A 461,373-nucleotide genomic window follows, 5' to 3' on the forward strand; every position below is an offset into this window, starting at 1 on the left:
CAGAAACCGACCCTTTTCATCCACAGAATGAAGATCTCAGGCTATGGCAGATAAAGAGAGTGAAAACAAGGCGTTACTTGAACCTTTTCTGTCGGTGACAAAAAACAGCGGTGAAGTTATTCAGCTACACCCTAATAAAAATAACACCGTACAACCGGTCGCCTTGATGCGCCTGGGACTGTTTGTTCCGACACTGAAATCCACCGCGCGTGGTAAATCAGGCGCGATGGCTTCAACCGATGCCACTAAAGAGCTGAAAAACCTTTCACTGGTGAAAGCTGAAGGCTATGAAAAGATTACCATTACCGGCGCAAGGCTGGATATGGATAATGATTTCAAAACCTGGGCCGGGATCATTCAGTCATTCTCCCGTTATCCATCGAAAGGCGATACGGTGACGCTGCCGTTTATCGATTTCGTAAAAATGTGCGGGATCCCCTCGGCAAACTCTTCTGCAGCCTTACGTAAGCGTTTAGATGCGTCATTACGTCGTATTGCGACCAATACCCTCTCCTTTGAAGGTAATGGCAAAGCCTACCATACCCACCTGGTACAATCGGCCTATTACGATCGGGAAAAGGATGTGGTGCGGATTCAGGCGGATCCTAAGCTGTTCGAGTTGTATAACTTTGATCACAAGGTTTTACTGCAACTCCGCGCTATCTCACGGCTTAAGCGTAAGGAATCTGCTCAGGCGCTTTACACCTATCTGGAGAGCCTGCCAACAAACCCTGCTCCTATCTCATTGGCCCGTTTGCGTATGCGCCTCAACCTGGGTTCGAAAACCACCACCCAGAACCATGTGGTACGTCGTGCCATGGAGCAATTGAAAGAGATTGGTTATCTCGACTATTCAGAAGTGAAACGTGGACGTTCTGTGTTTTTTATTATCCACAGCCGGACACCAAAACTGGATGGGATCAGCAATCTCGAGAGCATTGATGCACTCGACGATCTGGATTTTGATGACTAAGTCATCATGTTCACTGTAATCAGTACATCACGCGTTGCAGTGTCACTTTTAGCCGAAAAGTGACACTTCCCTCCTTTCTGACATTCACTGTAATCAGCTAGCGCCCATAAGATTCACTGCAATCAGTAACGTTCACTGTAATCAGCATTCCTCCCTGTGATCACAAAACCATAATCAATATTATTGGTGTCAGAAGCAGTAATCATCGCTATACATTGATAGTGAGTACTTACATTTATTGTCTCCATGGTTAAAAGATGAGTATCAGAGGGGGTTTTGCTGATTACAGTGAACGCTATCAACTCGTACGCCCCCACTGATTACAGTGAATGCTTAGGTTGTGATGAACTTACTGATTACAGTGGATGTTTTATTTTATATGTATGATTTTAAATGTTTTATTGTCTGGTGAGCCATTGTGTTCACTGTAATCAGCATCTCACGTATTTTCAGGAACAAAAAAGTGACAGGGTTGGTCACGTTTGCCGATTACAGTGAATATTTGCCCCGGTTACTGACTACAGTGAACGCATGATGGGGGTCTGATAGCATGAATTAAACCATTCGCGGCTAACGTCACGGTGTCACTGATTACAGTGAACGTTCTGTTTCTGCAGCTGAGACACGGATGTCAGCGGCTGCCGGTGTTCTTTTCTACTGATTACAGTGAACATCGTCAGCGGGTTTGTGTGTGATCCATTACTGATTACAGTGAATGTTCGGCTCAGTAGTTAACACTACCCCTTACTGATTTCAGTGAACATCACCCCTGCTGTTCATCATTCTCTGCTGATTACAGTGAATGTTTAACTTCTTCATCATAGATACTACTTACTGATTACAGTGAACGCCTGATACGCATGTAGAGCTCATGCCAGTTCCTGATCCCGGCAAATTCCTGACGCAATCCGTCTGCATACCCTCCACTGATTACAGTGAATGTTACTGATTTGGCCTGAGGTACGTAACGCATGAAGAATCCCCTTAAAAGCACTCTCAATCTTGCTGACTACAGTGAATGTTTTCATGTTCCCCTGCCCTATATCGCGGTAAAGCATCAGTCAGGGACAGATGATGGTTGCTCAGAGTACGAAAGCAGCGACTGATTACAGTGAATGTTTGCCGATCTGATGACACGTTGTACTGACTATAGTGAATGGTTGCGGGTTATATAGTCAGGTCTGCTCACTACAGTGAACGTTTGGGGATGCCGGGAAATTTGGCTTACTGACTACAGTGAACCTTAGCGGGGTACGGATAAATATCTTACTGACTACAGTGAACGATTATGGGTTTCACAAATTGCGACTACTGATTACAGTGAACGTTTGATGGAATCTCGGATAGAGTTCTCTTTTACTGATTACAGTGAATGATAGTGGTCCCTTCAATCGGTGTTAAAGAGGCTCTCGTTAGCTTATCCGTGTGGGAGACGGTTACTGATTACAGTGAATGTTTTGTGCGTGCTGCTGATTACAGTGAATCTTTTGCTGATTACAGTGAGTTTATGCCTGCGTTGTTTGTAAAGCTTGCTGACTACAGTGAATCTGTCTCACCTGCACCCTGCACCCTGCACCCTGCACCCTGCACCCTGCACCCTGCTCCGTACTTTTACCCACGACATTACTGATTACAGTGAATCTTTGCAGATAAGCTCAAAAAATGATCATCATTTTTTATTCATTTCATTTGGCTGCTCAGGATTGCAGTACTGATTACAGTGAATGTTTGTAATAACATCCTCTTGGACAAGGTGTTTCGTTCACATCAGTTGTTTCTGAGTAAATGAGATAGATTTGCCTGATGTGCAGGATTTCGGTATAAAGTCATAAATCCTACATGTGTGGAGCAACTATGGCTAACGATGAAAAGCAGGTTCTGAAGGTCGCTCAACGTTCTGAGAAAATGCTCATGAGCCTGACGGAGCAGATTCAGGCACAAAAAGAAGAGTTGCAGGAAAATACTTTTTACCAGGTTTACGCTAAAGCCGCACTGGCAAAGTTACCCAAGCTGACACGCGCCAGTGTCGATTATGCTGTGAATGAGATGGAAGAAAACGGGTATCCGTTTGATAAGCGTGCCGCCGGTAGCTCAACCAAATATGCAATGTCGATTCAGAACATTATCGACATCTATCATCATCGTGGTGTGCCCAAGTACCGCGATCGTCACGGTGATGCATTCACATTATTTGTGGGTAACCTGAAAGGTGGTGTGTCGAAAACGGTATCTACTGTTTCGCTGGCCCACGCGCTGCGCGCACACCCACACCTGTTATTTGAAGATTTACGCATTCTGGTTATCGATCTTGACCCGCAATCTTCCGCTACCATGTTCCTCAATCATGAGCGTTCAGTGGGATTAGTTGAAGCTACCGCGGCACAGGCGATGTTACAGAATGTCAGCCGCGAAGAATTGCTCAACGAATTTATCGTGCCTTCCATTATTCCTGGTGTGGATGTGCTGCCCGCGTCCATCGATGATGCGTTTATCGCTTCACGCTGGGATGAGCTTTGTGCCGAGCATCTGCCCCAGCACAATGTCCATTCTGTATTGCACGATAATGTTATCGCCAAGCTGAAGAAAGACTATGACTTCATCTTTATCGACAGTGGCCCTCACCTCGATGCATTCCTGAAAAACGCCATTGCTGCGTCTGACTTACTGATGACGCCAGTGCCCCCGGCACAGGTCGATTTTCACTCCACCCTGAAGTATCTGACGCGTCTGCCAGAGCTGATTGGCATCATTGAAGAATCCGGCGCAAGTTGTCGTTTACAGGGCAATATTGGATTTATGTCGAAGCTCTCCAATAAAGCGGACCACAAACTCTGCCACAGCCTTGCTAAAGAGATTTTTGGCGGTGACATGCTGGATGCCGCCTTACCGAGGCTTGATGGCTTTGAGCGCTGCGGAGAGTCGTTCGACACCGTCATTTCGGCCAACCCTTCTACCTACGTAGGTAGCAGTGAAGCCCTGAAGAATGCGCGTTCGGCTGCGGAGGATTTTGCCAAAGCCGTGTTTGATCGCATTGAATTTATTCGCCTGAACTGAGGTTACTATGAGCGCAAAACGCATAACGATTGGCAGAACTTTTAGCCAGACACCGCTGCAAACAGAAGAAACATCAGAAGGCCATACCCAGACTTTTATCCTGTCCACAGGTAAACGCGCCCAGTTCACGCTGGAGCACATTGCTGCAAAAGATATCGAAGATAAAACCTTTGTCGTGATGGAAACCAACGGCCGTGACCAATCGGGTCTGACACCCGAATCACTGCGCGACATTATCCGTACCATCAAACTCCAGCAGTTCTTTCCTGCCATTGGCGTCAAGCGTAATGACCGTATCGAGATTCTCGATGGTTCACGCCGCCGTGCTGCTGCGCTGCATTGTAAAACGGGTCTTGATGTTCTGGTTACCGATGCTTCAATTACGGCAGAAGAAGCCCGTCGTCTGGCACAGGATATTCAGACTGCCCGTGAACACAACTTGCGTGAGGTAGGCATGCGCCTGCTGGCGCTGAAAGATGGGGGATTGTCGCAAAAAGAAATTGCCCAGAGCGAAGGTCTTTCTCAGGCCAAAGTGACACGCGCATTGCAGGCGGCCAGTGTGCCTGCCGATCTCATCACGTTATTCCCTAACCACTCAGAGCTGACCTATCCCGATTATAAATCTCTGTTGCAGGCTTATGAAAAGTTACAGGAGACGGGGCAGACGGTTGATGCGTTGATTGATGCCATTGGTATGGATGTTGATACCGTTTGTGCCAGAGACGGATTAGCGGAAGATGAAGTGAAGAACGGTATTTTGCGTCTGGTGCGTAATGGCAGTCAGACACTGGTGCAGTCCCCCGCTAAAGATAAAGTTGTCGCCACCGCACTCTGGACCTTTGCTGACAAAGACCGCTTTGCACGTAAAAAGACGCGTGGACGCATGTTCAGCTATGAATTTAATCGACAGTCAAAAGAACTTCAGGACGAGTTGGATCGGGTGATTAACGAGACCCTGAACAAATACCTCAATCAATAAGCAATGCCGCCTTCGGGCGGTTTTTTTTGCCTCCTTTTCCTTCGCCAGCGTAATTTCACCGCTAACTGCATGAAATATCAGTAATGAGGTCTAAAATTTCAGGCTGAAATCGCCATGATTTCACTCATTACGGACAATCCCTCCGATCATTGAACACAACCGGTGACGGCAAATTAACCATCCCGGTGTGAAGGTAATAATCCATTAAATTAAGATTGCCTGGATCCGCACTGGTCGGGAAATTATAAAGCTCGCCACGCCGATTTCACGCCTATCTCTATGAATATAATGATTTTTAGAAAAGGATTTCAGGGTGAAATCGCCACGTTGATGCACCGTCCCGAGACACCATAATAAATACTGGCCAAAATTAGCCAGATGATATGCAACGATTTATCCACAGAAAAAGTGGATAACTTTCTTCACACAGCAATTTGCTATGAGCCTCAACTCAAGCCCGCAAACGTGATGTAGAAGAGAATTGCCAGACAGCATCTCTGACCCGAACCGGTTTATTAATTAAACCCAGCGCATAGAAACGATCGGCAATCGTCTGCTGTTCTCTGATAACTTCAAAAGCCATAGCCCGGGTCTGGTGACTGCGACGTGATAAAGCACGCTCAACCGAGTGAGTTTCGAGACCCAATTCCTGGGCCAGCAGCATGGCGGATTGCTGTCTGTGACTATCGATAAACTGCCCGGTCTGCTGCAAGGCCTCCACCAGCTGGTGCACAATGTCATCGTGCTGCTGCACGTAATCACGGCGAGCCAGATAGAATTGATGGTTCCGAACGCGCCCTTCTCCATTGGCGATAATACGTAATGTTGGGTTATTTTCTGCCGCGCTAAGTAATGGGTCCCACATCATCCAGGCATCTACAGCAAGATAATCGCTTACGGTTAACGGATATTTTGGTGGAGCGTAAACCACTTTTATCTCATCAAGACCAATCCCTGCTTCATCCAGCAACTGCAACAATAACCAATGAACATTGGATCCTTTATTGACAGAAATGCGTTTGCCGCGCAAATCGGCCAGAGTGGTGATGTCGCTTTCGCTGGGGACAACGATGCCAACGCTGCTCGGCGCAGGGGGTTCCCAGGCGATGTAAGTCACCGCATTACCGCTGGATTGCGCAAAGATCGGGGGAACCTCCCCGGTTGTGCCGAAATCAATTTCATTGTTCTGCAAGGCGTAAAGCAACTGGGGGCCCGCGGGGAACTCACTCCAAAGTACATTTACCCCCTGCTTTGCAAAGCACTGTTCAAGGCTCTGGCGGGCTTTTAACACGCCAAGATTGCCAAATTTTTGGTAACCAATACGAAGTTCGCGCTCACCAGTCGGAGACATCAGGGAAGTTGTCTGGGGAGCAGAAGAGGATTTGCGACGGCCTTTAATCACGCCCTGATTGGCCAAATGAGTGCGTAAGGTATGGCGACTAATACCTAATAACGTGGCGGCCTGGGTCTGATTGTTATCAGTCAATTCAAGTGCGCTATTGATCAGGCTATTGACCACCCGGTCAAACAACTGATGTGGCTCATTGGCTAAATGCTGACGTAAAAAGTTATCAAGTGACGAATCTGGTACATCAGCAAAGCGGTGTTCACTGTAACCGGCAAGTCGCAGCTGTGCGGGAGTAAGGATTTCCTCCCGGCTAAGCAAAACCGCGTTGTGCAACGTATTCTCGAGCTCACGGATATTGCCTGGCCAGCTGTATTCGAGTAACGCTTCGAGTGCCTCGGATGACAACCGCCTAGCCGGGCGACCGAGGCGTCGTGAATACAGGTTAAGGAAATGCTGAGCTAACCGGGATGTCTTCGCGCCGCTGACGCAAGGGGGGCAACGGGACTACAGCAATATTGAGACGATAAAATAAATCCTCACGGAAACGACGTTCACGAATTGCCTGGGCGAGGTCAACGTGTGTGGCTGCAATGACCCTGACATCCACTTTGATGGGTTTACGCGAACCGACACGCGTAAACTCACGTTCCTGCAATACGCGGAGAAGTTTAACCTGCAATGGTAAACTGAGTTCGCCAATCTCATCCAGCAGCAGTGTGCCACCCTGAGCTGATTCAAACCAGCCCGGGTGTGCCTGGGTCGCGCCGGTAAACGCGCCTTTCTCATGTCCGAATAACTCCGCCTCGGCAAGGCTCTCAGCTAATGCGCCGCAGTTGACGGCGAGAAAAGGGCCATGACGGCGTGCACTGTTATGATGCAGATAGCGCGCAACCACTTCTTTTCCGGTACCGGTCTCGCCGACAATCAGCACCGTAGCATCAGTCGGCGCAAACTTATCAAGCAACGACTGGAAAGCGCGTGATGCGGGATCAACCAGACGAGGTGAATCATTGAAATCAGCATAGGTTGTCAGCATGGTGTGTATCCTTAGAGAAACATAACCAAACGCTAACCAGGCACGTTCACTGTGAACAGCAGGAAAAAAGCATAACGAGTTGCAAATGCAGCAAATGCTGTTGTGGCATGGTTGCGATTGCAACAGGCCAGATAGCAGCACCAGGCAATAACCTACTGATAAACGGTAATTTATCGAAATTGCGAAGCTGGCATGGTTTTCGCTATGGTCTATATAACTAAATAAATGCACCCAAATGTTCATTTTTGAATAAAGTTATATAGGAAATGCATACAGGCAATGGGGAAAAGGCGATGCAGACACCGCATGTGATTATCGTTGGAGGCGGGTTCAGTGGTACGGCGCTGGCGATTCATCTTGCCCGAACTGCGACGACGCCCCTGCGCGTGACAGTGGTTGAACCAAGAGACAGCCTCGGCGCTGGCGTGGCTTATTCGACCCGGGAGCCTGCGCATCGCATCAATGTACCCGCTGCGCGTATGCAACTGAGCGGTGAAGAGCAGGGCGCTTTTGACCGCTGGTATCGTCAGCAACCCGAATGTTCACTGGATTCAGTAGCGCATTGCGCTGATGGCGCGGTTTACCCACAACGTGGGATGTTTGGTCGCTATCTGGCGGAGCAATTTGCGCAGGCAGCCTTACAACATCCACAGGTGGCATTGCAGCACATTCAGGCCAGCGCCATCGCCTGGGAAGGGGAGCAACTGCTGCTTAGCAACGGGGACGCGCTACAAGGCGATGTGCTGGCATTGGCAATCAGCCATCCGCCACCGGCACTGCCACGCGCCTTACTCCCTTTTGCGGCACATCCTGCATTGATTGCCAATCCCTGGCTACCGGGAGTGCTGGATAACATTGCTGTGAATGCCTCGGTCGCGATTATCGGTACCGGCCTGAGTATGGCGGATGTGGTGGCATCGCTGGCAACGCGTCAGCATCACGGGCCGTTGCTGGCGTTCTCACGTCGTGGGCAACTGTCGCGTGCCAATCTGAGCGGAGACTGGCCGGAATGGACGCTTGCTCCGCAGCAGCAACCGAGCGTACGGCAGTGGCTACACCATATCCGTACGGAAGTAGCACGCGCCGCCGACCAACAATTGCCGTGGCAGCGTGTGCTGGATGAGGTGCGCGTGCAGGGACAGGATATCTGGCAGTCCTTACCGCTACGGGAACAGCAACGTTTTGTGCGTCATCTGCGTTCATGGTGGGATGTCCATCGTTACCGCATCGCGCCACAGGTGGCGACGGTCATAACCGAACGCCAGCAGGTGGGCAGCCTGCGCGTGTTAGCCGCACGCCTGATCAGGATCGATGCCAGCGAGAAGCAACTGACAATTCAGCTGCATACGCGCCATGGTGTGACGGAAAATCATCAACTCGATCACCTGATTGTCACGACCGGCCCCGGCCATGAGGCATTAACCGCCAGCCAGCCGTTGCTAAAGTCGCTCAGTCAACAGGGCATCATTCGTGCCGATGCGCTGGGATTTGGCATTGATGTCGATCGCCACTCCCATACGCTGACGCAATCCGGCCAGCCGAACGCCAGGTTGTTCGTTGTCGGCCCGGCAGCCCGCGCGCGCTTTGGTGAGCTGATGGGCTTGCCGCAGGTGGCTAATCATGCCGCTGACGTCGCACGCCAGATTCTGGCATCGCTGCCACTCACTCACGCGGAGCGATGTCCCCCTTCCGCCCCTTAATTCCCCAACCTTTCCCAAAAAATTAACTGACGAACGCCGGGTCGCACAGCGATCACGGCCTCGCTATGGAGATTGCTATGCCATCGCAACGTGAAATTCGCCTGAATGCTTTTGATATGAACTGTGTTGGACACCAGTCGCCGGGCCTGTGGGCGCACCCGCGTGATCGTTCCTGGCAATATAAAGACCTGGAATATTGGGTCGATTTAGCCCGCCTGCTGGAGCGCGGAAAATTCGATGGGCTGTTTATCGCCGATGTGCTGGGTGTTTACGATGTCCTTAACGGTAATGGCGATGCGGCCATACGCCAGGCGACACAGGTTCCAGTGAACGATCCGCTGGCGTTAATTACGCCGATGGCGCTGGTGACCGAACATCTGGGGTTTGGACTGACGGCATCGTTGTCGTTTGAACACCCTTATCCATTTGCCCGCCGTCTCTCGACACTCGATCATCTGACCAAAGGGCGTATCGGCTGGAATATTGTCACGTCGTACCTGGAGAGTGGCGCGCGCAATATCGGTCATAAAGCGCAAACCGATCACGACAGCCGTTACGACTATGCCGACGAGTATTTGCAGGTTGTTTATAAACTGCTGGAAGGCAGCTGGGAAGCGGATGCGGTGCTGCGAGACCGCGAGCGACGTATCTTTAGCGACCCACGCAAAATCCATCCTATTAACCATCAGGGAACCTTCTTCAACGTGCCGGGCATTCACCTTTGCGAACCCTCTCCACAACGCACGCCGGTATTGTATCAGGCAGGGGCTTCCAGCCGGGGCAAGCAATTTGCGGCGGAACACGCTGAATGCGTATTCGTGGCTGCACCCTCCAAAGTGCTACTGAAGAAAACTGTGGCGGACATTCGTCGTCGCGCGGCAGAAGCGGGGCGCGATCCACGCAGCATTCTGATCTTTAACCTGCAAACGGTAATTGTCGGTGAAACCGATAAAGCGGCGCAGGCGAAATGGCAGGAATACAAAAATTGGGTGAGCTACGAAGGTGCGCTGGCGCTGGTATCAGGCTGGACCGGTATCGACTTCGGTCAGTACCAACCGGATCAGGTGCTGAAGTATCTGCACACCAACGCCATCCAGTCGGCGGTTGAAACTTTCTCAACGGCTGACCCCAATCGCCAGTGGACGGTTGCCGCGCTGGCGGAGTGGGTTGGCATTGGTGGCTTTGGCCCACTGCTGGTCGGCAGTGCGGTAACGGTAGCCGATGAACTGCAAAGCTGGGTGGAAGAAACTGACGTCGATGGCTTTAACCTCGCGTATGCGCTGACTCACGAAACCTTCGAGGACGTGGTGGAGCTGCTAATCCCTGAGTTGCAAAAACGTGGCGTATATAAGCAGGACTATGCCAGCGGCACGCTGCGTGAAAAATTGTTCGCCGCGGGGCCACAGTTGCAGACACCGCATCCCGGGGCAGGTTATCGCGTGCAGTCTGTACCGCAGGAGGTCATATGATCGAGATCGACGCGCTGAGTAAGCACTATCGCGCCCCCGATGGCCGGGTGACCGAGGTACTGAAGTCGATCAGCCTTGAAGTCAAGCCCGGCAACATCACGGCGGTGGTCGGGCCAAGTGGCGCAGGGAAATCGACGCTGGCGAAATGCATCAGCCTGCTGGAACAGCCGAGTGCGGGTAGCATCCGCGTTAATGGTCACGATCTTTCACGTCTGAGTGGTGAGGCGCTGCGGCGTGAACGACGTGCCATCGGGACAGTGTTTCAGTCTTCCGCATTATTGCAGCGTAAATCAGCGTGGGAAAACGTCGCGCTGCCACTGCGTTATCTCGGGGTGGTTGAACGCGATATCGCCGCACGGGTAGGGGAATTGCTTGAAAACGTCGGACTGAGTCATAAAGCCCGCGCTTTTCCCGGGCAGCTTTCCGGTGGACAGCGTCAACGCATTGGTATCGCCCGTGCGCTGGCGCTGCGTCCCTCGGTATTACTGGCCGATGAAGCGACATCCGGCCTTGACCCGGAAGCCACCGTCACCATTCTCGACCTGCTGCGCAAGCTACGTGATGAATATCGTCTGGCAATCGTATTAATCACCCATGAGATGGACGCGGTGCGCCGTGCGGCAGACGCCGTCGCGGAGATTCGTGACGGGCAGATTGTGCATTACGGCGTGGTGAAACAATTGCTGGCGCAGCCTGATTCGCACCTGGCACAGCAGTTGTTGCCGCTGGCTCCACAGTCCGCGTCGTCAGAACTGGTACTGCAGCTCAGCTATCGCACCGATGTGCCGGTCGCCAGTGACTGGATATCGCGGCTGAGTCAGCAATTCGCGCTGCGTATCGATCTGTTGGGGGCGCACGTTGAGCAGGTTAATGGTCTGCAGCTGGGACGATTGCAGGTTGGTGTACATTTCCAGCGTGAGCGTGTGTCGCTGTCGCATCTAATCAACCAGCTGGAGCTGCTGGGGTTGAGTGCCAGCGTGGTCGCGGGTGTAACGATGCTAAAGGAGGCGGTATGAGCGTCTCGGTGATGAGTCAGGATACCCCATGGAACGAGATCCCGGCGCTAATGCTGCCTGCCATCGGTGAAACCGCGTTAATGGTCGGTATCGTGATGTTGTTTGTCGTGACCTGCGGCGGGGTTGTGGGGGTGGTGCTGTTTAACACCTCCGCGCGGGGGCTGTTTCCCCATCGCGGTGTAAATCGGGTACTGAGCTGGATCGTCAATATGGGGCGTTCATTGCCTTTTCTGGTACTGATGGCAGCGATTATCCCGTTCACCTTCTGGCTCACTGGCACCACCATCGGCATTCCGGCGGCAGTGGTGCCGATGATCGCGGCGGGTATCCCATTTTTTGGCCGCCTGGTGGATAACGCGCTGCGTGAATTGCCGGGAGAAGTGACGGCCGTGGGCATGGTATGCGGTGGTTCGCGCTGGCAGATCATTCGCCAGGCGCAGCTGAGTGAAGCCCTGCCAGCCATCGTCGCCGCCATCACCCTCAACCTGATTTCCATGATCGAGTATTCCGCGATTGCCGGCACCATCGGCGCAGGCGGGATCGGCTATCTGGCAGTGGTGTACGGCTACCAGCGTTTTGATAACCACATCATGATCGCCACCATCGTGGTGCTGATCTCCTTTATTCAAACGATTCAATTTCTGGGTGACCGCCTGGTTACCGCATTACGCCATCCTCAGGGGACATCGCTATGACAACACAGGAATTTGAGTTACGTAAAACCCGCCGCTGGCCGTGGCTGCTACTGATTATAGTGGTCATTGCTGGCGCGGCGGCGGCATGGTTCTGGCGTAGCCAGCAACCACAAGCAGTCGTGTTTGGCACCTCGTTAAAAATTCACTATGAACCGGCGATGGCAGGCGAGCAGAAGCTGATTGAGTTTGTGAACGATCATATCGCGCCAGATTATGGTTTGAAGCTGGAGGCGGTAGGGGTTCAGGACCCGGTACAGGCCGATCGGGCAGTGGCTGAGGGGCAATACGCCGCCACGGTTTACCAGCACCAATGGTGGCTGAAGCAGGTGGTGGATGCGAATAATTTTGCCCTGACGCCTGCGCTGCCGTTGTTCCAGTGGGCATTTGGTATCTATTCGTATCGTTATCGCTCGGTAGAAGACTTGCCACCGGGTGCCACCATTGTGGTGCCGGATGACGGGGCGAACCAGGGACAGGCGCTGTGGCTGCTGGCACGCCAGGGGTTGATCACCCTCGACCCGAATGTCGAGCCCCGTACGGCAAAACTAAAAAACATCACCGGCAATCCGCATGGTTTTGTGTTCAAAGAGCTGGATTTGCTGACGATGCCGCGTGCGCTGAACTCCGTTGACGCCGCAATTGGTTATGTATCGCAGTTTGATGCCGGTAAAGTGCCACGCGACAAAGGGATTTTGTTCCCGCCCGCACCAAGGACTTTTGCCTCACAGCTGGTGATCGGCACGCCGTATCTGTCGCAGGAGAATATCGAAAAGCTGAAAAAAGCGTTTTCTGACCCCCGCTTACAGCAATGGTTAAAAACTACCGATGATCCACTGGTAAAAGGTGTTTTGGTGCCGGTATCCGCTAACTAAACTCACATTTTAGCCGACTTACCCGGTCACGCGAGGTGTGACCGGGTTTTTGTGTTTTTCCTTTTTTATGTTATTGATATTAAACAAATTAATATCTATATTTGTTGTTTTGCATCGCTGGATTTAACGCCTATAACAACCTCACCTGCATAACTAAAAACATCGTGAGGCGTTATGAGTACCATCCCTTTAGAAAACACCTTGCCGGTTTCAGAGCCGGTTCGTTCGGTCAGCGATGTCGCGCGGCTGATCAACACCCGCAGTGAGAAAAACAACTATGCCCGCATGATAGTGTTTCTTGCGCTGGGTGGCGTCTTCCTCGACGCCTATGACCTCACTACGCTGTCATACGGTATTGATGACGTGGTGCGCGAATTCCAGATCTCTCCTTTTATTACCGGGCTGGTGACCTCATCGATCATGGTCGGGACCATCGTCGGTAACCTGATTGGCGGCTGGCTGACCGATAAATATGGCCGCTACTCGGTATTTATGGCCGACATGCTGTTCTTCGTGGTGTCGGCCATTGCTGCCGGGCTGGCACCCAATGTCTGGGTGCTGATTGGTGCGCGCTTCCTGATGGGCATTGGCGTGGGGATTGATTTGCCCGTGGCGATGTCGTACCTGGCGGAATTTTCCAAATTCGCCGGGAAAGGCAACAAAGCGGCCCGGCTCGCCGCCTGGTGTCCGATGTGGTATGCCGCATCGACACTTTGCTTCCTGCTGATTTTCGGCCTCTATTTCCTGTTACCAAAGGAACACCTCGACTGGCTGTGGCGCGCTTCGCTGTTGTTTGGCGCAGTACCTGCCTTGCTGATCATTGCGGTGCGCAGCAAATTTATGAACGAATCCCCTCTGTGGGCGGCCAATCAGGGTGACCTGAAATCGGCGGTACGTATCCTGCGTGATTCTTATGGCATCCATGCCCATGAAGCGGAACCGGAAGCGCCTCCGGCATCAGCCGCGCCAAAGGTGAGTTTCCGCGTATTGTTTCAAAAACCGTGGCGTGAACGCACCATCGTGGCTGGGGTGATGAACATCTGCATCTCGTTTGAATACACCGCGATTGCTTTCTTCCTGCCGTCGATTCTGGCGCAATTTCTCGGCGCAGGCGTATTTGAAACCATTTCGGCCTCGCTCGGCCTGAATGCGTTGTTCGCCTTCACCGGCGGCCTGCTGGGCATGCGTCTGGCATGGAAGTATCCATCGCGTCATGTGGCGATCGCTGGATTTGCCCTGCAATTCCTCGCCCTGATTGCGCTGGCGTTGATTGGTCATCCCGAGGCGGTAGCGGGCATCGTGTTTGCCGTGCTGATGCTGGGTCTGTGGCTGTTTGCCGAAGGTTTTGGTCCGGGGGCGCAATTGATGGTCTATCCGGCGTTGTCTTATCCCACGTCGATTCGTGCCACCGGCGTTGGCTTCAGTCGCGCGTTGTCTGGCATTGGTAGCGCTCTCGCGCTGTTTATTCTGCCGATGCTGCAATCGGCGCTCGGTACCAACATGTTCTGGGTAGTGTCACTCAGCGCGCTTATCCCGATCTTCTTTCTGCTGGCGGTGCGCCATGAGCCCACCCGTCACGATATCGATGACCTTTCCCCTCAGGAGTAAACCATGACTTTACTTGCCACAGGCACTGATTACACCCAGCTTGCCGCCCATTTTCGTCCGGTGTTTGCCCGCATCGCGACGGGTGCGGCCGACCGCGAACGTCACCGCACGCTACCGGATGAACCCCTGCAATGGCTGAAAGAGGCGGGTTTTGGCACGGTACGTATCCCACGTGAAAAAGGTGGCTGGGGAGCATCACTCCCGCAGCTGTTCCAGTTGCTGACCGAACTGGCCGAAGCGGATTCCAATCTGCCACAGGCGCTGCGCGCCCATTTTGCCTTTGTTGAAGATCGACTGAATCAGCCGGATAGTCAGGAACGTGATGGCTGGTTCCGCCGTTTTATCGATGGCGAGCTGGTGGGCAGCGGGTGGACGGAAATTGGCACGGTTAAACTGGGTGATGTTGTTACCCGCGTCACGCCGAATGAAAAAGGCTGGACGCTCAACGGCGAGAAGTTTTACAGCACTGGTACCCTGTTTGCCGACTGGATTGATGTCTATGCACGGCGCAATGACAACCAGGGCGATGTGATTGCCCTGGTCAGCACCCATCAACCCGGCGTAAGTCGTGACGATGACTGGGATGGTTTCGGGCAGCGCTTAACCGGCAGCGGCACCACGCGTTTTGAGAACGCCTATGTTGAGCAGCAGCATGTGTTCGATTTTGCCGAGCGCTTCCGCTATCAAACCGCGTTCTATCAACATGTATTGCTGGCGACGCTGGCCGGTATTGCCCGCGCGGTCGCGCGGGATGCGGCACAGGGGGTGGCGGCTCGCCAGCGGATATACAGCCACAGCAACGGCAGCGCGTCACGTCAGGATGTGCAGGTGTTGCAGGTGGTTGGTGAAGTGACCAGCCTGGCTTTTGCCGTGGAGGCGACGGTGATCCGCGCGGCACATTCACTGCAATCAGCATATGAAGCGCATATCAGCGCTGACGAGGATTACATCAACGCCGTCAATGCCGAGGCGGAAGCCGAAGCCGGACAGGCGCAGGTGATTGCCAGTGAACTGGTGCCCCGTGCCGCGACAGAATTGTTCAATGCGCTGGGGGCGTCCGATACCCGTCTGAGCAAAGCGCTGGACCGCCACTGGCGTAACGCCCGTACTGTGGCTTCCCACAATCCGGTGATCTACAAAGCACGCGATATTGGCAACTGGAAGGTGAATGGCACACCACCGACAGCCATCTGGCAAATCGGCGGGGTGTAGCGGCGTGATTTATCACGCAATTCCGCGCGCGGTGTTGGAAAATACCGCGCGATAAATTGCGCAGCTAAGGTATGTGCAAATTATTGGGTTGCTTTTTTATCCAGCGACCAGGTTGCGCTGCGCACGTCCACCTTCACCGGCAGCAGGCCGACACGGGTAAAACTATCCGCCAGAGCCTGCTGTTCAGTAAATACCTGCGGTGTCATGCGTTGCGCGCCATAGGGCAGGCGTGCCAGCGTGGTTTGCCAGATAGCTTTATCCAGCCCGGTAGATTTTGACAGAATCGCAGCGGCATCATCCTGGTGCTGGTTAGCCCAGTCGCTAAGCTTACTCAGCTCCTCTACCACCTGTTGCGCCGCTTCTGGATAGGTTTCCGCAAAATGACGGCTGGCGAGATAGAAGGTGTAATGTGGCACCAGGCCTTCGGCATTACGCACCTGACGTGCGCCGGTATGCGCTTCCACTTCGGCGAGGAACGGATCCCAGATCACCCAGGCATCAATCGCACCTTTCTGAAACGCAGCACGGGCATCGGCGGGGGGCAGATAAACCGGTTTGATATCTTTGTAGCTTAGCCCGGCTTCTTCCAGCGCTTTCACCAGCAGATAATTGACGTCCGAACCTTTATTCAGACCAACGCGTTTGCCTTTGAGATCGGCCACGCTTTTGATCGGTGAATCGCTGGGTACCACGATTGCTTCCGTTTTCGGATTAGCCGGTGAATGCGCGAGGTAGACCAAATCCGCTTTAGCCGCCTGAGCGAAGGCCGGTGGCGCATCCCCGGTAGCGGCGAGATCGATACTGCCGACGTTCAGCCCTTCCAGCATTTGTGGTCCGGCAGGAAATTCGACCCAGCGAACGTTAATCCCCTCTTTTTTAAAGGTGTCATCCAGCGAGCCACGGTACTTCAGCAACGCGAAGATGTTGGCTTTCTGATAACCGATAGTGACGGTTTGCGGATTCGCCGCGAAGCTGTGTGCGGAGAGCAGCCCAAGGCTTAACGCCAGCGTGCTTAATACATGCGTTTTACGTTTCATCGTTGTTCTCTCGTGGTTTTTTTCACCACCATAACAAAGCATGCATATAACCAATAAATAACGATTTTCGATCGCTTATAACTTTATTCGCTGATTTGTTCACATTCACTGTAATCAGTAAAGCGGGAAAAATGTCGCGCGGAATTTCCATAGATGCCCATATAATTAGCACGGTAATAATTTGTATAACAAATCAAAATGCCAACCACAGAGGCTTCTGCCAGGATAGAGTTCCTCCCTGCCTGCTCAAGGTCTTTTAAGCTTTATGAAGTGGTTTTCTCAAAGCGCAGTGCTGTTTTCTGCCAAAACCTGTCTTGCTGCCTTTCTGGCTTTTTACATTGCTCTGGAACTCAATCTCGATAAACCGGCCTGGTCGCTGACTACAGTGTACGTTGCTTCCCAGCTCTACTCCGCTTCAACGGTGTCGAAATCGATCTTCCGTTTCTTTGGTACGCTGTTGGGTGGCCTGTTCACGCTGCTGATCTACCCGGCTACGGTGCAGGATCCGATGCTATTCAGCCTCGCAATCTCGCTGTGGGTGGCGGTCTGCCTCTATCTGTCGTTGCACGACCGCACGCCGAAAAGTTATGTATTTATGCTGGCGGGATATAGCGCAGCCATCATGGGGTTCCCCGATGTGACGTCACCGGCGTCGATTACTTACACCGTCATCTCACGTATTGAAGAAATCACGGTGGCGATTGTGTGCAGCAGCCTGGTGCATCGCCTGATTATGCCGGTGTCGATGCGTCATCTGCTGGAGCAGAGCGTCAGCCAGTGGTATCAGAACGCACGCAATCTGTGCCGTGAGCTGGTAACCGCGATGCCAGCCGATAAGACGGTTGAACGGGAAGGCATCCTGATTCAGATGGCGAACTACCCGCTGAATGTGGAAACGCTGATTACCCATTGTGTCTATGAAGGAGACTCCGCGCGTCGTCTGGTGCGTCTGGTCAGCGTGCAATATCAGCATCTCTCTTATCTGATTCCGACGCTGACAGCCATTGAGTCGCGGCTTAACCTGCTGGCGCAACAGAATATTCTTTTCCCCGAGTATGTTGCCCGGGCGTTTCAGCAATTCCTGCTGTGGCTGAATGGCGATGACGATCAACCGGTGCATGCCAATCTGGTGGCGGCGCAGGATCAACTGAAGCAGGCATGGGAAGAGGGCAGGTTGAACAGCGAGGAGAGCATTTTATTGCTCGGATTGCTGGAACGGTTGCTGAACTTTGTGCGCATCGCCCATGCTTACCACAGCGTCAGCGAGCGTGTGAGTGAGTGGACACCCACGGTGAAACCCGGAAAAACCGTGGCACGTACCCATCGGCATATCGACAAAGGTTTGTTGCTGCTCTCATCCTTTACCGCGTTTATCGCCACTTTTGCCACCTGCCTGTTCTGGATCGGCAGTGGCTGGGTGGATGGTTCGACCGCGCCGATGATGGCGGCGGTGCTGTGTTCATTCTTTGCCGGTATGGATAGCCCGATTGCTCCGATGAAGTTGTTCCTGAAAGGGGTGATTATCGCGGTTGCCATCAGCCTGATGTATATCGTGTTTCTGATACCCCAGGCCATCACCTTTGAAGCGCTGATCATTTGTCTGGCTCCGGGCTTGCTGGCGCTGGGTTTGGTGATCGCCAATCCTTCCACTAACCTGATTGGCCTGATAGTCGCGACACAGATACCTGGCTTTATCGGGATGAGCCATCACTTCAAACCGGATTTGCTGCTTATAGTGAACGCTGTGCTCTCCACCATGCTGGGTATCGTCTTTGGGGTGGTGATTACCGCCTTGATCCGTAATAAACGGCCATCGTGGACGGCAAAACGCGCGATGCGCAAAGGTATCCGCGAGCTGCTGCAATTTCTTACGGCGATGCGGCTTAATGGCGTGACCATGTCGATGCGTCAGCAATTTGTGGCCCGCACGCTGGATAAGGTGAATGTGATCCTGCCACGTAAACGCGTTGATCCGGTGCCGGACTTGGTGGCGGGGGGAAACCTGATTGCTGAAGCCTGGCTGGGAGCTAATTGCTATGACTTCTATACACGTCATCAGACCTTACTGGCAACGCATAACATTGATAGTGGAGCGATGTTTCACGAGCTGAGTCTGTTCCTGAAACAGCGTCTGAAGTCGCTGCAAACCCAGCCGCAAGCGGCATTGCTGCTGGAGCTGAACCGTTTGTTGCTGGGGCTGGAGGCGGGGGCGTTACAGGATCGCGCTCTGTTTGTCCCACTGTTCCATTTATTTAATATTCGGTTATCGTTATTTCCGACGGCACGATGGCCGGACAAAACAAAGGACGCACAATGAAACTGATCGGTCTGATTGGTGGGATGAGCTGGGAATCAACCGCGCTGTATTACCACATTATCAATGAGCAGGTGAAGCAGCAACTGGGTGGATTACACTCAGCGCGTAGCCTGATGTACAGCGTCGATTTTCAGGAAATCGAACAGTTGCAGGTGGCGGGGGAATGGGAAAAAGCCGGGGAAATTCTGGCGGCTGCCGCCATCAGTCTGGAACAGGGTGGAGCGGATTTCATCGTGCTTTGTACCAATACCATGCATAAAGTCGCTCACCAGCTGACCGCAGCAGTGCAGATTCCGCTATTGCATATTGCGGACGCCACGGCGCAACGTATCCGTCAGTCGGGGGTTAAACGCGTGGGGTTGCTGGCGACGGCCTTTACCATGGAGCAGGACTTCTACAAAGGCCGCCTGCAACAGGAATACGGCATTGACGTGCTGGTGCCTGCGGCAGCACAGCGCAAAGTGGTACACGACATCATCTATCAGGAGTTGTGCCTCGGTGTGATCCGTGAGGAGTCACGGGCGCAGTATCGCGAGATTATCGCGCAGCTGGTGGCTGATGGCGCTGAAGCTATCATCCTCGGTTGTACCGAAATCACCCTGCTGGTTAAACCGGAAGATGCGACAGTACCGTTGTTCGATACCACGCTGATTCATGCGCAGGATGCGGTGCAGCTGGCGCTTTCAGCGTAAGCGTTTTTCCCTGTGCTGCTTTTCTGCTGCCTCATTTCTCTGGCGTAAGGTCTGTAAAAAAACCTGAAACGCCGGAGAAAGCAGGCGACGGCTGGGATAATAAATATGGTAACCGGCAAAGGGCTCACACCAGGCTTCCAGCACCCGGACCAGCGTGCCTGCCGCAAGCTGGGCTTGCACCATATCTTCCATCACCATGGCTAACCCCAGCCCGGCTTCGGCAGCTTTCAGCGTCGCAACGATGTTGTTAACAACAAATTGCCCCTCCACGCGCACGTTAAGTTCGCGTTCCCCCTGATTAAATTCCCACACATAGATGCCACCTGAACTGGGCAAGCGGATATTGATACAGGAATGATGGGTTAAATCATGTGGCGACGCAGGAACGCCATGCCTGGCAAAATAGTCGGGTGTTGCCACCACCGCCAGGCGTAACTCGGGGCCAATACGCGAGGCGATCATATCCTGTTCCACCCGCTCGCCGAGGCGAATACCGGCATCAAAACGTTCGCTGACGATGTCTGTCAGGGCGGAGTCCAGCGATAGTTCAATTTTAATGTCAGGGTAGGTATGCAGTACTTCGTTGATGGCGGGCCAGATCAGGGTGTCTGCTGCGTGCTGGCCCGACGTGATACGAACCGTTCCGGCGGGTTTATCGCGAAACTGACTTAGCGCCTGTAATCGATTGTCGATATCGCTAAACGCCGGCCGCAGAGTATTTACCAGCTGTTCACCGGCTACCGTTACGGCAACATTGCGTGTGGTTCGAATTAACAGACGCACACCGAGGCGTTCCTCCAGGCGTCGTACGGTTTGGCTCAGTGATGGTTGCGAGGTGCCCAGCCTTGCCGCTGCGCGCGTAAAGCTTTTTTCTTCGGCCACCACTAAAAATGCGGCCAGATCGCCCAGCTCATCTCGAAGCATTTATAAATCTCAGATATAAGTTCATTAACTATTAAGCATCTTATCACCTGAATCACCCGCGTATAAACTTTCGCTCATTGATTGAACCGCAGGGCGGGCAATCACCTATGACGAACTATTGAGAGGTCAACATGATGAAAGATATCGTGGTAATTATCGGTGCGGGTGGCATTGGTCAGGCGATTGCTCGCCGTCAGGGATTTGGCAAAACGCTGCTGCTGGCTGATTTCAATGCTCAGACGCTGCAACAGGCTGCTGAGCAGCTCCTGGCGGCGGGATACCGCGTCGAGACGCAGGATGTTGACGTGACATCGCGCGACTCGGTACAACGGCTGGCTGCTTACGCGGCTTCTCTGGGTAATGTGTTGCAGGTGGTCAACACTGCCGGTCTGTCACCGAATATGGCCCCGGTAGACAAAGTGCTTGAGGTTGATCTCTACGGTGCTGCGCTGGTGTTTGATGAGTTTGAAAAAGTCATCGCTCCGGGTGGTGCGGGCCTGATTATCTCCAGCATGGCGGGCCATATGCTGCCTGCGCTGTCAGCGGAACAGGATCAGGCGTTAGCCTTTACGCCCACAGATGAGTTATTGGGCCTGCCTTTCCTGCAACAGGATGCCGTCCCGAATACTTTGGTGGCTTATATGATGGCGAAGCGTGCCAATCATCTGCGCGTGCAGGCATCGGCTATCAGCTGGGGCGAGAAGGGTGCACGGGTTAACTCGATAAGTCCAGGGGTGGTTGTAACTCCGCTGGCACAGCATGAACTCAACTCTGACATTGGCGACATCTATCGCGCAATGGTCGATGCCTCTCCGGTGAAACGTATGGCTCCCCCTGAGGAAATTGCTGTTGCGGCGTCTTTCCTGCTGGGTCCGGATGCCGGATTTGTTACCGGCAGCGATTTACTGATTGATGGTGGTGTGATTGCGGCGATGCGCGCAGGAAAATTGCAAACACCGGGTTAATAAGGCGAACCTCTGGCCACCCGGTGTGGCCAGAGTAGCGAGACTTAAATATCCAGCTTATGTTTGGTGATCGCCTCAACGCGAGCGGGGTCGCGGTGCGAGAAGAAGGCACTGGTTCCGCTATCCATCGCGGTGATTAACAGCATCTCTTCCGCATTCAGCGTGAAATCTTCGATGGAAAAGTTTTCCTGCATCCGTTGTTTGCGCACGGATTTAGCCAGAGAGACCACGCCGCGTTGCCATAACCAGCGCAGAATCACTTGTCCGACCGATTTGCCATAGCGCTTACCGATATCGGTGAGCAGGGGATTTTCGAACAGATTATTACGTCCTTCGGCGAAAGGTGCCCATGCCTGCGGTTGAATCTGGCGGCTTTGCATCCACGCAACAGGATGCAGCTGCTGGTGGAAGGGATTGACCTCGATCTGGTTCACTGCCGGAACGATACGGTTATAGGCGATGAGGTCTGCCAGGCGGTCCGGGTGGAAATTGCTCACGCCGATGGCGCGGATTTTTCCCTGCGCGGTTAATTCTTCCATCGCGCGCCAGGCACCATGCACATCGCCATACGGCTGGTGGATTAAATACAAATCTACGTAATCAAGCTGGAGGCGGTTAAGAGAACGTTCGAACTGGGCTTTAGCCCCTTCGTAGCTGGTGTCCTGCAACCACAGCTTAGTGGTGATAAACAGTTCTTCACGTTTGATCCCACTTCGGCGGATAGCGTTTCCGACCTGGGTTTCATTCAGATAGGCAGCTGCGGTGTCGATGAGACGATAGCCGACCTCAATCGCATCCAGCACTGATTTTTCACACTCTGCCGGGTCGGTAATCTGGTAAACGCCGAATCCCAGCATCGGCATACTGACGCCGTTATTTAACAGGACGCTTTGCATTTTTATCTTTCCTGTGACGATGGAGAACTAAAAAGCATAGCGCCTGGTGGGCGGTGGAATGGACTTTTTTCGGTCGTTAGCCCCTATAAATGGCGTTCATTAATCAAGAGCCGACATTGATGCCAGCCTGTGATCCGTAGCGGCGTGATTTATCACGCAGGTTTCATGAATGCCGTTCATATCCTCATTATGCCAGGGCATCTTAATTCCCCCGATGCCAGCCAGTATGATGACTTTTTTAATTTCTGTAGTTTGCGAGGAAGCCATGATCAAATCCATTAAAGCGATTGGCACTGATTCATCAATCAATCCTTTAAATGTCTTCAGCATTCAGCGTCGCGGATTGTTACCGGATGACGTTGAAATGGAGATCCTGTACTGCGGCATTTGTCATTCAGATCTGCATCAGGTGAAGAATGATTTTGGCGCCAGCCATTATCCGATGGTGCCAGGGCATGAAATTGTCGGCCGGATAACCGCTGTGGGTTCAGACGTTAAAAACTTCACTATCGGCGATTATGCTGCCGTGGGCTGTATTGTCGATTCATGCGGTACCTGCCCGGCATGTGAACGGGACCTGCAGCAATTTTGTGAAACTGGTGCTACCTATTCATATAATTCGCCAGATAAACATCTGGGCGGCGTGACCTTGGGTGGTTTCTCACAAACCTATGTGTGCAAAGAACGCTATACCCTGAAAATGCCGCACTTTGATGATATGGCAGCGGCTGCACCGTTACTCTGCGCAGGTATTACCGTCTATTCGCCGCTGAAGCACTGGCAGGCGGGGCCTGGCAAGGTGGTTGGCGTGCTGGGCATTGGTGGCCTGGGACATGTCGCGATTAAGATTGCGCGCGCGATGGGGGCTCACGTTGTGGTCTTCACCACATCACAAGCCAAAGTTGAAGATGCCCAGCGTTTAGGTGCCCACGAGGCTGTGCTGACATCCGATGCTGAGCAAATGAAAAAATTTGCCAGCAAAGTCGATCTGATTATCGATACGGTATCAGCGAAACATGACATCAATGCCTGTCTGCAACTGCTGGCGATTGATGGCACCGTGGTACTGGTGGGTCTGCCGCCGGAACCTATCGAAGTGGGTGCGTTTAATGTGGTTAAAGGACGCCGCAGCTTTGCCGGTTCCAATATCGGTGGCATCGATGAAACCCAGGAAATGCTGGAGTTTTGTGCCGAACACAACATCACTGCCGATATTGAGCTGATTACCGCAGATCAGGTTAATGAGGCGTTTGTGCGTCTTGAGAAAGGCGACGTTAAATACCGATTTGTGATCGACATGTCGACCCTGAACTAAGAAGAATGCGGCCGGGACTCCCGGCCGCCATTGGCGACATATGACTCAGAATGCTGTTTCCAGTGAATCTGTGACGCAATAATCATCATCCACCAGTGGCAGATAGCGCCATTTATCAAAAGCGGTGCAGGGATGCGAAATACCACAACCAACCCAGTCACCCACATTTAATGCGTCTTCTTCCGGCAGCAGCAAATACGCATGTTGATCGTTCACTTCGCTGATACGCATCGTGCCAGCCGCACGAGGTGTACTACCATCGGCATCACGTACCCACATCGGGTTCGGCAAATCCTGATCGAACGGCACATCGCGGCGGCCGAAATCCACAAATGCCAGTCCCGGCTCCGGGCGTGATAACACACGACCCCAGATCTCCAGCGCGGCATTAAAGTGATGCGTGGCACCCGGTTGCGAGAAGGGATTGATACGCGCATATAACCCGTTATCGTGCGCCATATAAGCACCGGAGCGAATCAGCGGGGTAACGGGGAATGGCAGCTGCGCTTCGGTAAAACAGGCGGTGACCACATCAAACCAGGCTCCGCCACCGGCGCTGAGAATAATGTGGTCGCTCGCGAACAGCTGTTTTTCCGCCAGCCGTGCGGCAGTGGCGATCAGCATCTGACAATAGTCATGTACCCGGGCGATACCGGCGCTATCGCGACCCGCCCCCAATGCGCCCTCATAGCCTGCGACACCCACCAGTTGCAGGGCAGGGCTGGCAGCGATTGCTGTCGCAATCTCCAGCGCAGTGGCCTGGGTACGGCAACCGGTGCGCCCGCCACTGACCGACATCTCCAGCAGTACCGCAATCTGACTGTCACCGAGGTGCTGTTCCAGCAAGCGTACTCCCTGTAGTGAATCTACGTAGCAGAGAAAACCGTGGTCGGGATGCTGTTTTTGCCATTCACCAATCCAGCGGATACCGGCAGGATCGACCAGCTGATTGGCGAGAAAGACGTTGCGAATACCAAACTGACGCAGCGCGCGTACCTGTGCCGGGGTGGCGGCACTGAGTCCCCAGGCTCCCCCCTCGGTAATGGCGCGGCGCAGAATGGCGGGCGACATTGACGTTTTGCCATGTGCCGCCAGCATCACGCCCTGTTCACGGCAGAAATCAGCCAACTGGCGCAGGTTGTTTTCCAGCGCCGATTGCTTCATCAGCAGCAACGGTGAAAACACCTGTTCACTGCTGAGCACGGCGGTGCCAATCGGCAGCGGCGCGTCACCCGCACCGGCGACCGATTTGAATCGCGGTGCGGGTTGTTGTGCATCCAGTTTGCCATCCGCTACCAGCGGAAATTGAATCGACATAACGCCCCCGATTAATGTTCAAGTACGCGTGATAAAAACTGCTGCGTGCGCGGGTTTTGTGGATGGACGAAAATCTGCTCTGGCGATCCTTGTTCGGCAATCACGCCCTGGTCCATAAACACCACGCGGTCAGCCGTTTTGCGTGCAAAACCCATCTCGTGGGTCACCACCACCATGGTCATGCCTTCACGTGCCAGGCTACGCATCACTTCCATCACCTCGCCCACTAACTCCGGGTCGAGAGCTGACGTGGCTTCATCAAAAAACATAATTTTAGGTTCAACCGCCAGCGCACGGGCAATTGCCACGCGTTGTTGCTGTCCACCGGACAGCTGCGCTGGATAGTGATGTGCGCGCTCAGCCAGACCGACGCGCGTCAGTGCCGCCATGCCGCGTGCATTGGCTTCCGCGGCGGAGAGTTTCTGCGCTTTGATCAGCGCCAGCGTCACGTTACCCAGCGCCGTTTTATGCGGAAACAGATTGAACTGCTGGAACACCATGCCAACGTGGCCACAGATTTCCCGGCTGCGTTTGCGATCGTGCAATGGCACCTGATTGACCCAGATCTCGCCACCGTCGGCAGTTTCCAGCCCGCTCATAATGCGCAGCACGGTACTTTTCCCCGATCCTGATGCACCAATCAACACCAGCACTTCGCCGGGTGAGACATCAAGGCTGATCTCTTTCAGTACCTGGGTGGCACCAAAGGATTTAGTAATACGGCTCAGCGTAATGGCGGATTTGCTCATGATAACTGGCTCCTGGTTTGATGATGTTGAACCCAACGGGAAAGTGGAAAGCACACAACGAAGTACAGCACGGCCACCAGGCCATACACCACTACCGGCTGGCCGATGCGGTCAACAATCGCCTGACCTTGATGCATCAGTTCCGACATGCCGATCATGCTGACAATTGAGGTGTCTTTAATCAGGGAAAGGTACTGGCCTACCAGTGGTGGTAGCACGATGCCGCGTGTCTGCGGCAGGACCACGCTAAGAAAGGTCTGGCGTTTCGACAGGCCGAGGATCCATGACACTTCCCATTGTCCTTTCGGCACAGCTTCGATCCCGGCACGAAAAACTTCGGCAATATACGCGCCCTGATAAATGCTCAGGCCGAGAATTCCGGCGGCAAACAGATTAATTTCATAGCCGAAATACGCCACGCCAAAGTAAATAAACATCAGGGTGATCAGCACCGGTGTGCCACGGAACAACTCGGTATACAGCACAGCAACCTGGCGCGCGACCGGTAATCGGCTGGTTCGCAGCACGGCCGCGAGCAGACCGAGTAAGGTGCTGCCAGCAATCGCTGCCACCGACAGGAGCAGGGTGATACCCAGCCCTTTTAACAGCAGCGGTAAAGAACTGATGATCAGGTCGCTCATAGCGCGTTCTCCCGTTTCAGTGGGTTAGTCAGCCATTTTCTTGCCCACCACCAGGCGGACTTTTTTACCTGGGTCACCAGCGGCGGATGAAACATCCGTCGTCCTGCCAGATTACCGAGCCAGGAAAACAGGTTGCTGAGCAGCAAATACACCACCGTCACTACGCTGAAAGTCTGGATATAGAGCAGGGTACGGGCGTTGATCACCGTTGCTGTGCCAGTCAGTTCTGGCAGGGCAATTGCCGATAGCAACGACGTGCCGAGTAGCAACTGAATCAGGTTATTGATAATCGCTGGCCATACCGCGCGCGCGGCCTGGGGCAGCACTACGCTGAGAAACACCTGACGACGCGGAATGCCCAGAATCCACGCCGCCTCCAGCTGTCCTTTCGGCACGGACTGAATCCCGGCGCGAAAAGTCTCCGACAGATACGCACCAACGTTGATACCCAGCGCCAGCACACCGGCGGTAAAGGCGCTCATGGTGATGCCGAGAGAAGGCAGCCCGAAAAAGATAATAAAGATTTGCAGCAGGACGGGCGTATTACGGATAAATTCAACATAACAGTGACTTACCCAGCGCACCGGTGCCAGCGGAGAGGCTTTCGCCAGTGCTGCCAGCAATCCCAGTGCCACGGCCAGCGCAAAAGCCAGCAGGGTGACCTGGAGAGTCAGCCAGGCGGCGGCCAGAAAGGTTTCGCCATAATTCCACAGGGTTAACCATTGATAACTCATGGGCTTACTCCTTCTGACGGCGCAGCATGCAGCGCTGCGCCGCAGACAATCAGAATTGCGGGTTCAGCGGGTAACGCGGTTTGCTGCCAAACCATTTCTGGTACAGCGTGGCATTCTCACCGGAGGCATTGATTTCAAACAGGAATTCGTTCAGATAGTTGAGCCATACCTGATCGCCTTGTTTCACCCCAAAGGCGTTGTATTCCAGCGGCACCAGCGCTTCGTTGGTGACGGTCAGCGTCGGGTCGAGTTTGGCCTGATACGCAAGGAAGTTGTTATCCTCGATCATCGCATCCGCCTGGCCCTGTTTCACGGCGAGAATCGCTGCCTGTGAAGAGTCGTATTCCTGGATTTTCACGTCGATACCCATGCTGCGGACTTCGTCACCGTTGGTTGAACCTTTGACGGTCGCGATGGTTTTACCGGCCATGTCGTGGGCGGATTTGATGCCACTCTCTTTGCGTACCAGCATCGCTTCACTCGCTACCACATACGGGTTGGTGAACCCGATCTCTTTGGCGCGTTCCAGATTGCGGGTGAAGTTGCAGAACACCACGTCCACTTTATTGGTTTGCAGGTTGGGGATGCGGTTGGCGCTGGTGGTATTGACCATTTCCAGCTTGACGCCCATCTCTTTCGCCAGCGCTTTGGCTAAATCGACGTCATAGCCATCAGGATTGCCGTCCTTATCGTAAAAGCCGAAAGGTGCGAAGCTCAGACAGTCACCGACGCGCAGGGTGCCGCGTTGTAATACGGTTTGCAGCGCGGATTGTGGTGCCGCACCCGCCTCTTTTTTCTCCTCGGTGGGGGTACAGCCAGCCACGGCCAGCATAACCAGCGCACCTGCGACCATTCTGGCGCTCATCTTCAACGAAATTGCATTCATTTTTTATGCTCTCTTATTTAATGGAGACAACATGAAAAAACATGACTTATTAACGACACACCCTGGTGTGGGCAAAAATAAAAAATTCGGACTGTTGTTGGTGAAGTGATGTTATTTCCGATCGGTACGGAAACATTTCATATCGACTTCAACTTTGCAGTCGACAACTAAATCCTGCACGCTACAAATACGCGCGGGAGGGTTTCCGCTAAATATCTCACTGAATACTTTATTAAATGAACTGAAGTAGCGGGCGTCAGTTAATACCGCAGTGACGTGCACCACATCTTCCACCCGGTAACCGGCTTCTCGCATGATAGACAGGCAGTTTTCGAACGCCAGCCGTGTCTGTTCGATGATGCCGCCTTCCACCACCTCACCCTCGCGCATCGGTGTCTGGCCGGAGATATACAGCCAGCCATCAGCTTCTACCGCCCGTGCGAAAGGCAGTTTCTGGCCGCCGGTGCCGGTGCCACCCTCAATGCCATAACGTTTGATCGTCATGCAACTCTGCTCCTTTTTAATCAGGACAACTCTTTACTGGGTTGTCCGGTATATCAGACGTGTATCTGCAATATCGGATAGGGCAAGATTTGCACAGGATTTTTGCTTTTGCAATATGTGTGGGTGGATTTAATTTTTTGTGATGTTGTCGCGATCGCAAAATAAAAAAATGAAGCTGAAGTTTTCTTAATCGGAATGTGACCTTTATCGTGGTTTTAAAAAATACAGCAAACGGCATGCGCTAAAATGAGGCCCCAAAATAGAACAGGAAAATATAAGGACAGAAAATAAAATATTAATTAACAGGGATGGGTTAACGTCAGCGCTGGGTGTATGATGCTTTTCTTTTTGGCGCAGTTCAGCCACCGCAATATTGCCTGAGGAGAATTTGCTTATGCCGGATGAAAAGCCATCACGGGCGCGCGGCGTGGACCGGGTTATCGACATTTTTCGCCAGTTGCATATCGCCCGGCAGCCGATGGCGATGCGTGATTTGATCGATGCCACCGGCGCACCCCGTTCCAGCGTTTACGAGTTAGTCAGCCTGCTGAGTGAAGCGGGTCTGGTGGAACTGGATGCCGATGGCGCGGTTTTCTTTGGTCGGGAAATGCACTACTACGGTGCAGACTACATGGCGCATAACGATCTCATCCGCCGTGCTCATCAGTTAATGGTAGAAATCGTCGCGCGTCATGGCGAAACCGTGCAGCTCTGTATGCTTGAAGGGGATAAGTACACCGTGGTGCTGTCGGAAAGTAATGCGCATCCGTTCAAAATCACCTCGGACATCGGTGTGCGCGTGCCCATCACCTGGACAGCCACGGGACGTTTGCTGCTGAGTAACTGGTCCGATCGCGCGATTCTCGATCTGATCCCGGAAGAAGACTATCAGTTGGCGAATGGACAAATCCTCGATAAACAGGCGTTTTTGACGGACATCCACCGCGCCGGGCAGCTGGGGTATTGTCTGACAGAGGGCCTGTCGGAGAGTTTCACCTGTTGTATGGCCGCCCCGATTCGCTCGCGTAGCGGACAAGCGGTTGCGGCGATCTGCTTTATGGTGAGCCGTGATACCCCTGAGGAGCGTCGCCAGATGCTGTTGCAGGAACTGATCGTTTCCGGGCAAAGACTGTCTGATTTCACCTGAACCCCTTCGCGTTTTCTACACACTCCGACACAACTGATTGAAGTACAGTTTATTTTTTGTCTTTTAAAGTTGTGTTAAGGTTATTGATAATAATAACTATTCTTTTTATCACGGAGTTTGCGATGAAAACGCGCTTGTTACTGACTATGGGGTTACTGGTTTCAACGGCGGCTTCTGCCACCACCTATCCAGTGAGCATTACTGATATGGATGGTCATACCCAGACCATCAACAAAGAACCACAACACATTATTTTGCAGGATGGTCGTGATGTACTGACGCTGGCGTTACTGGACCGTGATGACCCATTCAAACGCGTGGTTGCCTGGAATAACCTGCCGAAAAAGCAAGACACTCAGACATGGGACATGCTGAAAGGACGCTGGCCGGAAGCGACGAAAATCGTCGATATGGGGTTCAACGATCAAGGGCAGGTCAATCTGGAAAGTGTACTGGCGCAAAAGCCAGATTTGATGATTGCGCAGCTGCGCGCCAAACCGGCGCTGAAGCAATCGGGTGTGCTGGATACGCTTAACAACCTGCATATTCCGGTGGTGTTCGTCGATTATGAACTGCACCCCGCTCAGAACACCGCGCCGTCTGTTACTCTGCTGGGTAAAGTGCTGAACCGCGAAGCGCAGGCCAAAGCCTATACTGATTTCTATCATCAGCATATGGAAAAGCTCACGCAGACGATTGATAAAATTAACAAGAAACCCACGGTATTTATCGAGCCGATTGCGGGTAACAGCGACAATTGCTGCTTTACTCACGGTCATAATGGCTGGGGTGGTCTGGTTGAAGCCGTGGGTGGCAAGAATATCGGTTCCGCGTTGCTGCCAGGCAGCTCTGGTTTTGTCGCACTGGAAAAAATTATCGCCATGAAGCCGGATGTCTACATCATGACCGGTTCAAAGCGTCCGAATACCAATGTGCTGCCGTTTGGTTACGGTGTGGATCCCAAAGATGTGGGTGTCACCTTCCAGAAACTGCTGAGCCGTACCGGTCTGTCGCAGATCGAACCGGTGAAACAGGGCCGTGTGTACGGGGTTTATCACCACTTCTATAACCATCCGTACAACATCATCGGTATGGAAATTCTGGCGAAAGATCTCTACCCACAGCAATTTAACGATCTCAATCCAGTCGCTGATTTCCATACCATTATTAAAGATTTCACTAAACTGCCGGACGATGCGATTACGCTGAGTTACCCGGAAAATAAATAACCGGCACGGATTGGTAACGGCGCGATAAATCGCGCCGTTACAGACGTGTCTCAACCCGCAAAGCGCTTAGCACCAAACACGCACACAAGGGTGGCGGACGCCACCATCAGCATGGCCCAGCTGACCGATTCGTGCAGCAGTAAGGCCGCCAGCGCAAATCCCATAAACGGTTGTATCAACTGCAATTGTCCTACCGCTGCAATGCCACCCTTTGCCAACCCGTGATACCAGAAGATAAAGCCGATCAGCATGCTGAAGACTGAGACATAGGCAAACCCCAGCCAGGCGGACGTCGCAATACTGATAAAGGTTGCCGGACGCGTAAGCACGGCGATCGGTAACATAACCGGAACGGAAAGAATCAGCGCCCAGCTGATGACCTGCCAGCCACCGAGACGCCGCGAGAGTTTTGCCCCTTCAGCATATCCCAGCCCGCATAAGATGATGGCCCCGATCATCAGGCTATCACCCGTCATCATGGAACTCGCCGTGCCGCTCAGCGCATAACCGGAGATAATGATTCCGCCTGTCAGTGAAAATAACCAGAACAGCGGGCGAGGCCGTTCACCACCGCGCAGCACCGCAAAAATTGCTGTGGACATCGGCAGCAAGCCAAGGAACACAATCGAACGCGCTGATGAAATATGCTGCACAGCCAGGCCGGTGAGCAGTGGAAAGCCCACAACGACGCCCAGTGCGGTAATCGCCAATGCTGGAATATCGCCACGGGCAGGGCATCTCTGGCGCAGCGCCAGTAATAATAAGCTCCCCAGCAGGGCGGCAATGGTGGCACGCGCGCAGGTGAGAAACAGCGGGTTAAAACCGGTGATGGCGGCACGGGTGGCGGGCAGCGAACCGGCAAAAATCATCACACCAATAAAACCACTGATCCAGCCATTTAATACAATTTTCATCATCGTCTCCTTACTGAATGTTGCGCAGTAAACCACTGACAACGACGGTCAGGCCAGATACAATCCAGTACGATTTCAAAGAACTGTACTGGTCATCAGGGCAGTACAGCAGGGGACGATATGGCAACACGCATCGAACAATTGATGGATGATATTCGTCAGCAGATCGCGTCCAGGGCGCTGACGCCGGGCAGTCGCTTGCCTTCGGTGCGTGCAAGAGCGCAGTCGGCAGGCGTGTCCGTTTCCACTGTGGTGGAGGCATATGATCGGCTGGAAGCGGAAAATATCATTGTCTCGCGTCCGGGGGCGGGCTTCTTTGTTTCCGGGCCGATTGCGCCGCTGGATCTTGCGCAGCTCGGGCCGCAGGTGGAGCGCGACATCGATCCGTTGTGGATTACCCGTCAGGCACTTGAAGCAACGTCGGACATGCTGAAACCCGGCTGTGGCTGGCTGCCACCTGACTGGCTGTACGAAGAGGGAATTCGCCGCGCGTTACGCAAAGCGGCGCGTAGCGAAAGCGCCTTGCTGGCCGATTACGCCACACCCGCAGGCAACCCGGAATTGCGACAGCTGCTGACCCGACGCCTGGCGGGCTATGGCATGTCGGTGAAGCCTGAGCAACTGTTGCTGACGGATTCCGGCACCCATGCCATCGATCTGATCTGCCGCTTTTTACTCGAACCGGGCGATAGCGTGCTGGTGGATGATCCCTGTTATTTCAACTTCCATGCGCTGCTCAGAGCGCAGCGGGTTAACGTGATTGGCGTGCCCTGGACGGCACAGGGGCCGGACCTCGATGCGTTCCAGCAGGCACTGACACTGCACGCTCCGCGTCTGTATATCACCAACTCCGGCATCCACAACCCGACCGGTGCCACGCTCTCGCCGACGAGGGCACATCGGCTACTGAAAATTGCCGAAGATTCGGATCTGGTGATTGTCGAGGACGATATTTTCGCTGATCTGGAAAGTAGCGCGGCACCGCGTCTGGCCGCGCTCGATGGCTTGTCGCGGGTCATGCTGATCGGCAGTTTCTCTAAGACGGTCTCCGCATCGGTACGTTGTGGTTTTATTGCCGCTAAACCCGCGTGGGTGGATAAACTCACCGATCTTAAAATCGCCACTGGCTTTAGTAGCGGTCAGCTGGCGGCCGATGTGCTGTTGAATATTTTGAAGGACAGCGGCTATCGACGGCATATCGAGGCAATTAAGCAGCGTCTGGCGGATAATCGGGCGGAGGTCATCTCACGGCTCGGGCAGTTGGGCATCCGACCATGGCTGGTGCCGCAAAGCGGGTTATTTCTTTGGTGTGAACTGCCGGAAGGGATGAATGCCGCGGACGTCTCGCGTGCCTGTTTGTCTCGGGGGGTGGTACTGGCCCCCGGCAACACTTTTAGCCAGTCCGGCACTTGCGATCGGTTTTTGCGCTTTAATGTGTCGCAGTCAAATGACGAACGCATTTATACCGTTCTGAAAAAAGCCATGAGTAGCGGCGCGATAAATTGCGCCGCTACTCATGGGAGCAGGAACGTTAACGGGCCTTAATACTTCCCTTCACCCCGTGCGGTTCAGAGCGCAGATACTGTGGTGGCACATGGACACTGGCGCCCAGTTCGGCTGCGGCATGCCAGGGCCAGCGTGGGTCGTAGAGGATTCCTCGTGCCAGCGCCACCAAATCGGCATCGCCTTCCTGCAACAGGTCTTCGGCCATGCGTGCTTCGGTAATCAGCCCCACCGCGATGACCGGCATGCGGGTGATTTTGCGCAGCTCACGGGCGAAGGGCACCTGATAACCGGCTGATACGGTGATTTTCTGCTGGGCAGAAAGGCCGCCGCTGGAGACATGAACATAGGCCGAGCCCAGCGCTTCGATTTTCTGACAGAACTCAGCAGACTGCGCCACATCCCAGCCGCCTTCAACCCAGTCAGTCGCGGAAATTCGCACGCCCACTGCGACATGCTCCGGCACGGCAGCGCGTACCGCTGCTAACACGTCAAGCGGGAAGCGCATACGGTTTTCCAGGCTGCCGCCATACTCATCATCACGCTGGTTGGCAAGCGGTGACAGGAACTGATGCAGCAGATAGCCATGGGCGGCATGCAGCTCGATCAATTCAAAACCAATACGCACCGCGCGTTGTGCGCTGGCAACAAAAGCGAGTTTGATGCGTTCGAGGTCTGCATGGGTCAGCGCGGTGGGTGGGCGCTCACCTTCATGCATCGGGATAGCGGAAGGCGCAACGGTCTGCCAGCCTTGCTGCTCCAGCGGAATCTGTGTGCCGCCTTGCCATGGGGCGAAGGTAGACGCTTTGCGTCCGGCATGGCCCAGCTGAATGCCAAGACGAATATCAGCATACTGGCGAATATCGTTAACCACGGTTTGCAGGGCGTGCTCCGTGGTGTCATCCCACAGGCCGAGATCCTGGGGCGAAATACGGCCTTCCGGTTCTACCGCCGTAGCTTCGATGATCAACAACCCTGCGCCGGAGAATGCCAGCTGGCCTAAATGGATACGGTGCCATGCCGTGGCGCATCCCTGTTGTGCCGAATATTGGCACATCGGGGCAATCACGATGCGGTTATCTAACTGAAGCGCACCCAGTTTGATTGGGCTAAACAATTTGCTCATGGGTTTATCCTGGTTTCATGCCAAAGGAAGACATCATGCGCTTATCAGCGTAACCGGCAACGATCAATTTGTGCGTTATAACGTTACTCAGGCTGGGCGACCAGCTCTAACCGCACCCCGGTTTCCGTCAGTTGCTCGCGTGCGGTGGCGGGAATGCCGTCATCGGTAATCACGGCATCAAACGGGTGTTCCGGTGCGCTGGGGTAGGGATGGATCACGCCAAATTTGGAGGAGTCGGTCACGGCGATGGTGTAAGTCTGTTTAGCCATTACCGCATTGATCACATCGCATCGCATCATATCCCGGCCGGTAAAACCGGTATCCGGGTGCCAGCCATCGACGCCGAGAAAGGCTTTATGGAAATTGATGTGCTGCAGGCAGAAGCGGGTCAGCGATCCCACCATTGATTCACTGCTTTTCTGGTACTGACCCCCGAGGATAATCACTTCACACTGCGAATCCCGCAGCAGTTGGGCGATGTAGTGACTCACGGTGATGATGGTCAAATCTTTGCGGCTGGCAAGGCAACGCGCCAGCAACGCATTGGTGCTGCCGCCCTCAATGAAAATGGCTTCGCCTTCATTAACCAGCGACGCAGCGTGTTCGGCAATCGCCTGTTTAATTTTATAGCGGGTACGCATGCGCGAACCGACATCATCGCTGTCGGGGGCCACGGCTGAGCCATGCACGCGGCGCAGGAAGTTTTCGCGCTCCAGTGCGTTGAGGTCCTGGCGGATGGTCACTTCGGAAACGCCGGTCAACTGCGAAAGCTCGCTCACGCTCACGCTGCCGCGCTCGTTCACCAGCTGGATGATCTGTTCGTGTCGGGTATTCATAGAGTTTTTAGGTGGCACGGTTAGGGTAAACCTCGCCAGTCTAGCAGAAAGCGGTGCGCCCGGTGGCGAACGATGGACCACCGGGCAGATTTCATCAGGCAAGCCCCAGGCTGCGTTTGCCAATGGCATTCAGATCCGCCGTGGTGAAGCGATCCTGCCACTCACGCTCATAATCTTCACGCGGGAAGTCGGGGGGAGAGATGCCGAAATCCAGCGCATTGGCGACTTTTTCCGCGTAACGCAGATTTTTGTCACATAACGGGGCAGCGGGAATATACATCACATTGCCCCAGCCCTGTTGTGATTCAACGGGGGCGACGGAATGGATCACATCGCAATGCCACCACACCGAGTCACCTGCCTGCAACGGCGGAATGGAAGATAAACCCGCGATCAGGTCCGGGTGCCATTGCTGCGAAATCGGCAGTACTTTGCCGGGTGCCACACCACAGAGTTCATCTTCCGGCACATCACTGAGCAACGGGCGCAACAGCACATACGCCATGGCTTCAGGCACCGGCACCACATGCAGCAAGCCCTGGCCCGCTTGCATATCTGAAAGCGCGGTCCAGCCCTGGAATGTGCGGAAAGCCGAACATTTAGTGGTATTGGCGACATCATATTCATCCACTTCGGTACGGTGCGCGGCATCCCAGGGGTCGTAGTCAGCAAACTGGTTATTGAAGATGTTGCGGAATACCTGCTGATAAGCGGGTAACAACCAGCGTTCCAGTGCACCGGAATCAGTATGCGCGCCCAGCCCTTTCGAGGTGGTACCCGGCAGGCGGCGACGGATACGGTCGGGATAGATAATGCTGACGTCAGGATCGAACCAGGTCACACCACCGCTATTAAATTTCCATAACCGATTCAGGAAGGACTGCGTCAGGGAAATCCCTTCGCTCTGGCGAGCTTCCATCTGCGATTTGGACCAGTAGATGGGATAAATTTCTGGTCGCGAGGCTTCCAGACTGCCGAAGAAGGTATCACCGGGACCACGATAGATGTTGTCAAAATCATTCAGTTCGAGGTACTCCAGCATCGCCTTATCCCAGGCCAGGGCTTCGTCACGGGCGAAGTTTTGCTTCACCACCACGCAGCCGCGACGCTTAATAAAGTCGATTTGCTCCTGAGAGATGTTTTTTTCCGCGATATCACGCCAGTTCACCACCGGCCAGGCTGTTCCCCGCTGTGCTTCATCTTCCTTTGCTTCGGCAATGGCCTGGGTGATTTTGGCTTTCACCTGAAGGAATAAGCCTTCAACGTCGCCAATTTGCGCTCTCAGCTGCTGTTTCATCAGCCGGATTTTTGCTTTGTGATCGTCAGGTAGGGTCACTGAGGTAAAAGAGGTGTTCATAGCAACTCCTGGTCGGTTCGGTGTGTTTCGAATGAATCTTAATTAACTTTCATTCGTAATATGAAGCGGAAATAACAAAAGCGCAACATCAAAATGTTGCGCTCGCTCACAGATACCCAGGGGAAATTTTTCAGATGGTGTAGCGGCGCGATTTATCGCGCGCCTTTAGGAACGGTGCATGTATTGCCAGAACAGGCGTGATAAATCACGCCGCTACAGAGATGTTGTTATTTCAATGGCTTAGAAAGGCCCCCACTTAATCGACACGCCGATCAACAGCATCACCACGCAGATACTGAACCACACGGCGATCAGCGGCGCGATAAAACGCAGCCATTTACCGAAAGGAATACCGGCGGTTGCCAGCACTGCCATCAGTACGCCGGAGGTGGGGCTGATGCAGTTCACAATGCCTTCACCCAGCAACACGGTTTGCACCGTGACCTGACGTGTCAGGCCCAGGTTATCGCCCAGCGGAGAAAAGATTGGGATCAGCACCGCCGATTCGCCAGAGCCGGATGAGATGCCAAAGTGAATCAACGCTGCGCTGATAAACATGCCAATTGCCGCGAGCTTTTGCGGCACCGGTGCCAGCAGGTCGGTGAGGAAGCCAACAATAGGATCGAGCACATGACCCTGTTGCAGCACCAGCGACACTGCGCCCGCCAGGCCGACAATAAAGCCACCTTTCACCAGGCCAGAACAGCCAGAAAGGAAAGTATTGGCGATATCCGTTCCGGACATGCGGCCAATCAGCCCCACCACAATGGCCAGCAGGATAAACATGGCGGACATTTCATTGGTGCCCCAGTGCAGCCGCACGGCGCCACTGATGAAAATAATCAGCGCCAGGGCGCAGATGATCAGAATCAGCTTATGGCGACCGGTGACGACAAGCGTTGCATCCTGTTCTTCAGCCTGTTGCGGGCGCAGATGACCTTCACGACGCGCTTTACGTACCGACCAGATCAGGTAAGCCATGGCGCTCAGCGCAAACAACAGAAAGGTTATGCCGCGCAGCAGCATGCCGGAAAAAATCGGCAGCTGAGCCAGATGTTGCGTCAGGCCAGTGGTGGCCGGGCCTAATACCGAGACGTTAAACCCGGCAGCACAGGAGAGGTAAACCAGCGATGCTCCAAGGATCGGCGACAGCCCCAGTGAACGCGCTACCAGCAAGCCAATCGGCACGAAGGCCACGACTGCATTGATTACCGCGCCAGTGGTGCCGAGAATGGCGAAAATCACACCAAAGATCAGGATGATACGGGTATCACTCAGGCTGGTACTGCGGGCCAGCGAGTTCAGCGCCGTTTTAATCGCCCCGGTGGATTCCACCACCGCCAGCACACCGCCGGTAAACAGAATCAAAAAGATAATCGGCGCGGCTTTGACCATGCCTTCAGCGATGGCGGTAAAAATCTCCAGCGGATAGACACCGGACTGCGGCACCGCATGCAGGCTGCCTTTCACCGCAAACTTAATCCCCTCACGGGTGACATAATCGAATGCGCCTGCCGGGATCAGCCAGGTGGCAACAGCGGCCACCACCAGCATAATAAACAGCAGCAGATAGGGACTTTGCCCTACGGGGCGGGCGACAGGTGCTACTGCTGGTTGCGCGAGATTTACCTGGCTCATACCGCATCCCCTGCTGCACGGTTGCCCAGCACCATGCCTGCCACCAGTGCGGCACGCGGGACAATATTGGCAACGATGATGTGTTCATGGCGTGCGTGAATGCCCGCGCCGGTGGCACCGAGACCATCAAGGGTGGGCAGACCCAGCGCCGCCGTGAAGTTGCCGTCGCTGCCGCCGCCGACGGATTTACCCTCAACGGCAAATCCGAGCTGTTGTGCGATCTGCTGCGCGTGTTGCAGCATCTGCTGTGATGCCGGAGTCTGGCGCATCGGCGGGCGGCCCTGTTCGCCCGTAACGGACAACACAATGCCCGGCAGCACCGGTTGCAGTTGGGTGATAGCGTCATGGATGCGCTGGGCTTCAGCTTCGCTGGTGACACGGGTATCAATGCCCAGTTCAGCATGGTCGGCTACCACATTGATCCGGCTACCGCCATTGGCGATGCCCACGTTGACCGTGGTCCCGCGTTCCGGTGCATTCAATGCATGGAGGAAGTGGATTTGATGCGCCATCTCCTGTACCGCACTGATGCCTTCTTCAGGATTGTTGCCGGCATGAGCCGCCTGGCCGGTAATCACCACGTCATAACGTCCGGTGCCTTTACGCGCAACTTTCAGGTCGTTGCTGCCTGCTACCGCGGGTTCCACCACCAGCACCTGCTGTGATCCTGCGGCGTTGCGGCCAATCCAGTCACTGGAGCTGGGGCTACCCACCTCTTCATCACTGTTGCACAGGAACACAATACGCTGGCCGCTTAACAAACCCAGCTGTTGCAGGGCGCGCACCGCCCAGATGGCCTGTACCAGGCCCGCTTTCATATCCAGCACGCCAGGGCCGTAAAGTTTGCCATCCTCTTCGCGTAAGGATAAATCGCCGTGATCCCAGACCGTGTCGAAATGACCAATCAGGGTGGTCTGCGGCCCTTCGGTTCCGAGTGAAAAACGCAGATGATTGCCATATTCCGTCTGCTGATCCACCTGCGCATCAATGCCCAGGCGCTGCTGGAAAATGTTTTGCAGCACTTCGCCACAACGGTCCACCGCAGCCTTATCTAATGACGGTGATTCCGCCTGTACCAGCCGTTTGATATCACCCAGAATGTCATCAGCATGCTGTTGTAAGTAATTTTTTATGTTGTTCATTTATCGTTTCCTGCCTGAGTCCAGACGGCAGTATGCGCAGAAAACTCTGCGTATAAAAATGAGGTGGGAATGCTAGAATTGTTGACCTGAGAGCAACAGATAGGAACAACTTATGACAATGGCCACTTATCCGGAGAAAGCGATAAGTTATTTGTATGAAGTCGGAATGCATGGCGGGATACGGCGTGCCGCCGATGCGCTGGGCATCAACCCTTCGGTCGTCAGTCGTCAGTTATCGTTGCTGGAACGTAGCCTGCAATTACCCTTGCTGGAACGGCGTGGCCGCAATGTGGTGTTAACGGAAGCCGGTAAGTTACTGGCGGATGATTACGCGCAGACCAGCCAACGGCGCAAACTACTGGAACGGCAGTTGCGCGATATGCGGCATATGCGCGGTGGATCGGTGACATTGCGAGTGGGGCAGGGCATCGTGGAAGAGGTGGTCAACAACGTATTGAAGGAGTTTTCCGAAGCCTGGCCGGGTGTGTTTGTCGATATCAGCTCGGGTGATATGCAAAGCACCGTGGATCTGATCATGCGCGGCGAAGTGGATATGGCGGTCGGTTTTGGCACTGCCGGGCCACCAGGACTGAAGTCCCACAGTTTTCGTCGTGGACCCATTTGCGCCATTGTGCGCCCGGACCATCCGATTGCCGGATATAGCAAAATCAGCATTGCTGAACTGACCCAGCACCGATTGATCACCATGAGTGAAAACTTTGGCCTGCAACGTTATCTCAGCGCCATCTTCAAAAGCGAAGGGCAGGTGCTGGCCCCTGCCTATTGTTGCAACCTGTTTTCCAGTGCGTTGTCGCTGTGTCAGGCCGGGTTGGGCATTGCGTTTATGACCGAGCAGGCCATCCCGCAAGTGTTACGCCAGCAGGAACTCAGGGCGATTCCTCTGGATCATCGTATTGCCCGCGAAAGCCAGAGCCATTTGTTGCGCAGTGCCGATCATCGCTTCACCCCGGCTGCCAGCTATCTCTGGCAGCTGCTGTGTAATTTCTTTTACGAATCAGAAGTTAAGGAATCAGCCTCGCCTGGCGAAATGCGCTGAACAGATCAAAAAACATCTGGTCAGTGGCGCAGTACTGACTGAAACCGGCACGGCGTAATTTGCTGCCGTCGCCAAACATGTCGTAATCCCAGCCAAAAACGAAATCAGCGAAACGGCCGTCGTTGAGTTGCAGGATATCCGCCTGCTGCAACGCATGCTGTTGCGCCAGCGCCTGCCAGTTATCCCGGGAGTCGCGGAACAGCTGCTGGAACGACAACGCGACCGCCGGGGCACAGTCAAGTTGAAACCAGCGGGCAATGGCTGGCCAGAGTTCACTCCAGCGCCAGAGATCGCCGTTATTAACATTAAACGCCTGGTTGTTTGCCGCCGGGGTTTCGGCCGCCCAGACGCTGGCCGAAGCCAGTAAGCGGGCATCGGTATGATCCACCATACTTTGCCAGCTCAGTTCACCCCCCGGAAACCGTAACGGCAACCCTGCTGCCTGACATAATGACGCGTAAACCGCGATGCTGAGTGCCAGATTCATCATATTACCCGGTACCGCGCTACCCACCACGCCTGGGCGCAGGGCACTCCAGTGCCAGTTTTTCCCCTGCTGGAATGCTGACAACCATGACAGCTGTGCTGCATTGAATTCCGCGCCTGGTACACCGGGATCGCTTTCACGCGCCGGGGTTTTAAAACGGCCAAGATGTGCACCATAAACCTTATAGCCCTGCATCAGGCTAACGTGTTGCAGTGGGGCATGCGCCTCAACGCCTTGTACCAGGTTGCGTAGCATCCGCACATTCGGCTCGACCATCGCTGACCAGTCCGCAGCATCGAGCCAGGCGCTATAAAAAATGTGGGTGACGTTAGTCAGCGGTGCCAGTGCCGCCGCACTCCCGGTGCTATCCAGCAGATCAACGCTGACATAGGGAATCGGTTGATTTTGCCGCGCCGGCTGACGCGTCAGTCCAGTCACCTGCCACTGCTGCTCCAGCAGGGTGTTAACCAGCTGGCTGCCGACAATCCCGCTTGCCCCCGCCACCAGGGCCACCTTGTTGTGTGATGAATGATGCATTTGACCGTCTCCGCATGAGGTTGTGGCTGCATTCTCATCTATTATTTTTTGTGTTTATATCCCATCTATTCGATAGCACTTATCATGAAATTTAATAAATGAATAACAAACTCAATGCCATCACCACCTTTATCCGCGTTGCGGAAGCCGGTTCGTTCTCGGCAGCGGCGCGGCAGGCAGGTCTTAAACAATCGGCGATAAGTCAGCAGATAGCTGCATTAGAAGCGGAACTGGGCGTGGTGTTGCTTCGACGCACCACCCGATCGATGGCGCTGACCGAGGCGGGGAAGCAATATCTGCAGCAGATATTGCCGTTAATGGAGGCCATGGATGAGATTGAAACCCAGCTGCGCCCGGCACAGCAACAGTTGCAGGGAAATCTGCACATGCAGTTGCCCAGTGGGATCGGTCAGCTTTTCCTGCCTTATTTACTCAATTTCCAGCGGGAGCATCCGGGGATCAGGCTGGATATCGCGCTCGACGATCGCTTATCGGATGTGGTCGTTGAAGGGGTTGATGTCGCGCTGCGTCTGGCGGAACAGCCGCCGACAACCATGGCAGCGCGTTCACTGGCGCGGGTAGAAACGGTACTGGTTGCGGCTCCGGCATTTATCAGGGCCACGCCGGTTAATGATGTTACGCAGCTGACGGCGTTGCCACATGTGCGTTTCCGGGGGATCGCCAGAGATGCGCCGTTAACGCTAATCGGCAGCGAGGGGATATGTTCCCTGGCGGTGAATACCGTATTCAGGGCCAACACCAGCCAGGTGCTGATGCAGGCCATAGAAGCGGGTATTGGCATCGGGGGCCTGCAACTGCCGCTCAGCGCGGCGGCATTGGATTCGGGCAGGCTGGTGCACATCTTGCCAGACTATCGCCTGCCGGATCGCTATCTGTATTCCGTTTTTCCTGATGCGAGGTTTATCCCACAGCGGGTCAGGGCGCTGGTGGAGTTCATTAACATTGCGCTGCAGACGATGCCGGGTTTTGCCAGGTAATAGCGCATCTGACGAACGGTTTTGGTGCGCTGCTAGCAATTGTGCTATCAAAAAAAAGCCCATAAGAATTCGATCTTGTATCCAAGCCCGTATCCTGACTGACTTTTCTGCTTTATCCGCATTTACCTGCGCGATCTGGCATGTGATCTGCAATGACTCCAGGTATCAATGATTAACCTGGAGAAAGCCATGTTTGATGAGTTACTGGATGGCGATGCCACCATGCTGGCGGCGCTGATTCGTAACGGTGAGGTGTCCGCGCATGAACTGACGCAAGCGGCTCTTGATCGCCTCACCCAGCGGGAACCGCAGATTCAGGCTTTTTGCACCCCGGTGCCGGAGCGGGCGCTGGCCCAGGCTAGCGCGATTGATGCCAGACGTGCGAAGGGGGAAACGCTCGGTGCGCTGGCCGGGGTGCCCCTGGCAGTGAAAGATTTGATTTGTACTGCCGGGGTAAAAACCACGTCAGGATCGGTTGCCTATGCGGATTTTATCCCGGAAGAGGATGACATCACCGTTGAACGCCTGCTGGCGGCGGATGCGGTGCTGCTGGGAAAAACCACGGCACCGGAATTTGGTTATAGCGGCGTGGGTCATAATCCGCTGTTCCCTTCACCCCGTAATCCGTGGGATCTGAGTAAAACACCGGGTGGGTCCAGCGCCGGTTCAGGTGCGGCGCTGGCAGCGCGGCTTTGTCCGATTGCACTCGGCAGTGATGGCGGGGGTTCGGTACGTATTCCAGCCGCACACTGCGGCGTCTATGGATTCAAGGCCTCAATGGGACGGGTTCCGCTTTGGCCTGGCTGTCGTGACGATCGTTACCCTGGGGTATCCAGTTGGGAGTCACTGGAACATATTGGTCCGATGACGCGTACCGTGCGGGATACGGCATTGATGATGTCGGTAATGGCGGGACCCGATATGCGCGATCGCCATTCCATCCCCTGCAATGATGTGGACTGGCTAACCGCGCCGGAAAAACCACTCAACGGCTTACGTATCGCTTTCAGTGCTGATTTTGGTTATGTGGCGGTTGATAGCGAAGTGCGCCGTATTGTCACCGCAGCGGCGCGCCGCTTTGCCCGCGAACTGGGTGCGGATCTGGAAGAGGTCAATCCCGATATCGCCGATCAGGCAGCGGCTTTCCGGGCGCTGGTCGCACTGGAGAGTGACCTGAGTGGCATGCGTGAGATGTCCGCTCAGCTGGGTGATCGTATGTCCCCCCACCTCGCAGGTATGCTGCAACAACCATGGCGTGCAGAGACATTCACCGATGCGATTGTGGCGCGGAAAAAACTCAGTAATCAGATGTGGCGCTTTATGCAGCGTTACGATCTGCTGCTGACCCCAACCCTGGCCGTGCCGCCATTCCCGCTGGGGATGCAGGGCCCGGAGGTCATTGATGGTCGTATGGTCAGTAGCGATCACTGGCTCTCCTTCTGTTTCCCCTTCAATTTTACCGGTCAGCCAGCGGCATCGGTTCCCGCCGGGTTAACCCGTAGCGGATTACCTATTGGTATGCAGATTGTCGGTCGTCACCTGGACGATGGCCTGGTGCTGGCGGCGAGCGCCGCCTTTGAGCGCATTCAACCCTGGAATCATCTCTATCCTGCTTTCACTGGAGTCGTCCATGAATCATAAATCTTCCCCTGCTCTGGAGCAGGAGTTTGAACACGAGCCTGTTCCCCTGAGTCATCGTCATTCCACCCGCTCAGTTTCTGCGGTGTGGTTTGGTTTTCCGATGATCTTAACCAATGCATTGTTTGGCGGCATCATTACCTGGCATCTCGGCTTCTGGCCTGCGCTCATCGCTATTCTGCTGGGTAATCTGGTGTTGTTTGCTTATGTCGGTGCGCTGAGCTGGTTTGCCGGGGAAACCGGTATGAACTTCGCGTTACAGGCGAAGCGGACCTTTGGCACCAAAGGCTACATTCTGGTGTCCGGTTTCCTGTCTACGGTGGTGATTGGCTGGTACGCGTTTCAGACTGGCCTGACGGGAACGGTGATCAACCAGACGTTCGGCTGGAATGCACTGGCGGTGACGGCTTTGGCGATGGTGCTCTATACCGGCGTGACCTTCCTTGGCGTCAGGGCGCTTTCGGTGCTGGGAATGATCGCTGCCCCTTTATTTGTCGTGCTTGGCCTGGTCGCGTTGTGGTTGATCGGTGAAAATCACGATTTCAGCACCATTACGCAGTGGCACGGCAGCGGCAGTGCCGCAGGCGCGATGAGCATGGGGACAGCGGTGACAATGGTGGTGGCGGGTTTTGCTGATTCCGGCACCATGACGGCTGATTTCACTCGCTGGTCTAAAAATGGACGCTCAGCGGTGATCGCAGCGTTTTCCGCGTTTCCGTTGGCTAACGTGATTTCCTATCTGTTTGGCGTGGTGATTGTTGCGGTTGGTGCTGCGGTCGATCCGGCCAGCAACGGGGGGAATTTCCTGCCGATGCTGATGGGGCACGGCGCTTTGCTGTCAACCATCGCCTTCCTGTTTGTGTTTATCAACCTGGGTTCTGTCTGCACCCATTGCCTGTACAACGGTGCGGTGGGTTTCAGTCACCTGTTCAGCAGCAAAATGCGGTTGTGGACCCTGATTCTGGGTGCCATTGGCGGCGTCCTGGCGCTGGCGGGCGTCTGGTCGTATTTCCTCGAATGGCTCAGCCTGCTCGGCATCGTGGTGCCGCCGTTTGGGGCGGTGATGATTGTTGATCTGATCTTCATGGCTAAAGTGAGTGAAAAACGCCCCACACGTCGTTTGCGTGGTAGCGCTTTTGCGGCCTGGGCGATCGGCAGTTTATGTGCGGTATTGGCGCATCTGGCATTCCCGCAGTTTGGTGAAGCGGTGATTGGCCTGGTGACAGCGGCCATCAGTTACACCCTGATCGTGAAAATGCAGGGAAAAGTGACGGTTCAGAGTATGGAGAAAGAAAATGCCTAAGTATGCGATTGATTCCACTCCCTATTCATGGCCATTCGATGGACGTTTCTCTCCTGCCGATACCGCGTTATTAATTATCGACATGCAAACCGACTTTTGCGGCAAGGGCGGTTATGTCGATAGCATGGGTTACGATATCGCTCTGACGCGTGCGCCAATTGCGCCATTACAGCGCATGCTGGCGCAGATGCGCGCACTGGGTTTTCCCATTATTCATACTCGTGAGGGACATCGTCCGGATCTCAGCGATCTGCCTGCCAATAAGCGCTGGCGTTCCAGGCGTATGCAGGCGGAGATTGGTACACTTGGCCCATGTGGCCGCATTCTGGTACGTGGTGAACCGGGCTGGGAAATTATCCCGGAATTGGCCCCTTTGGCTGGCGAGGTGATCATCGACAAACCGGGGAAAGGCTCTTTTTATGCCACTGACCTTGAGCTGATCCTGCGTAGTCGCGCGATACGGAATTTAATCATCACCGGCATTACCACCGATGTTTGTGTCCATACCACGTTGCGCGAGGCTAATGACCGTGGGTTTGAGTGTCTTGTCGTGTCGGACTGCTGTGCGGCGACTGAGTTGAAACATCACGAAGCGGCATTAAGTATGATTCATATGCAGGGGGGGATCTTTGGTGCGGTTACGACTTCAGAGCAACTACTCGCTGGATTGAATGAGGAAGAGGCAATAGTTTAAGGCCGGGATGGGGCATGTTAACGATGTCCCACCGGTTTCATCACATCGATCACGCCATATTCAAAACCGTGAACAGGAAAAAGGTGCAAAAATGCACGAAAAGAGGGCTGGAAAGCTCTGAAAGCGCGAATTCGCATTCTCAAGAACCCACACCACGAGTAAGCTTTATAAAACCTTTTCGCCGGACGGATTCGACGGCACTCTGATACGGGAGAGTAATATGGCAGTGAAAATGATTGCGGTGGATATGGATGGCACTTTTCTGGATGACAACAAGCAGTACAACAAGCAGCGTTTTCTGCGCCAGTACGCGTTGTTAAAAGAAAAAGGCATCCGCTTCGTGGTCGCCAGTGGCAATCAGTATTACCAGCTGCTGCGCTATTTTCCCGAAATCAAAAATGAAATCGCCTTTGTGGCGGAAAACGGTGCCTGGGTATCAGACAGCAACGAAGAGATTTTCTGTGGCGAACTGGCTCCCGAGGCGGTGCGTCAGGTGCTCGACATTCTGGCGAAAGAACCGGAAATCAGTACTGTGGTGTGTGGCCGTAACGGTGCCTATGTCCATACCTCAATGCCGGATGAGGTGATGGCGATGCTGGCTAACCATTATCATCGGCTGGAAAAGCGCGACAATCTCTACGACATCGATGACACCATCTTTAAATTCTCCCTCAATCTGGCACACGAAGGGGTGGAGGCATTGCTGGAACGCCTGCACTCAGAACTGAATGCGATTGAAAATATTATGCACCCGGTTTCCAGCGGTTTCGGTTTTGTTGATCTGATTATCCCCGGATGCCATAAGGCGCACGGCATCGCCTTGTTGCAGGAGAAATGGGGTATCGATGATTGTGAAGTGCTGGCGATTGGTGACAGCGCCAATGACCTCGAAATGCTGCGTCAGGCGTGTTACAGCTTCGCGATGGCGAACGCCGCCCCGCAGGTCAGTGCTGTGGCAAGCTATAAAACGGAAAGCAACAACGACGAGGGCGTGTTGAATGTGATTGCCCGCCTGCTGGCGCGTGAATTTCCGTTTGCCTGATTTCCACCTGATGGCGCGATAAATCGCGCCATTTCGGTTAACGAAAATAATCCGTCTCGCGCATATCCTGCAATAATCCCGGCCCGTTCGGCTGCCAGTTAAACGTTGTACGCGTCCATTCGCTGGAAGCCAGATTATCGATGGCGGCAAACCGTGCCATCCAGCCCAGCCAGTTTTGCGCTTCATCCATCCTCAGGCTTTTCACCGGCAGCGATAAGCCGCTGGCAATGGTTTCGGCAATCTGCCGGAAGGCAATGCCTTCCTCTTGCACCGCATGCAAAATCGTACCGGCTTCGGCCTTTTCAGCCGCCAGGCAAAACAGTTCGGCCGCATCAAAGCGATTCACCGCAGGCCAGCGGTTCTCGCCTGATTCAACATAAACCGCAGCCCCTTTTTCTTTCGCCAGGTTGATTAGAATGGGCACAAAACCGTGATCCCCTGCGCCATGCACCGTGGGGGGCAGGCGCACTAACGCCACGCGCACACCTTTATCTGCCAGCGCCAGCGCGGCGACGTTGGAGTCAGAACGGGGATGCGCGCCCGCTGCCGGTGGGTCCTGCTCAGTTGCCATACGCCCTGGTGCCACCAGCGCGGTGCCGGAGGTGACAATCAGCGGGCGATTTGAGCCTGCCAGTTCTTCTCCCATCGCCAGAATGGCGCGTTGATCGACCGCCGCAGCATGATCCATACGGCTGAAATCATGGATATAACCGGCATGGATCACGCCGTCACTCTGCTGTACTGCCGCGCGCAGGCTGGCGATATTTTCCAGGTCGCCGCGTATCACCGTCACGCCTTGTCGCTGTAGTTTCTCTGCTGATGCGTCGCTGCGCGCCAGACCCAGCACCTGATATCCACGCGCGTGGAGTTTTTTCACAATGGCTGAGCCGACAAAGCCGCTCGCCCCGGTCACAAAAATTCGCATAATCGTGCTCCTCACTGGCTGGTAACAGGCACTATGATAAAAGCCTGCGGCGCGACGAAAAGTCGTGAGCTTATACGGGTATCGGGACTAACAGGATAAAACCATGACGATGCAAGACGACAATCTGCTGGGCAATTATCTTCGTGAACGCCGCCAGCGGCTGGATGCGGCCCGGCTGGGCTACCCGATGCAGCGTCGCCGCACGCCCGGTTTACGGCGGGAAGAAGTCGCGATCCGCGCCTGCGTCAGTACCACCTGGTACACCTGGCTGGAGCAGGGCAGAGGGGGGGCGCCATCAGAAGTGGTGCTGGAGCGGCTGGCACATGCGCTGGAACTGAGTGCGGCGGAGCGTGACCATCTGTTTCTGCTGGCGCAGAACCGCCTGCCCGGTGTCACCTGGCAGGCGGGCGTCACGGTGTCACCTTCGCTGCAACGGGTGCTCGACAGTATGCCCGTGACACCGGCGCTGGTGAAAACCGCCGAGTGGCAGGTGGTGGCCTGGAACCGGGCTGCGACCAAGGTCTTTGTTGATTACGCCCAGTTGCCGCCTGCACAACGCAATATCCTGTTGATGATATTCCGCGATGAGCAGATGAAACAACGCTTACCCGAATGGGAGAGCGTTGCACGGGGGCTGGTGGCGAATTTCCGCGCTGATGTGGCGCGCACCGGTGCCAGCGTTCATGTGCGAGCGCTAGTGGAGGAGCTGTGCACCATGAGCGAAACCTTCCGCCGTTTGTGGCAATCGCAGGAAGTCAGCCAGCATGGCGAAGGTATCAAGCAGCTGTGGCTACCGGACGAAGGGGTGCTGGAACTGGAGTACAGCACCTTCGCGGTAGAGGGCAAACCTGGACTCAGCCTGGTAGTGTTTAATCCGCATCGGGAACAGGATCATGCCTGTCTGGCGCGGCTGATGGCTCGTCCATAGCGGCCTGATAATTCGTGTCCATCTCATCAAGCGCTGCCTGATTCTCCAGGCCCCATTGATACATCTGCTCAATCGGCGCGGCAAAGGTCATGCCGAGGGGCGTCAGGCGATAATCCACCTTTGGCGGGATCACTTCATAGACATGGCGGGCGATCAAACCACGCTGCTCCAGTTCTTTTAAGGTCTGAAACAGCATCTTCTTCGAAATCCCCTGCAAACTGCGCTGTAATTCGCCGGTACGGGCGCGATGTCCTGGCCAGTGATACAACGCATGCAGCACCATGCTGCTCCATTTAAGTGAAAAAAGATCCATCAGACGACGCGGCGGAGAATCCGCATAGAACATCAGTTTGCCATCAACCCAGGCAGGCATAGTCAGTTTCTCGCTTTCTGGTCACCAAATGGTGACTACTATCAATATTGAACCATCTTCACTATAGTCTGCCGCCTTCACTCAGCCATTGCCAGTAAGCTTTCGGAGGCGCAATGAAAATCAACGCGTTAGTCGCACCCCATGCCACACAACCTTTGTCATCCGGCCAGATCGCGCTGCGTAGCGTGCAGCCACGGGATGTCCAAATCGAGATTCTGTACTGCGGCGTGTGCCACTCAGATCTGCATATGGCCCGTAACGAATGGGGCGTCAGTCACTATCCACTGGTGCCAGGGCATGAGATTGTCGGCCGCGTGATGGCAACCGGTGCCGATGTCACCCGCTTTAAAGTGGGCGATGTCGTCGGTGTAGGCGTGATGGTGGACTCCTGCCGCGAGTGCCATTTTTGCCAGCAGCAGGAAGAACAATATTGCGAAGCCGGCTTTACCGCGACTTATAACGGCATCGATAAATATACTGGCGACCGCACCTGGGGCGGTTATGCGCAGCATATGGTGGTCGATCAGCATTTTGTGGTGGCAGTGCCGCCGCAGCTGTCGCTGGCGGGGGTTGCTCCGCTGTTATGTGCAGGTGTGACGGTCTGGTCGCCGCTGCGTCATTTCAACGTCAAAGCGGGAGACCGCGTCGGTGTGGTCGGTTTGGGTGGCTTAGGCCATATGGCAGTGAAACTGGCGACGGCCCTGGGGGCGGAAGTGACACTGTTCACCACGTCGCCGGAGAAAGGTGCTGATGCACGCCGCTTAGGGGCGAAGCAGGTGGTGGTATCGCGTGATGCGGCGCAGATGGCGGCCTGCCAGACCTCGCTGGATATGATTGTTGATTGTGTGGCCGCCCCGCACGACCTCGATCCTTATCTCTCCACGCTGAAAACCAATGGCAAATTGGTGCTGGTGGGCATTCCCGATCAGCCGCACCCGTCACCCAATGTGACGCCGATGGTGTTCCGTCGCCTGAGTATCAGCGGCTCGTCGATTGGCAGCATCAAAGAAACCCAGGAGATGCTGGATTTCTGCGGTGAGCACAACATCACGGCGGATATCGAACTGATTGCTGGTGAACAGATTGAAGCGGCGTTTACACGTATGTTGCAGGGTGACGTGAAGTATCGCTTCGTCATTGATATGCAGGCAACACGCTGGTAATACGGCAAAATCCCTGCCGCCAGGGCAGGGATTTCAGGCTGAAATCGCCAAACAAAGCGGGGGATTAGTCCAGATCCCGCCCGTTGCTGGCGATGACTTTTTTATACCACCAGAACGATTTCTTGCGCGTGCGATTCAGGGTGCCTTGCCCATGGTCATCGCGGTCAACATAGACAAAGCCATAGCGTTTACTCATTTCACCCGTCGAGGCGGCCACCAGGTCAATGCATCCCCAGGTGGTATAACCGATGACCGGGATACCATCATCAATCGCCTGCGCCATGGCATAAATATGTTCTTTGAGATAGCTGATACGGTAATCATCATTGATTACGCCGTCAGCGGTTAACTCATCACGCGCGCCCAACCCGTTTTCCACCAGAAACAGGGGCTTCTGGTAGCGGTCGTACATCGTATTCATGGTGATTCGCAGCCCAAGTGGGTCGATACCCCATCCCCAGTCGCTGCGTTTAATGTGCGGATTGGTCAGCGATTTCACCACGTTTGCCGCACTGCTGTTTTGTTCATTCATCTCCGCTGAGGCACAGCGCGAAGCGTAGTAACTGAAGGAAACAAAATCCACGGTGTTTTTCAGGATCTCGCTATCGCCTTCCTCCATCTCGATCTTCACACCTTTCTCGCGGAACACCCGTGCGGAATAGGAGGGGTAGGCACCACGCGCCTGAACATCGATAAAGAACAGGTTTTCACGATCTTTTTCCAGCGCCGCCCAGACATCTTCCGGCTTGCTCGACCACGGATAGAAATTGCCACCCGCCAGCATGCAACCGACCTGGTTTTGCGGGTTGACCTCATGGGCAATGCGCGTCACCAGGGCACTGGCGACCAGTTCATGGTGTGCCGCCTGGTATTTAACCTGCTCGGGGTTTTCCCCGCTTTCAAACACCAGCCCGGCACCGGAAAAGGGGCTGTGCAGCAGGATATTGATCTCATTAAATGTCAGCCAGTACTTCACCAGGCCATCAAAGGCTTCAAAGCAGGTGCGTGCGTACCGGGCAAAGAACTCAATCATTTTACGATTGCGCCATGAGCCGTACTCGGTTACCAGATGCATCGGGACATCAAAATGGCACAGGGTGACCAGCGGTTCGATACCGTGTTTTTTACATTCGCTGAAAACATCACGGTAAAAGGCGATGCCTTCAGGATTGGGCTGCAATTCATCGCCATTCGGATAGAGGCGGCTCCAGGCGATAGAAGTACGAAACACGGTAAAACCCATCTCGGCCATCAGCGCGATATCTTCTTTGTAGCGGTGATAGAAATCGATGGCATTGTGGCTGGGATAATATTCGTCATCACGTAAGGTAAAACGCTTTTCAAGGCCCAGTTTCACCGGCATACGGTGCTGACCATGTGGGATCATATCAACAGTGGTTAATCCCTTACCGCCTTCCAGGTAGCCCCCTTCAGACTGATTGGCGGCCAACGCGCCGCCCCATAAAAATCCTGCTGGAAATGTCAGTTCAGACATGAATAGCCTCAATTAATTGGCGTTTATGGGTTTTACGATTTCAGGTGCCGTTGCCGGGGTTGCAGCGGCGGTTTTTTCCACCGGAATGTCTTCAAAGCCCAGCATCAGGGTCAAAATAAACGATAGCACCACTGATAGCACCATCACGGCACCGACCCAGACAATGCTCATTGGATTATTGGGATCAAAAAACTGCACGCTGGTGAACAAGCCGGGGGAAGCCATGGAATGGCTGGCAAGGCCACCAATCCCGGCCACCGCCCCGCAGATAAAACCACTGATCAGGCTGGCGATCAGCGGACGTTTGAGGCGTACCGCCACACCATATAGGGCCGGTTCAGAGATACCGGCGACAATCGCTGACGCGGCGGCGGCCAGTGCCGTCTGGCGCAGTTCCGGGTTTTTGGTTTTGAAGGCGACTGCCAGTGAGGAGCCACCGAGGGAAAGGTTGGCTCCAATTTCCGAAGGCATCACCATCCCCTCTTTACCGGTTTCGGCGATGGTCTGGATGATGGTCGGGGTAAATACCCGGTGCATGCCCGTCATCACCAGCAGCGGCCACAGCGCACCCATAATGGCCACCGACAGCCAGCCGAGATAACCGTGGATGGTATAAACCAGCGCGGAGATGCCACTGCCGATCCAGATACCCAGCGGGCCAATCAGCACAATGGCGATCGGTGCAGCAATCAACACAATCAGCATCGGTTTAAGGAAATTTTTCGTCACCGCCGGGGTGATATGATCGACGATGCGTTCGATATGCGACAGGATCCACGTCATCACCAGCGCCGGAATAACGGTGTAGGTGTATTTGACGGCAGTCACCGGAATATAGGCAAATTCAACGTGTTGCCCCTGTGCCGCTTTGGCCATCAGGTCAATAAAATTGGGATGGATCAGCACCCCGGCGATGGCAATCGCCAGCGACATATTGGTTTTGAACTTCAGCGCGGCTGAGGCGGCCACCATCACCGGCAGGAAGAAGAACGCGCCATCGCCAATTACGTTGAGAATCACTAACGTTGATGACCCTTCGGTAAACACACCGAACATATTCAGGACCATGGCGAGCAGCTTCACCATCGATCCGCCAATGATGGCAGGAATCAGGGGTGACATGGTGCCCACCAGCGCGTCAAGGATGCCTGCGCCGATACTTTTCAGCGTAATTTTTCGTTTCACCGATGTCGCGGCGGTGGTTGTTCCTGGCGTACCGAGCTTTAACACTTCCTGATATGCCAGACCGACGTTATTGCCGATGATCACCTGGCATTGCGCATCGTTATGCACCACCCCCATCACGCCGGGGATGGCCTTCAATACCGGGTTGTTGATTTGATTACCGTCTTTGACCACAAAGCGCAGACGGGTCATGCAATGCGTCACGGCTTCGATATTTTCCAGCCCACCTAACGCCTGGACTATGGAGCGGGAGACTTCGGCATAATTCTTCGACATGGATTTTTCGTCTCTTATCAAAAGGTCACTTGCTGGCCGGTCGCACATCCGTTGTAGGGACAGAGGCGGAACGATTGCTCAGTTTCTCGCCATGAGAAACCGGTTTCACAAAATAATGAAATTGTATTTTTAACCTGGCAAGATATTTAAAATTTGATTTATGACATTGTGAACTGAATCACTTAATGGCGGTTGCGTGTCAAAGCCGGACATGCGAAAAATTTCCCAATCAATGAGCATGTTAGGTAGACTGCGAAACGTCTTGAATAAGATGAGAAAACCATGACAACCATTCTTGAAGTGGCTGAAAAAGCCGGTGTGTCGAAGGCCACGGTGTCGCGCGTGTTGTCGGGAAATGGCTATGTCAGCCAGGAAAAACGTGAACGGGTGCTGCGGGCGATTGCTGAGACTGACTTTCGACCCAACCTGCTGGCGCGCAATCTGGCGGTTAAATCGACCCAGACCATCGGCCTGGTGATCACCAATACCTTGTATAGCGGCAGCTACTTTAGCGAGCTGATGTCCCATTCTGCACGCCTGCTGGAACAGCAGGGGCGTCAGTTAATTCTCGCCGACGGTAAACACAGCGCGGCGGAGGAGCGGGCGGCGATTCAGTTTCTGCTGGATTTGCGTTGTGATGGCATCATCATTTACCCGCGTTTTCTCTCCATCGATGAGATGGATGAGATCATTTCTCAGCATAAACAACCGATTCTGGTGATCAATCGTCGCCTGCGGCAGCACCATAGTTTCTGTATTTATTCCGATCAGAAAGCCAACTGTATGCAGGCGGTAAACCAGCTGGTGGTGCTCGGGCATCGTGATATCGCCTTTATCACAGGATCACTCGATTCTCCCACCGGGCTGGAGCGCCTGTCAGGTTATAAAGCGGCGCTGGCTGAACATCAGATTCCGGTGCAGGACGCGCTGATTATCCCCGGTAAGTGGAATGCGCACAGCGGGATGGCAGCGGTGGAAGCCTTGCTGGCGGGCGGTTGCCGCTTCACGGCGATTATCGCCAGCAACGATGAAATGGCCGTGGGGGCCATGAAACAACTTGCTGCGGCCCGCATCGCTATTCCTGAACAGGTTTCCGTGGTGGGTTTTGATGATATCCCCCTGGCGCCTTATACCATCCCGTCCTTATCCAGCATGAAAATCCCGGTGACGGAGATGGTGCAGCAAACCATTGCACAGCTGGTTTCGATGCTGGACGGTGGCGAGATCGGCCAGCGCAAAAATTTCAATGCCAGCCTGATCATGCGCGAATCAGTCGGACCCGCTCCGAAACCTTAATTTCCGCTTCAATCCCGTAGCGGCGCAATTTATTGCGCGTCTTTTGACCTGGAAAACGCTGAACACGGCGCAATAAATTGCGCCGCTGCGTTTTGTGCCGTCGTTATCCACTTTGAGCTGTCGATACTGTAGTGACTTGCATTTTGAAAGTCACTATGGAAATCTGTGCGCATTAAGACCTTATCTGAGTCAGCACCATGAAAAACGAACCGCTTTGCCAGACCCCATGTCCGATTGCGCGCAGCCTCGGGAGGATTGGTGACAGCTGGAGCATGATCATCCTGCGCGATGCCCTGGCTGGATTTACCCGTTTTGATGAGTTCCAGAAAAGCGCTGACATTGCGCCCAACATCCTTTCCCGTCGCCTGAAAGAGCTGGTGGATGATGGTCTGCTGGAAAAGGTGTGCTACAGCAGCACGCCGCCGCGCTACGAATACCATCTCACCGAGCGGGGACGGGATTTCCGGCCGGTGATGCTGGCGCTGGCCGAATGGGGTAGCCGCCATTTTTCACCGGAAGGGCGTCAGATGCAGCTGGTGGAAACCGCCACCCAACGCCCGGTGCAGGCGATCATGGTGGATAGTGCAACCGGCCAGCCAGTCACGTCAGATAAATACAGCATGATCCCCGCCCCCGCAGCGGCACCCATCCTCCACTATCGCTACGAGTATTTGCAGAAAAAACGCGCGGGTGAGGCTGCGCTGAAGTTTATGCCGCAGACGCAAAAAGGCGTACAGCCATGAACAGACGCGTGGTGATCCCGGTGGTGGCCGTGGCAGCGGTGGTGCTGGCATCCGGTTACGGACTGTGGTGGTGGCAATCAGGTCGCTTTATCGAGTCAACCGATGATGCCTATGTTGGCGGCGATATTAGCGCCATCTCCGCCAAAGTGGCAGGCTACGTGCAGGATATTGCGGTACAGGACAATATGCGGGTGAAAAAAGGCGAGCTGCTGGTGCGGCTTGACGCTCGTGATTATCAGGCTGCGCTGATGCAGGCCAGCGGTGAGGTGGATGCGCAACAGGCCGCACTGGCCGATATCGCCGCCACACGTGAATTGCAGCTGGCGACCATTGTCGGGTCGTCTGCGGCGGTGAATGCCGCTCAGGCGGTGACGGAGAAAACCGCCGGGGACAGCCGACGTTATGGTGCGCTGGCGCTGAATTCTATCGTTTCGGCACAGACCCGCGAATATGCGCAGGCTGATTATCACCAGGCGGTGGCCCAGGAAGGGAAGGCGCGTGCCGACAAAAATGTGGCAGAACGTCAGTTGATGGTGCTGGATGCGCGTGAAAAGCAGACTCAGGCGGCGCTGGTCCAGGCGCAGGCGGGGCTGGAGATGGCAAAACTCAACCTGAGCTACACCGAGATACGAGCGCCTTTTGACGGCGTGATCGGCAACCGGCGCGCCTGGTCGGGAGCTTATGTCACCAGCGGTACGCAATTGTTGTCGCTGGTACCCGCGCAGGGATTATGGGTTGATGCCAATTTTAAAGAAAATCAGCTGGCACATTTACAGGCGGGGCAAAAGGCGCAGATCGTTGCCGATGTATTACCGGGGCGCACTTTTACCGGCCATGTTGTCAGCCTGTCTCCGGCTACCGGTTCACGTTTCAGTATCCTGCCAGCGGAAAATGCCACCGGCAATTTCACCAAAATTGTTCAGCGCGTACCGGTGCGTATCGCGCTGGAGGGCGATGCAGCGAATCTCGGTCTGCTGCGCCCTGGGCTGTCAGTCACGGTAACGGTTGATGAGAAGCCAAAGCCATGAGCAACCAGACTGCTCTGCCTGCCATTCCGACATTACAGATGCCGGTCAGCCAGAAGGTGATTGCCTTTGCCACCATGTGTCTGGGGATGTTTATCGCCTTGCTGGATATTCAGATCGTCTCCGCTTCGTTACGGGATATCGGCGGGGGGTTGTCGGCAGGAGATGACGAAACCGTCTGGGTGCAGACCAGCTACCTGATTGCAGAGATCATCATCATCCCGCTTTCCGGCTGGCTGGCACGGGTGATGTCTACGCGCTGGCTATTCGCCGCCTCAGCAGCAGGTTTTACCCTGATGAGCGTGTTATGCGGCTGGGCGTGGAATATTCAAAGCATGATTGCCTTCCGCGCGTTGCAGGGGCTGGCAGGTGGTTCGATGATTCCGCTGGTGTTCACCACGGCGTTTGCGTTCTTTCAGGGAAAACAGCGGGTGATCGCCGCCGCCACCATCGGCGGTCTGGCATCGCTGGCACCAACCCTTGGCCCTACCGTCGGCGGCTGGATCACCGAGAATTTTAACTGGCACTGGCTGTTCTTCATTAACATCCTGCCAGGCATCTACATCACGTTCGCCGTACCCTTGCTGGTGAACATTGACTCACCGGATACCTCGCTGTTGCGCGGTGCCGACTATCTCAGCATTGTTCTGCTGGCGGTGTCGCTGGGATGCCTGGAATATACGCTGGAAGAAGGCCCGCGCTGGGGCTGGTTTGACGACAGTACCCTGACCATCACCGGCTGGCTGGCGCTGATTTGCGGGGTGCTGTTTATTGTGCGCACGCTGCGTCATAAGCAACCGGTGATGGATTTATACGCGTTAAAAGACCGCACCTTTACCCTCGGCTGTTATTTTTCCTTTATGGCCGGGGTCGGCATTTTTGCCACCATCTATCTGACGCCACTGTTTCTCGGCTCGGTGCGCGGCTATAGCGCATTGGAAATTGGGCTGGCTATCTTCTCTACCGGCCTGTTTCAGGTGCTTTCTATCCCGCTTTATTCCTGGTTAGCCAACCGGGTTGATTTGCGCTGGCTGCTGGCAGCGGGGCTGATTGCTTTTGGTGTGTCGATGTACAGTTTTGTGCCCATCACCCACGACTGGGGCGCGCAACAACTGTTGTTGCCGCAGGCCTTTCGCGGCATGGCCCAGCAGTTCGCGGTGGCACCGACGGTGACGCTCACCCTCGGCAGCCTGCCGCCGCCACGTCTCAAACTGGCATCCGGGTTGTTCAATCTGATGCGTAACCTGGGCGGCGCCATCGGCATCGCGCTGTGCGGCACTATACTTAATGATCGAACAAACCTGCATTACAGTCGCCTCGCGGACCATCTCAATAGCGCCAGCCTGTCGTTGGGCGAATTTATGCAATCTTCCACCGCAGCACTGATAAAACAGGGCTTCAGCCCCGATGCTGCACAGACCGCCGCGCTGAAAAATCTTGCGGCACTTACGCTCCGCGAAGCCAAAACCCAGGCTTTCGCGGATGCTTTCTGGCTGATCATGATCGGGTTTTTTATCGCCGCCTTGCTGGTGCCGTTTATGAAAGTGCCAAAAACTTAAGTCTCACTATCCGGAGATCATATGGATATCTCATTAAAGCGCATCGTCGTGACTGGCATGGGTATTGTCAGCCCGCTGGGATGTGGTGTGGAACATGTCTGGCGTAACCTGGTGAAAGGGCAGTCCGGCATCAGCCCGCTACCTGAAGCTATTGCGCAGGATATTCCCTGCAAAGTGGCGGGCCAGGTGCCTTCGGTTGAACAGGATCCGCAACATGGTTTCGACCCACTGGCGGTTATCCCGGCCAAAGAGCGCAAAAAAATGGATCGCTTTATCGAGTTCGCGCTGGTTGCGGCTCAGGAAGCTCTGACGCAGGCCAACTGGTTCCCGCAGCTGGAGGCGCTGCGTGAGCGTACCGCGACCATCATTGCAACCGGTATCGGCGGCTTTAACGAAATCGCGGCGGCAGTAGAAACCACCAACAATCGCGGCCCACGCCGTTTATCACCGTTTACCGTGCCATCATTCCTTGCCAATCTGGCGGCCGGTCATGTTTCGATTGCGCATGGCTTTCGCGGTCCGATTGGCGCGCCCGTCACCGCCTGTGCTGCCGGTGCGCAGGCGATTGGTGATGCCGCGCGGATGATTCGCAGTGGCGAGGCGGATATTGCCTTGTGTGGTGGAAGCGAGGCGGCAATCCATCGCGTCAGCCTTGGCGGTTTTGCGGCGGCGAAAGCGCTCTCCAGTGGCTTTAACGATCAACCCACCAGCGCCTCACGTCCTTTTGATCAGCAACGCGACGGTTTTGTGATGGGTGAAGGGGCGGGCTTGCTGGTGATTGAATCGCTCGATCATGCGCTGGAGCGTGGTGCTACACCGCTGGCGGAGGTGGTGGGTTATGGCACCAGTGCTGATGCCTATCATCTGACGGCCGGACCGGAAGATGGCAGTGGTGCTCGCCGGGCGATGGAGACGGCGATCCGTCAGGCAGGGATCCCCCCTGACGCTATCCAGCATATCAACGCCCACGCCACTTCAACGCAGGTGGGTGATAAAGGCGAACTGGCCGCCATTCGTTCCGTTTTTGCCGACAATCCAGTGGCGATCACTTCAACCAAATCCGCGACCGGGCATCTGCTGGGTGCGGCAGGTGGCGTTGAAGCGATTTTCAGCATCCTGGCGCTGCGCGACCAGCTGGCACCGCCAACGCTGAATCTGCATCAGCCCGACGAGGCGGCTACCGGCCTCGATTTAGTGGCGTTGACGGCTCGCCCGATGCCAATGGAGTACGTACTCTCCAATGGATTTGGCTTTGGCGGGGTTAACGCCAGCCTGATTTTCCGCCGCTGGCACGGGTGACGGAAAACATTGCACGATAAATCGTGTCGCTACGGTTTGATGCGATCGGTAGCGGCGCGATTTATCGCGCTTTTTTATGCCGCAGACAATAAACAATTCCGCAATTCCTCCGATAACTCCAGCAGCTAACTTAACAAAAACGAAAAACGCAGGAGTGGGAAACATGGGATTGGTATCGCGATTGCGGAACGTGCGCATCACCAGAAAATTGTCGGCGGGATTCGGCATCGTGCTGTTGCTGGTGGCGCTTGCCTCCGGGCTGAGTGTGCAGCGCTTTAATGAAATCCATAATATCTATCAGAAAACCAACCTGATTTATGACATCAACATTGAGGTCTTCCAGGCGAAAATTAACCGCCTTAAATATCTCTATGGCGATGATGCGTCAGGCGCGGTAATGGCGAAGTATGTGACTCACGCGCAGCAACTCACCGATGAAGCCAAAAAACTTAACTGGTCAGATGGTGGCACGGAAATCATCAGCAATATCAGTACCTGGCTGGCCGATTTTCAGCAGCGTATTGGGGCGATGACCCAGGCGACACAGCAGCTCAATAGCCTGCGTGCGCAGCTTGATAGCATCAGCCAGCAGGATACCACCTCACGCTACACGCAACTGATCCGTACCCCGGTTGCCACCCCGGAACTCACTAACCAAATCTATGACCAGTTGTTCGCCATCAGCAACGTGCGCGAAGAAGCGCTGGCGCTGCGGTTTAACGTCAGCGAACCGTTGCGCAAAACGCTGGAAACCCATTTCAGCCAGGCGGAACAAGGGATGAAAGCGCTGCTGGCGCAATTACCGCCGGAACAGCAGGGTGGATTTAACGCGCTGTGGCAGGACACCGAGCGTTTTAAAGATCTCAGCCTGCAGTCAGCACAGGCCTATACGCAACTGCGTAGCGCGGAAGATGGCGTGAAAGTCGCGGGTGATAAAAGCAGTGCGGCGATCAAACAAATCATCACCATCGTGAAAGCACGCAATGATGAACTGGCTAACGGCTCCTCTGCGTTGTTATTGCTGATTGGCGGGCTGGCGATTCTGTTTGGTGTGCTGGTGGCCTGGTACATTATCCGCCAGATTACTCAGCCGGTCTTTCATAACCTTGAACTGGCGGAGCGCATTGCCAGTGGCGATCTCAGCTCGCAGTTTGCCACCGATCGGCATGATGAACTCGGCAAGCTGACGTCGGCGATGGGGAGAATGAACGAACGGTTGCGCAGCATGATTGGCGATGTATTAAGCAGCGTTAACAGCGTGTCGCACGCGGCCAGCGCCATCAATCAGGGCAACCTTGATCTGTCTTCGCGTACTGAACAGCAGGCGGCAGCGGTGGTCGAAACGGCCGCCAGCATGGAGCAGCTCACCGCGACGGTGAAAAACAATGCTGAAAACGCCCGTCAGGCCAGCCAGATTGCCGCAGAGGCCACCCGCAATGCCAATCAGGGCGGCGTCGCGGTGCGGGATGTGGTGAGTACCATGGGCGAGATTTCGGAAAGTTCGAAGAAAATCGCCGATATTACCGCCGTCATCAACAGCATCGCTTTCCAGACCAATATTCTGGCACTGAACGCGGCGGTTGAAGCGGCGCGCGCCGGTGAACAGGGTCGTGGCTTTGCGGTGGTAGCAAGTGAGGTGCGTAACTTATCGCAGCGTAGCTCGCAGGCCGCAAAAGACATCGAACAGTTGATCAGTGAATCGGTCAGCCGCATCAGCAATGGTCATCAGCAGGTGGCACGCGCCGGTGAAACCATGGATCACATTCTCAGCAGCATTGCGCGCGTCAATGAAATCATGGAAGAGATTTCGGCAGCCTCGGATGAGCAGAGTCGCGGTATTGAACAGATTGCCCGCGCGGTGGGTGAACTGGATACCACCACCCAGCAAAACGCTTCTCTGGTGAGCGCGTCCTCGGTTTCAGCTAACTCGCTGGAAGAACAGGCGGTTATGCTGGAACGTCTGGTGGCACAGTTCCGTTTACAGGGAACTGCCCGCTAAATAAAAAAGGCATCGCAGGCCGTCTGTATGGCCTGCGATGCTGGTTTTACTCGCAGATCGTCAGAAATTTATTCTGTTACTTATGAGCAAGGGAAAAAATCTGAAAAAGTCCGCTCGGATTCGCGCTTTTCCGATAAACTGGATTTCTTGACGATCTGATATTTCCCGTGAATGAATTACTACTCACCTGATGATAACCACCTGAAGCGACGATCTGTTCGCTTCGTCCGTCGCATGTTCCTGATGCGCCAGCTTGGCACGATCCTGTGTTTCTTCCCGATCCTCTCTGTTCTGATGGAAATGAATCGCGGCCTGGCATTCTGTGGTTTGCTGTTTACCAACGCGTTCATCTGGCCCTGGATAGCTTATCGCCTCGCGTTACGGGCAGAAGATTCTACCGCGACAGAGAGACGAAATCTGACTTTGGATGCTGCGTTCGGTGGCATCTGGGTGGCGCTGATGGGGATGAGCCCGATGCCGTCGTTTGTCATCATGGCGGTGCTGGCATCGGACCGCTATGCCGCAGGCGGAGGTGCACAACTGCTGGCGGCCCTTCAGGCATTCTTTTGCACCTTTATGGTGGTGTGGCTGTTCGATGGCACGGGTTTCCATTGGGCGTTCAGTACCCAGACAGTCTGGCTGACGCTGCCTCTGGCAACGGTGTATATGCTGGCGCTGAGCGTAGCTTCCTACAATCTGACCTGGCAATTGCGTAAACGTAACCGCGAACTGGAGCGCATCGCGCTGATGGATCCGGGTCTGGAAATCCCCAATCGGCGCTTGTTCGAACGGCGACTGGAGAGTGAATTCCTCAGCACGCGTCGGGGTGACAGTTCCGCCTATCTGCTGCTGATCGATGTCGATAATTTTAAGGCGGTCAACGATACCTGGGGCCATGAAGCAGGTGACTTTTTGCTGGCGGAAATCTCGGCGTTGTTACGCAATTATGTTGGGATACAGGATATTCCGGCCCGTTTTGGCGGCGATGAGTTAGGGGTGATTGTGCACCATGCCTGCGACGAATCGGTGGTGGCACTGGCGGAGCGTTTGAAAGAAAAAATAGCGCAGCTGCGGTTGCCAGCATCAGCCGATTTCAGTTGCTCGGTGAGCATTGGCATTGCGGGTGCCGCCAGCGCGGAATCGCTCGGCTACTGGTTGCGTCACGCCGATGAAGCGTTATATCAGGTGAAACGCGCCGGACGGAACGGGGTACGCTTGTGGCAACCCGCGCTGGCCGGCGCGGCCTGAAACTTAATCGAAGCGGGGTTCGCAGTTCACTGGAAAGTTAAAGGAGTTGGCAACATAACAGGCCTCATGAGCCTGATGATGCAGCTCCCGCGCGCGGTCAGCATCTGCCGGATTGCGCAAGGTGATGCGCGGTTTTAAGGTGATTTGCGTAAACCGACCGCGCGTACCTTCCACCATTGTCCCTTCCGCTGCATCCTCATAACCCTCAACGATGATCCCTGCGTCCGCACACAGATGCAGATACCACAATTTATGGCAGGCTGAGGCTGCCGCCAGCAGCAATTCTTCCGGGTTCCAGCGTGTGGCATCACCACGAAAGGCGGGGTCGGCACTCAGCGGCATGGTGGGCTTGCCGTTTGCCAGCAGCTCGCCATTGCGGTCATAAGCGGTGTAACTGGCGGTGCCGTCACCGCGATTGCCGGTCCAGCGAACCGTCACCTGATAATGATGTTCCCGTACTGCCATCGTTGTCGCTCCTTTTTGCTGTTTAAGCCTGATAAATCGTGCCGCTACGACTCTATGCAGAGTTTTACCGATTGTGCGGGAGGTTTTCGGCGGTGACAATCCTTAGTTCTACGCTGCCATCCTGATATAAATCAGGCTGGTAGCCTTGCTCCAGATGACGCAGCAGCAGCTGTGTGGCCAGTTCCGCATGCTGGCGTGCGTTCTGGTCGAGGGTATAGGCCAGCACGTCTTCCTGTAATAAACGGTGCGTCACATCATACAGCTCATGGGTGATATAGCAGCAGTGACCAGCCAGACCATGCAGGCGCAGCAGTTCGCTGATATCGCTATTGCTGTCGCCGGAATTATATAAGCCGACCACCTTGTTTGATTGCTGTAATGTCTGGTGTAACAGGGCGCGTATTTTATGGCGTTCATCTTCACCGGCCAGCACTTCACGCAGCCGCAGCCACGGGGCGCGTTGACTGATGGCATCACGGAAACCGGAAATACGTTGAATATGGGCGCGAAAATCAAAACGGCCACTGACCATAATGACGTCGCCTTCCGTCGGCATACTGCGGCTCATTAATAAACCGGCAGTGCGCCCGGCCTGATATTGATTTATTCCTACATGACATAAACGATGAGATTCGGGTAAGTCACTGGCCAGTGAAATCACCGGAACCGATTTTTGCTGGCACTCTGACAATGCCTGGTGAATAATCGAATAATCGTGACCAAAGACGATAATACCGTCGCGCAACTCACTACTTTTATTTATCTTTTCTGCCAGTTTTTCCGGTTGTGATTCCGCCACCAGCGTACGGAATAATTTTATTTTTCGATAGCCAAGCCGATCGGCGATATGGGCGAATTCTTCCGCCAGCTGACGGAAAAACCAGGTGTTGTTGCTGCTTAAAAAGACCTCAATTTGCCAGGGTTGCTGTGATTCCTCCGGCAGCAAACGCTGCAAACCCGCCTGACGCGCGGCACGCAACACTTTGCGAGCTGTCTCTGGCCGGACGCCGCCACGTTCATTTAACACCCTGTCGACGGTCGCAATCCCAACCCCGGCCAGTTCGGCCACTTTAATCAGGGTGAGTTTTTTCATTTTTTCCTCAGCGCACCAGTATAAAAATTGTGCTGCATCATCCGGCAGCAAAGTTTGCGTTTTACATCACAGCAGGGCTTATTTTTGCGCCGTATTATGCTCAGGCGATCATCGCTTGCAAGCGACTAAATGTTGCGAAACAAAAACGCACTGTACAACTTATCGTTGCCGCAATTAAAAAAATCAATGATGGGAAACCATCAAGAAAACCCTTTCAAAATGCAGGGTGAGAAACTAACCTTTGCAACGTTGTTAAATTTTATTTAATTCCTTGATTTGAATGTAAAGGTTATTACCTCGTTGTTATTCTGATTATTAAACGCCCAATGGGCACGTCTGTATTTAATTCATACAGCTTTTCTTTATGGCAAGTTTATCGCCAGGCTAAAACACGTCTGTTATTTAGCCCGGTTAGCAATGTGACAAATTCATTGGCAGGGAAAATATGAAACGCAGAGAATTTCTCACCTCCATCACCGCATTGGGAGTGGTGTCCTCGATGCCCACGCTGGCACAGGCCGATGTTGTTAATGGCGGGCAGCCGTGGGAACCGGGAAAAGTGCAAACGCCATCAGCACCCCCGAAAAAAGGGGGGCTGCAATACCTCACGCAACACGAATTCGACACCGTAGGTGCTATCGCCGAACGTTTTATTCCGGCTGATGATATGAGCATCAGCGGCAAAGACGCGGGCTGCGCCATTTTTATCGATCGTCAGCTGGCCGGTGATTACGGCAACGGTGTGGCGGTTTATCGTCTTGGCCGCTTTGTTAAAGGCACTCCGGAACAAGGCCCACAGTCACCGCTGACTCCCGCACAACGTTATCGTCTGGGCCTTACGGCGCTCGATAACGCGACGCAAAAACAGTACGGCAAAACCTTTGTGGCGCTAACAGGTGAGCAGCAGGATGTGGTTTTACAGGCCATGGAGAACAACAAGCTGGATCTCGGCCAGCAAGTGGAGACGAAGGTGTTCTTCGAACTGCTGCTGCAAAACGTCCGCGAAGGCTTCCTTTCTGATCCGATCTACGGTGGCAATAAAGAGATGACCAGCTGGAAGATGATTGGCTTTCCTGGCGCACGCTACGACTTCCGTGACCTGCTGGCGAAGAAAGGGCAGAAGCTCAACATCATTCCCACCAGCCTGATCGATAACACCCTTTAATTTTTTGCCTGCTGCGCAATAACGAGTTCTGAACATGAATAATGTCCGTCCAAAAGCTGATGTCGTCATCGTCGGTCTGGGTTGGTGTGGTTCTTTGATCGCCGAAGAATTGACCCGTGCTGGTTTGAATGTCGTTGCCATTGAACGTGGTCCGTGGTTTGAAACCGCGACTGACTTCCCCCCTTCGATTGATACCGATGAACTGCGCTGGGATACCCGTCGCAGTATGCTGCTGCCGCCCGCAGTGGAAACCACCACGTTCCGTAACAACCGCAGCCAGACCGCGCTGCCGTCGCGGGAGTGGAACCTGAACGAACTGGGTTACAACGTCGGTGGTTCCGGTACGCACTGGGCCGGGATGGCCTGGCGTTTTACCCCGTTCGATTTTGAACCTTACACGCAAACTGTTACCCGCTATGGCAAAAAACAGATCGCCGAAGGGCTGATTTTGCAGGACTGGGGCGTGACTTATGACGAACTGGAACCTTTCTATGACCGTTTCGAGAAGATTGCCGGGGTGTCGGGCAAAGCAGGCAAGCTGAATGGCGAAATCATCCCCGATGGCAACCCGTTCGAAGGCAATCGCAGCAGCGAATATCCGTTACCCGCACTGGAAAGTATGCGTCTGACCGATCTGTTCCGGGATGGTGCGAAGAAGCTGGGTCTTAATCCATTTATGGTACCTGCCGGGCAGGCCTCGCGCGCCTATGTCAATCCGCTGGGCGTGCGTATGGGGCCCTGCACCTATTGTGGCTACTGCCTGTACTACGGCTGCGGCAACTTCTCCAAATCCAGCCCCAACGCCTGTGTGATTCCGGCGCTGATGCAGCGTGAAAACTTCACCGTGCTGACGGATTCTGCCGTCGTACGCGTCAATAAAGCCGCCGACGGTAAAACGGCCACCGGCGTGACCTATATCGACAAGAACAAGAAAGAGTGGGAACAACCAGCGGATATCGTGATTTTATCCGCGTTCCAGATGCAAAACGTGCGCCTGCTGCTGCTGTCGCAAATTGGTAAGCCTTACGATCCGGTGAGCAAAACCGGCGTAGTGGGCCGTGCCTACAGCTTCCAGACCGTGTCAGGTGCCAATTTGTTTTTTGCGGATGAGAACCTCAATCAGTACATCGGTGCCGGTGCGTTATCGCAGCAGGTTGATGACTATAACGGTGATAACTTCGACCATACTGGCCTCGGTTTTATCGGTGGTGCAGGCATTCTGGTGGTCGCGCGTGGTGCGCGGCCGATTGGTAATGCCGATGTGCTGCCACCGGGTACGCCGCGCTGGGGTAAAGAGTGGAAGCAGGCGTATACCCACGCGTTCCAGAACGCCACCTTTATATTCGGTCAGGGCACCAGTTACTCGCACGAAGATTACTACCTCGATCTCGACCCGGAATACAAAGACGACAACGGCAATCCACTGCTGCGCGTCACCTATGACTACAACGAGAACGACCGTCGCTCAGCGAAGTTCATCGAAGAAAAAAGCGTAGAAATTGGTAAAGCAATGGGCGCACAACAGGTGATTGGCACCAACTCGGCATCGGGTAACTATTCCCCTTATAACTTCGCCAGCGATCACACTATTGGGGGGGCGGTGATGGGCACCGACCCGAAAACCAGCGTTTTGAACCGTTATCAGCAGAGCTGGGATGTACATAACCTGTTTGTTCTCGGGGCATCGTCCTTTCCGAACAATGCGGGCTACAACCCCACCGGCACCATTGGTGCACTCAGTCTGTGGACGGCGAAAGCCATTATCGAGCAGTACCGGAAAAACCCTGGCCCGCTGGTGAAGGTGTGACATGAAAAAAACAACGATTGCAGGTGGCGTGGTCATTGTGGCCGCCACCGTGGCTGCGGCATTGCTGTGGCAAAACGGGAACACATCGGCGGATGATGTCGCAAGTCAGGATGTGCTGACCAGCCAGCCGCCAGGTGCTGATGATGTTGCGGCGGTCGCTCGTGGTCGCTATGTCGCGATTGCCAGTGACTGCACGGCGTGCCACACCATGCCGGAGAGCAAATTGCATCTGGCCGGAGGTTATGCGATCAGCACGCCATTTGGTGGCATCTACGCCAGCAACATCACGCCTGATGCGGAAACCGGTATTGGCAGCTGGACCGAGCGGGATTTTTTCCGCGCGGTACGGCATGGCAAAGGCAAACAGGGTGAGAACCTTTATCCGGCGATGCCTTATAACGCTTACGTTAAGCTGACCGATCAGGATATGCACGATTTGTGGATGTATATGCGTTCCGTGCAGCCGGTGCACTACAAGGTGCCGGAAACACACCTCGGCTTCCCGTATAACATCCGTCTGGCGATGATGGGCTGGAATCTTTTGTTCTTCAAAAATGCCGGTTTCCAGCCGGATCCGAATCATTCCGCTGAGTGGAATCGCGGGGCGTATCTGGTGGAAGGACCGGAACACTGCGCCGCATGCCATACCGCGAAAAACCTGATTGGCGGTGACACCAGCGATTATTTGCAGGGCAGCAACCTTGCTGAGTGGCACGCACCGGATATCACGCCGAATGATTACACCGGCATCGGTGGCTGGAGCAATGAGCAAATCGTGCAGTACTTGAAGCTGGGCAGCAACCATGTGGCGGTGGCATCGGGTCCGATGGCTGAGGCGGTGACCAACTCGACTCAGCATCTGACCGATCAGGATTTGCAGGCGATTGCGGTGTATCTGAAATCGGTGCCGGCTTCAGCAACGCAACGTCCGCAGCCCCTGCCTGCGGATACGATACAAATGAAGATGGGTGAAAATGTCTATTCGGCCAACTGCAGCGCCTGCCATAACAGTGATGGTAAAGGCATACCCAACCTGGCGGCCAGCCTGGCAGGGAATTCGGGACTGATGGCGGAGGACACGTCATCTGTCATCACCACCGTGTTGCAGGGTGGGCGCGGGGCTGTCACCACCGGCAATCCTACCAGCGGTGCGATGCCATCCTTTGCCTGGAAACTCTCGGATGCCCAGGTGGCGGCGGTAGCGACTTACCTGCGTAACAGCTGGGGCAATGCTGCGCCCGCAGTGACCACTGACGACGTGGCGAAACAGCGCACATCACTGCGGCTGCCTGCGCAAATGGCAGAACATTAATCGTTAAACCTGTGCGAAAACGCGCTGCGGCATTGTAGCGGCGCGATTTCTCGCGCTTTATGTTGTGATTCTGTACAAATCATCAAAGTATCACTTTGCATAATTCGCCATACCGAAACACATATGCTTCAGGAAAGTAGCATCAGAAATGCAAGAAATCACGACTTTTTATAAGGTTAGTGAGTGTCAGATCCATTTATTAATTGAGATATATTCAGTTCTGGATTTGTTTTAATTTGTACAAGGAAGGTATCCTTGTACAAATTAAATGGGCTTCTTGTATAAGATGGTGGGGAATATCCTGGTGTTTGTGGGAAAATAACTCTCCGATAGCACTTAACATGTTCGTCAGGAAAGAATTTCCCACAAAAGGAAGAAATGAATATGGAATGTTTGGATATTTTCGTTACTTGCGGCGGCTGATTTTTCCACCTTTTCGGCCTGCTTCGATGGCGCGTTCCGGGTCATTGCGGAAGTTCCCGCCACTCATCTGACCACCTTTGCGGCCCGCTTCAGCCGCGCGCTGCTTATCTTCTGCAAAGTTACCTGAACCACCACGACGTTGTGTCATTGTTTATTCCTCATCGATATATTTGGCGATTAACGGTACATGCTTCTTTTACCTCATGAAGCAAGAGTAACTGTAGCGGTGATTTTAATTATCGTAGTCTAGGAATAATCCTAAGTTTGCGATTTTGTCGGCTTTAAATTCTGTTGATGAAATTATTTTCTCTGATTTCGATAGCCATAAAATAATTTCCAGCCTTATGTTCTAATCGCCGATGTTTAACCGTTGTGCTGCCTCCGGCAGTTCGTGAGGGACATGTTCTTTCAGCCAGCAACGCAACGCTTCCGTCTGAGAGGTTTTCGCGCAGGCGCGGGGCCAGACAAAGTAATATCCGTCACCGGTTGCCACCGCCTGTGTAAAAGGCAGCGTCAGCAACCCATCGCGCACTGCAGTGAGACTCAACATCAGGTCACCCACCGAAATACCGTGGCCGCTAATTGCCGCCATATTGCCTTGTTCCAGCGTGTCGAACACCTTGCCCTGCCAGATATTGGGGGCGGGGGTGTGCCCGGTGCCGTGCAACCAGCGTCGCCAGTCGCGCCGATCGGCTGTGGGATGGATTAATTCACAGTTGGCAAGATCCTGCTGCGCCTGGTGTTTAAGGGCCGGGGCACACAGCGGAATCAGCCACTCTTTAAATAACAACCTACTTTCGCTATCAGGGCCAAAATCACCGTTGCCGAGCAGGATGGCGCAATCATAAGGTTCGCTGCTGAAATCGACACTGTCAGTTTCCATCCAGACGCTGGTGATTGCCACGGGTTGTGTTGAGTTTTGCTCACGATAGGCCTGCAATACATCGAGCAACCAGCGCATGGTCAGCGTTGACGGCGCTTTCAGACGCAATGCTTTACCCTGCTGGCTGAAGGCGGCACAGGCACGTTCAAGGTTGTCGAATCCCTCCTGCAATTGCAGCGCCAGTATTTTTCCCGCCGGGCTGACTTCCACCTTTGGCCCACGCCTGATGAAGAGTTCACAGCCAAACACGGTTTCCAGCGTACGGATATGACGGCTGATGGCTCCGGGGGTGACATGCAACACAGCAGCAGCCTGGCTGAAGGACCCAAGCCGGGCCGCACAGGCGAAAGCGCGCAGAGCATAGAGAGGTGGAAGCGACATCATCGTCTTCTATTGTGAGTAAAACTCATATTCAACGTCAGTTTTATCCGTTTTTCAACCGGATCAGCGCGGGGGATACTGGCGCTTCCTTTTTCTCCGCAGATGTCGCTTATGAACCTGGTGTTGCTCAGTACCTATATGTTGACCGTTCTCACCCTATTAGCGACGCCAGGCCCGGTGGTGGCGCTGGTAACCGGCACCGCTGCACGCCACGGTACACGGCGGGCCTTTGCTACGGTGATGGGCACACACGGTGCGTCGCTGGTGCTGATTGCGCTGGCAACTCTGATGCTGATTGGATTGGTTTCGATCAATACAATCAGTTTGCGCATCGCGGCGCTGGTGGGGTGCGGTTATATCGGTTTTGGCGCATGGCGGGGATTAACCGCGCCCGCATCACCCGCGGGACAGCAACATGTTATGCCGGGCGGGGTGTGTCAGGGTTTTTGGGTCGGGGTGGCGAATCCGAAAGATATTCTGTTTTTCGCCGCGCTGTTTCCTCAATTCATCAGCGTCACGCCTCACGTCAGCACCAGCCTGATGCTGCTGACAGTGGTGTGGATGGTGTTCGATTTCAGCGTGATGACGTGCTACATCCTGGTGGTACGTCACTGGGTGACGGGCAAACAACAACGGCGGCTGGAGGTGTTATCCCAATGCTTTCTGCTGCTGATTGCCCTTGCTGGCGTGGGCTACAACCTGTGGGAAATGTTCTAAAGATCAATCACCAGGTTGCGCGACAAACTGCGCGAACAGCACAGGGCGATATATTGCTCAGCCGCGCTTTTCTCGGTGTCTGATTGTACCGTATCGCGATGATCGGCTTCCCCTGCGGTCACGCGCGTCAGACAGGCACCACACATGCCCATCTCGCAGGAGAGCGGAACATCGACGCCGTTTTCCAGTAACACCATGGCGATGGTTTTTTCTGGCGGCACCGGCCATTGCTGACCACTGGAGGCGAGGGTGACGGTAAAACTCTCTTCGTTGCCACTCGTCAGGGCAGTCGTCAAGGGCTTAAAGGCCTCAATATGGATATTCTCCTCTTGCCAGCCGTGCTGCGTTGCCGTGGTACGCATATGGGCCATAAACCCTTCCGGGCCACACAAATAAAGATGGGTATCGTCTGCCGGTTCCAGCAACTCTGCCGGGGCATGATTACGCGGACTGCGTCCTTCGCTGCTGTGCCAGATTTCGCAGAACCCGTGTTGAAAGGGTTGGGATAATTCCGGCAAAAAAGCTTCGTCACCCCGTTCCCTGACATAGTAATGGAGCACAAAGGGGACACCGGCGGTTTCCAGCGCCTGTGCCATGGCGTACAGCGGCGTAATACCGATACCCGCCGCCATCAGAATTACTTTTCCTGCGGTGGTGAGCGGGAAAAGGTTACGTGGAGGAGAAATGTCGATCACCTGGCCGGGGCGGAGTACCTCGTGCACGTAGCGCGATCCGCCACGCGATTGTTTATCACGTGCAATACAAATCTGGTAATGGCCGGTATTTTCGCTCTGCCCGGTCAGCGAATATTGCCGTACCAGCCCCTCACGGAGATAGACATCGATATGCGCCCCTGGTTGCCAGCACGGCAAAGGCTGACCATTTTCGGACACCAGATTAATCCCCAGATTGTGACGACCCTGGCGATAAATCCCATCAACTACGACCCGTAACATGTTGCTCATCATCGCCTCCATTACACCAGGAAAAACTCACCAAAGCCCATACGTTTCAGGCCGCGACGATAGGCGATCGAGCTGCGATCTGCCGGGATATGTGCCTCCAGCGTCAGGTCAAGCGGCAGACGTTCGGGCATTTGGGTTTCCACCATCAGCCGGTCCTCCTCGAACACACGCTGGTTAAAGGCGTGGACATCTTCCACCGGAATGTGCAAATCAAAATTGCGGGCAATCGGGGCGAACATACGGGTTTTACGTGCTGAAACCGGTGACGCCGCATTCATGATCACCAGTCGCGCCTCGCCGGGAAAATGGATTGTCAGTGTGGCGGTGAACGGCAGGTGCATCTCAAAATGACGTAGCCACTCAAAGCCTTCCGGTGCCTGCTGGCCGCTGTCGGCGGCGTAGTTACTGACGGAACTCCAGTAATCCACCGCGAAACCATAGGCGGTTTCGATGGGGTTATAAGGCGGTACGGTCTGGTTCCCCGGATCGGCAAAGGTTTCGGTGTGCACCCAGGCGAAATGCGCCACGTCGAGAAAGCCTTCCACCTGACGACCGGCAAAGCCGTTAACATCAAAACCCGGGCAGTTAATCTGCTGGAATCCGGCATCGTCCCAGTGCGGCATCAGCGGCAGCGGAGCGGGGTTGTCAGCGTCCGGGGCCATGCACACCCAGATCAGTCCATAGCGTTCTTCCACCTGATAATTGATCAGGTTGAGTTTGGCGGGGATCGGTTGTCCAGGGCTGGAAGGGATACGGTTACAACGCCCGCCTTCACCGAAGCGCAGGCCATGATAAGGGCACACCACCCCTTCTTCATCATGAAAACCGAGCGTCAGTGGCACACCGCGGTGCGGACACACATCGCGTGCCACCACCACCTGACCTTTGATGCGATACACCACCAGCTGCTCATCCAGCAGCACCGCTTTGGTGGGGGCACCGGCGATGTCACAGGAACGTGCCACCGGATGCCATTGGCTTGCCAGACGCAACCAGTCATCAGGTTCAAAAGTGCAGTGGGCGGGTGGAGTGATGGTGTTCATAGCGATGTCCTGTCGGTTGCTCACATTAAAAGACTTCATTTTTGTCTGGTCATTGTTGATAATTATCCCTGTACAAATCCATCAGCATTAATTCAATTATGTGTTGCAAAAATTAGTACAGGTGAAGCATGAGTCCATTTTCCCGATTCGCGGTTTATTTTGCCGAGGTGGCGCGTAGCGGCAGTCTGCGCAAAGCGGCGGAGAAGTTGCATGTATCGGCGTCTGCCATCAACCGGCAGATTTTGCAGGCAGAGGAAGGTTTCGGTACGCCGCTGTTTGAGCGTCTGCCTGATGGCCTGCGTATGACGACCGCCGGTGAATTGTTGTATGACGATGTGATGCGCTGGCAGCGCGAGTTCCGTGTCACCCGCCAGCGTTTTGATGATATTCAGGGGCTGAAACGCGGCAATGTCAGTGCCGGACTGGTGCAGGCGTTGACCAGAGGCAGGGTGGCCGATGCGCTGGCGGAAATTGCCCGGCAACATCAGTGGCTGCGGCTGGAGCTGACGGTAGACAACAGCCATGCCATCAGCCAGTTAATCCGCCAGGCGGAAATTGATTTTGGCCTGATTCTCGATCCCGCCGGACAAAGCGGGCTGGAAGTGCTGGCGTTTGCCGAACTGGATATGGGGGTGGTACTGCCACCAGAACATGCGCTGAGTGGCCGGGCATCGTTATCGCTCAGTGAGCTGAGTGGTGAACGCCATATCATTCCCGGTGAGTCGCTGGTGGTGCATGAACGCGTCGCTGCGTTGTATCGCAAGCAGGGGCTGGAACCGGATAATATCATCGCCTGCAACGATATTCGGCTGATCCGCAGCCTGATTGCCCAGGGCACCGGTATCTGCGTGTTAAGCCGGCTGGATGTGATGAGTGAAGTGGAAGAAAAACAGTTGAACTTTGTGCCGCTGAAAAACAGCGTATTGCGCCCCCTGACGCTGGCACTGTGTACGGCACCTTCCCGTCAGCTGTCGCGTGCCGCACAACGGGTGATTCAGCGCATTACCGAAGTGATTGATGAGATGACGCCACCCGGAGGCTGAGCGTCTCACCTTCGCTGATACTTTTATCCGACAGCACTGCCGCCATCTGCACCGGCGAGAGGGCGATTCTTATTCCATTGTCAATAATCACACGGAGCCGGAAAACCCCGCGTGATAAATCACGCCGCTACAACCCGGTGCGATAAGTCAGATCGGGTTTTCTTTTGCCTGTTTCGGGAACTTATTGCGCAGTTTTTGCAATTTGGCGGGGATATTCATCATGCAGAAGGCATTTTCCTGGCCCTCTTTTTCCCAGAAGTTCTGATGGTAATCTTCGGCTGGATACCATTCGTTCAGGGGTTCGAGGGTGATCACCAAAGGTTTACCGATTTCAGCCGCATGGCGCGCGATACCCTGTTCGGCAGCGATGTGTTGTGCTTCTGAAGTAGGGAAAAGCGCTGAACGGTAGCGGGAACGTTCAACGCCCTCTTTGATATTCGGCTGGCTCGCATCATGGGTAGCAAAGTGGATATCCAGCAGATCGTCGTAGCTGACGATGTCAGCATCAAACACGATTCTGACCGCTTCAGCATGGCCGGTGGTATCGCTATACACCTGGTCATAAGTTGGAGAGACCACATGGCCGCCGATATAACCACTTTCTACTGAGATAACACCATCGATGGACTGAAAAATCGCTTCGGTGCACCAGAAGCAGCCACCGGCAAAAATCGCGCTTTCACTTTTCACGCTAATATCCTGACCCTGAAATAAATGATGGCGCTACCCTACATCACTGGCAGGGAAAGCGCCATCGTCAGACATGTCAGATGGCCGGGTATTCACCGGTGCCGTCTGGCCACGGCGTCAGCAGGTCAAATCCGCTTTCCGTCACCGCCACGGTATGCTCCCATTGGGCTGACAACGAACGATCTTTTGTCACCACCGTCCAGCCATCGGACAATACGCTGGTGCCCGCCTTACCGGCGTTGATCATCGGTTCGATAGTGAAAATCATGCCGGCTTCCAGCGGCATCCCCGTTCCCGCTGTACCGTAATGCAGAATTTGTGGGTCACCATGATAAATTTCGCCGACGCCATGACCGCAATACTCACGCACTACAGAGAAACCGGCTTTCTCCGCGACCTGCTGAATGGCTGCGCCAATATCACCCAGCGTTGCACCGGGTTTCACTACGCGGATGCCAGCCACCATCGATTCATAGGTGATCTCCACCAGACGTTTGGCGCGCACTGACGGCGTGCCAACAAAATACATCCGGCTGGTGTCGCCGTACCAGCCATCTTTGATGATCGCCACGTCGATATTAACGATATCGCCGTCTTTCAGCTTCTTCTCCCCCGGAATACCGTGGCACACCACATGATTGACGGAAGTGCAGGTGGTACGGGTATAACCGTGGTAGCCGATATTGGCCGGAATCACCTTCAGCTCGTTAACGATAAAATCATGACAGATGCGGTCCAGTTCGTCGGTCGTGACGCCGGGTTTGACATAAGGGGTGATCATTGCCAGCACTTTGGCGGCATCATGACCGGCAGCGCGTGCCAGTTCAATTTCCTGGAGTGAATGCAATTTGATGTCGTTCATTGCGCGGTTCCCTGCGGTGTCAGTAAAGAGGTGTTAAGCAGCTTAGCCAGATCGGAGCCGCCATCGATTTCTACCCGCATCAGCAGACGTGTCAGTTCCTGATGGCTTAATTGCGGATAGAGTTCGGCCAGCATGCCGATTTTCATCCAATGCTCCGCCTGAGCGTTGATCGAGCGGCTTAACGCCGTGCTCGCTACGCGCAGATTCTCGTGCATCAGATCGGAGATTTTTACGATACCCATCACATGGCCTATATGAAACGTATATGGTTTATATATAGGTTACGCCGGGCGCACTGATTTTGAAAGATAAAGTTTTCGCTGGCACGAAAATGAATCTGTGAACTTCAGGTTACGTCTTTGTCGGTAAACGTGCAGCGATAGCGCAATAAACGTCAGCTAAACTGAGTGAATCGTAGCCAATGGCGGCTACCCGAAATCACTAAGGAGTGCCCATGTCTTATTTCCAAGGTAAGTCTGTGCTGGTGCTCGGCGGCAGCCGGGGAATTGGTGCGGCGATTGTCCGGCGTTTTTGTGCTGAAGGCGCTAACGTCATCTTCACCTATGCCGGATCGCCCGACGCCGCCAGACAACTTGCTGAATCAACGGGTAGCCAGCCTTTCCAGACAGATAGCGCCGACCGCGATGCCGTGATAGCCCGTGTAAGGGACAGTGGCCCGCTGGATGTGCTGGTGGTCAATGCGGGCGTCATTGCCTTCGGCGATGCGTTAGAACAGGATCCTGACGAGGTTGAACGGCTGTTTCGAATCAATATCAATGCACCTTATTTTGCCTCTGTCGAAGCAGCCCGTCAGATGCCAGAAGGTGGACGCATTATCATCATGGGTTCCGTAAATGGCGATCGCATGCCGATACCCGGCATGGCGTCTTACGCCCTGAGTAAGTCTGCCTTGCAGGGCATGGCGCGAGGACTGGCGCGTGATTTCGGCCCGCGGGGTATCACGATCAATGTGGTGCAGCCTGGCCCCGTCGATACGGATGCAAACCCGGCGGAAGGGCCATTAAAAGATCTGATGCACGGGTTTATGGCGATTAGGCGTCATGGGCGGCCTGAAGAAGTGGCAGGGATGGTCGCATGGCTGGCTGGCCCGGAAGCGGGTTTTGTCACCGGGGCGATGCATACCATTGATGGCGCATTTGGTGCCTGAGTTAACCCTCGCTTCTTACCATCTCAAGAAATGCTTGCAGGGCCGGGGAAGTATTGGATTTGAGAAACGCCAAGCTAACACCGATTGAAAGCGTGCTGGGTTCAGGTCTCAGTTCCCGAAACACCACGCCCTGCCGTTTAATATTCTTCAATGAAGAGGGGATCAGCGCGAACCCTTTTCCCTCGGCAATCAATCCCAGCAGGATGTGATGATCCTGGGGTTCGGGCAGCATCGCTGGCCGGAAAGCGATTTTATCGAAGAATGCCTGACAATAATCATAAAAGCCGGGATTCAACGGGCGCTCAAACCAAAACATGACCTCATTGCTGAGATCGCTGAAGCTAACTTTGCGCTTTCGTGCGAGGCGGTGATCGGCGGGCAGGGCCACCACCATTGATTCGGTGTGGACGACTTCTGAAGCCAGATCCGCAACATCGGTGTGCAAACCAATGAATGCAACATCCATCATACCGTTCCTGATATCACGCACCAGGTTGATGGAGTGATTGCTTTTGGTGATGAGCTGCCATTGGGGAAAGCGTTGCTGAAAGCGGGAAAACACATCGGGAAATACGCTTCTGTCAAAAACCGTGGTGTAGCCAATCACGATTTTTCCCTGAGTCGCGTCTTGTGCTGCTCTGGCCGCTGCAATCGCTTTTTCTGCCTGCGCCAGCGTGCGTTTCACCTCCGGGAGAAATTTTTCTCCGGCGGCTGTCAGGACGACACCACTCCCTGTGCGTACAAATAATTCAACGCCCAGCTGCTCTTCTAACTGCCGGATTTGTCGGCTGAGTGGGGGCTGAGAAATGTGTAAACGCCGGGCTGCCCGTCCGAAGTTGCGTTCCTCACTGACGGCAAGGAAGTAACGAAACTGGCGAAGATCGATAGAAGTATTCATACCGAAAAGGTATCACAAAAAGGGTATTCGCCACATCCTTTCGCGGGTTGTAGAGTTCGTCAACTCAATCATTTCAGGAGAAAACGATGTCAACATCAACGCGCTATGATTCAGGTCTGGCAACGCTAAAGCAGGTTGGCGGAGCCGACTATGATGGCCCACTGAATCAATTAAAAGATGTCGCACCGGATCTGGCCCGTTTTACGGTTGAATTCTGCTATGGCGACATCATGTCACGCAGTGAGCTTGACTTGCAGACCCGCCAGTTGAGTACCGTCGCGGCTCTTGCGGCAATGGGGAATGCGCAGCCACAGCTCAGGTATCATATTGCTGGAGCGCTTAATGCAGGCTGTAAGCCTGATGCAGTTATTGAAGTGATCATGCTCTGTGCGGTCTTTGCGGGTTTTCCTGCCGCAGGGAACGCCATGCTGGTGGCTAAAGACGTTTTAGCCGATCGTGGCTGCTCTTTTCAGCCAGTCATGCAAGCGGCCTCTGACAACCGCTACGCAACTGGCATGGTGGCACTGGAAGCGATCAGTGCCGGAGCGGGTAAAAACGTTACGCAAAGCCTGATGGGGATAGCGCCTGACCTGGCCCGATTTGTGGTTGAGTTTTCATACGGGGATATCTTGTCCCGGAAGGTGATCAATCATCGCACTAAAGAACTGGCTATTGTTGCCATGCTGACTGCGCTTGGCACGGCTCAGCCGCAGTTAAAAGTGCATATCAATGCAGCGCTTAATGTTGGGGTAACCCAGGTTGAAATTACTGAAGTCATACAACAGATGGCTATTTATGCCGGATTCCCGGCGGCGCTTAACGGTATCTTTGCAGCGAAGGAAATCTTTAACAACAGGAATGCCGCTCGCTGACTTTTCAGTGTAGCAACTGAAAGTTCAATGTTTTTCAAGACCAGCATTCACCTTAACGGAAAGAAAAAACCCGCGAATCGCGGGTTAAAATGCATCAGATTCGAAACCAGGAAAACTCTCGTTCGCAGCACGTTGCTGTGTGTGCTTTGCGTCGCTATATTAGCAACGACCAGAAAGATGTAAAGATAATGTTAAATGAAGAAAATCGACCGTGATGATTAGTTTTTTAATCAGAGGGTATGACGATAGCTGCAAGGTGACTTCAGGTTTAAGCCGCAATTCTCACCGGCTTGCCGACCAGTCACCAGTGATGAGCGGGTTCTCATGCTCTTTCATATCCAGAGTGAATAATCTTAATGGAAATTTGAAGTGATGTTTTAAAATGTGGTTTATGACTTTGTTAATACAAGCAGCAAAGGGAAGTTTGTTTTGTTCATGGAATTAACTGAAGGAATAAATCTCCCTTTTTTGTGAATATTTAGACATTTTAAAAGCCAGTAGAGAATGTAAAATTCCAACGGAGCATCCCTGCTCCAGCGCCTGTCATCCCTGAATCAGTTAGCGCAGATCAGGAGCCGCGATTGTTATGCTGGCCGCCTTTCTTACCTGCGTCTGACGCTTTGTCACGGTCATTTTTAAAGCTGCCGCCGCTGTTCTGGCCGCCTTTCTTTCCTGTTTCGGATGCTTTGTGTTTGTCTTCATCGAAATTTCCTGAACCGCCTCTATGTTCAGCCATAATATTTCCTCTTCATGAGTAAAAAATAACATGACGGTCAACTCACATCACATATGTGTTACGCAATTAATCCTAATGCAATATTCCTTTAGTGCAAGCGGTGGAAAAAATGAAATGGCTTTTTTTACGGATTTAGCTGAAGGGATTGGCATAATGTTCTGTGCTGTAAGGGATTATTTTTTTTGTAAAATATATCCGTTTCGTTAATGTGATGGCGCTATTGTTGTTAATTGATATTGTAAAATAAGATAGGCTTCTGTTGTTTGCCATTTTAAATTTCTGACCTGCTTCTGAGAATTGTCTTAATAAAAGGGGCCAGAAACGGTGGCCTATTTTCGCTGCTGGCACATGAACCCGAATGTATCAGTGCTGGCGTTTCATCTTAAATAATCATGCAGTTAAGAGGAAGAAAGAAGAGGGCAATGATGTGTCCCTCGCTGTGCTGCGCCAGATTCGGCACAGCACAGCCCAACGTTACACCAAAGGCAAAATGTTGGCGGAGTAATTTACCGGATTGCCATTATCATCGATCACGTCATATTTAACTTTCTCCCCTGGTTTGAACACCTCGCTGAGTGGCACGACTAACTGGGATTGGGGCTCAATAAGGAGATTTTTCAAATTATCGTGACTGCCAATGGTGGCATTGATACTCATGTACCAGGGAGTCGGATTCTTTACAATCAACTGCCTGTCTTTTGCCATAAACTGGATTTTTGCCGGGTCGGTAATCTGCGGTGCATTAAGACCTGCAGGTCGTACAAACACCTTAAGCCGAATCCGTAAGGGCAACACCACCTTCTTCTCAACGTTACTCATATCGCTTTTCAACGAGGGTATCTGATAGATATTCAGCCAATAGAGGCTTTCTCTGTCAGCAGGAATAGACCCCCTTGATGTTAACATCAGACGCAGTGAACGGAGTTCACCAGGAAACATCTTCATAACAGGCGGTAACGCAATCACTGGTGTTCTGCTTTGATCTGGCGAGGCATTAATGTCGCCATCATCCGTCCAAACCTGAACAATGGTTGGGCTTTCACTGCTGTTAACTAAATTAATCGACTGCATATTCGCCGTGGCGTTAAAAATAACCCTCGTTTTGTCAACATTGACTACAGCAGAGGCAGTGAAAGTAGCCATCGTCATTATTAAAATCATTGTCTTACTGAAAGCTGATGACAACTTGCAATTGTGCATTGACTGTTCCTGCTGTAATAGTTTGCCCATCGATGGCTTCGAGAGATGCGGTGAAATCCCCGCTATAAATGCTGGTGGAGTCTGATGAAACCAACGTGGTGAGATCTTTATAGGCATACCACCCACGGGTATTTCCTGTTCCGGTGCTGGTGAGGTCTGGCAGCAGATTTATTGCTGTGCCGTTACTGTTATAGATTTTGATTCCTACGCCAGATGCCACGCCGCTGCTGCCATAATGGGAATCAAGCAACCAGGTTAGCCCGCCGCCAGAAGTGACCAGGCCCAGATTCGTTGCCTGGGTGACAGCGTTTGATTGGTTAACTAAAAAACCCATCGCGACATTTGCAGAGCTTGAGGAGGATGTACTGGTGCTGGAAATAGCACCTGACTCACACTCAATACTGACTGAGAAGGGGGCCTGACTGCTGCCACCGGCCGAAAGTGTACTGATACTGACCGTAGGCAAAAGGACCACGGAAGGATAATCCTTGACCTCGCACAGTGCGCCACGCACATAGGTCACGTCACTGTAGCTGCTCCAGGTACCTGGCCAGTTGCCATACCAGCCATAAAAATAGCTGGCGCTATCCATACCGACCGTAAGACTATTGGTATCCAGTCCCGGACCTTTGAATGCAATATATCCCCTCGGCTGGCTTCTGGAATCAAGCCAATAGTTGCTGGAATTATAATAATAAGTTGTTGAATCGATCTTAAACATTTCATACAGCACATTACTGAAGGCGCTGGCGGGTATGTAAATATAAGTACCATCGGAGTACCAATTATCGGATGTTAATTGCCGTTGCTTCCAGTAACGGCTGTAATATTCTCCGGTGCTGAGATTGGTCATGCGCACAGCAACATTTTTGGCCTGATCGTAATATGCCCCATCTACTTCAGAAGTGGTATATTTTCCGGTGTAGCTGTCATCACCATTGGTTGCATACATTTCATATAAACTATCGGCGTCGGCGACATCACAGCGATATAAAATCTGATTGGCTGTGTACGCTGTATTACTGGCCGAGGTCAGGAAGTTACCGACAGCGCTTGCCAGCAATGTACCAGAAGCCTGGAATGTGCTGCCACTGTTGATGCTTATCACCGCAGGTAACCCTATGTTGCCATTGCAGGTATCACAGGCTCCTGTCCAGGATGTTGCCGTATATCCTGCCGCAATCGCGGCAGAAGATAAGGAAGAGGAACTGGTGATTTTGGTACAGTTCGCCTGTATTGAGAAGCTAATAAAGTAAAAAATAAATAATATGGGGAAATAAATTTTTAAACGCACAGAGTTATTCCTTGCTGCATGAGCTATTGAGGTGAATAATTCCTTCGTCATCACGTCCTGTAATCTGATAATTGACGTAACAGGTGTTGGTGGCTGATTCGCCCCAGTTCACTTTTAATGTGCCGGAATCATGGGGTACGCGGGCATATAATTGTCCGCCCTGGCCAACAACACCAATTAATGTATTATCAGCATCACGAACTTCAGCGCCCATTGGCGGAACTTCACCATTACGCATCGTCAGATTAATGAGCACGGCTTTACCTCGGATAGTGGCGAAGTTAATTTTCGCCACTGCACCGGCATAGGGTACAACTCGTTGGCTACCACCACTCAGTTCTGCATCCGAACTCATATTCAGCGTATCGAGACTTACCGTATTGGCACGATAAGGTGTCAGAGAGGGCAGAATGGCGTAGCCAAAGCTATCGACTACCGCGCCCTGACCATTGCGCACTGCTGCACCTTGAGCACCATCAGCATGTATTAAGGCAAATGTATCGCTGGTGTAAGGGCCGAGGGTGACCCCGCCGCTATGAATCAGGATGGTTCCTGATGCCCCCAGGCCTGCCTGCCGATAGTGACTTCCCTGACCATAATTGGCACGGAAGTTACCCACGCGCGTATTCTGCTGAACGCTGCCACCAAAGGTGGTGGAATTGCTGTTGCCGTCCGTACGATCCTGATCGGTACCTGCGTAGACTGAATAGCTGAAGTCGCGGTTTTGTCCGGCAGAACCGGTTAATGAAACGGTTGAGGAGCGGGTTTCCTTCGATTGGTTATAGTTGTATGCCACTGACGACAGGTTGTTGCCCCAGTTCAGTGGAATAGAAATATTCAGAGAGACGGTATTTTCCGTGTATTTCTGTTTGCTGGAGTCATCATCGGAATCATTGACGCTAACATTGTAGCGATCGTAGTTATAGGATGTGCGTTGCCGTGCGACATTGAAGCTATAGCTAATCTTTTTCCAGGTATTGCTGTATCCCATCTGCAACTGCGTAATACGTGATTGATTATTATAGTAATCTGCTGTGCTGGCATTCAGGCTAACCATCCCCAGACCATCAAAAGACTGGCTGAGGGTGGCCGATAAGCGATTGCGCTGATGCAAAGTATCTGAGTAGTAGCTGACGCCTGATTGGTTCTGGCGCCTCACGCCCAGCACATCTTCCAGGTCTCTGAACCCGCTGGTGGAGTAACGGTAAGCGGCCAGCACCAGGTTAGTGCCTGTCTGGAATGTTTTGCTGTAGCTGACTTCGGCACGCCAGCCAGTGACATTTTTATTTTGCTCGGCTTTGGCATCGGAGAACGTGGCGTTAACACCCAGCGCACCCGCTTCGGTTGCCAGCACACCACCCAACAACCATGCCTGATAGTCTTTGGCCAGCCGTGAACCCGCGGTTGCGGTCAAACGGTTGCTGATACCTTTTTGCAGTATCCCTTCAAAGAACGCATTATCCACCGAGTAATATTGCCGTACCCGGCCCAGAGCGAGCGAATAGTGCCAGTTTCCGGGACGGACTGAATCCGGAACCGAGGAGTAAGGCACAGTAAAAGTAGAGGTTTTACCGTTCGCTTCAATCACTTCAACTGCCAGATCACCCTGGCTGCGTGTGTTATACAGATCGTTGATGACAAATGGACCAGGAGGAACCGTTGTCTCGTAGATCACTTTGTTTAACTGTTTAATCACCACGCGTGCATTAGAGGAGGCGACGCCCCGGACTTCAGGCGCATAACCACGCCGACCCTGTGGCCACATGCGTTCATCAGTCGCCAGTTTGATACCATTAAAGGACAAGCTGCCGAAAAGTGAGCTTTCGGTATAGTTGTCTCCAATTGACATCAGGCTATTGATGCTTTCCAGTGGACGCTGGACCCAGGTTTTCACCGCATTGTAGCGATAACTGCTGCCGCTGCTACTGGTCTGGAGGTAGCGTAAGTTTCCCTGGTGACGAAATTGCCAGTTGGCAATATTGGTGCCTGCAGTAATACCACTCCATAGATATTGGTAGCTGTAACCGGTACCTGGATTTTCCGTCCAGGTATAGTTGGTGTTATGGCGAATAAATAAGGCCGTCATCCCATCATCCCACTCAGCAGCTGGAATATATCCTCTGGGTGTCCTCTGGAGATCGGCCATTGGAATCATCAATTGCAAGCGCAGGGAGGACTGGTCAAATTCCCACTTTCCAGTTTTCACCCACCATGACAGGGGATGGCATTGATCGTCATTTTTGCCATCTGGCATGGCTTTGATTTGCATTAACTTAGCGATGGAATCAGGAATACAAGGCTCAGATTTGTTCCCGGCATTAGCTGCCGTGAAGTTAATCTTTACGCCGGATTTGATCAGTTGGTTGTTAAGGTAAATATCGACCAAATAGTTTCCCGCAGGCGTGCTACTCGCATTAAATTTTTCGAGATTCTGGCCAAAAGCCGAGCCTTTGAAGAGTGATGAGTCAAAATAATATTCATCACAAAAACCTTTGGCTGGCAAATAGGTGGAAATACTTAAAGCGAAAAAAGTGAATTTAACGTTACTGCACTTCAACCGTATAATTTTCACTTATCCTTGCTCCCTGATCATTAATAGCAGCTAGCGATGCCACACCCGCACCCTGCAAGTGTTTACCCGAAGCCGGAAACCAAAATAGTTGTTTAGAAAATGGTGCGACCATGTCCGGTCGGGCTTGAAATGTCTGGCCTGCAATTTTCAGCGATACGGTAACAAGTGAGGCATGCCACGGCTGTGGATTATCAATCTCAAGACCATTGCCTTTTTTGCTGTCCCTGATGTGCCGAATTCTGAGCCCGTCTAGAATATTGCCCGGCTTACCGACAGCCGCAGGGCGGTAGAAGATCTTGATACGATTGCGTAACATCACCATCATTGCATTTTGTTGTGTCGCGCCTGCCCGATTTACCGGTGGGATTTGCAGGACGTTAAACCAGAAAACCGATTCTCTATCCTGAGGCAGAGATTGATTGCCACTGAATATCACCCGAACAATTTGGCCTGATTTGGGTTGAATACGAAATACCGGTGGAGTGACAATAAATGGCGTCTGAGTTGTCTGTTCCGGTCGGGAATCAATATCACCGTCATCAAACCATGTCTGCATGACATAAGGCAGGTTGTCATTATTTTTTAACTGCACATCAACTGACTTAGCATTCGCCGGATAAATAATACGACTTCCCTGAATGGTGACGCTGGCTTCAGCCGTTACTGAAATAAAGCATGACAACAATAAAAGGGTCAGAACTGTTTCGAATAGCGAGAGATTACGGCTTACAAACATACCTGGGTTCTCAAATAGAAAAAGTGCGTATCCTGTACCGATACGCACCAAAAAATATTACTGATAGCTCACTGCATACTGGAGTGAAGCAACAACCGTACCTGCTGTAGGCACGCCTGTAGCGTAATATTGAACGTTATAGTTGGCGCTGGATTCGGTTTCACCCGTCGCCAGGGTGAGGTCGCCGCTGGCGGTGTATCCGTCAGTCAGGTCAATCACTGCGTCTTGCGGGTCCAGAATCTGAACTTCAACATTTTTCGCGGTTCCGGTGTTGGTCAGGTTGCCGGTTGAACTGACGTTATTACCGACAAAAACGGTTGATACACTGGTTGATGCCGTTGAGTCTCCAGTACAACCGGTCAGGCCCATGGTGAAGGTGGTTTCACCGGCAGTATCACCGCTGGCCGCTAAATCAGTGGTACTTACTGTTGGCATCAATACAACCGGTGACGTGGTGTTGCCATTGACTGTGACGGAGCAAGTCTCAGCGGTGACTTCGCCCTGGAAACTGATGGTGTTATCAGAGGCTGAATACGCAAAACCCGAAACCAGACTTGCGCTCATGATCAGTGACAAACATGTTTTCGTTACTTTGTTAGCCATCGAATAGTTCCTTTATCTCTATTATCTTGAAAGAAGCTTATTAAGACTGATACCGGTTTTTCTGCGGATAGAGTCTTTCATGTTATAAATTTTCTTGACCTCGACCATCAATTCTCTGGAAATCGAAATGAGTGATCGGTCATTAACAACCAGATCGAGAAATCTGACTTCATCTTTAGTTAACGGATTGCCTTTATACTTTCCCCCTCCCTTTATGCCGTAATAGGAGTAATTAATTGACTTTTTAATTTCTTCAAGACTTTCCTGACCAGTGATTATGGTGCTGATTGCCTGATCTTCTCTTTTCCAATAAAGGGCGAGTGCCTCCATAGGGGCGTCACAGATCAGAATAATATTCAGTTTTGTCAACCTGAGATAATCTATCCAATTTCTATTGGTGAAATAACGCAGGTTCCTGGCTGAAAAGTCAACAAATACACACCCTCTGCAAAATACGCTTTCGTATTGGCCGCTAACAATAGAAAGTACCCCCTTAGTCATGAAGTAATTTCTACCTGGCCATACGGCGATCTTCTGTAGGGGACACCGGTTAAGCAGGTCTGTTGCTTCGACTGTAAGCTGACAACCAAACTTACAACTGACGCAGCAAATGTCCTCTCTGGTTATGTTCTTCATAAGCTGATCTCGACCGCTTCGTAAGAGAGTTGAGACAATCCTAAGGTTTTAATCCTTCCAATTCAATGGGTTAAAATTATTCGTATTTTTGTGGCATGGGAAAATTCTTAAAAGTAGCCGTAAGCATTTAATGAGAGATGTTATTGAGTTTTCGTAATTTAGGCTTTATCTAAAAGAGTACATAACTCTAATTTGGTAGGATAATTCTGGGGTGTATAGGATATTTCCAGGGAAATTGAAGTTTTGATCAATAAAAAAATCGCATTATTTGCTAAAGTTTTTTTCGAGATTTCGTTCTCCCGCATGAAGCATTTTGGCGGATTACTTAATTGTTGAGTAGCGTATCTCAATGATAAATAGGAGAATTAACTTCTCCGCATGACGTGTGCAGATCTTTTTCACGGGAATTGGACTTTTGGTTCGTGAAGTTTATCGTAATTATTTTTTTGAAATCGTTGATTAAAAACAAAAAGTAGCCATGTCTGTACGCTAATGTAGAGTGATTGTGTAGTTTTGGCTTAGTCTTTTATCTAAAAGTGTGATGATGGTGGAAGTGGATATTTATTAGTTTGTTCTTTTTGTAAAAAATCGTCATTGCAGCCTGTTTTATTTCCGAGCAGTGATTAAGCGTAATCACAAGTAACTAATTATACAGGCAGCTTGTGTAGGGTCGTAAAGAGAGTGGATTCCCCTCAAAGCGTAGTGCTATTTCCGGCATGATCCTTTTCGAAAATTTTATTTTTAAGTAAACGATCAATTAACCAACTCATGGCGCGTCCGGCGCGTTTTTTTCGCGACCACAACAGATCTACTCCGACAATCCAGTCTGTATGTGGATACTCCTTTTGCCGTAACTCAGTTAATACTCCTGTCTCCAGTTCGCGCTGTACAAAAATGCGTGGAACCGAAGCCCAGCCGAGTCCGGCAAGGGCCGCATCGATCATTGCATTGTAACTCTCGACACGCCAGACCAGCGGGCTGCCGAGATATTCGGTGCTGGGGATGGTTTTCTGTTGTTCGCCAAAGGTGATATGTCGCCAACGGTGCAAATCGGCAAATGACACCGGCAGACGTTTCGCGAGCGGATGTTCTGAACTGACCACGTGCACCATGATCAGCTTGCCTAACTGGGCGAACTCAATGGCATCACTGTCCACCGGACGCGACATGGAGATACCGACATCCACTTCATTTTTCCGCACCATCGCTTCCACATCACCCTGAAAGGGTTCACGGACATGAATATCTACTTGCGGGAAATGCATAGCAAATTCGTATAGCACGGTGGCGACCGTTTTATAGGGAACTTCGATTGCCAGGCTGACATGTGCTTCGGTTTCAATGTTGAAGGCACTGACACGCTGCTCCAGAGCATTGCATTGTTCCAGAACGGTTTTGACATATTCACGCAAGGTGTTGCCTTCCGGGGTCAGGCTTATCTGGCGCGGCGTGCGAACAAAAAGGCTGAGGTTGAACTCGTCCTCAAGATTGCTCATCGCCATATTGACCGAAGATTGTGAGCGCTTCATTACGCGGGCTGCTGCTGAAAATGAACCTGACTTCGCAACTTGTTCGAAGGTCATAAGTTGATCCAATGAATACTTCACGTAATGCCTCACCTTTCAGTTTTATTGAAAACAGCTGACTATCTGTTGCCACTTTTAATTACATATAGTCGAACGGTCATTCAGTCAACGTTTTCATTTTTCAGGGGGCACTATGGAAAGCGTGTTAAAGAGCGGACGGGCAGATAACCCGTTGAGTGTAAAACGTATTCTGTCGCTGGGATTCCAGCATGTATTGGTGATGTACGCGGGTACTGTGACGGTACCGTTGATTCTGGCATCGGCTTTGAAACTCTCAGGCAGCGAAACCATTGTGTTGATTAACGCCTGCTTGCTGACATCGGGATTAGCCACCATTTTGCAATCACTGGGAATAGGGCGTTTTGGTGCACGCCTGCCTTTGATTCAGGGATGTTCTTTCGTGGTGCTGGGGCCGATGCTGATGGTCGGTCAACAATATGGCCTCACCACGGTATTTGGTGCCGCAATCGCTTGTGGATTATTTACTTTACTGGTTGCGCCAATTTTCAGTCAGCTGGTACGGTTTTTCCCTCCCGTGGTGATTGGTTGCGTGATCACGCTAATCGGTATATCGCTAATGCCCGCCGCTGCGATTTGGCTGGGAGGCGGCAATCCTGACGCCCCGGATTTTGCCAGCGTCGATAAGCTGCTGCTCGGTGCCGGAACCTTGATCATTACCCTGATTTTCTACTGCATGACGCGTGGGGTGATGCGGAATTTCAGTATTCTTTTTGGCCTGTTTTGCGGTTCCGCGCTGGCCTGGATGATGGGCATGACCCATTTTTCTGCGGTCTCCAGTGCGGGGTGGGTGGGGTTGAGCATGCCATTCGCCTTTGGCCTGCCTGAGTTTCATTTTGCGCCGATACTGGTGATGTGCCTCTCGATGCTGATTGTGATGACGGAAACCACCGGCAATGTTCTGTTAATCGACAAACTGATTGGCCAACCGACGACCTCACACCGTCTGGCGGATGCGATTCGCGCTGATGGGTTGTCCACTATGCTCGGTGGCTGCCTGAACAGCTTTCCCTACAATGCATTTTCGCAAAATGCCGGGCTGATCATGCTGACAAAAGTGACCAGTCGGCTGGTGTTGATTGCGGCGGGAGCCATTCTGGTGGGGCTTGGCGTGTTTCCTAAGCTGGGTGCCATCATTGCCGCCATTCCCAGCCCGGTATTGGGCGGGGTAGGGATTCTGATGTTTGGTATGACGATCAGCGCCGGGATTCAGGAGCTAAAGAACACAGATTTTAATAATGAAAAGAACATATTAATCATCGCTGTCTCGATAGCGGTGGGGATCGTGCCGATGGCTTTTCCGGCGATCTTCCATGCGTTACCTCCGTCCTTAAAACTGATTTTCGACAGCGGTATCTTCCTGGGTGGATTCACCGCTGTGTTATTGAACGCGGTATTGAATCGCCATGCCTCGCAAACGGAGCGCACCCATGCTTAATGATTATGACGTTGAATTTATCCGCTTATCCAATGAGGTAGGCAGACGTGCGATTGCGCTGGGAAAACATCCGTTTGGTGCGGTGCTGGTGGCACCAGACAATAAAACCGTGCTGCTGACCCAATGCAATATCGATAGCGTGAACCATGCGGAATCGACGCTGGCACGGAACGCGGCAACGAATTTTTCTCCCGAGTATTTATGGCAATGCACACTTTATACCGCAGTCGAACCCTGCTGCATGTGTGCCGGAACTATCTACTGGGCCAATATTGGACGGGTGGTGTATGGCATGAGCGAAGCGCGCTTGCTGGCGTGCACCGGCAGCCACGAAGAGAACCCGACCATGAGTCTGGCGGCGAAAGAGGTTTTTGCCCATGGGCAAAAAGCGATTCGCCTGATCGGTCCGATCGATGAGCTGGATGAGGAAATATTTGCGCTGCAAAAATCGTTCTGGCAGCAAAGATAACCCCGTGCAAAATCACGCTGCTGCCGTCAGGAACAGGATGTAGCAGCGTGGGTATCGCGCCATTTCTCATCACGTCGTTGATCCCTATCAAACTTTTTAACATCCAATCATTACTCTTAGGCTAACAATCTGCCCCAGGGCTTGATTGATGAAAATCCCTCTGAAGACCAGACTCAATCCAGTTGCAGCAATCATTGAGATTCGCTAATTCAGGAGGTTAGTCATGTCATCAGGACAGAATACGCCGCGTGTCTGGAACACGCGGCGCATCGAAAAACAGCGGAGACTGGCATCCGTACCGGTAGCGGGTAAAGTGCTTCCGGGCGATCAACTGGTAGAAATGCTTGAACGGTTGATTTCACCCGGTGACCGGGTGGTGCTGGAGGGGAATAACCAGAAACAGGCCGATTTCCTCTCACGCATGCTGGCGCAGGTCAATCCTGCTAAGGTCAACAATCTGCATATGATCATGCCGAGCGTTGGGCGCAGTGAGCACCTGGATATTTTTGAGAAAGGGATCGCCCGTAAGCTCGATTTCTCTTTTGCCGGTACGCAGAGTCTGCGCATCTCCCAGTTGCTGGAAGATAACATTCTCGAAATCGGTGCCATCCATACCTATATAGAGTTGTACTCGCGTCTGTATGTCGATTTAGCGCCCAACGTCGCGCTGATTGCCGGTTACAAAGCCGACCGTAAAGGTAACCTGTACACCGGTCCCAGCACCGAAGATACCCCGGCGCTGGTCGAAGCCGCCGCCTTCCACGATGGGATTGTCATTGCTCAGGTGAATGAACTGGTGGATGACGAATGCGATCTGCCACGCGTTGATATACCCGGCTCGTGGATTGACTACGTGGTGGTGGCAGATAAACCCTTCTTTATCGAACCGTTATTTACCCGTGACCCACGTCTGATCAAACAGGAACATATCCTGATGGCGATGATGGCCATCAAGGGCATCTACGCCGAACATCAGGTGCAGTCGCTGAATCACGGTATCGGGTTCAACACGGCGGCGATTGAGCTGCTGCTGCCAACCTACGGTGAACAACTCGGCCTGAAAGGCAAAATCTGTAAACACTGGACCCTCAACCCGCACCCCACGCTGATTCCCGCTATCGAAAGCGGCTGGGTGGAAAGTGTGCACTGCTTCGGCGGTGAACTGGGGATGGAAGAGTACATCCGCGCTCGTCCCGATATTTTCTTCACCGGTGCTGACGGTTCCATGCGTTCCAACCGCGCCATGTGCCAGCTTGCCGGGCAGTACGCAGTCGATATGTTTATCGGTTCCACCTTGCAGGTTGATGGCTCAGGGAACTCCTCCACCGTTACCCGTGGCCGTCTCGCGGGCTTTGGTGGCGCACCTAACATGGGCCACGATCCACATGGCCGTCGTCATGCCACACCCGCATGGCTGGCAATGATCAACGAGCCTGACCCGCTCCAGCGTGGCCGTAAGCTGGTGGTGCAGATGGTGGAAACCTTCCAGGCCGGGGTGAAACCGACCTTTGTGGAAAAACTGGATGCAGTTGATGTGGCGAAAAGCGCCGGTATGCCGCTGGCTCCGGTGATGATCTATGGCGATGACGTCACCCACGTACTGACGGAAGAGGGTATCGCTTACCTGTATCGCGCCACCAGCCTTGAAGAGCGTCGGGCGATGGTGGCGGCGGTGGCGGGTATCACCGATATCGGTCTGGGCGTAGATGCGAAACGCGTCGCCGAACTGCGCCGCAGCGGCAAAGTGGTATTCCCGGAAGATATCGGTATTCGTCGTTCAGATGCCACCCGTTCTCTGCTGGCGGCCGGTAGCGTCGCTGACCTGGTTGAATGGTCAGACGGCCTGTACAACCCGCCCGCGAAATTCCGGAGCTGGTAATGAAACGACTCTCACCCACACCGGTTGAACATCGCCTGCAATGGCTGGCGCAGGTGGCGACCGATTGCCTGATTGAAGAAGTGAACCTCACGCCCAAGCCTGGGCTGGTTGATCGTCGCGGTAGCGGTGCACATCACGATCTCACGCTGGCATTGATGGAGCAATCCGCCCGCAGCCTGACACCGACTTTCTACGCGCTGGCGCAGCAAAGCTGGCAACGTCCGGCGGATATCGCTCTGCGGGAAACCATCGGGCAACTGGGGCGTGAAGGTGAGAGACACATGATGATGGTGACCGCCGGGGTGAATACCCATCGCGGTGCCATCTGGGCACTGGGATTGCTGGTCAGTGCCTGCGCCATGCAGGCAGGGGCGGGTAACAGCCAGCACATCTGTGAGCGGGCTGCTCAGCTGGCAACCTTGCCGGATCGCGCCGCGCCGAAAACCTTCAGCAAAGGGTTACGGGTGGTGCATCGCTTCCGGGTTCCCGGTGCACGCGAAGAAGCACAGCAAGGCTTTCCCCATATCACCCGACTGGCGCTGCCGCAGTTGCAGGCCAGCCGACGTAACGGGGCCGATGAAACGGCGGCGCGCATTGATGCGCTGATGGCCATTCTGACTTCTCTGACCGATACCTGCGTATTGCACCGGGCCGGGTTGCCAGCGCTGCGCGCCCTGCAGAACGGCGCGCGTCAGGTCCTGGCCGCCGGGGGCTATGCACAACCGGCAGGGCGCAGGGCGCTGGAAAAACTGGATAACGCGATGCTGGGGTTCAACGCCTCACCGGGCGGGGCCGCCGATTTACTGGCCGCCACATTGTTTCTTGACCGGATGACGGGCGCTCACGCATTGCCACTCAATGAATAAGAGGTAGCTATGGAACACATAACGTTGTCATACCCGTCCAGCCGCACGCTCAGCGGTAAGGCGCTGGCGGGGGTTGTGGGATCGGGTGATATGGAGGTGCTGTTTACGGCTGACGATAAAAACGTCCTGAATATCGCGATTACCACGTCGGTGAACAACAGTCAGGCGCGCTGGGAAGCGCTGTTTAACCGCCTGTCCCAGCTCACTGATTTGCCTGCGGGCCAGCTGGTGATTCATGACTTTGGCGCTACACCGGGTGTCGCACGTATTCGTATTGAACAGGTGTTTGAGGAGGTCGCTCATGCGTAACGACAGCAGTTTTATTGAGTTACGGGCGCGGCAACGGGCGCTGGCGTTGCTCGACGCAGGCAGCACCCGCGAGTTGCTCGATCCTTTCGAAGGCGTGATGTCGCCGTGGCTGGAAAAGCAGGGCATCGTACCGCAGGCCGATGATGGCATGGTGGTAATGAAAGGTACCCGCAACGGTAAACCTACCGTGGTGGTCGCTATCGAAGGCACTTTCCAGGGCGGCAGCATGGGCGAAGTGTCCGGGGCCAAAATGGCCGCTGCACTGGAACTGGCTGCCGAAGACAACCGTAAAGGCATTCCGACTCAGGCAATTCTGTGCCTCGAAACTGGTGGTGTGCGCTTGCAGGAAGCCAACCTCGGCCTGGCAGCGATTGCCGATATCCATGCGGCCATCGTTGACCTGCGGCGTTACACCCCGGTGATCGGCATCGTCGCCGGTACGGTGGGTTGTTTTGGTGGTATGTCGATTGCCGCAGCGCTGTGCAGCTATCTGATCGTCACCCGCGAAGCACGTCTGGGCCTGAACGGTCCACAGGTTATCGAACAGGAAGCCGGCATTGAAGAGTACGACTCGCGCGACCGTCCGTTTATCTGGAGCATGACTGGGGGTGAAATTCGTTATCAAAGCGGGCTGGTGGAAGCGCTGGTGGGTGATGGCGTCAATGCGGTGCAGGCAGCGGTGGACACGGCGATTGCGCAGGGCGTACCGGCGCAGCATCGCAGCGATAACTATGCCTTCTATCTGGATCGTTTATCCCGCTTTGATACGCAGCAACAGGCCAGCACGGCCGTGATTCAACAGGTCTTTGCACCGGAGGTGAACAAATGAGCGCAATGAACAGCCGTGGTGAACTGTGGTTTAACCAGCTGACCGCCGGAGCAGAAAGAATGTCGGGCCTGTGCCCCTCGGTGCTGGCAGCTGATGCCGACGGTGTCCGCTATATCGCGGTGATCCCGGATGCACACAATCGCTACCCGCGTGCCGCCAAAGGGGAAGTGGGGTTACTGGAAGGCTGGACGCTGGCGAAAGTGGTGCACCAGACCATCGCCGCCGATGCTGGCAAACCGACCAAACGCCCGATTGTCGCGGTGATTGATGTCCCCAGCCAGGCGTATGGCCGCCGTGAAGAAGCCTTTGGTATTCACCAGGCACTGGCGGGCGCAGCCGGTGCCTATGCCCAGGCCCGGCTGGCCGGACACCCGGTCATCGGGTTGATCGTCGGTAAGGCAATGTCCGGGGCGTTTCTGGCGCACGGGTATCAGGCCAATCGTCTGATTGCCTTTAATGATGCCGGTGTGCTGGTGCACGCAATGGGTAAAGAATCTGCGGCCCGTATCACGCTGCGTACCGTGGAAGCGCTGGAAAAACTGGCGGCGACCGTACCACCAATGGCCTACGACATCAGTAATTACGCCACCCTGGGCCTGCTTTCTTCGCTGCTGAATATCGCCGACCCCGATGCGCCGGCCGCGAGCGATCTCCAGCGGGTGCGTGACACGCTGGCTGCCGCGATTGACGATGCGCGCCGCGATCCACGCCGTGGTTCCGGTGAGGTAGCTGCCAACCGCCAGGCTTCTGCGCAGGTACGCGAACGTATGCGTGCCGCCTGGTAATAAAAAATAAAAAAAGACTTACCTGCCGGATAGCGACAGGACCGGGTGTGTAATCCACGCCCGGTGACCTGAAGCATCTGTTAAATGAACACCATCGCGTCAGTATTCACTCTTCTAATAACAGGTGATTTATGACTTACGTGATTCTTCATGCCCTTGCACCCATTTTTGTCATCATGCTGTTGGGTTTCTGGGCTGGCAAGGCCGGGATGGTCGATAACAAGAACGTCTCGTTACTCAATATTTTTGTGATGGATTTTGCCTTACCGGCGGCGCTGTTCAGTGCCACGGTGCAAACTCCCTGGAGCGGTATCGTTGCCCAGATGCCACTGATTTTGGTGCTGACCCTGGCGATGTGGATTGCCTATGCAGCACTGTATTTCATTGCTGTTGGCGTGTTTAAAAAGTCTCCGCAGGATGCTGCCGTACTGACGCTGACCGTCGCGCTGCCCAACTATGCCGCGCTCGGTCTGCCGATTCTCGGCAGCGTGGTGGGTGAAGGTTCTGCCACCTCGCTATCGGTGGCGGTTTCCATCGCCTGCGGCTCCGTGCTGATGACGCCGTTCTGCCTGCTGATCCTCGAACGTGAGAAAGCGCGAGCTGCCGGTGAAACACAACGTTCAACGCTGGCCATGCTGCCGGTACTGATGTGGCGTTCAGTGAAAAAACCGATTGTCTGGGGACCGTTGCTGGGTGTGGTGCTGTCAGCATTTGGTGTGAAAATGCCGGACTTGCTGCTGGCGTCGATTAAGCCGCTGGGCCTGTCAGCCACCGCCGCTGCCTTGTTCCTGACCGGGGTTATCCTCTCGGCGCGCAAACTGAAAATCAACACCATGGTGATCAGCTCTACCGTCACGAAGTTGCTGATTCAACCGGCGATAGCCTGGGGTATTGTACTGGTCTTTGGTTTACACGGTACCGTCGCGGTCACTGCCATTCTGATGATTGCGCTGTCTGCTGGTTTCTTTGGCGTGGTATTCGGCAACCGTTTTGGCGTGCAGTCACCGGATGCGGAAGCTGTGCTGTTGCTTAGCTCGCTGCTGTCGATTCTGTCGCTGCCGCTGTTTATCTCTTTAACCGCAGGAATCTGAAAATGAACTTCGCCGCACGTCCACATGACCTCCTCTGGCTGCGCCATGATGCAGCGCTACTTGGGGTGACAGAACCCTGGGTGGCGGAACTGTGGAACCACCAGCAACCGGTGGTGGTGCGGCGTGATGTGATGAAGGATGGGCTGATTCCGGTTGGCGTGCGTGGTCAGGCACGCCATCAGCGGGCTGCGGCCTGGGTCGCCCCGCATGATGTGATGCACATCATCTCACCCGAAATGCTGGTGGTCCCGGCGAAGTTAAATGACCATCCGACGGTGCAGGCGCTGGTGATGTTGCGTCAGCAGCCCTGGTCGTGGGAATGGGGTGTAACCGGCAGTACCGGTTTCGCGCTGGCAACCGCGTTGCCGGTGTTACATCGGGACAGCGATTTGGATCTGCTGATTCGTACACCACAACCCCGGCAGCCCGTGGATTTTGCCCGCTGGCAACAGGCGCTGTCGTTGTTACCCTGTCGCGCTGATACCCAGATTGAAACGCCGCAGGGTGGTTTTGCCCTGAATGAATGGCTGCGTAGCGGACGGGTATTGCTGAAAACCGCGCGTGGGCCGCGCCTGACGGATAACCCCTGGGCGGAGGAGACGCCATGAAAACCTTATTTACTTTCCCCGGCCAGGGTGCGCAAAGGCCGGGCATGTTAGCGGAGTTACCGCGCGATGAAACCTGGCAGCTGGCGCAGGAGATGCTGGGTGATGAACTGGCGACGCTGGATAGCCACGAAGCGTTGCAGCACACCCGGGCAGTGCAGCTGGCGTTATTGATTGCCGGGGTGTCAGCCGCACGACGGTTGGTAGCCCAGGGCATCGAGCCGGATATGGTATGTGGTCTGTCGATTGGCGCTTATCCGGCGGCGGTGATTGCTGGGGCGCTGGATTTTGCTGATGCCCTGCGGCTGGTTGCCCTGCGTGGTGACTTAATGGAAAGCGCGTATCCGCACGGCTATGGGCTAACGGCGATCAACGGTTTGCCACTGGAGCAGGTTGAACCGCTGGTGGATAACCAGCACAGTTTTATCGCCAACATCAACTCGGAAACACAAATTGTGATCGCCGGTAGCGAGCAGGCGATGCAATCCGTCGGTGATGCGGCGCGCGCGCGCGGGGCGCGTTGTGTCCGACGTCTGGCGGTAAGCGTACCCTCCCACTGCGCATTACTGGCTGAACCGGCGAGTAAGCTGGTGGCGTCGATGCAACGGGTGGCCCTGCAACGTCCGCGTTGTGCTTACCTGAGTGGCAACAGCGCGCGTGTGCTGTGGCAGCCGGAACGTATTGCGGATGATCTGGCGCTGAATATGGCGCGCCAGGTACGCTGGCATGAGGCGATGGTCGCGGCTGAGGAGCGCGAAGTACGGCTGGTGCTTGAAATGCCGCCTGGCGGCGTGCTGACCGGGCTCACCCGCAGCGCGCAGCCGCAGGGTGAGTGTCTGGCGCTGGAACGCAGCAGCATGGAACTGGTGCATCATCTCTATGCCCGCCTGCATCAGGACGAGGGGCGCTGAGCCTTATGTTGCAGGCTTAAGGCATACATTCGACCTTCTGCCACCAGCGCCAGCAGGTTGGGATCGTGTTCGCGGTTGCGGGCAAAGACGATAGCGATTTGCTGGCGCATCTGATACGGCTCGGCCAGTTTAAGAAACTGCAAATCGTGTTCGTATTGTTTGCGCATGCGGCCCGGCACCAGCGAATAGCCCATCCCGGCCTGCACCAGACTCAGCATGGAAAAGATGTCATTCACCCGCGTGACAATATTGGGTTCGAAACCGGCGACATGACAGGCTTCCTGGAAGCCGGTAAAGGTGGCGAATCCTTCATCCAGCGAGACAAACGGCTTATCACTGTAGTCGCGCAGATCAATATCTGCTGTTGAATCGCACTGCTCGGCAGTGGGCACTGCCAGATAGATATCATCCTGAAACAAACCCACCTGCTCAAACACCTTCTGGTCGATTTCGGTTGCCGTCACCGAGATGATCATGGCGTCCAGCTGATTGTTTTGCAGCATGCCCGTCAGCACCTGATTCGACCCCATCGTCAGGTTCAGCTCCAGCTCGGGGCGGCGCAGCTTCATATTCATAATCAGGCGCGGCACGGTATCCAGCGACAATGAATAGAGGGTGCCGATACGCAGATGACCCAGCCCAATACCCGCCGTGCGTCGCGTCTCTTCCAGCCCCTGGCTCAGAGTTTGCAGCGCTTCATTGCTGTATTCCAGCAACGTCCAGGCGGCAGGTAACGCCACCAGATTGCGCCCCTTATGGGCAAACAACGGACAACGCAGACTCTCCTCCAGCGTATGTAACGCACGATGCACGCTGACGGTGCTAATGCCGAGAGTTTCTGCCGTGCGGGCCAGATTCTCGCTTTCCATATAGGTGCAAAAGATAAAAAGCTTACGCACCGTCAGGTCGTTATCGAAATTGAGTTTCATGGATAAAGGCTTAAAAATGAATTCGCTGGCTATGATACACCTTTCATTTTAATCATGCGGCTGCGATGTACCCGGGATTCGGCAAACGCGGAAACCAGCATAATGACGGTGGTGAGCCAGCCTGCCTGTTCCAGCGTCAGTTGTTGCACAATCCCCACCGCCAGACACAGCACCAGCGCCCCGACAATATGCGTCAGCGGGATGGTGCCGTACACCACCCGTTTATAAATGGCGCTGCCAATCAGGAAGATGATCGAACCGGCGCAGATCACCGCGCCGTGCAGGAACGAGACGCTTTGTGTCGGGTCTTCCTGGATCAGATCATTGCCCACCGCCATGACGATAATGCCGCCCACCAGGATCACATGGACGTAATGAAACATCGCGCCCATCCTGCCCGGATCGGTGGAATGGGTGATGGCCTGAGTCGCCTGTTCGCCGGAGGTGCCAAAGTAGAGCCACCACACTGCCATGGCCGACAGAAAGGTCGCCGCCATTGCCGACAACACCGGAAACGTCCATTCATCACTGGCGGCAAGGCTGCCGCCGGTTGCCAGCAGCGTTTCTCCCAATGCCACGATGACAAACAGCTGACAACGTTCGGTGAGATGTCCTCCTTCAATGGTCCAGTCGCGTGTGGAGGATCGCCCCATGCCGGGAAAGGCAAATCCGCTCATGGGTGAAAGGTACTCACATAACACGGCTAACGCCCACAATGCGGTACGCAGACCGTCATTGCTACGCGCCCCGGCACACCATAACGCCGCCGAGATAAGCAACCAGACCAGCATGCGACGATAGTTGGCGGTCAGCGCATGGTGCTGACCAAGCAGGCAGACAATCCAGGCCGTGCGTCCCACCTGGATAATCACGTAGGCAGCAACGAAATAACCTGCCTTATCACCGAAGGCTTGGCGGCGGCCATGATCAGCGCCGCCGCCATCACCACAAATAACAGCGCGCGGATCTGCGGGGTTTCCGGGCTGAACCAGTTGGTGACCCAACAGGTGTATTGCCAGCCGAGCCAGACGGCAAACCACAGAATCAGCGTATGCAGCATGCCGCTGGCGCTAAGGTCATGCAGCAGGGAATGGCTGAGCTGCGTTACCGCAAAGACGTAAACCAGATCGAAAAACAGTTCTTCCCAGGTGACATGGGCATGGTGCCCGTCACGCTGGCGCAGTAGCGAATGCAGACGGCTATCTTCATCGGTCATGGCACTTCCCTCAGCAGAGGATCAACGGTGGAGTCAACTTACATATTAAGAGGTTATCGATAGTTGCGTGACGTTATCATTCAACATAAGATATTTGCGCTAAATTTGTGCCGCCTTCTCCTTGTCGGGGGCTTCCCGGCTTTAAAGAGGGCACAATGATGTGCGATTTAGTATTAAAACTGCTGGAACTGGCTGGCTTTGCAGGGGACGCGGAAGCGCTGATCCAGCACTGCTGGACAGGGGCGGCAACACAGGCGGGGAAATATACCGTTATTGTGGTTGTTGTTTTGACCGGACTTCTGGTTCGGCGGTTGTGGAAAAAACTAAGGGGGCAAACGCTGCAACGTCGGCCCCCCAGGATAAACCACAAACGTAAAAAGTAGTTTTTCCGGCGGCACGGTCAAACCCACTGTGCCGCCGTTTTTTATTATCAATAAGGTCTATATTTTCGTCAACCGTAATTTTTGCGAACCTGCAAAATGTTACTCACCCCGTGGCTGTAACTGATACACCCACGCCGACACCTGCTGGCCTTGTGACGTCGTGACATCAACCTCCACCCGGTCATAGCCATCTTCAAACTCATCCAGCATAGGCCAGTGGACATCCAGCTGATCTGACAAAAACAAATAACCCGCCACGCGCGGGCCGTTTTTATCCAGCACGATACCCGGGAAATCTGCCGCTGCGCCCCAGCCACGTTCGAAGAAGGTGCCAGTCACATAGCCCGCCAGCCAGTCGCCGCCGATGTTTTCCAGAATATGCGCATTGGAACGGCCCGGGCACAGCGTGCCGTAGACAAATAAAGGTTTCATTTTCCCTCGTAAAATCAAACAAAAGAACCACTTTAGCGCCCGTGGTGTGGGATGTCACCTGCACCACAGGAAAGCTGATAAGCAAAGTCTATCGCATTGAAAACCAATAACGTCTGGCTGGTAGCGTGCAGGGTGCGAATAATCAGGTTATGACTATCTATCGCGTAAGAGTGGGGTTTCATAACCCCTCAGCCCTGACTTTCAGGCAGCTTGATGAAATTCTCGAACCACAACGTTTCTGGCGTACTGAGCCTGACAGTGGCCGCTTCCGTTATTTCACCGAATATCAATACCAGTCTGAGGTGCGGGACCTGTGTTCGGTATGTTCACTGGCTTATTCCCAGGCGTGCCGGGTGAAGCGTTGTCCCTTAATCCTGGTGGAGGTGATAGCGGAAGCGTGCTGAATCTACCAGGGGCGATTCATACTTAGGGCTGTTCTTTATCATCGTCAGCAGGGACAAGAGGTTCATCAATCTCGCTCTGCTTACCGGATTTCAACAGCTGAATATCCAGGATCACATAGGTCATGGTGGTAATAAACAGCGAGATAACGCTGCCGATCACGCCACTGGTGGTAAAGGTGAAGAAGTTATACATGACCACCCAGGTCAGGCTGATAAAAAGCGCCAGGGAAGTCATGATCGCTGAGAAGGAATAATGTGTGGTGCGCGCACCCATCGCATTAATCTGCTGGCTCAGATTGGTGCCGGTATATTTTTCCAGCAACAAAATGCTGCGTTCCCAGTTCCGTGCACGACGTGCGCTGCTGCGGGTAAAGAACAGAAACAGCAGCGAGAGGAAAAAGCCAGAAAAAGCGATGAGGACCGGCACCGCTTCCAGTGCGTACGCGATGCTTTTATGGCTGGTGTCTTTGGTGCTGAGGTCCAGCGTGAGTGATGCACCCAGCGCCGCGTAGAGAAATATAAACAGCACGATAAATATCGCACCGCGTTTCCAGTTCAGCTCTGCTTCCTGGTTTACCTGCTGACGCGCCACCTGTAGCGCCTGCCGCAGCGGGTTTGCCTGCGCAGAATCCGCATCAATGCTGTCAATTTTCTCGCCAAAAAAGCTATGGATAAAAGGCTGATCGGCCTGTTCGATGGTAATACGCATAAAATTCCGTGTGACTTAACGAAGGTGGGTGAAAGTTTAACGCATTGAGGAGGTTAAAGGGACGGGTGAGTATCAAAGTTAAATGCCCGAGTGAACGGGCAGGCGTCAGTTTGTTAGTTAGTTTTCTGTAACGAACCGGGGTTATAACTGGTGTTAAGTGCAGACAGATCAACAGTTTTTTGCGCTCTCTCCAGGTCATAAATAGCCTGAATTCTTAACCACATCTCGGGAGTACTACCCAGTACAGCTGCTAGCTTGATTGCCATTTCAGGTGTGATAGCTGTAGTACCAGAAACCATACGTGAAGCAGTTGATGGTGCGATAGCCAATGCCCGAGCCAGCTCCCTGATCCCAATATCCAGATCTTCCATTATGCCCGCTATAATTTCACCGGCATGTGGGGGGTTGTGCATACTCATTAGTGATAATCCTCATAATTCAAAATAAAGGCATTGCCGTCTCTGAATTCGAAAGTGATACGCCAGTTACCTGTGACGGTGATAGACCAGATGCCGCGGCGGTCACCTTTTAAAGCATGCAGCCTATAGCCGCCAAGGTTCATATCTTCCACTTTTTCGGCGAGGTCGATTACGCGAAGCCTCTCACGCAATCTCTTTTCATGCGCTGCATTGATCTTCCTGGTTGAGCCGGTTTCAAAAAACTCCTGAAGTCCACTGTGTTTCCAACTCTTTATCATCCGTGCATCCCAGTGTTGCCTGATGTGGAACATCATACGGCGGTGTTCCTCAGTGAGCAACACTGGTTGGTGATTTTGCGGCCCATCACGCAAACCCAGTTTAGTTAGCTCACGTAGACTACCTCTCGCGATCATCACCGATCGCGAGGTTGACGACGGAGGATTACCTATGTCCTATGTTGACGGATTTGTTGTGGCGGTTCCGGTAGATAATAAGGAGGCTTATCTGGCGATGGCGGCCAAAGCCGCGCCTTTGTTTAAGGAGTTTGGCGCGACGCGCATCGTTGAATGCTGGGCAGATGATGTACCGGACGGTAAAACCACCGACTTCCGCATGGCGGTAAAAGCGGAAGAGGACGAAACGGTGGTGTTTAGCTGGATTGAATACCCTTCGAAAGAAGTGCGTGATGAGGCTAATAAAAAACTGATGGCCGACCCACGGATGAAAGAGATGGGCGAAAATATGCCGTTTGATGGCAAGCGCATGATTTATGGCGGTTTCGCTCCGCTGCTCGATGAATGACAAGGCACTCCTGGCTGTGCGGCGTGCCGCCAGCCATCCCCGTTACAAACTAATCAGCTTTTTGACGCCCGGAATTTGCAGCATTGCCAGCGAAATCAGCATCGCCAGTGCTACCGTCAGCGCAATGACCAATAGCTTATCCACCACCGATCGGATGCTGATGGCCCACGCCAGAATATTGAAAACCAGATAATGCAGGATATAGACGCCGGTCATGGTTTTACCCAGAGTGGCGAAGACCGCCGGTAGCTTTTTCCAGTGCGCAGGCAGCGTGATGCCGTTAACGCTGATGGCTATCAAGATCACCAGAAAATAGACCTGCGACCCTGTCAGGACGAAATCATTGCCGGTAGAGATAAAGCGGGCGATGAAGTAGTAACGTTCATACAGCCAGGTAAAAAGATACACCGCGGGCAGCAACAGCAGGCTAAGCCGCACCACCCGCACCGATTGCAGCGTTTGTATCACTATCGGCAACGCCATCAGACGGCCGGAGAGGTAATACAGCACCCAGGTCCAGATGCGGTATTGCGGTAGCAGTGAGAACGCCCGGTTGTCCGGCCACAATATCGCGAGAATGTCATATAAAAATGCGGCCAGTAACAGGATAAAAATAATCGCTGCCGTTCTGCCGGGAAACAACATTAACCGGTCAATCAGGGGGTGTGACACGTAAATTAAAATCAGTGAAATCATAAACCACGGCTGAATCAGATAGCCTTTGTTCTGCACCCCGGCGAACCAGAAAAAGGTAAACCAGAAGAGAAAAATCAACAAAATGCGGCGAATCTTATCCAGTTGCCAGCTGGGGCTGTGTTTCTGCCCGCTGTCGATATAGCCGCTCAGTAAAAAGTAGAGCGGCGTGGCAATAGTGGAAATAAAACTCAGGATGTTGAGGGCCAGACTGTAATTGTAGTTATAGCGATCATAGCTCTGATACAGGGTGAAAAAAGACACTGCCGTCATGCAGGCCAGCGTCTTCAACAGATTAAGCCCGGTGTTATTCATCAACAGCTTCCTTTGCATGGAAACAGCGATACAGCACCGGCAGCACCAGCAAAGTCAGCACCGTGGCGAAACCTAAGCCGAAAATGATCACCACGGCCATGCTCTGGAAAAAGACATCGCGCAACAATGGCAACAGACCCAATACGGTGGTAAATGCCGTCAGCAGGATCGGTCGCAAACGCGAGGTCGCCGCATCCAGAATCGCGTCCTGTAGCGATTTCTGCTGTCGGAACTGGCGGGTTTCTTCAAGCAAGACAATGCCATTGCGGATCAGCATTCCCGAGAGACTCAGTAACCCAATCAGCGCCATAAAGCCAAACGGAATACCGGTCAGCAGGAAGCCACAGGTGACGCCGATTAAGGCCAGCGGTACGGTGATCCAGATTGCCACCGCATCGCGCAGCGAGTTGAACATCAGGATGGTGATAACAAACATCACCAGGAAGCCAATCGGCAGCGAACTCAGCAACCCACTTTGCGCTTCACGTGAACTTTCCAGCTCACCTCCCCATTCGAGACGATAACCGGGCGGCAACTTCAGCTGTTCGATTTGTGGCTGCACCCGCGCCACTACCTGCGCCGCAGTGAACCCCAGGGCGGGGTCCGGGTCAGTTTGCACCGTTAATACGCGCATACGATCCCGGCGCATAATCAACGGGTCTTCCCACTCAAGACGGAAATCCGACACCACGTTGCTGAGCGGAACAAAGTGTTGTAATGAGTTGCTCCATAACTGAATGTTGGCAATGTGATCAATATTCTGGCGTTCATCATCCGCCGGAAACAACATCACCGGGATCAGCCGCGAACCATCGCGGAAGATACCCACCGCATCCCCGCTGAAATTCATACGTAACGCCTGATCAATATCGCGTTTATCGATACCCAGTTCCTGCCCGCGCAATGCCGAGTATTGTGGGCGGATAACTTTGCTACGCTCCTGCCAGTCATTACGCACCGGGAACGTGGTGCCATCAGCCTGGAAAATACCATCGATCTGGCTGGCAATGTGGCGCAGCGTATCAGGATCCGGACCGATAACACGCAGGGCGATCGCGCTGTCACTGGCGCTGCCGAACTGAATACGTTTAATGCGTTCATTCACCTGCGGATATTGCTGCTGAATATAATGCTCAGTCGCTAAGGCGATACGTTCCAGCTGGCGGCCATCCTTCACCCGCACCATGATTTGCGCGTAATTGGTGTACTGACGGGTGGAATCATAAGTCAGGGTAAAACGCATCGCGCCCTGACCAATGGTGGTGACGGTAGCCGCTACCCCCTCTTCCTGATTAATAAAACGCTCGATTTGCGCGGCGGTCGCGGCGGTATGGTTGATATCGGTGCCATAGGGCAGCCAGAGATCGGTGAAAAATATCGGCGTGTTGGAGGAGGGGAAGAAGTTCTGTTTAACAAAGGTGAAACCATACAAGGAGGCAGCCAGACAGGCGACCATCACTGTAATTGTCAGCCAGCGTACGCGAATCAATGCGGTCAGTGTGCGGCGGTAGACGCGAAACACAATGCCCTGGTAAGGGGGTTGATCGTCCTGTTGCGGCATTTTTAATTCTTTACGCCGCGCTTCGCTCCATTTGATAAACACTGGCGTCAGCGTCAGGGCAGTAATCCAGCTGAGTAGCAGGGAGATCAGCAGCACCTGGAACAGGGATTTACAGTATTCACCGGTTGAGTCCTGGGACAGTCCAATCGGGGCGAAAGCGATGATGGCAATCACCGTTGCGCCCAGTAGCGGCAACGCCGTGCGTTGAATCATTTGCGTGGTGGCTTGCTGCAACGGTTTCCCGCGCTGCTGGTCGATCTTAATGCCTTCCACCACCACAATGGCGTTGTCCACCAGCATACTGAGCGAGATGATCAGTGCGCCCAGCGAGATGCGTTGCAACTCCAGCCCGAACAAATACATCACCAGCAACGTACCCAGCACGTTGAACGCCAGCGATGCGGCGATGACGATACCGCTGCGTACCCCCATAAAGATCAGCAGCGTTCCGACGACAATCGCCAGTGCCATCAGGAAGTTAAGGATAAATCCATCGACCGACTGCTTCACTTCCTGCGCCTGGTTATAAAACACCTTCAGTGAAATGCCTGCCGGTTTGTCCTGCTGATAAGCGTCGAGCTTTTGCGTCAGCGCATCACCGACGTTAATCACGTTAACGCCCGGCGCAAAGGAGACACCAATCGCCAGCGCCTCATGCCCATCGGCATGGTAGAGATTATCCGGGGTGTCGGTCACGCCGTGTGACAGGGTGGCGATATCGTGCAGATGCAGGGTTTGCGTGGTGCCGGGAGGCGAGATGGGCAGGTTAGCGAGATCCTCCAGAGATTTAAATTCACCAGTCGGGTTAAAACGGATGGATTCACCATCAATGCGAATACTACCGGCGTTAGAAACAACGTTACTGCGACTGAGCAGGTCTGCCACCCGTGCCGTAGTAATGCCATAGCTGCTCATTTTGGTGCTGGAGAGGGCGATGCGAATCTGTTCCTGCTGCACACCCGCCACTGCCACTTTGGCCACGCCGGGTACCAGTACCAGGTCACGTCGCAGTTGGTCGGCGTAGTTACGCAGTTCGTCGTTAGTGAAATCTTTGCCATATATCACAAAGAAATAGCCATAGACGTCACCAAAATCGTCATTCACAAACGGGGTATGCGCCCCCGGCGGAAACTGAAGCGCGGCATCACCTACGCGCCGCCGGAGTTCGTCCCAGATTTGTGGCAGCTGATTTGCCAGGTAGCTGGTATGAATCGAAACGGTGATCTGCGACAGGCCGTTACTGGAGATGGACGTGACGTTATCGAGTGAAGGGAGCCGCTGTAACGCGTTCTCCAGCGGTAACGTCACTTCCTCTTCCACCTGCTGTGCCGATGCGCCGGGATACTGCGTGACAATCACCGCGGCTTTAATGGTGAACAGGGGATCTTCGAGTCGGCCAATGTTGAGCAGCGCATAAATACCGCCAACGCCAAGCAGCAGAATGACCATCCAGATGCGGATGGGTTTATTAATAAAGTTGTCTAAAATCCGCATTATAACCCCCGCTCACGGGTCCAGATGCGGATCGCTTCGCCATTGCGTAGCTCGCCGGTTCCTGCTGACACAATACGATCGCCAGGTTTGAGTCCGGAAATAATCTCAACGCCTGCGGCACTGACATCGCCAACTTCTACCTGCTGATCTTTAACGTGTAAATCATTGCCCTCACCGACAATCAACCAAACATGGGGCTGATTGGTGGGACTGCGATCGGGATTGAACACCGCAGCACCGGGTACCACCACGCGTGATTGTGCTGGCGCATTTGGCAGGTTATGCAACTGGACCCGTACCGACCCGCTTAGCCCTGCCACATTGGGTAAATCGGCCGGACGCGGCATGGTCAGCACCACTTGCCAGGTCATGGTGGCGGCATCGGTTTGCGTGGTGTGTTCTTTGTAGTTGGCGGTGAAGGTTCTGCCGGGCAAGGCGTTAAATTGCACCTCCGGCTGGTAGCTGACGTTCTGGATATCGAGACTGGTAAACAAACTTTCCGGCACGGTGAAGATCACATCCAGCACATCGGCGCGGGTTAGCAAGGCAATGGGTTGTCCTGCGGCCACCACCTGATGATTACGAACCTGAACTCTGGCAATCACCCCATCAAAGGGGGCGCGCAGGGTGAGAAACTGCAACTCTTCCTGAGCAATTCTTAGCGCAGTGGCGGCAGCATCACGATTGGATTTCTGCACATCCATATCAGCCTGCGACACGGCGCTGCGGTTGGAAAGTGAACGGAAGCGCTGATATTGCCGCTCTGCCAGTTGGAACGTATTTTGCCGATCCTTCACGCGCAGACGTGCATCAGTATCATTCAGTGACGCGAGGGTTTGATTGGCTTTAACCGTCATCCCATCACGTAAATCCAGCTGCGTGATTTGCCCCGCGCGTTTAAAAGCGAGGTCGGTGTTATCACCTGCCTGAATACGTGCCGGGAATATGCGGATATTGGAAGCATTGCCTGCGGCGATGGTAAACGCCTTAATTACACGAGGTTGCGGTGGAGGGGATTCTTTTTTTTCATCACAACCGGTAATCAGAACACAGCAAAGCAGAAAAAGCATTGCCTTGTATTTTATCATTATTTTTCCCTCATCCCGAAAATACCGCGCCATGGATTCATCAGATAACAAGGAACAATTTTAAGCATTACTACATTTGTGTTGCAGTTCAAAAAAGCTATCAGGAAATATGTGATACCACGAACCAGGTTAGCAGCCCCACCAGAGTGGTGGCGACAACTGCCATGATGACGAAGCCAAAAACCAACTTAACCATCTGTATTTCCATTATTATTTCCCTTTCTCTCTGTCGTTGATGGTGACAAGAGACGTGTAAAGACAGAATCGGTACGTACAGGCAAGCTAACATTGCCATTCTGATAATATAGATTAGATTTAATTTATCTCATTCAAATCATTAGCTGGATTATTTCTTTTCAGGCGAAAGTGTCGGTCAGTGTCTTAAAAATCTAATTACCTCAGTTTGTGTGTGTTTTGTTGAAAAACTCATTTTAACAATAGCTTAATAGCTAGGGGTCCATATGGAAAATGTTCAAGGTCAGGATAAAGGTGCTGTTTTAGCTGGGCAGCCCTGGTATCAGTGCACTACAGAGGAAACTTTCCAAAACTTAGCAAGTTCACCGTCTGGCTTATCTTCTTCCGCAGCCAATGAGCGCCTGGAAAAGTACGGCCCCAATGCGCTGCCACAAAAACCTGAGAAGTCAGCACTACTGAAATTTATCGCGCATTTCAAAGATGTATTGATTTATATCCTATTTGCCGCAGCGCTCATCACGGCGGTGATGGGTCATTGGGTGGATACATTTGTTATTATCGGTGTGGCAGTGATCAATGCGTTAATTGGCTTTATTCAGGAAAGTAATGCCGAAAAATCACTGAAAAGTATCCAGAATATGTTAGCCAGCGAAGCCATCCTGGTGCGCGACGGCAAACAAATCACCGTACCTACCCAGGATATTGTGCCCGGCGATGTGGTGATGCTGCGTCCTGGCGATAAAATCCCGGCAGATTTGCGTTTGTTTGACGTGCATAACCTGCGGGTGGAGGAGGCGATTCTCACCGGCGAATCTACCGTGGTGTCTAAAAATGTTGATGCGTTGTCCGGTGAAAAATCACTGGGCGACCGCCTTAACCTCGCGTTCTCAGGCACCACTGTCAGTTCCGGCACCGCTGCGGGCGTGGTGGTGGCCAGCGGTGGCGACACCGAGCTGGGGCATATCAACGAGATGATAAGCTCTGTGAAAGAGGTGAAAACCCCGCTGTTGGTCCAGATTGATAAACTCGGCAAAGCGATATTTTTCATCATCCTGCTGATGATGGTTGCGCTGTTTATCTTCGGTTACATCCTGCGTGATATTCCCTTCCCTGAACTGGCGCTCTCGGTTATCAGCCTGGCGGTGGCAGCAGTGCCGGAAGGCTTACCGGCCATTATCTCGATCATCCTTTCACTCGGCGTGCAGTCAATGGCGCGCGTACAGGCGATTATCCGTAAATTACCTACCGTTGAGACGCTGGGTGCGATGTCGGTGATTTGCTCCGACAAAACCGGCACCCTGACCATGAATGAAATGACGGTCAAAGCGGTGGTGCTGGCAAAAAGCAAATGGCGCGTCAGCGGCAACAGCTATGAACCGAAAGGCGAAATTGTGGCAGAGGAAGGGGCCAGCGGACTTAATGCCGCCACTGATCCGCTGTTCCAGCAATTCCTGCATGCGGTTGATATCTGTAACGAAAGTCAGCTGCGGCAGGATGCCAGCGGGCACTGGGTGATCGTCGGTGGTCCCACCGAAGGTGCGATGAAAGTGCTGGCGGCAAAAGGTATTGCGCAGAAAAAATCCGTTGAGGTGATCAGCAAACTTCCTTTTGATTCGCTGTATAAATACATGTCAGTGAGTTGTGTTGCGGACGGACAAGCTTACATTGTGTTGACTGGCGCACCTGATGTGCTGCTGAAGCTTTGCCAGCAGCAACAGACACCCAATGGCGTGGAGCCGCTGGACCTCGCTTACTGGGAAGCGGCGATCACCACCTACGCCAGTGAGGGGTTACGTACCGTCGCTGCTGCGTGGAAACCGATGTTAGAGCCGGTCACTTCGCTGGATCATGATGAGCTGAACAACGGCATGGTATTGCTGGGGCTGGGTTGCATGATGGACCCCCCGCGTCCGGAGGCCATCTCGGCCATTCACGACTGCCAGCAGGCGGGGATTCGCGTCAAAATGATCACCGGCGACCATCAGGAAACCGCGATGGCTATCGGCCAGATGCTGGGTATTGGCAACAGCAAATCAGCGGTCACCGGCTATGAACTTGAGCATATGAACGATGCGGAACTGGCGCAGGCGGCGAAAACCTATGACATCTTTGCCCGTACCAGCCCGGAGCATAAATTACGCCTGGTAAAAGCGCTGGAATCGAGCGGCGAAATCGTCGGTATGACCGGCGACGGTGTGAACGATGCACCAGCGCTGAAGCAGGCCAACGTCGGTATCGCCATGGGGATCAAAGGTACCGAGGTGACGAAAGAGTCGGCGGATATGATCCTCGCGGATGACAACTTCGCCACTATTGCCGCCGCGGTCAAAGAAGGGCGGCGGGTGTATGACAACCTGAAGAAAACCATCCTGTTTATCATGCCGACCAACCTGGCGCAGGGCTTACTGATTATTATCGCCATCCTGATGGGGAATCTGCTGCCGCTCACCCCGGTGCAGATTCTGTGGATGAACATGGCGACCTCCGCCACGCTGTCTTTTGGCCTGGCATTTGAACCGGCAGAAGCCAATGCCATGCGCCGTCCCCCACGTAATGTGAAGGCGCATGTGATGGATGGATATGCCATCTGGCGTGTCATTTTTGTCGGCTTGTTAATTTCCATCAGCGCCTTTGTGCTGGAAGCCTGGCTACAACCGCGTGGCTACAGCCCGGAATTTATTCGTACCGTGCTGCTGCAAATGCTGGTGACGGCGCAGTGGGCCTATATGATCAACTGTCGTAATTCGGAAGGCTTCTCCCTCGACAGCGGATTGATGAAGAACAAGGGTATCTGGCTGGTGACGGTGGTGCTGATCGTGCTTCAGGCGATCATCATTTATATCCCGCTGATGAATACGTTGTTCGGCACCCGTCCGTTACCGATTAATTATTGGTTTATCTCGCTGATTGTCAGTATCGCCATCTTTATTGTGGTTGAGATTGAAAAACGTCTGACACGGTCGTGGCGTGGGGTGAAAACCCAGTCACTGACCTGAGTTCGCTGATATTGAGTCCTGCTGTTGCCGGAAACTGGCCAGCAGGACTTTTTTGATCAGGTAGGTCAGGGGAATTGCCAGAATGGCACCGGTAATACCCAACACGGCCTGCCAGAACAAAAAGGCCAGCAGCTGGCTGGTTAATGACATATCCAGCCGTTTACCCACCATCAGCGGCTCCAGCACGGAACTCAGCGTCAGGTTTAACACCACAAAAAATCCTGCGATGACGAAGGCAATTTCCAGGTCAAACGCGAGATAGCTTTGTACCACGGGCGGAATGGCGGCCATAAAGGAACCCAGCACCGGCACGTAATTGAAAACAAACATCAATACGCCCCAGAAAAAGGCGAATTTTAATCCCAGTAACTGTGCGCCACCCCAGACGATCAGACCACCGAAGATTCCCGTCAGTGTCTTAACCCTGGCATAGACAATGACACTCTGAATCCCTTCCTGTAGCGCCAGATAAATCGCCGGTGAGTCGCCCTGCGCACGTTTGTGCAGCGCATTTTTCAGCAACGGCAGTTCGTAAAGCATAAACAGCAGCATCAGGAAAACCATCACCCACCATGAGAGCACGCCGGGGATTTGAGTCAGGAAAGCGGTGACCCAGCGAACGATAGCCCCGGCATCGACAAACGCCAGCATTTCGTCCGGTGCCAGGGCAATGCCGATGTGATCCAGGGCCTGAGTCACCTCCTGCAATCTTGCCGTCAGCAACAGCGGCGTCTGGCGACTCAGCAGGATCAAATCCGGGGTTAACACGGTCAGTTTGATAATGGTCACCACGATGATCAGCAGCAATACCGAGATAATCAGCAGCGAGGAGAGAATACGCGGGATGCGTTTATGCTCGAACCAGCTCACCAGGGGATCCAGCATGATGGAAAGCAGCATTGCCAGCAGCACCTGATTAATCAGATGCGCGGACAGATGCAAGCCGAACAAAATCAATGTCAGACAGGCAAGTGAAATCAGTACACGCGATAACTGCGGCCACGGCGTAAACCAGCTCATGTTCGTCAATTCCCTGAAGTTAATGCTGTTGATCTTGCAATAACTATATCTGCAATATTTTGACCCGGCATAGTGAATCACCTCAGATGAGCAGATAATACCCACGGCGGTGGCCTGATTATTCTTGCACCACTATCTCACGCGCATCATTTTGCTGTAACCAGTCACGGCTGATCACCCGCAGCATCTCGATAAAGCTCTGCCCTGCGGTGGAAAGGCGGCCAATATTCGGGCACAGAATGCCGATATCGGTAGCAGGCAGCACCTCCTTCAGTGCCAGGGGCCGTAAGGTCTGCTGATAACCGGGAAACCGCAGCCGCACCGATGACCACATGCTAACCATCTCCGCTTCTTCCATCAGGCGTGCCATGATGGAGGGCGAAGAACAATGGATCACCCGCTCTGGCAGCGGCAGGTTATAGCGGTGGAAGACCTGAGCCAGAATCGAATGGTCGCCAGGTTCATCCCAGTCCAGCCAGGTGTAAGCCAGCAGTTTGCGTAAAGAAGTGGTATGGGTGATGGGATGCTGCTGACCGGCGATGATCGAGTTGTTCAGGGAGTAAAGCATCTCATAATACATAGGCGCAATGCGCATGCCATCGGTGGCGGAGATCACCGCCAGGTCAATACGGCTGTTTTCCAGGGCATCGTAGAGCTGATGTGGACGGCCCTCCATCGCAATCAGTTTCACCCCCGGAAAACGCTGCTGATAGTTGAGCAAAGTGGTGGTGAAGGGACCGTAAGACGCTGCAGAAGTAAAGCCAACACGCAGTTGGCTCATCGCTTTGCCCAGCAGATGATCGATCTCCTCCCGCGCCTGGCTCAACGATCGGTCGATATCGCGAGCATGACGTAACAACACCTGACCATAATCATTCAGCACCACGCCGCGTGAGGAACGTTCGACAATCGGCATACCGATCTCCGCCTCCATCTCCTGAATGGTTTTGCTGATGGCGGGTTGGGTGAGATGTAAGGTGCGCGCGGCTTTGCCAATGCTTCCCTGGGCCGCGACTTCTAATAACACATCAAGCTGGTTGAGTTTTATTTTCATCTATTCCCGTCTCTGGTGCAGAAAATGCACTATCAGATATCAATGAATATAACCAAAGGCATAACTATTTCTCATGATTGAAATGTAATTTATTTATGTCAATAGTGCACCTTCCACCGTTTCTGGAACGTTACTGGAAGGATATGTCGATGAAAAAAGTCAAATGTGCACCCGCTGAGGCGGAATTAGCCGTCTCGCTTCCTTTCAGCGCCGCTGCGCCGGCCAGTCACCGCTCACCGGCCAAATCGTTGTTTGCCGTGACGCTGGGGAATGGATTAGAAATCTATGATTTTGCGGTTTACAGCTTTTTTTCCGTCATCATTGGTCACCTTTTCTTCCCTACGGATAGTGATTCCGCGTCGTTATTGCTGGCGGTCGCCACCTTTGGGGTGGGCTTTTTTATGCGTCCGCTCGGCAGCCTGGTGCTGGGTCATTACGCTGACAAACACGGTCGTAAGGCGGCATTGACGTTGATTATGGCGTTGATGGCACTCGGCGTGGCGCTGGTGGCATTCGCACCCACTTACGCGCAGGTGGGAATGCTGGCTCCCGCCATGCTGGTGACCGGACGCTTGTTGCAGGGTTTCTCAGCAGGTGGGGAAGTCGGGGCCGCGACCAGTTGGCTGATGGAGGCGGGAGACCAGGCGCGGCGCGGCTCACGAGTCAGCTGGCAAATGGCCAGCCAGGGTGGGGCGGCCCTGCTCGGGGCGGCGATGGGGGCATTATTGACCCACAGCTTAAGCCAGGATGCCTTGTACAGCTGGGGCTGGCGTATCCCGTTTATTGTCGGGCTCGCCATTATGCCAGTGGGAATTTATATTCGCCGTCATCTGCATGAAACCCATGTGCCCGCCATTGCAGCACCGGCGTCTCACCCCGCCAGCCGCCTGTGGCGCGACTATCGCCGCCAAATGCTGCTCGGCATTCTGCTCGGTATGAAAAGCACCACCTCTTTCTACATCATCGTTTATTACATGCCTGCGTATATGGTGCATACCCTGCACATGCCCGCATCGACCTCTTACTGGATTAGCCTGCTCGCTGGCGGGTTAACCCTGGTGGTGCCTTTCTTTGCCGGCAAACTGGCGGATCGCCTGCCGCGCCGAAAACCCTTATTGCTGGCCTGCGGTGTCGGTTCACTGCTGTTGATCTGGCCGATTTTTGCCACGTTGCACAGTGGGGCTCCCTTTGCCCTCACTATGGCGCTGATCGCCATCGACCAGGTGCTGGTGAATATTACGGCGGTCGCCTTTTTCCTGCTAATCCTTGAGGCGTTTCCCCGTTCGGTGCGCGCTTCAGGCATGGCGCTAATCTATGCCATTAGCGCCACCCTGTTTGGTGGTTTTGCACAGTTCAACGTCACCTGGTTGCTGAATGTCACGGGTAACGCCATGGCCCCTGCCTGGTACCTGTTGCTGAGTGCGCTGGTCTCGCTGACAGCGCTGCTGGCATGGCGAGAAAAACCCGTTTTATCCGATGAGTGAATATTGAGGTCTGACATGTTGATTAAAGAAATTCTCGATTATGAAGAAGAGATGATTGCTATCCGCCGCGACTTCCATCAGCACCCGGAGCTGGGGTTCGAGGAGTTTCGCACCAGCGCGCGCATTGCCGAGTTACTCAGCGCGTGGGGCTATGACGTGCATCGCGGGCTGGCGGGCACCGGGGTGGTGGGCACCCTGAAAGTGGGCGACGGCACAAAACGACTGGGGTTGCGCGCCGATATGGATGCTCTGCCAATGCAGGAGTTAGCAGATGTGCCATGGCGCAGCCAGGTACCCGGGAAAATGCATGCCTGCGGCCATGATGGTCACTGCGCCATGCTGTTATCCGCCGCGCGTTATCTGGCGGAACAGCGCCCTTTTAGCGGAACGCTGCATGTCATTTTCCAGCCGTCGGAGGAATCATATGGCGGTGCGCGCCGCATGATGGATGACGGGTTATTTGATTTATTCCCCTGCGATGCGGTGTTTGGCCTACATAACTTCCCGTTGTTACCGGCAGGCCACTTCTTCTCCAAACCCGGCCCCTTAATGGCATCTTCCGACAGCATGACCATCACCCTACATGGCAAAGGGGGCCATGGAGCCACGCCGGAAAATACGCTGGATCCCACGGTTGCCGGAGCAGCGATTGTTATGGCGTTGCAGACCATCGTGTCACGTAATGTCGATCCGCAGGATGCGGTGGTGGTCACCGTGGGGAGCCTGCAAAGTGGCAGCACCCATAACGTCATCCCGGACAGTGCCGAGCTGAAGCTGAATCTGCGCACCTTCAGCGCTGAGGTACGTGAGAAAGTCAAAGCGCGCATCGAGCATCTGGTACAGGCACAGGCCGCCAGTTTTGGGCTGACGGCCACACTGCAAGCTGATTTCGGTTATCCGGTGACCATCAACCACGAAGCGGAAACCACATTTGCTACTCAGGTGGCGCGGGATACCTTCGGGGCGCAACACGTCGCGGATTACGATCAGGTTAAGCCGCTGATGGGCAGCGAAGATTTCGCTTATATGCTGGAAGAAGTGCCGGGAAACTATATGTGGCTGGGCACCAGCCGCGGTGATCAGGACTACGCGGTGCACCATCCGTTGTATCAATTCAACGATGCATGCCTGTCAATTGGCGCAACTTACTGGGCGCGTTTAACCGAAGCCTTTCTGCGTTAAGGAAAAATGGTGCAGTGCACGGTCAATTATTGACCGTGCACTTGTCCGGGTGCGCCAGACGTGGCCCGCCGAATGTTATCCACAGGGTTTTGCCGCGGATATGCACCCGGAATGTGGACAACGCGGGGCGGCTCTATCGCGCAAAGCAATTACTTAGCGGTGTGATCTTCTTTTCCCGCCACCGAATAGGTCACCTGCTGATTACGGGTTTTCATAAATTCCTCCAGTGAGATACCCCGCATCGCCGCGTAAATATCCAGATTGGAAGCCCCAATCACCGCGCCCATTTTTTCCAGCAGGAAAAAGCTGGCACCGTATTGAATCAGGCTGCGCCAGTCACGCTGCCGAATCATTTCACATTCGCGCGCGCTCAATTGCGCGGCATCGAACATGGCTTCAGCATCGTGACGAAAACGCTCGCGCGGGCCCGGCTGAATTAGCTGATGCAGGAAGCGGTTGAGACGCAGGCTCTCCAGACTGCGTTGCTGGGTGAAGGGATAGCTGCCTGGCAATTTTTCGATGCCCGCCAGTTCCCGCGCCATTTTTTCGCGATGTTGTTGCACCGTGTCCAGCGGGGCGTCACCGGCCTGGTTTTCCAGCACCAGGGTGGCGATACCGGTCATGGAAGGCAGGTAATAACCCTGATGTTTTTTCACCACATTAGCCGAGAGCGCACCGCGCATCACCAGCCACATAATCTCTTCCGTCCCTTCCACCCCACTCAGTTCAGCGTATTGCGCGATGGTCAGCTCGGTCAGCCGCTCAGGGTCGTCAACCAGCAAATCCATAAATTGCTGATCCCACTCCACATTATTAAAACCGCAGCGCTCCCCATGCACCTGGTGGGAAAGCCCACCGGTGGCGACAATCGCCACATTGATATCTTCGGGATAGCTTTCAATCGCACGACGCAGTGCCTGGCCGAGCTTATAACAGCGGCGCGCCGACGGGATGGGGAACTGCAATACGCCTACCTGTAACGGGATCACCCTGGTCGGCCAGCCGTCTTTAAACGGCAGCAACGCGGAGAGCGGGGAGAACAGGCCATGATCCAGCGGTTTGTCCATAAAGAATGACATATCAAATTCGTCGCTCATCAGGCTGGTGCCGATATGACGTGACAGCGCGGCATCGCCTTTTACCGGCGGTAAATCGCGTGGGCCGCCACCTTCATCAGCCACCCGATACTGGTTATCAATGCCCAGCGAAAAGGCAGAGTAGTGGTCAAAGAAGAATGAAGTGACGTGGTCATTAAAGATATAGACCAGCGCATCGGGTTTCTTTTCTTCCAGCCACTGCTGCATCGGTGCGAAGCTGGCAAAAATCGGCTCCCAGGCACCTTCATGCTGTTTATCATGGTCAACAGCAAAACCTATGGTCGGGGTATGAGAAACGGCCAGGCCGCCAATGATGTTCGCCATGGGATGTCTCCACTTATCGGTTATTTAAGGTTTGTGATAGCGCGGGGATGTCGGCAAGTCCGGCGCCTTTTATTTTCAAGGTCAGAGGTACTGTGCGATGCAAAATGATGCTCAGCGCTGCCAGTAAGGCCGGCAGGGCGAGGATGAAGAAAATGGATGACTGGTCAGGAAACGCCCCCATCAACAGCCCGCCCACCGAGGAGCTGAGAATCGCCCCGGTGCGACCAATACCATGCATCCAGCTCACCCCAGTGGCGCGAATTTCCGTGGGGTAGTAAGCCGGTGAGTAAACCTGTAAGCCGTTCTGCGCACCGTTGATGCACATGCCGATAATAAAGATGAAGGCTCCGAGCGCCACGCCGCTGAAACCAAAGACGCCCTGCGCCGCCAGGCAAAGACAGCCCAGCAGATACACCACGCCAATGACATATTTGGCGTTCAGTTTGTCCATCAGTGCGCCAACGATGATGCCGCCTAACGGGCCACCGAGCTGGAACAACCCGGCGAGGATCGCGGCCTGCTCCAGTGAAATACCACCAGAACGCATAATGGTCGGCAGCCAACCGTTCAGCAGATAAATCACGAACAGACCCATAAAATAGGTCAGCCACAGGATGATGGTGCCGCGGGCAAAACCGTGGCGGAAAAGCTGGGCAATCGGGCTATGGCCATTGACGCGTGGCGAGTGCAGTACAAAGCTGTTTTCGTGGCTAAAATGGCCGCCCATGCGGTTCAGCAGCGCGGCAATCTGCTGACGCGGTGCTTTGCGCACCAGCAGATTCAGTGCTGACTCCGGCAGCAGCCAGGCGAAGAAGGGCAGCATCAACAGGGGAACGACTCCGCCAAAAATCAGCACTGCCTGCCAGTGATACAGGCTGAGCAGACCCGCGGCGATAAAACCACCCAGACCCGAACCGATATTAAAACCACTGAACATCAGGGTGATCATCACCCCTTTGCGGCGTTCCGGCATATATTCCGACAGCAACGTCACGCAGTTAGGCATCACCGCACCCAGCCCGAGGCCGGTGATAAACCGCAGCAACGCCATTTGCAGTGGTGTGGTGGCAAACGCGCACACCAGACTGAAGGCGGAGAACATCAGAAACGATAACAAAATAATGCGTTTGCGACCGAAACGATCCGAGAGCGGGCCAGCAATTAACGCGCCGATGGCAACGCCAAACATTGCAGCACCGAGAATCGGCCCCATCGCCGCGCGGGAAATGCCCCAGTGTTCAATCAGCGCGGGAGCGATAAACCCCATTGCGGCGGCATCGTAACCGTCGAACATGATAATGACCAGACAGAGGAATAATACGCGCCACTGGAAAGGCGAAATCGGCCGGGCGTCGATCCATGCTTTGATATCGACCAGGTTGTTTGTGTTCATGGGTACGCTCTCTGTTATGCCGTGTCAGACGGCTATTGTCATGATGAGAGAAATTTAACAATCCGATCACACCTTAAGCATGGCGACGGGCAGTGTCTGTCAAAAAAGGCTTTTAAGGGTATGAGTTAGATTTATATTGTGAGCTGGCTGACAAACTCAGTGCGTACAGAAGCTGCCCACAGATGGTGTTGTCCGCAGGGTAAGTAAAGGTTAAGTATGAATTTCGTTTAGCAGGCTGTCGGGAGAGGGAAGGCAGAGGGGTATTGCACCCCTCTGGATTTCATCAGATTACTCAGGAATAGTATTCCGGTGCTTTTTTAAAATTAGCCCAGGCATCAGGATCATGGCCGGTCACCACAATGGCATCAGCACGCTCGGCCACCGCTCTGAGTTTCTGCACGGAACGTACCGAATCGACGGCTGAGGCGAGGAAACCCGGCAGCGCTTTTTGCTCCCAGTGATCCACGGTATAAGCCGCATCGATAGTCAACAGCAGGGGTTTGCTGTTTGGCAGGCGTACCAGGAACGACTGATGACCGGGGGCATGGCCGGGAGAAAAAATGGTGGTTAAGGTGCCGTCGCCGTAGATGTCATAAAAATCATCGTCGGTGCCGTTGAGGAATTGCCAGTTCAGCCCCGGACGGTCAAAGTCATTACGGATATAGCCACCCGCTGCAAACCAGTCTGGCGTAAAGGCATACTCATACTCTGCACGTTGCACGATATGGCGGGCGTTCGGGAAGCGGCCAATAGCCCCGGTATGGTCGAGATGCAGGTGTGACTGCACCACATATTTCACATCTGCTGGGTCGATACCCAGCGCCTTCACCTGATCGACACATCCCTGATCCTCGCCAAGTACCGGCCAGTAAACATCGCAGATTCCGCCCCAGTAACCTTTGGGATCGGTTGCCACCTCGATGGCATTGCCACCATCAATAATGGTGTGGCCGTCAGGGTGGGTGATGAGAAAGAAGGGCACGGGGATTTCATAATCTGCCCCGGCTCCCTGGTTCATCTTGATATTGTGCACCTTACATTTCAGGGTGCCGGACTGGAGCATGTAGAGTCGTATATCTTTCATACTGGGCATTCCTCTGGTTCGTCGTGGGTACTTTATTGTTGTGGGGTAAGGCTTTTAGAATGCTTCGCGATACAGATTCAGGGCGTCCTGCTCCAGAACCTCTACCGGGTTATTGGTGAGCAGGCGCGTTTGTAACATGGCATCGGCAGCCAGTCTGGGCAGGCTTTCCTCGGTGACGCCAACATCGCGCAGCCGTCGCGGCGCGCCACTTTGTTCCATCAGTTGCAGCATGTGTTCAACGAAAGCGTTAGATCGCGTATCCGCATCGCCACTGCCCGCGACGCCAAGCACATCCGCCAGCTCGGCATACAACGGAGCCGCCGCGCTGGCGTTGTAGCGCAGTACCGGTCCGAGCATCAGCGCATTGGAAAGGCCGTGCGCGACATGGTAGTGGCCGCCCAGCGGGTAAGCGAGGGCATGCACGGCGGCAACCGGCGAATTGGCAAACGCCTGGCCTGCTAACGTGGCACCCAGCAACATCCCTTCACGCGCCGCGCGGTTGCTGCCGTCCTGACAGGCGTTGATCAGATTGGCCCCCAGCAGTCTCAGGGCTTCACGCGCCAGCGCATCAGACAGCGGGTTTTTTTTGTGCTTACTGGTATAGGCTTCGATAGCGTGCACCATGGCATCGATGCCGGTAGCAGCGGTATGAATTTTTGGCAGGCCCACCGTCAATTCGGCATCCAGCAACACAAAGTCAGCATACAGTTGAGGCGCAACCACCCCCATTTTGGTCGTTTCGCCGGTGGTGATGATGGCGATATTGGTGACCTCGGAGCCAGTTCCGGCGGTGGTGGGAATCAGCACGAGTGGCAGGCGTGACCCTGTCACCTTACCGATGCCATACATCTCTGCCAGCGGCTGATCCCCTTCGGCCATCACGGCGGCAATTTTGGCGATATCCAGCGAGGAACCGCCGCCGAGGCCGATAATAATGTCGGCCCCGGCCTGTTTAATGACTTCCGTACAGGCATGCACGATAGCTTCCGGCGGATCCGCCACCACGTCATCAAACACCGTGACGTTAAAACCCGTCGTGGTGAGATTTTCGACGATGGGGGCGATCAGTCCGGCTTTCACCAGCCCGGCATCGGTAATTAGCCCGACATTCCGCTGGGTAAAACGTGCTGCCACGCTGGTGCCCAGTTGCTGAGCGCCTCCCCACTTCATTTCAATCGCGGGTACGGTACGAAACTCGAATGGATTGATAGTCATCTCATCTCCTCTTTCCAGGTTGCGATATTCAGGCGATCTCCGAACACAGGTATTTAATTTCCAGGTATTCATCGATGCCGTGATGGGAACCTTCACGGCCAAGGCCGGATTGCTTGACGCCGCCGAACGGGGCGACTTCGTTAGAAATTAACCCGGTGTTATGGCCGACCATGCCGTATTCGAGGGCTTCGGCAACACGCCAGGTGCGGCGAACATTTTCGGTATAGAAGTAAGCGGCGAGGCCAAACTCGGTGTCGTTAGCCATGGCAATCACTTCTTCTTCGGTAGTAAAGCGGAATAGCGGGGCCACCGGTCCGAAGGTCTCTTCGCGCGCGATTTTCATCTGCTGCGTAACCTCGGTCAGCACGGTTGGCTCAAAAAAGGTGTTGCCTAGGGCATGGGGTTTGCCACCTGTCACCAGTTTCGCGCCTTTTGCCAGCGCGTCAGCAATGTGGTCCTCGACCTTTTTAACGGCATTGGCATCGATAAGCGGCCCGATCAAGACATCTGGCTGAAGACCTTCGCCAACCTTAAGAGCCGCCACCCGCATCGCGAGTTTTTCGGCAAACTGGTCGTAAATGCCGGATTGCACATAGATGCGGTTTGAACACACACAGGTCTGCCCGGCGTTGCGATATTTGGAAGCGATCGCGCCCTCAACAGCAGCATCGAGATCGGCGTCATCAAAGACGATAAACGGCGCGTTGCCACCCAGTTCCAGCGAGAGCTTTTTGATGGTAGGCGCGCATTGTGCCATCAACAGGCGACCAACCTGCGTGGATCCAGTGAAGGAGAGTTTTCGCACGATATCGCTGGCGGTGAGTACACCGCCAATTTCGCGGGCATCACCGGTAATCACCTGGAAAACGCCTGCCGGAATCCCAGCCTGCTGGGCCAGTTCACCCAGCGCCAGCGCAGTCAAAGGCGTCTTTTCCGCAGGTCTTACGATCATGGTGCAACCAGCCGCCAGCGCGGGTGCGGCTTTGCGGGTGATCATCGCCGCCGGAAAGTTCCAGGGGGTGATGGCTGCACAGACGCCAATGGGTTGCTTGATCACCACAATACGTTTGTTGTTGGTTGGGGCCGGAATGGTTTCGCCATAGACGCGCTTGGCTTCCTCGGCGAACCACTCAACAAAGGACGCGGCATACAGTGCTTCGCCTTTGGCTTCCGCCAGCGGTTTACCCTGTTCTGCCGTCATCAGAGCGGCGAGGTCATCGGCATTTTCGACCATCAAATTAAACCAGCGACGTAGCAACGTGGTGCGGTCTTTAGCCGCCATTTTGCTCCAGCTGATAAATGCCGTTTGCGCGGCATCGATAGCCTGGTTGACGTCATCAGCCGACAATGCAGGTACGGTGGCGATGATGTTACCAGTGGCGGGATTGTCTACCTCAATCACGCTCCCCTTGCTGCCACTCACCCACTCTCCATTAAGCAAACAACGATCACGCAACAGTGACGGATTTTTAAGTTTGATCATTTACTCCCCCTTGAGATAAGTTCAATATATTGAACTGAGATCTGCATAGTGAACTATGGATGAGGAGGCAGTATGTCAGGGGATTCCGTAACAAAAAGCGATCAAACGCGCAAAAATATCGACACCGTTCCCGCCCTGCGTCGTGCTGTGACGATAATGGATTTAGTTGCGGCGTCGGGTGATGGGCTGACTGCCGCAGAGATCACGCGTCAGCTGGCATTGCCGAAAAGCACCGCACATGGGCAACTGAATGTCCTGACGGAGCTGGGACTACTGGTCAGAAGCGCAGACGGGACATTTCGCCTCGGGGCACACCTGATGCGCTGGGCAGACGGTTTTTTGTCACAGATGGATATCGTCTCGCTTTTTCGTGAATATTTTGCCAGCGACTCGGCACTGGAAGGCTATACCATCACGCTGACTGTGCTTGACCGTGATGAAGTGGTCTACATCAGCTGCCGAAATTCAGATAAACCCCTGGGGCATACCTTCCGCATTGGTATGCGTCTGCCTGCTCCTTTTACTGCCACGGGCAAGATGCTGCTTTCCCGGCTAAACGATGATCAACTGGCCGCGCTTTTTGCCACGCACTTTCCTGCGCCGATGACCCCGACCAGTGTGCCGGATCTCGCTGAACTTAAGCAGGAGCTGGCGATCATTCGTGAGCGGCATTTTTCCATTGATAACGGGCAAATTCATGCGGCAATGACCTGCGTCGGGGCGGCGATTTACGACCATTCCGGCCGGGCCATCGCCGGGATTGCGACCAGTTTTCTCAGCAGCGAGGCGGAGACGGGGCTGATTGAGACGCTGGGGGAAAAGATGCGTTGTGCGGCGTTGGCGCTTTCCAGACAGTGCGGTTATCAGGGTTGATAACCGCACGGACGCCCCCTTACTGCAGGCTTTCTTTCACCTTCTTCACCGCTTCAGCATCCACCGGTGCCGCGGCGTTACCCCAGCTGTTGCGGATATAGGTCACTACCGCAGCGATCTGATCGTCACCCAGGGTCCCGGCAAACGACGGCATTGCCGGTGCGGTGGGGCGCGTATCGGTATCTACGCCGCGACTACCGGCCGCCACCACGCGAATCAATGAAGTGGCATCTGGCTGGTTGAGCAGCGGGTTATCTTTCAGCTGCGGGAAGATATTCTGCTCACCCCGCCCGCCTGGACTGTGGCAGGCCGAACATTTTGACTCATAGATCTGCGCGCCCAGTTTCATGCGGTCATCGCTGGCAGGCAGCGGTTGCGGCACTTTCTCACTGGTTTTGTCTCCTTCTTTCAGGAAAGTGGCGACGGCCTGCAAATCCTCATCACGCCAGTGCTGCGTGGAGTGGCGCACCGCATCCGCCATCGGCCCGGAGGCGATGTCGAAGCGATTTACGCCGGTGCGCAGATAGCTGACGATATCTTCCTTCGTCCATTTGCCCAGCCCGGTATGGTCACTGGCACTCAGATTGGGGGCATACCAGCCTTCCACCACTTCGCCTCCCAGGAACTGACCGTTTTTATCGCCCCCGATCAGGTTTTTCGGCGTATGGCAGGTCCCACAGTGGCCGAGGCCCTCAACCAGATAAGCACCGCGATTCCATTGCGCCGATTTTTGCGGATTGGGCTGGAATTCGCCTTTGTCGAAGTTGATCCAGTTCCACACCATCAGGCTGGTACGGATATTGAACGGGAAGGGCAGCTGATTGGTTTCCACTTCGTTATGCACCGGCTGCAATGTCTGCATCCAGGCCCACAGATCCTGCAAATCCTTGTCAGACATTTTGGTATAGGCGGTAAACGGCATCGCGCCGTACAGGCGTTTTCCGCCGTGACCAATCCCTTCTGTCATGGCGCGTTTGAAGTCGTCATAGCTCCAGTTGCCGATACCGGTTTCGCGGTCCGGCGTGATGTTGGCTCCCACCAACGTACCAAAAGGTGTCTGCAATTTTACGCCACCGGCAAAAGGTTGTTTTGGGTCGGAGGTGTGACATGCCGAACAGTCTCCGAGGGTAGCGATATAGCTGCCCCGGCTGTATTGGTCATATTCTGGCTGTGCCTGCACGCTAAAACTGGCCGCGACCAGCAACGCTGCAGCTGAGAGAGAAATGAAAGTCTTCATGCTGTGATCATCTCCCCAGGGCGTTTCAGATAATAAGTACGGATGGCATGTGCTGCCTTGAAGGCCAGCGCACCGACGGTGCCGGTTGGGTTGTAGCCTGGATTCTGTGGAAAGGCCGAAGCGCCCACCACAAACAGATTCGGCACGTTCCAGACCTGCAAATGCTTATTGACGGAGCTGGTGCTGGGATCGGCACCCATCACAAAACCGCCCACCACATGGGATGATTGGTAAGGGACGCTGTTCCAGTGGCCGGTCATCGGTTTGGAAACAATCTCGCGTGGATTCATCGATTTCGCGATTTCTGCCACCTTGCCGGTGCAATATTGCGCCATCTTCAGGTCATTCTCAGCGAAGTCAAAGGTGATGCGCAGCAGCGGGCGGCCATGCGGATCCTTGTAATTAGGATCGAGCGACAGATAGTTGGTGCGCGTAGTGTAACTGCTGGCTTCACAGCCAATAGACATGGTGCTCAGGTAATTATCTTTGACGGCGCGTTTCCATTTGGAGCCCCATTTGGGCGTGTTGGGCGGCACCGGCCGGTAACCAATCGGAGCGGAACCGATTGGCGTCACACGGATGCTGCCGCCGCCGAAGAAGCCAAGACCGCTATGGTCGAAGTTGTCGTTATTAAACTCATCAATACCCATGCCGACAGCACCCGCGCCGATAAAGGGATTGAAGTTTTTGCCATCGAAAAATAACGTCACGCCGTTTGCGGTTTGATAGGCATAGTTGCGTCCGGTGGTGCCGCGATTGGTTACCGGGTCGTAGGCTTCACCAATATTGGAAAGCAGCATCAGGCGCACATTCTCAAAGGTGAAGGCGGCGACGATCACCAGGTCAGCGGGCTGCTCCCAGGTGTCGCCCGAAGAGTCGATATAGGTGACGCCCGTGGCTTTTTTCCCGGTGGAATCGGTCAACACTTCCAGCACTTCGCAGTTGGTATAGGCGGTGAAATTCTCTTTGCGCATTAACGCTGGCAGTACCGTGGTAATGGCGCTGGCTTTGGAATAGTTGGCGCAACCGTAGTTAGTACAATAGCCGCAGAAGGTGCAGGGGCCCATAGTGACGCCATACGGGTTGGTATAGGCTTCGGAAACCAGAGATGAAGGAACCGGGAAGGCTTTATACCCCATATTCTTCGCCGCTTCGGCAAACAGGGTTGGTCCGTAAGGCTGGCGCAAGGGCGCTGTCGGGTAATCGCCAGAACGCATACCTTCGAATGGGTTGCCGCCCTCACGTTTTTCACCGTTGACGTTTGCGGCATAACCCGAAGTGCCGGCCACACGCTCGAACTGCATATAGTGCGGTTCCATCTCCTCCCAGGTGGTGCCCCAGTCCTGCAGTACCAGCTCGTCAGGGATGGCACCGTAGCGTTCGGTGAGATGGCTTTTGAGGCGGAACTCTTCTGGCTGGAAACGGAAGGTGATGCCAGCCCAGTGGTTACCTGCGCCGCCGGTGCCGTTACCGGGATGAAAAGAACCCCAGGTGCGCATTGGCAGCGCGGTTTGTGAGGGGTTATTACGCATGGTGCAGGTGTTCTGGCGGGTACGCAGCATCAGTTCTTCGCGCATCACGTAACGCAATTCATCGGTCACCGTGGCGACATTGAAGTCACGCGCAGTATCGCGCCAGGGACCACGTTCAATCCCGATGACTTCCAGCCCCTCTTCGGCCAGTTCTTTGGCAATAATCGACCCTGCCCAGCCGAGGCCAATGACCACGACATCGGTTTTTGGTAATTTTTTCATGCGTTATCCCCTGGCTTTCCATTGCGCAATGCTGATGGGCTCGAGTCCCAGATTCTCGTTATGGCGTTCGATATAGTCGCGATAGTCATAACGTGCGCCGGGGAATCCCAGCATCTTCCAGGAGACCATCTCTTTATTGCCGCCATAAATCGGATCGGCAAAGAAGCCTTCCATGGTGTTATTCAGAACGTCGAGGAAAAACGATTTCGCGTCGTAGCCGTCGAACTGCACCTTGCCTGCTTCCATCGCCTCCAGCAGCTGGTCCTGCTGTTCAGTGGTCAGTTCGGCAAAGTTCTTTTTTGTGGTTTGCTGCACATACCGATTCAGTGCCGCAATGCCGTGGCGATAGCGCTGCTGTGGCACCAGTGGCGACTGGTCGCCTTGTTCAGGCGTTCCCTGCTGGAAAGGGCCTTCCATATACAGCCGTTCAAAGGTGCCGTAAAAGCCATGTAACTGGCGATCAATAAACACCGCACAACCCGCCTCTTTGCCGCCGATGCTGAGCTCATCGGCCGGGATCAGGCGGTCCACAATGGCTTCAACGGTCTGGGCTTCTTCCGGGGTAAAGAACAGCCAGCCTTGCTGGTCAAACGATTCGGGGGGATTGTCGGAGAAGGGCGTCCAGCCCGGTGAACCTTTGAGAGAGACGGCATCAGCCGCTTGCGTAACGGTGGCGGCGACGCCCAGCGTCGTCCACGTCAACACCTGCCGTCGCGTGACGCCCGGCAGCGTTTTGGCTCTTTTTTTCATTTTGCTTCCTAATTGTAAGTTGAACAAATTTGCAACAAAGGTGTTTCCAGCTTCGAAAATATCGCCACAGACTCTGCGTGTTGTGTTTATGTATGATTAACATTGTATAAATGTTAAATGTAGGGGTTTTCGGCAATACAGCCAGTTACCGGGCAGGAAAATGCATTTTTTGTTCAAAAAGAAACAAATGAGAGAGGTTACGGCGGGTGTTTAGTGAAGTTGGTATTACAAATTCTGCGCAGTAGCGACATCGGTGATGCAGCGGATCAGCGCCTCGGCCGCTGGCGCGTGCAAAGCCCCCTGGCGCAGCGTTAGACCAATCTCGCGACGGGTATTGGGCAGGGAAAATTTTAGCGGGCGCAGGATCCCGGCAGTGAGTTCGTATTCAAGCTGATGGGACGACACCGCCGCCACCATATCGGAATTTAGCAACAGACCACGCACGATGGCGAGATCGCCACTTTCAACCATCGGGGTGGGGACGTTGATGCCCAATGCCTGAAAAGCGCTATCCAGCAGATGGCGCGCGGGTGAGTTTACGCGCGGTAAGATCCACTGCACAGGGGGTAAATCCGTTGCGCTGAGTTGACGTCCGGCCAGCGGATGTTGCGGTCGCACCACTAATACCAGCGATTCGGCAAACAACACCTGGTTTTGAATATCCAGCACGTTCTCATCCTGACGCAATGCGCCGAGGATGAAATCAATATCCCCGGCGCGCAGTTCGGTAACTAACGCGTCGAAGGCACTTTCATTGGTGACGATCTTGATACCCGGATGGATGGCCACCAGCCGGGTAATCGCCAGTGGCAGCAAGGTGCTGCGGCACAGCGGCAAGGCACCCACATGCACCGTGCCACGTAAAATACCGGCCGCTGCTGCCAGGTCTTCCGGGATATGGCGAATCTCATTCAATGCACGGCTGATAAAGGGGGCCATTTCCCGCGCGGCGGTGGACGGCATCATCCCTTTAGGGGTGCGCTGGAACAGGGATATTCCGGCACCTTTCTCCAGCACCTTCAGTGCAGCACTGACCGCAGGCTGGCTGATGCCGAGTGAATTCGCCACGCTTTGCGTATGGTGCAGGCGATATAAACGCAGAAAGACCTGCAGGCGACGCACATTGAACAACCAAATCGGTTCGGCATCGTCACGGTGATGATCGCGCTGTTTGAGCCGACTCAGGGTCGCCGGGATACGCTGCAACTCGCTGATGGCGCGCTGCGCCCGTGGCAGCACGCATTTACCCATTTCCGTCAACAACATGCCACTGGCATGACGCTCAAACAACGGTGTGGCTAAAGTGTGCTCAAGATCACGGATAGATCGGGTGATCGCCGATTGCGTGCGAAATAATTTCTCCGCCGCTTCCGATACCGTCCCGCGTTCCGCGATCATGCAAAAAGCGCGTAGTTGCATGATTTTAATATCATTATCTTCGGCTTTCATTGCTGGCGCTTCCCCGGTTGCTGTGACGATCGAAATCACAACATAAATAAAAATCATAGCTCGCGCAATGAAAGGCATTATCCGGCCAGCGAGTGGCATGTCAGGATGAAAAAAACAGCCACCGCAGGATAGAAAGATGGAAAACACCGTTAAAAAAAGTGCCCTCGTTGTCAGTGCTCACTCTGCCGATTTTGTCTGGCGCGCGGGTGGCGCTATCGCCTTACATGCCGAGCGTGGCTATGACGTCCATGTGGTTTGCCTGTCATTTGGTGAGCGGGGCGAATCCGCTAAACTGTGGCGCAAAGGCAATATGACGGAAGACATTGTCAAAGCGAATCGCCGCAGCGAAGCGCAGTCAGCGGCGGAAATCCTCGGCGCATCGATTGAATTTTTTGACCTGGGTGATTACCCGCTGCGTGCCGATAAAGAGACCCTTTTCCGGCTGGCAGATGTGTTCCGCAAAGTGCAGCCACATTTTGTGCTCACCCATTCGGTTGCCGATCCCTACAACTACGATCATCCACTGGCTGCCAATCTGACTCAGGAAGCGCGCATTATCGCCCAGGCCGAAGGCTACCGTCCGGGTGAGCCGATTATCGGTGCACCGCCGGTTTACTGCTTCGAACCGCATCAGCCGGAACAATGCAACTGGAAACCGGATGTGCTGCTGGATATCACATCGGTGTGGGAGAAGAAATACGCGGCGATTCAGTGCATGGCGGGTCAGGAGCATCTGTGGGAATACTACACGCGTGTGGCTCTGCAACGTGGAGTGCAGGCGAAACGCAATGTGGGGATCGCCTCGTCACGCGTCATCAGTCACGGTGAGGGCTACCAAAGCCTGTTCCCGCGTGTGACGGAGGATTTGTCATGAGTCATGTCAATCAGAAAGGCGTGGTGGTACGGCAAATCGAGCGGGCAGACGCGGATCTGGTGGCGCAGTTCGCCACCTTCGGTGTGGCGACGGTACATGAAGCGCAGCAGCGTCAGGGATTACTCGATGCGCGCATTCGCCCGGTACAGCAGGGCACCACCATCGCAGGCAGCGCGGTGACGGTGCTGGTTACCCCCGGCGATAACTGGATGTTCCATGTCGCAGTTGAGCAATGCCAGCCGGGTGATGTGCTGCTGGTGGCCCCCACTTCAGATTGCCATGACGGCTTCTTTGGCGATTTGCTGGCAACCTCGCTACAGGCGCGCGGTGTGGTGGCGCTGGTGGGCGATATTGGCATTCGTGATAGCCAGACGCTGCGCGAGATGCATTTTCCGGTGTGGTCGCGGGCGGTGTATGCGCAGGGCACGGTGAAAGAGACGCTGGGATCGGTGAATGTGCCGGTGATTTGCGCCGGTCAGTTAGTCAATCCAGGTGATCTGGTGGTGGCGGATGATGACGGCGTGGTGATTGTGCCCCGTGCCGATGCCAAAACGGTGGCGCAGGCGGCAGCGCAGCGGGTTGAGATCGAAGAAAGTAAGCGGCAGCGTCTGGCGGCGGGGGAACTGGGGCTGGATATTTACCAGATGCGACAAAAACTGGCCGCGAAAGGATTGCGTTATGTCGATTCGCTGGCAGAACTGAAGAGTCTCTGACGATGAAACAGACGCTGATCCCCTGTGTACTTATGCGTGGGGGCACCTCCAAAGCCGCCTGTTTTCTGGCGCAGGATCTGCCTGCCAATCCGGCGCTGCGCGATCGGGTGCTGCTGGCGGTGATGGGGTCGCCCGATGCGCGGCAAATCGATGGCATCGGGGGGGCTGATCCGCTGACCAGCAAAGTGGCGATCATCTCTCCCTCGACGCGTCCCGATGCTGACGTTGAGTATCTGTTCGCTCAGGTCAATGTGGATAAAGCCGTGGTCGATTACGGTCAGAACTGCGGCAATATTCTGGCGGCGGTGGCCCCTTTTGCTATCGAAAAAGGGCTGGTGGCGATACAAGGCGCAGAGACGCGGGTGCGTATCTTTATGGTCAACACCGGGCAAATCGCCGAGGCGCAGCTGCCAACACCCGATGGCGCGGTGGAGTATGAAGGAGATGTGCGTATCGATGGCGTACCTGGCTACGCGGCTCAACAGATCCTGAACTTTACGGATATTGCCGGTTCCAGTTGTGGCGCATTGCTGCCCACCGGGCAGGCAAGGGATCAGTTTGATGGGGTGGCGGTGACCTGCATCGATAATGGCATGCCGGTGGTTTTACTACGCGCCGCTGACCTGGGCCGTAGCGGGCTGGAGAGCCGCGAACAGCTGGATAATGACGACGAGTTAAAAGCACGGCTGGAATCGATTCGTTTACAGGCCGGGCCGCGGATGAATCTGGGCGATGTGGCACTACGCACCGTGCCAAAAATGACCCTGATAGCAGAACCGACTCAGGGCGGAGTGCTCTCCACCCGCACTTTTATTCCACATCGCTGCCATGCTTCGATCGGCGTGCTGGGCGCGGTCAGCGTGGCAACGGCCTGCCTGATTCCCGGTTCAGTGACGGAAGGGATCGCGCAACTCAATCCAGGCGCAGAGCAGCGTCTGGCTGTTGAACATCCGAGCGGGGAGTTCAGTGTGGTGTTACAACGCGATAGCGCTGGGAATGTTACCCGCAGTGGCCTGATTCGCACTGCACGGCTGCTGTTTATCGGAACGGTAGCGGTACCGGGTTCAGTGTCGCAGGGAGAAAAACATGACTAAAATCGCCATTATTGGTTTTGGTGAAGCCGGACGGATCTACGCCGAGGATCTGGCGGCGCAGGGTGCGCAGGTAACGGTGTGGGATAAAAAATTCCTCAGCGCCGAGGCAGATCAACTTAAAGCTATGGCGGGACAATGGCGGGTGTGTGCTGCGCACAGCCTGGCGCTGGCGCTGGAAGGGGCCACGCTGGTTCTCTCGCTGGTGACAGCCGCTAACGCCTTGCAGGTGGCACAACAGGCCGCAGCGCTGCTGCGACAGGGACAAACTTTACTGGATTTTAATTCTGTCGCGCCTGACACCAAACGCGCAGCGGCGCAGGCGGTGACCGAGGGCGAAGGAAGATATCTGGATGTGGCCGTCATGGCCCCGGTGCCACCCAGGCGGCTGGGCACACCGCTATTAATCGGTGGCACACAGGCCGCCACGGTTGCTGCGCTGCTATCCGGGCTGGGTTGCCAGGCCCGCGCCGCCAGTGAGGAGATTGGTACGGTTTCCGCGATCAAGATGTGTCGCAGCGTGATGATCAAAGGTCTGGAGGCGTTAACTACCGAGTGTCTGGCTGCCGCACAACGTTACGGTGTTGAAGAGGCGGTACTGAATTCGCTGCATACCAGCTTTCCCTCGCTGGGCTGGAATGACGCGCTGCCTGACTATCTTATCAGTCGGGTTGCGGAGCACGGTGTCAGGCGGGCGGAAGAGATGCAGGAAGTGGTGAAGACCTTACAGGATGTCGGGCTGGAAGCGCCACTTAGCCAGGCTATTCGCCAGGTCCAGGCGGAATTCCCGGCTCAGCTTAAATCGCATCAGCTGCAATATCAGGATCTGTTGCCGTTTAGCTGGCGTACGGTGCTGGCTAAGTTGTCATAATCGCACGGATCTGTAGTGGCGAGATTTATCGCGCTATGTTTTCAGCATCATCGCGGCGCAAATGCGCCGTTACACGCCAACCAGCCAGATCGGTTGCCCATTCGATTCCGTCGTCAGACCGGCATAGGTGTTTTTGAAGAGAAACCATGCCAGCGAAAAATCCTCTGTTGCGCGATCCGGATGCTGGGTTTTCCAGTAATCGCACAGCAAACCAAAAACCATTTCGACATCAGGCAAAATCAACCTGGTCACCAGCAGGTCACTGGCGAACAATGCGCGGAAGAAGTCGTGGTAACGTCTTTTGCGTGCCATGTCGAAATCAGTAAGTTGCAAAAAACGCGTGGTGGCTGGTGAAGCATAAAACTCACGTTCTTCCGTGCTCCATTGCTGCGATTCAGTGGCAATTACCGCATCGATTCTGTTTTGCAGCCGAAATAAAAATGCCGGGCCAGAAAGTTCATTCATAAACACCGGGCCAGCAAAGCGACTTTTGCTCCAGGTTGAAAAATCCTCCGCAGTCATTGGGTCGCTATTAATCCCTGCCAGACGCAGCTCCGAAGACTCCCCCGGTTGCACCAGCAAGATATCGTTAAACTGCTCAGGGGAGAGTGGGACAGGAGGGGCTGGCTCCTCTGCGGTTAAATGGCCCATACCCGCCGCGACAATCAGACTGATTGGATGATGGTCGCGGGTAGACATTAACGCTTGCGGTCTGATTAATAACAAGTGCTGCGCCTGATGAGGCTGCTGCCAGTAACTTAACGTACTGTTAAGCGAGTGTTGAAATTGATTTGCATAGGTCTGCATCTGTGCCACCTGCGATAAATTATCCGGTAGCGACAAAAATTGTTTAAATATATAGCTGTTATCGGGTAGTACAGTGGCGATCAAACGTAATTGATCTAATGCCCGCTGCCATAAGGGGTATGGCAGGATCGAACTATTCCGTTCAACGCGAAATTCCCATGGCTCGGCGAATAATTCCGGCGTGACAAAAGGTTGTTCATTGTAATGGCTGAAAAACATATTTTTCGCGATAGCATCCAGATGCAGGCCTGATGCCAGGTTATCGCCAGGCATGGGGAGGTTAGCCGGGGATCTGAACCACTCGATAGCAGTAATAATCCGGGCAAGATAAGTCAAACTGGTATCAATCCATGAAATCAGGCCAGCCGTGCGCAGTAATGTCAGGAAAGGATCATGCGTCACAAGATCATTCAAAGCGGTAAACAACACCTGTTTTTTCTTCAGATCCTTGAGGGTGTTATTGCAAATCAAATCGTCATAAAGATCATCCTCTCGCCATGCAAAGACATTCCAGTTTCGGTCATTAAATTCTATTGTTTCATGGATACGGTTTTGCAGCTCGTCATTCAGCGTGCGACCATGCCGCTTTAAATTGACATCGATATCAATCAGCCCTTCAGCATTGACCACCCGACGAAAGGGGATATGCGCCGTGATATTGCTAATTAAACGGTAATGCTCTCGCAGCGCGACCTGCTGACCTGACAACGCAGATTTTTGCTGTTGCCGCTGAGTGTCATTCAACACGGGTTGGAACTGTGGCAGTGTTGCTCGCGCCTCCTGAGCCAGAAAATATTCAATGGTGGCATTGAACAGCCATTTTGATGAAATGTGATCGGAAGTGCGAATGAGATGTGGCCAGTCGGCGAATCTGGCAGGCAGTGCCTGAAGCTCACCCTGCAAATTCAACATATAATAACTGGCCATTTGGTTTTCACTTTCGCTGAAAATAAACACCATTTTTCCGCTGTGATGTTGCAGCGCGTAAGGCGTTAATTGTGAGCGGGTGTTATTGCGTTCGTCAGCACGCTGTAGATACCGGTAGGGAGTCAAAATACCCTGACGGAGAAGTTGACTGGCTTGCTTATTACCTATCAGATGCCAGTGTTCCGTTGCATTCCCATTATGTTGCTGCCAGGCCACCGGAACAGATTGTTCGAAGAACTTCTGTGGCGAGAGATGCCCGCGACGCAGCGCGGCATAATCATCCTGCAATGCATGACGCAGGCTCAGCGCAGCCCAGATTCTGCTATGTACTGACTCATCTGTCAGAGAATATAAAATCTCACGATTTTCACCAAGAGTGGCATACAGTTGGCGTTCATTTCCATTAATAAAGCCCAGATAACACACGGCATTCATCGGGTCCCACCAGATGCCTCTAAAACCGGTCATCGGCAGTTCGCCGGCAAAAATGGTGCTGACACTGGCTCTTCGGGTTCTTAATTGAGACGCATCAGCAGGCCAGTCAGTATATTTTCCCATCACGTCGGTGATGGTGTCTGCAAGATAATGCACCGTTGAGATATTCTTCGGTTTTGTCAGGGTGCGCATTTTCCATTTATTAACGGCGGGATGTGATGCCAGTTTTATAATGCGCTCTGACTTGAGCTGCTCAGCAAGCATGTCATCCGAGCCAAAAAAGGGTAAATGGCGCATCAGCCAATTCATCATTGCATTCTTCGTGCGAACAAAGTCTGCCTCGTTGTGTATTGAGGTGAACTGTCGCAATTGATGACCAGCCTCAAGCGTCATCCAATCAGATAACGTGGTTATTATGCTGACATTATGGTGACTCTGGGTTACTGCTGGTGGTGTCACCGTGGTGAAATTAAATGTAACGCTATCCCTGATGCCAGGATCAAAACAAATCGCGGTCAGCGCTTTATCTGTCAGTGGCGTCGGCTGCTGGCGAAATGTGCCCGAGATGGGAAGAGGAAGGGAATAAGGAAACAAGATACCTTTTTCCTGATTGGCAATATTGAAGCCGATCGCTGCCACAGCCAGATCATCGTTATCATTCCTGCTCTTTGTCAGATACCAGGTTAAGCGCAAAGTGCCACGATCGCGTGCCACTCTGAATGGCTGCTCTAAGCTTGCTGGCATGGCGCTGGTCAGCAATCGCTGCTGGCTTTGTATCGCCGCCTGAACCAGAGCCTGCAAGTGCTGCTGTTGCTCTGCTGCTGAGGTAGCAAACTGGAGTTCAGTTAGATACGCCGCCAATTGCTGGCTGGCATTAACGCATGCCACCAAGTGCGCCTGTCTTCTGGCGGTATTTTCCAGGCAGGAAGCCAGACAATGGAGTGTATCTTCTCCGCTATGACGGCCTGGCAGTGTCAGCAACGCAATCTGTTGATGCGCGCTAAGTGGAATAATACCGGCATCCTGCATTGCGATGCTGAACAGTTTTCGTAATGCAACGTGGCTGGCACTCTCGAGCTGTAAGCGTTGCGCGATAATTGCCCCAAGACAGAGTTGCTGCACAGAAGACTCTTTTAAGCTCATATCCGCCATTTCTGTATCGATTACGGTTAAATAGCGAGCAAAAGCGAGATGATAATGAATAGCGGCGGTCATATAGCGGTTGATCGCCTGGGGTGTCACACCGTTGCTGACTTTTAATTGTTGCTGGTAACGCTTAGTTAAACTTCTCGCCTGGGTGGTAATAAAATTGCTATCCGTTAAATGTGTTAACGTCACCCCTGGTGAGTTGCATAGACTTTGCAGTTGGCGAAAGACAAATTCATATAAATCAATTGCAGATGGGTGGACCAACATGAAGATGTCGCTTAACAGTTTCAACAGCCGGTCTGTATCAATGACTACTCCTGAAGGCAGGTAACGTTGCAGGACTTTTCTCTGGCTGGCAACGAAATTTCCGCTGCTATCAATGAGAGTATTAATGATTGTTGCAGCGTCATTTTCAGCAATGTCTTCTGGTGCCAGCGTGGTAAATGTAAAACCATATAAACGCTCATGGAAAGGTCTGAATAAAAAATAGATAAATTTCTGCGCTATGACGTTTAATTGTTGCTGGTATTGGTAGGTATTATTCCTTATCTTCTCATGCTGCCAGCGTTCCGATGGCAAGATGATAACCTCAGTTAATTTCTCTTCTTCTGGTAACGGAAGCGGATAAAATGGATGCTCGCGAAATAGCTGGCGTTTAGAACGCTGCGGTGCTTCAGTAATGAAGTCATTTTTCAGGAAGGTAAACCGACTGCCATTATCAATTTGATAAAATTGACAAAATAAGAGTTTCGGATAGCTTACACAATATTGCAGCATAGCGGACTGCACCAGAGAGATAAAAATAGGGTTGACGTTTCCGCTAATAATAATTTTTAGCGCATCTTTCATATCACTCTGGCGTTGCTCATATTGCCAGTCGGCCAGTATTTTTTGTGTCACATCTTTAAGATAAGGCTGGAGATTCTGACTGTGAAGTTGAGGTGGTAAATATTCATGAATGCTCTTTAGCCAGTCAGTCTGTGCATCAGCACTGAGCCATTTATCTTCTGTATAGTTCGCCAGCACTTTCGCACTGTACTCTATCCGTGCGAAAGGTTGATAGATTCTTTCGAATTCATTCTCCATCCAGATTTGATGACGGATAAATTCAGCAAGTGACGGGAGCGCTTCATTGGGATGAATCTGACGATATTTTGCGCAGCGATAATTGAACGTTTCGATATTTGCACTAAATAATGTTATAGCTGTGGGACGTTCCCGAATTGTCTGAGTCATAGCCTGAGTAAAGTGGTTGATGACTGCGCTATGAAATTTTTCCTGTATGGCGGAATGCGTTGAGTATAAGGTGGTTTTCCCGAGTTTATAATGTATGTTTTGCAGAAGTGTTTTATGGTTGCGATTGATTTCCTTATCAGTCATATCTGAGTGTTGTAATAACGTTTCTATGTTCTCACTTAATAAAATTTGTTTCAATGTAAACAAGTAGTTAAACTGAAATGCCTGAAGATCACTTTCCAGAGTGCTGTTGATGGCTTTAAAGGATTGCCTGATGAGAAGGTTTTGATCGGCAGTTAATATCAGGTTGGAGATGGGAGCCATGCTGCTAAGATTATCATTCAGATAGTCAAAAAACAGACCGGCATTTAATGAATTTTTATTGGCGTTAAGGTTGTAATGTTGTTCAAGATCGATGATTTCACCAATATAATGCCAGACGGGGACGATAAAACTCCTGAAACAAAACATGGCCATTTCGTCATAGTTATCAGCGATCTTCCAGCCACCACTGTCGGCAGTATCAATAATCGTTTGAATGTCAGGGTTTTTTAGCATGGCGAAGAATATTTTTTGATAGAGTATTGGTTGTTTTTCATGAATGTGAAATATATTCGTCGTAATGTTTAGCGGTTGGGAATCATCAGCGTAGCAGGTGATGTTTTTTCTTGCTGGACTTGATAATATGTGATGTTCTTTTTCCAGTAATTCTTTCGCAGATGGTTTTATCCAGGGGTAAAATGTATAGGATTTAAGGCCGGACTTGAATTCTTTTATCTCTTTCTTCCCAATTCCAGCAGCCAATGGAAAAATAAATGTTTTCCCACTGCCGAAGCTAAATAATGGATAGATGACTTCTGTGGGTTTGGCCGCCAGACCTACACCTGTCAGAAAAACATCATCATAAGTAGATTTTAATTCTCTATTCAGAAGATCTATTTCCGATTTTAAATTATTTATGGATTTTTCTAATGACGGGTGCAATTTCAGGGCTGACTGAGAAACTGCTAGCTTATTGTTCAATGTATCTAGCTGTATTTTCTTCCTCGTTTTTTGTAAAAATAATTTTTTTAACGCTTGTTCCAGACCTGTTAACTTTTTCGCCAGAGAACTTATTAAGTAGGCATCAGATGCACATAGCACCCCCTGGAATACATTCTCCAGTAATGATGTCAGAACGATATCTTCATGCGGGACCAGCAAATCATCAACCATCTCAATGCAGCTATAAAGAGGGAGCTTTTCTTTAAACAGTTGCCATTTTCCTTTCCTCAGATCGCGCTCTCTGTCTGTCTCTCGTGAAGTATCTATTTCTTCTTTTTCGTAGGCTAGATATTCGTCACGAATATCTAGCATTTCTTTTTGTAGTCGCTGGATAGCGGCTGTCGAGTTTCCCAGTCTTTTTTCTGTGAACAGCGGGACAATCTCTTTTTCTGAGCGGGTGGCTTTGCATACAATGGCTTTAACAAACTGCAATCGTTCGGTGATATAATTCCACGCTTCTTCCGGCGGGCTGAGTAAGGATGTTTTGAACGCTTGTTGTTCATCGCAGGGATCCCAGAAAGGCTTGCCATCGTGAAACTTGTAATGTCCATCGAGAAATTCATTCGATAAACTGGCAATATCATCTGTTTTATTAATATTGAGTGAGATGATAGGAAGTTGTCGATGTATTCGGCTGGCTTCTATATTGGCGGCGAAAAATCGCTTCTCTTTTGTCAGCGTATGTTCAGCAACGAAAATCACGCCGCGTTGATAATGTTTTCGCGGATTATAGGCCGCTTGTAACATGGTTTGGGCATGAAATCTAAAAGATTTTGGCATGAACATGGTACGGATTTTTTGTATACGCCTGCTATCCAGTTCTACAATGCTAATGTTAACCATGGGATTAGTGAAAAAATTATAATTTGGGTCCATCTCAAACGCCATGCGGACCACATCTTTATACAACGATTTATGTTGCTGGCAGACCTCCTGATAAATTTTTTCATGGCTTTCTTTCAACTCATCACGCTTTGGATGTGGTCGAAGAACAAACAACGAGGTGTCATCTGATGTATACCTCCGCAATGAATAGGGCACCAGGTTCGGCAGGCGACGCCGTAATACATCTATGCCATCTGGAAAACTGCGAATGACCTGGCTTATATCCGTGCATTTGCGCAGGTATTCGACTTCATCATCTTTATCTATATATGGTTGAAAATTAACTCGCAGGCTTTCCCTGTCAAAATTTATTGGTGTAAAGACATTGACACCTTTTTCACGGTAAGCATCTTCAATAATATAATCGAAGGTTGGGAAAATAAGTTTTTCAAGTTTTACATCTTTCTCATGATAGTTAATAAATTCCTGATTAATACTGCTGGTGAAGTTCTCAAATAATTCTCTTACAGGGGATAACTTTTCAATGCCATCATAGAACTTACGTCTGCGCAAATAAAAACCATATTTTCTGCCTTCTTCTATGGCGAAGTCAAAGTCCTGGTGGTAAACATAATTGTTATCTGAATATTCTTTTCCCAAATAGTTCCAGTAATAATAACCTTCCTTCGATACAACATCCAGATTGCCTTTGTTATGATTATGGAACTGGATGAGATCGGGTGCGCATAATAAAACGATATAATTAATCAGTTTATCGACTTTAGTTAAATCAATTGCGCCAAATTCTTTCACCAGACGTGCTGATACAAATAAGCGTGTCTCTTTTAACGCGTCATTAATGGTTTCCTGTTTTTTCTTGCTTAGATTTCTCAGCCAGATTTGGTTAACTTCCTCTCCTGTTAGAAAAATGAGGCTGTTTAGGTCGAAGACCTCTTTTTTACCTTCGGGGGTGAGCAATACAGATAAAACATGTGTGAGTAATACCGACATCTCGGTGCGATCGTGTGGGCCGAAATTATCGATCTCCCATTTTTTCAATAACCTGCGGGCATGTGGAATGTTCAAATCGCTGTATTGATCGAAAATAAAATGACACAACTCATCAACCAATCTCAGGCCATTCTTATTCGAGGAGAGAAGTTCCTGTATCGCTCGTTCAATATCATAGCATGTCTTTTGTTGTCCATTCGGGTTTAGCTGGCTCAGGCTGGCGGGCCTGGCTGCATAAAATACGCTGTGGGTAAGATTATTGCTCTCACTATTTAACGCAAGGTCATTATCCTGCGCCAGGCTAGTAAACTCTGGTGGAGAAGAGAAATAACGATAAAGAGTGTAAGCCCCGGCTAATCCTATTGAGCTAATACCCACAATCGTTTTTACCACGCCTCGTGGGTGTGGTGCCAGTGCCAGTGTTGCACTTCCGAACAGCAGGGGGGTATTGACAGTTGTTACACTGGCTGATGCTGAATAATCGTGCGATTGTGTGTTTTGCTTACCTGCGGGCAAGAAAGAAAACACGCTTTTCAGTGACGTAATATTATTCTTCTCATCCCGAACCAAACGCGAAATATTATTTGTGCGATGAGGAAAAAGTGTCGTCAGCGGGTTGAACTCATCAATCATCTTAATGACACCGCCAGCAACCGGTGATATCAAGGTGATGGCTGACATCAGCCCCCTCTTAACACCTTCATTCACCAGTGCCGGGGTGAATAATCGGGACGAGATAAAAGACGAGAAAAAATTAAGTAATACTATTTCACGAGGAATGCGGCTGTCAGCATGACGGGTCGGGAGCGGTGCTTCTTTTAGTGCGCCACCCTGCTGTAGCACTGAAACCAGTTGCGAAAAAATATCCTGATTTACTCCGCAGGGTACGCCCCAGTTGATACCCGACAGCGAGAGGAAATGGTTAATGTAGTGATCATCTTCCGTATGCAATTGTGCCAGTAGCGGTTTTATGTCGCTCCGCTGCATAATCTGTACCGCGATGGCGATATAGAGATGATTCTGATAAGGGTAACTCTCATTGCGAAAGTAGTCTTCGTTTTTATTGGTCTGAGGTGTAACAGATGCAATCAGGAGGGATAAGTAATGATGGACCTGATTGGATAAGGGGATACAGGGTGCGTTGGTTATTGTCCTTAGTGTTCTCAGAGCGAAATTATAGCAAGTGACTGTCTGCTTTAAACAGGATTCACCTTTTGAAACAGCAGCAGAATGGAGATTGCAGTTCATCGGCAAATGTCCTTATTTGCAGTTAATATTCGTCAGGGCATCATTGTTCTCTCATCGATAACTATAGTCGGTTGATTTTTATTCGGCGGATGTTTTTAAAGACAGCGCGATTGCTCGCGCTGTTCCTGTCGATTTATTTATTCGTGATGCAGTACATCTGCGTGACCTCCTTCACGCAGAAATACCGGAATGGCACTGAGCGGAGCCGCAACCTTAATCCTTTGTCCTCCCTGATAGCGTTCGCCATTGCGGGCAATCCACTGGTCCCCGGCGGGCAACCAGATGTCGCGTTCACGCTGACCAGCATGCAGCACTGGCGCAACCAACAGGTCACGTCCCAGTAGATATTGATCTTCCACCTGCCAGCTTTCCGGCTGCTGCGGATAGTGATAAAACAGCGGGCGCATCACCGGATCGCCTAATTCGTGAGCCTCGCGCATCAACTGGTCGATATAGGGACGCAGCCGCTCGCGTTGCAGCAGACAACTTTTCATCAGGGTGAAATTCTCTTCCCCATAGCTCCACACTTCATTCGGTGAACCGCTATTGCACTGAGCGATGCCATCGCGCCATGCTTCATTCGGTTCAATCTGTGGCTCGCGGTAGCCGTGCAAACGCATCACCGGGCAGAACACGGCCCACTGGAACCAGCGAATCAACAGCTCATGGAAGGCGGGATCGTGAATATTGCCGCCCTGGAAACCGCCAATATCGGTGGTCCACCAGGGAATACCGGCCATCGCCATATTCAACCCGGCAGTGAACTGGTTACGCAGGGCATGAAATGAGGAATGCACATCCCCCGACCAGGCCAGCACGCCATAACGCTGGCTTCCTGCCCAGGAGCAACGCACCAGATTAACGATTTCTGTTTCGCCCTGTTGTTGCAACCCTTCATAAAAACCGCGGGCAAACAGCTGCGGGTAGATGTTTCCCACTTCCTGCACCGGGCCAAGATGGTAGCGATAGTTGTCAAAATCGTAGGCGCGGTATTCCGGTTCGGCCTCATCCAGCCAGAAGGTGCGAATACCCAGGTCATAGTAATTACGTTTCACTTCCTGCCAGACAAACTCACGTGCGGCGGGGTGGGTGGCATCGAAGAAGGTGGTATTACCCATAAAATCAAGGTTTACCGATACGCCACGTTCGCTGTTAACCAGCAGCCCTTTTGATTTCATCAGGCGATAGTTCTCGCTGCGGCTGTCCACCGTCGGCCACACCGAAACCATGGTTTCGATGCCCATTTCCTTCAGTTCCTGCACCATCGCGCCTGGATCCGGCCAGTCGCGGGCATCGAAGCACCAGGTTCCCTGGTTCGGCCAGTGAAAAAAGTCGATAACAATCACCGACAGTGGCAGCTGCAAACGGCGATACTCGTGCGCCACCGCCAACACTTCCTGCTGGGTGCGATAGCGTAGTTTGCATTGCCAGAAACCGGTGGCAAAGCGAGGCATCATCGGAGCCGTGCCGGTAGCCTGGCCATATTGACGGACAATGCCTGCCGGGGTATCGCCTGCCGTGATCCAGTAATCCATCTGGTCAGTGACCTCGGCTTGCCAGCGCGTGCCGTTCTTACCAAAAGTCACTTCACCAATCGCCGGGTTATGCCACAGCAGGCCATAACCGAGGCTGGAAACCATAAACGGGACGCTTGCCTGGGAGTTACGTTGCGCCAGTTCCAGCGTACAACCTTTCAGATCGAGGCAATCCTGCTGGTATTGCCCCATGCCGTAGATTTTCTCTTCGTCACGCGCTTCGAAGCGTACGCTCAACTGATATTTACCGCCAGGAATCGGACGAAAGCTACGCCCATCCAGTTTCAGGGCGCTGATGTATTTATCCTGGCTTTTCTCTGAGGCACCGATGCCGACGGTGCTGCGCTGACGCCAGAACTCTTCCAGCAGCAATTCCCCATGCTGGTTATAAAAAGCCAGCTGGCCACGCATGTTCAGGGTGGCGGTGATGTTGCCATTGCGCAGGCTGAGCGATTCATTTTCGCGCTGGATTTCAATCTCACAAGGCTGTGCTGGCAACAGCGCCCAGTCGTTGTCGATCAATTCCGGCTGGCAGGTGGCACGTACCCGCAGGCTGTTCGCTCCCCAGGGTTCGATAACCAGTGTCTGACGATCAAAGGTCCAGACAATACGCTGGGGTTCGGCACGTAATTCGCTCATGACAACTCCTGTGGTTGTAAAACGGCAGGTCCAGTGGCGGCAGGTTGGGCCGACACTTTGTTTTGGTTAATGGTACGCATCAGGGCGTCATTCAGTTTGTAACCCCGCATCGCCAGCGCACTGAGCAGCGCCAGCAGGCCGGGGATAACGGAAAATAACGCGACAATGGCGATCATGGCGGAGGATTGCTGATGTGCCGCCTGCGCGACATAGCCGCTTAACCCCAGGGTCCAGCCGACAATGGCCCCGCTGATGGCCATGCCCATTTTCAGCACCGCCAGCAGGGTGGAGAACACGGTGCCATCCAGGCGTTTCCCCTGACGATATTCACCATAATCCACCACGTCTGACATCATCACCCACATCAGGGTGGTGGTGACCTGGTAGAAACTGGAGACGATAAAGGTCATACCGACCAGTAATATCAGGCTGGCAGGGAGAAATACGATGCTGATACTGAGCACGCCGCACACCATGGCGCTGAGGGTAAAGGCGGTGATTTTGTTCAGGCGTCGCGTAAGCAACTTTGCCAGCACGCTGCCGACGCTTTTGCCGACGATATGCGCGGCCAGCAGCCACATAAACAGGCTGGCATCACCCAGAAAATAGGTGACGTAGTACATCATGGCACCCAGTCGCACCACGCCGAAAGAAATGTTGCAGAACACCAGCAAGGCGACCACGCGCCACTGGTCATTACGCAACAGGTCACGCAGGTCCGTCAGAAAATGGCTATGGCTGGCTGGTGCACTGACGCGCTCACGGGTATTGAGGAAACAGACAAAAAACATCAGCGTAGCCAGTGTCGCCATAATCGACATCGCGGCAAAATATCCCTCCAGCTTATTGCCGCCACCCAGCCAGGTCGCCAGCGGAATCATCAGAAAGGTTGACATGGCACCGCCCAGGGTAGCGAGAAAGAAGCGCCACGACTGCAATGAAATACGCTGATTATCATCGGAGGTGATAATCGCCCCCATCGAGCAATAGGGGATATTGATGGCGGTATACATCAACATCATCAGGCTGTAGGTGACGGCGGCGTACACCATTTTGCCACTGAGCGACAGGCTCTCTGGCACTGCATAGATAAGCATACAACTCACACCGAATGGCACGGCGAGCATGAGTAGCCAGGGCCGGAATTTGCCCCAGCGAGAACGGGTACGGTCTGCCACCATGCCCATGGCCGGGTCGATCACCGCATCGGCCACGCGTGCCAGCAGGAACAGGGTGCCGACAAATACCGCAGGCAGGCCTACTACATCGGTATAATAAAACGTGAGGAAAATAATAACGTTATCAATAGCGATATGGCTGGCCATATCGCCGAGTCCATAACTGATTTTCTCTTTAATCGTTAAGCTTGCTTGCATAAAGATTCCCGCCTGTCTTTGAATCGCTTAGGGTCAATGACACCCTCCCTGGCTCCGACGCTTAGTTATAGAAAGTGCGGTGCAGCGAGACAATTGCGGGATTTCTTTCAGGTTTTATGTTTTTTATTTTATGTGATACGGGTAACAACAATGGCAACAAAAAATTAACATGGCAAAGATCGTGCAATGCGTATTAATTATCATGGAGTTATGTTGACGCTGTCACACGCCAATTAAATACGGGGGCTGTCGTTCTTCGCCGCTGGCCGCACTATCAAATGTTTCTTTGAACATAAACCACGCCATGGAAACATCTTCGTCAGCCTGTTCGGGATGCAGCTCACAGGCATAGTCACACATGAGTCCAAAGACCATTTCAGGGTCAGGCATGATCAGGCGCATAACCAGTATTTCGCTGGCAAAAATGAGCTGAAATAAATCGAACGAGCGGAGGCGATTTGCCTCACTAAAATCCATCATATCCAGGAATTGCGTGGTTTCATCCGCCACATAAAATTTTTGTTCAGTGACATTCCAGCCCTGGGCTTCTGTCGCCATCACCTGATGAATTCTATTTTGTAAACGGAATAAAAAACCAGGTCCGGCAAGTTCACACATAAATATCGGTCCGGCCAATCGATGCCTGGCCCATGCTGCGAATTCACGGACAAGTTGCGGTTCGCCATGGACACCCGCCAGCCGAACAGTTGCATTCGTGGCAATGCCAGCAACTGAGTTTGCCAGTAATATATCTGCGTGGTGGTCAGGGGTGAGGGGCAATGGCTGTGCAGTTCCTGTGGTGGGTATCTCGCCCACTCTGGCAGCAACGATTAGACGAACCGGCAACTGATGTTTGGTTGACGACAAGCTGATATCCAGAGGAGAGGTCTCTGGCCTGATTAACATCAAATGCTCAGGTTTATGCATTTGTAGCCAGTAGTTTCGTGTTCCCAGGATGGATTGCTGTAACTGGGCGGCATATTTTTGCAGCGGTTGCCCTTGCCAGGTTGATTCATTTAATGGCAGGAAGTGATCACTGGCACGAAGCTCATCCGGCATGGCTGTTGCCAGTAAGCGGAGTTGCGCGAAGGTCCGTATCCATGCCTGATAGTCGCGAGGCAGCCAGGATTGATCGAGACGATATTGCCACTCGTCCATGAATATTTCCGGCGTCACAAAAGGTTGTTCATCGTAATAACTAAAGAAGTTATTGAGCGCCAGGTAATTCTGCTGCAGCCTTGTCTCTTCTTCATTCGTATCGACCCGTCGTGCACTGCGGGATTTAAACCATTCGATAGCGCTAATAGCGCGGGAAAGTATTTTATTTCCTTGTTCCACCCAACCATAGCTGCTGATTTCCGGATGTCTTTGCAGCACGGCGTGATTTTGCAGGATAAATACCACTCTGGTAAGGGTTTCATTTTGTTTGTGCAGTGCTTCAAGGGTCTGGTTGCATTGTGCGACATCATAAAGATCCGCGCTGCGCCAGGAGAATATATTGCAGGTTTCATGGTCCAGCTCGGCATAGGGACGCTTATTCAATCCATATTTTTGAATTTCTGCATTCAGGCTGGTCCCGCTGCGCTTCAGGGCTTGATCAAGTTCAATCAATCCATCCAGACTGAATGCAAAACTAAACGGGATATCTGCTGTGACATTACTGAGTGAGCGAATATACGTGCGCTGTGCAACCTGCCCATTTGATAACGTGGATTGTATGTATTGTTGTTCCTGATAATTCAGCAATGGCAGGAAATCGGGTAACTCTTTTCTCTGCTCCTGCGTAAGGAAACTTTCCATTGTGGCGGCGAAGAAGGCTTCGGAGGCTGTTCCATCCGCAGCCTGTATCTGGCGTGGCCAGTCCAGCTGTCCGAGAGGAAATATTTGCAGCTGTCCCTGTGCGTCAAGAAAACGGTAACTGACGTTGCGGTAACTGTAATCACTGAAAATAAAAACCAAATCCCCGGTATGAAATTGCAGGGTATAAGGTGTGAGTTTCAATGAGGTGGCGCTTTGCCGGGTTTCCGGTTGCAAATAAGAGACGGGAAATAACGCACCATGCCGGATAAGCTCTGTGGCGCTTTGTGCTGGCATTAGCTGCCAGTTTTCTCGGGTGGTATGCCGTTGCTGCCATACCTGACGTACATGATGTTCAAAAAAGATTTGTGCTGTGAGATGGCCGCTACGGAATGCCTGATATTCATTCTGCAGTTCTGTGCGCAAACTGAGCGACTGCCAGATTCGGCGATGCACGTCATTATCGGTCAGTAAGTATAATCCCCTGCGGTTACCGGCCAGGCTGGCATACAGCGAACGCTCGTTTGCAGTGCCAAAGCCCAGATAACAGACATAACTTATTGGGTCCCACCAGATGCCCATAAACCCCGTGGCTGGCAGGGCGTCAGGAGAATATGTGTCATCTGTTGTCCAGCGGGTTCTTAATGCCTTCGCTATCATTGGCCAGTCGGTAAATTTTCCCATCACCCCGGAAATAGCCTGCTCGACAAAGTCCACCGATGATTGGTTATCCGCTTTTTGCAGGGTTCGATTTTTCCATTTAACGATGTCGGGATGAGCAGCCAGTTGAATAATACGCTCGGACTGTACTTCTTCAGCAATGCTGTGTTTGGCTGCGTAAAAGGGGAAATGTCGTGTCAGCCATTCGCCGGTCTGATGATGTTGCATGGCAAAGTCTGTGGCATTTTTCGCCTGTTCAAGTTGCAGGAATTGCTGACGCAATGAGGATTCCACCAGGTTGGCGAATGTGGTTACCACCGTTTCGTTTGTGGGGTATGTCCGGGATTCTGCTGTCAGTTCGTAAAAGGTGAAGGGGATGTTTTCCTGGTGATCATCACCGAAGCACAGGCGGGTTAACCCTGTCGCATTACGTGAAACAGGCATCTGCCGTACCGGCCCGATGGCAGGTAACGGCAAACCAAAGGGCACTAACAATCCCTCATTTTGGTTGAGGGTGGCAAAACCGATCCCAGCCACGGTGGCATTCTGCCCGGCAGTCAAATACCAGCTAAAGCGCAATTCTCCCCGGTCGCGCGCCTGGCGTAATGGCTGCTCGAGCTTCGGGGGCAGGCTGTGGGTCAGTAATTGGTGCAGGTCTCTGAGGGTGGTGATTGCAACAGCAAGTAAACGCTGATGTGCTTCAGCAGTGGCAGAAGCAAAACTGAATTCAGCCAGTTCAGTTGCTAACTTTTGGCTACCCGTGGCACAGGCAAGGACCTGCGTTTGCCCTTGTGACGCATGGGAGAGCCGTTGGCTCAGGGAATGGAGTGCATCAGCGGCGTAATGATTGCCATACATGCTTAGCAGCGCCAGCTGAGGGACGCGGATCACTGGAATGAAGCCCGCATCATACATGGCAGCGCTGTAGAGTTTCAGTAAATGTCCGTGAGACAGGGTATTTGCCCGAAGCTGATGAGCGATGATGGCACCGATACAGAGTTGTTGTGCCGGCGCATCAGTGACCACCAGTTGTTTCAGGCTGGGATCGATATTGCCTAATGCGCGGGTAAATGCCAGATGATGGCGTACGGTCGCTTTGAAAAAACGCGAGATTGCCAGCAGTATCCGTCCCTGCGTATTTGGCTGAGTCTGCTGAAAATCCTGAACAAAATTCATCGATTGTTGCTTGAGGAATCGTTCATCAGCAATTTGCTCCAGAGTGACCCAGGGTAAATTCATCACCCTTTGTAGCTGATGCAAAACATGGATATAGAGATTTGGGATGTTGGGGGCGATCAGCAGAAAAATATCACTTAACAGTCTGAGCAGGCGGTCGTTGTCGATTAATGTTGCTGCGGGGAGATAGCGCTGCAACACCATAATTTCGGCAGATTGTAGTTCACCCTCTTCATCAATCAGTTTATCCATCATGGAGGCAACGTCATCTGATGTGATCTTTTCAGGTGTCGGGAGCGTCAGCAGATGACCATATAATCTGTCATGGAAGGGCAGCAGCGAAAAAAAGATGAAATTTTGCACGACGTTATTCAGCGTCGCCTGATATAACGCCGTATTGTTCTGGTTAAACCGGGCTAACAAGGAGCCGGTCTGAGCATTAAATGCGTCAATCAGTTCATTGTCATGCGTAATGGGCAGCGGCTCAAAAGGATGCTCACTGTACACCTGGCGTCGGGAGCGCAAATGGGTTTCCGAGATAAAGTCATTCGTCAGGAAGGTAAACCAGCAGCCCTCATTAACCAGATAGTATTGACAAAATAACAAAGGGTGATGAATCAGACAGCATTCTTTGAAAGCATTTTTGACCAGAGCAATAAATACCGAATTCACCTCGTCTGCATCAATAATTTTCCTTTCCCGTGCCATGGTTGTATTGCGCAGAATTTTTTTCCAGTCAGCGATCAGCCTTTTAGTGACGTCAGCAAGAAAAGGTTTCATATCCTGAAATCGCATATCTGGCGATAAATATTCCTGCATGGCTGCCAGCCAGTCAGCCTGAGCATAAGCGCCTGACCATTCTTCGATAGGGTAATCAGCCAGCACTTTGGCACTGTATTCAACACGGGCATATATTTCATAAATAACCTCTATTCTTTTCATAATCCGAAATCGCGCTTGAATAAACTCGGCCAGTGAAGGAGGTTCAGTCCCTGGATGAGCAAGACGATATTCGTCGCAACGTCGTTTAAAGATTTCAATGCTGGCACTGAATAAATTGATGGCTGCAGGGTTTTTTTTAGTAATATCTCTGATGAAATCAATCAGAAAATTTATCACCGCCAGATGAAATTTTTCCTGAGCGGAAGAACGAGTCAGATATAAGGTGAATCGGCCCATTTCGTAGTGTATGTCTTGCTGCGTCCGGGTTTTTTCTGCCTGCGCACTTTCTCCTTCACCCACCAATTTTAATAACGAGTCAGTATCTTTTCTCATCAGGCCATCATCAAGTAAAAACAAATAATTGGCTTCGAATGCCTGAATATTGCTTTTGAATGTCTTATTAATGATATTCATGGATAGGTCGATAAGAAGATTTTGCTCTGCGGTCAGTACAACATTTTCAAGTGGCGTGGTGGTGTTATTGTTCGCATTCTTCTGCAAATGGTTATAAAAAAGGTCTGCATTGATATCTGTTCGGTTCTGATTCAGATTGTAATAACTGTTCAACTCTAAGATTTTGTTAACAAACAATCGTACGGGGAAAGTGAAAGACCGAAAGCAGAACATTGCCATGCGATCATAATCATTTGAAATTCGCCACCCCCCATCCATTGCGGTTTCAATGATATCCTGTGTATCCGGGTTTTTTAATGCAGAAAAAAACATTTCCATATATAACGGCGGGTTTTTGCGATGAATATCGAAAACATTCAGGGTGATGTTTTTAGACTGAGAGTCATCGGTAAAGCAGGTTATATTAACTTTAGCAGGCATGGGCACGGCAAAATTTTCAATGTGATATTTATTTTCCCATTCGGGTGCATTCCAGCGTTGAAAAGGCAGTTCACCCATGTCTGAGTATAATGCCCGTGCATGTTTTTTTAACCGACCGAAAATACCCGGAAGTATGGCCAGCGGTGCCGATCTATCCGGGGATATATTAGACTCAGGAAACATAATTTTACTTGGGGTAGAAGCCAGCTGGAGTAATGTATGGGCAACCTTTTCCTGTGTTTGTCGGAGTAACAGGGTTAAGTCATTTATTTCATTCTCAAGCGCTTTTCTGGCCGGTGCGGAAATAGCCAAAGGGTCTTGCTGGCTGGAATGAGGCAGGGTCAGAGCAAGAGTTATTTTTTCATTCAGGACACGTAACTGATGTTTTTTTTGCATCCTCTGTATATAGAGTGCCCTGACGCTACTGCCTAATGTTTTAAGCGATTTGGTCACCCCTGGGGGAAAGGGCGTATCAAGCGCGCATATGCCAACGCGTAACCAATCGATTGACGCAGAAGTATAGACGGTGTCTTCTCTGTTATAAAAAACATCCTTACCAAGTTCATAGCATTCTTTCAGTGGCAAATACTCAGCAATGATGCCCCATATGCCTTTCCGCTCATCTTTTTCGCTTTCGGTTTCTGTTGCACTGTTTATTTTTTCTTTTTGCAGTTCAAGCAGTTTTTTTCGGCTTTCAACGACCTGATCGATTATCAATGGTATGGCAACATCAGCCTTACCAAGTGTTGTTGTGGTGAAAAATGCAACAATATAATGATCGGGTCTGCTATAGGCGCACCATTTTGCCCGATAGTATTGGTAATATTGCGAAATGAAGTCCCATGCTTTTTCGGGTGGGTCCAGCCATGAGGTCGTTGGCTCAATGATGTCATCACAAGGGTCCCAGAATGGTAGTTCATCCATAAAAACATATTGTTGGTTGAGAAAGTCATCGCCTAAATCGGTGATGTCATAGATACTGTTAACGGCTAAGCGGGTTATCGGCAGTTGCAGGTGAATACGGCTGGCTTCGATATTTAACTGGAAAATTCGGGTTTCTTCGGTCAGACGATGCTTCGCAAAAAAAAGGGCACCTGTCTGACAATGCGGACGCACATTATAGGACATCCGCTGGGCTATTTCCGGGATGAGTTTAAACGCTTTATGCGTCAGCATAAAGCGGATTCGTTGTAAACGGTGGTTATCCAGGTTGATTACTGAAAGTCTGACGTTAGGGTCGTTTATAAAATTCTCATCGTTTTCCGTTATCAGCGAAAATGCTCGTGTAACGACTTGTCGATAAAGCTCAATATGCTCATTCTCTATCTCGGTGGAAAGGTCCTGGTATTCTCTCTGTAACTCCAGACGCTTTGGGTAAGGTTTTAATGTAAAAAGCGTGGTGCCATCATACTTATGATTGCGTAGTGGTCCAGGAATAGAATTGGGCATGCTTTCATAAACCACCTTTATACCATCCGGAAAACTACGTATTGCACAAAGTAAATTTTTGCAGTTTTGCAGATAAGGGTATTCCAGATGCCTGGCAGGGTGGCGATGTATTTTGAAACTGGCCCGATCAAAGTCCATTGGTTGGGTAACATCAACACCCAGATGGCTAAATCGGTAAATGATAATATCATTTAATGCCAGAAATAATTGTCGTTCAAGCGTGACATCTAGCTCATGATATTCCATAGCCTCTTTATTGACGGTTCTGGTATAATTTTCAAATCTGGCACCGTCAGGGGTTTGTGAAAAAACATCCTTATAAAACCTCCCCCTGATCAGAAAGTGAACTAAACGCTCTCCTTTACGCAACGCTCGGGGGAAATCTTCGAATCGCAAAGCTTTGTTGCTTGGATATTCTTCCCCCATACAGACCCAGTAGTTATTGAGTTTTTTAGAGATGATTTTCTCTCCACCGAGACCATTATTTTCAAATTGTAAAAAGTCAGGTGCAGATAGAGTAATAATGTAGTTGGCAAATCGTCGGGTTTTACTTTCATCAATAAGACCTAGAATATTAACAAGAATACGTGAAATATGCAGGCGAAGTTTATCAAGTGCATAAGTAATAGTGTTGTCTTGATTGCCGGAAGCATTTTCTCGCCAGATTCTAATTACCATTCTGCCCACCGAAAAGACCAGTGCGTTCAGATTAAGAATATTATTTCTGCCTACGGGAGTGAGCAATACAGAGAAAATGTCTATTAATATGGAATTGATCTCATCCCGGTCATGCGGGGTGAAGTCGGTGACCCCCATTTTCTTTAACAAATATTCCGCATGTTTGATATTGAGATCACAATGCTCATCAAAAATATATTGGCTGAACTCATCGACCAATCTCAATCCTGTCTGCGCCGAATTTAACAATTCTCGAACGATACTGATAGTATTGAGGCAAGGGATAATTTCAGGTGTAGTCGTATTGGTCAGGCTCAGACTCTGTGGCTGTGAAGCATGAAACACGTCATGTTGTTCGTCGATTATTTCATTCTCAGCTGGGGGAACTTCTTCGCTAAACATTTCATTATCAGCGATCAAATAAGGGAAAATCCGGTACGCCAGATATGAACCGGTCACCAGCGTAGCGGCGGTGGCCGTGATAGCTGCGGCACTGCCCGAGCCACGAGCTGTCAGCACCGCAGCGGCAGATGCACCGAGCAACGGTGCGTCGGGTGTTACAGCACTGGCTGGTGAACGCTGATGAGAGGCAGAATAGTTATTTTTATGCTGCCTGCCTTGCTGCCGTCGATGATACGCCATTATTGCTTCGCGCCGTAAACGTTGTGTGTATTCATGAGGGTTGACATCCGGGAAGAAGAACTTAATTGGGTTAAATGTATCAACATATTTGATCGCCCCAGCCAGGCCTGGTGAGAACAGGGATATGCCGGATATCACTAATGCTTTAATTCCTTCATTAATAACCGGAAGTGTAATGAATTGCGGAGCAATAAATGAGGAGAAAAAATTCAACAGTACGGTATCGCGTGATGTGGCAGGGGGTAATATATTTTCGGGTGGTTTACGCAGTGCGCCACCATCCTCCAGAATCTGAACCAGTTTTTTAAAAATACGATGGTTTATTTCCGGAATATCGCGGCTGATGCCTGTCAGATCGATAAAATCCTTAACGGCCTGTTTATTCGTGGAGGCTTTATTCTTGTCTGGTCGATATAATCTGACAAGCAGTTGCTTCATTTTATCTGACTTCATGATTTTTATCGCGATAAAGAGATCGATATAAAATTTATAAGGGTAAGAATTATTCTCAAAGTATTCACGTGTTTTTTCTAACAGAGGTTCTGTGGCAGGTAAACATTGATAAATCATGCGGGAAATGGGCAGGGTGGGGGTGTTGGTAATGGTTCTTATCGTACCTATTGTCCGGTTATAACCGGCAAGCATCGCAGTGAATACTGCACCCCTGCATCCAGGGGAAATGTTGATTACAGGTTGCATAGGCAAATTTCCTTATTTGCTTGAAGGGATATCGCAACCTAAACTTTAGTACAGATTTTTTAAGGGTGACAATTTAAAAGAGTAATAAAATGGGGCGTTACCCGCCCCGGATAGATGACTTATTCACTTGCCAGTGCGGCAACCGGGTCCATGCGTGCGGCTTTCCGTGCGGGCAGGTAACCAAAGATCATCCCGATCACGGTTGAACAGATAAATGCTGCGGCGGCGGACTCCCAGGAGTAGATGGCCGTCAGTAAACCGCCAGCCAACAGGCTCACCAGCGGGCCAATCGCCAGTGAAAGTCCTACCCCTAAAACTCCACCTACCAGACATACCAGCACAGCCTCAATCATAAATTGCTGCATGATGTCGCTACGGCGGGCGCCGACTGCCATCCGCACGCCAATTTCATGGGTACGCTCGGTCACCGACACCAGCATGATATTCATCACGCCAATGCTGCCAATGGTCAGCGCGATAGCCGCAACCATCAGAATCAGCAGTGTCAGCGTGGCAGCGGCATTTTCGATAGCCTGACGATACTTATCGCGATTAAACACCAGGAAATCTTTCCCCCGGTGGCGGTCAGTCAGTATCTCACTCAACGCAGCGACCGCCGGACCACTGGCGATATCATCTTTCAGTTTGATACTAAAGCTGGTCAGTGATGTCTGGCCGGTGATGCGATACATCATGGTGCTCCATGGCAGCCACACATTAAGGCGATTAGGATTGGCACCGTCATTCAACCTGGCGACACCAACCACCCGCACCGGAACGGAACCGAGAATGATCATTTTGCCGGTCACGCTGCCCGGCTGATCACCAAACAGTTTGTTCCGGGTATTTTCATCAATGATGATTTCCTGAGTAGCGTGGAGTTCATCTGAAAAATTCGTCCCTTCCGTGAGTTTAATACCCTGAATGCGGAAATAATCCTTACCTACGCCGTAAACCGTGGTTTTGGCGGCATTCGACAGGTAACGAATAGGCTGGGTGGACATCATTTCCGGGCTGACGGCTGCAACAAATTGTTGTCGGGCAATGGCCTGAACATCTGACATCACCAGCGTTAACGTGGGATGGGTTTCATCCTCAACGAAATCCCCCCCGGCATAAATGGTCACCACATTGGTGCCCAGCCCCTGAATACTCTCCAGCGTGCTTTGCCGCGCGCCTTGCCCCAGCGCGACAACCGTCACTACGGCTGCGATACCAAAAATGATGCCTGTCATGGTCAGCGTGGTGCGCAGACGATGGGCATTCATCGCATGCAGTGCCATACGTAATGATTCGCGTAATCGATCGCCGATCCCGCGCCATTTGCTCTGGCTTTTCGCCGCAGTGGGCTGATAACGGGAATGTACAGTTTCTGCGGAGCGGCCACTGTCAGCGACAATCGAGCCGTCCTGGATTTCGATGATGCGATCCGCGTGCTGAGCAACGTTCATATCGTGCGTCACGATGATCACCGTATGCCCATCGCGATTCAGATCGCTCAGGATGCGCAACACTTCCTCGCCGGAATGAGAATCCAGCGCGCCGGTGGGTTCATCTGCCAGGATAATTTCCGCACCATTAATTAATGCACGGGCGATGCTGACGCGTTGTTGCTGTCCGCCGGACAGTTCCCCCGGCTTATGGTGCGCACGGCCATGTAACCCGAGGCGTTCCAGCAATTGAGCGGCGTGTGCACGACGGGAATTCCCGGCAACATTAGCGTAAATGGCCGGAATCTCTACGTTACTCAGGGCATTCAGATCCGGCATCAGATGATAACGCTGGAAAATAAATCCGATATGTTCGCGCCGGACTTTTGCCAGCGCATCGGCAGACAGACTGGCGATGTTCTGCCCGCTAAGGTGATACTCTCCGCTATCGGCGGCATCCAGACAGCCGAGGATATTCAGCAGCGTTGATTTGCCCGAGCCGGACGGGCCGATAATCGCTACCATTTCCCCTTCGGTAATGCTCAGGTTGATATCTTTCAGTACATTCAGAGATTGCGAGCCAAAGGCGTAAGTGCGGGTAATATTTTTCAGCTCGATGATATTCACATCACCACCTTCTCTGCGCCAGCAGCCTGGGTGGCAAGAATGACTTTTTCACCGACCTGAAGCCCGCTCAGTACCTGAATATCCACGTTGTCAGAAATGCCGGTAGTGATATAACGCTTAACTGGCTGCTGATTTTCATCTGCGACTTCAACATAACTTTTGCCGTCAGCGTCTTTTTTCCGCGCCTGAACCGGAATCAGTAGCGCGTTATTGGCGGAGTCGCGCAGCAGATTGACCTGAGCGGTCATGGCAATACGCAGGGAATTATCGGGGTTAGGTACATCAAGCAGCGCATTGTAATACACTGCGGCATTGGCGTTGCTGCTGGCATTACTGTCGCTGTTATTAAGCAGCGCATCATCTTTCATCACCGTATCGGGTGCTAGCTCAATGCTGCGTAATGTGGCGTTATAACGCTTATCCGGGTCGGAGAACGTGGTGAACCAGGCCTGCTGGCCGGGTTTAATGTTGTTGATATCCGCCTCAGATATTTGCACTTTGATGGTCATGGTGGCCAGCTGTGCCAGTTTGGCGATGGTTGGGGCGCTTTGCGCTGCGTTCACCGTCTGCCCTTGTTTGGTAATGATCGCGATAACGGTGCCATCCATCGGGGCCATGATGCGGGTGTAACTCAGGTCGAGCTGTTTTTTATCCACCTCAATCTGCGCCTGAATCACGCGTGCCTGCTGGGCAGTTTGCTCAGCGCGCGCGATACGCCAGGCTTCAGCGCCGGTATCAAAATCCTGACGGGACACTAAATTCATCTTCAGCATCTGTTGCAGGCGTTTGAACTGCGCTTCCTGACGTACCAGGGTGGCTTGTTTGGTTTCTAGATCCGCTTTGGCGACACTGAGCGCTGCTTCGGCATTGCGCAGACCACTGCGTTGCGGCTGGTCATCGATTTCGGCGATCAATTCACCTTTATGCACGTTATCACCGGTGCGGATATACAATTTCTTCAGCTGACCGGAAACCTGAGCACCCACGTTAACGCGTTCGATGGCATCCATTTTACCGGTCGCAGCGATGACGTTTTCGATGTTGCCCTGACGAACGGTGGTGGTGATGATGTTGTCAGGTTTGTTGCGGGAGGCATTGAATTTATAAACACCGAGAATGATAAGCAGAATAGCAAACGCCGGAAAAAACCATTTTTTCGTTGAAGTTGGCATGAGAGTCCCTTTTTTTGCCAGAGGATAATAATCACCTGCCGTTACGGCAAGTGAAAACTGGTTTTCAGCGCTCAGATTAGGCCGTATAACCGGCAAGCAAAATGAATGAGTTGTGAGAAATCGCAGGATTTGTTCTGACAACTGTGAAAAGCAATGTGTTTAAGCATATTTTAATTTTCGCCCGCTATCATGAGATGCGTCTTACCCTCCGCTACCACCGATACAAAGGAAACCAATGAAAGCTGTCATTTTTGCCTACCACGATATGGGGTGTGCTGGCCTGGAAGCGCTGGAAAACGCTGGTTTTGAAATCTGCGCCGTGTTCACGCATGCTGATGCACCGGGCGAAAATCACTTCCATGGCTCGGTAGCCCGGATGGCGCAGGCTCGTAATATTCCGCTGTATATGCCGGATGATGTCAATCAGCCGCAATGGCTGACGCTGTTGCAGACGCTGGCCCCCGACATGTTGTTCAGTCTGTCATTTCGGCAGATACTCAGCCGCGAAATTCTGGCGATCCCCCGTCGCGGGGCATTTGGCGTGCAGGCTTCTCTGCTGCCTGCTCATCGTGGCAGGGCGCATCTGAATTGGGTCTTAATCAAGGGCGATGCGGAGACCGGCGTCACGCTGTTTCGTATGATCGCTCGTCCTGATTGTGGCCCGATTCTGGCACAGGAAAAGGTCAGAATATTGCCTGAGGACGATGCCCATAGTCTGCATAACAAACTGGTCAGTACCAGCGGGAAGATGCTGGCCCTCTGGTTACCTGCGCTCTGCGCCGGTCAGTTTGCAGAGCGGGAGCAGGATGAGTCTCAGGCCAGTCGTTTCGGACGCCGTACGCCGGAGGATGGCGAGATTAGCTGGCATGCCGCCGCGCCGGATATACACAATCTGGTACGCGGACTCGCCAGCCCATGGCCAGGCGCTTCTGGTGTGGCAAATGGGCAGCGTTTTGTTGTCTGGCAAAGTCATGTCAGTGCGGATAAATCACCTGACCAACCCGGTACCGTATTAAGCCTTGATCCGCTGGTGATTGCCTGCGGTGAAGGGCAGCTTGAAGTGGTGGCTGGACAAGTCCAGGAGGGCGTGCGGATGAATGGCGCTGAACTGGCGCGCAAGTTAGGATTGCGTGTGGGTGACACGGTAAGTGATAAGAATACACCGCAAAATACGTAAATAAAAATTATCATATAGCAACTTAAGGATCACCTAATGTAACGGTGAGAAACTGGTCTCTTCATCATTAGAGGAGGCCAGTCAAGAATGCCCTTTTCTTTATTTCAGCGGATCGTAAGGAATCCGTTATTATTTGTTCTGTCCCCGTTAATATTAATTCAATTTTCGATTTTTCCTACCCGAATTTTCTCTCAGTGGGTAATGAGAATATTATTCACACCCTGGATTAAAGCTATTTTAATTAAAGCCAGAGAAGCGAGGGGTTGACCATGTTCTGGCCTTTGTTACGCCCCCGCAAAAACAGCACCCTGCGCTGGCGGTTATTGTTGGTGATTGGCTTAATTCTGATTGTTTGTCAGACCATCAGTGTGTGGGGGGTATGGCATGAGAGCAAAGAACAGATCGCGCTGCTGGTGAATGCCGCACTGGATAATCACAATCCACACCAGCATATGGAAAAAGAAATCCATGAAGCCATCATCAGCCTGGCGCTTCCCAGCATTGTCATGATTCTGGTGGCGTTATTTCTCTGTTTTCAGGCGATAACCAGCCTGACCCGCCCTTTATCAGAACTGCAAAAATGCCTTGAGGATCGCGGCGAGGAGCAGCTGACCTCGGTGGACTATCACAGCTCTTTGCAGGAGATTGATGCGGTGACTCATGCCATCAATCGCCTGGTATCCCGTCTGAGCGCCAGCCTTGAAAGGGAGCGCATGTTTACCGCGGACGTTGCCCATGAACTCCGCACGCCGCTGGCTGGTCTCAGACTCCATCTGGAACTACTGGAAAGAACACATCAATGCGATGTTAAGCCTCTGATGCAGCGCCTCGACCAAATGACCAGCAGCGTGACCCAACTGCTACAGCTGGCGCGCGCTGGGCAATCTTTTTCATCGGGTAGCTACCAGAATGTCAGGCTGGTGCGGGATGTCGTCGAGCCAATGAAACATGAATTTGAAACCATGTTAGCGCTGCATCAGCAGGTCTTAATTCTCAATATGCCGCATGAGGTCGTGGTTCGCGGTGATGTGACTTTACTGAAGGTGATGCTGCGGAATCTGGTGGAGAATGCCCATCGCTACAGTCCACACGATACCTGCATCACTATTCGGATCAGCAAGCAGCCATCTCCGGTGCTAATGGTAGAAGATGAGGGGGTGGGGATTGATGAAAGTAAAATTGGCGAACTGAGTCGGGCGTTTGTCCGGATGGACCGTCGTTTTGGTGGCATTGGCTTAGGGCTGAGTATCGTCACCCGTATTGTTCAGCTGCATAAAGGGCAATTTTTACTGGAGAATCGGGGCAGTGTGCCAGGCTGCCGGGCCAGAGTGACCTTTACCGGCCAGTAATCCCCGCAGGATTACAGTGAAAACCAGATGATCAAAAAACTAATAACGCTAACAGCGCTGAGGATAACAGCAGCATATTCGCTGGCTGGACGGGAGAACATGGATTGCATAGGGAACCTCATTATCAGACCCGACAATTTTTACCACCAAAGATTAAGTTAACCTTAAGCCAGGCTTGCGCTCACAGAACGGACATGAAAATTCGCCGTTTAATGTTCAGTTAAGAATCAGGCGTTATGCTCACAATCTCTATAAATTAATGGCTGCAAAACTTTCTTCGTCCCGAAGTTAATTAAACGGGGAAATAAATTCTTAAATTTCTCTGTGCCGGGGTTTCATATATAGCACTTTATGCTAAATTGTTATTGCTGGATACTTTAATGAAATTACTGCATAGCAGGCCTGGCAACATGTGCTGGCCGGAAAATTCGGTGTGGTGTGAAAAACTCACAGGGAATCGCGTATGACCGCAACAACAAAAACGCTGCTACTGCTGGCGTTACTGATCCTCTATTATTTGGTGCCACTTGAATTTCGCCATCTCTGGCAGCCGGATGAAACGCGCTATGCGGAGATTAGCCGGGAAATGCTGCAAAACGGCAACTGGATCACGCCACACTTCTTTGACTTACGTTATTTCGAAAAACCGATCGCCGGCTACTGGTTCAACAACATTGGCCAGTGGTTATTTGGGCATAACAATTTCGCCGTGCGCATTGGTGCTGTCTTTTCCACGCTGGTTAGCGCGGTGCTGGTTTTCTGGCTCGCCCGCCGTCTTTATGCTGACCGGGCGATCGCTCTTACTGCCAGCGTTATCTTTCTCACCTCATTGCTAGTCTATGGCGTGGGCACCTATGCCGTGCTCGACCCGATCCTGTCGTTATGGCTAGTCGCCGCGATGTGCAGCTACTGGTATGCCGTCGGCGCGGATACTCTGCGCCAGCGGCTGGTGGGCTATATCCTGTTTGGTCTGGCCTGTGGTATGGGATTTATGACCAAAGGGTTTTTGGCGCTGGCTGTACCGGTACTGGTGATTGTTCCCTGGGCCATCTGCAACCAGCGCTTCCGCGAGTTACTGACCTTTGGTCCGCTTACGGTACTGTGCGCCGCACTGCTTAGTGCACCCTGGGCGCTGGCAATTAATCAGCAACAACCGGATTTCTGGCACTACTTTTTCTGGATAGAGCATATTCAGCGCTTTGCCGACTCCGATGCCCAGCACAAAGCGCCATTCTGGTATTACATACCGATCTTAATCGCCGGTTCCCTGCCGTGGCTGGCGTTGCTGCCTGGCGCATTGCGTCAGGGCTGGACGGAGCGCAAAAGCGCCCCCGGTGGGTTTTATTTACTGTGCTGGATCCTCATCCCTCTGGTGTTCTTCAGTATTGCCAAAGGTAAATTGCTGACTTACATCCTGCCATGCTTTGCGCCGCTGGCAATTTTGATGGCCTGCTATGGGCATCGGCTGGCGGGCAAGGCGAGTCGCATTCTTCGGGTGAATGCCTGGATTAATATCCTGTTTGGCGCACTGAGCCTGTTCGCCTTACTGGTGGTGTTTGCGCCCTGGGGCATCAGCCATCGCCCGCTGTATCAGCAGCATGAAGTGGGCGCATTAATCATGGCGGCTGTGACTTTTGCCGGATGGGGACTGGCTGGCTTTGTTAGCCTCAGGGCGAAAGGTCAAAGGTGGCAGCTTGCGGCGCTTTGCCCGCTGGCACTGGCACTCTGTGTCGGTAATGCGATCCCGGAAAGCGTACAGAACACCAAACAACCCCAGGTCTTTGTGGCAAGCGTTGCGGATAAACTGGCGGAAAGTCGCTTTATCCTGAGTGACGACCCTGGCATCGCATCGACCATTGCCTGGACACTGCAACGTAGCGATATGTATTTCTATGATAAACAGGGTGAAGTCCGCTATGGCCTGAGCTATCCCGATTCTCAGTCGCGTTTCGTCAGCAAAGCTGACTTTCCTCAATGGCTGGCGACGCACCGTAAGCAAGGAACGGTTTCAGTGGTGCTGATGCTGGGTCGTGGCGAGACAACACCAACCGACATTCCCCCTCCCGATCTGGTGTATCGCCAGGATCGCATGCTTTTACTGCAATACGGCCCTGAACCCTAAGATCAGAGGCTTCACAATTCTGCTAACATGCGCAGGGCCGCAATGCGGCCCGTTAACGCAATCGCTCATTTTTGTGGATAAATAATTATGGCCGCCGATTTTCCTTTGCTGGATGTGCAAGGGGTGACGTTCTCACTGGAGGACCGCGAGTTATTGGCTCCGGTCTCATTAACACTTAACCCTGGTGATTTTGTTTTGCTCTCCGGTCCGTCAGGCAGTGGCAAAAGCACGTTGCTAAAGATTATGGCCTCACTGTTGGATCCCAGCGCGGGACGCATCTTTTTTCGCCACCAGGACATAGCAACACTCAAGCCGGAAGAGTATCGGCAGCGGGTTTCCTACTGCTTTCAAACCCCGGTGCTGTTTGGCAACACGGTATTCGATAACCTGGCTCTGCCGTGGCAAATCCGGCAGCAGAAACCCACGCGCAGCAAGCTGGAGGCCGATTTAACCAAAGTGAATTTGCCTGCTGACATGCTGGATAAAAAAATTGACCAGCTTTCCGGTGGTGAAAAACAGCGCGTCGGCTTATTACGCAATTTGCAGTTTCTGCCGGACATCTTGCTGCTGGATGAAGTGACCAGCGCACTGGATGAAGATAACAAGGGCCTGATTAATAACCTGATCAAAGGGATCGTCAGCGACAAGGGTATGGCTGTGGTGTGGATCAGCCATGACCCGGCGGAAATTCGTCAGGCGCAGCGGGTATTGCACCTGGAAACCCCGGAGAGGAAAAACCATGAGCCAGCATAATATCACTAATACCTCGCTGGTCCTGGCACTGGTGCTGGTGATGATCGCGCTGCTGATTAGCCAGAAAGAAAAACTGGGGCTGGGTAAAGACATCATCTGGAGCGTGTGTCGGGCCATTGTGCAGTTGGTCATTGTCGGCTATGTGCTGAAGTCGATTTTCGACATCAATAATGACTGGCTTACGGTGTTGATGGTGTTGTTTATCTGTGTCAATGCCGCGCTGAACGCCCGTAAACGTAGCCGCAATATTGATCATGCTTTCCTGATTTCGTTTATCGCCATTACCAGCGGCACTACGTTGACGTTGGTGATTCTGGTGCTGAGTGGCGCGATCGAATTTATGCCGATGCAGGTGATCCCGATTTCCGGGATGATTGCCGGAAATGCCATGGTGGCGGTAGGGTTGTGTTACAGCAATCTCAACCAGCGCTTCGCGGATAACCGCCAGAAAATTCAGGAAATGCTCAGTCTGGGGGCGTCCATCAAGCTGGCATCAGGCACGCTGATTCGGGACAGTATTCGCGCCGCGATGATCCCAACCATAGATGCGGCGAAAACCGTAGGGCTGGTGAGCCTGCCGGGCATGATGTCGGGGCTAATCTTTGCCGGAATTGACCCGGTTAAAGCCATCAAATATCAAATCATGGTGACCTTTATGTTGATTGGCACGGCCAGCCTGTCCACTATTATTGCGGTCTACCTGGCGTATCGACGTTTTTATAATGAGCGATCACAGCTGAGATTTTGATCATCTGATCTTCTCTTCCAGCGTTGACGAAACTTAATAGCGGACGCCGCTGTCTGTTACTCATCATTGTTTTGGAAGATAAAAGTCATGACCTCTGTATTGCTGATTGAGGATGATGTCCGTCTGGCGCAGATGATTGTGCCTTATCTGGCACAACACGAATTTGAGGTGATGCATAGCGCCAGTGCTACTGATGCACAGGCGCGCATGAAACTGCGCAGCTTTGATGTGGTACTGCTGGACCTGATGCTGGGGGATGCCGATGGGCTGGCCCTGTGTCGGCAGATACGTGCTGAAAGCCACGACGATCCCGCCATCATTATGGTCACCGGACGTGGCGACCCGGCAGACCGAATTATTGGGCTGGAAGTCGGCGCTGATGATTACCTGCCAAAACCGTTTGAACCGCGTGAGCTGCTGGCACGGATGCGCGCTGTGCTACGCCGTATGCGCCCTGGCTTGCGCGCCACCGATGCCAGCCTGATTCGCTCAGGGGAACTGGAGATTGATATTGCTGCGCGCACGGTCACCTTACACCAGCAGCCCTGTGCCCTGACATCATTGCAATTCGATTTGCTGGTTTCGCTGGCACGACAGGCCGGACGCGTTCTGAATCGTGAGCAAATCTGGCAGACGGTGCGCGGTGAAAGTTATGATAGTTTTGACCGGGCGATAGATGTGCATATCGGGCGTATCCGTCAGGTGATTGAAGACGATCCACGCACACCGAAACGTATCATCACGGTACGCGGTGTCGGTTATGTTTTCTCGGCCTTAGCGGATCGCTAAGCGTATGAAACGTATCACCGACCTGCCAATGCATTTACAGATTTTCCTCGCTGTCATCAGCGCCATTTCGCTGGTGGTGCTCTGCACCATTGCGTTGTGGTTATGGACCGATGATGAAAATCGCCACCTCAATGCCTTTGCCACGTTCAGCGGCATGGTGGAACAGACGTTACCCGCTGCATCCGCTCCGCTTGAGGCACAGTCGGCGGCGATAGATAGCTGGATGCAGCGTACCAATGCCCGCTTCGCGTTATTTGCAGCCAACGGCGCGCTGCTGAGCCGCACGCTCTCGCCAGCGATCCCTTTCCCACATCAGGTGAAAGCCGGGGGTTACTTTGATGACTGGTACAGCTCGCGCTTTGTCTGGCAGTTGCAGGATAAACGTTTGCTGGTGATCCAGTTCAGTGTTGATCGTATTGAACGTCCGTGGACCTTCATCCTGATGCTGCTGGCCCTGGCTGCGGCGGTGGTGGTGATCTCTTTTCCTGTGATTCGTCGCCTTACCGCGCGGCTGGAATCACTGCAACATAGTGTGGAATCGTTGGGCAAAGGCAACCTGGCGGCGCGGGTGCGGGTGACGGGCAGCGATGAGGTTGGACAGCTGGCCGCCAGTTTTAATCGTTCTGCGACGCAGATCGAAACGCTGGTTCAGTCGCAGAAAACCATGCTGGCCAATGCTTCGCACGAGCTGCGATCACCGCTGATGCGTATTCAGATGGCCTCGGCATTGTTAAGTGCTGAACATTCTCAGGCGAGCAATGAATTACAACGCAGCGTAAAGGAACTGGACGCGCTGGTGGAGGAAATCCTCACCCTGAGCCGACTGGAAATGGCGGATAACGTCATTGTCGGTGAGTTACTGCCTACCGACATCACCGCACTGGCCGCCGAGGAGTGCGCCAGCGTTGAAGTGGAACTGAATGCAGATCACATTGTGGCGCAGGTTGATGCCCGTCTGATGCGCCGTTTAATGAGAAACCTGATTGAAAACGCGCTGCGCTACGCGGGCCGCGACGTGACGGTCAATCTCAGACGCACGCCAGATCAGGGCTTTTCACTGACGGTGAATGACCGTGGGCCGGGTATTCCCGAGACGGAAATGGCGCGTATTTTCGAGCCTTTTTATCGCCTGGCGCGCAGCGGTAACGGTTCCGGGCTTGGCCTGGCGCTGGTACGTTCCATCAGCCAATATCATGGCGGCGAGGTTAGCGTGCATAACCGTTCTGGTGGTGGTGCCAGCTTTACCGTGCATATCCCGCTGTTACATAACTTTACCTGAGGTAAAAAGAGGCGTTACAGGAGGCTGGTGTAATGGCTGGCGGTCAACCGTCACCATAAGGATGAAGTCACATGCGTTTCACACCAGCGAAATCCCTTCCGCTGATATTGCTATTTTCCACCGCCGCGTTGCCTGCTTTTGCTGATGAATCTGCTCAAAACTTCAATGGTTTTCTCGGCGCTGGCGTCAGTGTTCAACCCAAATACACCGGTTCGAAGCACAACGAAACCCGATTTCTGCCAGTGGCCAGGCTGAACTATGGGCCATTTTTTTTCGGTGGTGTCGATACCCTGACCGCGCTGGGCTGGCAGTTCGCCCGAACCGAGCACTGGACCTTTTCCGTTGGCGCAGGGTTGGATCTGTTCCCCCGTGAGGAGTCAGATGATGACTACCTGCGTGGCATGGGCGATATCAAACGCTCACCGCACGCGTTTACCTCGGCGATTTACCGCAATGACCTGTTTAATGCCGGGGTGATCCTGACTCAGGATATAGGTGGAAATCAGCAGGGGTTTCGGCTGACGTCATACGCCAATCTGTCATGGCGACCCTATGAAGACCTGCGTCTATTCACTGGCCCGAGCCTGAGCTGGGCGAATAGCGATTATATGCAGACCCAGTATGGCGTTTCGGCGCAGCAATCCTCCCGCAGCGGTTTTTCCCGCTACGATGCCGGGTCCGGCCTGGAAAAAATTGGCTGGGAAGTGGGGATGGATTATGACATGACCGCGGCATGGCAGGTGGGAGCGCGTATGATGGCCCAGCGTCTGGAAAGTGATGCTGCTGACAGCCCCCTGACCCAGCAGAAGGATCAGGTAAGCTATGCGCTGTTCCTTGCCTGGCGTTTTTAACTGATGTGAGGGTTCTCTGCAATGACGACTGCCATCGCAAAACCATCCCAGCCTTTTTCGCCGGTGGTTTGAATGGCAGTGGCATCGAGGCGTGGATTCTCTGCCACCATACGCAGAAATTCGCGCACTCCCGCGACGTTAGGATCGGCAGAATTGACATCGGCTACTGCTCCACCGCGCACGATATTGTCGGCGATGATCACCGTTCCGGTGTGCGAGAAGCGCAAGGCCCATTGCAGATAGTGGGGATTATTTTTTTTGTCGGCATCAATAAAGATGAGGTCGAATGGGGCCTGGAGGGTGGGTAACACATCCAGTGCTGCGCCGACATGTACCTCAACACGGTCAGACACGCCTGCGTTGGCGATATTCTTCACCGCCACTTCAGCATGTCGGGGGTCGGCCTCAATGGTGATGAGCTGGCCTCCCACTGGCAGTGCTCTGGCCATCCAGATGGTGCTGTAACCACCCAACGTACCGATCTCCAGTACCCTTTTGGCCTGCAGCATCCTGATAAACAAAGCCAGCATTTTGCCCTGGGTGGCGGACACGTCATGCGCAGGCAAACCGGCACACGCATTTGCCTGCAGAGCGGCCTCCAGCATCGCATCTGCCGGGGCCAGTAAATGGGAGAAATATTCGTCAACGGCAGACCATTTCTCAGCGTCTGCGGATGGGTAATCGGGAATACGCATCTTTTTGCTCCTGCATGATGACAAAGACGGTAGCTACATGTTTATGCCGAACCGATTATAGTGCGGTTTGGTGAATGTATTGCTGCAACCCTTCGGCCAGCGCATCAAATACCGTGCGGCATAGCGGGCGGGTGCGCAGATCTTCATGCATGGTAATCCAGGTGGAGAGATGCAAAGAAAACGCCTCGGGCAGGATGCGCACCAACTGGGGTTCGCGCTGTGCCAGCCCCGCCTGGCAAAAGCCAATACCCGCTCCGGCGCGAATCAGCGCCAGTTGCGCCGGGTCGCTGTCGGTGCGAAAAGCAAAGTGTTCCCGTGCTAGTAACGGATGCGCCTTCACCACGCTGCGCACAAAGGCGTCCGGCTGGTCAAACCCAATCAGGCTGTGCTGGCGCAGCGCCTGAATCGAATCTGGTGTGCCATGTTTTTCCAGATAGAGAGGGCTGGCATACATACCCAGTGCAATCTCACCCACCGCGCGAATCACCAGCTGATTCTGATGCGGTCGCACCATACGTACCGCAATATCCGCTTCGTGTTGCAGCAAATCCTGCATCTGGTTAGACACCACCAGCTCAAGGTTCAGACCCGGATGGCGTTGCCGTAATTGTGCGAGGATCGGCGGCAGGACCTCAAGCGCGATAATCTCACTGGCGGCCACCCGCACCACACCACGCGTGACATCGTTTTGACCGCTTACGGCGCGTTGCAATGCGGCAACAGTGCTGGCAAGGCTGGCAGCATAAGGTTGCAGGGCCAGCGCGGCTTCGGTGGGGATCAGGCCATGGGGGGCGTGAATAAACAGCGTCACGTTCAGTGCCTGCTCCAGAGCAGCGATATGCCTGCCCAGCGTCGGCTGTGTCGAACCCGACGCGCGTGCCGCAGCGGAGAGTGAACCGGCGTTAAGTACGCCAAGGAAGGAACGATACAGTTCCCAGCTGATATCTTTATCCATGCATTTATGTATACCTGCTCCATCATTCCAGTCAATGTTATTTAGCCCCGGCCGTACTTACACTCAGGGAAAATCAAACGGGGGTTAAAACATGAACACACCATCACGGGCGTTAATACTCGGGGCCAGCGGCGGCATAGGGGGCGAGGTGGCACGTCAGCTGCGTGCCGCTGGCTGGCAAATCAATGCGTTAACCCGCCGGACTCCGTCAGGAGAGGATTATCACTGGATTACGGCCGATGCCTTGTCCCGCGCCGAGATTGTTCACGCGGCACGCGATTGCGAGGTGATTGTGCATGCGGTGAATCCGGCAGGATATCGTCACTGGGATACCCAGGTGATGCCGATGCTGGAGAATACCCTCACGGCTGCCCGGCAGTACGGGGCCACCGTGGTATTGCCGGGAACGGTTTACAATTTTGGCCCAGCTACCTTCCCGGTTATCGCCGAAGACGCTCCGCAGCAGCCGCAAACGCGTAAAGGTGGTATTCGCGCGGCGATGGAACAACGTTTGCAGGAATTCGTCACCGAAGGCGGGCGGGCGCTGATTGTGCGCGCCGGTGACTTTTTTGGCCCTGCGGCGGGCAATAACTGGTTTGCCCAGGGGCTGATTAAACCGGGAAAAACCATCACTACGGTGAGTAATCCGGGGCGCGCAGGCGTAGGACATCAGTGGGCATACTTGCCGGATGTCGCCGCGACGATGGTAGCGCTGCTCGGCAAACGGACGCAGTTACGACCGCTGGAAAAGGTGCATCTGGCGGGACACTGGGACGAGGATGGGAGTGCCATGGCGGCGGCGATTTGTCGGGTGGTGGCCCGGTACAGCGGCCAGTCACCGCGCATCGCCACCTTTCCCTGGTGGCTGGTGCATTTACTGGCCCCGTTTCAGACCACCTTTCGCGAGCTCAAGGAGATGCAATATCTCTGGCAACAGCCGGTGCGTTTGTCGAACGCCAGGCTGCTGTCATTGCTGGGCCACGAACCGCATACGCCACTGGATCGCGCGGTAGAGGCAACGCTACGGGCCCTCGGTTGTCTGCCTGCTTAAATCTGCGCCATACCACCATCAACAAACAACTCGGTGGCGTTGATAAAGCTGGAATCATCAGAGGCAAGGAACGCCACCACTGTACCAATCTCTTCAGGTTCACCCAGACGACCCAAGGGGACCTGGGATGCCAGCGCGTCAAACAATCCCTGACGTTGCTCTTCACTGACCAGGCCACCTAAACCAGGGGTACGAATCGGACCAGGGCTGACAACGTTGATACGAATGCCGCGATCTTTCACATCCAGCGCCCAGGAGCGGGCGAAGTTACGTACGGCCGCTTTACTGGCGCTGTAGACGCTAAAGCCAGCAGTACCCTGCACTGAAGTGGTAGAGGCGGTGAGGATCACCGAAGCCTTGTCACTCAGCAGCGGCAGCGCTTTTTGCACGGTGAACAACACGCCACGTACGTTGGTGCCAAAAATACGGTCAAAATGTTCTTCGGTGATGCTGCCCAGCGGCTGCATATCGCCGCCACCGGCGTTGGCAAACAGGACATCAAGGCGACCCGCCTGACGGGCAATCTGCGCGTAAACCGCGTCGAGGTCGCTGAGAATCGCCGCATCGGCGCGAATCCCGGTTGCTGCTGCGCCAATGCTGGCGACGGCTGCGTCCAGTTCTGCCTGACGGCGTCCGGTGATAAACACCTGTGCGCCGCGTGCTGCCAGTGTTTGTGCTGCAGCCAGACCAATACCGGTGGTGCCGCCAGTAACCAGAGCAATTTTACCTTTCAGTGTTGCGTTCATATTTGTCTCTCCAGATAAGTGATTAAGTGATTTTCAACGACTTCGTAGTGCATGGAGGCAATGTACCGTGGCGACGTTTATCGATAAATCATGTAAAATGAAAATGACTATTCATGTGTGTGGATAATAGGTGAGAGACGATGGACCAACTGATGGCAATCAAGGCATTTGCACGCGTGGTGGAGGCCGGAAATTTCACTCGCGCGGCGGATTCACTCGATATGCCCAATGCTACGCTCAGCAAGACGGTGCAGGAGCTGGAGGCCCATCTGGGGATTCGTTTATTGCAACGCACCACCCGGCGTGTGACGGTGACGGCAGAAGGGCGGGATTACTACGAGAAAGCCTTGCGTATCGTGCGCGATCTGGAGGATATCGACGCCTCGTTTAACGTGGTCAGTGGCCGGTTACGTGGCTATCTGCGCGTGGATGTCGGTGGCTCAACGGCGCGGGATGTGCTGATACCGGCGCTGCCGGATTTTATGGCACGCTACCCGGATATTCATCTCGATCTTGGGGTGTCGGACCGCCCGGTAGACCTGATCAGCGACAACGTTGATTGCGTGATTCGTGGCGGGCCGCTCAGCGATTCCTCCCTGATCGCGCGCCATATTGGCGATGCCACCCTGATAACCTGCGCAACGCCGGGTTACCTGAAAGCTTTTGGTGTCCCTGCTTATCCTGATGAGTTAAAAAACGGCCATCGGCTGGTGAGTTATCTGTCGCCACAAACCGGGCGTCCGTTCCCGTTCCGCTTTGCACGTAACGGTGAAAAGAGCGAGATCAAAATCGAACATCGTATCGGGGTGAATGAAAGCAACGCGCATCTGGCGGCGGCGCTGGCCGGGCTGGGGATTATTCAGACTTTCACCTATGCCACCTTTGAAGCCCAGCAGCGTGGGGCGTTGGTGGAGATTCTCGGCGGGTGGCGTCCCGCACCTTATCCGTTTCATGTGGTATACCCGCAGAACCGTCACGTCACGCAACGGCTGCGGGTATTTATTAGCTGGCTGATGGAGGTATTCCCGCAACGGCTCAGGGCCGTCTGAACAAGGCGATGCTACGGCCCTCCAGCGTGAAATCTTTTTCTTTGGTGATCACCAGCCCCTTTTTGCTGCAATCGCTGGTGGTGAGTTCCAGTACCCAGCCACCTTCGCCAAATTGCGGGATGCGAAAGGGCACCTCACCTTCAAACGGATTAAACAGCATCAACACGTCATGCCAGATACCCTCGGCGTCCTGCAAATCCGGGCGGCCAATGTACATGCCCAGAGTGGTGCCTTCATCCCAATGCTCCGGCTGTTGCAGACCGCCACCCGCATTGAACCATTCAATCTCCATACCATCGCGCCAGTTTTCCCGATGCAGCAACGGCTGGCTGGCGCGCAGATGGATAATCTGACGGGTAAATTCGCGCAACGCTTCGGCACTGGCGGGCAGGTCATCCCAGTGGAACCACGAGATCTCGCTGTCCTGACAATAGCCGTTATTGTTGCCCATCTGGCTGCGACCAAACTCGTCACCGGCTAGCAGCATCGGCGTGCCGTGGGAAAACAGCAGGGTGGCAAGAAAATTACGTTTCTGCCGTTCACGGACTTCAATGATTTGCGGGTCATCGGTCGGGCCTTCCGCGCCGTAATTACAGGAGCGATTGTCGTTGTGCCCGTCATTATTGTCTTCGCCGTTGGCTTCGTTATGTTTCTCGTTGTACGACACCAGATCGTTAAGGGTGAAGCCGTCATGGGCGGTAATAAAGTTGATACTGGCCCAGGGGCGGCGTCCGCGCTGGTCGTAGAGATCGCCGGAACCGAGCAGGCGTGCAGCAAAATCACTGGAGACATTGTCGCCTTTCCAGTATTCACGTACCGTATCGCGATATTTGTCGTTCCATTCGGCCCAGCCCGGCGGGAACGCGCCAACCTGATAACCGCCCGGACCGATATCCCAGGGTTCACCGATCAACTTCAGTTTCCCCAGCACCGGGTCCTGGGTCATAGCGTCAAAGAAGCCGCCGCGCGGGTCGAAGCCGCCAGGTTCACGGCCAAGAATCGTCCCAAGGTCGAAACGAAAACCATCGATATGCATCGATTCGGCCCAGTAGCGCAGCGAATCCATAATCATCTGCAACACGCGGGGATGTGAGGTATTGACGGTGTTACCGGTGCCAGTGTCGTTAACGTAGTATCGATGCTGGTCTGCCAGGGTGCGATAGTAGGAATAGTTGTCGATGCCTTTAAACGACAGCGTCGGTCCCAGTTCATTGCCTTCTGCGGTGTGGTTGTAAACCACATCGAGAATCACTTCGATCCCCGCATCATGCAGCGCGCGCACCATGTCACGAAAGCCCTGAATACCTCGCGGGCCGAAATAGCGCGCGGCAGGGGCGAAAAAGTTGAGCGTGTTGTAGCCCCAGAAGTTTTTCAGCCCTTTATCCAGCAGATGCTGATCGTCGGGGAACCAGTGCACCGGCAATAACTCGACTGAGGTTATCCCTAAACTTTTCAGGTAATCGACGGTGGCTTTATGCGCCATGCCTTCATAGGTGCCGCGCAGGGGCTGAGGAATCGCGCTATTAAGCTGGGTAAAGCCTTTGACATGGGTTTCATAGATGATGGCGCTGGACCACGGGATAACCGGGCGATTCTGGTCGTGCCAGTCAAATTCGTTGGCATCGATGACCCGACATTTGGGGGTGAAATCGGCGCTGTCGTGGGTATCAAAGGTGAGATCTTTGTCTTCGCCGTCGTGTTGTAAATCGTAAGCGAAATGCGCTTCGTTCCAGGCGATGTCCCCGGAGAGGTCACGCGCATAGGGGTCGAGCAACAGTTTGTGCGGATTAAAGCGATGACCATTTTCCGGATCAAAGGGGCCATGCACCCGGTAGCCGTAAAGCGCACCGGGTTGCAGGCCGGGAATATAGCCATGCCAGACTTCGTGGGTAAATTCGGGCAAATCAAATCTGGCGATTTCATGGCGGCCACTGTCATCGTACAGGCACAGTTCAACGCGTTCGGCATGAGCGGAAAACAGGGCGAAGTTGACTCCATCACCGTCGAAATTGGCACCCAGTGGGTAGCTGTAACCGGCGGTAATCACAAAAGGCTTAGCATGCGACATTTTTTCCCCACTCCTGTAAATAAACACCTTTTAAAAATCCGCGCGATAAATCGCGCATTTTTCGTTAGCTGCTGAGCAATACCAGGTATGGCTGGGCACCAATCAGGACATCGGCCAGTGCTTCCTCTTTATGACTTATCACGTTGTAATAACGGCGATGGGCAAGTGATTCAGGCAGGGCAATTTGCCATGTCGGTAACGGCTGCGGCAGGTTGCCGGCAAAGGCGGTTAATGGCAGGCGTGGGACCACCACGATTAACGTCGCTTGCGGGTGCACTCGCGCAAAGGCAATCAGATGGTCACTGCTGGCTGTCAGCGGCAGATAATCACCGTCGCGAAACAACGCCGGATGCTGCTGACGCAGCGGCAGCAGGGTTGCGATGGTCTGCTGCTTCAACTGACCACTCAGCCAGCTATCGGGTTGCGAAGAGGGGCTGTGCAGCCACTGCTCCAGCAACGCGAAATCCACTGGTTGCCGGTTGTCAGGATCGACCAGGCTGAAGTTCAGCGCCTCGCTGCCCTGATAAATATCCGGCACGCCAGGTGCCAGCAGTTTGATGATGGTCTGACTCAGGCTGTTTGCCAGCCCGGCGTGGATAAAGGGTTGTAGCGTGGCGGTAAAATCCTGCAAAAAAACCAGGCTGGTGGGGGAAAGTAGCTGGCGGGCATAGGCCAGCACTGCGTCTTCATAGGATTCATTGCTTTCAGCCCAATCGGTGCGCTGTTTTGCCTCACGCAGCGCTTTTTCCACAAAGGCCACAAATCGGGTTTCCAGCTCCTGCAATCCGGCAGCATCATCCCGCTTCAGCGACACCGGCCAGGCGCCAGCCAGTGCCTGATACATCATCCATTCCACCGCAGGTCCGGGTGCCGGGCCGGCCGGCAGGGGTTTGATATGTGCCTGATGCATCTGCCGCCAGCGGGTAACGGCGGCAGACCAGCGTTCTGGCGCTTCGCTCAGGGTATAAAGCCGCGCCCGGGTGTCCTCGCCCCGCTTGGTATCATGCGTGGACGTGCTGGAAAGTCCTTGTGGTTGCTGCTGTTGTCGTGTCTGCATCGCGGCATGGAAACGCGCCAGAGAGAAGCCTTGCGGCAGCGGTTCGCCGCCGACTTCATTTAACGCCAGCGCCGTGCACTGGCGGAAGAACAGGGTATCTTCCACCGATTTTGCCATCAAAGGACCGCTTAATTGCTGAAAGCGGGTGCGAAATAGCGCGATCTGATTATCAGCGGCTTCGCCGTGAAACAGGCCGGTGATAAAAGAAAGGGCCTCGGGGGATGTCTCTGCGCCAATGTTTACCGCCACAGTTTGCAGCAGCGCCTCATCGGCAGCGGGTAAACCTTCCGCAGTGGCGTAAGTGCGGTAAACCGGAAAAGCCAGCAGCAGTTCACGCAGGGCGTTGCGGAGTGTGTTTTCAGCGAACGCGTCCTGAGCAATATCCTTTGCCAGCGCCAGCAGACGGTTGAATTCTCCGGCAAAATTTCGATCAACCATTAACGCTTTTGCCGCACGTAATTCCGCGGCCATATCGTTTCTGGCAGGATAGGCCTGGCGCAGGGCCTTGATGCCATCACTGACAACCAGCGCATCAGCCAGCGCGGTGATAAATTCGTAGCCAGTGGTGCCAGCAACGGGCCAGTCGGCTGCCAGCGCTTCCTCTGCCCCGAGGATTTTTTCCACCGTGATATAGCAATCTGGCCCTACCTGCTGACGCAGACGTTCCAGATATCCTTGTGGATCGGCAAGCCCATCAACGTGGTCGATGCGCAGGCCAGTAACGGCTCCGCTGTGCACCAGTGCCAGAATCAATTGATGTGTGGCCGCAAAGACCTCGGGATCTTCCACCCGAACCCCCACCAGACCGGTGATTTCGAAGAAACGACGATACGAAAGGTCCGTTGCGGCATCACGCCAGCATATCAGCCGATAAGCCTGGCGTTCGTGCAAGGCGGCAATGTCCACCTTGTCCTCGAGATTCAGTCCCTGCCAGCTGTCGAGCGCCAGTGGGTAAAAATTGTCGAAATACGCGAGCGTCGGTAAGCCGCTATGGGGATCAGCGCGGACGCTGATCTCACCTTTTTCCAGTGCTTCAGCAAAGGTGTCGCCCAGAAACGGCAGCGTCAGCGGGCGTGACCAGTCAATATCAAAATAGTGGGCGTAGCGGCTGTGTTCACCGTGGCCTATCACATCGCGCCACCACGGATTTTCCAGCGAGGCTGCCATATGATTGGGGACGATATCGAGTATCAGGCCAAGACCGGCGCTTTTCAGTGCCTGCACCATGCGCTCAAAACCTGCGCGGCCACCCAGCGAGGGATCGATTTGTGTGGCATGCGTGACGTCATAGCCGTGGGTCGAATCGCGGGTCGCGGTAAAGACTGGCGAGGCATACAAATGGCTGATGCCGAGTTTTTTTAAATAGGGCACCAGGGCGGCAGCGCGATCAAATGTCATGCCGTTGCGGAACTGAATACGGTAAGTTGCCGTTGGCAAAATCATGGCTTATCTCCGGCAGACAAACGTACGGTCATCCCATTGGGCGGCAGTGGGTCTGCCGCCAGCGGCCAGGCAAACAGGGTTTCACCTGGCAGCTCCGTCAGGGGGTGCGCGATATGGCTTAAATTCAGCGCCAGCGCCAGGGTGCCTGCCGGGAAGCGCCAACTGACCGCGATAAAGCCATCCTCTGCGGCGATAACGCGACCGTTATGGGAGTCGGCGTCACGGATCAGTGGCACGATATGTTGCTGACGCACCGCCAGCAACTGTCTGGTCAACGCCAGCCATTGCCTGCCCTCGGGGCTGCCGGGTTTTGACCAGTCGAGCTTTGACTTCTCAAAGGTGAGCTGTGCGTTGGGGTCCGGCACGCCGGTCCCCTCATGTCCGGTATGGCCGTTAAATTCGCGGGCACGCCCCTCGCGCACCGCCCTGGCGAGATCGCCGTGAAAATCCGTGAAGAACAAAAATGGCTGCGTCTCGCCAAACTCCTCGCCCATAAATAGCAGCGGGATATGGGGGGAAAGCAGCAGGGTGGCGAACAATGCCTGGATTCGTGCGGTCCCGGCAAGGGTGAGCAGCCTTTCGCCGTGGGCACGGTTGCCGACCTGATCATGGTTCTGAATAAAATCGACAAAGGCGACAGGTGGCTGGCCGGTGCTTGTGACGCCTCGCTTTTTGCCGCTGTGGGGAGAGACTTCCCCCTGGTAAGCGAAGCCTTCAGTCAGAATCCGTGCCAGATGTTTTTCTGGATGATCGGCAAAATCCTGATAGTACGCGTGGGTTTCCCCTGTCGCGCAGACATGGATGGCGTTGTGGAAATCATCATTCCACTCAGCGGTGAACAGCGGCACGGAACCGTCTGAGGTGCGCGGATGGAGAAAAATGACGTTGCGGCTGTCCTCAGTGGTGAGGTGGATATGCCGGTCAGGGATTTCGCGCCGAATGCGTTCGGCAATTTCAATCAGAACGTGCGGTTCGGTTTGATCCTTTATCTGGTCAATGGCATCGAAACGCAGGCCATCAAGATTAAATTCCGTCAGCCAGTACAGCGGAACTTCAGTGATATAGCGGCGGGCGGCATCAACATCGTAAGCAATGCCTGCGCCCCATGGGGTCATTCTTTGCTGATCAAAGAAGTCCGGCGACAGCAGCGGCAGATAATTACCTTCCGGGCCAAAATGGTTCAGCACGATATCCAGTACCACCGTCAGGCCACAGCCGTGCGCGGCATCCACGAAGGCACGGAAATCATCCGGGGTGCCATAGGCGGAGTGCGGGGCGTACAGCAGCACGCCGTCATAGCCCCAGCCACGGTTGCCGCCAAACTGTGCGACTGGCAGCACCTCAATCATGGTGATCCCCAGAGCAGCAAGCTGCGGCAACTTTTCTATTGCCGCCTGGAAGGTGCCTTGTGGCGTGAAGGTGCCGATATGCAGCTCATACACCACGGTTTCTTCCCACGGACGACCGGCCCAGTCAGGGTGCTGCCAGGCATAGGTGGTGGGGTCGATAACCAGCGAGGGGCCATTCACCCCGGCCTGCTGAGCGCGTGAGGCGGGGTCAGGCACCAGAGTGCCGTCGGCAAGCAGATATTGATAGGGCGTACCGGGTGCGACCTGCGCTTCCCGCCATGCGAACCAGCCATCGCCGCAGGGTTGCATCGGTATGTCAACGCCTGCCAGCTGTAAAGTCACCTGGCGCTGGCCGGAAGCCCAGAGACGGAATTGCACACTGCCATCTGGCGCGTACTCAGCACCCCAGCTTTTATGAAATAAACAGGACTCCATTTTATCGCCTCGCCGGTCAGGAAATAACCTGTGACAGTCAAGCATAGACCACGGCGGGGATGTAACCAGGTCACCATTTATGGTGACCTGGTCAGGCAGGGCTACGGGCGCATGGGGAGAAACCAGGTGCCGCTGTAGGGAATGGGCAAATAATCGTGGAAGATTTGCTTTAGCGTTTCTTCAGGCTGCACATCGCTAAATAGCTGCGGATAGAGCGTTTTCGCCATAAATTCGGTCGCGGCGATGTGCCACGGGCTGAGATAGAAATTCATCCAGATCACCGCCGCATGGCCGTTATGCAATGCCTGCAACTCGCGCAAACCATTCTGTTTTGCCGTCATGGCGCTGAAGCTGCTTTGTACCGCATCAGGTGCCACTGCCGGACCCATCCTGAGCACGCCCTGCGCATTGTTATCACCCGCGCCGGTGGCGAAGTAATATTCTGGCTGTGCGGCAATCACGCTTTCCTCGCTCAGACGACCAAACACCCCCGGCACGGTTTTGCTGGCAATGTTGTCGCCACCGGCGGCAGTGAGTAACTCGCCGAGGCTGCCTTTGACGGCCGTAACGCAACATTCGTTGCGTCGCCCAAGGTGCAGTTGCAGCAGTATCGTCGGTTTTGGTCCGTGATAACTCGCCAGCCGCTGCTGAATCACCTGCAAATGCGCCTGATAGAAACGGTTGAACGATTCGGCCCGCGCCGTCTGGTTCAATACTTCACCGAGGATCTGCACGCTGCGCGTGGTGTTCTTCAGCAAATGCACACGCAAATCGATCTTCACCACCGGGATGTGTGCTGCTTTCAGCATCGCCACCAGACGTAAATCCCCATCGTCGTAACGTGCCAGGCTGGGCAGGATCACCACATCCGGTTTGAGCGCCAGCACCTGTTCCGGGTTGATGTCATTAGTGCCGCCCGCCCCAAGGACCGGAATTTTCAGCATCTGCGGGAACTTGCGGGCGAAAATGTCCCACATCTGGCTGTCGTATCTTTTCAAATCCTGTGGCCAGCCGATAATACGCTGGAAAGGATCGCCAGGCTCGAGCATCGCCAGCGTATACAGCATGCGGCTTTCCCCCAGCACGATGCGCTGGGGATTGTCGGGAATCGTCACCGGGTTGCCGTCGATATCGGTGATGGTTTTTGCCAGCGCGGCGCTGCTCAGCAGCATCAGCAGCAGCGCCACCATCCTGAGAATGATCGCCTTAGAATTCAACGCTGGCCTCTAGCATAAAGTTTCGGGTGGCACCTTCACGCACACGCAGATTGCCGCCGCTTGAGGTGTAGTAATGTTTATTAAACAGGTTATTCAGATTCAGTTTCAGCTGGGTTTTGTTGCCCAGCAGACGATTGTTCCAGGCAATAAAGCTGTCAGCCACGATGTAATCCGGCATGGTGAAGCTGTTTTCTGGATCGCCCGCACGAGCGCCCACATAACGTGCACCGCCACCGACGCGGAAATCACCCGGAATTGCGTTAAACGTCAGGTTATGGCTCAGGTATAGTGCACCAGAATGGCGCGGCGCATTTTGCAGGCGGTTGCCGTTATTGGCTGAATCCTCGCCATCGTTAACGATTTCCGCCTTGTCATAGCTGTAGTTGGCGCTGAGATCCCAACCCGGCAGGATTTCACCGTTCAACTCAAACTCGGCACCACTGGAACGTGCTTTATCAATGGCACGGGTTTCACCATTGATGCTGAGCGACATATCGCGCTCATCGATACGATACAGTGCCACGCTGGCGAACAGACGCGGCGAGATTTGCCACTTGCTGCCCACTTCCCAGGTGGTGCCCTGTTCGGGTTTACCGACGTTACCATCATCATCCACATCGGTTGAAGGGGTGAACGATTTGCTGACGCTGCCGTACAGCGACACATCTGGCGTCAGTTTGTAGATCAACCCGGCCTGCGGCAGGAACTTGTTACCTTCATCGTTCAGGGTTTCGACCACCGGATCCCAGCCTTGTGAAGCGCGTTGCTCATAATGCTGGTAGCGCCCGCCGACGACGGCGATCCAGTTGGAGGTCAGCGAGATGCTGTCTTTGGCATACACCGAGCGGCTGTGAATACGGTTCAGCAGATTGGCGTTGGCGGTTTTCTCGGTGCTGCTATCGGTCACCGGCGACAGCAAATCGTACTGTGGATCATACAGATTAAAATCGCTGTTGGATTTGCCCTGATACTGATGCGCGCGGTAGGTCTGGTTCATCTCATAATCGGTACCGACCACCAGATTGTGTGTCATGCCGAAGATTTCCGGCGTGCCCATCACATCCCAGGAGACATATTTAGTTTTGTGGTTAAAACCACGGTTGGCATCAGCACGGCGCGTCACGGCTCCGGTGGTGGTATTGATGGCCGTGACCCTGACTTCGTTGTTGTCATACTGGCGCTGATTCATACCGAAAGTCAGACGGGTGCTCCAGTCGTCGTTGAACTGCCAGTCATAATGGGCATTCAGGGTCTTATTGTGGCCCCAGGCGTGATTGGCTTTGTCATCCAGACGATCCTTATAACCGATATTTACCGGCTTACCGTTGATAAATGCCGTGCCGCGATCGTAAGGGATATCGTACTGATAATCTTCATAACTGATCAGGAAGCTGGCTTTTTCGCCATACCATTGCAGTGAGGGCGCGATCAGCGTGTGTTTATCAACGCCAAAGTTGCGCCAGTAATCCTGGTTTTGTTTTTCCGCGATCAAGCGGAAGGCAAAACCATTGCCGAGCGGGCCAGTGACATCCACCGTACCTGCACCGCCGCCTTCGCTGGCGTAGCGTCCGCTGACTTTGGTGTGCCATTCATATTGCGGCTTTTTGCTGATCACGTTGATCACACCACCCGGATTCTGAATGCCGTACAGTAGCGAGGCTGATCCCTTTAACACTTCCACACGTTCGGTGGTAGCATCGAAGTTCAGCCCCTGGCTGCTGCGGACGCCATCACGGTAGATGGAGCCATCCGAGTTACTGCCAAAGCCGCGGCGCACAAAACCATCCTCGGTTCCCGCGAGGGTATTACCCTCGGTTACGCCACTGACAAAACGCATGGCTTCTGACAGATTACTGACCTGGTAATCTTCCAGCTGTTGCTGCGTCACCACGCTGACGGATTGCGCTTCATTGACACGGGGTGTCGGGGTTTTACTGGCGACCGAACTGCTGGTGGCGTTATAACCCTGATCGTTGTTTTCCTGTGCTGTTACCGTGAGAGTATTATTTTCCTCAGCGGCAAAACTGATTCCTGGTGTAAAAATCGCCACCCCATAAATAGCCGCAATAATGGCCGGATGAGGTTTCTTTTTAAAAGCGAACGGCTGATTGTTATTCATTTAATGTAAACCTGGTATTCATTGTCTGGTTATATTCATCCATGAAGAAATCGCCGGCCTTTTTAATAATCAGGCCAGATGTGTTGCTCTGATAAACATTGCTAATTATCTGGGTATTATTATTTTATTTAACGCAGGAAGCCGTTGTGAGGCGACCTCAATGTAATTGAGAATCATTCAAACATGAACGAATGTAGTAGTAAATGCAAAAAATCATCAAATTACTACATCAGTGTGCCAGGAAGGGTTAGCAGACTATGCTGTGATATAACATGTTGAATAAAAGATAATTTAAAGGAATTTTCCGTGATTTTTTTAATGATTTTTTGCTTTATTTTATGTAATTTTTACAGTGATAATGGATAGTTGTTACTACAGTCTAATGAAGAGACTGCGGTGAATTTATCAACAATCTTAGGTAAAACAATCAGTTCGGATAAGAAAATGGCATCAGGCAATAAAATAAAAAACCGGGTCGATGTGTTGGGTGAGCGTTATCGTGCACGAGCTGCGGGACTTTCTCCTCAGCTGCAAACGGTGGTGCGCTATATCCATGAAAATCGTGAGGCGGTGGTAGAAGCGACAGCGATGGAAATTGCTGCCGCGACGCAGAGTTCAGATGCCACCGTGGTTCGTGCCGTTCAGGCATTGGGTTTTGCCGGATTACGTGATTTAAAAAAAACGCTGGTCGCCTGGTTTGGACCGGCGATGAATTCCGAAGAAAAAATGATTACCACGGTCGGAGAACTGTCCTGTGATATTAATTCCGGCATTGATTTTGTCTTAGGCGGACATAAACGCGCCTGTGATGCGCTATCTGAACCGCATAATCGTCAGGCAATCTCTGCGGCAGTGGCGTTATTAATTGAAGCGCGTCAGGTGGGGTTGTTTGGTATTAATGCGTCAGGCGTGCTGGCGGATTACAGCCGCCGCTTATTTGTGCGTATCGGGATCCCGGCGGTGGCACTTAACCGCTCCGGTGTGGCGCTGGCTGAGCAACTGATTGCGCTACAGCGCGGTGATGTGTTGATCATGATGGCGCAAAAGTCGGCGCATCGGGAGGGTATCACCACGGTTAAGGAGGCAAAACGCCTCGGTATCCCGATTATTCTGCTGACCAACGCCACCGATTCGTTTTTTGCTAAGGAGGCTGACGTGGTGATTAATGTGCCACGCGGTGGTGAGGATGGCCGTATGCCGCTGCATGGCACGGTGCTGGTGTGCCTTGAGATGCTGATTTTGTCGGTAGCATCGGCCACTGCGTCGCGTACCGTGAAAACCATGAAGCGTATTCAGGATCTGAATCGCAGCATGAAGCCCGGTAAAAAATAACTGCGCTCCCTCCTCGTTTTCCCGTTAAGCCCGCAGGCTGGCGACTTCAACGCGCGTACCGCTGGCGCGTCGTTTCAACCGCAGCGATGAGTTTGCCCTGCACGACAACATCACACCGTTTAACCTGTTTATCCGTGAGAATTGCCCCGCCGAAGCCAGCCAGAGTTAGACCGGATGCGGCAGGAGAGCTGGCGTCGCGTGCTGGTGCTGGCTGACTAAAGGTACAAAATTTTTTTGTTACCCCTATTTATGAGACACCAGATTTATATCATTAGCTTGCTGTTGGGCGTTAGACAGTCAATTTGTTAGCCAGTGCACAGCATAAGTCTTATAAATATGGCAAATTGCCTGACTCGCGTTTGTCATGACCTCCATAACATATTGATTTGTTATGGGGGCTAACATAATACGTTCCGCACCCCACAATGGAGATGTTTATATGGAAAATTCTTTGGGCGTAAGCAAAACATTTGTAGTCGCGAAGGCAAAGTTTGGCAAGACCATTCCGCATTCTTTTATCAGGCATGTAAAACGTCCTCATACTTTCACTATTACCAACTTTTGTGTGCACGATAAGGTGAGAAAGCGGCTTGATAAAATATACACTAATCTTGTCAGTCAACAGGAATTATCTTTAGGCTATCCGGTAAGTCAAAAATTCGACTATTCCGCTATTTCTCCCTTTATAAATATCCACCTGAATAATGCTGGTGATCCTTTTGAGAATACCTCAGTGCTGCTACATACGCGTGAGTTGGAGCAGGAGGTGCTCGAGTATTTCCGCCAGCTCTGGCATGCAGAATTACGAGAGCCGTTAACTCAAGAGTCATTCTGGGGTTATGTGTTGGCTATGGGATCCACGGAAGGGAATATGTATGCACTGTGGAGTGCACGCGAGTATTTCCAGGTGAATCAGGCCTCAGGTAAAACAAAACGAAAAGAGTTATCTGTTCCTGTACTTTATTATTCTCAGGAATCGCATTATTCATTAGAGAAATGTGCCAGCATTTTGGGTATCACCACCTTTCAGGAAATGGGTGATAAATACTTTCCCGGTCAGTGCCCGATCACTGCGGATGGTAAATGGCCACATGGAGTGCCAGTCGATCAACACGGTGCGGTGAATCCTGAATCGTTAACGGCGTTGGTTGATTTTTTCGCCGCACATGGACATCCGCCGATGATAGTGCTGAATGTGGGCACCACATTTCAGGGAGGATTTGATGATGCGCAGGTTATCTGGCAACAGCTATCTCCTGTCCTTGAACGACATGATTTCTGTATCGAGACTGAGGGTGACAGCAGACCTGATTTCTGGATCCATATTGATGGTGCGCTTGGTGCGGCATATTTGCCCTATCTCGAAATGGCTTATCAGAGCAAGATCAGCAAAGTGAAGGGACCTCAGTTCGATTTTCGTCTGCCCTTTGTGAGTTCTATCGTAATGAGTTCCCATAAGTGGTATGGCGCTCCCTTTGCATCCGGAATCTATATGACGAAAGAAAAATACCGGATGCAGCCCGCCACGCTGCCTGAATATATTCATTCTCCCGATACAACATTGTGTGGTTCGCGTAATGGTATGTCCGCATTATTTCTCTGGTATATGGTGAATACCGTATCTCAGCCGATGCAGAGTCGGATTGCTGCGCAGTGCGAGCAATTGGCCGCTTATGCGTATGAACAGTTAACCACCATCAAAGTTATTCATCCATCGTTCCGCGTGGAACGGGGTCCACAGTCGCTGGTGGTGGTTTTTACCCGCCCCGGAAAAGAGATATTCCAAAAATTCCACCTGAGTAGCAGAGGGGACCTGGCACATATTGTGGTGATGCCACACGTTACGCGCTCAGCAATTGATAGTCTTGTTGAGGCGTTGCAGCGAAATGATGCCTTTTTTGAACAGGGTCTCTCCAGCGACGATACCAGTGATAAATATTCAGGGGTATAAACATGGAATGTAGACATGCTAAGGATTCAGATCTGGACATAGTCTGTGATCTTCTGGCTTCTGAGTTCTATAACGACCCAGTACTCAAAGTTGTATTTACCGGCACTTATCGGGAGCAACGTATGAAGGCGTTGTTGGGGTTTTTTCGCGTTTACGTTGATCTTGCCCAAAAGTTTGGTGGTATTCTTGTTACCGAAAATAATTCGGGTGCTTTGGTATATTTTGGTCCTGAATTGATGAAAATGACCGCAGATGATAATGCTCAAATTTATAGTCAACTGCGTCAGGAATGCGGAAAGGATTATATGGCAGTGTCGGCACTTATGAATGGGCTGGACGACTATCATCCACGTACACCATCACATTATTATGTATTCGCTGTTGCGGTTTCACGCTTGTGCAGAGGGGGCGAAATAGTGGCTAAGTTATTTAGTCACCTAAATATTATTCTTGATAAGGAAAAATTACCTTGCTATGCCGAATGTACAACTTATAGTACCCGTACCTTGGTCAGACGATTTGGTTATCGTGATGCAGGAGCGCCGCTTATTATAGAGGGATTTCCTGAATTGTATCCAATCTGGCGAGAACCACAATGAGCAGGGCTAAAGCTATGAAAATTGGATATTGAAAACTGATTGTTTTCAGTTAATTAGTGATGGCATGAATGATAATGTATGATTTACAGCCTATGCTAAGCTGATTCTCATACAAAAAGAGACGTTTCTTCTTGCTGGGTCATGAGAAATATCTGCTATACTATAGCACTATAGGTTACTTTACTTTATCGAAAGTGAATATTTAATTTTGGACAGTCAGCTCCGAGGAATAAGTAAATGAATAGAGGTTTTTTTTCGGATTCCAAAAAAAATGAAATTATAAAGAATCATCTAGAAAAAAACTTGGCAAAATATGGTCAGATGAATTACGCGTATGGGGTTATGAATAAAAGGAACGCAGACGATATGATTATCGTCACTGACTTTCCGGAGTATTGGACCGATGTTTACTTTAAGAATAAACATCAATACATAGATCCTATTATTATTAATGCATTAAATCGTGTTTCTCCACTTATTTGGGATGAAAGTCTGCAGATTAACTCTCAATGGACCATAGACAAGATATTCAGTGCGGTAAAGCCTTATTATGATATTATTAGTGGTCAAACGTTTGTTCTTCATGATCAGAATAATAATCTGGCAGTATTGTCATTGTATATTAATAAGTTTTTAATGGCTGATATTAATGAAGAGGTTAAAAGGCATAAAAATGATCTTCAGGGACTTTTAATTGACACCCATGAGATGTTGCTTCATCTTTATCGTGAAGAAAATAAGCCTCAACAGACTGCAGAAAGTACCTTATCCTCTCGTGAGAACTCGATCCTTTACTGGAGCAGTACCGGTAAAACTTACCCTGAAATTGCCCGCATACTTAATATCACCGTCAGTACTGTAAAATTTCATATGGGAAATATTGTCAGAAAGCTGGGTGTTAAGAATGCAAAGCATGCTATCAGTCTGGCAATCGAGCTTAACATCATCTCCCATCCTTCAGATAAATAAATCTGATTGGGAAAATATCCTGCCAGCGCAGTGCTGGCAGGGTGGTGAATCACGTCAGAACGACAGGGTTAATCCGGCATAATAAGCACGGCCTGGTTCGTTATAGGTCGATGCGCCATCATTTTCACGATATATACGTTTATCAAACAGGTTGTTGATCCCTGCATTGGCGCGCAGGTTTTTGGTGATATCGTAATTCATGTTTAAACCGAAGATGGAGTAGGGACTAATTTCCCGATTAGAAATTGCACCGACTTCATTACGTATTTCAGCATATTGACGGGGTTTCTGCCTGCCATACTGGGTCCAGTTAATATTGGCATCCAGCTTCTCGGTAACCTGCCAGTCAAGCTGCGAGTTAATGGTAAATTCCGGGATAACAGACAACGGATTACCTGTTTTCTTGCTTTCTGAACGGAACATATATGTTGCGTTGGTGCGCCATTCCAGCGTATCGCGCACCAGCGGAATCGTCAGATTTCCTTCCAGGCCTTCAACAATCGCTTTACCACCATTTTCCCAACGTAACACGTTATAGCCGTTAGAGGCATAACCCACCAGGTCATCACCCGCGACAATTTTGTTTTTGTAATCATTACGGAACCAGGTAATCCCGGCGATATAACCATCATGATTAAATTCGATACCGATTTCTTTATTGACACTGATTTCCGGATCGAGGTTTTCATTACCTAATAAATAACAGCTACCCGTGGTGAGACCTACCGGACAACCATTGCCACGCGTGGAAAGCAGATACCCCTCGGTGGACTGATAAAGATTCGGTGCTTTAAATGCGCGCGCAATACCCGCCTTTAAGGTGAAGTAATCGCCAAGACCTTGCGAAATATTAAGACTCGGACTCCAGTTAGCACCGAACTTATTGTGATAATCAAAGCGTAAGCCCGGAATAACTTCGGTGCTGTCGGTGGCGGCAATATTATCTTCAAAAAACAGCGAGCTGATGGTGGCGCTATTTTTACTGCTGCGTGCAGATGGGTCGCCTGATACGCCGTCAATAATTACACCGGATTGATCGGTTGCGCTCATTGAGGCAGGGTCGTTTAATTCGTCACGATTCCATTCTGCACCTAATGTGACCGTTTGATCGACCAGCAACTGTACCGGGAAGTTGATTTCTCCCCCAGCGCGATAGCTTTCAAGACGACTGGTAGCGTAGCTATCGCTGTTGATCATCCCTTCAACGCGACCTGTCGAACCCTCTTGCAGGCGTGTGTTGTTGGTTTTCTCATAATTGAAATTGAGTTTTGACGTACCCCAATCCCAGATGCCATTCCAGGCCAGACCATAGCTCTGGCGGTACATGCGATTGGTTTCATCACCGTAGAGCGATTCCACCAGGCCATTAGGACTGATATTGCCGTTGCTGTATTGAGTGTCCCCGGCATAAATATTACCCTGGCGGCTGTAGCCGTAGCTGAAATCGACAACTTGCAATGGGGTAATTTTCCAGGAGAACACCGTGTTGATGTCTTTATTGCGTACGCCTTCACGGCCTGCTGCATAGGATCCGTTTTCATTGGTATTGATGTTATAAGCGTCGGCATCGGTTTTATTGATGTTTCCGAACAGGCGCATGGTCAATACATCACCGGCCAGCGGGCCACTGAGGTTGAAGTTGGCGCGTTTAGTGGCACCTTCTTTATCATCTTCTGGCTGATTGGTGAACAGAGACAGTGAACCATGCCAGTCATTCGTTGGGCGTTTAGTGATGATGTTCACCACCCCCCCTGCGGCACCGGAACCATAACGGGAAGCGGCCGGTCCACGAATCACTTCAATACGTTCCACCATTTCGGCTGGCACCCAATTGGTATCGCCACGGGTATCACGCTCGCCGCGCCAGCTGTAGCGAACGGCGTTGCGAGAGGTGACAGGGACACCATCTATCATGATCAATGTATTTTCCGGTCCCATCCCACGAATATCGATTTGACGATTATTACCACGGCTGCCACTGGCGCTGTTGCCGGTGAGATTGACACCTGGCATTTTGCGAATGATGTCGGATAAATCGTTAACAGGGGGGCTTTTTTGAATGTCTTCCGCAGTAATGGTTGAAACACCAGGCTGTTGTTTCAGTTCTTCTTCCGCTGTGACAATCATCGATTCATCGTCAGCCAGTTTTTCGGTGGGCTCCTCATTGGCGGCGTAAGCTGACGTGCTCAACAGCCCGGCCAAAAGCAACGCGATGGGATGCCTTTGGTTACATTTGGTTGCATTCACTTAATCATTCTCCCTGTTTTGTTAACACTTGTAAGTAAATACGCATGATAATGAGAATGATTATCATTGTATATCAGTGATGGGGAATCTCCTTTTTTTCTCCTTTTTTGGTTAATAAGTAGCCTATCCTTGCGGTGACTTGATGCTTACAGGTTTCTGAGAAGGGGAAATGACTAGTATAATTACAACATACTTAACTATGGCGACATCACAACCCAGGCTCCTCTGCTCGCATTAGATTAAGCAGATGGCGAGAGCAGCTATTATTGAGCTGGTCGGCATGACGCCGACCGAATGACTGCGGGGCGCGAATCGGCGTGCGCACCGGGATTGACGTTAAAGACATCAGAGAGAAATAAGAAGAACATTATCCCTGTAATATTTTAACTATTGCTTTACCCACACTGGCAGCTGACTGTGGATTCTGCCCGGTGACTAAACGCCCATCTACCGAAACCTGATCCTGCCATGCAGCAGCACCAGCAATAATCGCTCCCTGCTGCTGCAATTTGCTGGTCAGTAAAAACGGTACGACGTTTTCCAGCTGCACAATATGTTCTTCTTCATCGGTAAAGGCACTGACTTGCTTGCCCGCGACCAGCAGCTCGCCGTCATCAAGCGTGACATTGACCAGCGCGGAAGGGCCATGGCACACCGCTGCTACCACGCCATGGTGCTGCCATATCTCGCGAGTCACGCGTTGAACCGCTGCACTCTCAGGAAAATCCCACATCGTGCCATGTCCACCCACGTATAACACCCCAGCGTATAGCGCTGCATCCACGTGCTCCAGTGCCGCGGTATGCGCCAGCTTGTACTGGAAGGTCTCATCTCGCCAGTAATGCGCATTGACGGGATCATCCAGCTCAACGCCATACACCGGCGGCTTGCCACCTTTAATTGAAGCAAAATCTACGCTGAAACCGGCTTTTTCCAGCTGTTCAAGAGGATGAGTTAATTCGGGAAGATAGAAGCCCGTTACGCCATCGGTCGAACCCAGTTTGTTGTGGCTGGTGAGCACGAACAGTATTTTTTTAGCAGACATCATGGTTCCTTAGCGACTGAAGTATCTGATTCGCTAGTATGGGGTATTGGCTCCCATCAGCATTATCGGCATTTATGATTTCAGTCATCATCACAGGTAATAACAGCTGTGCTTGCCGAATACCACAGTCCGTGCTGAAATAAATTTCACCATTAGTTTTTGCGATAGCCATCATGTCAATTGATATCAGAACCATGGACCTCAACCTGCTCAAAGCACTTGATGCATTGCTTGATGAACGTAACGTGACGCGTGCGGCCAACAGGCTGGCGCTGACACAACCTGCGGTCAGTGGCATGCTAACCCGACTGCGTGAGTGTTTTGACGACCCGTTATTTACCCGTACGCAACGCGGCATTGTGCCAACGCTGCGGGCGCTGGAACTGGCTGCGCCGATTAAACAGATCCTTGCTGAAGTTAACGGGCTGCTACAACCTAAAGCGTTTGACCCGGCCAGTGCAGAGATGACCTTTACCATCGCCGCGACCGACTACGCACTGCGTGCCGTTGTGGTTCCCTATATGGAAGCATTACGTAAACTCGCACCTGGTATTCGAGTTGCCGTCGTGCCCGTAAATAATGATCAACTGGCTTTTCAATTCGAGCGTGGTGATATCGACATCGCGTTGATTACACCGGACACCACACCACCAGATTTACATGCCCGCGCGCTATATGATGAAGAGTATGTCTGCCTGTTGCGCCACGACCATCCGGCAGCGCAGGGTAACGGCATCACTCTCGACGATTTCTGTTCCCTTGATCATGCTCTGGTGTCTTATCACGGCCGACAGTTTCATGGTGTCACCGATGACGCGCTGGCAGCGCAGGGGAAAAAGCGTCGTGTCTCATTATCGGTCAGCAGTTTTCTGGTGTTGCCGGAGATTCTGCGGGTTAGTGATTTGATTGCTGTGGTGCCGCGCAGGTTAGCGGTGAATACCGAAGGGTTGCGGGTGATTGCTCCGCCACTGGCGATTCCGGGTTTTACCAAAAATGTTGCCTGGCATGAACGAACTCACCGTGATGCAGGTTACCGCTGGTTGCGCGGTCTGCTGTTTGAAACCGTCGCCGGGTAAAAACATCGCCCCGACAACCAGTGGACGTATTGAGTCAGTAACCCATTAAAATAAGGCAGTGACTGATGCTGATGCTGCTGAAGGTGTCTAACAGCTATCCGCTTGATGGTAACGCCAGCAAAAAGGAACGGGTAATACTAATAAAGGAGAGTGCCATGGACACTCTCCTTTACTGTTAAATCAGAAAATCATCCAGCGAACCGCCAGCATCAATGACGCTTTTGATTGGCGATGGCGTACGACCCTGACCCGTCCAGAACTTTTCTTCACCATTTTCATCAGTGAATTTATATTTGGCCGGACGTGGTGCGCGTTTCGCTTTAGGTTTGCTTTCGCCCTGGGTTAATTGCGCCAGTTCAGAAATATCAATACCGTCGTTAAGCAGCATCTCTTTATACAGTGCCAGCTTCTCTTCTTTCTCACGCAGCGCGGCATTTTCCGCAGCCGCTTCATCACGACGTTCGGCGATTATCGCGCTGAGCTTTTCCAGCATTTCGTTTAAAACTTCAACCTCAACATCTCGTGCCTGTGCACGCAGTGTGCGAAGATTGTTCAATGCCTTCAGTGCATCGCTCATAAAAAACCCTTGATTATTGTCTTACACATGAAAAAAAGGGCATTCTACGGGAAAATGACACAAAAGAAAATATTGTCGTGTATGCAGAATTGTCTTGAAAATAACGAGACAGCAGGCAATGAAATTATAACCTGATATCTCGTTGGCTACATGGGGACTATTTAAGCATCACGATAAAAAGGGAAACATCCGGTAATCAGTGCAACCAGCAGTAATACCAGACAGGTAATAAATGACCAGCGCAGAGTGAAACGTTGCGCCTGGGCATAATCCAGCTTCAGCATACCAATCAGTAAATAAGTTGAGGCCACCAGCGGGCTGAGAATATGTACTGGCTGGCCCACTAGCGCGGCGCGCGCCATTTCAATTGGTTCGATACCATAATGTCCAGCTGCCTGAACCAGCACCGGCAGCATGCCGAAATAAAACACATCGTTGGAGACCATCCAGGTCACCGGAATACTGATCACCGCAGTAATTACGGCCAGATAAGGACCGAGCGCCGGGGGAATTACATTCACAATCGCGCTTGCCAGGCTATCTGCCATGCCGGTTTCGGAGAAGATCCCGGTAAACACCGCAGCGGCGAAGATTAAACCGGCCACGGCGAGAATGGCTGGCGCATGGCGTGCCATCTGCTCCTGTTGCTGGCTGAGCTGTGGGTAATTAACGACAAACATGATCGCCGTTGCCAGCATAAACAGGTACGCCATTGGCACCACATCCATCACCAGCAGCGTCATCAGCGCAATGGTCAGCGCCCAGTTAAACCAGAAGCGCCAGGCTACACAGGGTTTTTCTTCAAACTGCAGGCCGCTAATCGTCGCCGATGACCCGCCAGCAAAACCTATGCGCTTGCGCTCACTGCGGCCCAGCAGCCACGCCATCACGAAGGTCCACACCACGCAAGCCAGCAGCGGTAATAACATGGGAACAAATAAGGTGGCGACATCGGCATGGACTGCCGTAGCAGCACGGGCGGTAGGGCCACCCCAGGGAAACATATTACCCAGCCCGGTACATTGCAATAGCAGGCAGGCAACGCTCAATTTAGATAAACCAACGCGTTCATATATCGGCATAAATGCTGACAGGACAATCATATATACCGTTGCGCCATCGCCATCCAGCGCCACAATAAACCCCAGCAGAGCCGTGCCGATAAATATTTTCACCGGGTCACCATCGACAGCGGAGACAATGCGTTTAATTATCGGATCAAACATCCCGGCATCGGTTACGCTCATAAAATAAAGCATGGCGAAAATCAGCATCACCCCGGTAGGTGCGACGGTTCGCAATCCTTTAATCACCATACTGCCCATTTCCGCACCATGCCCGGAAAATAGCGCGAAAAGTGTTGGGATAATAATCAATGCCGTCAGGGCAGAGAGTTTTTTGCTCATTAATAAGGCGATGAAACAGCCGATCATAAGCACACTGAGAATTAGCAGCATGGCGAGGTATCCTGTTCAGAGGAAAATATTCGGGTATAAATAAAAAACAGCAAAATGATTATTTAATGTGCAGAAGTGCCTTCTTTGCCCTCGACAGTCATACGCTATTATCTGAAGAGTGTTCCAGACATAACAAGATGTATTGCGGGTAAAAATGTGTGCAACTTCTTATTTTTAATAAAAATAAATTGTCTTAAGGTGATGATTTATCCTGGTGTTATTTCCGCTCCTTAATGATTCCTGTGATAAATAAATCCGCCCGACGCGTGAAGCCGGGCGATTCTTTTTATCCGTGGTCGCGCGGTGAAGGCGCAATCGGTAAAGGCAGACGATAAAGTTTTACCGGGTATTCCACGGTAGAAGGTTTACCGCCGGTAGTGGCAGGCGTACGGTTGATTTGTGCTGATGGCATCCACAACGCACCTTGGGAGATCCACATCGCATCAATCCATACCAGGCGCGGATCCTGAATCACGGTCGTGACCGTGCCATCAGGCGCAATACGTTTTATGCTGCGGGTATTGATGTCCGAAGCATAAATATTACCTTCAGCATCAATCGCCGTGCCGCCTGTGCTCCAGGTGTCTCGGACTTTATGAGCATGTTTCGCTACCTCGGCTGCTGAAAGTTTCTCATCGTTCAGATAACGCGTCTCAATGCGAGCCAGTGGGCCGGGAATGGCCTGGTAGTACAACCATTTACCGTCCGGTGAGACTTCCAGCTGATCGAGGCCAACACGTTTTTCACGACCGTCGCGCAGGTACAATTTCTTGCCGTCGGCATAAATTGGCTGATGATCGATGGAGAGCGGATGGTCGTCCAGAACACGCCAGCTTTTGCCGCTTTTCATATTTAACACCACCAGACCTACCGCACCGGGGTCGGTCAGATAGGCGAAATCCCCGTTGAAACGCACATCGTCCAGGTAGCTGGTAGCCTTCAGGGTGGGGGCTTTAAACACATAGCTGCCCACCACTTTGCCGCTTTGCAGGTTGATGCGCACCAGCTTGGCGGCACCCGGTACCGCCTTATCGCCCGTGCCAATGCCCTTATTACCAGCATCCATTACCCAGAGGTCGCCATCCGGGCCAATCCGCAGTGCATTCACATGGTAAAAATGGTGTTCCGGGTCCTGGCTTTGCCACTGATTCCAGCTTTCGTCGGGATAAGCCTTAAGCTGACCGTTCACCACTTCAGCCAGTTGCAAACCACTGCCTTCTGATTGGGTCAGTGAGGCGAAAATGCGGCCATCATGGCTCACGGTGATGCCATTCCACACGCGAGGCGAGGTAGTAACCTGTTGCAGACGGCTGTCCTGCTGCGTCGGCAATTTTACTGGCAACGTATCCTGTGCCAGCACCTGTCCAGCGGCGGTTAATGTCAGCGCGGCTACCAGCGCCTTGAGTGAATGTTTCATCCTTCTCTCCCTTGTACTTAACATTGCAGGTTATTTGTTGCTCTGTTGTTAATGTCTGTTCATCCTGGCAGGCCGCAGTGATAAATTATATTCTCTGATTTTTATCAATTAATTCCTGGTGGGAATGAATGGAGCTAAAAGACCTGCATTATTTGCTGGCGGTGAAGGAAACCGGACACCTTGGCAAAGCGGCACAATCCCTTGGTATCACCCAGCCAGCGCTGACCAAATGTCTCCAGCGGCTGGAAAAGTTCTATGCCACACGGCTTATTTTAAAGGTCGGGCGGGGTATGCAACTGACAGAAGCGGGACTGCTACTTTGTGAACGTGCTCAAAAAGTGGTGCACATGATGCAGGTGACGCGCCAGGATTTGCAGGCGCTGGGGGCCGGTACCGCTGGGGTCATTCGGCTCGGGGTGGCCGCTACGGCGGCGGAATTTATGCTGCCTATGCTGAGCCGCGATCTGCTACACAAAGCACCGACAGCCCGGCTTGAAGTGACGGTAGGGATGAACGATCTGCTGCAGAAACTGCTGCGGGAAAACAAAATCGATTTGATACTCGGATTTCTGCCGGACGGCAACAGTGAGTTCGTCACCCGCCCGCTCATTGATGATCCGGTGGTGATCGCTGCCAGCCGTCGTCATCCGCTGGCGAATATTCACCCCACGCCGGAGCAGCTGGATCAATATAGTTGGTTGCTGCCATCATCGAACGTCGCCACACGCCAGTGGCTGGAACAGCGCCTGCGGAGCGGTGGCTATGCGCCACCACGGGTCCAGATGGAAAGTAATACCCTGTCGCCACTGCGTCAGGTGATTGCTAGCACGCAGCTCCTGAGTTTTCTCTCGCGCCGCTTGCTAAAAGGCGAGGGCGATGACGCCATGCTGGTGGAGATCCCGTTACCCCTGGTCATCATGCCCCGTACTTTTGGCTGGCAGTTCCGATCATTAAGTGAGTTGTCCCCGGCATCGCGTTTATTGGTTGAGTTAGCGGAAAAACGCTGGCACTGGTAACAGCACGGATCCGTGCTGTTATTGGCCTGGTCGGTATGAATGCGCACCGTTTTACTGTTGTGATAATTACCTTTCTCAACTCTTTCGTATTATTACTCATTGAAGAATAAGCGAATTTCCCGCAGGAAACTTTTGGCCGCCGAGTAACAATTTCTTGCAATAGAAATCTTAATGCGTATATTTCTCATTTGCTTTCTTAACGACATATTTACTGTCGCGCTGTGAGTGCCCGGACGGCACAGTCAGGCGCTTCCTCTTACCTGACATTTATTCTTCAACTCCTTTTGCGGCGGGATGCCAGCAGACGTACAGCGGGTATGCCGTCATCTAAATAAAAATAAGTTGATTGAGGAATATTATGTCTTTCGAAGTTAAGCGGGTCAGGGGATCGCAACCAGCGCTGCGCCTTTCTGTGCTGGCGTTATTGATTGCATCAGGAATTGCTCATGCGGCTGAAGCCGATAGCAAGGAACAAACACTGACGGTAAACGCCAGCACCGACGATCAGCAGCAGGCCGCCAGCGATTACAATGTTCCGGTCACGCGTGCGGCGACCAAAATGGCCCTGACCGCGCGTGACACGCCTCAGTCGATCAGCGTCATCAGCAAACAGCGTATGCAAGATCAACAGCTTGAAACGCTGAATGATGTTTTAAAAAATACCACCGGTATCAGCGAATTTAATTCCGGCGCTAACCGCAGCAATTTCTACTCACGCGGTTTTATGATCGATAACTATCAGGTCGATGGCGTCCCGGTGCTGATTGATTCCCAGTGGAATATTGGCGACACCCTGTCTGATACGGCCATTTATGATCGGGTCGAAGTGGTGCGTGGTGCCACCGGCTTAATGACCGGTGCAGGGAGTCCGGCGGCGTCGGTGAATATGGTCCGTAAACGTGCCGACAGCAAAGAATTTAAAGCCGATGTCTCAGCCAGCTATGGTAGCTGGGATAATCAGCGTTATGTTGCCGATCTCTCCGCACCGCTGACTGAGTCAGGCAATGTGCGTGGTCGTGTAGTGGCCGGTTATCAGGATGGCGACAGCTGGCTGGATCGTTACCATACCCAGAAGAAATTCCTGTATGGCGTGGTTGATGCCGATCTGACCGATTCCACTACGCTGTCCGTGGGATACGATTATCAGGAAACCAACATCTCGGGCGCTACCTGGGGTGGCCTGCCCACATTCTATCTTGATGGCAGTAAAACCAATTATTCCTGCAGCACCAACCTGGCACCTGACTGGGCGTACAACAATAGCGACTCGAAATCCGTCTTTGCCAGCCTGAAGCAGGAATTTAACAACGGCTGGCAGTTCACCCTGAGTGGCACGCATACCGAAGCCACTATGGACAGTAAGCTGCTGTATATCGATGGTTACTTTGATAAAACTACCGGCATCGGTATTGGGCCTTATGCGGGTTATGACCTGCTCGGCGGCACCGGTTATAACACCGCGAAGCGCAAGGAAAATTCTGTTGATGCTTACGTCAGCGGGCCGTATGAACTGTTTGGTCGTCAGCATGAAATGATGGCTGGCGTGACTTACATTCGCCAGAATGATCGTTATTTCAGTTCATCTACCAGCTTCACCTCAGCCGATGTGGGTGATTTTAATCAGTGGGGGAATTACCCAGAGCCAGACTGGGATCCTCAGTCGCTGTCGCAGGACAATACCATCCACCAGAAATCAGCCTATCTGGCGACGCGCATTTCGCTGGCCGATCCGCTGCATCTGATCCTCGGCGCGCGCTACACCAAATACACCGCCGATACGCTGACGCAGAATATGGAAAAGAACAACATCACGCCTTACGCGGGCCTGGTGTATGACATCAACGATACGTATTCCGCCTACGCCAGCTACACCTCAATTTTCAAACCGCAGACCTACCGTGATGTGAATGGTGCTTACCTTTCGCCGGTCACGGGTAAAAGTTATGAAACCGGGATCAAAGGTGACTGGCTGAATAGCCGACTGACCGCCTCAGTGGCCGTTTTCCGTATCGAGCAGGATCACCTGGGCGCAACGGATTACGCGCTGGTTAATGGTGGTACGGATTATGCCTACTATGAGCAGAACGGCACGGTCAGTAAGGGTATTGAATTTGAAATCAATGGAGCGGTGACGGATAACCTGCAAATGACCTTCGGCGCGACCCGTTATGTGGCGAAGGACGGTGAGGGTGAAGCGCTGAATCCAACCCAGCCGCGTACTTCACTGAAGTTCTTCACCAGCTATCGCTTGCCGATGCTGCAGGATCTGACGGTAGGTGGCGGTGTTAACTGGCAGACCCATACCTGGGATCATGTAGCCGGTCCGGATGGTGCCAGCACGCTGTATGCCGATCAGGGCAGCTATGCGTTGGTTGACCTGTTTACGCGCTATCGCGTGAATAAACAGCTGTCAATCCAGGCGAACCTGAACAACCTGTTCGACAAAACCTACAACATTGATGTGGGCAGAAACACGGTGTACGGTGCGCCGCGTAACGTCTCCATTTCGGCAAACTATCGTTTCTGATAGCTCAACTAAAAGGCCGCTGTTGATGACCAACAGCGACCTTTTACCTGCAAATTACGCTTTTTTCGCTCTGGCTGCTGCCACCAGACCATCCAGCCACTCCTGATGACCATTAATCATCGGGTTCGGCTGCGCTTTTGCCAGCTCTTTCGCCGGGTTACCGTTCTGCGTTTCCTGAGTCAGAATGCGCACGCGGTTGTCCGATAGATCTTCCACCAGCCAGGCATGCAGCACGTCAAGGCGATCATCGGCACCTTCCTCGCCTGCCCAGCCATGCCAGGCAACACGACCTGCCTCACCAGCAGAGGGTGCAACGTACTCTGTTACACGCGATTCAACCGGGAAACCAAAAGTCTCAAAGTAGAAACGGTCATCCTGCGCCAGCACCGGGCCTTTGTTGTCGTAGAAGCGCGCATTGGCCGAGTTTTTGTAATAAGTTGGCCACAGCGACGGCGTTACCAGCAATGGCCAGATTTCTGCCGCAGTCAGACCCGCGACAATCACTTCATTCGAACAGTAATTATCGGTAAAACCTGGTACAAAGCCTTCCGGCCATACAATTGCATTCATTTTCATGTTCATCACCTCGCATTGATTTGATGTGACAAGCATGGGCGAATTTCTCATATAAGTTAAATGGGTATTCATGATATGAGATATCAGAAATATTTATTTCAGGAAGGGGCTACTGCTGAAAACGTAACGCCACACCCAATGCCTGCTCTGCCGCTACAATCACTGCGTGTTCCGTCTCGCTAAACGGCACATCTCCCAGCAGTAAGCTGGCTTTTACTTTGCTGAGGTCGTGAGTTTGCAGGCTCAATGCTGCCATGCGCGCGCTGCCGTCATAATCTGCTGGCAGGCTATTAAAGCGTTGCAGCACATAGTCGGCTGCTGCAAAACGTACCGTTGCCGCCCCGGCTTTTAACACGAAAGCACCTTCCTGACAGGCCTGTAACCTTCCGGCACCGAATAAGCGGCTGTACACCAGCGCGGCGGCTGCCGGATCCTGCGCCACCACCACAAACTCCACGATATTGCTGACGCCATTGGGATGTTGTTGCCAGGCGGCTTGCCACACCGCCTGTGGCGTCTCATGCTGGCAGAAGAAACTACGACCATTGGGCACCAGCGCCGGGCGTAAACGCACGGTGCGAAAGCGCGCCTGCTGTGGTGAACCGTCGGGCAGGGTAACCGGACGATAAAAACTGGCAGGTGGTTCGCCATCGATATCCTGGCTTTCCAGGTACCGCCACACCGCGTCAGCATCGTCACTTTTCCACACCAGCCCGCTTAACCCCAGTGGGGACTGCCACAAATCCTGGCGCAGGTTTCCGCGTTGCGGTTCATAACCCAGCAGCTCCAGATAATTTTCGCCAAAAACCGCCAGGTGATTGCTGGAGCCAAGCGAGTGATGGCCGCGTTCGGTGAGTTGAAAACCCAGCCTCTGATACAGCGTACGCGCTTCATCCAGTCGATCGGCCACATTGATCACCACATGGTCCAGTTGCGGCAGTGGAGCGATAATTGCCATTGGTTTTCTCCTTGTTCGTACGGTCACGAGGCCAGTTCCTGAGTTTGCTGCACCTCAGCCAGCGCCTGTTGTGCGAGAGCGGTAAAGTACGCCACTGCGGGTGCAAGCATCGCTTCATCCGGGTCGAATGCCGGATGATGCAGACCCTGTGTGCTGGCACTGCCGATACTGACAAAAGTGCCGGGCACATGGTGCAGATAAAACGCAAAGTCCTCACCGCCCATCTGTGGAATTGCCACTTCCGTCTGATATCCCTGCTGTTGCGCCAGACGCAGCGCGAAGTCGGCCCAGGCGGGCGTATTCACCAGCGAAGGAGGGCCTGGCTGCCACAGCAGCTCAGCTTCGCCGTTAAACCCGGCCGCGATACCCGCGATCAGGTCGCGTATTTTATGCGCTACCTGTTCACGAATCTGCGCGTTATGGGTACGTACCGTGCCTTCCAGCTCCACCTGATGTGGCAGGACATTCCAGCTGTTACCGGCTGTGAATCGCGTCACGCTGACCACCACCGATTCCAGCGCGCTAAACACGCGAGCAGGCAGGTTTTGCAGTGCGGTGACGATATGGCTGGCGATAACAATCGCATCAACACCTTCGTGAGGTCGCGCCGCATGCGCACCTTTACCGTGAATGTGTATCTGAAAACGATCAACGTTGGCATAGAAGGCACCGCCGCGGGTGCGCAGCGTACCCACCGGCAAATCCGGTGCATTGTGCAAACCAAAAATGGCCTGCACATTTTGCAATGCCCCGGCATCAATCAGCTGCTGTGCGCCATTAAAGGTTTCCTCGGCGGGTTGAAACAGAATCCGCACCCGGCCGGGCAACTGCGCTTCAATCCGTTTGAGCTGATGCGCCACGCCGAGCATCACGCTGCTGTGCAGATCATGACCGCAGGCATGCATCACCCCTTTTTGCTGTGACTGCCACGGACGATCGGTGAGTTCTTCAATCGGCAAGGCATCGATGTCGGCGCGCAGGGCAATCACTGTATCGCCCTGACCAATCTCCGCCACCACTCCGGTTTCCAGTGCCAGCGGTAACAAACGGATATGAGCCTGTTGCAACCAGCGGGTGATGCGGGCGGTGGTGGCGTGTTCCTGATTCGACAATTCAGGGTGCTGATGCAGTTCACGTCTCCAGTGGATAAGTTGTTCGGTAGAGAGGGTTGTCATAATTATCCTTTGGCATCGTCAGGCAGGAAGGGTTCGCCCAGCGTCAGCATCAGGCGGTTGGCCCAGGCAAAGAAGGCGGTGGATTGCACCAGATCCAGCAGCTGCAAGGTATCCAGCCCGTGAGCGCGTAGTGCCTGCAACTGTGCCTGGCTGGCACTGGCCGGGGTGACGGATAACGCGGCGCTGAAATCGATAAGCGCCTGCCAGCGCGGTGACTGTCCGTGCGACAGTTCCGCACCGGGCACCACATTGAGCAACTTTTGCACCGCAGCCTCCTGTTTCGCCAGCTGACTGGCTTTACGAGCATGGACTGAGGCGCAATAGATGCAGCCATTCACCTTACTGACCACCGTGGCCGCCAGTTCACGCTCGGCGCGTGGTAAGCCACCTGCGGTATAAAAGATGCCTTTATCGGTCAGGGTACGCTGTTCCAGCAGCGGCAGGTTGCGTCCCAGCAGGCGGAAATAGTCAGAATCACTATGACCAAAACGCGCCAGCGTGGCTTTTTCCTCATTGTCGAATTCCTCAAGCGGTTTGGCGGTCAGCCAGGGTTCCCATCCCAGTTCCTGCTGGGTAAAGGCGGTGAGGGCAGTCTTGCCGCTAAAGGTCAGTGGCGCGCTATGCCATTTTCCGGCTACGGCGTGCTGCTGTGTGTTTAAGTCATCGCCCTTGATCAGGCGGAAACCGGCCAGCAGACGGCTCTGGAAGCTGACAAACGCAATCAGCTGCGCCAGTGTGACAATGCCGCGCGCTGTCCAGCCCACGCTTTGCAGATTGGCAATGTGCTGCGGTGTTGCTTCTACCGGATGGAAACTCAGCCGCTCAGCGAAAGCGCGTCCCGCCTCTTCGCGTGCGCTGTGCTGCACATCCTGTACCTGCTGTTGGTAGTGCGCCTGTAAAGCCACTTCGCCATGCCACGCGGCGACCTGAGCAGCCAGCGCGAAGCGTTCCGGTAACGGAAAATCGTCATCATGCTGACTAAACAAGACTTCATAGCTGCCCTGGGTGTGACGGGTGGCGGCATCGCGTTGGGTGCGTGCCTGCGCCAGTTCTGAGGTGGGATCAATATCGGCCAGTGCAGCCAGCAAATCATCGGGTTGAGACATGAATTTCTCCTGTTATGCGTTGCGCAGCGGTGGCGCGATGTGGTCGGCAATCAGTTCAATCGAACGCAAAATATCGGCATGGGGAGGATCAATCGAATGCACCTGGAAGGTGATATCGGTGGCGCGTGCCAGCACGCTATCCTGTGCCAGAGAGGCCAGCACCGCGTCAGGATCGCCGAGATGGGCGTCAAACTGGCGGATATGATCATCCAGTGACGCGCCCAGGATGCTATGTCCGCTAGCCTGGAACTGGTCAGCCTGACGTTGCAGACCCGGTTCGGCCAGGCGACGCGCATGGTGGGTGGAGTCTGCGACGAAGGCGGTGCGTGAGGCGAGAATTCGCGGCGCAATCCCTTCTGGCAGCGCAGCCAGATAGGCGTCGATCATCGGGTTCTGTAACGCATCCAGTGGTATGTCTGCTTGTCCGGCAGGCCGTGGCTGGGTGCGGGATAACATCAGGCCGTGGCCCGCCTGACCGGCGCGTGCAGCGCCTTCGACGGAAAACGTGGCGATCCAGACGCGTTGCGATAACGTCGGTGCGGCGGGGTAAAGATGGTTATCCGGATGCGCCAGAGTATCGCCACGCCAGGCGCTCAGTACGCTATGCAGTTGTTCCGCAAAGAAGGGCGCGCGTTGCTCGATCGTCAGGCCAAACGGCAGGAAGGAGGTGGCGGTGCCGCCGGAACCAAAACCGACCTCAAGGCGTCCGTTGCTGAGCAAATCCAGCACTGCGGCGTCTTCAGCGACACGCAGTGCATTTTCCAGTGCCAGGGTGATAATGCCGGTGCCAAGGCGAATGGTGCGGGTATGCGCCGCGATATGCGCGAGAAACACCAGCGGTGATGGCAGGCCACCTTCATGCTCGTGAAAATGGTGCTGCGCAATCCACGCACTATCAAAGCCAAGTCGTTCCGCGTGCTGGATCTGCTCGGTTGCCAGCCGGTAGCGCAGCTGTGCGCTACCTTCATCGAGCAGGCGGGTAAAAAAACCAATGCGTTTACGCGTCATGCAGACTCCTTAATCAGCGGACGGAAAGCGGGAATCGCCTCAATTAATGACCGGGTGTAGGGATGGCGAGGGGCAGCAAATAGCGTGACAACGTCACTCTGTTCCACCACTTCCCCAGCGCGTAACACCGTGACGCTATGCGCCAGACGCCGTACGGTGGCGAGATCGTGAGTAATAAACAGGTAGGTCAGGCCGAGGTCTTGCTGCAACTGTTGCAGCAGTTGCAGAATTTGCGCCTGCACGGTGACATCCAGTGCCGAGGTGGCCTCATCCAGCACCAGAATCGCCGGTTCAACAATTAATGCCCTGGCAATCGCCACGCGCTGCCGCTGACCGCCGGACAACTCGCGCGCTTTACGCGTCAGTAGATCAAGCGGTAACGCCACCCGCTGTGCGACGGCAGTAACGCGCTGACGACGTTGTTCCGCTGTCAGGCGGGCAAAATTGCGCAGCGGTTCTTCGATGATGGCAAACAGCGTCTGGCGTGGATCAAGCGAAGCATAGGGGTTCTGATACACGAACTGAATTTTGCGCCGCAGCTGACGCTGCGCTTCGTTACTCAGACCGTGGGCATCAATACCGTCAATCACCACACGGCCACTGTCGGCCTGCTCAAATCCCAGCAGAATGCGCGCCAGCGTGGTTTTGCCCGATCCTGATTCACCGACCAGCGCATGGGTGGTGCCGCGCGGTACGCGGATGCTGACGGCGTTTAAAGCCTGAAACTGCTGCTGACGCCCAAGCTGGAAACGTTTATTGATGGCGGAAAGCTGAATTGCCGGGGTGGCGAGCGCTGTTGCGGGGGGCGGCGGCAGAGCCAGTGAATCCAGCGCCGCATCCTGCAACAGCTGCCGGGTGTAGGGATGCTGTGCGGCATTGATCACCCGCGCAGTATCGCCCTGTTCCTGGATCTCACCGTGACGAAAAACCAGCAGCCGGTCAGCGCGTTCAGCCGCCAGCGCCAGATCGTGGGTGACAAATAACACCGCCGTGCCGGATTCGCGCCGCAGGATATCGAGCAAATCGAGAATGCGTTTCTGCACCGTGACATCCAGCGCGCTGGTTGGCTCATCAGCAATGATGATTTGCGGACGCAGGGCGAGGGCGATGGCGATCAGGACGCGTTGTTTCATTCCGCCGGAGAGTTGATGCGGGTACTGATCCACGCGTTGCTCAGGGTGGCTCAAACCCACGCGGCTCAGTAGCTCAATCACCCGCTGCTGACGTTCTTTACGGCTGATGCGCAGGTGCAGTTGCAGCATTTCACCCACCTGTTCACCGATAGTTTTTACCGGATTGAGTGAATTGCCTGGGTCCTGCGGCACCAGGCTGATGCGCACGCCGCGCAGGCTGTCCAGCCGTTTGGCGGACCAGCCGCTGATATCAGTACCGTTCAGCACAATGCGACCACTGTCGCGGCGGCCATTTTCCGCCAGCAGGCCGATGATCGCCTGCGCAGTGGTGGTTTTACCAGAACCCGATTCACCCACCAGCGCCACCATTTCACCCGCCTGCAGACTAAAACTGACGTTATGCACCACCGGACGCCATTCGCCTTGCTGGCGATAGCTCAGGGTGAGGTTTTCAATTGCCAGGATCGTGTTCATTTCATCCCTCCGGCCAGTTGCTGGCTAATACGATTGGCTGCCAGTACCACCGCCACCACCACGATGCCGGGGAAGATTGTCAGCCACCAGGCGGTCGCCAGGTAGTTACGGCCTTCCGCAATCAGGAGTCCCCATTCCGGGGTCGGTGGCGGTGTGCCATAACCGAGGAAGCTCAGGGTTGAAAGCGCCAGAATCGCCTGACCAAATTGCAATGCCGCGTAGGCGACCACTGCCGTCAGCGAGTTCGGCAGGATATGCCGCCACAGCACGGTCCAGAAACTGCCGCCACTGCCATAAGCGGCCTCGACAAACTCGCTACGCCGCACGCGTACCACTTCACCGCGTGCCAGCCTTGCGAAGCTGGCAATGGAGGCAATTCCCACTGCCAGTGCAGCGTGTACCGTGCCAAAACCCAGCAAAATCAGGATGCTCAGCGAGAGCAGCAGGGAAGGGATGGAGAGCAGTACATCCACCAGCCGCATCAGCAAGGTTTCCGTGCGCTGCCCGACCGCTCCGGCAATCACGCCCAGTGCAGTGCCGACAATCAGGCCCATCGCCACCGCTGCAAATGCCGCCGCCAGCGACTGTGACGCGCCATAAACGATGCGGGTGAACAGATCGCGGCCCAGCTGGTCGGTACCGAGCCAGTAAGTTGCCTGTGGAGGCAGGCGCTGCGCACCAGCAATGCCTTCCGTGGGGTTGAAGTGGGTAAACAATCCGGGGGCGAAAGCCGCCAGCAGCGCCAGTATCATCACCGCCCATGCCAGCCACAGACCGGGTTGCAGTTGTAAGCTGTGCCAGCGATGTTTTCTGCGCGAACTCAGACGGTCCGCCGCGTAATCCACCAGACTCATCAGTGACCTCCCGCGATCGGTTGTAGCCGGGGATCAAGTAACGGCATCAACAAATCGACCAGTAAATTAATCAGCACAAACCCCAGTGCGGAGATCATCACCACCGCCTGAAGTACCGCGACATCCTGATTGTTGACCGCCTGTTGCGTCAGCTGTCCCAGCCCGCTCAGGCCAAACACCGTTTCAGTAATCAGCGCACCGGCAATCAATTCACCGAGCAGTAAACCGGCCACGTTCAGCACCGGCAGCAGTGCATTGCGCAATACGTGACGCCATAACACCCGGTTTTCACTCGCGCCTTTGGCACGCGCTACCGCCACGAAGGGTTGGGTCGAGACTTCATCAATGCTACGCAGCAGGATCTGCGCCAGTGGCGCGGAGATGGGCACTGCTACCGTGATCACGGGCAGAATCAGCCCCTGCAACGCCGAAGGATTGATGACCGGAATCCAGCGCAGCTGGAACGAAAATACCTGGATGAGCGCGATGCCAAGCCAGAAGGTCGGCAGGGAGACAAACAACGCAGGAATGGACTGGAAAAATGTGCGCAGCAGGCGTAATCCCGGCAGCCGCGATAACGCCGCCAGGGCAAACGCCAGCAACGCCGCCAGTAAAAATCCCGGCAGCGCCAGGCTGAGCGTGGCGGGTAGATTGCTGGCGATCAGTTCGCTGACCGGAGCGCCCGCCTGCACCGAGTAACCGAAATCGCCACGCAGCATGGCAAACAGGGTATGCCCATACTGCTGCCAGATTGGGTTGTCAGCACCGTAGGCCAGCCGCATCTCGGCAATTTGCGCCGGGCTAAGGCCGAGATCCGGGTTCTGAAACTTAATCAGAATCGCGTCCCCCGGCAGCACCTGCAGCAGCAAAAATGACAGGGTGAAGGCCGCCCACAATACCAGCAGGCTTTGCCCCAATCTGTGCAGCAGAGAATGTCGCATCATCAGCCTGCCTTAGTGTTTTTCCAGCCACGCGCCGTAGAACGATGGGCGGCCCACCGCTTCAAAACTGACGCCTTTTAACCAGGGCGCACCGGCAAACACCTGCGGTTCCTCGAAGATCGGGATCACATAGGCGTTGTCGAGCAGATAACGCTGCGCATCACCGGTCAGTTGCAGGCGCTTTTGCGCATCAACTTCGGCCGAGATATTGACCAGCAGCGTATTCAGTTTGTCGTCGCGGAAGCTTTTCACTTTGTCGCTGGATCCGCCTTTTTGCAGCAACGCATCGCGATTAGTGGGATAGAACATGCTTTTCACCACGTCAGGATCGGCACGTCCCACTTCGGAGACGGTCAGCGGGGTTTTCAGCGGGTCCAGGTTATCCAGCGTTTTGCTGCCGGCATCACCGGCTTTCACCGTCAGGGCGACCCCCACCTGACGCCACTGCTGTGCCACCAGTTGCAGCACTTCTTTGTTTTGTGGCTGTGGCGGGGATTCATACACCGTCAGCGCCAGTTTCTCGCCACCTTTCTCGCGGATCCCATCGCTACCGGGTTTCCAGCCCGCTTCATCCAGCAGTTGTTTCGCCAGCGTCGGGTCATAGTTGAGTTTGTCGCTCAGATTGACGTAGCCCGCCGCGCTTGCGGCAATCACCGAAGTCGCTTGCGGATAGTTGGGGGAGAACAGGGTTTGTACCACCTGCTGTGCATTGGTGGCATGCAGCAGCGCCTGACGTACTTTCAGGTCGCTGACCAGCGGGTTATCCGGGCGGAAGCTGATACTGTCATTGACGCCACGCGTCGGAGCGGCATAAATCGGGAAGTTCTGTTGTTTGGCCTGTTTTTCGTCATACGCCTGCACCTGGCGAATAAAATCAGCCTGACCTGCCAGCAATGCGCCAATCCGGACGCTGTCTTCCGGGGTGACGATAAATTTGATGCCGTCGAGATTGGCCGGGCCTTGCTGGGCAATATTCTTCGGTCCCCAGTGGTAATCCTTGCGTGCCACCAGATCGACTTCGCGGCCCAGCTGTTCATTGCTGACCACAAACGGGCCTGAGCCAATAATATGGCGCGCATCGCCCAACTGATCGAAGCTGCGTTTTAAAGTGCTGAGGGACACCAGTCCCGAGCCGATGGTGGCAGTGCCTTGTAAAAAGCCCGGTGAGGGTTTGGTGAAATAAAATTTCACCGTCAGTGGATCAATCACTTCGCTATGATCGTAATTATTAATCACCTCAGACACCGGCAAACGCTGCGCTTTATTGCCCAGACCATAGGTATCAAAGTTTTTCGCCACCGCGTTAGCATCCAGCGGTGTGCCGTCGGAGAACGTCACACCTGGACGGATTTTAAAGGTGTATTCGGTTTTGTCGGCGTTGCTGCTCCAGCTCTCGGCAATCCAGGGTTCAACCTGTAAGGTTTTGGGGTTTTGCCAGGTGAGCTTATCGGTGATCTGGTTCAGGATGCCACCGTTGGGGTAAAAACCACCCGCCGGAGGATAAAGGTTGGTATGGGGTTGTTGTTCCAGATAAATGAGCGTGCCGCCTTTAACTGGCGTGTCCGCTGCGTGAGCACTGAATATCCCTGTCAGCAGAGCAAAACTTAATGCCTGCAAGTGAAAACGTTGCTTCATGATGGTGAATTCCTTTGTTATCAATTACCCGACGGGCGGTTTTTATCATCGAACGCCGCGTCGGGGAGTTGAACCAAGGAAATGCACTAAGCTTTGCTGAAAAAGGTAAAAGCTCAATAGCCCGGAGCTTAATGTGGTCCTTTAATCAGATAGGTCACAGGGTGAGTACACTTCAATCTCCATTTCATTAATTAATTCCTCATTGAGGCTTCCGATATCTGCGTAGAATCAGCAGGGCAATGACGGTTGAAAAAGCGGTCTTGATTAACAAAATGATAAAAAAGAAATTATTCATTCCCTCCTCGCCGTCACCTTGAGCTAAATCCAGACTGTCCACAACATGGCCGACAACTGTGTCAGGTATAAACACGATTCCAGCAATGACAATTACGATAAAGATGATTATTTTCATTTCACACTGCATTTAGAGAAGTCAGGGATGCCTGGTTATCGCCAGTGGCGGGTAATAAACTCTGCAGCGGCATCCAGCGCATGGCGCGCAGCTTCCAGTTCGATTTCGCTCTGAAATACATGATGCATACCTTCATAAATATCCAGACGCACCTCACCGCCTCGTACTGCCGCAGCGGCGGCATAACGTGTGGCATCATCCAGCAACAATTCGTCTGTTCCCACCTGAATTGCCAGCGGGGGTAAGCGTTCGGGTACGTCGTACAACGGCGATGCTAAGCCGTTGGTGGCGGGGGTGCCGTTGAGATAAATTCCTGCCAGTTGGGTCAGTATTTCAGGATGGAAAATGGGGTCGTGAGTCACCGGGTTATTAAAAGACTCGCCAGTAAACGCCAGGTCGAGATAGGGCGAAAAAACCACGACAGAAGCCACATCAGCCGCCACCTGCGGGTTTTGTAACAATCCCAGCGCCAGAGCGCCGCCCGCAGAATCTCCGGCTAACGCCAGCTGAGTCATTCCCTGGGTCGCCAGCCAGCCAGGAAGTCGCGCAAGCGCCTCCGGTGCTGCCGGGAAGGGATGTTCTGGGGTTAAAGGATAGTCCGGGACGAATGTGGCAATACCGGCGCGCGTCGCTAACTGGCTGGCAAAACCCCGATAGGCACGGGCACTGCCCAGCGTATAACCACCGCCATGAATAAACACCAGTGCTCGCGAATCTGTTTGCTGTTCCGGTTTCACCCACCAACCCTGTATCCCGTCCTGTTCGATGCGTTCGGTGACCATACCTGGAGCCATGGGTGTCCCGGCCAGCATCTGGTCATACATTTCCCGCATCGTGCCGGTAAAGTTCGCTCGCAACTGGTCCATAGCCGCGATGATTTGTGGCTCACGCGTGCGATCATGGGCAGATAACGGATGGCGTGTTTCGAAAGGTTTATCAGCATGCTGTGACATAGACAGAATCTCCGGTTAGCAAAAGCGAATAGTTTCAGCTGTTCCCGATGATGATTTATTCCAATGGCGCTGTACAGATGATATTTTTGGTCGTCATAAAATAATTGATATGTTATTTATTTCAGAGATAAATCAGTTTTAAAAATGACATGATATTTATGATGTTACCTTCAGTAAATTATCACAACTAATAACATTTTGTTTTTATCAACATCACTTACTGTTAAGCATATAAATCCATGGCAGCGGCGCTGGAAATAAAAATCATCTAAACCAGGGAGTGTAAATATGTCCGATCGCATCGGTTTTCCTTCTGTTCATATGGCAACCTCTTCGGCCACGCGGGGCAACAACCATCTGGCACCACGCCTGCCGGTTGCGCGATTATCTCAGCTAACGCTATTACCTGCATCGAATAATCCACAGATGCCTGTCGCGCCGCCATCCTATGACGGCTATTCAGGGCCGAGTGATTTCCAACCGCCGCAGGCCTATACCAACCCTCTGAGTTACGAAGAGTCACAACATGTGGAGGAAATAAGGCAATTGGGCGCAAGGCTCCTGGCTTTATTTGAGCACCGCCCACCGATTTTTTCCCAGATTGAAATCATTCATCCGGATAAAGGACGAGAACTTCTGGAAAAGCATAAAACATTTTATTTTGAAAAAATAAAGCTTCAGGATGAGTTGCAGGTTTATTTGCGTATGGCGGGCGTCAGACATGGGACTAAAATAGTAGGTAAAGAAATTCCTGTATTCAATGTCATTAAAGATGTACCGACCTATACGCTAAGAAATATGGGTGGCGTGAAAAAATTACATGATCTTGCGAAAGAATATGGTGAAGTGAGTTCGACTATCGAACGGCCAGGTATTATGTCGAAAACTCCAAAAGGGGTTTTGATCTCTGACCGTTCATATGCACAGGGCGATTCCAGTGAGGTTGTCAGGGAAATCATTGATATTTGGGGGAGGTTAGAATTGAGGATAGATGAAGACAGTCTGAATCATTCTTCCTCAGTCTATAAACCAGAACTGCAAAGAATCCTTGAGATAATTAAAAACAGAAGTGCTCAGCCAATGGATACCCGGTTATAAATCATCAAAAGTTGTCGCTACCATTTTGAGCGTCAATAACCGCACGGATCCGTAGCGGCGCGATTTATCGCGCAATTTTGAGCAGCGTGGCGGTAAACCCCGCGTAATAAATCACGCCGCTACGGTTATTAGCCTGATCGACATAAACGCCACCCCTATTTCCATTTTCCTAATTCACTTTGTCGAATTTGTTGTTTTGCGAAATAAAAGCCCCGTTCCACACTAGCCGTTATATTCATTGCAGAAAGGATAAGGCGTATGTCATACCGACTCAGTTTGCTGGATAAATCGCCGATTGCCGAAGGAGAGAGTGCAACTCATGCGTTGCATCGTACCCTGCATCTGGCACAACAGGCGGAAGCATGGGGGTATCACCGCTTCTGGCTGGCTGAACACCATAACTCGGCACAGCTGGCCGGCCCGGCACCGGAATTACTGATTGCCTGGATTATCGGTCAGACACGCCATATCCGCATTGGCTCGGGAGGCGTGATGTTGCAGCATTACAGCCCATACAAAGTGGCGGAAAACTTTAATCTGCTGGCGTCGCTGGCTCCGGGTCGTATCGATCTTGGTGTCGGTAAGGCTCCCGGTGGGTTGCCGCTGTCCACCCGGGCGCTCCAGCTGGGCGTTCATCAGGATGAAAAAGGGAGTTTTGCTGAGCAACTGGCGTTGCTGGATGGCTGGTTACAACCCGCCGCGTTACACAGTGATGAGGAAACCCTTAACGCAACCCCGCAGCCCGCCCGTCCGGCTAATCGTTTTCTGCTGGGAGCCAGTGAAGAAAGTGCGCAGCTGGCGGCAGAACTCGGCTGGCAACTGGTGTTCGCCGCCCATCTCAATGGTGATCGCCCTTTGCTGGAGAGGGTGCTGGGACGTTACCACCAGCTCAGTCACGGCCAGCGTGCGCTGGTGGCAGTGCAGGTGGTGGTGGCGGATTCTCCGGCAGAAGCTGATCTGCTGGTCAGCAATTTACGTTTTTATCGCGTCACAGTGAAAGACGGGCAAAGCGTCAATGTTGGCAGCATTGAACAGGCAGAACGCTATGTACGCCAGGGCGGTTATCACGATTATGTGATTGAACCACGTACACCTTCTTTGCTGAAAGGCACCGCAGCCCAGGTGCATGCTCAGCTTGAGGCACTGCATCAAAACTTCGGCATCGACGAGTTCGTGATTGATTCACCGGTGGTGGATGAGCATGCCCGTCTGAAATCCCTCGAACTGCTGGCAACCCATCGTCTGGTTGCGGTCTGAATGGCGCACCCCGGAGGCACCCATGACGCAATTTTCGCAACAACAGCTGATTGACTGGCGGCGCGAGCTGCATAGCTGGCCGGAACTCTCCAGCCACGAAGTTGAGACCACCGCGCGCCTGCGAGGATGGTTACAGGCGGCAGGGATACGTCTGCTGGATTATGGGCTCGAAACGGGTGTGGTGGCAGAAATCGGCCAGGGCGACACCGTGATTGCGTTACGCGCAGATATTGATGCTTTACCGATCCACGAAGCGACCGGGTTGCCCTATCGCTCGCGTCATACCGGTGTGATGCACGCCTGCGGCCACGATGTGCACAGCGCGGTAATGCTGGGTGCCGCACTGCAACTTAAAGCGCAGGAAGCACAGTTGCCAGGGCGCATTCGCATTCTGTTTCAGCCCGGCGAAGAGAATGCCACCGGTGCACGGCAATTTATCCGTGCGGGTGTGTTGCAGGATGTGCAGGCGATTTTTGGTATGCATAACGAACCAGGCTTGCCGACAGGGACCTTCGCCACACGCGGCGGCGCTTTTTATGCCAATGCCGATCGCTTTGTGATTCGCGTCAACGGTAAAGGGGCCCATGCGGCGCATCCGGAACAGGGGGTGGATAGCATTGTGGTCGCCAGCCAGATCATTCAGGCGCTGCAATCCCTGACCAGTCGCAGTTTTAATACCCTCGACAGCCTGGTGCTCAGTATTACCCGCATCGACGGCGGCAAAACCTGGAATGTGCTGCCGGGAGAAGTTGAGTTTGGCGGCACCGCACGTACGCACGATTTGCTGGTCCGGCAACAACTGGAACAACGCGTGCGACGTCTGGTGGAAAGCGTCGCCGCCGCGCAGGGTGCCACTGCCACTCTGAGCTGGCACGCCGGTCCGCCGGTGCTGGAGAACGACCCACAATGGGCAGCTTTTGCCAGCCATATCGCGCAACAGGCCGGATATCGGGTGCAAACCGCCGATCTGCACCTTGGCGGTGAGGACTTCGCCTTTTACCTGCAACTGATCCCCGGTGCATTTGTCAGCATCGGCAGCGCCAGTGATTTTGGTCTGCATCATGGCGGATTTAACCCGGATGAAGCCTTAATCGCGCCCGCTGCCAGTTACTTTGCACAACTGGCTCAGCAGGCGTTGCAACATCTCAACGCACGATGTCGTGACGTCATCCTGAGCTAACAAATTACCCCCTCTTTTAATCGACATGTGCTATGGACGGAGAGAAACGATTATGACTACCAGACAACTGCGACTGGGCACTATTCTGCACGGCGCATCCGGTAATATGTCTGCCTGGCGCCATCCGGTGGCACAGGCGGACGCCAGCATCAATTTTGACTACGCCAGACATATCGCGCGTAAAGCAGAACAGGGCAAACTGGATTTCCTGTTTGTTGCCGATGGCCTGTTTATTAATGAAAAGTCGATTCCTCATTTCCTCAACCGTTTTGAACCCCTGACGCTGCTGTCGGCATTGGCTGGCGTGACGCAGCATCTCGGATTAGTGGGCACCGTTTCCACCTCCTACAGCGAACCTTTTACCGTGGCGCGTCAGTTCGCCAGTCTCGACCATCTGAGTGGCGGGCGTGCGGGCTGGAACGTGGTGACGTCACCGCTGGAAGGATCAGCGAAGAACTTTTCGCGTCAGCAACACCCGGAACACGCATTGCGCTATCGTATCGCCGATGAGTATTTGCAGGTGGTGAAAGGGTTGTGGGATTCCTGGGAAGGCGATGCCTTTGTACGCAACAAGGAGAGCGGCCAGTTCTTCGATCCCGCTAAATTGCACACGCTGGATCATCATGGTGATTTTTTCCAGGTGCAGGGGCCACTCAACATCGCCCGTACGCCGCAGGGGCGTCCGATTATCTTCCAGGCTGGCGCATCCGAAGATGGTAAAAAGCTGGCCGCACGCCATGCGGATGCCATTTTCACTCACCAGCCCACACGAGAAGAGGCCCAGGCATTCTATCGGGATGTGAAAACGCAGCTGGTGGCGCAGGGGCGTCAGCCAGAGGATTTGCATATTTTCCAGGGCGTCAGCGTGATTGTGGGGGATGATGCCGACGATGTGGAACGCCAGTATCAAACCACCGCAGCGCTGGTCTCAATCACCGATGCGCTGAATTATCTCGGACGCTTCTTCGATCACCACGATTTCTCGCAGTATCCGCTGGATGAACCCTTTCCCGATATTGGTGATATTGGGCAGAACAGCTTCCGCAGCACCACCGATGAGATCAAACGCAAAGCACGCGAGCAGGGCCATACGCTGCGTCAGGCCGCGCTTGAAGCGGCCACGCCCCGTCCGCTGTTCCACGGCACGCCGGAGCAGATTGCCGACGGCCTGCAACTGTGGTTCGAAAGCGCAGCCACTGACGGCTTCATCATTCAGGGCGGCACGCCGGATACCTTCGAACGTTTTGTCGATCGCGTGGTACCGATTTTACAGGCGCGGGGTTTATCGCGTCGTGAATATCCGGGCAGCACGTTACGCGCCAGTTTTGCCCTGCCGGATCCGCAAAACCAGTTCACACAACAATAAAAGCGAGTAGCCGCTATGCAGAAGAAGATCGCCCTCATCGCTCTGTTATTAGTGACCAGCAGCATGTCCGCCCTCGCCGAAGAGGTGGCGCTGAATGGTCAGCAGGTCAGTCTCGAAGCCAACAAGACCCCGATCAACACCGGTAAAAATAGCGCTGCGGTGGCGCAGATCCCCGCCGGACACCATTTTGCCGTGCCGGGTAGCTTTACCGTGGCAGTGGCCGCGCAGAACTCCCCGCCGCTGACGGTGTTCAGTGATGACAACAAAACGTTACTCGGCAGCGAAGTGGATATCGCCCGGCTGGTGGCCGATAGCCTCGGGTTGAAACTTAACATCGTCCCGACCTCCTGGGAGGATTGGCCGCTGGGAGTCGCCTCTGGCAAATACGACGCGGCCATCAGCAACATCACCGTGACCAAAGAACGCAAAGAACGCTTTGATTTTGCCACCTACCGCAAGGATTCCCTCGGTTTCTATGTCAAAACCAGCAGCCCGATTAAGTCCCTGACCAAAGCCGCAGATATCGCCGGGCTGCGCATCATCGTCGGATCCGGTACCAATCAGGAAGCGATTTTGCTGGCGTGGGATAAAGAGAATCAGGCCAAAGGGCTGAAGCCGTTCACACCGATTTATACCAAAGACGACGCGGCACAAACCCTCGCGCTGCAATCCGGTCGCGCTGACGCTTACTTCGGCCCGAATGTGATTGGTGCATGGAAAGCCGCGCTGACCGGGCAGACACGTCTGGTCGGCAGCGTGGATGGCGGCTGGCCAAAGGCGGCACACATCGCGGTAACGGTGAAAAAGGGTAGTGGCCTGGCAGAGCCGATCAGCACCGCGCTTAACGGCGTGATGCAAAACGGTGATTACCTCCGGGTGCTGAATCGCTGGGGTGAGGGTGTAGAACACATCGATCATTCTGAAGTGAATCCGGCCGGTCTGGGCGATTAAGGAGGCGAGATGAGCCAGCAATTTTTCCGCGAGGTTTCGCCGGAAGCGCCGGAACTCCAACCGATCCTGAACGGATTGTTTGGTGAATATGAGGCCCGCTACGGTGATTTTTTCCGCAACAGCAAAGAAGTGGAACTGACCGAATGGTACTTACCGCCGCGCGGCCTGTTTATCGTGCTGGAGCGGAAGGGCGAAATCATTGCGATGGGAGCCTACAAACCTTATGACGAGCACACCGCCGAGCTGAAACGTATCTGGACACGCGGAGATCTGCGTCGCCAGGGGCTGGCGTTGCTGATTTTGCAGGAGCTGGAGCGGCGTGCGCAGCGCGCCGGTTATCAGCGTATTTACCTCACCACCGGCTTTCGCCAGCCTGAAGCGGTGCGGTTGTATATCGGCCATGGTTATCAGCCGCAGTTTGAACTGCGTGATGATATGGAGATCTATGGCCAGCCACCCCATGACGGGCGTTTGCGTTTTCTCAAAGTGATTGATGTGCATAGCGTGGCCGAAGCCAGCTAAGGAACCCGCATGAAAACTGAACAGCGTTTAACCGTGGTCCCTGCACGCTATCCGGCTCGGACTCTCGGGGCCATTGTCGCGCTATTTATCCTGGCCGGGGTGATTGATTCGGTAGCGTTTAATCCACGCTGGGAGTGGGGCGTGTTTGCCCGTTGGTTTTTCGACCCGGTGATCCTCAGTGGCTTAGGGCAAACTCTGTTGCTGACACTTTTTGGCACGTTCTTCAGCCTGATATTTGGCGGTCTGCTGGCGTTGGCACGCCTGTCATCATCCTGGTTGCTGAGTTCGCTGGCGTTCGGTTATATCTGGTTGTTCCGATCGCTGCCGCTGATTGTGGTACTGATCATTCTGTATAACTTCTCCTATTTGTACGACACGCTCTCCTTCGGCGTCCCGTTTACGGCGTTATCATGGGGGCACTTCCAGACCATTAACGTGCTGGGGCAGTTTCCGGCGGCGGTGATTGGCCTGACCCTGGTGCAAAGTGCTTACAGTGCGGAGATTATTCGCGGCGGTTTTCTCGGCGTCGATCATGGTCAGTTCGAGGCCGCTTCCGCGCTGGGTTTATCCTCATCGCGTCGTACGTTTCGCATCATTTTGCCGCAGGCACTGCGGGCCATTATTCCCACCGCGTTTAATGAAGTGATCAGCCTCGCGAAAGGTACGGCGATGGTGTACGTGTTGGCGATGCCGGAGCTGTTTTACACCATTCAGATGATCTACAACCGCACTCAGCAGGTCATCCCGCTGCTGATGGTCGGTGCCGCCTGGTATCTGATCATCACGACCGTATTGTCGCTGTTACAACACAGTGTCGAACGCTGGCTGGCGCGTAGCGTCAGCCGGGAACCGCAACCATCGCGCTGGCGTCAACGGCGCAATCGCGTGGCAATGGATGCCGCCAACGAGGAGTTCTCCCATGTCCGAAGCCATTGATTACCGCAATCTGCACGCTACCGGTGCCATCAGTATCACTGGCGTCAGCAAGTTTTTTGGTAGCCATCAGGCGCTGGATGATGTGTCACTGGAGCTGGCACCGGGTTCAGTCACGGTGATCCTCGGCCCTTCTGGCTCAGGAAAATCGACGCTGCTGCGTACCATCAACCATCTGGAACGGGTGGATGAAGGGTTTATCCAGATCGATGGTGAGTACATCGGTTATCAGCGGCGGGGCGATAAACTTTACGAACTGAAAGAGAACGCCATTCTGCGTCAGCGTATCAACGTGGGCTACGTGTTTCAGAACTTCAATCTGTTTCCGCATCTGACGGTGCTGGAGAACCTGATTGAAGCACCGGTGGCACATCGTCAGCTTTCCCGCAGGGAGGCGGTCATCCGGGCGGGTGAACTGCTGGATATTGTTGGCTTACGCCATAAGGCCGATGCCTGGCCTCGCCATCTTTCCGGTGGACAGCAGCAGCGTATCGCTATCGCCAGGGCACTGATGCTTAATCCGCGTGTGATGTTGTTCGATGAACCAACCTCAGCGCTCGATCCTGAACTGGTGGGGGAAGTGCTGGATGTGATCAAAAAGCTGGCGCGATCCGGCACCACGCTGGTGATCGTCACCCACGAGATTGGCTTTGCGCGCGAGGTGGCGGATAACGTGGTGTTTATGGTCGATGGCCGTATCGTAGAGCAGGGCAGCAGCCATCAGGTGTTGAACCAGCCACGTCACGAGCGAACAAAACGTTTTCTGGCGCGGGTGTTGTGATCAGCCTCATTGTCATCGCCGGGGCAGACAGCCCCGGCCAAAGCCCCCGACAGGCCAGAGATAATTAACGCCGCTCATCCTTTTTCTCCTTTGTGCGTCAATCGGTTGCATTCAGAATAAACTGCACTATCCTCACAAACACGGTGGGACTAAAGTCGCGTCGTCACAATAAACTGTCATCGAAAGCAGCTATCCTGCGGCATAAACTTATAATCTGCTGCTATTCACCCATTTGAAATCAACTGGTTGCAATGAAAATACGTTTTCTATCCGCCAACGAGCATAAACTGGCCGAGGTGCGTACCATCCTCGAACCGGTGGGCGTGGAGGTGATCCCCATCGCGCGCCGTATTGAAGAGATTCAGACGGAAAATGAGGTCGAGCTGGTGCGCGATAAGCTCACCAAGGCGTTCTCGATTATTGGCCGCCCGCTGTTTGTTGAACATACCGGTTTGTACCTCGACGGGTTAAACGGCCTGCCTGCCGGGTTGACACGTATCTTCTGGAACCGCCTGGAGGCGGAGCGCTTCACCAAGCTGGTACAGGGGCTGGAGAGTCAGAGCGTGACGGCCAAAACCGTGCTCGGCTACTGTGATGGTCGTAAGATGTATCTGTTTGAAGGTGAAGTCCGTGGCACCATTGCTGCCGAGGCGGCCGGACCGCGTGAGTTCCAGTGGGATTGCGTATTTATCCCTGAAGGACATACACAAACTTTTGCTGAAATGGGCGAGTTAAAAAATGAGGTTTCCATGCGGCGACTGGCGCTGGATCGTTTTGCCACTTTTCTGAAAACGTCACGGGGATTGGCATGAAACCGGAGCTGAAACGTGCTTATGATGCCGGTAAGCTCATCCTGTTTGCCGGAGCGGGCATCTCTCGTAACCTGGGGTTGCCAGAGTGGCATGAGTTGATCGCGCATCTCGCCAATGAACTCGGTTATGACCCGAAGATCTTCAATACCTACGGCACCCATCTTTCGCTGGCGGAGTATTACAAACAACGTAAAGGGTCACTGGGTCCGCTGCGTAGCTGGATGGATCGCGAGTGGCATCGCCCGGATATTGATGTGCGCAGTTCAGAAATTCATACCATGATCACTCAGGGTAATTTCTCGCGGATTTACACCACCAATTACGATCGCTGGCTGGAGATGGCGCACGAAGCGCATAATGTACCTTACAGCAAAGTGGCTAACGCGGCTGACCTGGTGTCATTGACGGAAGATAAGCGCCATATCATCAAATTACACGGTGATTTCGATGATGATACTTCGATTGTTTTGGATGAAAGCAGCTACTTTGAACGACTCTATTTTGATTCCCCGCTGGATATTAAGCTGACGCATGATGTGATGGGGAATTCGGTGTTGTTTGTTGGTTACAGCATCAGTGATTTTAATATCCGTCTGTTATTTTATCGGCTGACGAAAATGTGGGGACGAACCGGTCTGGCGTCAGCACGGCCCAAATCCTACCTGTTTACCAACCGTAATAATCCGGTGGCAAAAGAGGTATTGGGGCAGTGGGGGATTGAGATGATCGTCTCTGAAGAGGATGATCCGCGTAAAGCACTCGCGGATTTTTTGCAGGAATTGATCGCCTGACGGGCAAAAAGCCATTGCCCTGCAACGATAATTCGGAATATACTGTATATAAATACAGTTAACGAGGTGCATCATGGCAGTCGAAACCAAATATGTTGTGGTCAGAAAGGGTGAAGAGAAAATGACGTTTGCCAATAAAAAAGACGCAGATGCCTGGGACAAGATGCTCGATATGGCAGATGCCTTTACTGACTGGCTGTTGCAAAATAATCCAGAGATGGATGAAAGCCAGGCGGAGGCTCTGGGCCTGCAACTGGCTGAGCAGAAAGACGCGGTGCAACACATTCTGCGCACCAGCAAGTTGCCAGAACCGGTGAACGCCGAAGAATCTGCGTCAGCTGAAACAGCCGAAGCGGATGATGCCGGGGAAGTGGCAGCCGATGCACCGGAAAAGAAAGTTCGCGCCGTAAAGGTCGCCTGATATGAAACAACGCCGTCGTTTATGACGGCGTTGTTGTTTCTGCATTAATGTTTGATGTGATAGCGAGTGCTGCGGCCACCACCCGGAAGTTTCTCCAGGTAGCCCTTCTCCAGTAACTCGTTCAAATGGCGTGTTGCCGTGGATTTACTCACTTTTGCCACTTTTTGATACTGACCTGCGCTAATGCCATCCACGAAGCCCTGCTCATCGCCATCCAGCAAGCGATTAAGCACCTTCGTTTGCTCCATGCTGAGCGCGGCTCCCTGATGATTCAGCCAGAAGCGGGCTTTTTGCTGGGTACGGGTTACCACGACCAGGGCTTGTTCAAGGCTGTCGTTGAGCACCTCCAGGAACCATGCCAGCCAGGCTGTCACATCCATCTCCCCGCGTTGTGTCTCCTGCAAAATGCGGTAGTAATCAGACCGGCGAGCCAGAATAGATGCCGACATGGCATACAATCGAATACTTTGACTGTCAGACTGCGCCAGAGCCAGGTCGGTCAATGCGCGCGTGATGCGCCCATTACCATCGTCGAAGGGATGTAACGTCACGAACCATAAATGACACAATCCGGCGCGTAATAAAGGATCGAGCAAAACGTCTTCCCGACTGTGATTAAACCAGTCGATAAACTGCTGTAGCTGTGAATCCAGCCCGGCACGAGGTGGCGCTTCAAAATGAACCGTGGGACGATCGATCCGTCCGGACACCACTTGCATGGGCTCCTCCCCCCGTAAACCTCCGACATTGAAACGTTGAATTGACCATTCACTCACAGGGAATAACCAGCGATGCCATTCACATAAACGTGCCAGCGTTAAAGGCTGATCGCGCAGGGTAATGGCATCCATCATCATTGCGGCTAATCCTTCCGAACGTTCAGACACCGGATAGGGCTGGTCCAGTGATACGCCTAAGCGGCGGGCAAGTGAGGATCGTACCGACTGGGCATTGACCCGCACATCCTCAATGGCTGAAGAAGAGAGAATATTTGTCAGCAATGTATCCAGCGTCTGGTGATCGTTATTGTCTGCAATACTGGCTCGTCCCAGCAAAACGCCACGCTGTTGCTGCAAATGCCGGAGCCGGGGCAGCAATATCTCATCCTGCCAGTGGAATGCTGGCCAGTTGGGTTGTTGCCATATCCACATGATTCACCTAAAATTTTACGGTGTTTGAGCTGAATGGAACGTTTATTCGGCCCGGAATTCGAGCCGATAAGGATGGTTATTCGGCTCGCATAGTGAGTCGAATAGTAGATCATATTCGGTTCATTGACCAGCCGGGTCGGGGATAATGACTACTCGCATAGGCATTCATGCGTTGATTTTGCCCTTGTTGTATAGCCTGCTCGTAGGTGGGAGGGGCTTCACCAGGGGTTATTCCACTGTGATGACCCATTAAATAATGATCGTCAGCAGCAGGGGCAGAGGGCAGCACACGATTCACAACCTGATTATTTTGCGGAAGACGAGGGGCATGAAGCTGATAATGCCCATGGATCGAGAAATAATTAAAAACTTTTCTGTCATCAATAAATTCGTATAAATAAGCTAATGCAGTAATAAGTTTACCATCAGGAGCAGTAACAGAGGATGGGTCGGGATGACGTAATCCCAGGGTCAATAAATCCGCCATTTTAATTAGACACTGTAGTTTATTAATATCATCAGATATTTGTGACTGTGTTTTAGTAAAGAAAGTCAGGTTCTCACCCTGAGACTTTGCTTTTTCTATATTGGCAATAACTTCCTCTTCTGCCACGGGAATCTTTTTTGACAGCTTTTTAATATGCGAGAAATCACCACGAATACGACTTTTTGATGAATTTGATAATAATTTATTATAACTTACGCCAGTGTTCATAACCTTTGTTAGATTTTTACAGAAGTCCTTAATTGTTTGATTTGTTTTATATCTCAATGATGTCTCATCGAAAAATACGCTATCCAGATGTGCTGTCAGATGGGAATAGGGAGTTTGTATTCGCATGATAACGAACCTCTCGGTAGATGAATGTTTGATTGGTCACTGACTGAGGTGTTGAACGAGCGGTAACTCTTCAACTTCAAGCAGTGTAAACACACTCATCTGTGCTTCAGTAATGAGTTTTCCCTGATTTTCGCAGTATGTTAATCCGGGTGTTTCAGATGCTTAATTACCGGGAAAGGCATTGTAATTATTGCGATTTGATATGCTTGTTGCTGCCGTGCCAGGTGAATCGGGCCACTCATTACTGGCGATTTCAGCCTGAAATTTTCACGTTTAATTGAATTTAAAATGAGAGATGATGCGATTCTTTATCTGAACACCATGCGATAAATTGGGTAATGGCAGGCGTTTTTTTGGTGACGCTTTGTCGCGACGCAATTTATCGTGCGGGGGGTGAGCCGCGCACGATAAATTACGCCACTAAACCAATCAATGGGTAAACAACGAGAAAGTACCTGCATAGTAATTCACCATCCAGCCGACATACACCAGCCAGACCAATAACACGCCTGCCAAAGTCACTTTAGTGCTCATCTTCGTATCCTCTTGTTATGTGGGTGTGAAGACCCTGTGAGGAATAAGCTGACAGGAGATGCGCTGAATGTTTTTGCGCTGGATCAAAAAAGGGAATGCAAGCATCCCCTTGATGTTTTAATTGCGATCAAATCAGACAATTTGCGCAATTTTTGCCAAACCTGACATCAGGAGGCAATCTCCTCCAGACGACGATTCAGGGTACGCGGACCAAAAATACCGATGGTGAATACCACAATCGCCATTGCGGTGGAGATCACCATAAACACGGAACCCACCCCCATCTCGTGCAGCACCCAGGCGATGGTAAAGCCCGATAGCATGCCGCTGATGCGGCTTACTGAGTAGACCATGCCAATCGCTTTGGCACGGAAACGAGTCGGGAACAATTCCGCCTGATAGGCGCGATACGAGAAAGTCATACAGGTGCTGGCCAGCGACAGCAACAGACCGAGGGTGACGAGCATCACTGGCTGCGATTGCCAGGAAAACACCGTGCCCACCAGCGCTATCGCCAGTGCGGATCCACTCACCAGCCATTTACGTTCGATACGGTCAGCAAAGGTCATGGCCAGTAGCGGTCCCAGCGGACTGGCAAACGCGATCAGGAACGAATACAGCAGACTATGGGTGAAGGTGACACCTTTCGCTGCCAGCAGGGTCGGGATCCAACTGGCAAAGCCGTAGTAGCCAATGGACTGAAAGAAGTTGAACACCAGCAGCATGATGGTGCGGCGACGGTAGGGAGGACGCCACATCTCATTTTTCACTGCGGGGACATTCTCCACCGGTTTCAGTGCTTCGATGTTAACAGGAGGTAATACCGCGCCGGTCGATTTGGCGACCTTTGCTTCGAGGCGGCGTACGATATCTTCAGCTTCTTTGTAGCGGCCTTGCTCTACCAGCCAGCGCGGGCTTTCCGGCAGTCCCATACGGATCAACCAGACAATCACCGCCCCGATGCAACCAAATAACACCACCCAGCGCCAGCCGGTCAGCCCAAATGGAGCCAGCGGCACCAGTTGCCATGACAAAAAGGCGATAGTCGGAATCGAGGTATATTGAATCGCCTGCACAAACGCGTATGAACGGCCACGCAGACGTGCCGGAATGAATTCTGATACGTAAGCATCAATGGTAACCAGCTCAGCCCCGACACCAATTCCCGAGACAATTCGCCAGAACACAATGGCATACGGATGATGCTGGAAGGCCATAATGCCGCTGGCGATGGCATACACCAGCAAGGCGATGATAAAGACTTTGCGGCGTCCCATCTGGTCCGCAAGATTGGCAATCAATAACGTACCGAGAAAAACGCCGAGAAACATGGCTGCCACAAATGCCCCAAGGCTGCTGGGATCAAAGAAGCTATGGCTGCCGTGGGTGAATATTCCCTCACGTACCATGCCTGGTCCGATATAGGCGGTAAGAAACACATCATAAACTTCGAACCAGCCGCCAAGGGCCAGCGCAAAGATAATGAGCCATAATGGGCGGGCGGCCGGTAATCGTTCCAGTCGCGCGGAAAGCTGCGCACCAAAGGCTTTACCTTCTTCTGGTGTGAAATTGTCACGCCAGGTGATCGGTGGCGGTAACGACTCGCTCAGTGAAATTTTCTTAAGCACGGTAGGGTACTCCACTGTTTTTATAATGATGAACGCGCAGGTGTTCTGGACAGCCTGTAGCGGCGCGATTTATCGCGGTTTTTAAAAAGACGCGCGATAAATCGCGCCGCTACGGTTCTGATACGTTATAACGGACAACCTTTGGCACGCAGAATCGCGTTAAAACGCTCCGGATCGTTGGTTCCGGCAAGATTGCTGGCACGGATTTTCTCTTCACGCTGCGCATGTTGTTGTACGCGCGGCAGCAGTACGCTCAGCTCGTCATGCGGAATGGCGATCACGCCATCAGCGTCGGCGACGATCAGGTCACCAGGGGAAATCACCAGACCGGCACAGTGCACCGTGGTGTTCACTTCTCCCGGGCCGTCTTTGGAGGGGCCGCGCAGTGTGTTACCCCGCGCCCAGACCGCCACGCCACCTTCGGCCCATTCGTTAAGATCGCGTACTGCGCCGTCAATGACGAACCCCGCAATCTTCTTCGCCACTGCTGAGGTGCGCATCAGGCCACCAATCAGCGCCTGGGTCAGATCGCCAGAACCATCCACCACGATCACATCACCGGGTTGCGCCATTTCAATGGCTTTGTGAATCATCAGGTTGTCGCCGGGACGCACCTTCACGGTGAGCGCCGGGCCACACAGTACCAGCTGCGGATCGTTGTGATAAGCCGTCAGCCCTAATGCGCCGACGCTACGGCCCATTGAGTCACCAATATTGGGCACTGGCAGCTGGCGGAAGGCTGCAAGCAGAGCATTATCAATTTGTGGGCCACGTTCGCCAATAAAATAGCCAATCGGCCAGTCGCTTCGCATCGTCATAAGTTAACTCCGGTTAAGCACCTGCGGATTAACGCAGGCAGAAAGGTGAATCTGTTGGTTATCAAGCCAGGCCAGGCATTGACGTGCCGCGCTTTGCGCCACAGCATCCAGTGCCTGGGGAGTCGAGCCGCCAATATGCGGGGTGATTATCAGATTCGGCAGGGCGCGGAAAGGATGATCGGCCGCCAGCGGCTCCTGGGCCACGGTGTCCAGCGCCGCCGCGCGCAGCTGCCCATTTTGCAGCGCCGTTGCCAGGGCTTCCTCATCCACCAGCTCGCCGCGTGCGGTGTTAATCAGGATGGAACCTTGCGGCAGAAGTGCGAGCGAGTTCACATTGATCATCTGGCGGGTTTTCGGCGTCACCGGGCAATGCAGGCTCAGCACATCAGCCAGCGGCAGTAAATCGTCCAGTGATGCACAGCGCTGTGCGCCTGCAAAATCGGCATCGGCAGCAATGGCCGGATCGAAAAATACCACCTGCATGCCGATGGCGTGTGCAACACGCGCTACGCGGCGGCCGATTTCACCAAAGCCTACCAAGCCGAGTGTTTTCCCCTGCAACTCTTCGCCGTCACCGCTGCGCGTCCAGCGACCGGCAGCCACTTCATGCTGGAAGAATGGCAGACGGCGCGCGCAGTTCAGCATCAGCGCCAGCGTCAGTTCCGCGACCGATTGCGCGTTAGTCGCCGGGGTAGTCAGCACCGGGATCCCCTGCCGGGTCGCGGCTTCAACATCGATATTGGTTACGCCAACACCGTGTTTGCAGATGATTTTTAACGTCGGACAGGCTGCTATCGCTTTGGCACTTAACTCAACCGTACGTGAAATTACCGCGTCATAAGGCACGCTGCTCATCCGACGTTCCACTTCCGCCGCATCGTTGGCGTTGTCCAGATAATCCACGACGCAATGGGCGTCAGCAAGTAAGTTGCGGCCTCCCTGGCCGAGGCTCGTGGTCGTCACGAGAAAGCGATAAGTCATGATGGTTCTCCGATAGGGTTTAGCGTCATCCTGGCATCGGAGACTGATAAAAAATATTCTGTGTTAGTTATGAATTCATTCCTGTCGGGAATTTATCGGTATTTTTAGCGGGAGAAATTTGGGCAAAATCACGGCAAACAGCGCGCCATACTGCGTTAACAATTTGTTCACTTTCTGATGACATCAATACCGGCATATTGGCTAACGCTTTTTGTTAAATAATCAGGCCGTGAGACTGCAGAAATCAGCATTGCGTGACAGCACATCATCAGGTTCTGACGCGAGCCTATAGTGTGATCGACTTCAAATTCTGCTCTCAACCGCCTGTTACAAAAGAAACAATTTCTTACTTCCTCCGGTACAAAATTGTGCCATTCGCGCGCCCGCGCAAAAAAACAGTCCGTTTGTGTCAGCACGAAATGGTAAAAGTTAGTAAAGATTTAAAATGTACTGTCTGGTTCATTAACAACTACATATCAGAATGGTTACATCATGATTCAGTCCAAAGATCTGCTTTCCGTCCTCGGTCGGTTGATGGCCGTCGGCCTGTTTTTTACCTCCGGCATCGACAAAATTGCGCACTACAGCGACAACCTGCAACTGATGGCCAGTAACAACGTACCGGGCTTTTTCCTGCCACTGGTGATCCTGCTGGAAGTCGGCGGTGGACTGGCGATTGCCCTTGGTTTCCTCACCCGTTTCACAGCGATTTTTATGGCGGTTTTCTCCGTGGTTGCGGGTTTCCTGTTCTACCAGGGCTACAGCCATGCACACCTGATGGTGTGGCTGAAAAACATCTCCTGTGCCGCCGGTTTCCTGCTGCTGTGCCTGCATGGTGGCGGCAAATGGAGCCTCGACCATCTGTTACAACGCCGCTTCGTCCGTAGCTGACCGGGCAAAATACTTAACATCCCTTAACCCATTATTTCAGGACCCATCATGAAATTGATTCCGACAGCGCTGCTGTGCAGCGGACTGATCTGCGCCACTGCGCAGGCCGCCCAACCGGTTAACCAGGTTTCCATACTCACCCATCAGCAGGCACAGTCGCTGGTGGCAAAAGCTGAGCAAATCATCCGTAGCCATCAGATTGGTGGCGTGGTGGCGGTGGTTGATCCCTTTGGTCAGTTGATTAGCTTTGACCGTCTTGACGGTGCGACGCTGGCGAACAGCGAGCTGGCACCGAAAAAAGCTCATTCCGCAGCGGCGTTCGGCGTACCGACTGCCAGCTTCCAGCAGAAGATCGCGGCAGGGAATATCGGGATGCTGGGTAATCCGGCGGTGGTGCCGTTGCCTGGCGGCGAACCGGTGAAACTCAATGGTGTGGTAGTGGGGGCGATTGGCGTCAGTACGCCGGATGGCAATGTTGATGCCGAAGCTGCGAAAGGGGCGCTGTCGGCCCTGAATGCTGGCTAGCGTGAGAAGCTGAAATGGAAAGAAGACGCTTTTTACAACTGATGATGGCGACACCGGTCATTGTCGCTATTCCGATGCAGCCTTTGCTGGCGGCTCCCGCGGACAGTGGCGCTGCCTTGCTGCTGCGTGCCAGTGAGTTGCTCACCGGGCGACGCGGGTTAGATATCGGCATCACCGAACGCCTCTGGACTTTACTGTGCCAGCAGGACAGCACATTCCCCGCCCAGCTCGCCAGCCTGATGATGAGGCTGAATGCGCTGCACAGCGAAGATCGTGAACAGATTGTCGCTCAGCTGAGCGATGACGAGGTTAAAACCGCGCTGACCATTATTTCACCGTGGTATCTCGGCTACACCGGTCATCCCTCTACTACCAAAGCGGTGGATGACGCGCATTTTGTCACCTTTCTGTCCGCACTGATGTACGAACCCACGCGCGATCACACCATCCGCCCTACCTACGCGCGTGCCGGTGGTGATTACTGGGCCGAAGTGCCGCCGGGTGTTAATGCGCCCGCGATGCCGGCAGAAATCCGCGCCTGGGGCGCTCGCTCGCCCGTTGCTGCCAGCACCATCAAAGAACCGGATGCCCCGTGGCTGTTAATGATTCAGGGAAAAGCCAAAACCCTCGTGGAAGCCGAGGCATTGCTGGCGCAGCACAACAACACATAACAAGAAACGTGAGCAGGAAAACAAAATGAGCGAATTTGATGCTGATGTGGTGATCATCGGCTCCGGTGCACTCGGCGCCAATGCGGCTTACCAGCTGGCTAAAGCGGGTAAGTCGGTGATTATGCTGGAAGCCGGCCCCTATATCCCACGCTGGAAAGTGGTGGAAAACTACCGCAACGGTGCCAGTAAACGTAACTGGTGCGCACCGTACCCGAATCTGCCCTGGGCACCCAACTCCTACACCGAAGGCTATATCGATGCCAAAGGGGATGAGGATTTTGAGTATGTCACCAGCTACCTGCGCGTGGCCGGGGGCAGTACCCGCCACTGGGCATCTGCCTGCTGGCGTCTGTTACCCAATGATTTCAAACTGAAAAGTGTCTATGGCGTGGGTCGAGACTGGCCGTTTGAATATGGCGAGCTGGAACCCTGGTATGTCAAAGCCGAACGTGAAATTGGCGTAGTGGGTACCGGTGAAGAGGATCAGAGTGGCCAGGGGCGTGGTCATTATCCCCCGCGATCTGCTGAGTATCCGCTGCCGCCAGAAGCGAAACCTTATATGGTGCAGCGCATGCAGGCCAAACTCGGCCCGATGGGCTATCAGGTGGTGCATGAACCTCATGCGCGCGTCTCTCGCCCTTACGATGGCCGTCCGGCCTGCGCCGGAAATAACAACTGCGAGCCGATCTGCCCGATTGGCGCGATGTACTCCGGTGATATGCATGTTGATAAGGCAGTCGCACTGGGTGTGAAGCTGCTAACCGAATGTGTTGCCTGGAAACTGGAGAAGGGCGCAGGCAATAAAATTGTCGCACTGACCTATCGCAAGCCCGATGGTAAAGATACCCGTCTCACCGCGAAGGTGTTTGTGGTGGCGGCACACGGGCTGGAAACGCCTAAGTTACTGCTGATGAATGACATCGCCAACAGTTCCGATCAGGTGGGTCGTAATCTGATGGATCATACCGGTCTGAGCCTGACTTTCCTGGCTGATGAACCGCTGTGGACCGGCCGTGGTTCGGTCCAGCATGGCACTATCGCCAATCGTCGCGATGAGGCCAGTCGTGCACAGCATTCCGCCATTCGTTATTCGCTGCGTAACCTGGTACCCAACGTTGATGTGACGGTGCCGTTGCTCAAGCAAGGCATGATGGGCCAGGCGCTGGATGATGCCATCCGTGACCGCGCGTCACGCATTATGAACATCAGTACCATGAGCGAAACCCTGCCCAGCCCGACTAACCGCGTAGTGCCGAATTACGACCGTAAAGATTCCATTGGTCTGCCCATGCTGAAGGTGAACTATCACCTGGACAATTACGTGCGTGGTATGCGCCCACAGGCGTACAAAGACTTTGCCAACTTTTTGCAGGCGTTTAACGGCGAAGTGATTGAGGCTCCCACTGGCTGGCGTAACCAGTACCACATCATGGGCACCACCATTATGGGTGATAACCGCCAGGATTCGGTGGTCGATGCCCATTGTCGCAGCTGGGATCACCCGAATCTGTTCCTCGCCACCACGGGTGTCATGCCAACGTCGGCAACCGTTAACCCGACGCTGACCGGTATCGCTCTGGCGATCCGTATGGCCGATACCATTGCCAGGGAGATCTGACCGATGCGCTTAAATAGGTTATTTCGCATCGCCAGCGCCAGCCTGTTGCTGCTGAGCGGCGTAAGTCTGGCGCAGGACGCTTCGCCAGATCTGGTAAAACGCGGTGAATATCTGGCAATCGCCGGTGACTGCTCCGCTTGCCATCGCAATCCACAAAATGGCAAGCCTTATTCCGGTGGTTATGCCATCCAGTCGCCGATGGGGATGATTTACGGTTCAAATATCACACCATCGAAAAGCGCCGGTATTGGTAATTACAGCCTTGCCGATTTCACTGCGGTGATGCGTGAGGGTAAAGCGCCGGGTAATCATTATCTTTACCCGGCTATGCCTTACACCGCGTTTGCCGGGATGTCCGACGAGGATATCCACGCGCTGTATTCCTGGCTGATGCTGGGTGTCCCTGCTGATGATCATCCGGCACCGGAAACCCATCTGCCATTCCCGTTCTCTTTCCGTCCGGTGATGGCGATGTGGAACCTGATGTTCCTCGATAAAAGCACTGTGCCGGGCAGCGATGCCGCTGCGGGGAGTGCCGAACGTGGTGAGTATCTGGTTCGCACCCTGGCGCACTGCTCCACCTGCCATACGCCGCGCAACGGCATGATGGCGGAGCAGGGGGATCGCTTCCTGTCTGGCGGGAAAGTCGGTAGCTGGAGCGCACCCAACATCACGCCGGATGCCAACGCTGGAATTGGTGACTGGAGCGAAGCCGAAATCGAAACTTACCTGCGCACCGGCGCGCTGCATGGTAAAGCGATTGCGGCCGGAGAGATGGGCACGGCGGTCCAGAACTCGTTCTCAAAAATGGATGACAGTGATCTGCAAGCGATTGCGCGCTATCTGAAGCAGGTGCCCGCCATTGGCGGTGCCGATCGCAAAGCGCCAGCCGTTGCCCCTGCCAGTACGCCGCTGTCGGCAATTGAAACCGGCATGAAAGATGACATCAATGATTATGTCTCAGCGGATGCCATGAGCGGTGCGCAGCTTTATAACGGAGCCTGTGCCACCTGCCACGCCAGCGATGGTCGGGGTACACACGATGCGCAGCGCTTTTACCCGTCGCTGGTGGGATCTTCGGCGGTGCTGGCTGCTGACCCGGCCAATCTGATCATGACTATCGCCGAAGGGGTTGATCGCAATACGGCCGCCGGGCACGCCTTTATGCCGGAATTCCGTACTCAGTTTAGTCAGGAACAGCTGGCGAAAGTGGCGAATTATGTCTCCACCAGCTTTGGCAATCCACAGCACGCGATCACCAGCGCCGATGTCAGCCAGACATTGCAGGGTGAGAGCGGCAGTTGGCTGATTCGTTACGCCCAACCTCTAACTATCGCTGGCGCTGTTGTCGCGGTGATGGTACTGCTGTGGTTAATTTATCTTCTGCGCCGCCGGCGCGGGTAATCCACGGGAGCCGCGATCTGGCTCCCTTATTATGGAGTGATTGAAAATGAAAAAGATCCTGTCTCTGGCGCTGCTGAGTGCCGCTCTGTTCGGTGCGGCGGGCGCGCAGGCCGTTACCACGCAAACCATTCTGACAGAGAACGATGCGCAGAAGCTGATTGCCGCAGCGCAGGAAAAAGCCCATGCGCTGAATGCCAATGTCTGTATCGCAGTACTGGATCAGTCAGGTGAGTTACTGGCGTTCCAGCGTATGGACAATGCCCCGGTCGGCTGTATTGATTCATCGATTCTGAAGGGGCGTGCTGCGGCGTTGTACCGCACGCCAACCGACAAATATATGGATCGCGCCAATGGCAAAGAACCCGCTATCGCCACGTTGCCGGGCGTGATTCCGCTGGGCGGTGGTTCGCCGGTGTTATGGAAGGGCAATACATTGGGCGCGGTGGGCGTCAGTGGCTCGGCCAACCCGAATGAAATCGCCATCGCCAAAGCGGCGAGTGATAGTTTTAAATAATCAGGTTTATCAGTTGGCGCGGTGTTGTTTGCCGCGCCAATACCCGCCTTGCGCAATTCCTCCCCCCACTGATCAGACCTGCTTACCCATCAAGTTCCCCCAGACCCCGCCGATAGATTATTTGAAGGAATGTGTGTGCACAGGGAGTGGTTCTTTTTACCGGAAAGTGTCAACTCCAGGAGCGCCAGCATGGCCAAACGACTGTCTGATAAGAAAAAAATGAGCACCCGCACGCAAATGCTGCTGACGGGAGCCTTAACCATTACCCTCGGCTTTACTGTTACGATCGGTGTGCTTAACTGGCAATCCAGCCACGAACAAAAATCGCTGGCAGAAAATTATCTGCAACAAATTGCGCAAAGTCAGGCGCTGCAAATCCAGCAGGACCTCAGCTATGCGCGTGATGTGGCGCATAACCTGGGGCACAGTATTATCGCGCTGCCCGGCGCAGGTGTGCAGGATCGTAAAGTCATCGATAAGATGATGGAATCGACGCTGCGCGACAATCCCAGCTACCTTTCCGTCTCCGTGATCATGGAAGAAAACGCCTTTGACGGACGCGATGCCGAGTTTGCCGATAAACCGGGTCAGGCACCGACAGGGCGTTACGCGTGGTTCGTGGATCGAGATCAGTCTGGCAACTTCAATATGCATCCACTGGCCTCCTTTCTGACTCCAGGGCAGGGTGATTATTATCTGCAACCGCAGAAAAGTCAGAAGGACACGCTGATCGAACCCTATAGCTATGCCTACAACGGCGTGCCTACGCTGCTGACCTCCGTCGCGGCACCGATTGTCAGCCAGGGGAAATTGTGGGGCGTCGTGACCTCCGATATCTCGCTGGCCTCGTTGCAGGAGCGGGTCAATAAAATCAAGCCCTGGGAAGGTACTGGCTACGCAATGCTGCTTTCCAGCGCCGGAAATGTGGTGTCTTATCCGGACAAAAACCTCACCAGTAAGCCCTGGAAAGGTAACACCAATAATTTCAGCAATGACGTCATTGAGCGTCACGACGATATCATCGGAGCCGATGCGCTGGTGACCTGGCAACCCATTGTCATCGGCAATAGTGACCAGAAATGGTATCTCGGTGTTGTCGCCCCGGTCAGTGAAGTGATGGCCGCCGCCAATCGCCAGCTGATCAACGCCATCGTGCTGATGGTGCTGAGTATTCTGTTGGTGAGCGCGCTGCTCGGCCTGCTGTTCAGCCGTAAAGTGCTGAAGCCAATTGGTGGTGAACCGCTGGAAGCCGCCACCATCGCGCTGGCGGTTGCCGATGGTAAGCTGGATAACCCTATCGCAGTGAAATCACGCGATACCAGCAGCCTGTTCTATGCCCTCGACACCATGCAAAACCAGCTGCGTGACATTGTGGGACAGATTCAGGATGCCAGCGCGTCGGTACGTCAGGGGGCGGGGGAAATCGCCAGCGGTAACCTTAACCTCGCGTCCCGCACCGAACAACAGGCCGCCGCACTGGAGCAGACTGCCGCCAGCATGGAGCAGATCACCGCTACGGTGAAACACAACGCGGCTAATGCGCACCAGGCCACCACGCTCACCGACAATGCCACGCACATCGCCAGTCGTGGTGAAGCGCTGGTGGGTGAAGTGGTGCAAACCATGGCGCAAATTGACGACAGCGCGAAAAAGATTGGCGACATCACCGCCATCATCAATAGCATTGCCTTCCAGACCAACATCCTGGCGCTTAACGCTGCCGTGGAAGCGGCGCGTGCCGGTGAACAGGGCCGTGGTTTTGCCGTGGTGGCTTCAGAAGTGCGTAACCTGGCACAGCGCAGTGCCAATGCGGTGAAAGAAATTGCCGCGTTGATAGAAGAGTCCAGCCAGCGGGTGGGCAGCGGTGTTCAGCTGGTGCAGGATGCCGGTAAAACCATGCAGGAGATGACCCAGGCAGTGCACTCGGTGCGTACCATTATCGGCGAAATCGTCACTGCTTCAGATGAGCAGGCGCGGGGGATCAGCCAGGTGACCATTGCGGTCAACGAAATGGATGGCACCACACAACAGAACGCTGCACTGGTGCAGCAGATGTCAGCAGCGGCCAGTTCGCTGGAAGATCAGGCTGCTCAGCTGGCGCAAACGGTAGGGCGCTTTCATCTGGCCTGATAAGTCAGAAGTGGGTAAAGTCGTGGCCATCGCGCCACGATTTTTTTTGCCCACAGGAGTGAAGCATGAATCGCCAGCAATTGTTTGACTGGGTTAACCAGCAATACCAGGTCGAACCTGATTATCCCTGGAAAACCAATCCGCAATACGCGGTGCTGCGTCATCCGCGTCATCGCAAGTGGTTTGCCGTGGTTTTCCCACTGGAGAGCCACAAACTGGGATTGCCGGATGGCACTGTGGTGCAGGTGATGAACATCAAAACCCGCCCGGAACTGAGCGGGTCGCTGCGCCAGCAGGTGGGCATCTATCCGGCGTATCATATGAATAAAGAACACTGGCTCAGCCTGACGCTGGCTAATGGTCTGCCTGATGAAGAGATCTTCGCGCTGCTGGATGACAGTTTTAGTCTGACGTTTTAGGCTTACGCGCCAGATGGACATTCAGCGGCGACATCGGGAAGGGTTGCAGCCGCTTAATCGCTTCGATGGTAAATCCCACCTGCTGTAATTGCTGCGTTAACTCACCTTCATTCGTGACACTGTAACCACGCATCATCAAGGGTGTGAAAAACGGCAATATCTGACGCGCTTCGGCCGGGTCGGAAGACACTTCCGCATGGGCACTCATCAATAATCCTCCCGGCTTCAGACGGCGGAACAACTGTTGCAGCATCGCCTGCCTGTCCTCCATAAAGTACAGCAATGATGAACACCAGATGATGTCAACCTGCTGCGTTTCCGGCAGCTGTGAAAGCGCGCGGAAGCGTGCGCTTAAACCTGCGCGTTCGATATTATGTTGCGCCACGGTCGCGGTTTTGGGCAGGTCAAGCACCACACCGGAGAGTTGCGGAAAACGCTCTGCTAATGCCAGCGTAATCAATCCTGGGCCCCCGCCCATATCCAGCAGCTGGGCCGGGCGCTGGAAATCAGCCAGATCGCTGGCGATGGCACAGGCCGTGTCGCCACTCAGGGCGCGTTGTTCCTGCGCAATCTGGCTCAGGGCAGCATCGGCCCAGGCGGTGTCGATCTCCAGCGGGTCCTGCCTGCGTGGCGTGCTGCGGTTTAGCAGATCGGGCAGTCGGCGGGCAAACTGCTGCAACAACTGCTGACGATAACGCCAGGCATCGCCGATATAACGCGTACCGCTGCGGCACAGATATGCCTGGGCGTCGGGGTGGGTACGGTAACCCTCCGCCTGTTGCTGCAACAATTCACCACTCCACAGCAAACGCAGCCAGTGTCCTACCGGCTCTGGCTGCCAGCCAAAATGTTGTGCGACGGCAGTGGCATCGGCACTCCGCGTCAGAAAATCAAACAGCTGGTGTTCAAAGGCCAGAGCTACTGCGCCACTCAGGGCGTGTTGCGCCAGCAGATTATCAAGAAAGGGTAACGGGGATGGCATGATTGTCTCCAAAGCAACGGTGATGGCTACAGACTAGCGTTTCATGCCAATGCAATTTATTCTCATTGGTCTGCGAAACGGCGATTTGACTCTGCGTGAAGGCGAAAACGATGCAACGGAACTCAGGTGGCGATGAGCCATGGATTGAACACCAGCCCGGTGCGGGGGTTTTTCGTTCGCGGCAGTTCAGCCTGGTCAGCGGGATACGGCTGGTACAGTCTGATTATCAGCCGTTAAAAGCGCTGGCAGAAAGCTCCCAGCCAGACGGAAACACGCCGCAGCTGGTACTGACCTTCGGTTTGCTGGGCAGCTCACGTTTCCGTGCCGATTCCGGTTATGAAGTGTTGTTCCAGGCGGGCCATCTTACCGTCACCAGTTTTCAGCACAGTAGTGGCGAACGGTTATATCGTGCGGGGGAGCGGGTGCAACAGCTGCGGCTGGTGCTGAATGCTGAAAGCGTGCAGCGTTATCTCGGGGAGGATGCCGCAGAGAATTTGCTGCATCAGCCGCAATTGAAACGCCATCTGTTCAGCCTGTTTGGTCATGCCACCACCGCACAACTTAACGAGGTGCAGCCCGATCCACTGCTGCGCGAGATTCAGGCGCTAAACCTGCTGGCGTTACATCGCCATCAACTGCAACCGGCGGCGGCGCAAGCGAAGAAACTCCATCCTCAGGATATCGACCGGCTGGAACAGGCGCATAACTGGATGCGGGCGCATCTGGCGGAACCCTTTACCCTGGCGACGCTGGCGCTGGCCGCGGGCCTGAGTGAATACCAGCTGAAAAAAGGCTTTCAGCAGCACTTTGGTTGCACACCCGGCGAGAAGTTACTGGCACTGCGGATGCAGAAGGCACATCGACTGCTGGAGGAAGGGTATCAGGTAGCGCAGGCGGCCTGGCAGGTCGGTTATCAGCATCCCCGCAATTTTAGCGTGGCGTTCCAGCGTTACTTTGGCCGCCCGGCCAGCCAGCTAAGGTCAGCGTGAGCGTCGGGACGGCATCATGCGCAGCAGGGTGTTGTCCTTCATAAGATAGTGGTGGGTCAGCGCTGCCACCGCATGGATTCCCACCAGCCAGTAACCGTAAGGCGCCAGCGTTTTATGCAATCCTGTCAGGATATCGGCAAAATCCGGGTCGGGCGCAGCGCTGACCGGCATCGGAATACCAAATAACCACCAGGTTCGCCCCAGATAAAAGCGTGAAAGAATACCGAGAATCGGCAGTGCGATAAAAAACAGGTACAACCCCAGATGCATCAAATGCGCCAGACCGGTTTGCCAGCCCTCAGGCTTTGGCACGATGGCCGGGCTTTGATGACGAAAACGCAGCAACACGCGCGATAACATCAGCACCAGAACACAGCTGCCTGCACTGAAATGACCGATGATCATCGTAAAACCCTGCCAGGACCCACGCGTTGCCAGCCCGCGAAACTCCATGGTGCAATAGGCAATCACCACCAGGAAAAATGTCAGCCAGTGGAGAAGAATCTGTGAAGGAGCAAATTTATTCTGCATATCCTGTCCGTAAAAAAGCGCGAATGAATTCATATTTTGACACATAACTGAGCCGTTTCGTTACCTCTCATGCTCGCTGGCGACCAGCAGCTGGCTGAGCAGGGCTGACAACTGTTGCCGTTGCGCGGGTTCCAGTGCGGCCAGCAGCGTATTTTGCGTTTGTGTATGTACCAGCAATGCCTGCTCGATTTTCTCCCGCCCGGCCACTGTTAGTGCGACCAGGGTACTGCGTTTGTCCTGCGGGTCAGCGACCCGGGCAATCAGTCCCGCCTCTTCAAGGTGATTCAGACGATTCGTCATCGCGCCGGAGGTGACCAGCAACGATTTATACAACTGCGTCGGTGATAAACAGAAGGGTGAGCCCGCCCGGCGTAGTGTGGCCAGCACGTCAAACTCCCCATCACGAAAACCAAAGGGGGACAGTGCCTCGGCACGGGTTTTCGCCAGATGTTTCATGATGCGCAGCATACGACCAAAGATCGCCATGGATGATGCATCCAGCTCAGGCATTGCGCTGGCCCATTGTTGTGTCACAAAATCGACGTGATCCGCCACTTTTCCCCTCACTTGTTGTGGTTACTGTGTTGCTTTGTGCGGTCGGGCTATTTCTTCTTCGCTATTTATCTTAACGTTAAGATAAATCATCAACGGAGAAGCAATGTGAAACGTACCTTACCCGCAATCGGGTTGTTTGCTTTAGTGGTTTTTATTATCGGCCTGAATCTCAGACCGGTGATGGCGGCGCTGGGGCCGCTTTATTCTTACCTGCAACAGGATGCCCATCTTAATGCTACACAGATTAGCCTGCTGACGACTTTACCGGTGATTATGATGGGGGTTGCTGCACTGGCTGGGCCGCGTCTGTTGCGTACCGTTGGGGAGAGCAAAGGTATCGCTCTCGGCTTGACTCTGCTGGTGCTGGCCTGCCTGGTGCGCGGTCTGGCCCTGAAATCTGTAGTGTTGATTGCCAGCGCGCTGCTGGCCGGTGCAGGGATTGGTATGATCCAGGCGCTGATGCCTGCGTTGATTAAACGTTGCTTCAGCGCCAAAGCCAGTACGCTGATGGCGCTGTTTAGCACCGGGATTATGGCGGGTGCAGCGCTGGCTGCCGTCAGTGCCGTTCCGCTGGCATCCTGGCAGGGCTTAGCACTGGTGCTGGCGCTACCGGCACTGCCCGCATTGGTCGCTTTATTGTTGTGGGGAAGAGTGTTGCCATTATCGGTTCCGGTCGTGGCGGCAAAATACCCACAGGCGATCAATGCCGCGTGCGCCTGGCTGTTGATGGTGTTTTTTGGCATCGGCACCGCGGCCTACACGCTGGTACTGGCCTGGCTGCCGCCGTTTTATCAGCAGCATGGCTGGAGCGCTGAGCAAAGTGGCTATGTCCTGGGAGCGTTAACGTTGACTGAGGTGGCTGCAGGCTTTGTGCTTTCGACGTTAATCCATCGTTTTCCCGATCGACGCCGCCCATTGTTGCTGGTTCTGGCCTTGATCCTGGGTGGATTAATTTGCCTGATCACGTTCGGTGGTACGCTGGCCTGGCTGCCCACATTGCTGCTTGGACTCGGTATCGGCGCGCTGTTCCCGCTTTCCCTGATTGTCACCCTTGACCATGCGCAAACCGCAGAACAGGCTGGGGCATTGCTCTCTTTTGTGCAGGGCGGTGGATATCTGATCGCAGCGCTAATGCCGCTGATTGCTGGAGTGGTGCGTGACCACGCAGCGTCGCTGGACAGTGCCTGGATCCTTATGAGCGCGGGGATTGTGTTGCTGATGGGGATGGCGCTGCGTTTTCGACCTGGGCTATAGCCGGGCATGGTATCGGCACGAAACAGTTGTATCGATATATACCATGCTTTATAACGCAGCTTTTCCCTTTACATTCAGCACAAGGAAATGACTACGTGAATCTGTTTATGTTTTATGTCGGTGGCAATGCCGGAAAATCCAACATTGAAGTGCATGACATCCAGTTTGTCGCTGCAGAACAACCTGAGGAGGCCTGGCCCGCACTGCGTGAAGCCTGGTTTGGCGATGCAGATAAGATCCATATCGATGGTTATGCCCGCATCACCTGGGCGGATGGTTACCGTATCTCCCTGTCGCCGGAACCCACCCCCGGTAGCCAGCGACTGTTCTTTGTTAATGCCGGGGCTTACCATCCTTCCAGTCTCGCGGAGCTGCACGCGTTCGACCTGTTCGTCGCTAAAGATGCCGCAGAGGCCAAAGCAAAAGGACTGGAAAAGCTGCTGAAGGGAGCAGATCATCAGCACAAAGACAATCTTAAGGATGTGGATGATTGTCTGCTGCTGGATAAAGTAGGTAACTTGTTTGTGCATCTGACCCCGGACGCCAACGGCACGCCGTTCCGTCCTGAATGGCAGGGCTATCAACCGATTGGGGTGGAATAATACCTGCGTTTAAAGAGGAAATAATAATGTCGCCAAAAATTGGTGTCGGTGTGCTGATTTTCCGTAACGGGAAACTGTTGCTGGGACGTCGGAAAGGCAGCCACGGTGCGGGTGACTGGTCCGCACCGGGCGGGCATCTGGAATTTGGTGAAACCCCGGAAGAATGTGCACGCCGTGAAACTGAGGAAGAGACCGGATTGCAGTTGCATGACTTGCAGAATGGCGCATTCGTCAGTGATGTTTTCCCCGAAGTGCAAAAACACTACATCACGCTGTTTATGGTGGCACACAGCCTCCACGGCGAGCCGCAGTGCCTTGAACCGGAAAAATGCGAAGGCTGGCATTGGTTCGCGCCGGAGCAACTGCCGCAACCGCTGTTTGCGCCGCTGCGTACGCTGATCGAACGTGACGGATTGGCGGCGTTACAAGCGTAACGCCGCTATCGTTTTAGCGATAAAGTTTCAGGTTTCCCGTCAGACGGGTAATTTTTTTCTTTGGCCCGATTAATCCCATCGCCACCAGCTCAATCTGCTCGCTATGCGCGGTGGCGATGCGTTCACCATATTCATCATAAGTTTTACAGGATTGCGCCAACGCACTAAAGGGCATACTAAAGATCTCCGGGTCTGTGCCACTGATTTGCTGTAGTTCGCGCAGATAATTACCCTCTGCCAGCAACACTGGCAGCGGGGCATAAATCACCCCAGGGTAAATGAAACCATCCTGGCTGCACATATCCGGCCCCACCAGATTACCGATTAATTTGCCAAAACTGATGCCAATCACGCTGGCAGCATTCATCGCCAGCCAGGCGGGTAACTGTTGATCAATGACCAGGGTGCAACGATGCACATTTGCGTCGAATTCCATTTTTTACTCCTGCGTTTGCTGAAGGCGATATTGTGCGTGAGCTGGCCGGAAAAGTGCTTGCTGAATAACCCTGGATTTTTCTAAATTAAGGCAGAATCTGCCCGTATATGATTACAGAAAGAAAGGATAATTCTCTTATGGCTCTCAGCAAGACAGATGTCAGGATTCTCGAACAGTTACAGCGCGACGCGCGAATGACCAATCAAACTCTCGCCGACACCCTTGGTCTGTCCCCGTCACCGTGCTGGCGCAAAGTGCGCAAGCTGGAAGAGGATGAAGTCATTCAGGGATATCGCGCGGTACTTAACCGCAAGAAAATTGGTCTTAGCATGATGGTGTTTGTCCGCGTCACTATCGACAGCCACAGCGAGGCAGAGGCGCGCAAGTTTGAGGCAGAAGTGACCGCACTGGATAACGTCGTTGCCTGTTACAGCATCGGTGGCGATGCTGACTTTTTATTGCAGGTGGTCGCTGCCGATATGGATCGCTATGCTGATTTTGCCATGTCGGTGATTCGGCGCTTGCCGGGTATTAAAGAGATGCAAAGTATGTTTGTGCTGAAGGAAATCAAGGCTCAGTCCGCCTGGCCGATTCAGGCCACAGATTAGCGTTAGCATCTGTGTTACATCTTTTGCGTAAAGCACTCACAGAAAGCCAAAGGTTGTTGTATAGTCCGCTTCTTTTTTCGGAGGAACCATGCTGACCAACTCATCCACCCGCCTTAATAAATACATCAGCGAAAGCGGCATTTGCTCGCGTCGCGATGCCGATCGTTACATCGAGCAGGGTAACGTTTTTATCAACGGTAAACGTGCCACTGTGGGTGCTCAGGTGTTTGCCGGTGATGAAGTTAAAGTGAATGGTCAGCTGATTGAACCTCGTGACGCCGACGATCTGGTGCTGATTGCGCTGAATAAACCGGTGGGCATCATCACCACTATGGAAGAAGGCGAGCGCGATAACATCAGTGATTTCGTCAACCATAGCAAACGCGTATTTCCGATTGGCCGACTGGATAAAGATTCGCAGGGACTGATTTTCCTCACCAACCATGGTGATTTGGTCAACAAAATCCTGCGTGCTGGCAACAACCACGAAAAGGAATATGTGGTGACGGTTGATAAACCGATCACAGACGAATTTATTGCCGGTATGGGCGCGGGTGTCCCCATGCTCGGTACCGTGACCAAAAAATGCAAAGTGAAGAAGGAATCGACCTTTGTGTTTCGTATCACGCTGGTGCAGGGGCTTAATCGTCAGATCCGCCGCATGTGTAAACATTTCGGCTTTGAAGTCACTAAACTGGAGCGCACCCGCATCATGAACGTCAATCTGAAAGGATTGCCGCTCGGTGAGTGGCGCGATTTGACCGATGATGAATTGATCGACCTGTTTAAGCTGATTGAAAACTCGTCTTCAGAAGATAAGGCAACGAAAAAAGCCCCGGCAAAGACCAGCAACGCGAACAAACCCGTGAGCAATGGCCCGAAGAAAGGCGACAAAGCAGAAGCTCATCCGGCATCACGCAAGCGTTTTACCCAGCCAGGACGGAAAAAGAAAGGGCGCTAAGCCGGTCGGAATGTCAGCCCATGCTGACATTCCACATTATCTGCTGGCACTGTTTGATCGTTGGAAACATAATTTACACTTGGTTCTATCATCCTGTTAATACCTCCCAAACAAATTACTACTACTTTTCCTAATTTTCCCGTAATTCCTTTACTCATGATGAAATTATTTTATAACTGTCTTACTGGCGATTTTTTAATTCTTATAAACTCGTCAAGTGTTAAGGAGGATTGATGAAAATTGTAGTGAGTAGTGATGGTTACCCGGAAAAAAGAAACATAATGGTGGATTCTGAAAGCAATTATGTGAATTTGAAAAAGAAAAACATATATCTTTACATCAATGCCCTGCGTCAGAAATTTTTGAAGAAAAATAAGATATTTGTCTTTCAACCTGTTCCCGGTCTGGCAGCGAATGATGCGGATATCATTCATCTTTTTAATGAAGTTGCCCGAACGTCGGACCGCTGGGTCTCGACCTTCGAAACCGAAATTCCACGTGTCCTGCCAGTTGCAGGTGTAGCCAAAACAGACAATCCCGAACTTCATAATCTGATGCAGCTTGCGGCCCGTAAAGAGTGCATCCAGTTGATTGCCATTTCCGAAGCCACCAGCAATATCCAGCTGAAGTTGCTGGAAGCCTTCCCGGCGGTAAAAGATGTTATCGCGGCGAAGCTATGCGTGATGCACCCACCGCAGCCTTTACTGACGGATAAAGGACGTGAAGTCACCGGAGAGAAAGTCACTTTTACCTTTATCGGCAATGAGTTTTACCGCAAAGGTGGGGCCGAAGTGGTGATGGCGTTTTCTGAACTGGCAAATGAGGGGATCATCAATGTTGATCGTATCAAGGTGAATATCATTGGTGATCTGTCACGCAAACATAATATAGCCCACCGTCAATATCAGGATCGCGAGGAATTCTACAGTCAAATCGAAGGGTTAATCAAAAAATGGTCTTTCTTCCAGCATTCCGGGTCATTACCCAATTCGTCTGTCATTGCATTATTAAAAGAGACGGATGTTGGCCTGCTTCCCACCTGGCAGGACACTTACGGATTTTCCGTGCTGGAAATGCAGGCGTGTGGCTGTCCGGTAATAACTACCAATGTGCGTGCATTACCAGAAATTAATCCACCGACCACCGGCTGGCTTATTGATTACAAACTGAATGATATGTATGAATTTACCGTCGATTCAGAGCAAGCTAAACAGACAATCAGGAATACCGTGGTCAGCCAGCTAAAAGGATATATTGCTGATGTCCTGCATGACCCGGAAAGTATCAACCAGCGCTCAGCGCAGGCAATATTGAGGATCCGCCAGCAGCATGATCCTCAAACCTTCAAAAAGCGGCTGAAAGAGATTTATTTATCTTAGAGCCAGACAAAAACCGAGGGATCAGGCTGCGGCCAGTCCCTCCAGTCTTGCCACGATGTCGTCCGACAGTTGCAGCCCGGCGCTTGCCAGATTCTGTTTTAGATGTTCTGGCGAAGAGGTGCCCGGAATCAGCAAGATGTTCGGCGATCGTTGCAGCAACCATGCCAGAGCGACCTGCAAAGGTGTTGCACTCAGCTCGTTTGCCACCGCCGTCAACTGTTCTGATTGCAACGGCGAAAAGCCGCCAAGCGGGAAGAAGGGCACATAAGCAATGCCCTGTGCTGCCAGGTGATCCACCAGCGCATCATCCTCGCGGTTAGCCAGATTGTAGAGGTTCTGTACACAGGCAATGGGAGTCATGGCCTGGGCATCCGCCACCTGTTTCGCCGTAACATTGCTTAAACCGATATGTCGAATCAGCCCGCGTTCTTTGAGTTTGATAAGTGTAGTGAGTTGTTCCTCCAAAGAACCTTCAGCCGGACCGTGCACATCAAACATGGCGCGCAGATTCACCACATCCATCACCTCAAGACCCAGATTGCGCAGGTTATCTTCCACTGCCTGTGTCAGCTCCGCTGGGGTAAAAGCCGGTAACCAGCCGCCTTGCTGATCACGCCGCGCGCCGACTTTAGTCACAATCACCAGATCCCCGGCATAGGGATGGAGCGCTTTTTTGATGAGCTGATTGGTGACATGGGGGCCATAGAAATCGCTGGTATCGATATGATTAACACCGGCATCAATCGCCTCTCGCAGCACCTGTAAGGCGCGCCCTTCATCTTGTGGCGGACCAAACACGCCCGGCCCGGCCAACTGCATGGCACCATAGCCGAGACGATTCACGTTGCGGTCGCCGAGTGGGTAAGTCATTACGGGATGAGACATAAGAACCTCCGTCATAGGGTGTCTGAAGATTGTAACGGTGGGTGGGCTGTGCAACTATCCGGTGAAATCAGGACACAATGTACGGAGTGGCGCACAATGTCATTAGATATTGCCTTATTACACGCCGTGGTGGCGGTAGCCAAAGCCGGAGGTTTTCGCGAAGCTGCTCGCATGACCGGCAGCAACCCTTCGCGTTTGAGTGATGCCGTGCGACGTGCTGAGCAGCAACTGGGCGTGCGTTTATTTAATCGCACAACCCGCACCGTCGCGCTGACCGAAGCGGGCAGGGCCTTGATGGCTCGCCTGCTACCGGCCATGAATGAGGTGGATGCGGCGCTCGATGCATTGAACCGTTTTCGTAACACGCCGGGTGGCACATTGCGCCTGAATGTGCCAGTGAGTGCCGCACGCCTGGTGCTTCCAGGGATTGTGCCAGGTTTTCTGCAACGCTATCCGGATATTCAGCTGGAAATCGTCGCCGAAAGTAACGTGCAGGATATTTTTCGCGACGGCTGCGATGCCGGCATCCGTTATGACGACCATCTGGAGCAGGATATGGTGGCGCTGCCAATTGGACCACGCACCCAGCGCTTTGCCGCGGCGGCGGCGGCTGGTTATCTGGCGCAATATGGCATCCCGCAACATCCCCGCGATCTGATGCAACATCGTTGCCTGCGCGGTCGTTACGCCACAGGCGTGATGGCGGAATGGGAGTTTGCCCGCGACGGTGAAAACCTGCGCCTGCAACCCAATGGTCCCTTAACCTGTAGCATTGGGGCGGCGATGGATTTAACTGTGCAGGCGGCCATCGCCGGTGTGGGCATCGTTTATTTGTTTGAAGATTGGTTACAACCGGCGTTCGCCGGTGGGCAGCTACAGCCGATACTGGCTGACTGGTGGCTCAGTTTTTCCGGGTTATGGCTTTACTATAACGATCGTCGCCTGATCCCCGCCCCCTTACAGGCGTTTATCGATTATGTGCGTGAAATGAATGACAACTCAGCCAGACAAAATTGCTATTCCTGAACTTTTGCGCTGCGTGGTATACCAGGTGGGTGCTATGTATTGAAATAACAGTTAAACAGGGATAATCGTTGGAGGTTTTTTCATGCAGTCGTCTTTTCCCCTCGTCTCGCGCAACACTATCAGCCAGATTTCACCCTCGCTCATCCGCGAAATTGCCAATGAAGGGATGGATCGTCCCGATATGCTCGCCTTCTGGTTTGGCGAATCCGACAAACCCACGCCACAGTTTATTACCGATGCGGCTATTACCTCGCTACAGCAGGGGGAGACCCGGTATATCCAGAATCTCGGGCGACCCTATTTGCGCCAGGCGTTGTCCGATTATCTGAGCCAGCTGCATGGTCATACTATCAGCAGCGATCAGCTGGCGATTACCAGTGCCGGAATTAACGGCCTGATGCTGGTGGCGCAAACGGTGCTGTCACCGGGGGATAAGGTGGTGGCAATCACGCCAGTGTGGCCGAACGTGGTAGAGATCCCGCAGATCCTCGGTGCTTCTGTCGAACGTGTGGCGTTGACAGTGCAAGATGGCGCGTGGGCGCTGGATATGGACCTGTTACTGAGTGCGCTGACGCCTGATGTGCGTATGCTGATTATCAACTCACCAGGTAACCCTACCGGCTGGACCATCACCGATGAGGAAGTTCAGACGATACTCGCACATTGCCGTAAACACGGTATCTGGATCCTCAGTGATGATGCCTATCAACGCTTGATCTATGCCAGCGACCGCCATTACGCGCCCTCATTTCTGGATTATGCGACGCCGGAAGATCGATTGATTTCAGTAAATACCTTTTCCAAAGCCTGGCTGATGACCGGTTTTCGCGTCGGCTGGGTAGTGGCTCCGCCATCCATCATTGATGCTCTGGGTAAACTGATTGAGTTCAATACCAGCTGTTTGTTCGAACCTTGCCAGCGTGCAGCCCAGGCGGCGCTACTTGGCGGTGAAAGTGGAATCATCAGCCTGCGCGCCGAGCTGACGCACAGCTATCAGTTTTTGGTAAATGGCCTGCGGCAATTACCGGGCGTAAGCGTGCCGGAAAGCGGTGGTGGTATGTATGCGTTCTTCCGCATCGAAGGATTTGACGATACCACCACGCTGGCGAAACGGCTGGTGCGGGAAAGCGCTCTGGGTCTGGCACCGGGGGCCGCATTTGGTCCTGAAGGAAATGGCTGGCTACGCTGGTGCCATGCGGTTTCGTCAACGGACAAGTTGCAGCAGGGACTGGCACGGTTGAGTGAGTTTCTGGCACGGAATCGTTAAAGCGCAGGAAAAAGTCGATCGTGATTCCCGCAGGTGTTCCAATCAGGTTTGGAAAAGCGCGTCCATGAAATAGTCATATCATTGTTTTGGTCAATAAAAAACCGGGAGCGGTTACCCGTTCCCGGCTTTTTGTATCACGCAAAAATTATGCGTCCAGCAACTGATCCGCAGTCTTTTCCACCAGCGCCAGCAGGACTTTGACATCCTCAAGCGTAACGGTTGGGTTAAGCAGCGTCAGCTTCAGGCAGGTGATACCATCCGCTTCGGTTACACCCACGTTGGCGCGGCCCGATTCCAGCAGGGCATCGCCGATACGCTGGTTGAACAGCGCAACTGCCGCATCACCACTGGCAGCCAGCTGCTCAGGACGGAAGCGGAACAGCACGCTTGCCAGCTGTGGCTGCATGACCAGCTCGAAACGTGGCAGGTCAGCAACATATTTTGCCACTTCCTGCGCCAGCGTGACGCCGTGATCGATAATCGCCGCGTACTGTTTCTGCCCCAGCGCTTCCAGGCCCATCCACAGTTTCAGCGCATCAAAGCGACGCGTGGTTTGCAGTGATTTGGATACCAGGTTCGGCACACCTTGCTCTTCGTCGAATTCAGAGTTCAGGTAAGCGGCCTGATAGCGCATCAGCTCGTAGTGACGTTCGTCTTTCAGCAGGAACGCACCGCAGCTGATGGTCTGGAAGAACTGTTTGTGGAAGTCCAGAGTGACGGAATCCACCAGATCCAGGCCATCGAGGTAATCACGATACTTCTCTGACAGTAACAGGGCGCCGCCCCAGGCTGCATCAACGTGCACCCAGATATTGCGCTCAGCCGCAATACCTGCAATTTCACGCAGTGGGTCAATCGCACCGGCATCGGTGGTGCCTGCGGTGGCTACAATCGCCAGAATCTGTTCACCGTTGGCGTCCGCCTGCGCCAGCTTGGCTCGCAGGTCGTTAACATCCATACGGGCGAAACGATCGGATTTCACCTGAACCACCGACTGGTAGCCGTGACCCAGCAGAGCCATGTTCTTCTGCACCGAGAAGTGGGCATTTTCGGAGCACAGCACTTTGATCTTACGCAGATCACCAGTGATGCCATCCTGCTGCACGGAGTGACCCTGGCGCGCATAAAACGCATCACGCGCCAGCATCAGGCCCATCAGGTTGCTCTGAGTACCACCGCTGGTGAAGACACCCGCGTCACCAGCCGGATAGCCTACCTGCGCACGCAGCCACTCGATCAGTTTGATCTCGATGACGGTGGCTGACGGGCTTTGGTCCCAGGAATCCATACTCTGGTTAGTCGCGTTAATCAGCACTTCTGCCGCCTGGCTAACGACCAGGCTTGGGCAGTGCAGATGCGCCACGCACTGCGGGTGATGCACCGACAGGCTGTCTTTCAGAAAATATTCAATGGCGCGTTCAATCGCGGCCTGGTTGCCCAGGCCATTCGGATTGAAGTCGAGCTTGATACGCTCACGCAGTTCGGCAACCGTTTTGCCCTGATACATCTCGGGCTGCTTCAGCCACTGCACAACCGCGGCGCTGCTCTGGGCAATCGCCTGCTGGTACGCTTCAATACTTTGGGCAGAAGCGGCCAGGATCGGGTTTACTTCAGTCATCTAACTCTTCCGGATCAAACAGGTTTGATGCCTGCGCCCAGAAGCGCCTGCTCAAATTTATCAAGGAAAATAGCCAACTCATCGTTGGTGATCAGCAGCGAAGGCAGCAGACGCAGAACCGCGCCATGACGTCCACCACGCTCCAGAATCAGACCCGCTTCGAAGCATTTTTTCTGCAACAGGGCAGACAGCTCACCATCAGCCGGGTAAGCACCCATGTGGTCAGCGGCTTCATTCGGTTTAACGATCTCAATACCGATCATCATGCCCAGACCACGAATATGGCCGATTACCGGGTAACGCTTCTGCATTTCAGCCAGCTGCGCTTTCAGCCATTCACCCTGTGCAGCAACTTTGCCTGCGATATCCTGTTCTTTCAGGATTTTCAGGGTGGTCAGCCCGGTAGCCATTGCCAGCTGGTTGCCACGGAAGGTGCCAGTGTGGTGACCCGGTGACCAGGCGTCGAACTGTTTCTTAATGCCCAGCACGGCCAGCGGCAGACCGCCACCCACAGCTTTTGACATCACGATAATATCCGGCTCAATGCCAGCGTGTTCGAAGGCGAAGAATTTACCGGTACGGGCAAAACCAGCCTGGACTTCATCAAGGATCAGCAGAATGCCGTGTTCCTGAGTCACTTTGCGGATACGCTGCAGCCACTCTACCGGTGCCGGGTTCACACCACCTTCACCCTGAACGGCTTCCAGGATCACAGCAGCAGGTTTGCGCACGCCGCTTTCAACGTCGTTGATCAGGTTTTCGAAGTAGTAGGTCAGCGCTTTCACGCCAGCTTCACCACCGAGGCCCAGCGGGCAACGGTACTGATGCGGATAAGGCATGAACTGGACTTCCGGCATCATGCCGTTAACCGCTTCTTTCGGTGACAGGTTACCGGTTACCGACAGCGCACCGTGGGTCATACCATGGTAACCACCAGAGAAGCTGATCACGCTGCTACGGCCAGTCACTTTTTTCGCCAGTTTCAGCGCAGCTTCAACCGCGTCGGCACCAGAAGGGCCTGTGAATTGCAGGCAATATTCTTTACCCTGACCTGGCAGCAGTGACAGCAGGGATTCAGAGAACTGATCTTTTAAGGGAGTCGTCAGATCGAGTGTATGTAACGGCAAGCCGCTGGTAATGACATTTTGAATGCTTTGCAGAACTTCCGGGTGGTTATGACCCAGAGCCAAAGTTCCTGCGCCAGCCAGGCAGTCAAGATATTGTTTATTCTCAACATCGGTAATCCATACGCCATTCGCTTTGGCAATCGCTAAAGGTAATTTGCGCGGGTAACTCCTGACATTCGATTCGAACTCAGCCTGACGGGCTAAGAACTCGTCGTTGTTTCCGTTGAATGAGTTGGCACCAAAATTATCAATACGGACTTTATCCGTCATCATATCTCTCCTACAACCGACGGCGGGAAAAGCGCACCGGTTGGTTAATTGAACAAAAAACTATCAGCTGTGAAAAAAACGCGGCCAATATAGAGCCTTTTACCCTGGGGGGCAATGATTAATTTTGTTTAGAATTGTTTATTACTTCTATATACGAATCAGGGATTTGCTGAAGAAATGGCCGATTATTTTATCATGGACGTATGACGTGCTTATTAAATAATCGAGTTAATAAAAAGACTTATGCCAGCGAGAGATAGCCACGGACCGAAAGCAATGGGGCGAGAAAAACTTCGCTGCCACAAAATTCTGGAAATTAAGCCAAATAAAAGGCCGCCACAACAGGCGATAATAAGCACAATCGGTAAAGGCTCCCAGCCCAGCCATGCGCCTAGTGCGGCCAGTAATTTTGCATCTCCCATCCCCAGCGCATCGGTATGGCGCAGCCTTCGATAACCCAATGACAGTAACGCCAGGCTGGTATAGCCCGCTACTGCGCCGGACACGGCGGCGTCCAACGTACCAGGGAGGAAGGCGAAGCAATGCAGGAGTAAACCGCCCCATAATAAAGGCAGGCTAAGTGCATCGGGCAATAAGTAGTCGCGGATATCAATGATCGACAACGTCAGTAGCGTCCAGCTTAGCAACAACGCTGCCAAAAGCAGCGGAGTAAACGGCAGTAAGCTGCACATCACCAGGCTTAATAAAGCAGTAACCAGTTCAATCACCGGATAACGGATGCTGATTGACTGGTGACAATGACGACATTTACCGCGTAACAATAGCCAGCTTAACAAGGGGATATTGTCGTACCAGTACAAAATGTTTTTACAACCGGGGCAATGCGAACGGGAAGGGAAAGGGTCAGAACCTGAGTCCGGATTGAGTAGACGTTGTGGTAATCGGTAAGCAATAACATTAATAACGCTGCCAGCGCACAGTCCAGCGATCAACCCATAGCACCATTCCATGTGCAACTCCTCACCTTGTTTTTTCAACCCTATTCCAGCTGGGCAGCGAAGGCGAGGACAACATCACGCATACAGCAAGTTACATAGAGTTTTCAGACCCGGGTCTGACAATCTTCAGCAAGCAGTGGCCGGGGTCACTGCTGTTGCTTAAACATTTGGATCGCTTCCTGCACATTGCTGGTTTCCAGCTGCATGACGCGCGCATTGTCCAGAAATACATCATAGTGTCCGGCGTTGTAGCGAAACACATAAAGCGCACCGCGGAAGCGCAATCCTTTTGTTTTTACGCCAATATGATGACGACGCAGCGCGGCTTGTGAGAGACGGTCGGTATCGGTTTTCACGGCAACTACCTCCGTGCCTGTGGTTAAGTAAAAGCTAAGTAAATCAGCATAATAGAATTTCCTTAGTTTTCCCTTAAGAACAGTATAGTTAATCTCCTAAACAGTTGTTTTCAGAAACATCACAGCTTCATCAATACCGGTTTAATCGTTAAGCCGCAGCGATGAATCGTCGTGTAACCCCGATGGCACCTCATTTTTTCCCAGCAGAAAACAGCGTGATCTGACTCCGGTTTTTCTACAAAGCTTCAACGTTAGTCTGAAAAGTGACTGCATCTGCACTCTATTTAATGTTCCGTTAAGTTTTCCATCGTATTTTGGTCTATAGAGAAACAACCTAATGTCTCTAATGCTTTCAAAATGTGAGAATTATTTGCGAAGTCCAACATGCTGTACTAATTGTTTATCTGGTGAACTCATAGAGATATAGCCCGTTAAACATAACATTTTCATATCATCATTCTGGCTATGTTTTTTACCCTTACGAAGTGAAAGGCATTACACATTAAGGAAGCTAATCCATGTCTTTTCTCCCATTCTCTCGCCCTTCGCTGGGTGAAGAAGAATTAGCAGCGGTTAAAGCGGTGTTTGAATCCGGCTGGATTACCACCGGTCCACAATGTGCCGCCCTGGAGCAAGCCTTTTGCCAATTGACCGGCAACCAGCATGCGATCGCCGTCTGTTCTGCCACAGCAGGTATGCACGTAACCCTGATGGGGCTGGGCATTAAGCCAGGCGACGAAGTTATTACCCCCTCACAGACCTGGGTTTCAACCCTTAACATCATCACCCTGATGGGTGCGACGCCAGTGATGATCGATATTGATCGTGACACGCTGATGGTTACGCCTGAGCAGGTTGAAGCGGCTATTACACCCCGCACACGTGCCATTATTCCCGTCCACTACGCGGGTGCGCCGGCCGATATCGATGCGATTCGTGCAATCGGCGAGCGTCACGGCATTACGGTAATCGAAGATGCTGCCCATTCCGCTGGCACCCTTTACAAAGGTCGTCACGTCGGGCATGTCGGTACAGCCATCTTTTCACTTCACGCCATTAAAAATATTACCTGCGCCGAAGGTGGCGTGGTGGTGACGGATGATGCCGACCTGGCAGACCGCATTCGCAGCCTGAAATTTCATGGTTTGGGTGTTGATGCTTACGATCGCCATACCCACGGGCGCAGGCCGCAGGCTGAAGTGATCATGCCCGGCTTTAAATACAATTTGCCCGATATCAGTGCCGCCATTGCGTTGGTACAACTGAAAAAACTGGCTGACATCAATGCCCGTCGCAAAGCCATTGCAGAGCGCTACCTGACTGAACTGGCTGATACGCCGTTCCTGCCGCTGGCATTACCCACATGGTCACATCAGCACGCCTGGCATCTGTTTATTATTCGTGTTGATGAGGCGCGTTGTGGTATCAGCCGTGACGGTTTGATGGAAGCGCTGAAAGCCGTAGATATTGGTACTGGCCTGCATTTCCGTGCCGCCCATACCCACAAATATTATCGCGAGCAGTATCCGCAACTGTCCTTGCCTAATACTGAATGGAACAGTGAGCGCATCTGCTCCATTCCGCTGTTCCCTGATATGACTGATGATGATGTTGAGCGGGTCATCAAAGCGCTGCGCACGCTAGCCGGAGTCTGAAATGCTGGAAGAAAAACCGATTCGTAAAGTGTCCGTGGTGATCCCGGTCTACAACGAACAAGAGAGCCTGCCGGAGCTGATACGCCGCACCCACGCTGCTTGCGACACCATTAATCTGGAGTATGAAATCCTGCTGGTCGATGACGGCAGCAGTGACCGTTCCGGGGAAATGATCGCCGATGCTGCCGATATGCCTGGCAGTCACGTGGTTGGCGTGTTGCTCAACCGCAACTATGGTCAACACTCCGCGATTATGGCGGGTTTCAGCCATGTCACCGGCGATCTGATTATCACCCTGGACGCGGATTTACAGAATCCACCGGAAGAGATCCCGAATCTGGTCGCCGCTGCCCTGCAAGGGTACGACGTGGTAGGCACCGTCCGCCAGAACCGGCAGGACAGCTGGTTTCGCCGCCGGGCATCCCGCACCATTAACCATTTAATTCAACGTGTGACGGGCAAAGCCATGGGTGATTACGGTTGTATGCTGCGAGCGTATCGCCGTCATATCATTGATGCCATGCTGAATTGCCACGAGCGCAGTACCTTTATTCCTATCCTGGCAAACACCTTTGCCCGCCGCACCATTGAGTTACCGGTTAAACACGCTGAGCGCGAATTTGGTGATTCCAAATATAGCTTTATGCGTTTGATTAACCTGATGTACGACCTGGTGACCTGTCTGACCACCACGCCGCTGCGTCTGTTGAGTGTGGTGGGCAGCATAATTGCGCTGGCCGGTTTTGCCTTTTCTTTAATTTTGATTGTGTTGCGCTTATTCCTCGGCGCAGCCTGGGCAGGCGATGGCGTTTTTATGCTGTTTGCCGTGCTGTTTATGTTTGTTGGCGCGCAGTTCGTCGGCATGGGACTTCTCGGCGAATATATTGGCCGGATTTACAACGATGTCCGCGCTCGTCCGCGCTACTTTATTCAACGTGTTATCCATCCGCAAAAAGATGCATCTGTACAGGAAATTGAGCAATGAAAACCATCGTCTTCGCCTATCACGACATGGGCTGTGCAGGTATTAATGCCCTGCTGCAATCTGGCTTCGAGATTAGTGCTATCTTCACTCATCCGGACGCGGCTAATGAAAACCACTTCTTTGGTTCGGTTGCTCGTATCGCCGCAGAACAGGGCATCCCGGTCTATGCCCCGGATGATGTCAATCATCCGTTATGGGTTGATCGCATCAAAGCGATGGAGCCGGAAATCATTTTCTCGTTTTACTACCGTAACCTGCTAAACGACGAAATTCTCAACAGCGCCCGTCTCGGTGCTTATAACCTGCACGGGTCTTTGCTGCCGAAATACCGTGGACGTGCGCCGCTGAACTGGGTACTGGCCAATGGCGAGAGCGAAACCGGCGTAACCCTGCATCGTATGGTAAAACGCGCCGATGCCGGGGATATCGTGTCTCAGGTTCGTGTTCAGATCGACGAGCAGGACAATGTGCTGACGCTGCATCGCAAGCTGGTGCTGAGCGCCACCCAGCTGCTGGAAAGCGTATTGCCAGCGATGAAACGCGGCGAGATCAACGCCCAACCGCAGGATGAGAGCGAAGCCACGGTGGTTGGTCGCCGCACTCCGGAAGATGGACGTATCGACTGGTCACGTCCTGCGCAGGAAATCAATAACCTGATTCGTGCTGTCACCGATCCCTGGCCTGGCGCTTTTGGTTATGCCGGCACCGTGAAATTTATCGTGTGGAAAGGGCGCGTTCATCCTGCTGCACACGGTGCCAAACCAGGCACCGTATTATCGGTTGAACCTTTCCTGATCGCCTGCGGTGAGGGTGCGCTGGAAGTGATCACCGGACAGAGCGAGAACGGCGTCTATATGAACGGCAGCCAGCTGGCGCAAAGCCTCGGCATGGTGCCGAGTGCGTTGCTCTACTCTAAGCCGGTTGCTGCGGTGAAACGTCGTACACGCGTGCTGATCCTCGGTGTGAATGGTTTTATCGGTAACCACCTGACTGAACGTTTGCTGGAAGATGACAACTTCGAAGTTTACGGCCTGGACATCAGCTCTGATGCGATCAGCCGATTCCTGGGTCACCCGAGCTTCCATTTTGTTGAGGGTGATATCAGCATTCACTCAGAGTGGATTGAGTATCACATCAAGAAATGTGACGTGGTGCTGCCGCTGGTGGCGATCGCCACGCCAATTGAGTACACCCGCAATCCGCTGCGCGTATTCGAACTGGATTTTGAAGAAAACCTGAAAATCATCCGTGATTGCGTGAAATACAAAAAACGCATCATTTTCCCGTCCACCTCAGAAGTATACGGCATGTGTACCGATGGTCATTTTGATGAGGATAACTCCAATCTGGTGGTGGGACCGATCAACAAACAGCGCTGGATCTACTCCGTATCCAAACAGCTGCTGGACCGCGTGATCTGGGCCTATGGTGAGAAAGAGGGACTGCGTTTTACCCTGTTCCGTCCGTTTAACTGGATGGGTCCGCGTCTGGATAACCTCAATGCCGCACGTATCGGCAGCTCGCGCGCTATCACCCAGTTAATCCTTAATCTGGTGGAAGGTTCGCCGATCAAGCTGATTGACGGCGGCGCGCAGAAACGTTGCTTTACCGATATCCGTGATGGCGTGGAAGCGTTGTTCCGTATTATCGAGAACAAGCAAAATAATTGTGATGGACAGATTATCAATATCGGTAACCCGGATAACGAAGCCAGCATCAAAGAACTGGCCGAGCAGTTGCTGGCGAGCTTTGAACGCCATCCGCTGCGCAGCCAGTTCCCGCCGTTTGCCGGTTTCCGCGAAGTGGAAAGCAGCAGCTACTACGGTAAAGGTTATCAGGACGTTGAACATCGCAAACCGTCGATCAAAAACGCCCGTCGTCTGCTGGGATGGAAGCCAGAAGTGCAGATGGATATCACCATCGACAACACCCTCGACTTCTTCCTGCGCACTGTTGAGTTGCAGGCTGAGAAGTCATGAAAAAAGTAGGCTTGCGCGTTGATGTCGATACCTGGCGCGGTACACAACAGGGTGTACCTGCGCTACTGGAACTGTTTAGTCTGCATCAGGTGCAGGCCAGTTTCTTTTTCAGCGTCGGGCCGGACAACATGGGACGCCACTTGTGGCGTCTTATGAAGCCGCGCTTTTTATGGAAAATGCTGCGTTCACGCGCAGCATCGCTGTATGGCTGGGACATTTTGCTGGCCGGTACCGCCTGGCCGGGGAAGCAAATTGGCCGAGGTCTGGAGGAAATCATCAGCGCGACGGCGGATCATCATGAGGTCGGCCTGCACGCCTGGGACCATTTTGCCTGGCAAACCTGGGCAGGGGTGTGGCCGGAGCAGCGATTAGTCGAAGAGATTGCCCGTGGAAAGCAAGCACTGGAAGCGATAATAGGTGACAGTGTCACTTGTTCGGCGGTGGCTGGCTGGCGTGCCGATAGCCGGGTTGTTGAAGCAAAACAACAATTTGGCTTTCGTTACAACAGCGATTGTCGTGGTACCCGACCGTTCCTGCCGCGTCTGAGTGACGGTACGCTGGGTACGGTGCAGATTCCGGTGACGTTACCCACCTGGGATGAAGTGGTTGGTCCAAAAGTCAGCGCGATTGATTTTAATGACTACCTGCTTGATCATCTGCGCGATGCAGGAGATTCCGCGGTTTACACTATCCACGCCGAGGTGGAAGGGATTGTCGGGCATCAGGCGTTTGCAGAATTACTGACCCGGGCGGAAAAGCTGGGCATTCAATTCTGTCCGCTCAGTGAACTGCTACCTGACGATTTAAGCACGTTGCCAATTGGCAACATCGTGCGCGGACAAATTCCCGGACGCGAAGGCTGGCTCGGCTGCCAGCAAGAACAATACAGGTAACCACGGATGCGTACTGGCACCAAAACGGCTCTGCTTCTGTTTGTATTTGCGCTTTATTACCTTATCCCCATCGAATTCCGCGCCTTATGGCAACCAGATGAAACCCGTTATGCGGAGATCAGCCGGGAAATGCTGGTCAGCGGTAACTGGGTGACGCCGCACTTTTTTGACCTGCGCTATTTCGAAAAACCGATAGCGGGCTACTGGGTGAATAACCTTGGGCAACTGCTATTTGGGCATACGAATTTTGGCGTCCGTGCTGGCTCCATTATCAGCACCACGCTCTCGGCACTGCTGGTGTTCTGGCTTGGCATCCGGTTATTCGCCAACCGGGCGGTGGCATTGAGCGCCAGCATCATTTTCCTCACCTCGCTGCTGGTTTACGGTGTCGGTACCTATGCGGTGCTCGATCCGATCCTGACGTTGTGGCTGGTAGCAGCCATGGCGAGTTACTGGCTGGTCGCTCAGGCCAGTGACACGCGGCAGCGGCTCGTCGGCTACGTTTTGCTGGGTGTCGCCTGTGCCATGGGTTTTATGACCAAAGGATTTCTGGCGCTGGCGGTGCCGGTGCTGGCGATTCTGCCCTGGGCCATCGCGCAACGTCGATTTGGCGAGCTGTTGCGCTTTGGCCCGCTGACTGTGCTGGTCGCGGCGCTGGTCAGTGCCCCCTGGTCACTGGCGATTTATCGCCAACAAGGTGATTTCTGGCATTACTTTTTCTGGGTTGAACACATCCAGCGCTTTGCTGAATCTGATGCGCAGCATAAAGCACCATTCTGGTATTACCTGCCGGTGCTGCTGGCGGGTTCACTGCCGTGGCTGGGGCTGCTGCCAGGCGCACTGATTCAGGGGTGGCGTCAACGTCGTCAGCAGGCGGGGTTAAGTTACCTGCTGAGCTGGGTGCTGATGCCGCTGCTGTTCTTCAGCATTGCCAAAGGTAAACTGCCAACCTACATTCTTTCGTGCTTTGCGCCACTGGCGCTAATGATGGCGCACTACGCACATAGCATGACGCCGCAGGTGATCAAAGCGCTGAAAGCGAATGCCTGGATCAACATCGTGTTTGGCGGCATCGCGGCCCTGGCACTGGTTGTGGTGCTGGCACCGTGGGGCGTTGCACACCGTCCTCCTTTCAGTGTGACTGAGCATTATAAGCTGCTGCTGGGTGTGCTGGCCTTTGGTGGCTGGGGCCTGGCGGGTGCGTTGAGTCGTCGCAACTGGCAGCTGGCCGCGTTTTGCCCACTGGTACTGGCGCTGGTGATTGGGTTTGCCATCCCGGACAAGGTGCGTGATTCCAAACAACCCCAGAGCTTTATGAATGTGGTCGCCGGGCAGCTGGCCGACAGCCGTTACATTCTGGCTAATGGACCTGGCATTGCTTCTGCAGTGGCATGGCAAGTGCAGCGTAGCGATATTTTTCTCTACGATCAGCAGGGGGAAGTGGAATACGGCTTGCATTATCCGGATGCACAGCAACGTTATGTATCAGCGGATGCCTTCGCTAACTGGCTGGCCGAGCATCGTCAGCACGGTAAAGTTTCACTGGTGCTGATGATGTCGTCTGTCAATGCTGACCCGGATCCCGGTTTGCCGAAACCGGATTATGTTTATCGCCAGGGGCGACTGGTTTATTACGGGTATAATTCGCTGCCATGAGCCTTTTATTGATCCTGGTGGTTAGCCTGTTGAGCTGCATCGCGCAGCTTTGCCAGAAACAGGCGGCATATATTGGCAGACGCTACGGCAAGGCACGTTTACTGATGTGGATTGCGCTCAGCATGTTGTTGCTGGGCGTGGCCATGCTGATCTGGCTGGCGGTACTGCGCCTGGTTCCCGTTGGTGTGGCCTATCCGATGCTTAGCCTCAACTTTGTGCTGGTCGCCTGCGCCGCCCGTCTGATCTGGCGGGAAACGTTCACCGCGCGTCAGATTTTTGGCACCTTGCTGATTGTGGCAGGCGTGGCGCTGATGGGAAGTCATCTATGAAAGGCTATGGACTGGCGTTATGTAGCGTGGTGCTGGTGTCACTGGCGCAATTGCTGATGCGTAGCGCGATGCTGCAATTTCCGGCGTGGCCGGATGTTCTCACCCCGATACTCTGGCAGCATCCGCAACCGCTGGTATTCCTGTTTATTGGTTTGAGCGCATATGCACTGTCGATGCTGTGCTGGATGCTTTCTTTGCGTCATCTGGCACTGAGCCGGGTCTATCCATTGCTCAGTATCAGTTATGTGCTGGTATGGTTGGCGGCGATCTCATTGCCGGTGTTTGGCGAAACCTTCCGCTGGAGCAGTCTTGCTGGCGTCGGATTGATTGTTGCCGGTCTGCTTTGCGTCTCCCTGCCAGGCAAAAAATAATCTCAAGGCGGGCATCGTGGATGCCCGAATGGGATAGATTTTTTGTCTAATTTTATATATTTTGTCATTTCAGGGCCAGGCGCTTGACCTGGTTGCTTCAGCGTACTCATTCCGCAGGAGATGTCCGTGAAATTGACCCCCGACTGGCTTCATCAACTTGAAACGCCTTTTTTACTGATCGACGAAGCGCGTTATCAGCGCAATATTGATCGGTTATATCAGCGTGTCACCAACCTTGGCAGCGTAGTCCGCCCGCATCTGAAAACGCTGCGCTCGGTGGCTGCCGCATCTTATCTCCTGAAAGATCATGAACATCCGGCAACGGTATCCACCCTGGCAGAAGCTGAGGGTTTTGCGGCGGCGGGGTATCGCAATCTGCTGTATGCGGTTGGTATCGCGCCGCATAAACTGCCGCGCGTGGCGCGCCTGATGCAGCAGGGCGTGGATCTGCATATCCTGCTGGATACGCCCGAACAGGCGCAGGCGGTGACGGAGTTCGCCCACCAGCATGACGTTATTTTTTCAGTTTTTATCGAAATCGACTGCGATGGGCACCGTGGTGGCATTCCTCCAGAGAGCGAGGAGTTGTTGCAGATAGCACAGCAGCTGGAAGGCAAGGGCGCGGTGGTGCGTGGACTGCTGGCCCATGCCGGTGAATCTTACAACTGTCGCAGTGAAGAGGCGATTCGTGCGGCTGCGCGTAATGAGTGCGACGCCATTCGCCTCGCCGCGCGTCGGGTTCGCGAGACGGGCATTGCCTGTCCGATTCTCAGCGTCGGCGCAACGCCCACTGCGCATTACGCTGAAGAACTTGAGGGCATCAGCGAAGTGCGCGCCGGTGTGTTTACCACTTTTGATTTGGTTATGCATAACGTCGGTGTCTGCCAAAAGCAGGACATTGCCCTGTCGGTGGTGAGCACGGTGATTGGTCACAACGCTGAGAAAAACTGGGTCTTTGTCGATGCCGGTTGGATGGCGATGTCGCGCGATCGTGGCACCGCAGCGGGCCCGGTGGATTATGGTTACGGGCTGGTGTGTGATATGCAGGGAAACCCGTTAGATGTCTGTCTCAGCACCACCAATCAGGAACACGGTATCATCGCTTTACCCGCAGAGGGAAGCCTGAGCGTGCAGGACTTCCCGGTGGGTTCTCGCGTGCGTATTTTGCCGAATCACGCCTGTGCCACTGCCGCTATGCATCAGCAATATCAGGTGTTACAGGCGGAAAATGACCAGCCGTTAAGCTGGTCGCGTATTATCGGTTGGTGATTATGTGACGTTGTCACGATGGCGGTGCCTGCAGTGCCGCCCTGACAACATCAATGTTGCTGCCACTCCTGATATTCTGCGTTGCGCCGACCTGGTGCGGTTTCCGGCAGTCGCAGCAGGCCAATCACGGAAATCACGCCCAGTACCGCCACATAAATCGCCAGACCATACCAGTGTCCACCGGTTGCCTGCAGAATCTTCACCGCCACCAGTCCCAGCACGCCGCTGCCGATCAAAGAACCGACCTGCCAGATCACCGCGATGCCGCTACAGCGAATATGGGTGGGAAACAGTTCCGGGAACCAGGAGGCCTGCGGGGCGTAACACATGCTATGGCCCAGCGTCAGCGCCACAATCATGGCGATTTGCGTCAGCCAGTAGCTGTTTTGTGACAGAGCGAGGAAGAACGGCACGATAGATAACACGATGAGCAACGCACCAATCATATACACCGGTTTGCGGCCGATTTTATCGGACAACGCGCCCATCAGCGGGATCGAGAACACTTCCAGAATCACCGCAACGATCATGCTATTCATCAGGATACCGGCATCGATCTGGTTGGCTTTACCCCATGCGAGGATGATCACCGTGAACAGGGCAAAAGCGCAGGCTTCGATCAATTTGGCCGCCACGCCGTTGATCACCAGGCGCGGATTTCCCTGAATCACTTCTTTCAGTGGGCGTGACTCGGCTGCTTTAGTGGCACGAATGGCGGCAAAGACCGGCGATTCATCAATACGCAGGCGAATAAACAAGCCAACAATCACCAGCAGCGCGCTTAACAGGAAAGGTACGCGCCAGCCCCAGGCCATCATCTGATCGGCAGATAACGCAGCGTTAAGGATGGCAAACAACGCCAGCGGCAGCAGAAAGCCGACTGGTGCGCCAATCTGCACCCAGCTGGCAAAGAAACCCCGGCGCGAAGATTGTGAATATTCCGCCGTCATCAATACGGCCCCGGCCTGTTCACCACCCACGCCAAATCCCTGCAACAGACGAATCAGAATCAGCAACGCTGGTGCCCACAGACCAATTTTTTCGTAGGTTGGCAGCAGCCCGATACAGAACGTCCCCAGGCCGACGATCAGAATAGTCGCCACCAGCGCTTTTTTACGACCAACTTTATCGCCGATATGACCAAACACGATGCCGCCAATCGGACGCGCCAGAAAACCTACCGCATAAGTGGCGAAAGCGGCGAGGGTACTGACGAGGGGATCGTGGCTGGGGAAAAACAGATGGCCGAAAAACAGTACCGCAGCAGTACCGTAAGCGAAGAAATCGTAATATTCCGCCGCAGTGCCTATGGCTGATGCCCCGGCAACCCGTTTAATTAATGAGGTATCTGTTGTCTGAGAAGCCTGGGTCGAAGTTACAGCAGAGGAAGACATAATTATTACCTGCAGGTGAGTTTTGTCCTACTACCATACAAGAATAGTTATGCGGTCTGATGAGAAAACGATCACATCTTAAGTAAAAAACAGCCCAATATCGCACCAGGTTGTAGTGGCACAATTTATTGCGCTATTGGACCAACAAAAATGGATATTTTCAACGACGCTCCATAAATGACGGAAGAGCAGGGACCGGCAGCACCGAGAGAACTTTCAGGCGTTGCAGGGTACGAACCTGCGCACGTTCGAGATGGTCGCGCAGACAAGCCGCGGCCAGCTCCCAGTTGCCTTTCAGCAACATTTCGTACACCAGGCTGTGCTCCTCCAGCATCGCGGTTTCCACCGGGATGGCGAGCAAGTCATAAAAGATACGGGTGACAATAAAGGGGGATTGATTCTGTCGCAGAATCTGCATCATCAGTTTATTGCCTGCCGGTTCGAGGCAACGCACGTGCAGATCTTCCTCCAGCAATTCCAGCTCGGCGGCTGTCAATTGTTTGCCTTTGAATTTCTGCGCTTTTTCCAGTGATGCCGTCAGCCAATCCACCGCCAGATGACGGCCTGCTTTGCGTAACGCCGTAGGTTCAAGGCTGGCGCGAATTTCAAAATGGTCGGCAATTTCACGCGCGGTCAGCGGACCGGTCAGCCACTGGGAATAGGGCTCTTTTTCCACCAGGCCCTTATCACGCAGACGCATCAGGCTTTCGCGGATCACCGCGCGGCTGATGTTGTAATGCTGCGCCGCTTGCTGCTCATCCACCTGATAACAACCAAACACCATAGCGGTGGAAAGCACTACCTGGAGGTTCTCCAGCACTTTCTCCCCGGTACTGCGGGTATCCACCAGCGCTTCCTGCTCATCCAGCCCAAGTAATTCGCGCGTCAGGGCGATGCGCAGCGGTTCCACTTCCTGCGCTTCCTTCGCCACAATAAAGCCACGGCCTTCGAAACGGGCAATCAGCCCCTCATCATGTAACAAACTCAGTGCACGGCGAACCGGCACGCGGCTGGTGCCAAACAGCTGCGCCAGCGGGCCTTCCAGTAATACCAGACCTTGCGGCACGCGTTTCTGCTTCAGCACGGTATATAAAAGCTGGCGAATAACTTCATAGCGCGCAGAGGCGGTTTCTTCTGTCGCTGCCGGGGAGCTTTTTGTCCGCATTGTCATTTCATCGGTCCTGTTTTCATCGCGCTACATTATCACATCCTGACGGGCTGCAAAGCCGCGAGCGCGGAGGCACAGTTCTGGTGCAACTCGCACAATAATGGATCATAACTACAAATGTACATCTTTAAAATGTCATCTCAAAAACGTCACTACCACAGCATTTATCATTATACAGATTATTCAAACCATTGATTAAATTATATTAATTTTCAATCATCATACTGCCTCCCCTCCGTCCTAAAGATCCTGGCATCCCTATTGCAAATACTAAATGGATATTTATTTAAATGTACATTTATGGAGTTGCAGATATGGCCAAAGAAATCCTTTGCGCATTTGGTGTGGATGTTGATGCCGTTGCAGGCTGGCTCGGTTCGTACGGCGGGGAAGATTCGCCGGATGATATTTCACGCGGGCTGTTTGCCGGTGAAGTGGGCGCACCACGTTTGCTGAAGATGTTTGCCGAGCAAAACCTGCGTACCACCTGGTTTATTCCAGGGCATTCCATTGAAACCTTCCCGGAACAGATGAAAGCTGTGGTGGATGCCGGACACGAAATCGGTATTCACGGTTACAGCCATGAAAACCCCATCGCCATGACACCGGCGCAGGAAGAAGCGGTGCTGGATCGCAGCATCGAACTGGTCACTCAACTGGCGGGTAAACGTCCTACCGGTTATGTTGCGCCCTGGTGGGAATTCAGCAATGTCACCAATGAGTTACTGCTGAAGAAAGGGATCAAGTATGACCACAGCCTGATGCATAACGATTTTCATCCTTACTACGTTCGCGTCGGGGATCGCTGGACCAAAATTGACTACAGCCAGCATCCCGATGCCTGGATGAAGCCGCTGGAGCGTGGCACAGAAACTGATCTGGTGGAGATCCCTGCCAACTGGTATCTCGACGATCTGCCGCCAATGATGTTTATCAAAAAATCCCCCAACAGCCACGGCTTCGTCAATCCACGCCATCTGGAAGAGATGTGGCGTGACCAGTTTGACTGGGTCTACCGCGAAAACGACTACGCCGTCTTTACCATGACTATCCATCCCGATGTATCCGGTCGTCCGCAGGTGTTGTTGATGCTGGAGCGTCTGATTCAGTACATCCGCAGCCATGAAGGCGTGCGTTTCGTGACTTTTGACGAAATCGCCGATGACTTCAAACAGCGCCGACCGCGCTAAGCAGTAGCACAGACCCGTAGCGGCGCGATTTATCGCGCAGATTTTCCCGCTGCTGCGCGATAAATCGCGCCGCTACGAACTTCTCCCCCTGACAGAGTGATAGCGTTATGAGCATCTTTAAAAAAATCTCCGTAAATGGCTGGCAGCCGCAGCAGTTGACCATCAGGGATGTAAAATTTGCCACCTGGATTGCTTTTTTTGCCTGGGTTTTTGCTGTTTATGATTTCATCCTGTTCGGCACGTTGCTGCCGGAAATCGGTGGCCATTTTGGCTGGAGCGAGGTCGAGCAGGCGGAAATCGCCACCTGGGTGGCCGTTGGCGGCGCGGTGATCGCGCTGGCGATTGGTCCGCTGGTGGATCGCCTCGGTCGTCGCATGGGGATTGTGGTGACCGTTGGCGGTGCGGCGCTCTGCTCGCTGCTGACGGCGGTGGGTGGTGCCTGGGGTAAAGGCGCACTGACTGCGATTCGCTCTGTCGCCGGGTTGGGCTATGCCGAGCAAACCGTCAACGCGACCTATCTCTCCGAGTTGTATACCGCGCTGGACGATCCAAAACTCAACAAACGCAAAGGGTTCGTTTATAGCCTGGTGCAGGGTGGCTGGCCGGTGGGGGCGCTTGTCGCTTCAGCCCTGACCGCGATTCTGATGCCCGTCATCGGTTGGCAAGGTAGTTTTATCTTCGCCGCGTTGCCGTCACTGGTGATTGCCGTACTGGCGCTGAAGCTGAAAGAAACCCCGCAATTCCAGGTACAGAAAAAAATCCAGCAGTTGCGTGCCGCAGGCCACGATAGCGATGCGCGTCAGGTGGCGGCGGATTATCAGGTTTCTTATGAAGAACAGCACAGTGCGGGTATGGCTGCGGCGTTTCGTGGCCCTTCACTGCGTGCCACCCTGGTGCTGGGCGGTGCGGTGCTGATCAACTGGTTTGCCATTCAGATTTTCAGCGTACTGGGTACCACCGTTATTACCAAAACCCACGAAGTCTCGTTTAACAATTCCCTGCTGATTCTGATCCTGTCCAACCTCGTCGGTTACTGTGGCTATCTGGTACATGGCTGGCTTGGTGATCGCTTCGGCCGTCGCAACACCATCGCAGTAGGCTGGATGCTGGGCGGTGTCTCCTTTGCTGCCATGCTTTACTGCCCGGACAACTTCGCCACTATCGTCGCTCTCTACAGCATTGGCCTGTTTTTCCTGATCGGTCCTTACGCGGCGGCGCTGTTCTTTATCAGTGAAAGCTTCCCGACCGCCATCCGCGCCACCGCCGGAGCGTTGATTGGTGCGATGGGGCCGGTCGGCGCGATTATCGCTGGCGTCGGCACCACCAGCGTACTGAGCAGCGGCGGCCACTGGCAGGATGCTGCGCTGTGGTTCGGTGCTGTTCCGTGCTTCATCTCCGGCATCATCATGTTCTTCGCGCGGACTACCGCGCATCAGCGTGCAGGCTCACGCGCCGCTGTGACCTCAGTTTAAGGAATAACCATGCAGGATTCTGTTTCAACTCAACCGGTCGCCGCGATCAGCGGCGCCGCCAGCGGGATTGGCCTGGCGCTGGCAACGCTGTATGCACAACGCGGGATTCGGGTGATCGCCGGTTACTATCCCGCCGATCCACACGATCCGGCCGTCGCTGCGGCGCAGGTGGAAGCTGCCGGAGGCGATGCTATCTGGCTACCGCTGGATGTCGCCGCGACCGCGTCGGTAGATGCCTTCATCGCGCAGGGGGTTGAGCATTTTGGCCGCCTCGATTATATGGTGGCGAATGCAGGTATTTTGCGCCGTGCGCCCATTGAAGAGATGAGTGATGCACGCTGGGACGACATGCTCAATGTCGATCTGACCGGTGTGATGCGCTGCTTCCGCGCCGCCACTCCCCATCTGCGCGCCGGAGCCAGCCTGGTAGCCGTTTCCTCCATTGCGGGGGGCGTCTACGGCTGGCAGGACCATGCCCACTACGCTGCCGCGAAAGCTGCGGTGCCAGGCATTTGCCGATCGCTGGCGGTGGAGCTGGCTCCACGCGGCGTACGTTGCAATGCCATCATTCCGGGATTGATTGAAACGCCCCAGTCGCTGGATAAGCAGAATTCACTGGGTCCGGAAGGGCTGGCAAAAGCTGCCGGTGCTATCCCGCTGGGGCGTGTGGGCCGCCCGGCAGAAATCGCCAAAGTGATCGCGTTTCTGACCAGTGAAGAGAGCAGCTATCTCACCGGGCAAAGCCTGATTGTGGATGGTGGGCTGACTGTGCGTTGGCCGGACTAAGGAGCCGTGATGCAACTGCAAAATAAACGCTGTGTGATTACCGGTGCCGCCAGCGGCATTGGTGCAGCCATTGCTGAGCTGTTTGCGCGCGAAGGTGCGCGGCTGGTACTGACCGATCGCGACAGCGACAAACTCGCGCTGAGGGTGGCGCACTGCCAGCAACTCGGTGCCGATTGCCATGGCGTGGTGGCGGATGTCGGTGAGATCGCCGGAGCCACCGCGGGCGTGGACGATTGTATTGCGCGCTTTGACGGTATTGACGTGCTGGTGAATAACGCCGGTATGCTGACCCAGGCACGTTGTACGGCGATCACGCTGGCAATGTGGGAAGAGATGATGGCTGTCGATTTGCGCAGCGTATTTTTAGCTACGCAGCGCGCGCTACCAGCGATGCTGGCCCAGCGCTGGGGGCGGGTGATCAATATCGCTTCGCAGCTGGGCATTAAAGGCGGCGCTGAATTGTGTCATTACGCCGCAGCTAAAGCGGGGGTGATCGGTTTTACTAAATCTCTGGCGCTGGAGGTTTCCGCCGATAACGTGCTGGTCAACGCCATCGCGCCTGGCCCGATTGAAACCCCGTTAATTGATGGCATCAATCAGGCGTGGAAACAGGCGAAGGCGGCAGAGCTGCCGCTGGGGCGTTTTGGCCGGGCGGAAGAGGTGGCACCGGTGGCCTTGCTGTTGGCAAGTGAGCCGGGCGGCAATTTGTTTGTCGGCCAGACGCTGGGACCGAATTCCGGCGATGTGATGCCGTAACGGAGGCAATAATGTGTGGAGTCTGCGGTCTGCTTGATAACGGGCCGCAGTGGAGCGATCCACTGCGGCAGGATCTGCCCGCCCGCCAGCTACGCCTGCAACAATTGGCGCTGCTCAATCGTGCGCTTAAACCCTGGCGGTTATCTCTGACGGAGTTTCACAACAGCTGGCTGCTGGCCAGCCCGACCGGTCAGCAAACGCTGGTGAACTCGCTGGATGTGTTGTGGAAAGAAGCGGAAAAGATGATGCGGCGGCCCATTGATCCACTCGATGAAAACTGGCTGGCGGCGCTGGAGGGCTGATGCAATACGAAGAGAAGTTACCCCTGCATGTACTGAGCGGTTTTCTCGGCAGTGGCAAAACCACGCTGCTGAAAGGCTGGCTGGCGCAGCAGAATCTGAATGATATTGCGCTGCTGGTGAATGAGTTTGGTGAGGTGGGCATTGATCATCATTTGCTGAATGAAGTTGCGCCCGATACGGTGCTGCTGCCCAGTGGCTGTGTCTGCTGCCAGATTCGCGGTGAACTCAAAACCGCGCTGCTCGATCTCTATGAACGTCGCGCGCGCGGGCAGCTCCCGCCGTTCAAACAGGTGATTCTGGAAACCACCGGGCTGGCCGATCCGTCACCGATTTTGTCAACGCTGCTGCATGATCGCCAGCTGCAACATCATTTCACCCAGGGGACACTGGTCACGCTGGTGGATGCGGAACACGCGACCCTGCAGGCTGATACCCAGCCCGAGTGGCTGGCTCAGGTCAGCGCGGCAGATAAGTTGTTGCTGAGTAAAGGTGACAGGGTAACGAAAGAGGCACGTACAGACATGCTGGCCTGGCTACGTCAGCTCAACCCACTGGCACAACTGAACGATACCGAAGAGGCACTGCGCGATCCGTTCAGCCTGTTTAGCCAGGCAGTCACCAGCGGGTCACGGCAGCAACGCTTCCGCTGGCTGGGTGCTTGTGCCAGTGACAACGTCACGTTAACCCCGGTTGCGCACAGCACTTCACATCCGGTTACGCAAACCTGCGTGATCACCCTGCACCAGACGATAAACTGGCCAGCGTTTGCTATCTGGCTGTCAATGCTATTACATTGCCATGGCCGTACGGTGTTGCGCATGAAAGGCATTTTACGCGTGAGCGACAGCAGCGCGCCCATTGTGATTCATGGCGTGCAGCATACGCTGCATCCGCCGGTGCATCTGGCTGATTGGCCCGGTGAACTGGAGAGTTCAAAACTGGTATTTATTTTGCGTGGTCTGGAGGCCGATCGTCTGCAACAGGCGTTCAGTCGCACCCTGCGGGCCTTTGAGGAGCCATAACGGTATGAATTCTGCGGCAGTGGTCAATGACCAGCTGACCTTACGCGTGCTCGGAACCTCCGTCACGTTGCTGGAGATGCTGCGCGTGCGCGCGGAACAGGATCTCGGCATTAAAATCGAATATATGTTGCGTAGCGTGGAAGATGCGCAGCGAATCGCCGTCATGCATCCCGAAAGTTACGATCTCTACGATCAATGGTTCCACAATATCGATTTCGTCTGGCCAGCACATGCCATCCAGCCGCTGGAGATTAAACGGCTGACGTACTGGGACGAAGTCAATGCGCTGGCCAAGACCGGCACCCTGCAAAATGATGGCGTACTGGCAGATGGCAGCGTGCCATCACAGCGTTTGTATGTGCAGCGTGAGTTGCATCTCGGCAGCCAGCCGAGCGACCGTATCAGTATGCTGCCGCTGACGCATAACGCCGATAGCTTTGCTTATCACGTCGATCGTCTGCCCACCGCATTGCGCGAAGAGGAAGAGAGCTGGAGCTGGTTATTGCATCCGGCACTTACCGGCCAGGTGGCGTTGCAGGAAGATGCCGCCATGGGTGGGCTGGATGCCGCGCTGGCGATGCAGGGGGCTGGACTGGCGCGTTTCGCCAACACCGGCAATCTGACACTGGAAGAAATTGATACCCTCGCCCAGGAACTGACGCGTCTGAATCGCCAGGGCCATTTTGCAGCGTTCTGGGCCAGCCAGGAGCAGGCGTGCGATTTAATTGAGAACCGCCAGGTGGAAGTACAAAGCCTGTGGGCACCGATCTACTTTCGTCATCATTTCCATCAGCGTGGCTATAAAATGGCGCATCCGCGCGAAGGCTATCGCGCCTGGTATGGCGGCATGTCTTTGTCTCGTTGCGCCACCGGCAGAATTAAAGATGCCGCTTACGCGTATCTTAACTGGTGGCAATCCGGCTGGCCGGGGGCGGTGATGGCGCGTCAGGGGTATTACATCTCCAATCCACAGCGCAGCAAGGCGCATCTCTCTGCGGCCGAGTGGGATTTCTGGTATGGCGGTAAGCCCGCCGCAGAAATGTTGTATGACGCCTGGGGTGCTCCGCTGATTCCGCAGGGAGAAAGCCGCGATGGCGGCAGTTATGAACAGCGGATGAGCCATATCGCCGTGTGGAACTCGGTGATGGATGAGCATAATTATCTGACGCGTCGCTGGCAGGATTTTTTGCGTTCGTAATTTCTGGCGACTGGCACATTTCCAGATAATGCAGCATTTCGATGCTGCATTGATTTTTTCAGTCCCTTTTTGTATTTATATAACCACAAAGTGATGTAAAATCCTGGTTTGTCATTATATAGATACAAACGGAGTGCCTATGCTGCCGGGTATGAAAGCGATTGGATCGCAATGTCGGGAACGACGTAAAGCTAAAGGGTGGACACAACAGGATGTGGCCGCGCGGGCGGGTATCCAGCGTACCGTGGTGTCCAAAATCGAGAATGGAGCCTATACCGGTTCGCTAAAAGCCCTGACTCTCTACCTGACCGCCATCGATTTGACGCTGACGGTGCAGGCAGCAGGCTTACCCCAGCTGGAAGATCTGGGAGCGTTATTTGATGACGACTAATTTGCAACAGCTGTCCCGACCGATTCGCCAGATTGAAGTGTATAACGGTGGTGAATACAGTGGTCGGTTACTGTTTGAACACGGTAGCTACAACTTCACGTATTCCTCTGCCTCCAGTCGGTGCGTCTCGCTGACCATGCAGCCCGATCACCGCATCAGCTATAACGCCAGCCGCCTGTTTACTATCTTTGAGATGAATATCCCTGAAGGGTATGTGCGTTATCACATCGCCGAGCGGTTGCGTCGTTATGTCGGTAACATCTCCGATATGTTATTTCTTGCGTTACAGCAGGATACGGGAATCGGCGCGCTTTCTTATGTCAGCGATATCGATTTGCCACGACCCGCACCAGAGAAGCTGGAAGATTTGCTGCATTGGGATCACAAGGAAAGTGCCTTTCAATATCTGCTGAATAAGTATTTGCTGCAAACCACCATTTCCGGCGTGCAACCCAAGGTGATGATCAGTACCGAAAACCGCGGAACCTTGCTCTATCCCAATCTGATCGCCAAAACCGGTGATGAGGAATTTCCTCGGCTGGCAGAAAACGAGTTTATCTGTATGTCGCTGGCAAAAGCCTGCGGCTTACCGGTTGCCAATTTTTGGCTTTCCGACAATAAAGAGCTTTTTATCATGGAACGCTTTGATATTGCCGGTGATAAGCGGCTGGCTATGGAGGATTTTTGCGTCCTGTCAGGCAGGAACTCAGACCATAAATACACTGGCTCGTATGAGACCGGGGCAAAGATTGTCAGCCTGTTCACCCGCGATCAGTCACAGGTCGAACTTTACTGGCGCTATGTATTGTTTAGCTGCATGGTCGGGAATGGAGATGCTCACCTGAAAAACTTCGCGCTGGTTTATCGCGGCGAGGGTAACGCTTCGCCACATCTCTCGCCGTTATATGATGTCGTTAACACGCAGATTTATCCCACCAATGATAATGAGTTAGCGTTAAAGCTGAACAAGAGTAAACAATTCCCCGATCGTGACAGCCTGATTAAATTTGGTCGCGAACTTAAAATCATCAACCCGGCCAGCGTCCTGGAGGAATTTGCCGATGTGATCAGTGATCAGCTGAAAAATCAGCAGCTGTTTGCAGACTTTCCAGCATTGCGCAGCGCCATCGGCCAGTCACTGACCCGTAGCGGGGCAACCAGCAATCTCTTTATGACCACTGATGTGAAAAGACCGAAAAAACGTAAAACCGATTCATTGTTGAAGTGACGATCAACAGCCAGTGCCAATGTAATCATATAATCACAATGTATTTTAAATCGTCAAAATGTGACTATATAGACACATGAAATCATAAACGAAAAGGGGCGGCCCGTAGGCCGCCGAAAACCCTCAATGGCAGTGAACATTGAGGAAGCAGTGGCAACGCAATGATGAAGATTTATCCTTTGACGCCTCCCGCCGTGAGACCGCTGACCAGCCAGCGCTGAGCCAGCAGGAACACCAGCGTAATCGGGATGGCAGAAAGCACCGCTGCTGCGGCAAAGTCACCCCACAGGTAGTTCTGTGGGTTGAGGTATTGCTGCATGCCGACCGCCAGCGTGTAGCTGTTAACATCGCGCAGCAGCAGCGAGGCAACCGGCACCTCGGTAACCGCCGCGATAAAGGCGAGGATAAAAACCACCGCCAGAATCGGCACGGACAGCGGTAATAACACCAGCCGGAAAGCCTGCCACGGCGTTGCACCGTCCAGTGCTGCCGCTTCCTCCAGCGAGCCGTCGATGGTCTCGAAATAGCCTTTAATGGTCCAGACATGCAGCGCAATGCCACCGAGGTAAGCAAAGATCACGCCGCCGTGGGTATTCAGACCAATAAACGGCAGATACTGACCCAACCGATCAAACAACGCGTACAGCGCGACCAGCGACAGCACTGCCGGGAACATCTGGAAAATCAGCATCGCTTTCAGCAGGCTGGCGCGTCCGGCAAAGCGCATGCGCGCAAACGCATAAGCGCAGGTGGTGGAGAGCGTCACGATGCCGAGCGCGCTGATTGCCGCAATTTTTATCGAGTTCCACAACCACAACAGCACCGGAAAGGGCGGTGGCGTCACGCTGCCATCCGCATGGGTAATGCTAAAACCGAGCGCCAGCCGCCAGTGTTCCCACGATACCTGATCCGGAATCAGGCTGCCGGTGGCGAAGTTACCGGCACGCAGTGAGATTGCCAGCACCATCATCAACGGGAAAAGTATCGCCGCGATAAAGATCAGCAGCAGCAGATGCGTCAGCAACAGGCGCAGCTTCTGCGATTTGGGTTGCACCATAGCCATAACGTCTCCTTAGTCGAATTTCATCCGCACAGCTTTCAGGTTGATCACCGCCAGCGCACCCACCAGCAGGAAGATCAGGGTGGCAATCGCCGCTGCCAGACCAAAGTCCTGACCGCCGCCGCCTTCAAAAGCGATGCGCCAGGTGTAATTCACCAGCAGGTCGGTGTAGCCCGCCGGGGTGGTGGTGCCAATCCGATCCGGGCCGCCATTGGTCAGCAGCTGTACCAGCACAAAGTTATTAAAATTAAAGGCAAAGCTGGCGATCATCAGTGGCATCAATGGCTTCAGCAGCAGCGGCAGGGTGATGAGAAAGAAGTTCTGCAATGGTCCGGCACCGTCCATCGCGGAGGCCTCATAAAGATCATCCGGGATCGCTTTCAGTAACCCCATGCACAAAATCATCATGTAGGGGTAGCCCAGCCAGGTGTTAACGATCACCAGCATCGATCGTGCCAGCAAAGGATCGCTGAACCATGCCGGTTGCAGGCCGAACAGCGCCTTGAGCATCACATTGATCTCGCCAAAGCTCTGGTTAAACAATCCTTTGAAGATCAGGATCGAGATAAACGCGGGCACCGCGTAGGGCAGAATCAACAGCACGCGATAGATGGCTTTGCCTTTCAGTGCCTCCCACTGCACCAGGCAAGCCAGCACCATGCCCACTGCCACCGTCAGGACTACCGTCAGTAGCGAAAAGATCAGCGTCCAGCCGAAGATCGCCAGAAACGGCTTCTGAATCCCGGCGTCAGTAAAGACACGGATAAAGTTTTTCCAGCCGGTATTCACCGTAAAGCCTGGACTGAGTTTTTCACTACCCCAGCTGCCATCGGCATTGCGGGTCTGATAAAAGCCACTGGTACCGTTTGCCCGGTAAAGCTCGCCACTTTGCTGATTTTTCAGTGACCCATCGTTATTCAACTGATAAAGCGGGCGGGTGCCGGAAAACTGGCGTAAAGAACTCATCACCAGCTGACGACCATCAGGCAGTTCGGCATGAATCTGGCTCAACGCCTGGCGGTTGGTGGTGATGATCCTGAGCGTCGCGCGTTCACCGCCAGGCGCAGGGGCGCTGGTCAGTTTAAGCGACTGCTCACCACCAAAGGAGAAGGGCGCTGAGACAAAAGTCTGCCCGCTCTCCCCATCGGTTAACACCAGTTGCCAGCGTGCACCCGCCGAAAACAGCGAGAAATTTAACCCCGCGCCATCCTGGTACTCTCGGCTGAGCAACACCTGCTGCGCCCGTTCCAGCGTCAGCTGATTGGTGCTGCTGTAGTTGGTGAAGGCAATGGCGACGGTACAGGCCAGCGGGAACAACACAAACAGCGCCATCCCGGCAATACCGGGGTACACATAGCGCCATGCATAGGCGCGGCGATTGGCATAAATCCAGATGCCGACCGCGCTGATAATCAACGTGACCAGCGCAAACAGGTACTCACCCTGGGCATACATCAGCACCAGAAGATAGCCGACCAGCAGACAGCAGATCCCGACGAGAAGGCTCTTCAGCACTGCGCTTTGCCATCCCGATTGCGGTTTTCCTGACATGATTCGGTTTTCCTTAACAGCCGTGACGAGCCGGATCATTCCGGCTCTGGTAGTGGGAATTACTTGGTCAGACGTGCTTTGGCGTCTTTTAACGCGGCGTCTACGGTCTGGCGACCGCTCAGGGCGTTGAGGGTCGCAGTACGCATGGCATACCAGAAGGCCGCCATTTGCGGGATGTTAGGCATAATGTCGCCGTTCTGGGCGTTGCTCATGGTGGCGGCGATACGCGGGTCTTTCTCCAGCTGTTGCTGGAAGGATTTGAGGGCGACGGCACCCAATGGCTTATCTTTATTCACCGCACCCAGACCGGCGTCGGTCAGCAGGTAGTTTTCCAGAAACTCCTTCGCCAGTTCTTTGTTCGGGCTGGCGGCGTTAATACCGGCGCTCAGTACGCCGACAAAAGCTTTCGACGGTTTGCCCTTCAGCGTTGGCAGCAGCGTGATGCCGTAATTGATGCCGCTTTTATCGATATTGCTCCACGCCCAGGGACCGTTAATGGTCATGGCGGTCTGGCCTTTATTAAATGCGGCTTCGGCAATGGAATAATCGGTATCGGCATTCAGGGTCTTGGCTTTCACCTGATCCACCAGGAACTGCATCCCGGCTTTGGCACCGGCATTATCCACCCCCACGTCCTTCACGTTGTAGTGACCATCAGCGTATTTAAAGGCATAGGCACCCCCTGCGGCCAGCAGCGGCCAGGTGAAGTAGGGTTCCTGCAAGTTGAACATGATGGCGCTTTTACCCTGCTTGCGCATTTTCTGGTCGAGTGCGGCGATCTCTTCCCAGGTTTTCGGCGGTTCTGGCAACAGGTCTTTGTTATAAATCAGCGACAGGGCCTCAACCGAGATCGGATAACCAATCAGCTTGCCGTTAAAGCGCACCGCGTCCCAGGTAAACGGAAAAATCTTCTCCTGGAAATTCTTGTCCGGGCTAATCTCCGCCAGCAGTCCTGATTCGGCATAACCACCAAAGCGATCGTGCGCCCAGAAGATGATGTCCGGACCATCGCCGGTTGCTGCCACCTGCGGATATTTCTCTTCCATCTTGTCGGGATGTTCGACGGTCACCTTAATGCCGGTTTCCTGTTCAAACTTTTTGCCGACTTCAGCCAGGCCGTTATAGCCTTTATCGCCGTTGATCCAGATGACCAGTTTTCCTTCTTCGATCTTCGCCATCGCCGAGGCCGAAAAGAGCACGGCGGTAAGGGCGGATAAGGCCAGAATTCGTGCACCGGTATTCATCGTCATAACTCCATCCTGTTAGCAGAAACGGTAATCTTGTCGTTTCATTCTGTTTGTCTCCGTTAACTTTTCATCCTCCTGTGCTCTACGCCTGCCTGCCGCTTGCTGTGATCTGCGTTGCAAAACAGGGCGGTTATCATGGTCTGGCGCACAAAACTGTCAGTTCCGGTTTGTCTTGCCGGTCACAAAAATCGTCTGCCTTCCGCTTCTGGACGGTTTGTCCACCTGACCTCCTCCTCCCAACTCCTCCCCCATAAATCAGCCCGTTGCGGAGGATGTTGCCTGCTACGCCGATGCCCATAGTGGTCGCCGGGGTCTGTCCGCCGTTTCGTGGACAAGGATTAGCACGTTGAGAGGAATAAGCATCATGGCGAGCGTCACGTTACGCAATGTCACCAAAGCCTGGGGTGATACCGAGGTATCGAAAGATATCAACCTGGAGATCGGCGAAGGGGAGTTTGTGGTGTTTGTCGGCCCATCAGGCTGTGGGAAATCCACGTTGCTGCGCATGATTGCCGGGCTGGAAACCATCACCCGTGGCGAATTGTGCATTGGCGATCAACGGATGAATGAAGTACCTCCCGCCGAACGCGGCGTTGGGATGGTGTTCCAGTCCTATGCGCTCTATCCCCATCTTTCCGTGGCGGAGAACATGTCTTTCGGCCTGAAACTGGCCGGAGTGAAAAAAGCGGAAATCGCGCAGCGAGTGAACCAGGTCGCGGAGGTGTTGCAATTGGCGCACCTGCTGGATCGCCGTCCGAAAGCGCTTTCCGGTGGGCAGCGGCAGCGCGTGGCGATTGGCCGTACGCTGGTGGCGGAACCGCGGGTGTTTTTGCTGGATGAACCGCTCTCCAACCTGGACGCGGCGTTACGTGTGCAGATGCGTATTGAGATTTCCCGTCTGCATAAGCGCCTGAAACGTACCATGATTTACGTCACGCACGACCAAATCGAAGCGATGACGCTGGCCGATAAGATCGTGGTGCTGGATGCCGGGCGCGTGGCGCAGGTAGGCAAGCCACTCGAACTTTATCACTATCCTGCTAACCGCTTTGTTGCCGGTTTTATCGGCTCCCCGAAGATGAATTTCCTGCCCGTCAAAGTGACCGCCACCGCCATTGAGCAGGTGCAAGTGCGTCTGCCTAACGATCAACTGGTGTGGCTGCCGGTGGACAGCGCAGGCGTGCAGGTGGGCAGCAACATGTCATTAGGCATCCGTCCCGAACATCTGATTTCCAGTGAGATCGCCGATGTCACCCTCGAAGGAGAGGTGCAGGTGGTCGAGCAACTGGGTTTTGAAACGCAAATTCACATCCAAATTCCCGCCATTCGTCAGAACCTGGTCTACCGCCAGGAGGACGTAGTGCTGGTAGAAGAGGGCGCCCTGATGGGCATTGGTCTGCCGCCTGAGCGTTGTCACCTGTTCCGTGAGGACGGGAGCGCTTGTCGCAGGTTGCATCAGGAGCCTGGTGTTTAGCCCCGTAAAAACAAGAAAAGCAATGACCTCAGGAGATAAAACATGTTAACTCTGCGCAAACTTCCCCTCGCGGTTGCCATCGCGGCGGGTACGCTTTCAGCCCCGTCTATGGCAGTCGATTTTACCGGCTATGCCCGTTCCGGCATCGGCTGGACCGGCAGTGGCGGCGAACAGCAATGTTTTCAGGCAACCGGTGCGCAAAGCAAATACCGTCTGGGAAACGAATGCGAAACCTATGCTGAACTGAAACTGGGCCAGGAAGTGTGGAAGGAGGGCGATAAAAGCTTCTACTTCGATACGAACGTGGCTTACTCGGTTTCTCAGCAGAACGACTGGGAAGCGACTTCCCCGGCTTTTCGTGAAGCCAACGTCAAAGGTAAAAACCTGATTGATGCCCTGCCAGGCGCCACCATGTGGGCAGGTAAACGCTTCTATCAGCGCCATGACGTGCATATGATCGACTTCTACTACTGGGATATCTCGGGACCTGGTGCCGGTTTGGAAGATGTGGACCTCGGTTTCGGTAAACTTTCTTTCGCGGCGACCCGTTCATCTGAATCAGGCGGTTCTTACGCCTTCTCCAGCGATCAGACTCGTGATTACGCCACTGCCACCGCCAACGATGTATTCGATGTGCGTCTTGCTGGCCTGCAAACCAACCCGAACGGGGTGCTGGAACTGGGTGTCGATTACGGTCGTGCCAACGAACGTGATGGTTACCATCTGGAAAACGGTGCATCCAGAGATGGCTGGATGTTCACCGCCGAACACACGCAGAGTATGCTGAAAGGCTACAACAAGTTTGTACTGCAATATGCCACTGATGCCATGACTTCACAGGGCAAAGGCGTTCCGCAAGGCACCAGCATCAATAACAACGGCAACATGTACCGCATCCTTGACCACGGAGCGATCTCGCTGGCAGATGACTGGGACCTGATGTACGTCGCCATGTATCAGAATATCGACCTCGACAATGATCGTGGTACCGAGTGGTACACCGTTGGTGTGCGCCCGATGTACAAATGGACGCCGATTATGAGCACCCTGCTGGAAGTCGGCTACGACAACGTCAAATCTCAGCAGGCGAAAGAGCGCAACGGCCAGTACAAAATCACCCTTGCTCAGCAATGGCAGGCTGGCGACAGCATCTGGTCACGCCCGGCGCTGCGTCTGTTCGCCACTTACGCCAAATGGGATGAGAAATGGGGCTACACCAAAGATTCCTCCGGTGACCTGACCTCCTTTGCCTCTGCTGATAGCACCGGTAACGGCATCTTAACCAACAGTCGTGGTAACAACGACGAGTGGACGTTTGGTGCACAGATGGAGATCTGGTGGTAAGCCGATCCTGCATCACCTCTGAATAATGTCTCTTCGGCAGCGGCGGCCATTGCCTGGTTTACGCCGCTGCCTGACACCCCGTTAAGGTCAATACCATGAAAATGACAAAAACATTTACCGCACTTTGCCTAGGTGCTGCGCTGCTGGTGGGTAGCACCGTGCCAGCACAGGCTGAAATCACCCTGGTGCCGCAGGATATCTCGGCGGCTCCCACTTTCCCGGCAGGCAGTCTGCAACAATTGAGCTGGACGCCGCTGGATGCCTCCCGCAACCAGATCACCCGCCTGACTGACACCCATCCACAGTTAACGGCTCCCGGCGTAACCGGAGCGATTGCAGCCTACAGTCTGCCTGCCAGTATTGGTGAACTGACGGTGACGTTAAGCAGCGAAGTGAAGAATAACCAGGTGTTTGCGCCAAACGTTTTGGTGCTGGATGAAAACCTGCGTCCCGCGGCCTGGTTTCCGAGCCAGTTTTTTACTTATCAGGAGCCGGGCGTAATGACCCCCGATCGACTGGAAGGGGTGATGAAACTGACGCCGGTGCCAGGACAGCAGAAGATCTATTTGCTGGTGTTCACCACCGAAAAAGATCTGACGCAAACCACCACGCTACTGGATCCGGCCAAGGCTTATGCCAAAGGCACCAGCAACGCTATTCCGGATATCCCGGATCCTGTTGCCCAACATAGCCGTGAGGGCGAGCTGAAAGTGAAGGTGAAAACCAATGCAGGATCGTCGATTCTTGTCGGGCCGCTGTTTGGATCCTCTGGCTCTGCTCCGGTGACGATTGGCAGCACCCAACCCGCCGCACCGGCTCCGGTCGTCGCCGCGCCACAGCCAACGGTAAAACATGAACCGATCATGGATGATACCGAGAGTTACTTTAACCAGCGCATCCAGCAGGCAGTGAAACAGGGCAATATCGATAAGGCACTTAAGCTGCTTGATGAGGCCGAACGTCTGGGATCAACCACCGCACGGCCCACTTTTATCAGCAGTGTTAAAGGCAAGGGGTGATGCAACCCCGGCAATGCTGAGTTGCCCCACCTGGTGCGCTACGGCGCACCTTTTTTATGTCTGGGATTTTCCAGCACCGTTCACGGCATTGCGCAATAAATTGCGCCGCTACTGAACCTCGCACCGGGTCGTAGCGGCGCGATTTATCGCGCGAGGTCATGCAGTTAACGTCGTTGGTCAATATCTGCCAGCAGGGCGTTGATATGCGGATCGCTGAATAACGCTTCCAGTGTGACGCGCAGCTTGCGCCGCCAGTTGGGGTATTGATCGGTGGTGCCCGGAACATTCACCGGGGAAGCCATATCCAGCCAGTCTTCCGGCTGTAACCCCAGCAGCGCGCTATTGCTATCAGCGAGAAAACGATGCATCGCCTGGTTTAACGTTTTACTCATCGTGACAGGATGTTTGCCTGCTGGCAGATAGCCAGCCTGTTGCAGGGTACGCAGCAAGGCCTGTTTCGCTGCCAGGCGGTCCTGATGCAAACCAGCCAGAATCACTTTGTCGGGATACAGCCCCAGTTGGCTGCCAGACGTCAGATCGTCACTTTGCCACCAGCCGCGCAACGTAGGCATATCATGCGTGGTGGCGACTGCCATCGCCTGACGCATCCATTGCTGCGGCGGGCGGAACGCATTCTTTGACGTTTGCTCGAAAAACAGCACCTTGTAAGAATAAACCCCGGCGTCGCGCAATTTCCCGACAATGGCGGCGGGCACCGTTCCCAGATCCTCTCCGATCACCATGCAACGATGGCGCTGGCTTTCCAGTGCGAGGATCGCCAGCAGATCATCGATAGGGTACTGGACATAGGCACCCTGCGCCGCGCTACCATCCTGTGGGATCCACCACAGACGCAACAGCGCCATCACATGGTCAATACGCAATGCCCCGCAGTGATGCATATTAGCCCGCAGCAGGGCGATCCACGGCTCATAGGCACGTTCCTGCATGACCTGCGGGTCCATCGGCGGCAATCCCCAGTTCTGACCCAGCGGACCGAGTATGTCCGGAGGCGCGCCGACGCTGGCCTGCAAACAATACAGCTCACGGTCGCTCCAGGTTTCTGCGCCGCCCTGAGCCACTCCCACCGCCAGATCCCGATACAGCCCTATTGGCATCTGTTGCTGCTGGCAAAGTTGCCAGCATGCGGCAAACTGGCTCTCAGCCAGCCATTGCAGCCAGAGGTAAAAGTGTACCTCGTTGCTGTGTTCGATGGTGAAGGCACGTACTGCTGCATTGTCGGGATGCTGATATGCCTCAGGCCATTGTTGCCAGCCATAGTGAGTGCCATCCTGCGCCATTTGCTCAGCATGCAACGCATCATAGACACCCTGATGCCACAGGCTTTCTCCTCCGGCTGTGACAAATGCCTCGAAGGCTTTCACGTCAGGATCGGTTACCGTACGTTGCCGGAACTGTCGCCATGCCAGACGCAAAGCCGTCAGTTTCAATGTGGTGACGGCACGATAGTCAACCCATGCTGCCGCGCGTGCCAATTGTAATGCCTGCTGTGTCTGGTCTGAATGCCACCAGACTTGTGCTTCCCGGCTTTGAATAAAATCCGGCACCGAGGGGACATCGATATAGATAATGTTGAGCCAGCGACGTGAAGAAGGGCTGTAAGGACTGGCACTTTCTGGTATGGCCGGAAACAGGGCATGCAGCGGATTCAGCCCAATAAAAGACCCGCCGCGCTCGCCGACCTCGCGCAACATCTTCTTGAGGTCGCCAAAATCGCCAATGCCCCAGTTACTTTTAGACTTCAGGGTATAAAGCTGTACACAGCAGCCCCACAGCGATTCACCATTGAGCAACGCCTCAGGTTCATAGCAACGTGACGGTGTCACGATAATCGGGCAACACCAGCTGGCTTCTCCCACGTTTAAACGCAACTGGTGATAGCCTTCTGGCAAAGATGGCAGCAGCAAGGGCTGATTGGTGGCACATTGCCCGGTCCATAGCTGCCCATTCTCACTTTGTAATTGCCACTGTGCTGGGGTGTCGCAGCCGGGAGATAACAGTAGCGGCTCGCCGTGACGAAATATCTTCACTGGCGGCAGGGGCGACAATGTGAGGGAAAGCGGTTTGAGTACCGCCAGCAAACGCTGGCGGGTCAGGCTGGAGATGGTTTGTGACTGGCCGTGGGCATCGATGTAATCCAGGGCGATAAGGTTTTGCGGTTTCATAGCGTTCCTCAGCGTGCCGCCTGCCAGATACGTTGCTGGTAGTCGCGGATGGAACGATCGGAACTGAACATGCCACAGCGCGCCGTATTGAGGATCGCAGCGCGGGTCCAGGCTTCCTCGTCGGCCCACAGCGCCTCCACCTGTTCCTGCGCTTTCAGGTAGTGGCGAAAGTCTGCCAGTACCAGATAAGGGTCGCCGCCCTGCGGGCCGAGGCTGTGCAGCAGATCGTCAAACGCGTGTGTATCGCCATCGCTAAAGGTGCCGTCTTCCAGCGCAGTCAACACTTTGTCGAGCTGCGGATCTTTTTTGCGCCAGACCGCAGGCGCGTAGCCTTCGGTTTTCAACGCGTTGACCTGCTCAACCGTGTGACCAAAGATAAAGATATTTTCGCTGCCAACCTGTTGCGCAATTTCCACGTTCGCGCCGTCGAGCGTGCCAATGGTCAGCGCACCGTTCAGTGCCAGTTTCATATTGCCGGTGCCGGACGCTTCTTTCCCGGCGGTAGATATTTGCTCCGACAGATCCGCTGCCGGAATCAGCCGTTCAGCCACCGAAATGTTGTAGTCAGGAATGAAGACCACCTTGAGACGGTCTCCCACCCGTGGGTCGTTATTGACGGTATGCGCTACTTTGTTGATGGCATAGATGATGTTCTTCGCCAGCACATAACCGGGTGCAGCTTTGGCGGCAAACAGCACCACGCGCGGAGTGAGATTGGCCTGCGGATCGCTCACCAGGGTTTGCCACAGGGCAATGATGTGCAGCAAGGTCAGATGCTGCCGTTTATATTCGTGCAGGCGTTTGATCTGCACATCAAACATCGCCTCCGGGTTGATGACGATGCCGGTGCGTTCGCCGATCCAGCGCGTCAATTGGGTTTTATTACGTTGTTTGATGGCGCGGTAGCGGGCGCGGAATTCTGCATTATCGGCAAACGGGGCTAAATCCTGCAACGCATCAAGATGGTTGATCCACGGCTGGCGCAGGGTAGCGCTGATAAGCGTCGCCAGCGCCGGGTTGCATTGGTTAATCCAGCGGCGCGGCGTTACGCCGTTGGTGACGTTATGGAACTTCTCTGGCCACAGCATGTGATATTCAGGGAAGAGATCGTCCACCACCAGCTGTGAATGCATGGCGGCGACACCATTCACCGCAAAGCCTCCGACCACGCACAAATTCGCCATGCGTAACTGGTTGCTGTGCACCAGTGCCAGTTTTGCCCACACCGCTTCATCATCCGGCCAGCGGGCGGTAACCTGTTTTTTCAACTGTGCATTCAGGGTGTTGATGATCATCATATGACGGGGCAGCAGGGCGCGGACCATACGCACATCCCAACGCTCCAGCGCCTCCGGCATCAGCGTATGATTGGTGTAGGCAAAGGTGCGGTGGGTGATGTCCCATGCCTGGTCCCAGCTCAACTGATGTTCGTCCAGCAGCAGACGCATCAGCTCGGGAATTGCCAGCGTTGGGTGGGTATCATTGAGCTGAATCACTTCGTAATCAGGCAGCGTGGCGATAGCGCGTCCGGCCTGATGATGACGGCGCAGAATATCCGCGACCGAGCAGGCGCACTGGAAATATTGCTGCATCAGACGCAGCTTTTTACCCGCTTGATGGTTGTCATTGGGGTAGAGCACCTTCGTCAGCTTCTCCGCTGTGATGCCCTGCTGTTCGGCGCGTAAAAAATCACCGTCGTTAAAGCGTTGAAGATCAAAGGGTTCAGCATGTTTTGCCTGCCACAATCGCAGCGGCTGGGTCACCCCGTTTTGGTAGCCGACCACGGGCAGGTCCCAGGCTTCACCCTGCAAACAAAAAGCCGGTTCCCAGCGCGGCACACCGTTTTCGCTGATGACTTTTCCTCCGATCGCTACCGACACCGTCAGCGCCGCGTTATGGTTAAACCACGGATAGCTGTCACGCTGCCAGTCATCCGGTTGTTCATGTTGTCTGCCATCGACAAAGCGCTGGCGGAACAAGCCGTACTGATAATTCAGGCCATAACCGGTGGCGGGCTGCCCGACGGTTGCCATTGAATCGAGGAAGCATGCCGCCAGACGTCCCAGCCCGCCATTGCCCAGCGCCGGATCGGTTTCACACTCCAGCACCGTGCTGAGCGAGATATCCCATTGTTTCAACGCGTCATTAACCGCGTCATACCAGCCCAGATTGAGCAAATTGTTACCGGTCAGCCGACCAATCAAAAACTCCATGGAGATGTAGTTAACGTGACGCTGTTGTGTGCTGACGGGCTGGGCTGGCAGGTTCGCCAGCATATCAGCCAGCGCACCACTCAGGGCTTGCCACCATTGTTGCTGCGTCATGTCGCGTGCATCGCGCAGGCCAAAACGTTGCCATTGCCGTGTCAGGGCGTGAGTAAAACGAGCGTGATCAAATTGCTGTGTCATACCGGGTTTGTCCTGTAAGTCGCCAGAGAAAATATGCGAGCCAGTTTGCCTGTGCGACCTGGTGTGCTCCTCCTCCTGTGGCAAATTCACCAGGGAGGAGCGGCGGGGTGGAGAGGATGAGGGAATCCGCAAGGGGGACCAGGAATGTGATAACTGCCGCTTTTGTAAAGATTAGTTAATGAGTTTGCTTGCAATCAGAACACGAATAATCGAACGTGTATGAATAATAATTTCGAAGCGTAAAAAAATAATTCGCAACATGTAAAGGGAGGAGCATGCGACTATGTTAATACCCTCGAAACTCAGTCGTCCCGTTCGTCTTGACAGCACCGTCACGCGCGATCGCCTGCTGCAAAAATTGACTGCTGCTGGCAATTACCGACTGGTGCTGGTCACCAGCCCGGCAGGTTATGGCAAAACCACGCTGGTCTCACAGTGGGCTGCGGAGAAAACCAATCTGGGGTGGTATTCATTAGACGAAGGAGACAATCACCCGGAGCCGTTTGCCGATTACCTGATTGCAGCACTCCAGCAGGCCACGCAAGGCGGCTGCTCGCGCAGCGAGGCATTGGCGCAGAAGCGCCAGTATGTAAACCTCAATGCGTTATTTGCCCAGTTATTTATTGAAGTGACGGAATGGCAAAAGCCGCTCTGGTTGATCATTGATGATTACCATCACATCACCAACCCCGCCATTCATGAAGCGATGCGGTTCTTTTTACGTCACCAGCCGGATAACCTGACAGTGATCCTGCTGTCGCGCAACTTACCTCAGTTGGGTATCGCTAACCTTCGTGTGCGCGAACAACTTATCGAACTGAGCAGCCAACAACTGGCGTTTACTCATCAGGAGGCGCGACAGTTCTTTGATGGTCGGCTCGCCGCTCCGCTGGCATCCGAAGAGAGTGATCAGCTATGTGATGACGTCGCTGGCTGGGCTACCGCGTTACAACTCATCGCCCTTTCTGCCCGTCAGGGGGCCAGCGCGGCTCAGGATTCTGCGCGGCGTCTTTCCGGTATTAATGCCAGCCACCTGTCAGATTACCTGGTTGAGGAAGTGCTGGATAATGTTGAGGTAACCACACGTCATTTTCTGCTGAAAAGTTCGCTGCTGCGTTCAATGAACGACGCGCTGATTACCTGTGTCACAGGGGAAGAGAACGGCCAGATGCGGCTGGAAGAAGTGGAGCGGCAGGGGCTTTTTCTACAGCGTATGGACGATTCCGGGCAGTGGTTTAGTTATCACCCATTATTTGGCAGCTTTCTTCGGCTGCGCTGCAAGCGGGAATTGGCCGCAGAGCTGCCGGCTATCCATCGCGCAGCAGCAGAAAGCTGGATGGCGCAGGGGTATCCGCGTGAAGCCATCCATCACGCGTTGGCTTCCGGTGATACCAGTATGTTGAGGGATGTGCTGCTGGAGCATGCCTGGACGCTGTTCAATCAAAGTGAACTGACGCTGCTGGAAGCCTCGCTGAAAACCCTGCCGTGGGAAACGTTGCTGGAAAATCCCCGGCTGGTGCTGCTTCAGGCCTGGCTGATGCAGAGTCAGCATCGATTTTATGAGGTGAATAGCCTGCTGGCGAGGTTTGAGGAGGAGGGCCGTTGCCAGGTTGATGAGGCCCTGCGTGGTGAATTCAATGCCGTGCGCGCGCAGGTGACCATCAATAATGGCAACGCTGAGGACGCCGAACGTCTGGCGATGCTGGCGCTGGAAACCCTGCCCGACAGTTGCACTTACAGCCGCATTGTTGCCACTTCGGTGCTCGGCGAAGTGATGCACTGTAAAGGCGATTTGGTGAATTCATTGCAGTTGATGCGTCAGACGGAGCAGATGGCTCGGCGTGATGAGGCCTGGCATTACGCGCTCTGGAGCCTGATTCAGCAAAGCGAAATTTTGTTTGCACAGGGCTACCTGCAGAATGCCTATGAGACTCAGGAAAAGGCATTTGTGCTGGTGCACGAACAGCATCTGACGCAATTTCCTTTGCATGAATTCCTGCTGCGCATCCGCGCTCAGCTGATGTGGGCCTGGGGACGGCTGGAAGAGGCGGAACAGGCTGCGCGGACCGGTATCAAGGTGCTTAAAGGTTTTCAGCAACAACAACAAATCCAGTGTCTGGGTTTGTTGGTGCAATGTTCCCTTGCGCGCGGCAACCTCGATAATGCGCGTAGTCATCTCAACCGGCTGGAAAATCTGTTGAACAATGGTAACTGGCACAGTGACTGGATCACCAATGCTGACGAGGTCAGAGTCATTTACTGGCAGATGACTGGCGACAAACAAAGCGCCAGCAACTGGCTGCATCAAACCGCAAAACCGGAGTTTGCCAATAATCATTTCCTGCAAGGGCAATGGCGCAATATCGCCCGGGCGCAGATTCTGCTGGGCAATCTGACCCATGCCGAAGTGGTACTGGATGAGTTAAATGATAACGCCCGCGCATTGCGGCTGATGAGTGACTTAAATCGCAATCTGCTGCTGATGAACCAGATCCATTGGCAGACCGATCGTAAAGCCGACGCGCAGCGAACGTTAATAGAAGCACTGCAACTGGCGCGTAGCACTGGTTTCATCTGCCACTTTGTCATTGAAGGCGAGATGATGGCACAGCAGCTACGCCAGCTGATTCAGCTCAACATTCTGAATGAACTGGATAACCATCGGGCACGACGCATTCTTGATGAGATCAATAAACATCATCGGCATAAGTTTGCTCATTTCGATGAAGGTTTTGTCAGCCGTCTGCTGAGTCACCCTGACGTACCGGAGCTGATTCGGACCAGCCCACTGACCCAGCGCGAGTGGCAGGTACTGGGGTTGATTTACTCAGGTTACAGTAACGACCAGATTGCCGGTGAACTGGATATTGCCGCCACCACCATTAAAACGCACATTCGAAATCTGTATCAGAAGCTGGGGGTGTCCCATCGCTCCGATGCGGTAAACCAGGCACAATCAATGCTGCGCATGATGGGGTATGTTTGATTGTATGGCCTTCGGTTGAGGATCCTGAGCAACGGCAGGGGCGATAACCAGGGCGTTGCTCTTGTTGTTGAGGGTCTTCAATACCGGTTGTAACTCCCGCAGGACCTGATCAAGACGCTGCATGTTCGCCACCATTTTCTCGTAAGCCGGAGAACCGGGTTGCAGACTGCGCATATTGCGGCTCAGTTCCCGTAACGTTTGCTGGGTTTGTTCCGGTAAGGATTTCATCGCCTCACTGTCTAGAAACAGGTTGAGGTTATGCAGTGCCGTTTGCGACTCACGTAAGGTGAGTTGACTGGCTTTGAAAGTATCCGTCGCCTGTGTCAGCAAGGGGTTAAGCGGCAACGTGTTGAGTTTATCGAGCACCGCCACCAGTTTTTGCTGGATCTGACCCAGCCCACTGTCGATGGTTGGAATAATTTCGTAGCCTGCCAGCGTGGTAAGACCGGTATACGATTCCGCTTGCGGATAAAAATCCAGATCAACATACAGCGAGCCAGAAATCAGGCTGCCGGTTTTCAGGGTGGCGCGCAGGCCATTCTTTTTCGCTTCCTGGAGTCGTTGTTGCAGATTGAAGTTTGTCCCCATACTGCGGACAAAGCGTTCGGGTTCAATCCGGATCAGCAAGGGAGGGCGATAATTACGTTGCAGATCCTGCACCACGCCGGGTAAGAAGAACGGTACCTGCGCGACCGTGCCAACGCGCAATCCACGAAACTCAACGGGTGCGCCTGCTTCCAGCCCGCGCACCGAACTGTTAAAAAACAACAGATAATCTACGTGCTCAGTATAAAGCGAATCCTGAATACTGTGCTGGTCATTAAAAAGCGGGTATTCCGCCTTATTCTTTGCCGGACTGCCATAGGGCAAGCCATCGGGGACATCAAAACTGACGCCACCGCTCAGTAAGGTGGTGAGGGAACTCATCTCCACCCGCAGACCGGCAGCCGACATATCGATAGCAATGCCGCTGTCCTTCCAGAAACGTACATTCGTCGTGACCAGACGATCAAAAGGAGCCGAGATAAACAGCTGATAGGACATCAGGCGCTTGTCCGTATCGAAGTGGTTGCTCTCCACGGTACCAACAGGATAGTGCCTGAAAAGGACCGGATCCCCTGCTTTGAGCTGGCCAGCTTTCTCACTGAAAAGGGTGACTCTGATCCCGGGGGCGTTGGCGGCGGCGGGTGGCGGCGTGTCTGTCAGCGCATAGCTCGGGGGTTCTTGCCCCTCAGTTCCAGGTTGTAATTCTATATAAGCGCCTGACAGTAAAGTACCCAACCCGCTGACCCCCTGAAAACCCACCTGCGGTTTCACCACCCAGAAAAGGCTGTCGCTATGCAGCAATGTCTCCATGCCTTCATGCAGGCGCGCTTTAATCTCGACATGCTGGAGATCATCCGATAACACCGTGCTTTCGACCTGGCCAACCGTAATGCTGCGGCTTTTGATCTCCGTTTTTCCCCCCTCAATTCCCTCGGCATTGTCGGTAATCAGGGTGATTTCAGGCCCCTGATGGCTGAAGTGATAGCAGATAATCCAGGCACCGATCACCAGGGTGATAAAAGGAAAAAACCACACCGGAGACCAGCGTTTAATCTTATTAGCGGGCGTAGTCTCGTCATTGTTTTCCATTATGACTCAGCTCATCAGCATGTGTTAAAGGGACTCAGGAGGCCACACTGATTATAGAAAATATCACCTTATCTGATTCCCATGAAACATGACAATCGGAAACTCCATCACAGAAATAATTAAACAAGAGAGAGTTACCGCCTGGCTTAAAATACTGAAAACGAGGCAAGTTACAGTGGTAGTGCCAGCCATTTCTGGCAGGAAGTGATTTTTTTATTTCTATACTTTCTTCAATTATTCACAACGTCTATATTTATCAGCAAGCTGGTTTGCTAACGAGGCGGATATGTTTCTAAACTACTTCGCACTGGGCGTTCTCGTCGTTGTGTTTCTTATTATTTTTTATGGGATTATCATTCTTCATGATATCCCTTACCTTATTGCAAAATCACGTAACCACCCACATGCTGATGCTATTCATGTCGCCGGTTGGGTTAGTTTGTTCACATTACATGTTATCTGGCCCTTTTTATGGATCTGGGCCACGTTATATCGCCCGGAACGTGGATGGGGAATGCAAAGTACCAATGAAAGTCTGGAGCTGCTTAAACTGCGCGTGACGGAACTGGAAAGAAAACAAGGTATAACCAACCAGCCGCCTTCGGAGTAAATCTATGGATTTGCTGATTATTCTGACTTATGTTGCTATCGCATGGTCGATATTTAAAATATTTAAGATCCCGGTAAATAAATGGACCGTACCCACAGCTGCATTGGGTGGGGTTTTTATCGTCGGTGCCCTGATATTGTTAATGAATTATAACCATCCTTATACCGAGCTGGCGCAAAAAGCCGTTGTTGCTATTCCAATCACTCCCCAGGTTACCGGGGTTGTTAGTGAAGTGACCAATAAACAAAATACGTTAATTAAGAAAGGTGAGATGTTATTTCGCCTTGATAACACCCGCTACCAGGCGCGGGTAGATAGATTACAGGCGGATCTGACTACGGCGATTCACAATACCCAAAGCCTGAAAGGGCAGCTGGATGAAGCCATCGCCAATACGCAACATGTCAGCGCGGAGCGAGACCGGTTATACGAAGATTATCAACGTTATATTGCGGGGAGCAGGGCAAAAGTAAATCCTTTTTCCGAAAGGGATATTGATAATGCCAGACAAAACTTTCTGGCGCAGGATGCCCTGGTAAAAAGTTCCCTGGCTGAACAGGCACAAATTAAGAGCCAGTTAGATAGCCAGGTGAATGGGGAACAATCACAAATTGTCAGCCTGCGAGCTCAGCTGACTGAGGCCCGATATAATTTAGATCAAACCGTCGTTCGTGCCCCAAGTGATGGTTATGCCACGCAGGTGCTTATCCGCCCTGGGACCTATGCCGCCGCTTTGCCATTGCGTCCGGTGATGATTTTTATACCTGAACAAAAACGCCAGATCATTGCCCAGTTCCGACAAAATTCTCTGTTGCGCCTGAAAGCCGGTGATGAAGCTGAAGTGGTCTTCACCGCGCTTCCCGGCCAGGTATTTCCGGGAAAATTAACCAGTATTCTTCCTGTTGTGCCGGGAGGCACCTATCAGGCTCAAGGCTCGTTGCAATCGCTGACGCTCACTCCCGGCAGTGATGGGGTGCTGGCGGTGATTGAACTGATACCTAATGATGATGTTGATGCATTGCCGGATGGCATTTTTGCACAGGTCGCTGTTTATTCCGATCATTTTTCCCATGTTTCGGTGATGCGCAAAGTGCTGCTACGCATGACCAGTTGGATGCATTATCTGTATCTTGATCACTAATTCCCGGTGAAATGATGCTTCTGCGATAATGGTATCTATATGGTGCAGGGGGGATCTATGTTGCCAGGAATGCACGCGATTGGAGCAACATTATATTGTGTGGGAATTATGTTTAAAGGCAGGATAATCAGGTCACAATGTTTTATCTATCTTCAGTAAGAAAATTATTTGCCGAAGCTATCAGAAAGGTGGTCAGGGTGCTCACTCCAGGGTGTGGAGTTTACATACTCATACCACGTCTGAATTTATTCTTTATCCTGACTAATTAAATTTGTGATAAAGGTAGTGGGTTTAGTGGATAAAAGTCTTTAGGCTTAATGTTATTTCCCAATCGACATTACGCAGTTTGCGTAAGTTGATATCATGAACTCAATCTTGATATTTTAATAAAACTATTCTTCATAAAGAGCCAGGCCACATAGCATCAATTTATTTATCAAGAGTGAAGGGGGAGGTTATGAATATGGTTTGAACGCTAAATTTTCATCATTTATAAAACAATTAAAATTTATGACTTCCCACACAGTCGGCGATCTGGTTATCAGCCTAAGGGCACTATGCGTGCAATATTAATTTTCCCCTTCAGCACATTAGTATTGTTATTACTCTCATCCGGGCTACAGGCTGCACCAAATGCCATTGTTCCCGTACAAACAGGAGTGACCACGCAGATCGCCAGCGCTCCCTGCATTATTCAGCCAGCTCCATCCTCTACCGGGAAGATAGAGGTGGTAAAAGACGGTATTCAGTATGTTGCCAGCATCACCGTGCCGGAAACACAACAGATCCCCTTCTTGGTAACCTTAAATACCGGAGAGCAGAATACCGTTCCTTGTGCCGGGGGGACAGAACTGCGGGTACATATCGTACCGCAAATACTGCCTCAGATTTCGTCGGCTTCCATCCAGCAAGCTTTTGTGGTGTTGATGGCGGCCTTCGTCCTTGCGTTGCTGATGGAAAGTGCATTTGCATTATTGTTTAACTGGCGCCTGTTTCAGGCATTTCTGGTCGGACGTGCCTGGCGGACGCCTATTATGTTTGCAGTCTCATTGCTTGTCGTCGGGACATTTAAACTCGATCTGATGGCTGAAGTATTTGCTGCTTACCGTGGAACTTCAGTCACCAGCAGCGTGGTCACCGAAATATTAACGGCCATGATTATTAGCGGCGGTAGCGTAGGCGTAAACAAAATCCTCATCGGGCTTGGCTTTCGCTCTGCGCTTCCCCGTACGGATACGAATACCGATCGGACTACATTGGCACAAAACGAGGCCTGGATTTCCCTTGATATTTCGGCGGTTATGCCTGGACGTCGTCTGCGTGCCGAAATAGAGGAAAGTGATGCGCCTGCAGGGACGATACCGACCCTGACAATGTTTACGCCTGGTGGAGAGGGACGGTTAAAGGCAATTATGTTTCCATCGCGCGCACGTCTCCCTGCCAGCGGAGGTATGCGAGTCATGGCATTGAGCAAACAGTATTACTTCGCCATCCGCGATCTCGACAGTAACCAGCTTTATGACGTGAACGGAAACACCATTACTGGTGGTATCAGGGATTCGACTCCCTTCTGTTTTGCGCCCCGGGCGATTATTGATTTTGTGGTTGTCAAGCTGAAGTAGCAGCATCTGTTAATAAGAGGAGTATCACTATGGCAAATGTCACATTTGATAATATGACGGGATTGTTCATCTATCTGCACATGCGTATCGGCCCTGTTGATACGTCACCCGACGATCGGGGAACCCAAAATACGACGCTTAACTCCGGGGAGAAGATTGAGGTGCCTGTCGGCGATGGTGACGTCTGGTACTGCTATGGCACCCAGCCGGTGAACACCTCACACCAAAACCCTCAACTCTGTAACGTGAAGGGGAACGCAACAGCCACGCTGGATGGTGAATCCATCTGTTTTGTTAAACCGAATTCTTAAGTGCTTCAGCTTCAGTATTAATATAATAATTTCCTCCACCTGGAATGTTTAAATTTCATCCTGTTTTTGTGCGGTGTTTTTAATGACGCAGCCCATTGATGACGACGTCGATGTTGTCAGTGGAATATAAACAACAACATATTAAGGGTGTATTTATGTCCAATGCATTTGTTGATTCGTGGAAAAAGCATGTCACACAGGTGGAGAATGGTTTAGCGCAGATGAGGCGTAGTAGTGCCATGAGTCTGTTACCCTTTTTTAACGCCAGCAATTCAGGATGGGTCCTCACCCTGCATCCCAAACTTCAGGACAAAGGGGGCGTCATATTCAAAGCCAGCAACCCTGTTTTTCAGCCGGAGGGAAATAGCGTTGAACTACAGGAATTAACAATCGACAAATACGATATACAAAGCCCTCCGGTATTAAGTATCGATGGTATTAAATTTATCCTAAGCAAAACGGGTCATGCCGCGCATATTGCTATTTATGAAGGAACTGAATTTTATTCAAGAATTCGATTGCAACTGGTGAGTGCGGAACTGATGCCGGTTTATCCACGCGATCGCGACCTTCGTGCGGCGTTGCGGAATATGACCGGGCAAGAGGCCGACAAGGAAGTCACCCCCTTCACCGGGCAGTGGGCGCTGCCGACTCCGCCCGCAAAAGTCTCTACCGGTGGAGCGAAATCCTCGCTTGCGGAAGCCTGTCTGGAGCTGATTTACGAAAACCGTTCGACAGAACGTGATGCGGTCTGGGTGATGACCCTCTTTTATCCCCCGGGGAACACATCTATGGCGGAGTCGACGTTCTGCGATCAGACTTCTATTCAGATTCTGCATGCCCCCTTCACGGTGTTTCGCACGGAAAAACCCGATATCGCGCCACAAGCGGGAGAAATGCTTGCCCAGTGGCTGAGCAACGATCCACAAGGTGCCCAATGGCGCTTTGCCATGGATACGGTAACCATGCAGTTGCCGCCCCAGGCTACCGGGGAAACGATGGAGCGCGGTGCACGTCTGTGGGGGCAGCCTAAGGGACCCATCGAAGATAACAAGCCGCTACTCCACCGATTTTCGCGTTGTACGCAACTGACTGTTAAGCCATCCCGCGTACCTCGTCGTTACACGGTTCATCCCGGTGATATTCTGTCAACGCTGAAGGACGCACAGCTGGAGCAGCTCACTGTCGAAGTGGGTTATCCGCTGGAGATCAGCTATCAGCGGACAGAACATGCCACCCGCACGGTGGTGGTTACGGAAATCGGCGAGACGATGGGGCATCCCGCCGTCTCGCTCGCGCCGCAGCAGGGGAGCCGGAGTCAGCTTGCGGGCTTGCTGAAAGAGGCGATGAGCGATAGCCTGGCACAATGGTATGCCCTTGCTAACATTCAAGGGCTATCGCAGACGTTCACACAATTACGTTCTCAACATCTGGCGAACCGCGCGTCATTGCGTCATCGGCTGGCGATGTTCACCCTGAAAGATGCCCGTTTTCCTGACAAGCCGCTGGATCTGACTGAGGAACTCACTGCCACATTACGCTCGCGCAATCAGAGCGCACTCCCGATCTGCCCGCTGACTTTCAATGCCCGTAATGAGTACGCCAGCGAAAACTGGGCGACAGCGTTTCTGGCAAGCGACGATGAGATGCCCGCAGTGCGAAAGATGCCCATCGGATTGCTCTATACCCTGGAATTCGCATCAGAATTACAGGCGGTTTTACGCTCACCCGACACGCTGGATGTCCGGATACAGGATCTGGCGTTATCTGCCCTCGGTGCCACAGGGACCGTTCAGGCCTCGTTTGATAACGGCCGGACGACTTTTGAAGTCAGCAGCAGCCATGGCCAGGCGTGGCGTATTGTGAAAAGTCGCGTTGGCCGTATTGCTGCAGCCTGGAATCATGCGCGACATGTGGTGATTTATGGCCGCAGCACTGTGCCCAGCAGTCAGTTCGGTGAGGAGCAAAAGACTGCCCCCCACCGCGGGCGACCGATGCTGCGAAAACTGGAAGAGTATATCGAGATCCTCGAACCCCGACGGGTGTTCAGCACGGAAAAAGCCACGGAAGGTTACGGTAGCGGCTGTCTGCATTCCTATCACTTTGCGACGACACGGATCTATGTCAACAGCGCCTGGGGACATGACCTGCGTAATAACTCAGGGTATGAAATTGCCCTCTATAACCCTGATGACCGGAGCGGTTTTTATACCAAACCCTGGCTGGGACCCGTCGCGTTTGATGCCAACGCCTCGCTGGTCCCTCACTGGCATGAGCATCCTGAGGATGTCTATTTTTATACCAGCATGGAGGCCGGACTGGGAGCGGATACCGATACCTGGCCCGCCAAAGAAGAGATCGATTTTCAGACCACCGCCACCTTCGGCGTTGTTTCTCCTGTAGCCACTGCCGCTCTGCTGTCACGGAAGGTGGTGCCGGATTATACGCTTTCAGCGGTCGGCAATCCCCGCTTCACCCAGCGCGTCTCACCGGAAGGGCAATCGAACATGGCCCACGGCAGAAGCGACAAAGCGCTGCTGGCATTTATGCGCACCGTTCAGTTCGAACGTACCAGCGCGGCGTCTCGGGTTGAAATCAAGGCGGAGAAACATGCAGATTTAATCAAAGTGGTATCCGCCTCAGCGGAGGCGAGGAGCATTGAAAATCTGCTGAACTCCGTGCTGAAAACAGCTCGTCAGAGATGGCAGTCGCTGGTCGGCGATTGTGAACACTTCAAACAGCGTCTGAAACAAGAGGTTGAAGACGCGCACCGGGAAGCGAAAACGGCTCTGCGCACCATCGATGAGACCAAAACGAATGTGGCAGACAGCGTTCAGGGGATCGTTGACACAAAGATGAGCCAGTGGGAAACAGGGTTCGCTAACGCACTCAACGGTGAACGCTGCAAATCTCAGGTCAGTGAGTTCGCCACAACCTGCCTGCAACCGCTGTCACGGCATTTTCAGATGATGATAGATCAGTCCACGCCGGTGACTCCTGAAGCCATCACGGCGTTGAAGGTCCGCGTTGAACAAGATTTGGCAGAGTGTATTTTGCGGGGGCAGCGTCTTTTGGCTCCAGTCACAAGCATCTGTCAGTCGCTGACAGATTGCCGGGCATTACTGACGTCGCCGAAGGTGTACCAGGAACTTGCGAAGGGCGTGGACCAGACGATTAAGGCTATCGAGACCCTGTTGAGTCAAACGCCTGCGACAGCCAGGGGCAACATTGATAAATGGATCGATAATACCGATAAACAACTGCACGGGTTCAGAGATGTGGTGAGTACCATGAAGGCACCATTACAGGAAAGACAACCCGTTGCGGTGGCTGTGCTGATCGATCAGCTGCTCCGGTGGGTTATCAGTACAGAAGGAGCCTTGAGTGCCGCGATGCAAGCCCTTGCGGCATTCCGTACGAAGGTCGCCGAGTGCAAGCCTGATGAAATGCTGGGTGGGCTGTTTAACACACTACTCCAGCAACCGTTACAGCTGTTGAATCAGGTCGTAGTAAACAGCAGTACGATATTGCTTAAACAATGTGATGCGTTAGTCGTGGCGCTGCAACCTGCCATGAAGGGGATGAATGATCTCACCTCAAAGTTTCCTTTTCCTGTGAAAGAGATGACGGTCATCAGGGATGACATCATCAAATTGTCCACCGTGACTCCAGCAGAACTCACCCGACTGAAAGGGGTCACTGACGCGCTCAGCCAGTATTGTCTCTCTGGTGTTGCACCGGGGTTTGCCACGGATTACGACAAATTGATAGCTCCAGTTATTTTCGCAAATACAGAGCTGAGAAAAACCATTGCGTCATTTTTCAAAGACCTCATTCAACACGCGGCGGAAGCGCTGAGTGATGTAACGCAACAGGCTACGGTCACGCTTGACCTGCAAGTGAAACAGATCAACGCGATTATCGATAATATCGACTGTAGCGCTGACAATCCGCTCATAGCGTTTGAAGCGCAGCTTGACGAGACTGCTCGCTGCCTGCGGGAGCAACTTAGCGACTGTGCAGGCCCATTACTTGATGAGGCAACCCGACATTTAGCCCATGCTGCGGCGGTGGCCTCCGGGGTCGAGGGAGCAGCCAGTTCGGTACTGAAGACCCTTAAGACCCTGATAGATCCCCCTGACATCCCGCATTTCAGCATCAATTCCCGGCAAATCGAATGCGTGTTTGACGATGTGAAATCCCGCATTGAAACTTCGCCCTGCGTCGTCCGCCTACATGAGATGGAAGAGGGTATTCGGGATCTGGGGATGGCGCTGCCGGTGCAGGGATTTGAGGATAGCCTGAAAGCGATGGATCTACAGGGGCTTCGCTTCAATGAAATTATTAAACAGGCGGGTATGGATTTTCAGGCCTTGCTGGATAAGTTCAGGCTTCCGGCACTGCCTCCAGGTACAATCCGCTTCAGCCATAACGTGGACGTCGAAAAACGCACCGCATCGGTGTCGGTGAATATCGACCATACCTTCAGCACCACTGAACAGGTGCTCAATATCGCGGGTTTTAGTCTCGATATTCAGCGCCCACACCTGCTGATTGGCTCCCATATGGAAAGCTCGGTAAGCGGGACAACAACCCGTATACAGGCCCGCTTTGGCGGGGACTGGATCATGCGTTTTGGCGGCCAGCCGCTGGTGACCTTTCATAACGCGATGGTGCAGTACAGCGATAACAACGGATTTAGCTTCGATCTTGATCCTAAAAATGTCTATCCCCACCCGACGTTGTTGTTCATCACCCAGATCTTACAGCAAAAAATGCCCCGGCTGCCTGAAGGTGCCACGATCGAGAAAGACGGGCAGGGGAAACCGATCGGGGTCAGCCTGGTGCAGGAAAGCAGCATCGGTCCTTACGATTTCGGCACGGTGTTTATTGGCCAGGCCACCATTCGCTCCACCTTTGCGGTGCGCATGGTGGAGGGCGGTATGTCAGTCGCCAGCGGGTTTGATCTCGGTACCGCAATGTCTCCGGTCTTCATGCTGGTCGGTGTCTACGGCGGCGGTGGCTGGCTCAACGCCCGCGCCCAACTGATACCCGGTGCATCTGGCTCAAGCTGTAACGCCTCTATGGCCGTGTCGCTGGGTTCTACTCGCAGTTTTAACCTGGCGGGAGTGGCGTCGGGTTCCTATGCCGTCAGGCTCTATCTTGAAGCGAGCATGAGTTCAGAAGGCGGCAGTCATTTTACTGCCGGGCTGAGCATGATGGGTTCTGCCCGTGTCCTGGGCTTCCTCAATGCTTACCTGTCGCTGGCGCTGGAGGTTACCCACAGCGACGGAAAAATGGAGGGCAAAGGCCGAATCGATATCGAAATTGAAATTTGCTGGTGTTACAGCGTGCGCGTCAACCGTGCTGTGAATCAAACCCTGTAGGAGATACTGCATGTCAACTCTGACACAATTCAGTTGGTGGTTACACAGTAACGATGAAGATAGTAACGGCAGCGCCCATGACCTTTCCGTGAACTGGGTGATGCCTTCCGGCAGCGAGAATGTTGTCGCGAATGAAGCATTCTGGGAGCAGCTGGGCGATTTGATCTGGCCCTGGAAGCTGGATATTGTTGCCTGGTACGGCATCTCCAGGAATCACGCCAGCATTACGCCGCTGGCTATCCAATCAATGAGTTCTGCGCCGGTAAATATCCTGAATATCCAGGAGCAGGTGAAATCTCAGATTCAGCTGCGCATTTCAGGTTTAGCGTCGCCGTTTAAAACTGTCATTCCGGATGATAATTTTCCGGCAGGGCAACCGATCCCATCCTGTCTGCCCAGTGAGTTTGCTCCGCTAACGCATTTACCTGCCGGAATTTCGGACAACATTCTTGGTATGACCCGGAAGTTGTCCATCGCCCCTGATATACGGTCAACTTTTTTCTGGCTGGCCCCTGAGTTTAAGGCCGTTATTCAGGGAAAATCCTGGCTTTTCACACCGATATCATCGACACCTGGGTCGGATGATCTCTCAGTTGCTAATGTCGCTTATCGCCTCTCTTGTGACGATACCGAGGCAAATCAGCCGTTTCACTTTTCCGTATACACCAACAACCCTGTCGCCTTTACAGTCACGCCTGTAGCGACGCTGGAGACGTGTTCTGCCACGACCTTATCCGCGCAGATCGCTGCACTGGCACCGCTCATTTCCCCGCTGGTATTGATTGCGAAGCATTTGGACATGTTGGCATCCCCACCTTACCCGACGATAACCTTCGATCAGGCGTTCACCCGTCTTTTAGGCTGCGGAATACTGGAACAATGGCAGACCAAATCCGGGGAAGCAGCACAGCCGCATGTCGCCAGTTTTTGGGAACTGTTCACCCCGCAACTGGATAATGCCGATCGGAAGGCATTGTCACAGCCCCAGTCAGGAGCAACGTTGGCGCAACTCGTGGCCTTCCTTACTCAGGAGGTCAGCTTACTTCCCGGTATTACGGAAACACAGCGTGATCAATTAATTGCAATGACGCGTATATTGTGGCCGCTTTGTGTGGTGTTTCTGACGAATGAAGGGGGCGATACCATTGACTCCCAGCGTGTTAGGGCTTTTTATGCTACGGTAGCAAATCTTATTGCCGATGCCAGTACCCTCCCGGTGTTGCTTTCCGCCTGGCTAAGCCTGCGGGCGACGCGCTATTTCGCGATCCCAAAATCTGATTCGACGTCCACACTGCGTAAGTGCAATTTTCACGAACTGTGGCTTGAGTTCGCCGCTGTACTCACTCCCCAGTATGCAGGGATGCTGCTGATGTATCCGGTGCTCAAGGATACCGATAGCACGCAGACGCCTCTGAAACGAAAAGCGTTAGCCCAACTGCGTACTCAGGGGGTCGATTCCACCGAAAGTGCGCGGCTGTATGCGATTGAGGCACTGCTGACGTTTAGCGGCGAGCCTCGTCTCCCAGGGCCAGCAGCAGAGCTGGTTTCGTTGCTGCAACAAACAATTAATGGCATCAAGCCTGAGATCAAACCCGCGCTACCTGAAGATCAGGATTTATCGATTGAAATTGAGATTGCCGGGGACACCAAAACTCCGGATGCGTTGAATCAACACATTCGCGGTTACGCCGTCGGGATGGCCGCAGGGTATTCAGATCATGGGACGCTAACAATCTTTGACGCTTTGGGATGCGGCTGGATTTCAGATGTCGCCTGCCGGGTTAAAGATCCCAAAACCGGCAAGTGGACGTTTTACCCGAAGGATGAGAATGCTGCCCGGCTCCATGAGACGGTGGGGGCCATACGCGAACGTGGCAGGCAAGTGGTGAGTTTTACCTATCAGGGCAAGCCGCTGTGTGCTGGAGTGCTGGGGGATAAGACAACCGCTGATGCGCCAGGTTATGAACCTCACGAGCCAGATGACCAGCTCGCGCTCGATTTCTGCTGGCCATCAGCAGCCGGGCATGAGCCTGCTTTCACTCAGCTACCACAACTGGCTTATGGTCTGGAGTATGCCGTGGTCACCACGGCTATCAGCAATGCCGGAAAGGTGCTAACTAGCCACTTTGCTGACCAGACTGATAACCGGAAGCTGGTTGATCTGAAAGATAGTATGTCACTTTTTCCACTGGAGACGTTTCGCTATTTGTCACGGGTCGCGCCCGGCGTTCCTCTGATTAGCTGCCCAAAAGAGGGCGGAAAAGGCGAGCTTTACCGCTATTCTGACCAGACGCGCTCGTGGGTTTACCAGCGCCAGCGCGACAAACTGGCTACACCGTCACCTGTGGCGCTCATTCGTCCAGATAATAGCGATCGCTGGAAAGGAGGGGCCACAAACGCTGAGTTTCTCATCCACGGGCCGGATGCCACGCCGCGGCTGATTGAGCGCTGGTTACGGGCCGACTGGGCCGCCCTGACGACGGGAAACTCAAAACACTGCGATTTACTGGTGGAGAATAAAAGCACAGAGCAAATTCTTACGCTGCAGAGCACCTTGCTGACGCTGCTGACGAAGAGAATGGCAGGTCAATCTCCGCCACGTCATCCGATGGTCAGGGCATTTGGGGTGACCGTACAGTTTTACGATGCCGCAGGAAACGCGCTGACTGAAAAACGGTATCAGCTTAATCCGCCGGTGGACGCCGATAAGGGTTATATTTCCTCTGCTGGCTTTTCCGTGATCCTTGGGGAAACACCGACTGTCAGCATCGATAAGCAGGGAAAAATGGCGATCGTGTTGTTGCCTGGTTGGGCTGCGAAGGTGTTGTTTGCCAGTCTGGTCCCGGTGTCCTTCTACTGTCCAGCCGATGTCGATGTGAAGGCGATAAGCACTTACTCTGGCCGCTGGCCAAAGCCACTGCATCGGATGGATTGGGTGGGTACACCTGTCGAGTGGATCAATCCCAACGACTCGACGGATCGCTACCAGTATTACAGTCAGTACGAACACTGGTTTGAATGCGCTTCTGAGATGAGCAGCGAAACGATTGATTCCCTGTTTACTCGGCTGACGCAACTGACAGAGATAAACCGGATAGACAATGATATCTGCACCCATGTAGGTATGCCGGCCGCTACAGAACCGGGGCTCTCTGTTGAGCATCTGAGCGGGTTGTATATTGAACGGCACGAGTGGCATTGGACCGGTTATCCGCTGGCGTTTGCTCACGGAACGATGGGAGAGGGTAAGCTTGCCAACTGGGCCGGGCCTTTCCTCGGGACAGAATCGTTACGTGATGGCATTCCACATCGCTTTCATAATACCCCGATCACACAGGGTGAAATGCGTCTGCCTGCCGATAAAGTCGAGGTGTTATCACGCTACCCGATCCCCCCGCTACATGGTGCGAAATACGCCGCCAGCTTGCTACGACCCGTCTGGCGCTATGAGGCATGGCGTAAGCTGAAATCGGAGCATCTCAATAAGGTACTAGGGATTGGCGGGCTGGTGGCAGCGCGGGTCAGATGGGGTGACCCTTCACTGAGATTACCGCCCCCGACCGTGAAATATGATTACCCGCTGACACGCACCTTTAAGGCTGATAACAGCCGACTAATGACAACGGCAAACGGCAGTGCCCTGATCCTTGACGATGTGTTGTACCGCACCGACCCAGGCGAACAGTTTGGCGGCGTTAGCGAGACGTTGCAGGTGGAACTTGTTGAAACTCGTGTCAGTAAGGTCTATGAAATCGGGGGAAATCCCACGTTCCATGCCGGAAGTACACAGGCTAAGGCGGGCGCAGAGGCCACATTACCGTATCCTGCAACCAGCCAACTGCACACCAACCGCGCCGCTGATGCTGCGACAAATCCCTGGCGCAAGCTCGACTGGGGCATTGAGGCGGGTGCACCCTTTGGACTGACTTACGATCTGGATCGCAACCCGAGAGTGGCACAGACAGCCGTGATTGTCAGACCAACCGGAACGGACGTGCATCGCTACTGGATAATGGCGCAGGTGCGTCTGCGGCGCATGTTTGATCCATCCGAACTGTGGACGGAAAGCGAAAACCTTGCCGACTCATCGACGTCTGAACAAGCATATCGCTGGACACTTCACCGGCGACAGGAGGGGAATGAGTGGGTACCTCACGACTGGTGCCTGGATATTCCGGCCAATTGTCAGGTGCAAACGTTGAGTGTAGCAGGGGGCAGTCTTCAGTTAGCGTCATCAGGTGAGAGCCGAAGACTGATAGGCAGCTGGCATAAAGGGCAATGGAAGTCTACGGCCGATAACCTGTGGGGTCTGCAGGTGGTGTTCCAGTGTTTATCTGATGGGAACTGGACGCAGCAACAGACCATGACCGCCTATGAATCGGCGGTGTATCTGCCACTCGATCAATGCCGGCTCAACGCCCCTATCGAGGTCAAACTGGATCTGAGTCATCAGCCTGCGTTGGTGCCTGTATTGCGCCGGGTGCTGCTCAGTGACTACACGGAACCTCGCTGGCTGACCTTTATCGCTATGCCGTACCGCAATCTGGCATTCGCCAATGAACATTACTGTCTGGTGAATAAGAAGCTGAAGGGGGATTCGAAAGACCAGCTCAGATTAAAGCGGACCAGTACCGTTACAAATCCAACGGAAAATCAGGAGTATATCTCTCGGGATTTGCTGCTGAATCCGGTTAATGTCTCTGACTTTGCCAACTGTGTCGATGAGCGTGAGGAGGCGGAGCAGAATAGCTTTCATCTGCTTTTTTTGTTTGAACGCATCGATGATATCGCGCTTCCGCAAAACAGCAACGCTCTGGGGGCATTGAAAACAGTCTGTTACCCAACGCGGGCGGCAATAACGGAGAACGAGCCTTATCCCCCCATTGTGTTTAAGAATTTTAGCGATCCGGGTAAGGATATTGACCTGAAAAATGCACAAAATCTGACTGGGTTTATCTATCGTTTCCACCGTGCGGTAGCAAATGACAATACTTACCCGGCAATCAACAATTGGGCGCAGTTAGTCGGGATGATGTTTCCTTCAGCGCAAGGGTATAAGGAAAGCCCGGAGGCTCAGGTGCGCTGGACACCGGAATACCTGGGACCCATCATTGTGTCCTCGGGAAGCGAATGGCAGGTGCCTAAGCCAGAAACCGGGGCAGTGAATATGATTCGCGTCCGCTTTTTACAGCCTGAGTTTAAGCTATCACTGCTTATCGACCCGGATTGGGGATGGCGTCTTGAGGGTAAAATACCGGCAAAGAGCAAGTTGTTTTGCGGCAGGAAACATGGACAGTGTCGGGTAACAGCGTCTGAGGGTAGCGTTACGCTGGAACTGGTCACATCGGGGAATTGCCTGTTGGCATGCCTGAAGCAATGGGACAGTGTCAAAAGACCAGCTGAAGGCGACATGGTGTTTTTTGATGGTCAGGGTAAGTTAACTTCAACATCCACATGGCAGCGCGATTAGGAGCCCTGAAGCAGGCTGAACTGGATGGCGTGATGGTTCAGTAAACTACGTAGCTACCGCTTGACGTTCAAGACGGTAGCTACGAGAGAAGTGCGGTCAGGCGCATGTGCGGATATTTTATTTAACATAATCATGATTGTGCGCATCTAATGTGTAGTGGCTAAATTGAGAAGTCCGCCTCGGTCTAAATAGACTGGTCCGCTTTATAGTCTCATCCGGATGCTAACTGAACTTAGGATGAGACTGATGGCAGCATATGGAATGGAGTTTTTCTCAATGGAAGAAGTTAGTTAACCGACTCAGGATCATTCAGGACGTTATCGACCGGCGGCTCACCACCCATCTCGCCGCTGAACGTCTCGGGATCTCCGACAGACACTGCCGCCGCCTGCTTCAGCGTTACCGCGAAGACGGCCCGCTCGGTTCGGACGCGCAATGAACGAACTCAACATCACCGGCATCTGTGGGAACACCAGCTCAGCAAAAGGACGCGTGGGTTGTAAAAAACTGGGATGAGACATTGAACAATGGAACACAACAGACGTTGCGCCTCGTTTAACGAACCGGGAAATATTTTAGAGTCATCAATTCGGAGGAATTATGGTTCCCTTCCCTCTTTTTGAAAATTATGCTGGCCCAGGCGCTAGCTCCAGACTTTGGATTCTATCTTATGCGATTGATTGAATGCGATATACGTGACGTCATATCAGGAAAGAATGTGACCGTCGTAAAGCCTGTCAATATTTATGAATGCGAACTTCAGGATGATGTATTTATCGGACCGTTTGTTGAAATTCAAAAAGGATGCATTATTGGTTATGGATCCCGTGTACAATCGCACTCGTTTATTTGTGAGAACGTAACGATAGGAAGTCACTGTTTTATTGGCCACAACGTTACTTTTGCCAATGACCTTTTCCATTCTGGCAGACCTGACCCTTCTGCAGAAAGCTGGATTGCTATCACTCTGGGTGATTTTGTTACAATAGGGAGTGGTGCAACGATCCTGTCCCCTTTGATTTGCAGTGGCACTGTAATCGGAGCGGGGAGTGTGGTGGTTAAACCCGTCACAAAGAAAGGTATTTATGCGGGGAATCCGGCAAGGCTCATACGTGAGCTTTGAGCGGATATGGGCCCGCAGGCCCATGTTTAGTCAGAGATACACCTGCGAGTATGGTAAACTGGCTTCAATAATATCCTTATCTTCAGTTGCCAACGCCGCCCGGTATTCAACCTCACTGATGTCACCTTTATTCATGAGATATATCAGTGATTCATTTTTCAGTCCAGCCAGAATTTTTATTCTGGCAGACCGAAAATCAAATATGTCGTCCATTTTTCCGGGTTCGGTTTTTTCCGGCGCAATTGAAAAATAGGCAGGTCTTGCTACGCTGGAAATTAAATTCCAGTAGCGTGTAAATCTTTCGATGGATCCGGCAATACGCCAGCTTTCAAACCTATACGAATGGTTTCCAGCCAGCTGCATGAAGATTATGCATGTTCCCACTGCACCATTTTTGCATAGCCTCAGCAGAAGGCAATTCTTTTTTATCGGTAAACACACCTAATACCCACTGACTGATAGCATCAAAATACGGGAGTGGTCAACAAAAATTGGCCACGGCGGAGATGCAGATGTTCTCCTGGTCGGTTCCGCACGTTTTACCATCAATCTGCTCAGTTAATGCGCCCTATGCTACATAGATGTTATAGGTACATCTTCTGATTAAGATTCTTAACGAACTGACACATAGTTTGTCTGTCGTCAGGTAAATTATTTATTTATAAGTGATTGGGGAATTTAGATGATCATAGCGGAATAATATGCCCCCCCAAAAAAAACACCAGGGAACGGATTCGTCCCGATCCTCATTTAATCGTTACCGATACAACTTAATATGTGTGGGCGTACTCGGTTGTCTGGGACTGCTGCTGACTCGTATTGCTGATCTACAGTTGCTGAATCATCCGATGCTGGAACATGAAGCCGATCAGCGTTCGCTACGAACCGTAACTCTGCCCACCAATCGAGGCACGCTGGTTGACCGGGATGGTGAGGCGCTGGCCCTCAGTGTGCCATCGCGTGACATCATTGCCGATCCCAAACGCGTACTGCAAGCTAACCCCGATTTCACCAGTGCCAAGTGGAGCTATCTGACAACTGCACTTAATCTGAGTCCTGAAGTATTACGTGCGGAAATTACCGATAATCCAGACAAACGTTTCCTCTACCTCGGACGTAAAATCGAACTGGGCATTGCCAAAGATATTACAGAGCTGCACCTTAAAGGTATTAGCTCTGTGGACGATGACAGCCGCTTTTACCCCATGAGTGAAGCCGCCGCGCCGCTTTTAGGTATCGTCGGGGCCGACAATACCGGTCTGAATGGGCTGGAAAAAGGCTATAACGCCGTACTTGAGGGAAAACCTGGTAAAGAGGAATATCGCCAGGATGGTGATGGTCATATCATTTCAATGATTGATTACGAACCTCCACAGTCACCGCCAACGGTGCAACTCAGCATCGATAAATTCGATCAATATACTCTCTACAGCGCGTTACGTGATGGCGTGTTATTGAATAAAGCCGATTCGGGTGCAGCGGTGTTGGTAAAAATTGACACCGGTGAAATTCTGGCAATGGCCTCTTATCCCTCATTTAACCCGAATAATTATGAGAGCGCCTCCCCTGCTGATATGCGTAACACCGCCATCAACGATAGTTATGAACCGGGCTCAACGGTCAAACCATTGGTCGTTCTTGAAGGGCTGGAACGCCATTTAATTAATCCGGATTCGGTTATCGATACTTCCCCCTATGTGGTTAACGGACATGTCATACGTGATGTGGGGCACTGGCCGCGCCTGACGATAACAGGAATTCTGCAGAAATCGAGTGACACCGGGGCTTCCCATATTGCGCTGGCGATGCCTGCTCAGGCGATTGTCGATACCTATCAGGCGTTTGGTCTGGGTAAACCGACGGGGTTAGGTTTGACGGGTGAAAGTGTGGGTTACTTCCCGTTGCATCGCCAGCGTTGGGCGGATATCGAGCGTGCAACATTCTCTTTTGGTTATGGCCTGCGGGTCACGCCACTGCAGATTGCGCGTGAGTATGCAACGCTGGGTTCCTTCGGCATTTATCGACCGCTTTCAATTACCAAAGTGACACCGCCGGTGATGGGTGTTCGGGTCGCTAATCAGGCCACAGCCCAAATCGTCGTTCATATGATGGAGAGTGACGTTTTACCGGGTGGATCGGGATTACGCGCGGCAGTACCTGGCTACCGTCTGGCAACGAAAACCGGTACGGCGGAAAAAATGGGTACCGACGGTAAATATGATGGCGGTTATATCAACTATACAGCGGGTGTTGCGCCTGCCAGTCATCCGGATGTGGCTCTGGTCGTGATGGTTAACCACCCCACAGCAGGCGATCATTTTGGTGGTTCTGTCGCGGCCCCTATTTTCGGCAAGATCATGGGGCCGGTGCTTAAACATATGAACGTGCCGCCAGACGCAATTAACCTGAAATCTCCCTCAACTTCTTCCTGAAGTTAGTCAATCAAACCAGGCAAGGTGTGCGGCTTTTTACAGCCGCCCTTTCCCTGCTGCTTATTTTTTGACCTCCCAACCAATCCATCAGTACAAATGCCCTGAAAAACACGCCATAACGTAAAGATTGCGTAAGCTTATCGATCATAAGATCCCACCTTGTTGTAATTTTTGAGACAGCAAATGTAATTAAATATTAACAGGAGGAGAAAATGGTAGGGATTTCTACGTTAGGTATAGGCTCAGGGTTAAAACTTGATGAGATTCTCACCAAGCTAACCACTGCGGAGAAACAGGTTTTAACCCCTATTTCAAAGCAGCAATCAGCAGCAACTGCCAGGCTTTCTGCCTATGGATCGCTGAAAACAGCAATCCAGAATTTTCAGACAGCTAACAGTAAGTTGCAGGAAGCCGGGCTTTATACCCAGACCAACACAGTCAGCAGCTCCACAGCGTTTAACGCCGATTCTGACGGCAAAGCGATTCCGGGAAAATATACCGTCAGCATTACGCAACTCGCGCAGGCACAGACCCTCACCAGCGCGGCAAAGAATGACACCAAATTGCCAGCTGGCAGTGATGCGGATAGCCGGACGCTAAAAATTTCCATGGAGGATGGCAAAGAGCACAACATTACCCTCAGCAAAGACCAAACCTCGCTTTCAGCACTACGCGATACCATCAATAAGGCCAATGCGGGTATCACTGCCAGCCTGATTCGTGTCTCTGATAAAGAGTATCGTCTGTCGTTAACATCAACTGAAACCGGCACCGGACATGCGGTGAAATCCATTGCGGTCACGGGTGATGATACGTTACATGGCTTTATTGGTTACGATGCCGCCGCCAATACTAACGGGATGACACAAAATGTCGCTGCGAAAAATGCGCTGTTCAGCATTAATAACGTCAGCATTGAAAATAGCAGTAATGTCATTACGGATGCGGTTGAAGGTGTCACGCTTAAATTAAACGATGTGACCACTGGCAACCAGGTCCTCACGGTTAGCAGTGACAGTGCCAAAGCAAAAACCGCAATTTCTGATTGGGTCACATCGTATAATTCGCTACAGGACACAATAGGAAATCTGACCAAATACACACCGGTAGATGCGGGTCAGGATCAGGACAGTAAAAATGGTGCTTTGCTTGGAGATGGAACGCTGCGCATTATCCAGACGCAATTAAAAAGTATTCTGGCTAATAGTTCCGGCTCCACCACGTTCAAAACCATGACCCAGGCGGGCATCACTTCCGATCCCGTGAGCGGTAAACTCAAACTGGATGAGGACAAGCTCAGTAGCGCACTCTCCGTTACCCCGGAGGCTGTCCGGGATATTTTTGCCGGAGATGGGAAAACTACCGGGGTAGCGACGGTGCTGGCCACCAGCATGACTTCAATACTGAGCAGCAAAGGGGTGCTCCAGGGGGCAACGGATAGTATCAGTAAAAAACTTAATTCGTTGACCGATCACTATAATAAAGCCAGTCAGAAAATAGATAATACTATTGCCCGCTATAAAACCCAATTTACTCATCTGGACACAATGCTCAGCTCACTCAACAGCACGAGTAGTTATCTGACCACACAGTTCGAAAATATGACCAATAGCAACAATAAATAACTCCCAGTGACCCGGAGATACCGGGTCACTTTATTCCCAGCTTGCGAGATTCGTTTCAACCCCAAAAGGTGCATTGTGTACCACTAAATTTGGATCCATTTTTTCTTCAACCAACATATAATTAACGCCAATGAATACCCATCGTGAAACGGAGTTCCTATGGATATCAATCCGACCCTATCCGTTCGTTCAGTAACAGCTTCCGCCCTGCCCGCCACGGGCAAAAGGCGTAAATTGACGAACAATCTGCAACGGATTAACCACGCCTCTGACCAACCTGAAAGTAATATTCCCTCCCAGCATAAAACTGCGCTAAGAATCCTGAATCAGGAAATCGAAAATGCCTGCCTGATGGCACTGATGGGGGATTTCACATCCTGGTGGGACAACATCCCGCAAGCGGGGAGCATGCAGAGTCGGCTGGAACAGTTATTGTTTCAGTTCGAACGGCATGAAATTGGTGATTTGATGGCGTATCAATTTAGAGAAGTGTTGCTGCTTAATGGAATAAAGGTCAGCGCTACGGCGGCAAGTGACGCGCTGGCGACAGTTAAAGCGGTAGTTTCCGCCGATGATCAATTTCTGTCATTTCCCCCGCTCGCGGCTTACCCCAATAATTACACCAGCATGGAGGAATATGAAAAATGGCGGAAGGACTGGATCAGCACCAATCTGAAAGCTGTCGCCAGCCAAGGCGCTGCACTGGAGCAACTGATCGCGTTACAGAAAAGGCCGGGGTATCAGGACTGTAGCCTTGAATCGTTGACGCGCGCTGTGCAACTGGCAGGGATGGAGGTGAGCCGCGATCTGGTTAAGCTGGCGCAGACGGCTCACCGGACGAATCTCACTGACGCACAGCAAAAATGGTTTGATGCCAGCTGGAAGCACGTCTCCGGCATCAATAAAAAAGAACGTCTCGCAAGCCTGCTCAGCCAGCCGGGAAGACCCCCACTCAAGGCACCTGAATTATGGTTACTACTTTATAAAGCTGAACAGCGCATAGGATTGACGACAGTACGTAATATGCTCAGTGCGGCAACGGTTAACATCGAACAGGCACAGATTAAGCGGGTTATCGATACCTGGAATTCCCTCGACCATCGCTACGCCAACAGTATTGTGCCGCAGCTAATGAGGTTGTTATTACTGCTCGAAAATCAAACCAACCTGCAACCGATTGAAGTGCTGGTTGCATTGACGGAAGGGGATGTTGATGTCAATACCACCGCAATGGGACATGCCGCCGCAGCGGTTCGGGCGAAGTTTACCCAGGCCGATATGGCGTGGATAAAGTCAACCTGGCCGCGCATCAACCGAGAGCTACCGCAGTTTATGCAGATGATGGACTTACTCAAACAATATCCGGACCTGGCTAACCTCACCCCCAGCAAAGTGGTGCGTTTGTTATGGGAAATTGACGAATACGTCTGTCCGGCAACCATCGGTAATGTGCTTGGCACCATCAAACAACAACGTGATGACATCATCATCCCGGATGATCTGTTGCCGGAACTGATCGATCTCGAACCTGAATCTCCCCCTCCTGCTGTTGCTATGCCAGCCTCGCCCGTCCGATTCCAGTTGTCTGAGCAAGACGAACTTTTCCCCCTTCAGGAACAGGAGTGGAAATGGCAGCTGGACCAGGAACTGGACCCCTAACCCTGGAGAGAAATCATTATGTTCAGCCCATCAACATCTTTTTCCGCCGTATCAGGCTCAGCGGCGGCTGGCGGGGCTCTGGACCCGCTCACCCCACCCTTCGCGATCGCCACGGTGCGTCAAAGCCCGGCGCAACTCTCCGGGCCATCAGTGAAAAACATCCCCACTGCAGGGCTGGTTGAGCTGCCAGCGCTGATTGCCCAACACTGGGAAAGGTTTATCAATGAAAACGATGTCGTCACCGCCTTAGAAAAATTGCTGTTTCTGTTGAGCGACGAGTTCCTGCAGGAAACACAAACATCAGAGCTGCTGATCATCCTGAATAACAATGGCGTGCTGGTCAACAAAACCACTCTGCCCCCCGCTTTGGCAGTGGCGCGAGTGAAACTGGACGCTGCTACCCAGCAGTTAATTGAGACGACCTGGAACAGAATTACCAGAGAACGCAATCAGGCAGGAAAATGTGAGCGGTTAAAGCAACTACTGGACGAATTGAGTTATCTCAATCTTAATCCCGCCAGGATGCGGCGTGGCCTGCTGGGGATGAAAGATAGCCTGAATGTCCCGTTACCTAAGCTCTGTCCTCTGATGAAACCGTTTAAAGTGAACCTGTCAGAAAGAATGGGAAAGTGGGTCAAAGAGAATCTCAAAATAGCCTACCGGGCAGGTAAGCCGCTGGATATATTGATCGCTTTACTACAACTCCCCGGTTATGAAGACTGCCACTGGGCAGAGCTAAAATCGGCGCTGGATAACGCCGGTCTGCGCATGAGCGATGACATGATCAAGCTGGCGCAGACCGCCTTCCGCACGAGAATCGCCGAACGTCAGCAAAGATGGTTTGATAGTTGCCGACGCAGAAAACATAAAGAAACCAAGCAGGAGTGGCTAATAAGCCTGTTGAGCCAAGAGGATCGACCGGGTATGGATGAGCCACAATTCTGGTTGCTGCTCTACAATGGCGGGGCGGAGACCAGTATGGCAACCGTGAGAAACGTGATGAAACTGCGCGGCATCGCGCAGGACCAGTATATCTCACAGGTTAAATCTCGCTGGGATGCCATCAATCGGGGGAAGAATATCTGCAATATCAATCAGCTGATGTTGTTGTTGCTCTGTCTGAAGCATGAAAATATTCCCCTGCCGCAGTTGCATGACGCGATGGAACTCGCCTGTGTGCCCATTGATCGAACTGAACTGGGGCAGATTTACGAGGCAGTCAGAACCCATGTCTCGCGGGAGGAGGCCGCAAGATTTCGTATCATCCATCATTCGACCCCCGCCTTCGGCTCCCTCTATGAGCAAATGGTGAGAATGTTGAGTCAGTGTGAAGCGTTGTCTCAGATCACCGCCGCCAAAGCACTGCGTTTATTGTGGGAATCGAAGTTTTACCCTACGAGTTTTGCTGAAGTGGCCAGAGCGCTTACCGAGGCTCAGGGGAAGTATAGGATACCGGATTCACGCGTTCTGAATCAGACCTATACCGCCATGAGCGCCACAACACTGGTTCCATCCCTGGAACAGTGGTATGACGTGGCGATGGTGTCAGACAATGACAACGATGTGACTTTTTTGTTGGATCCGGAAGCGGAACTGAAATGGTCACTGGACCAGGAACTGAACTAATCCATCGTTTCCCGAAACACCAGCGGCAAATACCCTGATGCCTCAGCGCTGACCAGCACGGCACCGTCACGCATGACAAAAGGTATTTCCCCCTGATCAAGACAGGATTGCAGTACCAATAAGGAGTGCACCGCAAATACCAACGCCACCATCCGGGCTTCAGGTGCAGTAACCACTATGCCAAACTCCCTGTTAACCTGTTGCGGGGTGATCACCCGGATGCGCGTCCGCCCCCCCTGCAACGCATAGCCCGCGCCGCTGCTATCCAGCACCGGCTCGCTGGCAAATAACCGGGCATACAGCGCAATTCCAGCACCGGGATTATCTGCGGCCAGCACGAACTCGGTAATGTCCTGCACCCCATTGGGATGTTGCTGCCACTCCGGTTGCCACACTGCCTGTGGCGTCAGGTGCTGGCAGAAAAAACTAAATCCTCCGGCAACCGCACTGGCACGCAGCCGGGTAATACAGAACCGGGCGTCACACTGTTCGCCATCAGGCAAAGTCACCTCGCGTGAGAACATCGTGGGTGGTTCACCCTCCAGATGCAGCGCTTTCAGCACTTGCCACGCCTGGCGGGCATCGGCAGTTTTCCACACCAGTCCCGCCAGACCAATCGTCACCTGCCACAATCCCCGGCTGCCGGTGGCACGCGTCGGTTCGTAACCCAGCAGTTCCAGATAATTTTCGCCAAAAATCGCCAGATGATTACTGGACCCCATGCTGTGATGACCACGCGCCAGCAATTGAAACCCCATCCGGGTGAAACGATCACAGGCCTGGTCGAGTTGGTCATTCACGTTAATCACCGCGTGATCAAAACGCGGTTTGAGGGAGGATGTCATGCCGCCCGCCCTCCAAAGTAGAGTTCACGCATCTGCGGATCGTTAAGTAATTTGTCTGCGGTGCCACTCATGGCGACCTTGCCCAGCGCCAGCACATAGGCGCGATCCGAGATATGTAACGCTTCCATCGCATTTTGCTCCACCATCAACACCGTCACTTTTTCCTGATGACGGATAGTCTGAATCGCGCTGAACACATCACTCAGCATCTTCGGCGACAGCCCAGCAGAAGGTTCATCTAACAACAGCACCTGCGGTGCAGGCATTAACGCCCGCGCCAGCGCCAGAATTTGTCGTTCTCCCCCCGAGAGCGCTGAGGCTGCCATACGCCATTTGGCCTTCAGCACCGGATAGGTTTCCGCCAGGCTGGCCATACGCTGACGTCGCTGTTCCGGGGCGAGAAACTGCCCGCCGGTTTGCAGGTTTTCCGCAATGGTCAGGTTGTTAAATACGTTATTTAACTGCGGAACAAACCCCAACGCACAATCGCGCACTTTGCGATGTGCCGGAATGCCGCCGGTTTCCCGGCCATTGATGCTGACACTTCCCTGACGCGGAGCCAGAAAGCCAGCAATGGTTTTTAACAGCGTCGATTTACCGCACCCGTTGGGACCCAGCAGCGTAACAATTTCACAGTCGTTAACCTCAAGCGAAATACCGTGCAGGATATCGATGCCTGGAGTGTATCCTGCCACCACTTCATTCAGCGTGATCATACTGCTTCCTTTAATGCAGCTGTGCCGTGGCCGAGATAGGCCTCCAGCACCTGTTGATTGTTAGCCAGTTCATCCGGACGGCAGCTGGCGACGATCTGTCCGCGATCCAGCACAATGCAGCGCTGGCACAGGCTGGCGATAAAATGCATATCATGCTCAATCACCAGCAACGCAATCCCCTGTGCCGCGAGCGTCAGCAGCGTCTCTACCAGTTGCTGGCGCAGATGCGGATGCACCCCCGCCATCGGTTCATCGAGCATCAGCACCTGCGGATTGCCCATCAGCGCGCAGGCAATACCCAGCAATTTCTTCTGTCCGCCCGATAACGCCGCGGCAGGCAAATCTTTCACCTTGCTGAGCAACATGACTTCCAGCAGATGCAATGCTTTCTCTTTATCCTGCCGTTCGATTTTCCGTGCCTGCCGCAAGGCCAGCAGACCACTCCACAAGCCATGGGCGCGCGTTCCGGCAGCCATTACCACTTCCAGCACCGTCATTTTTTCCGGCATCACCGGTAATTGAAAAGTACGGGCGATACCGGCAGCAATAATGCGATGCGTGGGCAGGCGGTCAATGGTGTGCTCTGCAAAACGGATGCTGCCGCTGTCCGCAGGCGTAAACCCAGAGATGGTGTTCAGCAGCGTACTTTTGCCTGAGCCATTCGGTCCCAACAGTCCGAGGATTTCCCCCTTCCCCAGCGTGAAACTGACGGAGGTCAACACCTTGTTACCACCAAAGGCTTTACTCAGGTCAGTGACCTGTAAAATGGGTGTCATGATAAAACCCTCAATTTTTCCGGCAGCAGCCCCGCCGGACGCAGCAGCAGGCAGAGCAGCAAGGTGAATCCGACCAGACCGAGGCGCAATGCGCCGGTCAGATCAGCGCTGAAGTGTAAGTAATCTTTGGCGAACGGAATCAGGTTGTATAAGGTCTCGACCACCAGTACACCAAGCAGCACGCCCCGCACGTTGCCCAGCCCCCCAATCATCACCATGCTCCAGATCAGAAAAGTTTCCGATGACAACAGATAATCCGGACTGGCGTAGTTGGTGTACCATGCCAGCAACATCCCTGCCAGGCTACCCATCACCGCGCTGCTCATCAGCGCACGGCATTTCAGCCATGGCAGCGAGTAACCCATGCACATTGCCAGTTGCGGTTGTTCGCGCATCAGGCGCAGCGCGCGACCAAAGCGACTGGCGGCAAAACGGACAGAAACGAGGGTACTCAGTATCACTGCCAGCAGGATCACCACCGCAAACACCCATGGCCCGCCATTCCAGGGAGCGCTGATGGCGCCAATCCCCTGTGCGCCGCCGGTTATCTGATCCTCATTGGTAATGACAATGCGGATGATCTCCGCCAGCGCCAGCGTTGCGATGCCCCAGTAATCCGCTGCCAGCTGACGACCCAGCGTTGCCATCAGCAGGCTGACTAACATGGCAACAGCGATACCTGCCGGTAAGGCAAACCACAATGACCAGCCGAACTGGCTGCTCAATGCCATCGCGTAGGCACCGATACCGACGAAAGCGATATGGCCGAAGTTGAGGAGTCCGGCGTAGCCTGCCTGGAGATTGAGCGCCAGCGCGACAACGGCGTAGATACCCGCCAGACAGAAGATGTTGAGGAGAAAATCAGACACGTCGCACCTCGCGGTTAAACAAGCCAAAAGGACGCAGCCATAACGCCAGCAGCAGCATGACAAACGAGCAGGCATTGACCCAGGTCACCGGCACAAAGGCCATTTGCCCGTCAATCAGACTGCCGAAATCGACATTAGTGATGAAGGTTTCCGTGATGGCGATCAGCAACGCACCAAACACCGCCCCGAGCGGGTTACCCAGTCCACCGAGAATGGCGGCCGCCAGCACCGGCAGCATCAGGTCATTACCCTGGTTGATGTAAGCACTGCCCTGCATCGCCATCATCGAACCCCCGAGGCTGGCGAGCATCCCGGCCACCAGATTAACCACATGCACAATGGCGTTGGCATTCAGTCCCGATGCCGCCGCCAGCTCACGATTGCTGGCCAGCGCGCGCACCGCCCGTCCCTGGGGGGTACAGAACAACACCAGCGCAAAGGCGAGGATCAGCAACAGCGTCATCACCAGGCTGAATAACCGATCACTGGAGAGACGCACACCGGCAAACTCCCACATGCTGCCAATCGGCAGATTAAAGCTGACAGGAGCCGATCCCTCGGCCCCTAACATCACCGCGATAATCACCATCGACACCGCCAGCGATCCAATCATGGCGTTGGCGGTGCCACTCTTCAGCAATGGCTGAAACACCCAGTGATGCAGCAGCACCGACAACAGGCCGCACAAACCAGCGGCCAGCGACATGGCCAGCAACAGCGGCATACCGAGTTGCAAACCACCGGCGGTAAGAAACGCGCCGGTCATGGCGTATTGCATATGGGCGATATTGGCAAAACGCACCAGCCCATAAACCAGGCTTAATCCCAGCGCCACCAGCGATAAATCGGCAGTGCGCATTAGCGTATCGAGCATAAACGGCAACATAACGTTTTCCTGCAATCAAGACCGTAAAGGCACGGGTTAGCGCGCCACCAGTTCACCGTTCTGCGCTTTCACGTTGAGATACGGTTGGCTCTGGCGTTGGTTATCGCTATCCAGATCGAGTTTGCCGGTCAGGCCGCTAAAACCGGGTGCGACGGTTTGCATGGCAGTGATCATGGCTGCCGGTGCGCTGCTGTGTGCCTGCTTGATCGCAGCTGCGGCTAGCATGATGCTGTCATAGGCGTAGCTACCGTAGACGGAACGCGGTTTCTCTTTAAACTGTGCCTGATATTGCTGGTTATAGGCTTCTGCCGCCTGATTACCGCTGGCTCCGCCCACTTCCATACCAAGCTGACCATTGGTGTACTGTGCAGGAGAGTCGGCAATCGCCATCGTCAAATACATGCCGTACCACGGGGTGTTGTGCAGGCCAAGTTCCCACGCCTCACGATTCAGGACGATGGCATCCTGACCGTAGCTGGTATAAACGTAAGCCTGGGGTTGAGCGCGGGAGATTTGCTCCAGTTCACGACGGTAAGAAGGCTGGCCACTGGTATACAGCACCTTTGCCACAACTTTGCCGCCAGCGGCTTCAAACGCTTTGGTGAATTGCTGTGCCATACCCTGGCCGTAGGCCCCATCTGGCGCGACAAATGCCACTTTGCTGTAACCCAGTTTGCGCACATCTGCGGCTGAGAAACGCGCGGAAAGATCATCAAGACCAATCACGCTCCACGAGGTTTTACCGATTTTGCGGATATCGGCACTGGTGCCGGAAATATTGATATGCAGCAGCTGGTTCTTCACCAGGTATTGCCCCACCGGGATAGTGACACTGGAGGAGAAATCCCCTACGACCAGCGGCACTTTGTTGACCTGCGTCAGCTTGCGCACCGCGCTCAGGCCCGTCACTGGGCTGCCTGCTGAGTCTTCCACTATCACCTGGAGTTTTTCACCGTTTACACCACCCGCAGCATTGATCTGATTCACCGCCAGTTCGATACCACGACGCTGATCTTCACCAATACTGGCGCTGGTCCCGGTGAGCGGCAAAATCGCCCCCAGCGTGATATCCGCTAGCGCGTTATGTGCAACCAGTGACAACAAAACACCCGTGACAGCCGAAAAGGGGAACATCTTTTTCATGATCTTTCTCCAGTTTTCAATAATTTCCGGCTCTGAGGCCGGTATCTATCCCCGTCAGGGGCCCTGATGTTGGCGAGGTGAAGCAAAGTCGATGCAAAAGTGCATACACTTGTGTATTAAGCAAGGGCTGTGCCATGCGCCGCAATGGCAGGCATGATGAGGCAGCGGGTTTCTGCCGCTGGTGAGAAAATACTCAACAAATACAACGCCGGTGACCGCAGAAATAATTTTACCTGGCAAGCGATCACGGGATTAAAAAACCAATCAGGCAGGATTGATCGTAATGCACAAGTGAATACACTTAAGGCTATTTTGGTGCAGTGCTGTCATTTTATGGTGCAAATAAACATAAGCATGACGACTTAAATAAAGCGGGATTGTTCGGGAAGATGCACGCAGAAGTGTATGCATTTATTTGTTGAGTTGCGCCCCGGGATTGTGCTAACAATTTAAAAATAGCGCTGCGGTAGTCACGATGCAGCAGGGAATTAAGGGGACAGCATTGGTCATCGCAAAAAAGAAAATCCGCAGTGCCGACAGCGTGGAAAAGGTATACGAGAAGGTTAAGCTGCTGGCAATTGACTACCAGTTTCGTCCTGGCGAACGTGTCAATGAAGTCGAGCTGGCGGCGGAGCTTGGGGTTTCCCGCACCCCGGTGCGCGAGGCGCTGAACCGTCTGGCGCAGGAAGGTTTTATGAACTTTGTACCGAACCGGGGCTTTTACTCGCGCGATCTGACGCCAGACGGTGTGCGTGAACTGTATGAAGTGCGCATGGTGATTGAGCAATCCACCTTTCGCTTTGCCTGCCTGCGCGCCAGCGATGAAGATATTGCGCGTACTACCGCCATCTGGGAAAACGTCACCCTTCATCCCCCCGAGTTGCAGGATGCCGACTACTGGGCGCGCATTGCCCAGGTGGATGAGCTGTTTCATATGGAGATTGCCCGTATCGCCCGCAATACCCGGCTATACGAGATGCTGGAGAGTTTAAACTCCCTCAGCCGCTTCTTCCGCCGTATCGATCTGGAAGCCCCGGTACGCCGCAATAACGCTTACGATGAACATGTGGAAATTATTGCCGCCCTGCGCGCCCGTGATATTGATAAAGGCGTCCGCTTAATGGAACAACATATTTCCCTGAGTTCAGAGCATGCTGTGGCTGTGACCAAAGAAGGCCTGGCGCGGATATATTTAAGTCTTTGAATCATTAATTAGCGGCGGTTATTCACACCGCCATGTTATTACCTATCATATTGCGGGGCGCTATGGGAGATATTTCTCAGGAGCTGATTCGTCAGGCGATTGACTGGCGGCGGGAATTGCATCGCATCCCGGAAATTGGTTTACAGGAAATCAAAACATCAGAAAAGATCGCTGAGTTATTAAGCGGGTTTGGCCTGGAAGTCCATCGTGGTATTGCCGGGACCGGTATGGTGGCGGTCCTGCACAACGGGCCAGGTCCCACTATCGGGCTACGCGCAGATATTGATGCGTTGCCGATGCAGGAACGCACTGGCTGTGACTGGCAATCGATCCATGCGGGAACGATGCACGCCTGCGGCCATGATGGACACAGCGCTATCCTGCTCGGGGCCGCGCGTCATTTAGCGCAAACGCGGCAGTTTAGCGGTACCGTCTGTTTTATTTTCCAGCCCGCCGAAGAGAATGCCGGCGGTGGCCGCCTGATGATTGAAGACGGTTTATTCAGTCGTTTTCCGATGCAGTCGGTATTTGCACTGCATAATTGGCCCGGCCTGCCGCTGGGTGAATGCGCCATCAGTCCCGGGGTCATGATGGCATCGCAGGATAACTTCACCATCACGCTACAGGGTAAAGGCTGCCATGCTGCCATGCCGGAACTGGGCGCTGACCCGATTATCGCCGCCTCGCAGCTGGTGCTGGCGTTACAAACCATCGCCGCGCGCCGCCTGTCGCCGCTGGAGCAATGTGTTATCAGCGTGACGCAGATTCACGCCGGGGAAGCGATTAACGTCATCCCGGATCGCCTGACGTTGGCTGGCACGCTGCGCTGCCTGAGCACCGCGACGCGCGAGCGTTGCTGGCAGCTGATTGACGACTATGCCCGCACTGTCCCGCAGGCCCTGGGTGTCACGGGGAGCGTCGAGTGGGCCTATGGATACCCGGTCACCCAAAACCACGCCAGCCAGGCTGACATATTACGCCAGGCCGCCCTCGCGACGCCTGCTATCACCTGCGTGCATGACAATCCGCGTCCCTCAATGGCGGCCGAGGATTTTGCTTATCTGTTGCAGGCCTGCCCCGGAGCCTATTTATGGCTCGGCGCGGACGGCGCGACGCCTTCCGCTTCGCTGCACAGCCCGAATTATGATTTCAATGATGACCTGATCGCCCCTGGTATCGGCTTGTGGGTTTCACTGGTGGAACGGTCATTACCTTCGCGTTTTTCTGATCAGGAGATGCCCCGATGAGCCACATCCACTTCTTTGGTGCCGGACAGATGGCAGAAGCCATCATCCGCGCATCGTTACAACGTCACACATTGTCTGCCAGCCGTGTCACTCTTTCGGACATCGATCCGGCTCGTATTGCACTGCTCCAGACGCGTTATCAACTCACCAGCACCCTGCCGGAACCCGCAGCGCTGGCCGACGCCGACTACATTGTGCTAGGCATCCGCCCTCAGGATGATCTGGCCGCCGTTGCCGCGCAGATTAATCAGTATGCCGCACCGACCACCACCGTCATCTCGATCATCGCTGGCGTGACGCTGGCGAAACTGGCGGCGCTGTTGGGTGCTACGCGCCCCATCGCGCGCATCATCCCCAATACCCTCACCGATACCGGACTGGGCTTCAGTGGTGTGGCGTTTAATCAACAGGTTGAGCGCGGCCCATTGCTGCCGTTCCTCGAGAGTTTTGGCAAGGTAATGCTGCTGGAGGAACGTCTGATTGATGCCTTCACCGCCTTTGCCGTGGCCGGGGTGAACTACGTTTATTACTTTATTGAATCGTTAGCGGATGCGGGTGTACTGGCGGGATTGACGCGCACGCAATCCACCCAGGCGGTGTACGAAAATCTTATCGGCGCAGTGGAGATGCTGAAGCTGAAACAGTGCCACCCGCGCCAGCTGATGGATATCAACAATTCCCCGGGCGGCGTCGGTATCAACGGCATATTTGAACTGAACAAAAGTGATTTTGCTGCCGGATTACAGCAAAGCGTGCTGGCGGCATTGCGCAGAACCACCGAATTATCCGGAAACTAAACGAAATCGCCCCCGCCGGAGAACCCGACGGGGGCGAGATTGACAGAGCTAATCAGGTTTACGGCAGCTTATAAGCGATAACGTAATCGCCCAGTTTGGTGCCGAATGAACCGTGCCCACCTGCCATGATTACCACATACTGTTTGCCATCGACCGCATAGGTCATCGGCGTTGCCTGACCACCCGCAGGCAGGCGAGCCTGCCACAGCAACTGACCATCACGGACGCTATAGGCGCGCAGGTAGTTATCCAGCGTACCCGCCACGAAGAACACGTTACCGGCAGTGGTGACCGGACCGCCTAACATCGGCACACCCATTTTGAACGGTAACGGCACCGGAGCGCTGTCACGCACCGTACCAATACGTTTTTTCCAGACAATCTGATGATTTTGCAGGTTGATCGCGGAAACAAAACCCCATGAAGGTTGCAGGCATGGCAGACCAAACGGCGACAGGAACGGGTTCAGTTCCACACCATAAGGCACCCCATACATATGCTGCACGCCTGATTCAGAGCCGGAACCGGCAGCACCATCCGCACCTGGCTCAATCGGGTTACCCGGACCACGCGGAATCAGTTTGGAGATAAACGGCATTGCCATCGGGTTGGCAATGGCAATCTGACGATCGGTATCCACCGCAATACCGCCCCATTCGAACATGCCGAAGTCACCGGGGAATACCAGCGTGCCCTGCTCAGAAGGCGGAGTAAACGGTCCTTCGTAGCGCAGACGATGGAACATCACGCGGCACACCAGCTGATCGAACATGGTAGCACCCCACATATCCTTGCCCTGCAATTTCTGCTGCGGACGGAATGTCAGCTCAGAGAATGGCTGGGTGGGATTGAGGTGATCACCTTTGGCCGGACCTTGCGGAACCGGAGTTTCCGGTGCCGGGACCACTGGCTTACCGGTTTCACGGTTCAGAACAAAAATGTTGCCGGTTTTAGCCGGGACATACACCACCGGAACGGTGTTGCCGTCTTTGTCGGTGATATCTGCCAGCGTCGGTTGTGACGGCAGATCCATATCCCACAGATCGTGGTGTACGGTCTGATAGAACCAGGCCAGTTTACCGGTGGAGGCATGCAGCGCTAACAACCCACTGGCGAAACGTTCCTGATCGGCGGTGCGATTGCCACCCCAGATATCCGGTGTGGACACGCCCATCGGCAGATAGATGATGTCACGTTTGGCATCGTAAGCTGCCGGAGCCCAGGAGTTCGGTGAGTTGGCGGTAAAGGTTTCGCCATCCGCCGGCAGCGCATTCGGATCTTTCGCGCCCGGATCGAAGGCCCAAACCAGCTTGCCGCTGTTGATATCAAAACCACGGATAACACCAGAAGGCTCGCGCGTGGACAGGTTGTCAGTTACCGAACCCGCCACAATCACCATATTATCGGTCACGATCGGCGGAGATGTCGGCTCGTAGCCGCCCGGATAGGCATTCGGCTGCTGATGTTGCAGATTCAGTTCGCCGTTGTTAGCGAAAGACTGGCAACGCTCACCGGTTTGCGCGTCGAGCGCGAACAGACGACCATCATCCACTGGCAGGAAGATACGACGTGCACAGCTGGCAGGCTGGCTGGCGCTGCCTTCGGCTGCGGTCGGCATTTCATGGTAAGAGACGCCACGGCAGGTAATGTGCTGGAAGGTCGGATCCGATTTCAGTTTAGGATCAAAGCGCCATTTCTCTTTCCCGCTCGCCGCATCCAGAGCAATCAGGATCTGATGTGGGGTGCAGAGATACAGCATGTTGCCGACTTTCAGCGGCGTCACTTCGTTGGTGATTTCACCCGGGTCATTGGCGGTTTTGTGATCACCGGTTTCAAACTGCCAGGCAACCTGCAAATCTTTAACGTTGTGCTCGTTAATTTGTTGCAGCGGTGAATAGCGCACCCCTTCCTGCGTACGGCCATACGCAGTCCAGTCTTCCGCCGGAACCGTAGAAGTAGCGGGTGCTTTATCGGTCAGCGGCAGTTCGCCGTTGATTTCCTGCGGATCGTGCAGCGCAGAACCCGCCAGCAACGCCACGTTAGCCAGCAAGGCGACCAGCATCGCTCCCAGCGGCTTTTTGTTAGTGGTGGAGAATTGACGATAGCTGAAAGGCAGGATTAACCAGATACCCAACAACACCCAGATATCCAGACGCGGAACCAGCGTCCAGTAATCGCTCCCGGCTTCATGCCAGGCCCAGATAGCGGTAAGCAACAGAATCGCGGCGTAAAGATAGAGCGCGCTGCGCTTTTTCTTCAGCAACAGCCAGCTAAACGCCGCCATTGCCAGACCGCTAATCAGGTAATAAGCACTGCCGCCCAGCGACAGCAACCAGACACCACCAATCAGCAGCCATGCAGCACAAAGCACTGAAAAGATGAGTGTTAACAAATTTAAAATTCGGGATGCCCGTGACATTTTATTAACCTTGAAGGAAAAAACGTGACAACTGTAAATAATTTACATCATTAGTGTAAACGTTATCACAAAGCATTTACATTATAATTCTGTGCGAACTTCTTCTAAAGACTAGAAATTTATTTATTTATCAGACAATTGATTGCTATTACTTCTTTCTGAATTGAAGTTATCGATATGAGGGATTTGATGAAATGGGGCTTCAGTGGAAACGATATCACTCGTAGTGGCGCGATTTATCGCGCGAAGTAGTGATGGGGCTGCGCGCCCCCATCACTCAGTGTGCTCTTTTCAGCGTAATGCGCGTCAGTTCAGAAGGACGTCCTAAACGCACTGCCATGCCCGGCCACAGCGCAGTGCCGTTATTCACGTAAAGCTGCATACCTTCTACGGCATAAAGACCGGAAACAAAGCCGCCATTCGGTTTAGCGAACAGGCGATCAAATCCGGCAATCAGGCCGCCATGGGTGTGGCCGGATAGCTGTACATCCGCCCCTTGCGCCGCATTCTGGCGCGCGTTGCGCGGTTGATGGTCCAGCAATACTACCGGTGCATTGAGCGGCGCACCCGACAGTGCGCGGGCCAAATCCGGCCCCGGAGCACCCCGGCCAGGGGCCGATGCATCGGTCACGCCAACAATCACCAGGCTGGCATCATCGCGGGTCACGACCGTGTGGCTGTTGAGTAAAGGTTTCAACCCCAGTGCGGCGAGATGCTCCGTCCAGCGCGCCTGTTCAAAGAAATATTCGTGATTGCCGGTAATGGCAAACACGCCATCGGGCGCGCTCAGACCCTGCAAGGGCGCAACATCATTGCGCCGATTGTTCAGCGTGCCATCAATCACATCACCGGTGACGACAATCAGGTCAACCTCCAGCGCCATCGCCTTCTCCACCATCTTCGCTGTCCATTTTCCATTGAACAGTTTGCTGATGTGTAAGTCTGTCAGCTGCAACAACTGATAACCTTCAAACTCAGCCGGCAGGTTCTTAATGTTGAAGACCACATCTCTCACCGGCGGGACACGTATCGCCTGATGAACACCCACTGCGGCCAGCAACATGGCGATCCCGCCAGCCAGATAGCGTACCTCGGGGGAAATGACCAGCGGATGCCCGACCAGCAGCGCAATCAGCCCCACCGCATCGATGACCACCTGAAGCATGGCGAGAAACAGCACCGCACAGAACGCCCAGTTGAACAGGATAATCACCGGACGCGGCATTTCCGGCGACATGATGCTGCCGGAGGTAAAACGACTGAAAAACAGGTATTGCGTGGCAAGCAACACCACGGCGGAGAACAGAATCTTCACCCCAAGCGGCAACGCCAGGGGAGCAATAAAGCGTGCGATGACATACCAGCCAGGTATGCTGAAAATCAGGTGAAACATCGTGATATTCCCTGGAAATTAGGCAAAGTTTTCGCGTGCCATTATCGGCGAAAAACATGTCCGCGACTTTTCAAAACTGGCGAAATCTCCAGTTGCTGTGCAGAAAAATACGGCACAGGCCTGAGGCTGTACCGTATTGGTAGTTAATTAACTCATCGAGAAACTTTTAGCTTCAATCATCCTGTTTTGGCATCTCTACTAATGTTCCTGCCGGAAGTTCATCGACCAAAAAAGGTTTACCTGGAATTCTGTCTTTATTCGCCATCCAGAAAGCGGCTCCAGAATTTTTGTAATTACTTTTATAACTCATCGCTATCGACCATAAGCTTTCACCTTTTCGGCTCACATGGTAGGCCTTCGAGGGGTCATAATCGTCATCAGCCGTCTGAGTTGTCGGACTGATTCTCACTCCTTGCGCCTGCGTCGTTGCTTCTGAAGTCTGTGGGCTGGATGCTGCCGTAGACGCAGTTGATGCTGTGGTGGTTTCATTTTCATCTGCAAAAAGTTTGGACAACTTAGCGTATAATAAATTTCCACTATTCCCGGTAACCCGAGCCAGCAACATTTTCGCCCCTGGTGGCATTGTTCTCCAGATTTCGGCCAGGCTTTTTATTCCACCTTTTGCTGAATTTTGAATAATCGCAGCAGCATCTTTCACAAACTGCGCCAGTACATCAATTTTACTTTGTGGATATTTTGCAATTGATTGAGCTGCATTTGTTGATAGTTTAGTTAACGCGTCCGTTTTAACTTGTGCCAGTACACCAGCACTAAAACTGATGCCGAGTGCCAGCAACGCATCCGCAATATGTTTCTTTTGTTTGTCTGGATTGTCAGCAATTGCAGCTTTAATTGCTGAAGGTGCACAACTTAATAAACTGATACCGAAGTTAACCATCGGTCCTATCTTCATTGCAGGTCCCCATAAAGGGAATAGCGCTAACACAGCCTTTAACGCTTCTGCGCCAACGAAAATATTGGACTCCATCCGAGTCCATGTCGAAAAATCAAAATCACTCTTAACATGCTCAATGGCTGTGGGTGTGAGTATATTTTCAACTTTACCTTGCTGCCTAGGGAGTAAACCCAATACCTTATTAAAAGGAGGGCTTTCATTTCTTATGTTCATTGCTTTATCTTCACCGGCCAGCTGAATCACTCTCCTCTGTGAAAGCCCTGCATCAATTTCCTCCCTGAGGGACTTCGGCAATGGCGAATGAAGTGAGGATGATATGCTATTATAACTTATAGGTTCAAATGCTGGATTCAGGCTAAATATATATCCTTTGTGAAGAAACATGTTAGATAATACATTTTCATGAAAAACCAATTGCGTAACATTTTCAAGGTCTTTATGGGTTAATTTCCCAACTGGACTCCTGGGGTGGGTAAGGTTATATATATTTGCCATTAACTCGGCATTACTTCTTAACGCCTCTTTAATATCCTCTCTGTTTGTCGGATTATCTAATGCGGCATCAAACTTATCTTCTACAATGCTTAAAATAGAACCATCATTAATGGCGGATTTTAAATGATCCGGGTAATCATCAGGCCAGGTGAAATCCCAGCCAATATTAAGGATATTCCTAAAGGTGCTGCTATTTTCCTCAATAAATTTCCTGGCCATACCGCTCGCCACTTCGATCGGACTAAACCCTTTTTCGATTTTCTCGCCTAAAATTTTTGCCTTAGCATAAAGTACGGGAAAATAACTTGGTTCAACATTCACCATGATTTTGTCGTTCTCAAGGCGCTCTTCGGCATTGTGCGATAAAGTCGTCCATTCGTAAGCATGCTTAAGCGCACTCTTTATCATCTCTCCCGGAGGCTCTTTAATATCAACATTGATATTTTCTTTAATGCTATCCAATAGTTTGGATTTCAGCTTAACGGTGCGTTCATCAGTCCACAAACTTTTCATAAGTAAAACAGTGGCCTCGATTGGCGTGGCCATATTGGCCGCAATTGCGGCTACTGCGGCTTTTGGTCCACCCATGGCCGCCGCAGCCGCCGTGGTGATAAGGGTTTGTGTAGACCAGCTAACGGTGTTATCCGCGTCAAAAGTTTTATCGGCGTCCGGTGTTTTATTCGGGCATGCAAATTTATCTTTCTCTGATGGCGGAACAGGATCTGCCTTACCCGTTATTCTGGCTGGCGGTGCCTTGTGTTTTCTATCAGGCCTGTTTAATTCTGGCGCACAAATACCCTTTGCGGCATAAGATGCATTAAGGAGCCATGTTCCTTTCTGAGCCAGCGTCATCTGCGATAAACTTCGTCCATTCTCAACACGGCTAAAAGTGATTTCTTCCGTATTGGCAAATGGATTATGTTCCGGGATTAGAGCTTGCTGGCTTGTCGATGGACGTTCTGCCAGCTCTTTTTCAATGGAAGTTTGTAGTTGCTGTACTTCTTCACGACTGGGTGATGAAGCACCCTGTTGATTTTTGGCAGCAAGAAGTAATCGCAAAAATTGAGTTCTGTCTATCGTGGCTGAACTGTGCCTATCTTTTTGCTTTGAAAAGTGATTATTAACATGTTCATGTAAATTAGCATTATTTACCGTATGCGGAACATGTTCGTTGTCAGATACTGTTTTTGTCAGGGAGCCATCCCACATAAAATCGACTAATTTCATCACCTTCTGGCAACAATGATCGTCCCATCTATCGGACTGAATTTTCTGAGCCAATCCATAGGTGCCATTTTTTAATAATAGCTCGGTCTTTTCCGGTGACGTCTTAATCATACTGGCGATTTTTTCTTTAAACTCACTCACCTCTTTTTTACTTACACAGGTCAACAGATGACCATTGTTATTGTTTGTAATATTTTCCCCTTTGGCATTGGAAATTACTAACCTGATGAAATCATCTTTATTTTCATTAGCGTTCAACAGAGCGTCATAGTTATGTAAATCTGGCTGAGCACTATCCTCACTGAGGATGTCGAGTACCAGTTGCCGGGTATCTCTGTCCCATTCAGGTTCCGCCAGTTTCGCTTCAGCATCCATAAGTAAGGCATGATCATGGCAATTCAGAATCTGTGCATCTTTGCTTATATTGTATGGCTTAGTATCATTCTTGCGATCATTTACCTCTCCGAAAGCATAGTTTATATTATTTGCGTTAGGGATGGTTGGGTGCATTTACTCTCCAGTGTATGAAATTGTCTATAAACAATAATAAAATTTACCATCGCCACATGATGTTTTTTATTGTTTCCTACAATTTCTTTCGGAAATTGGCAATGAAAAACCTAACGAAAGATTAATTATTTGACTTATATCAATCCATGTAAAATATATAAAAACATCAACGACAAAAAGCCCGGTATCCCAGGTAAATAGCACGCAACGCTGCAAATTCCAGCAAACAGCTTCCATCTGGATGTACAGACGTCCAGATGTAGATTATAGTGCGTTCCCTGTACCCGACCTGCCACGCAGGGAGAGACCATCAGATGTTTAGAAAGGAACTTCGTTATGAATAAGAAATTAGTCTCCGTGTTGCTGGCAGCTTCAGTGACGCTGCTCAGCGCCTGTAATAAAGACAGCAACAACAGCGTCAAAGTTGCGATCAACACCGGCCCCGATCAGGCGCTGTGGGATACCGTCAAGCAGGTTGCCCATGACAAGTATCATCTGGATGTCGATGTGGTGGCCTTCAATGACTATGTGCAGCCTAACGAAGCTCTGTTCAACAAAGATGTCGATGCCAATGCCTTCCAGAGCCTGCCTTATCTGGAAATGCAGTCAAAAGAGCGTGGTTACCATTTTGCGGTGATCACCAACACCTTTGTTTTCCCCATCGCGGGCTATTCACGCAAAATCAAATCGTTAAAAGATCTGCCTGATGGTGCCACTATCACTATCTCTAACGAAGCCACCACTCTCGGACGCAGCCTGCTGTTGTTGCAGGCCCAGGGGCTGATTAGCGTGAAACCCGAAGCGGGCCTGCTGCCAACCACACTGGATATCACCGCTAACCCGAAAAACCTTAAATTTGTTGAAGTGGACACACCGCAGCTGGCTCGTACGCTTGATGATCCGCAGGTTTACGTTTCCATCATCAATAATAACTTCGCGGCGCTGGCGAATCTCTCCGCCTCACGTGATGGCATGTTTATGGAAGGAAAAGCGTCCCCGTATGTGAACGCGATTGTGGCGCGTGAAGATAATAAAGACAGCCCTAATATTCAGAAGCTGAAAGAAGCGTTCCAGTCACCGGAAGTGCTTAATAAAGCGAACGAAATTTATAAAGGCGACATTATTAAAGGCTGGTAATTTTATGGCGGCGCAATTTATTGCGCCGCCATAGCCTATGCAGTTAATGCTTATACGTTGCGAGTTTATCCTGCTGCATATCCCCCAACCCTTCTGAAGGTTTCAGGTCACAGGCTTTGGGCAGCGTGGTGGTCAGCAGACCGGCTACCACCAGCGAACCCGCCAACCAGCAGACCGCAACATTCTGTCCATAAAGCATGGTCATAATCCCGACCAGATACGGCCCGCAGAATCCCCCCAGGTTACCGAGGCCATTGATCACCCCGCGCGCGCTGCCCGCAACTTCCGGCGCGGCAATGCGGCCAGGGATTGACCAGAACGGGCTGGTCGCAGCCTTCAGGAAGAAACCGCAAACCACCAGCGCGATGTAGGACGCCACCACGTTGCTGTGCAGGATCACCGAAGCCAGCAGCGCCGCCGCAAAGCAGAACAACGACACCATCACCCACAGACGACGTTTGCCAGTGCGGTCGCTTAACCATGAAATCGCGTAAATACCCAGAATGGTCGCGACAAACGGCAAGGCCGCCAGCAAACCAATACCCGCCATATTCGATCCGGTCAGGTTTTTCAGAATACTCGGCAACCACAGGGTGTAACCGTAATCCCCGGTTTGATAGAAGAAATTCAGTGCCACCAGCTTCATCAGGCCCCGGTTACGAAACACCGCTTTTAAAGGGGCTTTGGTCACTGACGCGACGGCACGCACCGCCGCACGTTCACGTCTCAGCTCACCGAGCAACCAGGTTTTTTCCTTCTCAGGCAACCAGCGTGCTTCTTCCGGACGGTCACTGACCACCAGCCACCAGATCAGCAGGATCACCGCCGATAATAAGCCTTCAATAATAAACAGCCAGCGCCAGTCCAGCACATTGATGATGTAGCCGGAGATCGGTGCGGTAAACATGCCGCCTAGCGGAGCAAACATCATCACGAAAGCATTGGCACGACCCAGCTCTTTCTCAGGGAACCAGTTACTCACCATGGTTAATACCACGGGTAACATCCCCCCTTCCGATACGCCCAGTACAAAGCGTAACGCCAGCAATTGATAGTGGTTGGTGACAAAACCAGTAGCGATGGAGACCAGCGTCCAGGCAACCAGCGACCAGGCAATAAAACGTTTACCGCTGCCGTTCACCGCCGTCCGCCCACCCGGTACCTGCAAAAACAGATAACCGATAAAGAAAATACCGCTGACGATACCTGCCATCTGGCTGGTAATCGCCAGGTCCTGATCCATACCACCAGGGAGCGCAAAGCTGATATTGACGCGATCCATGAAGGAGACGATGCAAACGATCAAAATCGGCGCAATAACGCGATACCAACGTGTTCCGGGAATACGGTCCTGCATAATGCCCCCTTCGTGTAGATTCGTAGTTCTGCACTCTATTAAAGAGAGTCTGGATATTATTTTTGCGATCTGAATCACTGCAAATCGTGTTAAGGAAAGCTGTTACACACAGCGTGATGTGGCGGTGGAAAGCGCGTGGTTAAACGCCTGAAGAGAGGCGGGAACAAAATAAAACAACCTGACAGCATGCGTTCCGGCTGCCTTTCAGGTGCAGAATCAGCGCTTCATCACAGGAGTTGTAACATCAGGTTGTAACAACAATGCTGCATTTACTCATCAACCCCCATCGATAGTTGAATTTATGTCTCCTCAGTAACATCCAGAGGCCTGTTTCCCCGCGGCTAAAAGTTAAGGATGATATCCGTCCCGGAAAGGTCAGGTTCCCTATTCCGCTTTCCCTTTATTTCATTTGCGATTTTTTCGTAAGGGTGTTCTATGCAAAATAAAAGCACATTGCTTTTACTGGCTCTCTCTGTCGCCGTATTTGGCGTGATAACCACAGAAATTGCGATTATTGGCTTACTGCCAAAATTAGTTTCACAACTTCATGTTACACCCACGCAGGTCGGTTTTCTGGTGAGCATCTATGCGGTAATTGTCGCGATTACCGGTCCGTTTATTACGCTGCTGTTATCCGGCTTTGATAAGAAAAAGGTATTATTGAGCATTCTGGGCGTATTCATTATTTCCAATCTGATTTACGCTACTACCGATATATTTAATCTGATGCTGTTGTTCCGCATCCTGCCCGCTCTCGCCCATGCGGTGTTCTTCGCCGTAGCGCTGGTGGTTGCCGCCAGTTCGGTGCCCAAAGAACAAGCCGCGCATGCCACCGCCCGTGTATTTGCCGGTGTGGCCATCGGTCTGGTGCTGGGCGTACCGCTCAGTGGATTAATTGCCGATCATATTTCTCTGGCTGCGGCTTTTTATTTCGGCGCTGCCGCCTGCGTGCTGGCCTTTGCTGGCGTGTTGTTTCTCATGCCTTCCATGCCCGCCACACAGAAAGTATCGTTCGCCAGCCAATTATCGGTGTTACGTAACGGTAAATTGTGGCTCACTATCGCCACCGTGACATCAATATTCGCCGCCATGTTTTCCAGCTTCAGTTATGTCGCCGATTATCTGTCAAACATTACGCAACTGCATAACAATGCCATCAGCGCGATGCTTATTTTATTTGGTGCGTGTGGTTTTATCGGCAATTTCGTCTTTAGCCACTTTTTGCAGAAAAATGTGGTAAAAACCACTCACCTCTACCCGGTGTTATTTAGCGTGATTTTTCTGCTGGTGTGGTTATTTGGTTTCTCACCGCTCAGTATGTGTCTGCTGACGGTTTTCTGGGGAGCGTTCCATTCCTCGGGATTAGTGATCAGTCAGACCTGGCTGATGCGCGAAGCCAGCAAAGCGCCGGAATTCGCTAACAGCCTGTATATGTCTTTCTCAAATCTGGGCATCACCATCGGTTCCCTGACAGGCGGCTGGTTTATTGCGCACCTCGGCACCCATGCTGTGGTGCTGAGTAGCGTGATTTTCACTGTTCTGGCGCTGTTAAGCATCGTGATAAAACATCGTGCCGACCACGCCAGCGTGCTGGTAAAGGAACTGGCGTAACCTGATTAATCCAGCAAGCCGTCTTCTGCCGCTTTCACCAGCGTATCCACCACATAACGGATGCGCGGTAGCAGCTGACGGCTTTTCGGCCACATCGCACTGATGGGCACTTCCCCGCCGGAATGCCCGGAAAGCACCTCACGTAACTCGCCACTGGCCAGATATTTTCCCACCAGCCACAACGGTAGCTGCGCCAGACCACATCCGGCTAGCGTGGCCGCCAGCATCGCATCACCATCCGCCAACTCATGCGTGGCGGGCGGCGTAAAACGCAGCATCTGCCCGTTGCTCTGTTTCAGCAGCCACGAAATAGGCTGATTGCGGCGGAAACCGACCACACACTGGTGCTGGTTGAGTTCGGCAGGCGCAGTCGGTTCCCCCTGACGTTGCAGATAATCCGGCGCAGCACAAATCACCAGCTTCTGCGTGGTCAACCTGCGCGCTACCAACCCGCTGCTGTCCGCCAGCTCACCAATGCGGATCACCAGATCAATGCCTTCATCAATCAGGTCAACAAAGCGCTCGCTGAATGTCACCGTCAGCGCCAGCTCCGGGAAGTCACGCGTAATTTGCAGCAGAATGGGCAGAATACGTTGCCGCCCAAAGGCGGCCGGGAGATCGACGCGTAATCTGCCCGCAGGTTGCGAAATATGGGACGTCAGTTCGGCCTCGGCCTGCTCCAGGATATCGATGGCATTCTGGCAGCTAGAGAGAAAGCGTTCACCATCCGGTGTCAGGCTGAGTCTGCGCGTGGAGCGCTGGAAAAGCCGCAACCCGAGCCGCTCCTCAAGGCGACTGACGCTTTTACCCACCGCTGATTTGGTTAATCCCAGCCGTTCAGCCGCTGCCGTGAAGCTACCTAATTGCGCCGTGGTAACGAAGGCGGTGATGCTGCCGAGATGATCTGTTTTCCGCATAAGCGTGCGTCATTCCTCTTTATCCAGTGCCAGGATAAAAACATGTAATCATAAAAAAGGCCAGGGTATTAGCCTGGCCTGACGCATGATTACTGCGCTTTCGCTTTTCGTCGCAGCAGACAAATGATGCCGATAATCGCCAGCACCAGAATAATCCCCCCAATGATGGCTGGCATCATCAGCGGTTGCAGGCGCGCAAGCAGCGGCGGATGGCCACCTTTACGGACCCAGGCAACATCTTCCGCGGTGACGGTCACATTCGGATTACCGTAGTTTTTCAGCACAAAGTTACTGATATCCGCCACCCGCTGATCGTTCAACTTATCAACATACGACGGTGAGCTAAAGCCTGGCATCAGCACCTGATGGTCTGCGGTATCGCGTTGCACACCAAACAGAATCGCGGCAATCAGGTTGTTCGGATTGCGCATGCCCGTGGCGGTATTGTGGAACAACGATGGATAAGCCTGATTGGCGCTACCCGAGCCATCCGGCTGATGGCAACTGGCGCAATTGCCGCTAAATAGCGCCTCGCCATTGGTCAGGGAGAGATTGGCGTTGTTGGGGTTGCGACCACGTACGCTATTTTCGATATCCATCGGTGCGCCCCAGCTGTAGGCCGGTTGCGTTTCACCTTCATCACGAATCGGGGCGGTACCTTTCAGGTAAACCGCAATGGCGTGCAGATCGCTATCCGGCAGATATTGCAGGCTGTGCTCAACCGCTTCTGCCATTCCGCCTGCGGCCTGATTTTTACCCGCAGCACGACCGGTTTTCAGGTACTGCACCAGCTCATCATCACTCCAGCCACCGATACCGCTCACCGGGTCTGAGGTGATATTCGGCGCATACCAGCTACCGAGCGGTCCGCCAGCCAGCGGACGATCCTGCTGCTCCTGCATCAGGAAACCACGCGGCGTATGACAGGTATTACAGTGCGCCAGGCCGTTAACCAGGTAGTTACCCCGATTCCACTCCGCACTTTTGCTGCCATCGTTTTGCCACATTTTGTCGTTAGCAAACATCATGTTCCAGAAACGCATGCTAAAACGCAGGCTGAACGGGAATGGCAAGTCCGTCTGCGGATTATGTTGCTCGACAGCGGGTACACCGTGCATCAGGTAATAATACAGGGCGTGCAGATCGGCATCGGTCATCATGCTGTAGGAGGTATAAGGCATCGCTGGATACAACTGTGCGCCATCAGCACGTACACCATGCCGGACCGCAGCCGAGAACTGGGCTTCGGTATAATCCCCGATACCACTTTTGGCAGGCGTGATGTTGGTGGCATAAATCACCCCCATCGGTGAAGCAATACCATAACCTCCGCTGAACGCAGTTTTACTGCCCGGTGCGGTATGGCACGCCTGGCAGTCTGACGCGATGGCAACCTGTTCACCCTGCTTCAGCAGGGTGGTATCAAGGGAATCAGCCTGCGCGCCAAAGGTGACCAAAGCCGCAAAGCCGGTGACAATGAGCGTCTTCATGCCATTGTCCTCATGCGCTGGGCGATATCCTGTGCCGCTTTCAGGCCCAGCGCCGCCATCGTCAGGGTACTGTTGACCACGCTTGCGGAAGGGATCGCCCCGCCACCCGGCAGCCACAGGTTTTCGTGATCAAATGCCCGACAGTTACCATCCACCACCGCGTCTTTGCCGCTTTTACCCATGATCACGCCACCCATAATATGGTTGTTGGCATTCAGTCCTTTGCTGATGGCGAACTCCTTGCCATTAAACAGCTGACCGATATGTTCCAGCTGGGCGTGGGAAACTTCAGCGCCTTTACGCACGTAATCACCGACATCGTAATAGATATCCGGGCAAGGCAGGCCATGCGGGTCGTTGCGGGTTTTGCTTAAGGTCAGACGGTTTTCCGGGTCTGGCAGCGGTTCAAGACTGATCGAAATATCGACACTGTGGATCGAGCGGTAACGGATTTCCTCATCCAGCGCTTTTCCGACCAGCCCTTTCTTCAGCGCCTGCTGTGTCGCAGCAACCACACGAGAGATATTGTTAAGAATCATTTTGTTAGCAGAGTAATCGCGGCGGAAGTCGCCATCACGATAGCCCACCATGCAGCTGCTTTGTGCCGGGCCACGACCCAGCCATACCGGTTCTTCGGTCAGGAATGAGCAATGGAAGCCGGAGTGGTCCATCATGTTGCGCCCCACCATATCCGAACCATTGGCAATACCATTCGGGTTGCCGCCGTTCGCCGCCATCAGCAGCAGACGTGGCGTTTCAATACCGTTGCAGGCCAGCGCAAACGCTTTGCCGGTGGCTTTATGTGACGCGCCGGAGCTGTCTTTCCAGTGCACGGCTGTCACGCGGTTATTGCCGTCGGTATCAATTTTGTAAACCACGGCTTCGGCCAGCACCACGGCACCGGCACGCTCCGCACGTTCGATATGGTGGATACCGTTGTACATCGCTCCGATCGGGCAAATGGGTTGGCAGTTATTGTTACCACAACAGGTAGGACGCCCCTGCCACGGGCGCGTGCTGCGTCCCTGGGGGATGGGGACCAGGTTGTAACCATGCGGGTTAACCACGCTGGCAAAATAATTATCACCGTGGGCGAAAGGCACCATGTCCATCGGGTAAGGCTGGCTACGCTCCGACGGCGATTGCATCGCCACATTGTTCGGCCCTGCCACGCCAATTTCGCTTTCCGCACGGCAATACCAGGGTTCCAGCTCGTCATAGCTGATTGGCCAGTCGCGACCCACGCCATATTTTGACTGCATCACAAAATCACTGGGGTGATGACGCCAGCACGATGCCGCCCAGTGCCAGGTGGTGCCACCAACGGTGCGCAGGTAACCCTGCTGAAAGCTGCCAGCATCCGGACCGGTAACATTCACATAATTATTCGGTGGGAAGTAAAGCGGTGCCGGGGCAAATTTAGATTGCGGATATAACCCCTGAAAATCAGAGCCAGCACGGTTAGCAAATGGCATGTTGCGCCAGTTTTCTACTGCCTGTGCACGATCAATACGTAAACCTGCTTCCAGTACCAGTACGGAATAGCCCTGGCTGACCAGCTCATTCGCCATCAAGCCACCCACCACTCCGGAGCCAACAATAACAATGTCTGCAGCAGCATCACCCTGCGCAGAAAAAATCGGTTTTTTCATGATTTTCGTCGTTTTTTATGAAAGGGAAATTTATAGCGAGTCAATCAGACTGCTGTGCTCATCCGGAATCGGTGCGGTCCACCAGATCGGACCGTTACCACAATAAGTCGGCACGATCAGGCCATCGCTGACGGTTTGATACATCAGCGCCTGTTTATAAGCGACCAGGGTGCCGTGGTAGTCATTCCCCACCGTACCGGTGTACCAGGCGGTAACGATTTGGTAGAGGAAATCGTGCAGGCCGGCTTTATCGGCCTGATCCAGTAACTGCTGCGCGCTCATGCCGGGTTGCAGCAGCCGCGCCAGCTGGGTCAGACGCGGGCCAAACTGCGCATCACGTTGACTGAATGCCTGAAAAAAACGCGCGGCCAGCACAGTATCCAGATGCTTATGTTCGGTGATGGCTTGGGAGATGCTGATGAACTGCTTCACTGCATCGCTGGCACTGAGGACGCTGGCGGCGAAAGCCCTGCCCGGCAGGGTGGCGACCGCGCCAGTGAGCGTCAAACCAAGGGTCGCAAAGAGAAATTCCCTGCGAGTGGAACCGGTTCCATTTTTGGTTACAGAAACGGTTTTAGCCGGAATTTGTCGTTTCATGGGTTACCTGATGTTAATGCGAAAGGAACAATAAAGTTACGGGTAACATCCTACCGGTTAAGTTTCAAAACTGTTATCAGGTTTTTATAAAACACCGCATATTTGCAGGGGGAATAGCACTAAATGATAACCCATTGTGAAATCGATTAATTAACAAGCAACAAATGAGTAACAAATGAGCACCACAATCAATCCGCGATTCATTTTGTTACACAGCGGGCTGAATACTTCATCTTTTCTCCCGGATTGTATGGCGGGATAGAGGTTTCGCGCGTTAACAAGGAGTTGCTATGGATCGTCGCCATTTTCTGACCGGACTTGCTGCCAGCGTTTTTGTTGCGGGGCATACCCGGTTGGCTTTCGCCGCACCGACAGTTTCACGTTCGGTCATTCCCCTGTGGCAGGGGGAACCGCCCGGCGGTGGCGGGCCGACTGGCAACCTGATCATTTCCGCAACGGGTGCTCAGCGCAATATCGCCCTGCCCACCCTGACGGTGATCAGGCCCGCGGTTCCGCGTGGTCAGGCCGTGCTGATTGCTGCGGGCGGCGGCTATAAACGAATTGAGATGGGTAAAGAGGCGTGGCCTGCCGCTGAGTGGCTGGTGGCACGCGGTATCACTGCCTATGTACTCAGCTATCGTCTGCCGGGTGAAGGATGGAAAGATGGCAACAAGGTTTCACTACAGGATGCGCAACGGGCGCTGCGGATGGTACGGCAACGCGAAAAACAGGTCAGCGTATTGGGCTTTTCGGCGGGCGGCCATCTTCTCGGGCTGGCCGCAACCCGCCCTGATTATCCTTCTTATTCCCCACAGGATGATCTCGACCAGTTGCCAGCCACTGCTGACCAGGCTGCACTGATTTATCCCATCATCACGCTGGAGCAACCCTATACCCACACCTCCACCCACCGGATTTTGGTTGGCCCACATGCATCAGCCACCGAGAACGCCGCCTGGTCAGTGCAAAATTATGTTCGTCCTCAGTCACCGCCCTTCTTCCTGGTACAGGCTGAGGATGACCCGGTATCAAACCCTGAAAACACCCTGATTATGGAACACGCCTGTCAACAACAGCACGTTGCCGTTGAGTTACACCGTTATAGCCGGGGCGGGCATGGCTTTGGTATGGGACGGCCCGGCACCCCCACCGTGGCATGGCCGGGCCTGTATGAAAAGTGGCTATCGCGCCAGGTTTAGTGATGCAACATCTCGTCCACCACTTCAGCCTTTTGCATCTGCCACGGATAGTAAGTCGGCCAGTTGTCCATTTCCTTCAGCAACGCCTCCTGTGAGGTGTTGCCCATAAAAATATGAAAATGGGACGACTGACGTGGGCCGATGATGTGATCGCTGAACTGAACGTATTTGGGGGCGTGGCTGGTGGCGTCCTGACAGCTAAACAGATAACGCACCCCCTTCTTACCTGAGGCATAAGTCAGAATTTTGTGTCCGTCATAGGTGTAACGACAGGAAGTGGACTGATCGCCGATGTGAAACTCCATCACGCCATTTTCGATACCGATGGTATCCACGTTGGTGGCATAGCCTTTGCGGTAATACGCTTTGACGCTGTCGAAGGTTTTGCTGTTGTCTTTCTCCACTTTTTTGCGCAGCACCGGGTCGAGGTCGCCATTAAGCAGTAAAGGGTAAACCGACTGCCACACCCCTTCCCAGTCCGCTAACGTCCTGTCCTGTACGTCATGATCAGCAAACACCCCGTCCGCCGCCTGCTGCTCCTTTTGCGTCAGGGGTTTACCATGCGCATGATCACCATGTGAAAACGCCTGAACGCTGATGGTCATAAGTCCCAGAGATAACGCTATTTTTTTAAATTTACCCATCACAACTGCACTCTCCATTGGTTAAAGTGGAGATGTTATATCATAACAATTTGTAACGCAAAGTTTGCTCAGACACATCCTGCTGGCTGAGAAAAAGACGGATAAAAAGCGCCGCATAACAGGCAGGGCCAAAAAAAAGCCCAAATTCATTTTGGGCTAATCGGACGTAGAGAATGTTTATTATGATGTGGCATGGAGAAATATTTACATACTTCTCATCAGGCAAACCCACATTAAACCAATGCTTAACAACTTATTTATAATATGGTGCGAAGTGATGTTGTTGGGCGCTGTCGCCGCCGCTAATTGTAATCAAATGAAAAAACATTCGCACAAAGTTAATTGAGTTGTGGCAGAAGGTTGCTTGCGTGTTAATTAGCAGTTAAAGCTAAAAGTCATCCGGCTAAAAGGTATTTATTATTCCTAACGGTGGTGATTACCTGCCGTGCGCAACCGTCGATTTTTATCAACGAAGATTAAACGACAACAACCCGATACCATACGTATAACTGGCTTAACAGTAGCGTTTGAGGAGTCAGATATGAAAGCATTAGTGAATGACATCATTTCTATTTTTACCGAGAAGACAATTAATCCGGTACTGGTCCGCTCAGGATTATCTCACCGTGAAATTGCGTCGATCCACCCCGTAGGCGTGACCAGCGTGAGCTGGGTGACATCAATGGAAGAACTCAATGACGCCTTTGTAAAAAAGGCCCTGGAAGCCGGTGCAGTGGGTTACCACATCACCAATGTGGATTCCCATAAACCCGGCAATGATGGTCAGCATGTGATGGCGGCCACCGCAACGCTGTATCACATCAATGACAAAGTGGCATATGGCTAACGCGCGTGAGACACATCGCCAGATACGCTTCCCCTGGCGATGTGTCGTTATTTAGCTGAATAACTCAGCGCCAATATAGGAACCTTCAGCCGGTGCCGGTGGAATAAAGAAAATGCCGGAACCAATATGAGAAATATATTCATTCAGCGCATCTGCCGCGCCCAGTTTGGCCTGTAATGTTTCAAAGTGCGCCGGATCATTCTGATAACTGATAAACAGCAGCCCCGCATCCAGCAAGCCAAGGTTATTAAGACCATCGGTATAATTGTAGGAACGACGAAGTATCCGAATTCCCTTGTTATTCTCATGCGCGGCCAGGCTGATATGCGCCGTTGCCGGAATAACGAGTTCTCCGCTTTGATCTTTCACTGCAAAATCAGGCTGATCAAACTCTTTGTGCCCGCTGAGTGGCGCGCCAGAAAGCTTATGGCGTCCAAACACATTGTTTTGATCGCTGACGCGGTCGGTATCCCAGTTTTCAATGTGCATGCGAATCTTCCGCACCACCTGGTAGGTACCCTGCTGCTGCCAGGCCGGGCCATCATCTTTGATCCACACATGGCGGTTAAAATCGGTTTTTTCGGTGATATTGCGCGTGCCGTCTTTGAAACCAAACAGGTTACGCGGCGTAGATTGCCCTTTCCCTGCCGAGGCACGACCAAAGCCCAATACCGACCAGCGTGTGGCCGCTGTGCCTGTCGATTTGGCGATACGTGCCAGGTTGCGTACCGCATGGTAAGCCACCTGAGGGTCATCCGCACAGGCCTGAATGGAGAGATCACCGCCAGTCAGTTCCGGGCTGAAGTTGTCGCTTGGCAGCTGAATCAACTCACGCATCAGCGCAGGCTTTTTATCCGCCAGCCCCATCGCTTCGCTGAAAATACGCGGCCCCAGGCCCACGGTGACGGTCAACGAGGCGGGTCCCAGATCCATCGCTTCGCCGGTATCATTGCCCACGCCGCTGGTGCGGGTCGGTTCTACCTGACCAATGGTTTCACCACGCATCATTTGCGCAATGGCGGATGACCAGCGTGCCAGCAAAACCTGCAAATCACGCGGATTGTGCGAGGTTAAATCAAAGGTCATAAACATAATATGACGCTGCGGTGGCGTCTCAATGCCCGCCTGACCCGCAGTGCCATAAAAAGCATGCTCACGAGAAAGATCAACACGATCCTCAGGGTTGTGGATCGCTTCATTCTGTCCATGCGCTGCACTGATGGCCGGAACAGCCAGCGCACTGGCCACCGCCCCTTTCAGCAAATCGCGTCGGGTGAAATTACCGGCCTCCCTGGCCGGTTTTGACTTATCGCTCATCGATTATTTTCCGCTGGTTGCGACTTTTTCAGCGATTTTTGATAACGGTTCCTGCAACGCCTGCACCGCACGGCTCAGTTTTGCGCCATCGGAAGCTTTCAGCTCGGCGGTGTAGTATTTGTACCCCCCCGGAATCGCTGGATCGCGGTAGGTTTCCAGTAACGCATGCACGGCAGCAAACTGCTCGCTCACGCGTTTGGTCAGGTCGGGATCGATTTTTTCCAGGCCCGGTTTCAGGAAGGCAAATGCCTGCTCGGCACCCTCGATATCACCGGCGAAATCGATCAGGTCAAGATGGCTGAACGCCTCTTCTTCCCCGCTGATTTTGGTGCTTTGCACTTCTTCCAGCAGATCCGCGGCGCCGTTCGCCAGGTCTTCCGGTTTGAAGTTGATAGATTTGATCAGTTTGTCCAGTTTGCCGACATTGGCCTGCAGTTCCACCGCAGTTTGCTTCGTTTCTGCAGTGATAGCGCCTTTCTCAAACAGGTCGCGTTCAATCGCATGGAAACCGTGCCAGCCCACTTTCGGATCGAGGTTAGACGCGCGCATATCGATCAGATAGTCGAGGTTGCCCGCATTATCGGTGGCTTTAAAGCCCGGCAACACGAAACCACTGACATCAGATTCGATACGTTCATAGAAGGGACGCGCTTTGGCGTAGTCAGCTTTGGCTTTTTCCAGATCGCCCGCGTCGATATCCGCCTTCAAACGATCGACCGCCACCACCATGGCATCGACCACGCCGCTGACATAAGCGCCATAACCTTTCGCACCTTCGTTAAGTAAGGTCGCCGCGCTACCTGATGGTGCCGCCGCGCTCTTGCCCGTCACGGTGAAGTTAGTCAGCTCCTGCTTCGCGCCGGGGCAATAAATCTGATAAGTGCCACCGTCCAGCGTCAGGGTGAATTTCACCGCTGGCAGGCCCGGTGCCAGGTTTTCTTTTTCACCCAGAATACGGTTGTCGCTCAGCAGCTCCAGCTCAGTCAGTGACGTCGCCGTTTTATTCACGACGGTAAAGGTGACCGGGCCCGCTTTCGCGGTGGTGTGGTCGATATGGCAGGTGCCATCGCCTTCACTGGTCATGGTGATATTGACCTGCGAAACACCGTTTTTCACAGGTGCCTGTGTTGCGGCCTGCGCATCAACCGAAAGCAGCAGAGCCGCGGAAATCCCTGCCGCAATGAGCGCATATTTTTTGGTGAACGGTTTTGTCTTCATCGTGCCTTCCTGTTTGTTTTTCAGGCAATGTCATTGGTGAGTTGAACTGTCCAGCAGTCCCTGTTTGCTGCGTCCTCGGGCGCGAACACCTTTTAGTCGTCTGAACTGACGACTGGCTGAGAAAAAGCAGGTGAAGGCCAGAATGGCAAAAAGCGAAGGTAAAATAACGGCCCAGAAGTGGTAGACATCCTGCGCAGCCACCGCATCACGCAGGCGCTGCTCGATATCCTGTGAAAACGTCGGGCTGATTTGCCAGTCGCAGCCCGCTTCTGCGTTGCGGGCGCGGGCACTAATGGTGCGCGGCGACTGCAGGCCACTGCCGGATAAAGTGATATAGGTTGACGAGTGCGATTCTGCGGTCACCACTACGCCACGCATCATGGTCGCGTCCACGCTGCAATTCACCGTCCATTTCGCCTGATACGGACCGGGATGCTGCGCCGGGCTTAATCCCACCGGAATGCGGTTGCCATAGGCTTCCATCACCTGGTCCAGCGTCAGTGGCGAGCTGGCGTCGGCTGGTTCATAGCTGTAATCCGCCTGCCACTCCTGCTTACCAGAAGTGGTGACTTTGCTTAACTGATCATCAGCCACCGTCAGCGCGGCGACAGGTAGCCCCTCAAGGGTAACGGCAAACTGGGGTTTGCCTGTCGCAGGCTGGCTACTGATATGGCCCACGGTTTGCAGCGAAGCGCGACTCACCAGCGGAATTTCATCAGGGATATCGGCATTCGGTGCCGGATAAACCAGAAACAGCAGCAGAGCGGTGAGCGCCAGGCCTGCTCCGGTCACGGCGGTGAATTGCGCCGCACGTTTGGGTGCCGGTCGCAGGTGGGCTGGCCAATAGATCAATGCCGCAACTGCGACGATGTAAATCAGCCAGCCAGCAAACTCTACCAGTCTGGGATCGGCCGGGATGCCGAGCACGCCAGTGATCAGTGCAGACTGAATCGTACCCGGCGTCACCAGCCAGGTGAGGTCAGCAACGCGCTGCTGCCCCGCATTCAGCCAGCCCGCTTCATGGGCGCTGCGTAAGGCGGAGATAATTAATCCGGCGGCAACCAGAATCAGGAACAGACCCGTAAAACGGAAGAAACGGGACAGATTGATACGAATCCCACCGGCATAAATGCCCCATCCCACCAGGATCGCCACCAGCAAGCCCAGAACCGCGCCAACCGCCGCCCAGATTGCCGATTGCGAGGCAGAAAAGGTTGCCAGTAAGAAGACGCTGGTCTCGAACCCTTCTTTCAGCACCGACAAAAATGCCATGCTTGCCAGCGCCATCGCACTGGAACGGGTGATCGCCTCTGCAGCTTCGGTTTCAAGCCTGCGCTTCAGGTTGTGAGCATGGGAGTTCATCCACATCACCATGCCAGTAACAAAGAACACCGCAACCAGGCCGATAACGGATTCCATCATCTCCTGACGCGCCTGCGGTAAGGCATTCTCAGTCAGGTTCAGTACAAAACCGACGGCAAGGGAGAGAATGACAGCACATACCACGCCCACCCACATGGCAGTCAGTGGTTTGCCATTTTTGCGTAAGAAAGCGGCGATAATACCAACGATTAATGCAGCTTCAAGACCTTCGCGCAATGCGATAATGAACGTCGCCAGCAAGTAGAGTGCTCCAGATAGTCGCTAAAAGCGTAATGATAATAATTATTAGTATCACTACACATGAAAATAATAAATATTCCCCAACAGCGACGCAGTAAAAAAAGGAAAAACACTATTTGATCTCTGGTTCGCCAGATATTATCTGGCAAACCATCGTGACGAACATCACAACATTAAGTTAACCTTAAGGAAGCTCCTGATTAATCAGGAGCTCTTGTTTGGCGGTTTTCTGTATTAAAAATACACACCTGTTAAATTTTGCCAGCTGGTTTACTCACCAGCTGGCAGAGGTTATTTTGCGATTGTAGAGATATGTAAAGGAAACAGATTGATATGACAGGGATTTTATTTATCAGGAGGCTGGCGGCAGCGCCTGCAATATCCGTTCAGCCTCGGCAGCGCTTAGCGGATACTGATAAAACTGGCGATAAAAACGTCGCGTCGCCTCATTGATGTTCAGTGCGGGAAACAGTTCCGGGTGGAGCTTCGCGGCAGCCCACTGAATCTGTAACGCAACCTCTGTGCCATAACGGTCCCACGGGAATACTCCCGCCGGATTCTGCCAGACACGATGGTTCTGCACCGCCTTCACGCTATTGAAAAGGCCCGCGTAATCAGAATCCGCCAGATTGCCCGCACCAGCACCTATGATAATCACGTCCGGGTTCCAGCGAATCACATCCTCCGGTGAAATAGGCTTCATATTGCCATCAATCCCCGCCGCCACATTGCGCCCACCCGCAAGCTTGATCCAGGTATCAATCAGCGTGTTGCGGCCATCCACTTTCAATGGATGGAGCGATTGAATATGCAGCACAGTCGGGCGCTGGCTGTTGCTCAATCCCTGAGTTTTCGCCTGAATGCTGGCGATTTGCTGATCCAGATACTGGTTATAGGCCACAGCTCGTGCCTGCGCCTCAGGCGTGCCAATCACTGCTGCCGTAGTGGTGAGAGAACGCTTCATCGAGTCGAAGTCATCAAACTGCATTTCCAGCACCGGAATGCCCGCCAGGCGATAGGACTGGGCATCCGGATCATTTGCCGGGACAAAGACCGCATCCACATGACGCGCCACCAGCGCTTCACTGGCGAAGGTTTTACCATGCGCCTGTAAAGCCTGGTTCAGTGACGGCTGAACCTTAAACATCCACGGCCGATCTGCCGGATGGTTAACCGTCGCGACAATGCGGTCACCCGCCCCCAGCGTCATCAGCAACGAATGATGGGCAAACCAGGCGTCCGCAATATGGTTGACCGGATGGGTGATTTCCACCCGGTTACCACGATCGTCAGTCACGGTTTGCGCCAGGCCAGTGGCGCTGGCCAGCAATAACGGCAGCGCCAGCGCTAACCGGCAAATCGGTTTCAACATCGGTGTATTCCCGTCAGAAGTTAAGCTGCATGGATACCTGAACCATACGCGGCTCGCCCAGCTGGGCGCTGGCGTAACCCGAACCGCTGTAACCGTTGAGTCCACCCGGTACGATATTGGTCCAGTAGTGGCGATTCGTCAGGTTGGTCACATCCAGGCGGAAGGTGGTGGCGGTGTTGAACAGTTGGGTTTTCCATGCTGTTCCTGCGTCCAGCGTGGTATAACCGCTCACCCAGCCATTGTTCTGGTTATCGGTGCTGCGCCGACCCACATAATGCAGGCCGCCGTGGATATCCGTGCCACTCAGCATCGGCAGATCATAGGCAGCAAACAGGCTGGCGACGTAGCGCGACAAACCAACGATTTGCTTATCCTCGGTCTGTTTGCTGGCGGTTTTTAACAAACGCGGATCCAGCCACGTCATGCCACCGTAAATATGTAAGCGATCAGTGACATCGCCATCAGCCATCAACTCAATACCCCGGTTACGCTGTTCGCCATCGATGGCATAGTCGCCACTGGCATTGGTATAGGCGTAAGGGCGCTTGATCTGAAACACCGCGGCGGTGAGGAGAAGTTTGTTATTAATCGCCAGTTTGCTGCCCATCTCCACCTGACGGCTGCGGTAAGGCGCGAGGATGTTCCCGGCGTTATTCGATCCGGTTGGTGCGGTATCCCCCTGTTGCAGGCTATCCGCGTAACTGACATACAGCGTCAGCGGGTCAACCGGCTTGTACATCAAACTGGCAGAACCGCTAAAGCCACTGTTCGACGATTCGCTGGTACGGCTGCCTGCTTTGTTGTAGTTGGACGAACTGAGCAAACTTTCGCTTCCTGCCAGCAACAGGCTCCATTGGGGTGAAAACGACAGGTTATCGCTCAACAGGAAGGCGTGTTGGGTGGCAGTCGCCGAATGGTAGCGATCGGTGAAATCCGGGTAATCAGGTTCAGCAAAGGCCTGCGGATTATCCAGCGAGGCACTGCCCAACGTTGAAGTCCCCCCCGCTATCGGGTTCATATTTTTCCAGACAAAACCGCGCAGGCCGGTGGAAATCTGGTGATGAATCCAGCCGGTATCCACTTCACCATTCAGATTCGCCATGTAGCTGTTGATGGTAAAACGACTGGCGGTGGCCGAAGACGTGGTGGTGGTGTAATGGCCTTTATTGTCGGTAAAGGTATTAGTGACCGCCGTTGACTCACGATCGGCGATTTGTCGTAACACCCCCACTTCGCCCTGCCAGTTGCCGTCAAAATCGTGCTTGAGATGCACGCCTGCGGTCAGCGTATGGTTGTTATCACCAGCATAGGACTGGCCCAGATGCGCAGTTTTCGGATCAGGCGCGGCGGGGAATGTCAGGCCACTGCCCAGCGCAAATTTACCCGGCAAGCCTTTGTCATAGAAATGGTAATAGCTAAAGTTGGTTTCCAGCACCGTCTTATCGGTAAGGTTAGCATCCAACGCCAGACTCACTAACTGACGACGTTTCTTACTGCCTTTTACGTAACCATTACCTTCATCATCCAGCATATTCAGGCGGTAGCGCAGCCGGTCGTTGTCATCCAGCGGACCGCTAAAATCACCAGACAGCAGATGGCTGAGCCCGGTTCCGCCCCCGACCGTAATGCTATGCTGCGGCGTATCGGTTGGACGCTTGCTGACAAAATTGAATAAGCCAGCCGGGTTGGCAGGGCCATAAAGCGAACCGGCCAGCCCATTCAACACTTCCAGATGATCAAACTGTTCCGCGGCGTAATCGGTGGTTGAGACCACATTCAACCCATCGATCATGCTGTTTTGTACCACGCTGCCCTGCATACCCCGCGTCTGTGGACGCGCGCCATCCCCCTGTACCGAGGGCATATAGCGATAGATATCGGTGATGCTTTTCAGTTGCTGCCGCTTCATCAATTGCGGAGAAACTGTCTCAACCGACCACGGGGTATTACGTATTTCCTGGCTGCCTAAATTACCCAAAGTGGCTTTTTTATCGACAGATGAAGGGGTTTGATTGGGTGCTGCGGTGACGGTTAGAGCAGGTTGCTCTGTGGTGTTTTCTGCCGCACTGGCATTAATCGCTATCAGTACGCTTAAGCTTATTAAACTGATAACCGGGGTGTTACGCGAATTAATTTTCATTTCCTGGCCATTGCTTTACTGAATAAAAAAGATTGATTTATGGTATTGTTTTGTAAGGTTATTATTATCGTTATGTAAATTATTATATATCGTTAATTTTTAAAAGAGCAATCGTATATTTAGTCATGGCACATATCGCTATATAATCCTGTGCATATCGATATCAGGAGCCATTATGAACCGCCCTTTTTCCCGCTTTGCCTTAGCCAGCGTTTTACTGCTTACCTCACTGCACAGCTTTGCCAGCCGGGTGGTCACCGATCAGATCGGTCGCCAGGTCACCATTCCCGACAAGGTGGACCGTGTCGTGGTGCTGCAACATCAAACCCTGAATTTGCTGGTGCAACTGAACGCCACCGACAAAATCGTCGGCATCCTGGCCAACTGGAAGCAACAGTTGGGTGACGGTTACGCCACGCTGGTGCCGGAACTCAATCACAAAGCGATGCTTGGCGATCTTACCCATGTGGATGTGGAAAGCCTGGTGGCGCTCCATCCGCAGGTGGTGTTTGTGACCAACTACGCCCCCAAAGAGATGATCGATAAAATTTCCGCCCTCGGCATTCCGGTGATCGCTATCTCTTTGCGGCATGACGACGCCGGTCAGCAGGGCAAAATCAATCCCTCCATGCAGGATGAAGAACGGGCCTATAATCTGGGAATTAAGGAAGGCATCACGCTCATTGGTGAGGTGGTGAATAAGCAGCAACAGGCGAAAGCGCTGATTAATGCTGCCTTTGCAGGTCGCCAGTTGGTAACCGACCGTTTGCAGTCTGTTCCGGCACAGCAACGCGTGCGTGCCTATATGGCAAACCCGGACCTCACCACTTATGGTTCCGGCAAATATACCGGATTGATGATGGCCCACGCGGGGGCGCTCAATGTAGCTGCATCGACTATCCAGGGCTTTAAACAGGTGAGCATGGAGCAGGTGATTGCCTGGGATCCGCAGGTGATTTTTGTCCAGGATCGCTACCCGCAGGTGGTGGATGAAATTACCCATAACCCGCAGTGGCAAACCATCGATGCGGTGAAAAATCATCGTGTATGGTTAATGCCGGAATATGCCAAAGCCTGGGGCTATCCGATGCCTGAAGCCATTGGGCTGGGAGAGTTGTGGATGGCGAAGAAACTCTATCCGGAAAAATTCCGCGATATTGATATGCAGAAACAGGCTGACCAATGGTATCAACAATTTTACCGGACGCATTATCATGACAACGCCGCTGCACATCCTGGCAGCCGGTAGCCTGAAACCGGTATGGCCAGCTTTAATGGCAGAATTTGGGTTGACTGTCGAGACGGATTTTGGCCCGGCTGGCCTGCTGCGCGAGCGGATTGTGGCGGGGGTTCACTGTGATTTGTTTGCCTCAGCGAATCTCGGCCACGCTGAAGATTTATTCCAGCGCGGACTGGCACTGAAAACTGGCCGCTTTGCGGCCAATGCGCTTTGCCTGACCGTGAAACGTGACCGCGTCACCGAACAGGATGACTGGCTTTCGTTACTGGCACGCCCCGATCTGACGCTCGCCACCTCGACACCGCACAGTGATCCCTCCGGTGACTATACCTGGCAACTGTTCGCCAACATTGAACAACATCATTCTGGATTAGGTCAGCAGATTCAGACTAAAGCCCGCTGCCTGGTCGGCGGAACAGACAGCCTGACCATCCCGCCGGGTGAGCTTGCCGCCAGCTGGCTTTTGACCCGGAATCACGCCGATATGTTTATTGGCTATGCCAGTTACGCCCCTCGCCTGACATCCTTTCCGACACTCCAGGTATTTAGCATCCCGGCACCCTATAACGTTCGGGCTGAATATGCCTGGGCGTTGTGTCAACCACAGGCATTGGTGCTGGCCGATTTCCTGCAGTCCCCGGCAGCGCAGCAGATTCTCAGGCAATACGGATTTTTAGCGGTAATGGATTGATCTCGCGCAGGGAATCACGTCAGTCAGCGCGAAATTATTTTATGGTGGCAACACGAAAATTGTGGGAATTGGCAAAAACATGATCCAGATCACATTTAACATATTGATGGCAGAGTCGGGATAAAACCCGGAAAACGGCAAAACCTGAACAAAATAACGCCACATCGGCCTTCCTCCCGGCGATTCCTTCCCTTTTCCGCATAAGAAATATTTAATAATTAATCGCGAATTGATCACAGAGTAAGAACATCATTTTTGATTGCGAAACAATTTGTCATATTTAACGGGGTGAGTGGTTTTTTAATTCTGGCAGGATACGCCGCACTTAGCGCCTCCTCCTGGTCTTATTACTGTCATGCCGTGGTTTTCAAAAAACGCCGTTTTTTTTGCTGTTAAAACCTGTCTGGCCGCCTTTCTGGCATTATATTTCGCACTGGAACTGAACCTGGATAAACCTGCCTGGGCATTGACCACGGTATTTGTTTCCTCACAGCTTTATTCAGCCTCCACCATCTCCAAATCGGTGTTCCGCCTGATGGGCACCTTGTTGGGTGGCGTGTTTATCTTTTTTATCTTTCCGCTGACAGTGGAGCATCCGCTGCTGTTTAGCCTGTGCGTGTCGCTCTGGGTCAGCGTCTGTTTGTATTTGTCGCTGCACGATCGCACGCCGAAAAGTTATGTCTTTATGCTGGCCGGTTACAGCGCGGCGATCATGGGGTTCCCGGAAGTCACCACCCCACTGGCGATCACCAATACGGTGTTATCTCGCATTGAAGAGATCACTCTAGGCATCGTGTGCAGCAGCCTGGTACATGGCCTGTTGTTTCCGGTCTCCATGCGCAGCCTGCTGGAGCAGAGTGTCAGCCAGTGGTACCTCAATGGACGCAAGCTATGTAGCGACCTGCTTTCCGGTATCCCGACGGATAAATCCCCTGAGCGTGATGACATTCTGATCCGCATGGCGACCAATCCGCAGCAGGTAGAAATTCTTATCACCCACTGCGTGTACGAGGGGGATGCGGCGCGTCGATTGATTCGTCTGGTCAGCGTGCAGTACCAGCATCTGTCTTATCTGATCCCAACGCTTATCGCGATTGAAATTCGCCTGCAAAAATTGTCAGCATTGCAAATCACTTTCCCGGAAAATGTGGCACAAACCTTCCGTCAGTTCCTGCTGTGGTTACATGACGGTGAGGCGGTGGGTGAAACCAGCGATATTCAACAGGCTTTGGCAACCTGTCAGAAGGAACTTAACGAAACCTGGCGTCTGGGCGAGTTGCCTACCGAATCCCACCTGTTACTTATCGGTGTACTGGAGCGTCTGACGGACTTTGTGCGCATCGCCGGAGCCTATCAAAGCGTAGGTGGGCTGGTGAGCGATCTTTCCGGTGATACCACCCTGGCGCGCGGCAAACGTACCCACCGCTTTTTTGACAAGGGGCTTATCCGCCTATCCGCCCTAACCGCCTTTTGTGCCACCTTTGGATCCTGTCTGGTGTGGATGGCGACGGGCTGGCGCGACGGCGCATCCGCCCCGGTGATGGCGGCCATTCTGAGTTCGTTTTTTGCCAGCCTCGATACGCCGCTCACTTCGATGAAGCTATTTGTGCGGGGAGTTATCGTCGCCATCTTTATCAGTGTGATTTACGTGGCTATCCTGCTGCCGCAGGCGACATCTTTTGAGGCGCTGATGATTTGCCTGGCTCCGGGTCTGGTATTACTCGGCTTGATGATTGCCCGCCCCACCACCAACATGATTGGCCTGAGTGTCGCCATTCAGATTCCGGGTTTTATTGGCCTGGGCCACCATCTGCGACCTGACCTTGTTGCCCTGACCAATACTGCCATTTCTTCAATGACCGGCGTGTTATTTGCAGTCATCCTTACCGCTATTCTGCGCAATAAAAAACCGTCCTGGACTGCCCGCCGTGCAGTGCGTATTGGTCTGCGCGAACTGTTACGGTTTATTAAAGAGACGGAGCGTAACGGTTCATCGTTACTGGGACGCCAACGTTTTATCGGCCTGATGCTGGATAAGCTGAATGTGGTGCTACCGCGTCTGCGCCTTGATCCGCAACCTGATATGACCTCGGCGGGTATGCTGCTGAATGAGGTCTGGCTGGGGGTGAACAGCTTTGACTACTATGCACGTCATAAAGATTTGCTGGCGAAATATCATCTCGATAGCGGGCAAATGTTTCACGAGCTGGGTTTGTTTCTGAAGCGACGTCTTAAATCGTTGCAGACCACCCCCCATCCTGATTTGCTGGATGAAATCGATACCTTGCTGCTGATGCTGGAACGTCTGGCGATGTGGGACGAGAGCCTGCTAACCCCAATGTTCCATCTTGCCAGCGTGCGGCTGTATTTGTTTCCACAGCATGCCTGGCCGGTGATGAATGCGCGTCAGGCTGAATTGATGCAACAAAAGATGTACCGTTTGCCGCTGCGATAGCTGTCCCACTCGTTTTTTCGATCATTGGAAGGTCAGAGATACTTCATATCCTTTGCATGGCGCAGAACGTCCAGCACCAACGTGATCCCACGACTGACTATTCGATCATGGCGCATCACGGTACCCAGACTGCGCTGCAATGCAGGCTGCGGTGCAAAGATGCTCAATCCCACCCGGTCTTCCTCCTGCGCCAGCGCCATCGCGGGCACCAGGCTGTAGCCCAATCCGGCACGCACCATACGTTTGATGGCTTCAATACTTCCCAGCTCCATCACTGGCGTGGGGCGCAGACCCGCCTCGCGAAACCAGGCATCAATAACCGCTCGGGTACCACTACCCGGTTCAAACACGATCAACGGCAGCGACGCCAGTTCCGCTGGCGTTGCTACCGGCGCTAATGTCTCCCTGGACACAATCAGCCTGAAATCTTCTTCATATAACGGGCTGACATGCACGCTTTGGCTACTTACCGGCAACGTGACCAGGCCGATATCCACCTGATTCTCTTCTACCGCGCGTATAATGGCGGCGGTGTTGCCGGTCCTCACATCCACTTTCAGCTGTGGATGCTGCTGGCGTAATTGTTGCAGCAATGGGGGTAATAAATGGATACAGGCGGTCGCGCCCGTGCCAATGATCACTGTACCGCTGATCTCATCAGCATGTTGGGTGACGGCGGCCCGTGCCGTGGCAATCACGCTGGCAATATATTCGCTGTGCTCCAGCAGCGCCTGCCCTGCTGCGGTGGCCCTGACCCCGCGCCCGGTACGCTCAATCAGGCGTGTTTGCAATGATTGCTCCAGCTGACGGATTTGCAGGCTGACAGCCGGTTGCGACAGGCCCAGCGCATCTGCCGCGCCGGAAAAGCTGCCCCGGCTGATAACCAGGCGGAAGGTATCCAGGTGATCGAGATTGAGACTGGCCATCTCTAAAAATTCCTTATAGCGTGGATAAGCGCGACGGGCTGCCGCGGATTCAGGCAACAGGTTAGCCTGAATGCAGATAACAAACGAGAGTCGTACCATGGAAATTTTGCTGGCAGAAGAACAACATATCCCCGCAATCCAACAGATTTATGCGCACCACGTGTTATACGGCTGCGCGACCTTTGAAACCGAACCGCCTGATGAAGCCACCCTGCTGGCTCGCCTGCAAAAAATTAACGCCGCCGGGCTGCCGTGGTTTGTGGCAATCGAAGACGGTGTGGTGCTGGGCTATTGCTACCTGTCGCGCTGGCGCGAACGTTTTGCCTATCGCTTTAGCCTCGAAGATTCGGTGTATATCGACCAGCGATATACCGGACGCGGTATCGGCAGAAAATTGCTGGCGCAGGCGTTGTTATGGGCCGAACAGCACGGATATCGTCAGATGATAGGTGTGGTAGGCAACAGTGAAAACGATGCCTCCATCGCCCTGCACCGTTCAGCCGGTTTTACCGTTACCGGCACGCTACGCTCAGTGGGATTCAAACACGGCCGCTGGCTGGATACGGTGATTATGCAGCGTGAATTAGGTACCGGAGACCGTACCCTGCCCTGAACAATAGCGGGTAAACAGCTCTACCAATGCAATCACCTGGTCATCCAGCGGGATCAGTTCCTTTTTCACAATCAGATGCATCGGCGTACTGCGCCGACCACCGTGATTAAGCGGTAACGGTTGCAGCACCCCCTGCCGGAGTGCCTCATCGATGCGCTCCTGCGGTAACCAGCCGTATCCCACCTGGTGCATCACCGCTTCAACCGCCGTATCTACCGTCGAGAAAAACCATTGTTCTGATTGCCCCACCGAGGCATTCGGTGCCTGCGAGCGCGAAGTACCGATGCGGATTTGCGGATAGCGTGACAGGTCATATTCCGTCAGCGGCTGCGCTAAGCTCAGTAGCGGATGGTCGCGATGGATAACCGCGAGAAAATCAACATTCATCAGCCATTGCCCGCGTCCGGAGACGTCTTCGCGGCGCGTCATCACCATCACATCGGCGTCAGGCACCGCCGGATGCAGCGGATCGTCATATTCCAGCACCTCGGTCAGTTGAATTTGCGTCGCCGGGTATTGTTGCTGGAACTGCTGCAACACGCGAAATAGCGTCTGGCGGGGAAAAATATTGTCAACCACCAGTTCCAGCTGGGTACGCACCCCATCATGCAAGCTGGCCGCGCGCGACTCCAAAACATGGAAGGCATTCAGCAATGGACGCACCTGCGCCAGCAGGGTTTCCCCCGGAGGGGTCAGCAGCGCACGCCTGCCTTCAATACGCAGCAATGAAATCCCAATGCGTTGCTGTAGCAACGAGAGATTGTAGCTGACGGATGACTGGCTGCGATTCATGGCTTCCGCCGCCTGATTATATCCGCCCAGTTCAACGACTTTATCGAGGATAGCCCATTGTTCCAGCGTGGTCTTAAACATGAATACATCCAATATTTAGATTAAAACTATCCAAAATTAGCGTTATTCATTCATTTTTTACAGAGGTATTGTGAGTTCATCAACTGAAGGAGATGAAAAATGAGCACCTTTGATAAACAAGATTTGAGCGGTTTTATTGGTAAACACCTGGTCTACACCTACGACAATGGCTGGAATTACGAGATCTACGTGAAAAATGCCACCACCCTCGACTACCGTATTCACAGTGGTCTGGTGGGAAATCGCTGGGTGAAAGATCAGCAGGCTTACATCGTGCGGGTCGCCGACGCGGTGTATAAAATTTCCTGGACCGAACCGACCGGCACCGACGTCAGCCTGATCGCCAACCTCGCTGACCTTGTCTTTCACGGCACCATTTTCTTCCCGCAGTGGGTGATGCTGAATCCGGAAAAAACCGTCTGCTTCCAGAATGAACATCTGAGTGAAATGGCGGCGTATCGTGAACAGGGCCCCACTTATCCGACCACCGTGATTGATGAATTTGCCACCATTACCTTTGTGCGCGACTGCGGTCCCGATGATGAGAGCGTGATTGCCTGTGCGGCGAGCGAACTGCCCGCCGACTTCCCGGCTAATCTGCGCTAATCCAGCCAGGCAGCGCTATGGAAATCGATTTCCCAGCGCAATACCTCCGCATACAGCTTTGACAGCCGCTGCCGTTCGCTTTCCGGCAGCGTGGCTGTGCAGGCATCCAGTTCGGCTTTCAGCCAGCTCGCCTGTTGATAAAATGCCTCCTCGGCATGCAACTCCACCCAGCGGCGCACATCTGCATCGCTTTGGGTTTGCTGGACCACCCGTGCGCACCAGTGGTAGTACATCCATTCGGCACCAAACATGATGGTGATGATGTCGGCATAGCTGCCCTGCTGCGCCGTGTGCAACATGCCCTGATCGAAACGTTGTACCCCCGGCAGATCGCCCGGAACACTGGCCGGATCAATATTGCGCCGCGCATAAACCTCTTCAAACCAGGCAATCTGCGTATCAACCAGCGCATTCAACACTGTAATCAGCCAGCGCTGCTGGCGGATGCCGGGCGCTTTGCTGATGCCCAGCGCAAAGATGGCGATAGCGGTGGCAACAAAGTTGCCTTCAAACACCAGATACCGATTGAATACCGCCTCATCGAGCTGATCCTGTTCAATATCCAGCACGAAACGATGTTGTTGCATTTCCTGCCAGAGTGCCTGATGTTCCTGTAACAGACGATCGGTGAATGACATCACTCTTCCTCCAGCACGGCTTTAGCCACGTTCATAAAATGTTTCACGCGCGCCAGTTCCACTTCATTCCACCAGACACCATCACGTTTCAGCGCGCTGGCCACAATTACGCCCTGAGTGCGACCGAGAATTTCGCAGACGTTACCCGGCGTAACACCCGATCCCACCAGCAACGGCAACGAGGTGGCACTGCGGATTTCATCGATTTCGCTTAACGTGGCGCTATCGCCGGTGCGCTGCCCGGTGGCAATCACCGCATCTGCTTCAAAGAACTCCACGTCACGGGTGAGCTCAGGAATGGAACGATCGGCGACAATCGCATGGCTGCCGTGCTTCACATGGCTGTCGGCAAACACCCGGATATGCTCAGCGCGTAGCTGGCTGCGATAACGCAACGCTTTGGCCGCTGCCCCCTCAATCAAACCTTCATTCGCCACATAGGCATTGGCCCATTGATTGACCCGGATAAAATCCGCGCCACCGGCCAGCGCCGTTGCCAGTGCCGGGATCGCCGCATTCGCCAGCACGTTAATTCCCAGTGGTACACCAAAACGGCTGCGAATTTTTTCGGTGATCACCGCCATAAATGCGGCTGTCTCCGGGCCGATATCCTCCGGTTTCGAAAACGGAATATCGCCATGATTCTCAACAATCAAACCATGCACCCCGCCTGCCAGATAATTTTCCGCATCCCGCAGTGCGCGATCGATAATATCGGAAACAGGCGCACCACGATATTTTGGCGAACCAGGAAAGGCATCGCAATGAATAACCCCTATCACCGCTTTTGAGCGTGAAAATATTTCTTGAATTGCATCACTCTTTTCTGATGAGATAACTGCCATCTTAATCACCTTTTCGAGAAAACCATGCATATCTATGTATGCGGTAATATTACCGTTGATGAATTCTGGCAGGTTGATCATTTTCCTGCCGAGGGTGAATCCGCCCTGGGAAATAAAGTCCATAGTGATGTAGGTGGCAAAGGATCCAACCAGGCGATGGTATTATCCCGCTGCGGCATTGCCACCACATTAATTACTGCCACCGGCGCAGATTCACAGGGCGAATGGTTACGCCAGCGCGCCAGTGATGAAAGATTGACGCTGCTACCTTCCGTGGCCACCGTTACCTTTAGTGACAACTCGGTTATTTTCACCACGGCTGATGGCGACAATGCCATTATGACCAGCAATACCGCCGCAAATAGTCTCACCCCGGAAAGCGTTAGCGCACATTTAACAGCGGCGCAACCGGGAGATATTTTTTTACAGCAGGGAAATCTCTCCCCGCAAACCACTCTGGCATTGTTCCAGCAGGCTAAATCCCGGGGCATGACCACGGTATTTAACCCTTCCCCGGTGAATCCGGATTTTGCCCACTGCTGGCCCTGGGTAGACATCGCGGTCGTCAATCAGGGAGAAGCGGCCTTACTGATCCCGATGCTGCCACCGCACGGCAGCCTGATCACCACCCTGGGCGCTGCCGGTGCGCAATTACAGCGTGACCAGCAGAGCTGGCAGGTCGCCGCCGTCAAAGCCGAGGTTGTCGATACCACCGGCGCGGGTGATACCTTCCTTGCCGTGATGCTGGCCTCCAGCCTGCTGCGTCAGACCCTGCCGGACGCGCTGGCATTGCGTCATGCCACTGCGGCCGCAGCCATCACCGTCAGCCGCCGGGGGACCTGGGGCGCTTTCCCTACTCGCGCAGAACTGCAAACCATTTTGACCTGCACAAATCCGTCGTAGCGGCGCGATTTATCGCGCTCTTTTCAGACATTTGCATGTTCTGCCAGACCCGCGCGATTAATCGCGCCGCTACGGAATGTGCCTTAGCTGAACGGCATTGCGCGATGTGCGCCTTAATATTTATTTGAACATGGCGCGATAGCTGCCTACGTTCTCTTTGGTCACCACCGTCGCCGGTACCTGGATGTGTTTCTGCACCGTTTTACCGGCGCTGATGGCATTCAGGGCTTTGACGGCTTCTTCACCCATTTTTTCCGGGTCCTGTTGCAGTACCGCCACCACATAACCCTGATCGATACCGCTGATGGCGCGGGCAGTCAGGTCCCAGCCAAACACCTTGATATCCTTCTGACGTCCCTGGTTTTCCACCGCCGCAATCGCGCCGAGCAGTGCCGGTTCACCGGTGGCATAAATCGCGGTCATGTCCGGGTTGCCGGTAATCAGGTTTTCCGCCGCCGTCATCGCGTCATCCTGGATGTTGCGGCCATCAACCACATCGGCCACGCTGATGTTTTTATTGCTTTTGATGGTGTCTTCAAAGCCTTTCTGGCGCTCATTCTGGATGGCAGAATTCAGCGCGCCAACAATACCGACACGCGCTTTGCCGCCCATACTTTTATCAACATAACCCAGGAAATATTTGCCGAGGATCTTGCCGCCTTCAACGTTATCTACCCCCACCTGAGCCGCTTGTGGGCCTGCGGGTAATACCGCATCGATAGCAATCACCGGAATATTTTTCGCTGCCGCTTCTTTTATTGCGGGCATGATGCCATTAACGTCAATGGCATCCACCATAATGCCTTTCACGCCCTGTTCAATATAGTTTTCAATCGCATCATTTTGTGAAACAGGATTATCGTTAGCGTTAAAGATAACGAGATTTTTACCGCTGGCTTTTGCCGCTTCCTGCGCGCCTTTATTCATCTGATTAAAAAATAATGCCTGCTGATTTATCTGCACCAAAGCATAATCAGCCGAAGCCGCCATAACGGAAGTCGTCATTATCGAAGAGAGAAGTACAACACAGGAAAGAACGCTTTTCTTGCTGGTGTTAAATAACATCATCGTTGCCCTCATCAAAAAGTGTCTGCACCCTGGTGGGTAAGTTTTTTGCGGGACAAATATCTGTAACAGCAAACATAATGTCTGCTGCCTGCATTGGCGGCCTTTATTACTTTTCCGTCACGAACTCCGTTCGGTGGCTGGATGAAAAGCGCTAAAGGAAAAACGGCATCGGATAAACTGGGTATTAACATTCGCCGAACGCAATAGAATGTCAAGCGAATATTTTAAGTGCAGCCGCAGTAAAAAGTCTGTCGCTGGCAGGGAAAAATGTGTTAATGCTGTGGCCGATAAAAGGTGTGCACTCATGACAAAAAAACGCGTTTTACTTTCAGATGTGGCGCAACTGGCTGGGTTGTCAAAAGCAACCGTGTCGCGCTATCTCAATCATTCGCTGGTTCTGCCGCAGGATACCGTTACGCGTATCGAAAACGCGATCCGTCAGCTGGATTATCGCGGCAACTCGCTGGCACGCCGCTTAAGCAAAGGCGGCAGTGAAACACTCGGCCTGGTGCTGCCCGATATTACTAACCCCTTCTTTGCCGAACTGGCCGATGCCGCCGAAGAAGCCGCGTCACAGCGTGGCTACAGCCTGGTGTTATGCATCACCCGCAACAACCCGGACAAGGAATGCCAGTTTATTCGCTGGCTGGATACCTGCCAGGTGGATGGCCTGCTGTTCACCACCAACCGCCCGGATAATGGCCTGCTGCGCAAAGAGGTCCAGCGCCAACAGCGTATCGTCTTGCTGGATGAGGATATTCCCGGCAGCAACGTGCCGAAAGTATTCGCCGATAACGTCCAGGGTGGCAAACTGGCGACGGAGCAGCTGATTGCCGCCGGACATCGGCAGATTGCCTTTGTTGGCGGTCCCGATGCGTTGATGAGCGTGCGCGAACGTTACCAGGGTTTTTGCCAGGCGATGCAACAGGCCGGGCTGGCAGTGGTGCCGGAATGGGTGTTGTTTGGCAAATACGAGCGCAGTTTTGGTGCGCAGGCCCTGCACCATTTCTTTGCCAGCGAACCACGCCCGAGTGCGGTGTTCGCCGCCAGTGATTATCTGGTGCTCGGGTTACTGGATGGCCTGCGTGAACGCGGGTTACGTGCGCCGGAGGCCCTGTCACTGGTGGGATTCGATGATGCCAGCTATGCCGATTTCACCCAGCCGCGTATCTCCACCATTCGCCAGCCCGCACGGGATATGGGGCGTGCAGCGGTTGAACAGATGCTGAATCTGCTGCACGGCGATTTGCCGCTGCCGCGGGAAACCCGTTTACCGGTAGAATGGATTGCGCGCGACTCCATCAGTCCCCTGCTCAACGTGCGCTAAATTGGCGCATCGTTGCACCCTGCTGGCTCATTACGCTTAAAATCTCCGCCACCAGGTAAACCGGTTTACCTGAGTGAAAAAAATATTTCATCAAAGTAAACATCAGGTTGCACAAGGTTGCATGAGGTGATTTTTTCACCTGGCACAGTCTCTGCTATCTTTCCAGTGGCGAACAAATATCTCTGCAAGACATGCGTTGGTCAGCGACACGTATTACGCACATCGGGTAAACCGGTTTACAAGATGTAAACCCTTACTGCGTAAGGCGTCCGCTGATGCAACGTCTCCGTTTGAATAACAAGGGGAGTGTTGAGATGCAACAGCAGCAACGTGCCGCCCCGGCACGGGTTGAGATGGTCAATATCACTAAAACCTACGGCTCGATTCGCTCGCTACGTGGCGTGAATCTGGAACTGGCACCCGGTGAAGTGCTGGGGCTGGTCGGTGACAACGGTGCCGGTAAATCCACGCTGACCAAGGTGCTGTCCGGTGCCGTGGTGCCTACCAGCGGAGCAATTCGTATTGATGGCGAGGAGCAGCGTTTTACGAATCCCGCCGATGCCCGACGTTGCCATATCGAAATGGTTTATCAGGATCTGTCGCTGTGCGACACCGTGGATGTCGCGGGTAACCTGTTTATGGGCCGCGAACCGATGAAACACTGGCTGGGCGTGCCCTTCCTCGACCAGCAAAAAATGCATGCCGATGCGCGTGAAATGCTAAAGGGGCTGGGGATTTCCATTCCTGACACCCGCCTGCTGGTGCGTAATCTATCCGGTGGACAGCGCCAGGCCATTGCCATTGCCCGTGCGGCGGCGTTCGGCCCGAAAGTGCTGATTATGGATGAACCCACTGCCGCGCTGGCGGTGGCTGAGGTGGAAGCGGTGCTGGAGTTAATCAAACGCGTTAGCGCCCGTGGCGTCAGCGTAATCCTGATTACTCACCGCTTGCAGGACCTGTTCCTGGTGTGTGATCGCATCATGGTGATGTACGAAGGCACCAACGTGGCGGATCGCCGGGTGGCCGATACCAGCCTGAGCGAAATCGTCAACCTGATTGTCGGCGAGAAGTTCAGTGCGCCGTCCGCCCACGCCCATTAAGGGAACGAGTATGAGTATGGTTAACCTCTCCGGTACACGCATGATCCAGCATTCGCTGCCCAGACGCCTGCTGCATAACCATTCTGGCGTGGTCAGCATTGCGCTGTTTTTTGTCTTCTGCTGCGTGGTGTTTTCACTGATCACCAGCAACTTTCTCACCACGCCTAACTGGCTCAACATTATTCGCCAGAGCGCACCGCTGCTGATTGTGGCGACGGCAATGACGCTGGTGATCACCACCGGCGGCATTGATCTCTCAGTAGGATCGACGCTGGCGCTGGTAGGCGCTTTATCCGCCATTGCCCTCAACAGCTGGGGCTGGCCCTGGTACTGCGTGCTGATTGGTGGCCTGGCAATGGGCGCATTAGTCGGCGCGATTAACGGTTTCTTTATCGCTTACGAGGGAATTCCGGCGTTTATCGTTACCCTCGCCACCCTGGCAGTGGTACGTGGCGTGGCGTTGTTGATCACCCAGGGCTACTCGATCCCGGTGCCTGCTGATAGCCCGTTTACCTTTATGGGCCGCGCCTGGGTGATAGGTATCCCGATGCCCGCCCTGATCGGCATTGTGGTGCTGATTGTCGGGCATGTGGTGCTTAACCATATGCGTTTTGGTCGCTATGTCACTGCCATCGGTGCCAACGCCGAAGGTGCCCGCCGTAGCGGTATCAATACCAAAGCGGTGGTGATGCGCGTTTACATCATCAGCGGCATGGCCGCCGCGCTGGCTGGCATGATTATCACCGCCCGTCTCGGCAGCGGTTCATCTAATCAGGGCGAAGGTTTTGAGTTGCAGGTTATCGCTGCTGTGGTGCTTGGCAGTACCAGCCTGTTCGGTGGTTTTGGCACGGTGATCGGCACGTTATTGGGTGCGCTTTCCATCGCCATTATCCAGAACGGTTTGATCCTGTCGCATATCTCACCGTTCTACACGCAAATCGCCACTGGCGCGATCATCCTCCTCGCCATCTGGATCAACACCCGTATTCTCAACCCGGCACGCGCCTCTGCCAAAGGATAGCTGATGAAAGGTTCTCTTTTTCGTCATCCCGAACCGCTGCCGCTTGGCGTGCAGAGCGGTTATGTGATGACGGTCCTCGGCCCACTGCCGCTGGACCAGATGGGTGTCACGCTGATGCATGAACACATTTTGCTGGATGCCTCGGGCAAATGGGTGCCGCCCTGTTGTTGCAGTGAGCGTCATATCGCCGAGATGCCGGTACGTATCGAAAATCTCGGTGAGCTGTCGCTCAATCCGCTGATGAGCCGTGATAACTGCCAGCTGTTTGACGTTGATGTGGCGATTGAAGAGTTGATGAAGTACCGCGCGCTGGGCGGAGAAACGGTGGTTGATCCCACCAATATCGGTATTGGCCGCGACCCTAAAGCGTTGCAACGTATCGCCCGTCTCACCGGCCTGAACATCATCATGGGCACCGGTTTGTATCTGCAACCGTCGCACCCGGAGTGGGTAAAAACCACCAGCGTGGAACAGCTGACGGAAAAACTGATTTATGACCTCGGTGGACTGGCGGAAAAACCTGAGGTGCTGGCCGGGTTGATTGGTGAGATTGGCGTATCCAGCCGTTTCACCGCCGATGAAGAGAAGTCACTGCGGGCGGCGGGACGCGCCAGTGCGGCCACCGGGGTGCCGATTGAGGTTCATCTGCCTGGCTGGGAACGTCTTGGCCACAAGGTGCTGGATATTCTGGCCCAGGAAGGTGCCGATCTGCGGCATACCGTGTTGTGCCATATGAACCCCAGCCATGCGGATAAAAGTTATCAGCGAGAACTGGCCGATCGCGGTGCGTACCTCGAATACGACATGATCGGTATGGGTTACTACTACGCCGATGAACAGGCGCAGTCCCCCTCCGATGAAGAGAATGCTAACGCGATTTGTGCACTGATCGATGACGGCTATCTCCAGCAGATTTTGCTGTCGCAGGACGTGTTCCTTAAAACCATGCTGACGCGTTACGGCGGCCACGGTTACGGCCACATCCTGAAAAATTTCTTACCGCGCCTGCGCCGCCACGGTGTCAGCGGTGAACAGTTAGAAACGTTGATGATCGCCAACCCACAGCGGGTATTTGGCGCGTAATGGAGAAAATCATGACGAAAAAGGTTCTGCTGGTGGGTGAATCCTGGACCAGCACCTCAACACATATCAAAGGCTTCGATCAATTTGCGACCGCCACCTGGCACAACGGCGCGGTGGATTTCCTCGCGGCGTTGCAGGACAGCGCGTATCAGGTCACCCATATGCCGGTACACGAAGCCCCTGAACAGTTCCCGCTGACGCTGGCTGCATTACAGGAATGGGATGTGATCATTCTGTCGGATATTGGTGCTAACACCCTGCTGCTGCATCCCGCTACCTGGCTGAAAAGCCAGCGCACCGCTAACCGCCTGACGTTGCTGCATGATTATGTCGCACAGGGGGGTGCGCTGATGATGATTGGCGGTTACTACAGTTTCCAGGGCATCAATGGCGGCGCACGCTACCGCAACACGGCGGTTGAACAAACGCTGCCCGTACGGTGCCTCGCCTGGGATGACCGGATTGAGCGCCCTGAAGGCTGTTACCTGGAGCAAAGCCAGACGCATGGCATTCTGGAAAACCTGCCTGCGGAGATGCCGTGGTTGTTGGGCTATAACGAAGTCGAAATGCAGCCCGAGGGGGAATTGCTGGCGACCATCGCGGGCACCACACATCCGCTGCTGGCGGTACGCGAATATCAACAGGGACGCACGCTGGTGTGGACCAGCGATATGTCTGCACACTGGCTGCCACCGGAATTTGCCCAATGGCCCGGTTACCGCCAGCTGTGGATCAATTGCCTCGACTGGCTGACCGGTTCGCCCGCATGAGCACGTTAACCCGCCTGACGCAGCAATTGCTGCGTTTTAACACCATCAATCCCCCCGGTGATGAAGCTGCATGCATGGCGTGGCTGGCAGATTACCTCAGCGATGCGGGTTTCCAGGTGCAGCAGCATAGTTTTGGTGAACGGCGAACCAATTTGATTGCCACGTTACCGGGCAAGGCTAACGGCAAGCCGCTGGGTTTTACCGGACATCTGGATACGGTGCCGCTGGGCGTAGCTGACTGGCAATATGACCCTTTCGGTGCGGATATTATTGATGGCCGCCTCTATGGACGCGGCAGCAGCGATATGAAGGCAGCGATCGCCGCGTTTATCACCGCCTGCCAGCGTCACCAACCCGCAATCATGGCGGGGTGCGGCGTGGTGCTTTATCTCACTGGCGGTGAAGAAACCGGCTGCGATGGCGCACGGGCGCTGATCGGTGACATCGCACTGCCTCAGCCGGGCGCGTTAATCGTCGGCGAACCGACGGCTAACTATCCGGTGATTGGGCACAAAGGGGCGTTGTGGTTACGCTGCGAAACCCGGGGGAAAACCGCGCACGGTGCTATGCCGCATCTGGGCATTAACGCTATCTATCTGGCGGCAGAAGCGCTGGGTAAGATCCAGCACTTCTCGCCTGGCGCGTCGCATCCGTTGATGAAGCAACCCACGCTGAACGTGGGACGCATTCAGGGTGGGTTAAACATCAACTCGGTGCCCGATCGCACCACCTTTGATGTCGATATCCGCACCGCGCCAAATCTGCAACATGGCGAAATCCGCCAGCGCCTCTCAACTGCCCTCGGGGAAAACGTGTTCATCACCACGCTGGTCGATTTGCCTGCGGTGTTGAGTGCAGAAGAACATCGCTGGATGCAACAGGTGTTTCAGCTATGTCAGCCTCTTCACGCCGAGCCATTGACTGCGCGGATTGTGCCCTACTTTACCGATGCATCGCTGCTGCTACCGGCACTGGGTTCGCCGCCGTGCGTTATTCTCGGACCGGGCGAGCCGACCATGGCCCATCAGACCGATGAATATTGCCTGCTGTCGCGGCTGGTGGCAGCGGAGGATTTGTATGGAGAGATTATTTTGCAATGGATGACGGACATTGCGCGATAAATCGCGCCGCTACGCATTCATGCTGTTTTGAACCGGGTGGCATAAATGCCACCCCTGGTGATTGACCTTCAGGACGATACCGGCAGTTGTAGCGGCGCAATTTATTGCGCCTTTGGGTCGAAGCCCGGTTTCCTGAACAAATAACTGGGGATATCGCCACCAATCAGCTGTTCGCCGTAACGAACAAAACCGTTTTTTGCATACAACCGGTGAGCAGCGGTTTGGGACTGAGAACTGTCAAGAAAGATGTCCCATTGCGGATGGTGTATGGCAGCAAATGTCAGAAGCGCCTCAAGGATTTTCTGAGCAATCCCCTGACGCCGGAAGTGACCCGATACACGCATTCTTTTTATTTCATAGCGGCCAGAGGAAAGACCGACCACCGCCCCCATACCAACAATCACATTCTGCCGGGTAACGGCGACGATAAAGTGCGCATCATCCCGTTGATAATGTTCGCTAAAATTATAGAGGTCGGCATCTAAGGAGGTATCGGCAGAGCAGGAGTTGGTCTCTTTTAAGCCGGTAAAATGCAGATCAAGGATGCACGGAACATCCTCAATATTGGCTGGCCTGATAATAAAATTTTGTTCCGTTTCTGACGCAGCTCCGCTCATCGAACACTCCTCTTGTTAATTTTTTATCAAACCAGTTAATGCGAAGAAACAAATGCCGCGTCGCGATGCTCTGGCGGCACGGCGAAATGCTGTTGCATTCTGCGGCTTTCCTCCGCCGGTGGCAGGCCAAACAGGCGCTTGAATTCGCGGTTAAACTGCGACGGGCTTTCATAACCCACCGCAAAGCTGGCAGCGGCAGCGGTCATCTCCTGTCGCACCATCAACATCCGCGCCTGATGCAGACGTACCGATTTCACATACTGCATCGGCGCGGTACCGGTGATGGTCTTGAAGTGGCTGTGGAAGGTGGGCACGCTCATCCCCGCCTCTGCTGCCAGTTGCGCCAGCGTCAGTGCCTGCGCATAAGTGGCGTGGATCTGGCGCAGCGCTTTGCCAATTTTGCCAAACTGTCCCTGCTGCGTCAGCGCCGAACGCATTACACTGCCCTGTGCGCCGGTCAACACCCGGTAATACAATTCACGCATCAGGGCTGGCCCGAGAATGGCCGCATCACGCGGATGAAGCAGCGCTTGCAGAAAACGCAGCACAGAACCTTGCATCACCGCATCCATCGGGCTGGACATCATGCTTTGCGGTGCCGGTATCGGTTCGGTTCCCCCCTGTTGATCGAGCTGCAGCATCAACTCTGCCGCAACGGCGAAATCCAGATGCAGATAAATAGCCAGCAATGGTTGCTCCGGGCTGGCATCGGTTTCCATCACAAAGGGCACCGGCACTGAAACCGCAAGGTAGTGCTGGGCATCATAGACATAAACCCGATCGCCCAAATAACCGCGCTTACACCCCTGGCAGACAATAACGATACCCGGATCGTACAGCACCGGCGTGCGTGTCAGAGGACGGTCGGATCGCAGGATACGTACCTGCTCCAGTGCGGTCAGGTTATAGCCCTCCTCCGGTGCCAGTGCGCGCAGCAATGCCACCATGCTGGTCTGAATCTGCTCACTCATAAAATTACCCACTCATAAGATTAGGCAATAAAACCAGAAGATACGGCCTCAGCACAACAAGAAATGAAGAATATTATGCATCCTCACTTGTTAGCGGGAGCCAATCTTATGTCATCAAGCAAAACATTATTCATCACCGGCGTCAGCAGCGGCTTTGGTCGTGCACTGGCGCAACAGGCGTTAAGCCAGGGTCATCGGGTGATCGGCACCGTGCGTAATCAGGCCGCCGGAGAGGCATTTGAAGCGCTTAAACCCGGTTTTGCCACCGCCTGCCTGCTGGACGTGACCGATTTTTCCGCCATCGACAGCACCGTTGCTATGCTGGAAAAGGCAGTGGGGCCGATTGATGTGCTGGTCAACAATGCCGGTTACGGCCATGAAGGGGTGATGGAAGAATCTTCCCTGGAGGAGATGCGTCGTCAGTTTGATGTCAACGTGTTTGGTGCTGTCGCCATGATCAAGGCGGTGCTGCCGTTTATGCGCCAGCGCCGTCGCGGCCACATCATCAATATCACCTCAATGGGCGGATTTATCACTATGCCGGGTATCACCTATTATTGCGGCAGCAAGTTCGCGCTGGAGGGGATTTCTGAAGCGCTGGGCAAAGAAGTGCAGCCTTTCGGTATCTTCGTCACTGCCGTCGCACCGGGATCGTTCCGTACCGACTGGGCAGGTCGTTCGATGGTGCGCAGTGAAAGAAGCATTGCTGATTACGACGCGCTGTTTAATCCCATCCGCCAGGCGCGCGTGGAAAAAAGTGGTAAGCAACTGGGTGACCCACAAAAAGCCGCTGTGGCGATGCTGGAGATTATCGGCAGCACCAACCCTCCGGCGCATCTGTTGTTAGGCAGTGATGCCCTGGCGCTGGTACGGGATAAATTAACCACCTTTAATGAGGATATTAAACGCTGGGAAAATCTGACACGTTCAACCGATGGTGAATAATGGTTTGTCAGATATTGTAAATATTTCATCTTAATGAAAGATGCGCCAGCACCTTATTTCTCTGGTTAATGCTGGCGCAGTTTTTTAGAATTTATCTGATGCTATTACCACACAGAATATAGGTTATCTGATCAGGGTTTCGAGAAAGAGAAATGTGGGTCAATAACAAATTTTTTCGGTACGCCAGAATCAAATTCACTGTAACCACGCGGTGCATCTTCCAGTGAAATCACTTCTACCCCGACTATTTTGGCAATCGGAATACGATCCCACAGAATGGCTTGCATCAGCTGGCGATTATATTTCATCACCGGTGCCTGCCCGGTGTGGAAGGCGTGTGATTTGGCCCAGCCCAGTCCCAGACGAATGCTTAGGCTGCCCATTTTTGCTGCCTTATCGACAGCGCCAGGATCTTCCGTGACATACAGGCCGGGAATACCGATTTTGCCTGCGACTCGCGTCACCTGCATCAGCGCATTGAGAACGGTTGCCGGTGCTTCATGCTGCGCCCCTTCGTGACCATGCCCGCGGGCTTCAAAGCCTACGGCATCGATGGCGCAATCCACTTCCGGCTCACCGAGGATGGCAGCAATCTGCTCATGCAGCGGTGTATCCTGACTTAAATCAACCACTTCGAAACCCTGTTCTGCCGCATGTTTGATGCGTGCGCCATTCATATCACCAACGATCACCACCGCCGCACCCAACAGGCGTGCAGAAGCAGCGGCCGCCATGCCGACCGGACCCGCACCCGCCACATAGACGGTGCTACCTGGTCCTACCCCCGCCGTCACCGCCCCGTGGAAGCCGGTGGGCAGGATATCGGAAAGGCAGGTTAAGTCTTTGATTTTCTCCAGTGCCTGCTCGCGATCCGGCAGCTTGAGTAGGTTGAAATCGGCATAGGGCACCAGGACATATTCAGCCTGCCCTCCCACCCAATCCCCCATGTCCACATAACCATAGGCCCCACCGGCACGCGCCGGGTTTACCGTCAGACACACGCCGGTGTGTTGTTCTTTACAGGAACGACAGCGCCCGCAGGCGACGTTGAACGGCACTGAGACCACATCACCGATCTCAAAGCGTTCCACATCACGACCTTTTTCGATCACCTCCCCGGTGATTTCATGCCCCAGCACTAACCCAACCTGGGCGGTGGTGCGCCCGCGCACCATATGCTGGTCGGATCCGCATATATTAGTAGAGAGGACTTTGAGGATCACTCCGTGTTCTATTTTCTTGCCCCTGGGATCGTGCATTTTCGGATAATCAATCGACTGGACTTCAACTTTGCCATTACCTATGTATACCACTCCGCGGTTTTCAGACATGTGAGCACCTTTCAGAAAGTATTAATTTTTAAATGTCGCCGTTGAGCATAGGATCATACTCTGCGCCTCTAAGCTTAATAACTCCCCTGCACGCGGTTGTGCTTTCTGCGTTTATTATTCTCGATGTGTGCAAAGCATCACAATTAAATTAAACATCATTCAACTTGTGGATAATTTCAGTGTGGTATTTATTCAGGCCAGATTTTATTTACTGCTTCGCTTATGCAGCAGAGTGGCAGCGACGCTGTGGCCGGTTTTAGTTAGTCGATGCTGTAGTATGTTGTAATCAAAGTGGCACCGGGAGTGTTTCTGAAACGCGTGATAAATCACGCCGCTACCGCCACATTTGTAGCGGCGCGATTTATCGCGCAAAGCAAAGATCTGGCGCTAACGCAGTTTTGCGCAGGCAGCCAACAATCGCTGGCACGCCGTTTCCAGCAGCGCATCGTCCACCGCGTAAGCAATACGCAGATAACCCGGCGTACCAAATGCCGAGCCGTGCAGCACCGCCACCTGTGCTTCCGCCAGCAGCCAGGATGCCAGCGCCTTATCATCGCTGATCACCTCTCCGCCCGGCGTACGGCGACCCATCAACCCCTGGCAATTGGCAAACACATAAAATGCGCCTTGTGGGGCACTGGCACTCAGTCCGTCGGTGGCCGCGATCATCGCCAGCACCTGGTTACGACGCTGTTCCAGTTTTGCCAGCCAGCCCACCAGAAAATCAGCCGGTTGATTCAGCGCGGCCACCGCCGCAGCCTGTGCAATGCTGCTGGCGTTAGAGGTACTTTGCGATTGCAGCACCTGCATCGCCGCAATCAGCCAGCGCGGTCCCGCCGCATAGCCCAGACGCCAGCCGGTCATGGCATGGCTTTTTGACACGCCGTTCACTGTCAAGGTGCGATGTGCCAGTTGGGGTGCCACTTCGGCAAAGGTCGCGAACGGTGTCTGGTCATAACGCAGCGGTTCATAGATATCATCGGCCATAATCAGCACATGCGGATGATCGGACAGCACATCTGCCAGCGCCCGTAGCTCCTGGGCGCTATAAATCGCACCGGTTGGATTGCCCGGCGAATTGAGGATCACCCAGCGTGTTTCCGACGTCAGGGCCGCCGCCAGCTGCGCCGGTTGTAGCTTCCAGCCGTCCGCTTCCGTGCAGGGAACAATCACCGGCTCACCTTCCGCCAGCGTGACCATGTCGGGATAAGAAACCCAGTACGGGGCGGGAATGATCACCTGATGGCCTGCATCGACCGTCGCCAGCAGCGCATTAAAAATCAGCTGCTTCGCTCCGCTACCGGCGATGATTTCATCTGGCGCGAACTGCAACTGATTGTCACGGGCAAATTTACCGGCGATCGCCGCCTTCAATGCTGCGGTACCCGCCACGGCGGTGTACTTGGTTTGCTGCTGCACAATGGCTTCGATACCGGCATAGCTGATTGACGCCGGGGTGGCAAAATCCAGCTCGCCCTCGCCCAGATTGATCACCGCTTTGCCTGCTGCTTCCAGTTCACGCACCTGGTCAGAAATGGTCGCGGTTGGCGAAGGTCGTACCCGCTGCATGCGCCGGGCCGTTTGACTGTTATTCATAAATCCTCTTTTGTATCTGATGATTCAACTAATACAATTATTCATCCAACATCAGCAGGAAAATTGCCGTGTCACTGATATTCATTCTCGATGATTCACCTCTACCGGCCCGTTACGGTGTCACCGCCAGCCTGTGGGCTAATCAACTCGGGTTGCCGTTATGGAGCCTGCGTCCCAGCTTTAAGGGCGATGTGCCCGATAGCCATCAACACGTTATTCCCGCCGGTTATTGCGTCACCAGCGGCCTGTATCGCAGCGATACGCTGCAACAGGAAATCAGCAGCGCCGACTCGCTACCGAACGCTGACGCAGTGATCGTCTTACCTGCCGCGCGTGCCGCTGCGATCGTCGATCTGCCCGGCATCCGGTTGTTCAGCCACGACAGCGGACAGACGCTGGTACTGCGCGATGACACCCAGCCGCTGCTCACCCTGCATACCGACCACTATGGTCGCTGGTCTGCCGCGCCAGCCGCTGAACCTGCAAGCACGCTCCGTATCGGCCTGATTGGCCGCGAAGCTGACCATCGTCAGGCTTATCCGGCCACGCTGGCGGCGCTGGGCGATGCAGCATCCGCATTGCAGCTGACGCTCGACATCCACTTCCTGCCACCCGCCTCGCTCTCCGCCAACCTGGATGAACTGGAGGGGCTGCATGGCGTGTTGCTGCCGGGTGGATCATCAATGGCGGCGGTACAGGGACAAATCCGCGTCGCGCAAACCACGGTGACCCGCCCACTCCCCACCCTCGGGCTGTGTCTCGGGATGCAGAGCATGGCTACGGCTGCCGTGCGCCAGCAGCCAGCGTGCGAACAGGCGATTCTGGCGGAGGTCGCCCCCGATGCTGTCCTGCACAGCTTTATCGCCTTTGCTGATGGTCATCACCGTTGCGGGGTGCTGCCATTTCATGACGGTGCCATGCACTACAACCATCGTTATCGCTTTAATCCGCAGTTATTACCGCAACTCAGCGCCAGTGGCGTTCAGGTCAACGCGCAGACCGATGACATCGTTGAGGCCATTACCCTGCCCGATCATTTGTTCTGGCAGGGGGTGCAAGGCCATCCCGAACTGGCATCGCGTCCGGACGCCCCGCACCCGCTGATCACCGCGTTTCTACAGGCGGCGCTTACTCAGCGAGGGTAACGCCGGTACGCGCATCGCTGGCCAGTTTGCGCATCACGCTGGCCAGCGCTGTCTGGGCTTCGGCAGAAATATCCAGCAGCGGCGCACGTACGCGACCACCGTTAAAGCCACGCAACGCCATTGCCGCTTTCACCAACTGCGGCTGACCGTGCTGACGCGCCAGGGCACGGTAGTCGTACCACAGCTGATGAAGATCGCGCGCCGTGCCCGCATCGCCTTTTTCCACCGCGCGGAACGTGGCTAACACCAGCTCCGGCAGCGCGCCACTGTTGGTGGTGCTGATGCCGTCAAAGCCAGCCATCATTGGGCCTAAGAAGGCAAGATCCGAAGCGCAGAACAGACGCAGACGTCCACGCAGGCGGTTGGCGATCTGGTCGATGGCCGTCGGGTTAAGATCCCCCTGCTTGATACCGACTACACCCACCACATCCGCCAGTTGTTCCAGCAAAGCGGGTGACAGCGTGATACCAATGCCGGGTGCGTTGTAAACCAGGATACCGGTTTTGGAAAATGGGGCCATCTCTTTGAAATAGGTCAGGATTTGCGCGTCAGTGATTTCGCTGACGTAAGGCGCAGTCACCATCGGTAATCCACCCAGATCGCCAGCCAGAATGGTCAGTTCGCGCGCATCACGCGGGTCTGAGCTGGCGCTGCACAACATCACCGGGATACGGTCCTGCACACAATCCATGACCTGATGGAACAATTCACGGCGTTCCGCCAGGGACATCACCGGAAACTCGCCATACGTGCCGCCAATCAGAATGCCGTCATAACCAAGACCGATGACGCGCTCAATGTTTTCACGCAGGGCGGCGAAATCGATAGCGCCGCTAGCGTCAAACGGCGTAACGGTGATGTTGAAAATGCCACGCAGGCGTTCACGGCATTCGTTAATGTCTTTCATGGAAATTCCTTACAGCAAAGTTAATGGACGAGAGAGGCTGCCAAGCTGGCGATAACCGGTTTCCGTGACCACCACGGTTTCACTGACGCCAACGGTGAATTCGCCGTAAATGCGCAGTGCCGGTGGAATATGGAAAGTCATGCCCGGTTGTAATTCGGTGGTAACACCGCTGTACAGGCTGAGAATGCCGCCTTCGCCCCAGTCAGGCGCGAAAGAGACACCGATGGAATAACCGGTGCGCTTTTTGAAATGCTCGGTGAAACCGGCGCGGTCGATCACTTTCTGGCAGGCGATATGCGGCTCGGCACAGGTGGCTCCCGGACGGATGGCATCCAGCGCGGCCTGCAATGCTTCCTGGCACACTTTTTCCATTTCCAGCGCAATCGCCGGCGGACGACCAATCCAGGCGGAACGCATCAGCGCGGCGTGATAACGGTCATGGGCAGCAGCCATTTCGAGGAATACCGGTTCGTTATCCTGCATCACGCGACGACGCCAGGTGCCGTGCGGCACACCACTGCGCGGTCCGGTGGACACCAGCGGCTCCATTCCGACATATTCAGAACCGGCCGCGATGGCGGCACCCATCATCGCGGAAACCAACGCGTTTTCATCACTGCCGCTGCGAATCGCTGCCATACCAGCACGCATACCGGCATCGACATAACGTGCCGCGGTGGCGATTTTTTCCACTTCCGCGGCGGATTTCACCGCGCGCAGCGGTTCGATCACGCCAGCGGTATCGGCGATGGTGCCGAGTTTGCTTTGCAGCAGTTCGTAGACGGCAATCGGCAGGAACCAGCCGCGTTTGTCCAACCCGATGCGTTTATTCAGCCAGCCGCGCTGTTGCAGCATACCGACGAGAAAATCCACCGGGTTATCACCGTCCTGATAGATGGCGGCGTCAGAAATAAAGGTGTTGGCGATAAAGTTGAAGTATTCCAGCTGGCGAATCACAAACACCGGATCCCCTTCTACCGGCAGCAGCAGCGCCTGGAAGGTGTAATAACCGGGGGTTTGCTGACCGGTGAGCCAGAAGATATTTTCCGGCCCGGTGACGATCATCACATCGACTCCGGCGGCGCTAAGACGCTCACGGGTGCGCTGCATACGCAGTGCATACTCGTCCGCGCTGAAGGCGGACTCACTGCCCTGGACTACATTATTAAGCTGTTGCATCACTAAACTCCTGAAGGAAAGTGGCGTCGGCGGCAGAAAACTGCACACCCAGGCCGGGAGAATCGTTCACGGTGACCTGGCCGTGGGCATAAGCGAGACCGCTGACCGGGTCATCGGTTAAACCATCAGCGCCGTAAAGCTCGGCGAACGCCGGTTGCAGTACGCGGCACAGCTGTAACGCCGCTGCCGTCGCCGCATGGCCTTCGTTCATCTGACCAATCATGAAAGGAACCGCCGCGTTTTGCAGACGGCGCGCCGCCGCCAGCGTCGGTGCCAGTCCACCCAATTTGACCAGCTTGAGATGGCCCCACAGCGCCCCTTCGGCCGCGATCAGGCGATCGATGGCCGCGTTGCTGTTAAGGCTTTCGTCGAGCATGATCGGGATAGCATATTGGTGCAGCTCCGCCAGATGCCGGTCATCAGCGACGGCCAGCGGCTGCTCGATATAACTCAGCTGAAGCGCCCGCAGTTGCGGCAACGCCTGATGTGCCTGCGCCAGCGACCACTGGCCGTTAACGTCAATCGCCAGTGAGATCTGGTCGCCGAAGGTGTCGCGCAACGCCTGTAAACGCGCCAGATCGGTGGCGAAATCCGCCACCCCGGTGCGCAGTTTCAACTGGGTAAAACCGCGTTCGACATAGCCTTGCGCCTGCGCCAGCATCTGCGCTTTACTGCCCCAGAACAGCGTCTGGTTGGTAGCGAAACCCAATGCCGCTGCCGGTGCCCCCAGCCAGGCGGCCAGGCTGACGCCCTGCTGACGAGCCAGTAAGTCATGCAGCGCCATATCCAGCACCATGCGTGACGGAGCCAGCAGCGGGCTATCCTCGGCGTGCACCGCCGCCAGCATGCTGTGCGCATCGGCCTGCCAGTCCCACTGTGCCAGCGTAGAGAGCAGATTGTTCAGCACCTGTTGTTCGCTGTAGCCATGCAGATAAGCGATGTTAAGCCGCACTTCACCGATGCCCTGCACACCCTGATCTTCCAGCTGGAGCCACAGGGTATCGAGCGCATGTACCGCGCCGGATGCTGCGGTATGCAGCGTCACACCGGCGTAATGAAGGTCGCCACGCCAGAGTTGGGCTTTCACGCGTGGGCCTCCGCAGGCAGCATCGCCAGCGCGATATCGAGATAGATGTAAGCCGCAGCGATAAACTCCTCCACCGGGACAAACTCATCCGGTTTATGGGCCACCGCCAGCGCGCCGGGGCCGACCACCACACCTTTGGCACCGAGGGTACGGAAATGCACCAAATCACAGCCGCCCTGGAATCCAAACGGACCGGGTTCCGGCTGACCATGACGACGGCAGGCTGCCAGGCTGTGCTGCACAATGGCTTCACTGCTGTCGGTTTCGGTTGCGCCGCCGGTGGTGGGCTGCCAGGCAATAATTTCCGCCTCAACACCGGATTGTTCTCTGGCGTGATCGAGCAGCTGTTGCAGCTCCGCTTTCACCGCAGCTTCGTCCTCGCCCGGCACCATGCGGCGATCCAGCAGCAGTTCGCAGTTATCCGGCACCACGTTATCGGCGTGCCCGCCGTGGATACGGGTGACGGTTAAACTGGCGTTACCCACCAGCGCATGACAACGGCAACGCACCTGCTGATGATGTGCTTCCTCGATCAATCCAAGCAGCTTCGCCGACTGGTAAATTGCGTTGATGCCCAGCTCCGGCGTACCGGAATGCGCCGTCACGCCTTTCACCCGCACACGCGGGCGCAGGCTGCCTTTGTGGGCCGAAAAGGTGGCGTTGGAGGTCGGTTCGCCAATCACTGCAAAGTCGATGGCCGGCGGCTGATCGCGCACATAAAACTTCGCCCCTTCACTCGCCACTTCTTCATCCGCCGTGAACACCCCCATCAACGTACCGGACCAGCTATGACGATTGGCCGCCAGCATACGCAGCGCTTCTACCATCGCCACCAGCGGGCCTTTGGCATCACAGGCACCCCGACCATATAAACGTCCTTCACGCTCGGTCAGGGTAAAAGGATCGCTCGACCAACCGGTCCCGGCCGGGACGGTGTCGAGGTGGGTATTAAAGGCAAAACAGGGGCCGTCGCCGTTCTTCAGCAGCGCGATCACGTTGGTGCGCCCTGGCGCATACTCGCTGAACGAAAGGTCAAAACCCGCTTCGCGCAGCCAGCCTGCTACGCACTCGGCGGCCTCACGTTCGTGACCGGGCGGGTTTTCGGTATTGATGGCGACCAGCGCGGTAAGATCCCGCTTCATGCGCACACTGTCTGCCTGGTAACTACTCATAGGTACTCCGCTATTAATGTAAGATCTGGTCGAGGAAACGTTTGGCACGTTCGCTGACCTGGCCGGTAAAAAAGTCCTGGGCGTTGGCGCGCTCGATAATTTCGCCCTCCTCCATAAACAGGATTTGATTGGCAGCACGGCGGGCAAAACCCATCTCATGGGTCACCACCATGCTGGTCATGCCTTCGGCACTCAGCTCTGCCATCACATCCAGCACTTCACGGATCATCTCCGGATCCAGCGCTGAGGTCGGTTCGTCGTACAACATCAGTTCGGGTTTCATCGCCAGCGCGCGGGCAATCGCCACCCGCTGCTGCTGCCCACCGGAAAGTTCATCCGGGAAGTGGTCAGCACGCTCATTGATGCGCACCTTTGCCAGCAGCATTTCGGCCTGTTTGCGCGCCTCAATGCGGTTGACGCCCAGTACCGTCATCGGGGCCAGCATGATGTTTTCCGCAGCGGTGAGATGGGAAAACAATTCGTAGTTCTGAAACACCATGCCAATACGCTGGCGCAACTGATGCGGTGGCACTTCGCCACGGCTGATGTTTTGCCGGGCAAAAAACACATCGCCACTGTCAGCCGGGGACAGCAGATTGACGCAACGCAGCAGCGTGGATTTACCCGAACCGGACGGGCCAATCAGCACCACGGTTTCCCCGCGATTCACGCTCAGCGAACAGTTTTTCAGCACGGTCTGGCGACCGAAGGTTTTGTCGATGCCGATCATTTCCAGCAGTGGTTTACGTTCCTGGCTCATGACACCTCCCGGGCAGGTTTAGGCAGCTTCATTTCATGGGATTGCGCTTTCTGGCTTTTGCGGCGGCGCTGTTTCGGGTCGAGCGTGCGCTCCAGCCATGACTGGAAAATCATGAACAGCGTGGTCAGCAGCAGATAGTAGATACCGGCAGCGCACAGCGCTTCGAAGTAGCGGAAACTGGCGCTGGCAGCCTGATTCGCCACCAGCAGCAGCTCCTGCACCGCAATCACCGACACCAGCGCACTCGATTTCAGCATGCTGATCATCTGGTTACCCATCGGTGGCAGTACAATGCGTGCCGCCTGCGGTAACACGATCTTGCGCATGATCTGCGCGTTGGTCATACCCAGCGCCATACCGGCGGTACGTTGCCCGCTTTTCACCGCCTGAAGACCAGAACGCAGGATCTCAGCCATATACGCGCCTTCATTGAGCGAAAGCGCCAGCACTGCACAGGTAAACGCGGAGAAGCGTAAGCCGAAGCCTGGCAGCACGTTGTAGACAAAGATGATCTGGAATAGCACTGGCGTGCCACGAAACAGCCACAGGTAGAAAAAGGCCAGTGCCTTTCCGGCGCGGAAAGGAGCCTCCTGTAGCAGGGCCAGTACCAGACCCAGCACCACGCCACACAACAGTGAGCAGAGGGTGATGAGCAGTGTCATCCACGCACCCTGCAAAAACTCAGGGGAAAGGAAGTACTGCCACATTAAATCAATCGACATAGCTATCTCCGGTTAACGGCTTGAAACGCATTAAAAAATGGCAACGGAATCCGGGAAGTTCCATTTCTCAATCAGTTGCTTGTAGGTGCCATCTTTCACCAGGGCCTGCAGTCCCTTCTCCAGCTGTGCACGGGTTTCGCTGTCGCCTTTACGTACCGCAAAGGCGATATGGGTGTCGGCTTCGAACTCCGCCCCTACCGCTTCGAACATGCCCGGTTTTTCACTGAACAACGCCACCGTGCCGGGCGTGGAGAGGTATTCGGCATCAGCGCGACCCTGAGCGACTGCAACAGCTGAGTCAGTGGCTGCCGGGAAGGTCAGTACGTTGATGGCGGCTTTGCTGGCGGCCACGCAGTTTTTGTTGTCCACCCGCGCCTGGCTCTCTTCGATACCGCCAAGGGTGACGGCGACAGTTTTGCCGCACAGCGACATATCACGACCGGTGATACCCGCCGGATTGCCTTTGCGCACCACCACGCGGCTGCCGATCTTCAGGTAAGGCACAAAATCCACCTGGGTGGCGCGGGTTGGGTTGACGTACATCGCTGAGTTGATGATGTCGAGGCGTTTGCCCTGCAAAGCCGGGATCAGACCTTTGAACTCCATAGCCATCGGTGCGGGCGTCAGTTTGAGTTCTTTACTCAGTGCCGTGATCAGATCGATATCGAAGCCGGTGAGCTTGCCGTCTTTGACGAATTCGAACGGCATAAAGGTGGCAGCAGTGCCATAAGTCAGTTTGCCAGGGGTGACACTTTCCCCTGCGGCATGGCTGGCAAGTGGCAGCAGCGCCAGAGTGAACATCAATCCGCGCATGCGGCCTTTAGTGAAATACGAGCTGGACATAGTCGTCTCCTGGTTAATATTTTGGATTTTATGAATCAACAAATACAATCATGATGACAAAAACACGTCCCTTCCTGGTGCACTTGCACGCTTATCGTGCAGTTCCTGCTTTATTTCGCTGCAAAACTTTTCCCGTGTTATTGTATATTCAGACCACAACAATACACTTTCAGGGAACGTTCTCCATGCAGCCTGACTCAACTGCGAGCAGTCGCCGGATAGCCCGGCAAATCCTTGACCTGATATATGAAGCAAGATTCGATCCAGGTCATCATTTACGTGAACAACATCTTGCCGATGCGCTGGGCGTTTCACGCACGCCGGTACGTGCCGGATTAAAAGAACTGACCCGCCTCGGTGCGGTGGAAGCCCGGCCCAATCAGGGTTTCTTTCTGTTAAAGAGCGCCGATGAACTGCAACAGCTGAGTATCGAACAACCCAAAAGTAATGATCAGAATTTGTATGAATTGCTGGTCCGCGATCGTATTGCCGGTACGCTGCCCGAGTCCTTCACCCAGACCGAAATTGTGCAGCGCTATGAGGTGGACCGCGGGATACTGACGCGCACCCTGGTGAAGCTGTCGGAAGATGGCCTGATTGCACGTAATGCCGGGCATGGCTGGCGCTTCCTGCAAACGCTGAACTCGGATGTGGCTTTGCGCAACAGTTATGGTTTCCGCCTGATGATTGAACCCGCCGCCCTGCTGACCCCGCATTTACATGTTGATCGCCAGTTACTCAAACGGCTGCGTGCACAGCATTTGTGGCTGATTACCCACCCGGATATCACCCAAGTCCCGGCGAAAGATATCTTCGAAACCGACGCCTCCTTTCATGAGCTACTGGCGGAAGCAAGCGGCAATCTGTTTGTGTTGCAGGCCATTCAGCAGCAAAACCGCTTACGCCGCCTGATGGAATTCGGCAGTTATCACAACAAGCGTCGCGTCAAAGAATGGTGTGAAGAACATGTGGCGATCATTGATGCGTTACGGGAAAACAAGCAGGAACTGGCCGCCAGCCTGATGCAGCAACATCTGCAATTTGCCTATGACCAGGTAAATATTAAGCGGCCACGTAAATAATCGGCATCAATTTTGCACATCATGATCCTGAAAATACAATCAGGAGTGGTTTATGGATTTGCAAATACAACAACGGGTCGCGCTGGTGTGTGGTGCGGGAAGTGGTTTAGGCCGGGCGATGGCGCTGTCTCTGGCGCAGGAAGGGGTAAAAGTCGCGGTGACCGGCCGCAACCTGGAAAAGCTGGCAGAAACGGTGGCACTGATCCAGCAGCAAGGCGGCACCGCGCAGGCCTGGCAGCTCGACCTGGCTGCGCCCGAAAAGTTTGATGATGTATTGAACGACATCCACCAGCATTGGGGCGATATTGATATTCTGATCAACAACTCGGGTGGCCCGCCTCCTGCCACTGCTCAGGGCACTGATGCCGGTATCTGGCAGCAGCAGTTTTCCCTGATGGTTTCCTCACTGATTCAGCTGACAGACAAAGTGCTGCCCGCCATGCGCCAGCGCGGTTGGGGTCGTATTATCACCTCGACTTCGTCTGGTGTGATTGCCCCAATCCCTAATCTGGCGCTGTCCAATGCCCTGCGTATGAGTTTACTCGGCTGGTCAAAAACCCTGGCCCGTGAAGTGGCGGCGGATGGTGTAACGGTTAACGTGCTGCTGCCGGGACGTATCGCTACCGATCGCGTCAGCCAGCTGGATGCCATCAAGGCGAAACGTGAAAACAGTACCGCGGACGCCGTAGCGGAGAAAAGCCGTCAGGGCATTCCAGCGGGCCGTTATGGTGCACCAGAAGAATACGGTGCCACTGCGGCGTTTCTTGCCAGTCAACAAGCCAGCTATATTACTGGCACCATCATGCGGGTGGATGGCGGGATGATTGATGCGATTTGATGAGTAAGGTCAAAAGAGCGCGATGAATCGCGCCGCTACGGACCGATGGGGGTTTTGTAGCGGCGCGATTTATCGCGCAATCGTTATCAATGGCGGCTGGCACAGCCGCACTTTGACATCTCACCGTGCACATGTTTGCCATGATGCGAATGACGCACCTGCAATTCGCCCTGCTGCCACGCCGCGCTGTCATCTGCCTTGTTATCCAGCAAGCGATTTAACGCCTCAGCCACCAGCAAATCACCACGCTGCGCCCAGCTGGTCAGATGCCAGGTCGGAGAGCGAGCCTCGTCCACATCATCAAAACCCACCACGCCAATATGCACACCCTGACCAAAATCGCGCACTGCCTGCATGACACCGAAAGCCAGCACGTCATTTTCGCAGAACAGCGCATTGATACGTTCAGCAGCACGCGTTTTTTTCAGGTATGCCATCATCGCCTGATAAGCCAGTTCCCGATCATTGTTACCGGCAATCAGTCGCTGATCGAGGGTTTTATCCGCAGCGGCTAAGCTCGCGACAAACCCCTGCATCTGACGCGGTTCGGTTGCGGGATCTTCGCCGTGCATAACACCAAAACGTTGATGCCCCTGCGCCAGCAGCAGACGACCAATCTCAGCACCGGCATCATAGTTATCCGCCCTGAGCGCGTTCTCCCCACTCAGCCAGATCGCCGGGAATGATGATGCCTCTTCGCGATAAAGGGAGGTGAGGAAAATCAATCCGTTAACGCCCAGTTCAGTCGCCTTACTGAGTAACGACAGGTAATGTTCGCGCGAATTAACGTTGAGCAACAATGACAAACATCCACGCGCATTCAGTTGTCGCGTCACTTCATTCAGCATTTTTACGCTGCTGGGATTAGCGAACTCATCGCTGACGATACCGATGATATTGTGCTTTGCTGCCATGAAAGGCTCCTTCTGCAATCAGGTTTAACCACGACGGGTTAAGGCCAGACGAATCCCAAGACCGATAAAGGTGACGCCAACCACCCGATCCAGTAACTTTTGCATCGCGGCGTTTTTCGCCACTGCACTGGCGGCACCACCGGCTAACAACGCAAACAGGGTATCAGTGGTTAAACCCACCAGGGCGTAAGTCAGGCCAAGGATCAGGAAAGATTGCGCATGGTGATCGCCGTCAACCACGACAAATTGTGGGAAGAAGGCGATGAAAAATAGCAATACCTTCGGATTCGTCACCGAGGTAATCAGCCCACGAGTTAACAGGCTACGCGCACTGACAGGCATTTTGACGGCAGCCTCACCAGCCTGTTGTGCGGTGTTACGGCTGACAAACGTCCCCCACACCATTTTGCTGCCGAGAAATAGCAGGTAGGCAGCACCAATATATTTAATCACCGTAAATAGCAGCGGCGAGGCGGCAATCAAGGCCGTGAGGCCAATGGCACTGGCAACCGCATGAGTACAACTGCCTAACGCCACACCTGCAGCCGAGATCACTCCGGAACGTCGCCCATTCGCCACGCTTTGGCCTACCACGTAGGCCAGATCAGGGCCGGGGGTTATGCAAAGTAAAAAGACTGAGGCGAGAAAAAGAGGAAAGTGGGTGATGTCCAGCATGGAGCGCTCCTGTCAGTGACTAAAGGTTGATTTTAACCAACCCGCAACAGGAATCTAGCACTGAAGAAGAGAAAAAGTTTCTCTTGAGTTGAGTTAAAACCCTCAAAATTGGATGATAAATATTATCAGTTGCAATTGCAGCGTATTTCTCAGCATAAATATTAAAATTAGCGTTAAGGTTGGATTAATCTTCCTCTGAAAAAATTCATGTTATCCACCCAGGATGCAATGAAGGTAAATAACATGAAGGTCAGTATCTGGCGTAGCTTGCCACATGAAAATGCGCCGTTGTTCCGGCTATTACATATTTTGGTTGCAGTGTTGATTCTGGCACAGATTATTAATTCTAATTTTACCCGACGAGAAGCGCTGGGAGGTCACTCGCTGGAGACAACCATCACCTGGATGCATATCGTATCCGGATTTGGGTTGATCGTGCTGGGGATTGTTCTGCTGTGGTGGATGTTCTCGCAACGCGGCTTTAACTGGTATTTTGCATGGGCAAAGGCTGATTTCAGGGGCATACGCCAGGATCTCAACACGCTGGCAAAGTTGCAGTTGCCAGAGGCGCTGCCGGGAGGTATTGCCGCCACCATCCAGGGACTGGGCGTAGTCGCCTTACTGGCCGTGGCGGTTTCGGGCGGATTATGGTTTGTCGTGAATACTATTCAGGGTCCATCTTCTGCTTTCGCCCATTCCATCCTGCACTGGCATAAATTTCTTACTACTTTTATTGAAGTCTATTTTTACGCACATGGCGCGATGGGCCTTATTCATATTTTTCTCGATCATTATAAACGCTATTCCGCTGAATAATAAGATATTAGAAAATACACAGGAAACCGTTTATTTCCTGTGTATTGCTAAATTCAATCCTCAATGACCGGAATAGAATCAACGCTGGTGAAGATAGTCAGACCGGCGGCCATTCCCACCTGCACATCATTATCCGCGCCCTTCGATGTACCCGGCAGACGCAGAATCGCCTCACAGCAATGAATCAGACGATGCGCCACCGGATAGAGAAATTGTTCACTGATTTCATCACCTATTTTTTCCGAACCTGCCACCCGTGCCAATGGCAACGCCAGCCATTCACCAATCACTGGCGTATGGTCTTTCTGATACACCGCCAGCGCTACCTGTTCCATTTTGCGCAGGTTTGCGTGGATCAGCGCCTGATCGCCCTGCGTACCGCTACGAACCGGACCCGCGATAAGAATCAGCATGATTTCATCTCCGTATTGAGGCGCAATGCCAGGTGTTGCAGCAACATAATCGTTTTCGCATCCATAATTTCACCGCTTTCAATCGCTCTGAGCGCGCGCGCTAAAGGCCACTCCAGCACTTCGATGTCTTCCCCTTCTTCTGCCAGGCCACCGCCCGAACTACTGCGATCCTTGTCCTGATACTCCGCGAGAAAGAAATAGAGTTTCTCGGTCACTGACCCCGGACTCATAAAGGCTTCAAACACCTTTTCGATACGCTGAATACGAAAACCGGTTTCTTCCTGCGCTTCGGCAATGATGCGTTCTTCGGGTGACGCGTTGTCGAGCAGGCCAGCCGCCGCTTCAATCAAAAAGCCGTTGTGTCCATTGATAAACACCGGAAAACGAAACTGCCGCGTTAGCACCACGCTGCTTTTTGCGCGATTAAATAACAGCACTACCGCGCCATTGCCACGATCGTATGATTCGCGGCTTTGCACCTGCCAGCTACCATCAGCCCGTAAAAATTCAAAGGTGTATTTTTTCAGCGTGTACCAGTTATTCGATAGCAATTGTTCGTGGATATGCCGCACACGTGGTGATGTTGATTGCATGTTTTACTCTCCTGAAGGTGACAATAATCACGCTATCATGCATAATCGTGCACATACAAGAAAAAACAGGAATAAAAACGCATGCTCTCCAGTCAGCGAAAACAGCAAATCCTTGATATTCTGACCGCCGAAAAGCAGGTGCTTTCCAGCGAACTGAGCCAGCGCTTCCGCGTTTCTGAAGACTCAATCCGTCGTGATTTAAGGGAGTTAGCAGCGGAAGGATTACTCCAGCGTGTGCATGGTGGGGCCTTGCCGGTATCGGCAGCCATTGCGCCTTTTGAAACACGCAAAAACGTGCAAATCGGCTCAAAACAGCAGATTGCACAGAAAGCCGTGCAGCTGATTCAGCCCGGCCAGGTGGTGATTATCGATGGTGGCACCACCACAGAAGAAATGATCAAACTGCTGCCGCAGGATGTAGATTTTACCGTGGTGACGCACAGCCCGAGCATTGCCATGGGGCTGTTACCTTACCCGCGCGTTGAGGTGATCATGATTGGCGGGCGCTTATTCCGCCATTCGGTGGTGACAGTTGGCGCGGCTATGCTGGAGTCGATCGCACGTATTAACGCCGACCTGTTTTTTATGGGCGTGACCGGCGTGCATAAAACCGCCGGCCTCACCACCGGGGATTATGAAGAGGCTGGCGTGAAGCGCGCACTGGCTGCCAGAGCTGCCGAGACCGTGGTGATGGTATCGAAAGAGAAAATGAACTCCGCTTCGGCGTTCGCGATTGGCGATTTGTCGCTTGCCAGCACGCTGATCGTTGATGATCCGCTTGATGACGCGATGGCGCGATTACTGGCGCAAAAACAGATAACGGTTATTTAGTCACGCGGGTAAATTGCTGTTCCAGCATGGATTTTCCCCACTGGTCGCCCTGCCACTCCTGTGTCAGGGTAAAACCAAAAGATTCGTACAGACGGCGGGCGGCGTGCAATCCGCTGAATGTCCAGAGCTGAACCGCAGAGAATGCCTGCGCATCACAAAATGCCATCGCGGCACTCAGTAATTTTCTGCCGACACCCGCCCCACGGCAGCCATCGTCGAGAATAAACCAGCGCAGATGCGCCTGATTATTTCCCAGGTCTTCACCATCGATGGCAACTGAGCCGACAATACGGCCCTGCTGGCTGGCGACCCAGATTTGGTTGCGTGGCGCATCCAACCGACCGGCAAATTCCGCCAGACCCGTTGCCACTTTGCCTTCAAAAAACGGGCCAAAACCATGCTGCTGCGCATAGTAGCGACCGTGCATTTCCGCGACCCGGCCAATCAAGCCAGGCTGATAACCCGTGGTGATGGCGATTTCCGGCACCACTTCATCCTGATCGCGGCGCGCTTTTAATGCTCCGGCATAGGCCGCTAATCCCTGAGCAACCGCTTGCTGCTGCTGTCCCGTGAGATGCGCCAGCGCAGTGATGACCTGGCTGGTGCCATATTCATTGATTCTGGCAACCGTGATTTTTCCCTGATCGGTCAGCACCAGTTGCTTCACCCGGGCATCCTGGGTGGATGGCACTTCGGTTAATTCGCCTGCTTTGATCAATTTGCCCAGCATACGGCTCACGCTGGACTTCTCCAGCCCGAGGATTTGCACCAGCTGCGCGGCGGTCATCCCGTCATGGCTGGCAACTTCCAGCAGGGTATGCACCGCCGAGGGAGAATATTCGGTCGCCGCCAGGGTGGTGTTCATAAATCCCAGCTCGCGCACCATCAGGCGCGATGAAGCACGGATCGTCTGGATAAGGGTGGGATCGGTCATGGTTAGCATTCGGCGTGAAATAAGGTTGTATAATACAACCATTTTGCGGGTGAAGTTGTCAAGGGCGTGCCAGGTTGTGCATCAAGCAGTAAAAACGCCTTGTCTGAAAAGAGACAAGAAGGTATCAATAGTCATTCCATCCCTTCACCCACTGATAACTAAGGAGGATTACTATGCTGACGTGTGAATTGTTTATTTACTCACACCTCTATAGTAATTGGCCGTGCTCAGGCGTCACCGGTATCGTGCTGCGATAATCCGCGTCCTGAGCGAAGTCACTGAAAATTTAACTCCCTTCCCTCCGGCTTACCGGGTTGTCGTCAGCGTTGTTTGACGTCAGGCCTTTTTGTGCCTGCAACTTATGAGTAAGCACATGAGCACTTTACTATCAGCACAGGCTGTCGGCTTTGATAATGCCTTCGGCACCCTTTTTCACAACATCACTTTTAGTCTGCAAAAAGGCGACCGCATTGGTCTGCTGGGGGCAAACGGCAGCGGCAAAAGTACCCTGCTAAAAATCCTCAGCGGCGAATTGGATGTCAGCAGGGGTAATATCGTGCAGGCCAGCCATTGTTTACTGGCAAGAATTGAGCAACACCTGCCACCGTCACTTGCACAGGCAACGCTACTGGCTAGCGTAGTGGCACAGCTACCCCCCACGCTGCAACTGAGTGAACGCTGGCGTGCGGAAGCTCTGCTCGACAGCCTCGGATTCAGCGTGGACCAGCAAGCACAAACCGCCGTAACCCTGAGTGGTGGCCAACATATGCGTTTGTTGCTGGCTCGTGCGCTGATTCAGCAACCCGATCTGTTGCTGCTGGATGAACCGAGCAACCATCTCGATCTCCCCACGTTGCTATGGCTGGAAACCTTCCTTAATAGCTGGAATGGCAGCTTTGTGCTGGTATCGCATGACAGCACCCTGCTGGACCGCGTGACAAGCAGCAGCTGGATGCTGCGGGATAAAACTTTGCAGTTCTTTGACCTGCCCTGTAGCGCCGCGCGTGCCGCCCTGGCGGAGCAGGATGAAGCCGATGCGCAACGCTTTCACAGCGAGCAGAAGGAAATCGATCGGCTGGCAAAAAGCGCGCATCGGCTGGCGATTTGGGGACGCACCTATGATAACGAAGGTCTGTCACGCAAAGCGCAGCAGATGGAGAAACGGGTTGACTGGCTGAGGGAAGCGCAAACCACCCTCACCGACGGCAGCCCCTGGCGTTTGCAATTGCAGGGAGAAGCGCTGGATGCCGATCGTGTGCTGGCACTGCCGGAAATGACAGTGCGCCCGGCCCCGCAAGCCTCGGTGTTGTTCAGATTACCGGCTTTACAGGTGAAAAGTGGCGATCGCATCGCTGTGGCTGGCCGTAACGGTTCAGGTAAATCATCCCTGCTGCGTCATCTGTGGCAGAGCTGGCAGCAGCCAGCGTCTGGCATGTTTCATCCCCGTGCCCGGCTTGGTTATTACGATCAAAATCTGATGCAGTTAGCGGATGACGCTACCTTAAGCGATGCGCTGATGCCTTTCGTCTCTCTCAGCGCTGACCAGCGCAAAATCGCGCTGATCGCCGCCGGTTTCCCTTATGCGCGCCATCAACAACGGGTGGATTCACTCAGTGGCGGAGAGCGCTCGCGGCTGTTATTTGTCGGATTGACCCTCGCACGCTATTCATTATTGTTATTGGATGAACCAACAAACCATCTTGATATCGCGGGCAAAGAGGAGCTGGCCACAGCGCTAAATCAGTTCGCTGGTGCGGTGTTATTAATCACACACGATCGTTTACTGATGGAGCAGAGCTGCAATCGATTCTGGTTGATTGATCAACAGCAGCTTACCGAGTGGCAGGATCTGTCAGCCATGACAGCCAAAATGGGGGTTGACCAACCTGTGCAGCCGTGCAGACAAGCCGTGTCTCAGGTTGCGGATACACTGGACCACGACGAAGATACCCTGCTGGCAACCTTGCTGGATTTACAGCAAAAACTGGCTGATGACCTCAGCCGTAAGCCAAAACACCAGAAACCGGCGCTACAGCAAGAGTGGCGACAGCAGATCGCCGTGCTGCACGCGCGGCTTGATTTACTGTGAGTCGCCTGCAAGTTAGATTGATTGTCAGGCATAACCATTATTAAAGGAATGACAGATGGCTTTTACTCAAATCATTGCAAGACTCCCGGCTGACAATTGCGCGGCAGGGCTGACCACCGCCTCTCTCGGCGCACCGGATGCTGAACTTACCCGCAGGCAGTTCTGGGATTATCTGAACGCCATGCTGTCGCTCAGATTGAAGGTGACACTGCTACCCGCAGAAGCCGACTTTCCCGATGCGCACTTTGTCGAAGATACCGCCGTGGTCCTGCCGGAACTGGCGGTGATCACCCATCCTGGCGCGCCACAGCGGGCGGGCGAAGTCGAATCAATCAAAGCGGTGCTGAAGGATTTTCGTCCGCTGAAAGTGATGAGCGAGCGCGGAACGCTCGAAGGCGGTGATGTCATGTTAATCGATAAGGCGTTTTATATCGGCCTGACAACCCGCACCAATGAGGCCGGTATCAGCGAGTTTGCCAGCCTGGTGGAACCTTACGGTTACAGTGTCACGTCTGTTGAAGTTGACGAAGGTTTGCATCTTAAATCGGCGATCAATTATGTCGGTAAAAATACCCTGATCTCGACCGAAAAGTTCGCCCGCCTGCCGCAATTCTCCCACTATCAGCACCTGATTATTCCCGACGAAGAAATCTACGCCGGGAATACTTTACTGATTAACGGCACGCTTATTACCCCGACGGGTTATCCGGCAACCCTGGCACAACTGCGCACGCTGGATATGCCGATTATTGAACTGGATACCAGTGAAATCCGTAAGATGGACGGCGGCCTGACTTGCCTTTCACTGCGTTTCTGACGTTTATACCTGCAAACCGCGACTCAGCGAGGTCGCGGTTTTCATCAACTGCTCCGCCGGATTACGTCCTATCAACACAAACTGATAACCATCACGATGCCACCACACCAGGTTCATACCGTGACGTTTTTCCTGGTTGAGTGTGCTGGAGGGCTGCGGGTCCTGACGTGAAATGCACAATGCCATCGGACCATAGCTGGCATGGTTCCAGGCAATCTGGCTGATTAACGCATCGTCATAGCGCAGCATTCTGACGCTTTTCAGATCCGCTTCCGGTAACCTGAGTTGCGTCAGCGTCAGATGGAGATCCAGATCGCGCGCGGTGCGTGCCAGCGCCTGTTGCAGTAGCTGTGGTGAGTTATCGACATCCGCCAGCGTTTCCGGGCTGTATAACGACATATATTGTGCTTCCAGCTCACGGATGGTTGCGCTTTCATCCGGTTGCGTCACCGGACGCAGCAGATAGCCGACACACCCTCCCACCAGCAGAAAACCCAACGATGCCGCGATTAACGCCCGCCGACTCACCTGTACCGATCGCCGTTCGGGCAGCACTGGCGTTTGCGCCAGCAACTGTGCCAGTTGCTGCTGCATACGTTGTTCCGGGGCCTGATCCAGCATCACACCAAACGCTTCCGCAAAGGGTTGATTGCTTTTCATCAGTTCTGCGGTACGGGCAGATAACGCCGGGCTGCGTTTCAGTTCCTTCTCAAATGCCTGGACGTCATCCGCGCGCATTTCGCCATCCAGCCAGGCAACAATAGCTTCATCCGGATAAGGTGAAGTAAAGCGAATCGCAGTCACAAACGTTTCTCCTGTGCCGAAGACGTAGCATTGATGGCATTTGCCAGCGTAGTTCGGGCCGCAGCCAGGCGGCTCATAATCGTACCCACCGGCACCGACAGCGTCTCAGCGGCTTCCTGGTAGGTAAAGCCTTCGACATACACCAGAAACACCGCATTTCGCTGTGCTTCAGGCAACTGCCCAACGCGCTGCATCACCTTGAGGTACTGCATACGCTCCTCATTATGTTGCTGATGATCCGGGGAGATAAGTTCATCACTGGCGACAAATCCCTGTCCCATGCGCACTCGCTGGGCGCGCAATTCATTGATCCACACCGAATGCAGCACGCTAAACAACCAGCGATCAATGCGCGTGCCGGGCGTAAATTGCGCACTGCGCTCCAGCGCCCGCACGCAGGTGGATTGCACCAGCTCCTCGGCCACATCACGGTTACGTGACAACACCATGGCGTAACGCCATAAGCGCGCCAGATGTGTTGCCAGATGCTGTCGGACTTCAGTGCTGGTGATTTTTCCACCCTCCGCAAAACACCGCTATCAGGACTCCGGATGCCCATTAATCGCGGCCTGCAAGTCGCGATACTCTTCACAGCTTACGCCGCACAAGGTTTTAATGACGGCAAGCTGCTCCTTCGCCAGATCGGGACGACCTTTGATCATCCAGGCCTCGCCGAGATATTCACGCACTTTGGCATAATGGGGGTCGATGGCGATTGATCGTTGATAGTAGCTCATCCCTTCATCTGTACGGCCCAGTTTACGTGTGGCGTAGCCCCGGTAATTCCAGGCTTCTTTGGTGTTGGGATTTTTTAGCGTATCCAGCAGATTCAGCGCTGCCTGATACTCTCCTTTTTTGGCCAGATGGTAGGCGTAGTTGGTTTTGTCCTCATCGCTGAGTGAACTGGTTTTATCCGGCACGCAGCTTTTCGATTTGCTGTCGTACACCTGGCCTTTCGGACAATCCGGCGTTTTACTGTTGCTGTCATCATCCCCCATCGACCATGCACCGGGTGCGTGCAGGGCCAGTAACAAGGCAGGCAGAACCAACCAGCGAACAGAGTTGATCGTTTTCATCATTGAACCTCGCGAAGTGGCATGGCATAAGGCGGCCAGTGTTTTCACACCGACCGGAGGCAAGGTTCACCGGGAGAAAGACGCCGAAAAATCACCTTGTCTGGTGGTAAACACCTCAACGGCGATTTCTATTCGGGAAAAATTTTATTTTTTTGCGATCGCTCACCAACGTTGCAGACATGCGGCAACATCAGGCTGGTTGCTACAGGCAATGTGGTGATTAATACGCGTCATCATATAGTCAAAAAACGGGTTGGAATTGGCGCGCATCAGGGTATCCAGCCCGACAATCAGCGTGTTGGTTTCACCGCGCAATGAGATGGTACCAAGGCTAATACCCGACTGGTTCTTTTCCGTCGGTTCCAGACCATAGAGCGAATCCGTGAGGGGAAACGGCACCGCGACATGGGACAGAGAATACATACCTGGCGGCCACGCGATATTTAATGGCTGAACGGTTTCGTTGGTTTGATCGGCTGCTGTGTTGCGGGCAACGGTTTCGCTGGTTGCTGGCGTCGCATTGGTGATCACTGTGGTGCCGTAATGACGTGGTGCAGCCGGCAGCAAATTGCTCACGGCAGTGTATAACGCGGGCCGGAACAGCGCGCGCAAATCAGAAGCTTGGTTGATATCAAAAATCACCAATTGATTACCCCGGCTTTGCAGATAACGATACAGCGAATCCACCACCGCACGGGTACTGACCGTGGAATCCATTACCGACTGGAACGTCAGCACGGGCGGCAGTTGTGCCAGCTGCTGATTACGTGCCTCCTGCAAAATTTGTTGCTGAAGTGCCTGGGTCAGTAGCCAGGACTGGCGTGCCGCCTTAACCGGAAAGGAGTTGTATTTATAGGGATTGAACTCCGGCACCACATTCAGCCATGCTGCTTTGGCAAATCCAGGCAGTAGCGAAGGCAATCCCGCCAGCCCGGCAAAGCGCGCAAAAGCCGTCACACCGATCATCGGTGACATCAGAACAATCTGCTGGGGCTGGCGCAGCGAGGGATCATTAAGAGCATCAAGGGCGTATTTCATTGCCAGCGCACCACCGTTGGAATAACCCACCAGATGGAGCGGGACATCAGGTCCGGCGCGTCGCGTGGCTTCGCGCACCGCCAGACGGGTTACGGCCAGCCATTGCTCCCAGTTCACCGTGGTCAGTGCGCCCGGCGCGGTACCATGCCCTGGCAGACGCGGGACGACTGCCACAAAGCCCTGCTGCCGGTAATCTTCCGCCAGATAGCGCATGCTGTAGGGTGAGTCGGTCAGGCCATGTAACAATACCACCGCGCCGCGCGGGGTGCCCTGTGGCATCAGAATAAAAGAACGATTCCAGTCAGGCTGAAAACGGGCAGGATAAACCCGGCTTTGTGCGTAGTAACGGTTTAGTGTCGTTTTCTCTTCGTCACTCAGCTTATCGGTAATGCTGTGCTTCATGTCGAGAAAAATCGCGTCTTCCCGCGTCTGATAATCAGAAAAACTGGCGCGGTCGATCTCTTTCTCACTCATTTCATCTGCTGACCAGGTGTGCCAGCGATGTAAAGGCGCACCGCGTTCTGACTGATAAATCCGACCAATAAAGAATACGATGACGACGACGACCAGACCCACCAGGATGATTTTTGCCAGGCTGGCAACGGTTAACCCGGTTTTTTTCAGCCAGCCATCAAAGTGGGTTCTCGCCATATCAGCATCCGTCGGTTAAAAGGCCAAACGCAGCCAGGCGAATAGCACATTGCCATTATTATAGGTGCCTGGAATATAGGTGAACTGCACGGTTGCGCGCTTATAACCCACTGAGAAAAGCGGCAATACGATGGGTAACGGCACATAGTTGGCGAAATCATCACGCGCCGTAATCCCGGCGGTAAAGCCGAGGCCGAGGCGAAAATCACGCGCGTTATCGAGATACCAGCCCTTTTCCCAACCGTAGCCAACGATCGGCTGCCACTCATTATGCGAATCTTTAAACATCATGGCATACAGCGTGCTCCAGTTACCTTCTTCATTGTAACGGGACACACCAAAACCTCCGCCCCACGGCGTTTCATTGTAGTTATCGGTTTTTTCTTTATCGTATGCGAAGCGGGCATGCCAGGCGATGAATGGCAAATAGAGATCGTAATTCTGCGGTTGTTCCCAGGTCTGGGAGATGTCGTTGGTTAACCAGTTCCACCCTGAACTCATCGTTCCTTCTGCCTGTGCCGGAGCCGCACAGATAAACAAGGTTACATACAAAGCCACCAGATAACTTCGCATGATTTATCCTTCTGAAAACTCACACATTGAGTCTCAATTCTGGGAACAATCTGAAGGATTTGCAAATCTGGATTGCAGGAAGTTAGTTTTTTTCCATTAATTCGCGCACGGTCGAGATAAATTGCGGCCAGTGGCGAAAACGGATAGCGGGCATATTGGCGTGACGATGAGATTTGAGAGACTGGACAAATGCCGCTGCCTGGGCTGCGATTTCGTGGTTGTGATGCATGGCATTAACTCCTCATTACGGGTGAAGGGCGAAAAAGGCCGTACCAGGACGGCCCTCTTCGGCACTTCCCTTTGCGAGCATGATTATTTGGTCAGTTCAGCCGACAGGTAAGCACCGTTATCTACGCGCGCACCGGTGATTTTGTAAGATGCGCCCGCTTGTTTGGCCTGTGCGGCAATTTTGGCTTCGGCACCATCAAGGGTTGAGGCGGAAGCGGTAATGCTTTGTGCGAAGCTGCCGAAAGAAACCAGTGACAGGGCCGCAACTGCAACGAAAGTTTTGATAGATTTCATGGTCATTTCCTCAGAGATTATTTTAAGTTGTGAGGCGTTGTGCCCCGATGTGAGAAAGAATAGACCTGTCACCCGGAGGATAAAAGCTGAGCGTTTTGCTGAAACAAATCAAAAAAATTGATAAAGATTGATACCATCAAAAAAAGGGCCACCCCACGGCGACCCTTTCCAGTGCTTCCGGGCATCACTCGCTGTTATTTGTATAACTCAGCGGTCATATGCACACGGTTATTGGTGTTGGCTTCAGTGATTTTGTACTGAGCGCCCTGCTGTGCTGCCTGCGCGGCGATTTTCGCTTCAGCACCGTCCAGCGTAGAAGCTGTAACGGAAACACTCTGAGCAAAGCTGCCAAATGACATCAGTGAAAGAGCAGCGACAGCGGCGATGGACATGGCTTTAATGGTTTTCATGGTCTTATTCCTTCGTTTATTTGTTAAAAGGCTGTATGCCTTCGATGGAAGTTATAGTAACCATAGTTATCATTTCATTATTGATAATTAGTGCGATCATTGTGATCCTGGTAATTATCACTCCATCTCTGCCACGCCAAAACCCGCAAACCACCTGCCTTACTTAACAGCTGATCGTGGCGTTCAGCGCATCAATGGAGGTTTGCAAGCCCGCTTCAACGCTCATGGTAAGGTCTTCCATTTCCAGAGACACGTCACCGTCATAGCCCGTCATACGTAACACCGAGAAAAACTCTTTCCACCATTTGAGATCCTGACCGCAGCCCACGGCCACATAGTTCCAGGTACGGGTTTTGGTATGGGTGACGGGCTGGTACTCCATCAGCCCGTCAACATCAGCCAGCCCGCGCTCAATACGCGCATCTTTACCGTGTACATGGAAGACAGCGCCTTCAAGCTTGCGTACAGCAGCAATCGGGTCGGCCCCCATGGCAATCAAGTGCGATGAGTCAAGATTAATGCCGATCATATTATCCACGGCGTTGCGCAGTTGCAGCAGCGTGGAAGGGTTGTAAACCAGCTGGCAGGGAAACTCTTCGATGGCGATTTGTTCAACACCGTGCTTTTTCGCATGCTGGACAAACTTTTTCCACCACGGAATCGCCACTTCATTCCACTGATAATCGATCACGCCCGGCATATAATCCGGCCAGGAGACCGTCGAGGTGATCCAGTTAGGAACGCTGTCGTTTGGTCCCCCGCCTGGTAACCCACTCATCATGACGATTTTTTTCACCCCCAGCTTGCCCGCCAGTTCAACCGCGCGATAACTGCTGTGCGTGTGCTTCTCGCCCAGCACGCCCGGTGCCAGTGGGTTACCGGAACAATTCAGCGCCACGATCCGCATTTCCCGCTGGGTCAACTCCGCCTGGAACTGCTGCAATTTTTCCGGCGACGCCAGTAATTCTTCGGTTTTGACATGCGGACAGGGCGACCAGCCACCTGCAGTCATTTCCACGCCACTGATACCATAGCTTTTAACTTTATCCAGCATGGCTGGAAAGGATAAATCGGCCAACACATCGGTACATAATGCGAGTTTCATAACAATTCCTTTATCTGGTAGAAAAATCAGGCCTTCTCAAATTGCTCAATAAATCCGACTTTCGTTCTGGCATTGGCTAATAACGTCGTTTTAACTTCGTCACCCAATAAATCAGCAATATCAGCCAGCAACTGAATATGTTCATCCTGCTTTGCAGCCACGGCGACCACAATAAAAGCCACCTTACCTGCTCCCCAACTGACGCCGTGGGGAAATTGAAATACCTGAAAACCGGTTTAATCACCAGGTCAGTGTTATCTTTTGCACAGTGTGGAAAGGCAATACCGGCACCGATATAAGTAGAGATGTTTTTCTCGCGCATCATCATTGCCTGAAAAAAACCGGTTTTGACATACCCCGCGCGTTCTAATTCCCGGGCAGCAATTTGTATCGCCTCGGTCTTATTTGCAGCCTGACATTGCAGAAAAAGATCGTTTTCATTTAGTTGCAACATATTTATTCCTCACTTTATTTGCGAGAATGAATTCTGCTATTGATACAACGCAGGTTGTTGCGGAATATTCACCGGGTGTTTTTCACCATCTTTTAATGATGCAAGACCGGCGTCACAGACCAGCGCGACGACATAACCATCCCAGGAAGAAGGTCCGCTCATCGCCCTACCATCACACACGTTATCGACAAAATGCTGAACTTCGCGGTCATACGCAGTGGCAAAACGTTCCATGCAGGATTGCGTGATGTGCTGCGCACTGCCCGCCGTGGAACGGGTACTGATCGGTGCCTGCTCTGTGAGTGCCGCTATCGCATTCTCACCAATGACTTCGCAGCGAATGTCATAGCCGTAATCACAGTTAACGAACAACTCATCATCAATACGCACACCAGAAGTGGTTTCGAAAATGACGATCAGCGGATCCTGCAAATGCGGCAGAGCACGACGGGTTTTCTTGCGCGGTTTATCCACCCGCACTGCAACAATATCCTCGTTAAGCAGATAACGAATAATGTCAATTTCATGCGTGGCAGAATCATTGACGGCCATCTCCAATGTGTAGCTTTCCGGCACATAGGGATTTCGATGAGCGCAGTGCATCAGCAATATCTCGCCCAGCGCACCCTTATCAACTGCCTGTTTCAGGACCTGATATCCTGGGTCAAAGCGGCGCATAAAACCCAGTTGCAACAGGCGTTTACCCGCCTGAACTTCGGCATCGATAATTTCTCTGGCTTCATCCGCCGTTGGGGTTAGCGGCTTTTCACAGAACACCGGTTTACCGGCGCTAAATGCCGCCAGAATTTGTGTTTTATGCACCGGACCAATTGAGCAAATAAACACGGCATCGACCAGCGGAGAATTAATCATCTCCACGGCATCATAGAACGCGGTGGCACCATATTCAGTGGCGAGGGCATCCGCCGTCGATTGATTAATATCACACACCGCTGTCACCTGCGCACCGGTGATAGTCTGATTAAAACGTTTCAGGTGATCCCGGCCAATCATACCGAGACCAATTAAGCCGATTTTGACTGTCATTTTCACATCCTCAATAGCCATGCATTAAAAGCGAAATTTATTTTCAATTTGTTCCAACGTCAGACCACGCGTCTCCGGCAAATATTTCACCAGCAGAATTAACATGATGACATTAGTCGCGGCGAAGAAACCAAAGGTCATCCCTCCGCCATATTGATTAAGCAAGAACGGGAAAATTGACTGAATAATGAAATCGAAGATCCATAAGCCGAATACCGCAAAGCCCATGCCGACACCACGCATTTTCAGCGGGTAAATTTCCGCCAGCATCAGCCAAAATACCGGAGCAATCCATCCCTGCATAAACACCAGGAACACCAGCATCAACCCGAGAATGACATAACTGGCACCGGCGAAATTAGCCTGTAACGTCTCGACACCATTGATAGTTTCATTATGGAAAAACATTTTAAATGCCAGTCCAATCAATACCAGACTGAGCGTGACTCCAGCCTGACCAGTAAAAAACATTTTGCGCCGCGAATGTTTGCCGATCAGCGCCATGCCGAATAACGTCGCAACGATAGAAATCACGCCATTCGCCACGGCACCCGTCACCGCTGCCGCATCCCCTAAACCGGTGGATTTTAATACTGTCGGCGCGTAATACATGATGGTATTGACCCCGGTAACCCGCGTTGCCAGCACAATCATCAGGCCAATCAACACCAGCTGTATAACCCAGCTTTTTTTCATTTCTGTCAGCAGGTTAAATTTTACTTCGTCGGCTTTGACGATCTGCTGAATCTCCCTGACCTCACGATCAACTTCCTCCGGCAGACGCAGTGTTTTCAGCACTTTAACGGCTTTATCCGTTTCACCTCGTCGCATAAAAAAGCGCGGTGATTCCGGCATCACTAACATACCCAGCCATAGCAATGCCCCAGGCAAAGCGGGAATTGCCAGCATAACGCGCCAGTTGTGCGCCATTTCGGGATAAAGATTAACAATCGCCGCGTTGACGGTATAAGCAAGGAACTGCCCGGTCACAATCATTAATTCGTTTACCGTCACCAGTCTTTCACGCTGATCGGCCCGCGCCAGCTCCGAAATATAAATCGGAACGGTGACCGAGGCGCAGCCAACGGCCAGTCCGAGAATAAATCGCGCCACAATCATCGATGGCACACTCCACGCCAGTGCAGTGCCTAATGCACCGAAAATAAAGATAGCGGCGACCCACAGCAAATTCTTCCGACGCCCCTGTTTATCAGATAAATAACCACCAAACAGCGAACCCAGTGCGGCACCAAATAGCAGGAAAGAGGTAATAAATCCCTCTTGGGTGGGCGTCAGGTTTAAATCATATTTCATAAATATCAACGCACCGGAAATAACACCGGTATCGTAACCGAAACATAACCCCCCTATCGTAGAGACTATGGTGATTAACCTCATGCGCTGAGGATTTTGCAGGTGAGTTTTGTTGTACATAACTTTTCCATCTGGTTGTAAGGTAATACCGAAGCAGCCGTTGAATTGGGTCGGTTATGACTAATATTATTCAGCCAGAATATGCTGTTTTTTATTTTCTGATGCCACAGCAGTGGTGCATCAGTTCCCTTATCGTTGCGACAACGTTATATCAAAGTGAAATCGAAAAACTATATACCCAGTCAGATACGATTTAACAGCGTGCTGGTGATCATAAATTTCGCATAAAAAATGGCGAATAGAGTGATTCGTATCACGAATAAATTTCAAATCCTTGACATAGCAAGAATCAAGAGAGTCGAAAAAATGATTTTTTACCATATATCTTTTTTAATGGTTTAACATCCGCCTTAAAAAGGAATAGTTAATCCTGAGCCAGGCATCACAATGGTTCAGGGAACAACAGTTTTGATGATAAATATAATCAGACGAGTACTTTCGTGCAGATTCGTAGTGGCTCGTCATATCGCGTGGCGATAATATCCGGAACTGGCTATTTTTCGCGCAAAATAAAAGTGTGATGGCGATCAAAATTAATTTTCTATCGACGGAGCCAATAACAATAATCAGCATTTAGTTGCGCTAAAATTCAGTGAGTTTTTTAAAAGTCAGTGACTTAGATATGTCTAAAAAGCAAAATTGATGATTACCCGCAGCCCTGAGTAATGTAAGAATAGCAACACACTGACAGGAGACATCATGCTGACCTACTGCCTCAATGAACATCCCTCTCTGCGGGGATTCGAAAACGGACACCGCCCTCGCCTTATGTTTATCTGTAAAGCAGAAGGGGCTGAGGCAGCGATCCCTCGCGTGATGCACAAGCATGATGAGTGTTTTGAACTGATGTTTATTCGCTCGGGTAGCGGCATCTACAACATTGATGGACGTGGCTATAACGTGCAGCGCGGTGACCTGCTGCTGTTCAACGCTAACGTACTGCATGATGAAAACCCACACGCCTCTGATGATCTGCTGATTTATAGCTGCGGCGTGGAGCAGTTGAAAGTCGAAGGTTTACCGCAAAATGTGCTGACCACGCGTGCTCAGACTGCGGTGATGCCCAGTGGTGAATTCTATGATGAGATTTGCCAGCTGTTTGATCAAATGTGGTCACACGTCAGCAGCAAGCGGTTATACAGTTCTGCTATTGGTGATAGTCTGCTCAATGTTTTACTGTTGTTATGTCGCAATATCTGGATTGAAAACAAGCTGGAGCATGAAAGCGACAGCACCCTTTTGGGTCAACGGATTAAAGACTACATCGATAATCATTATAAAGATGAGATAGCGTTAAAATCGATAACGGCTGCGCTTAATTTGAATCAGTTTTATCTGGCTCATGTATTTAAGGCCTACTCCGGCTACTCCCCCAAACAATATCAGACCCGGCGGCGTATCGGTGAGGCACAATCATTATTACTCACGACCGACCTTGGCGTGACCGAAGTGGCCAATGCCGTTGGCTATGATAACGTTAATAACTTTCATCGCATATTTCATAATCTTATTGGCATTCCACCTGCACGCTATAAAAAATTCTGGCTGACCGGGCAAGTTAAAAGTTAGCCCTGCGTAATTTCGCTTAAATTATCAAGGGCGTCATTGGTTAGCACTTCCGACCGCGTACCCTGCACAGGCTTATTTCGCTAAGCCTGCAGAACCTTTATTATTCTGAGTAAGGATCCACTATGTATCTGGTGACTTTGCATTCCAGTTGGCGGTTGTACGGAGGCGATGATGAGTAATCGCTGTAATGCCCGTTATGTTTATTCACTCTGCTGTATTGCTACCCTTGGCGGAGTGATGTTCGGTTATTCTACCGGGGTGATTTCCGGCACCGTCGATTCCATTCAGGCGTATTTCCATCTCGATCCCTCGCAAACCGGCTGGGTTGTATCCAGTATTTTTGTCGGCTGCATTCTCGGTTCATTAACCGCCGGCAAGCTCGCCGAAAAACTGGGACGCAAACCGGTTTTGCTGCTGGCAACGCTGGCTTTTGCCCTTTCCGCTGTAGGCTCCACGTTTGCTGGCTCGTTTATGATATTTTCCTGCGCCCGCATCATCGCGGGACTGGGCATTGGTCTGGCGGGAACTGTCGCCCCGATGTATATGAGCGAAATCGCGCCAGCCAGTATTCGCGGCAAAGCGTCCGGCATTTTTAACCTTTCATTAGTGGGGTCCCAAACGCTGGTATTTCTCATCAACTACCTGATCGGGCGTGGCATGTCCGAAGTCTGGCTGGTTGATGAAGGCTGGCGCTGGATGATGGGTGCGCAATTTGTGCCCGTGATTATGATGTTCTTCTGCACCCTGATTCTGCCGGAGTCTCCGCAATGGTGTATCAATCATCAACAGGGAGAACGCGCATTACGCGTGCTGGAGAAAATCTATCCCGACCTGAATAAAGCTGAGGCGCGCGACATCATCGCGATACGCAAAGAATCGCAGAATGCCACCAACGGCAGCAGCTCGCTGGGTTATATCTGGCAAACCCCGGTGTTGCGTTACGCATTGATGGTGGGTTGCGCCATTGCGGTGTTGCAGCAACTCACCGGTGCCAGCATCGTGATGTATTACGCACCTTTGATTCTCAATACCGGTGAAATGAGTAAAGACACACTGCTATTTCAGACCATTTTTATCGGTTTGCTGAATGCAGTCGGTGCCTTTGTTGCCATGAACTTGTATGACCGCTTTGGCCGTCTGCCGGTGATGAAAGCGGGCACCATCGGTTCCATTGCCTCCCTGCTGCTGCTTTCCTGGAGCATGCTCAATCAGCAAAGCGGCTATCTGGCCATTTTCTCCGCATTATTGTTTATGGTGATGTTTGCCATTAGCTGGGGCGCAGGTTGCTGGGTGCTGATTGCCGAAATTTTCCCGCCGCGCATTAAAAGTTATGCGATGGGATTAGCCGTCAGCCTGATGTGGATTTTCAACTTCCTCGTTACCCAGTTTTTCCCGGTTCTAAACGATATTCCGGCGTTACAGCAGGCGTTTCATGGCGCGTTCTCGTTCTGGATTTTCGCGGCACTGAATCTGTTCTGTCTGCTGTTTTTACTGCGCTTCGTGCCTGAGACGCGCGGCGTTGCACTTGAGAACATTGAACAACTGCTGGCCAGCCGTATGAAGCTGGCGACAGCCGCAAACGCAGCGTCCATCTCCTCTTCCAGCCTGCGAGGTAAATCATGATTAAAGCTCTGCACGGTATCTCAACGCATTATTGCAACGTCATCACAGAAACCCGTATCGCAGCGGAAACCGGCTACGATGGCCTGGAGTTTTTACACTACAAACTACTGCGTTACCTCGATAACGGCGGCAGCACCCGTTCACTGCTTAAGCTGGTACAGGGCTATGGTTTGCAAACCGCCTGCCTGAATGCGCTGATTGATATTGAACGTCATCGTGAAGGAGAGAAGCAGCAGTTACTGGCGGAAGCCGTCCGGTTGACGCAAATTGCCGCCGAACTGGAGTGTCCGACGATCCAGATTCTGGCGCAGCATGGCATCGATCACCTGCCAACCGCACAAATCATGGATATCATGACGGAAAATATCTCCGCCATTGCCAGTATTGGTGAGCAGTATGGCGTGCGCTACCAGATCGAGGTCATTGCCCATACCCAGTTCAATACCCTGAGTCAGGCGCTGGAAGTAATCCGGCGCATCGGCAAAGCCAATGTCGGGCTGGTCATCGACTTCTGGCATCTTTTCGCCACCGGCACCGTCACTCCAGAAGACATTCGTGCGTTAGATCCCGCGCTGATTTTTGGCGTGCACTTCTGCGATGGCCGTAAACCTAAATCCGGCGAAGCCTGGGAAGAGACGGTATTGCGCGCTTATATGCCGGGCGAAGGCGATATTGATATGCAGGCATGGACCGATGCCGTCAAAGCCACTGGGTTTGATGGGGTATGGTCGGCGGAACTGTTTAGCCCGGCCCGTTGGGAAATGGATCATAAGGAGTTAGCCAAACAAGTGATTGAAAATATGCGCAGTTATACGGGCTAATACAATTTGAATGGCTATTTCAGGCAGGGAACAAAAAACTTCCCTGCCAGCTGGCAAGCATTGGCACTCACATCAACCTGCAAACACAGCTCAACATCTGTTGCAAAGCCCCGCCCCCTTAACTCTGTGGCTGATGCACACTCTTTTAATACGGCAAAATTCTGCTGCTGCGCCGCCTGAAAGGCCGCAGCCGCCATCTCCGCTTCCGGGGAACGCAGACGCGTGCCTAATGCCTGAATGATTCCGCCCGCTGCAACATAATCCTCAATCGCCGGACGCAAACTCCCATCCGGCCAGCGTTCACCACAGGGGATCACCAGAATCCGTTGAAAATGACCACAGGCCGCTGCGGTTGCCTGCCGATTACGTAATCCGGCGCTAAATACCGCGCCGCCATGGTCGCGCGCTTTAAACGCAATGGTGGAACCATTGGGTGATGGCAACACCAGTTTTGTCCCGGCAGGAATATTCAATAATGAAGCGGGCGATAAGGTAAAGGTTTCAGCAGAGAAGCGCCGATCAATGCTCGCGGCCTGCGCACCCATTTCTGCGGCATATGCCTGGGCAGACGCGTCTTTCCAGGGCCAGGGGGCTATCAATGCGCCATTGTCATTCGCCACACTGACACAGGTGGAAAACGACATGACATCTACCACAATCACACAATCCGCATCCTGAGCCAGATGCTGTGCGGCGGCAAGCCCCCATTCCAGACGGACATCGAAACCATGTTGCGAGAAGTAGTGATCAGGCATAACGGAGAGTCACCTTGGGTAGCAGCGCAATCGGGAGCATAGTGTATTGCGCTGCTACAGATTTTTCCCGCTTATTTCAGCGCGATGCGCGCCACACTATCCGGGCCTTTGGTGGAGTTGTCTTTATTGAACGCCTGCTTCAGGGAAACATACAGCGTTTCACCATCAGGTGACACCAGCAGGCTGTTCGGGTTGGTATCGAACGACCAGCTGTTTTTCACCGTATAGCGGGTGGCATCCAGTTGCAGCACTTTCTTCGACTCACGCTGGCTGATGTAGATCTCATTGCGTTTCGCGTTGAACTTGATGCCCAGCGCGTCACCCGGGATACGTTTGATCACCTTACCGCTATGCTCGTCAAACACCAGCGTGGTCTTGCCTTTGGAATCATCAGTAACGAACAGGCGACCGGTGGCCGGATCTTCTGCCATATTCAGGAACAGATACTCTTTGCCATCGCCTGCCGTCCAGCGTTGTTCAATTTTATGCGTACGTGGATTGATGACCGCGATTTCCCCTGCACCATTGGCAGCGTAGATACGCTCGGTCAGCGGTGAATAGATGATGCCCGTTACCCATTTACCGACATTTTTGATCGTGGTTTTAGGTTTGAAGGTTTTGGTATCCACCACCGAGATAAAGCCCGGATCAGCGACGCGGCCCACGTAAAGTTCGTTGCCATGCAGCAACATTTCGCGTGCACCGGGCACGTCACCGTCTTTATCCTTCTTACCACCCAGCATCAGGCGTTGTAGCACTTTGCCGCTCTGCGCATCAACTTTCGACACGCCGCCATCCAGCGAGTTGGTGGTGTAGAACACGCTACCTTCGCTATCGATAGCCATACCGAAGTTTTTCAGATCGGTATGGGTTTCCCCTTTGGTTGCCAGTGTCGTCGCATCGAGGCGATACAACATGCCACCGTTAACGTCCTTGAAGCTCTGCGCACTGGCGACATACAACGCATTGGCTACCGGAGAGTAAGCCAGTTCATACAAGCCATCACCAATCACACGCTGAGTAACCTGGTTATCAGCGGGTTTTGGGGCTACCGCCACGGCGGATGTCTGTGCTTTTTGAGCAGGTGCCTGGCAGGCTGTCAGGCTAAATGCGGCAATGACCGCTGCGGCAAGCGCTGCCCGACGCGGACTGAAAAACGATGTCATTCTGAACTCCATCAATGGATAACGGTCTCCGGCAGGGCAAAGCCCTGGCGGAAATGATCGTAGAAAGAATGAGAATCATACGCATTAACGAAAACTTAGCAAATCCCCCTTAAACAACAGCTTAGAAGAAGCCCACTCCCCTCGTTATAAACGGAACATTTGCCTGAAAAATCCGCCAGCTGGCAGGTGAATTGACGTCAGTAAAAACGTTAACTTGAGTAATTAAAGGGTCTATTGACACCCTATCCTTATGATTACCTTAATTTATACAAATATTTACATAATTGAATGAAACCTTTTTAGAGTTTTTAAAGCAAATGATTATCATTGGCTTTCTCAATTAATGCGCTTCTTTGCGTTAAATGCCGCAGGATGGTGCGGCTAAATAAAAAAAAGAAGCGATAACAAACACGCTCTTTTTGACGGGAAATATCATGTCTTTGATTTGCAGGGATACTCACGCGTCCGGCATGCGCAAAACCTTTACGGTTTCATTGCTGGCAATGGCAGTACACGCCCTTCTCAACCCGATGACGGCACAGGCGGCGGATAACAGCAGCAATACTCAGCAGGATCTGGTGGTGGATGCCACCACCAGCGGCGACAACACCGCCCAGGATAAGCAGGACTATCAGGTCAAAACCACCCGTGCCGGTACCAAATTGTTGCTGACGCCGCGCGATGTGCCGCAATCAGTCAGCGTCGTTACCCAGCAGCGTATGCAGGACCAACAACTGCAAACCATTAATGACGTGCTGAATAATGCCACCGGGATTACCAGTAGCCAGGACGACAGCGAACGCGCCTACTACTATTCCCGTGGTTTTTTGCTGACCAACTTCACTTATGATGGCATCCCTACCTCAATGGGGGATGCATGGAACTACGGGGATACCGCCTCGGATACCGCGATTTACGATCGTATCGAGATCGTGCGCGGTGCCACTGGCCTGATGACCGGCGCAGGTAGCCCGGCGGCGTCAGTCAACATGGTACGTAAACATGCCGACAGCAAAGATTTCACCGGAACGGTAAGTGCCAGCTACGGAAGCTGGAATAAACAGCGTTATGTCGCTGATCTTTCTGCGCCATTAAACGAATCAGGCTCGGTACGTGGGCGCGTTATCGCAGGTTACCAGGATCAGGACAGCTGGCTGGATCGTTACCATAAAAATACCAAATTCCTGTACGGCACCCTTGATGCAGATCTCACCGATAACACCACCCTGTCGCTCGCTTACGATTATCAGGACGCCGATACGCGTGACCCTACCTGGGGTGGCAACCCGGTGTTTTACAGCGATGGTTCTCTGACGCATTACCGCCGCAGCCTGAACTCATCCGCCGACTGGACTTACTACCACACCACAGTGCGCAAAGTGTATGCCGACCTGGTGCATAACTTTGATAATGGCTGGAGTTTCCGTCTGAACGGCACACATGCCGAAAACACCTTCAGCGATAAGTTGTTGTATGTGGGCTACATGGCTTACCCGGATCAAACCACCGGTGAAGGTGCCGATGGTTTTGGTAGTAAGGACCGCGGTAAACGTGAACTGACTTCAGTAGATGGCTATGCCAGCGGCCCCTTTGAGTTGTTCGGTCGTCAGCACCAGTTAATGGCAGGCGTTAGCTACAGCCGTCAGCACAACAGCACCTATAGCCAGAATGGCATCACTGATGAAGATGCAGGAGATATTGCCAGTGATGATATCGGGATATTTAACAATCACTGGAATGGCAATATCGCGGAACCTGAGTGGGGCGACTGGTATCAAAACGCCGATGACGTGGTACGTCAGAAATCGGCTTACACCGCCGCGCGTTTCTCACTGGCCGATCCGCTGTCGCTGATTATCGGTGCACGTTACACGCAATACAGCACCAACGGTAGCAGCGGGAATATGGATAAAGACAACATCACGCCTTATGCCGGCCTGGTGTATGACATCAACGATACCTGGTCGGCTTACGCCAGTTATACCTCCATCTTCCAGCCACAAACGTATCGCGACAGCAGCGGCCATTACCTGTCACCGGTAACGGGAAAAAGCTATGAAACCGGCCTGAAATCGGCGTGGTTTGATGGTCGGTTGACCGCAACTATGGCGATCTTCCGTATTGAGCAAAACAATGTGGGTGAGGCTGTTGATGGCGTGTATGTCAATAACAGCAGCGAACAGGCTTATGCCGCGACTAAGGGAGCGCGGAGTAAAGGTGCTGAGTTCGAGCTGAATGGCGCACTCACGGATAATCTGCAACTGACCTTTGGAGCGACACGTTATGTCGCACGTGATTCGGATGGCCGCTACAATCCGAACCAACCACAAACAGACTTCAAACTGTTCACCAGTTATCGCTTGCCCGTGCTGCCAGAGCTCACCATTGGTGGCGGTATCAACTGGCAAAACCGCGTGTTCGACGACCTGACCGCACCGGATGGCAGCACCCAACGTGTCTACCAGGGCAGCTATCCGCTGGCTAACCTGTTTGCCCGTTATCAGGTCACTAAACAGGTAGCGGTTCAGGCTAACGTCGATAACCTGTTTGATCGCACCTACTACGCCTACATGAGCAACTATGTGTACGGTGAACCGCGTAACTTCTCGGTCAGCGTGTCATATCAGTTCTGATAACCGATGCCTGCGCCCTGAATTAACAGGGCGCAGTGTTTTTATTTGTATACCGTTGCCGTCGCACGGACTTTGTCACCTTCATTGCCGGAGGTGATGACAAAATATTTACCGCCCATCGCATCAGCTTTTTGAGATATTTCCTCCATCACCGCTCGTGGTGAGGTATGTTCTTTGGTGGAACTGACGGTTCCTATTTTGTGATGTTTTTTCGCTTCTTGTTTACTGATTTCCGTCGCAGCAAAGGCCGAAACACAAATTAGCGAGGCGGTAATACACGCTATCATTCCTGCCAGAATCTTTTTCATTATCACACCTCAGAGATGATTGAATACGGACTGAGCATCACAGCAATTAAATTTTTAGACCGAGATAAAAATATTGCAACTATCCAACCCATAACTCCACCTATTTTTAAGCACACAAACGCCACTATCAGAAATTTATTAGCGAAGCGAAAATTGAAATAAATGGCAATATTTACAGAAAGATAGACGCAGAACGCAATATACAAACAGATCAATATGATAGAATGAAAAACCTGACAAAAACAAAAGGTAAATATTATTATCGCTTCGCTTGATTGCCGTAAATCATCGGCTACGCTTACATCAAAATATGAATTTCTTTTCGCATTTTAAATCGTTACCTTTGGGCTACCCCTCCATTATTTACTGGCCTTAAATTCACCAGGCTTCAACCTGATTAAACTTTTTAGTCCACCCAGTTGAGGTCAGTCAATGAAACGGAAATGCCTGCATTGCCTTATACTTACTACGCTTTTGAGCACCGCATTTAATTCCTTAGCTGCGGAAGACTTGCGCAAAGATGCCACTTCGGCTACCAAAACGACCAATGATGCACTGTATAACTATTTACCTTTCTCTGATAAAACCGATTTTAGTGATGCCCACAAAGGATTTATCGCCGCATTACCCGAGGCTGTGATTAAAGGCGCAGCCGGAAATGTTATCTGGGATCCAGGCCAGTACGCGTTTATTAAAGAGGGTGAGAAATCGCCGGATACCGTTAATCCCAGCCTGTGGCGTCAATCACAGTTAATCAATATCAGTGGGCTATTTCAGGTTACCGATGGCGTCTACCAGATCCGCAATCTTGACCTCTCCAATATGACCATCATCGAAGGTGACAAAGGTATCACGGTTATCGATCCACTGGTTTCCGCTGAAACCGCCAAAGTAGGGATGGATCTTTACTATAAACATCGTGGTAAAAAGCCGGTGGTAGCGGTGATTTATACCCACAGCCACGTTGACCACTACGGTGGGGTACGTGGCGTAGTAGACGAAGCGGATGTGAAGTCCGGCAAAGTAAAAATTTATGCCCCGGCAGGTTTTATGGAGGCTGCGGTGGCTGAAAATATCATGGCGGGTAACGTGATGAGCCGCCGTGCCAGTTACATGTACGGCAACCTGTTAAAAGCGGACCCGAAAGGCCAGGTCGGCGCGGGATTAGGCACCACCACTTCAGCGGGTACCGTCACCCTGATCGCCCCAACGGATACCATCAGCAAAACCGGTGAGAAGCACACCATTGATGGCCTGACCTATGAATTTATGATGGCACCGGGTTCTGAAGCGCCATCAGAGATGTTGTGGTATGTCGAACAGAAAAAAATGATTGAGGCGGCTGAAGATGTCACCCATACCCTGCATAACACCTACTCTCTGCGCGGTGCGAAAATTCGTGAACCGCTGCCCTGGTCAAAATACATCAACGATGCCATTACCCGCTGGGGCGATAAAGCCGAGATTATTATCGCCCAGCATCACTGGCCGACCTGGGGCAATGATAACGTCAACAATCTGCTGAAAACCCAGCGCGATCTCTATCGTTACATCAACGACCAGACGCTGCGGATGGCGAATGAAGGCCTGACGCGTGACGAAATTGCCGCCAACTTCAAACTGCCGGATGGACTGGCAAAAACCTGGGCTAACCGGGGTTATTACGGCTCAGTCAGCCACGATGTTAAAGCCACTTACGTGCTTTATCTGGGTTGGTTTGATGGCAATCCGGCCACACTGGATGAACTCCCCCCGGAAGAAGCGGCGAAGAAATTTGTTGAATATATGGGCGGCGCGGACAATATCCTGCAAAAAGCCAAAACCGACTTCGATCAGGGGAATTATCGCTGGGTGGCGCAGGTGGTTAGCAAAGTGGTTTTTGCTGATCCAAACAACAAAGCCGCACGCGATCTCGAAGCCGATGCCCTGGAGCAGATGGGATATCAGGCCGAATCCGGCCCGTGGCGTAATTTTTATCTGACCGGCGCACAAGAGCTGCGTAATGGCGTAATGAAACTGCCCACACCGAATACCGCCAGTCCGGATACGGTTAAAGCCATGACACCAGAAATGTTCTTCGATTTCCTTGCCGTACATATCAATGGTGAGAAAGCCGGTAATGCTAAGGCTCTGATTAATGTCGATCTGGGTGATGATGGCGGCAAGTACAAGCTGGAACTGGAAAACGGGGTACTCAACCACACGTCCGATGCCCAGGCACCAAAAGCGGATGCCACCCTCACCCTCAATCGCGACACATTGAACAACATCATTCTGAAGGAAGAAACGCTGAAGCAGGCACAGGATAAGGGGGAAGTCAAAATCAGCGGTAATCCCGCCAAAGTCGATGAGTTACTTGGCTACATGGATAAATTCGAGTTCTGGTTCAATATGGTGACACCGTAATCGTTTAACGGGCTGCTGAATTATTTGGCAGCCTGTTTCTTTTCATGGCGTGTTTTTTAGCACCCGCCATGCCTTATTTTTATAAAAATTTCCGACCCAGGATTTCGCTCAATTTCAGTACCCCTGTTGAATTTAATTTTTATTAATCAACCGCTATTTCTAAGGATTCATACGATGAACAGATCCTACAAAGGCGTCGGCGTTCTGGCACTGGCTGCTGGTTCAATATTGTTTCCCGGTGCCAGCCGGGCCGAAGAACCAGCGAAAAATGTGTCTGATAATCAGGGTGATGGCAGTAAACCTAACATCATTCTGATTGTTGCAGACGACACCGGATACGGCGATCTCGGCGCATATGGGGGTGGTGAGGGCCGGGGTATGCCAACACCAAATCTCGATAAAATGGCCCAGGAAGGGATGACCTTCTTCAGTTTTTATGGACAGCCAAGCAGCACCCCAGGCCGTGCGGCAATGCAAACCGGCCGCATACCTAACCGCAGCGGCATGACCACCGTGGCATTCCAGGGACAAGGTGGCGGACTGCCAAAAGAAGAATGGACGCTGGCTTCAGTCCTTAAAACAGCAGGTTACGACACTTTCTTTACCGGGAAATGGCACCTGGGGGAATCCGACTATGCCCTGCCTAACGCCCAGGGCTATGACGAGATGCGCTATGTCGGGCTTTACCATCTCAATGCCTATACCTACGCCGATCCAACCTGGTTCCCGGACATGGATCCTAAACTGCGCGAAATGTTCGCCCGCGTGACGCGTGGTGCCTTATCAGGAAAAGCGGGTGAAGCGCCCCATGAGGATTTCAAAATAAATGGTCAGTACGTTAATACCCCCGAAATTAATGGCAAAGAGGGTGTGGTCGGTATTCCTTTCTTTGATCGCTATGTAGAAAAAGCCTCACTGGAATACCTCGACGCTCATGCAAAAGATAGCAAACCTTTTTTCATGAGCATCAATTTCATGAAGAACCATCAACCGAATATGCCTGACCCCGACTTCATTGGGAAATCGATGTCCAAGTCGAAATATGCCGATTCTATGGTCGAAATGGACGCCCGGGTTGGTCATATCATGGACAAAATCCGTTCACTGGGACTGGATAAAAATACCTTAGTTGTCTTCACCACCGATAACGGAGCCTGGCAGGATGTCTATCCTGATGCTGGCTATACGCCCTTCCGTGGCACCAAAGGCACCGACCGTGAAGGTGGCAGTCGCGTTCCGGCCATCGCCTGGATGCCAGGCAAAATCAAAGCGGATGTTAAAAACCACGACATTGTCGGCGGGCTTGATTTAATGGCGACCTTTGCCTCCGTTGCCGGCATTAAAGAACTGCCCAAAAATGATCGGGCAGGTAAACCGATTATTTTCGACAGTTACGACATCTCACCGGTGCTGTTCGGCACGGGCCCAGACCCACGTACCTCATGGTTCTACTTCACCGAAAATGAACTGACGCCGGGAGCGGTTAGGGTTGGGCATTACAAGGCAGAATTTAACCTGCGCGGTGACAATGGTATGCCAACCGGAGGCCTGGCAGTGGACAGTAACTTAGGCTGGAAAGGCCCATCGTCCTATGTTGCTACCGTGCCGCAGATTTTTGATCTCTGGCAGGACCCGCAGGAACGCTATGACATCTTTATGAATAACTACACCGAGCACACCTGGACCCTGGTAACGTTCAATCAGGCTATCGGTGACCTGATGAAAACCTATGCCAAATATCCACCGCGTAAAGCACAGAGTGAGACCTACACCGGTCCGATCACCATCAGCCAGTACGAACGTTTTCAGAATGTGCGCGATCAGCTCGATAAAGAAGGTTTCCAGTTGGGATTACCAACCGGTAACTGAGTATTTAATGCGTGGCCCATATTTTATGGGCCATTTTTTCTGCCTTCATGAAGGTATCGAAATGAAAAGATTCGCGCATTCAATCATTGTGTTCACCTTGTGGTTTTGCTGTGCCGTGCAAGCCGTCCACGCTGCGACGGAGCTCCCCTCCTGGAATGACTCTGCGGCAAAAGAAAAGATTATGAGTTTTGTCCAGAAAGTCACACAACAAGGCAGTGCGGATTACGTGCCGCCAGAGGAACGTATCGCGGTATTCGATAATGACGGTACGCTCTGGACCGAACAACCTGCGTATGTGCAACTGGTGTACCTGATCGATCGTATCAAAGCGCTGGCCCCCCAGCATCCGGCATGGAAAAACCAGCAGCCTTTTAAAGGAATACTGGAAAACGATATGCATGCCGTGGCCGCAACCGGCAATCAGGGACTGATGGCAATTGAACACGCCGCTGACGCCGGAATGACCACCGACGATTTTAAAACCAGCGTGACACAATGGTTGCATACTGCGCGCGACCCTCGCTTCCAACGCCCCTACACCGAACTGGTTTACCAGCCGATGCTGGAGCTGCTGAGCTATCTACGCGCCAACGGTTTTAAAACCTATATCGTTTCCGGCGGTGGCACTGACTTTATGCGTCCGTGGGTAGAAAAAACCTATGGCATCCCACCTGAACAGGTGATTGGTTCGACTGACCAGGTCAAATTCGAAATGGGGAAAGACGGCAAACCGCGTCTGATTAAACAAGGGGTTATTAACTTTATCGACGATGGTGATAATAAACCGGTGGCCATCAATCGTTATATTGGCCGGATGCCCATCCTCGCCTTTGGCAATTCCGATGGCGATTTGCCGATGCTGCAATATGTCTCCTCTGGCTCTAAAACCAATCTGGTGCTTTATCTTCATCACGATGACGCTGAGCGTGAATATGCCTACGACCGTCAATCCGCTTTTGGACGACTGGATAAAGGACTGGATGAAGCACATCGGCATGGCTGGCCCGTTGTCAGCATGAAAAAAGACTGGAACACCGTCTTCCCGGCATCTCAGTGAGGCATCCGATGAAACATAGCACGACTATTCCGCTGACTCCGCTGCCGACTTTTGAAAAGCTGGGAGTGAACTACAAACGTCGTTATCACATGATGGCAAAGCCATCCGGTTCCACCTGTAATCTGGATTGCAACTACTGCTTTTATCTACATAAAGAAGAGTTATTACATCAGCATCGTGATGCAGGTATGAGTGATGAAATACTGGAAGACTTTATTCGTCAATACATTGCCAGCCAGGACGGGGAGGAGATCATTTTTTCCTGGCAAGGCGGTGAACCGACATTGATGGGGCTGGAATTTTTCGAAAAGGTTGTCGCTTTACAGAAAAAATACCAACCCCACGGCCAGCGGATTGAAAATGATCTGCAAACCAATGCGGTGTTAATTAATGACCATTGGGCCAGATTTTTGAAGAAGCATCATTTCCTCGTGGGTGTTTCAATTGATGGGCCACGGGAGTTACATGACCGTTATCGTGTCACGCGCAGTGGAAAACCCACCTTTGATCGCGTGATGAAAGGTATCGACGCATTAAAGCGCCACAGCGTTCCTTTTAATGCCCTCGTCGTCGTGAACCGCACTAACGCCAGGTTTCCACTGGAAGTGTATCGGTTTTTAACCCAGGAGCTGGGGGCGACCTACATTCAATTTAATCCCTGTGTGGAACCGGTTGATTTTAAAAGCACTGCCCCTCAATTCTGGCGTGACGATACCATCCCGGTGACCGGTTCCCGCCGGGCGAAACCGGGCGATCTCGACTCTGTCGTCACCGACTGGTCAGTCGATCCCGAAGACTGGGGTCAGTTTCTGAAAGTGACGTTTCAGGAATGGGTGAGCAAGGATTTAGGACGTGTACAGGTCAACCTGTTCGAAACGGCGGTGGTGCAAACCATGGGATTACCGTCGCAACTTTGCATCACCGCTGAATTTTGCGGCAAAGGCCTGGCGATAGAAAAAAATGGTGACGTCTTTTCCTGCGATCATTACGTTTATCCGGAATATCGCCTGGGCAATGTTACCACCCATAAACTGGCGCATCTGGTGTTCTCCGAACGGCAACGCCAGTTCGGCATAGGGAAAAGAGACACGCTACCCCGCTACTGCAAAACCTGCCCATACCTGAAACTGTGCTGGGGTGAATGCCCCAAAAACCGCATCGTACGCGCTCCCGATGGGGAGACTGGACTTAATTATTTATGTCCCGGTATCAAAACATTCTTTAAATCAGCTATGCCCGCTTTAGAGCAAATCGCCAGCATCCTTAACAACCTCAAAGAGTAATCCAGGAGTACAACATGCGCCGATTTCTACTGATGATCATTTTCGCGGCAATCCCCCTTCAGCATCTGGCCGCATCACCTTATGACAGCCTCGCAACGGCATTGCGTGAACAAACCATCCTCAAGGATTTACGCGCCCATTGCCATGTCAGCAGCACCATTTCCGATGACGTGATGAAAAAACATTTTATGGATAACCCGGATAGCCACGACGCCATTACCAGCGCCGCATACGAGCTTAAAAGCGGTAAAAAACAACTTTACCAGCAAAAAATATCAGCAGTGACCTGCCCAACCGATTTGACGAGCAAATAAACTGCCGGGAGCCATTATGCGCCATATTGTCCTGTTCGTGGCCGTCATGTCGCCGCTACCTGTCAGCGCCAGTGGCCTCTATCTGTATGAAATCGCGACGGAAGATGTTGGGTTGGCGGGTGCAGGCCAGGCGGCGCGTGCGCAGGATGCTTCCACATTGATGACGAATCCCGCCGGGATGACACGCCTGCCCGATCGGATGATCACTGGCGGCCTGCAAGCGTTGTATGGCGACACGCCGTACCAACTGGATAACGATGCCCTTCTGAAGGGCAACAGTCCAGGCAACACCATTGGCTGGTTCCCCGGTGCCAGCGTTTTTTACCATCAGCGTATCAATGATGCCTGGTCTGCTGGCATTGGCCTGTATGGCAATTACGGCCTGGGGCTGGATTTTGGTGACTGGGCGGGTGATCGTCTGATCAAAAAAAGCACTCTGGTGGGGATGACATTTAGCCCGGCGATTGCCTGGAAAATTAATGATCGCCTTTCCTGGGGGCTGGGTCTTGGCATCAACTATGGTTTTCTATCGCTAACGCGTGATGTCGATGGGCAGGATGAAAAAGCCACTGACCATGACTGGGCGCTGAATTTCCGCACCGGTCTGCTGATGCAAGTCACGCAAGCCACGCGTATCGGTCTGACTTATACCAGCAAAACGGAATACCACTTCAATATTAATGGCGAGGCACGTTTCCCGCAGCTGGATAATGTTTCTTATACCCTGCCAATTGCGGCGCAAATTAATACCCCGGCACAGCTGATGCTGAGTGCGGTTCATGATTTGAATCAGCAATGGTCGCTGTTAGCCGACCTCGGCTGGCAGGACTGGAGCGCTTACGGTGCCAATCAGATCACTGTCAGCGGCCAACCACTGACGCGCGACAATCGCCTGCACGACACCTGGCACACCGCACTTGGCGTGCAGTTCCGCCCAAATGACCAATGGCGTCTGAACACGGGTATCGCCTATGACAGCAGTTTCTATAAAAACCAGGATGACACCTCAATGACCATGCCCTCGGGTGCAGCGTGGCGTTATGGCGTTGGTGCGCAATACCAGCTGACAACGTCCAGCAATATTGGGGTGGCCTTTGAATACCTGAATATGGAATCGTCGTCCGTTTCATCGCCACTGGTGAAAGGTCACTATAACGATCCGAATATCTATTTTTTCAGCATGAATTACAGCTATCAGTTCTGATTACCGTCAGAACCTGGCACGAGGATGAGCGTAATGAAAACAGGCGTTTATCTGCTTTGCTGGCTATTACTCTTTCTCGCGACAAGTGTGTTTAGCGCTGAACCGCGTCAGTCACCTTCACCACAGGAGAAAGCACGAACCCTGGTACTGCTGAATCAACCCGTCGTGATGTTGCAGGCACGTTTTGGCATGACCAGCCCGGAAGAACGCGTGCAACGCACCCTGACACAGTTACGCGGGCTAAACGCTGACGATCTGCAACAACCGGTCGTTATGGAACCCGTGATGCGCTACCACCAGCCAGGGGTGCTATTTTCCGTCAACCATCAACCATTTATGTTACTCAGCCAGGCCGACCTGGATGAAGGTGACGATTTAACGCTGATGCAGGCGGCAGACCGTGTTTATCAGCGTCTGGAAAAATTACGTGCCTTACTGAAGGAGCAGTACTCTCCGCACTATTTGCTGATTTCGCTGGTGAAAAGCCTGGCTGGCGCAGCGGGGTTAGTCCTGTTGGTGGCGCTGTGCTGGCACCTGAATCAATGGCAGGCACGCGCAGCGGCCAAACGTCCGGTCAGCCGCAAACACCTGCTACCTGCGCCGGTGCGGACTTTTTTCGGGCCAGTCCGCTTACGGATGTATCAGACCTTAATGTTGCTGCTTTGCCTGGTCATAACTTACCTGTGGTTAAGCTGGGTATTGCGCTTGTTTCCTTATACCCGCATCTGGGGACTGGATCTGGGTGATTATGCGCTGGCGCTGTTGCAGGAGATCGGCGTGGCGGTGCTCTCGGCATTGCCGGGTTTGTTTATCGTCGCCGTGATTATCCTGATCACCGCCCTTTTTACCCGTATTATTCGGCTGCTACTGCGCCGGGTCGAGTACGGAAATATGCATATTCCCGGCCTGCATCCTGAAACTATCGGCGTAACGCGCCGTTTGATCAGCGTTGCTATCTGGCTGTTTGCGCTTTCTGCCGCTTATCCGTTTCTGCCTGGTGCCAATTCCCTGGCGTTCAAAGGTATTAGCGTGTTCTTCGGTCTGATGCTGACGTTGGGATCGGCAGGTATCATGAACCATGCCATGAGTGGTCTGGTGCTCACCTACTCACGCGCCCTGCGTAAAGGCGATGTGATTCGTATTAGTGACAATGAAGGTGTGGTCACTGAAGTCGGGATGCTGGCGACAAAAATCATCACACGGGAAAATTATGAGGTAACGGTGCCGAATGCGGTGGTGGTCAGTGGCAAGATCACCAATCTCAGCACCGCACTTAAAGGCACAGGGATTAATCTGACCACCAGCGTGACGATCGGCTATGACACACCATGGCGTCAGGTGCACAGTATGCTTGAGCTAGCCGCCAGCCGCACGCAGGCCATTGTACATCAGGAACCTCCGCTGGTACGTCAACTGGCGCTGATGGATTGGTACATCGCCTATGAACTTCAGGTGCGGCTGCCAGCAGGGGGATCTCTGGCCGCCGCCAGAACTGAACTACATAGCCATATTCAGGATGTATTTAATGAGTTTGGTGTGCAGATTATGTCGCCAAATTTCGTTGTGCAGCCGGAGGGAAGCGTATTGGTCACGCCGGAAAACTGGTACCCCCCTCCGGCGCGCAAGCCAGACCCGGATGTCAGCTGACCCAGCAATTTCTGCCGCGCTCTTTAGCGCGATACAGCGCCTTATCAGCCAGAGCAATGATCGCCTCAGCCGTCAGACCGGGCGCTGCACGGGCAATACCCATACTGGCCGTCACATACGCGGCAGCGTCAGATGTCGCATGCGGCAGCGCACGCCGTTGAAAACTCTGTTGGATCCGCGCGGCTACGGATTCTGCCTGAGCAACCGTAGCATCCACAAGCATCACCACAAATTCTTCGCCTCCATAACGCGCCACGACATCTTCCGGGGTACGCACGGCCTCTTTCAGCACTTCAGCTACCGCCGCCAGACATTCATCTCCAGCCTGATGACCGTAGTGGTCGTTGTAGCGTTTGAAGTAATCAACATCGAGCATAATCAGGCTGAATGGGCGCTGTTGCGTTATCGCCTGGCTGAGATGATTTTCCAGCGCGCGCCGGTTTGCTGTGCCCGTTAACACGTCCTGATGCGCCAGCATATCCAGCCGGGAGATGAGCAACTGGTTTTGTTCGTAGCGCTGCCAGGCCTCGTTGAACCAGCGTAGCAAAATATAGCGACCGTAAATCAGGATAACGGTGAATATCAGCCACATGATGGCAAAGCGGTGATTGATACCCTGGTTCAGCTGCACGCTGGCGAACGGCACAGCCAGCCACAGCGGCAACATAAAACATAGCAACCCACCGGGATAAAAATAGAAGGCAGCCACTGCCGTCAGCAACAAAATAACGCTAAGTGGATAAGTTAAAGGAAGTTGCCAGTAAACGGCAAAACAGTAGCAGTTGAATGCCCAAATCACACCGATCAGCGTGAGCAACGTCAGACCCAACATCGACAAATGATGTTGCCCACGCCATACCGCCATCAATAACAACAGCGATGCGGCAATCACCAGATAGACGCCACTTTCGACGACAGGAATCAGCGTTTGATGTGTGACCAGGCTATCATCGTAGTGATCAAACAAACGATCACGCAGGGCGATCAGTAAAGCAAAGCTAATATTGACGAAGGCAAACCACGGCAGGCTTTGTGACAATGCCTGCCTGACCATCGCACCACGATTAGGCCAGCGTACGGCAAATTCTGTTGGTCGCCGACGTTGCGGTTGGGAACTGTTCACCAGACATCCTTTACGTTGATGGCATTGATAAACAGTTTATCTGCTGGGTGTAAATCAGGTGGTTTTATTCAGGGTGATTTCAGAGTTGTATTCCCGGTGCAAGCGACGCGCCTGAATAAATACCGATTTCCAGTAAGGATTGTTCAGAGAGGAACGCATCACGCCACGGCTGGCCGATGCGTGCAGGAATTGTTGATCGGTGTCATAAAAACCAACGTGCAATTCATGATTGATACGGAAAAATACCAGGTCGCCAGGCTGCATATGGTCAGGCTGGACCCGCTCGCCCATTTGAATTAATTCACGCGTGGTGACGCGATCCATCGGAATATTGAAACGATCTTTTAAGGTGCGCCACACGAAACCAGAACAATCAACACCAGATAATTGCGTGCCACCCCATTGATAAGGGGTTCCCTGCCATGAATGCATCTGGTCATGCAACGCGGCAATAACCGGAATAAGATCTTCCTGGCTTTGAGCACTGTCATTATCGGCCTGAGAGTCGCGATGAGCAGAATGGGACGAGCACCCTGCGAGAGAGAGAAAAACCAGAGCGGCCAGTGCCTTAAACATTGCAGGGGAATTCATGGTGTCGTGTGTCACTCATTGAAGTTGGTTTCAGGTTTATACCGCAGTAATGAACGCCGGAAAAATCAGAACCGCTCAGACTTGCAGTACCTTACACTTCACTTACTCAGGCTTACACTACAATACCAGGATATTTCCGCAGGTAAATAGTTAAATCACTTTCTGATGAATTAATCGACAGGTGCAGGATGTATTGCACATCCTGCACACAAATTTGGCTTAAAATTAATTCAGCGCTGACTCACGAAGCGAAGCGGTATTATTTTCGCTCAATATTTACCGGAAAAGTTTGCACTGATACGTTGTGCCAGATAATCCTTCGCCGAAATCGGTGGATATTTTTTCTCCGGCCCTTCGATAATAACATCTTCATTCGCCTGGCAGAAAAACGCCAGGCTGTAGCGCACAGGGACAGATTCACCTGGTAAAGGATTTGCCACGCGATGGAAATTGGACGGCAATTTATCATCGCTCCAGCGCATCAGCATATCGCCAATATTGCAGGTAATCAGCCCATCCAGCGGCGCGATTGGCGTCCAGACCTGCTCCTCCATCTCTTTACCCGGACATACCTGCAAACCGCCCTGCCCATCGCGCTGGAACAATAAGGTCAGGCAATCAAAATCAGTATGTGCACCTGCACGCCACGGGCCATCCACTTCACCGGTGATAGCAAAGTAATGCAGCATACGTAAGGTGCTTTGGTAAGTAGCGTGAGAGGGGTCATGTGCATGGCTGAAGAAGTCCTCCGGGAAACCAAGCTTCAGCGCGAAGCATGAAAGCAGCTTCATCCCCACCCCCCAGCATTGACGCTCGAACTTCATTACCTCATCACGAAAACCTGGCAGGGTGTCATCATCCGGCCACAGGCCATCCATACGTGGCAGCGTAATCTGGTACGACTCTTTCTGATCAGGCTTGCCGGTAGAAGGACGGATTTGCGCACGATATTCCCAACCCGCATTGCGGCTGAGCGGATGACGTGCCTTTTCGCTTTCCGGTAGCGCAAAAAAACGCTCCGCATTAGCGAACGCGGCGTTGATATCGTCGAGTGGGATATCATGGCCGGAGACCTGGAAGAACCCGATGTCGATGGCCGCCTGCCACAGCTGGTCGGCGATTTCGTGTTTACGTTGGTCGAAATCAGCGAGATCGATGATACGCACTTCGCGCACCGCTTCACTGCCGCGTGCGCCCATCCGCGATTCTTTAGCCAGTTCATGCATGGTATAAGCCGTTGTCTTTTCCATTGGTGCACCTCGTTATAAAGAGATAACGGATGACCTGTACCGCAACTGGCAGGCCATCCCCGCGTCCATTGGCTGGACGATCGAGCAATGACCCACCGGGCAACGACCACGGCTGACAGCTTCTACTCAACAGCAATCTGGCAATATCTGTGCCACAAATCGCACGCTACCGTCGCGGCGCGATTTATCGCGCGGTTGTGGCGGTGGCGCGGCTTAAAAACGCGCGATAAATCGCGCCGCAACGGGAAAAATACCGTTTTATTGCACCAAAACAATGCAAATCAGCAACCAATGACTCACAAATGAGCAAAATCTAACAAACATCTCACTAATCCATAATGTCGCTAAGAGATTTATTTTAATAAATTCATAACGATAAACATAATCATGGTAAATGGCATGGGCTTTGCTATTTTCCATGCAGAGTATAAGCGGTTAGCGTGGCGCGCCTGCCATGCGGAACATTGCTCTACAGCTTCGGCTGTACCTCGTCAGGGGACGGTGCTATGCATCGTGAGCAGGTTCATACACCGCATCATCCCCTGAACACGAACACACTTTGCGTTTGCTTTGGGGGTTTTTATGTCAATGTCGTCCTTCCGTTTACCGCTGTTTGCCGCACTTATCGGCGCATCTTCCCTCACCCACGCCGCTGACAAGCTGGTGCTGCAAACGACCTGGGTCGCTCAAGCCGAACAAGGCGGTTATTACCAGGCTGTCGCCACCGGAATCTATAAAAAGTATGGCCTGGATGTGGAAGTCCGTTCGGGCGGGCCGCAGCTGAACAATATGACGCTGCTGCTGGCGAACCGTGCCGATGTTATCGTCAGCTATGATCTTCAGGTGTTGCAGGGCATCCAGCGTAACTTCCCGCTAAAAGCCATCGCCGCCCCCTTCCAGTTCGATCCACAGGGGATTATCACCCACGGTGATGTAAAGGATTTGGCCGGCCTGAAGGGTAAAACTGTGCTGGTCTCCGCCAGCGGCCAGGCCAGCTGGTGGCCGTGGCTGAAAAGCAAATATCAGCTCAGCGACGGCCAGGTGCGTCCTTATACTTTCAATATGCAGCCGTTCCTCGCCGATAAAAATACCGCACAGCAGGCGTACGCCACCTCAGAAGTCCAGCAAATTAAAGAAGTGCAGCCGGACAGCCAGTTTTATTTGTTCGCCAATTACGGCTATCCGGCGTATGGCGGCATTCTGGTGACGCGTGATGACCTGTTGCAGCAGAAACCCGATGTGCTGAAACGTTTTGTCGAAGCCTCAATGGAGGGCTGGAAATCTTATCTGGCCAATCCCGCTGCCGGTGACGCACTGATCAAAAAAGAAAATCCGCAGATGACCGATGCGATTCTGGCGTTTGGCGTAGCGCAGATGAAAGCCCTGCATTTGATTGATGGCGGCGATGCGGCGAAACAGGGCCTGGGCGTGATGACGGAAAAACGCTGGCAAACCACCCGCGACTTTATGGTAAAAGCCGGGTTGCTGGATGCCGCCACGCCGTGGCAAAAAGCCTTTACCACCCAGTTCTATCGTCAGGCAGCCATGTAAGGGACAGGCATGAAAATTCTGATTAAAAATTGCCAGGCCATCCTCACCGGGGATGCTCAGCAGCCCCGCAGTCGCACGCGTGATATCCGTATCGAAAACGGTCTGATCAGCGAACTGGGTTCGCTTCAGGCACAGGCCGATGAGCAGGTGATCGACGCGCGCGATTGTGTGGTCTATCCGGGCTGGGTCAACACCCATCATCACCTGTTTCAATCGCTGCTGAAAGGCGAACCGCAAGGGCTGAACCAAAGTCTCGGCGCCTGGCTGGCTGCCACCCCTTATCGTTTTCGTGGTGCGTTTGATGAACAGACTTTCCGCATCGCTGCGCGCATTGGTCTGGTGGAGTTAGTACGCTCCGGCTGCACCACCATTGCCGATCACCACTATTTTTACTGGCCTGAGATGCCGTTTGATGGCGCGCAGATTTTGTTTGAGGAGGCGCAACAGCTCGGCGTACGTTTCGTGTTATGCCGTGGCGGTGCCACCCAGAGCCGCGGGCTGGAAAGCGATCTACCCACTGCCTTGCGCCCGGAAAAGTTCGAGACAATGATGGCCGATGTCGAACGGCTGGTGACGCAGTACCATCAGCCCAACGCCTTCGCCATGCGTCAGGTGGTGATGGCACCCACCACCACACTGCACTCCACCACACCGCAGGAGTTGCGGGAAAGTGCCCGGCTGGCGCGCAAGCTTGGCATTCGTCTGCACAGTCACCTGTCCGAAACGGTTGATTATCTCGATGCCGCCAAAGCCAAATTTGGCATGACACCGCTGCAATTCTGCGCCGAGCATGACTGGATCGGCAGCGATGTGTGGTTCGCCCATCTGGTGAAATTGTTGCCGGAAGAGATCGCCTTACTCGGTGCAGCAGGCAGCGGTATCGCCCATTGTCCCCAGAGTAATGCCCGCCTGGGCAGCGGTATTGCTGACCTGGTTGCTCTCGAGCAGGCCGGGGTAAAAGTTTCGATTGGTGTTGATGGAGCAGCATCCAATGAAGCCGCAGATATGCAGAGCGAAACCCATGCTGCCTGGCAATTACAACGCGCCCGTAAAGGGATGCTGGCGCAACCGCGCTATGCCGGTGGCACTTTTGAAGGCGGTGGCGATGCCGCCAGCATTGAAGATGTGGTGCGTTGGGGCTCCCACGGCGGCGCACAAGTGCTGGGATTGCAAACCGGCGTGATTGCTCCAGGTATGGCAGCAGATATCGCAATTTATCAGCTCGACGATCCGCGCTACTTCGGTTTGCACGATATGGCCATCGGGCCGATTGCCTGTGGCGGGCGGGCGCGTATCAAGGCGCTGCTCTGCCATGGAAAAATTATCATGCAGGATGATGTGATTCCGGGCGTCGATTTGTCAGCGCTGGGACGAGCGGCCGCTGATGCGGTGAAAATCCTTCAGCAGCGCGCAGGCGTGACAGTGTAACATGATCCGTAACGGCGCATCGCGCCGTTACGGGATATGATGATTACAATCCGGCAATCAGCGCTTTTGCTGCTGCACGATGTTTCACCATCAGCTCTGCCGCATCCAGCCCGATGATCTCACCGTCTGACACACGCCATTCCCCACCTACCATCACTTTATCTGCCCGTTCCGCGCCACATAAAATCAACGCAGATAACGGATCGTGGCTGCCGCTAAAGCGCAGTTCATCCAGCTTAAATAATGCCAGATCCGCCTGTTTGCCCACCGCCAGCTCACCAATATCCGCACGTCCCAGCAAGCGCGCCGACCCGGCTGTCGCCCATCGCAGCACCCGCTGCGGGGTTATCTGTTCTGCGCCATAGCGCAACCGTTGCAGATAAAGTGCCTGGCGTGCCTCGTACATCAAATTCGACGCATCATTCGAGGCCGAACCATCCACACCCAGACCAACCGGCGCGCCAGCCGCCTCAAGATCTACCGTCGGGCAAATGCCTGAAGCCAACCGCATATTCGATACCGGACAATGGCAGATACCGGTGCCTGCGGCACCCAGGCGTTTGATTTCGTCATCATTGAAGTGAATGCCATGCGCCAGCCAGGTTCGATTGCTGAGCCAGCCCACATGTTCCAGATAATCAACGGTGCGCATACCAAAGGTTTGCTGGCAAAACGCCTCTTCATCCAGCGTCTCCCCCAGATGAGTATGCAGGCGAATATCATGCTGTTCCGCCTGGCGGGCGATTTCGCGCATTAAATCGGTGGTCACGGAAAACGGGGAACAGGGTGCGAGGCCGATCTGAATCTGTGCTCCTTCGTGTCGCTGGTGATACTGCTTAATCAGACGCAGGCTATCCTGCAAAATGGTGTCGGCATCCTGAATGGTCTGCTGTGGAGGCAGGCCACCCTGTTCTTCTCCCAGATTCATCGAACCCCGGGTCAGCAGCGCGCGCATGCCCAGCTGTTGTACCACCTCCACCTGCACATCAAGTGATTGCTCCATCCCGGCAGGGAAAAGATAGTGATGATCGCTCACTGTGGTGCAGCCGGACTGCAACAACTCCGCCATCGCCACCTGACTTGCCAGATGCAGCGCCTCAGGGGTCAGGCGCGCCCATACTGGATATAGCGTTTTCAACCACGGGAAAAGCGGTTGATTCACTACCGGAAGCCAGGCACGGGTCAGTGTTTGATAGAAGTGATGATGGGCGTTAATCAGTCCGGGTAATACCACGTGGTTACGGGCATCGACCACGCTGTCGCAAGACTCAGACGGGGTCTGCCCCAGGCGCAGAATTTCGCTGATACGCGAACCTTCAATCACCAGGCCGCCACGGCCATCAAGGTTGTCGGGGAGAAACACGGCAAGCGGGTTTTTGATCCAGATACGGGCAGCGCACATGGCTGGCTCCTCTCAGTGGTTAAACATAAGGGTTAGCCAGCTCAGTTATTGCCTGTCTGCTGATCCAGGCGCATCGCGATGCGGCATTACTATGCCGCATCAGCGAAGGTGTGAAAAGCGGTCAGGCGTCTTTTTTACGCAGCGGTGATTCCGGCATAAACAGCGAAAGGATAAACGCCAGCAACATTACGCCCGCCGCCATTTGAAATGCCGCGTGTACCCCATCAACAAACGCCTGCAGATACGGGGTTTGCACATCCAGCGCCAGATGATGGATGGCATCAGGGTCGAGGCTGCGTGGCAGTTCAACCCCCTTGTCCACCAGCTTTGTCAGCCCGGATTTCAATACCTGGCTGAACACCGCACCAAACAACGCGACCCCAATAGAGCCGCCCACTGAACGGAACAATGTCACTGACGAAGTCGCCACGCCAATGCTGTCAGGCGTGACGGTGTTCTGCACTGCCAACACCAGAACCTGCATCACCATGCCCATTCCCATGCCTAAAATGCTGGAGAACAGATAAATGTGCCAGACCGGGGCGTCCAGCGTCAGCGTGGTCATCAGCGCCATACCGATGGTAGCCAGCAAGGTCCCGGCAATCGGGAACAGACGATATTTTCCAGTGTGACTGATCACCCGTCCACTGATAATCGAGGTGACCAGTAAGCCGCCCATCAGCGGCAGCAATTGCAAGCCCGCCTCGGTCGGTGTTGATGCTTTTACCACCTGCAAATAGAGCGGCAGGAAAGTCACACTCCCAAACAGCGACATCCCAACAATAAAGCCAATCAGGCTGGACAGCAGAAAACTACGGTTACGGAACAACGTCAGCGGGATGATCGGTTCCCACGCCCGACGTTCTTCATACACAAAGCCAATCAGCCCCACCACGCCAAAGGCCAAAATACACCACAGCTGCGGGTCGGACCAGGCATGTACCGATCCCCCTTCACTGGTGAACAGTGTGATCCCCACCAGCGCCAGGCAGAGGAAAAAGGCTCCAGGATAGTCGATTTCATGTGCCTTGCGTTTGCTGTCGGTTTTGAACACCGCGTTAATCACCAGCAGAGCGAACAACCCCAGCGGCAGATTGATATAGAAAATCCAGCGCCAGGAAGCGTGCTGCACAATAAATCCCCCCAGCAACGGACCAATCACCGTCGCGAGGCCAAATACGCCTCCAAACAAACCCTGATATTTACCGCGATCGGCAGGCGGGATCACATCAGCAACCGCCGCCATACTGATCACCATCAGGCCGCCCCCACCCAGCCCCTGTAAAGCACGGGTAAAAATCAGCTGCTCCATGTTTTGCGCCAGTCCGCATAACACTGAGCCGACAAGGAACAGAATCACGGAAATTTGCAGCACCGGCTTACGACCAAACAGATCGCCAAATTTACCGTAGAGCGGTACAACAAGGGTCGAGGCCAGCATATAGGCGGTAACGATCCATGACAGGCGATCCAATCCACCCAGCTCACCAACGATGGTCGGTAAAGCCGTAGAAACAATGGTTTGGTCCAGAGCCGACAGCAACATGACCAGCAGCAACGCACTCAGCAGCCAGCCAAATGACTGCCGTTTTGTGTCCGTACTGGCAGCGGGCTGTGCCAGAGAATGGGATTTCATAGGGAACACCATGTTGAAATTAATTAAATACACAATTAATATTGATCGAAGTCTGGCAGGAAACAAGTGAGCACGCAAAAATGACCGCACAGAAAGTCCCTTTAGACGTAAAATCAGCAAAATCCGAACCGCGTCGTCCCGGCCGCCCACGCGGTGGTGCCATTAATGCGCAGCAGCGCGAACATCTGCTGGATATCACCCTGGCGCTATACGCGGAGAAAGGCATTGGTGAGACATCGCTCAACGCCATTGCGCGCAAGGCGGGTGTCAGCCCGGCAATGTTGAATTATTACTTTCAGTCACGCGAAGCCTTACTGGATGTGGTGGTTGAGGAGCGGTTTCTGCCGCTGCGACAACGCCTCGTTGGCCACTTTATGCATGAACCGAGTGACCCTGTCACAACGTTTAGCGCTTTTATCCGCGAGATCGCCGACATCATTGAAACTCATAACTGGTTCGCCCCGCTGTGGATGCAGGAAGTCACCGAAGGCCAGGGGGGGTTAGGTCATCACATTAAAAACCGCTTTGGCCATGCAGAACGCGATAAAGTGAAAAGTCTGATCGAAGGGTGGCAACAGCAAGGGCTGTTAAATGCTGACCTGGAACCGCAGCTGCTAATGACCTCAATACTAAGTATGGTACTGGTGCCGTTTACCCGTTTTGCCGGCGATCCCGCTTTCAACCGCGAAATGATTGTGCAGCATACCCTGAGCCTGTTCTGTAACGGGATACGGCCTGCAACCATCAAACCAGCGAAGTCAGGCCAGCAGTAAGTTCAAGCAACAGCTCACGTACCGCCGCAGCGGGCTCCGACAACGGTGTGCGGTCGGAAATACATAAGGACAGAGTCTGACTAATGACTGGTGCGCGAATGGTGCGGATCACCACGTTGGGCGACCCCGCCTGAATCTGTTCTGCTATTGCTTTTGGCATGATGGTGCAGCCAAGACCCGCATACACAGCACGGGCAATACTATTCACCGCCTCCAGTTCACCGACAACATTCAGGCTTTGATGATGTTGATAAAAAGCTTCGTCGATGGCACGGCGGACAAAGTTATAGGCAGGTGGCAGCAGCAACGGGAGTCCGACGAGTTGGTTAACCCGTATCCCGCCATCATCAGCGTCGAAATCCACATCAGCCCTGGCGACAAGACAGAAAGATTCTTCCAGCAGCGGTTCATAATGCAGACCTTTGATGCCACCTCTGCCATGCAGCAATGCCATCTCCAGCCGACCATTGGCGATAAGTTCGCTGTAGGCCTGCCCAACGCTTTCCACCAGATGCAGTAATATCCCCGGATGGCGTAAGCGCATTTCATTCAGAAGAGGCACCGCCAGATTTGCGGCGGCACTGAAGGGGGCCAGTCCGATGGAAACACGGCCCGACAGCGACTGCCCGGCGCTCAATACATCCACCTCCGCTTGCCCAAACTGACGCAGCATGGCGTTGGCATGACCGTACAACACTTTGCCAGCCTCGGTTGGCACCACGCCCTGCTGACTGCGAATCAATAATTGCCGTTGAAAATGTTCTTCCAGTGCCACCAGCTGCTGACTGAGCGCCGGTTGCGCAATATGTAATGCATCTGCCGCACGGGTAATACTGCCCATGTCCACAATAGTGATGAAGGATTTTAAACGCCGTATGTTCATCGTGTTCTCATCGCAGCTATACCCGAGCAGCTCATGCCATCAGGCTGCTGCGACTATATCGGCTTTGATTTTGCGGCGGTAAGAAGGAATGCCTTTCAGGGGATAGGCGTTTTATATGGCCCCCATGCCCTGTCAGTATGGCTGTATCGCTGGCAGGGCGCGGGGACGGTTAATTTATGGTTTGGAAAGGTGTATTGAGCGTCCCATCCGGATTGGTGGTCCCGCTAATTGCTCCCCCGGCTTCGGCAGCAAACAGGGAAAATGAATCTGCATTCTCCCAAAAAACCTGACGCCGGAGCGCATGATTTTCCCTGACTCGCAAATCAGCTATCACCGCAGATCGATGTTCAGGATCAAATCTTTTCGCAAATTCACCGTTTTTCACATGATCGCCGCCACCGGTAATATATTGCGTGTCGAAATCGCCCCTGGCGAACAAAATGGATTTATCACGCTTGGCTTTGACAAAGCCAGCGCCGCTGCCGCCAAATCTGGGCAGCATATAAATCAGATCGGGAGAAGGCTTGCCATTCACCAATATGCTCGGATGGACATATTCATGCAGCAGAGTTTGCAACTGAGCATCGGGTTCTAATGTCATAAAGACTTCAGTGACACTGAAACATTTATCACTCTGATGCCAGGCAGCAATAATATTCTGGTGTGCCTTGTCAGTGATGATGTCATAACGGAAACTTTTATCATGCGCTAATGCCCATTCGGCTCTGGCAATCATCGCTTCAATACGTGCTTTAGCATCGGCGATATCCTTCACAGTCAGTTGTTCTAGATACTGATTGAAACGATTGCCTAAATCATATCCTTCCAGTGTTTTGATTTCATGCAGCAGCGAGCGCCTCTCATCAAGCTTTAATTGGCTTATTTTACCCAGAGCTTCCGCTATTTTTCCGATCGGTGTCGTACTGGTATCAATAGTATAATAATGGGTTGTCGGATCTTTTTTTATGTACTTCCTGATTATATTCAGGTCTTGTGGTGTAAAAGTATCGAATTCGCGAACCACTGCGCGGAAGTCTTCAGTGCGTTCAATATAACCAAGATGCAATGACAGGATTTCCCTCCCTCTGGGCGTATTGAGCATTTTGATCGCTTTTTTCAAAGTAGGCACGGCCTCTACCATTGCCGCATTTAACATTTGCCCGCGCTGCGGACTGCGTTTGTACAACTTCTTCAGGCTTCCGGCAATCACTGCAACTTTGCTGGTTGGCAGAAGAAAATATTTCTCCCAGAAATTTAATTTTATGTCTTTCAGGACCGGACGTGTATTGGCGGCGGATACCGTTTCGGCTTTAATTTCATCTGCTGCTTCCATATTGCGTGGATATTTAAAAATATTAACTTCATCAGAAATAAAGTTGCTACCAAATCGCAGGCCATTATTTTCTCTCACACCAATACTTTCCAGAGCAGCGATACCGTCGAATAAGATCGCCGCTGCATCCCAAAACAGACTTTTAATCGCCTTTTTACGCTGTGCATAGGTATCGCCGTTAATGGCCTGATCCAGATCCAAACCGGCTTCCGCTGTATCCATTCCCAGATAAGCAACGGCACCGAAGGCTGGCGCAACAATAAACAGCGTGCCGACGGTGCTTTTCGCCGCCTCGATATTCATAATGATTTGCTGTTTTAACACTTCATGGTTTGAGGTGGTCAGTACTTCGGCGTCACTAAAAACACGATCTTTCATCCGATCCCGCAGCCAGTTAAAGGCATCGCCGGGAATGGTCTGGGGATCGATATTAATCGCCCCACTCCCCCAGTTTCCTTTCTGGATTTTTTTCATTGCGGAAAGTACCCCGGTTACCAGCATGCCATCCTGGCGGTTAAGCAGGGTAAAATGTCGCGCCAGCGCCTCTGCCTTACGCGGATCTTTGATTTGGTCGACAAACCATTGTTTCATGTCCTGCTCAGAGTCAAATTCCTGATAATATCCATCTTCTGCGGGCAGATAGACAATGATTTTCCCTTCACGGTTACGCAGCATAAAAATATTACTGGCTGGGTAGCCATTAATATCAAAGGTGGTCAGTGTGACACCCGCCCTACTACCCACTTCCTCCTTCAGTGTCTTCATAGAGATATTGGAATTCTTCAGAACATTACCAAAAATAGCGCTATCCAGTAGGTCCAGTCCCTCCGGCGATAATTTCTTATGGACCCGTTGTTTCATCGCCTGGCTAATCGCCTTTCCTTTAGCCAATAGCCGGACCCCAATTGAGTATTTATTCCAGTAATCAACCTGAAACTGCTGAAAATCATTGGCAAAATCCATATTAATAAAAATGTCTTTCAACTTCCTCGGTGTAATTGCAACCTGATTGCTTTCATTATAGATCAAAGCCTTGTTATCATCTTTATAAATACCAGCATTGCCATTTAGCGTATCGTCATCAATCCGTTCATCGGCGTTAAAATTTTCCATGGCTTTTTCAGTTAATGTACGGGATTTTTCTGGTGGCCCAACATGTTCCCAACCAGTAACGGTATATTGCGAAGAACTGGCGAACCTGAATTTATGATAATAAGTATGGAGTGGGTCGAGGTCGATATCGCAGCATTTATTAATCGCCTGTTTCACCTCATTCCCGATAAAATCAAAAATCCCCTGAAAGTTATCAATCACCTCGTTGCTGGTATTCACGTAGGTTTGCCTGTCCATCTGCCAATTTGCTTCATTTCTGGCATTCACTTTAAATATGGCAGGCGTCGTCACGTTTGTGATTTGTGGTTGTAATTCATTTCCGGTTCGGGCAGTGGCAATGGAACGCTTTATCCGGCTGACAGAAGGATTGTTCCACCAGGATTCGGTCCAGCGGGCAAGTGGGTTAGCGGCATCGGCCGCCGGGAATCTTAGCCCCTGATTGCCAGCGATGGGGAGAATACCCGGCGTTTTTTTGGGTTGTAACCCGAGATGGCGTTGCATTTTTGCCGTGCGCAGGATCTGGCTGGTAGCGGTGTCCTGCGTTATCCAATGCAGAGGATTGGCTGCATCATAGAGCCAGCTAAGCCATTTTGCCTGAGGCACCAACTGACAACATCCCTCCCAGAAAACCTGTTTTATCGCCATGGTCATCGCTGGTGATATTTCGCTATTTGCCGGGATCAGCGAAGCGAAAAAGTTAAGCAGCACCCATTCTGGTGCGAAGGTGGAGGTGTCACTCCCGTCCTCTTCTTTCAGCGCATTCCCCTGCTTTAACACCACGACTAATTGCTTAAACACCGATAGATTTACCGCGAGGGGGGTGACTCTGGCAACGCCGGTAATCGCCAGAAAGTCCGTGATAATTTTTTCGTTTTTGTTTCCGGTCAGTTTCTCGGGCGGTGGGAAAGGTGAAGGCGTAAATAAGCAAAGCAATAACTCCCTGTTTTCCTTTATTTTAAGCAGGCGTAATGCCGTGCTTAGATAAATAAAGCGCGCATAGGGCAGGGTTTGATGGCGATAATCATCTGGCCTTTTATCAGCCGCAGAAAAAATATGTGAAAACAGAGATGAAAGCCCTTTCTCTACCGATTGCGACAACGGTGCAAAAGGTGCATTCGTAACATGGCTGATCTTATTTATTGACCAATTGTAGGTGGATATAGCCTGAGTGAACGACAGATTGATATTAAGAAAGGATGAATGACTGATTCCTTCTTTCATCATAAAACTCCTTTTAAAGAGAGATTTTCTCTCCGGGAGAATTAGCTTAGTCGGCTCGGGGTGGAACCGCACGAATCCTTAACCTATTAAGCGAGACGAATCAGCTCATAAATCTGGTAGAAAAACGGGTGGGATTGCGTGAGCGAATGGAGATGGTACGTGCCGCCATGACGGGGGCACGTTATTGCTACAGGAGGTTATTTTTCCGTTCTATCGAGAATCAGATACGCCGGTTGACACATGCTGCCGCGTTCCTGAATCCAGTAATAATCCATATCCGCGATATGATCATTTAACCCGGCATCAACCCGCTTCACTTCCAGGCGAAGCCCTGCCATGTCGTTATAGCGCAACCCTGACTTAACGATGAATGTATATTTAACACCTTTTTCTTCTTCGAAGGATTTAAGATAGGGTGTCATTTGTTGTTGTATTTCTTTCAGACACACCACTTCATTATCGACTTTAAAAGGCTCGCCCACCACCCCATCCATTGGTGCGGCGAAAACAGATGCCGATGCCAGCACCAGCAAGGCAGGCAGCATTATTTTATTAATAACATGCATTATAATCGCCCCCATTATTGCGCACGCACTTTAATCCTTCTGATTCGTAGGGTGGCAAAAAGATGGGTTTTGCATCAGGGCGTGAAAGATGAGGGAGCGAACTGATCAGAGCAAAAACACACCGATTCAAGACGTTACCGACCTCCGCTGCCTTGTTGAGATAATCATTCGTTACCCGGTCTCTTCGGTACATTTCCTGCTTCCGCATCTCTTTGGGAAATTCGGAGAAAGGCCGCCAGTCCTGCGCATCACGCCATGCTTTGTACGGGGCGAGCTGTGCTTTATATTGCTGGCGACAATCTGAATTTTCAATTGCTGTCATATACTTACTGTTGCCAACGCCATAATCGATATAATTACTTTCGGCCAAACCCCTATCAAGAGAACCTTCAGAGTAGGTAGAAATTTCTTTCAGAATTTCCTGGGTCAGAGCAGGATTTTCTTTCATGTCCTGCGCAATTAATTTATGGACCAGCGACATGTCCTTTGCTTCTGTCCATTTAATCATTGGGACTTTAGGCACATCCACAATATTTGAGTTCGGGTCTTTGGGAAAAAAATTAGCCACACCCACACCCATCGTCACGGCAAAGATAAAGAAACTGACTATTGTTGCAGTAAGAAAGGTTCTGAATTTCCCCCGGCCTTTATCACGGCAACGATTCGCTATCTTCTTATAGCTTAAAATCGTGATTGCAATACATATGACGATCACTACCAACCCTTGCATGCCTGCTCCTTTGGAAATATATCCCGATTAAATTCATATAGGTACACATCCGTGATATCGGCATTTGTTGCCGGGTCTTTAACGCACCCCTGTAAAAATCTTTTCACCTGACCGAAACTTTCCCTGCTCATCCAGCGAACTGATTAACAGAGTTGAAAAACCGGAACACCCTCAAACCCGCAGGAGCAGATAATGAAACCCATGAAAAACCTCGTTCGTACCCTGACCCTGGCTGCCGTACTGGGCCTGTCCGCCACCGCAATTACCGCGCAGGCCGCACTACCCGTCGGAGCCAAAGCGCCTGACTTTGAACTACAGGGCGCCCTGGCAGGCAAACCACTGACTTTCTCATTGCAGCAGGCACTACAGAAAGGTCCGGTGGTACTTTACTTCTTCCCGGCGGCGTTCAGTAAGGGTTGTACTCTTGAAGCGCATGATTTTGCTGAAGCCACTGATAGCTTCAAAAAAATGGGGGCGACAGTGATTGGCGTGACTGCCGGTAACACCGACCAGGTCAGCGATTTCTCCAAACTGGAGTGCCGCGATAAATTCACGGTAGCGGCCGACCCGGGTGCCAAAGTCGCGGCCGAATACAAAACCACCATGGAGATGAAGGGTAAAACCCTGTCTGACCGTACCTCTTACGTCATCGCACCAAATGGCGACATCCTGCTGAGTTATACTGACAGAAACCCGGACACCCATATCGAGAAAGCACTCGCCGCCGTGAAACAGTACAGCGACGCACACCCGCAAACCGCGACTAACTAATCGACGAGACCAGCGATGTTAACCGCCATGCTGGCCGCCTTTATTGGCGGCATCATTCTCAACTTTATGCCCTGCGTATTTCCGGTGGTGTCACTGAAAGCGCTGGGACTGTTGCGTCATTCTGACAACAGCGCCAGCGCGCGCCGTGAAGGTCTGGCATTTTTACTCGGTGTGGTCGTGACCATGATGGCCCTGGCGGGAATTCTGCTGGCGGCGCGTGCTGGCGGCGCAGCGGTCGGCTGGGGCTTCCAGCTACAATCACCGCTGGTCATCGCCTTACTGGCACTGGTGATCCTCGCGGCCGCGCTCAATCTGCTTGGCGTGTTTGAAGTCGGTTTGTCCGTGCAGCAGGTGGGGGCTATCGACATCGGACGCGGTGCCTTCGTTCGTTCAGCCCTGACGGGAGCACTGGCGATTATTGTCGCCACGCCGTGCGCTGCACCTTTTATGGCGAGTGCCATCGGCTATGCGCTGGTTCAGCCCCCTGCCGTTGCGCTGGTGATCTTCTTTGCGCTGGCGCTGGGTTTCGCCGCTCCTTTTACATTGGTGTCATTGTTTCCGGCGTTGGCAAAATTCCTGCCGCGGCCCGGTGCATGGATGGATATTCTGAAACGCGGCCTCGCGTTTCCTATGTTCGGCGCTTATGCCTGGCTGGTGTGGGTACTGGCACAACAGTCGGGTAGCGATGCACTGGCAACCTTACTGGCCGGTTCAGTGGTACTGAGCTTTGCCGGGTGGTTATACGGTATGGCACAGAGACGTCGCTTTGCCGGAAAAGGCCATAAAGTTCTGTTCGCCGTCACTGCCGTTCTGGTGATTGTGGTGCTTGCCCCACTGCCGGGGATGGTCAAATCCGGGGCGGGACTGCCGGGCGACCAGGTGGCAGCAACCCTCACCCAGGAAAAATGGACGCCACAAACCGTTGCGGCAGAGCGTGGTCACGGTAAAGCCATCTTTGTGGATTTCACCGCATCCTGGTGTATAACCTGTCAGGTTAACCAGAAAACCACACTTTCGACCCAGGCGGTTAAAGACGCACTGGCGAAAACCGGTACGCTGTATATGGTTGCAGACTCAACCAAATTTAATCCCGATGTCGATGATGCACTGGGACAGTTTGGTCAGGGTGGTCTGCCGATGTACCTGGTGTATCCGGCCGATGGCGGACCGCCAAAAGTGTTGCCGCAGGTGTTAACCCCCGGCATCGTGGTTGATGCGCTGACTCAGGCAGCGAACAAAAAAGCCTGACCCAACAAGGCGGAATATGGATACAAGCGATACCGGGCGCGACAGCTGGCCTGCACTGATGGAACGGGCGCAGGCAGGCGATCAGCTGGCGTATACACGCTTGCTGCAAGCACTGGTGCCGGTGATTCGTTCGCAGGTACGAAAACAGCTCGCTGACGACGCGCTGATCGAAGACGTGATCCAGGATGTGCTACTGACAGTGCACCGGGTCCGTCATACCTATGATCCCGCTTATCCCTTCTTACCCTGGCTGATGGCGATCATCTCAGCGCGCGCCGTGGATGCATTGCGCCGCCGGGGACGTCATCAGCGCTGGGAAGTGGCAGAGGAGCATCTGTCGGAAGCATCCGCCCCGGCGGATACACAACGGCAGGATTCACAGGAAGAGCTGGCGGGATATTTGCGTCAGCTGCCTTCACGCCAGCGGGAAATTGTCGAACATGTCCATTTACGTGAAATGAGCCTGACAGAGGCGGCAGCGCATAACAACCTGAGCGTCGCAGCGGTGAAATCGCTGTTGCATCGTGCGCTGATCAATCTACGCCGCTTTGGAGCACATCATGACTGATCATAACCTGTTGATTGAAAAACTCAGCCAATCAGTGCAGCCGGTCAAACGTCCGCGCGCCACGGGCTGGCGGGTGCTGACCTGGCTGGCTGGCGCATTGCCCTGCGGCGTGCTGGCAAGTTTTCTGGTGCAACGCAGCCTGACTGACTGGTCACAACCAGGTGCACATTGGGCAATGCTACAACTGGCACTGGCCTTTGTGCTCGGCACGCTGGCTATTCGTAGCGCCTTTACGATGAGCATTGCCGGACGCCGCAGCCTCAGTTGGAGAGCCTTGTTGCCTCTGGGTTTGCTGTGGCTGGCGTTGAGTATTCTCAACATTCCGCGCGTGGAGCCGCCGTTACATGTGGGCGATGGCACCAACTGCTACACCTTTTTGCTGGTGGTCAGCACACCGATGATGGTGATGATGATTGCCAGCCTGCGCCGTACCCGTGCGCTGCATCCGGTGCGCAGTCTGACGATGGCAGGCTTTGGGGTTGCCTGCATGGCGGTAACCTTGCTGGCATTTTGCCATCCGGTGCATCTGCATAAAGAGGACTTTGTGATGCATCTGGCAGCGATTGTTACCATTGTGGCGTTAACGGTGTTGCTGGGGAAACGCTGGGTGGCGATAACGTAAAGGGAACGAATGTTGAAGAGCGGGTGCATTGAGGCCAGCCGCAACAACCTAAAGAGTTGGCGGGGAACAACTCCCCGCCGGGTCTCTTACTTGACAGATTCACAGGCTGTGAAGACAGCGACCTCCGTATTGCCAGCTCGGATGTGGACCTCACAAAGGTCTTTCCTCAAAACCAGCACCACCATCAAAACGGTGGTACAGATAACGATCATGGCGAAAATCAGCGCCTTATGCTGCTTCATAGCCTACTTCTCCTTGACCCGAAGGTCCGTAAGAGGCTACTCTAAACGCGTGTGGCATTTGGAATGTGGCCTCAGTTTAATGTAAAACGTCCTGCAAGACGTCATATGTTAACTGGGGCTTTTCTCTTTCTGCCGTTGGCAAATGCTTAAGGCAGAAAGCCTCAAGCACCCGTCGCGATTCTAATCCAACCGCCTGACTTATCCCAAATTTTTATCCAATGCGTTACGCTAACCCGCGTTTTTTTCTGCGTTCTGGGATCCGTGACAGATTCTTATGCAACGTTATGGAATCACCCGCTCTGCCTTCAGTTTATCGAACAGCTGAGTAAACGAATCCAGCGTGCTGCGATACCCGGTAAACCCGGCCTTACGGCTCTTGCTCATATCCGTGAAAGCCTCCATCGGCCGGCCCAGATCGGCATCGGTGTGCCACCACGAGGCAAGTTTGTTGATATCAGCTTCGCGTAAGCCATCACGCTGCGCGATCTCACGCCATGCTGCCGCTGCGTCCTGCATCCGCCCTTCCAGCGGCATCATCTGCGCCGGATACGCTGCCGCTTCGATCCCGAAATAGCTCGCCAGTCGCGGCCACAACCAGTTCCAGCGGAACACATCACCGTTGACTGCATTAAAGTCCTGATTAGCCGCAGCAGGAGATGTCGCCGCCCACAGCAGTTGCTCCGCCAGCAAGCCAGCATCGGTCACATCCGCGAGACCGTTCCATTGCTCCGTCGAGCCGGGGAAAATAAAGGGCCAGCCCTTTTCACGGCACAACGTGGCATACACTGCCAGCGTCTGGCCCATATTCATCGCGTTACCCAGGGCATAGCCGATGATGGTATGGGGGCGATGCACGCTCCAGCGATAGCCAAATTTCTCTGCCCCGGCAAAGACTTCATCTTCCTGCGCGTAATAGAAATTATCGACTGGCTGACGCCCTTGTTCCTCACGGAAAGGCGTGACCGGTACGGCCCCTTTGCCATAGGCTTCGAATGGACCGAGATAGTGTTTCAGTCCGGTTACCAGCGCCACATGCGCCCCCTGCAAACCATTGCCCAGCGCGTTAATCACATTGCGCACCATGGCGCCATTAACGCGAATGTTCTCTTTTTCATTCTCCTGACGTGACCAGACGCTAAAAAACAGCGCATCCGGTTTTATCCCGGCCAACACCGTATGAACCGCTTCCGCATCGGTCAGATCTGCCGTCAGGCTGTGGCATCCCTCCGGCACTGCCCCACGTCCGCGTGACAGGCCCGTCACCTGCCAGCCCTCGCTGATCAGTTTCTCCGCCAGCGCACGACCAATCACACCGCTGATCCCGACAATTAACGCCTGCTTTTGCATTTCAATTCTCCTCAGTTTGCGTAATCATTAGCGTAATTGAGAATTTAATTCCTATCTCTGGCATTAATTCACATCATTCCCAACCTGAGTTCATGAATAGATGCACGATCAACGATTGAAGGACATCGTCCCGTTTGTTGCCAGCGTGGAAAGCGGCAGCTTTGCCGCAGCTGCGGAACGGCTGCACCTCACCGGTTCAGCGATCAGCAAAAGCGTCACCCGCCTCGAGACACGCCTTGGCTCGCGTCTGCTGGAACGCACCACGCGCAGCCTGAAACTGACCGACGCCGGTTCCGCTTACTATCAAACCTGTATTCGCATTATGGAGGAACTGGCGGAGGCTGAAGCGGTGCTGGCGGCACAGCGCAGCATTCCTTCCGGCCGGTTGCGGCTGGCAGTGCCCAACACCTATGGCCGACTGGCGGTGATGCCGCAGCTGTTACCCTTCTGCCTGCAACATCAGGAGCTGGAACTCAGCCTGAGTTTCTCCGATCGTTTTGTCGATTTGTTTGAGGAAGGGATTGATGTGGCGGTGCGCATCGGTGACACCCCGGATCTGCCTGCCTCGCTTGGTTGTCGTCAGATGGGACGTGAGCGGATGGTGTTCTGCGCCGCGCCAGATTATCTGGCACGTATCGGACGCCCCACCGATGTCGCCGGACTGATGCAGCATCGGGCCATTATGTATGAACGTGTTGATGGCAGCACCAAGCCCTGGCTGCTGCAAGCGGAGGACGGCCATCTGCAATGGCGCAACGTACCGCATCGCATGGCGCTGGGTGATGTTGATGCCCAGGTACAGGCGGTCTGTGCCGGGCTGGGTGTCGGGCAGATGCCTTCATGGCTGGTGCGTGAGCAGCTGGCGCGTGGAGAGCTGGAAATGATCCTGCCCGAACATCAACCCGATGGGCTGGCGCTGACCCTGGTCTGGCCGCGCCGCAAACAATTGTTGCCGAAGGTGGATGCGTTACTCAGCGCGCTCAGTCAGTTGCCCATTCGTTAACGATGATTCAGCCGCCGGGATAAGCGATCGCCAAAGAATTGCAGCAGCGTGACCAGTGCCACCAGCACCACAATCACCGTCAGCATCACCTGCATATCAAAGCGCTGATAACCGTAGCGATAGGCGAGATCACCCAGACCGCCTGCACCAATTGCGCCTGCCATCGCGGAGGCGTTAATCATCGTCACCAGGGTGATAGTAAAACCGCTGACGATGCCAGGGCGGGCTTCCGGCAACAAGACGTGCCAGACAATATGCCAGCGATGAAACCCCATCGCCTGCGCCGCTTCAGTCAGCCCTTTATCCACTTCACGCAGGCTGACCTCGGCAATACGGGCAAAAAAGGGTGTCGCCGCCAGCGTCAACGGCACTGTCGCCGCCCACACGCCATAGGTGGTGCCAACCACCCAGCGGGTAAAGGGAATCAGCGCTACCATCAGAATCAGAAACGGGATAGAGCGAAACAGATTCACCAGCCAGCCAAGCAGACGATTCAGCAGCGGATTGGGGAACAAGTCGCCTCGCCCCGTCACCACCAGGATCACCGCCATCGGTAACCCTAGCGCCAGCGCGAACAGCGACGACACCCCGACCATTAACAAGGTATCCAGCAATCCGGTCCATAAACGTTCAAAGCCCAGTGACATAACCTGCAATCTCCAGTTGGTCGGCCATGCCGCTCAGCGCCTGCTGCACGTTCGGCGCGTCATGACGTACATCCAGCAGCACCAACAGCTGGCCGGTGGGTTTATTTTCCACCCACTCAATAGCGCTAAACAGCAAGGTCACTTCCCCCGCAACGCGCTGGCTGAGTGCACCGATATCCGGTAAAGCGCCCTGCCCGGTATAGCGCAACCGTACCAGCAAACGTGAACCGGCCTGCTGACGTTGAGGCGTAAGCAATGGCACAAGATATTCCGGCAGCGCCTGATGTTGTGGGTTGAGCAGCTGGCGGGTGGTTTCCTGCTGCGGATCGCTATATACCTGCCACACCGGCCCACGTTCAATAATCTCACCCTGATCGATCACCGCCACCTGATGGCAAAGATCGTGCACCACGTCCATTTCATGGGTGATCAGCACGATGGTGATATGGCGCTGCTGATTAATTTTCCTGAGCAGCGCCAGAATAGCGCGGGTGGTTTCCGGGTCGAGTGCCGAGGTGGCCTCATCGCACAGCAGCAATTCCGGGTCATGCACCAGCGCGCGGGCAATGCCGACGCGCTGCTTTTGCCCGCCAGAAAGTTGCGCGGGCCAGGCGTGCTGGCGCTGTTCCAACCCCACCAGTGCCAGCAATTCATCAACTTTGCGCTGGCGTTGTGCAACGGGCACCCCAGCCACCTTCATCGGCAGCTCGATGTTTTCCCGTACCGTTTTCGCCGACAATAAATTGAAATGCTGGAAGATCATGCCGGTGCGGCGTCGCCACTGCACCAGTTCGCGAGCGCTCAGTGTGCCAAGGTCGATACCGTCGATGACCACCTGCCCGGCCGTCGGCGCTTCCAGCCGATTGAGGCAACGGATCAGCGTGGATTTACCGGCTCCGCTGCGACCAATAATGCCGAAAATCTCTCCCCGCTTAACCTGCAGGTTGATATTTTTCAACGCCTCCTGCGTCTGCCCGGCGTAGCGTTTCGTTACGTCGCGGATCTGCACATGCGCCTTGCCCGATCCCTCGCGCGTCTGTTCCAGCAAAGCATCCTGTTCGCCGGGCAACGTCAGGCTGACCATGCTTACTGGCTCCAGCCTGGCTGGTACAGCTTGCCGTAGAAACTGTCCAGTTTGGCGCGCACCACTGGCGAGTGTTGGTAGATATCGACAAACTTCGCCAGACGCGGATCGTCCTGATGACCGTCGCGAATCACGAACTGAATGACATACTCCGGGTGTTCCAGGCCATCAAACAGCAAGGCTTTTTCCGGATCGATGGTTTTCGCCAGACGCAGGTAGTGCGGATAGCCCTGCGCGAGGTCAACTTCATCCAGTGAGCGCGACAGCTGCACCGCCTCGACTTCGATAATCTTCAAATCTTTTGGGTTGCTGGCGATATCATCAACGGTGGCTTTGAGACCGACGCCGGGTTTTAAGGTAATCAACCCGGCCTTTTGCAACAGCAGCAGACCGCGTGCACCGTTAATCGGGTCATTGGCGATGGCGACCGTGCCGCCCTGCGGAATTTGGTCCAGCGAGGTATGTTTTTTCGAATACAGGCCGATGTTATTGATGATGGCAGGCGCGTAAGGCACCAGATGGAAACCGCCCTCTTTGTTAGCGTTTTCAAGGAAAGGTTTGTGCTGGAATAAATTGACATCGATATCGCCATTTTCCACGCTGACATTGGGTGCGGTCCAGTCGGTAAACTCCACCAGCTGGACATCAAGCCCCTGCTTTTTTGCTTCAGCAACGGCGGTTTCCAGCGGCGGGGCAAAGGCTGCGGTAGTGCCAACTTTTAACGGGCCGCTGTAATTAGCGGCACTCGCTACCGAGCTTACGGCCAGCAACGCAGCGGCCAGTTTTAACGCAATTTTCATAGCAATTCCCTGAGGTCAATGGATTAACGAAGGTTGGTCGCAGGCCGCCAGCGTGCCGCCGGATGGCGATCGGGCAGGCGGTCCTGATGCTGAAAAATCTTTTTACGCATTGAACCGGGTTGATAGGCGGTTTTATAGCGTCCACGCTGCTGAAGTTCTGGCACGACTAAATCAATAAAGTCCTGATAGCTTTGTGGATTGAGGATGCGCGTCAGGTTGAAACCATCAATATCCCCTTCGTCGATCCAGTTGATCAGTTGCTCCGCCACCTGCGCAGGGTTACCCATCACCAGCGGATAACGGCTGCCCATCGCGTGTTGCTCCAGCAGACGCCGACGTGTCCAGCCGCTGTAGGCTTTGCTCACTGATTCAATTGCCCGCGTGTCGCCGCTGGTAATCGGCTCATCAAGCCCGAAAGCGGCCAGATCCATGCCAATTGAACTGGAGAAGTGAGCGATCCCCGCCTCCGGGCTGGCGTAGGCGAGATAGCTGCGATACTTCTCCTGCGCTTCGCGTTCGCCAGGGGCAACAATCACGCTGACGCCCATAAAAATGCGAAGATCCTCAGCCAGCCTCCCGGCTTCCACTGCTGCCTGACGTAGCCGCTGGGTTTGCTGACGCATTGCTGCCGGGGAGCTGGCATTGACAAAACTGCATTCGGCATGACGTGCCGCAAATTGTATCCCGCGCGCCGAGCTACCCGCCTGAAATAACAACGGCGTACGTTGCGGCGACGGGCTGCTCAGGTGATAACCCTGCACCTGATAAAACTCGCCCTGATGGTTTACCTGATGAATTTTCTGCGCATCGGCGTACAGCCGTCGTTGCCGATCCACCACCAGTGCATCGTCCTGCCAGCTGCCTTCCCACAGCTGATACACCACATCCAGAAACTCATCGGCCTGATCGTAACGGCGATCGTGATCCAGTAACTGGCGCTGGCCCATTGCGCGGGCGGCGCTATCGAGATAGCCGGTGACGATGTTCCAGCCTATGCGCCCCTGCGTCAGATGATCGAGCGTCGAAAGACGGCGGGCAAAAGCGTATGGCGCTTCATAGCTCAGGTTGGCAGTGACGCCGAAACCCAGATGTTGCGTGACGCTCGCCATGGCGGAGACCAGCATCAGCGGGTCGTTAACCGGCAACTGGATCGACTCGCTGGCCGTCAGATTGATGCTCTGCTGATAAACGTCGTAAACGCCAAGGATGTCGGCGATAAAAATGCCATCAAATAAGCCGCGCTCCAGCAGACGGGCGAGATCGGTCCAGTAGGTCAGTGAATTGAAATCGACGGAACGATCCTGCGGATGCGTCCACATGCCGTGATGGATGTGGCCCACGCAGTTCATATTGAAAGCGTTCAGCAGAATCTGCTTGTGGCTCATAATGTCCCCCGACGCGGCGGTAACACGCCATTCAGCAGATAGTTACCAATCGCCGGGTATTTCCAGCGCACTGGGTCATGCAGAGTATGGGTGCGCGCATTGCGCCAGTGGCGATCAAGATTGTGTTCACGCAGGCTGGCACGCGAGCCACCCAGTTCGAACAACAAATTACCGGCTTCCAGCGCCACTTCCGTAGTCCACGCCCGTGCTTTCGCCACCTCGACCGACGCCGTCGCCACGCTTTCGGCCGTGGGTTGCTGTTGTGCGCTATCAACAGCCTCCCCCGCCAGCGCCAGCAGCGCATCACCCGCGGATAACCGTGCCGCGAGGCGGCCGGTACGGTCCAGCGTCAGGGGATCGTCAACGGCACGTTCAACGCCACTGTCCGGCCACGGACGTGCCCGCTGCCGCAGAAAATCCAGCATGTCGTTAAAGGCCGCCCGCGCGATGCCCTGATCGATGGCCGCATGCAGGATCTGGGCAAAGGGACCAACCGCCGTGGGTCGTTCAAAGGCGGTCTGGAATGGCACCACATCAGCCGCGCTGACGGCAACATCAACAAACTGCACGCTGCCGCTGCCGGTGGTGCGCTGACCAAAGCCGCTCCAGTCATCAATAACGCTGACACCCGCCTGATGGCGCGGGACAAATACCAGCTGTTCTTTATCGTCATCGCCACGTGCAGCGGTGGGGATACGGTCAGCAAATAACGCGCCGGTGGCGTAAAACTTGCTGCCGTTGAGCTGCCCAGCGGCGATGCGCGTGCTGCGCTGATGCGCCGTTGGGGAACTAAATTCCGCCAGTGCATTACCCAGATGCACGCCCGCCAGCACTTCGTCATACAAGCGCTGCTGCTGCGCCGGGCTGCCATTAACGCGCAGCACCTCCAGTGCGTAGAAATGGTTTTGTGGTACCTGGCCGATAGCTGCATCCGCCTCGCTGAGAATGACAACAATTCGCGCCAGCAACCCAGAAGGGATGGCGATGCCACCATAAGCCTGGGGTACGGTAATCGCCCCCAGGCCAGCAGCAAAAAATTGCTGCAGTTCGGCGTGTGGCAATTGGCGTTCACGGTCACGCAACGCGGCATCGCGTCGGTACTGTGCAGCCAGTTGCTGCGCTGCCGCCAGCGCCTGATGTGCATCAGCAAGGCGTGCAGCGGGTTGTTTGGGCTGAACCTGGGTCATGATTGCTCCTTAAATCCAGGCATGGCGTGCCGGTAATACTGCATTGAGGTAGTAGTTACCAATGGCATGGGTTTTCCAGCGTACCGGGTCATGCAGCGTGTGGGTGCGCGCATTGCGCCAGTGGCGATCGAGGCCATGCCGCAGCAAAGTGGCGCGGCTGCCACCCCATTCGAGCAACTTTTCACTGGCGCGTAACGCAACCTCGGTGGTCAGTACTTTGGCTTCAGCAACCGCTATCGATGCCTGCGCACAGTTTTCCGCCGTCAGCGATTGTTGATCGATGCTATCCAGCACCTGCGCAGCGCGTGCCAGCAAGGCATTTGCCGCCGTCAGCTCGGTACTGAGGCGACCAACATCGGCAATGATGTAGGGATCGTCTGCATTGCGGGTGACACCGGCATCCACCCACGGGCGAGAGCTGCTGCGTACAAACGCCAGCGCATCATCCAGCGCACCCTGCGCAATACCGGCATCAATAGCCGCCTGAATCAGTTGTGATACTGCGCCGCGCAGCGTGGGTTTTTCCGGTGCCGGCAACGGCATCACCAGTTGGGGATCCACCGCCACCTGCTGCAATCGGACCGTCCCGCTGGCGGTGGTGCGTTGCCCCATCCCCGACCAGTCATCGACTATCTCAACACCTGTGGCGGGCTGCGGAATAAACGCCATCACCGGCTGTTGATCATGAATCGCGGTCGTCACCAGGATGTCAGCGAATAACGCCCCGGTGGAGTAGAATTTCTCGCCGGTAAGTTGCAATCCCTGTGACGTTGTCACTAGTTGAGCCTGCACATCACGGGTATGGCGGGTATTTTTTTCTGGTCCGCCGTTGCCCAGCCGCTTGCCGCTGACCACGGCACTCAGCAAACGTTGCTGCTGTTCTGGCGTTCCTTCGCCAAGGATGAATTGAATCAGGCCGAAATGATTTTGTGGAATTTGTCCCAGCGACGGATCGCTGGCAGAAATCAGGCGGAATATTTCCGCCACCGTCCGGAATGATAAACCGGCCCCACCGAACTGCCGCGGCACACTGATACTACCCAACCCCAACTGGGTAAATTGATTCAACAAAGCAGTGGGATAAATACGTTGCTGATCGCGTTCAACCGCGCCTGCTTTTGCCTGCTCTGCCAGATGGCGCGCAGCGTCAAGCGCTTCGGCGTCATTATTCACTAATTTCGTCATGATTTATTTCACTTTTGGCTACACAGGGGGAAATAACCGAATGGAAGCGATAATAAGCAGCGGGTATAAAACAAGTAAATAGCACGGTTATGCTATATCTGCGCAAGAGTTTTCATTATTGAGATAACTATTATCTTCGGCGTGGATACGCGTATTTTTAAATTAATAACGATAATTTTTTTCTTAAGAAGAAATATTTCTAAGTAATTGCAGGATGTATCTATCCGTAATAGCGCGATAAATCGCGCCATTACGAATCCGGGCTGTTATCAACGAAGTCGCACCAGAACGACAACGCGAAAACCTTTCGGTTATTTATCTTGTGGGGTATTCAGGATGTCCCGCACATGTACCAGCGCATTGCGCACCGCAGCGCCACCAGCATAAAACAGCAGTTGTAAAATGGTTTCAATAATCTGCTCCCGGCTGGCCCCGGCATTGAGCGCAGCCTGGGTATGGGCTTTCAGCTGTGGCACCGTATGCCCCAGCGTGACGCAGGAAGCAATCACGACCAGCTCGCGTGTCATCGGATCAAGGCCATCGCGGCTCATAATCCCCCCCATCGCCCATTCAATGGTGATATCCGTGAAATCAGGACAAATGTCAGCCATATCCTGACGCAGCGCCTCTCCGGCACCATCGCCATACAGTTCATTAAACAGCGTCATCCCACGCTGACGTAATTCAGGTTGAGTGATCATCTTGCTTCTCCAGTTACGTGAAGTCTTGATTTAAACTCAATGTTAAACTTTGAAAAACGCCAAAAATCTTGCATCACTATCAAGGAAAACTTTGTAATCATGAACAAGCTGGAAAGTATGGCAGTTTTTGTGCGCGCGGTGGAGAAAGGCAGTTTCACTGCTGTCGCCGAAGAGATGCGCATCAGCAGTACGATGGTCGGTCTGCATATCAAGGGGCTGGAGAACTATCTCGGTGTTCGGTTGCTGAACCGTACCACCCGCCGCCAAAGCCTGACTGATTTTGGTCACGACTATTATCATCGCTGCCAGCAAATTCTGACGGACATTGACGAAGCAGAATCCCGCGCATCCAGCCTGCATCAGTACCCGCGCGGGCTGCTACGGGTTGCCAGCCCGGTTTCTCTGGGAGTACATGTGCTCTCAGCGCTGAATGCGCAGTTTCTTCATGCCTGGCCTGACGTAACGCTGGATATGCGTCTGAGCGATAGTACCGTCGATATGGTGGAGGATGGTATTGATGTCATGCTTAAAATCGGTGAGCCTGAGCATGTGAATTCCCTGATTGCGCGCCCCTTAGCAAGCTATCGTTCCCTGGTCTGCGCATCGCCCGCCTATCTGGCGGCTTACGGTGTGCCGGAAAACCCAGCGCAGCTGATTCAACATCGTTGCCTCGGCTTTGCTCATCCACTCGCCAGTGGCAGCTGGCAATTTATTGAGGCTGGGAAACCGTTTTCGGTGCCAGTCAACCTGGTGATGTCGCTGAACAATGGCGAAGCGTTACGCCACGCAGCCCTGAATGGTGCAGGCATTATCATGCAACCCGAGGTGTTACTGGCTGAAGATGTCAAATCCGGGCGATTAACCCGGTTATTTAGCCACATGGCGACACCCGCCAGAGCGGTACATATCCTGACCTTTGCGGACCGGCAGCAGCTACCCAAAATTCGCTATTACGTTGACCATCTGCGCCAGCACCTCAGCCGCTCCCTGGTTAGCACATAAGCTCCCCCGTGCAGCCCTGTCATTCCTGGCACAGCGGTTGTCCGGCTTAACAAAGCCGGGCTGGCACGTCTGCTTTACGTTGTTGTTCATCCACCTTTTTCTGCGAGGAAAGCACACGATGAACAACCTGCACTACAAAAGTTTGCTGGAAATTGGCCGCCTGATTCAGTCGCGTGAAATCACCTCGATTGAGGTCACTACCGCCCTGCTGGCGCGTATCGATACGCTGGACAAAACGCTGCACAGCTATTTTTACGTGATGCGTGAAAGCGCGTTAAAACAAGCCGCCGAAGCGGATAGCGAGATTGCCAGCGGCACGTTACGTGGCCCGCTGCATGGAGTGCCCATCGCACTGAAAGATCTGATCTGGACCAAAGACGCGCCCACCAGCCACGGCATGATCATCCACAAAGATCGCTATCCGACGGAAGACTCAACAGTGGTGGAGCGTTTCCGCGCGGCCGGAGCGGTAATCATGGGCAAACTGACGCAAACCGAAAGCGCCTTTGCCGATCACCACCCGGAGATCACCCGCCCGACCAATCCGTGGGGTAGCGCGTTATGGACCGGCGTTTCCTCCAGTGGCTCTGGCGTCGCTACCGCCGCGGGTCTGTGCTACGGCGCGATAGGCACCGATACCGGCGGTTCGATCCGCTTCCCGTCGAACGCCAACGGCCTGACCGGCATCAAACCCACCTGGAGCCGTGTCACCCGGCACGGTGCCTGTGAACTGGCAGCGTCCCTCGACCACATTGGCCCGATGGCACGCTCCGCCGCGGATGCCGCCGCCATGTTGCAGGCGATTGCCGGACGGGATGAGAAAGACCCCACCTCCAGCAGTGAACCCGTGCCGGACTACCTGGCACTGATGACTCGCGGCGTCAGCAAACTGCGTATCGGCCTCGATAAAGCCTGGTCGCTGGATCAGGTGGATGATGACACCCGCGCCGCGTTGCAGTCTGCCATTGCCACTCTGAGTGAACTCGGTGCCACCTTTGTCGATATCACCATGCCAGATACCGAGCAAGCAGCAGCAGAATGGAGCGCGCTGTGTGCAGTGGAAACCGCACTGGCGCATGAAGACACCTATCCGGCACAGAAAGAGAAATATGGACCGGGTCTCGCCGGGTTGCTGGACCTGGGGCATCAGGTTACCGCACTGGAATATCAACGCTTGCTGCTCAGCCGGGCGGCACTGCGGGGGGATATCTCCGCCCTGTTCAGCAAGGTGGACCTGGTACTGGCTCCTGCCACTGCTTTCGCCGGATTAACCTGGGACACCATGACCCGTTTTGGCACCGATCAGGCACTGTTTAACGGCGTGCTGCGCTATACCAGTGCATTCGATGCCAGCGGCCACCCCACCATCACGCTGCCCTGCGGCATGACCGCGGCCGGAGCGCCTATCGGCTTTCAGCTGGTAGCCGCCCATTTTGCTGAAGCCACCATGATTCAGGGCGCGTGGGCTTATCAGCAGGTTACCGACTGGCATAAAAAACATCCGGCCCTGTAAACCTGCTCCGTTTCCCGCCGCGCTCCCCGACGCGGCGGCTTTTTTTGTCGCTTTCATGGCCCAAAAATTGCTTTATTTCTCCCACTGCCGCCCTTTTCGCCATGTTTAGGGGACGTTGTCATGAAAGAAAATTTCACCACCGATAACCTGGAAAACCGTCATCGCTTCGATGCCTGGCGTGATGCAGTATGCTCACGACTGATCAAAGCCGAGGCCAGACAAACCCATAGCGGGGAATTTTCCGGGAGTTTTGGCTATTCGATGCTGGGACATGTGGATATCGCCAACCATATTTCCCGTACCGCGCTGGTGTGGCAACGCACCCGGGAATGCATTCGCCGCCATCCCAATCACGATTTCTATCTTGGCTACATCTGCAGCGGTTCCGGCACGCTCAGTCAGAACGACAATCATTCACACGTCAGTGCCGGGGATGTGGTGATTTATGATGCCGCCACGCCATTTGATTTCGCGATGGACAATGTCGCGATCAATATCGTCCATTTGCCACGTCCGATGATTGAAAAAGAGGCCCCGGCGATTGCCCGGCTGGCAGGAAAAGCACTGGATATCACCCGTCCGGGCATGCTGTCGCTCAGGCAGATGCTTACCGAAACCTTCTCCTTTAACGCCGAGCGCGAGAATGCCTTTCTCACGGAACAATTCGCCAACACGTTGCTGAATATGATTGCCGTCAGCCTCAATTTGCAGAAAAGCGATGATGCGCTGAGACCCGATCTTTTCTCGCGCATGGTGAGCTTTTTGCGGCTGAATCTGCACGAACATGATTTGTCCGTAGCGCAAATCGCCAATGCGCATCATGTTTCGCCACGCACCGTCAGCCGGGTATTTGCTGCCCATGGCACCACGCCGATGAATTTTGTCTGGCAGGAGCGCTTGCAGGCCAGCCACAAAGCGCTGGCCGAAGGTAAAGCACGCAATATCACCCAGGTGGCGATGGATCACGGCTTTAGCGATATGTCGCACTTCAGCCTGGCGTTTCGTAAAGCCTTTGGTTACACCCCCAGCAGTTTGATCCGTCAGCCACAGGGCTGACTACTTTTGCAGGCTGTTGATCACCCGCTCGGCGGTATATTCCATGCTGCTGCGGGTGTTCATCGCTTCGCTGCGCATAAAACGGTAGGCACCCGATTCATCCAGCCCGTATTCGCGCATCAGGATGCCTTTCGCCTGGGTCAGACGTTCACTTTTCCCTTTGACCTGCCGTCTGACGGCCTGTAGCGTGCCGATCATCTGCACAATTAGCGCAAACGGATTGAGGGTACGTTCGGCGATAGCACTGGGTTGCAGCTCGATTAACAAGGGAAATAACCGGGCATTGTGGCAATCAGCAAGGGCGATCACCGGGATATTTGCCTGCCGCCAGGCACGCATCAGCGGCTGGATCGCCTGCTGATAATGCGGCTCCACCGCAACAATCACCAGGTGCACATCATCAGGTGCGAGGGTCGGCAGCGGCCAGCTGTGCTGCGCCTGACAACCCAGTTGCGTCAGCGAAGCACAGAATGCACGGACGCTCTGAGTATCAGGATGGAAAAGATGCAGCCGCACGCCCGCCAGCGTCGCCATTAAAGATTGTTCAATCATGCTTCACCCTCATGGAGTGGAAAGCATTACAGTAAGCAACCCAAACGGTGGCTGCTTTGTTGTGGCGGTCGGAGATTGTGTCAGATGGGACAGCCCGGTTCGCCCATCAGGCATGAAACCCTAAAAACTGCTCCGCAATACTGGCGCTTGAGGTGGTTTGCGGATCGATGTGGTGAATAATCTCCCCTTTCTCAATCACATGGATCTGGTCCGCCAGTGCATAAAGAAACTCAATATCCTGCTCCACCAGGATGATCGAGATATCCATCTCATGTCGCAGCCGTTGCAACGTCTCAATAATCTCCTCGCAAATATTCGGCTGAATCCCCTCGGTTGGCTCATCCAGCAACACCAGTTGCGGTTGCCCGCATAAACAACGCGCCAGCGCCAGCAGTTGCTGTTCACCGCCAGACAAGGCCCCTCCCGGCTGGGCCAGTAGCCGCTTGAGGCGTGGAAAAATCTCCAGCATCTGCTCGATAATCTGCCCGGCTCGCGAGAAGTGCTTCACGCACCCCATGCGCAGGTTTTCTTCCACCGTCAGCAAGGGAAAGATTTGTCGCCCCTGCGGCACAAACCCAATCCCGGCCGCCGCTCGCTGATGCGCCTGATAAGCGGTGATATCGATACCATTCAACGCAATACGCCCCTGCCACGCAGGCAGCTCCCCCATAATGGCGCGCAGTAGCGTGGTTTTACCCATGCCGTTGCGCCCCAGCACGCCAGTAAAGGATTTGGCGCCAACAAACAGATCAGCCAAATGCAGCACCGGAATCTTGTTATAACCCGAGACCATCTCTTTAATTTCAAGCATGTTTAATCTCCACGTTGCCGAGATACGCCTCTTTGACCAGTGGGTTACTGGTTACCTCGCGGAAACTCCCTTCCGCCAGCACCGCCCCCTGATTAAACACCGTCACTTTCTGCGCGATCATGCTGATAAACTCCATATCGTGTTCCACCACGACCACGGTGCTTTGTTGATTGATGGCTTTAATCAGTTCAGCAGTTTTACGCACCTCATGATGCGTCATCCCGGCGGCTGGCTCATCCAGCAACACCAGCTGCGGGCGGGAGATCAGGATCATCCCCAGTTCGACCCATTGCCGCTGGCCATGCGCCAGCTCCGCTAAGGTGACGTCTGCCAGATGTGCCAGTCCGATATCTTGCAACACACGAGCAATGGCGGCAGGCACCTCCGCTTTAACCATTTTATTGGCCGCCGCCTGCCACAGATTTTCGCGCACGCTCAACCCTTCAAACACGCTGGGGACCTGGGTCTTGATACCAATTCCCAGACGCGCGATGGCCCACGGACGCAGACCGGAGATCACCTGGTCGCGATAGCGGCATTCCCCCCGGCTCGGCGTCACCTGCCCGCTCAGCATCTTGAAGAAGGTACTTTTACCTGCACCGTTCGGCCCAATCAGGCAACGTAATTCGCCCTCGTGCAGGGTGAAATCTACTTCTTTCACCGCGTGGACCCCGCCAAAACTGACGCCCATCTTGCGGGTTTGTAACAATACCGGCGCGTTCATTGTTTCACCTCGCTGACCTGCGGTGGGTTTGCCTGCGCTGCGGCTGGCTGCTTACGTCGCCCCAGGCGTTGTATCGTTGGCAACATGCCTCCGGGGATCAGCAGCACAAATACCGCCAGAATTACCCCCAGTACCAGATTGACATCTATCGTCTGTTGCGCACCCAGCCGCGTGACCATCCACTGCAACAGAATGCAGCTGATCACCGGACCGATCAGCGTGCCGCGTCCGCCGACAATCACCCAAATGATGATCTGCGCGGACTGGCTGATACTGAACACGCCAGGGCTGACAAATGCGCCCCAGTTAACGTACAGACAGCCCGCCAGCCCGGCGATGGCAGCACCGATGGCAAAGGTCACCAGCTTGTGGGCCGGCACGTTATATCCGAGCAGACCGGCACGCTGTTCGTTCTCCCGGATCGCCACCACCGTTTTGCCAAAGCGGCTCAGCAGGATGAATTTCAGCAGCGCATAGCACAGCGCCAGGCAGCCCGCCGTCACCATAAAGATCGCTTCCGGTGACAAAATCGCATCAGGCTGGAATGGCAGATTAAGGGTGGGCACCGACGGGATACCATTGAAGCCGCCAAGCAGCGCCTGACCAATATGGTATTCACTGCCCGCCGTGGAGTTTACCCAGTTAAACAACACCAGGCTGACAGCCAGGGTGATCGCGCCAAGATACACATCGCTCACACCGCCATAAAAAATCACATACCCGAGCAACAGTGAGAACAGCGTCGGCAGCAGAACTGCCATCACCACCGCCCAGGTGGAGTCGCCCCAGTTGATGGCGCATATCGCGTAGGTATAAGCACCAAGACCGAAAAACGCCGCCTGACCAAAACACAGAATTCCGCCGTAACCCCAGATAAACGCCAGGCTGAGCGCCAGCAGTCCCATCACCAGAAAAACCGTCACCGACAGCAGCGTATACAGCTCCAGAGCGCCCGACAGCCAGAACGCTGCCAGCATCACCACCAGCGCGACCACGATAATCTGCACCCGTTCAGCAATCCGTTTCATTACAGCGACCTCCTGAAGAAGCGTCCGGTGATGCCCTGTGGCAGTAGACGCAGCAGCACAATCGCGCTAAGCAACAACGCCACTGCGCCAAATACCGGCGTCCAGGCGTAGGTTGCCAACTGGGAGATGGTGCCAAACAGGGTGGATGAGGAGAGCGTCCCGGCAATAATGGCGCTGCCGCCGCCAATCACCGTGATAAATGCCTTCGCGATAAAACTGATGCCGATGGTGGGAATCACGCCGGTGATCGGGGCCAGCAGCGCACCGCCCAGCCCGGAAAGCGCCGCGCCGAGGCCGAAGGTCAGGCTGTAGATTTTGCCGGGATTGGTACCCAGCGCCGCCGCCATGCGCGCGTTCTGCATGGTGGCGCGCGCGCAGAGGCCGAGGGTGGTAAAACGCAGCAATAGCCACAACCCACCGACCAGACACAAGGCAAACAAAATGGTAAACAGCGAATAGCCACTGGTGCTGTAGCTGCCTACGCTGACACTGGGTAGCGGCGAACTGATACCCAGCGTGGTATTACCAAATACCATGGTCGCGGCACCGATCAGTGCCAGACTCAATCCCCAGGTTGCCAGCATGGTGTCAATCATCCGGCCATAAAGGTGACGGATAATCACCCGCTCAATCACGATGCCAAACAACCCCACCACCAGCGGAGCAACCACCAGCATGGCTACCCAGATGGGCAAGCCGAGGCGGTTGGTGGCGAGAATCGCACTATAGCCACCGAGCATCATAAATTCGCCATGCGCCATATTGACGATTTTCATCATGCCAAACACCACCGCCAGACCGAGGCTCATGATAATCAGCACCGCGATAGCATTGAGCACCTCAATGCCGTAGATAATTAACAGATCCATAGTGGCTCCTGTTACAGCTCGATTTGATACTGTTTGGTATCGCGCGGATTTTTCTTCAGATCACACACCATCGCGGTATCGCTCGGTGGCTGATCGGTGAAGGTTTCGAGGATCTTCATCTGATGGTTTTCGACTTCGGCAATGTGCACATCCAGCGAGCAGTGATGCGTGGCCGGATCGACCGTGACTTTGCCGCTTGGCGAGGTCACGCTGATGCCCGATTCCAGCGCTTCAATCACCTTCATGCGATCAACATCACCGGCTTTGCGCACCCCTTCCGCCCAAATCAACATGCCCTGATAAGCCCCCATCGCCAGGTCGCTGATATTTGGCGTGCTGGCACCGTATTTGGCATGGAATTTTTGTACAAAGGCCTGATTTTCCGGGGTGGCGATTTCCTGCATATAGTTGGCCGCCACCAGGATGCCGTTGCTTTCTTCCGGTGACAGGATGATATGTTCATTGCCGCCACCAAACACCGTCGATGCAATCGGGATCTTGCCGCTCATACCCGCCGCGTGCCATTGGCGATAGAAGGAGATATGCGCGCCGCCCACCAATGCCGACCACACCATATCCGGTTTCGCACTCTGGATTTTTGAGATGGCAGCGCCAAAGTCGGTGACATCGAGCGGGAAGAATTCCACCGTCATCACTTCGCCGCCGTTATCGTGCACCGACTTTTTCACCCATGCGGAGACGATCTGGCCATAGTTATAATCAGCCGCCAGCACATAGACTTTTTTGCCCCATTTCTTCATCGCATAGGGCACCAGTTTTTCCACGGTTTGCGCCGGGGTAGAACCCGTTGAGAAATAGTTGCGGTCACACACGCCGCCTTCATATTGCGTCGGATAGACGTAGAGCGTGCGGAAGCGGTCCAGTACCGGACGAATCACTTCGCGCGAGGCCGAGGTAATTCCGCCGTGCACCACGGAGACCTTATCCTTTAACGCCGCCTGCTGCGCGTATTGTGCATACAGCTGCATATTGGATTGGGCATCATAATTGATCATCTGTAACGGTCGGCCCAGTAACCCCCCGGCAGCGTTGATTTCGTCGGCCGCCAGATTGATGGCGTTGGACATCGGTTTACCGTAGATATCCAGACCACCGGAAAGGTCGAGAATGGTCGCCACTTTGATGGCGTCCTTATTGTCCGCCGCAAAACTGATTTTCGGTGCAACGCCCGCAGCCACACCTAATGCCGATAATGCAGATCCCTGAAGAAATGAACGACGACTAATAGCCATAGCACCCTCTGAATGAAGTGATGAGACAGTAAGAACAATAGAATGGGTTTCCGGGATAACCGGACAGGGTGAAACCAGCAGCTGGCAGACAACGCTGTCTGCATGAAAAAAGATGTGATTGCCACAACGCTGGGGCAATATTTTCAGAAAGCAATAACCGGGCCAGCCTTAATACCCTGATACCTGCTCAGAATATTCGCGGGTTATGCGGCCAGTGTGAATGAAAATTCAGGTGCTATTGCACTCTTTCGCAGCGTTTGGCACCACGGCGGTGCAGAGGGGATGGGTTTAGAGCGGCGCGCACGTTGTACGGCATCGATTTCCGGGATGGTCAGAACAGCAGTTTTAACCGCGGGTGGCAATTGATTATACCTTTGGTGGATCCAAAGCTGATATTTCAATAAAGCATTATTTCCCAGGACGGGTAAGTAACGGGTAAAAATATGATGCTGCCCCTCAATATTGATACGTTGATCGAGTAGCTGAGTGCGCAAGGCACTATAAAGTTTATCCATTGCCCATTCACAACAATGCTGGATATCGATGGAAGACGCATAGCCTTATTCAATTGTGAATGGCTCAAATCAAAACCGGAGATCTCATCTTTCTTGCATTGATTGAGATTGAATTGCACGTTTTTCTAATAATTTTTTCTGGCGGTAGTTTGTCCCAGAGATTGCACTAACCAACGAATTGGGACTGTTTCAGTGCCGATTAAGGCCAATCGTTCCATAGTGAAATCTTTAAGCCAGACACTAGCCGGTTTTTTATGCAGCGACTCCGGGGTTTATTTTATTTGACTCCCCTTTAGCGTAGATATGTTTTTTTCGTTACCAATAACATTATCAAGATAACAGTCAGTGAAACTGCAACTTTCCAGATGGGTAGTATTCACCTCGGAAAGCAAAAATGATAGGTAGAAACTTCAATCTTTTGTCCGGTAGCCATAATTTTTACGTCATAACATTGCAGCTTTCCGTGCCCAATACTCGCGCTCCGGGCCAGATTTTCCACCACCAGGTCATGAGCATCCAGATAATAACCCGTCTGCTGCCCAGGCAAACAGGCGAACGCAGAACAATCCCTTTGCAATTTCTGATTTCATATCTTGCTCATAAAATCGCTATGTTTTATTTTTCCGTATGTTTGTAACCTCCTTTTCCTGATGATTACCGAAATTAAAAAAACCTGTCAGCATCAGAAAAATCTCATCATTATTTAAGGAGAAATAATATGTCAGACCTTCCCATTAATTCAGTAAATTCAGTCACCCCCGTTAAGCCACAAGAAGGTGAATCACGAACACAACAGCAGCCCATCGTTGTCAGAAACAGTGACGATACCGTCACATCAAATACACGCCCTCATCCAGAAAATAGTCCTAAAGGATATATTGAAGTTCACCCGCAGGATTTTATCGCGTTTAGTCCCTTGGCTAGCGAGAAACTGAATAATTACCAACGTGGTGATTTCAGGCTAAGTGGTGATATGTTCGCATCCGATGAAAAAATCCACCTTAATCTGGATGACATTGCCCATCCTGAATACGGTGCGACATTTTTTAAAAATGTTGCAACGATAAATAATGACGTCGCACAGCTGGATCTGGTTGAACAATGTATTAGAAAATTCGCCCCACGTAGCCCGGCCTATAAGGAGCTGACTCAATCGCCTACCCTGCGGCAATCGATGCTGCGTAACTTGCTCGGAAAATATGCTGAAAGTTCGACATTAATAAAGAACTTTTTGCAACATGTGTTGTTGCCACTCTCCAAAGATGCGCTGCTACTGGATAGTGAGCGAGCAGGGGTGGCACAGCTGCTCCGAAATGAGGACGAGAAAGCCTTATCCACTTATCAATTCCTGATTAATCAGTTGAAGGAGGAATATCCGGAATTAGTGGAAGCGCTGAATCGACACCCTCCTATGGATTTATTAATCCATATCTTCTATGAAACCCTGGGGCTGGGGTCACACAATGCGTTGTTTTATTGTCCTGATTCCAGGAAAGTGTTAGCAATACCAAATGATGAATTCAACCGCCTGATTACCGCACAGGCAATCCCGCCAAATTTTCAACTGTTAGAGTATGACCCGGAAAAATACATCCTGAGACCCGTGCCTGGCACGGCTGACAATCTTATTAGTTTGCTGCGGACTTTTCCTGCCCTGCATTCACTCTGGTCCACCAGTGGCAGGAATTTATCAGAGGTGATCACCACGTTATTCTCCCTCCGCGAAGGTCTTAATACCGTCGAGCAACACCGGGCAACGGAGATTGAAAATCATATTATTGCACGGCTTACCCGGCAAACTCGGGAGAGAAAAGATCTGACGTCGTTTGATGATTTGAATACGTTAGGAAAAATGCTCTCACCGTTCAATGCGGGCATCGGAGCGGAAGAAAAACGTGAGGCACTGATCAACCTTACGCGCGAAAAGCTGGGATTGAATCATACCGGACTTTCCGGGCAACAGGAAAAAGCCATCGCCGCAGTGATCCTGGCACGGGCACTGATTCAGTTTTCTTCCGCTGCTGAGTGCGGCAATGAAGAACAAAGCCCCTATCCATTAGGCGATACCGGCAGCGCATTAATTGACGATGCCATTGTCTTATGGTCGGATATTGCCCCAAAAAACCGCAGCAATTGGAAGGAGTTGCTTTCATCGCAGCAGGACACCCCCGCAAATCGTCTCGCTCTGCTCGCATCCCGTATGGCGGCTTATCATCCGCCTGGGCTGGAAGGATGGCGAGTTGCGATGCTGATTCAGCAGAATTATCCGCTGCTATAATGCGCAATTCTTTCCAATACCCATATACGACAACATGGTTAAATACCTCAACTTTTACCAGCGCGGGATGCGTATTTGATTATGTTGCAGTTTTCCAATGGTTTTCTGTTGAGTTTGTCGTTGTGCCTCGATATCGGTCTGGCGAATATCGCCATGATCACTCTGGCAATGCAGCGCGGTTATTTCCACGGTTTCTGGCTGGGGATTGGTACCTGCATTGGCGATTTAATTTATGCGCTGCTGGCGCTGGCGGGGATGGCGGTGGTGTTGCAGTTCGCGGCGGTACGCTGGGTGCTGTGGGTTGGTGGCGGGCTGTTGTTAGTCTGGTTTGCGATCAAAATGCTGCTGGCGGCATATCGTTCGGTCACGGCGATCAATATGTCTGAACAACAGCCAAAACGTTCATTGATGCGTGAATTCAGCCGTGGCGTGATGCTGGCGTTATCGTCCCCCACCGCCATTCTGTGGTTTGCCAGCGTCGGGGGCGCACTGATTTCACGCATGGGGCATGGTAATACGGGGGCGACCTCATGGTTTCTCAGCGGCTTCTTTATCGCCGGGGTATTCTGGACCTGCGTATTGTGCCTGGTGGGCAGCATGGGGGGAAAACTGCTGGGGCAGCGTCTGCTGAAGTATTCCTACCTCGCTTCAGCGCTGATTTTCTGTTACTTCGCTGTCTATGTGATCAGCTCCGGCTATCGGGAATTTATCCTCAGCTGATGGGCATAATGGTGCGGCGTGGTGCCCATCACCTTGCGGAACGCATTGATAAAATGGCTCTGGTCATAAAAACCGAGTTGCAGCGCCGCCTCCTGGGGATGCACGCCACGCCGCAACAAATCACGAGCATGATGTAAACGCAGTTGCATATGGTATTGCAGCGGTGGCATGCCGGTAAGCTGGGTGAAACGCCTCACCAGATGGTATTTGCTGAAACCCACCTGGTGCGCCAGCGTATCCAGTTGCGGTTTCACACCCAGATCGGCGCGCAGCAAATCTTTCACCTGGGCGATAAGCTGTTCATCGCCCTGCTGGCAGCTGGCCTTATCATCCAGCAGCTCGCCGCATAACCACATCAGCAGCTGTTCATCATCCTGCTGCGCCACATCCGCAAAGCGACAAATCGCGGCAAACACCCGCGCATCGTAGTACGCCCCTTCACGCAGCACCGGTGCCTGACTGGTGCTATGCAGGCCATGCTGCTGCACCACCTCGCGCAACACCGACTGCGGCAGATGCACGCTAATAAAACTCACGGGTTCCAGACTGAACGCTGACGCCTGAATCGACGCCGGATTATACACCGTCACCTGCCCAGGCATGGCCTCATGTTCTTTACCATCCAGCCAGATGGCTTCCCGGCCACTCAGGTTGGCACAAATCACATATTCATCATGTAAATGTCGTGGAAAACCACTGTCACTGGCGGTGACGCGGGAACATTCAATACCATTACGGTTTACCCATTCAGAAGCGTTCAGCGACACAAATCCGGACCCATTGCGCGAAAAGAGCTTTATAACAGCATCGTCGCCACGGGAATGCAATGCTGCATTCCTGCCACATGGTTTTTACGATGTCGCACGCATCCACAGGCACAAATTATCCAGCATCGTCATACAACCTTCGACTTGCTCTATGGCAATAAACTCATCCGGTTTATGTCCCTGCTCCATACTGCCCGGCCCGCAAATCAGGGTGGCAATCCCCGCTTCATCAAACAACCCCCCTTCAGTGCCAAACGCCACGGTGGAGAAATCGTCGCTTCCGCTCCATTGCGCCAGCCATTGGGCAAATTGTGATTGGGGATCGGTGAGCAGGCCTGGGTAGTGGCTGAGCGGCAGAAAATGAATCGTGCTTTCAGCCGCCACCGCCTGCATTTGCGGTAACAGCTGCTGTTGCGCGTACTGCTCAACCTGGGTAATGACCCCCTGAACATGCGCCTCCGGCAGATAGCGGATTTCGAAATCAAACTGACAATCCTGCGGCACGATGTTCAGCGCGCTGCCGCCCTGAATCACACCGGTCTGGAGCGTGCTATAGGGGGGATCAAAACGCGCATCCTCTATCTGCTTCAGTTGCTGCGCCGCTTCGCCGAGCTGATTGATAAGCCTTGCCGCGTATTCGATGGCATTGACGCCAGAAGGTGCATAGGCCGAGTGGCAGGCGCGACCATGCACCTGACAACGCATCGCCACCTTGCCTTTATGTCCATATACCGGGCGCATTTCTGTCGGTTCGCCGATGATACATATGGCGGGCTTTTCTGCTGACGCACGCAAAAACTCCACCATGCTCCGCACCCCGAGGCAGCCCACTTCCTCATCATAGGAAAAAGCCAGATGCAGCGGCAGACGCAACGGCTGGGCCAGAAAGCTATCCAGCGATGCCAGCACGCAGGCCAGAAAGCCTTTCATGTCCGCACTGCCACGACCATAGTAGCGCCCTTCCTGTTGTGTCAGGGCAAACTGCGGCAGCGTCCATTGCTGACCATCGACCGGCACCACATCGGTGTGACCGGATAACATCACCCCGCCATCACCACCCGGCCCCAGCCGGGCATACAGATTGGCTTTGCGCCCGCTGTCATCCATGATGCGTTGCGATGCGATCCCGCGCTGCGCCAGAAAATCCTCAATCCAGGTAATCAAGGCCAGATTGGATTCGCGGCTGGTGGTATCAAACGCCAGCAACGCCGCAAGGATATCGCGCACCGCACTACTCATCGCCGGGTACGCCATAGCTCGGAGCATCATGTGGATCCAGTGCCCGGGTGACGTAAGCCTGCATCTGGGGTTCATACGCCAGCCACAACTTGTGCAGTTCTGCCAATGGGTTTTCTTCTGCCCAGTCAACGCGCAGATCCACCAGCGGCCAGGTGTAATCATCCACCACCTTCACAGCAGCAGAATGCACCGGCCCCGCCTCACCACCGGCATCGATCCCTGCCTGCAACGCCGTGAGCAGGCGACCAGTAAGCTCACCGGTGGCAGCTTCAAAAGCCGCCGCCATCTCGGCGATCACCTCTTGTTCCGCCAGCATATTCCCTGCTGCCACGCACTCTTTGCCCTGCACCACATGATAAATACCCAGCGTCTTGTCACCGCTAAAGGCGGCACTGCGACCGCTGGCGTCAATGACCGTCACCTGGCGATATTCGCTAAAGCGATCTTCTGCCAGTGCGCTTTTCAGCGCCTGTTCCGGCGTTAAGCCCTCTTCCAGACGCGCCAGAATCTGCTGCCCCAGCGCCGGTAATGTGATGTTCTGGCTGGATACCGCACCCACTCCGGCCACCAGCCACGGGCAACGCGCACCTACGGCAATGCTCGACGAACTAATGGCGATACCGAGCTGGCCGGACTCCGCACAGCGTGCCGCAATCGAAAGCGTCATTTCGCCTCCCAGTCATCCGGGATCACCGCAATCACATCAATTTCCATCAGCCACTGCGGCTGCGCCAGCGCCGAAACCACCAGGCCAGTTGAAATCGGAAACACCCCTTTCAGCCATTTCCCCACTTCCTGGTAAACCGGCTCGCGATAACGCGGATCGGTAAGATAGGTGGTGGTTTTCACGATATGGCTCAGGTCGCTACCGGCTTCTTCCAGCAGCTGTTTAAGGTTTTTCATCGCCTGTTCGGTTTGCGCGCGTGGATCGCCCAGCCCGACCAGATTCCCTGCAAAATCGGTACCCACCTGGCCGCGCACGTAGACGGTATTACCGGCGCGTACCGCCTGGCAGAGATCGTTGTCCAGTGTCTGATTCGGATAGGTTTCTTTGGTGTTGAACATACGAATACGTTGATGTGTAGGCATAACAGTTCCTTAAAGCGAGTCAGAGGGTGCGCGATACTGCTGGTACTGGCGCTGGATAGCGATCTGGTCAGCAATGAATTTGGCATCGTGCCAGACGCCCCAGATAAAGGTGGAACCACGACGTGACAACCACGGCAAGCCAAGAAAATAAACGCCCGGCTCACTGGACACGCCACGATGATGCTGCGGTCTGCCCTGTTCATTGAAGGCATTGACCTTTAACCAGCTGTAATCGGTGACGTAGCCCGTCGCCCAGATAATGCTGGTGATTCCGGCCTCTGCCAGATTCAATGCGAGCTGCGGATGGGTGACACAAGCGGGGTCTGGCAGGAACTCACGCGCCTGTGGTTCTGGCGGTAAATCGAGGCCGTTGCGCTCGATATACGCATCGGCAGCATCCAGCAACGCGAGATAATTCGCATCGCCACGCGCAATATTCTCCGCCAGATCATCCTGAAAACGTACGGTGTTATCGGTGAAACTTTCCGTCAGGCCAACGAGGTTAACACCCTGCGCCGCCAGACGACGGAAATCAACGGTATGCCCACCGCGTGCGCCACTTACGGCGATGGTGACATGCTCTTTACCCGGCTGGCTGGCTGCGGCGTCCCACAGGCCAAGCACCCCAAGCCACCAGCAGAAGTCCCGGCCACGATAAGAACGCGGCGGGCGATCGTGCGGTCCCACCGACAACCACACAGGCTTACCGGCACGTTGCAGCTCATCGGCGATCTGCACGCCGGAAGAACCAGCACCAATCACCAGTACGCCCCCCTGTGGCAGCTGCTGCGGATTTTTATAGTCTGCCGAGTGCAGCTGTTGTACCTGGCTATGTTGAGGGGCAATCGCCGGGATCACCGGGCGCTGGAAAGGACCGGTAGCGGCCACGATACGCTGCACATTGATCACGCCTGCGGAGGTGGTGACGGTAAAACCACTGCGCCCCTGATTGCGTTCAGCGCTTAACACTTCGACGCCGGTATGAATCGGTGACTGGTTCATGGCGGCGTAACTGACAAAATAATCAGCAACCTGTTCTTTTGCCACAAAGCTGTCTGGTGAGCAGCCAGGAAATTCCATGCCCGGAAAGCGGTCATGCCAGGCCGGGCCATTGGCAACCAACGAATCCCAGCGACGACTACGCCAGGATTCGGCAATACGGTTTTTCTCCACGACCAGATGCGGAATGCCCAGACGCGTCAGGTGTTCGCTCATGGCAACCCCCGCCTGACCTGCGCCAATAATCAGCGTATCTGTTTCAGTTTTTAATGATGTCATTTCAACGTCCTTCATCCCGCATCACGCAGGGGATTAACCACTTAAGAAGGACCCAAGACTATTGGAGCGCATGCAGACGGTAAAATATTATAAAGTGAGCGTCTGGATAGAAAATATTTAACCTGCCGGCAACCTTCATCGCCGAAATAAAATACAAAGTCCTGTTAAAGCCGCATCCGCACTGCACAGGCAAGATAAAAAGGTGCTGAGATAAATCAAATTCACGCAATTCACAGGCAACATTTTTACTTATTAACTTTGCAGAATTAACGATATTTTATATTGCCAATGATGCTTCATCGACGTGCAGGCGCGCACCAGGATAAAGCATTCAGCCAGAGAGTTTTATTTTAGATGTTAATAATCATAAGGTTAATTAGATTCAAAAAGATCTCACCTGTCATTCTTTAACGTCTCAATTTGGGGCGACCAATCCATAAGCGAGATTGCATCTTTTTTTTATATTAGCTGGCTATATTTTTCTTCATTTCTCTCTATAGCCAACTGTTGCAACATCCCATCAACGTTATTTTCACCCCTCCCAATTTTTTGGGTGGTTATAACCGCAGCCATGCGGCAAGCCTGCAAATGACTTTGTTGAGATAACTATGATGACAAACAACCCAAAAGATAATGCTGTTGCAACCACAATAGAGTTGAGCACCATCCAGCCTATTCCCGCGCATGAACGTCATGGCAAGCCACGGGATCTTTTTACCATCTGGTTTGGTTCAAACATCATGTTGCTTACCGTGATTACCGGCGCGCTGGCGGTAAGTATTTTCCACTTATCTTTTATGTGGGCCACCATTGCCGTATTGATTGGTAACCTTGCCGGTGGGCTGTTTATGGCATTGCATTCCGCGCAGGGACCACAATTAGGTGTGCCGCAGATGGTTCAAACCCGCGGCCAGTTTGGTTCTTATGGTTCCGTGCTGGTGGTGGCGTTAGTCGTCATCATGTATATCGGCTTTCTGGCATCAAACCTGGTGCTGGGCGGTCAGTCACTGCACGCCATCTACGCACCGGTTTCTACGGATACCGGCATCCTGGTTTCTGCGGTACTCAGCCTGGTGGCCTGTGCCTTCGGCTATAACCTGATTCATGCCTACACCAAGGTGATGTCGTGGGTATCCGGTATTATTTTGCTCGCGGCCTTTGCGTGGATTGTTTTCGTGCATGGTCTGCCGACTGATTTTCTCGCGCGTAATGGCTTTAATCTCAGCGGATTCCTCGGTGCCATTTCCATCGCCGCGTTATGGCAGCTGGCCTACGCGCCTTATGTATCCGATTATTCCCGCTACATGCCAAAAGATATCAGCGAAAAAAGCGTCTTCTGGTGTAGTTACCTGGGATGCGTACTGGGTTCATTGTTCCCGATGATTCTTGGCATTCTGGTTTCTATTTGCATCGTGGATGGTGATTTAATCACCGGTATTGTTAATATGACCGGCGGATTATCCTCCACCGTCATTATTGTGTTTGCCTTAGGCATTGCCGCGACCAATGCAATGAACCTCTATTGCGGTGTGCTCTGCACCCTGACGCTTGGCCAGACATTCCTGCCTAAGTGGTCGCCGCTTTCTGGCGCTCGCATTGTGGTATCAATTGTCACCATCCTTATCGAAGTGCTGATTGCGATTTATGGTCAGGAAAACTTCCTGGTGAATTACACCAACTTTATTCTGATGTTGCTGTATGTGCTGGTGCCGTGGACGGCAATTAACCTGGTTGATTACTATCTGGTGGCCCACGGTAATTATGATGTCGCTTCATTCTTCCGTCGTGACGGTGGCATATACGGTTACTTCAATTCAAAAGCCATTTTCTGTTATCTGCTGGGGATCGTGGTCGAGATTCCTTTTATGTCCACCGCCATTTACACCGGTCCGGCAGCGAATATGTTAGGTGGTGCCGATATCTCCTGGATTATTGGTTTAGCCATCGTCTCGCCTGTTTATTATTTCCTCTGCCGTACTCAGGCAGTGGCGCAAACCTCTGTTGCTAAATAATTACCGGAATGACTATGAACAATAGTAATACCTACGACTACATCATTATTGGTGGGGGTTCCGCAGGTTCCGTGCTGGCCGCCCGGCTGGCTGAGCAGGCAGATCTGAAGATCTGCCTGATTGAGGCTGGAAGTCGCGATGAGACCCCACGCATCCAGACTCCTGCGGGAACCATTACCCTGTATAAAAGCAAAAAGTTCAGCTGGAACTTTTATTCAACGCCACAAAAAAGCTTAGGGGGGCGACAACTCCACGTCCCGCGCGGCAAGGCGCTGGGGGGTTCCTCATCCATGAACAGTATGATTTATATTCGCGGATTACCTTCTGATTATGACCGCTGGGAACAGCAAGGTTGTGAGGGCTGGGGCTGGAATAATGTCCTGCCCTGGTTCAAACGCTCGGAAAAGAATCTGTTGTCTCAGGATCCGGCATATCATGGTTTTAGCGGCGAATTACTGGTCGATAAACCGCGCGATCCCAATCCAGTATCAGCGCTGTTTGTCGCGGCGGGCAAGCGAGTCGGATTAGCGGAGAACACCGACTTTAACGGTAAATCGCTGGCAGGCGTCGGGATTTATAACGTTACGCAAAAAGATGGCAAACGGTTATCAAGCTATCGCGCATTTTTGCATCCCCATCTTGGTCAAAGCAATTTGACGGTCATGACCGACTGCACCGTGCAAACGCTGATCATTGAAGACAAAGTGGTCAAAGGCGTGCGTATTAATGAGCATGGCCGCGATCAACCCACGTCAATTTTGTGCCGCCAGGAAGTCATCCTGTCAGCAGGCTCCATTGGCTCACCACATATTCTGTTGAAGTCAGGCATCGGGCCTGCCGCCGAACTTGAAGCCGCAGGTATCCCGCTGGTGCACCCTCTCCCCGGCGTGGGTAAAAATCTTCAGGATCATCTGGATGGTCTGGTCACCGTGCGGTCCGGTAACCCGCTAACGCTGGGTTTTTCCCTCTCCGCCTGGAAACCGATCCTGACCTCACCCTTCAACTATCTGTTTCGCCGCAAAGGTTGGTTAACCACCAATTATGTAGAAGCGGGTGGTTTTGCCGCGACGAAACTCAGTAGCGATGAACCCGATATTCAGTTCCATTTTGTGCCGGGTTATCGCAGCCACCGGGGGCGCTTATTTGAATGGGGCCACGGCTACGCGATTCACACCTGCGTGTTACGCCCGAAATCGATCGGCGCGTTGCAGTTAACGCGCGATGGACAAATCGCAATTGATTTTAATTTCCTCGCCGACCCTTATGACGCCAGCGTGCTGGTTGAGGGGATAAAAGTGGCAAGGAACATTCTTGCTCAGCCGGAATTCGCCGCATTGCGGGGTGAAGAGATGCTGCCGGGCAAACATATTCAGACCGACGAACAGCTGCATCAATACGTCAGAGAATATTGCGCCACCGTTTTCCATCCGGTGGGCACCTGCAAGATGGGCCGGGATGAAATGAGCGTTGTCGCACCGGATACCCTCAAAGTGTATGGCGTGGAAAATTTGCGCGTGGCTGACGCATCAATCATGCCATCGCTTATCAGCGGCAACACCAATGCCCCTTCAATAATGATTGGCGAACGTGCGGCAAGCATGATCCTGCAAGGAACGCCGGTAGCTGAGACCGAGACGAATAAGGAGAACGCGTATGCATAATCGTGATTACTGGCAAGGTCTGCTGAACCAACAACGCTTTAGCACGCATGCCCTTATCGGGGGTAAACCTTACTTCGCCAAAGCGGAGAAAACCTGGGCGGTAGTGAATCCCGCCACCAATGCGGTGTTAGCGGAAGTCACCGCTTGCCAGGCTGAGGATATTGACGCTGCGGTGGATTCCGCCCGCCAGGCGTTTACCTCTGGCATCTGGTCGGGGTGCCCGTTAGCGCAACGCAAAGCGGTGCTGCGCAGGCTGGCGGAGCTGATGCTGGAGCACCGGGAAGAACTGGCACTGCTGGAAAGCGTCAGCATGGGAAAACCAGTGCTCGATGCATATAACGTTGATGTGCCGGGGGCTGCCCATGTGATTGCCTGGTACGCAGAAAGTATCGATAAGATTTATGACGAAGTCGCCCCGACCCGTCCAGGCACGCTGGCAACCATCACTCGTGAGCCTGTCGGCGTTGTGGCCGCCATTGTACCGTGGAATTTCCCCCTCGATATTGCTGCCTGGAAAATCGGACCGGCCCTGGCCGCCGGAAATAGTGTGATCCTGAAACCCTCGGAGAATTCGCCTTTCACCGCACTGAAACTGGCAGAACTGGCGCTGGAGGCCGGATTGCCCGCCGGGGTGTTAAACGTTGTTACCGGGCTGGGGATCGAAGCCGGTGCTGCGCTGGGCCTGCATAACGATGTTGATGTGCTGACCTTTACCGGTTCAACCGCAGTGGGCAAAGCCTTTATGGCCTATTCCGGCCAATCCAATTTGAAGCAGGTGTGGTTGGAATGTGGTGGCAAAAGCGCCAACATTATTTTTGCCAATTGCCAGGATCTCGATTTAGCCGCCGAAAAAGCCGCCTTCGGTATCTGTTTCAACCAGGGTGAAGTTTGTTCAGCCAACTCCAGATTATTAGTTGAACGTAAGATCTATCCCGACTTTATGGCGAAGTTGATCACGAAGTTGCACGGCTGGCAACCTGACCATCCGCTTAACCCCAATGCGAGGATGGGCGCGATGGTTTCGACTGCGCATAAAGATAAGGTGATGGATTTTATTCAGACCGCAGTGACTCAGGGCGGTATTGTGCGCGCGGGTGGCGAGCAACGCGAAATCGAGACAGTCGCTAACTACATCCTGCCGACGGTGATTGAGATTGAAAGCGAAAACGTTAACTTATGGCGTGATGAAGTATTCGGTCCGGTGCTCGCGGTAAAAGTCTTTGATGATGAGTCGGAAGCCATCGAACTGGCGAATAATCATATTTACGCCCTTGCCGCATCAGTATGGTCGGACGACCTGAATCAGGCACATCGTGTGGCGCGCAAACTGAACGCCGGAACGGTGTCGGTCAACACCGTTGATGCGCTGGATGTGACCGTTCCTTTTGGTGGCAATCAGCAATCGGGTTTTGGCCGCGACCTGTCTTTACATGCCTTTGATAAATTCACCAAATTAAAAACCACCTGGATTGAATTACGTTAAATACAACTGACGTTTGCTCTACCCGCAACGGGTAGAGCAACAATTTAATGGCTGCTGACGGCCGGAGTTAATTCAACACTGCGGCAATAATCCATAAATAACCGCGTCGGCCGTGTTGGTTCATTATTTTGCAGATAAGCCATAATCAGCGTCGATGCCGCCATTTCATCGACAATATCCAGTTGCACCAGGCGCTGCCCATCGTATGTCATATCCGAACAGGGCCGGGTCACCAGCACCGAAAAGCCCAGCCCCTGCCCGACCATGCACCGCACCATTTCAATTGACGGCGAGCTATAGGCCACTTCAGGGTAATAACCATTCTCTTTGAAAATGCTGATAAAGTAATTTTTGCTGGGTACCGCATCCAACAGGATCATCGGTTCGCTTGCCAGTTCCTGTAATGTCACCGCACTTTTTTTCGCCAGCGGATGAGCCGCCGGTAGCAGCGCATAGGGTTTATGCGGCGCATTCAGCGGTTCTTTCTGAATCGCGTTGTCCAGGTCAAGATCGTAGAGAAATGCCATGTCAAAACGGCCACGATGTAAACCGTGCATCAGCTCATGCTGTTCACCGTCGTACAGCTGAATATTGATTTCTGGATAGAGTTTTTTGAAACCTGCAATCAGCTTGGGCATATACAGCGGAGCCGCCGATTCAAAACAACCCACGGCGATGGTGCCGCAAACCAGCTCATTTTCTGCGCGTGAACTTTGCTCAAACTCATAGGACAACCGCAGCAACT

Annotated in this window: 391 protein-coding genes and 5 pseudogenes (1 of these 396 only partly in view); 194 read left to right on the top strand and 202 right to left on the bottom strand. The window is 53.3% G+C overall.

What is annotated here, in order from left to right; translation table 11 throughout:
* The first annotated feature begins 43 nt into the window (after positions 1-43).
* The 3 genes from AC6I8X_RS20110 (at position 44) to AC6I8X_RS20120 (ending at position 5,006) form a co-directional block, all read left to right on the top strand.
* Positions 44-973, top strand: coding sequence for a RepB family plasmid replication initiator protein (locus AC6I8X_RS20110; RefSeq protein ID WP_299450452.1), 930 nt, complete (start codon positions 44-46; stop codon positions 971-973).
* A gap of 1,854 nt (positions 974-2,827) precedes the next feature.
* Positions 2,828-4,027, top strand: a complete 1,200-nt coding sequence (locus AC6I8X_RS20115) for an AAA family ATPase (RefSeq protein WP_084881176.1) — start codon at positions 2,828-2,830, stop codon at positions 4,025-4,027.
* A 7-nt stretch (positions 4,028-4,034) separates the two neighbouring features.
* Positions 4,035-5,006, top strand: a complete 972-nt coding sequence (locus AC6I8X_RS20120; protein ID WP_313684934.1) for a ParB family protein — start codon at positions 4,035-4,037, stop codon at positions 5,004-5,006.
* 451 nt (positions 5,007-5,457) lie between these two features.
* On the opposite strand, the pseudogene AC6I8X_RS20125 reads toward AC6I8X_RS20120, so the two are convergent.
* Positions 5,458-7,390, bottom strand: a pseudogene (locus AC6I8X_RS20125) (sigma-54-dependent Fis family transcriptional regulator).
* 293 nt (positions 7,391-7,683) lie between these two features.
* Between AC6I8X_RS20125 and AC6I8X_RS20130 the strand changes: the two are divergent.
* The 7 genes from AC6I8X_RS20130 (at position 7,684) to AC6I8X_RS20160 (ending at position 15,962) form a co-directional block, all read left to right on the top strand.
* Positions 7,684-9,090, top strand: coding sequence for an FAD/NAD(P)-binding protein (locus tag AC6I8X_RS20130; protein ID WP_313684930.1), 1,407 nt, complete (start codon positions 7,684-7,686; stop codon positions 9,088-9,090).
* A gap of 77 nt (positions 9,091-9,167) precedes the next feature.
* Positions 9,168-10,559 (top strand): LLM class flavin-dependent oxidoreductase, encoded by a 1,392-nt coding sequence (locus tag AC6I8X_RS20135; protein ID WP_497841264.1) that lies wholly within the window; start codon positions 9,168-9,170, stop codon positions 10,557-10,559.
* Positions 10,556-11,575 (top strand): methionine ABC transporter ATP-binding protein, encoded by a 1,020-nt coding sequence (locus AC6I8X_RS20140; protein ID WP_497841265.1) that lies wholly within the window; start codon positions 10,556-10,558, stop codon positions 11,573-11,575. Before AC6I8X_RS20135 ends, AC6I8X_RS20140 begins: the two co-directional genes overlap by 4 nt.
* The gene (locus AC6I8X_RS20145; RefSeq protein ID WP_497841266.1) at positions 11,572-12,270 is read left to right on the top strand and encodes a methionine ABC transporter permease; all 699 of its coding nucleotides are present in this window, start codon (positions 11,572-11,574) and stop codon (positions 12,268-12,270) included. Before AC6I8X_RS20140 ends, AC6I8X_RS20145 begins: the two co-directional genes overlap by 4 nt.
* On the top strand, positions 12,267-13,142 hold the full coding sequence (locus AC6I8X_RS20150; protein ID WP_497841267.1) for a MetQ/NlpA family ABC transporter substrate-binding protein: 876 nt from the start codon (positions 12,267-12,269) through the stop codon (positions 13,140-13,142). Before AC6I8X_RS20145 ends, AC6I8X_RS20150 begins: the two co-directional genes overlap by 4 nt.
* 174 nt (positions 13,143-13,316) lie before the next feature.
* Positions 13,317-14,750, top strand: a complete 1,434-nt coding sequence (locus AC6I8X_RS20155) for an MFS transporter (RefSeq protein ID WP_497841268.1) — start codon at positions 13,317-13,319, stop codon at positions 14,748-14,750.
* Positions 14,751-14,753: 3 nt separating this feature from the next.
* Positions 14,754-15,962, top strand: coding sequence for an acyl-CoA dehydrogenase family protein (locus AC6I8X_RS20160; protein WP_313684918.1), 1,209 nt, complete (start codon positions 14,754-14,756; stop codon positions 15,960-15,962).
* Between the two features lie 80 nt (positions 15,963-16,042).
* Here AC6I8X_RS20160 and AC6I8X_RS20165 read toward each other — a convergent pair whose 3' ends face one another.
* Positions 16,043-16,999 carry a sulfonate ABC transporter substrate-binding protein gene (locus AC6I8X_RS20165; RefSeq protein WP_497841269.1) on the bottom strand — a complete coding sequence of 319 codons (957 nt, stop codon included), beginning with the start codon at positions 16,997-16,999 and terminating at the stop codon, positions 16,043-16,045.
* Between the two features lie 265 nt (positions 17,000-17,264).
* Here AC6I8X_RS20165 and AC6I8X_RS20170 point away from each other — a divergent pair, with 265 nt between their 5' ends.
* Together AC6I8X_RS20170 and AC6I8X_RS20175 are read left to right on the top strand one after the other, a co-directional pair.
* Positions 17,265-19,316, top strand: coding sequence for an FUSC family protein (locus AC6I8X_RS20170; protein ID WP_497841270.1), 2,052 nt, complete (start codon positions 17,265-17,267; stop codon positions 19,314-19,316).
* On the top strand, positions 19,313-20,008 hold the full coding sequence (locus AC6I8X_RS20175) for an aspartate/glutamate racemase family protein (protein ID WP_497841271.1): 696 nt from the start codon (positions 19,313-19,315) through the stop codon (positions 20,006-20,008). The genes AC6I8X_RS20170 and AC6I8X_RS20175 overlap by 4 nt, the downstream gene beginning before the upstream one ends.
* Here AC6I8X_RS20175 and AC6I8X_RS20180 read toward each other — a convergent pair.
* A complete protein-coding gene (locus tag AC6I8X_RS20180) occupies positions 20,000-20,932 on the bottom strand; it encodes a LysR family transcriptional regulator (protein WP_497841272.1) in 933 nt (310 codons plus the stop codon). The two genes, AC6I8X_RS20175 and AC6I8X_RS20180, sit on opposite strands and share 9 nt — an antisense overlap.
* Before the next feature lie 131 nt (positions 20,933-21,063).
* Here AC6I8X_RS20180 and AC6I8X_RS20185 point away from each other — a divergent pair, with 131 nt between their 5' ends.
* Complete coding sequence (locus AC6I8X_RS20185) at positions 21,064-21,897, top strand: SDR family oxidoreductase (RefSeq protein ID WP_497841273.1); 834 nt, start codon at positions 21,064-21,066, stop codon at positions 21,895-21,897.
* 44 nt (positions 21,898-21,941) lie between these two features.
* On the opposite strand, the gene AC6I8X_RS20190 is transcribed toward AC6I8X_RS20185, so the two are convergent.
* Together AC6I8X_RS20190 and AC6I8X_RS20195 are read right to left on the bottom strand one after the other, a co-directional pair.
* Positions 21,942-22,793: an aldo/keto reductase gene (locus AC6I8X_RS20190; protein WP_497841274.1), complete on the bottom strand. Its 852-nt coding sequence runs from the start codon at positions 22,791-22,793 to the stop codon at positions 21,942-21,944.
* 99 nt (positions 22,794-22,892) lie between these two features.
* Entirely contained in the window at positions 22,893-23,060 is a 168-nt protein-coding gene (locus tag AC6I8X_RS20195) for a hypothetical protein (protein ID WP_313690227.1), read from the bottom strand.
* On the opposite strand from AC6I8X_RS20195, the gene AC6I8X_RS20200 reads away from it, so the two are divergent.
* Positions 23,059-24,108 carry an NAD(P)-dependent alcohol dehydrogenase gene (locus AC6I8X_RS20200; RefSeq protein ID WP_497841275.1) on the top strand — a complete coding sequence of 350 codons (1,050 nt, stop codon included), beginning with the start codon at positions 23,059-23,061 and terminating at the stop codon, positions 24,106-24,108. The two genes, AC6I8X_RS20195 and AC6I8X_RS20200, sit on opposite strands and share 2 nt — an antisense overlap.
* A 45-nt stretch (positions 24,109-24,153) precedes the next feature.
* Here AC6I8X_RS20200 and AC6I8X_RS20205 read toward each other — a convergent pair whose 3' ends face one another.
* The 6 genes from AC6I8X_RS20205 to AC6I8X_RS20230 form a co-directional block, all read right to left on the bottom strand.
* Positions 24,154-25,425 (bottom strand): alanine racemase, encoded by a 1,272-nt coding sequence (locus AC6I8X_RS20205; protein WP_497841276.1) that lies wholly within the window; start codon positions 25,423-25,425, stop codon positions 24,154-24,156.
* 11 nt (positions 25,426-25,436) lie between these two features.
* Positions 25,437-26,174, bottom strand: a complete 738-nt coding sequence (locus AC6I8X_RS20210; RefSeq protein WP_313688900.1) for an amino acid ABC transporter ATP-binding protein — start codon at positions 26,172-26,174, stop codon at positions 25,437-25,439.
* The gene (locus AC6I8X_RS20215; protein ID WP_084881164.1) at positions 26,171-26,815 is read right to left on the bottom strand and encodes an amino acid ABC transporter permease; all 645 of its coding nucleotides are present in this window, start codon (positions 26,813-26,815) and stop codon (positions 26,171-26,173) included. The genes AC6I8X_RS20210 and AC6I8X_RS20215 overlap by 4 nt, the downstream gene beginning before the upstream one ends.
* On the bottom strand, positions 26,812-27,549 hold the full coding sequence (locus tag AC6I8X_RS20220) for an amino acid ABC transporter permease (protein ID WP_313688897.1): 738 nt from the start codon (positions 27,547-27,549) through the stop codon (positions 26,812-26,814). The genes AC6I8X_RS20215 and AC6I8X_RS20220 overlap by 4 nt, the downstream gene beginning before the upstream one ends.
* A gap of 49 nt (positions 27,550-27,598) precedes the next feature.
* Positions 27,599-28,435, bottom strand: a complete 837-nt coding sequence (locus AC6I8X_RS20225; protein ID WP_084881162.1) for an ABC transporter substrate-binding protein — start codon at positions 28,433-28,435, stop codon at positions 27,599-27,601.
* Positions 28,436-28,546: 111 nt separating this feature from the next.
* Positions 28,547-28,939 carry a RidA family protein gene (locus AC6I8X_RS20230; RefSeq protein ID WP_313688896.1) on the bottom strand — a complete coding sequence of 131 codons (393 nt, stop codon included), beginning with the start codon at positions 28,937-28,939 and terminating at the stop codon, positions 28,547-28,549.
* A gap of 394 nt (positions 28,940-29,333) precedes the next feature.
* Between AC6I8X_RS20230 and AC6I8X_RS20235 the strand changes: the two genes are divergently transcribed.
* Positions 29,334-30,086: an IclR family transcriptional regulator gene (locus AC6I8X_RS20235; RefSeq protein WP_084881160.1), complete on the top strand. Its 753-nt coding sequence runs from the start codon at positions 29,334-29,336 to the stop codon at positions 30,084-30,086.
* 122 nt (positions 30,087-30,208) lie between these two features.
* Complete coding sequence (locus AC6I8X_RS20240) at positions 30,209-31,315, top strand: ABC transporter substrate-binding protein (RefSeq protein ID WP_497841277.1); 1,107 nt, start codon at positions 30,209-30,211, stop codon at positions 31,313-31,315.
* A gap of 50 nt (positions 31,316-31,365) precedes the next feature.
* On the opposite strand, the gene AC6I8X_RS20245 is transcribed toward AC6I8X_RS20240, so the two are convergent.
* Positions 31,366-32,229 carry a DMT family transporter gene (locus AC6I8X_RS20245; protein WP_313690037.1) on the bottom strand — a complete coding sequence of 288 codons (864 nt, stop codon included), beginning with the start codon at positions 32,227-32,229 and terminating at the stop codon, positions 31,366-31,368.
* A gap of 120 nt (positions 32,230-32,349) precedes the next feature.
* On the opposite strand from AC6I8X_RS20245, the gene AC6I8X_RS20250 reads away from it, so the two are divergent.
* On the top strand, positions 32,350-33,774 hold the full coding sequence (locus AC6I8X_RS20250; protein WP_497841278.1) for an aminotransferase-like domain-containing protein: 1,425 nt from the start codon (positions 32,350-32,352) through the stop codon (positions 33,772-33,774).
* Here AC6I8X_RS20250 and AC6I8X_RS20255 read toward each other — a convergent pair.
* From AC6I8X_RS20255 to AC6I8X_RS20275, 5 genes are all read right to left on the bottom strand, one after another.
* Positions 33,761-34,858 carry an NADH:flavin oxidoreductase/NADH oxidase gene (locus AC6I8X_RS20255; protein WP_313690033.1) on the bottom strand — a complete coding sequence of 366 codons (1,098 nt, stop codon included), beginning with the start codon at positions 34,856-34,858 and terminating at the stop codon, positions 33,761-33,763. The two genes, AC6I8X_RS20250 and AC6I8X_RS20255, sit on opposite strands and share 14 nt — an antisense overlap.
* 83 nt (positions 34,859-34,941) lie before the next feature.
* Complete coding sequence (locus AC6I8X_RS20260) at positions 34,942-35,694, bottom strand: DeoR family transcriptional regulator (protein ID WP_497841279.1); 753 nt, start codon at positions 35,692-35,694, stop codon at positions 34,942-34,944.
* Positions 35,695-35,788: 94 nt separating this feature from the next.
* Positions 35,789-37,051 carry a DUF1479 domain-containing protein gene (locus AC6I8X_RS20265; protein WP_497841280.1) on the bottom strand — a complete coding sequence of 421 codons (1,263 nt, stop codon included), beginning with the start codon at positions 37,049-37,051 and terminating at the stop codon, positions 35,789-35,791.
* Between the two features lie 240 nt (positions 37,052-37,291).
* Complete coding sequence (locus tag AC6I8X_RS20270; RefSeq protein ID WP_313686950.1) at positions 37,292-38,689, bottom strand: YfcC family protein; 1,398 nt, start codon at positions 38,687-38,689, stop codon at positions 37,292-37,294.
* On the bottom strand, positions 38,686-39,831 hold the full coding sequence (locus AC6I8X_RS20275; RefSeq protein WP_497841281.1) for a M20 family metallopeptidase: 1,146 nt from the start codon (positions 39,829-39,831) through the stop codon (positions 38,686-38,688). Before AC6I8X_RS20275 ends, AC6I8X_RS20270 begins: the two co-directional genes overlap by 4 nt.
* A gap of 112 nt (positions 39,832-39,943) precedes the next feature.
* On the opposite strand from AC6I8X_RS20275, the gene AC6I8X_RS20280 reads away from it, so the two are divergent.
* Positions 39,944-40,888, top strand: coding sequence for a LysR family transcriptional regulator (locus AC6I8X_RS20280; protein WP_313686946.1), 945 nt, complete (start codon positions 39,944-39,946; stop codon positions 40,886-40,888).
* Here the strand turns inward: AC6I8X_RS20280 and AC6I8X_RS20285 are convergent.
* On the bottom strand, positions 40,854-41,912 hold the full coding sequence (locus AC6I8X_RS20285; protein ID WP_497841282.1) for an SDR family oxidoreductase: 1,059 nt from the start codon (positions 41,910-41,912) through the stop codon (positions 40,854-40,856). The genes AC6I8X_RS20280 and AC6I8X_RS20285 overlap by 35 nt on opposite strands.
* A gap of 98 nt (positions 41,913-42,010) precedes the next feature.
* Here AC6I8X_RS20285 and AC6I8X_RS20290 point away from each other — a divergent pair, with 98 nt between their 5' ends.
* The 5 genes from AC6I8X_RS20290 to AC6I8X_RS20310 all read left to right on the top strand — a co-directional run bounded on the left by AC6I8X_RS20290 (position 42,011) and on the right by AC6I8X_RS20310 (position 47,587).
* Positions 42,011-42,910, top strand: coding sequence for a LysR family transcriptional regulator (locus tag AC6I8X_RS20290; protein ID WP_497841283.1), 900 nt, complete (start codon positions 42,011-42,013; stop codon positions 42,908-42,910).
* Between the two features lie 189 nt (positions 42,911-43,099).
* Positions 43,100-44,551 (top strand): amidase, encoded by a 1,452-nt coding sequence (locus AC6I8X_RS20295; RefSeq protein ID WP_313686940.1) that lies wholly within the window; start codon positions 43,100-43,102, stop codon positions 44,549-44,551.
* Positions 44,541-45,851, top strand: a complete 1,311-nt coding sequence (locus tag AC6I8X_RS20300) for a purine-cytosine permease family protein (RefSeq protein ID WP_313686938.1) — start codon at positions 44,541-44,543, stop codon at positions 45,849-45,851. Before AC6I8X_RS20295 ends, AC6I8X_RS20300 begins: the two co-directional genes overlap by 11 nt.
* The gene (biuH, locus tag AC6I8X_RS20305; RefSeq protein ID WP_497841284.1) at positions 45,844-46,545 is read left to right on the top strand and encodes a biuret amidohydrolase; all 702 of its coding nucleotides are present in this window, start codon (positions 45,844-45,846) and stop codon (positions 46,543-46,545) included. The genes AC6I8X_RS20300 and biuH overlap by 8 nt, the downstream gene beginning before the upstream one ends.
* 220 nt (positions 46,546-46,765) lie before the next feature.
* The gene (locus tag AC6I8X_RS20310; RefSeq protein ID WP_313686934.1) at positions 46,766-47,587 is read left to right on the top strand and encodes a Cof-type HAD-IIB family hydrolase; all 822 of its coding nucleotides are present in this window, start codon (positions 46,766-46,768) and stop codon (positions 47,585-47,587) included.
* Between the two features lie 37 nt (positions 47,588-47,624).
* Here the strand turns inward: AC6I8X_RS20310 and AC6I8X_RS20315 are convergent, their stop codons facing one another.
* Positions 47,625-48,512, bottom strand: coding sequence for an SDR family oxidoreductase (locus tag AC6I8X_RS20315; protein ID WP_497841285.1), 888 nt, complete (start codon positions 48,510-48,512; stop codon positions 47,625-47,627).
* Between the two features lie 103 nt (positions 48,513-48,615).
* On the opposite strand from AC6I8X_RS20315, the gene AC6I8X_RS20320 reads away from it, so the two are divergent.
* Positions 48,616-49,440, top strand: coding sequence for a helix-turn-helix transcriptional regulator (locus AC6I8X_RS20320; protein WP_497841286.1), 825 nt, complete (start codon positions 48,616-48,618; stop codon positions 49,438-49,440).
* Here the strand turns inward: AC6I8X_RS20320 and AC6I8X_RS20325 are convergent.
* A complete protein-coding gene (locus AC6I8X_RS20325) occupies positions 49,382-49,813 on the bottom strand; it encodes a winged helix-turn-helix transcriptional regulator (protein ID WP_497841287.1) in 432 nt (143 codons plus the stop codon). The two genes, AC6I8X_RS20320 and AC6I8X_RS20325, sit on opposite strands and share 59 nt — an antisense overlap.
* A gap of 113 nt (positions 49,814-49,926) precedes the next feature.
* On the opposite strand from AC6I8X_RS20325, the gene AC6I8X_RS20330 reads away from it, so the two are divergent.
* Complete coding sequence (locus tag AC6I8X_RS20330; protein WP_497841288.1) at positions 49,927-50,976, top strand: NAD(P)-dependent alcohol dehydrogenase; 1,050 nt, start codon at positions 49,927-49,929, stop codon at positions 50,974-50,976.
* 64 nt (positions 50,977-51,040) lie between these two features.
* Here the strand turns inward: AC6I8X_RS20330 and AC6I8X_RS20335 are convergent, their stop codons facing one another.
* Together AC6I8X_RS20335 and ascF are read right to left on the bottom strand one after the other, a co-directional pair.
* On the bottom strand, positions 51,041-52,471 hold the full coding sequence (locus tag AC6I8X_RS20335; RefSeq protein WP_497841289.1) for a 6-phospho-beta-glucosidase: 1,431 nt from the start codon (positions 52,469-52,471) through the stop codon (positions 51,041-51,043).
* A gap of 12 nt (positions 52,472-52,483) precedes the next feature.
* Complete coding sequence (gene ascF, locus AC6I8X_RS20340) at positions 52,484-53,932, bottom strand: PTS cellobiose/arbutin/salicin transporter subunit IIBC (protein ID WP_497841290.1); 1,449 nt, start codon at positions 53,930-53,932, stop codon at positions 52,484-52,486.
* Positions 53,933-54,214: 282 nt separating this feature from the next.
* Here ascF and AC6I8X_RS20345 point away from each other — a divergent pair, with 282 nt between their 5' ends.
* From AC6I8X_RS20345 to AC6I8X_RS20375, 7 genes are all read left to right on the top strand, one after another.
* Positions 54,215-55,228, top strand: coding sequence for a LacI family DNA-binding transcriptional regulator (locus AC6I8X_RS20345; RefSeq protein ID WP_497841291.1), 1,014 nt, complete (start codon positions 54,215-54,217; stop codon positions 55,226-55,228).
* A gap of 197 nt (positions 55,229-55,425) precedes the next feature.
* The gene (locus tag AC6I8X_RS20350) at positions 55,426-55,971 is read left to right on the top strand and encodes a winged helix-turn-helix transcriptional regulator (RefSeq protein WP_299450339.1); all 546 of its coding nucleotides are present in this window, start codon (positions 55,426-55,428) and stop codon (positions 55,969-55,971) included.
* Entirely contained in the window at positions 55,968-56,999 is a 1,032-nt protein-coding gene (locus tag AC6I8X_RS20355) for an HlyD family secretion protein (RefSeq protein ID WP_313685799.1), read from the top strand. Before AC6I8X_RS20350 ends, AC6I8X_RS20355 begins: the two co-directional genes overlap by 4 nt.
* Positions 56,996-58,555, top strand: coding sequence for a DHA2 family efflux MFS transporter permease subunit (locus AC6I8X_RS20360; RefSeq protein WP_497841292.1), 1,560 nt, complete (start codon positions 56,996-56,998; stop codon positions 58,553-58,555). The genes AC6I8X_RS20355 and AC6I8X_RS20360 overlap by 4 nt, the downstream gene beginning before the upstream one ends.
* 21 nt (positions 58,556-58,576) lie before the next feature.
* Positions 58,577-59,854 (top strand): beta-ketoacyl-ACP synthase II, encoded by a 1,278-nt coding sequence (gene fabF / locus AC6I8X_RS20365; RefSeq protein ID WP_497841293.1) that lies wholly within the window; start codon positions 58,577-58,579, stop codon positions 59,852-59,854.
* 163 nt (positions 59,855-60,017) lie between these two features.
* On the top strand, positions 60,018-61,853 hold the full coding sequence (locus AC6I8X_RS20370; RefSeq protein ID WP_497841294.1) for a methyl-accepting chemotaxis protein: 1,836 nt from the start codon (positions 60,018-60,020) through the stop codon (positions 61,851-61,853).
* Positions 61,854-62,024: 171 nt separating this feature from the next.
* Positions 62,025-63,101 (top strand): diguanylate cyclase, encoded by a 1,077-nt coding sequence (locus tag AC6I8X_RS20375; protein ID WP_313685791.1) that lies wholly within the window; start codon positions 62,025-62,027, stop codon positions 63,099-63,101.
* Positions 63,102-63,104: 3 nt separating this feature from the next.
* On the opposite strand, the gene AC6I8X_RS20380 is transcribed toward AC6I8X_RS20375, so the two are convergent.
* Together AC6I8X_RS20380 and AC6I8X_RS20385 are read right to left on the bottom strand one after the other, a co-directional pair.
* Positions 63,105-63,566 carry an OsmC family protein gene (locus tag AC6I8X_RS20380; protein ID WP_313685789.1) on the bottom strand — a complete coding sequence of 154 codons (462 nt, stop codon included), beginning with the start codon at positions 63,564-63,566 and terminating at the stop codon, positions 63,105-63,107.
* 64 nt (positions 63,567-63,630) lie between these two features.
* Positions 63,631-64,659, bottom strand: coding sequence for a LacI family DNA-binding transcriptional regulator (locus AC6I8X_RS20385; protein WP_313685787.1), 1,029 nt, complete (start codon positions 64,657-64,659; stop codon positions 63,631-63,633).
* A gap of 29 nt (positions 64,660-64,688) precedes the next feature.
* Between AC6I8X_RS20385 and AC6I8X_RS20390 the strand changes: the two genes are divergently transcribed.
* The 4 genes from AC6I8X_RS20390 to AC6I8X_RS20405 all read left to right on the top strand — a co-directional run bounded on the left by AC6I8X_RS20390 (position 64,689) and on the right by AC6I8X_RS20405 (position 68,943).
* Entirely contained in the window at positions 64,689-64,889 is a 201-nt protein-coding gene (locus tag AC6I8X_RS20390; protein WP_313685785.1) for a hypothetical protein, read from the top strand.
* A 215-nt stretch (positions 64,890-65,104) separates the two neighbouring features.
* A complete protein-coding gene (locus tag AC6I8X_RS20395) occupies positions 65,105-65,824 on the top strand; it encodes a gluconate 2-dehydrogenase subunit 3 family protein (protein WP_313685783.1) in 720 nt (239 codons plus the stop codon).
* Between the two features lie 34 nt (positions 65,825-65,858).
* Complete coding sequence (locus AC6I8X_RS20400) at positions 65,859-67,631, top strand: GMC family oxidoreductase (RefSeq protein ID WP_497841295.1); 1,773 nt, start codon at positions 65,859-65,861, stop codon at positions 67,629-67,631.
* Position 67,632: 1 nt separating this feature from the next.
* Positions 67,633-68,943 carry a c-type cytochrome gene (locus AC6I8X_RS20405; protein WP_497841296.1) on the top strand — a complete coding sequence of 437 codons (1,311 nt, stop codon included), beginning with the start codon at positions 67,633-67,635 and terminating at the stop codon, positions 68,941-68,943.
* Positions 68,944-69,349: 406 nt separating this feature from the next.
* Here the strand turns inward: AC6I8X_RS20405 and AC6I8X_RS20410 are convergent, their stop codons facing one another.
* The gene (locus tag AC6I8X_RS20410; protein WP_013511857.1) at positions 69,350-69,514 is read right to left on the bottom strand and encodes a con-10 family general stress protein; all 165 of its coding nucleotides are present in this window, start codon (positions 69,512-69,514) and stop codon (positions 69,350-69,352) included.
* Between the two features lie 201 nt (positions 69,515-69,715).
* Positions 69,716-70,630: a LysR substrate-binding domain-containing protein gene (locus AC6I8X_RS20415; protein ID WP_497841416.1), complete on the bottom strand. Its 915-nt coding sequence runs from the start codon at positions 70,628-70,630 to the stop codon at positions 69,716-69,718.
* 111 nt (positions 70,631-70,741) lie between these two features.
* Between AC6I8X_RS20415 and AC6I8X_RS20420 the strand changes: the two genes are divergently transcribed.
* Positions 70,742-71,347 (top strand): LysE family translocator, encoded by a 606-nt coding sequence (locus AC6I8X_RS20420; protein ID WP_497841297.1) that lies wholly within the window; start codon positions 70,742-70,744, stop codon positions 71,345-71,347.
* Here AC6I8X_RS20420 and AC6I8X_RS20425 read toward each other — a convergent pair.
* Complete coding sequence (locus AC6I8X_RS20425; protein ID WP_497841417.1) at positions 71,344-72,312, bottom strand: PDR/VanB family oxidoreductase; 969 nt, start codon at positions 72,310-72,312, stop codon at positions 71,344-71,346. The genes AC6I8X_RS20420 and AC6I8X_RS20425 overlap by 4 nt on opposite strands.
* 11 nt (positions 72,313-72,323) lie before the next feature.
* The gene (gene hpxD, locus AC6I8X_RS20430; RefSeq protein WP_497841298.1) at positions 72,324-73,355 is read right to left on the bottom strand and encodes a molybdenum cofactor-independent xanthine hydroxylase subunit HpxD; all 1,032 of its coding nucleotides are present in this window, start codon (positions 73,353-73,355) and stop codon (positions 72,324-72,326) included.
* A 128-nt stretch (positions 73,356-73,483) separates the two neighbouring features.
* On the opposite strand from hpxD, the gene AC6I8X_RS20435 reads away from it, so the two are divergent.
* A complete protein-coding gene (locus tag AC6I8X_RS20435; protein ID WP_497841299.1) occupies positions 73,484-74,398 on the top strand; it encodes a LysR family transcriptional regulator in 915 nt (304 codons plus the stop codon).
* Here AC6I8X_RS20435 and AC6I8X_RS20440 read toward each other — a convergent pair.
* The 4 genes and pseudogenes from AC6I8X_RS20440 to AC6I8X_RS20455 form a co-directional block, all read right to left on the bottom strand.
* A pseudogene (locus AC6I8X_RS20440) lies at positions 74,385-74,483 on the bottom strand (RNase A-like domain-containing protein); the annotation flags it as partial. The gene AC6I8X_RS20435 and the pseudogene AC6I8X_RS20440 sit on opposite strands and share 14 nt — an antisense overlap.
* Positions 74,484-74,545: 62 nt before the next feature.
* Positions 74,546-75,088, bottom strand: coding sequence for a peptide-methionine (S)-S-oxide reductase MsrA (msrA, locus tag AC6I8X_RS20445; protein WP_497841300.1), 543 nt, complete (start codon positions 75,086-75,088; stop codon positions 74,546-74,548).
* Positions 75,089-75,164: 76 nt separating this feature from the next.
* Positions 75,165-75,950, bottom strand: coding sequence for a type I methionyl aminopeptidase (gene map, locus AC6I8X_RS20450; RefSeq protein ID WP_313689407.1), 786 nt, complete (start codon positions 75,948-75,950; stop codon positions 75,165-75,167).
* The gene (locus tag AC6I8X_RS20455; protein WP_084881122.1) at positions 75,947-76,192 is read right to left on the bottom strand and encodes a ParD-like family protein; all 246 of its coding nucleotides are present in this window, start codon (positions 76,190-76,192) and stop codon (positions 75,947-75,949) included. The genes map and AC6I8X_RS20455 overlap by 4 nt, the downstream gene beginning before the upstream one ends.
* A 212-nt stretch (positions 76,193-76,404) precedes the next feature.
* Between AC6I8X_RS20455 and bdcA the strand changes: the two genes are divergently transcribed.
* Positions 76,405-77,118 carry an SDR family oxidoreductase gene (bdcA, locus tag AC6I8X_RS20460; RefSeq protein WP_497841301.1) on the top strand — a complete coding sequence of 238 codons (714 nt, stop codon included), beginning with the start codon at positions 76,405-76,407 and terminating at the stop codon, positions 77,116-77,118.
* Between the two features lies 1 nt (position 77,119).
* On the opposite strand, the gene AC6I8X_RS20465 is transcribed toward bdcA, so the two are convergent.
* Positions 77,120-78,016: a LysR family transcriptional regulator gene (locus AC6I8X_RS20465; protein WP_497841302.1), complete on the bottom strand. Its 897-nt coding sequence runs from the start codon at positions 78,014-78,016 to the stop codon at positions 77,120-77,122.
* Positions 78,017-78,102: 86 nt separating this feature from the next.
* On the opposite strand from AC6I8X_RS20465, the gene AC6I8X_RS20470 reads away from it, so the two are divergent.
* The gene (locus AC6I8X_RS20470) at positions 78,103-78,888 is read left to right on the top strand and encodes a carboxymuconolactone decarboxylase family protein (protein ID WP_497841303.1); all 786 of its coding nucleotides are present in this window, start codon (positions 78,103-78,105) and stop codon (positions 78,886-78,888) included.
* 568 nt (positions 78,889-79,456) lie between these two features.
* On the opposite strand, the gene AC6I8X_RS20475 is transcribed toward AC6I8X_RS20470, so the two are convergent.
* The 8 genes from AC6I8X_RS20475 to AC6I8X_RS20510 all read right to left on the bottom strand — a co-directional run bounded on the left by AC6I8X_RS20475 (position 79,457) and on the right by AC6I8X_RS20510 (position 88,248).
* Positions 79,457-79,624: a con-10 family general stress protein gene (locus AC6I8X_RS20475; protein ID WP_497841304.1), complete on the bottom strand. Its 168-nt coding sequence runs from the start codon at positions 79,622-79,624 to the stop codon at positions 79,457-79,459.
* A 474-nt stretch (positions 79,625-80,098) separates the two neighbouring features.
* Entirely contained in the window at positions 80,099-80,773 is a 675-nt protein-coding gene (locus tag AC6I8X_RS20480) for a fimbrial assembly chaperone (protein ID WP_313687784.1), read from the bottom strand.
* A 16-nt stretch (positions 80,774-80,789) separates the two neighbouring features.
* Entirely contained in the window at positions 80,790-82,169 is a 1,380-nt protein-coding gene (gene stbD, locus AC6I8X_RS20485; RefSeq protein WP_497841305.1) for a fimbrial usher protein StbD, read from the bottom strand.
* Positions 82,123-84,690 carry a fimbrial outer membrane usher protein gene (locus AC6I8X_RS20490; protein ID WP_497841306.1) on the bottom strand — a complete coding sequence of 856 codons (2,568 nt, stop codon included), beginning with the start codon at positions 84,688-84,690 and terminating at the stop codon, positions 82,123-82,125. Before AC6I8X_RS20490 ends, stbD begins: the two co-directional genes overlap by 47 nt.
* Positions 84,662-85,426 carry a fimbria/pilus periplasmic chaperone gene (locus tag AC6I8X_RS20495; RefSeq protein ID WP_497841307.1) on the bottom strand — a complete coding sequence of 255 codons (765 nt, stop codon included), beginning with the start codon at positions 85,424-85,426 and terminating at the stop codon, positions 84,662-84,664. Before AC6I8X_RS20495 ends, AC6I8X_RS20490 begins: the two co-directional genes overlap by 29 nt.
* A gap of 57 nt (positions 85,427-85,483) precedes the next feature.
* Complete coding sequence (locus tag AC6I8X_RS20500; RefSeq protein WP_497841308.1) at positions 85,484-86,029, bottom strand: fimbrial protein; 546 nt, start codon at positions 86,027-86,029, stop codon at positions 85,484-85,486.
* Positions 86,030-86,050: 21 nt separating this feature from the next.
* A complete protein-coding gene (locus tag AC6I8X_RS20505) occupies positions 86,051-86,665 on the bottom strand; it encodes a LuxR family transcriptional regulator (RefSeq protein ID WP_497841309.1) in 615 nt (204 codons plus the stop codon).
* A gap of 692 nt (positions 86,666-87,357) precedes the next feature.
* On the bottom strand, positions 87,358-88,248 hold the full coding sequence (locus AC6I8X_RS20510; RefSeq protein ID WP_299451095.1) for a LysR family transcriptional regulator: 891 nt from the start codon (positions 88,246-88,248) through the stop codon (positions 87,358-87,360).
* Between the two features lie 136 nt (positions 88,249-88,384).
* Here AC6I8X_RS20510 and AC6I8X_RS20515 point away from each other — a divergent pair, with 136 nt between their 5' ends.
* From AC6I8X_RS20515 to mdcH, 10 genes are all read left to right on the top strand, one after another.
* Entirely contained in the window at positions 88,385-89,707 is a 1,323-nt protein-coding gene (locus AC6I8X_RS20515) for a nucleobase:cation symporter-2 family protein (RefSeq protein WP_497841310.1), read from the top strand.
* Positions 89,700-90,176 (top strand): nucleoside deaminase, encoded by a 477-nt coding sequence (locus AC6I8X_RS20520; RefSeq protein WP_313685056.1) that lies wholly within the window; start codon positions 89,700-89,702, stop codon positions 90,174-90,176. Before AC6I8X_RS20515 ends, AC6I8X_RS20520 begins: the two co-directional genes overlap by 8 nt.
* 223 nt (positions 90,177-90,399) lie before the next feature.
* Positions 90,400-92,055, top strand: coding sequence for a malonate decarboxylase subunit alpha (gene mdcA, locus AC6I8X_RS20525; protein ID WP_497841311.1), 1,656 nt, complete (start codon positions 90,400-90,402; stop codon positions 92,053-92,055).
* Positions 92,055-92,921, top strand: a complete 867-nt coding sequence (locus tag AC6I8X_RS20530; protein ID WP_497841312.1) for a triphosphoribosyl-dephospho-CoA synthase — start codon at positions 92,055-92,057, stop codon at positions 92,919-92,921. Before mdcA ends, AC6I8X_RS20530 begins: the two co-directional genes overlap by 1 nt.
* Before the next feature lie 9 nt (positions 92,922-92,930).
* Positions 92,931-93,230, top strand: a complete 300-nt coding sequence (gene mdcC / locus AC6I8X_RS20535; RefSeq protein ID WP_313685062.1) for a malonate decarboxylase acyl carrier protein — start codon at positions 92,931-92,933, stop codon at positions 93,228-93,230.
* Positions 93,223-94,059 carry a biotin-independent malonate decarboxylase subunit beta gene (locus tag AC6I8X_RS20540; protein ID WP_310617673.1) on the top strand — a complete coding sequence of 279 codons (837 nt, stop codon included), beginning with the start codon at positions 93,223-93,225 and terminating at the stop codon, positions 94,057-94,059. Before mdcC ends, AC6I8X_RS20540 begins: the two co-directional genes overlap by 8 nt.
* Positions 94,056-94,844, top strand: coding sequence for a biotin-independent malonate decarboxylase subunit gamma (mdcE, locus tag AC6I8X_RS20545; protein ID WP_497841313.1), 789 nt, complete (start codon positions 94,056-94,058; stop codon positions 94,842-94,844). Before AC6I8X_RS20540 ends, mdcE begins: the two co-directional genes overlap by 4 nt.
* Positions 94,845-94,975: 131 nt before the next feature.
* On the top strand, positions 94,976-95,935 hold the full coding sequence (locus AC6I8X_RS20550; RefSeq protein ID WP_313685068.1) for an AEC family transporter: 960 nt from the start codon (positions 94,976-94,978) through the stop codon (positions 95,933-95,935).
* Positions 95,936-95,937: 2 nt separating this feature from the next.
* Positions 95,938-96,543, top strand: a complete 606-nt coding sequence (locus AC6I8X_RS20555) for a malonate decarboxylase holo-ACP synthase (protein ID WP_313685070.1) — start codon at positions 95,938-95,940, stop codon at positions 96,541-96,543.
* The gene (mdcH, locus tag AC6I8X_RS20560; RefSeq protein ID WP_313685072.1) at positions 96,540-97,451 is read left to right on the top strand and encodes a malonate decarboxylase subunit epsilon; all 912 of its coding nucleotides are present in this window, start codon (positions 96,540-96,542) and stop codon (positions 97,449-97,451) included. The genes AC6I8X_RS20555 and mdcH overlap by 4 nt, the downstream gene beginning before the upstream one ends.
* On the opposite strand, the gene AC6I8X_RS20565 is transcribed toward mdcH, so the two are convergent.
* Positions 97,433-98,380, bottom strand: coding sequence for a LysR family transcriptional regulator (locus AC6I8X_RS20565; RefSeq protein WP_313685074.1), 948 nt, complete (start codon positions 98,378-98,380; stop codon positions 97,433-97,435). The genes mdcH and AC6I8X_RS20565 overlap by 19 nt on opposite strands.
* Before the next feature lie 29 nt (positions 98,381-98,409).
* A pseudogene (locus tag AC6I8X_RS20570) lies at positions 98,410-99,596 on the bottom strand (low temperature requirement protein A).
* A 155-nt stretch (positions 99,597-99,751) separates the two neighbouring features.
* Here AC6I8X_RS20570 and AC6I8X_RS20575 point away from each other — a divergent pair.
* Positions 99,752-99,979 carry a hypothetical protein gene (locus AC6I8X_RS20575; RefSeq protein ID WP_497841314.1) on the top strand — a complete coding sequence of 76 codons (228 nt, stop codon included), beginning with the start codon at positions 99,752-99,754 and terminating at the stop codon, positions 99,977-99,979.
* Positions 99,980-100,078: 99 nt separating this feature from the next.
* Here AC6I8X_RS20575 and AC6I8X_RS20580 read toward each other — a convergent pair whose 3' ends face one another.
* Together AC6I8X_RS20580 and AC6I8X_RS20585 are read right to left on the bottom strand one after the other, a co-directional pair.
* The gene (locus tag AC6I8X_RS20580; RefSeq protein WP_313685082.1) at positions 100,079-100,411 is read right to left on the bottom strand and encodes a gamma-glutamylcyclotransferase family protein; all 333 of its coding nucleotides are present in this window, start codon (positions 100,409-100,411) and stop codon (positions 100,079-100,081) included.
* Positions 100,412-100,443: 32 nt separating this feature from the next.
* Positions 100,444-100,593 carry a hypothetical protein gene (locus AC6I8X_RS20585; protein WP_497841429.1) on the bottom strand — a complete coding sequence of 50 codons (150 nt, stop codon included), beginning with the start codon at positions 100,591-100,593 and terminating at the stop codon, positions 100,444-100,446.
* On the opposite strand from AC6I8X_RS20585, the gene AC6I8X_RS20590 reads away from it, so the two are divergent.
* Complete coding sequence (locus AC6I8X_RS20590) at positions 100,561-100,815, top strand: hypothetical protein (protein ID WP_299450270.1); 255 nt, start codon at positions 100,561-100,563, stop codon at positions 100,813-100,815. The two genes, AC6I8X_RS20585 and AC6I8X_RS20590, sit on opposite strands and share 33 nt — an antisense overlap.
* A 22-nt stretch (positions 100,816-100,837) precedes the next feature.
* Here the strand turns inward: AC6I8X_RS20590 and AC6I8X_RS20595 are convergent, their stop codons facing one another.
* The 3 genes from AC6I8X_RS20595 to AC6I8X_RS20605 all read right to left on the bottom strand — a co-directional run bounded on the left by AC6I8X_RS20595 (position 100,838) and on the right by AC6I8X_RS20605 (position 102,221).
* Positions 100,838-101,524, bottom strand: a complete 687-nt coding sequence (locus AC6I8X_RS20595; protein ID WP_313685086.1) for a RipA family octameric membrane protein — start codon at positions 101,522-101,524, stop codon at positions 100,838-100,840.
* 113 nt (positions 101,525-101,637) lie between these two features.
* On the bottom strand, positions 101,638-101,943 hold the full coding sequence (locus AC6I8X_RS20600) for a HigA family addiction module antitoxin (protein WP_313685088.1): 306 nt from the start codon (positions 101,941-101,943) through the stop codon (positions 101,638-101,640).
* Positions 101,943-102,221 carry a type II toxin-antitoxin system RelE/ParE family toxin gene (locus AC6I8X_RS20605; protein ID WP_497841418.1) on the bottom strand — a complete coding sequence of 93 codons (279 nt, stop codon included), beginning with the start codon at positions 102,219-102,221 and terminating at the stop codon, positions 101,943-101,945. Before AC6I8X_RS20605 ends, AC6I8X_RS20600 begins: the two co-directional genes overlap by 1 nt.
* A 169-nt stretch (positions 102,222-102,390) precedes the next feature.
* On the opposite strand from AC6I8X_RS20605, the gene AC6I8X_RS20610 reads away from it, so the two are divergent.
* Positions 102,391-102,744, top strand: a complete 354-nt coding sequence (locus tag AC6I8X_RS20610; RefSeq protein ID WP_208717807.1) for a DUF1428 domain-containing protein — start codon at positions 102,391-102,393, stop codon at positions 102,742-102,744.
* A gap of 42 nt (positions 102,745-102,786) precedes the next feature.
* On the opposite strand, the gene AC6I8X_RS20615 is transcribed toward AC6I8X_RS20610, so the two are convergent.
* From AC6I8X_RS20615 to AC6I8X_RS20625, 3 genes are read right to left on the bottom strand one after another with little or no spacing between them, the layout of a single operon-like run.
* Positions 102,787-103,752, bottom strand: coding sequence for an acyltransferase family protein (locus AC6I8X_RS20615; protein WP_313685092.1), 966 nt, complete (start codon positions 103,750-103,752; stop codon positions 102,787-102,789).
* Entirely contained in the window at positions 103,745-106,807 is a 3,063-nt protein-coding gene (locus AC6I8X_RS20620; RefSeq protein WP_497841315.1) for an efflux RND transporter permease subunit, read from the bottom strand. Before AC6I8X_RS20620 ends, AC6I8X_RS20615 begins: the two co-directional genes overlap by 8 nt.
* The gene (locus AC6I8X_RS20625) at positions 106,807-107,895 is read right to left on the bottom strand and encodes an efflux RND transporter periplasmic adaptor subunit (RefSeq protein WP_313685098.1); all 1,089 of its coding nucleotides are present in this window, start codon (positions 107,893-107,895) and stop codon (positions 106,807-106,809) included. The genes AC6I8X_RS20620 and AC6I8X_RS20625 overlap by 1 nt, the downstream gene beginning before the upstream one ends.
* A 461-nt stretch (positions 107,896-108,356) precedes the next feature.
* On the opposite strand from AC6I8X_RS20625, the gene AC6I8X_RS20630 reads away from it, so the two are divergent.
* Positions 108,357-111,086 (top strand): cation-transporting P-type ATPase, encoded by a 2,730-nt coding sequence (locus tag AC6I8X_RS20630; RefSeq protein WP_299450261.1) that lies wholly within the window; start codon positions 108,357-108,359, stop codon positions 111,084-111,086.
* Here AC6I8X_RS20630 and AC6I8X_RS20635 read toward each other — a convergent pair.
* Together AC6I8X_RS20635 and AC6I8X_RS20640 are read right to left on the bottom strand one after the other, a co-directional pair.
* Positions 111,075-112,106 (bottom strand): AI-2E family transporter, encoded by a 1,032-nt coding sequence (locus AC6I8X_RS20635; RefSeq protein ID WP_497841316.1) that lies wholly within the window; start codon positions 112,104-112,106, stop codon positions 111,075-111,077. The two genes, AC6I8X_RS20630 and AC6I8X_RS20635, sit on opposite strands and share 12 nt — an antisense overlap.
* Positions 112,107-112,224: 118 nt before the next feature.
* Positions 112,225-113,160: a LysR family transcriptional regulator gene (locus tag AC6I8X_RS20640; RefSeq protein ID WP_497841317.1), complete on the bottom strand. Its 936-nt coding sequence runs from the start codon at positions 113,158-113,160 to the stop codon at positions 112,225-112,227.
* 149 nt (positions 113,161-113,309) lie between these two features.
* On the opposite strand from AC6I8X_RS20640, the gene AC6I8X_RS20645 reads away from it, so the two are divergent.
* Together AC6I8X_RS20645 and AC6I8X_RS20650 are read left to right on the top strand one after the other, a co-directional pair.
* Positions 113,310-114,644, top strand: a complete 1,335-nt coding sequence (locus AC6I8X_RS20645) for an MFS transporter (protein ID WP_313687319.1) — start codon at positions 113,310-113,312, stop codon at positions 114,642-114,644.
* Between the two features lie 15 nt (positions 114,645-114,659).
* On the top strand, positions 114,660-115,826 hold the full coding sequence (locus AC6I8X_RS20650) for a M20 aminoacylase family protein (RefSeq protein WP_313687321.1): 1,167 nt from the start codon (positions 114,660-114,662) through the stop codon (positions 115,824-115,826).
* 149 nt (positions 115,827-115,975) lie between these two features.
* On the opposite strand, the gene AC6I8X_RS20655 is transcribed toward AC6I8X_RS20650, so the two are convergent.
* The 5 genes from AC6I8X_RS20655 to AC6I8X_RS20675 form a co-directional block, all read right to left on the bottom strand.
* Positions 115,976-117,247 carry a gallate dioxygenase gene (locus tag AC6I8X_RS20655; protein ID WP_497841318.1) on the bottom strand — a complete coding sequence of 424 codons (1,272 nt, stop codon included), beginning with the start codon at positions 117,245-117,247 and terminating at the stop codon, positions 115,976-115,978.
* A gap of 13 nt (positions 117,248-117,260) precedes the next feature.
* Positions 117,261-118,640 (bottom strand): MFS transporter, encoded by a 1,380-nt coding sequence (locus AC6I8X_RS20660; protein ID WP_497841319.1) that lies wholly within the window; start codon positions 118,638-118,640, stop codon positions 117,261-117,263.
* A gap of 292 nt (positions 118,641-118,932) precedes the next feature.
* The gene (attM, locus tag AC6I8X_RS20665) at positions 118,933-119,724 is read right to left on the bottom strand and encodes an AttM family quorum-quenching N-acyl homoserine lactonase (protein WP_084881079.1); all 792 of its coding nucleotides are present in this window, start codon (positions 119,722-119,724) and stop codon (positions 118,933-118,935) included.
* Between the two features lie 54 nt (positions 119,725-119,778).
* Complete coding sequence (locus AC6I8X_RS20670; protein ID WP_497841320.1) at positions 119,779-120,939, bottom strand: iron-containing alcohol dehydrogenase; 1,161 nt, start codon at positions 120,937-120,939, stop codon at positions 119,779-119,781.
* A gap of 28 nt (positions 120,940-120,967) precedes the next feature.
* Positions 120,968-122,422: an NAD-dependent succinate-semialdehyde dehydrogenase gene (locus tag AC6I8X_RS20675; RefSeq protein ID WP_497841321.1), complete on the bottom strand. Its 1,455-nt coding sequence runs from the start codon at positions 122,420-122,422 to the stop codon at positions 120,968-120,970.
* Between the two features lie 72 nt (positions 122,423-122,494).
* Between AC6I8X_RS20675 and AC6I8X_RS20680 the strand changes: the two genes are divergently transcribed.
* Positions 122,495-123,295 (top strand): IclR family transcriptional regulator, encoded by an 801-nt coding sequence (locus tag AC6I8X_RS20680; protein ID WP_313687881.1) that lies wholly within the window; start codon positions 122,495-122,497, stop codon positions 123,293-123,295.
* A gap of 19 nt (positions 123,296-123,314) precedes the next feature.
* On the opposite strand, the gene AC6I8X_RS20685 is transcribed toward AC6I8X_RS20680, so the two are convergent.
* From AC6I8X_RS20685 to AC6I8X_RS20700, 4 genes are all read right to left on the bottom strand, one after another.
* Positions 123,315-124,532: a cytochrome c gene (locus AC6I8X_RS20685; RefSeq protein ID WP_313687883.1), complete on the bottom strand. Its 1,218-nt coding sequence runs from the start codon at positions 124,530-124,532 to the stop codon at positions 123,315-123,317.
* Positions 124,529-126,286: a GMC family oxidoreductase gene (locus AC6I8X_RS20690; RefSeq protein ID WP_313687885.1), complete on the bottom strand. Its 1,758-nt coding sequence runs from the start codon at positions 126,284-126,286 to the stop codon at positions 124,529-124,531. The genes AC6I8X_RS20685 and AC6I8X_RS20690 overlap by 4 nt, the downstream gene beginning before the upstream one ends.
* Before the next feature lie 3 nt (positions 126,287-126,289).
* Entirely contained in the window at positions 126,290-127,036 is a 747-nt protein-coding gene (locus AC6I8X_RS20695) for a gluconate 2-dehydrogenase subunit 3 family protein (protein WP_313687887.1), read from the bottom strand.
* Positions 127,037-127,261: 225 nt separating this feature from the next.
* On the bottom strand, positions 127,262-128,485 hold the full coding sequence (locus AC6I8X_RS20700; protein WP_313687889.1) for a LysR family transcriptional regulator: 1,224 nt from the start codon (positions 128,483-128,485) through the stop codon (positions 127,262-127,264).
* Between the two features lie 136 nt (positions 128,486-128,621).
* On the opposite strand from AC6I8X_RS20700, the gene galB reads away from it, so the two are divergent.
* The 4 genes from galB to AC6I8X_RS20720 are packed head-to-tail and all read left to right on the top strand — an operon-like array spanning position 128,622 to position 132,034.
* Entirely contained in the window at positions 128,622-129,359 is a 738-nt protein-coding gene (gene galB / locus AC6I8X_RS20705) for a 4-oxalmesaconate hydratase (protein ID WP_299450238.1), read from the top strand.
* Positions 129,356-130,072 (top strand): 4-carboxy-4-hydroxy-2-oxoadipate aldolase/oxaloacetate decarboxylase, encoded by a 717-nt coding sequence (locus AC6I8X_RS20710; protein ID WP_497841322.1) that lies wholly within the window; start codon positions 129,356-129,358, stop codon positions 130,070-130,072. Before galB ends, AC6I8X_RS20710 begins: the two co-directional genes overlap by 4 nt.
* Positions 130,073-130,074: 2 nt before the next feature.
* The gene (locus tag AC6I8X_RS20715) at positions 130,075-131,166 is read left to right on the top strand and encodes a 4-oxalomesaconate tautomerase (RefSeq protein WP_497841323.1); all 1,092 of its coding nucleotides are present in this window, start codon (positions 130,075-130,077) and stop codon (positions 131,164-131,166) included.
* The gene (locus AC6I8X_RS20720; RefSeq protein WP_313687896.1) at positions 131,159-132,034 is read left to right on the top strand and encodes an NAD(P)-dependent oxidoreductase; all 876 of its coding nucleotides are present in this window, start codon (positions 131,159-131,161) and stop codon (positions 132,032-132,034) included. The genes AC6I8X_RS20715 and AC6I8X_RS20720 overlap by 8 nt, the downstream gene beginning before the upstream one ends.
* A gap of 69 nt (positions 132,035-132,103) precedes the next feature.
* On the opposite strand, the gene AC6I8X_RS20725 is transcribed toward AC6I8X_RS20720, so the two are convergent.
* From AC6I8X_RS20725 to AC6I8X_RS20750, 6 genes are all read right to left on the bottom strand, one after another.
* Entirely contained in the window at positions 132,104-140,716 is an 8,613-nt protein-coding gene (locus AC6I8X_RS20725; RefSeq protein ID WP_497841324.1) for a hypothetical protein, read from the bottom strand.
* Positions 140,717-140,853: 137 nt separating this feature from the next.
* Positions 140,854-142,890, bottom strand: coding sequence for a glycoside hydrolase family 31 protein (locus AC6I8X_RS20730; RefSeq protein WP_497841325.1), 2,037 nt, complete (start codon positions 142,888-142,890; stop codon positions 140,854-140,856).
* Complete coding sequence (locus AC6I8X_RS20735; protein WP_497841326.1) at positions 142,887-144,266, bottom strand: glycoside-pentoside-hexuronide (GPH):cation symporter; 1,380 nt, start codon at positions 144,264-144,266, stop codon at positions 142,887-142,889. The genes AC6I8X_RS20730 and AC6I8X_RS20735 overlap by 4 nt, the downstream gene beginning before the upstream one ends.
* A gap of 222 nt (positions 144,267-144,488) precedes the next feature.
* Positions 144,489-153,143 (bottom strand): hypothetical protein, encoded by an 8,655-nt coding sequence (locus AC6I8X_RS20740; protein WP_497841327.1) that lies wholly within the window; start codon positions 153,141-153,143, stop codon positions 144,489-144,491.
* Positions 153,144-153,262: 119 nt separating this feature from the next.
* Positions 153,263-155,200, bottom strand: coding sequence for a MacB family efflux pump subunit (locus tag AC6I8X_RS20745; RefSeq protein ID WP_497841328.1), 1,938 nt, complete (start codon positions 155,198-155,200; stop codon positions 153,263-153,265).
* On the bottom strand, positions 155,197-156,372 hold the full coding sequence (locus AC6I8X_RS20750) for an efflux RND transporter periplasmic adaptor subunit (protein WP_313688105.1): 1,176 nt from the start codon (positions 156,370-156,372) through the stop codon (positions 155,197-155,199). The genes AC6I8X_RS20745 and AC6I8X_RS20750 overlap by 4 nt, the downstream gene beginning before the upstream one ends.
* 235 nt (positions 156,373-156,607) lie before the next feature.
* Here AC6I8X_RS20750 and AC6I8X_RS20755 point away from each other — a divergent pair, with 235 nt between their 5' ends.
* The 8 genes from AC6I8X_RS20755 to AC6I8X_RS20790 all read left to right on the top strand — a co-directional run bounded on the left by AC6I8X_RS20755 (position 156,608) and on the right by AC6I8X_RS20790 (position 165,440).
* Positions 156,608-157,549 carry a formyltransferase family protein gene (locus tag AC6I8X_RS20755; RefSeq protein ID WP_497841329.1) on the top strand — a complete coding sequence of 314 codons (942 nt, stop codon included), beginning with the start codon at positions 156,608-156,610 and terminating at the stop codon, positions 157,547-157,549.
* A gap of 269 nt (positions 157,550-157,818) precedes the next feature.
* The gene (gene pmrB / locus AC6I8X_RS20760; protein ID WP_497841330.1) at positions 157,819-158,898 is read left to right on the top strand and encodes a two-component system sensor histidine kinase PmrB; all 1,080 of its coding nucleotides are present in this window, start codon (positions 157,819-157,821) and stop codon (positions 158,896-158,898) included.
* A gap of 463 nt (positions 158,899-159,361) precedes the next feature.
* Positions 159,362-161,020, top strand: coding sequence for a lipid IV(A) 4-amino-4-deoxy-L-arabinosyltransferase (gene arnT, locus AC6I8X_RS20765; protein ID WP_313689894.1), 1,659 nt, complete (start codon positions 159,362-159,364; stop codon positions 161,018-161,020).
* An 87-nt stretch (positions 161,021-161,107) separates the two neighbouring features.
* Positions 161,108-161,773 (top strand): iron efflux ABC transporter ATP-binding subunit FetA, encoded by a 666-nt coding sequence (gene fetA, locus AC6I8X_RS20770; RefSeq protein WP_299450208.1) that lies wholly within the window; start codon positions 161,108-161,110, stop codon positions 161,771-161,773.
* Positions 161,760-162,521, top strand: coding sequence for an iron efflux ABC transporter permease subunit FetB (gene fetB, locus AC6I8X_RS20775; RefSeq protein WP_084881055.1), 762 nt, complete (start codon positions 161,760-161,762; stop codon positions 162,519-162,521). The genes fetA and fetB overlap by 14 nt, the downstream gene beginning before the upstream one ends.
* Before the next feature lie 87 nt (positions 162,522-162,608).
* Positions 162,609-163,310, top strand: coding sequence for a response regulator (locus AC6I8X_RS20780; protein WP_497841331.1), 702 nt, complete (start codon positions 162,609-162,611; stop codon positions 163,308-163,310).
* Between the two features lie 4 nt (positions 163,311-163,314).
* Positions 163,315-164,589, top strand: coding sequence for a HAMP domain-containing sensor histidine kinase (locus AC6I8X_RS20785; protein ID WP_313682313.1), 1,275 nt, complete (start codon positions 163,315-163,317; stop codon positions 164,587-164,589).
* A 71-nt stretch (positions 164,590-164,660) separates the two neighbouring features.
* On the top strand, positions 164,661-165,440 hold the full coding sequence (locus tag AC6I8X_RS20790) for a MipA/OmpV family protein (protein ID WP_497841332.1): 780 nt from the start codon (positions 164,661-164,663) through the stop codon (positions 165,438-165,440).
* Here AC6I8X_RS20790 and AC6I8X_RS20795 read toward each other — a convergent pair.
* Together AC6I8X_RS20795 and AC6I8X_RS20800 are read right to left on the bottom strand one after the other, a co-directional pair.
* Positions 165,437-166,135 carry an O-methyltransferase gene (locus AC6I8X_RS20795; RefSeq protein WP_497841333.1) on the bottom strand — a complete coding sequence of 233 codons (699 nt, stop codon included), beginning with the start codon at positions 166,133-166,135 and terminating at the stop codon, positions 165,437-165,439. The two genes, AC6I8X_RS20790 and AC6I8X_RS20795, sit on opposite strands and share 4 nt — an antisense overlap.
* A 55-nt stretch (positions 166,136-166,190) precedes the next feature.
* The gene (locus tag AC6I8X_RS20800) at positions 166,191-167,090 is read right to left on the bottom strand and encodes a LysR family transcriptional regulator (RefSeq protein ID WP_313682321.1); all 900 of its coding nucleotides are present in this window, start codon (positions 167,088-167,090) and stop codon (positions 166,191-166,193) included.
* A 91-nt stretch (positions 167,091-167,181) separates the two neighbouring features.
* Between AC6I8X_RS20800 and AC6I8X_RS20805 the strand changes: the two genes are divergently transcribed.
* Positions 167,182-168,141: an NAD-dependent epimerase/dehydratase family protein gene (locus AC6I8X_RS20805; RefSeq protein WP_497841334.1), complete on the top strand. Its 960-nt coding sequence runs from the start codon at positions 167,182-167,184 to the stop codon at positions 168,139-168,141.
* Here AC6I8X_RS20805 and AC6I8X_RS20810 read toward each other — a convergent pair.
* Positions 168,138-168,887, bottom strand: a complete 750-nt coding sequence (locus AC6I8X_RS20810) for an SDR family NAD(P)-dependent oxidoreductase (RefSeq protein WP_497841335.1) — start codon at positions 168,885-168,887, stop codon at positions 168,138-168,140. The two genes, AC6I8X_RS20805 and AC6I8X_RS20810, sit on opposite strands and share 4 nt — an antisense overlap.
* A 140-nt stretch (positions 168,888-169,027) precedes the next feature.
* Here AC6I8X_RS20810 and AC6I8X_RS20815 point away from each other — a divergent pair, with 140 nt between their 5' ends.
* Positions 169,028-169,936 (top strand): LysR family transcriptional regulator, encoded by a 909-nt coding sequence (locus AC6I8X_RS20815; protein ID WP_497841336.1) that lies wholly within the window; start codon positions 169,028-169,030, stop codon positions 169,934-169,936.
* Here AC6I8X_RS20815 and glgX read toward each other — a convergent pair.
* The 5 genes from glgX to AC6I8X_RS20840 all read right to left on the bottom strand — a co-directional run bounded on the left by glgX (position 169,923) and on the right by AC6I8X_RS20840 (position 179,624).
* A complete protein-coding gene (glgX, locus tag AC6I8X_RS20820) occupies positions 169,923-172,004 on the bottom strand; it encodes a glycogen debranching protein GlgX (protein ID WP_416413320.1) in 2,082 nt (693 codons plus the stop codon). The two genes, AC6I8X_RS20815 and glgX, sit on opposite strands and share 14 nt — an antisense overlap.
* Positions 172,005-172,068: 64 nt before the next feature.
* Entirely contained in the window at positions 172,069-174,504 is a 2,436-nt protein-coding gene (gene treY / locus AC6I8X_RS20825) for a malto-oligosyltrehalose synthase (RefSeq protein ID WP_497841337.1), read from the bottom strand.
* The gene (gene treZ, locus AC6I8X_RS20830) at positions 174,501-176,288 is read right to left on the bottom strand and encodes a malto-oligosyltrehalose trehalohydrolase (protein WP_497841338.1); all 1,788 of its coding nucleotides are present in this window, start codon (positions 176,286-176,288) and stop codon (positions 174,501-174,503) included. The genes treY and treZ overlap by 4 nt, the downstream gene beginning before the upstream one ends.
* 101 nt (positions 176,289-176,389) lie before the next feature.
* Positions 176,390-177,478: an ABC transporter substrate-binding protein gene (locus AC6I8X_RS20835; protein WP_497841419.1), complete on the bottom strand. Its 1,089-nt coding sequence runs from the start codon at positions 177,476-177,478 to the stop codon at positions 176,390-176,392.
* Between the two features lie 16 nt (positions 177,479-177,494).
* Positions 177,495-179,624: a TonB-dependent siderophore receptor gene (locus AC6I8X_RS20840; RefSeq protein WP_497841339.1), complete on the bottom strand. Its 2,130-nt coding sequence runs from the start codon at positions 179,622-179,624 to the stop codon at positions 177,495-177,497.
* Positions 179,625-180,068: 444 nt separating this feature from the next.
* On the opposite strand from AC6I8X_RS20840, the gene AC6I8X_RS20845 reads away from it, so the two are divergent.
* From AC6I8X_RS20845 to AC6I8X_RS20860, 4 genes are all read left to right on the top strand, one after another.
* On the top strand, positions 180,069-180,956 hold the full coding sequence (locus AC6I8X_RS20845; protein WP_299450159.1) for a MurR/RpiR family transcriptional regulator: 888 nt from the start codon (positions 180,069-180,071) through the stop codon (positions 180,954-180,956).
* Positions 180,957-181,395: 439 nt separating this feature from the next.
* Positions 181,396-182,907, top strand: coding sequence for a pyridoxal-dependent decarboxylase (locus AC6I8X_RS20850; protein ID WP_497841340.1), 1,512 nt, complete (start codon positions 181,396-181,398; stop codon positions 182,905-182,907).
* Positions 182,908-183,029: 122 nt separating this feature from the next.
* Positions 183,030-183,506 carry an N-acetyltransferase gene (locus tag AC6I8X_RS20855; RefSeq protein WP_313682341.1) on the top strand — a complete coding sequence of 159 codons (477 nt, stop codon included), beginning with the start codon at positions 183,030-183,032 and terminating at the stop codon, positions 183,504-183,506.
* Between the two features lie 237 nt (positions 183,507-183,743).
* The gene (locus AC6I8X_RS20860) at positions 183,744-184,475 is read left to right on the top strand and encodes a helix-turn-helix transcriptional regulator (RefSeq protein WP_313682343.1); all 732 of its coding nucleotides are present in this window, start codon (positions 183,744-183,746) and stop codon (positions 184,473-184,475) included.
* A 54-nt stretch (positions 184,476-184,529) separates the two neighbouring features.
* On the opposite strand, the gene AC6I8X_RS20865 is transcribed toward AC6I8X_RS20860, so the two are convergent.
* Entirely contained in the window at positions 184,530-186,722 is a 2,193-nt protein-coding gene (locus AC6I8X_RS20865) for a TonB-dependent siderophore receptor (protein ID WP_497841341.1), read from the bottom strand.
* A 367-nt stretch (positions 186,723-187,089) separates the two neighbouring features.
* A complete protein-coding gene (locus AC6I8X_RS20870) occupies positions 187,090-187,767 on the bottom strand; it encodes a type 1 glutamine amidotransferase domain-containing protein (protein ID WP_497841420.1) in 678 nt (225 codons plus the stop codon).
* Positions 187,768-187,940: 173 nt separating this feature from the next.
* On the opposite strand from AC6I8X_RS20870, the gene AC6I8X_RS20875 reads away from it, so the two are divergent.
* Positions 187,941-188,843: a LysR family transcriptional regulator gene (locus AC6I8X_RS20875; RefSeq protein WP_313682349.1), complete on the top strand. Its 903-nt coding sequence runs from the start codon at positions 187,941-187,943 to the stop codon at positions 188,841-188,843.
* Positions 188,844-189,018: 175 nt separating this feature from the next.
* On the opposite strand, the gene AC6I8X_RS20880 is transcribed toward AC6I8X_RS20875, so the two are convergent.
* The 3 genes from AC6I8X_RS20880 to AC6I8X_RS20890 all read right to left on the bottom strand — a co-directional run bounded on the left by AC6I8X_RS20880 (position 189,019) and on the right by AC6I8X_RS20890 (position 192,294).
* Positions 189,019-189,420 carry an H-NS family histone-like protein gene (locus AC6I8X_RS20880; RefSeq protein WP_299450137.1) on the bottom strand — a complete coding sequence of 134 codons (402 nt, stop codon included), beginning with the start codon at positions 189,418-189,420 and terminating at the stop codon, positions 189,019-189,021.
* A gap of 161 nt (positions 189,421-189,581) precedes the next feature.
* Positions 189,582-190,877, bottom strand: coding sequence for a CitMHS family transporter (locus AC6I8X_RS20885; RefSeq protein WP_497841342.1), 1,296 nt, complete (start codon positions 190,875-190,877; stop codon positions 189,582-189,584).
* Between the two features lie 286 nt (positions 190,878-191,163).
* Positions 191,164-192,294, bottom strand: coding sequence for an L-dopachrome tautomerase-related protein (locus AC6I8X_RS20890; RefSeq protein ID WP_313682354.1), 1,131 nt, complete (start codon positions 192,292-192,294; stop codon positions 191,164-191,166).
* A 128-nt stretch (positions 192,295-192,422) separates the two neighbouring features.
* Here AC6I8X_RS20890 and AC6I8X_RS20895 point away from each other — a divergent pair, with 128 nt between their 5' ends.
* Together AC6I8X_RS20895 and fhuE (AC6I8X_RS20900) are read left to right on the top strand one after the other, a co-directional pair.
* Positions 192,423-193,310 carry a LysR family transcriptional regulator gene (locus AC6I8X_RS20895; RefSeq protein ID WP_084881027.1) on the top strand — a complete coding sequence of 296 codons (888 nt, stop codon included), beginning with the start codon at positions 192,423-192,425 and terminating at the stop codon, positions 193,308-193,310.
* 358 nt (positions 193,311-193,668) lie between these two features.
* On the top strand, positions 193,669-195,837 hold the full coding sequence (gene fhuE, locus AC6I8X_RS20900; protein ID WP_497841343.1) for a ferric-rhodotorulic acid/ferric-coprogen receptor FhuE: 2,169 nt from the start codon (positions 193,669-193,671) through the stop codon (positions 195,835-195,837).
* A 54-nt stretch (positions 195,838-195,891) separates the two neighbouring features.
* Here fhuE (AC6I8X_RS20900) and AC6I8X_RS20905 read toward each other — a convergent pair whose 3' ends face one another.
* From AC6I8X_RS20905 to AC6I8X_RS20955, 11 genes are all read right to left on the bottom strand, one after another.
* Entirely contained in the window at positions 195,892-196,419 is a 528-nt protein-coding gene (locus AC6I8X_RS20905) for an SRPBCC family protein (protein ID WP_497841421.1), read from the bottom strand.
* 103 nt (positions 196,420-196,522) lie between these two features.
* Positions 196,523-197,371 carry a VOC family protein gene (locus AC6I8X_RS20910; RefSeq protein WP_313682358.1) on the bottom strand — a complete coding sequence of 283 codons (849 nt, stop codon included), beginning with the start codon at positions 197,369-197,371 and terminating at the stop codon, positions 196,523-196,525.
* Between the two features lie 23 nt (positions 197,372-197,394).
* Positions 197,395-198,546, bottom strand: a complete 1,152-nt coding sequence (locus tag AC6I8X_RS20915; protein WP_497841344.1) for an amidohydrolase — start codon at positions 198,544-198,546, stop codon at positions 197,395-197,397.
* Positions 198,547-198,548: 2 nt separating this feature from the next.
* Positions 198,549-199,652, bottom strand: a complete 1,104-nt coding sequence (locus tag AC6I8X_RS20920; RefSeq protein WP_497841345.1) for an alkylhydroperoxidase domain protein — start codon at positions 199,650-199,652, stop codon at positions 198,549-198,551.
* Between the two features lie 12 nt (positions 199,653-199,664).
* Complete coding sequence (locus AC6I8X_RS20925) at positions 199,665-200,660, bottom strand: putative FMN-dependent luciferase-like monooxygenase (protein ID WP_497841346.1); 996 nt, start codon at positions 200,658-200,660, stop codon at positions 199,665-199,667.
* A complete protein-coding gene (locus AC6I8X_RS20930) occupies positions 200,657-202,267 on the bottom strand; it encodes a dipeptide ABC transporter ATP-binding protein (RefSeq protein ID WP_497841347.1) in 1,611 nt (536 codons plus the stop codon). The genes AC6I8X_RS20925 and AC6I8X_RS20930 overlap by 4 nt, the downstream gene beginning before the upstream one ends.
* On the bottom strand, positions 202,264-203,121 hold the full coding sequence (locus AC6I8X_RS20935) for an ABC transporter permease (RefSeq protein WP_313682368.1): 858 nt from the start codon (positions 203,119-203,121) through the stop codon (positions 202,264-202,266). The genes AC6I8X_RS20930 and AC6I8X_RS20935 overlap by 4 nt, the downstream gene beginning before the upstream one ends.
* On the bottom strand, positions 203,121-204,062 hold the full coding sequence (locus AC6I8X_RS20940) for an ABC transporter permease (RefSeq protein WP_497841422.1): 942 nt from the start codon (positions 204,060-204,062) through the stop codon (positions 203,121-203,123). Before AC6I8X_RS20940 ends, AC6I8X_RS20935 begins: the two co-directional genes overlap by 1 nt.
* A 12-nt stretch (positions 204,063-204,074) precedes the next feature.
* Positions 204,075-205,697, bottom strand: a complete 1,623-nt coding sequence (locus AC6I8X_RS20945; RefSeq protein WP_497841348.1) for a TIGR04028 family ABC transporter substrate-binding protein — start codon at positions 205,695-205,697, stop codon at positions 204,075-204,077.
* A gap of 199 nt (positions 205,698-205,896) precedes the next feature.
* The gene (locus tag AC6I8X_RS20950; protein WP_497841349.1) at positions 205,897-206,109 is read right to left on the bottom strand and encodes a hypothetical protein; all 213 of its coding nucleotides are present in this window, start codon (positions 206,107-206,109) and stop codon (positions 205,897-205,899) included.
* Between the two features lie 35 nt (positions 206,110-206,144).
* Complete coding sequence (locus AC6I8X_RS20955) at positions 206,145-207,062, bottom strand: alpha/beta hydrolase fold domain-containing protein (RefSeq protein WP_497841350.1); 918 nt, start codon at positions 207,060-207,062, stop codon at positions 206,145-206,147.
* A gap of 288 nt (positions 207,063-207,350) precedes the next feature.
* Between AC6I8X_RS20955 and AC6I8X_RS20960 the strand changes: the two genes are divergently transcribed.
* The 11 genes from AC6I8X_RS20960 to AC6I8X_RS21010 all read left to right on the top strand — a co-directional run bounded on the left by AC6I8X_RS20960 (position 207,351) and on the right by AC6I8X_RS21010 (position 217,174).
* The gene (locus tag AC6I8X_RS20960; protein WP_497841351.1) at positions 207,351-208,160 is read left to right on the top strand and encodes a hypothetical protein; all 810 of its coding nucleotides are present in this window, start codon (positions 207,351-207,353) and stop codon (positions 208,158-208,160) included.
* Between the two features lie 258 nt (positions 208,161-208,418).
* Positions 208,419-209,417 carry an MsnO8 family LLM class oxidoreductase gene (locus tag AC6I8X_RS20965; protein WP_497841352.1) on the top strand — a complete coding sequence of 333 codons (999 nt, stop codon included), beginning with the start codon at positions 208,419-208,421 and terminating at the stop codon, positions 209,415-209,417.
* 22 nt (positions 209,418-209,439) lie between these two features.
* Entirely contained in the window at positions 209,440-210,597 is a 1,158-nt protein-coding gene (locus AC6I8X_RS20970; protein ID WP_497841353.1) for an amidohydrolase, read from the top strand.
* 52 nt (positions 210,598-210,649) lie between these two features.
* Positions 210,650-211,963 carry an LLM class flavin-dependent oxidoreductase gene (locus tag AC6I8X_RS20975; RefSeq protein ID WP_497841354.1) on the top strand — a complete coding sequence of 438 codons (1,314 nt, stop codon included), beginning with the start codon at positions 210,650-210,652 and terminating at the stop codon, positions 211,961-211,963.
* Positions 211,964-211,978: 15 nt separating this feature from the next.
* Positions 211,979-212,914: an ABC transporter substrate-binding protein gene (locus AC6I8X_RS20980; protein ID WP_497841355.1), complete on the top strand. Its 936-nt coding sequence runs from the start codon at positions 211,979-211,981 to the stop codon at positions 212,912-212,914.
* A gap of 9 nt (positions 212,915-212,923) precedes the next feature.
* Positions 212,924-213,436, top strand: a complete 513-nt coding sequence (locus tag AC6I8X_RS20985) for a GNAT family N-acetyltransferase (RefSeq protein ID WP_313688819.1) — start codon at positions 212,924-212,926, stop codon at positions 213,434-213,436.
* A 9-nt stretch (positions 213,437-213,445) separates the two neighbouring features.
* Complete coding sequence (locus AC6I8X_RS20990; RefSeq protein WP_313688821.1) at positions 213,446-214,372, top strand: amino acid ABC transporter permease; 927 nt, start codon at positions 213,446-213,448, stop codon at positions 214,370-214,372.
* On the top strand, positions 214,356-215,150 hold the full coding sequence (locus AC6I8X_RS20995; RefSeq protein ID WP_084881001.1) for an amino acid ABC transporter ATP-binding protein: 795 nt from the start codon (positions 214,356-214,358) through the stop codon (positions 215,148-215,150). Before AC6I8X_RS20990 ends, AC6I8X_RS20995 begins: the two co-directional genes overlap by 17 nt.
* 251 nt (positions 215,151-215,401) lie before the next feature.
* On the top strand, positions 215,402-215,962 hold the full coding sequence (locus tag AC6I8X_RS21000) for a non-canonical purine NTP pyrophosphatase (protein ID WP_313688823.1): 561 nt from the start codon (positions 215,402-215,404) through the stop codon (positions 215,960-215,962).
* Positions 215,959-216,753 carry an SIR2 family protein gene (locus AC6I8X_RS21005; RefSeq protein WP_084880999.1) on the top strand — a complete coding sequence of 265 codons (795 nt, stop codon included), beginning with the start codon at positions 215,959-215,961 and terminating at the stop codon, positions 216,751-216,753. The genes AC6I8X_RS21000 and AC6I8X_RS21005 overlap by 4 nt, the downstream gene beginning before the upstream one ends.
* Positions 216,754-216,826: 73 nt before the next feature.
* The gene (locus AC6I8X_RS21010; protein ID WP_313683469.1) at positions 216,827-217,174 is read left to right on the top strand and encodes a YebG family protein; all 348 of its coding nucleotides are present in this window, start codon (positions 216,827-216,829) and stop codon (positions 217,172-217,174) included.
* A gap of 44 nt (positions 217,175-217,218) precedes the next feature.
* Here AC6I8X_RS21010 and AC6I8X_RS21015 read toward each other — a convergent pair whose 3' ends face one another.
* The 5 genes from AC6I8X_RS21015 to AC6I8X_RS21035 form a co-directional block, all read right to left on the bottom strand.
* On the bottom strand, positions 217,219-218,325 hold the full coding sequence (locus tag AC6I8X_RS21015; RefSeq protein WP_497841356.1) for a Fic family protein: 1,107 nt from the start codon (positions 218,323-218,325) through the stop codon (positions 217,219-217,221).
* Between the two features lie 109 nt (positions 218,326-218,434).
* Entirely contained in the window at positions 218,435-219,166 is a 732-nt protein-coding gene (locus AC6I8X_RS21020) for a hypothetical protein (protein ID WP_313683471.1), read from the bottom strand.
* Positions 219,167-219,867: 701 nt separating this feature from the next.
* Positions 219,868-221,328, bottom strand: coding sequence for an MFS transporter (locus AC6I8X_RS21025; RefSeq protein WP_497841357.1), 1,461 nt, complete (start codon positions 221,326-221,328; stop codon positions 219,868-219,870).
* A gap of 125 nt (positions 221,329-221,453) precedes the next feature.
* Positions 221,454-222,146, bottom strand: a complete 693-nt coding sequence (locus AC6I8X_RS21030; RefSeq protein WP_313683473.1) for an RraA family protein — start codon at positions 222,144-222,146, stop codon at positions 221,454-221,456.
* Between the two features lie 3 nt (positions 222,147-222,149).
* Positions 222,150-223,127: a hydroxyacid dehydrogenase gene (locus AC6I8X_RS21035; RefSeq protein ID WP_497841358.1), complete on the bottom strand. Its 978-nt coding sequence runs from the start codon at positions 223,125-223,127 to the stop codon at positions 222,150-222,152.
* Positions 223,128-223,619: 492 nt separating this feature from the next.
* Between AC6I8X_RS21035 and AC6I8X_RS21040 the strand changes: the two genes are divergently transcribed.
* The 8 genes from AC6I8X_RS21040 (at position 223,620) to AC6I8X_RS21075 (ending at position 231,299) form a co-directional block, all read left to right on the top strand.
* Entirely contained in the window at positions 223,620-224,018 is a 399-nt protein-coding gene (locus tag AC6I8X_RS21040; RefSeq protein WP_497841359.1) for a DoxX family protein, read from the top strand.
* A gap of 48 nt (positions 224,019-224,066) precedes the next feature.
* Positions 224,067-224,543 carry a GlcG/HbpS family heme-binding protein gene (locus AC6I8X_RS21045; protein WP_299450035.1) on the top strand — a complete coding sequence of 159 codons (477 nt, stop codon included), beginning with the start codon at positions 224,067-224,069 and terminating at the stop codon, positions 224,541-224,543.
* A gap of 14 nt (positions 224,544-224,557) precedes the next feature.
* Positions 224,558-225,214, top strand: coding sequence for a sugar dehydrogenase complex small subunit (locus tag AC6I8X_RS21050; protein WP_313683476.1), 657 nt, complete (start codon positions 224,558-224,560; stop codon positions 225,212-225,214).
* Between the two features lie 25 nt (positions 225,215-225,239).
* Entirely contained in the window at positions 225,240-226,832 is a 1,593-nt protein-coding gene (locus tag AC6I8X_RS21055) for a GMC family oxidoreductase (RefSeq protein ID WP_332670056.1), read from the top strand.
* Between the two features lie 3 nt (positions 226,833-226,835).
* A complete protein-coding gene (locus tag AC6I8X_RS21060) occupies positions 226,836-228,236 on the top strand; it encodes a c-type cytochrome (protein WP_497841360.1) in 1,401 nt (466 codons plus the stop codon).
* Between the two features lie 46 nt (positions 228,237-228,282).
* Positions 228,283-228,750, top strand: coding sequence for a GlcG/HbpS family heme-binding protein (locus AC6I8X_RS21065; RefSeq protein ID WP_497841361.1), 468 nt, complete (start codon positions 228,283-228,285; stop codon positions 228,748-228,750).
* A gap of 189 nt (positions 228,751-228,939) precedes the next feature.
* Positions 228,940-230,880: a methyl-accepting chemotaxis protein gene (locus AC6I8X_RS21070; RefSeq protein WP_313683480.1), complete on the top strand. Its 1,941-nt coding sequence runs from the start codon at positions 228,940-228,942 to the stop codon at positions 230,878-230,880.
* A gap of 65 nt (positions 230,881-230,945) precedes the next feature.
* The gene (locus AC6I8X_RS21075) at positions 230,946-231,299 is read left to right on the top strand and encodes an MmcQ/YjbR family DNA-binding protein (protein WP_497841362.1); all 354 of its coding nucleotides are present in this window, start codon (positions 230,946-230,948) and stop codon (positions 231,297-231,299) included.
* Here the strand turns inward: AC6I8X_RS21075 and AC6I8X_RS21080 are convergent.
* On the bottom strand, positions 231,283-232,281 hold the full coding sequence (locus AC6I8X_RS21080) for a class I SAM-dependent methyltransferase (RefSeq protein WP_497841363.1): 999 nt from the start codon (positions 232,279-232,281) through the stop codon (positions 231,283-231,285). The genes AC6I8X_RS21075 and AC6I8X_RS21080 overlap by 17 nt on opposite strands.
* A 110-nt stretch (positions 232,282-232,391) precedes the next feature.
* Between AC6I8X_RS21080 and AC6I8X_RS21085 the strand changes: the two genes are divergently transcribed.
* Positions 232,392-233,270, top strand: coding sequence for a helix-turn-helix domain-containing protein (locus AC6I8X_RS21085; RefSeq protein ID WP_497841364.1), 879 nt, complete (start codon positions 232,392-232,394; stop codon positions 233,268-233,270).
* On the opposite strand, the gene cybB is transcribed toward AC6I8X_RS21085, so the two are convergent.
* A complete protein-coding gene (gene cybB / locus AC6I8X_RS21090; RefSeq protein ID WP_299450004.1) occupies positions 233,262-233,801 on the bottom strand; it encodes a cytochrome b561 in 540 nt (179 codons plus the stop codon). The two genes, AC6I8X_RS21085 and cybB, sit on opposite strands and share 9 nt — an antisense overlap.
* 60 nt (positions 233,802-233,861) lie before the next feature.
* The gene (locus AC6I8X_RS21095; protein ID WP_313683484.1) at positions 233,862-234,356 is read right to left on the bottom strand and encodes a MarR family winged helix-turn-helix transcriptional regulator; all 495 of its coding nucleotides are present in this window, start codon (positions 234,354-234,356) and stop codon (positions 233,862-233,864) included.
* A gap of 105 nt (positions 234,357-234,461) precedes the next feature.
* Here AC6I8X_RS21095 and AC6I8X_RS21100 point away from each other — a divergent pair, with 105 nt between their 5' ends.
* The 3 genes from AC6I8X_RS21100 to AC6I8X_RS21110 all read left to right on the top strand — a co-directional run bounded on the left by AC6I8X_RS21100 (position 234,462) and on the right by AC6I8X_RS21110 (position 236,646).
* A complete protein-coding gene (locus tag AC6I8X_RS21100; protein ID WP_497841365.1) occupies positions 234,462-235,610 on the top strand; it encodes an MFS transporter in 1,149 nt (382 codons plus the stop codon).
* Positions 235,611-235,705: 95 nt separating this feature from the next.
* Positions 235,706-236,212, top strand: coding sequence for a DUF1543 domain-containing protein (locus AC6I8X_RS21105; protein ID WP_313683486.1), 507 nt, complete (start codon positions 235,706-235,708; stop codon positions 236,210-236,212).
* Positions 236,213-236,238: 26 nt separating this feature from the next.
* A complete protein-coding gene (locus tag AC6I8X_RS21110) occupies positions 236,239-236,646 on the top strand; it encodes a nucleotide triphosphate diphosphatase NUDT15 (protein WP_299451080.1) in 408 nt (135 codons plus the stop codon).
* Between the two features lie 13 nt (positions 236,647-236,659).
* Here the strand turns inward: AC6I8X_RS21110 and AC6I8X_RS21115 are convergent, their stop codons facing one another.
* Positions 236,660-237,082 (bottom strand): DUF2000 domain-containing protein, encoded by a 423-nt coding sequence (locus AC6I8X_RS21115; protein ID WP_497841366.1) that lies wholly within the window; start codon positions 237,080-237,082, stop codon positions 236,660-236,662.
* Between the two features lie 137 nt (positions 237,083-237,219).
* On the opposite strand from AC6I8X_RS21115, the gene AC6I8X_RS21120 reads away from it, so the two are divergent.
* From AC6I8X_RS21120 to AC6I8X_RS21130, 3 genes are all read left to right on the top strand, one after another.
* Positions 237,220-237,690, top strand: a complete 471-nt coding sequence (locus tag AC6I8X_RS21120) for an Lrp/AsnC family transcriptional regulator (protein ID WP_299449990.1) — start codon at positions 237,220-237,222, stop codon at positions 237,688-237,690.
* 88 nt (positions 237,691-237,778) lie between these two features.
* Positions 237,779-238,651, top strand: a complete 873-nt coding sequence (gene rluF, locus AC6I8X_RS21125; RefSeq protein WP_497841367.1) for a 23S rRNA pseudouridine(2604) synthase RluF — start codon at positions 237,779-237,781, stop codon at positions 238,649-238,651.
* A 233-nt stretch (positions 238,652-238,884) separates the two neighbouring features.
* Positions 238,885-240,030, top strand: coding sequence for a glycosyltransferase family 4 protein (locus tag AC6I8X_RS21130; protein WP_497841368.1), 1,146 nt, complete (start codon positions 238,885-238,887; stop codon positions 240,028-240,030).
* A 21-nt stretch (positions 240,031-240,051) separates the two neighbouring features.
* Here the strand turns inward: AC6I8X_RS21130 and AC6I8X_RS21135 are convergent, their stop codons facing one another.
* Positions 240,052-240,915, bottom strand: coding sequence for an aldo/keto reductase family oxidoreductase (locus AC6I8X_RS21135; protein ID WP_497841369.1), 864 nt, complete (start codon positions 240,913-240,915; stop codon positions 240,052-240,054).
* A gap of 96 nt (positions 240,916-241,011) precedes the next feature.
* Between AC6I8X_RS21135 and AC6I8X_RS21140 the strand changes: the two genes are divergently transcribed.
* Both AC6I8X_RS21140 and AC6I8X_RS21145 read left to right on the top strand, forming a co-directional pair.
* On the top strand, positions 241,012-241,941 hold the full coding sequence (locus AC6I8X_RS21140; protein ID WP_497841370.1) for a LysR substrate-binding domain-containing protein: 930 nt from the start codon (positions 241,012-241,014) through the stop codon (positions 241,939-241,941).
* 82 nt (positions 241,942-242,023) lie between these two features.
* Positions 242,024-243,208: a pyridoxal phosphate-dependent aminotransferase gene (locus tag AC6I8X_RS21145; protein WP_497841371.1), complete on the top strand. Its 1,185-nt coding sequence runs from the start codon at positions 242,024-242,026 to the stop codon at positions 243,206-243,208.
* Positions 243,209-243,353: 145 nt separating this feature from the next.
* Here the strand turns inward: AC6I8X_RS21145 and AC6I8X_RS21150 are convergent, their stop codons facing one another.
* From AC6I8X_RS21150 to AC6I8X_RS21165, 4 genes are all read right to left on the bottom strand, one after another.
* Complete coding sequence (locus AC6I8X_RS21150) at positions 243,354-244,826, bottom strand: pyridoxal phosphate-dependent decarboxylase family protein (RefSeq protein WP_313683493.1); 1,473 nt, start codon at positions 244,824-244,826, stop codon at positions 243,354-243,356.
* Positions 244,827-244,840: 14 nt separating this feature from the next.
* Positions 244,841-246,226, bottom strand: coding sequence for a diaminobutyrate--2-oxoglutarate transaminase (locus AC6I8X_RS21155; protein WP_208717685.1), 1,386 nt, complete (start codon positions 246,224-246,226; stop codon positions 244,841-244,843).
* 212 nt (positions 246,227-246,438) lie between these two features.
* Positions 246,439-247,194 carry a prepilin peptidase gene (locus tag AC6I8X_RS21160; RefSeq protein WP_497841423.1) on the bottom strand — a complete coding sequence of 252 codons (756 nt, stop codon included), beginning with the start codon at positions 247,192-247,194 and terminating at the stop codon, positions 246,439-246,441.
* Positions 247,195-247,328: 134 nt separating this feature from the next.
* Positions 247,329-247,538, bottom strand: coding sequence for a hypothetical protein (locus AC6I8X_RS21165; protein ID WP_084880970.1), 210 nt, complete (start codon positions 247,536-247,538; stop codon positions 247,329-247,331).
* Positions 247,539-248,056: 518 nt separating this feature from the next.
* Here AC6I8X_RS21165 and arnB point away from each other — a divergent pair.
* From arnB to AC6I8X_RS21205, 8 genes are all read left to right on the top strand, one after another.
* Complete coding sequence (arnB, locus tag AC6I8X_RS21170; RefSeq protein ID WP_299449965.1) at positions 248,057-249,193, top strand: UDP-4-amino-4-deoxy-L-arabinose aminotransferase; 1,137 nt, start codon at positions 248,057-248,059, stop codon at positions 249,191-249,193.
* A 1-nt stretch (position 249,194) separates the two neighbouring features.
* Positions 249,195-250,178, top strand: coding sequence for an undecaprenyl-phosphate 4-deoxy-4-formamido-L-arabinose transferase (gene arnC, locus AC6I8X_RS21175; RefSeq protein WP_313683495.1), 984 nt, complete (start codon positions 249,195-249,197; stop codon positions 250,176-250,178).
* The gene (gene arnA, locus AC6I8X_RS21180; RefSeq protein WP_497841372.1) at positions 250,175-252,157 is read left to right on the top strand and encodes a bifunctional UDP-4-amino-4-deoxy-L-arabinose formyltransferase/UDP-glucuronic acid oxidase ArnA; all 1,983 of its coding nucleotides are present in this window, start codon (positions 250,175-250,177) and stop codon (positions 252,155-252,157) included. Before arnC ends, arnA begins: the two co-directional genes overlap by 4 nt.
* Entirely contained in the window at positions 252,154-253,050 is an 897-nt protein-coding gene (arnD, locus tag AC6I8X_RS21185; protein WP_313683497.1) for a 4-deoxy-4-formamido-L-arabinose-phosphoundecaprenol deformylase, read from the top strand. The genes arnA and arnD overlap by 4 nt, the downstream gene beginning before the upstream one ends.
* 6 nt (positions 253,051-253,056) lie before the next feature.
* Positions 253,057-254,706 (top strand): lipid IV(A) 4-amino-4-deoxy-L-arabinosyltransferase, encoded by a 1,650-nt coding sequence (arnT, locus tag AC6I8X_RS21190; RefSeq protein ID WP_313683498.1) that lies wholly within the window; start codon positions 253,057-253,059, stop codon positions 254,704-254,706.
* On the top strand, positions 254,703-255,035 hold the full coding sequence (arnE, locus tag AC6I8X_RS21195) for a 4-amino-4-deoxy-L-arabinose-phosphoundecaprenol flippase subunit ArnE (protein ID WP_299449956.1): 333 nt from the start codon (positions 254,703-254,705) through the stop codon (positions 255,033-255,035). The genes arnT (AC6I8X_RS21190) and arnE overlap by 4 nt, the downstream gene beginning before the upstream one ends.
* Positions 255,032-255,406: a 4-amino-4-deoxy-L-arabinose-phosphoundecaprenol flippase subunit ArnF gene (arnF, locus tag AC6I8X_RS21200; RefSeq protein WP_299449955.1), complete on the top strand. Its 375-nt coding sequence runs from the start codon at positions 255,032-255,034 to the stop codon at positions 255,404-255,406. Before arnE ends, arnF begins: the two co-directional genes overlap by 4 nt.
* A gap of 120 nt (positions 255,407-255,526) precedes the next feature.
* Positions 255,527-256,675 (top strand): DSD1 family PLP-dependent enzyme, encoded by a 1,149-nt coding sequence (locus tag AC6I8X_RS21205; protein ID WP_497841373.1) that lies wholly within the window; start codon positions 255,527-255,529, stop codon positions 256,673-256,675.
* Between the two features lie 50 nt (positions 256,676-256,725).
* Here AC6I8X_RS21205 and AC6I8X_RS21210 read toward each other — a convergent pair whose 3' ends face one another.
* Together AC6I8X_RS21210 and AC6I8X_RS21215 are read right to left on the bottom strand one after the other, a co-directional pair.
* Positions 256,726-258,069 (bottom strand): MFS transporter, encoded by a 1,344-nt coding sequence (locus tag AC6I8X_RS21210; RefSeq protein ID WP_497841374.1) that lies wholly within the window; start codon positions 258,067-258,069, stop codon positions 256,726-256,728.
* Between the two features lie 160 nt (positions 258,070-258,229).
* Complete coding sequence (locus tag AC6I8X_RS21215; RefSeq protein ID WP_084880960.1) at positions 258,230-259,240, bottom strand: GntR family transcriptional regulator; 1,011 nt, start codon at positions 259,238-259,240, stop codon at positions 258,230-258,232.
* A 311-nt stretch (positions 259,241-259,551) separates the two neighbouring features.
* Between AC6I8X_RS21215 and AC6I8X_RS21220 the strand changes: the two genes are divergently transcribed.
* The 9 genes from AC6I8X_RS21220 to AC6I8X_RS21260 all read left to right on the top strand — a co-directional run bounded on the left by AC6I8X_RS21220 (position 259,552) and on the right by AC6I8X_RS21260 (position 267,582).
* Positions 259,552-260,427 (top strand): polysaccharide deacetylase family protein, encoded by an 876-nt coding sequence (locus tag AC6I8X_RS21220; RefSeq protein WP_313688001.1) that lies wholly within the window; start codon positions 259,552-259,554, stop codon positions 260,425-260,427.
* Positions 260,428-260,534: 107 nt separating this feature from the next.
* Positions 260,535-261,899 carry an MFS transporter gene (locus AC6I8X_RS21225; RefSeq protein ID WP_497841375.1) on the top strand — a complete coding sequence of 455 codons (1,365 nt, stop codon included), beginning with the start codon at positions 260,535-260,537 and terminating at the stop codon, positions 261,897-261,899.
* A 9-nt stretch (positions 261,900-261,908) separates the two neighbouring features.
* Positions 261,909-262,685 (top strand): SDR family NAD(P)-dependent oxidoreductase, encoded by a 777-nt coding sequence (locus AC6I8X_RS21230; RefSeq protein WP_313687997.1) that lies wholly within the window; start codon positions 261,909-261,911, stop codon positions 262,683-262,685.
* 6 nt (positions 262,686-262,691) lie between these two features.
* A complete protein-coding gene (locus AC6I8X_RS21235; protein WP_497841376.1) occupies positions 262,692-263,441 on the top strand; it encodes an SDR family NAD(P)-dependent oxidoreductase in 750 nt (249 codons plus the stop codon).
* Between the two features lie 11 nt (positions 263,442-263,452).
* Positions 263,453-263,743 carry a hypothetical protein gene (locus AC6I8X_RS21240; RefSeq protein ID WP_299451075.1) on the top strand — a complete coding sequence of 97 codons (291 nt, stop codon included), beginning with the start codon at positions 263,453-263,455 and terminating at the stop codon, positions 263,741-263,743.
* Complete coding sequence (locus AC6I8X_RS21245; RefSeq protein ID WP_313687993.1) at positions 263,743-264,765, top strand: CobW family GTP-binding protein; 1,023 nt, start codon at positions 263,743-263,745, stop codon at positions 264,763-264,765. Before AC6I8X_RS21240 ends, AC6I8X_RS21245 begins: the two co-directional genes overlap by 1 nt.
* Positions 264,766-264,769: 4 nt before the next feature.
* Positions 264,770-265,963, top strand: coding sequence for an ABC transporter substrate-binding protein (locus tag AC6I8X_RS21250; RefSeq protein WP_497841377.1), 1,194 nt, complete (start codon positions 264,770-264,772; stop codon positions 265,961-265,963).
* 139 nt (positions 265,964-266,102) lie between these two features.
* Positions 266,103-266,354 (top strand): helix-turn-helix domain-containing protein, encoded by a 252-nt coding sequence (locus AC6I8X_RS21255; RefSeq protein WP_497841378.1) that lies wholly within the window; start codon positions 266,103-266,105, stop codon positions 266,352-266,354.
* On the top strand, positions 266,344-267,582 hold the full coding sequence (locus AC6I8X_RS21260) for a type II toxin-antitoxin system HipA family toxin (RefSeq protein WP_313689695.1): 1,239 nt from the start codon (positions 266,344-266,346) through the stop codon (positions 267,580-267,582). The genes AC6I8X_RS21255 and AC6I8X_RS21260 overlap by 11 nt, the downstream gene beginning before the upstream one ends.
* A 172-nt stretch (positions 267,583-267,754) precedes the next feature.
* On the opposite strand, the gene malG is transcribed toward AC6I8X_RS21260, so the two are convergent.
* The 3 genes from malG to malE are packed head-to-tail and all read right to left on the bottom strand — an operon-like array spanning position 267,755 to position 271,443.
* Positions 267,755-268,645, bottom strand: a complete 891-nt coding sequence (gene malG / locus AC6I8X_RS21265) for a maltose ABC transporter permease MalG (protein WP_299449936.1) — start codon at positions 268,643-268,645, stop codon at positions 267,755-267,757.
* Between the two features lie 9 nt (positions 268,646-268,654).
* Positions 268,655-270,193, bottom strand: coding sequence for a maltose ABC transporter permease MalF (malF, locus tag AC6I8X_RS21270; RefSeq protein WP_497841379.1), 1,539 nt, complete (start codon positions 270,191-270,193; stop codon positions 268,655-268,657).
* A gap of 59 nt (positions 270,194-270,252) precedes the next feature.
* Complete coding sequence (malE, locus tag AC6I8X_RS21275; protein ID WP_313689686.1) at positions 270,253-271,443, bottom strand: maltose/maltodextrin ABC transporter substrate-binding protein MalE; 1,191 nt, start codon at positions 271,441-271,443, stop codon at positions 270,253-270,255.
* 361 nt (positions 271,444-271,804) lie between these two features.
* On the opposite strand from malE, the gene malK reads away from it, so the two are divergent.
* The 3 genes from malK (at position 271,805) to malM (ending at position 275,277) form a co-directional block, all read left to right on the top strand.
* Complete coding sequence (malK, locus tag AC6I8X_RS21280; RefSeq protein ID WP_313689104.1) at positions 271,805-272,914, top strand: maltose/maltodextrin ABC transporter ATP-binding protein MalK; 1,110 nt, start codon at positions 271,805-271,807, stop codon at positions 272,912-272,914.
* A gap of 42 nt (positions 272,915-272,956) precedes the next feature.
* Positions 272,957-274,258: a maltoporin gene (locus tag AC6I8X_RS21285; RefSeq protein WP_313689106.1), complete on the top strand. Its 1,302-nt coding sequence runs from the start codon at positions 272,957-272,959 to the stop codon at positions 274,256-274,258.
* Positions 274,259-274,353: 95 nt separating this feature from the next.
* Positions 274,354-275,277: a maltose operon protein MalM gene (gene malM, locus AC6I8X_RS21290; RefSeq protein ID WP_497841380.1), complete on the top strand. Its 924-nt coding sequence runs from the start codon at positions 274,354-274,356 to the stop codon at positions 275,275-275,277.
* A 164-nt stretch (positions 275,278-275,441) separates the two neighbouring features.
* Here malM and malQ read toward each other — a convergent pair whose 3' ends face one another.
* Positions 275,442-277,463: a 4-alpha-glucanotransferase gene (gene malQ / locus AC6I8X_RS21295; RefSeq protein ID WP_497841381.1), complete on the bottom strand. Its 2,022-nt coding sequence runs from the start codon at positions 277,461-277,463 to the stop codon at positions 275,442-275,444.
* A gap of 8 nt (positions 277,464-277,471) precedes the next feature.
* Positions 277,472-279,871: a maltodextrin phosphorylase gene (gene malP, locus AC6I8X_RS21300; RefSeq protein WP_497841382.1), complete on the bottom strand. Its 2,400-nt coding sequence runs from the start codon at positions 279,869-279,871 to the stop codon at positions 277,472-277,474.
* A 283-nt stretch (positions 279,872-280,154) separates the two neighbouring features.
* On the opposite strand from malP, the gene malT reads away from it, so the two are divergent.
* Positions 280,155-282,857, top strand: coding sequence for an HTH-type transcriptional regulator MalT (malT, locus tag AC6I8X_RS21305; protein ID WP_313688751.1), 2,703 nt, complete (start codon positions 280,155-280,157; stop codon positions 282,855-282,857).
* Here malT and pqiB read toward each other — a convergent pair.
* Complete coding sequence (pqiB, locus tag AC6I8X_RS21310) at positions 282,828-284,495, bottom strand: intermembrane transport protein PqiB (protein ID WP_497841424.1); 1,668 nt, start codon at positions 284,493-284,495, stop codon at positions 282,828-282,830. The genes malT and pqiB overlap by 30 nt on opposite strands.
* A gap of 283 nt (positions 284,496-284,778) precedes the next feature.
* Here pqiB and AC6I8X_RS21315 point away from each other — a divergent pair, with 283 nt between their 5' ends.
* From AC6I8X_RS21315 to AC6I8X_RS21350, 8 genes and pseudogenes are all read left to right on the top strand, one after another.
* A complete protein-coding gene (locus AC6I8X_RS21315; RefSeq protein ID WP_313688753.1) occupies positions 284,779-285,102 on the top strand; it encodes a DUF3302 domain-containing protein in 324 nt (107 codons plus the stop codon).
* Positions 285,103-285,106: 4 nt separating this feature from the next.
* Positions 285,107-286,243, top strand: coding sequence for an HlyD family secretion protein (locus tag AC6I8X_RS21320; RefSeq protein WP_497841383.1), 1,137 nt, complete (start codon positions 285,107-285,109; stop codon positions 286,241-286,243).
* Between the two features lie 557 nt (positions 286,244-286,800).
* Positions 286,801-287,865 (top strand): hypothetical protein, encoded by a 1,065-nt coding sequence (locus tag AC6I8X_RS21325; RefSeq protein WP_497841384.1) that lies wholly within the window; start codon positions 286,801-286,803, stop codon positions 287,863-287,865.
* 29 nt (positions 287,866-287,894) lie between these two features.
* A complete protein-coding gene (locus tag AC6I8X_RS21330; RefSeq protein WP_497841385.1) occupies positions 287,895-288,176 on the top strand; it encodes a hypothetical protein in 282 nt (93 codons plus the stop codon).
* A 518-nt stretch (positions 288,177-288,694) separates the two neighbouring features.
* Positions 288,695-293,563 carry a hypothetical protein gene (locus AC6I8X_RS21335; protein ID WP_497841386.1) on the top strand — a complete coding sequence of 1,623 codons (4,869 nt, stop codon included), beginning with the start codon at positions 288,695-288,697 and terminating at the stop codon, positions 293,561-293,563.
* 10 nt (positions 293,564-293,573) lie between these two features.
* The gene (locus AC6I8X_RS21340; RefSeq protein ID WP_497841387.1) at positions 293,574-299,033 is read left to right on the top strand and encodes a hypothetical protein; all 5,460 of its coding nucleotides are present in this window, start codon (positions 293,574-293,576) and stop codon (positions 299,031-299,033) included.
* A 256-nt stretch (positions 299,034-299,289) separates the two neighbouring features.
* A pseudogene (locus AC6I8X_RS21345) lies at positions 299,290-299,457 on the top strand (helix-turn-helix domain-containing protein); the annotation flags it as partial.
* A gap of 246 nt (positions 299,458-299,703) precedes the next feature.
* Entirely contained in the window at positions 299,704-300,156 is a 453-nt protein-coding gene (locus tag AC6I8X_RS21350; protein ID WP_497841388.1) for an acyltransferase, read from the top strand.
* Positions 300,157-300,186: 30 nt separating this feature from the next.
* On the opposite strand, the gene AC6I8X_RS21355 is transcribed toward AC6I8X_RS21350, so the two are convergent.
* Complete coding sequence (locus AC6I8X_RS21355; RefSeq protein WP_497841389.1) at positions 300,187-300,519, bottom strand: hypothetical protein; 333 nt, start codon at positions 300,517-300,519, stop codon at positions 300,187-300,189.
* 338 nt (positions 300,520-300,857) lie between these two features.
* On the opposite strand from AC6I8X_RS21355, the gene AC6I8X_RS21360 reads away from it, so the two are divergent.
* From AC6I8X_RS21360 to AC6I8X_RS21375, 4 genes are all read left to right on the top strand, one after another.
* Positions 300,858-302,588, top strand: coding sequence for a penicillin-binding transpeptidase domain-containing protein (locus AC6I8X_RS21360; protein WP_497841390.1), 1,731 nt, complete (start codon positions 300,858-300,860; stop codon positions 302,586-302,588).
* Between the two features lie 212 nt (positions 302,589-302,800).
* Positions 302,801-304,213: a flagellar filament capping protein FliD gene (gene fliD, locus AC6I8X_RS21365; RefSeq protein ID WP_497841391.1), complete on the top strand. Its 1,413-nt coding sequence runs from the start codon at positions 302,801-302,803 to the stop codon at positions 304,211-304,213.
* Between the two features lie 159 nt (positions 304,214-304,372).
* Positions 304,373-305,872 (top strand): hypothetical protein, encoded by a 1,500-nt coding sequence (locus AC6I8X_RS21370; protein WP_497841392.1) that lies wholly within the window; start codon positions 304,373-304,375, stop codon positions 305,870-305,872.
* An 18-nt stretch (positions 305,873-305,890) separates the two neighbouring features.
* On the top strand, positions 305,891-307,498 hold the full coding sequence (locus AC6I8X_RS21375; protein WP_313688252.1) for a hypothetical protein: 1,608 nt from the start codon (positions 305,891-305,893) through the stop codon (positions 307,496-307,498).
* Here AC6I8X_RS21375 and AC6I8X_RS21380 read toward each other — a convergent pair.
* The 6 genes from AC6I8X_RS21380 to AC6I8X_RS21405 are packed head-to-tail and all read right to left on the bottom strand — an operon-like array spanning position 307,495 to position 312,733.
* The gene (locus AC6I8X_RS21380) at positions 307,495-308,343 is read right to left on the bottom strand and encodes a VOC family protein (RefSeq protein WP_497841393.1); all 849 of its coding nucleotides are present in this window, start codon (positions 308,341-308,343) and stop codon (positions 307,495-307,497) included. The genes AC6I8X_RS21375 and AC6I8X_RS21380 overlap by 4 nt on opposite strands.
* Positions 308,340-309,059: an ABC transporter ATP-binding protein gene (locus tag AC6I8X_RS21385; RefSeq protein ID WP_313688248.1), complete on the bottom strand. Its 720-nt coding sequence runs from the start codon at positions 309,057-309,059 to the stop codon at positions 308,340-308,342. Before AC6I8X_RS21385 ends, AC6I8X_RS21380 begins: the two co-directional genes overlap by 4 nt.
* A complete protein-coding gene (locus AC6I8X_RS21390) occupies positions 309,056-309,835 on the bottom strand; it encodes an ABC transporter ATP-binding protein (protein WP_497841394.1) in 780 nt (259 codons plus the stop codon). Before AC6I8X_RS21390 ends, AC6I8X_RS21385 begins: the two co-directional genes overlap by 4 nt.
* Complete coding sequence (locus AC6I8X_RS21395) at positions 309,832-310,704, bottom strand: branched-chain amino acid ABC transporter permease (RefSeq protein WP_313688244.1); 873 nt, start codon at positions 310,702-310,704, stop codon at positions 309,832-309,834. The genes AC6I8X_RS21390 and AC6I8X_RS21395 overlap by 4 nt, the downstream gene beginning before the upstream one ends.
* Entirely contained in the window at positions 310,697-311,590 is an 894-nt protein-coding gene (locus tag AC6I8X_RS21400) for a branched-chain amino acid ABC transporter permease (RefSeq protein WP_497841395.1), read from the bottom strand. Before AC6I8X_RS21400 ends, AC6I8X_RS21395 begins: the two co-directional genes overlap by 8 nt.
* A 36-nt stretch (positions 311,591-311,626) precedes the next feature.
* Positions 311,627-312,733: an ABC transporter substrate-binding protein gene (locus AC6I8X_RS21405; protein WP_497841396.1), complete on the bottom strand. Its 1,107-nt coding sequence runs from the start codon at positions 312,731-312,733 to the stop codon at positions 311,627-311,629.
* Positions 312,734-312,877: 144 nt separating this feature from the next.
* On the opposite strand from AC6I8X_RS21405, the gene AC6I8X_RS21410 reads away from it, so the two are divergent.
* From AC6I8X_RS21410 to AC6I8X_RS21425, 4 genes are all read left to right on the top strand, one after another.
* Positions 312,878-313,099 carry a hypothetical protein gene (locus AC6I8X_RS21410; RefSeq protein ID WP_497841397.1) on the top strand — a complete coding sequence of 74 codons (222 nt, stop codon included), beginning with the start codon at positions 312,878-312,880 and terminating at the stop codon, positions 313,097-313,099.
* 136 nt (positions 313,100-313,235) lie between these two features.
* The gene (locus AC6I8X_RS21415) at positions 313,236-313,937 is read left to right on the top strand and encodes a GntR family transcriptional regulator (protein ID WP_299449891.1); all 702 of its coding nucleotides are present in this window, start codon (positions 313,236-313,238) and stop codon (positions 313,935-313,937) included.
* Between the two features lie 62 nt (positions 313,938-313,999).
* Complete coding sequence (locus AC6I8X_RS21420) at positions 314,000-315,184, top strand: M20 aminoacylase family protein (protein WP_497841398.1); 1,185 nt, start codon at positions 314,000-314,002, stop codon at positions 315,182-315,184.
* The gene (locus AC6I8X_RS21425; RefSeq protein WP_497841399.1) at positions 315,181-315,981 is read left to right on the top strand and encodes a pyrroline-5-carboxylate reductase family protein; all 801 of its coding nucleotides are present in this window, start codon (positions 315,181-315,183) and stop codon (positions 315,979-315,981) included. Before AC6I8X_RS21420 ends, AC6I8X_RS21425 begins: the two co-directional genes overlap by 4 nt.
* 58 nt (positions 315,982-316,039) lie before the next feature.
* Here AC6I8X_RS21425 and AC6I8X_RS21430 read toward each other — a convergent pair whose 3' ends face one another.
* The 3 genes from AC6I8X_RS21430 to AC6I8X_RS21440 form a co-directional block, all read right to left on the bottom strand.
* Positions 316,040-318,400 carry a glucose/quinate/shikimate family membrane-bound PQQ-dependent dehydrogenase gene (locus tag AC6I8X_RS21430; RefSeq protein WP_497841400.1) on the bottom strand — a complete coding sequence of 787 codons (2,361 nt, stop codon included), beginning with the start codon at positions 318,398-318,400 and terminating at the stop codon, positions 316,040-316,042.
* A gap of 277 nt (positions 318,401-318,677) precedes the next feature.
* Positions 318,678-319,793 carry a metallophosphoesterase gene (locus AC6I8X_RS21435; RefSeq protein WP_497841401.1) on the bottom strand — a complete coding sequence of 372 codons (1,116 nt, stop codon included), beginning with the start codon at positions 319,791-319,793 and terminating at the stop codon, positions 318,678-318,680.
* A gap of 172 nt (positions 319,794-319,965) precedes the next feature.
* On the bottom strand, positions 319,966-322,941 hold the full coding sequence (locus tag AC6I8X_RS21440) for a hypothetical protein (RefSeq protein WP_497841402.1): 2,976 nt from the start codon (positions 322,939-322,941) through the stop codon (positions 319,966-319,968).
* 336 nt (positions 322,942-323,277) lie between these two features.
* On the opposite strand from AC6I8X_RS21440, the gene AC6I8X_RS21445 reads away from it, so the two are divergent.
* Entirely contained in the window at positions 323,278-324,078 is an 801-nt protein-coding gene (locus AC6I8X_RS21445) for a MetQ/NlpA family ABC transporter substrate-binding protein (RefSeq protein ID WP_208717624.1), read from the top strand.
* A 43-nt stretch (positions 324,079-324,121) separates the two neighbouring features.
* On the opposite strand, the gene AC6I8X_RS21450 is transcribed toward AC6I8X_RS21445, so the two are convergent.
* The gene (locus tag AC6I8X_RS21450) at positions 324,122-325,435 is read right to left on the bottom strand and encodes an MFS transporter (RefSeq protein WP_313687090.1); all 1,314 of its coding nucleotides are present in this window, start codon (positions 325,433-325,435) and stop codon (positions 324,122-324,124) included.
* 435 nt (positions 325,436-325,870) lie between these two features.
* Between AC6I8X_RS21450 and AC6I8X_RS21455 the strand changes: the two genes are divergently transcribed.
* Positions 325,871-327,046, top strand: a complete 1,176-nt coding sequence (locus AC6I8X_RS21455) for an MFS transporter (RefSeq protein WP_313687092.1) — start codon at positions 325,871-325,873, stop codon at positions 327,044-327,046.
* Between the two features lie 5 nt (positions 327,047-327,051).
* Here AC6I8X_RS21455 and AC6I8X_RS21460 read toward each other — a convergent pair whose 3' ends face one another.
* From AC6I8X_RS21460 to AC6I8X_RS21475, 4 genes are all read right to left on the bottom strand, one after another.
* Entirely contained in the window at positions 327,052-327,963 is a 912-nt protein-coding gene (locus AC6I8X_RS21460; protein WP_497841403.1) for a LysR family transcriptional regulator, read from the bottom strand.
* Positions 327,964-328,052: 89 nt separating this feature from the next.
* Positions 328,053-329,453 (bottom strand): c-type cytochrome, encoded by a 1,401-nt coding sequence (locus tag AC6I8X_RS21465; RefSeq protein ID WP_497841404.1) that lies wholly within the window; start codon positions 329,451-329,453, stop codon positions 328,053-328,055.
* A complete protein-coding gene (locus tag AC6I8X_RS21470) occupies positions 329,450-331,105 on the bottom strand; it encodes a GMC family oxidoreductase (protein ID WP_313688976.1) in 1,656 nt (551 codons plus the stop codon). The genes AC6I8X_RS21465 and AC6I8X_RS21470 overlap by 4 nt, the downstream gene beginning before the upstream one ends.
* Before the next feature lie 30 nt (positions 331,106-331,135).
* Positions 331,136-331,702, bottom strand: a complete 567-nt coding sequence (locus tag AC6I8X_RS21475; RefSeq protein ID WP_313688974.1) for a sugar dehydrogenase complex small subunit — start codon at positions 331,700-331,702, stop codon at positions 331,136-331,138.
* 290 nt (positions 331,703-331,992) lie between these two features.
* On the opposite strand from AC6I8X_RS21475, the gene AC6I8X_RS21480 reads away from it, so the two are divergent.
* Positions 331,993-332,901 carry an alpha/beta hydrolase gene (locus AC6I8X_RS21480; protein WP_497841405.1) on the top strand — a complete coding sequence of 303 codons (909 nt, stop codon included), beginning with the start codon at positions 331,993-331,995 and terminating at the stop codon, positions 332,899-332,901.
* Here AC6I8X_RS21480 and zinT read toward each other — a convergent pair.
* On the bottom strand, positions 332,898-333,545 hold the full coding sequence (gene zinT / locus AC6I8X_RS21485) for a metal-binding protein ZinT (RefSeq protein ID WP_497841406.1): 648 nt from the start codon (positions 333,543-333,545) through the stop codon (positions 332,898-332,900). The genes AC6I8X_RS21480 and zinT overlap by 4 nt on opposite strands.
* Positions 333,546-334,086: 541 nt before the next feature.
* Here zinT and AC6I8X_RS21490 point away from each other — a divergent pair.
* Positions 334,087-334,392, top strand: a complete 306-nt coding sequence (locus AC6I8X_RS21490) for a YdgH/BhsA/McbA family protein (RefSeq protein WP_299449877.1) — start codon at positions 334,087-334,089, stop codon at positions 334,390-334,392.
* 51 nt (positions 334,393-334,443) lie between these two features.
* Here the strand turns inward: AC6I8X_RS21490 and efeB are convergent, their stop codons facing one another.
* The 5 genes from efeB to AC6I8X_RS21515 form a co-directional block, all read right to left on the bottom strand.
* Positions 334,444-335,709: an iron uptake transporter deferrochelatase/peroxidase subunit gene (efeB, locus tag AC6I8X_RS21495; RefSeq protein WP_313688966.1), complete on the bottom strand. Its 1,266-nt coding sequence runs from the start codon at positions 335,707-335,709 to the stop codon at positions 334,444-334,446.
* Between the two features lie 3 nt (positions 335,710-335,712).
* Positions 335,713-336,927: an iron uptake system protein EfeO gene (gene efeO / locus AC6I8X_RS21500; protein ID WP_497841407.1), complete on the bottom strand. Its 1,215-nt coding sequence runs from the start codon at positions 336,925-336,927 to the stop codon at positions 335,713-335,715.
* A gap of 30 nt (positions 336,928-336,957) precedes the next feature.
* A complete protein-coding gene (gene efeU, locus AC6I8X_RS21505) occupies positions 336,958-338,550 on the bottom strand; it encodes an iron uptake transporter permease EfeU (protein ID WP_497841408.1) in 1,593 nt (530 codons plus the stop codon).
* A gap of 352 nt (positions 338,551-338,902) precedes the next feature.
* Positions 338,903-339,922 carry an ABC transporter substrate-binding protein gene (locus AC6I8X_RS21510; RefSeq protein WP_497841409.1) on the bottom strand — a complete coding sequence of 340 codons (1,020 nt, stop codon included), beginning with the start codon at positions 339,920-339,922 and terminating at the stop codon, positions 338,903-338,905.
* Between the two features lie 13 nt (positions 339,923-339,935).
* Complete coding sequence (locus AC6I8X_RS21515; RefSeq protein ID WP_497841410.1) at positions 339,936-342,062, bottom strand: TonB-dependent receptor; 2,127 nt, start codon at positions 342,060-342,062, stop codon at positions 339,936-339,938.
* A 175-nt stretch (positions 342,063-342,237) separates the two neighbouring features.
* On the opposite strand from AC6I8X_RS21515, the gene AC6I8X_RS21520 reads away from it, so the two are divergent.
* The 3 genes from AC6I8X_RS21520 to AC6I8X_RS21530 all read left to right on the top strand — a co-directional run bounded on the left by AC6I8X_RS21520 (position 342,238) and on the right by AC6I8X_RS21530 (position 346,448).
* The gene (locus tag AC6I8X_RS21520; RefSeq protein ID WP_313688475.1) at positions 342,238-343,311 is read left to right on the top strand and encodes an ABC transporter substrate-binding protein; all 1,074 of its coding nucleotides are present in this window, start codon (positions 342,238-342,240) and stop codon (positions 343,309-343,311) included.
* Positions 343,277-343,993, top strand: a complete 717-nt coding sequence (locus AC6I8X_RS21525; RefSeq protein WP_497841411.1) for a substrate-binding domain-containing protein — start codon at positions 343,277-343,279, stop codon at positions 343,991-343,993. Before AC6I8X_RS21520 ends, AC6I8X_RS21525 begins: the two co-directional genes overlap by 35 nt.
* A gap of 355 nt (positions 343,994-344,348) precedes the next feature.
* Complete coding sequence (locus AC6I8X_RS21530) at positions 344,349-346,448, top strand: FUSC family protein (protein WP_313688477.1); 2,100 nt, start codon at positions 344,349-344,351, stop codon at positions 346,446-346,448.
* Between the two features lie 32 nt (positions 346,449-346,480).
* On the opposite strand, the gene AC6I8X_RS21535 is transcribed toward AC6I8X_RS21530, so the two are convergent.
* The gene (locus AC6I8X_RS21535; protein WP_497841059.1) at positions 346,481-347,374 is read right to left on the bottom strand and encodes a LysR family transcriptional regulator; all 894 of its coding nucleotides are present in this window, start codon (positions 347,372-347,374) and stop codon (positions 346,481-346,483) included.
* Between the two features lie 97 nt (positions 347,375-347,471).
* Between AC6I8X_RS21535 and AC6I8X_RS21540 the strand changes: the two genes are divergently transcribed.
* On the top strand, positions 347,472-347,987 hold the full coding sequence (locus AC6I8X_RS21540) for a GNAT family N-acetyltransferase (protein WP_497841425.1): 516 nt from the start codon (positions 347,472-347,474) through the stop codon (positions 347,985-347,987).
* Here AC6I8X_RS21540 and AC6I8X_RS21545 read toward each other — a convergent pair.
* On the bottom strand, positions 347,958-348,860 hold the full coding sequence (locus tag AC6I8X_RS21545; RefSeq protein ID WP_497841060.1) for a LysR family transcriptional regulator: 903 nt from the start codon (positions 348,858-348,860) through the stop codon (positions 347,958-347,960). The genes AC6I8X_RS21540 and AC6I8X_RS21545 overlap by 30 nt on opposite strands.
* Before the next feature lie 99 nt (positions 348,861-348,959).
* On the opposite strand from AC6I8X_RS21545, the gene AC6I8X_RS21550 reads away from it, so the two are divergent.
* Positions 348,960-349,466 carry a phenolic acid decarboxylase gene (locus AC6I8X_RS21550; protein WP_313688483.1) on the top strand — a complete coding sequence of 169 codons (507 nt, stop codon included), beginning with the start codon at positions 348,960-348,962 and terminating at the stop codon, positions 349,464-349,466.
* Here the strand turns inward: AC6I8X_RS21550 and AC6I8X_RS21555 are convergent.
* Entirely contained in the window at positions 349,463-350,104 is a 642-nt protein-coding gene (locus AC6I8X_RS21555; protein WP_409521786.1) for a TenA family protein, read from the bottom strand. The genes AC6I8X_RS21550 and AC6I8X_RS21555 overlap by 4 nt on opposite strands.
* Positions 350,104-350,949 (bottom strand): BtpA/SgcQ family protein, encoded by an 846-nt coding sequence (locus AC6I8X_RS21560; RefSeq protein ID WP_497841061.1) that lies wholly within the window; start codon positions 350,947-350,949, stop codon positions 350,104-350,106. Before AC6I8X_RS21560 ends, AC6I8X_RS21555 begins: the two co-directional genes overlap by 1 nt.
* A gap of 24 nt (positions 350,950-350,973) precedes the next feature.
* Between AC6I8X_RS21560 and AC6I8X_RS21565 the strand changes: the two genes are divergently transcribed.
* Positions 350,974-351,852, top strand: coding sequence for a PfkB family carbohydrate kinase (locus AC6I8X_RS21565; protein WP_497841062.1), 879 nt, complete (start codon positions 350,974-350,976; stop codon positions 351,850-351,852).
* A gap of 120 nt (positions 351,853-351,972) precedes the next feature.
* On the opposite strand, the gene AC6I8X_RS21570 is transcribed toward AC6I8X_RS21565, so the two are convergent.
* Positions 351,973-352,857, bottom strand: coding sequence for an ABC transporter substrate-binding protein (locus AC6I8X_RS21570; RefSeq protein WP_409521787.1), 885 nt, complete (start codon positions 352,855-352,857; stop codon positions 351,973-351,975).
* A gap of 367 nt (positions 352,858-353,224) precedes the next feature.
* Between AC6I8X_RS21570 and AC6I8X_RS21575 the strand changes: the two genes are divergently transcribed.
* The 6 genes from AC6I8X_RS21575 (at position 353,225) to AC6I8X_RS21600 (ending at position 359,342) form a co-directional block, all read left to right on the top strand.
* Entirely contained in the window at positions 353,225-354,247 is a 1,023-nt protein-coding gene (locus AC6I8X_RS21575) for a LacI family DNA-binding transcriptional regulator (RefSeq protein WP_497841063.1), read from the top strand.
* 353 nt (positions 354,248-354,600) lie between these two features.
* Positions 354,601-355,347, top strand: a complete 747-nt coding sequence (locus tag AC6I8X_RS21580; RefSeq protein WP_497841426.1) for an ATP-binding cassette domain-containing protein — start codon at positions 354,601-354,603, stop codon at positions 355,345-355,347.
* 10 nt (positions 355,348-355,357) lie between these two features.
* Positions 355,358-356,368, top strand: coding sequence for an ABC transporter permease (locus AC6I8X_RS21585; RefSeq protein WP_313687241.1), 1,011 nt, complete (start codon positions 355,358-355,360; stop codon positions 356,366-356,368).
* Between the two features lie 3 nt (positions 356,369-356,371).
* Positions 356,372-357,451, top strand: coding sequence for a phosphotriesterase family protein (locus AC6I8X_RS21590; protein ID WP_497841064.1), 1,080 nt, complete (start codon positions 356,372-356,374; stop codon positions 357,449-357,451).
* A gap of 11 nt (positions 357,452-357,462) precedes the next feature.
* Positions 357,463-358,221 (top strand): glutamine amidotransferase, encoded by a 759-nt coding sequence (locus AC6I8X_RS21595; protein ID WP_313687237.1) that lies wholly within the window; start codon positions 357,463-357,465, stop codon positions 358,219-358,221.
* Positions 358,218-359,342 (top strand): M20 family metallopeptidase, encoded by a 1,125-nt coding sequence (locus AC6I8X_RS21600; RefSeq protein WP_497841065.1) that lies wholly within the window; start codon positions 358,218-358,220, stop codon positions 359,340-359,342. The genes AC6I8X_RS21595 and AC6I8X_RS21600 overlap by 4 nt, the downstream gene beginning before the upstream one ends.
* A 101-nt stretch (positions 359,343-359,443) precedes the next feature.
* On the opposite strand, the gene AC6I8X_RS21605 is transcribed toward AC6I8X_RS21600, so the two are convergent.
* On the bottom strand, positions 359,444-359,959 hold the full coding sequence (locus AC6I8X_RS21605; RefSeq protein ID WP_497841066.1) for a GNAT family N-acetyltransferase: 516 nt from the start codon (positions 359,957-359,959) through the stop codon (positions 359,444-359,446).
* Between the two features lie 35 nt (positions 359,960-359,994).
* Positions 359,995-360,930 (bottom strand): AraC family transcriptional regulator, encoded by a 936-nt coding sequence (locus AC6I8X_RS21610; protein WP_497841067.1) that lies wholly within the window; start codon positions 360,928-360,930, stop codon positions 359,995-359,997.
* A 108-nt stretch (positions 360,931-361,038) separates the two neighbouring features.
* Between AC6I8X_RS21610 and AC6I8X_RS21615 the strand changes: the two genes are divergently transcribed.
* Entirely contained in the window at positions 361,039-361,875 is an 837-nt protein-coding gene (locus AC6I8X_RS21615; RefSeq protein WP_313687229.1) for an oxidoreductase, read from the top strand.
* A gap of 131 nt (positions 361,876-362,006) precedes the next feature.
* On the opposite strand, the gene fdhA is transcribed toward AC6I8X_RS21615, so the two are convergent.
* A complete protein-coding gene (gene fdhA, locus AC6I8X_RS21620; RefSeq protein WP_313687227.1) occupies positions 362,007-363,206 on the bottom strand; it encodes a formaldehyde dehydrogenase, glutathione-independent in 1,200 nt (399 codons plus the stop codon).
* Between the two features lie 387 nt (positions 363,207-363,593).
* The gene (locus AC6I8X_RS21625) at positions 363,594-364,802 is read right to left on the bottom strand and encodes a pyridoxal phosphate-dependent aminotransferase (protein ID WP_497841068.1); all 1,209 of its coding nucleotides are present in this window, start codon (positions 364,800-364,802) and stop codon (positions 363,594-363,596) included.
* Between the two features lie 68 nt (positions 364,803-364,870).
* Here AC6I8X_RS21625 and AC6I8X_RS21630 point away from each other — a divergent pair, with 68 nt between their 5' ends.
* Positions 364,871-365,947 carry a glutamine amidotransferase-related protein gene (locus AC6I8X_RS21630; RefSeq protein ID WP_497841069.1) on the top strand — a complete coding sequence of 359 codons (1,077 nt, stop codon included), beginning with the start codon at positions 364,871-364,873 and terminating at the stop codon, positions 365,945-365,947.
* Here the strand turns inward: AC6I8X_RS21630 and AC6I8X_RS21635 are convergent.
* The 7 genes from AC6I8X_RS21635 to AC6I8X_RS21665 are packed head-to-tail and all read right to left on the bottom strand — an operon-like array spanning position 365,931 to position 372,617.
* A complete protein-coding gene (locus AC6I8X_RS21635) occupies positions 365,931-366,854 on the bottom strand; it encodes a dihydrodipicolinate synthase family protein (RefSeq protein ID WP_497841070.1) in 924 nt (307 codons plus the stop codon). The two genes, AC6I8X_RS21630 and AC6I8X_RS21635, sit on opposite strands and share 17 nt — an antisense overlap.
* A 9-nt stretch (positions 366,855-366,863) precedes the next feature.
* Positions 366,864-368,033: a M24 family metallopeptidase gene (locus AC6I8X_RS21640; protein WP_299450896.1), complete on the bottom strand. Its 1,170-nt coding sequence runs from the start codon at positions 368,031-368,033 to the stop codon at positions 366,864-366,866.
* Positions 368,020-369,120, bottom strand: coding sequence for a mandelate racemase/muconate lactonizing enzyme family protein (locus tag AC6I8X_RS21645; RefSeq protein WP_497841071.1), 1,101 nt, complete (start codon positions 369,118-369,120; stop codon positions 368,020-368,022). Before AC6I8X_RS21645 ends, AC6I8X_RS21640 begins: the two co-directional genes overlap by 14 nt.
* Positions 369,117-370,292, bottom strand: coding sequence for a M20 family metallopeptidase (locus AC6I8X_RS21650; RefSeq protein ID WP_497841072.1), 1,176 nt, complete (start codon positions 370,290-370,292; stop codon positions 369,117-369,119). Before AC6I8X_RS21650 ends, AC6I8X_RS21645 begins: the two co-directional genes overlap by 4 nt.
* 13 nt (positions 370,293-370,305) lie before the next feature.
* Positions 370,306-371,052: an amino acid ABC transporter ATP-binding protein gene (locus AC6I8X_RS21655; RefSeq protein WP_497841073.1), complete on the bottom strand. Its 747-nt coding sequence runs from the start codon at positions 371,050-371,052 to the stop codon at positions 370,306-370,308.
* On the bottom strand, positions 371,049-371,774 hold the full coding sequence (locus AC6I8X_RS21660) for an amino acid ABC transporter permease (protein ID WP_084880870.1): 726 nt from the start codon (positions 371,772-371,774) through the stop codon (positions 371,049-371,051). The genes AC6I8X_RS21655 and AC6I8X_RS21660 overlap by 4 nt, the downstream gene beginning before the upstream one ends.
* Before the next feature lie 30 nt (positions 371,775-371,804).
* Positions 371,805-372,617, bottom strand: coding sequence for an ABC transporter substrate-binding protein (locus AC6I8X_RS21665; RefSeq protein ID WP_313689613.1), 813 nt, complete (start codon positions 372,615-372,617; stop codon positions 371,805-371,807).
* 185 nt (positions 372,618-372,802) lie between these two features.
* Between AC6I8X_RS21665 and AC6I8X_RS21670 the strand changes: the two genes are divergently transcribed.
* Together AC6I8X_RS21670 and AC6I8X_RS21675 are read left to right on the top strand one after the other, a co-directional pair.
* The gene (locus tag AC6I8X_RS21670) at positions 372,803-373,699 is read left to right on the top strand and encodes a GntR family transcriptional regulator (protein ID WP_084880868.1); all 897 of its coding nucleotides are present in this window, start codon (positions 372,803-372,805) and stop codon (positions 373,697-373,699) included.
* Positions 373,700-373,751: 52 nt separating this feature from the next.
* Positions 373,752-374,537 carry an SDR family oxidoreductase gene (locus AC6I8X_RS21675; RefSeq protein ID WP_497841074.1) on the top strand — a complete coding sequence of 262 codons (786 nt, stop codon included), beginning with the start codon at positions 373,752-373,754 and terminating at the stop codon, positions 374,535-374,537.
* 86 nt (positions 374,538-374,623) lie between these two features.
* Here AC6I8X_RS21675 and AC6I8X_RS21680 read toward each other — a convergent pair whose 3' ends face one another.
* Complete coding sequence (locus AC6I8X_RS21680; protein ID WP_313687430.1) at positions 374,624-375,451, bottom strand: substrate-binding domain-containing protein; 828 nt, start codon at positions 375,449-375,451, stop codon at positions 374,624-374,626.
* Positions 375,452-375,475: 24 nt separating this feature from the next.
* Positions 375,476-376,126: a LysE family translocator gene (locus AC6I8X_RS21685; RefSeq protein WP_313687428.1), complete on the bottom strand. Its 651-nt coding sequence runs from the start codon at positions 376,124-376,126 to the stop codon at positions 375,476-375,478.
* A gap of 243 nt (positions 376,127-376,369) precedes the next feature.
* Here AC6I8X_RS21685 and AC6I8X_RS21690 point away from each other — a divergent pair, with 243 nt between their 5' ends.
* Positions 376,370-376,942 (top strand): cytochrome b/b6 domain-containing protein, encoded by a 573-nt coding sequence (locus AC6I8X_RS21690; protein ID WP_313687434.1) that lies wholly within the window; start codon positions 376,370-376,372, stop codon positions 376,940-376,942.
* 53 nt (positions 376,943-376,995) lie between these two features.
* On the opposite strand, the gene AC6I8X_RS21695 is transcribed toward AC6I8X_RS21690, so the two are convergent.
* A complete protein-coding gene (locus tag AC6I8X_RS21695) occupies positions 376,996-377,355 on the bottom strand; it encodes an NUDIX hydrolase (protein WP_497841075.1) in 360 nt (119 codons plus the stop codon).
* On the bottom strand, positions 377,349-377,948 hold the full coding sequence (locus tag AC6I8X_RS21700; RefSeq protein WP_313687424.1) for an NUDIX hydrolase: 600 nt from the start codon (positions 377,946-377,948) through the stop codon (positions 377,349-377,351). The genes AC6I8X_RS21695 and AC6I8X_RS21700 overlap by 7 nt, the downstream gene beginning before the upstream one ends.
* Before the next feature lie 81 nt (positions 377,949-378,029).
* Between AC6I8X_RS21700 and AC6I8X_RS21705 the strand changes: the two genes are divergently transcribed.
* On the top strand, positions 378,030-378,779 hold the full coding sequence (locus tag AC6I8X_RS21705; protein ID WP_299450870.1) for a DeoR/GlpR family DNA-binding transcription regulator: 750 nt from the start codon (positions 378,030-378,032) through the stop codon (positions 378,777-378,779).
* On the opposite strand, the gene AC6I8X_RS21710 is transcribed toward AC6I8X_RS21705, so the two are convergent.
* On the bottom strand, positions 378,772-379,713 hold the full coding sequence (locus AC6I8X_RS21710) for a bifunctional helix-turn-helix transcriptional regulator/GNAT family N-acetyltransferase (protein ID WP_299450868.1): 942 nt from the start codon (positions 379,711-379,713) through the stop codon (positions 378,772-378,774). The two genes, AC6I8X_RS21705 and AC6I8X_RS21710, sit on opposite strands and share 8 nt — an antisense overlap.
* A 373-nt stretch (positions 379,714-380,086) precedes the next feature.
* Between AC6I8X_RS21710 and AC6I8X_RS21715 the strand changes: the two genes are divergently transcribed.
* The gene (locus tag AC6I8X_RS21715) at positions 380,087-381,802 is read left to right on the top strand and encodes an ABC-F family ATP-binding cassette domain-containing protein (RefSeq protein ID WP_497841076.1); all 1,716 of its coding nucleotides are present in this window, start codon (positions 380,087-380,089) and stop codon (positions 381,800-381,802) included.
* Between the two features lie 55 nt (positions 381,803-381,857).
* On the top strand, positions 381,858-382,619 hold the full coding sequence (locus AC6I8X_RS21720; protein WP_313687419.1) for a dimethylarginine dimethylaminohydrolase family protein: 762 nt from the start codon (positions 381,858-381,860) through the stop codon (positions 382,617-382,619).
* Between the two features lie 3 nt (positions 382,620-382,622).
* Here the strand turns inward: AC6I8X_RS21720 and AC6I8X_RS21725 are convergent, their stop codons facing one another.
* The 12 genes and pseudogenes from AC6I8X_RS21725 to AC6I8X_RS21780 form a co-directional block, all read right to left on the bottom strand.
* Positions 382,623-383,423 (bottom strand): anti-sigma factor family protein, encoded by an 801-nt coding sequence (locus tag AC6I8X_RS21725; protein WP_497841077.1) that lies wholly within the window; start codon positions 383,421-383,423, stop codon positions 382,623-382,625.
* Positions 383,420-383,908, bottom strand: a complete 489-nt coding sequence (locus tag AC6I8X_RS21730) for an RNA polymerase sigma factor (protein WP_313687432.1) — start codon at positions 383,906-383,908, stop codon at positions 383,420-383,422. The genes AC6I8X_RS21725 and AC6I8X_RS21730 overlap by 4 nt, the downstream gene beginning before the upstream one ends.
* A 54-nt stretch (positions 383,909-383,962) precedes the next feature.
* Positions 383,963-384,499, bottom strand: coding sequence for a tetratricopeptide repeat protein (locus AC6I8X_RS21735; RefSeq protein WP_409521746.1), 537 nt, complete (start codon positions 384,497-384,499; stop codon positions 383,963-383,965).
* 162 nt (positions 384,500-384,661) lie between these two features.
* On the bottom strand, positions 384,662-386,188 hold the full coding sequence (locus AC6I8X_RS21740) for an alpha/beta hydrolase (protein ID WP_497841078.1): 1,527 nt from the start codon (positions 386,186-386,188) through the stop codon (positions 384,662-384,664).
* 15 nt (positions 386,189-386,203) lie between these two features.
* Positions 386,204-386,761 (bottom strand): lipid IV(A) palmitoyltransferase PagP, encoded by a 558-nt coding sequence (pagP, locus tag AC6I8X_RS21745; RefSeq protein WP_313687411.1) that lies wholly within the window; start codon positions 386,759-386,761, stop codon positions 386,204-386,206.
* Between the two features lie 82 nt (positions 386,762-386,843).
* On the bottom strand, positions 386,844-386,990 hold the full coding sequence (locus AC6I8X_RS21750) for a hypothetical protein (RefSeq protein ID WP_167379277.1): 147 nt from the start codon (positions 386,988-386,990) through the stop codon (positions 386,844-386,846).
* A gap of 83 nt (positions 386,991-387,073) precedes the next feature.
* Positions 387,074-387,283, bottom strand: coding sequence for a YdgH/BhsA/McbA-like domain containing protein (locus AC6I8X_RS21755; RefSeq protein ID WP_013508023.1), 210 nt, complete (start codon positions 387,281-387,283; stop codon positions 387,074-387,076).
* A gap of 194 nt (positions 387,284-387,477) precedes the next feature.
* Positions 387,478-387,693 carry a YdgH/BhsA/McbA-like domain containing protein gene (locus AC6I8X_RS21760; RefSeq protein WP_299450845.1) on the bottom strand — a complete coding sequence of 72 codons (216 nt, stop codon included), beginning with the start codon at positions 387,691-387,693 and terminating at the stop codon, positions 387,478-387,480.
* Between the two features lie 163 nt (positions 387,694-387,856).
* Entirely contained in the window at positions 387,857-388,798 is a 942-nt protein-coding gene (locus AC6I8X_RS21765) for a sugar phosphate isomerase/epimerase family protein (protein WP_497841079.1), read from the bottom strand.
* 26 nt (positions 388,799-388,824) lie between these two features.
* Positions 388,825-389,252: pseudogene (locus AC6I8X_RS21770) on the bottom strand (PTS mannitol transporter subunit IIA).
* Positions 389,253-389,288: 36 nt separating this feature from the next.
* Positions 389,289-390,299 (bottom strand): Gfo/Idh/MocA family protein, encoded by a 1,011-nt coding sequence (locus tag AC6I8X_RS21775; RefSeq protein WP_497841080.1) that lies wholly within the window; start codon positions 390,297-390,299, stop codon positions 389,289-389,291.
* A 24-nt stretch (positions 390,300-390,323) separates the two neighbouring features.
* A complete protein-coding gene (locus tag AC6I8X_RS21780) occupies positions 390,324-391,733 on the bottom strand; it encodes a sugar porter family MFS transporter (protein ID WP_497841081.1) in 1,410 nt (469 codons plus the stop codon).
* A 699-nt stretch (positions 391,734-392,432) separates the two neighbouring features.
* Here AC6I8X_RS21780 and AC6I8X_RS21785 point away from each other — a divergent pair.
* The 3 genes from AC6I8X_RS21785 (at position 392,433) to AC6I8X_RS21795 (ending at position 395,746) form a co-directional block, all read left to right on the top strand.
* Positions 392,433-393,302: an AraC family transcriptional regulator gene (locus tag AC6I8X_RS21785; RefSeq protein ID WP_497841082.1), complete on the top strand. Its 870-nt coding sequence runs from the start codon at positions 392,433-392,435 to the stop codon at positions 393,300-393,302.
* Between the two features lie 171 nt (positions 393,303-393,473).
* The gene (locus AC6I8X_RS21790) at positions 393,474-394,925 is read left to right on the top strand and encodes a sugar porter family MFS transporter (RefSeq protein WP_497841427.1); all 1,452 of its coding nucleotides are present in this window, start codon (positions 393,474-393,476) and stop codon (positions 394,923-394,925) included.
* The gene (locus AC6I8X_RS21795) at positions 394,922-395,746 is read left to right on the top strand and encodes a sugar phosphate isomerase/epimerase family protein (RefSeq protein ID WP_497841083.1); all 825 of its coding nucleotides are present in this window, start codon (positions 394,922-394,924) and stop codon (positions 395,744-395,746) included. The genes AC6I8X_RS21790 and AC6I8X_RS21795 overlap by 4 nt, the downstream gene beginning before the upstream one ends.
* A 14-nt stretch (positions 395,747-395,760) precedes the next feature.
* On the opposite strand, the gene AC6I8X_RS21800 is transcribed toward AC6I8X_RS21795, so the two are convergent.
* Positions 395,761-396,501 carry a 2-phosphosulfolactate phosphatase gene (locus tag AC6I8X_RS21800; RefSeq protein ID WP_497841084.1) on the bottom strand — a complete coding sequence of 247 codons (741 nt, stop codon included), beginning with the start codon at positions 396,499-396,501 and terminating at the stop codon, positions 395,761-395,763.
* 71 nt (positions 396,502-396,572) lie between these two features.
* Positions 396,573-397,667, bottom strand: a complete 1,095-nt coding sequence (locus AC6I8X_RS21805; RefSeq protein ID WP_497841085.1) for a YncE family protein — start codon at positions 397,665-397,667, stop codon at positions 396,573-396,575.
* A 434-nt stretch (positions 397,668-398,101) separates the two neighbouring features.
* On the opposite strand from AC6I8X_RS21805, the gene fhuE (AC6I8X_RS21810) reads away from it, so the two are divergent.
* Positions 398,102-400,300: a ferric-rhodotorulic acid/ferric-coprogen receptor FhuE gene (gene fhuE / locus AC6I8X_RS21810; protein ID WP_497841086.1), complete on the top strand. Its 2,199-nt coding sequence runs from the start codon at positions 398,102-398,104 to the stop codon at positions 400,298-400,300.
* A 41-nt stretch (positions 400,301-400,341) separates the two neighbouring features.
* Here fhuE (AC6I8X_RS21810) and AC6I8X_RS21815 read toward each other — a convergent pair whose 3' ends face one another.
* Positions 400,342-400,608: a YdgH/BhsA/McbA family protein gene (locus AC6I8X_RS21815; protein ID WP_497841087.1), complete on the bottom strand. Its 267-nt coding sequence runs from the start codon at positions 400,606-400,608 to the stop codon at positions 400,342-400,344.
* A gap of 432 nt (positions 400,609-401,040) precedes the next feature.
* Between AC6I8X_RS21815 and AC6I8X_RS21820 the strand changes: the two genes are divergently transcribed.
* The 7 genes from AC6I8X_RS21820 to AC6I8X_RS21850 all read left to right on the top strand — a co-directional run bounded on the left by AC6I8X_RS21820 (position 401,041) and on the right by AC6I8X_RS21850 (position 410,388).
* The gene (locus tag AC6I8X_RS21820; RefSeq protein WP_497841088.1) at positions 401,041-403,014 is read left to right on the top strand and encodes an alkyl/aryl-sulfatase; all 1,974 of its coding nucleotides are present in this window, start codon (positions 401,041-401,043) and stop codon (positions 403,012-403,014) included.
* A 174-nt stretch (positions 403,015-403,188) separates the two neighbouring features.
* Positions 403,189-404,883 (top strand): arylsulfatase, encoded by a 1,695-nt coding sequence (locus tag AC6I8X_RS21825; protein ID WP_313687748.1) that lies wholly within the window; start codon positions 403,189-403,191, stop codon positions 404,881-404,883.
* 61 nt (positions 404,884-404,944) lie between these two features.
* The gene (locus tag AC6I8X_RS21830; protein ID WP_497841089.1) at positions 404,945-405,940 is read left to right on the top strand and encodes an HAD family hydrolase; all 996 of its coding nucleotides are present in this window, start codon (positions 404,945-404,947) and stop codon (positions 405,938-405,940) included.
* Positions 405,941-405,948: 8 nt separating this feature from the next.
* Complete coding sequence (locus tag AC6I8X_RS21835) at positions 405,949-407,223, top strand: anaerobic sulfatase maturase (RefSeq protein ID WP_497841090.1); 1,275 nt, start codon at positions 405,949-405,951, stop codon at positions 407,221-407,223.
* 14 nt (positions 407,224-407,237) lie between these two features.
* A complete protein-coding gene (locus AC6I8X_RS21840) occupies positions 407,238-407,537 on the top strand; it encodes a YicS family protein (protein ID WP_313684627.1) in 300 nt (99 codons plus the stop codon).
* 16 nt (positions 407,538-407,553) lie between these two features.
* A complete protein-coding gene (locus tag AC6I8X_RS21845) occupies positions 407,554-408,741 on the top strand; it encodes an OmpP1/FadL family transporter (protein WP_313684625.1) in 1,188 nt (395 codons plus the stop codon).
* 33 nt (positions 408,742-408,774) lie between these two features.
* The gene (locus AC6I8X_RS21850; RefSeq protein WP_497841091.1) at positions 408,775-410,388 is read left to right on the top strand and encodes a mechanosensitive ion channel family protein; all 1,614 of its coding nucleotides are present in this window, start codon (positions 408,775-408,777) and stop codon (positions 410,386-410,388) included.
* Here AC6I8X_RS21850 and AC6I8X_RS21855 read toward each other — a convergent pair.
* The 3 genes from AC6I8X_RS21855 to AC6I8X_RS21865 all read right to left on the bottom strand — a co-directional run bounded on the left by AC6I8X_RS21855 (position 410,381) and on the right by AC6I8X_RS21865 (position 413,352).
* Positions 410,381-411,511 (bottom strand): GGDEF domain-containing protein, encoded by a 1,131-nt coding sequence (locus AC6I8X_RS21855; RefSeq protein WP_497841092.1) that lies wholly within the window; start codon positions 411,509-411,511, stop codon positions 410,381-410,383. The genes AC6I8X_RS21850 and AC6I8X_RS21855 overlap by 8 nt on opposite strands.
* Before the next feature lie 54 nt (positions 411,512-411,565).
* Positions 411,566-412,102 carry a C40 family peptidase gene (locus tag AC6I8X_RS21860; RefSeq protein ID WP_084880800.1) on the bottom strand — a complete coding sequence of 179 codons (537 nt, stop codon included), beginning with the start codon at positions 412,100-412,102 and terminating at the stop codon, positions 411,566-411,568.
* A gap of 269 nt (positions 412,103-412,371) precedes the next feature.
* Positions 412,372-413,352 carry an isopenicillin N synthase family dioxygenase gene (locus tag AC6I8X_RS21865; protein ID WP_497841093.1) on the bottom strand — a complete coding sequence of 327 codons (981 nt, stop codon included), beginning with the start codon at positions 413,350-413,352 and terminating at the stop codon, positions 412,372-412,374.
* A 582-nt stretch (positions 413,353-413,934) separates the two neighbouring features.
* Here AC6I8X_RS21865 and AC6I8X_RS21870 point away from each other — a divergent pair.
* Entirely contained in the window at positions 413,935-414,903 is a 969-nt protein-coding gene (locus tag AC6I8X_RS21870; protein ID WP_313684616.1) for an ABC transporter substrate-binding protein, read from the top strand.
* 9 nt (positions 414,904-414,912) lie between these two features.
* Positions 414,913-416,331, top strand: a complete 1,419-nt coding sequence (locus tag AC6I8X_RS21875; protein ID WP_497841094.1) for an amidohydrolase family protein — start codon at positions 414,913-414,915, stop codon at positions 416,329-416,331.
* A 43-nt stretch (positions 416,332-416,374) separates the two neighbouring features.
* Here AC6I8X_RS21875 and AC6I8X_RS21880 read toward each other — a convergent pair whose 3' ends face one another.
* Positions 416,375-417,733 (bottom strand): 8-oxoguanine deaminase, encoded by a 1,359-nt coding sequence (locus tag AC6I8X_RS21880; RefSeq protein ID WP_497841095.1) that lies wholly within the window; start codon positions 417,731-417,733, stop codon positions 416,375-416,377.
* Positions 417,734-417,854: 121 nt separating this feature from the next.
* Positions 417,855-419,369, bottom strand: a complete 1,515-nt coding sequence (locus AC6I8X_RS21885; protein WP_497841096.1) for an MDR family MFS transporter — start codon at positions 419,367-419,369, stop codon at positions 417,855-417,857.
* A gap of 80 nt (positions 419,370-419,449) precedes the next feature.
* Between AC6I8X_RS21885 and AC6I8X_RS21890 the strand changes: the two genes are divergently transcribed.
* Positions 419,450-420,142 (top strand): TetR/AcrR family transcriptional regulator, encoded by a 693-nt coding sequence (locus AC6I8X_RS21890; RefSeq protein ID WP_313684610.1) that lies wholly within the window; start codon positions 419,450-419,452, stop codon positions 420,140-420,142.
* Here AC6I8X_RS21890 and nac read toward each other — a convergent pair.
* The 4 genes from nac to AC6I8X_RS21910 form a co-directional block, all read right to left on the bottom strand.
* Positions 420,114-421,025, bottom strand: a complete 912-nt coding sequence (gene nac, locus AC6I8X_RS21895; protein WP_497841097.1) for a nitrogen assimilation transcriptional regulator NAC — start codon at positions 421,023-421,025, stop codon at positions 420,114-420,116. The genes AC6I8X_RS21890 and nac overlap by 29 nt on opposite strands.
* 169 nt (positions 421,026-421,194) lie before the next feature.
* Positions 421,195-424,695 carry a dermonecrotic toxin domain-containing protein gene (locus tag AC6I8X_RS21900; RefSeq protein WP_497841098.1) on the bottom strand — a complete coding sequence of 1,167 codons (3,501 nt, stop codon included), beginning with the start codon at positions 424,693-424,695 and terminating at the stop codon, positions 421,195-421,197.
* 194 nt (positions 424,696-424,889) lie between these two features.
* Entirely contained in the window at positions 424,890-425,258 is a 369-nt protein-coding gene (locus AC6I8X_RS21905) for a hypothetical protein (protein WP_497841099.1), read from the bottom strand.
* Positions 425,245-425,988 (bottom strand): hypothetical protein, encoded by a 744-nt coding sequence (locus AC6I8X_RS21910; protein WP_497841100.1) that lies wholly within the window; start codon positions 425,986-425,988, stop codon positions 425,245-425,247. The genes AC6I8X_RS21905 and AC6I8X_RS21910 overlap by 14 nt, the downstream gene beginning before the upstream one ends.
* A 192-nt stretch (positions 425,989-426,180) precedes the next feature.
* Between AC6I8X_RS21910 and AC6I8X_RS21915 the strand changes: the two genes are divergently transcribed.
* Genes AC6I8X_RS21915 through AC6I8X_RS21930 form a run of 4 tightly spaced genes read left to right on the top strand, consistent with a single transcriptional unit; the run spans position 426,181 to position 429,197 of the window.
* The gene (locus tag AC6I8X_RS21915) at positions 426,181-426,759 is read left to right on the top strand and encodes a peroxiredoxin (protein WP_313684600.1); all 579 of its coding nucleotides are present in this window, start codon (positions 426,181-426,183) and stop codon (positions 426,757-426,759) included.
* A 15-nt stretch (positions 426,760-426,774) separates the two neighbouring features.
* Positions 426,775-428,007, top strand: a complete 1,233-nt coding sequence (locus AC6I8X_RS21920) for a protein-disulfide reductase DsbD family protein (RefSeq protein ID WP_497841101.1) — start codon at positions 426,775-426,777, stop codon at positions 428,005-428,007.
* A gap of 16 nt (positions 428,008-428,023) precedes the next feature.
* Positions 428,024-428,575, top strand: a complete 552-nt coding sequence (locus AC6I8X_RS21925; RefSeq protein WP_299450791.1) for a sigma-70 family RNA polymerase sigma factor — start codon at positions 428,024-428,026, stop codon at positions 428,573-428,575.
* The gene (locus tag AC6I8X_RS21930) at positions 428,568-429,197 is read left to right on the top strand and encodes an NrsF family protein (RefSeq protein ID WP_497841102.1); all 630 of its coding nucleotides are present in this window, start codon (positions 428,568-428,570) and stop codon (positions 429,195-429,197) included. The genes AC6I8X_RS21925 and AC6I8X_RS21930 overlap by 8 nt, the downstream gene beginning before the upstream one ends.
* Positions 429,198-429,283: 86 nt before the next feature.
* On the opposite strand, the gene AC6I8X_RS21935 is transcribed toward AC6I8X_RS21930, so the two are convergent.
* Complete coding sequence (locus tag AC6I8X_RS21935; protein ID WP_313684592.1) at positions 429,284-429,439, bottom strand: Hok/Gef family protein; 156 nt, start codon at positions 429,437-429,439, stop codon at positions 429,284-429,286.
* Between the two features lie 282 nt (positions 429,440-429,721).
* Positions 429,722-430,786 (bottom strand): SDR family oxidoreductase, encoded by a 1,065-nt coding sequence (locus AC6I8X_RS21940; RefSeq protein WP_313684590.1) that lies wholly within the window; start codon positions 430,784-430,786, stop codon positions 429,722-429,724.
* Between the two features lie 100 nt (positions 430,787-430,886).
* Between AC6I8X_RS21940 and AC6I8X_RS21945 the strand changes: the two genes are divergently transcribed.
* Complete coding sequence (locus tag AC6I8X_RS21945) at positions 430,887-431,789, top strand: LysR family transcriptional regulator (RefSeq protein WP_497841103.1); 903 nt, start codon at positions 430,887-430,889, stop codon at positions 431,787-431,789.
* On the opposite strand, the gene AC6I8X_RS21950 is transcribed toward AC6I8X_RS21945, so the two are convergent.
* The 7 genes from AC6I8X_RS21950 to AC6I8X_RS21980 all read right to left on the bottom strand — a co-directional run bounded on the left by AC6I8X_RS21950 (position 431,786) and on the right by AC6I8X_RS21980 (position 438,778).
* On the bottom strand, positions 431,786-432,436 hold the full coding sequence (locus AC6I8X_RS21950) for a methionine ABC transporter permease (protein WP_084880755.1): 651 nt from the start codon (positions 432,434-432,436) through the stop codon (positions 431,786-431,788). The two genes, AC6I8X_RS21945 and AC6I8X_RS21950, sit on opposite strands and share 4 nt — an antisense overlap.
* On the bottom strand, positions 432,420-433,520 hold the full coding sequence (locus tag AC6I8X_RS21955) for a methionine ABC transporter ATP-binding protein (RefSeq protein ID WP_497841104.1): 1,101 nt from the start codon (positions 433,518-433,520) through the stop codon (positions 432,420-432,422). The genes AC6I8X_RS21950 and AC6I8X_RS21955 overlap by 17 nt, the downstream gene beginning before the upstream one ends.
* Before the next feature lie 2 nt (positions 433,521-433,522).
* Positions 433,523-434,320, bottom strand: a complete 798-nt coding sequence (locus AC6I8X_RS21960; protein ID WP_084880750.1) for a MetQ/NlpA family ABC transporter substrate-binding protein — start codon at positions 434,318-434,320, stop codon at positions 433,523-433,525.
* Between the two features lie 23 nt (positions 434,321-434,343).
* Positions 434,344-435,705 carry an LLM class flavin-dependent oxidoreductase gene (locus AC6I8X_RS21965; RefSeq protein ID WP_497841105.1) on the bottom strand — a complete coding sequence of 454 codons (1,362 nt, stop codon included), beginning with the start codon at positions 435,703-435,705 and terminating at the stop codon, positions 434,344-434,346.
* The gene (locus tag AC6I8X_RS21970) at positions 435,702-436,892 is read right to left on the bottom strand and encodes an SfnB family sulfur acquisition oxidoreductase (RefSeq protein ID WP_497841106.1); all 1,191 of its coding nucleotides are present in this window, start codon (positions 436,890-436,892) and stop codon (positions 435,702-435,704) included. Before AC6I8X_RS21970 ends, AC6I8X_RS21965 begins: the two co-directional genes overlap by 4 nt.
* A gap of 9 nt (positions 436,893-436,901) precedes the next feature.
* Entirely contained in the window at positions 436,902-438,077 is a 1,176-nt protein-coding gene (locus AC6I8X_RS21975) for an SfnB family sulfur acquisition oxidoreductase (protein ID WP_497841107.1), read from the bottom strand.
* 311 nt (positions 438,078-438,388) lie between these two features.
* Positions 438,389-438,778, bottom strand: coding sequence for a carboxymuconolactone decarboxylase family protein (locus AC6I8X_RS21980; protein WP_497841108.1), 390 nt, complete (start codon positions 438,776-438,778; stop codon positions 438,389-438,391).
* A gap of 99 nt (positions 438,779-438,877) precedes the next feature.
* Between AC6I8X_RS21980 and AC6I8X_RS21985 the strand changes: the two genes are divergently transcribed.
* The 3 genes from AC6I8X_RS21985 to AC6I8X_RS21995 all read left to right on the top strand — a co-directional run bounded on the left by AC6I8X_RS21985 (position 438,878) and on the right by AC6I8X_RS21995 (position 442,349).
* Complete coding sequence (locus AC6I8X_RS21985; protein ID WP_497841109.1) at positions 438,878-439,780, top strand: LysR family transcriptional regulator; 903 nt, start codon at positions 438,878-438,880, stop codon at positions 439,778-439,780.
* A gap of 118 nt (positions 439,781-439,898) precedes the next feature.
* Positions 439,899-441,293 carry an amidase gene (locus AC6I8X_RS21990; RefSeq protein WP_497841110.1) on the top strand — a complete coding sequence of 465 codons (1,395 nt, stop codon included), beginning with the start codon at positions 439,899-439,901 and terminating at the stop codon, positions 441,291-441,293.
* Between the two features lie 120 nt (positions 441,294-441,413).
* On the top strand, positions 441,414-442,349 hold the full coding sequence (locus AC6I8X_RS21995; protein WP_313687686.1) for a helix-turn-helix domain-containing protein: 936 nt from the start codon (positions 441,414-441,416) through the stop codon (positions 442,347-442,349).
* Here AC6I8X_RS21995 and AC6I8X_RS22000 read toward each other — a convergent pair whose 3' ends face one another.
* The 7 genes from AC6I8X_RS22000 to AC6I8X_RS22030 form a co-directional block, all read right to left on the bottom strand.
* Positions 442,350-442,901, bottom strand: coding sequence for an ANTAR domain-containing response regulator (locus AC6I8X_RS22000; RefSeq protein ID WP_497841111.1), 552 nt, complete (start codon positions 442,899-442,901; stop codon positions 442,350-442,352).
* Between the two features lie 106 nt (positions 442,902-443,007).
* Entirely contained in the window at positions 443,008-443,712 is a 705-nt protein-coding gene (locus AC6I8X_RS22005) for an ABC transporter ATP-binding protein (protein WP_313687690.1), read from the bottom strand.
* Entirely contained in the window at positions 443,705-444,436 is a 732-nt protein-coding gene (locus tag AC6I8X_RS22010) for an ATP-binding cassette domain-containing protein (protein ID WP_497841112.1), read from the bottom strand. The genes AC6I8X_RS22005 and AC6I8X_RS22010 overlap by 8 nt, the downstream gene beginning before the upstream one ends.
* Complete coding sequence (locus AC6I8X_RS22015) at positions 444,433-445,464, bottom strand: branched-chain amino acid ABC transporter permease (RefSeq protein WP_497841113.1); 1,032 nt, start codon at positions 445,462-445,464, stop codon at positions 444,433-444,435. The genes AC6I8X_RS22010 and AC6I8X_RS22015 overlap by 4 nt, the downstream gene beginning before the upstream one ends.
* A complete protein-coding gene (locus AC6I8X_RS22020) occupies positions 445,464-446,333 on the bottom strand; it encodes a branched-chain amino acid ABC transporter permease (RefSeq protein WP_497841114.1) in 870 nt (289 codons plus the stop codon). Before AC6I8X_RS22020 ends, AC6I8X_RS22015 begins: the two co-directional genes overlap by 1 nt.
* An 11-nt stretch (positions 446,334-446,344) precedes the next feature.
* Positions 446,345-447,586, bottom strand: coding sequence for an urea ABC transporter substrate-binding protein (locus tag AC6I8X_RS22025; RefSeq protein WP_313687698.1), 1,242 nt, complete (start codon positions 447,584-447,586; stop codon positions 446,345-446,347).
* Between the two features lie 203 nt (positions 447,587-447,789).
* The gene (locus AC6I8X_RS22030; protein ID WP_497841115.1) at positions 447,790-448,101 is read right to left on the bottom strand and encodes a hypothetical protein; all 312 of its coding nucleotides are present in this window, start codon (positions 448,099-448,101) and stop codon (positions 447,790-447,792) included.
* A gap of 718 nt (positions 448,102-448,819) precedes the next feature.
* Between AC6I8X_RS22030 and AC6I8X_RS22035 the strand changes: the two genes are divergently transcribed.
* Both AC6I8X_RS22035 and AC6I8X_RS22040 read left to right on the top strand, forming a co-directional pair.
* The gene (locus AC6I8X_RS22035) at positions 448,820-450,379 is read left to right on the top strand and encodes a hypothetical protein (protein ID WP_497841116.1); all 1,560 of its coding nucleotides are present in this window, start codon (positions 448,820-448,822) and stop codon (positions 450,377-450,379) included.
* A gap of 81 nt (positions 450,380-450,460) precedes the next feature.
* A complete protein-coding gene (locus AC6I8X_RS22040; RefSeq protein ID WP_299450754.1) occupies positions 450,461-451,099 on the top strand; it encodes a LysE family translocator in 639 nt (212 codons plus the stop codon).
* Here the strand turns inward: AC6I8X_RS22040 and AC6I8X_RS22045 are convergent.
* From AC6I8X_RS22045 to AC6I8X_RS22065, 5 genes are all read right to left on the bottom strand, one after another.
* A complete protein-coding gene (locus AC6I8X_RS22045) occupies positions 451,075-451,866 on the bottom strand; it encodes an AraC family transcriptional regulator (RefSeq protein ID WP_313687707.1) in 792 nt (263 codons plus the stop codon). The genes AC6I8X_RS22040 and AC6I8X_RS22045 overlap by 25 nt on opposite strands.
* Positions 451,867-451,950: 84 nt before the next feature.
* Positions 451,951-453,105, bottom strand: a complete 1,155-nt coding sequence (gene argE / locus AC6I8X_RS22050; protein ID WP_497841428.1) for an acetylornithine deacetylase — start codon at positions 453,103-453,105, stop codon at positions 451,951-451,953.
* Positions 453,098-453,772 carry a DUF1028 domain-containing protein gene (locus AC6I8X_RS22055; RefSeq protein WP_497841117.1) on the bottom strand — a complete coding sequence of 225 codons (675 nt, stop codon included), beginning with the start codon at positions 453,770-453,772 and terminating at the stop codon, positions 453,098-453,100. The genes argE and AC6I8X_RS22055 overlap by 8 nt, the downstream gene beginning before the upstream one ends.
* Positions 453,769-454,194, bottom strand: coding sequence for a RidA family protein (locus AC6I8X_RS22060; protein ID WP_012541190.1), 426 nt, complete (start codon positions 454,192-454,194; stop codon positions 453,769-453,771). The genes AC6I8X_RS22055 and AC6I8X_RS22060 overlap by 4 nt, the downstream gene beginning before the upstream one ends.
* Before the next feature lie 9 nt (positions 454,195-454,203).
* A complete protein-coding gene (locus AC6I8X_RS22065; RefSeq protein WP_497841118.1) occupies positions 454,204-455,472 on the bottom strand; it encodes a flavin-containing monooxygenase in 1,269 nt (422 codons plus the stop codon).
* A gap of 608 nt (positions 455,473-456,080) precedes the next feature.
* Between AC6I8X_RS22065 and AC6I8X_RS22070 the strand changes: the two genes are divergently transcribed.
* From AC6I8X_RS22070 to AC6I8X_RS22080, 3 genes are read left to right on the top strand one after another with little or no spacing between them, the layout of a single operon-like run.
* Positions 456,081-457,484 carry a purine-cytosine permease family protein gene (locus tag AC6I8X_RS22070; RefSeq protein ID WP_031285270.1) on the top strand — a complete coding sequence of 468 codons (1,404 nt, stop codon included), beginning with the start codon at positions 456,081-456,083 and terminating at the stop codon, positions 457,482-457,484.
* A 14-nt stretch (positions 457,485-457,498) separates the two neighbouring features.
* Positions 457,499-459,145: a GMC family oxidoreductase gene (locus tag AC6I8X_RS22075; RefSeq protein WP_497841119.1), complete on the top strand. Its 1,647-nt coding sequence runs from the start codon at positions 457,499-457,501 to the stop codon at positions 459,143-459,145.
* A complete protein-coding gene (locus AC6I8X_RS22080; RefSeq protein ID WP_497841120.1) occupies positions 459,138-460,628 on the top strand; it encodes an aldehyde dehydrogenase in 1,491 nt (496 codons plus the stop codon). The genes AC6I8X_RS22075 and AC6I8X_RS22080 overlap by 8 nt, the downstream gene beginning before the upstream one ends.
* Positions 460,629-460,672: 44 nt before the next feature.
* Here AC6I8X_RS22080 and AC6I8X_RS22085 read toward each other — a convergent pair whose 3' ends face one another.
* Positions 460,673-461,373: the 3' portion of a LysR substrate-binding domain-containing protein gene (locus AC6I8X_RS22085; protein WP_021313392.1), read on the bottom strand. The gene runs 220 nt beyond the window's last position; 701 of the gene's 921 nt are visible here — the last part of the coding sequence; its start codon lies off the right edge, out of view — the gene reads right to left on this strand; the stop codon is at positions 460,673-460,675.

The sequence above is a fragment of the Pantoea sp. X-Soil-TKNS-1280 genome (assembly GCF_059730475.1).

Bases quoted from the DNA above. Each gene is read 5' to 3' on its own strand.
- AC6I8X_RS21915 (WP_313684600.1), top strand. From the start codon at position 426,181: ATGAAACCCATGAAAAACCTCGTTCGTACCCTGACCCTGGCTGCCGTA.
- AC6I8X_RS20280 (WP_313686946.1), top strand. From the start codon at position 39,944: ATGACAATGGCCACTTATCCGGAGAAAGCGATAAGTTATTTGTATGAA.
- AC6I8X_RS21085 (WP_497841364.1), top strand. From the start codon at position 232,392: ATGCAACGGAACTCAGGTGGCGATGAGCCATGGATTGAACACCAGCCC.
- AC6I8X_RS20240 (WP_497841277.1), top strand. From the start codon at position 30,209: ATGAAAACGCGCTTGTTACTGACTATGGGGTTACTGGTTTCAACGGCG.
- AC6I8X_RS21610 (WP_497841067.1), bottom strand. From the start codon at position 360,930: ATGAGTGAGCAGATTCAGACCAGCATGGTGGCATTGCTGCGCGCACTG.
- AC6I8X_RS21760 (WP_299450845.1), bottom strand. From the start codon at position 387,693: ATGAAAACCATTAAAGCCATGTCCATCGCCGCTGTCGCTGCTCTTTCA.
- AC6I8X_RS22065 (WP_497841118.1), bottom strand. From the start codon at position 455,472: ATGACATCATTAAAAACTGAAACAGATACGCTGATTATTGGCGCAGGT.
- AC6I8X_RS21030 (WP_313683473.1), bottom strand. From the start codon at position 222,146: ATGACGATGCGAAGCGACTGGCCGATTGGCTATTTTATTGGCGAACGT.
- AC6I8X_RS21750 (WP_167379277.1), bottom strand. From the start codon at position 386,990: ATGCATCACAACCACGAAATCGCAGCCCAGGCAGCGGCATTTGTCCAG.
- mdcA (WP_497841311.1), top strand. From the start codon at position 90,400: ATGTCATCAGGACAGAATACGCCGCGTGTCTGGAACACGCGGCGCATC.
- AC6I8X_RS20325 (WP_497841287.1), bottom strand. From the start codon at position 49,813: ATGCCTGCCTGGGTTGATGGCAAACTGATGTTCTATGCGGATTCTCCG.
- AC6I8X_RS20710 (WP_497841322.1), top strand. From the start codon at position 129,356: ATGAGTCATGTCAATCAGAAAGGCGTGGTGGTACGGCAAATCGAGCGG.
- AC6I8X_RS21240 (WP_299451075.1), top strand. From the start codon at position 263,453: ATGTGTGGAGTCTGCGGTCTGCTTGATAACGGGCCGCAGTGGAGCGAT.
- AC6I8X_RS21945 (WP_497841103.1), top strand. From the start codon at position 430,887: ATGCACGATCAACGATTGAAGGACATCGTCCCGTTTGTTGCCAGCGTG.
- AC6I8X_RS20310 (WP_313686934.1), top strand. From the start codon at position 46,766: ATGGCAGTGAAAATGATTGCGGTGGATATGGATGGCACTTTTCTGGAT.
- arnF (WP_299449955.1), top strand. From the start codon at position 255,032: ATGAAAGGCTATGGACTGGCGTTATGTAGCGTGGTGCTGGTGTCACTG.
- AC6I8X_RS21110 (WP_299451080.1), top strand. From the start codon at position 236,239: ATGTCGCCAAAAATTGGTGTCGGTGTGCTGATTTTCCGTAACGGGAAA.
- AC6I8X_RS21420 (WP_497841398.1), top strand. From the start codon at position 314,000: ATGGGAGATATTTCTCAGGAGCTGATTCGTCAGGCGATTGACTGGCGG.
- AC6I8X_RS20120 (WP_313684934.1), top strand. From the start codon at position 4,035: ATGAGCGCAAAACGCATAACGATTGGCAGAACTTTTAGCCAGACACCG.
- AC6I8X_RS22075 (WP_497841119.1), top strand. From the start codon at position 457,499: ATGAACAATAGTAATACCTACGACTACATCATTATTGGTGGGGGTTCC.
- AC6I8X_RS20810 (WP_497841335.1), bottom strand. From the start codon at position 168,887: ATGAACGCAACACTGAAAGGTAAAATTGCTCTGGTTACTGGCGGCACC.
- zinT (WP_497841406.1), bottom strand. From the start codon at position 333,545: ATGGGTAAATTTAAAAAAATAGCGTTATCTCTGGGACTTATGACCATC.
- efeB (WP_313688966.1), bottom strand. From the start codon at position 335,709: ATGAGCGATAAGTCAAAACCGGCCAGGGAGGCCGGTAATTTCACCCGA.
- AC6I8X_RS21700 (WP_313687424.1), bottom strand. From the start codon at position 377,948: ATGCAATCAACATCACCACGTGTGCGGCATATCCACGAACAATTGCTA.
- AC6I8X_RS21715 (WP_497841076.1), top strand. From the start codon at position 380,087: ATGAGCACTTTACTATCAGCACAGGCTGTCGGCTTTGATAATGCCTTC.
- AC6I8X_RS21070 (WP_313683480.1), top strand. From the start codon at position 228,940: ATGGCCAAACGACTGTCTGATAAGAAAAAAATGAGCACCCGCACGCAA.
- AC6I8X_RS21575 (WP_497841063.1), top strand. From the start codon at position 353,225: ATGACAAAAAAACGCGTTTTACTTTCAGATGTGGCGCAACTGGCTGGG.
- AC6I8X_RS21480 (WP_497841405.1), top strand. From the start codon at position 331,993: ATGGATCGTCGCCATTTTCTGACCGGACTTGCTGCCAGCGTTTTTGTT.
- fabF (WP_497841293.1), top strand. From the start codon at position 58,577: ATGGATATCTCATTAAAGCGCATCGTCGTGACTGGCATGGGTATTGTC.
- AC6I8X_RS20465 (WP_497841302.1), bottom strand. From the start codon at position 78,016: ATGAATACTTCTATCGATCTTCGCCAGTTTCGTTACTTCCTTGCCGTC.
- AC6I8X_RS20435 (WP_497841299.1), top strand. From the start codon at position 73,484: ATGAGTCCATTTTCCCGATTCGCGGTTTATTTTGCCGAGGTGGCGCGT.
- AC6I8X_RS21155 (WP_208717685.1), bottom strand. From the start codon at position 246,226: ATGATGACGGATAAAGTCCGTATTGATAATTTTGGTGCCAACTCATTC.
- AC6I8X_RS22010 (WP_497841112.1), bottom strand. From the start codon at position 444,436: ATGAACGCGCCGGTATTGTTACAAACCCGCAAGATGGGCGTCAGTTTT.
- AC6I8X_RS21845 (WP_313684625.1), top strand. From the start codon at position 407,554: ATGCGCCATATTGTCCTGTTCGTGGCCGTCATGTCGCCGCTACCTGTC.
- AC6I8X_RS20375 (WP_313685791.1), top strand. From the start codon at position 62,025: ATGAATTACTACTCACCTGATGATAACCACCTGAAGCGACGATCTGTT.
- AC6I8X_RS20185 (WP_497841273.1), top strand. From the start codon at position 21,064: ATGATGAAAGATATCGTGGTAATTATCGGTGCGGGTGGCATTGGTCAG.
- AC6I8X_RS21930 (WP_497841102.1), top strand. From the start codon at position 428,568: ATGACTGATCATAACCTGTTGATTGAAAAACTCAGCCAATCAGTGCAG.
- AC6I8X_RS20115 (WP_084881176.1), top strand. From the start codon at position 2,828: ATGGCTAACGATGAAAAGCAGGTTCTGAAGGTCGCTCAACGTTCTGAG.
- AC6I8X_RS20315 (WP_497841285.1), bottom strand. From the start codon at position 48,512: ATGCGAATTTTTGTGACCGGGGCGAGCGGCTTTGTCGGCTCAGCCATT.
- AC6I8X_RS21205 (WP_497841373.1), top strand. From the start codon at position 255,527: ATGTCCGTGAAATTGACCCCCGACTGGCTTCATCAACTTGAAACGCCT.
- AC6I8X_RS20285 (WP_497841282.1), bottom strand. From the start codon at position 41,912: ATGCATCATTCATCACACAACAAGGTGGCCCTGGTGGCGGGGGCAAGC.
- AC6I8X_RS20645 (WP_313687319.1), top strand. From the start codon at position 113,310: ATGAAAAAAGTCAAATGTGCACCCGCTGAGGCGGAATTAGCCGTCTCG.
- AC6I8X_RS20875 (WP_313682349.1), top strand. From the start codon at position 187,941: ATGTCAATTGATATCAGAACCATGGACCTCAACCTGCTCAAAGCACTT.
- AC6I8X_RS20550 (WP_313685068.1), top strand. From the start codon at position 94,976: ATGACTTACGTGATTCTTCATGCCCTTGCACCCATTTTTGTCATCATG.
- AC6I8X_RS20960 (WP_497841351.1), top strand. From the start codon at position 207,351: ATGTCCGATCGCATCGGTTTTCCTTCTGTTCATATGGCAACCTCTTCG.
- AC6I8X_RS20615 (WP_313685092.1), bottom strand. From the start codon at position 103,752: ATGAATAACACCGGGCTTAATCTGTTGAAGACGCTGGCCTGCATGACG.
- AC6I8X_RS21955 (WP_497841104.1), bottom strand. From the start codon at position 433,520: ATGGTCAGCCTGACGTTGCCCGGCGAACAGGATGCTTTGCTGGAACAG.
- AC6I8X_RS20850 (WP_497841340.1), top strand. From the start codon at position 181,396: ATGGAAAATTCTTTGGGCGTAAGCAAAACATTTGTAGTCGCGAAGGCA.
- bdcA (WP_497841301.1), top strand. From the start codon at position 76,405: ATGTCTTATTTCCAAGGTAAGTCTGTGCTGGTGCTCGGCGGCAGCCGG.
- AC6I8X_RS20700 (WP_313687889.1), bottom strand. From the start codon at position 128,485: ATGAAAGCCGAAGATAATGATATTAAAATCATGCAACTACGCGCTTTT.
- AC6I8X_RS22020 (WP_497841114.1), bottom strand. From the start codon at position 446,333: ATGGATCTGTTAATTATCTACGGCATTGAGGTGCTCAATGCTATCGCG.
- AC6I8X_RS21245 (WP_313687993.1), top strand. From the start codon at position 263,743: ATGCAATACGAAGAGAAGTTACCCCTGCATGTACTGAGCGGTTTTCTC.
- AC6I8X_RS21115 (WP_497841366.1), bottom strand. From the start codon at position 237,082: ATGGAATTCGACGCAAATGTGCATCGTTGCACCCTGGTCATTGATCAA.
- nac (WP_497841097.1), bottom strand. From the start codon at position 421,025: ATGAACATACGGCGTTTAAAATCCTTCATCACTATTGTGGACATGGGC.
- AC6I8X_RS20625 (WP_313685098.1), bottom strand. From the start codon at position 107,895: ATGATAAAATACAAGGCAATGCTTTTTCTGCTTTGCTGTGTTCTGATT.
- AC6I8X_RS21685 (WP_313687428.1), bottom strand. From the start codon at position 376,126: ATGCTGGACATCACCCACTTTCCTCTTTTTCTCGCCTCAGTCTTTTTA.
- AC6I8X_RS21400 (WP_497841395.1), bottom strand. From the start codon at position 311,590: ATGTTGCCGTTTATGCTCGATACGCTAATGCGCACTGCCGATTTATCG.
- treY (WP_497841337.1), bottom strand. From the start codon at position 174,504: ATGATTTTGCCAACGGCAACTTACCGTATTCAGTTCCGCAACGGCATG.
- AC6I8X_RS21560 (WP_497841061.1), bottom strand. From the start codon at position 350,949: ATGGCAGTTATCTCATCAGAAAAGAGTGATGCAATTCAAGAAATATTT.
- AC6I8X_RS21250 (WP_497841377.1), top strand. From the start codon at position 264,770: ATGAATTCTGCGGCAGTGGTCAATGACCAGCTGACCTTACGCGTGCTC.
- AC6I8X_RS21900 (WP_497841098.1), bottom strand. From the start codon at position 424,695: ATGATGAAAGAAGGAATCAGTCATTCATCCTTTCTTAATATCAATCTG.
- AC6I8X_RS21550 (WP_313688483.1), top strand. From the start codon at position 348,960: ATGAGCACCTTTGATAAACAAGATTTGAGCGGTTTTATTGGTAAACAC.
- AC6I8X_RS20895 (WP_084881027.1), top strand. From the start codon at position 192,423: ATGGAGCTAAAAGACCTGCATTATTTGCTGGCGGTGAAGGAAACCGGA.
- AC6I8X_RS20605 (WP_497841418.1), bottom strand. From the start codon at position 102,221: ATGATAAAGAGTTGGAAACACAGTGGACTTCAGGAGTTTTTTGAAACC.
- AC6I8X_RS21635 (WP_497841070.1), bottom strand. From the start codon at position 366,854: ATGAAAGACATTAACGAATGCCGTGAACGCCTGCGTGGCATTTTCAAC.
- AC6I8X_RS21535 (WP_497841059.1), bottom strand. From the start codon at position 347,374: ATGGCCAGTCTCAATCTCGATCACCTGGATACCTTCCGCCTGGTTATC.
- AC6I8X_RS21780 (WP_497841081.1), bottom strand. From the start codon at position 391,733: ATGTACAACAAAACTCACCTGCAAAATCCTCAGCGCATGAGGTTAATC.
- AC6I8X_RS21320 (WP_497841383.1), top strand. From the start codon at position 285,107: ATGGATTTGCTGATTATTCTGACTTATGTTGCTATCGCATGGTCGATA.
- AC6I8X_RS21960 (WP_084880750.1), bottom strand. From the start codon at position 434,320: ATGAAAATTGCGTTAAAACTGGCCGCTGCGTTGCTGGCCGTAAGCTCG.
- AC6I8X_RS21370 (WP_497841392.1), top strand. From the start codon at position 304,373: ATGGATATCAATCCGACCCTATCCGTTCGTTCAGTAACAGCTTCCGCC.
- AC6I8X_RS21145 (WP_497841371.1), top strand. From the start codon at position 242,024: ATGCAGTCGTCTTTTCCCCTCGTCTCGCGCAACACTATCAGCCAGATT.
- AC6I8X_RS22030 (WP_497841115.1), bottom strand. From the start codon at position 448,101: ATGGATAAACTTTATAGTGCCTTGCGCACTCAGCTACTCGATCAACGT.
- biuH (WP_497841284.1), top strand. From the start codon at position 45,844: ATGCCTAAGTATGCGATTGATTCCACTCCCTATTCATGGCCATTCGAT.
- AC6I8X_RS21690 (WP_313687434.1), top strand. From the start codon at position 376,370: ATGAAGGTCAGTATCTGGCGTAGCTTGCCACATGAAAATGCGCCGTTG.
- AC6I8X_RS21625 (WP_497841068.1), bottom strand. From the start codon at position 364,802: ATGAATAACAGTCAAACGGCCCGGCGCATGCAGCGGGTACGACCTTCG.
- AC6I8X_RS21425 (WP_497841399.1), top strand. From the start codon at position 315,181: ATGAGCCACATCCACTTCTTTGGTGCCGGACAGATGGCAGAAGCCATC.
- AC6I8X_RS21255 (WP_497841378.1), top strand. From the start codon at position 266,103: ATGCTGCCGGGTATGAAAGCGATTGGATCGCAATGTCGGGAACGACGT.
- AC6I8X_RS21865 (WP_497841093.1), bottom strand. From the start codon at position 413,352: ATGGAAAAGACAACGGCTTATACCATGCATGAACTGGCTAAAGAATCG.
- AC6I8X_RS20425 (WP_497841417.1), bottom strand. From the start codon at position 72,312: ATGAGCAACATGTTACGGGTCGTAGTTGATGGGATTTATCGCCAGGGT.
- fdhA (WP_313687227.1), bottom strand. From the start codon at position 363,206: ATGTCTGAAAACCGCGGAGTGGTATACATAGGTAATGGCAAAGTTGAA.
- AC6I8X_RS20880 (WP_299450137.1), bottom strand. From the start codon at position 189,420: ATGAGCGATGCACTGAAGGCATTGAACAATCTTCGCACACTGCGTGCA.
- AC6I8X_RS20580 (WP_313685082.1), bottom strand. From the start codon at position 100,411: ATGAAACCTTTATTTGTCTACGGCACGCTGTGCCCGGGCCGTTCCAAT.
- AC6I8X_RS21315 (WP_313688753.1), top strand. From the start codon at position 284,779: ATGTTTCTAAACTACTTCGCACTGGGCGTTCTCGTCGTTGTGTTTCTT.
- AC6I8X_RS21980 (WP_497841108.1), bottom strand. From the start codon at position 438,778: ATGATCACTCAACCTGAATTACGTCAGCGTGGGATGACGCTGTTTAAT.
- AC6I8X_RS21595 (WP_313687237.1), top strand. From the start codon at position 357,463: ATGACGAAAAAGGTTCTGCTGGTGGGTGAATCCTGGACCAGCACCTCA.
- AC6I8X_RS21470 (WP_313688976.1), bottom strand. From the start codon at position 331,105: ATGAAAAAACCGATTTTTTCTGCGCAGGGTGATGCTGCTGCAGACATT.
- AC6I8X_RS21765 (WP_497841079.1), bottom strand. From the start codon at position 388,798: ATGAAACTCGCATTATGTACCGATGTGTTGGCCGATTTATCCTTTCCA.
- AC6I8X_RS22080 (WP_497841120.1), top strand. From the start codon at position 459,138: ATGCATAATCGTGATTACTGGCAAGGTCTGCTGAACCAACAACGCTTT.
- AC6I8X_RS20275 (WP_497841281.1), bottom strand. From the start codon at position 39,831: ATGAACAACATAAAAAATTACTTACAACAGCATGCTGATGACATTCTG.
- AC6I8X_RS20215 (WP_084881164.1), bottom strand. From the start codon at position 26,815: ATGAGCGACCTGATCATCAGTTCTTTACCGCTGCTGTTAAAAGGGCTG.
- AC6I8X_RS21260 (WP_313689695.1), top strand. From the start codon at position 266,344: ATGACGACTAATTTGCAACAGCTGTCCCGACCGATTCGCCAGATTGAA.
- AC6I8X_RS20175 (WP_497841271.1), top strand. From the start codon at position 19,313: ATGAAACTGATCGGTCTGATTGGTGGGATGAGCTGGGAATCAACCGCG.
- AC6I8X_RS20800 (WP_313682321.1), bottom strand. From the start codon at position 167,090: ATGGATAAAGATATCAGCTGGGAACTGTATCGTTCCTTCCTTGGCGTA.
- AC6I8X_RS20170 (WP_497841270.1), top strand. From the start codon at position 17,265: ATGAAGTGGTTTTCTCAAAGCGCAGTGCTGTTTTCTGCCAAAACCTGT.
- malP (WP_497841382.1), bottom strand. From the start codon at position 279,871: ATGACACAGCAATTTGATCACGCTCGTTTTACTCACGCCCTGACACGG.
- AC6I8X_RS21890 (WP_313684610.1), top strand. From the start codon at position 419,450: ATGACCGCACAGAAAGTCCCTTTAGACGTAAAATCAGCAAAATCCGAA.
- cybB (WP_299450004.1), bottom strand. From the start codon at position 233,801: ATGCAGAATAAATTTGCTCCTTCACAGATTCTTCTCCACTGGCTGACA.
- AC6I8X_RS20345 (WP_497841291.1), top strand. From the start codon at position 54,215: ATGACAACCATTCTTGAAGTGGCTGAAAAAGCCGGTGTGTCGAAGGCC.
- AC6I8X_RS20990 (WP_313688821.1), top strand. From the start codon at position 213,446: ATGAAAACTGAACAGCGTTTAACCGTGGTCCCTGCACGCTATCCGGCT.
- AC6I8X_RS20255 (WP_313690033.1), bottom strand. From the start codon at position 34,858: ATGAGCAAATTGTTTAGCCCAATCAAACTGGGTGCGCTTCAGTTAGAT.
- AC6I8X_RS20515 (WP_497841310.1), top strand. From the start codon at position 88,385: ATGGAAAGCGTGTTAAAGAGCGGACGGGCAGATAACCCGTTGAGTGTA.
- AC6I8X_RS21990 (WP_497841110.1), top strand. From the start codon at position 439,899: ATGAACAACCTGCACTACAAAAGTTTGCTGGAAATTGGCCGCCTGATT.
- AC6I8X_RS21875 (WP_497841094.1), top strand. From the start codon at position 414,913: ATGAAAATTCTGATTAAAAATTGCCAGGCCATCCTCACCGGGGATGCT.
- AC6I8X_RS21390 (WP_497841394.1), bottom strand. From the start codon at position 309,835: ATGACACCCATTTTACAGGTCACTGACCTGAGTAAAGCCTTTGGTGGT.
- AC6I8X_RS21355 (WP_497841389.1), bottom strand. From the start codon at position 300,519: ATGCAGCTGGCTGGAAACCATTCGTATAGGTTTGAAAGCTGGCGTATT.
- AC6I8X_RS20505 (WP_497841309.1), bottom strand. From the start codon at position 86,665: ATGAAGAACATAACCAGAGAGGACATTTGCTGCGTCAGTTGTAAGTTT.
- AC6I8X_RS21720 (WP_313687419.1), top strand. From the start codon at position 381,858: ATGGCTTTTACTCAAATCATTGCAAGACTCCCGGCTGACAATTGCGCG.
- AC6I8X_RS20885 (WP_497841342.1), bottom strand. From the start codon at position 190,877: ATGCTGCTAATTCTCAGTGTGCTTATGATCGGCTGTTTCATCGCCTTA.
- AC6I8X_RS21905 (WP_497841099.1), bottom strand. From the start codon at position 425,258: ATGCATGTTATTAATAAAATAATGCTGCCTGCCTTGCTGGTGCTGGCA.
- AC6I8X_RS21775 (WP_497841080.1), bottom strand. From the start codon at position 390,299: ATGACAGTCAAAATCGGCTTAATTGGTCTCGGTATGATTGGCCGGGAT.
- AC6I8X_RS20655 (WP_497841318.1), bottom strand. From the start codon at position 117,247: ATGGCGAACATCATTGGCGGCCTGGCCGTTTCTCATACCCCGACCATA.
- hpxD (WP_497841298.1), bottom strand. From the start codon at position 73,355: ATGAACACCATCACTCCACCCGCCCACTGCACTTTTGAACCTGATGAC.
- AC6I8X_RS21570 (WP_409521787.1), bottom strand. From the start codon at position 352,857: ATGACGACTTCCGTTATGGCGGCTTCGGCTGATTATGCTTTGGTGCAG.
- AC6I8X_RS21665 (WP_313689613.1), bottom strand. From the start codon at position 372,617: ATGTCCAGCTCGTATTTCACTAAAGGCCGCATGCGCGGATTGATGTTC.
- AC6I8X_RS21940 (WP_313684590.1), bottom strand. From the start codon at position 430,786: ATGCAAAAGCAGGCGTTAATTGTCGGGATCAGCGGTGTGATTGGTCGT.
- AC6I8X_RS20355 (WP_313685799.1), top strand. From the start codon at position 55,968: ATGAACAGACGCGTGGTGATCCCGGTGGTGGCCGTGGCAGCGGTGGTG.
- AC6I8X_RS21080 (WP_497841363.1), bottom strand. From the start codon at position 232,281: ATGCCATCCCCGTTACCCTTTCTTGATAATCTGCTGGCGCAACACGCC.
- AC6I8X_RS20720 (WP_313687896.1), top strand. From the start codon at position 131,159: ATGACTAAAATCGCCATTATTGGTTTTGGTGAAGCCGGACGGATCTAC.
- AC6I8X_RS20670 (WP_497841320.1), bottom strand. From the start codon at position 120,939: ATGACTATCAATCCATTCGAGTTTCGTACCGTACCCGCGATTGAAATG.
- AC6I8X_RS20575 (WP_497841314.1), top strand. From the start codon at position 99,752: ATGATGTGCGATTTAGTATTAAAACTGCTGGAACTGGCTGGCTTTGCA.
- AC6I8X_RS21005 (WP_084880999.1), top strand. From the start codon at position 215,959: ATGAAACCGGAGCTGAAACGTGCTTATGATGCCGGTAAGCTCATCCTG.
- AC6I8X_RS20650 (WP_313687321.1), top strand. From the start codon at position 114,660: ATGTTGATTAAAGAAATTCTCGATTATGAAGAAGAGATGATTGCTATC.
- AC6I8X_RS21330 (WP_497841385.1), top strand. From the start codon at position 287,895: ATGGCAAATGTCACATTTGATAATATGACGGGATTGTTCATCTATCTG.
- AC6I8X_RS21520 (WP_313688475.1), top strand. From the start codon at position 342,238: ATGAACCGCCCTTTTTCCCGCTTTGCCTTAGCCAGCGTTTTACTGCTT.
- AC6I8X_RS20915 (WP_497841344.1), bottom strand. From the start codon at position 198,546: ATGACAACCCTCTCTACCGAACAACTTATCCACTGGAGACGTGAACTG.
- AC6I8X_RS20350 (WP_299450339.1), top strand. From the start codon at position 55,426: ATGAAAAACGAACCGCTTTGCCAGACCCCATGTCCGATTGCGCGCAGC.
- AC6I8X_RS21740 (WP_497841078.1), bottom strand. From the start codon at position 386,188: ATGGCGAGAACCCACTTTGATGGCTGGCTGAAAAAAACCGGGTTAACC.
- AC6I8X_RS20405 (WP_497841296.1), top strand. From the start codon at position 67,633: ATGAAAAAAACAACGATTGCAGGTGGCGTGGTCATTGTGGCCGCCACC.
- AC6I8X_RS20145 (WP_497841266.1), top strand. From the start codon at position 11,572: ATGAGCGTCTCGGTGATGAGTCAGGATACCCCATGGAACGAGATCCCG.
- AC6I8X_RS21135 (WP_497841369.1), bottom strand. From the start codon at position 240,915: ATGTCTCATCCCGTAATGACTTACCCACTCGGCGACCGCAACGTGAAT.
- AC6I8X_RS21660 (WP_084880870.1), bottom strand. From the start codon at position 371,774: ATGTCGATTGATTTAATGTGGCAGTACTTCCTTTCCCCTGAGTTTTTG.
- AC6I8X_RS21015 (WP_497841356.1), bottom strand. From the start codon at position 218,325: ATGTGGATATGGCAACAACCCAACTGGCCAGCATTCCACTGGCAGGAT.
- AC6I8X_RS20290 (WP_497841283.1), top strand. From the start codon at position 42,011: ATGAATAACAAACTCAATGCCATCACCACCTTTATCCGCGTTGCGGAA.
- AC6I8X_RS21870 (WP_313684616.1), top strand. From the start codon at position 413,935: ATGTCAATGTCGTCCTTCCGTTTACCGCTGTTTGCCGCACTTATCGGC.
- AC6I8X_RS20210 (WP_313688900.1), bottom strand. From the start codon at position 26,174: ATGAGCAAATCCGCCATTACGCTGAGCCGTATTACTAAATCCTTTGGT.
- AC6I8X_RS20805 (WP_497841334.1), top strand. From the start codon at position 167,182: ATGAACACACCATCACGGGCGTTAATACTCGGGGCCAGCGGCGGCATA.
- AC6I8X_RS20415 (WP_497841416.1), bottom strand. From the start codon at position 70,630: ATGTCGCTTCCACCTCTCTATGCTCTGCGCGCTTTCGCCTGTGCGGCC.
- mdcH (WP_313685072.1), top strand. From the start codon at position 96,540: ATGAAAACCTTATTTACTTTCCCCGGCCAGGGTGCGCAAAGGCCGGGC.
- AC6I8X_RS20985 (WP_313688819.1), top strand. From the start codon at position 212,924: ATGAGCCAGCAATTTTTCCGCGAGGTTTCGCCGGAAGCGCCGGAACTC.
- AC6I8X_RS20380 (WP_313685789.1), bottom strand. From the start codon at position 63,566: ATGGCAGTACGGGAACATCATTATCAGGTGACGGTTCGCTGGACCGGC.
- AC6I8X_RS21150 (WP_313683493.1), bottom strand. From the start codon at position 244,826: ATGACTGAAGTAAACCCGATCCTGGCCGCTTCTGCCCAAAGTATTGAA.
- AC6I8X_RS20980 (WP_497841355.1), top strand. From the start codon at position 211,979: ATGCAGAAGAAGATCGCCCTCATCGCTCTGTTATTAGTGACCAGCAGC.
- AC6I8X_RS21995 (WP_313687686.1), top strand. From the start codon at position 441,414: ATGAAAGAAAATTTCACCACCGATAACCTGGAAAACCGTCATCGCTTC.
- malF (WP_497841379.1), bottom strand. From the start codon at position 270,193: ATGTCAGGAAAACCGCAATCGGGATGGCAAAGCGCAGTGCTGAAGAGC.
- AC6I8X_RS20995 (WP_084881001.1), top strand. From the start codon at position 214,356: ATGTCCGAAGCCATTGATTACCGCAATCTGCACGCTACCGGTGCCATC.
- AC6I8X_RS22000 (WP_497841111.1), bottom strand. From the start codon at position 442,901: ATGATTGAACAATCTTTAATGGCGACGCTGGCGGGCGTGCGGCTGCAT.
- AC6I8X_RS20950 (WP_497841349.1), bottom strand. From the start codon at position 206,109: ATGAAAATAATCATCTTTATCGTAATTGTCATTGCTGGAATCGTGTTT.
- fetA (WP_299450208.1), top strand. From the start codon at position 161,108: ATGGCCGCCGATTTTCCTTTGCTGGATGTGCAAGGGGTGACGTTCTCA.
- AC6I8X_RS20730 (WP_497841325.1), bottom strand. From the start codon at position 142,890: ATGAGCGAATTACGTGCCGAACCCCAGCGTATTGTCTGGACCTTTGAT.
- AC6I8X_RS20750 (WP_313688105.1), bottom strand. From the start codon at position 156,372: ATGCCAACTTCAACGAAAAAATGGTTTTTTCCGGCGTTTGCTATTCTG.
- AC6I8X_RS20685 (WP_313687883.1), bottom strand. From the start codon at position 124,532: ATGAAGACTTTCATTTCTCTCTCAGCTGCAGCGTTGCTGGTCGCGGCC.
- AC6I8X_RS20870 (WP_497841420.1), bottom strand. From the start codon at position 187,767: ATGTCTGCTAAAAAAATACTGTTCGTGCTCACCAGCCACAACAAACTG.
- AC6I8X_RS20595 (WP_313685086.1), bottom strand. From the start codon at position 101,524: ATGCGTATTACCATCGAACAGGCCGATCAGCCTTTTATCCATAGCTTT.
- AC6I8X_RS21825 (WP_313687748.1), top strand. From the start codon at position 403,189: ATGAACAGATCCTACAAAGGCGTCGGCGTTCTGGCACTGGCTGCTGGT.
- AC6I8X_RS21965 (WP_497841105.1), bottom strand. From the start codon at position 435,705: ATGAGCCACAAGCAGATTCTGCTGAACGCTTTCAATATGAACTGCGTG.
- glgX (WP_416413320.1), bottom strand. From the start codon at position 172,004: ATGTCGCATGCTAAGCCTTTTGTGATTACCGCCGGTTACAGCTACCCA.
- AC6I8X_RS21065 (WP_497841361.1), top strand. From the start codon at position 228,283: ATGAAAAAGATCCTGTCTCTGGCGCTGCTGAGTGCCGCTCTGTTCGGT.
- arnD (WP_313683497.1), top strand. From the start codon at position 252,154: ATGAAAAAAGTAGGCTTGCGCGTTGATGTCGATACCTGGCGCGGTACA.
- AC6I8X_RS21580 (WP_497841426.1), top strand. From the start codon at position 354,601: ATGGTCAATATCACTAAAACCTACGGCTCGATTCGCTCGCTACGTGGC.
- AC6I8X_RS21555 (WP_409521786.1), bottom strand. From the start codon at position 350,104: ATGTCATTCACCGATCGTCTGTTACAGGAACATCAGGCACTCTGGCAG.
- AC6I8X_RS21970 (WP_497841106.1), bottom strand. From the start codon at position 436,892: ATGACCCAGGTTCAGCCCAAACAACCCGCTGCACGCCTTGCTGATGCA.
- AC6I8X_RS20510 (WP_299451095.1), bottom strand. From the start codon at position 88,248: ATGACCTTCGAACAAGTTGCGAAGTCAGGTTCATTTTCAGCAGCAGCC.
- AC6I8X_RS21785 (WP_497841082.1), top strand. From the start codon at position 392,433: ATGCTGACCTACTGCCTCAATGAACATCCCTCTCTGCGGGGATTCGAA.
- argE (WP_497841428.1), bottom strand. From the start codon at position 453,105: ATGAGTAGTGCGGTGCGCGATATCCTTGCGGCGTTGCTGGCGTTTGAT.
- pmrB (WP_497841330.1), top strand. From the start codon at position 157,819: ATGTTCTGGCCTTTGTTACGCCCCCGCAAAAACAGCACCCTGCGCTGG.
- AC6I8X_RS21140 (WP_497841370.1), top strand. From the start codon at position 241,012: ATGTCATTAGATATTGCCTTATTACACGCCGTGGTGGCGGTAGCCAAA.
- arnC (WP_313683495.1), top strand. From the start codon at position 249,195: ATGCTGGAAGAAAAACCGATTCGTAAAGTGTCCGTGGTGATCCCGGTC.
- AC6I8X_RS20585 (WP_497841429.1), bottom strand. From the start codon at position 100,593: ATGAAACCCCACTCTTACGCGATAGATAGTCATAACCTGATTATTCGC.
- AC6I8X_RS22035 (WP_497841116.1), top strand. From the start codon at position 448,820: ATGTCAGACCTTCCCATTAATTCAGTAAATTCAGTCACCCCCGTTAAG.
- AC6I8X_RS21035 (WP_497841358.1), bottom strand. From the start codon at position 223,127: ATGACTTATCGCTTTCTCGTGACGACCACGAGCCTCGGCCAGGGAGGC.
- AC6I8X_RS22015 (WP_497841113.1), bottom strand. From the start codon at position 445,464: ATGAAACGGATTGCTGAACGGGTGCAGATTATCGTGGTCGCGCTGGTG.
- AC6I8X_RS20420 (WP_497841297.1), top strand. From the start codon at position 70,742: ATGAACCTGGTGTTGCTCAGTACCTATATGTTGACCGTTCTCACCCTA.
- fhuE (WP_497841343.1), top strand. From the start codon at position 193,669: ATGTCTTTCGAAGTTAAGCGGGTCAGGGGATCGCAACCAGCGCTGCGC.
- AC6I8X_RS20320 (WP_497841286.1), top strand. From the start codon at position 48,616: ATGACGATGCAAGACGACAATCTGCTGGGCAATTATCTTCGTGAACGC.
- AC6I8X_RS20180 (WP_497841272.1), bottom strand. From the start codon at position 20,932: ATGCTTCGAGATGAGCTGGGCGATCTGGCCGCATTTTTAGTGGTGGCC.
- AC6I8X_RS20385 (WP_313685787.1), bottom strand. From the start codon at position 64,659: ATGAAAAAACTCACCCTGATTAAAGTGGCCGAACTGGCCGGGGTTGGG.
- AC6I8X_RS20480 (WP_313687784.1), bottom strand. From the start codon at position 80,773: ATGACGATGGCTACTTTCACTGCCTCTGCTGTAGTCAATGTTGACAAA.
- AC6I8X_RS20150 (WP_497841267.1), top strand. From the start codon at position 12,267: ATGACAACACAGGAATTTGAGTTACGTAAAACCCGCCGCTGGCCGTGG.
- AC6I8X_RS20160 (WP_313684918.1), top strand. From the start codon at position 14,754: ATGACTTTACTTGCCACAGGCACTGATTACACCCAGCTTGCCGCCCAT.
- AC6I8X_RS20925 (WP_497841346.1), bottom strand. From the start codon at position 200,660: ATGACGCGTAAACGCATTGGTTTTTTTACCCGCCTGCTCGATGAAGGT.
- AC6I8X_RS21800 (WP_497841084.1), bottom strand. From the start codon at position 396,501: ATGCCTGATCACTACTTCTCGCAACATGGTTTCGATGTCCGTCTGGAA.
- AC6I8X_RS21055 (WP_332670056.1), top strand. From the start codon at position 225,240: ATGAGCGAATTTGATGCTGATGTGGTGATCATCGGCTCCGGTGCACTC.
- AC6I8X_RS21460 (WP_497841403.1), bottom strand. From the start codon at position 327,963: ATGCGGAAAACAGATCATCTCGGCAGCATCACCGCCTTCGTTACCACG.
- fliD (WP_497841391.1), top strand. From the start codon at position 302,801: ATGGTAGGGATTTCTACGTTAGGTATAGGCTCAGGGTTAAAACTTGAT.
- AC6I8X_RS21860 (WP_084880800.1), bottom strand. From the start codon at position 412,102: ATGAATTCCCCTGCAATGTTTAAGGCACTGGCCGCTCTGGTTTTTCTC.
- AC6I8X_RS20520 (WP_313685056.1), top strand. From the start codon at position 89,700: ATGCTTAATGATTATGACGTTGAATTTATCCGCTTATCCAATGAGGTA.
- malM (WP_497841380.1), top strand. From the start codon at position 274,354: ATGAAAATGACAAAAACATTTACCGCACTTTGCCTAGGTGCTGCGCTG.
- AC6I8X_RS21830 (WP_497841089.1), top strand. From the start codon at position 404,945: ATGAAAAGATTCGCGCATTCAATCATTGTGTTCACCTTGTGGTTTTGC.
- AC6I8X_RS20265 (WP_497841280.1), bottom strand. From the start codon at position 37,051: ATGAACACCTCTTTTACCTCAGTGACCCTACCTGACGATCACAAAGCA.
- arnE (WP_299449956.1), top strand. From the start codon at position 254,703: ATGAGCCTTTTATTGATCCTGGTGGTTAGCCTGTTGAGCTGCATCGCG.
- AC6I8X_RS20715 (WP_497841323.1), top strand. From the start codon at position 130,075: ATGAAACAGACGCTGATCCCCTGTGTACTTATGCGTGGGGGCACCTCC.
- AC6I8X_RS20620 (WP_497841315.1), bottom strand. From the start codon at position 106,807: ATGCGGATTTTAGACAACTTTATTAATAAACCCATCCGCATCTGGATG.
- AC6I8X_RS21220 (WP_313688001.1), top strand. From the start codon at position 259,552: ATGGCCAAAGAAATCCTTTGCGCATTTGGTGTGGATGTTGATGCCGTT.
- AC6I8X_RS20785 (WP_313682313.1), top strand. From the start codon at position 163,315: ATGAAACGTATCACCGACCTGCCAATGCATTTACAGATTTTCCTCGCT.
- arnA (WP_497841372.1), top strand. From the start codon at position 250,175: ATGAAAACCATCGTCTTCGCCTATCACGACATGGGCTGTGCAGGTATT.
- malQ (WP_497841381.1), bottom strand. From the start codon at position 277,463: ATGAAACCGCAAAACCTTATCGCCCTGGATTACATCGATGCCCACGGC.
- AC6I8X_RS20945 (WP_497841348.1), bottom strand. From the start codon at position 205,697: ATGAAGCAACGTTTTCACTTGCAGGCATTAAGTTTTGCTCTGCTGACA.
- malG (WP_299449936.1), bottom strand. From the start codon at position 268,645: ATGGCTATGGTGCAACCCAAATCGCAGAAGCTGCGCCTGTTGCTGACG.
- AC6I8X_RS20135 (WP_497841264.1), top strand. From the start codon at position 9,168: ATGCCATCGCAACGTGAAATTCGCCTGAATGCTTTTGATATGAACTGT.
- AC6I8X_RS20675 (WP_497841321.1), bottom strand. From the start codon at position 122,422: ATGATCAAACTTAAAAATCCGTCACTGTTGCGTGATCGTTGTTTGCTT.
- AC6I8X_RS21815 (WP_497841087.1), bottom strand. From the start codon at position 400,608: ATGAAAAAGATTCTGGCAGGAATGATAGCGTGTATTACCGCCTCGCTA.
- AC6I8X_RS20695 (WP_313687887.1), bottom strand. From the start codon at position 127,036: ATGAAAAAAAGAGCCAAAACGCTGCCGGGCGTCACGCGACGGCAGGTG.
- AC6I8X_RS20200 (WP_497841275.1), top strand. From the start codon at position 23,059: ATGATCAAATCCATTAAAGCGATTGGCACTGATTCATCAATCAATCCT.
- AC6I8X_RS21160 (WP_497841423.1), bottom strand. From the start codon at position 247,194: ATGGAATGGTGCTATGGGTTGATCGCTGGACTGTGCGCTGGCAGCGTT.
- AC6I8X_RS20235 (WP_084881160.1), top strand. From the start codon at position 29,334: ATGCCGGATGAAAAGCCATCACGGGCGCGCGGCGTGGACCGGGTTATC.
- AC6I8X_RS20140 (WP_497841265.1), top strand. From the start codon at position 10,556: ATGATCGAGATCGACGCGCTGAGTAAGCACTATCGCGCCCCCGATGGC.
- AC6I8X_RS21585 (WP_313687241.1), top strand. From the start codon at position 355,358: ATGAGTATGGTTAACCTCTCCGGTACACGCATGATCCAGCATTCGCTG.
- AC6I8X_RS21925 (WP_299450791.1), top strand. From the start codon at position 428,024: ATGGATACAAGCGATACCGGGCGCGACAGCTGGCCTGCACTGATGGAA.
- AC6I8X_RS20955 (WP_497841350.1), bottom strand. From the start codon at position 207,062: ATGTCACAGCATGCTGATAAACCTTTCGAAACACGCCATCCGTTATCT.
- arnB (WP_299449965.1), top strand. From the start codon at position 248,057: ATGTCTTTTCTCCCATTCTCTCGCCCTTCGCTGGGTGAAGAAGAATTA.
- AC6I8X_RS20500 (WP_497841308.1), bottom strand. From the start codon at position 86,029: ATGGCTAACAAAGTAACGAAAACATGTTTGTCACTGATCATGAGCGCA.
- AC6I8X_RS21910 (WP_497841100.1), bottom strand. From the start codon at position 425,988: ATGCAAGGGTTGGTAGTGATCGTCATATGTATTGCAATCACGATTTTA.
- AC6I8X_RS20165 (WP_497841269.1), bottom strand. From the start codon at position 16,999: ATGAAACGTAAAACGCATGTATTAAGCACGCTGGCGTTAAGCCTTGGG.
- AC6I8X_RS21465 (WP_497841404.1), bottom strand. From the start codon at position 329,453: ATGAAGACGCTCATTGTCACCGGCTTTGCGGCTTTGGTCACCTTTGGC.
- AC6I8X_RS20970 (WP_497841353.1), top strand. From the start codon at position 209,440: ATGACGCAATTTTCGCAACAACAGCTGATTGACTGGCGGCGCGAGCTG.
- AC6I8X_RS21540 (WP_497841425.1), top strand. From the start codon at position 347,472: ATGGAAATTTTGCTGGCAGAAGAACAACATATCCCCGCAATCCAACAG.
- AC6I8X_RS20270 (WP_313686950.1), bottom strand. From the start codon at position 38,689: ATGAGCCAGGTAAATCTCGCGCAACCAGCAGTAGCACCTGTCGCCCGC.
- mdcE (WP_497841313.1), top strand. From the start codon at position 94,056: ATGAGCGCAATGAACAGCCGTGGTGAACTGTGGTTTAACCAGCTGACC.
- AC6I8X_RS21340 (WP_497841387.1), top strand. From the start codon at position 293,574: ATGTCAACTCTGACACAATTCAGTTGGTGGTTACACAGTAACGATGAA.
- stbD (WP_497841305.1), bottom strand. From the start codon at position 82,169: ATGACGAAGGAATTATTCACCTCAATAGCTCATGCAGCAAGGAATAAC.
- AC6I8X_RS21225 (WP_497841375.1), top strand. From the start codon at position 260,535: ATGAGCATCTTTAAAAAAATCTCCGTAAATGGCTGGCAGCCGCAGCAG.
- AC6I8X_RS21640 (WP_299450896.1), bottom strand. From the start codon at position 368,033: ATGCAACAGCTTAATAATGTAGTCCAGGGCAGTGAGTCCGCCTTCAGC.
- malT (WP_313688751.1), top strand. From the start codon at position 280,155: ATGTTAATACCCTCGAAACTCAGTCGTCCCGTTCGTCTTGACAGCACC.
- AC6I8X_RS21935 (WP_313684592.1), bottom strand. From the start codon at position 429,439: ATGAAGCAGCATAAGGCGCTGATTTTCGCCATGATCGTTATCTGTACC.
- AC6I8X_RS20225 (WP_084881162.1), bottom strand. From the start codon at position 28,435: ATGAATGCAATTTCGTTGAAGATGAGCGCCAGAATGGTCGCAGGTGCG.
- AC6I8X_RS21710 (WP_299450868.1), bottom strand. From the start codon at position 379,713: ATGACCGATCCCACCCTTATCCAGACGATCCGTGCTTCATCGCGCCTG.
- AC6I8X_RS21020 (WP_313683471.1), bottom strand. From the start codon at position 219,166: ATGCGAATACAAACTCCCTATTCCCATCTGACAGCACATCTGGATAGC.
- AC6I8X_RS20260 (WP_497841279.1), bottom strand. From the start codon at position 35,694: ATGAATACCCGACACGAACAGATCATCCAGCTGGTGAACGAGCGCGGC.
- AC6I8X_RS21885 (WP_497841096.1), bottom strand. From the start codon at position 419,369: ATGAAATCCCATTCTCTGGCACAGCCCGCTGCCAGTACGGACACAAAA.
- AC6I8X_RS20410 (WP_013511857.1), bottom strand. From the start codon at position 69,514: ATGACACAACGTCGTGGTGGTTCAGGTAACTTTGCAGAAGATAAGCAG.
- AC6I8X_RS20860 (WP_313682343.1), top strand. From the start codon at position 183,744: ATGAATAGAGGTTTTTTTTCGGATTCCAAAAAAAATGAAATTATAAAG.
- AC6I8X_RS20975 (WP_497841354.1), top strand. From the start codon at position 210,650: ATGACTACCAGACAACTGCGACTGGGCACTATTCTGCACGGCGCATCC.
- AC6I8X_RS21655 (WP_497841073.1), bottom strand. From the start codon at position 371,052: ATGAGCCAGGAACGTAAACCACTGCTGGAAATGATCGGCATCGACAAA.
- AC6I8X_RS20130 (WP_313684930.1), top strand. From the start codon at position 7,684: ATGCAGACACCGCATGTGATTATCGTTGGAGGCGGGTTCAGTGGTACG.
- AC6I8X_RS20795 (WP_497841333.1), bottom strand. From the start codon at position 166,135: ATGCGTATTCCCGATTACCCATCCGCAGACGCTGAGAAATGGTCTGCC.
- AC6I8X_RS21360 (WP_497841390.1), top strand. From the start codon at position 300,858: ATGCCCCCCCAAAAAAAACACCAGGGAACGGATTCGTCCCGATCCTCA.
- AC6I8X_RS20635 (WP_497841316.1), bottom strand. From the start codon at position 112,106: ATGAGCTGGTTTACGCCGTGGCCGCAGTTATCGCGTGTACTGATTTCA.
- AC6I8X_RS21445 (WP_208717624.1), top strand. From the start codon at position 323,278: ATGAATAAGAAATTAGTCTCCGTGTTGCTGGCAGCTTCAGTGACGCTG.
- AC6I8X_RS21820 (WP_497841088.1), top strand. From the start codon at position 401,041: ATGAAACGGAAATGCCTGCATTGCCTTATACTTACTACGCTTTTGAGC.
- AC6I8X_RS22025 (WP_313687698.1), bottom strand. From the start codon at position 447,586: ATGGCTATTAGTCGTCGTTCATTTCTTCAGGGATCTGCATTATCGGCA.
- AC6I8X_RS20590 (WP_299450270.1), top strand. From the start codon at position 100,561: ATGACTATCTATCGCGTAAGAGTGGGGTTTCATAACCCCTCAGCCCTG.
- AC6I8X_RS21045 (WP_299450035.1), top strand. From the start codon at position 224,067: ATGAAATTGATTCCGACAGCGCTGCTGTGCAGCGGACTGATCTGCGCC.
- map (WP_313689407.1), bottom strand. From the start codon at position 75,950: ATGAACGACATCAAATTGCATTCACTCCAGGAAATTGAACTGGCACGC.
- AC6I8X_RS20600 (WP_313685088.1), bottom strand. From the start codon at position 101,943: ATGAGTATGCACAACCCCCCACATGCCGGTGAAATTATAGCGGGCATA.
- AC6I8X_RS22040 (WP_299450754.1), top strand. From the start codon at position 450,461: ATGTTGCAGTTTTCCAATGGTTTTCTGTTGAGTTTGTCGTTGTGCCTC.
- AC6I8X_RS20565 (WP_313685074.1), bottom strand. From the start codon at position 98,380: ATGAAACTCAATTTCGATAACGACCTGACGGTGCGTAAGCTTTTTATC.
- AC6I8X_RS21375 (WP_313688252.1), top strand. From the start codon at position 305,891: ATGTTCAGCCCATCAACATCTTTTTCCGCCGTATCAGGCTCAGCGGCG.
- AC6I8X_RS20610 (WP_208717807.1), top strand. From the start codon at position 102,391: ATGTCCTATGTTGACGGATTTGTTGTGGCGGTTCCGGTAGATAATAAG.
- AC6I8X_RS20295 (WP_313686940.1), top strand. From the start codon at position 43,100: ATGTTTGATGAGTTACTGGATGGCGATGCCACCATGCTGGCGGCGCTG.
- AC6I8X_RS21050 (WP_313683476.1), top strand. From the start codon at position 224,558: ATGGAAAGAAGACGCTTTTTACAACTGATGATGGCGACACCGGTCATT.
- AC6I8X_RS21430 (WP_497841400.1), bottom strand. From the start codon at position 318,400: ATGTCACGGGCATCCCGAATTTTAAATTTGTTAACACTCATCTTTTCA.
- AC6I8X_RS21590 (WP_497841064.1), top strand. From the start codon at position 356,372: ATGAAAGGTTCTCTTTTTCGTCATCCCGAACCGCTGCCGCTTGGCGTG.
- AC6I8X_RS20330 (WP_497841288.1), top strand. From the start codon at position 49,927: ATGAAAATCAACGCGTTAGTCGCACCCCATGCCACACAACCTTTGTCA.
- AC6I8X_RS20555 (WP_313685070.1), top strand. From the start codon at position 95,938: ATGAACTTCGCCGCACGTCCACATGACCTCCTCTGGCTGCGCCATGAT.
- AC6I8X_RS21325 (WP_497841384.1), top strand. From the start codon at position 286,801: ATGCGTGCAATATTAATTTTCCCCTTCAGCACATTAGTATTGTTATTA.
- AC6I8X_RS21210 (WP_497841374.1), bottom strand. From the start codon at position 258,069: ATGTCTTCCTCTGCTGTAACTTCGACCCAGGCTTCTCAGACAACAGAT.
- AC6I8X_RS20205 (WP_497841276.1), bottom strand. From the start codon at position 25,425: ATGTCGATTCAATTTCCGCTGGTAGCGGATGGCAAACTGGATGCACAA.
- AC6I8X_RS20815 (WP_497841336.1), top strand. From the start codon at position 169,028: ATGGACCAACTGATGGCAATCAAGGCATTTGCACGCGTGGTGGAGGCC.
- AC6I8X_RS21795 (WP_497841083.1), top strand. From the start codon at position 394,922: ATGATTAAAGCTCTGCACGGTATCTCAACGCATTATTGCAACGTCATC.
- AC6I8X_RS20840 (WP_497841339.1), bottom strand. From the start codon at position 179,624: ATGAATAACAATCAGCCGTTCGCTTTTAAAAAGAAACCTCATCCGGCC.
- AC6I8X_RS21695 (WP_497841075.1), bottom strand. From the start codon at position 377,355: ATGCTGATTCTTATCGCGGGTCCGGTTCGTAGCGGTACGCAGGGCGAT.
- AC6I8X_RS20455 (WP_084881122.1), bottom strand. From the start codon at position 76,192: ATGGGTATCGTAAAAATCTCCGATCTGATGCACGAGAATCTGCGCGTA.
- efeO (WP_497841407.1), bottom strand. From the start codon at position 336,927: ATGAAGACAAAACCGTTCACCAAAAAATATGCGCTCATTGCGGCAGGG.
- AC6I8X_RS22060 (WP_012541190.1), bottom strand. From the start codon at position 454,194: ATGCCTACACATCAACGTATTCGTATGTTCAACACCAAAGAAACCTAT.
- AC6I8X_RS21530 (WP_313688477.1), top strand. From the start codon at position 344,349: ATGCCGTGGTTTTCAAAAAACGCCGTTTTTTTTGCTGTTAAAACCTGT.
- AC6I8X_RS21475 (WP_313688974.1), bottom strand. From the start codon at position 331,702: ATGAAACGACAAATTCCGGCTAAAACCGTTTCTGTAACCAAAAATGGA.
- AC6I8X_RS20930 (WP_497841347.1), bottom strand. From the start codon at position 202,267: ATGAACACGATCCTGGCAATTGAAAACCTCACCCTGAGCTATCGCCAG.
- AC6I8X_RS20155 (WP_497841268.1), top strand. From the start codon at position 13,317: ATGAGTACCATCCCTTTAGAAAACACCTTGCCGGTTTCAGAGCCGGTT.
- mdcC (WP_313685062.1), top strand. From the start codon at position 92,931: ATGGAACACATAACGTTGTCATACCCGTCCAGCCGCACGCTCAGCGGT.
- AC6I8X_RS20400 (WP_497841295.1), top strand. From the start codon at position 65,859: ATGAATAATGTCCGTCCAAAAGCTGATGTCGTCATCGTCGGTCTGGGT.
- AC6I8X_RS21405 (WP_497841396.1), bottom strand. From the start codon at position 312,733: ATGAAAAAGATGTTCCCCTTTTCGGCTGTCACGGGTGTTTTGTTGTCA.
- AC6I8X_RS20680 (WP_313687881.1), top strand. From the start codon at position 122,495: ATGTCAGGGGATTCCGTAACAAAAAGCGATCAAACGCGCAAAAATATC.
- AC6I8X_RS21435 (WP_497841401.1), bottom strand. From the start codon at position 319,793: ATGTTTCACCTGATTTTCAGCATACCTGGCTGGTATGTCATCGCACGC.
- AC6I8X_RS20935 (WP_313682368.1), bottom strand. From the start codon at position 203,121: ATGAGTCTGGTGGATTACGCGGCGGACCGTCTGAGTTCGCGCAGAAAA.
- AC6I8X_RS21440 (WP_497841402.1), bottom strand. From the start codon at position 322,941: ATGCACCCAACCATCCCTAACGCAAATAATATAAACTATGCTTTCGGA.
- AC6I8X_RS20190 (WP_497841274.1), bottom strand. From the start codon at position 22,793: ATGCAAAGCGTCCTGTTAAATAACGGCGTCAGTATGCCGATGCTGGGA.
- AC6I8X_RS21790 (WP_497841427.1), top strand. From the start codon at position 393,474: ATGAGTAATCGCTGTAATGCCCGTTATGTTTATTCACTCTGCTGTATT.
- malE (WP_313689686.1), bottom strand. From the start codon at position 271,443: ATGACGATGAATACCGGTGCACGAATTCTGGCCTTATCCGCCCTTACC.
- AC6I8X_RS21455 (WP_313687092.1), top strand. From the start codon at position 325,871: ATGCAAAATAAAAGCACATTGCTTTTACTGGCTCTCTCTGTCGCCGTA.
- AC6I8X_RS20370 (WP_497841294.1), top strand. From the start codon at position 60,018: ATGGGATTGGTATCGCGATTGCGGAACGTGCGCATCACCAGAAAATTG.
- AC6I8X_RS20905 (WP_497841421.1), bottom strand. From the start codon at position 196,419: ATGAACATGAAAATGAATGCAATTGTATGGCCGGAAGGCTTTGTACCA.
- AC6I8X_RS20845 (WP_299450159.1), top strand. From the start codon at position 180,069: ATGGCATCAGGCAATAAAATAAAAAACCGGGTCGATGTGTTGGGTGAG.
- attM (WP_084881079.1), bottom strand. From the start codon at position 119,724: ATGAAAGATATACGACTCTACATGCTCCAGTCCGGCACCCTGAAATGT.
- AC6I8X_RS20245 (WP_313690037.1), bottom strand. From the start codon at position 32,229: ATGAAAATTGTATTAAATGGCTGGATCAGTGGTTTTATTGGTGTGATG.
- AC6I8X_RS21040 (WP_497841359.1), top strand. From the start codon at position 223,620: ATGATTCAGTCCAAAGATCTGCTTTCCGTCCTCGGTCGGTTGATGGCC.
- AC6I8X_RS21285 (WP_313689106.1), top strand. From the start codon at position 272,957: ATGTTAACTCTGCGCAAACTTCCCCTCGCGGTTGCCATCGCGGCGGGT.
- AC6I8X_RS21615 (WP_313687229.1), top strand. From the start codon at position 361,039: ATGTCATCAAGCAAAACATTATTCATCACCGGCGTCAGCAGCGGCTTT.
- AC6I8X_RS21975 (WP_497841107.1), bottom strand. From the start codon at position 438,077: ATGACGAAATTAGTGAATAATGACGCCGAAGCGCTTGACGCTGCGCGC.
- AC6I8X_RS21985 (WP_497841109.1), top strand. From the start codon at position 438,878: ATGAACAAGCTGGAAAGTATGGCAGTTTTTGTGCGCGCGGTGGAGAAA.
- AC6I8X_RS21380 (WP_497841393.1), bottom strand. From the start codon at position 308,343: ATGACATCCTCCCTCAAACCGCGTTTTGATCACGCGGTGATTAACGTG.
- AC6I8X_RS21545 (WP_497841060.1), bottom strand. From the start codon at position 348,860: ATGTTTAAGACCACGCTGGAACAATGGGCTATCCTCGATAAAGTCGTT.
- AC6I8X_RS20540 (WP_310617673.1), top strand. From the start codon at position 93,223: ATGCGTAACGACAGCAGTTTTATTGAGTTACGGGCGCGGCAACGGGCG.
- AC6I8X_RS21215 (WP_084880960.1), bottom strand. From the start codon at position 259,240: ATGACAATGCGGACAAAAAGCTCCCCGGCAGCGACAGAAGAAACCGCC.
- AC6I8X_RS21385 (WP_313688248.1), bottom strand. From the start codon at position 309,059: ATGATCACGCTGAATGAAGTGGTGGCAGGATACACTCCAGGCATCGAT.
- AC6I8X_RS20475 (WP_497841304.1), bottom strand. From the start codon at position 79,624: ATGGCTGAACATAGAGGCGGTTCAGGAAATTTCGATGAAGACAAACAC.
- AC6I8X_RS20195 (WP_313690227.1), bottom strand. From the start codon at position 23,060: ATGGCTTCCTCGCAAACTACAGAAATTAAAAAAGTCATCATACTGGCT.
- AC6I8X_RS21840 (WP_313684627.1), top strand. From the start codon at position 407,238: ATGCGCCGATTTCTACTGATGATCATTTTCGCGGCAATCCCCCTTCAG.
- AC6I8X_RS21130 (WP_497841368.1), top strand. From the start codon at position 238,885: ATGAAAATTGTAGTGAGTAGTGATGGTTACCCGGAAAAAAGAAACATA.
- AC6I8X_RS20835 (WP_497841419.1), bottom strand. From the start codon at position 177,478: ATGGTGGCGCTGCTGCTGATGCTGCTGAGCAGCGCCGCGCTGGCAAAA.
- AC6I8X_RS21075 (WP_497841362.1), top strand. From the start codon at position 230,946: ATGAATCGCCAGCAATTGTTTGACTGGGTTAACCAGCAATACCAGGTC.
- AC6I8X_RS21680 (WP_313687430.1), bottom strand. From the start codon at position 375,451: ATGGCAGCAAAGCACAATATCATCGGTATCGTCAGCGATGAGTTCGCT.
- AC6I8X_RS20630 (WP_299450261.1), top strand. From the start codon at position 108,357: ATGGAAAATGTTCAAGGTCAGGATAAAGGTGCTGTTTTAGCTGGGCAG.
- AC6I8X_RS21835 (WP_497841090.1), top strand. From the start codon at position 405,949: ATGAAACATAGCACGACTATTCCGCTGACTCCGCTGCCGACTTTTGAA.
- AC6I8X_RS20335 (WP_497841289.1), bottom strand. From the start codon at position 52,471: ATGTCTGAACTGACATTTCCAGCAGGATTTTTATGGGGCGGCGCGTTG.
- AC6I8X_RS21850 (WP_497841091.1), top strand. From the start codon at position 408,775: ATGAAAACAGGCGTTTATCTGCTTTGCTGGCTATTACTCTTTCTCGCG.
- AC6I8X_RS20250 (WP_497841278.1), top strand. From the start codon at position 32,350: ATGGCAACACGCATCGAACAATTGATGGATGATATTCGTCAGCAGATC.
- AC6I8X_RS21060 (WP_497841360.1), top strand. From the start codon at position 226,836: ATGCGCTTAAATAGGTTATTTCGCATCGCCAGCGCCAGCCTGTTGCTG.
- AC6I8X_RS21515 (WP_497841410.1), bottom strand. From the start codon at position 342,062: ATGAAAATTAATTCGCGTAACACCCCGGTTATCAGTTTAATAAGCTTA.
- fhuE (WP_497841086.1), top strand. From the start codon at position 398,102: ATGTCTTTGATTTGCAGGGATACTCACGCGTCCGGCATGCGCAAAACC.
- pagP (WP_313687411.1), bottom strand. From the start codon at position 386,761: ATGCGAAGTTATCTGGTGGCTTTGTATGTAACCTTGTTTATCTGTGCG.
- AC6I8X_RS20470 (WP_497841303.1), top strand. From the start codon at position 78,103: ATGTCAACATCAACGCGCTATGATTCAGGTCTGGCAACGCTAAAGCAG.
- AC6I8X_RS21000 (WP_313688823.1), top strand. From the start codon at position 215,402: ATGAAAATACGTTTTCTATCCGCCAACGAGCATAAACTGGCCGAGGTG.
- fetB (WP_084881055.1), top strand. From the start codon at position 161,760: ATGAGCCAGCATAATATCACTAATACCTCGCTGGTCCTGGCACTGGTG.
- AC6I8X_RS20735 (WP_497841326.1), bottom strand. From the start codon at position 144,266: ATGCAAGCAAGCTTAACGATTAAAGAGAAAATCAGTTATGGACTCGGC.
- AC6I8X_RS20220 (WP_313688897.1), bottom strand. From the start codon at position 27,549: ATGAGTTATCAATGGTTAACCCTGTGGAATTATGGCGAAACCTTTCTG.
- AC6I8X_RS20920 (WP_497841345.1), bottom strand. From the start codon at position 199,652: ATGTCTCAACCCGATGATTTGCTGGCTGCACTGGCCGATATTGATCCC.
- AC6I8X_RS20530 (WP_497841312.1), top strand. From the start codon at position 92,055: ATGAAACGACTCTCACCCACACCGGTTGAACATCGCCTGCAATGGCTG.
- AC6I8X_RS20360 (WP_497841292.1), top strand. From the start codon at position 56,996: ATGAGCAACCAGACTGCTCTGCCTGCCATTCCGACATTACAGATGCCG.
- AC6I8X_RS20890 (WP_313682354.1), bottom strand. From the start codon at position 192,294: ATGAAACATTCACTCAAGGCGCTGGTAGCCGCGCTGACATTAACCGCC.
- AC6I8X_RS21920 (WP_497841101.1), top strand. From the start codon at position 426,775: ATGTTAACCGCCATGCTGGCCGCCTTTATTGGCGGCATCATTCTCAAC.
- AC6I8X_RS20110 (WP_299450452.1), top strand. From the start codon at position 44: ATGGCAGATAAAGAGAGTGAAAACAAGGCGTTACTTGAACCTTTTCTG.
- AC6I8X_RS20755 (WP_497841329.1), top strand. From the start codon at position 156,608: ATGAAAGCTGTCATTTTTGCCTACCACGATATGGGGTGTGCTGGCCTG.
- treZ (WP_497841338.1), bottom strand. From the start codon at position 176,288: ATGGAGTCCTGTTTATTTCATAAAAGCTGGGGTGCTGAGTACGCGCCA.
- AC6I8X_RS20690 (WP_313687885.1), bottom strand. From the start codon at position 126,286: ATGAAAAAATTACCAAAAACCGATGTCGTGGTCATTGGCCTCGGCTGG.
- galB (WP_299450238.1), top strand. From the start codon at position 128,622: ATGGAAAACACCGTTAAAAAAAGTGCCCTCGTTGTCAGTGCTCACTCT.
- AC6I8X_RS21490 (WP_299449877.1), top strand. From the start codon at position 334,087: ATGAAAGCATTAGTGAATGACATCATTTCTATTTTTACCGAGAAGACA.
- AC6I8X_RS22005 (WP_313687690.1), bottom strand. From the start codon at position 443,712: ATGCTTGAAATTAAAGAGATGGTCTCGGGTTATAACAAGATTCCGGTG.
- ascF (WP_497841290.1), bottom strand. From the start codon at position 53,932: ATGTCGAAGAATTATGCCGAAGTCTCCCGCTCCATAGTCCAGGCGTTA.
- AC6I8X_RS20725 (WP_497841324.1), bottom strand. From the start codon at position 140,716: ATGAACTGCAATCTCCATTCTGCTGCTGTTTCAAAAGGTGAATCCTGT.
- AC6I8X_RS21755 (WP_013508023.1), bottom strand. From the start codon at position 387,283: ATGAAATCTATCAAAACTTTCGTTGCAGTTGCGGCCCTGTCACTGGTT.
- AC6I8X_RS22070 (WP_031285270.1), top strand. From the start codon at position 456,081: ATGATGACAAACAACCCAAAAGATAATGCTGTTGCAACCACAATAGAG.
- AC6I8X_RS21670 (WP_084880868.1), top strand. From the start codon at position 372,803: ATGCAGCCTGACTCAACTGCGAGCAGTCGCCGGATAGCCCGGCAAATC.
- AC6I8X_RS21450 (WP_313687090.1), bottom strand. From the start codon at position 325,435: ATGCAGGACCGTATTCCCGGAACACGTTGGTATCGCGTTATTGCGCCG.
- AC6I8X_RS21410 (WP_497841397.1), top strand. From the start codon at position 312,878: ATGGCAGGCATGATGAGGCAGCGGGTTTCTGCCGCTGGTGAGAAAATA.
- AC6I8X_RS20660 (WP_497841319.1), bottom strand. From the start codon at position 118,640: ATGAACACAAACAACCTGGTCGATATCAAAGCATGGATCGACGCCCGG.
- AC6I8X_RS21735 (WP_409521746.1), bottom strand. From the start codon at position 384,499: ATGAAAACGATCAACTCTGTTCGCTGGTTGGTTCTGCCTGCCTTGTTA.
- AC6I8X_RS21600 (WP_497841065.1), top strand. From the start codon at position 358,218: ATGAGCACGTTAACCCGCCTGACGCAGCAATTGCTGCGTTTTAACACC.
- AC6I8X_RS21605 (WP_497841066.1), bottom strand. From the start codon at position 359,959: ATGAGCGGAGCTGCGTCAGAAACGGAACAAAATTTTATTATCAGGCCA.
- AC6I8X_RS21880 (WP_497841095.1), bottom strand. From the start codon at position 417,733: ATGTGCGCTGCCCGTATCTGGATCAAAAACCCGCTTGCCGTGTTTCTC.
- AC6I8X_RS20790 (WP_497841332.1), top strand. From the start codon at position 164,661: ATGCGTTTCACACCAGCGAAATCCCTTCCGCTGATATTGCTATTTTCC.
- AC6I8X_RS20495 (WP_497841307.1), bottom strand. From the start codon at position 85,426: ATGTTTGTAAGCCGTAATCTCTCGCTATTCGAAACAGTTCTGACCCTT.
- AC6I8X_RS21675 (WP_497841074.1), top strand. From the start codon at position 373,752: ATGGATTTGCAAATACAACAACGGGTCGCGCTGGTGTGTGGTGCGGGA.
- arnT (WP_313683498.1), top strand. From the start codon at position 253,057: ATGCGTACTGGCACCAAAACGGCTCTGCTTCTGTTTGTATTTGCGCTT.
- AC6I8X_RS22055 (WP_497841117.1), bottom strand. From the start codon at position 453,772: ATGACGCTTTCGATTGCGGCACGCTGTGCGGAGTCCGGCCAGCTCGGT.
- AC6I8X_RS20640 (WP_497841317.1), bottom strand. From the start codon at position 113,160: ATGAAAATAAAACTCAACCAGCTTGATGTGTTATTAGAAGTCGCGGCC.
- AC6I8X_RS20740 (WP_497841327.1), bottom strand. From the start codon at position 153,143: ATGCAACCTGTAATCAACATTTCCCCTGGATGCAGGGGTGCAGTATTC.
- AC6I8X_RS21510 (WP_497841409.1), bottom strand. From the start codon at position 339,922: ATGTTGAAACCGATTTGCCGGTTAGCGCTGGCGCTGCCGTTATTGCTG.
- AC6I8X_RS20910 (WP_313682358.1), bottom strand. From the start codon at position 197,371: ATGGCAATTATCGCTCCACTGCCGCAACTGGACCATGTGGTGATCAAT.
- AC6I8X_RS20300 (WP_313686938.1), top strand. From the start codon at position 44,541: ATGAATCATAAATCTTCCCCTGCTCTGGAGCAGGAGTTTGAACACGAG.
- AC6I8X_RS21525 (WP_497841411.1), top strand. From the start codon at position 343,277: ATGACAACGCCGCTGCACATCCTGGCAGCCGGTAGCCTGAAACCGGTA.
- AC6I8X_RS21650 (WP_497841072.1), bottom strand. From the start codon at position 370,292: ATGAGTAGTTACCAGGCAGACAGTGTGCGCATGAAGCGGGATCTTACC.
- AC6I8X_RS21805 (WP_497841085.1), bottom strand. From the start codon at position 397,667: ATGACATCGTTTTTCAGTCCGCGTCGGGCAGCGCTTGCCGCAGCGGTC.
- AC6I8X_RS21565 (WP_497841062.1), top strand. From the start codon at position 350,974: ATGCATATCTATGTATGCGGTAATATTACCGTTGATGAATTCTGGCAG.
- arnT (WP_313689894.1), top strand. From the start codon at position 159,362: ATGACCGCAACAACAAAAACGCTGCTACTGCTGGCGTTACTGATCCTC.
- AC6I8X_RS20965 (WP_497841352.1), top strand. From the start codon at position 208,419: ATGTCATACCGACTCAGTTTGCTGGATAAATCGCCGATTGCCGAAGGA.
- AC6I8X_RS20395 (WP_313685783.1), top strand. From the start codon at position 65,105: ATGAAACGCAGAGAATTTCTCACCTCCATCACCGCATTGGGAGTGGTG.
- AC6I8X_RS21350 (WP_497841388.1), top strand. From the start codon at position 299,704: ATGCGATTGATTGAATGCGATATACGTGACGTCATATCAGGAAAGAAT.
- AC6I8X_RS21010 (WP_313683469.1), top strand. From the start codon at position 216,827: ATGGCAGTCGAAACCAAATATGTTGTGGTCAGAAAGGGTGAAGAGAAA.
- AC6I8X_RS21120 (WP_299449990.1), top strand. From the start codon at position 237,220: ATGGCTCTCAGCAAGACAGATGTCAGGATTCTCGAACAGTTACAGCGC.
- AC6I8X_RS20855 (WP_313682341.1), top strand. From the start codon at position 183,030: ATGAAGGCGTTGTTGGGGTTTTTTCGCGTTTACGTTGATCTTGCCCAA.
- AC6I8X_RS20780 (WP_497841331.1), top strand. From the start codon at position 162,609: ATGACCTCTGTATTGCTGATTGAGGATGATGTCCGTCTGGCGCAGATG.
- AC6I8X_RS20230 (WP_313688896.1), bottom strand. From the start codon at position 28,939: ATGACGATCAAACGTTATGGCATTGAGGGTGGCACCGGCACCGGCGGC.
- AC6I8X_RS20940 (WP_497841422.1), bottom strand. From the start codon at position 204,062: ATGCGACATTCTCTGCTGCACAGATTGGGGCAAAGCCTGCTGGTATTG.
- AC6I8X_RS21705 (WP_299450870.1), top strand. From the start codon at position 378,030: ATGCTCTCCAGTCAGCGAAAACAGCAAATCCTTGATATTCTGACCGCC.
- rluF (WP_497841367.1), top strand. From the start codon at position 237,779: ATGCTGACCAACTCATCCACCCGCCTTAATAAATACATCAGCGAAAGC.
- AC6I8X_RS21230 (WP_313687997.1), top strand. From the start codon at position 261,909: ATGCAGGATTCTGTTTCAACTCAACCGGTCGCCGCGATCAGCGGCGCC.
- AC6I8X_RS21950 (WP_084880755.1), bottom strand. From the start codon at position 432,436: ATGTCACTGGGCTTTGAACGTTTATGGACCGGATTGCTGGATACCTTG.
- malK (WP_313689104.1), top strand. From the start codon at position 271,805: ATGGCGAGCGTCACGTTACGCAATGTCACCAAAGCCTGGGGTGATACC.